Here is a 396,221-nt window from a genome sequence, read left to right as displayed (position 1 = left end):
ATGTTGACGTGCGGTTTGTTCCGTTCAAACTTTGCCTTTGCCATTCGCCAGCGCCTTTGGATTCGGGGGGCCAGCACCAAAAGGCGCGGGCTCCATGCTACACGGGCGGCGAAGTAAGCTGTAAATGCGGGGAAATCAAGCCTGACTTGCCGCTTCCCGCAGGTCAGCGCGCCGGAACCGCCTCGGCGGAAGCCATCGGGGCGCTCACCACTGTCGGGGCGTCCGCTGCACTGGGCCGGTCAATCGGTGGCAAACCAAACCATTCCGGGTTTTCAAGGAACCACTCCTCCACACGTTTCACCGCGTTGAAGGACAGCGCATCCATTTGCTGCTGCTTGGTGCGGGTGATCCCGGTGCCGATGACGGTTTCGCCCGAAAGGCTTTCAAAGACCGTGATCTGCTTGCCTTCGGCGTTCAGCTTCTGACCTGCGGCATCGTCCCAGACATTGGCCGTGATCACCAGAATGGATTTTGGCGCGGCCACGACGGGGATGCCGGGCGGCGCGAGCGCATAGCCATCAACCGATATGCCAATGTTGTACAGCTTGGTGCCTTGGTAGCGACCAAAACGGTCCGCCACCGCCTTTTTCATCGCGGCTTGCCATTCCTCGCCTGAGGCCTCGCGCGAGATCGGCACCTTTTGCGTCTTGTCGGTCACCACGATGTTCAGGCCAAGCGCGAAATCCCCCAGCGGCACCGGGGCATCCGCCAGATCGTTTCTGGCACAGCCGAGCAACAGGGTCAGGCACAGGCCAAGGCCGAACAGACGCGGGCCAAGCGGGCGGGTGCAGGTCATGGGCAGCTTCCTTGCAAGGGTCTCTTTTGGGGATAGCCCGTGGCGCAAGGTCGCGCAAGCGGGCGCAGATGGGTGACAGCAGCGCAAATCCGCCTATCTCAACCCCAAAGCCGGAGCCAGCATGACCGACCAGCCCCCTCTACCTCGCACAGACTTTGCGGACGAGCCCGTCAAAGTGCCCTTGGCGACCCGTCCCTTGGGGGTCTTTGGCTCGCTGTCGGCGGGGCGGCGCAATATTCTGGAACTGATCCCCCAGATCGCAACCCAAGCGCCCATCCTGTCCGGGCGCACCGGGAAGCGTTGGCACATGGTGATGGACCCCGAAGCCTTGCGCCACATCTTGCGGGACAATGTGTCCAATTACCCCAAATCCGTGGTGACCAAGCTGATCTTGGAGCCGGCCATCGGAGACAGCCTTTTCGTCGCCGAAGGGCAGGAGTGGCTGTGGCAGCGGCGCACTGCCGCGCCGGTGTTCAGCCATCGCAACGTCGCCGCCCTTGCTCCGGTGATGACGGCGGCGGCCGAACGCGCTGCCGCGCGCATCGCCCAAGGCCAAGGCCGTGCGGTGAACTGTTATGACGAAATGGTGATCGCGACCTTCGAGGTGATTTCCGACGTGACCTTCTCGGATGGCGCCGGGTTTGACCGCGCCGCGGTTCACCGGGCCATCGAGGATTACATGGCCCAAACCGCCCGGGTGTCGCTGCTCGACATCCTCGGGGCTCCGGGATGGGTGCCCCGTCCGGGACGCCTGATGTCGGGCGCGGCGATGCGGCAGATGAAGCGGGTCGCTGACGCGTCGATCCAGCGTCGCCGCATCGAAGGCAACCCGGGCATCCCCGATCTTCTGGATCTGCTGCTGGCTGGCGAAGACCCCAAAACGGGCCGCAAGATGACCACGGCAGAGTTGCGCGACAACCTGCTCACCTTCATCGTCGCCGGTCATGAAACCACCGCGCTCACCCTGTCTTGGGCGCTTTATCTGTGCGCCTTCGCGCCTGCCATCCAAGCAGCCGCGCGGGCCGAGGCGCAGGCCGCCTTGGGGGGCAGGGCCGCCACGGCGGCTGATGTCGCGGCCCTGCCCCTGATCCGCCGCATCGTGGACGAAACCCTGCGCCTTTACCCGCCGGCGGCTTTCCTTTCGCGCACGGCGCAAGCCACCGATCGGCTGTGCGGGCGGTCGGTGGAGCCCGGAGATACGGTAATCTTGCCCATCTATGCGCTCCACCGCCACCACGCGCTGTGGAACAGACCCGACCGCTTTGATCCCGATCGGTTCAGCGCAGAGAGGCCGGTGGACCGTTATGCCTACCTGCCCTTTGGCGATGGTCCCCGCGTCTGCATTGGCGCGAATTTCGCGCTGCAAGAGGCGGTGATCATCCTCGCCACCCTGCTCGCCCGCTTCCGCTTTGATCTTGTGCCGGGCAAAAGCCCCAAACCTGTCATGATCCTCACGCTTCGCCCCGAAGGCGGGGTCTGGCTGCAGGTCACGCCCGCCTGATCCCGCTTTGCACCTTTCGCAAATACTCCGGGGGTCCGGGGGCAGCGCCCCCGGGGTGCGTCACCTTCCGTGCCGCCTCAGGTCAAAGCCTGGGCATTGGCATGCAGATGCGCCACCAGACCGGGGTCCAGCTTAAGACGGGCCGCCAGCATCGCCAGATAGCCTTTTTCTGCGGCCCCTTCGCTGTCCACTGTCAGCAAGGAGGCAGCGTAGATCTCGGCGGCTTCCTCCTCGCTGCGGGCAAGCGCCGCAATGCGTCCGGCATCCAGCGGTGCGTCCAGTTCGGCGGCGATCAGGGCCGCTGCCTCGGCCTCCAACCCCAAAGCGGCGAGTTGCGCATCGATCCGCGCGCGCTCTTCGGGGGTGACATGCCCGTCAGCCTTGGCCGCCGCCACCATGGCTTGCAGCAGGCGCGCCGACAGGTCATTGGCCTGTGCGGCGTCGGATGGCAAAAAGCGCGTGCCTTCGGGTTGCGGCAAAGCCACCGGGCCCGGCTGCGCGGTGATCGCCTTGCCCGCTTGCCAATCCTGATAGGCCTTATAGGCAAGCCCGCCGATCAAGGCAGCGCCCCCCACCTTGACGCCTGTCCCCAGCATCTTGCGCCCGCCCTTGGTCATCAGGATGCTCATCAACCCGCCTGCCATGGCCCCTTTGCCCAAGGTGGATTGGCCGCTCCACAAATCCTTCGCCATTTTTCCAAGGTCGCCTGCGCCCTGTGCGCCGGGCTTGCCGCCGGTGGCCTGCGTGACCTGACCGATCACGGAATCAAGCAAAGACTTCGCGTTGAACATATCGACACTCCTGTGGAACTGATCTCAGATCAGATGGGGCGCGCAGGCCGGTTTCGCAACGGCTGCGCTCGCGGCTTTTGGAGCGCCGCGCGCCTGCACGCCCCCGCCCGCCTAAGCCGCGCCCCAACCTCCCCCGCCGGGCGTGCGCATCTCGAAGACGGCGTCGGCGGGCAAGGTGCGCTCGTCATTGCCTTGCAAGATTTCGGTGCGGCCATCGGGCCAGATCACCCGGTTTTCACCCACCGCTCCTGTCGCACCACCCGCCGCGCCAAAGGGTGCGACCCGGCGGCTTCCGCAGAGCGTGGTCACCGTCACCGCTTCCAGAAAACGCATCCGCCGCAGCGCGCCATCGCCGCCCGGCCATTGGCCAGCACCCCCCGATCCGCGCCGGATGGCAAAGCGCTCCAGCCGCACCGGGAAACGCTTTTCCAGAATTTCCGGGTCGGTCATCCGGGTGTTGGTCATTTGGCTTTGCACCGCATCGCACCCCGCGAAACCGGGGCCTGCCCCGGTTCCGCCCGCGATGGTTTCATAATTCTGGAACTGTGCATTGCCCCAGACAAAATTGTTCATCGTGCCTTGCGAACACGCCATCACGCCCAAGGCACCGTACAATGCGTTGCAGGCGGCCTGTGATACCTCGGTATTGCCCGCAATCACCGCCGCGGGCGCCTGTGGGTTCAGCAGGCTGCCTTCGGGCAAAAGAATGGTCAGCGGCCGCAGGCAGCCTTCGTTCAGCGGAATGGGTTTCCCCACCAGCGTGCGAAAGACGTAAAGCACCACCGCGCGCGCAACAGCCGCCGGGGCGTTGTAATTGCCCGCATGTTGCGCCGAGGTGCCGGTAAAATCCACCACGGCCCTGCGCGCGGCCCGGTCGACCCGCACCGCCACGCGGATCGTGCTCCCGATGTCCATGGGATAAGTGAAATCACCATCCTCCAACCGGTCGATCACCGCACGCACGCAAGCCTCGGCATTGTCCTGCACATGCGCCATATAGGCCGAGACCACATCGGCCCCATAGGTGGCCACAACGCGCAAAAGCTCGCGCCGTCCGGTTTCATTGGCCGCGATCTGCGCCTTGAGATCCGCCATGTTCTGGGCAATCGACCGCGCCGGATAGCGCCCCTGCGCCAAAAGCTCCCGTGTCGCCTCTTCGCGCAGACGTCCTTGCTCTACCAGCAAGAACAGGTCAATCAGCACGCCCTCCTCTTCGATGTGACGGCTGTCAGGCGGAGAAGAGCCCGGCGTGCGCCCGCCGATATCGGCATGGTGCCCTCGCGACCCCAGCCAGAACACCGGCACGCCCTCCAGAAAGACCGGCGTGATCACAGTGACATCCGGCAAATGGGTACCGCCATTATAGGGGCTGTTCAGCATCCAAGCATCGCCCGGGCGCGCGCGGCCTCGGGTGGCCTGAATGACCACCTTTACCGCATGCGACATGCTGCCCAGATGCACCGGAACATGCGGGGCATTGGCCACCAGATCGCCCTGCGCGTCGAAGATCGCGCAGGAAAAATCCAGTCGTTCCTTAATGTTGACCGACCATGCCGTATTGGCAAGCGCAGCCCCCATCTGATCGGCCACCGACATGAACAGGTTGTTGAACACCTCCAGCAGCACCGGATCCGCGTCGGTGCCAACCGCATGGTCGCGCACCAAGGGCAGCTTGCGCTCAAGGATCAGGTTGGCGGCCGCATCCACGCGCGCCTGCCAGCCGGGCTCGACCACCACCGTGCCGGTAGCCTCGCGCAGAATGGCGGGCCCGGTGATCTGCGTGCCTTCGGCCAAAATGTCACGGTCATAAAGCGGCACCTCGGTCCAGTCGTCCAGCCAGACTTGCACCGGGGTGGGCGCAATGGCCTGCGGCTTTGGCGCCTGCGCAGGTGGCAGGCGCGCGCCATCGCCGATCGCCTCGACCGCCAGCATGTCGAACAGCACCGCACGCTCGGGCGAGGCAAAGCCAAACCGCGCGTGATGTGCCGCCTCGAACGCCACGCGCATCGCTTCGGCATCGTCGAACGCCACTTCCAGCGGCTGGTGCGAGCCGTCATAGCGCAGATGCGCGCGCGCCAAGAGACGCGGCGTTGTGGCCCCCTGCGCCGCCACCTCGTCGCGCACAACGGCGGTGATCTCATTCAGCCGCGCGCGCGCGGCATCAATGTCCGCCAATGGCGCCTCGAACTGCACCTCGTGCAGCGCGCGGATTTCGGCCAACCCCATGCCATAAGCGGACAGCACCCCGGCAAAGGGATGCAGGAAAATCCGCGTCATCCCAAGCGCGTCGGCAACTCCGCATGCATGCTGCCCCCCTGCCCCGCCAAAGCACTGCAAGGTGTAGCCCGTCACATCATGCCCCCGCTGCACCGAGATTTTCTTGATCGCATGGGCCATATTGTCGATGGCAATGCGCAAAAAACCGGTGGCAAGCTCTTGCGGGCTCATCTTGGCGCGGCCGGTGGCTGCCGCGATCTCGTCGGCAATCGCGGTGCACCGGGCCAGTGCAGCCTGCGCATCCAAAGGCGCCGTGCCTTCGGGGCCGAAGACCGCCGGAAAGTGATCGGGCGACAGACGGCCCAGCACCACGTTGCAATCGGTGATCGTCAGCGGCCCGCCGCGGCCATAGGAGGCGGGTCCGGGGTTTGCGCCTGCGCTTTCGGGGCCCACTTGCAGGCGACCATCTTGGAAGCTGCACACCGATCCACCGCCTGCTGCCACCGTGTGAATATCCATCATCGGCGCGCGCATCCGCACGCCCGCGACTTCGGTTTCAAAGCTTCGCTCATAGTGGCCGGCATAGTGGCTGACATCCGTCGAGGTGCCGCCCATGTCAAAACCGATCAGCCGGTCAAATCCGGCGGCTTGCGCGGTCTGGACCATGCCGACGATGCCGCCCGCCGGACCGGACAGGATCGCATCCTTGCCCATGAAGCGGTGCGCTTCGGTCAGCCCGCCCGAGGATTGCATGAACAGCAGCCGCCCCGTGGCGCGGCCCATGTCCAGCGCGCCCTCCACCTGCGCCACATAGCGGCGGAGGATCGGCGAGAGATAGGCGTCGACCACCGTGGTATCGCCCCGCGCCACCAGCTTGGCCAGACGGCTGACCTGATGCGACAGGCTGATCTGGGTAAAGCCTTCCTCGGCCGCGATCTGGCCCACGCGCACCTCATGGGCGGGGTTGAGGTAGGCGTGCATCAGGGCAACCGCGACCGCGCGCAGACCTTGAGCATGGGCCGCGCGCAGGGCGGCGCGGGTGGCGGGCTCGTCCAGAGGGGTGATCTCGGCCCCTGCGGCGTCGAGGCGACCGGGCACCTCGGCCACCGCTTCGTGCAGCAGGTCGGGGCGCTGGATATGAAGGGCGAAAAGATCAGGGCGGGCCTGCGTGCCGATCCTGAGCAGGTCAGCGAAGCCTTGGGTGATCAGGAGCAGCACCCGCTCGCCCTTGCGTTCGAGCAGGGCATTGGTGGCCACGGTGGTGCCCATCTTGACGGCGGCGATCTGGCCGTCGGGGATGGGGTCTTCGGGGGCGAGGCCGAGGCAGTCGCGGATGCCCTGCACGGCGGCATCGGGGTAGCGCTCGGGGTTTTCGGAGAGGAGCTTGCGGGTCAGCAGGCGGCCGTCGGGGGTTTGGGCCACCACATCGGTGAAGGTGCCGCCCCGGTCGATCCAGAATTCCCACGCCGCCATGAACGCCCCCTTTTCTGCCCTCTTTTGGGTGGGGCATGGGGCGGGCGCTGTCAACCGTGAAGGGCAGATGAGGGCGCGATGCCCCCTGTGTTACACAAAGAGAAACCTATATTTTTCAGATGGTTGACCTTCCCCAATTAGGAAATCGTTAACTTTTTACGCGCGTGAAACGGGCTTGATCCATGGGACCGCCCATGGTTGCAGCGACCCGCCACCCTGCGCAAGGCGCAGACAGGGCGGAGGCCACGTCTGAGCCCGACATTTTCCAGAGGCAGATCCTGTCTATTGGCGGTTGCAAATGCGCAACATAACTCGCTTGTGACCACGAATATGCCGCCCTTGGGTCGACTCTCAGTGTCTCTGGAGCGATTAACCATTTGTTAATAATTTTCTGTATTGGAAAGGTCCTCATGATGATCAAGAGATTCGCAGCCCTCGCAACCAGCGTTGCATTGACCGCCACCGCCGCTTCGGCGGGCGGCCCCGTGACCCCCGTGATGGAAGCAGAACCAGTGGCCGTGGCCGTGGCGCTGCCCGCAGCGGCTCCGTCGTGGACCGGCGGCTACCTGGGTGGCAACCTGAGCTTTGGCGATGGCGAAGTGACCGCAGAAGGCTTTGATGGCGCATTGGCTGAGCCCGATGGCGCGAGCGCGGCCATCCGTGGCGGTTATGACTGGCAGTTCGGCCAGTTCGTTCTGGGTCTTGGTGCCGAATACAACGTCGGCAAATACAAGTCCGGGCTGAACGGCGACCTTGGAGGTCTCGACATCGGCGTCGAGATGAAGAACACCGCGACCGTGTTTGGTCGGGTGGGTTATGCCGTCAACGATCAGTTCCTTGCCTATGGTTTGTTGGGTCACACCCGCACGAAAGGAAATGTCTTCGCCACCGACGGCGAATCCTTCTTCACCGAAGGCCGCACCCTGAAAGGCACCACCTTTGGCTTGGGCGGGGAATATCGCTTTACGCCGCGCGTTTCGGGCTATGCGGAATACAACCACACCGATTTCGGCTCGGTTCCGGACACCGATGGCGAGCTGAAAGCCAAACTGGGCCAGATCAAGCTGGGCGCAAACTTCCGTTTCTAAGGAAACCCTACGGCTTCAAGATCAGCAGAGGCGCATAACCTGCGCCTCTGTTTTTTTTTTGCGCGCGGCACAGCGCTTGACGGCATGAAAGGCCCGCAGGTCGGGCCATAGGCGGGACGGAAAGCCGCCGCAGCCGGGTGCTTTTTCGGCAAAACGGGCGCCTTCCGCGACGACAGTCGGAACCCGTTTGCCCGCCGCGCGTTGGCAAATGCGAAATTACACCGGAGAAAAACATGGCAGAGACACGGGTGAGCGGGTCGGCACGGGACCAGAGCGACACAGGGGGGGCCACCCCCGAACGACGCGGCCCGGAAACTTTACCCTCTCTTCCGATTGCTCTGCTGCCCATTGTCTTGACCTTGGGCCTGCTGGCTTTGCAGTTGTTCTATTACGGCGATTTCACCCCGCATATTCCGCTGATCTGCGGTTTGGCCATCACTGGGCTTTTGGGTGTTTTGCGCGGCATGGACTGGATGGACATCCGCGAAGGCGTCTTTCACGTTATCCATGTGTCGATGCCTTCGCTGGCGGTGCTGATCGTGGTGGGCATGATCATCGGCGTCTGGATCGCCTCGGGCACGGTGCCGACGCTGATTTATTACGGGCTGACGCTGCTGAACCCGTCGATCTTTCTGGCCGCGGCGATGATCCTGTGTGCTGTGGTGTCGCTGTCCTTGGGCACCAGCTGGGGCACGGTGGGCACCATCGGCCTTGCGTTGATGGGAATTGGCGCCGGTTTCGGCATTCCGGCCTATTGGACGGCGGGGGCCGTGGTGTCGGGGGCGTTCTTTGGCGACAAGATCTCGCCTTTGTCGGACACCACGAACCTTGCGCCTGCGGTGACCGGCGTTACCGTGTTTGACCATATTCAGAACATGCTGCCCACAACCATTCCTGCCATGCTGATCGCGCTGACGGTCTATCTGGTGGCAGGCTATGCGCTGATCGAACCGGCCGATGTGGCGCTGGGGGCGATTGAGCAGATCACCACCAATCTGGACCAGCAATTCCATATCGGGTTGATCCCGCTGCTGCCTGCGCTTTTGGTGATGGGGCTGGCGCTGATGCGCAAGCCGCCGCTGCCTTCGCTGTTTGCCGGAGTGCTGGCCGGGGGCTTGGTGGCGATTTTCCTGCAAGGCGCGGGTCTGCATGATGTGTTCACCTTTGCCCAGTCGGGGTTCAGCATTGAAACCGGTGTTGCCGATATTGACAGCCTGCTGAACTCGGGTGGCATCCAGTCGATGATGTGGACGATCTCGCTGATGCTGATCGCGCTTGGCTTTGGCGGCGCGCTGGAGCGCACAGGGTGCCTTGAGGCCATTATCATGGCGATCATTTCGCGCGTGAAAAGCTTTGCCGCCGTGCAAAGCGCGTCGATCGGCACGGCCTTTGCCACCAATATGGTGGCGGGAGACCCCTATATCTCGATCGCGCTGCCGGGGCGGATGTTTGCGCCGCTCTATCGCGGGATGGGCTATTCCACCTTGAACCTGAGCCGGGCGGTGGAAGAAGGCGGCACCCTGATGAGCCCGCTGATCCCATGGAACGCAGGCGGGGCCTTTGTGATCTCGGCCCTTGGGTTGGGGATCATGTCGGGCAATCTGGAAAACCTGCTGTATATCCCGCTGGCGATTGCCTGCTGGACGGCGCCCTTGATCGGGATTTTCTATGCGGTGACAGGGCTGTTTTCACCGCGCGCCAGCGAGGAAGAGCGCAGGCTGTGGGAAAAGACCGATGAGGATGTGCTGGATCTGAAGGATCACGATCTGGCGGATGCGCAAAACGCCTGAGCACAGGCCAAGGGCAAAGGGCGGGTTTATCCCGCCCTTTCCAATATCTGGCACAGGTCGGCGTGACCAAGGACGACCGGGTTGCCCTTGGTGGACGAGGCGGTTTCTGCCGCCGTCGCGAGGGCGGCATGATCTGGCGCGGTGACGCCAAGGGCCGAGAGTCTGGGCAGGCCCGCGCCATGCGCCCAAAGGGCAAGCGCCTCGGGGGCGGCGTCGGCGGTGGAGCCCAGCACATCGGCCAAGAGCGCGCAGACTTGGTCAAGGCGCGCGCGGGCGGCCCCGGTGCTGCGGGCGCGGTTCATCGCGAGAACCGGGCCAAGCAGCGCGCCGCAGATTGCCCCATGCGCGGCCCCCGTGGTGCCGCCGATGACGCCCGCAAAGCCATGCACGACCCCCAGCCCCGCATTGGCCAAAGCCAAGCCCCCTGACAGCGAGGTATAGGCAAGCGTGTCGCGCGCGGCGGCGTCTTCGCTTTTGTGCAGGCGCATTAGCGCGCGCAGGCCCGGTGCGATGGCGGGGAGGGAAATGGCATCGGTGTAGGGCGTGGCCTTGCAGGACACATAGGGTTCGATCACCTGTGTGACCGCATCCAGGCCGGAGGCAAGGGTGACTGGCCAAGGGCAGCCATCGGTGAGCGCGGGGTCGATGATGGCGACGCGGGCGATCATGCGATCATCGCGCAGGCTGACCTTGCGGCCACGGTCTGGCAGGCCGATGACGGCGTTCTTGGTCACCTCGGCCCCCGTTCCTGCGGTGGTGGGCAAGGCGATGAAGGGCAAGGGATCGGCGCACAGCGGCAGGGCGCGGCCCACGAGTTCCAGATGGTCCATCGCCCCACCCGGCGCGGGGATCAGGGCGGCCAGCGCCTTGCCCAGATCCAGCGCCGCGCCGCCACCAATGGCCAGCACCCAATCGGGGCGATGGGCGCGGCCCTCTGCGATGGCGGCCTCGAGCATGGCAAGCGTCGGTTCGGCGGCGCAGGAGAGCGGGCGCGTCTCGGGGCCAAGCGCGTCGATCAGGCTGGCCGCGCGGGCGGGGTTGGCCCCATGGACCAGCAGACCGCGCGGGCCAAAGCGGCGCGCCACCTCGGCCGCCTGCGCCGCCTGCCCCCGGCCAAAGACGACGCGGCCGGGCTGGAGGATCGAGAAGGTCATACCGCCATCGTGGCCTGAATGGCGCGGCCCCAGCGGGCGTATTTGGCCTGCCGTTCGTCTGCGTCCATCGCCGGTTCAAAGCGGCGGTCCAGCGCCCAGCTTTTGGCAAATTCCTCGGGCGCGGGGCAGACCCCGGCCTGAAGCCCGGCAAGGTAGGCTGCGCCAAGGGCGGTGGTTTCCGTGACCTTGGGCCGGTCCACCGGCGCTCCGAGGATGTCGGAGAGGAATTGCATGGCCCAGTCGCTCGCGCTCATGCCGCCATCGACGCGCAGCACGCCATCGGCGGCAGCACCCCAATCGGCGCGCATCGCCTCGAGCAGGTCGCGGGTCTGGTAGCCGACGGATTCGAGCGCGGCGCGGGCGAGTTCGGCGGGGCCGGAGTTGCGGGTGAGGCCATAGACGGCGCCACGGCAATCGGGCCGCCAATAGGGCGCGCCCAGCCCGGTGAAGGCAGGCACGAGGATTACGCCCTGCGCCGCCTCCGCCGCTTCGGCGAGCCCTTGGGTTTCCGAGGCGTGGCGGATGATCTTGAGCCCGTCGCGCAGCCATTGCACCACGGCGCCCGCGATGAAGATCGAGCCTTCGAGCGCATAGGTGGGCTTGCCATCCAGCTGATAGGCGATGGTCGTCAGAAGCCGGTTGGTGGAGGGCACGCGGTCCGAGCCGGTGTTCAGAAGCGCAAAACAGCCGGTGCCATAGGTCGATTTCATCATGCCCGGGGCGAAACAGGCCTGACCCACGGTCGCGGCCTGCTGATCCCCGGCCACCCCGCAGATCGGGATTTCACGGCCGAAGAGATCGGCCCGGGTGGTGCCGAAGTCGGCGGCGCAATCCTTGACCTCGGGCAAAAGCGCCATGGGCACATCCATCAGCGCGCAGATCTCGGCGTCCCAGGTGCCGGTGGCGATGTTGTAGAGCATGGTGCGGGCGGCATTGGTGGCGTCGGTCGCATGCACCCGCCCGCCGGTGAGGTTCCAGATCAGCCAGGTGTCCACCGTGCCAAAGGCCAGTTCGCCGGCTTCGGCCCGCGCCCGCGCCCCCTCGACATGGTCGAGCAGCCATTTCACCTTGGTCGCCGAGAAATAGGGGTCGAGCAGCAGGCCGGTGCGTTCGGTGATCATCGGCTCGTGCCCCGCGTCTTTCAGCGCGGTGCAGAGGCCTGCGGTGCGGCGGTCTTGCCAGACGATCGCCGGGTGGATCGGCTGCCCGCTGGCGCGGTCCCAGATCAGCGTGGTTTCGCGCTGGTTGGTGATGCCAATGGCGGCGATCCGCTCTGCCCGAACCCCCGCCCGCTCCATCGCGGCCCGGGCGGTGGCGGCCACGGTGGACCACAGGTCGGACGGGTCATGCTCCACCCAGCCCGGTTGCGGGTAGTGCTGGGGAAATTCCTCTTGGGCCGAGGCGACCACGCGCAGATCGGCATCAAACAGGATGGCGCGGCTCGAGGTGGTGCCCTGATCGATGGCGAGGATATGGGTCATGTCATCTGCTTTCGTGGTCTGTTCATCTGTTCTTAAATATCCCCGCCGGAGGCATCCGACACATGCGGCAGGAGCCTCCGGCGGGGATATTTAAGAACAGGTGAAATGGGCAAGGCGTTACCCTGCCCATTTCAGCGTCAGCTCAGTTCCAGGACTTGATCAGCTCGTCATAGCTGATCGTCTCGCCCTGCGGCTTTTCGTTTTCCAGCTTGGCCACCGGCGCGCCGGGCGCATCGAGCCAGACCTGGGCGTCCTGCGGCTCGTTCAGTTTCGGGCCGATGTCGCCTTGCACGCCTGCACGTTCCAGACGTTCCATCACGCGTTCTTGCTCTTCGCAAAGCGCATCAAGGGCCTCTTGCGGGGTCTTTGCGCCCGACATGGCGTCACCGATGTTCTGCCACCAGAGCTGTGCCAGTTTCGGATAATCCGGCACGTTGGTGCCCGTGGGCGACCATTGCACGCGGGCGGGCGAGCGGTAGAATTCCACCAGACCGCCCAGTTTTGGCGCGCGTTCGGTGAAGCTTTCGTGCTGGATCGTCGACTCGCGGATGAAGGTCAGGCCGACATGGCTTTTCTTCACGTCCACGGTCTTGGAGGTGACGAACTGGGCATAGAGCCAGGCCGCCTGCGCACGGTCCACAGGGGTGGATTTCATCAAGGTCCAGGAGCCTGCGTCCTGATAGCCGACCTTGGTGCCTTCTTGCCAATAGGCGCCATGCGGGCTGGGGGCCATGCGCCATTTCGGCGTGCCGTCCTCGTTCATCACCGGCAGGCCTTCTTTGACCATGTCGGCGGTGAAGGCGGTATACCAGAACATCTGCTGTGCGATGTTGCCTTGGGCCGGGACCGGCCCCGCTTCGCCGAAGGTCATGCCTTGGGCTTCGGGCGGGGTGTATTTTTGCAGCCACTCGATGGCTTTGGTCACGGCATAGACCGCCGCCGCGTCATTGGTGGCCCCGCCCCGCGCGACGCAAGAGCCGACGGGCTGCGAGTTTTCATTCACGCGGATGCCCCATTCATCGACCGGCAGGCCGTTGGGTTCGCCCACGTCGCCCATCCCGGCCATCGACATCCATGCGTCGGTGTAGCGCCAGCCCAAGGACGGGTCTTTCTTGCCATAGTCCATGTTGCCGAACACGCCCGAGGACGGGCCGCCAGCATAGGACATATCGCGGCCAGTGAAGAATTCGGCGATGTCTTCATAGGCAGACCAGTTCAGCGGGACGCCCAGTTCATAGCCGTATTTCGCTTGGAAATCGGCCTTGGTTTTCTCGTCGTTGAACCAGTCGTAGCGGAACCAGTAGAGGTTGGCGAATTGCTGGGTGGGCAACTGATACAGCTTGCCATCCGGCGCGGTGGTGAATTTGGTGCCGATGAAGTCGGCGATGTCGAGGTTCGGGTTGGTGACCGCCGCGCCTTCGCCCGCCATCCAGTCATCCAGGATGCGAACCTGTTGATAGCGCCAATGGGTGCCGATCAGGTCGGAATCGTTGATATAGGCGTCATAGATGTTCTCGCCCGACTGCATCTGCGTTTGCAGTTTTTCCACCACATCGCCTTCGCCGATCAGGTCATGGGTGATCTTGATGCCGGTGATCGCGGTGAAGGCCGGGGCCAGCACCTTGGATTCATATTCATGGGTGGTGATGGTTTCCGACACCACCTTGATGTCCATGCCGGCATAGGGTTTAGCGGCATCGATGAACCATTGCATCTCTGCCTCTTGCGCGGCGCGGTCCAGCGAGGACAGCGTGCCGATCTCGGCATCGAGGAACGCGCGGGCGGCGTCCATGTCAGCCCAGGCGGGGGCGGCGCCTGTCGCCATCAGCGCGAGCGCCATGGCGGTGGTCGTGTGGCGAAGTCTCATTATGTTTCCTCCCAGAATGTGAGACGTCGGATCGTATCGGTCTTGCCGGGGTTGGGCGCGCGGGCGCCGTCCCTCGGTCGCTTTGGCCGTCTAGACGAAGCGGAACACCGCCAGCGCATAGACGAGGCACACCACCAGCGCCCCCCAGAGAGGGGCGCCGAAGAAGAAGAGCCAGCCGAGGTTGAGAAAGGCCGAGCCCAGAAGGGTGATGAAGAGGCGGTCGCCGCGCGTGGTTTCCATGCGCAGGATGCCGACGCGCGGGGTTTCTGGAAAGCGGATCGCCAGCAGGGTGAAGAGGATCAAGAGGCAGGCGATCGTCCAGAAGAACAGGGCGACCGGCAGGGTCCAGGCCATCCAGCCGCCGGGGGTCATGGGCGCGAACCAGTCGATCGCGCCGTCTTTTTGCGGGGCGGAGAGCAGCAGGGCGGCCAGCACGGCCCCCATGAGGGCGGCGGCGGTGAGGCTGATCAGCGTCCAGTTGGTGCGCTTTTGCGCGGGCGTGGTGGGGGTGGTGGTCATCATACCCGTCCCAGGGCAAAGCCCTTGGCGATGTAGTTGCGGACAAACCAGATCACCAAGGCGCCCGGCACGATGGTCAACACTCCGGCGGCGGCGAGCACGCCCCAGTCCATGCCCGAGGCCGAGACGGTGCGGGTCATGGTGGCGGCGATGGGTTTGGCGTTCACCGAGGTGAGGGTGCGGCTGAGCAGCAGCTCCACCCAAGAGAACATGAAGCAGAAGAAGGCGGCGACCCCGATGCCCGAGGCGATCAGCGGCATGAAGATTTTGACGAAGAACTTGGGGAAGCTGTAGCCGTCGATATAGGCGGTTTCGTCGATTTCCTTGGGCACGCCGCGCATGAAGCCTTCCAAGATCCAGACGGCCAGCGGCACGTTGAACAGGCAATGCGCAAGCGCCACGGCGATATGCGTGTCAAAGAGGCCGACCGAGGAATAGAGCTGGAAGAACGGCAGGGCAAAGACGGCGGGCGGGGCCATGCGGTTGGTCAGCAGCCAGAAGAACAGGTGCTTGTCGCCCATGAAACTGTAGCGCGAGAAAGCATAGGCAGCGGGCAGTGCCACGGCGAGCGAGATCACCACGTTCATCGTGACATAGAGGATCGAGTTCACATAGCCCATATACCAGCTTGGGTCGGTCAGGATGACCATGTAGTTGCGGAAGGTCAGATCCTGCGGCCACAGCGTGAAGGTCGAGAGGATTTCCGTGTTGGTCTTCAGGCTCATGTTCACCAGCCAGTAGATCGGCAGGAGAAGGAACAGAAGGTAGAGGCCCATCACGAGGGCGGAGGGTTTCACGCGCATCACTTCTGCTCCTGCCGGTCAAGGTTGGTCATGACGGTGAAGAACACCCAAGACACCAAGAGGATGACGAGGAAATACATCAGGCTGAACGCCGCTGCGGGGCCGAGGTCGAACTGGCCGATGGCCATTTTGACAAGGTCGATGGAGAGGAAGGTAGTGGCATTGCCCGGCCCGCCCCCCGTCACCACAAAGGGTTCGGTGTAGATCATGAAGCTGTCCATGAAGCGCAAGAGGATGGCGATCAGCAGCACGCCTTGCATCTTGGGAAGCTCGATGTAGCGGAAGACGGCCCAGCGCGAGGCTTGGTCGATCTTGGCGGCCTGATAATAGGCCTGCGGGATGGATTGCAGCCCGGCATAGGCCAGAAGGGCGACCAGCGAGGTCCAGTGCCAGACATCCATGACGATGACGGTCATCCAGGCGTCAAAAGGATCGTTGGTGTAGTTGTAATCGATGCCCAGCGCGGCGAGCGTGTGGCCCAGAAGGCCAATGTCGACCCGGCCAAAGATCTGCCAGATGGTGCCGACCACGTTGAAGGGGATCAGCAAGGGCAGCGACATCAGCACAAGGCAGAACGAGGCCCAGAAGCCGGATTTCGGCATGTTGAGCGCGATGTAAATGCCCAAGGGCACTTCGATGGCAAGGATGATGGCGGAGAACAGGATCTGGCGGCCCAGCGCATCATGCAGGCGCGAGGAGGTGACCATTTCCTCGAACCATTCGAGGCCCACCCAGAAGAACTGGTTGTTGCCGAAGGTGTCGTTCAGCGCATAGTTCACCACCGTCATCAAGGGCAGCACGGCGGAGAAGGCGACCACCACCAGCACGGGCAGCACAAGGAACCATGCCTTGTTGTTCTGGGTCTTGTTCATCGGGCGGCCTCTCCCTGCACGCGCCACTCATCGGCATAGACGTTGATCTTTTCCGGCGCGAAGGCGACATGGGTGAGGTCGGCGCCGATCTCTTGGCCTTCGGGGGCGACGATGCTGAGGGGCTGGCCCAGCACCTCGGCCCGGATGAGCCGGTGGCGCCCCACGTCCTCGACCCGCTTGATGCTGACGGGAAGCCCCTCGCCCGCCGTCAGGCGCGTGTATTCCGGGCGGATGCCGATTTGCGTGCGCCCGGCAAGTGGCGCATAGGACGCGCCCAAGGCCACGGCCTGCCCCTGCACATGCGCCGTGTTGCCGTCGATCTGGGCAAACAGCAGGTTCATCCCCGGCGAGCCGATGAAATAGCCCACAAAGGTGTGCTGCGGCGTTTCAAACAGCTCTTCCGGCGTGCCCATCTGCACCACACGGCCATCATACATCACCACCACCTTGTCGGCGAAGGTCAACGCCTCGGTCTGGTCATGGGTGACGTAGATCATCGTATGCCCGAAATCGCGGTGCAGCTTTTTCAACTGCGTGCGCAATTCCCATTTCATATGGGGGTCGATCACGGTGAGCGGTTCATCAAAAAGGATGGCGTTCACGTCTTCGCGCACCATGCCACGGCCAAGGCTGATCTTTTGCTTGGCATCCGCCGTCAGCCCTTGGGCCTTGCGGTTCAGCGTGGCTTCCATGCCGATCATCTGGGCGATCGCCTGCACGCGGTCGGCGATGTATTTTGGGTCCATCCCGCGATTGCGCAGCGGAAAGGCCAGATTGTCGCGCACCGTCATGGTGTCATAGACCACCGGGAACTGGAACACCTGCGCGATGTTGCGTTCCGACGTGGCGGCATCGGTCACATCGCGGTCGCCAAAAAGCACGCGGCCTTGGCTGGGGCGCAGCAGGCCCGAGATGATGTTCAAAAGCGTGGTCTTGCCACAGCCCGACGAGCCCAGAAGCGCATAGGCGCCGCCGTCCTGCCAGACGTGATCCATTTCCTTGAGCGCGAAATCCGCGTCCTTGGAGGGGTTCGGAGAATAGCTGTGCGCCAGATTTTTCAGAGTGATCTGTGCCATGTCACGCAGCCCCCTTCAGATCGGACTGCGCATAGGCGGCAGGGGCCGCCAGCTGGCCTGCCGCATCAAAGAGGTAGACATGCGCCGGATCGAGCCAGACCGTGACTTCATCCCCGTCGGCCAGATTCTGCACGCCATGGACAAGGCCCACCCATGTGTCGGCCCCGTGCGACAGATGCAGGAAGGTTTCGGACCCGGTGATTTCAGTGACGCCCAGCTTGCAGCGAAACGGCAGCGCATGGGCCGAATGCGGCTGCAAGGACAGGTGGTTGGCACGGAACCCGGCGGTATAGCTGCCATCGGGCAGATCGGCGAAAGCACCGCTGGCCGGGGTGGTCGCCTCGCCAAGCGCGACTTGGGCAAAGGTCTTGACGCAAGGCAGAAAGTTCATCGGCGGGTCTGAAAAGACGCGCGCTGTCGTCATGTCGGCGGGCTGGCGATAGACCTGCGGGGTCGGGCCGAATTGGGTCACGCGGCCTTCGTGCAGGGCGGCGGTATTTCCGCCCAGCAACAGCGCCTCTTCGGGTTCGGTGGTGGCATAGACGAAGATCGCACCGGATGCCTCGAAGATGCGGGGGATTTCGATGCGCAGCTCTTCGCGCAGTTTGTAATCAAGGTTGGCCAAGGGTTCATCCAGCAACACAAGGCCAGCGCCTTTGACAAGCGCGCGGGCGAGCGCGCAGCGCTGCTGCTGACCGCCCGAAAGCTCCAGCGGCTTGCGCTGGAGCATCGGCGTCAGGCGCATCATCTCGGCCGTGTCGCGCACAGCCTTATCGATGCTGGCGGCGTCACGCCCCATGATCCGCAAGGGCGAGGCGATGTTTTCATAGACCGTGAGGCCGGGGTAATTGATGAACTGCTGGTAGACCATCGCCACCTTGCGGTCTTGCACCCGCATGCCGGTGACATCGCGGCCATCCCACAGGATGCGCCCGGTGGTGGGCGCATCCAGCCCCGCCATCAGGCGCATCAGCGAGGTCTTGCCCGAAAGGGTGGGCCCGAGCAGCACGTTCATGGTGCCCTTTTGCAAGGTCAGGGAGGTTAGATGGATATGCACCCGCCCCTCGACCAACCGCGACACGTTCTGCAATTCCAGAGCCATCAACGTTCCCTTATTCGGCGGCCCCACTCATGGCGCGCGGGGTGGTCATGTAGCTTTCAAGCGCCGCGATCTGATCCTTGGTCATTCGCAGGCCCAGTTTCGTGCGCCGCCAGACGATATCGGCCGCATGGCGGGCATATTCGCGGGTCATCAGCCAGCGCACCTCGGCTTCGGTCAAGGTGGCGCCGAAATCCTGCCCCAGATCCGCAAGGCTGCGGGCAGAGCCAAGGACTTGCATGGCTTCGGTGCCATAGGCACGGATCAGGCGCGCCGCGTGATAGGCGGACAGATAGGGATGCGCGGCCTGCAAGGCGGCGGTCAGGGCCGCCACGCCATCCACCGGAAAATCGCCCCCTGGCAAAGGCTGGCGCGCCGTCCATTTGCCCTTGGTGCCGGGGAAAAAGGGCAGGATTTTCTCGAGCGCGGATTCTGCCAGACGGCGGTAGGTGGTGATTTTGCCGCCAAAGACATTGAGCAGCGGCGCGCCGCTTTGATCGAGCGAAAGGACGTAATCCCGGGTGGCGGCGGTGGCGGATTTGGCCCCGTCGTTGTAGAGCGGGCGGACGCCGGAATAGGTCCAGACCACGTCGTCCTTGGTGACGGGTTTGGCGAAGTAATTCGAGGCGAAGGCCAGCAGGTAATCGCGTTCTTCATCGGTGCAGACCGCATCGCGCGGGGCGCCCTTGTGATCTTTGTCCGTGGTGCCGATCAGGGTGAAATCCTGCTCGTAAGGGATGGCAAAGATGATGCGCCCGTCTTCGCCTTGGAAGAAATAGCAGCGGTCGTGGTCATAAAGCTTGCGGGTGACGATGTGGCTGCCGCGCACAAGGCGAACGCCTTCGGTGGAGTTGATGCGGGCGACATTGCGGATGATGTCTTCGACCCACGGGCCGCCGGCGTTGACCAGAACCCGCGCGTGATGCGTGGCGCGGCCTTCGGGGCCTTCGGTCAGCACCTCCCAATGGTCGCCCATGCGGGTGGCGCTGATCACACGGGTTTGCACCATGATGCGGGCACCGCGCGATTCCGCATCGCGCGCGTTCAGCACGACAAGGCGCGAATCCTCGATCCAGCAGTCGGAATATTCGTAGGCATGGGCGAATTTCGGCTTGAGCGGGGCGCCTGCAGGATCGCGTGCCAGATCGAGCGTGCGGGTCGCGGGGAGGATCTTGCGGCCCCCCAGCGTGTCATACAGGAACAGGCCCAGCCGGATCAGCCATGCCGGGCGGCGGCCTTTCATCCATGGCATCACCACGCCCAAGAGGCGGCTGGTGGGCGTGTCACTCTCGAACCGCATGTCGCGGTGATAGGGCAGCACAAAGCGCATCGGCCATGAGATATGCGGCATGGCGGTGAGCAGGGTCTCGCGCTCTTCCAGCGCCTCGCGCACAAGACGGAATTCGAAATACTCGAGATAGCGCAGACCGCCGTGAAACAGCTTTGTCGAAGCGGACGAGGTGGCCTGCGCCAGATCGCCCTGCTCGGCCAGAACAACAGTCAGGCCGCGCCCGGCTGCGTCGCGCGCGATGCCGCATCCGTTGATGCCGCCGCCAATGATGAACAGGTCGGCCAGATCGGGCCGCTGGGCATCTGTCACGTGTGAATCCCCCTTTGGAAAGGTTTCCCCCCCATGCTGCGACCCTGCCTCACGGCCTTGGCATCCGTCAACTGGCTTTTTTCGTTTATGTGCGTTTTTATCGGAAACGAACATTTGCGCAGGCGCTGAGGGGTGTGTTTGACCGTGCGATCAAAGATTATGCTGCAAACGCGTAAAAACGAATGCGCGCGCAGCATGCGGTGGGGCGGTGACAAGGCCTGCGAAGCTGTGGCAGAAAGGGGCAAGGAAAGGGTGTATCGGTGGCAATGAATTTCCGGCAGACAGGCATATTGGAGATCGCCCGGCAAGAAGGCCGCGTCGTGGTCGAGGATCTGGCGCAGCGCTTTGAGGTGACGCTTCAGACCATCCGCCGCGACCTGACCGAATTGGCCGAGGCCGGGCATCTGGACCGCGTGCATGGCGGCGCGGTGCCGCGCACCGGGGTTGCCAATATCGGCTATGAAGCGCGGCGCCGGATGAACGAGGCCGCCAAGGCGGCGATCGCGCGCGCCTGCGCGGCGGCGATTCCCGACAATGCGTCGATGATCCTGAACCTTGGCACCACCACCGAAGCGGTGGCGCGCGAGCTGGTGCATCACCGCAATATCACGGTGGTGACCAACAATATGAATGTCGCCAATATTCTGGTCGCCAACCCAAGCTGCGAGATCATGGTGGCGGGCGGGGCCTTGCGGCGCAGCGATGGCGGGCTGGTGGGAGAGTTGACCACCCAGTTCTTTGAGCAATTCAAGGTGGACTTCGCCATCATCGGCACCTCGGCGCTGGACCGTGAAGGCGATCTGCTGGACTTTGATCTGGCCGAGGTGCGCGTCAGCCGGTCGATCATCCGGCAGGCGCGGCAGTCCTTTCTGGTGAGCGATCACACCAAGCTGGGCCGGACCGCCCCGGCCCGGATCGCCAGCCTGTCCGAACTGGATGCGGTGTTCACCGATCAGCCCTTGCCCGACGGGTTGGCGCGCGCCTGCGAAGGCTGGGGCACCCGGGTGGTCGTGGGCGAGTAGCGCAAGACAGCGGGCCGCCCCTGCTCATCCCCCGGCACAGGGCCGGGGGACGCGGGCTTTAGGCAAAGCGGAAGCTGTTTGCCAAAGGCAACTCGCGCGCACGTGTGCCTGTCAGCGCAAACAGGGCATTGGCCAGCGCCGGGGCGGCAGGCGGGGTGCCGGGTTCGCCGATGCCACGGATCTTGCTGCCAGACTCGAGGATGCGCACCTGAATCTCGGGGCATTGGTGCAGGCGCAGGGGTTCATAATCCCAATAGTTCCGCTGCTCGACATGGCCGCCCGCAAAGGTGATCTGCCCATTGATCGCCGCCGACAGGCCAAAGACCATGGCCCCCGAGACCTGCGCTTGGATGTTGCGCGGATCGAGCGCGGTGCCGACATCGACGGCGGCCCATGCCCCCGTCAGGCGGATGCCTTGCGGTGTATCCTCGACCTCGATCACCTCGGCCGTGGGCACGCCAAAAGACAGCACAAAGGCCACCCCCAGCGCGCGGTTCGGGCGCGGTGTGCCCCAGCCCGACATCTCGGCCACGGCTTCCAGAACCTGCCGCGACGGCGCGTGGGTGATGTGTTGCAGCCGGAACGCCAGCGGGTCGACCCCGGCCAGATGCGCCAGCTCATCCACCGCGCCTTCGTGGAAGAACCCGTTGTGGGACGCCCCCACCGAGCGCCAGAAGCCCAAGGGCACGGTGCGCGGCGCGCGATGGGCTGTGACGCGGTAATTGGCGAAGCTATAGGGCTGCTCCCATGCGCCTTGCGACAAGGTGCTGTCGGGCCCGGCCATCGGCACGCCGAAGCGCTCGCCAAAGGTTTCCATGATCGACGGCGCGGCGATGGCAAGGTCGAAGGTTTCGATCTGGCCCTCGGCCACGCTGCCCGCAATGCGGGCGCTGGCCATCGGGCGGAACGGGCCTTGCACCATATCTTCTTCGCGCGACCAAGTGACGAGCACGGGGGTGCCGGGCATCGCCGCCGCGACCTGCGCCGCATAGATGCTGGCGTCCAGCTCGGTCCGCCGCCCGAAGCCGCCGCCCATCAGGGTGGTGTGCAGAGTGACATTTTCTTCCGCGATGCCGGCCGCCTTGGCAGCGGCCTTGCGGGCGAAACCGGGGGCTTGGGTGCCGACCCAGATTTCCAACCGGCCATCCTGCAACAGCGCAGTGGCCTGCTGCGGCTCCATCGTGGCATGGGCGAGCGGGGGGACGTGATACTCGGCCTGCAAGGTCTGGCCGCGCGGCTGGGTCACATCGCCATCGTTGCGGGGGGTGGCATCCACCGTGTCAGAGGAGAAGGCGGCGGCAATCTGGGCCCGCATTTCGGCACTGGTCGCGGGATAGCTGGCGTCCGCCCAATCAAAGCGGATGGCATCGGCGCCTTGCATCGCGGCCCAAGTGGTGTTGGCAACGACAGCCACACCCCGGCCCAGATTGATCACCTGCTCCACCCCCGGCATGGCAAGGGCGGCGGTGGCGTCAAAGCCGTTCATCGCGGCCCCGATCGCGGGGTTCATGCGCACGGTGGCAAAGCGCATGCCGGGCAAGCGGATATCGCCCGCGAATTGCGCGGTGCCGGTGGATTTTTCCACCATGTCAAGCCGCGGCAGCGAGGTGCCCAGCAGCGTCCAATCCTCGCGGGCCTTCAAGGGCGGCACGGCGGGCAGGTCGCTGGCCGCAGCCTCGACCGCGAGCTCGGTATAGGGAATGCGGGTGCCATCGGGGGCGATCACCGCGCCGCCTTCTGTGGTCAGCGTGGCGGCATCAAGCCCAAGGCGGCGGGCGGCGGCCTGCACCAATGCGGCGCGGGCGACGGCCCCGGCGGCGCGCATCTTTTCATAGGCGTCTGGTGTGGACGTGGAGCCGCCGGTGATTTGCAGCGCAAGGAACTTGGCCGGAATCGCCATCGCCCCGCGTGCGGTTTCCGCAAGCCAGCTTTCATCGGTGGGCGCAAAGGGCACGCCTTCTTCGAGCATGGCGGCGTTGTAATAGGCGGCGGCGGGCGGGCCGTGCAGGACCCGGACCTGATCCCACGGCAGGTCAAGCTCTTCCGCGACAAGGGCGGCAAGGGTGGAGTGGATGCCCTGCCCCATTTCCGCGCGCGGCGCGATGATGGTGACACCTTGCGGGTCGATCAGGACATAAGGCGTGAGCGCGCCGATGCCCGCCCCGGCAATCGGGTTGGCATGCGGTTTGCGATAGGCATAGGTGCCAAAGGCGACACCGCCGACAAGGGCGGCCGAGCCGATCAGGAAGGTGCGGCGGGCGATGGTGCGCAGGCGTCCCATATCACACCTCGCGCAGGCGGCTGGCGGCATCCTGCACGGCGGCGCGGATGCGGGGATAGGTGCCACAGCGGCACAGGTTGCCATCCATGGCATCGTCGATCTCTTGCAAGGACGGCGCGGGGTTTTCCGCCAAGAGGCTTGCCGCCTGCATGATCTGCCCCGACTGGCAATAGCCGCATTGCGCGACCTGATGGTCGATCCATGCCGCCTGCACCGCATGCAGCGCGGCGGGGGTGCCAAGGCCCTCGATGGTGGTGACAGAAGCGCCTGCCACATCGGCCAGCGCCGTCTGGCAGGACCGCTGCGCCACGCCATCGATCAAGACGGTGCAGGCCCCGCAGGCCGCGACGCCGCAGCCGTATTTGGTGCCGGTGAGGTTCAGCCCGTCGCGCAGCGCCCACAGCAAGGGCGTGTCATCGGGCAGGTCGACGGTGGCGCTGGTGCCGTTCACGGTGAGGGTGGTGGGCATGGGAGGCTCCTTCTGGCTTCTGACAAAATGAGCGTGAAATGTCAGAATGTCAATTGACAACAGCGGGACTTTTCGCCACATCAGAGGCATGAGCGTTGAAGATGCCAAGCCGCCCTTGCCCGGGGCGGGCCGTGCGGCTGACCGTCAGGATCTGATCCTTGACGCGGCTTTTCATGCCTTTGCCACCTATGGCTTCCGGCGCACCACGATGGATGACATCGCGCGCGGGGTGGGGATCTCGCGCTCGGCGCTGTATCTGCACTACCGCAACAAGGACGATGTCTTCCGCACCTTGGCCGAGCGCTATTTCAACGAGGCGATCGCCGCGATGGAGGCGGCGCTGACAGCCCCCGGGCAGACGCCGGAACAGGCCTTGATCGCGGCCTTTGTGGCCAAGGACGGCAAGTTCATGGATGTGGTGCTAGACACGCCGCATGGGTCGGAACTGCTGGATGCCGGGATGAGCCTGACGCAGGATCTGGCGGATCGGGCACAGGCGCAGAAGATCGGCATTCTGGCGCGCTGGCTGGCGGCGCTGCCGATGGCCGATGGCATCGGCAGTCCAGAGACGGTGGCCCGCACCATCATGGTGTCGGCGATGGGGCTGAAGTTCCCCGGCCAGACGCTGGACGGCTATCGCACAGGTCAGCGCCAGTTGGCGCGGCTGTTCGCGCGGGCGATCACGGGCTAGTGCCCCTCACTCTGCCGGGTGAGGGGTTGGATTGGCGGCGGCCTGCTCCAGTTCGGCGATCAGCAATTCGCTCTCTGCCGCGCGTGAGCGGGACAGACCGGCAAGCAGAAGATAGGCGACGGGCGTGATGAACAGCGTGGCCAAGGTGGCCAGCCCCAGACCGCCCACGATGATCGCCCCCAGCACCGCGCGCGCCTCGGCCCCCGCGCCGGTGGCCAGAAGCAGCGGCAACCCGCCCAGAACCGTGGCCACCATCGTCATCATCACTGGGCGCAGGCGGGCCACGGCGGCGCCTTCGATGGCCGCGCGCACCGAGGCGCCCTTTTCCCGGAGCTGATCGGCGAATTCGACGATCAGAATCCCGTTCTTGGCCATGATCCCCACCAGCAGCACCAAACCGATCTGCGAGTAGACGTTGAGACTGCCCCCGGTGAACAGCAGCGCAAACACCGCGCAGGCCAGCCCCAGCGGGACCGTGGCCATCACGATGAAGGCCGAAACAAAGCTTTCAAACTGTGCCGAAAGCACCAGAAACACCACGATCAGCGCGATGCCGAAGGTGATCGCAAGGCCCGAGGTGGTCTCGCCCAAGGTGGCGGCTTCGGCCAGCGGCACGATGCGGCTGTTGTCGGTCAGGATGTCGGCTGCCATGCCCTGCACCTGCGCCAGCGCATCGCCCAAGGCCAGTTCCGGGGTCAGCCCGGCGGTGATCGGCACCGCGCGCATCTGGGATTCCCGTTCCAGCTGCGGGGCCACCGCGCGTTCCGTCAGGGTGACAAAGGTGGAAATCGGCACCATCTGGCCTTCGGTGGTGGGCACGAAGATCCGCTCCAGATCGCCGGGGTCGTTCACCGGATCGGCGTTGGAGACAAGGCGGATGTCAAAGCTGTTGTCATCAAGGAACAACGTGCCGACGGTGCGCCCGTCTAGCACGGCTTGCAGCGCCTCGCCCATGCCCGCGATCTGAACGCCAAGATCCTCGGCGCGGGCGCGGTCGATCTCGACAAAAAGCTGCGGCTGGGTGGTGTCATAGCCCAGACGCACCTGCCCAAAGCGCGGATCGGCCTCCATCTGCTCGACAAGGGCGCGGGCGTTGTCGGCCAAGGTTTCGTAATTGTCGCCGACCAGCGCAAAGGACAAGCCCTGCCCTGCCCCCCGGATGCCCAGCGAATTGCCCTGAATGGCAAAGGCGCGCACCCCGATGATGTCACGCAGCTTGCCGCTGATCTCGGCGGCGATCTCTTGCTGGCTGCGCGCGCGCTCGGCCCAGCCAGCCAGCGTGATCACGATGAAGCCCCGGCTGTCCTGCCCGCCCATCCCCGCGATGGCAAAGACGCTTGTCACCTCGCCACTTTCGCGCAGCGGCTCGACCAAGGCCTCGATCTCGCGCATGCGGGCATCGGTGTAATCGAGGGACACCCCCTGCGGCGCCTGAATCGAGAGCAGCACCGCCGCGCGGTCTTCGGGCGGGGTGAGTTCCTGCCGCAGATTGGGAAAGATCGCCAGCGCCAGCGCCGCAAACAACAGCGCACAGGTGACCGTGACCAGCGGCGCGGCAAGGCACAGGCGCAGCGCCCCTGCATAAAGCCGCGACAGGCGGTCCCCCAGACGAGTCATCAGGCTGGGTGCGGTGGTTTCATGCGGGCGCAAAAGCTTGGCGGCCAGCACCGGACACAGCGTCAGCGCGGTGACCGAGGACAGCAGCACCGCGATGGCAAGGGTGAAGCCGAATTCGCGGAACAGCCCGCCGGTCTGCCCCGGCAAGAAGGACAGCGGCACGAAAACAGCGGCCAGCGTGGTGGTGGTGGCCAGCACGGCAAAGAACACCTGCTGGGTGCCAAGCACCGCCGCCGCGCGGGCGCCCATGCCTTCGGACCGGCGGCGCACGATGTTTTCAAGCACCACGATGGCATCATCCACCACCAGACCCGTGGCCAGCACCAACGCCAGCAGCGTGATGATGTTGACCGAAAAGCCGACAATCCAGATGGCGGCCAGCGTGCCGATCAGCGCCACCGGCATGGCGATGATCGGGATCAGCGTGGCACGCGGATCGCGCAGGAACAAGAAGATCACCGCCGTCACGATCAGCACCGAGAGGATCAGCGCCAGTTGCACCTCGGTGATGGCGCCTTGGATGAAATCGGCGCTGTCCGAGGTGACGAACATCTGCACATCTTCGGGCAGCAGCGGTTGCAGATCGGCCACCACCTGCCGCACGGCCTCGGAAATCGCCAATGAATTGCCATTGGCCTGACGGATGATGCCGATGCCGATGCCGGTCTGGCCGTTGGCGCGCAGGATGGACGCCCCCGGATCGGGGCCCAGCGTGACCTGCGCCACATCCCCAAGGCGGACATTGCCCGCAATCGTCAGCGCCTCGATCTGTTCGGCGGTGCGGATGGCGGCGGTGGTGCGCACCAGAAGGCTTTGGTTTTCGGAACTCAGCGCCCCTGCGGGCGAGTCAAAGGCGGCATTGCCCAGAACGTTGCGCAGATCGGCCAGCGTCAGGCCGCGCGCGGCCAGTTGCATCAGGTCGACATCCACGCGAAACGACAGTTCGCGCCCGCCAAAGATTTGCAGATCGGCCACTCCGGGCGCGGCCAGCAGACGCGATTCGGCCAGATCGGTGACAAGGGTGGTCAGCTCATCCGCGCTGCGGCGCGACGAGGTGACAGCCACGCGCAGAATGGCCTCGGCATCGGCGTCGGATTTCACCACACGGGGCGCATCGGCCCCATCGGGCAGGCTGTTGACCTGCCGGGCCACCGCATCGCGCAGATCGGTGGCGGCAACATCCAGATCGACACTGTCGTTGAATTCCACCGTGACCCGGCTGGAGCCAAAGCGCGATGAGGAGGAGATGGATTTCACCCCCGCGACCCGGCCTGCGGCGCCTTCGATCACCGCCGTCACCTCACGGTCGATGGTTTCGGGCGCGGCCCCGGTGTAATTGGTGCTGATCGAGACCACGGGCCGGTCCACCGCCGGCAATTCGCGCACATCGGCGCCCAGAAATCCGGCAAACCCCGCAATCACGATCAGCGCGTTGAGCACAAAGGCCAGAATCGGGCGGCGGACGAACAGGGCGGTGCTTTGGCCCATGGCGGCGGTGGCTTTGGCGCGGGTGTCCATCGGGTCAGCTCCTTGGGGCGGCGACGGCGACGTCGGCGCCGGGGCGCAGGGCCTGCACGCCTTCGGTGACAATCAGATCGCCGGGTTGCAGATCGGCCTCGATCAACACGGCATCGGCGTTGCGTTGCAGAATGCGGACAGGCAGGCGGGCGGCCTTGCCCGCGCGCACCACCCAGACAAAGGCCCCATCACCCCCCCACTGGATGGCCAGAGGGCTGACCGTGGGCACTTCGGCCCCGGTGAAGGTGATCGAGATGCGAAAGGCCATCCCGGCGCGCAGGCTGTCATCGGCATTCGCGATGCTGGCCTGCACCCGCAGGGTGCGGCTGGCCTCGTCCACGCGGTTGTCCACGGCGGTGATCTGCCCGGTGATCGGACGTCCGGGGGCAGAGATCGGCGCGGCCTGCACGGTGTCCCCGGGCGCCACCTGTGCCGCGATGCGCTCGGGCACGCGGAAATCGACGATCAGGGTCGAGCGGTCTTCGATCCGGGTGATCGGGGTGGTGGGGGTCACCAGATCGCCCACCTGCGGCTCGATCAGGCCGATATAGCCTGCCACCGGGGCGGTCAGCCGATGGTCGTCCAGATCGGCCTGCGCGGCTTGCAGGCCCAGTTCGGCGGTGCGCAGGGCAAGTTCGGCGTCTTGGCGCTGCAGGCTGGTGGTGGTGCCAGACCCGGCCAGTTGCGACAGGCGGTCGATGGTTTGCTGGGCATCGGCCAGCATCAGCCGGGCGCGCTCCAGTGCCAGACGGGCGCTTTCGGCATCCAGTTCGGCCAGCACCGCCCCCGCCTCGACCCGGTTGCCGGGGGCGACATGCAGCGCGGTGATGCGCCCGCTGACGCCAAAGGACAGGTCCACCGAATGCGCGCCCCGCGCCGAGCCGATGGCATCGATCACCGTGCTGAGCACCTCTCGTTGCGGCGCGGCGGCCAGAACCTGCACGCCGCCCCCGCCTGCCCCGCCCCGCGCGCCGCCCGGCCCGCCCGAAGGGCTGGCGGCTTCGCCTGCGTCGGGCACCACGCCCAGAGAGGTGAGCGGCGCCAGAAGCCCGGCGCTGTCGAGCCAAGGATGGGTGCCCGGCACAAAGCGCGCGGCCAGCGGCACCGCCACCCCGATGATCACAGCGATGGCCAACAGTTGCGGCACGAGTTTCATATGGGGTCGGCTCCCTTTGGGTCAGACGGTCTGGCGGTGATCCGGCGCGCCGCTGAAGTGGCCCGCGCCTTGCCGCAAGGGCAAGTGACGGGCATGACACCTGATTTCCGCGCCAGATGATAGACCCGGCGCGGCAAAGAGAATGCGGCCTGACACTCTTTTGACCAGATGCAACGAAATTGCCCGAAAGACAGGCCTGTTCGGGCGGCGGGATTTGCGGCACGCGGCGGCTGGACTTGCCCGTATCGGCAGGCAAGGCTGTGACCGCAAGAAGGCATCAGGGAGGGGGCCGCATGGCCGTGAAACCACCGCGCAAGGGGCTTTGGCATATGCTGGACGCCACCGCCTATTCTTGGGCCGGGCTGCGGCGCCTTTTGCGCGAAACCGCCGCGCGGCAGGAACTCATGGGCGGGGCCATGGGCGCGGCCCTGCTGTTTTGGGCGCAAGCGGGGGCGTGGCACTGGCTGGGCTTTGGCGTGCTTTTTGCCGCGCTTCTGGCGGTCGAGGCGCTGAACACCGCGATCGAGGTGGTGATGGACCATGTCTCGCCCGGCTGGTCCGAAGCCGCGCGTCAGGCCAAGGATCTGGGATCTTTGGCCGTCGCGCTGATGATTCTGGCCAATGCGGGCTATATCGGCGCCATCACCCTGATGGCGCTGCGCGGCGGGGTCTGATGTGAGGAGAGAGAGAAGTGGTGGCGAGGGGGGGACTCGAACCCCCGACCCCGTGATTATGAGTCACGTGCTCTAACCAGCTGAGCTACCTAGCCACTGGCGCGGGTCGTATTGCGCCCGCCATCGCGCGTCAAGCCCCATTCGTCAGATTTCCGCATCCTTCCCCTGCGCGCGGGGCTGGTTTCCTGCGGGGGCCGCATGGGCGACCCGAGGACGGCCCGAGGCGGTGACGGTGACGACGGCTTCGATGAACATGCGGCGGCCTTCCACTTCGGCCTCGCGGATGTCGCGGCCTGTGGTCAGGTGCAGATCCACGGCGCCGGCGCGCAGCGCGCGGGCACGGGCCTCTTGCGTCAAGGCCTCGGTCAGCGCGGCAAGGGCGGCCTCCTGATCGGTGAAGACCGCGAGTCCCGAAGGAAGATGCGCGGCAAAGCGGCCTTCGGACGGGCTGGTGAGCGTGCCGGTGGCGCGCTGGCTGACCTGCCCCACCACGGCACCGATGGCATTGGCGACCCCGGCGTGTTCGGGCAGGATCATCTCGCACCCCAAGGCCGCGCCGACCGCGCCGTAATAGGCGGGGGCCGAGGCGCCAAGACCGATCACCGGCACCGCCAGCCGCGCGCTGATCTGCATCACGCCCTGATGCCGCCGCAGGCCTGCCCGCGTCAGACTGTGGCGCGCCAGAACCTCGGGCGACTCCGCCGCAAAGGCCGGGTCTTCGGCAAAGGCCGCTTCCAGCAGGCACTCGGCGGTTTGCCGGGTGAGTTGATCAATGATGCTTTGCGCAAGCTGCGCCGGATCGGTGGCAAAGCGCTCTCCCGCGCCGGTGCGGCGGCGGCCCAAGAGGCGCAGCGCTTTATCCGACGCCTGCGCATCCCAGACATCGAGGCGCCCCAGCGCATGGCTGGCATCCGAAGGCGTGACGCCCGCGATCATCACCAAGCCGCGCGCAACAAGGCGGTCGAGCGCCGCCGCCTCGAGCCGCGAGGTCAGCGCTTGCGCCAGTGGCATCGGCGCGGTGATCCGCGCCAGCAGCGCGGCTTCGCGCGCGGTAAGCCCGCCTTGCCCCCCCGGCATCGGGATCACGAAGCGCCCGTCATGATCGCCCGACACATCCGCCGACAGGGCGCGGTCCAGCGCCGCGTGGACCATGGCCCCCTGCGTCTGCGCCAAAAGCGACACCGGGATCAGCCGGCGCGGACCAAGGCGCAGGCCCCCGGTCAGGCCTTCGGTGATCAGATGCACTTCGGAATCGCCGCCAAGGCCGGTGGTGCGCATCGCCACCGCCTCGACCATGGTGCGCAGGCCGCCCACCCGCGCGCCTTGGGGGTCGATTTCGGGCAGGCCATCACGCAGCAGCGCCACATCGGTGGTGGTGCCGCCGATATCGCTGACCAGCGCATCCGATGCCCCCGTCAGCCAGCGCGCGCCGACGATGCTGGCGGCCGGACCGGACAGGATCGTCTCGATCGGGCGTTCGCGCACCATGGCGGCCGAGATCAGCGCGCCATCGCCGCGCACCACCATCAGGGGGGCTGTGATGCCAAGGCTGGCGAGATGACGCTCGCAGGCAGCGACCAGCCGGTCGATCATGCCGATCAGCCGCGCGTTGAGCACGGCGGTCAGCGCGCGTTTGGGGCCGTTGAGATGGGCCGAGAGTTCGTGGCTACAGGTGACCGGGCGGCCCGTGACGCGGCGGATCAGATCGCGCGCGGCAATTTCATGCGCGGGGTTGCGGGTGGCAAAACGGGCGGCAACGGCGAAGCCCATCACCTGATCGCCGAGCGTGAGCAGGTGATGCTCCAGCGCGGCGAGATCCAAGGGCGCGAGCTCTTGGCCCGCATGGCCATGCCCCCCGGCAAGGCGCAGGATCGGATCGCCCTTGAGTGCCGTATCGAGACCGGCGCGGGCCTCGTCTCCGGCGTCGAAGCCGATGAAGATCAAGGCCACGCGGCCGCCCTGCCCTTCGACCAGCGCATTGGTGGCCAGCGTGGTGGAGAGCGAAACCAGCGCGACCTCGGCCGCGGCCACCCCGGCTTGCGCAAGCGCGGCATCGACGGCGCCGCCGATGCCCACGGCCAGATCATGGCGGGTGGTCAAGGATTTCGCCTTGCCGATGACGCGGGTGGCCTCTGCATCCACGATCACCGCATCGGTATAGGTGCCGCCCGTATCCACGCCCAGAAAATAACCCATCGCCCGCCGATCCTGTTGCCTTGGCTGTCAGCTAGGCCATCGGCGCGCAAAGATCAGCCCCTGTTGCGACATTGGCGGTCGCGGAACGGCCAGAGCGGGCGCTTATCGGTTTGTCACCGTTCCTCGGTGCTTGGGGCCGCGCGCCCGGATTTGCCCTTTGCCGCGCCGGGCGCTAGGCTTTGCGAAAAAGGCGGGGCAAGGCATATGCGGGCAGGATTGATCTTTCTGATGGTGGGGCTGGCGCAGCCGGGCGCCGCGCAATCGCCCAATACCAGCGAAACAGGAAATGTGGCAGAGCAGCGGGAGACCAGCGACATGGGCAGCGAAGAGGGATTCGCAAACTGGCTGACCGGCTTTCGCCCGCGTGCGCTGGAAGCAGGAATCGCGCCCGAGGTGCTGGAGAGGGCGCTGGCGGATGTGCGCTTTGACCCGAAGATTCTGGAGCGTGACCGGAACCAGAGCGAGTTCACCAAGACGATCTGGGACTATCTGGACACGGCTGTCTCGGCCGACAGGATCACGCATGGCAAGGCGGCGCTGGCGCGGCATGACGCGGTGCTGCGCCGGATCGAGGCCGAATTTGGCGTGGACCGGCATGTGGTGGCGGCGATCTGGGGGCTGGAATCGGCCTATGGCAGCTTTCGCGGCGACACGCCCACGATCGGGGCGCTGGCGACGCTGGCCTATGACGGGCGGCGCGCGGCGTTTTTTGAAGAGCAGTTGATCGCGGCCTTGCGGATCGTGGCCAATGGCGATGTGCGCCCGGAGGCGATGCGCGGCAGTTGGGCCGGGGCGATGGGGCACACGCAGTTCATGCCGACCAGCTGGTGGGGCCATGCGGTGGATTTCGACGGCGACGGCAAGCGCGATGTCTGGGGGGATGACCCGACGGATGCACTGGCCTCGGCCGCGGCCTATCTGCGGCATTGGGGCTGGACCACGGGGGCGGTCTGGGGGCTGGAGGTGCGGCTGCCCGAGGGGTTTGACTATGACCAGACCACGGAACGGGTGAGAAAACCCGTGGCCGATTGGGCGGCGCTGGGGGTGGTGCCGATGGCGGGCGGGGATTTGCCCGATCACGGGCTGGCCTCGGTCCTGTTGCCCGGAGGGGCGCGGGGGGCGGCCTTTCTGATCTTTTCCAATTTTCAGGTGATCGAACGCTATAACACTGCCGATGCCTATGTCATCGCGGTGGGCCATCTGGCCGACCGGCTGCGCGGCGGACCGGCGATTGTTGCCGACTGGCCGCGCGACTTGCGCGCGCTGACGCGGGATGAGCGGATCGAGTTGCAAGAGCGGCTGGGCGCAGCCGGGTTTGACCCCAAGGGCGTGGATGGCCGGATCGGGCCGAACACGATTGCGGCGGTGAAAGCGTTTCAGCGGGCGAATGGGATGCGGCCCGATGGCTATGCCAGTCTGGAGATTCTGAACCGCTTGCGCTGAGGGCTGCGGGGGGACGCCTCCGGCGGGAGTATTTCAGAAAGGTGCAAGCCGGGAGGCGGAGGACCAGACGGGCTGACGGTCGCCTGTCATGGCGCGGGCGCTGAACACCGCGCGGGCGATGGCGCGGGCAAGGCAGGTGGCGGCGGCGTGGCCGAGTTGGAAGCTGTCGGTGAGCGGATCAGCAAGGTCGCGTGCGCCCGTGGCGGCGGCAAAGACCAGATCGCCGTCGAGCGGGGTGTGCGAAGGCACCAGCGCGCGGGCCATGCCATCATGGGCGGCGGTGGCCATGCGCTGCGCCTGAGCTTGGGTCAGCCGCGCATCGGTGGCGACAATGGCGATGGTGGTCGATTCGCCCATGCGTTTGTGCGGGAGGGGGACATCGGCGGGGGGCCTGCGGGGGGCGGGGCCGAGGCCGCCGAATTCGGTGCCTTCCTCCCACGGGGCGGCCCAGAAATGGGGGGTGTTGCCCACGGTGGCCGAGCCCAGCGCGTTGACGGCGACGAGCGCGCCGACGGTGAGGCCAGAGGGCAGCACGGCGGAGGCCGAGCCGATCCCGCCTTTCCAGTTTTGCGTGGCGGCCCCATAGCCCGCGCCTGCGGTGCCAAGCACGAACGCGGTGGCGGCGGCGTTAAAGGCGGCGGCCCCCAGCGCGGCATAGGGGTTGCGCGCCCAGGTCTTGTCGCCGCCGTTCAACAGATCAAAGAGGATCGCGCCGGGCACGATGGGCACGCGCTGATCGCCCACCGCAAAGCCGCGCCCCCGCGCGCGCAGCGCATCGGCCACGCCCGAGCAGGCATCAAGCCCAAAGGCCGAGCCGCCTGCGAGCACCAGCGCATCGACCTCTTGCACCAGACGGTCGGGGGCGAGCAGATCGGTTTCCCGCGTGCCGGGCGCGCCGCCCATGACCTGCACCGCCGCTGTGAATGGCCGATCAGCGGTAAGGACCGTGACGCCGGAGCGCAAGCGGGCGTCATGCGACTGGCCGACCAGCAGGCCGGGCACATCGGTGATGAGGTTCTTCGGTCCGGGGCGCATGGGCCAAGGGGGCCGCAAACCGCGCGCTTTGGCAAGCCCTTTCGCCGCCCGCCTGCGCGTGGCAGGGTGCGGCAACAGATCAGGGAGTTGGGCATATGCAAAAGGTGGCGGTGGTAACGGCGGGCGGATCCGGCATGGGGGCGGCTGCGGCGCGCAAGCTGGCGGCAGAGGGCTATGCGGTCAGCATCCTGTCGTCCTCGGGCAAGGGCGAGGCTTTGGCGGTGGAGTTGGGCGGCGTGGGCGTGACCGGGTCCAATCAGGTGCAGGCGGATGTGGAGCGGCTGATCGCCGCCACGATGGAGCGCTTTGGCCGGATTGATGTGCTGGTAAACAGCGCAGGCCACGGGCCCCGCGCGCCCTTGGTCGAGATCACCGATGAGGGCTGGCATCAGGGGTTCGAGATCTATTTCCTGTCGGCGGTGCGCCCCATTCGCGCGGTGACGCCGATCATGGAGGCGCAGGGCAAGGGCGCGATCATCAACATCACCACCTTCGCCACCTTCGAGCCCGACCCGGCCTTCCCGACCAGCGGCGTGGCGCGGGCGGGGCTGGCGGCCTTTACCAAGCTTTATGCCGATCACTATGCCGCCAAGGGCATTCGCATCAACAATGTGCTGCCCGGTTTCATCGACAGCCTGCCCGAGAAGGAGGCGTTTCGCGCCCGCATTCCGATGGGGCGTTATGGCCGCGCGGAGGAGATTGCCGCGACAGTGGCCTTTCTGGCCTCGGACGGGGCGGGCTATATCACCGGGCAGAATCTGCGGGTGGATGGCGGCATCACGCGGTCGGTGTGATGGGGGATGCGCTGAACCTTGCGGGCCGGGGGCTGATCGCGCTGCTGTTTCTGGGCGGGGCGGTGCAGAAACTGGGCGATCCGGCGCCGGTGCAGGCGATGCTGGCGGGGGTGGGCCTGCCGCCTGCGCTGGTCTGGCCGGTGGCGGCGTTCAATCTGGTGGCGGGTCTTGCGCTGCTGCTGGGGCCGCGCGTCGCGCTTTGGGCCGGGGCGCTGGCGGGCTATTGCCTGATGACCAGCTTTTTCCACTGGCAGCTGCGCGCGGACCCGTGGCAGCTGACCATCATGGTCAAGAACTGGGCCATCGCGGGCGGGCTGCTGATCTTGGCCGCGCAAGGGCCGGGGCGCTGGGTGATCTGGCGCTAGGGCGCGCAGGCGCACACGAAGCCTGCCGCAGGCCCCCATTGCCGCGCCGCGGCTGGCATCTTAGGTTTTCGTCCACAACTGGCTCAAACGCATGGGAAACGACATGACCGAAACACCTTATGTTCCGCCAAAGGTCTGGACCTGGGACAAAGACAATGGCGGGAAATTCGCCAGCACCAACCGCCCGATCGCCGGGCCCACGCATGACAAGGACCTGCCGCGCGGGGAGCATCCGTTCCAGCTCTATTCGCTCGCCACACCCAATGGGGTGAAGGTGACGGTGATGTTCGAGGAATTGCTCGAAGCCGGTCATGCCGCCGAATACGATGCTTGGCTGATCAAGATTGGCGATGGCGATCAGTTCGGCTCGGGCTTTGTGGGGGTGAATCCCAATTCCAAGATCCCGGCGCTGATGGATTATTCAGGAGAGACCCCGCTGCGGGTGTTCGAATCGGGGTCGATCCTGATGCATTTGGCGGAAAAGTTCGGGGCCTTCCTGCCGGCCTCGGGGCCAGAGCGCACCGAAGTGCTGAACTGGCTGATGTGGCAGATGGGATCAGCGCCCTTCGTGGGCGGCGGCTTTGGGCATTTCTATGCCTATGCGCCGGAAAAATACGAATATCCCATCAACCGCTATGCGATGGAAACCAAGCGTCAGCTGGATGTGCTGGACCGGCAACTGGCCGAGCATGAATTTGTCGCGGGGGATGCGTATAGCATTGCGGATATGGCGATCTGGCCATGGTATGGCGGCATGGTGCTGGGGCGCGCCTATAATGCGGGCGAGTTTCTGGATGTGACATCCTATAAGCATGTCGTGACATGGGCGGAAAAGATCGATGCCCGGCCTGCCGTGGTGCGCGGCCGCAAGGTGAACCGCAATTGGGGTGAGGCGCATGAGCAGTTGCCCGAGCGGCATTCGGCGGCGGATTTCGACGCGCTGTAACACCTGATGGGGTGCGTGCCCGCACGCACCCTACACCCGAAGCCCCGGCAGGATCTTTGTAAGGTGCGTGCGAGCACGCACCTTTGTCTTGCGGGCCGCGCCCCCCGCAGGCATGATGCGCCTGAGCCGTGGCGATGGCGTCGCCACAGGGACAGCCTCCCGCCGCTTGCGGTTCTGCCGCTTCACGTCCTGTACGCCGGGACCTTTCGGGGTTCCGGGCGATCCGTCCGGCCCCAGACATGAGGTCTGACATGAACCTGATCCGCCCGGACCACTACCGGTTCCACAACGGCCCCGGCAAGGATGCCTTGCCCTTCGAGGTTTCCGAATACGAAGAGCGCCTTGCCGGTTTGCGTGACATACTGGAGTTGCACAGTCTGGATGCCATCGTGCTCACCTCGATGCACAATGTGGCCTATTACTCGGGCTTTCTCTACTGCAGCTTTGGCCGCCCCTATGCCTGCGTCGTCACCCGCAGCGATTGCGTCACCGTCAGCGCGGGCATCGATGCGGGCCAGCCGTGGCGCCGCTCGGTCGGGGACAACATCACCTACACCGATTGGACGCGCGACAATTTCTGGCGGGTGGTGGCCAGCATCACCGGCACCGGCAAGGCCATCGGCTGCGAGGCCGATCATCTGACGATGGAGCGGGCGGACAAGCTCAACAGCTTTCTGAAACCCAAGCGCGGCATGGACATCGCCCCCGCCACCATGCAGCAGCGCATGATGAAATCGCCGGCCGAAATCGCGCTGATCAAGCAGGGCGCCAATGTCGCCGATGTGGGCGGCCATGCCATCCGCGCGGCGATTGCAGTGGGCGCGACCGAGCTTGAAATCAGCATCGCGGGCCGTGACGCGATGGAGCGCGAGATTGCCAAGCGCTTTCCCGATGCCGAATACCGCGACACTTGGGTTTGGTTCCAATCCGGGCTGAACACCGATGGCGCGCATAACCCGGTGACCAACCGCAAGCTCAAGCGCGGCGATATCCTCAGCCTGAACTGCTTTCCGATGATCTCGGGCTATTACACCGCGCTGGAACGCACGCTCTTTGTGGGCGAGGTGGATGCCGCCTCCATGGCGATTTGGCAGCACAACATCGACGCGCATGAATATGGCATGACCTTGCTGCGGCCGGGCGCGTCTTGTGCCGAGATCACCGCCAAGATCAACAGCTTTCTGGCCGAGCGCGACATGCTGCAATACCGGACCTTCGGCTATGGCCACAGCTTTGGCATCCTGTCGCATTACTATGGCCGCGAGGCGGCGCTGGAACTGCGTGAGGATATCGACACCGTGCTGGAGCCCGGCATGGTCATCAGCATGGAACCGATGCTGACCATTCCGCACGGCCAACCCGGCGCGGGCGGCTACCGCGAGCATGATATCTTTGTCATCACCGAAGACGCGCCCGAGGATATCACGCAGTACCCCTATGGGCCCGACTTCAACGTGGTTGAATAGCAGAACAGAAAAAGGCCGGGGTGTTTCCCCGGCCTTTTGACATATGCGACCCGAAGGCTCAGGCGCGTTTGACCAAGCGGATCAGGAACAGCAGGATCACCGCGCCCAGCGTGGCGGCCACGATGGAGCCAAGGACACCGCCGCCAAAGCCCAGACCGATGCGCGGGAACAGGAACCCGGCGAACAGCGCGCCGACGATGCCGACCACGATATTGCCGAGCAGGCCGAATCCGTAGCCCTTGACGATCAGGCCGGCGAGCCAGCCGGCAATGGCGCCGATCAGCAGGATGATAAGAAGTGCTTCGATGGTCATGGGTGTCCCTCTCCTATGGCGGTCTACAGGGCGCGTGCCGCCGGTTTGTGTCTCTGCTCACAAACTCTTGAAGTCATGAAAAGGTTCCCGGCGACTCCTTGCCGCTGCGCAATTTCGCACAAGCGACATGTCGCTGTCATCGCGGCTTCATCAATCCTGCGCAACTCTCCCCCAGATTTTCTGATCGGATAAGGATGATCCGCATGCCGCTTTCCCCCTTTGGCAAGACCCTTGGCCTGACCTCCGCGCTGGCCATCTTTGCTGCCTTCCCCGCGCTGGCCGAGATGAATTTCAACCGCATCGCCAGCTTCGCTACCCCCGCCAATATGGCCGAGGGCGAAGATCTTGCCCGCGCCAGCAGCGCCGAGATCATCTCGGCTTCCGAAGACGGGATGACGCTGGTCTATACCGACAGCCCGCTGGGCGTGATCGGTCTGGTCGACATCACAGACCCGGCGGCCCCCAAACCCTTGGGCAATATCGAGGTGGGCGGCGAGCCGACCACGGCCGTTTTCATCGGCGCGCAGATCTTTGCCGGGGTGAACACCAGCGAAAGCTTTACCAATCCGTCAGGCAAGCTGGTGACCGTGGACCCGGCCACCAAGGCCATCACCGCCGAATGCGACATCGGCGGCCAGCCGGATGCCGTGGCCAAGGCCCCGGACGGGTCTTTCCTCGCCATCGCCATCGAGAATGAACGCGACGAAGACGCGGGCGATGGCGGCCTGCCGCAGATGCCCGCAGGCTATGTGGTGAAACTGCCGGTGGTGAACGGCGCCGCCGATTGCGCCGCGCAAACGCGCATCGATCTGACCGGGCTGGCCGAGATTGGCCCCGAAGACCCGGAGCCGGAATATGTCGATGTGAACGCGAACGGTGAGATTGTCGTCACCTTGCAGGAAAACAACCATATCGTGGTGATCGCCGCCGATGGCAGCATCGCCAGCCATTTCAGCGCCGGAGAGGTGGAGGTGTCGGGCATCGACACCCGGCGCGATGGCCGTCTGGACTTTAGCGAAACCAAGGGCGCCGTCCCGCGCGAGCCCGATGCGATTGCCTGGATCGACGGCGATCACTTTGCCATGGCCAATGAAGGCGACTGGAACGGCGGCACCCGCACATGGTCGATCTTCCGCAAGGATGGCACGCTGGTCTGGGATTCGGGCAATACGCTGGAACGCGCAATTGCCGAAATCGGCCACTACCCCGAACACCGCAGCCACACCAAGGGCGTGGAACTGGAATCGGTGAAGTTTGACACCTTCGACGGTGTGCCGATGGCCTTTGTCGCCTCGGAACGCGCCTCGGTGATCGCGGTCTATGATCTGACCGATCCGGCCGCCCCGGTGCTGCGCCAACTCTTGCCCTCGGGCGTGTCGCCCGAAGGGATCGCCACCCTTCCGGCGCGCAACCTGCTGGTCACCGCCAATGAGGTTGACCTGCGCGAGGATGGCCTCGCCCCGGCGCATGTGATGATCTATGCGCGCAGCGAAGCGCCCGCCGCCTATCCGATGCTGACCAGCGCCGGGTCTGACCCGCTGATCGGCTGGGGCGCCCTGTCGGGCCTGACCGCCGGTGCGGAACCCGGCCAGCTTTATGCCGTATCCGACAGCGTTTATGGCGCGATGCCCCGCATCTATACCATTGACGCCACCCAAACCCCTGCGCGCATCACGGCAGCCCTCGACATCACCCGCGGCGGCGACGCCGCGCAAAAGCTCGACATCGAAGGCATCGCCCCCGATGGCAACGGCGGCTTCTGGCTGGCCTCCGAAGGCCGCAGCGACCGGCTGATCCCGCACGCGATTTACAACGTGAATGACAAAGGCGAGATCACGCAGGAAATCGCCCTGCCCGAGGCGATTTTGCCACAGGAAATCCGCTTCGGCTTTGAAGGCATCACCGTCTCCGGCGACTGGCTGTGGATGGCGGTGCAGCGCGAATGGAAGGATGACCCGAAGGGCATGGTCAAGCTTCTGGCCTATAACACCGCCGAGGAAACCTGGGGTGCCGTGCATTACCCGCTGGATACCCCGGCCGAGGGCGCATGGATGGGCCTGTCAGAAATCACCCTGCACGGCGACTGGGCCTATATCGTGGAACGCGACAACCAGATTGCCGACAAGGCCATGACGAAAAAGCTTTACCGCGTTCCGGCAGCCGCGTTGCAGCCTGCCGAACTGGGCGGCACGCTGCCGGTGGTCAGCAAGGAACTGGTGCGCGACTTCCTGCCCGATCTGGCGGTGCTGAACGGCTATACCGTCGACAAGGTCGAAGGCTTTGCCATCGACGCGGCAGGCACGGGCTGGGTGGTCACCGACAATGACGGCGTGGCCGACTCCTCGGGCGAGACGCTGTTCTGGTCCATCGGCTCTGTCGAGTGAGCCTGCACCACACCTGACACCCGCGCGCCACAGATGGCGACGGAAAGCGACCCGGGAAGGAACCACTTCCCGGGTCTTTTCGTTTGGCAGTCTCGCATGCTAGGTATCGCACGACTCGTATCATAAGGCTGCCAATGTCCTTTGCCCCTCTCAGCCGCCGTGGCTTTCTGGCCCTGTCCGGTTTCGCTGCCCTGTCGGCCTGTGCGCCAGCCGCACCCGGCGCCGACCAATCCCCCTCGCCTTTTGCCGGATTCCTGCCCGGCTATGGCCCGATCTTTGACAGCGGCTTTGCCCTGCCGGGGATCGACCCGAAATACACCCAAGGCCCGAACCGCCGCATCACGGGCCAGTATCTGGGCGAACAGCCCATCGGCACCATCGATGTCGATCCTTATTCCAAGTTCCTGTATTTCGTCCGCGAAGGCGCGAACTCGGTGCGCTATCCCGTGGGTGTGGGCCGTGCAGGCCTTGCCTTCGCTGGCAATGGCGTGATCCAGATGAAGCGCAAATGGCCCGGCTGGACCCCCACCCAGAACATGATCCGGCGTGAGCCGGATGTGTATGGCCCCTTTGCCAAGGGCATTCCGGGCGGTCTGCGCAGCCCGCTGGGCGCACGCGCGCTTTATTTGTTCAAAGGTGGCCGCGACACCTATTTCCGCATCCACGGCACGTCAGATGTGGAATCCATCGGCAATTCCGGCTCGGCAGGCTGTATCCGCATGTTCAATCAGGACATCATCGACCTGTTTGAAATGGTGCCGATCGGCACCCCGGTGCATGTGCGCACCGAAGCGGAATCGCTGCGCGTTGATCCCGAGAATTTTGGCCGTGGCGTCGATCTGCCTTCGCGCACCGTCGACCCCGAGCTGATCTACGGCCCCAACGCCGATACCCGCGCCCCGGTGTTTGACGATCCGCGCGATGGCGCGCCCGTCACCGCCGGCGATTTCGTCACGCTGTAAATCCGGGCGCTGCCGGTGGCCCTCGGCCATGGGCAGCGTCCTTTTTCTTTTCTTTCGCGGCGGCCCCGGCAATAGTCCGTTGCATGATGCCCCAGCGCCCCCTTTGGCTGATCGCCGCCCCTGCCGTGTTCCTTGTTCTGTGGTCGGCCGGGTTCGCGGTGGCCAAGCTGGGCCTGACCCATGCCGAACCCATGACCCTGCTGGCCTTGCGCTACTGTCTTGTCCTGCTGGTGCTGTTGCCCTTTGTGGTGTTTTTGCGCCCTCCGATGCCTGCGAACTTGCGCGGCTGGGTCGATGTCGCGGTGGTCGGCTTTCTGATTCAGGTGGGATACTTCGGCCTGTGCTATCTGGCCTTCAAATCCGGCGTCTCCGCCGCCGGGGTGGCCATCGTGGTCTGCCTGCAACCGATCCTTGTCGCGCTGATCGCCCCCCGTTTCGTGGGCGAAACCGTCAGCCGCCGGGCATGGATGGGGCTTGGCCTTGGGCTCGCCGGGGCCTTGGTGGTGATCCTTGCACGCGCGCAGGTGCAGGCAGAAAGCCCTTGGGGCCTGCTCGCCGCCGGTGGCGGGCTCTTGGGGATTACCGCAGGCACGCTTTATGAAAAGCGTTTTGGCATCCGCCAGCACCCTGTGACCTCGAACCTGATCCAATATGCGGTGGGCGCGGGCTTTACCCTGCCGCTGGCGCTGATGACCGAAAGCCTTGCCATCCGGTGGGACGGGGAATTCATCGCGGTCATGGCCTATCTGGTGATCGGCAATTCGCTGCTGGCCATGTCGCTTTTGCTCGCCATGATCCGCGCCGGAGAGGTCAGCCGCGTCTCGGCCTTGTTCTACCTTGTTCCCGCCATGTCGGCGCTCTTTGCATGGCCGCTTCTGGGCGAGGCGATGCCGCCCTTGGCTTGGGCCGGTCTGGCGCTGGCCGGGGTCGGGGTGGCCATGGCCAGCCGCAAGGCAAAGGCCTAGGCCCGGATCACGTAATCCTTCAGCGTGGTCTCCACCACCTCCCACACGCCGGTGAACCCGGGCCGGATGATATAGCTGTCCCCGGCCCGCAAATGGGTTTCCGATCCATCTTCGCCGCGCAGGATGGAATGGCCTTGCAAGATACGGATATACTCCCATTCATCATAAGACACGCGCCACGCGCCGGGGGTGGATTGCCACAGCCCGCAATACAGCCCCCCCACCTCTTCGATGTTCCAAGTGGTGTGCACCGGATCGCCTGCCACCACCTTGGCCGGATCGGGCCGCGTGTCTTCGGGGGGTGTGGCATCGCGGCTGACGCGTTGGATCAGGCTCATCTCAGGCTCCGTTTGCGGGGTGATGCCATGGGGCACGGCGCGCGCCGTCACGTCAAGCCCGCCCGATGTGCCGCAGTGCGGCGCAATATTCTTGCGCATCTGCGCAGGCTGATGCACTGATGGCGGGCAGTTTATGGATGCCCCTCCCTCGGGGCTTCACAGGCAGGAGACGATCATGAGCGCGACTTCCCCCGTTCGCCCGGTGCTGCCGCCCGATATCAAGGCCCGCAAGGGCGGGCAGCCTTTGGTGGTGCTGACCGCCTATACCACGCCGATGGCGCGTCTGGTCGATCCGCATTGCGATGTGGCGCTGGTGGGAGATTCGCTGGGCATGGTGCTGCATGGCATGCCCTCGACCGTGGGCGTGACGATGGAGATGATGATCCTGCATGGCCGCGCGGTGGTGCGGGGCCTGTCGCGCGCGATGGCGGTGATCGACATGCCCTTCGGCAGCTATGAGGAAAGCCCGCAACAGGCCTATCGCAACGCCGCCCGGCTTATGGCGGAAACCGGCGCGCCCTCGGTCAAGCTCGAAGGCGGCCAGCATATGGCTGAAACCATCGCTTTCCTGACCGCGCGCGGAGTGCCGGTCATGGCGCATATCGGCCTCACGCCACAGGCGGTGAACACGCTGGGCGGCTATAAGGTGGTGGGCCGCGACGCCGAGGCCGACAAGGTCATGGCCGATGCCCGGGCGTGCGAGGCTGCGGGCGCCTTTGCCATCGTGCTGGAAAAGGTGCCGCAGGGCCTGACGGGGCGCATCACGGCGGCGCTGTCGATCCCCACCATCGGCATCGGGGCCGGGGTCGATTGCGACGGGCAGGTGCTGGTGATCGATGACATGCTGGGCCTCTTCACCGATTTCCGCCCGAAATTCGTCAAACGCTATGCCGAGCTTGGCAAACTCGCCGATGCCGCCATCGCCGAATACGCCGCCGAGGTGCGGGCCCGCAGCTTCCCCGGCCCCGAACACGCCTTTGCCGATGTGCTGCCCGCAAAGGCCAAATCGTGAGCACGCCCGTGATTGTCCGCACGGTCGAGGCGCTGCGCGCCCACACCCGCGCATGGCGTGCGGCGGGGGAGGTCATCGGCGTCGTGCCCACGATGGGCGCCTTGCATGACGGCCACCTCAGCCTTGCCCGCGCCGCACGGCGCGACTGCGACCGGGTGATCACCACGATTTTCGTGAACCCGATGCAGTTCAACAACCCCGATGACCTGCTGAAATACCCCCGCACCGAAGAGGCCGATGCCGCCCTTTTGGCGACGGTTCCGGTGGATCTGATCTTCGCCCCCGCGCGCGAAGAGGTTTATCCCGATGGCTTCAAGACCACGGTTTCGGTCGCGGGCGTGTCCGAACCGCTCGAAGGCCGGATGCGGCCGGGCCATTTCGACGGGGTGGCCACGGTGGTCACCAAGCTCTTTGGCATGACGATGGCCGATCGCGGCTATTTCGGCCAGAAGGACTGGCAGCAATTGCAGGTGGTGCTGCGGCTGGTGCGCGACCTGAACCTCGCGGTGCAGATCGTCGGCTGCGAAACCATCCGCGAGCCGGATGGGCTGGCCATGTCCTCGCGCAATGTGCGGCTGACGCCGGCGGGCCGCGCCCGCGCCAGCGTGCTTTACACCGCCATCACCGCCGCGGCCGAGGATATCCGCGCCGGGCAATCCGACCGCATGGCCATCCGCGAAGCCGCCGAGGCGATCCGCGCCGCAGGCTTTGACCGGGTGGAATATATCGAGTTGCGCGACGCCGCCACGCTGATGCCCTCAGACGACCCCGCCAGCCCGCGCCGCATGCTCGCCGCCGCCTGGCTCGACGGGGTGCGCCTCATCGACAACATACCGGTGTAAACGCTCCGCATGGGGGTCACGATGCGCCCCCCTGCCCCCGTCATCTGTTCCTAAATATCCCGGGTTGCTCATTGGTTTCGCCATTGGTTCGAGAAACCAATGAGCAGGGGGCAGAGCCCCAGTCTACACTTGCCCTCATATCCCGCTCGCAAAGCGCCCATAAGCCCCTTGCGAAAACACCAGCGGTTCGCCCGCGCGGTAGGCCGCGCGCAGCACGCGGCCCACCACGATCAGGTGATCGCCGCCGTCATGTGTGGCGTGTTGCACGCAGTCGAACTGCGCCAGCGCGCCCGTGATCAGCGGCACGCCTTCGGCGCTGATCTCATGGCTCAGCCCGTCAAATCCCGCTCCGCCGCGGCCAAAGCGCGGCAGCCATTCGCTATGGGCAGCGTCCAGCACATGAATCGCATAGTGCTGAGCGGTCGCAAAATGCGCAAAGCGGCTGGAGGCTTTCGCGGGCGACCACAGCACCAGCGCCGGGTCCAGCGACACGGCAGCAAAGCTGTTGGCCAGAAACCCCATCGGCCCCATGGGCGTCGCACAGGTCACCAGCGTGACGCCGGTGGCAAAGCGCCCCAGCGCATCGCGAAAGGCACGCGGGTTGCCTTCGGGGGTAAATTGCACCTCGGTCCTCATCGCTCCATCCGCCATCGCACCCTCTGCCGTCACGGCACTTCATGTCCCATGGCATGGGTGTAGAGCTCGAACCACGTCTGGCGATCCATTTCCACCCGGCAGGCATCAGAAAGTTTTCCGATGCGCTCCAGACTGTTGGTGCCCATCACCGGCAGGATGCATGCCGGGTGCCGCAACAGCCATGCCACCGCCACCGCCGACCAATCGGTCCCCTGCTCCGCCCCGATCCGGTGCAGCGCATCGCGCAGGCGCAGATCAGCGCCCGAGAGCAGGCTCCCGCCTGCCAGCGGGCTCCACGCCATCAGCGGCTGACCATGGCGCTGGTGAAAGGCCACGTCGCCATTGGTGAACCCGTGATGTGCGCGCAGGCTCAACTCGATCTGGTTGGTCACCAGCGGCGTCTGCATCCCCGATTGCAGCAGCTCCACATCCCAAGGGCGGAAGTTCGACACGCCCACGCTGCGCACCTTGCCGCTGGCGACCAGCGCATCGAGCGCCGGGCCAGTGTCGGACGGGTCCATCAGCGGATCGGGACGGTGGATCAGCAAAAGGTCAACCCGGTCGGTCGCCATATCGCGCAGACTCGCCTCGACACTCGCGGTGATATGCGCGGCACTGGTGTCGTAATACTTCACCCGCGCGGCGGCATGGCGGCCTGCGGGGGCGACGATATCGCATTTGGTCACAATCTCGATCTGGTCGCGCAAACCGGGCGCCGCGCGCAAGGCCGCGCCAAAGATCGCCTCGGCGGTATAGCCGCCATAGATGTCGGCCTGATCCATGGTGGTGATGCCTTGGGCAAGGCAGGCCTCGATCTTGGCCTGCACATGGGCGGGGGCGGTGTTGTCATCATCGCCCAGCCGCCACATGCCATAGACAAGGCGAGAGAGCGAGACGTCGGGCGAAAGGGCAATCTTTTCCATCAGCGGCGGGGTCCGTTTCCAAGGGGGGTGGCAGGCGTGGCGGCAGGCACGCGGCCATATTCATGAGGCAAAGAACAGGTTTTCAACTGCGGCAGCACCTTGGTGCCGAAATGGTCACATTCATCCAGATGAGGATAGCCCGAAAAGATGAAAGCCCGAATGCCCATCTTGCGATACTCTTCGATCTGGGTCAGCACCTGATCGGTCGATCCGACCAGCGCCGCCCCGCAGCCCGACCGCGCGCGGCCGATCCCTGTCCAGAGATGTGGCTCGATATAACCGAACTGATCGGCCAGTTCGCGCGCCCGCGCCTGATGCGCCACACCCAGCGAGATGGAATCATGCGCGCGGTCGCGGATCAGCTTGCCGTATTCGTCATCCAGCTTGCTGGCGATATGCTCGGCATAGTCGCGCGCCTCGGCCTCCGTGTCGCGCACGATCATGTGGACGCGCAACCCGTAATCCAGCGTGCGGCCATGGGCTTCGGCGCGGGCGTGCACGTCGCGCATCCGCTGCGCCAGCATGTCCTTGGTTTCCGGCCACATCAGATACACGTCGCATTGCGCGCCGCACAGCTCCAGCGCATCGGGAGAATAGCCGCCGAAGTAAAGCAGCGGCCCGCCGTTCTGTTGGTAGGGCCGCGCGGGGTCGGCGGAAACCTTGCTGATCTGGTAAACCTCGCCCGCATATTCGATGTGATCCCGCGTCCAGGCCTGGCGCAGGATCTCCACCACCTCATGGCTGCGCTTGTAGCGAAAGGCGCTTGGCGCCACCTCGCCCGGAAAGTCGGAACTGATCACGTTCAGCGTCAGCCGCCCTTGCAGCATATGGTCCAGCGTGGCCACGGTGCGCGCCAGCATCACCGGCTGCATCTCGCCGCAGCGGATGGCGGCCAGAAAGTTGATGCGATCGGTGATCGGCGCGCAGCCCGCCACGAAAGACAGCGTGTCCTGCCCGACCTGATAGGACGACGGGCACAGGATGTTGCGAAAGCCATGGGTTTCGGCCCGTTTCACGATGGTTGAGCAGTGATCCCAGCTTGACCGCAAGGCCGGGTCCGGCACGCCCAGAAACTGGTAATCGTCCGAACACAGCGCGGCAAACCAGCTGACCTCGCTCGCGTCCAGATCGGCCGAGGTGACGGGCACCACTGTCATCGCATTCCCCTTCCCTAAAGCCCCGGCGCGCGCATCTTGCGGGCGGGATGTATCTTTGCCCTTGCGTAGCACCGGGATTTCTATAGATCAATCCTATATCAATTTACGGCCTCTCCGATGTCCCTCTCTGGCGCGCTGCCGCTTTATCAGCAGATCACCGAGCTTTTGATCCGCGACATCGCAGCGGGGCGGCTTCTGGATGGCCAGCGCCTGCCGCCCGAACGCGAGATGGCGGCAGAGCTTGGCATCGCGGTGGGCACCTTGCGGCAGGCCTTGCAGGCGCTCGCCGACAAAGGTCTGGTGGAGCGGCGGCAGGGTTCGGGGAACTACATCCGCGCCAAGGCCGACCCGGGCTCTGTCTATGCTCTGTTCCGGCTGGAACTGACGGCGGGCGGCGGCCTGCCCACCGCGCGGGTGCTCTCGGTGGACCGGCTGCCCAAGGACCAAGGCCTGCCCGCCTTTGTCAGCAGCGCCGAAGGCCATCGCATCCGTCGCCTGCGCCTGTTGTCGGGCGTGGTGGCGGCGGTCGAGGAGATCTGGCTGGACGCAGCGCTGGTGGCGCACGTCGCCCCCGAGGATCTGTCAGAGTCGCTTTACCTTTACTACCGTCAACGGCTGAACCTGTGGATCGCACAGGCGGAAGACCGGGTGGGGCTTGGCCCTCTGCCCGAGTGGGCGCCCGCCGCCTTTCCGCACCCCCCCGGCACGCCGCTGCCCAAGATCACCCGCATCGCCCGGGCGCAGGACGGCCGCTCGGTCGAAGCGTCCTTCACCTGGTATGACCCTGACCGCGTGGCCTATGTGGCCCGCCTGAAATGAGGCTGATATGGATACGGCAGATATGGATCTGAGATATGGCATCATCGGCTGCGGCATGATGGGGCAAGAGCATCTGCGCAACATCGCGCTGATCCCCGGCGCCCGGGTGGCGGCGATTTTCGAGCCTGATGCCGCCATGCGCGCGCGGGCGGCAGAGTTGGCCCCGGACGCGGTGATGATGGACAGCCTTGCCGATGTGGTGGCGCATCCGGCGGTGAACTGCCTGCTGATCGTCTCGCCCAATTATCTGCATCTGGCGCAGCTCGAAGAGATCGCATCGATCCGGCCCTTGCCGATCCTGTGCGAAAAGCCGCTGTTCACCGACCCGGCCGAGGCCCCCCGTCTGGCTGCGCTCCGCGCCGCCTATCCGGCACCGATCTGGGTGGCGATGGAATACCGCTACATGCCCCCCGTCGCGCATCTGATCGCGCAAGCGCAGGCGGCCACGGGCGGCATCAAGATGCTGACCATCCGCGAACACCGCTTTCCCTTTCTGGAAAAGGTGGGCGACTGGAACCGCTTCAACCGCAACACCGGCGGCACGCTGGTGGAAAAATGCTGCCATTTCTTCGATCTGATGCGCCTGATCGCCGGCTGTGACCCGGTGCGGGTGATGGCATCGGCGGGCCAGGCGGTGAACCATCTGGACGAGCGCTATGAGGGCCAGACGCCTGACATCTGGGACAATGCCTATGTGATCGTGGACTTTGAAAGCGGCCTGCGCGCGATGCTGGAACTGTGCATGTTCGCCGAAGGCGCGCGCTATCAGGAAGAGATTGCCGCCGTGGGGCCCAAGGGCAAGATCGACTGTCTGGTGCCCGGTCCGGGCCGGTTCTGGCCCGCGCATCTGGGCGAGCCCCCGGTGCCGCAGGTGATCGTCAGCCCGCGCGCCCCCAAAGGCCCGCAGGTGCTGGAGGTGCCGGTGGACCCGGCGCTGCTGGCCGCGGGCGATCACAATGGCAGCACCTTTTACCAGCATCAGGGCTTTGCCCGCGTGGTGCGCGGCGCGCAAAGCCCCGAGGTGAGCCTGCTGGACGGCTGGTGGGCGGTGGCGATGGGCATGGCCGCGCAGGAAAGTGCGCGCACAGGCCAAGCGGTGGACCTGACCCGCGCCGCATATGCCCCGAAGCGGCCCGCCTGATCCACTGGCGTGATCCGGCGGTGCCCCCGCGAAGGGCGGGGGCAAGCCGATGGTGCGGGGGGCTCCGCCCCCGTCGTGCCCCAGTCGCGCGCGTGGCAGGCGGCATCGCGGTGGCGGGGCACGCCTCCCCCGGAGTATTTTTAAAAGATGCAAATCCAGGAGGTGGGCAGTTCGGGCTTGCATCCGCCGCGTGAAATCTGTTCCCTGACGCCCAAATCTGCGGGAGACGGACATGGCGACGCTGAAGCTGAATGACGGCAACCGGATTCCGGCGCTGGGCTTGGGAATCTGGCAGGTTCCGGCGGAGGAGACGGCCAGAATCGTCGGCACCGCTTTGGGGCTTGGCTATGAGCTGATCGACGGCGCCGCGATCTATGGCAATGAAGAAGGCTTGGGCGCGGGCCTGCGCGCCTCTGGCCTCCCGCGGGAGCGGGTGTTTGTCACCACCAAGGTCTGGAACGACCGTCAGGGCCATGACGAAACCCTGCGCGCCTTTGACGAGTCGGTGGCGCGGCTGGGGCTGGAGCCGGATCTGTTGCTGATCCACTGGCCCTGCCCCGCCAAGGGGCTTTACCTTGACACGTGGCGCGCGATGATCCGCCTGCGGGACGAAGGCCGTGTGAAATCCATCGGGGTGTCGAATTTCATGGGCGATCATCTGGAGCGGCTGATCGGTGAAACCGGGGTGACCCCGGTCTTGAACCAGATCGAACTGCACCCCGGCCTGCAACAGGCCGACCTGCGCGCGTTGCATGACCGGCTGGGCATTGTCACCCAAAGCTGGACGCCACTGGGGCAAGGCGCGGCCTTTGACAGCGCGCCGGTGCAGGCGGTGGTGGCCCGCAGCGGCAAGACCCCGGCGCAGGTGATCTTGCGCTGGCATCTGCAACTGGGCTGTTCGGTGATCCCGCGCAGCACCCATGCGGGGCGGCTGGCGCAGAATCTGGATGTGACCGATTTCAGCCTGACGCCCGAAGAGATGACCGCGATGGCCACCTTGGACGCGGGCACCCGCACCGGGCCAGACCCGCGCGATTTTGGCTGAGGTCGCGGGCGGCTGGCCTCGGCAATTGTGCCGATCACAAATCAGCATTTGACGCCGCCCCGCATCAGGCACATCGTCCGCCTCCGCACAGGAGCGCGCCATGGCCAAAGCCCCGATCTTCACCCCCGTTCTGATCGCCGGATGTGTGATCCTGATGCTCGGCTTTGCCATCCGCGCCAGTTTCGGCGTGTTCCAGATTCCGATTGCCGAGGAATTCGGCTGGGCGCGGGCAGAGTTTTCGCTGGCCATCGCGATCCAGAACCTCGCCTGGGGCATTGGGCAGCCGATCTTTGGCGCGCTGGCCGAACGCTTTGGCGACCGCCGCGCCATCATCGCAGGCGCGCTTACCTATGCCGCCGGGCTGGTGCTGTCCTCTTTTGCGGTGACGCCGGGGCAGCACCATCTGCTGGAGATTCTGGTGGGCTTTGGCATCGCGGGCACCGGATTTGGCGTGGTGCTGGCAGTGGTGGGGCGTGCGGCGGCCCCCGAGCACCGGTCGATGACGCTTGGGATTGCCACCGCCGCCGGGTCGATGGGGCAGGTGTTCGGCGCGCCGCTGGCGGAATTCCTTTTGCAATCCTACGCTTGGCAAGAGGTCTTTGTGATCTTTGCCGCGCTGATCCTGTGCAGCCTGTTTGCCTTGCCCTTCATCCGCTCGCCGCAGGTCGCCACCCGCGCCGAGCTGGAGGAAAGCATGGGCGCCGTTTTGACCCGCGCTTTCAAGGACCCGTCCTTCAGCCTGATCTTCCTTGGCTTTTTCAGCTGCGGCTATCAGCTGGCCTTTATCACCGCGCATTTCCCGGCCTTCGTGACCGAGCTTTGCGGCCCGATTGACCCGGCGGGGATGCTGGCGGGCATGGGCATCACCACCACCTCGGCGCTGGGGGCGGTGGCAATTTCGGTCATCGGTCTGGCCAATATCGCGGGCACGCTGACTGCGGGCTGGCTGGGCAAGCGCTATACCAAGAAATACCTGCTCACTGGCATCTATGTGGCCCGCACCATCGCCGCCGCCGCCTTTATCCTGATGCCGATCACGCCGGAATCGGTGCTGATCTTCTCGGCGGTGATGGGAAGCCTGTGGCTGGCCACCGTGCCGCTGACCAGCGGTCTGGTCGCGCATATCTACGGGCTGCGCTATATGGGCACGCTCTACGGCTTTGTCTTTCTCTCGCATCAGATCGGCGGGTTTCTGGGCGTCTGGCTGGGCGGCAAGATGTATGACATCACCGGCGATTACACGCTGGTCTGGTGGATCGGGGTGGGCGTTGGCGCGTTTTCCGCCATCGTGCATCTGCCGATCCGGGAAAAGCCGCTGGTGGCGCTGCGCGCCTGACCGCGCCAAAAGACCCCGGTGCCGGGCCTGTGCCCACACCTTCTCCCCTTGCGCCGCGCCGCCCGTTGACCCGCGCCTTGCGCCCTGCAAGGATCGCGGGCCATCAGGGAGGATGACCAGACATGCGCGCCGGAATTGCAGCCCTTCTGGGGGCTTACGTGCTCAGCCAGTTTTACCGCGCCTTTCTGGCGGTGCTGACCCCGGTGCTGGACCGCGATCTGGGCGCCACCGCCAGCGATCTGGCAGCTGCCTCGGGCCTGTGGTTCCTCGCCTTTGCCCTGATGCAGATCCCGGTGGGCGAAGCGCTGGACCGCGTCGGGCCGCGCCTCACCACCGCCGTGCTGATGGGCATCGGTGCCTTGGGGGCCGCGATCTTTGCCACCGCCGCCGGGCCGGGCGCGATCAAGCTGGCCATGGTGCTGATCGGCATGGGCTGCTCTTCGGTGCTGATGGCTTCCTATTACATCTTCGCCCGCAGCTATGCGCCCGCCGTTTTCGGCACCCTCGCCGGGGCCACGGTGGGCATCGGCAATCTGGGCAACATCGGCTCGTCCTTGCCCTTGTCGCTGGCGGTCGAGGCCTTGGGCTGGCGCACAACGCTCTGGGGCCTTGCCGCGATCACGGCGCTGATCGCGCTCGCAATCCTGCTGCTGCTGCGGGATCCGCCGCGCAGCGCAGGCGGCCAGAAAGGCAATCTGCTCGACCTGCTAAAGATGCCTGCGCTCTGGCCGATGCTGGTGATGATGGCGGTCTGCTATGCCCCCGCCGCCTCGATCCGCGGGCTTTGGGTGGGGCCGCTGTTCCGCGATGTCTTCGGCGCCGATGCCGCCTGGATCGGACAGGTCAGCCTGATCATGGGGCTGGCGATGGTGGCGGGCAGCTTTGCCTATGGCCCGCTCGAACGCGCGCTTGGCACGCGCAAATGGCTGATCTTCGGCGGCAATGCGCTGGCCCTTGCCTGCATCCTCGGGCTCTGGACCGCCCCGCAAAGCCCCACGCTCACCATTGCCCTGCTCGCGGGACTCGGCTTTGCCGGCGCCTCCTTCCCCATGGTGATCGCCCATGGCCGCGCCTTCATCCCCGCGCATCTCACCGGGCGCGGCGTGACGCTCCTGAACCTCTTTGGCATCGCGCCTGTCGGCCTCTTGCAACTCGCCACCGGCCGCCTGCATGCCGCCACCCCGGCCGATCCGGCCTCGGCGCCCTACACGGCAATCTTCGGCTTCATCGCCCTTCTTCTCGCCGCAGGCCTTCTGGTCTACGCCTTCTCGCAAGATCGCACCGACTAAGCTCATCTGTTCACAAATATCCCGGGGTGCGGGGCAGAGCCCCGCTCTTTCTCTTCCCCCTCCCTCCCCTTTGCGGTAAGGACCCTCGTCGTTTGACGCATGGAGGGCCAGATGGGCTATAAAGTCGTTGTCGTGGGCGCGACGGGGAATGTGGGCAAGGAAATGCTCAACATCCTCGCCGAGCGTGAATTTCCTGTGGATGAGATCGCCGCACTTGCCAGCCGCAAGTCGCTGGGCACTGAAGTCAGCTTCGGTGACAAGACTCTCAAGACGATGGACCTCGACACATTCGACTTCACTGGCTGGGACATCGCGCTCTTTGCCATCGGCTCGGATGCCACCAAGACCTATGCGCCCAAGGCCGCAAGTCAGGGCTGCGTGGTGATCGACAACTCGTCGCTCTACCGCTACGATCCCGACATCCCGCTGATCGTGCCGGAAGTGAACGCCGACGACGTGGTGCGCTACAAGAACAAGAACATCATCGCCAACCCCAACTGCTCGACCGCGCAGATGGTGGTGGCGCTCAAGCCCTTGCATGACCGCGCGCGCATCAAGCGGGTGGTGGTCTCGACCTATCAATCCGTGTCAGGCACCGGCAAGGAAGCGATTGACGAGCTGTGGAACCAGACCAAGGGCATCTATGTCCCGGGTCAAGAGGTCTCGCCCTCGGTCTACCCCAAGCAGATCGCCTTCAACGTGATCCCGCATATCGATGTGTTCCTCGATTCCGGTGACACCAAGGAAGAATGGAAAATGGTCGTCGAGACCAAGAAGATCCTCGACCCCAAAATCAAGGTCACCGCCACCTGCGTGCGCGTGCCGGTGTTCGTGGGCCATTCCGAAGCGGTGAACATCGAATTCGAAGACTACCTCGACTGGGAAGAGGCAACCGATATCCTGCGCGAAGCGCCCGGCGTGCTGGTCGTGGATAAGCGCGAGGCCGGCGGCTACATCACCCCCATCGAATGTGTGGGCGAATATGCCACCTATATCAGCCGCATCCGTCAGGACGAGACGGTGGAAAACGGCCTGAACATCTGGGTGGTGTCAGACAACCTGCGCAAGGGTGCGGCCCTGAACGCGGTGCAGATCGCCGAAGTGCTGGGCCAGCGTTGCCTGAAAAAGGGCTGATCACCGCCCGCTGAAACCGGAAAAAGCCCGCCCCTCCGGCGGGCTTTTTGCTGTCATCGTGTCGCCCGCGTGGCTCAGAACCGCTCGGCCCGCAGCACTTCGCAATCGGTGACCGACACCACGCCGATGTGGCGCTCGACCACCGCAAAGGCAGCGTCCAGCAGTGTTTCCAGCCGTTCAGGCCGGATCAGGCAGACCACGGCGACCATGCCGCCGCGTCCGACCTGCCCTTCGCGGGTCCATTCCCCCGACCGCCCCGATCCGCCCAGCACTGGCAGAATGGTGAACCCGGTCACCCCGGCACGGGTCAGGGCACTGGTCAGACGGCTTTGCATCGGCGCTTCGATGATGATTTCCACGCGCTTGGCCTTATGCGTTTGCATGCGTCTCAGCCTCCGGTCACCGCCTGCGCCACCGCCACATAGGCGGGGATGCCAAGCGTCAGGTTAAAGGGAAAGGTCACCCCCAGCGAAAGCGTCAGATAGACCGAAGGGTTCGCCTCGGGCAGCGCCACCCGCATCGCCGCCGGCACCGCGATATAGCTGGCCGAGGCCGCCATCACCATCATCAGCGCCACACCGCCGGTGGACAGGCCAAGGATCATCCCCGCCACCAGCCCGGCAGCGGCCCCGATCACCGGCATCACAAAGCCAAAGCCCACCGCCCCAAGGCTAAGCACCCCACGCGACGCCCGCAGGCCCCGCCCTGCCACCAGCCCCATATCCAACAGGAACAGGCACAGCACCCCTTGGAACGGCGACACGATGAAGCTTTCGATCCGCGCCATCCCGTCTTGCCCGGTGACCATGCCAATCACAAAGGCCCCGACCAACAGCACGATGGACCCGTTCAGCAAAATCTCGCGCCACAATTCGGCGTCCATCCGCTCGGCCCCGCTGCCCGCGCGGCGGGCCAGCCACAGCGCCGAGATGATCGCCGGGGCCTCCATCGCCGCCGCCACGGCCACCATATAGCCTTCCGAGGCGATGCCTTGTGAGGTCAGCACCGAAGCCCCGGTCACGAATGTCACGATCGAGATCGAGCCATAATGCGCGGCCACCGCCGCCGCATCGGTGGTGGAAAGCCGGGTCATGGCGCGCAAAAGGGCAAAGGCCACGAAAGGCAGCGCGAAGGACAAGGCCACACCGGCCCCCAGCGCCGCCAGAAGCCGCGCGTCCACCCCATGATCGGCCACCGCCACCCCGCCCTTGAAGCCGATGGCAAACAGCAGGTAGATCGACAGCGCCTTCGCCGCAGCCTCCGGGACTGTCAGCTCAGAGCGCGCCAAGGCTGCAAACAGCCCCAGCGCAAAGCACAAGATCATGGGCGACAGAAGGTTGGCCAGCGCCAGACCAAGGATATCCTGCATCAGTGCCCCCTGTTCGCGGTTCTATGGGACAGACCTGTCGGGCGTGATCGTTCAGACCGCCACAAAGCCGCGCAGAGGATCGTAATGTTCCAGCTGCCCTGCCCCGGTGTCGTTCCACAGCCCGTGCAGGGTCAGCCGCTCGCCCTCCACGGCCTCGCGCACGAAAGGGAAGGTCATCAGGTTTTCCAGACTGACCAGCACCGCCTCTTTTTCCAAGGCGCGCGGGCGATCGGCATCGGGCAGATCCTTCACCCGCTCAAAGCCGGGGCGCAGAATATCCATCCAGCGCCCCACAAAGGATGTCTTTTCCTCCAGCGCCGGGGCATGCCCCATGCACATGTCGTGGCAGCCCTTGACCCCGCCACAGTTGGAATGGCCCAGCACCACGATATGCGCCACCCCCAGCGAGGTGACCGCATATTCCACCGCCGCCGAAGTGCCGTGATAGGTGCCATCGGGCGAATAGGGCGGCACAAGATTGGCCACATTGCGGTGAATGAAGAACTCGCCTTCATCCGCGCCGAAGATCGAGGTCACATGCACCCGGCTGTCACAGCAGGAAATCACCATGGCGCGCGGATGCTGCCCGCTTTCGGCCAGACGCCGGAACCAGGCCTTGTTGTCCTGATAGGTGGTCGCCCGCCAGCCGTGGAACCGCTGGATCAGGTAATGGGGAAGTGGGCGCGCAACATCCATGACCGAGGGGCCTCCGCATGACTTGGACCCCCCTAATAGGCAGCAATTGCAGAAAATTCGAGAGGGATTGTGCTGCGCTTGCAACCTTTTCTTCAACATGCCGGCGCAGTCTGACCCTTGGGTGTGAAACAAGAGGTGTGGGCCATGCAGGCTGACAATGTGGTGGTGTTGCGTCCAAGAGATCATGTTCGCCAAGATGGCGGGCCGATTGCCACGATCTACCGCAATCTGGGCACCGACTCGGCGGAACAGGTGGTGACACGCGCCTTGGCGGAACTGGCGCTGACGATGGCCGGGCTGGCGGCCCGGGTGCGGGCGCATGATCTGGCCGATCTTGGCCGTCCCCTGCGGCGGCTGCAGGGGATGGCGGAAAGTTTGGGCATGATCTCTTTGGGTCTGGTGGCGGCCGACCTGCGCATATGCCTTGCCTCGGACGACTCGACGGCGTTTTCCGCGGTCTGGGCGCGGCTGATCCGCATTGCCGAACGCGCGCTTGCCCCTGACAAGGATCTGCTGGACCAGTCGCTGAATTAGGCGCGGCGCAGGGCGGCGGGGGGTTGCGGGCGGCGGCGGAACGGCTAGGCTCTGGCCGACACAAAAGGAACCGCCGATGCCCCGCCTGCCCGCCTTTGCGCCCGCCGATGCCCCGTCCTTGCCGCTGCATGTCATAGCGCCTGATGACCTGTCCGATTGGCTGGCCGGTCCGGGCGCCGCGCATGCGGGCTGGCTCAAGGCCACGGGGTTCGAGGCGGCCTTGGGCGAGGTGCGGCTGCTCCCCGGCGCCGATGGGCTGGACGGCGCGGTGATCGGCACTGGCAGCACAAAGGCCCGCGCCCGCAGCCGTTTTGGTCTGGCCAAGGCGGTGGCCGCCTTGCCCGCAGGCGATTGGCACCTGTCGGGCGCGCTGACCGAAGCCGCCGCGCAAGAAACTGTTCTGGGCTGGCTGCTGGCCAGCTACCGGTTTGACAGCTATCGCCCCGGCAAGCCCGCCGCCGCCCTGCCCCGGCTGAAGCTGCCCGAAGGTCTGGACGGGGAAACCCTGCTCGCCATGGCGGCGGGGGAATACCTCACACGTGATCTCATCAACACCCCCGCCAATGACATGGGGCCTGAAGAGTTGCAGACGGCCTTCTTTGCCTTGGCCGAAGAGTTCGGCGCCACCGCCACCGCGATTGTGGGCGATGACCTGCTCGCGCAAAACTTCCCCATGATCCACGCGGTCGGCTGCGCCTCGCCGCGCGCGCCCCGCCTGCTGGAGATGCGCTGGGGAAGCGAGGGCCCGCAGCTGACGCTGGTGGGCAAAGGCGTGTGCTTTGACACCGGCGGGTTGGACCTGAAACCCTCGTCCGGCATGCTCTTGATGAAAAAGGATATGGGCGGCGCCGCCACCGTGATGGGGCTTGCGCTGATGATCATGCGGCTTGGCCTGCCCTTGCGCCTGCGGGTGCTGGTGCCCGCGGTGGAAAACAGCGTCTCGGGCAGGGCGATGCGCCCGCGTGATATCCTGCGCAGCCGCAAGGGCCTGACGGTCGAGGTGAACAACACCGATGCCGAAGGGCGGTTGATCCTTGCCGATGCGCTTGCCTATGCCAGCGAAGAGGCGGAGGCCACGATCATCTCGATGGCCACGCTCACCGGGGCCGCGCGCGTCGCCGTTGGCCCTGATCTGGCGCCGTATTTCACCGACGACCCCGAGATTGCCACCGCCCTTGCGGCCGGGGCGGCCACAGGGTGTGATCCGGTCTGGCGCCTGCCCTTCTGGGAGGCTTACGAGCCGATGATCGAACCGGGGATTGCCGATCTCGACAACGCGCCCTCGGGCGGGTTTGCCGGGGCGATCACCGCCGCGCTGTTCCTGCGCCGCTTCGTCGACAGCCCGCGCTATGCCCATTTCGACATCTACGGCCACATCCCGTCCGATCTGCCCGCCCGCCCCAAGGGAGGCGCGGGCCAAGGCGCGCGCGCGGTGCTTTATGCGCTGCCCCAGATGTTGGGCCTGTGATGGATCGGCGCAGCACCCCGTTTTCCGGCCGCTTTGCCCTGCCCGAATTGCGCGGCCGGGTTGACGCGACCTTCACCGATGGCGAACCCGCCAGCATCCGCCAGCCTCTGTCCGATCTGCTCGCGCATCCGGGCGGCGCGCGCGACCGTCAGCTTCTGCTGGGCGACGCCGTCACCGTGATCGATCTGCGCGATGGCCATGCTTTCGTGCAGGCGGCCAAGGACGGCTATTGTGGCTGGGTGGCCGAGGCGGCGATCGGCCCCGCCGTGCCGCCCACCCATTGGGTCAGCGCCCGCGCAAGCCATCTGTACAGCGCGCCCAAGGTGCAGGCGCCCGAAATCGCGGCCCTGCCTTTCGGCGCCCGGCTGGCCGTCACCGGACAGACCGGCAGCTTTGCGCAAACCGCGCATGGCCATGTGCCGCTTGCGCATCTGCGCGCGCTCACCGACCGCCCGCTGGATCCGGTGGAGGTGGCCGAAGGCTTTGTCGGCACGCCCTATCTGTGGGGCGGCAATTCGGCGGCGGGCATCGATTGTTCCGGTCTGGTGCAGGCGGCGCTGCTGGCCTGCGGCCTGTCCTGCCCCGCCGACAGCGACCAGCAAAAAGCGCTTGGCCACCCTTTGGATGACAGCGTGCCCCTGCAACGCGGGGACCTCTTGTTCTGGCAAGGCCATGTCGCTTGGGTCAGTGACAAGCGGCGCATCCTGCATGCCAATGGCCATACCATGAGCGTCGCGTTCGAGCCGATTGCCGCCGCGATCTCCCGCATTCTGGCGCAAAATGGCGGCCCGGTGATCGCGCGACGGCGCGTCATCGTTCCGATCCGGTCGTTCCTGCGGGCGCCGCGGCCCGGCGACGACAAGGGCAAGGTCACGCCGGGTTAATCGACCGGGCGGATCAGCTTGCGTTCCAACACGCGCAACACCTGCCCCAGATCGCCGCCGCGCCGCAGGATTTGCCCATCCATGCCCACCACCGCATAGATCCCCTGCTTGCCGCGCAGCTTGGGGCGCTTTTCGATCCGGTAAAGCGGGTTTTCGGCGGTGCGCCGATAAATCTCGAACACCGCGAAATCGCGCAAGGTGGAAATGCCGTAATCGCGCCACTCACCCAAGGCGACCATGCGGCCATAAAGCGCCAGAATGGCCGACAATTCACGCCGATCAAAACAAACCTGCTCGGGCAGGGATGTGGCAAAGGGAAAGTGGCTCGGGGGTTGAACCGTCATATGCCCAGCTTATCGCCCGGCGGCGGTAAATCAAGCCCGCACAACGCCGCGCAGCCCACCCGCGGCTCCGCCGCAGTCTACCCCCCCCGGCTCCGCCGCAGTTTTACCGTGAAAACACCCCGCAAGCGCCGCAGGCCCACCCGATTGCAGCCACATCGCAAGGCGATACCAGTCCTTGCAGAGTGTCAGGTCCGGAGGTCAGGTGTTGACTGCCCCCACCCAGATATCTGGCTCCCGGACCTGCGCCTGCGGCAGAAGGCCCCCGTCAAACCGACGGGGGCTTTTTTCCTTAGGCAAAGCCCGTTGCCAGACGCAGCTCTCCGGTTTCCAGCCCACGCCAGTTGCGCTGCACGCCGGGCAGACGCTTTTGCGCCATTGGATGCCCCGCCTCCAGCACGCCCAAGCGCACCAACAGCGCCACCACTGCCGCTTCCGAAGCCCGCGTGCCGCCATCGGCGATCTTCAGCGCCAGACCAAGCCTCTGTTCGGGGATCATCGCCACAAACACCGCCTCGGCCCCGGTCTTGATGGCGACCCGCCCGCCCATGGCCCGCATCAACTCGGTGCAGGCCCGGCCTTCGCCTGCCACCATCTCGGGATGCGTGGCCATCGCATCGCGCAGCCGTGCCATGGCGCGCTGCCGCGCATCCCCGGTGTCGCGCGCCGCGGCAAAGCTTTGCATCGCCCGCGCCAGCCCCGCCAGCGAGGTGGCAAAATTCGGCGCCGAACAGCCATCGATGCCATGGCCTGCCACCGTCTCTTGGCACACCTCTTCCGTCACCTGCCGGATCGCACGTTGCAGCGGGTGATCCAATTCCACATATTCGGGGTCTGCTTTCATATGCCGCGTCATCGTCAGAAAACCGCAATGCTTGCCCGAGCAATTGTTGTGCAACTGACACGGCTTCTCTTCTGCGCGGATCAGGCGAAGGCGCTCGTCGCGGTCATAGGGTTCATGCGCGCCACAGCGCAGATCGCTCTCGCTCAGGCCCAGCCCGGCCAGCCAGCGCCCCGTCGCCTCTACATGCAGCGCCGCGCCTTCATGGCTGGCGCAAGACAGCGCGAGGTGCCGGTCGCTCAGGCCCGCTGCATCCGCGGCCCCGCTTTCCACCAAGGGCAAGGCCTGAATCATCTTGCAAGAGGAGCGCGGATAGATGATCGCGGCAGGGTTGCCCCACGCCTCCACCATGCCCCCTTCGCCCCAGATCACCGCATGCCCGGCATGCTGGCTTTCCAGTCGCCCGCCCCGCCACAGCTCTACCATCGGCTGCATGTCCATCCTCATCTTCCCCCGTCACAGATGCGCGATTTGTTGCCCATGGGGCTTTCGCGGATTGGCCTTTTTGCGTTATGGGTGGGATATCGGGTTGAACGCCCCCATGCCAGATAAAAGCCGCAGCACAAGGCCGGCAGCAGACAGGGGGGAGGCAAAGGACAGCTTGGAGGCTGTAATATTATGACATCCATCTTCGTGCGCACCGCACTCGGCGCTGCCATGGCCTTGGCCGCATCGACTGCCACTGCACAGGAATCCACCAATCGCGTCGCCACCAAGACCGACTGGAGCGTGTTTACCGAGTCGAATCCGCAAGAATGCTGGGGCGTTTCCAGCCCCAAGGAAACCGTGAACACCCGCGATGGCCAGCCGGTCTCGGTGCGGCGCGGGGACATTCTGTTGTTCGTGACCTTCCGCCCCGGCGCAGGCGCGCGCGGCGAGGTGTCGTTCACCGGCGGCTATCCCTTTGCCAATGGCTCGACCGTCAAGGTCGAGATCGACGGCCAGTCCTATGATCTTTTCGCCGATGGCGAATGGGCATGGCCTGCGAGCGCCGAAGCCGATGCCGCCTTGCTCAACGCGATGAAGCGCGGCGCCACCGCCGTCTTGACAGGCGCTTCGGGGCGCGGCACCCAGACCAAAGACACCTTCAGCCTGCGCGGCTTCACCGCCGCCATGCAAGAGGCCGAGGCCCGCTGCAGATAAGCGTGCCTTGATCCCGCTGCACACGCCCCGGAGTCTCCGGGGCGTTTTGCATTTTCCCACAGGTCTGGGCGCACACGCGATCGTTTCCGGCCTTGCGTGATGACCCGTTCCGTTTTGCCCGATAATCCCTTATATCCAAAGCCTGCCCTGTCGATGGAACCGCCGATGACCCCGACCGCCCCGATCACCCAAGATGTGCTGACCTTGCCGCGCAAGCTGCCCGAAGGCGGGCCGGTCAACATCGTCGGCCTCACGCGTGACCAGTTGCGCGATGCGCTTATTGCCGCTGGCACCCCCGAAAAGCAGGCCAAGATGCGGCTGGGGCAGGTCTGGCAATGGGTCTATCACTGGGGCGTGCGCGATTTCGCCCAGATGACCAATCTGGCCAAAGACTATCGCGCTTTGCTGGCCCAGCATTTCGTGATCGAACTGCCGCAGGTTGTCACCCGGCAGATCTCGGAAGACGGCACCCGCAAATACCTTGTCCGCATCGCGGGCGGGCATGAGGTCGAGGTGGTCTATATCCCCGAAACCGACCGCGGCACGCTCTGCATCAGCTCGCAGGTCGGCTGCACGCTCACCTGCTCCTTCTGCCACACCGGCACGCAAAAACTGGTCCGTAACCTGACCGCTGGCGAGATTGTCGGCCAAGTCATGCTCGCGCGCGACGATCTGGGCGAATGGCCAGTGCAAGGCGCGCCGAAAGAGGAAATCCGCCGCATCAGCAACATCGTCCTGATGGGCATGGGCGAGCCTTTGTATAACTTCGAAAACGTCCGTGACGCGATGAAAGTCGTGATGGACAACGAAGGCATTGCCCTTGGCCGCCGCCGCATCACCCTTTCGACCAGCGGCGTGGTGCCCGAAATCGCCCGCACCGCGACCGAAATCGGCTGCCTCTTGGCGGTGTCCTTCCACGCCACCACCGATGAGGTGCGCGATCAACTGGTGCCGATCAACAAACGCTGGAACATCGCCACCCTGCTCGAAGCGCTGAAGGCCTATCCCGGCCTGTCCAATTCCGAACGCATCACCTTTGAATATGTGATGCTCGATGGCGTCAATGACACCAAGGAAGACGCCCACCGTCTGGTCAAGCTGCTGGAAGGCATCCCCGCCAAGGTGAACCTCATTCCGTTCAACGAATGGCCCGGCGCGCCCTACAAACGCTCCAGCGGCAACCGCATTCACACCTTTGCCGACATCATCCACAACGCAGGCTATGCCAGCCCGATCCGCACCCCGCGCGGCGAAGACATCATGGCCGCCTGTGGCCAGCTGAAATCGGCCACCGAACGCGCCCGCAAATCGGCGCGTGAGATCGCCGCCGAAGCTGGCCTTGCGCGTGGATGACGCGGGCCGGGCAAATTGCCGCGCCCGGCCGGATGTTTCGATTTTTGTAGCTTGTTTGTGCAACCCGACCTATCAGTCTGGGACCGTTTTCCTGCGGTCCATCCCCGCAAGACACTTCGACCGACAGCCGCAGAAGGCCCCTGAATGACGATGATGCAGAACGATCTGGCGAAAGCCCAAGAGGCAAGCGCCAGAAAATGGGTGCCTTTGCTGGCGAAATACCGCGACCCCTCCACCAAACGCTCGCTGTTTGAACTGGCCGTCACCCTTGCAGGCTTTCTTGCCTTCTGGGGGGCCGCATGGGCCGCGCTCTCGGTCAGCCCGTGGCTGGCCTTGGCGATCTCGGTGCTGAACGGCCTGTGGCTGGTGCGCCTGTTCCTGATCCAGCATGATTGCGGGCACCAGTCCTTTTTCGCCAGCCGCGAGGTGAATGATTGGGTGGGCCGCGCCATCGGGGTGCTCACGCTCACGCCCTATACCGTGTGGAAGCGCACCCATTCCATCCATCACGCCCATGCCGGCAATCTGGACCGGCGCGGCATCGGCGATGTGATGACGCTGACGGTCGAGGAATATCACAAGCGCAGCTGGCTCGGCCGCCTGCTCTACCGCGCCTACCGCCATCCGATCGTGATGTTCGGCATCGGCCCGGCCTATCTGTTCATGCTGGAATACCGCCTGCCGCTGGGTCTGATGACCGCAGGCTGGCGCTATTGGCTGTCGGCCATGGGCACCAATCTGGTGTTGGCCGTGTTGCTGGTGGGGCTTTACCTCTTGGGTGGCTGGCAGGTGCTGGCGCTGATCTTCGCCCCCACCGTGGTGGCCGGGGCCACGATCGGCGTCTGGCTGTTCTTCGTCCAGCACCAGTTCGAAGAAACCTATTGGGATCAGGAACCCGCTTGGCAGGTGCATGACGCCGCCTTGCTGGGCAGCTCGCATTACAAACTGCCGCAGCCGCTGCGCTGGATGACCGCGAACATCGGCATCCACCATGTCCACCACCTCTACAGCCGCATCCCCTTTTACCGCCTGTCAGAAATCCTGCGCGATTACCCCTCGCTGGCCGAAGCACAGGTGCTCACCTTGCGCGAAAGCCTGTCCTGCGCGCGCCTGCACCTGTGGGACGAAGCCGGGCGGCGTCTGGTCAGCTTCCGCGAAGGCCGCAAGGTCTGGGCCGCGCAGGCGGCGTGATCCGGCAAAGGCCTTGACCTTTTCCGCATGGCGCAGTTGCAATGCGCCATGCACCTGCCAAACGCCACCGCGCGCCACCTTTTCCTGCACCACCACGCCTTGGCCGAGCCGCGCAGCGGCCCCGCCAAAGGCCCGGCGCTGGCCGCCCTGATCGACCGCATCGGCTTTGTGCAGGTCGACAGCATCGCCTCGGTCGAACGCGCGCATCACATGATCCTGTGGGCACGCCGTCACAGCTACCGCCCCCCCGCGCTCAAACCCCTGCTGGAACAGAACCGCGCCCTGTTCGAGCATTGGACGCATGATGCCTCCATCCTCCCCGTCGCCCTTTTCCCGCAGTGGAAGCACCGCTTTGCCCGCGATGCCGCGCGGCTCCACAGCAATTGGCAGCGCTGGTTCCGCGACGGCTACACCCAGCAGTTCGACACCATCCTGAACCACATCGCCCGTCATGGCCCCGTCAGCAGCAGCGATGTCGGCAAGGACGAGCCGCGCAGCAAGGGCGGCTGGTGGGATTGGCACCCGTCGAAAACCGCGCTGGAATGGCTCTGGCGCACGGGCCAGATCTCGGTCACCCGCCGCGACGCCTTTCGCAAGGTCTATGACCTGACGGAAAACGTCATTCCCCCTGCCCTGCTCGCGGCAGAAATCACGCCCGAACAGCACATCGACTGGGCCTGTTCCTCGGCCCTTGCCAACCTTGGCTTTGCCGATGACGCCGAAATCGCCCGCTACTGGCACGCCATCGACAAGCCCGCCGCCGCCGATTGGGCGCGCGCCGAGCTTGCCGCCGGACGCCTGATCCGCCTGACCGTCGAACAGGCCGACGGCAGCCCCCGCCCCGCCCTCGCCCGCCCCGATCTGGCCGCCCGCCTCGGCGCGCTGACGCCGCCGCCCTCCGGGCCGCGCATCCTGTCGCCCTTCGACCCCGCCTTGCGCGATCGCGCCCGGATCGAGCGTCTGTTCGGCTTTCACTACCGGATCGAGGTCTTCGTCCCCGAGGCCAAGCGCCAATACGGCTATTACGTCTTCCCGGTGCTGGAAGGCACGCGATTGATCGGCCGCCTTGATGCCCGCGCCGACCGTGCCAGCACCACCTTGCGCATCCGCGCCTTCTGGCCCGAACCCGGCCTTAGGCTGACCAAGGCCCGCCTGTCAGGCCTAGCGCGCGAGCTTGACCGCTTGGCCGTCTTCAGCGGCTGCACCTTTTGCGATTACGCGCCCGACTGGCAGCGCGAACCGCTCAGCCCCGCGCGTTGAACGTGTCGTAGATCACCTGCGCCATCGCCTCGGAAATCCCGTCCACCGCCATCAGATCGGAAACCCCGGCACGCGACACCGCCTTGGCGCTGCCGAAATGCGCCAGCAGCGCGCGTTTGCGGGTGGCGCCCACGCCCGGAATGTCATCCAACGGCGTCGCCCCCACCTGCTTGGCGCGCTTGGCCACATGCGCGCCATTGGCCCAGCGGTGCGCCTCATCGCGCAGACGCTGCACGAAATACAGCACCGGATCATTGCGCTGCAACGCAAAGGGCCGCATGCCGGGGCGGTGGAATTCTTCCTTTCCCGCATCCCGGTCAATGCCCTTGGCCACCCCGATGAACGGCACATCATCCACGCCCAGCTCGGCCATGATCTCGCCCACGGCCGAGACTTGCCCCGCCCCGCCATCGATCAGCAACAGATCGGGCCACATGTCAGACTTGCGGTCCGGGTCTTCTTTCAGCAGCCGTTCAAAGCGGCGGGTCAGCACCTCTTTCATCATGCCAAAGTCGTCGGAATTGGCCCCGGCGGCCGATTTGATGTTGAACTTGCGATACTGCGATTTGACAAAGCCATCCGGCCCCGCCACCACCATGCCGCCCACCGCATCCGAGCCTTGGATATGCGCGTTGTCGTAAATCTCGATCCGCTGCGGCGGCGCGTCCAGATCGAACGCTTCGGCCAAACCCGCCAACAGCTTGTTCTGCGTCGCCCCCTCGGCCATCTTGCGCGCCAGACTTTCGCGCGCGTTGCGGGTGGCATTTTCCACCAGCTCGGCCTTTTCGCCACGCAACGGCACCGCCAATTCCACCTTGCGCCCCGCCCGGTCTGATAGCGCCTGCACCACCAGATCCTCATCCTCAACGCCATGCGACAGCAGGATCAGCCGCGGCGGCTCCTTGTCATCATAGAATTGCGTCAGGAACGCCGTCAGGATCTCCGCCTCTTCCGCCCCCGCCCCGGTGCGCGGGTAAAAATCGCGGTTCCCCCAAGACTGGTTGGCGCGGATAAAGAACACCTGCACACAGGCCTGCCCGTTTTCCAGATGCAGCGCCACGATATCCGCCTCGGCCACCCCGCGCGGGTTGATGCCTTGCGCCTGCTGCACCTGCGTCAGCGCGCGAATACGGTCGCGCAGCGCCGCCGCGCGTTCAAACTCCATCTCCTCGGACGCTTTCGCCATCTCCGCCGCCAGATTGGCCTGCACCGTGGTGGTCTTGCCTTGCAGGAACCGCTCGGCATCGGCGACCAGCTGGCCATAGCCTTCGGGCGTGACCTTGCCCACACAAGGCGCGGCACAGCGCTTGATCTGATATTGCAGGCAAGGCCGCGTGCGCGAGTCAAACATCGCATCGGTGCAGTTGCGCAGCAAAAACACCTTCTGCAACTGGTTCAGCGTCCGGTTCACCGCCCCCGCCGATGCAAAAGGTCCGAAATACGCGCCCTTCTCGGATTTCTTCCCCCGGTGCTTTTTCAGCTGCGGAAAGTCATGCGTCTTCGAGATCAGGATGTTGGGAAAACTCTTGTCGTCCCGCATCAGCACATTGTAGCGCGGCTTCAGCTGCTTGATCAGGTTCTGTTCCAGCAGCAGCGCCTCCACCTCGGTCCGGGTGGTCAGGAACATCATGCTGGCGGTTTCAAAGATCATCCGCGCGATCCGCGCCGAATGGCCATGCCCGCGCGCGTAATTCGACACCCGCGCCTTCAGGTTGCGCGCCTTGCCCACATACAGAACCTCGCCCTTCTGGTTCAGCATGCGATACACGCCCGGCGAGGCGTCCAGTGTTTTCAGATAGCCCTGAATCACCGCCTGTCCGGTGGCAACCGGGGCCGTCTCCGCCTCTGGCTCTGGGGTCTGCGTGGTCACACCGGCTTCCTTCAAATCATCTCCGTCCGAGTCATCGATTCTGCCCTATCGCTGCAATGATATCGCGGCGCGGGCAAGGGGGAAGAAGTCCCCCGTTTCTGTGGATAAGCCTGAGGAAAAACTTTTGACAACGCCGGATTTCCCTTGTTTTCCACCCCTTTCGTTAACATGCCTATTTTTTAGGCGAAACGATAAGGTATTGTTTTCAATGCTAAAATTTTCTAACACAAGTTAATTTCATTGAAAATCAGGGGCTTGTGTAACGGCTGTGTGAAGATGCAGGGCAAAGTGCACAACTCCGAACCGCCCTGCGGCCCGTCTCACTCCACGCCCAGCACATCCGGCGTCTTCCATCCCAGATGCTGGCCCCCGTCCACCGCGATCATCTGGCCCGTCACAGCAGGCGAGTCGAGGAAGAATCCCAGCGCCGCCGTGATGTCAGACGGATGCGCGCCGCGCCCCAGAATGGTGGCCGCACGCTGGCGGGCGAAATGCTCGGCCGACTGCCGCCCGCCTTGCAAGGTCGGCCCCGGGCCGATGCCATTCACCCGGACATGCGGCGCCAAACCTTGCGCCGCCGTCTGCGTCAGCGCCCACAGCCCCATCTTCGCAATCGTATAGCTGGCGAATTCCGGCGTCAGCTTGTGCACCCGCTGATCAATCATATTGACGACCAACCCTTGCGCCACCGGCTCGCCGTTTTCATCTGGCACCGCCTGCGGACATTGCGCGGCAAAGCCCTGCATCAGCACGAAAGGCGCGCGCAGATTGCTTTCCAGCGCGCGGTCCCAACTGCGCCGCGTCCCGGTCTGCACCGTGTCATATTCAAAGATCGAGGCGTTGTTGATCAGCACCGTCAGCGGCCCCAATGCCGCCGCCGCCCGGGGCACCAGCGTCTCCACCTCGGCCTCGTGCAAAAGATCGGCCCGCAGCGCCACCGCGCGCCGCCCCATCGCCTCGATCTCGGCCACCACCGCCGCCGCCTCGGCTTCGGAACTGGAATAATGCACCGCCACATCCTGCCCGCGCCGCGCCAGATAAAGCGCCATCGCCCGGCCAAGCCGCTTGCCCGCCCCCGTCACCAATGCCGTCATCTCTCAGCCCTTTTTCCCGCAGTCACAGCTTTTGCCAATGACATAGCGCCCGCAGGCGCGGCACACAGGCCCCCGCCCCAGCGCCTTGCGTTTCATCCGGTCCAGGGCGGTAGGAAACACCACCTTGCCAATCATCCCCACCAGCACCATCGCCAGCAGAAAGATCAGGATGATCTTGAATAGCATCTACAGCCCATAGCGCGCCCAAAGGGCCCGCTCCTCGACACTGGCCATCAGCGCATCGGTCATCCCCATGCCAAAGCGCTGCAACAGACCGCGCCGCTGGCCATAGCCCACCAGCCGCACCTTGGGCCCGAACAGCTCTTTCATCTTGGGCACCAGATGCCCGATGCCATCGGTCAGGCCATTCTCCACACTGGCGCGGCCCACCCAGATATCGGCGTTGAACAGATCCGCCTCGGCCGCCAGCCGTGCCCCGCGCCGCGCCTTGACCTGCGCGATGAAATTCTGGTGCAGCGGCGCCAGCATCTTGTGGATGCGCTCCACATCCTCGGGGCGCTCGGGCTTGAACGGATCGGCAAAGGATTTCGACCGCCCCGCGGTATGCACCCGCCGCTCCACCCCGGCCTTCTGCATCAGCTCGGGAAAGCCGAAACTGGCGTAAATCACCCCGATCGACCCCACCAGCGACGACTCGTCCACCCAGATCTGATCCGCCGCCGTTGCCAGCCAATACCCGCCCGAGGCCGCCACATCCTCGACAAAGCCATGCACCGGCACCCGCTTTTCCTCGGCCAGCCGCCGGATGCGCGCCGCGATCAGCGACGACTGCACGGGCGACCCGCCGGGCGAATTGATGACAAGCGCCACCGCCGCCGGTTTCCCGCGCGAAAAGGCGCGCTCCAGCACCGAGGCCAAGGCCGCATCCGAAAGACTGCGCCCCCCGGTGCCAATCGCGCCTTGCAGGCGGACCACAGACACAACAGGCGGCTTGGGCATGAAGGGGATCAGGTGTTTCATGATCCAGAGGTAAGTCGGACCCCGCCCCCGAACAAGGGCAAAGCACTGTTTAGCGCGGCATCACCCGCCGGTAATTCACCGGCCTTTCGCGCGCCAGCCGGATATATGCAAAGACCCCCGTCAAAAATCCAAGCGCGGCCAACAAACTGGCCACCAGAATCTGCGCCTGATCGTGCACATCCGCCGAAAGCGCCAGATAGCCAAAGGCCCAGAACCCCGACCAGCTGATCACACAGACCACGGCAATAAGCTTGTTCATGCCATCCTCCCCACGCCCGCCTGCCCTCCTCAAGGCACACGGTTGCGACAAGAATAGCGCTTTTCCCCCGGCTGTCGCGACAATTCGTCGCTGCGGCGCGGCATCACAGCCGGGCCAGCGCCAGCAGATGCCCCGCCACCCGCACCACCTGTCCCTCAACCTGCGCGCCCGCGTCAAAAGGCGGCACCGCCTGTGTGAACACGGCGTCAAACGCGGCGCCGCGCCAGTTCACCCGCATCCCGTCAAAGCCATAAAGCGTGCGGCTGACGCTGTATTGCGCCTTATAGGCGGCCTCCTTGGCGCAGAACACCGCCTTGGCCTGCGCGCCCGTCATGCCCGCCCGCTCTTCCGGGCGCAGCACCATCTCCCACAGATCCGGGTCCAGCGGGTGGTCCTCTTCCAGATCCAGCCCGATCCCCCGGCAGCGCGCGCTTGGCAGGGCCACCGCCAGACAGGCCCCCGCCGTATGCGTGATGGACCCAACCACACCAGCAGGCCAGACCGGCGCGCGGTCGGCCCCCATCGGCAGCGCCTGCGCCGGAACGCCAAACGCCGCCAGCGCCGCGCGCGCCGCCGCGCGGCCCGCTGCAAACTCCCGCTGCCGCGACAGGATCGCCCCCGGCACCGCCTCGCCCGGCATCAGGGCATGGTCCGCGCGCGGATCAGCCCAGCCAAGGCCCGCCCCCTCGGGTGCAAGCCCCCGCAGCGCGCCAAGCAAGGCGGCCTCAGGCATCCACGCCTGCCCGCCCCGCCCGCATGGCGCGCCGTCGCGCCATGGCATCGGCCCGCGCCTCGGCCTGCGTGGCAAGCCCGGCAGACTTTGCCGCCGCGGTCGCCGCCGCCACGGGCTTTGGCCCGTCATCCAGATGCGCGGCCAAGGCCGACAGGGTGGGAAAGCGGAAAATGTCGGTGATCGACAGCTTGGCCGCGCCCAGCGCCGCCCGGATTTCGCGGTGCGCCTGCACCGCCAGCAACGAATGCCCGCCCAGCGCAAAGAAATTGTCCTTGGCGCCCACCTTGGGCACCCCCAGCACCCGCGCCCAGACCGCCGCGATCTGCGCCTCGATGTCGGAGGTCGGGGCCACGAACACCGCCTCGGTCGCCCGCGCGCCGGGCGCAGGCAGCGCCTTGCGGTCCACCTTGCGGTTGGGAGTCAGCGGAAAGGCCTCCAGCCTCACGATCTGCGCGGGCACCATATGCTCGGGCAGCCGCTCTGCCAGCGCCGCGCGCAACGCCGCCTCGGACGCAGGCCCGGTGACATAGCCCACCAGCCGCACATCGCCCGGGCTGTCCTCGCGCGCCAGAACCACCGCCTGATGCACCCCCGGCTGCGCCTCCAGCGCGGCCTCGATCTCCCCCAGCTCGATCCGATAGCCGCGCAGCTTCACCTGATGATCGGCGCGGCCCAGAAAATCGATCTTGCCATCGGCGCGCCGCCGCACCAGATCGCCGGTGCCATAGATCCGCGCGCCCCAAGGGCAGGCGCGATCCGGCGTCACGAACGGGTCGGGACGGAAGCGCTCGGCGGTTAGATCCGGTCGCTGCCAATAGCCGCGCGTCACACCGTCGCCGCCAATCCACAGCTCGCCGGGGGTGCCCACCGGCACGGGCGCGCCACGGGCGTCCAGCACATACATCTGCTGATTGGCCAGCGGCGTGCCGATGTTCGACACCGCCTCTGGCACCCCCACCTCTTCCACCGAAGACCAGATCGTGGTTTCCGTCGGCCCATACATGTTCAGGATGCGCGCCGATGTGGCCGCCCGCAGGTCTTGCACCAAGGCCCCCGGCAGCGCCTCGCCGCCCACCATCACCATGCGCACCCCCGCCAAGGCCGTGCGCGACTCTTCATTCATCGCGATCATCCGCGCCATCGACGGCGTGCATTGCAGATGCGTCACCTTGTGCCGGATCAGTTGCGCCGCGATCGAGAAATCATCCGCCTCCACCCCGCCGCCCGCATTGGCGCGCCGCACCACCTCGGCCAGCGGATAAAGCCCCTCCATCACCGTCTCGGGGGCGATGCCATAATCGATCAGACAGGCCACCTCGCCCACGCCGATGCGTTTGAGCTGCTCGACCCGCGCCAGCGCATCCTCGACCGTGCCAAACAGGCCCGAGTCCTCGAAATAGCGCTGAAACGCGAAATCCAGAATGGCGTCATTTTCTTCGGCGCTCAGACTGCGCAGGTCAATGTCCATCGGATTGGTCACGCCTTCGGGCTTCTTGAAGGCCGGAAAGGCCCAGGCGTATTGCTTGACCAAGCCCACAGCGGCGGCCAGATAGGCCTTCATCGGGCCTTCGGCCACGCGCCGCACCTGTGCCCGGTCGCGCCCCACGTAAGAGTGCAGCATCAAGGTCACCACCCCTGCCTCGGGGTCATGCCCGGCCTTGGCCCGCGCCTCGCGATACAGCTTGATCTTGCCCGCCACCTCGTCAATCGACTGGCCCAGAAGATGGGTCAGCACATTGGCCCCCAGCTCGCCGGCCTCGCGCCATGTCTCGGGGTTGCCGGCAGTCGTCACCCACAGCGGCAGCTCTGCCGACACCGGGCGCGGCTGGCTGACAACGGTGAACATCGACCCGTCCGCCTTGGGAAAATCCACCCCCTCGCCGCGCCACAGCCGCCGCACCTGATCGGCGGCGGCAAACATCGCGGCCTTGTTCTTCGGCGGCGTGTTTTCCGGGCGCAGCACGAAATCATCGGGCTGCCAACCGCTGGCAATCGCAATCCCGGCGCGCCCGCCCGTCAGATTGTCGATCACCGCCCATTCCTCGGCAATCCGCGCCGGATGGTGCAAGGGCACCACGCAAGACCCGGCCCGCACCCCGATGTTGCGCGTTACCGCCGCCACCGCCGCCCCCGTCACCGCAGGGTTCGGGTATGGCCCGCCAAAGGCATGGAAATGCCGCTCGGGCGTCCACACCGCCACAAAGCCATGGCTGTCGGCAAACTTGGCGCCCTCCAGCAGCAGCTCGTATTTCTTGGGCCCCGCGCCATCGTCATTGCCCCAGTAATACAGCGAGAAATCCATCCTCCCCGCACTCGCGATCCGCCCCGAAGACACCAGCGCCCGGTTCTCATCCGACGAGATCACCACCTTGAACCCGCGCGCCAGCGTCCAGAACAGCTCCAGCACCGAAATGTCGAAAGACAGCGAGGTGACCGCCAGCCACACCCCCGGCGCGGTGCCAAGGCGCTGATCCATCCCGGTGAAGAAATTCGCCACATTGCGGTGCTCGACCATCACCCCCTTGGGCCGCCCGGTGGACCCCGATGTATAGATCAGATAGGCCAGATCCCCCGGCCCCACGCCGCTTTCAACATTGGCCTCCGACGCCGCCGCGATCCGCCCATCGGTGTCCAGACACAAGGCCACCGCGCGCGCCGGCAAGGCCGCCGCCAGATCATGGGTCGTCACGATCACCGGACAGCCCGAATCCTCGATATAAAGCGCGGTGCGATCCGCCGGATAGGCCGGGTCCATCGGCACATAGGCCCCGCCCGCCTTTTGAATGGCCAAGGCGCCCACCAGCATGTCCAGACTGCGCCGGATGTGCAGCCCCACCAGAACCCCCGGCCCCACGCCCAAGCCGCGCAGCACCTGCGCCACCCGGTTCGCCCGCGCGTTCAGCGCGGCATAACTCAGCGTCACCGCCTCGAAACTCACCGCAGGCGCATCGGGCGTCCGCGCGACCTGCGCCTCAAAGGCCTGATGCACGCACAGCTCCGTGCGCGGGGCCAGCGTCTGGTTCGCCGCCTCCAGCACCGCCCGCCGTTCGTCCTCGGTCAGCATCGGCAGATCCGACACCGCCACCTCGTCACCCGCCGCCGCCGCCACAAAGGCCAGCCGCGCCGCAAGCGCGCGCGCCTCGGCCTCCGAGATCCGGGCGCGGTCCGCCAGCAGCGCCCCGTCACACAGCGTGACAACCGTCCCCGGCACCGGCCCGCCATGGCGCGACAGGCCCACGGGAGGCACCTGCATCCCCGCCAGCCGGGCATCGCGCGTCCGCAAATCCAGCGCAAAGCCCGGGGCCCCTTCGGCCCGGAGCGCCGCGACCGCCGCCGCCACGGTGCCACCCACCTCCACCCGCGCCGGCACCCAGCCGCTGGAATACCCCTCCAGCCCCGGCGCCACCGACAGCGCCAGATCCCCGCTGCCCTGCCCCGCGACCTGCGCCAAGGCCACCGCCAGCCGCTCGGCCCCGGCCTCGACCGGCACCCGAAGCCAGCCCGCGCCCTCACCTGTGCCCGCCACGGGCAACGGCGCCAGCGCCGCAAGCCGCTTGCGCACCGCGGCCTCATGCGGGACCAGCGCCGCCAGCGCCGCCGTCAGCGCCGCGCCATCCTCCAGCAAGGCCACATCCCGCACCCGCTCGGGCGACACCGGCAGCCCCAGCGTCTGACAGGTCAGACGGTGCAACCGCACCGCCCCCGTGCCACAGCCCACCACAACCCCCTCAGGCCCCGAAGACAGCACCGCTCCCGGCAGGCCCGTGCCCTCTGCCACCTCGGCGGCCCCCACGTTCAGCACGCCAAAAGATCCGGCGATCTTGGCCGTGGTCAGCGGGTTCCAATAGCGCCCATGGTCCAGCGCGCGGACCATCCGCGCCACCGCCTCGGCCGAAGCCGTGAAATCCAGCCGTCCAAAAGCCGCGGGCCGATCTGCCCGCGCATGCACCACGCGCCCGGCAAAATCCTGCGGCACCGGGCGCAACCCGCGCTCCATCTGATCCATCAGCGCCGGAAAGCTTTCCAGCCCGGCCTCAAAGCACCGGGTGTTGAGCGAAAGCGCCGTCTCGCCCGGCGCCACGTCAAACAGCCGCTGCTCCAGAATGTCGCCCGTGTCCACACCATCCGTCATCAGATGCCATGTGATCCCGTGCTGGCGCTCTCCGGCCAAAAGCGCCCAGACCGGCGCATTCAGCCCGGCATGGCGCGGCAAGGGCCCGTCGTGAAAATTCACCGCCCCGCGCGCGGCAAAGGCCCGCACCGCCGCAGGCACCAGCGACAGATTGGCCACCGAAAGCAGCCAGTCGCAGGTCAGCCCGGCCAGTCGCTGCTCCAGCCCCGCGCCGGGCGCCTCGACCCGCAGCCCCGCGCCCAGCGCCCAATCGCGCACCGATGCCTCCCGCGTGACCACCGCCACCAGCCGATGTCCGCGCGCAAGCCAAGCCGCGCCGCAGGCCCGTGTCAGGCTTTCATTGCCGATCAGAATTGCGCTCAACGCCATCACACGCTCCTCACCGCCGCAGCGGTTTCTTTCTTTGCCACGGGTCGAAACCCGCGCAGCGCCCAAGCCGCCGCATGGGCCGACATATCGCCAAGGTAATGCGCCGGATCGATAAAGGCCTTGCGCTGGATCAACGCCCGCGCCCGCCAGATCAGCCCCCCTGCCACATGGGCCACCGTCGCCCCCAGTGCATAGGCACGGCCATGGCACTTGGCATAGTAATACAGCCGCGAATCCAGCCAGAAGCGCGGCACCCGCTGCCAGCCCTTCATCCCGGTCGAAACCGATCCGATATGCGCCACGCGGCTTTCCACCACGTAATCGGTGGGCCAGCCCGCGCGCGCCGCCCGCAGGCACAATTCGGTTTCCTCGAAATACAAAAAGAACGTCTCGTCAAACAGGCCGATCTGGTCCAGCACGCGGGCGCGCATCATCAGACTGGCCCCGGCCAGCCAATCCACCCGGCCCGTCGCCTGTGGCAAAGGCGGCGCCACAATCGCCCGCCGCAGCAAGCGCGAAATCGGGCCAAAGCGCGCGGCCTGCTCAAACTCTCCGGCAATGCTGGGAAAGCGAAAGGCGGTGTGATGCGGCGCCCCATCCTCACCGTGAATATGGCTCCCCGCAAAGCCAGTGGCGGGATGCGCCTCCAGATGCGCAAGCAGCGCCGCAATCGCATCCGGCGCGGGGAAAGCGTCTGAATTCAGCAGATAGACGTAATCGGGCGCGCTGCCATCCGGCAGCCCGGCGCGGATGCCAAAGTTGTTGCCCGCGCCAAAGCCACCATTGCGCCCCGATTGCAGCACCCGCAGCTGATGCGGCCCGCTGTCCCATCCGCGCGCGCGCGCTTGCTCCGACATCTCCTCGAAACTGCCATCGCCCGAGTCATTGTCCACGATCACCACCGCGCCCTCGATGCCGCGCATGGCCAGCAAAGCGGCTTCGGCCGCGCGCAGGGTCATCTGCGCCGTCCGCCAGTTCAGGATCACCGTCAGCACCCGCGCCATGGCTATTCCGCCGCCGCCGCAAGCCAAGACGTAGGCTCCGGGGCCTCGGCGGCGGCAATCACCGCCCGCATCCGCGCCGACAGCACCCGGACATTGGGCTCCAGCACCATGCTGTCATGGTCCCCCGGCACCTCGATCACCTCCAGCGCCGGGGCAAAGGGGCCAAGGTCATTGTCATGCAGCACGAATTCGCGCGCCGCACTGACCCAGCGCCCCCCCGTCACCTGCCAGCGCCTGTCCAGCGCCGGACGGAACAGCACCGTCGTCCCTTGGCGCGGCGTCATCTGATACAGGGGCAAGGCCGCGCGGAAGGCGGCCTCGATGGCCGCATTGTGGAACGCGCCCTCATCCGCGCCGCCATCTGCGCCGCCCGCCGCTTGCGCCTGTTTCCACGCCTGCTTTTCGCGCCACCAGCGCCGGAAGAACCCCGGCCCCTCGGCCCGCAATTCGGCCGCGCGGATCATCAGCTTGTCCAGCTTCGACAGCTGTGGCCGCATCGGCACCGGCGTGTCCAAAAGCACCACCAGCGGCACCGCCTCGCCTTCGGCCTCCAGTTGCCGCGCGATTTCCCAAGCAATCAGGCCACCCCCCGAGAACCCGCCCAAAAGATAGGGCCCCTCGGGCTGCACCTGACGCATTTCGGCGATGTAGTCGCGCGCCGCACTCACGAAATCGCCATGCGGCCGCGCGTCGCCATACAGCCCCCGCGCCTGCAACCCGTAAAACGGCCGGTCCCCGCCCAGCAGCTGCGCCAGATGCCGCAGGTTCAGCACATTGCCAAACATCCCCGCCACGAGGAAGAACGGCGCCTTGGCCCCGCCCTCGCCCTTGTGCATCGGCACCAGATGGGTGAACCGCCGCGGCGCCACCGCCGCCCCTGCACCAGAGGCCACAGCGGGTGCCTCCCCCGACGCGCGCTCTTGCGGCCCGATCTGCGCCTCGATCAACGCGGCACAGGCGGCGATCGTCGGCGCCTCGAACAGCACCGAGATCGGGAAATCCACCCGATAGGCCTTTTTCACCATCGCAAACAGCCGCACCGCAATCAGGCTGTGGCCACCCAGATCGAAGAAACTGTCCTCCACCCCCACACGGGCCACCCCGAGCAGCTCTTGCCAGAACCCCACCAGCGTGCGCTCGATATCCGTGCGCGGCGCCACATAATCGCTGTCAAGATCGGGCCGCTCAAAGCTCGGGCCGTCGCTGCGCGCCGCCTCTTCCACCGCCGTCGCCCGGATCAAGGCGGGCAGATCCAGCGACGAGACGAAGATCTGGCTGTGTCCCAAGGCCACCGCCCGGCCAAAGGCCTCGGCCCCTTCCTCGGGGCGGATGCCTTGCGAAAACGCGTGCAGCAAACGCTCCTCGGCGGGCGAGGCCGCGCGCAGCTGCACCGCATCCGCCTCGAGACTGCGCGGATCGGGCGCTTGCAAGCGCAGCCCACCCTCCAGCCGGTGAATCGTGAAGCCCTCCACCTCGACACAGACCTCGCCCTCGGGCGTGGCCAGCGTCACGTCGAAACTGGCGGTGCCGCGCGCGGCCGCATTGGCCCCGGCATTGCGCATATGGCTGACGATCCGGGCGGGCAGCGGGCGGAACACCCGCACCCGCGCATAAGACACCGGCACCCACAACGCCTCGGGCGTATAGCCGTCGATCAAGCCCATCGCCCAACCGGTGGCAAGGTCCAGAAGCGCCGGATGCAGCCGCCAGCCCTGATCAGGCTCGGCCCGGAACGCCGCAGGCAGCGCCAGATGCGCCAGCCCTTCGCCCGCCCCCAGCGCGCGGGACGTGAGCACCCGCCACCGCGGCCCAAAGGCCAGATGCGCCTCCTGCGGGCTGAAAAGCCCCTCCCCCACCTCGGGCACAGGCAGCCGCGCGGCGATGCCCGCCACATCCAGCCGCGGGCCAGCCGTCTCGAGCGGCAGCAAACGGGCCGAGGCATGAAGCAGCCAACCGCTGCGCCCCGACACCACCGCCTGCGACTGCAACTGGAACCCATAGCCTTCGTCACTGCGCGTAAGCCGCGCCCGCACCGCCCGCGGCGCCTCGATCTCCAGCGCGCGGAAAAAGGTCAGATCCCGGATTTCAAAAGCATCGCCTTCGCCCTGCGCGGCCCAAGCCTCGGCCATCACCTCAAGATAGCCCGTGCCGGGGAGCAGGGCGAGACCCGCCTTGGTGCGGTGCTGATCCACAACCCAGCGGTCCAGCCCATAGCGCGCATGGAAAACCCGGTGGCCGTCGCGGTCAAACCCGGCCTCGTCGAGCATCGGCGCCTCCAGCGGCAGACGCGGGCTTTCCACCCGCCCTGTGCGGTCGGCCAAGGCCTCGGCGGCCATGCCCACGCCTTGCCAGATCCCCCAGTTCAGCGCCACCACGCGGGTCTTTCCGCCCGAACGGTGCTTGGCATAGGCGTTCAGATATTCATTCGCCGCCACATAATCGATCTGCCCGGCAGGCCCCGTCACCGTCGAGGTTGACGCGAACAGCACCAAAAGCGCGATCGTGCCATCGGGGAACAGCCGCTCAAGCACCTGCGTGCCATGCAGCTTGGGGGCAAAAACCTCTTCGACCTCGGCCGGGGTTTTCATCAGCAAAGGCCCGTCATCCACCACGCCCGCCGCATGGATCACGGCGTGAACCGGGCCAAACTGCGCCTCGCCCGCCGCGCGCGCCGCCTGCATCTCTTCCAGATTGGCCACATCGGCGCGTGCCACATGCACCTCGCCCCCCAAGGCTTCCAGCCGCTGCAAGGCCAGAAGTCGCCGGGCCAGCGGATCGTCCGGCCCCGCCTTCGCCAAAAGCGCCGCCCAAGCCGCGCGCTCGGGCAAGGCACGCCGCGCGATCAGCGTGATCTTCACCGCAAAACGGCGGATCAGATCTTCGGCCACCGTCAGACCGATGCCGCCAAAGCCCCCGGTGATGAGCACATGCGCGCCCTGCGGCAGGTCCAGCTGGGCCGCAGGCAAGGCCACCGCCTTCACCCCGGACTCATAGCGCCGCCCCTTGCGCCAAGCCGCCAGCGACGGGGCGTCGGCCAGCACCTCTTCCAAGACCACCTCATCCGAGGCGCCGGGCCCCAGATCCAGCAGGCCCACCTCGACGCCCGGCACCTCGCGCGGGATCACCCGAGCCGGGCCCAGCACCATGGCCTTTTCCGGATAGGGCAAAGGCTCGCCCTTCACCTGCGCCGCGCCGCTGGTCAGCACCGTGATGCGGATCGGGCGCGGCAGGTTTTCTTCGGCCAAGGCCTGCCCCAGAAACAAAAGCGCATAAAAGCCCTGCTCGATGTTGCGGTGCAGAAAGCTCGACCCGGGACGGAAGGTCTCTTTGCCCGTGAGCAGCCAGCCCAGCACGATCCGGCTTGGCACCAGCCCCCGCGCCACCAGATCGCGGATCAGGGCATCATAGCCTTCGCGCCCGCGCTCGGGCGACAGCCGATACCCGCCCGAAGCCTCGCGCGCAAAGGCATCGCCCGCCCGCACCCGCACCACCCGGTGCCCGGCCCGCGACAGGCGGTCCGCCAGCGCGGCACATATCCCGGTCTCATCCAGAAAGATCAGCCATGTTTCCGTCGGGCGTTCGGCCAGATCATCAGGGTCAACACCCGCCGCCACCGGCCGCCACTGCGGGCGCCAGCCCCAATCCGCCAGATCGGCACGCCGCACAGGCAAGGCCTCGGCCTCCGGGGCCTGCGCCTCGGCGGGGGCGATGAAATAAGGCTTGCGCTGAAAGGCATAGCCCGGCAGCGGCACCCGGCAGCGCGCGGCACCGCCCCAGATCGGCTCCCAGTCGATGGCAACGCCGCAGGCCCAAAGCCGCGCCAGCGTGACCATATGCCAAGCATCATCGGCGATGCGCTGATCGGGATGGCGCAAGGCCGGGATCACCTGACCCGAGGCCACACCATTGGCCTGCGCCAGCGACGACAGCGCGCGGCCCGGCCCCATTTCCAGATAGACCTGCGCCGGCGTGGCGCTCAAGCTCTCCATGCAGGCGCGGAAATTCACCGTGCCGCGCAGATGGTGCACCCAATAATCGGGATCGGTGGCCTCGGCCGCGGTGAGTTCGGCGCCGCTGCGGTTGGAAAAGATGGGCAGGCGTGGCGGATGCAGCGCGATCGCGCGCAGGTAATCGCCAAAGCGCTGCAGGATCGGTTCCAGCATCGCGGAATGGGCGGCGATGTCGATGGCGATGCGCTGGGTGTCGATGCCTTCGGCGGCGAGCTGTTCGGCAAGGCTGGACAGGGCGGCCTCCGGGCCGGAGACGACGCAAAGCTCGGGCGCGTTCACCGAGGCAATGTCCAGCGGCTCTGTCGGACCGGGGGCCAGCCCCCGGACCCCCGGGATATTTGAGCCAAGATAAAAGCCAAGCCGCGCGAGGGTGCTGCGCAGGCGTTCTTCGGAGAGCGGCACCGAGAGCATGCCCCCCGGGGCGATGGTGTCGAACAAGGTGCCGCGCAGATGGACGAGGCCGATGCAGTCTTCGAAGCTGAGCACACCGGCAAGGGCGGCGGCGGTGTTTTCGCCCATGGAATGGCCGACGAGCGCGCTGGGGGTAACACCCCAGGATTCGAAGAGTTTGGCCAACGCGAATTCGGTGATCATGATCAGCGGCAGCTGCACCGAAGGGCGTTTCAGCGCGGCGTCGGCGGCGGCCTCTTGGCCCGGTTCGGGGAGCCAGAGGGCGCGGATGCTGTAGTCGAGCTTGGGTTCCAGCACGGCGAGGCCGCGGTCCATCCAATCGGCGAAGACCGGTTCGGTTTCATAGAGGTCGCGCGCCATGCCTGCGTATTGCGCGCCGCCGCCGGGGAACATGAAGATGACCGGGGGGCTGTCGCCCAGATGGTCATGGGTGAAGACCCGGCGGGGATCGGCGGAGTCGAGGATCTCGGCGGCCTCGGCGTGGCTTTCGGCGACCAGCACGCGGCGTTTGTCAAAGGCGCGGCGGCCCTCTTTCAAGGTGTAGGCGACATCGGCCAAGGGCTGGTCAGGCCGCGCGCGCAGGTGTTGGGCAAGGCGCGTGCTGGCGGCATCCAGCGCGGCCTTGGAGCGGGCCGAAAGCACCAGCGGCTGGAAAGGCCAGTCACTGGGCGCCGGGGCTGCGCGCGGCGGCGCCTCTTCCAGCACCGCATGCGCATTGGTGCCCCCCACGCCCAGACTGTTCACCCCGGCGCGGCGCGGCGCGGCGGTCCAGGGGGTGAGCCGGTCATTCACCCGGAAGGGCGAGGTCTCGAAGTCGATCGCCGGATTGGGCGCCTCATAGCCCAAGGACGGCGGCAATTCCCGGTGGTGCAGCGCCAGCGCCACCTTGATCAGGCTCGCCACCCCGGCGGCGGTGTCGAGATGGCCGATGTTGGTTTTCACGCTGCCGATGCGGCACGACCCCACCGCATCGGTGGTTTCCCGGAACGCCGCCGTCAGCGCCGCCACTTCGATCGGATCGCCCAGATAGGTTCCCGTGCCATGGCACTCGACATAGCTGACCGACTCCGCGCTGACCCCGGCAACCGCCTGCGCTTCGGCCACACAGCGCGCCTGACCATCGACCGATGGCGCCAGATAGCCCGCCTTGGCCGCGCCGTCATTGTTCACCGCCGAGCCCTTGAGGATGGCCCAGATATGGTCGCCGTCGCGCAGCGCATCCACCGCCCGGCGCAGCACCACACAGCCCGCGCCCGAGCCGAACACCGTGCCTTGCGCACGATGGTCAAAGGCATGGCAATGCCCGTCGGGCGACAGGATCTCGCCTTCGGTATACAGATACCCGCGCGCATGCGGCAACTCGATCGTCACCCCGCCCGCCAAGGCCATGTCACATTCGCCGTTCAACAGCGCCTGCGCCGCGTAATGCACCGCGACCAGCGATGTCGAGCACGCCGTCTGCACGTTGATGCTGGGCCCCTTCAGGTCCAGCACATGGCTGACCCGCGTGGCCAGAAAATCCTTGTCATTCCCGGTATGGCGCAGCAGGAACATCCCCGTCTGATCCACCAGATCCCGGTGCGAGCACAGGTTGAAGTAGAAATACGACCCCATCCCGCAGCCCGCCCAAACCCCGATCGGGCCGCCAAAGCGTTCGGGCGGGTGGCCTGCATTTTCCAGCGCTTCCCAAGCCACTTCCAGAAACTGCCGGTGCTGCGGGTCCAGAATGGCCGCCTCTTTCGGCGAGAACCCGAAAAACTCGGCATCGAAGTGCTCGAACCCGTCCAGCACGGCCGCCGCTGGCACATAATTCCCCCGCGCCATCCGCGCCGGAGATTCCCCTGCCGCCAGCAAGGCCTCGGCCTCCAGCACCCGGATCGATTCAATGCCACCGCGCAGATTGGCCCAATAGCTGTCAAGATCACCGGCCCCCGGCAGATGCGCCGCCATGCCAACAATCGCAATATCGGTTTCCGAAAGCTCAACGGGCGGCAGGGAATCACGCATCAGACATCCACTCGGCAGGCATAAACGCCGTTCCGGCTATATAGCAAACTTGGCCAAAATAAGGAGCCACCCTCCCTCAGCCCGGTCCGAAAGGCGCGGGCTTGGGACCGCTGCGTTGCAGGACCCAACGGTAAACCGACAGCACCTGTTCGGCCTTGCGCGCCCATGTGAACGCAGCCTCCACCCGGGCGCGCGCGGCCGCGCCCTTGGCCGCCACCGCCTCGGGATGGTCCACGCACCATGCCAGACGCGCGGCCAACCCGGCCACCACGCCCGCGCGGCCCGTGATCGGCACCTTCCATCCGGTCGCCTCGGTCACCAGCTCGGCCGGACCTGCGTAATCCACAACAATCGGCGCAAGGCCCAGCGCCATCGCCTCCAGCACCACGCCGCCGCCGAATTCGCGGATCGACGGAAAGGCCAGCACCTGGCAGCGCGCGGCAATGTCCTGCACCTCGGCATGGGCCTTCCAGCCATGGAACACGACCCCCGCGCCAAAGGCCGCCGCCTGCGCCTGCAAAGCGGCCTTCTGATCGCCGTCGCCCACGATCTCCAGCACCAGCCGCCCGTCGCGCAGCAAGGGCGCCGCCGCCTCCAGCAGCATGTCCACGCCCTTCAACGGCACCAGCCGCCCAATGAAACAGGCCCGCATCGGCCCGGGGCCGCCATGCACCGCCCGCGCGTTGAACCGCGCGGGGTCAATCGCGTTTTCGGGCAGATAGATCACCCGCTCCTGATGCCGCGCCGGAATCTCGCGCTGGGTCTGGCGCGATCCGGCCAGAATGGCATCGGCGCGCAAGGTGGACTGCCGCCCCGGCAAGGCCCGATACAAACCCCGCACCTTGGACAGCCACTCGCGCTCGCGCTTCATCTCGGCCTCAAACCCCTTGGGCCACGGCACGCCGCCGTTGATCGGCCCCAGCACGAAAGGCACCCCGGCGGCCCGGCATTTTGCGGCAATCGGGCTTTGCTGGACGGGCGAAAGCGGGGTGATCCGGTGCACCACGTCAAAACGCCCCGCGCGGATCTCGGCGCCAAAGCGCCGCCACACCAGATGCTCGAAATACGGATAGCTGATCGTCTGCGCGGCCTGCTGAATGGTCCAGCCGCCGCGCCCCCCCGCCAGAAAGCTGCCCAGCTTCCACAGAGGTCGCGCCAGCGCTTCGGAATCAATGGCGGTGAAGGCCTCGCCTTCCACCAGTCCGGCGCGCAGAAACGCATCGCGGTTGCGCACCTGTGTCACCAGATGCACATCCGCCACCTCTGCCAGCGCCCGCGCCAGCGACCAACCCACCAAGGGCACCGACACCCATTCCGGGTTCGCGGCCTCGGCCACCAGCAAAACACGCAACCGTCGGGTCACAGCACTGTCCTCCCCGGCGCCAGTTGCGCCGCCTTGCGCGGATGTGCGGCCTTCCACGTCGCGCGCAGCGCCTCGGCATGGCCCAGCACCGCCCCCGCCATCAGCCATGTGAATGGGATCAGCGTGTCATTGGGCAGCAGATCCACCAGGTTGACCGCCAGAATAAGTGTGATCGCACAGACAAACGGCGACAGCGCCGCCGAAGGCTGGCGGATCGCCTCGCGCGCCATCAGCACCACGGGCAGCGCAAGCAGGCCGAATTCCGCAATATATCCGGCCCAGCCGAAGGTGCCCAAGGTGATGATCCAGCCGCCATCGGCGATCACATTGATCTGTCCGGTCATCGGGTCATGCATCAACCCGCGCCCATACAGGCCCCAGCCAAACCATGGCCGCTCGGCGGCGCGGTCCAACAGCAATTCCTCGTTCAGGATGCGGAATTGCAGCGAGGCGCCGCGTTCGGCGTTCAGGCTCAGCGCAAGGTTCATCAGATCCTCCACCGGCACCAGATGCAGGCCGCGCAGCAGCGGATAGGTGATCACCAACATCACCATCGCCCCGGCCATCAGAACCTGCACCCGGCGCGGCAACAGCAGAATGGTCGGTGCCAAGGCCAGCGCATAAACCAAAGGCCCGGCGCTGCGGCAAAACAGCAGCACGACCATCAGATACAGCGCCACCATGAAAAAGCGCGGGCGCGCCGCCGCAGGTCCCACGCGCAGCAAGGTCACGGCGGCAAGGAAGCACATCATCCCAAAGAACGCGACCCACAGCCCATGCGGCATGAAGACAAAGGGTCTGAACCCGCCAAAGCGGATCGCCTGACTGAAATCATGCTGGAAAAAGCCATAGATCCACAGGTTCAACTGCGGCGAAATCCGCGCCTCCAGCAGCATCGGCAAGGAATAGATCAGCCCTGCCACCATCAGCGCCACGATCATCGCGCGCATCGCCTCCTCTCCGCTCAGAAAGCGGCGCGCCAGAAAGAAAGGGATCAGCGCGATGAACTGGTTTCCCACCACGGCCAGACTGTCATACAGCCGCAGCGCAGGCAGCACGCGCTGGGGAAACCAGATCGGATCGGGATTTGTCACCACGGTGGCAAAGGGGCTCGCCACATAGAGCACGATCAGGCCACGCCCCAAGAGCGACCCGGGCCACAGGCCAAAGCGCGCGCGCAACAAGAACAGCACCGCCGCCAGCGCCGCAAGATTGGCCACCGCATATTTGTCAATGTCCGGCACCAAGGGGAAGTCCAGCGCCACCACCGGAGGCAGCAGCAGATAAGCGCCCAGAATGGTCCAGATGAGCGCGCGTGCCGGGGGCAGCTTCGTGAAGAAGATCCACGAAACCACCGGCCACAAGGCCAGCATCACATAGGCAAAGGCGTTTCCGACGGGCATTTCTCTTGGGCAGTCCCCTTCCGGGCTGAAGTGCCGATACCATGGAATGAAGCCCTTGTCTTGCCGCCGCAACAGGGCAGCACCGGGCCGGGAATGCGGCAGACCCAAGGCATGGCGGGGGGCAACGCCGGCGGGCAAAGGTTAACACATGGTGAATTCGCAAGATCAAGGCCTTGAAATCATTGGTCTGGCCTTGGTGTAACACAGCGAGACATCGCCTCTCCCCAACAGCCCGCTTCCCAAAGCCCCCATTTTCCTGTATGGCCCCGCCATCTGTGACGTGAGGCCCGCCCCCGGCCGCATGCAAAGGATTGGGGGGCGGCGGCAATGGGGCCGCCATGCAAAGGGAAGCCACGGCAGGGGCCGTGCGTGCTTCCATATAGGGAACGATAGATGTTCAACGTGACTCGTAAATCCATCCAGTGGGGCAACGAAACCCTCACACTGGAATCCGGCAAGGTTGCCCGCCAGGCCGATGGCTCTGTGATCGCCACCATGGGCGACACCTCGGTGATGGCCAACGTCACCTTCGCCAAGAAGGCCAAGCCGGGCCAAGACTTCTTCCCGCTGACCGTCCACTATCAGGAACGCTATTACGCCGCCGGCAAGATCCCGGGCGGCTTTTTCAAACGCGAAGCCCGTCCTTCGGAAAAGGAAACGCTGACCTCGCGTCTGATCGACCGCCCGATCCGCCCGCTGTTCGTCGACGGCTTCAACCACGAAGTGCTCGTGATCGTGACCGTCCTCAGCCATGATCTGGTCAACGAACCCGACGTGCTCGCCATGATCGCCGCCTCCGCCGCGCTGACCGTGTCCGGCGTGCCGTTCATGGGTCCGATCGGCGCCGCGCGTGTGGGCTTCTCGAACGGGGAATACATCCTGAACCCCGATGTCGAAGACATGCAGAACCTGCGCGCCAACCCGGATCAGCGCCTCGATCTGGTCATCGCCGGCACCAAGAACGCCGTGATGATGGTGGAATCCGAAGCCTATGAGCTGACCGAAGCCGAGATGCTGGGCGCGGTCAAGTTTGGCCACGACGCGATGCAGCCGGTGATCGACCTGATCATCGACTTCGCCGAAGAAGCCGCCAAAGAACCCTTCGATTTCCAGCCGGCAGATTACTCGGCGCTCTATGCCAAGGTGAAAGCCGCAGGCGAAGCACAGATGCGCGCCGCCTTCGCGATCAAGGACAAGCAAGAGCGTAGCAACGCCATCGAAGCGGCGGTGCAGGCAATCAAGGACTCGCTGGGCGAAGAAGAACTGGCCGACGTCAACCTCGGCGCGTCGATCAAGAAGCTGGAATCCTCGATCCTGCGCGGCGACATCATCAACGGCGGCGCCCGCATCGACGGTCGCGACACCAAGACCGTGCGCCCGATCGTTTCGGAAACCGGCATCCTGCCACGCACCCACGGCTCGGCCCTGTTCACCCGTGGCGAGACGCAAGGTCTGGTCATCACCACCTTGGGCACCGGCGAAGATGAGCAGATCATCGACGCGCTGCACGGGAACAGCCGCTCGAACTTCCTGCTGCACTACAACTTCCCGCCCTACTCGGTGGGTGAAGTCGGCCGTTTCGGCCCGCCCGGACGCCGCGAGATCGGCCATGGCAAGCTGGCATGGCGCGCGCTTCAGGCCGTTCTGCCCGCACCGACCGATTTCCCCTACACCATCCGCGTGGTGTCCGAGATCACCGAGTCCAACGGCTCGTCCTCGATGGCATCGGTCTGCGGTGGTTCGCTGTCGATGATGGATGCTGGCGTGCCGCTGAAAGCCCCAGTGGCTGGCGTGGCGATGGGTCTGATCTTGGAAGACGATGGCCGCTATGCCGTGCTGACCGACATTCTGGGCGACGAAGATCACCTTGGCGACATGGACTTCAAGGTGGCTGGCACCGCGAATGGCATCACCAGCCTGCAGATGGACATCAAGATTGCCGGGATCACCCCGGAGATCATGGAGCAGGCGCTTGCGCAGGCCAAGGATGGGCGTCTGCACATTCTGGACGAGATGGCCAAGGCGCTGACCAGCGCACAGGCCTTCAGCCAGTATGCACCGAAGATCGAGACCATGCAGATCCCGACCGACAAGATCCGGGAAGTGATCGGCTCGGGCGGTAAGGTCATCCGCGAGATCGTGGAAACGAGCGGCGCCAAGGTCGACATCAACGACGACGGGATCATCAAGATCGCGTCGAGCGATGCCGCCGCCATCAAGCGCGCCTATGACATGATCTATTCGATCGTGGCAGAGCCGGAAGAAGGCCGCATCTACACCGGCAAGGTGGTGAAGCTGGTCGATTTCGGCGCCTTCGTGAACTTCTTCGGCAAGCGCGATGGTCTGGTGCACGTCAGCCAGATCGCCAACAAGCGGTTGAACCACCCGAATGAAATCCTGAAGGAAGGTCAAGAGGTCAAGGTCAAGCTCTTGGGCTTTGACGATCGCGGCAAGGTGCGCCTTGGCATGAAGATGGTTGATCAGGAAACCGGCGAAGAGATCGTCGAGAAAAAAGAAGAGTCCTCCGAGGCCTAATTCTTTCGGCACGACCCTAGGAAAGCCCCGGCATCTGCCGGGGCTTTCCTGCTTTTTGAGCAGGGGAGCCACACACATGTCTACACATGCGCGTGAGTTGGGCCGCTTTGGGTTTTCTTGAGACGTATCTGTGGCACACCTGTACAAACACTTGCGAGGGAAGAATTTTATGCCGCTTGACCTGACACGCCGCCTGTTTCTGTCTTCATCGGCCGCGCTGCTGGCCAGTCCGGCGATTGCCCAGTCCAAGCCGAATTTGCAAACCTATGTCGTTCCGCCCGAACATGAACCGGTGATCGTGCGGCTTCGCGATACATTTGAACCGGGGTCTTTGCTGGTCGATCCCAACACCTTTTCGCTGTATTGGCTGCTGGAACCCCAGCGCGCGGTGCGCTTCATCGTGGGGGTTGGCCGGGGCGATCTTTATGAAGCAGGACAATTCACCATTGGCGCCAAGAAGGAATGGCCCAGTTGGACGCCGACCAAAAGCATGATCGAGCGCAATCCGGCCGCCTATGCGAAATGGGCCGACGGCATGCCGGGCGGTCCCGGCAACCCGCTGGGCGCGCGGGCGCTTTATCTGTTTGATGAGCGCCGGGGCGATACGTTCCTGCGCATTCACGGCACGCCAGAACCTTGGACGATCGGAACGGCGGTCTCGAACGGATGTGTGCGTCTGGTCAATGACCACATCCAGCAGCTTTACGACATGGTGCCGATGGGCGCGAATGTGATCTTGTATCCCAAGGTCGCCGTTTCGTGACACAACACCGGCCCCTCACGGGGCCGGTTTGCCTTTATGCGCTGCGGGCCGCCAGCCGAAGGTTCAGTCGCCACATCCCCCAAGCCAGGGGGATGGCGGCAAACCCTCCGATCACGTAAGCCAAGGGTTCGTCGGCAAAACTTTCAAACATTTGCGTATAGGCATGGATCGCCGCAAAGGTCATACTTGCGTTGAACAGCGCGCGACGGCCTGACTGCGCGGCCCAAGCAATGATTGCGACCAATGCGATGGCCCAAAGGATCGCATAAGCATCGGCCGAGATCACCAGCGCCTTTGCCTCAAAGGCCTGACGCGCGGCCTCATAGGCCTCATAGCTTTGGTCGCTGGCCCAATCATAGCCCGGCCCCCACAGTGTTTCCCCCACCACATCCCCCCAGAGCGAGCCGACGAGCGCGCAGAGGTTGGCGACGATAAAGCCGATGGTGGCCAGAATGCGGCTGTGACGTGCCGTGCGCTCTTGAACCCGGCTGCCAAGCCAGATCATCGCGGCCACCAAAAGCCCCATTTGCAGGATGCTGAGCGTGGGTTCGGGCGACATGAAAACGTAAGAGGCGTGGAAGTAGCTGGTGCCGGTCGACAACATCTGCGCGAAAGGCACCAGAGCGAGCGCCGTCACCAGCCGGACATCGGTGGCCCAGCCTGCAACAACCAGCAGGAACGCGGTATAGGCATAGCTCAGTGCGACAAGGGGGCCCGTGACCTGCGTTTGCTCAAGCAGCAAGGTCAGCCCTGCCAGATGCAGCGCAAGGCCCATCAACAGGATCGCGCCTTGCACAAAGCGCGTCGTCAGCCCCCCGCGCAGCAAGGCGCGCCCCGCGATAAGCGCGACCAGCGCTCCACCCGGCAGCATCACTATGGGCGCGAGCGTGAAATGCTTGTCGACCAGTTCGATCCCTGCCCCGCCAATCAGCATACCCGCGCCGATCAGGGCTCCCGCGTTGCCAAACATCCGGTAAAGCGCCCCACCCCGCGCCAGAATCAGAAGGCCCGCGGCCAGCAGCACCGATCCGAACAAAGCCACGGCAGAGGCACTTGCCAGCCAAAAGATCGTCCCCAAGGTGGCAGCCAGAATGCCGGCGCCCAGCAAGGTATTGATGCCCATTGCCACCATCGCCTCGCGCGCGCGGGCGTCGATGAGGCGCGCCTGCTCTTCGGTGATGATGCCATCCAAGGCAAGCTGTCGTGTATCGGCCAAAGTATGCATGGGACTCTCCGTGAACAACGTTCAATCCTTGTATCTCTCGCGTGAACGTCGTTCAAGCATTTCGACTTGAGACGTCGCGTCAGCTCAGCTAGATATGTTATACTATTACAAGTGGAGCCATCATGTCCAACCGTCTGCCTGTCACGGTCCTTTCCGGCTTTCTCGGGGCCGGAAAGACCACCTTGCTCAATCACGTGCTGAACAACCGCGATGGCCGCCGTGTGGCGGTGATCGTGAACGACATGAGCGAGGTGAACATCGACGCCGATCTGATCCGCGATGGGGCTGGCCTGTCGCGCACCGAAGAAAAGCTGGTTGAAATGACCAATGGTTGCATCTGCTGCACCTTGCGCGATGACCTTTTGGTTGAAGTGCGCCGCTTGGCGGCAGAAGATCGGTTCGACTATCTGCTGATCGAATCCACCGGCATTGCCGAACCCCTGCCCGTTGCCGCCACCTTTGATTTCCGCGATGAGGCGGGCGAAAGCCTGTCTGATGTGGCGCGGCTGGATACGATGGTCACGGTGGTTGATGCGATCAACCTGCTGCGCGACTTCTCCAGCCATGATTTCCTGTCGGACCGGGGCGAGGTGATGGGCGACGGCGACACGCGCACGCTGGTGAACCTTCTGACCGATCAGATCGAATTCGCCAATGTTATCATCCTGAACAAATGCCGCGACGCGGGCTCTGAACGCGTCGAGGCCGCACGCAAGATCATCCGGGCGCTGAACCCCGATGCGCGGCTCATTGAGGCCGATCATTCGCGCGTCGATGCGGATGCGATTTTTGGCACCGGGCTGTTCGATTTCGACCGTGCACAGGAACATCCCCTATGGGCAAAGAAGTTGTATGGCTTTGCACATCATACGCCGGAAACCGAGGAATATGGGATTTCTTCCTTTGTCTACCGCGCCCGCCGTCCCTTTGATCCGGCGCGCATTCATGCGGTGCTGAATGGTGATCTGCCGGGGGTGATCCGGGCCAAGGGGCATTTCTGGCTGGCGTCGCGGCCCAACTGGGTGGCCGAGTTTTCGCTGGCCGGGGCGGTGTCCTCTGTCACGCCTTTGGGCGGCTGGTGGGCCTCGGTCCCGCGCGAGCGTTGGCCGACGCACCCCGACGCCTTGGCCGAGGTGGCGCGCCACTGGCAGGAGCCTTGGGGCGACCGGCGGCAAGAGATTGTCTTCATCGGTGCGGCTATGGATCAGGCCGCGCTGACAGCGGCTTTGGACGCCGCGCTGATCGACGCGGAAGGATTCACCCCCGAACGCTGGGCAGGTCTGGCAGATCCCTTCCCCACATGGCGACGGCAGCAGGCGGCGTGATGCGCAATCTGACCTCTCCCCGCGCCCGCTGGCGCCAAGGCAATGCCATGGCGGCACATGATGGCTTGCCTGCCCCGTTGCGGGCTTGGGCGGCGCAGGCCGCCCTGCCGTGGAGCGCCACGTCGCTGCGCCGTCTGTGGACGCGCGCCATGCGCGAAACCGGCTGTCCCGAAGCCGCCTTGGCCCGCCTGACAGCCGCCGAACGCGCCAGCCTGCGGCGCGAGGCGGCGCAAGTCTGGGGTGTTGAATACCCTCAGTAAGACACGGCCCCGAGGATCACCCGGGGCCGCTTCCTTTTCAGAGCGTCGAGGCCGCAGGCCTCAGACGGGCCGTTTGGCAAAGCGCAGGTACGGCAGCTTGATGTCCAGCGCGCCAAACTTTTCCTCTGCCTGTTCGTTGTTCAGCGACAGCGCCACAATCACATCCTGTCCCGGCACCCAATTGGCCGGGGTCGCAACCGGCACGCCGTCGGTCGCCTGCACTGCATCCAATGCGCGCAGGATTTCGGCAAAGTTGCGGCCCACCGACATGGGATAGGTCATCGTCAACCGCACCTTCTTGTCCGGCCCGACGATATAGACAGTGCGCACCGTGGCGGTGTTGGCCGGGGTGCGCCCTTCGGTGGGCAGGTAATATTCGGCAGGCAGCATGTCATAGGCCTTGGCCACGGTCAGGCTGGTATCGTCAATGATCGGGAAATCGGCCGGCGCGCCAGCAAAGGCCTCGATGTCGCGCTTCCATTTGCCATGATCTTCCACCGAGTCGACCGAAACGCCGATCACCTTGGTGTTGCGCTTGGCAAATTCCCCCGCCAACTGCGCGACAGCACCGAATTCCGTGGTGCAGACCGGGGTGAAATCGCGCGGGTGGCTGAAGATGATGGCATAGCTGTCGCCCAGCCAGTCGTGAAAGCGGATCTCTCCGGCGGTTGAGTCGGCGGTGAAATCGGGGGCAATGTCATTGATGCGGATCGACATGAGGCAACTCCTGTATTGGCTGACGCCAAGCTAGTCGATGTAGAACGGAATTTCACCCCCCGCCGGGATGCACCCGGCAAAAGAGAAAAACTGACTGGAATCACCTTCCAAGACAGAACAAAAGCCGCCGGGCAGGCCGAACCGGCACAGCGATGTGCCTGTCGATCTGACGGCGGAAATGAGTTGAACGCGTCAGCTTGACCGATGGGAAAGTCGCAATGCGGCTTGAACTGCGGGCGTGCAGCGTCCACCCTATGATCAAATTTCATCGGGAGAAAAGCCATGCTGACGAAGCGCGACTTCTACATCAACGGTCAATGGGTCACCCCGAAGTCCCCCCGCGACCATCAGGTCATCAATCCCTCGAACGAAGAGCCCTGCGCCGTGATCTCGTTGGGTGATCAGGCCGATACGGACGCGGCGGTTGCCGCAGCCAAGGCGGCCTTCCCCGCGTGGGCCGCCACCCCCCCCAAAGAGCGCGCCCGGCTTGTGGCAGGTATCCTTGACCAATATGCCGCCCGCCTGCAGGAATTTGCCGAAGCCATTTCGATGGAGATGGGCGCACCGATCGACTTTGCGCTTTCGGAGCAGGCCCCTTGCCTGCCTTGGCACACCAAGAACTTTCTCAAGGCTTTCGAGCACATCGAATGGGTCCGCCCGCTTGGCGCGCATGCCCCCGGCTCGGCGGTCGCGATGGAGCCGATCGGCGTGGTGGGCCTGATCACGCCTTGGAACTGGCCGGTCAACCAGATCGCGCTGAAGGCGATCCCGGCCATGCTCGCGGGCTGCACCTGTGTGCTGAAACCTTCGGAAGAAAGCCCGCTGAATGCGATGTTGTTCGCCGAATTCTGCCACGATGCCGGCATTCCGCCGGGGGTATTCAACCTTGTCAACGGGGATGGCGCCGGCGTGGGCAGCCAGCTTTCGACGCATCCCGATGTGGAAATGATCTCCTTCACGGGGTCCACCCGCGCAGGCAAGGCAATTTCCAAGGCGGCCGCCGAAACCTTGAAGCGTGTCACGCTAGAATTGGGTGGCAAGGGGGCAAACTTGCTGTTTGCCGATGCCGATGACAAGGCGGTGGAACGCTCGGTGCGGCGGATGATGGAAAACACCGGGCAGTCATGCAACGCGCCGTCGCGCCTGCTGGTGGAACGCAGTGTTTATGACCAAACCGTTGCCCGCGCGGCAGAGGTTGCCAAAAGCATCCGCGTTGGCCCGGCCCATGAACCCGGCACACATATCGGGCCGGTGGTGAACAAGCGCCAGTGGGACCAGATCCAAGGCTATATCCAAAAGGGCATTGAGGAAGGCGCGCGTCTGGTCGCGGGCGGCCCCGGCCTGCCCGAGGGCTTCAACCGGGGCTTTTATGTGAAGCCCACGGTCTTTGCCGATGTGAAACCCGGCATGACCATTGAGCGCGAAGAGATCTTCGGTCCGGTGCTGGCCATCGTCCCCTTCGAGACCGAAGAGGAAGCCATCAAGATTGCAAACGACACCCCTTACGGCTTGACCAACTATGTCCAGTCGGGCGACCCGGTCCGCGCGAACCGCTTGGGTCATGCGCTGAAATCCGGCATGGTCGAGATGAATGGCAAGTCACGCGGCGCCGGATCATTTTTTGGCGGCGTCAAGCAATCGGGCCGTGCGCGCGAAGGCGGCATCTGGGGGCTGGAAGAGTTCCTCGAAGCCAAGGCCATCTCGGGCTATGATTTCTCGATCAAGGACGCCGCAGAGTAATCTGCAACGCCACGACCAACCGTCACAGCAAGGCCCCGATTTCTTCGGGGCCTTTTCTGTCACAGCCCCTGCGGGCAAAGCCCACAATAAAGGCTTGGCGACTGGCCATGTCTGCGGCAAGAATGCGTTTGCGTGACCTGTGGGGAGTGCGATGCAAGGCCTGCGAACCCCCTACCCCGCTTTCCCGGTGGCGGCCCATGTAATTCCAGTTCACATTCCCCATATGCACAATGCGTCACAGTCCAGCGGAGGGCAAAATGGCCGATTTCCAAGCGCAAATTCTTGAGAGCCAGAAACAGGTGGCCGAAGCTCAGGCCAAGATCAGCGCCGTCACCAGCCGGATTGAAGCGGCGCGCCAGACGCTGGATCAGGGCGAAGCCGCCATCGACATCGAGAATGCCACGCTGGAGGATGTGCATAAGCACACCGATCTGATGAACGCCAATATCGCCGAGCTGATCATGGGGCTGGACGATGTAACCTCGGCCTTCTCCAAGGATTTCGACGAGATGCGGTCGAAAACCGGAATGGAAAGCTTTATCGGCATCTTCAGCGCCGCAAAGTCGGAATCCATGCGGCAAGAGCGGATGCGCACCGCCAGCATCGATGACAAGTTGCAGGACCTGATCGCGAAATCCGACGTGATCGTAAAGCTGTTGCAAGGTCAGCTGGACCTGCTGAACGGCCAGAAGGCGAGTGTAGAGACCAACCTTTCCGCCACCCTGACCGAGCGTGAGCAAACCGTGGCCGCGCTGGAAGCGGTGCGCGCCCAGATCGCCGGGATGGACCCTCAGATCATCGAGCTGGAAAACAAGATCAGCGTGGAACAAGACGCGGCCGCGCGCACAAAGCTGGAAACACAGCTTGCCGAGATCAACACCCGCTTCAATGCGCTTGTGCAGGACGAGCAGGTGCAGCTGGCGAAAAGCCAGACGCTGGAGCGCTATATCGAAAAGGGCAAAACTTGGATGGACAGCCTGCAAAATCAGGCGGCCACCCAGTTGGTGCTGATCAACAAGCTGCAAACCGACACCAAACAGCGGGTCGTGCTGTATGATGCGCTCTCGAGCAGCCTGAAAACCGCGCAGCAGCAGGATGTGGCCCACCGCATCAACGAGATCGGGGTCAAGACCGACCAAGAGGCGCAGGCCGCCATGGCCGCCATCGGCTCGGCCACCAATGATCGCATGGCCGGAATGCTGGAGGCCCACGAAGACCATATGGTCTTTGCCCGCAAGATTTTGGAACAAAAGGCCAAGGCAGACGAACGCTTCAACCGTCGCTTCGCCGCGATTGTCGAGAAACATGACAAGAATGCTTATGGGGAATAAGTGGCAAACGAGGTCAAAGCTCAGCTGACGAACGACCATACCGAGCTTTACGATACCTTGGTCGCGCGCCGCTATTTTGCCAAGTTCGAGCGGATCTCAAGCCATCTGGCCCGGGTCGCGGGTGAACTGGAAAGCGAAGGCACCCTGACCCGCACCGAGGCGCGGATTCTGGGACGCTATATCACCGCTTTGGCGACCACCTTCCGGGCGCTGTCTTACAAATACCTGATGACAGGGCGCAGCGACAGCGCGCCGCGGCTGAGTTTTGACCGCCATGAAAGCGGCTTTCCGGTTGCGCAGGAGCTGATGGGGATGGCGGTCGATGCCGCGCAGGCCGACAAGCATTTGACAGGCAGCGCTTCTGTGGAGGAGCTGAAAGACCGGATGATCCGCCGCATCGTGGGCGATCTTTCTCTGCCCACGGATTTGCAATTCGCCTTGTCACAACGCCTTTACCACGAAGCGCTTGCGCAAGGCGGGCTGTTCTTGGCCCGCAATGATCCGGATGCGCAATGGATCGAAGACCGCGCGGGGCGGCGGCGATATTTGGTGCATTGGGCCGTGTACGACACGCAGGTGAATTTGCCGGTGGTCTATTTGCTGGATGTCGAAGACAGCGGCAAGCGCCCCTTTCCCAATGATGATGCCCGCTGGCCGCAGGCACAACATCACCTGATGGCACAATCGGTGGCGGGGCTGAAGCTTCTGACAATCGCGCAGGGTTTTGACACCGATTTTCCAACGCTGCACCCCAAACGGCTGCGCCGCATCCATCTGGGGCCGATGTATTCGCACAGCTTTACCCTGCAATCGGGTCCAATTTCCGACGTGCTTTCCAGCGCCCGTGCGCCCGAAGGGCAGGATTGGGCGCTGGTCTGGACGGTGGAAGACTTGCGCGCCGACCGGGCAGAGCAGGTCAAGGATGGCTGGTTCCGCACGGTCGAGCGGCAGATCTTCGCGCTGGATCCGTTTGCCGGGAAAGGCGCCGACACCGGCACCACCCGCATGGACCGTATGGTGATCTTGCCCGAGCGTCCCTTTCAGGCCTTGGCCGAACTGAACCCGCCGGGCTTTCGTGATGTGCGCAAATTCGTGGTGGGTGCCGGCGGTCGTATCATCGCAGCACGCTAGGGGGAGTCATGTCGACACGCGACACGATGGAGCTGAAGGAGGCCGCGATCCGCGCCCAATATGATGCGGCGCTCGCCTTGCTGAACGGGTTCGATCACGCTCCCCGTCTGGGCAAGGCGATGACACCCGACAGGGTGGAAGAGCGCTCGGCAGGTCTTGGCACCCGCCCCCGCTTTCGTGCCACCACACCCGGGCTTGTCACCCGCCCGGCTGCCCGGCCCGGTGGCGTGCGGATTGTGGAGCGGATCGAGGCTGCCTCTGATGGTTTGCTCTCTCCGGCGCAAGCCTCGGTCTTGCATGCGCTGCGCCGAGCACTGGCCATCGCCTTGGCCATGGCAGACACCTTTGCCGCGCAATCACCTTTGGGGGAACTGAAGAAAGCCAATCTGGAAGGCCGCCTCCCGGACTTGCGTCGGGTAGAATTCACCGAACTGCTGAGCGCCGAGGCCTTGCTCAGCCTTTACACATTTGCCAATGCCACCGCTTTCCTGCTGGCGCCGCAGCTTGGGTCCACCACTGTCGAGATCGGCACCGTGGACGAGATCCTGACAGACAATAGCCCGCTCGCGCTGCAAGGGGTGTTGTGGGAGCTGGATCAGGACATTGCTGCCTTTGCCACCGATGAGCCCCGCCTTGCCGCCACGGTTGCGGCCTTTGCCGAAGCGCTTATGGATAAGGTCGCCTTGCGCGCCCAGACCGCACCACGGCTGGAAGGCTTCACGACGGCCGGCTGGAAGGTCGAGGCTGACGGGCTGACCATCGCGGGCTTCACCCCTGCCCGGGCAGCCAAGGGCAGCACGCTTGCCATGACGTTCAAGAAACCGCATGAGGTGGTGGGCAACCACATCGCGAAATCTCAGTCGCAGCGGCTGGCCAAGATGCTGATGGCCTATGATTTCGAGCGCAAGTTAAATCCTTTTGCCGAACTGGGCGGTTTCATCTTTACCTTCATGGGGGATGGCAAGCCGGGAACCGGTAAGACCACTCTGATTCAAATGATGGCAGGGCTGCTGAACGATTACTGTGCAGTGGCTGGCTACCCGTTCCGCTACCAGAACTTCAGCATCGACCAGATCGACAGCTATCAAGGCAAATCTGGCCAGAACGCCAAGGCCTTTGTCAACGCCGTGCTCGATCCCGGCGTCATCGGCTTTGGCACCATTGATGACATTGATCAGGTCGCAGGCAAACGCGGCGACCGCCAGTCCAGCGCGGGGCAGCAAGAGGTGACGGCCGTCTTCATGCAGGCCTTTGCCGGGTCGGGCACGGTGGTCCGTGGCAACTGCACCTTTGGCATGTTTTCCAATTACCCCGAGAATGTGGACGATGCCCTGCGCCAGCGGGCAGGCGCGCGCTTTCTTGTCGACGGGCCGCAGACACAGGAGGATTATATCGACATCCTGTCGCTGCTTCTGGGCAAGAACCACGCCATTCCTTTGGGCGCGCATGACCTTTTTGCTGCGCAAGAAATCAAGAAGGCCGTGGCTGCCAGCTTTGAAAGACATTCCCGCCCGCAAGAGGAAGGGCTGGTGCGGGTCTGGGAAAGGCTGACCGCCGAGATCGGGCCTTTGGACACGCTGGCCAAGATTGGCCGCTATCTGAAAGCCATTCAGGAAGCCGATCCCCGCTTCACCGGCCGCGCGGTGAAGAACATCACCGATGCCGTAAAGGTGCGAGCAATGGATTTCGACCTGCCCGATGCATGGATGGAGCAGCCTGACCTGTTCCTGTTCAAACCTTATGAGGACAAGCTGGCGATGATCCGGGAACTGATGAGCCCGATCACCGTCGAAATGGTGATCCAAGAAATCAACCGCTATGCAGACTCCGAATTCCGCTATGCCGACAAGTCGGATGCGGTCGCCATCGAAAGCATGGTGCGCGACCTGCACCGCACGGAAGAGGCCAGGCGGCGCTATCTGGAGGCCAAGGCATGAGGGCGCGCCTGTCACATTTCCGGCGGGCCGTGGTGGCCTCCCGACTCCAGAATAGGTGCGAACGGATGACCATAAGGGGGGCTGCATGCGCAGGCTGATCGAGAAAGGGCTGATGTTCGGCAACCTGATCGAGGTGACCTCTCCGGCACTCGTTGACCGCTACAACCGCGCGATGAAGCACCTCTGTGGCAAAGAGACCGCGTTGAGCGACTTCCACATCGACATTTCGGGCTATTCGCCAGAGATCGGGGCCGAGCTGGGGGATGACCTTTACCTCAACCCCAATGGCGCCAATCGGCAGTTCATTTTGCTGACCACCGCACAGAAGAATGCGCCTTTGCTGCACGCCAAATTCTCGACCAGCCGCGGCATCCTTCGGCAATTCATCGATGCGAATGAAGCCCAGCTTTTCGCACTGACCGCGCGGGATGCGGTGGCCGGGGCGTTGCAGAACTCGGTCTTTGAAATCTCGACGCCCGCCAAATTGCTTGAGATCCGGCGCATCACGGTGGAAGCGGACACCATCGGCGGCCATGTCGCGGATGCGGGCAAACTTGCAGCGTTGATCGAGCGGTTCCGATCCGAGCCGGATGGCTGGCGTGATGATCTTTTGATCGCCGAGATGATCAGCCTCGCAAAAAAGACGGGGGATGTGACCCGGGTGCCGATCACCCTGCCGCAGATGAGCTTTGAGCAGCCGAATTTCTGGACCAGCCATTTCGGCGGCCTTTATGTGTTCCGCGACATGGCCTTTCCGGCGGTGATCTCCTCGCTGCCCCGCGAAAGTCTGGGCATGGTGCCGATCGCCCCGGTGTTTGATCTGACCCAGCGCAACCAGATCGCCGACTGGCTGGAGCGCAACCAATTGGCCGAACCCCTCGTGCAGGCGCGGGGGATGGATGCGGCGGCGGTCATCCGGCAGAAGATGGATTTCATTCTGGTCGAGGCTGCCGATACTCTTGGCCTTGCTCTCGGCGACGCCCGCCGCACCGAATTGCGCAGCATCGCCCACCAGCTTGGCACCAGCCTGCCACTGGAGTTTCAAGGGCTGGCCGCGCTTTTGCGCTGGATCGAGGTAGGCGGCACATGGCCCCGCATCACCAGCGAACACCCGGCCTATTTCTATACCCTGCGCGCCCGCGCCCACAAAGACCGCGACCTGATCAATATGCTGCTGTCGGAATTGGCGCCGATGGATGTGCGGCAGATGTTCATCGTACACAAGGAACAGTTCTACGCCTCCTATGCCCGCTGGTCAGACCGCAAGCGCCAGTATGTCGCCGATTTTCTGGAACGAGAATATGTCGTGGACAAACAGGGCGCACGCGCCGCGCTGTTCGGACCCGAGCCGAGCATGGAGGACCGCAGCAGGCCAGAACCCAAACCCGCGCGCAACCTCGGGCCCATCACCGGCCCATGGGGCAAGGCGAGGGGACGGGCATGATCATTGGCTGGCTCCGCTTCGCCTTCATCGGCTATGTTGGCCTGACAATCGTCTATGTCATCATGCGGATCTATCTCCGCTCGGTCCGCCGCGAGACACTGGAAAAGCGTTTCGATGCGGGCGGTATCGAAGGCGACCGCGCCACCTATATCGAAAAGGGGATGGCAGCCTATGACAGGGGCTTGAAGAAGAACCTCCTCTGGCTCATCTACATCATCCCGACCGTTGCTGTTGTGGTAACGCTCTACATCCTGAACTTTCAGTGAGGCTGCAATGCGTTATGTGAAATGGGGCTTCTGGCTGATGCTGGCGACGCTGGTGTTTGGCTTCCTGCACTACACCTTGCCACAAACCGATGTGGTGCGGATCGTCGGCACCGAAAACCGTCGCGTGGACATCGGAGAAAACTCCCTGTTCTGGAGCCGGTCCGAGGTTGGCATGACCAATTCTACCTCACGCGATGTGTTTTTCATCAACGCGGTCTATCCGAATGGCCGCACGATGGAATACCGCAACGAAGACACCGGTTGGGGCTGGCCACCCTATTTCAAGATCAACAGTTTTGGCTTGCAGACACAGGCCAAGGAATTCGCCTCGACCGACGCGGCCCCCATCTGGGTGGCCCTCCGGCATTACGGATGGCGCAACCAGTTCTTCACGATCTTCCCGAATGCGGTGTCGATCAAGCGGGTGGCAGGCCCCGATGTCACGCTGATCCCTTGGGTGAACATCGTGATCCTCACCTTCCTGGCCTTTGTGCTCTTCATGATCCGCCGGGTTTGGCTGCAGTTTCGTGAACGCACCATCGACCCGGCGCTGGAAGATGCCTCACACACATGGGACGCCGTGGATGCCCGTGCAGATGCCGCGCGCGACCGGGCCAAGGGCTTTTTTGGTGGCATCAATGCATGGCTGGCGACGTGGCGCCGCAAGCCACGCAAATGACAATGCCGCGCAGCCCGGCTGCGCGGCATTCTTTTCTCTGCACGCTGTTCAGCCGCGCAGGGTGCCGCCGGTGGCCTTGGTGACCTTTTCGATCACCTTGGCGGAAACCGCCTCGATCTCTGCCTCGGTCAGCGTCTTGCCAGTGGGTTGCAAACGCACGGTCAGCGCGATCGACTTTTTGCCCGCCCCCATCTGCGCCTCAGCCTTCTCGCCGGTGAACTGATCGAAGATGCGAACCGAGTCGATCAAGGCCTTATCAGCCCCAAGCGCGGCGTTCACTGCCGTCAGCCCCTCGACCCCGGCATCGACGACAAAGGCGAAATCGCGCTCTACCGCTTGCAGATCGCTGATTGCAAGCGCCGGGCGGGTTGGGGTCTTGACCTTGGGTGACGGGATGTTGGCGACCAGCACCGTGAAGGCCACCGCCGTGCCCTTGATCCCCATTTCGGCCAGCACCTTGGGATGCACCTCTCCGAAAGTCGCCATGGTGTTGGGACCAAGCCCGATCACACCCGACCGGCCCGGATGCCACCATGCCGCCACCTTGCGGGTGATCTGCACACGGGACGGCGCGCCAAGCGCCGCCAGCACTGCCTCGGCATCGGCTTTCGCATCGAACACATCCACCGGGCGGCGGCTGCCATAGGGATCGCGCGGCGCCCCATGCCCGATCAACAGGCCTGTCGCCTGCAGGTGCTGCTCGCCGGGCTCCCCGCCCGAGAAAGCAGGCCCGATCTCGGCCAGTGCCAAATCCATGAAGCCCCTTGCCTGATTGCGCGCCGCTGCACGCAGCAGGCCGGGCAGCAGGTCGGGACGCAGATGGCTCATCTCGGAGGAGATCGGGTTCTCCACCCGCACCGCATCGCTTCCGCCGCCAAACATGCGGGCCGCGGTTTCGTCGATAAAGCTGTAGGTCACGCATTCATTGTAGCCCAAGGCCGCAATCGTGCGCCGCGCCGTGCGCTCGCGCTGTTGCAGCGGCGTCAGGATCGGACGCGGCACCCCCGCGTTGACCCGCGGCAGGGGCTTGCCCACCAGCTTGCTCAGCGAGGCGACGCGCGCCACCTCTTCCACCAGATCGGCCTCACCCAACACATCAGGGCGCCAACTGGGCGGTGTGGCCATATCGCCCACAAGAGTAAAGCCCAAAGCGTCCAGCGTGGCGCGCTGATCGGCCTCAGGAATCTCCATCCCCACAAGGCTGATCACCCGCGCCGGGTTCAGGCGATAGCTTCGCGTGGTGTCGATGGGCGCGCCATCTTGTACAAGCTGACTGGGCGTGCCGCCGCACAGATCCAGCACCATCTGCGTTGCCAGATCCAGCCCCGGCAAGGTGAAGGCAGGGTCAACCCCCCGCTCGAACCGATACCGCGCGTCAGAATTGATCCGCAGCGCACGGCCCGTGGCGGCAATGGTGATCGGGTCCCACCATGCGGACTCCAGAAACACGTCCACTGTCTCGGTCGTGCAACCCGACACTTCGCCGCCCATGATCCCGGCCAGAGATTCAGCGCCTGCGTCATCGGCAATAACCATCATGCCATCGCGCAAGGCATAGGTCTTGCCGTCCAGCGCGAGCAATTCCTCACCGCCTTTGGCGGGGCGGATGCGCAGCGGACCCGAGACCTTTGCCGCATCAAAAACGTGCAGCGGGCGGTTCAGACCGAATGTGAAGTAGTTGGTGATGTCCACCAGCGCCGAAATCGGGCGCAGGCCAATGGCCTTCAGCCGCTGTTGCAGCCAGTCGGGCGATGGCCCGTTTGTCACGCCCCGGATCAGCCGGCCGGCAAAATGCGGACAACCCTTGGCCTTCAGGTCTGGGTCAATCTCCACCCCAATCGGGCAGTCAAACTGGCCCTCGATCTGTGGAATCGACAGCGGCTTCAGGGTGCCAAGCCCCCGCGCCGCCAGATCACGCGCCACACCGCGCACCCCCAAGGCATCGGGACGGTTTGGCGTGATCTTGATGTGGATCATCGGGTCCACCGTGCCGGGACGGTTTGCCGCCAACCAGTCGATGAACGCGTCGCCCACTTCGCCCGACGGCAATTCGATGATGCCGTTGTGTTCGTCCGAAAGCTCAAGCTCACGCTCGGACGCCATCATGCCATGCGATTCAACGCCCCGGATCTTGCCGACGCCCAAGGTGGTGTCGATGCCCGGCACGTAATCGCCCGGTTTGCACAGAACGACCGTGATCCCGGCGCGCGCATTGGGCGCGCCACACACGATCTGCTTTTCGCCTTCGTCCGTCAGCACGCGGCACACCCGCAGCCGATCGGCGTCTGGATGTTGCGTGGCCTCCAACACCTTGGCGATGGTAAAGGGCGCCAGCTTGGCAGCGGGGTTCACCACCTCTTCCACTTCCAGCCCCAAATCGGTGAGGGCATACAGAATGTCATCCAGCGAAGCCTCGGTCTCGAGGTGGTCCTTAAGCCAGGAAAGGGTGAACTTCATCGCAAACGTCCCTTGGATTTCTTAGTCTTGGCCTTAGCGCAAAGCCGGGCAAAGGGAAAGCGGCGCGGCAGGGGTTTCCCGATTGGAAACGCGTTGTCGCACCAGCCAAAGGCAGTTCGCCACATTCTTGCTGAACCTGCCCGTTACACCCTGTGTCATGATGGACCCCATGCTCACCAAACCGAAAAACCACAAGGCCAGGAACCCTTGGCTTCTTATCCTGATGATCGGGATCACCCTCCTGTGCTTTGTCCTGTCGACACACGGCCTTCAGTCAGGAGAGGGCATATTGGTGGACCGCGCCGGTCCGGTCAGCGGCTGAGGCCGCCCGCCAGATCGGGCATGTCCAAGGCGGCGAACCCGTAATGCCGCAGCCAACGCAGATCGGATTCGAAAAACGCCCGCAGATCAGGGATGCCGTATTTCAGCATCGCAATGCGGTCGATGCCCATGCCAAACGCAAAGCCTTGCCAGTCATCAGGGTTCACCCCGGCGGCGGCGAGCACCTTGGGATGCACCATGCCCGAGCCTAGGATCTCCATCCACTTGTCACCTTCACCGATGCGCAGCTGGCCACCCACCACCGAGTACCGGATATCAACCTCGGCTGATGGTTCGGTAAAGGGGAAATGGCTGGCCCGGAAGCGCAGCTCGACGCGGTCCACCTCGAAGAAGGCGCGGCAGAATTCCTCCAGCGTCCACTTCAGGTTGGCCATGCTGATGTCGCGGTCGATCGCCAGACCCTCAACCTGATGGAACATCGGGGTATGGGTCTGGTCCATGTCCATCCGGTAGACGCGCCCGGGGGCGATCACCCGGATCGGGGCGCCCTGCTCGGTCATCGCGCGGATCTGGACCGGGGAGGTATGGGTGCGCAGCACGTGGGGCGGGCGGGCGTCGCCTTCGGCGCGGTGCATGAAGAAGGTGTCATGCTCCTGCCGCGCGGGATGCTCGGGGGGGATGTTCAGGGCGTCGAAATTATACCAGTCACTCTCGACCTGCGGACCCTCGGCCACCGAGAAGCCCATATCGGCGAAGATCGCGGTCAGCTCCTCCATCACCTGGCTCACGGGGTGGATGGTGCCGCGCGGGCGGGGGCGGCCGGGCAGCGTCACGTCCAGCCATTCCGACCGCAGCCGGGCATCGAGGGCGGCGTCGGCGAGGCCAGCCTTGCGGGCGCGCAGGGCCGCGTCGATCTCGTCCCGCAACAGGTTCATGGCCGCGCCGGCGGCCTTGCGCGCCTCGGGGTCCATCTTGCCAAGGGTCGCCATCAGGGCCGAGATCTCGCCCTTCTTGCCGAGGGCGGCCAGACGGACCTCCTCCAGCGCGGCCTCACTCGACGCCCCGGCCACGGCCTCGATATACTTGCCCCGGAGGTTGCTCAGGTCCATGCTTTGCCCCTTTGAAACAGACGCTTCTGGGTTAGCGGGACCAGACCAAGGATGCAAGGGGGAGGCGCGGTGCCCCCTGTGTTACAAGGGTGCGGGACAAAGGAAATCAAGGGGTTAGGGTGTTGGGATTCATGAGTTGTTCAGGGTTGGGGAGGGGTGGAGGATTGTGCTTGGGGACGTGTTCGGCCCTAAGCAGCCTGTCACTCTTCTGCTAAATGCAGCCGCACAGATTCCCTAAACCGGTCACTTGCCGAATGGGTAACATGCGGAGCTCTGTCGCGGGCGGCCTCTCTCTGTGTCTCTGACCTCAGATATGGCTTGGGCGGGACTGGTAGCCCCGCCTAACGAGAAGCACTATTGAAACCGCGAGTTCACTGCGACTACATCCTTTGGGCTGGAAACAAGGATGTTATTGGAACCATCGCGACGATAGAGCTCATCGCCAAGGTAAGTTAGCTCCTTTTGGGGAGGGATAGATATCACCAACACCCCCAAGTCAAAGTAACTGTTGAAATCAATATGAGACAGCACCGCACCCTTTGTATGTTCGGAAATTTTTGAATTCTTAATGTGGTTGACTACGATTTGAACGTAGTCTTCCATCGACTTTCCGAGTCTCTTGGCCTCTCTGCAGACTCCTATGACAGTTCTCTTTCCGATTGCCTTTCCTACAACCCCGTCTATGGCTGAGGCCCTTTTAATATCAGCGTCCTTGTCTGCCACGCCAATAAAAATCTTTCCCGCCGATTTTGGGCCATTGTTAGCGATTGCGCAGACGGTCCGCAGAATCTTATCGAGCATAGCGGCAGGGTCCTTCGCTCCTGCCTCAAGAGGAAGAAGCCCTTGTTTTAACTCGTAATTAGCAAGCTCTATTTCCGAACGCCGGATGTCTCCATCAATATCAACGATCTTGTGGTTGCTAAAAATCAACTTCGCAAGACCGGGGTCGTCAACAAAGAATTTAGAAATGATGCCCTTTACAACGTCAATATTCGTCCGGCGTTCCGCTTGGTTAGAGCCCTTTTGACCGACCGGGATTCTCTTGTTAATGCCTTTCAGGGAGTTCTTCAGTCCAGAATAGTCGGCAATCCTCTTTCCCTGGCTGACGCCGCACTCGAAGATCGCCAAGAAGACCACTGTGAAGACAGACGGGAAGGCATTAGTCGTCTTCGGCTCGAACAACAGGTCGCGCAGCTTGGTTGCGTTGCCTTCTGCGCAGATCTTCTCGACCTCCCCCAAGACGAACTTGAACTCTTCCGAAACCTTTTCTGCGTTATAAAGGTCCAGCGCGGTTTCAATTCTGGTGTATTCAGCGTTTGAAACGTCATACACGGCATCAAGTGCTGCCTTGGAGCGATCAATCAAGTCTTGCCCGATGATGCAGGCAACGGTGTCAGCGATGCACTGTTCATCCTCGCTGTCTCGAAGGTTCGTTGATCTAAGAATGCCCTGTGCAACCCAAAACACCTCGTCAGCTCTGACCTCATATCCATGCTTTGTCATTGGGAGATCGATGCTGATGGAAGGCATTTCATAAAGGAAAAGGCGGTCGGATGACACATCCCCCCTCACGCTGCAAGCTAGACTTCGAACAAGCTCGGCAAACTTGCTTTGAACTCCTGCTTGGCGACGCTCCTGATCGCTAAGACGGTGACCATAAGTATTAATTCGATCAAAGACTTCATTGACCTCTTTGTTGGAAGCCTTCCGTAGAATTGATAACGATATTTGGTAGTTTAGAATCGTTGAGCAGGCGGCACTCTCGAGAACATTCCCTCCGCTTTGATCCGAAAAAATCCCTGTTTCCGAAATCGCTTTGGCGGTCGGGAAGTAATTCAAATCAAAATACCGTCCATCTAGAATTGGATATGAAGTTTCAATGAATGACAGAATAGCGTGCATTCTTTGAAGGCCGTCGATAATCTCAAAGTTTTCTCTTGGGCCCTCGATCTCTGAGAGTAGGATAGCGGGAATCGGATATTTTGACATTATGGAGTCAAGAAGTTTTTGCTTCTCCTCAAGAGTCCACACCAGTTTTCTCTGATACCGTCGATTCACAATCAACTTATTATCGCGGAACCAAGTATAGAGCGTTTGAATAGGCACCACCTGAGAGTGGAGTTCCGCCATAAGTGTCCTCAATTGCCAGATTTCGCGTCAGCAATCTTGGAAAGATTTTCTCTAATGGCAAGCAAGAATCGGCTGACCTGCAGCAATCTCGTCCTTCAGAGCGGTTGCAATCCAGCCTTCGCCGTCCCATGCGGGAGGTTTACAGCCTGCCCCAATTTCGGCGCGTGATTAGGCAGGTCCGGGTGCTGCCTTGTCCACCCCCGGATTTCGGCGCAGGGCGCAGTAAACGGCCACTTTCCGCCCTTAACACCCCCCCAAACGCAAAACGCCCACCCCTTTCGGGGCGGGCGTTCGGGGAGCCGGGGCTCGGGATCGGTTAGCGGCGCAGGCCGAGGCGGCCGATCAGGGTGGTGTAGCGCTGCTCGTCCTTGGCCTTGAGGTAGTCCAGCAGCTTGCGGCGCTGGGCGACCATCATCAGCAGGCCACGACGCGAGTGGTTGTCTTTCTTGTGGCCCTTGAAATGCTCGGTCAAGGTCGCAATGCGCGACGACAGGATGGCCACCTGAACTTCCGGCGAGCCGGTGTCGTTCTCTTTGGTGGCGTATTCCTTGATCAGGCGGGCTTTTTCTTCGACGGTGATCGACATCGGATGTCTCCTTTTGCAGAAGGGTGAAGGTGCGAGCCGGGATGTCGTCCAGCAAGACCATTGGCCCCCGGACAAACGCCGGGGATGCGCGCGTATAGGGCAAAGCGCGGGCAAAGGGAAGCCCCGGCGTCAGGCGCGGCGGCAGGGCGGTCGGGCGGCAGGGCGACCGGGCGGTAGGGCGCAAGGCTTTGTTAAGGATGGCCACAGATTTCCCGCGCCCTTGCTGGGCGCAAGCGGCGATTCGTGCTATGCCCAAGGGGCGGGTTTTCTTTTGCAATCGCGGGGTTGCGCGAAAGCGTGGTTAACGGGCCGGGCAAGGGCCGAGGGGGTTTTGGCGCATGTTGGCGTTTCTGGCAATTCTGGGGGCTTTCGGGGTGGGCTATGTCGCCGACAGCGTGATGCGCCCCTCGGCAGAGGCGGAAGAGGCGGAGGACAGCCCCGAGTCGGAGCCGGAGGTGCCCGAAGAGGAAGCGCTGTCGCTGGACTGGATCTTTGCCGATGACGGGGCAGAGGACCCAGGCGCAGGGCGAGTCGTGGACGGGATGCCGGTGTCGGATGATCTGCCCGACCCGGTGGCAGAGCCGGTGCAGCGCGCGGGCTCGACCGCGGAAGATGTGCTGAGCGGCGGCGCAGCGGGCGACCGGCTGGCGGGCGGCGCGGGGGCGGATCAGCTGACAGGGCGCGGCGGCGATGACCGGCTGGCAGGCGGCGCGGGGCGCGACTGGCTGGAGGGCGGGGATGGCGACGACAGCCTTTCTGGGCAAGGCGGGGCCGATGAGCTGCGCGGCGGCGCGGGGGCCGATGTGCTGAGCGGCGGCAAGGGGGCGGATGCGCTTGCAGGGGGGGAAGGCGACGATACGCTGCTGGGCGGCGGCGGGGCGGATACGCTCTTGGGCGGCGAAGGGCGCGACCGGCTGGCGGGCGACGCGGGGCGCGATTGGCTGGCCGGGGGCGCGGGGGATGACCGGCTGGAAGGCGGTGGCGGGCAGGACACGCTGGACGGCGGCACCGGGGAGGACTGGCTCTGGGGAGGCGCGGAAGGGCAAAGCGACGCGGCAGCCGATGTGCTGAACGGCGGCGCAGGCGCGGATGCGCTGGTGCTGGGGCCCGGAGATGTGGCGACGGGCGGCCCGGACGACGATCTGTTCCGGCTGCAGGACTTCGGGCCGGGGCTGCCACTGGCAGAGATCACGGATTACAGCCCCGACGCGGATGAAATCGTGGTGCTTTACGATGCAGTGCTCCACCCGCTGCCAGACCTGACGGCGGAGCCGGTGGCGGGGTCGCAGGATGTGACGCTGCGGCTGGATGGCGTGGCGGTGGCGCTGATCCGGGATGCGGCGGGGCTTGATCTGTCGCTGATCCGGCTGCAGGCCGCCTGAGCTAGGCCCAAAGCTGCGGCTGCTGGGCGTAGCCGATGTAGAGCGGATGCTTGGGCTGGCCCGCCGCCGTCAGCCCCAGATGCCACAGCGGCACCCCGGTGCCGCGCAGCATGCCGGCCACCGCATCGCCGCGCCCCAGATGCGCCCCATGCGTGCCCCAAGCACAGATCACCTGATCCGGCTGCCAGGCCTGCACCGAACCCAAAATCGCCGCATCATTGCCCGGCCCCACCGGGTCTGCCGCCGCCCGCATCACCCGCGGATCGGTTGCACGAAAGGCAAAGATGTTCACCACCCGAAACCCGCCAAAGCCCAAGGCCCGGGCGCGGCGCTCACAGCGCTCCACCGTCGGGTCATTCTGCGCCTCGGTCGCGGTAGAGGGGTTCAGCATCACGAACAAGGCCCGCGCCCCTGCCCCGTCCCAGATCCGCGTCAGCAGATAGCGATAGACCTCGCAGGGCGAATACACCGCTTCCGACGCCGCATCCCCCTTCTGGTGCTGGCGCACCACCTGCCCTTCAGCCGCCTGCATTTGCACCTTTCCCAAATACTCCCGCCGGAGGCTCCGACGCCACAGCCCAGACCACCGGCGCAGACCGCCGCCATGGCAATGCCGCCGGGCGGGGCTCGATGCCCCGCGCGGCGGCCCGACGTTACAGGTTGAACACCCGGCTCGGGTGCAGCTCCCCGGCCTTGTAAACCCCCACCGCCACCGCGCGGCCTTGGTGGCTGGCCCAAGCCTCGTCGCCCCAGTCCACGCTGGAGGCAAGCACCATCCCCGGATTGCCGTTGCGCAGCCGCGCGGCGCCTTCGGGGGTGGCGGGCAGTTCGGGCAGGTCGGTCAGGCCCAGTTCCAGCGGGCGCAGCAGGGCGTCGATCTCTTCGCTGCGGGCCAGACGCTCGATCTCGTCCAGCGTCGCCGCCCCTTCGGCCTCGAACGGCCCCGACCAGGTGCGGCGCAGCCAGGCGACATGGCCGAGGCAGCCCAGCGCCTGCCCCAGATCCCGCGCGACAGAGCGCACATAGCCGCCCTTGCCGCAGACCATTTCCAGATCGACATGGTCGGCATCGGGGCGGCCCAGCACCTCCAGCCGCTCCACCCACAAGGGGCGCGCGACAAGGTCCATCTCGACCCCCTCACGGGCCAGATCATAGGCGCGCTCGCCATCCACCTTGACCGCCGACACCTGCGGCGGCACTTGCAGGATCTCGCCGCGAAAGCCTGCAAGCGCCGCCTCGATCTGCGCATCCGAAGGCCGCTGATCGCGGGTTTCCAGCACAGCGCCCGAGGCGTCGTCGCTGCTGGTGGCAGCGCCGAAGGCCACGCGGAAGTGATAGCATTTCAGCCCATCGGTGACATAAGGCACCGTCTTGGTGGCCTCCCCCAGCGCAATCGCCAGAACCCCGGTGGCATCGGGGTCGAGCGTGCCGGCATGGCCTGCCTTTTGCGCCTGAAACGCCCATTTCACCTTGTTCACCACGGTGGTCGACCCCACCCCCGCCGGTTTGTCGATGATGACCCAGCCGGAGACGGCCCGGCCCTTTTTCACACGGCCCATTGGTTTAGTCCTTGTTGACGACGGTGCCGACGATCGGCCCCATGGCAAAGCCAAGATCATTGCGGCGGATCGCGGGCGCATAAAGCCGCGAGATCTTGCCATCGAAATACAGCGCATCCGGCAGGCCCAGCGCATCGCGGAAAAAGCGGGCAAAGCGGTGAAAGTTCACCCGGCCATTCGAGATGACAAAGACCGCGCGGCGGCCATCGGCACTGACCCCCACCCCGTTGCGGATATAGGTGCTGTCGCTGTCGGGGATCAGGCGCGGGTGCAACGCTCCGCCGATCACCAGCATCGGTCCCGACTGGCTGGCAAAGCGGCAGGCGGGCGGGTTTTGCGCAAAGGCGCGGCTTTCCACCACCGAAAACCGCTCCCCGATGCAGAAGACGCCATTGGGCAGCAGGCCGAAATTGCCCGGCCCTTCGGCGGTGACCAGTTCGGACTGTTCGACCCCCTGATCGATCAGCAGGCCCACCGGGGCGCGGTTGGCGTGATACATGCCAGCATTCATCGCAAAGCCCAGCGTCTTGCCTTCGGCCGCCAACTGGCTGTTCACCGCGCTGAAACTGCCCAGCACGCCCGAAGGGCCAGAGTGGAACAGGCGCAGATCCTCCTCTACGCCCACCTCGCAGGTGGTGAAGCTGATGTCTTCAAAGCTGACGGTCTGGCACGGGTTTGCCGCCGCCACCTGCGGCAACAGGAGCGCGAAAAGAGCGGCAAGGCGCAGCATCTTCAGGCGGTCCCACCGGGCGGGGTGTCGGCGTCGTCCTCCGCATCGGCATCGCCCTCGGACGCCTCCAGATCCTTGATCACGCGCGGATCGGCAAAGAGGCGGCGGGTTTCATCCAGACGATCAAAGGTTTCATCCGGGCGAAAGCGCAAGTCGGGCGCGTATTTCAGCGTCAGCTGCGAAGCGACGCGGTGGCGCAGCTCGGCCTTGTTGCGGGCCAGCGCGGCAATCGCCTCTTCCACCGGGACCGAGCCCATCAGCGGCATCACATAGACGGTGGCAACCTTGAGATCGGTGGAACACGACACCTCGCCCACAGTGATGGACATGCGGTTCAGGTCGGGATCATGGATCTCGGCGCGGTTGAGCACATCCGACAATGTGCGGCGGATGAGTTCGCCAACCCGAAGCTGGCGTTGATGGGGGCCATCGCCCGAGGAGGTGCGTTTGTTCGACATGCAGGCCATGTAAGCTGTTTTTGCCCGCCCCGCAACGGCGGGCTTTTGCGCCGCGCGGCAACGCGCTACAGGACAGCAGCTGAGCAAAGGGGAAAACGCCATGCAGAACCTGCCGGGAATTGTGGTCACCGGGGCTTCGGGCCGGATGGGGCAAATGCTGATCCGCACGATTGCGGGATCAGGCAAGGCGCGGCTGGTGGGCGCGTTGGAGCGTCCGGGGCATGGCTGGCTGGGCCGCGATGTGGGCGAATGCATGGGCGGGGCCGCCCTTGGGGTCAAGGTGACGGATGACCCGCTGGAGGTGTTTGCGCAAGCGCAAGGCGTGATCGATTTCACCGCGCCCGCCGCAACGGTGGAGTTTGCCGCGCTGGCGGCGCAGGCGCGGGCGGTGCATGTGATCGGCACCACCGGGCTGGAGCCCGCGCATATCGCGGCGATCGAGGCGGCGGCGCGTCATGCGGTGATCGTGCGGGCGGGGAACATGAGTCTGGGCGTCAACCTGCTGGTGCGGCTGACGCAAAAGGTGGCGCAGGCGCTGGACGCCGATTGGGACATCGAGGTGGTGGAGGCGCATCACCGGATGAAGGTGGATGCGCCGTCGGGCACCGCGCTGATGCTGGGGGAGGCGGCGGCGCAGGGGCGCGGCGTGGCGCTGGACGCGGCGATGGTGTCGGGTCGCGACGGCATCACCGGCGCGCGGGCGCGCGGCAGCATCGGCTTTTCCGCGATTCGCGGCGGCGATGTGGTGGGGGAGCATGATGTGATCTTTGCCGCCGATGGCGAGCGCATCGTGCTGCGCCATCTGGCGACCGACCGCGCCATCTTTGCGCGCGGGGCCTTGCGGGCAGTGCTGTGGGGGCAGGATCAGAAGCCCGGCCAGTATGACATGATGGATGTGCTGGGGCTTTAGCAAGACTTCGGCGGCGCAAGTGAACCGACGGCGCGCGGGCTGCGTATAAGGGCACATCCAGCGTGAGAGGTTCCCATGCGCCGTGTTATTCTTGCCCTGTTTCTGTCTGCGCTGCCTGTGTTTGTCTTGCCTGCCCTTGCCATGGCCAATCCGGCGGGGCCGGTGCGTGACAAGGCGGCCTTCCTGTCGCTGGTGAAAGACCGCGAATTGCGGATCGGGTTGTATAACCTGACGCTGCGGGTGACGCCGGATGGCAAGATCACCGGATCGGCGCTGGGGTGGGGGATCACCGGCAACTGGACATGGCAGGATGGCTATTTCTGCCGTGACATCGACTGGAGCGGCTATGCGGTGCCCTATAATTGCCAGCTGGTCGAGGTGGTGGATGCCAGCCGGTTGCGCTTTACCTCGGACAAGGGCGCGGGGCAAAGCGCATCGTTCCGGCTGCGCTGAAGCCTAGAAGTCGATCGCGAGGCCTTTCTTCTCCCAATCGCCATAGCGGACGGGTTCGGGGCCTTTGCGGCCGCCCAGTTCGCGCGGGAGCGTCATTTCTTCGGCCTGCCGCCGCCGCTCTGCTGCTTCGGCAAGGGCGCGTTGGGCGGCGGGAGGAAGATCGGGGGTTTCGGCGCTGTCGGTCATGGCGGCTTTCCTGTGGGTCGGGTTTGATATACGGCGTCTGGCCAGCGAGACAAGACACGAGGATGCCACAGGATGAAGGCCGGACCCGAGAGCGTGACCGCACGCAGTGCCGCCGTGGGCATTTTGAACGCCGTATTGGGCGAAGGTATGATGCTGTCGCAGGTGACGCAGCGCGGCGAGGCTTTCGGGGCGCTCGCGGGGCCGGACCGCGCGCGGGCCGAGCGGCTGGCGACGCAGGTGTTGCGCCAGCTGGAGCGGATCGACCGGGTGCTGCGGCCCTTGTTGCGCAAGGCGCCACCTTTGGCTGTGCTGAACATCCTGCGGCTGGCGGTTTACGAGCGGTCGGAAGGTGCGGCGGCGCATGGGGTGGTGAACGAGGCGGTGGGGCTTGCGCGGCGGGGCAAGCGCACCACGCATCTGTCGGGGCTGGTGAATGCGGTGCTGCGCGCGCTGCCCGATCCGGTGGATCTGGCCGCCCTGCCCGCGCCGCAGATGCCGCGTTGGATCCGGCAACCGCTGGTGCATGCCTATGGGCGCGAGGTGGTGGCGGCGATCGAGGCGGTGCAGGCCGAGGTGCCGCCCTTGGACATCACGCCCAAGGCGGGCGCTGTGGCGGTGCCCGACGGCGCGGTGTTGCCCTCGGGCAGCATCCGGCTGACGCATCCGGGCCAGATCACGCAAGCGCCGGGCTATGCCAGCGGCGACTGGTGGGTGCAGGACGCAGCAGCGGCGATGGCGGTGCGGCTGATGGCGGTGCAGCCCGGCGCGCGGGTGCTGGATGTCTGCGCAGCGCCGGGGGGCAAGACGCTGCAACTGGCGGATGCCGGGGCCGAGGTGACGGCGCTGGACATCTCGGGGCCGCGCATGGCGCGGGTGGAGGAGAATCTGGCGCGCACGGGGCTGACCGCGCAGATGGTGGTGGCGGATGCGCTGCACTGGCAACCCGAAGCGCCGTTCGACGCCATCCTGCTGGACGCGCCCTGTTCGGCCAGCGGGACGCTGCGGCGGCACCCGGATTTGCAGCATATCAAGGACGGGTCTGAGGTGGCAGGGCTGGTGGCGCTTCAGGCGCAGCTTCTGGACCGGGCGCTGGGCTGGCTGAAGCCGGGGGGGCTGCTGGCCTATTGCACCTGCTCGCTGTTGCCTGCGGAAGGCGAAGCGCAATTGACGGCGGCCTTGCAGCGGCACCCCGACCTGCGCGTGGAGCCACCCGCCGCGCCTTGGCTGCCGACCGACTGGGTGACACCGCAAGGCGGGCTGCGGTTGCGGCCCGATTACTGGGGCGGGATGGACGGGTTCTTCATCGCCTTGCTACGCGCGCCGAACTGATCAGAGGCGCGCAGATCACGCCCTTGCGGGCGCTCTGCGCGCGGCGAGGTTACTTGCGCGGTGCGAACAGTCGGTAATAGGCCCAATCCGGCAGGAATTGCGACAGACGGAACACCCAAGAAAACACCAGTGGAAAGCTTTTCTTGAACGTGTCGCTGTTCATATGCTCAAACATTTCCTGCGCCGCGCCCTGCGGTTCCATCAGGAAGGGCATCGTGAATTCGTTCTTGTCGGTCAGACGGGTGCGGATGAAGCCGGGGTTGGCCACCTGCACCTCGACCCCGGTGTCGCGCAGATCGGCATAAAGGCATTCCGCCAGCGACATCACCCCCGCCTTGGAGGCGGTATAGCCGATGGACCCGGGCAAGCCCCGGAAGCCCGACAGGGAGCCGGTGATGACCACATGCCCTGCCCCACGCGCCACCATGCCGGGCAGCACTGCACCGATCACGCGGGCGCAGCCGGTGAAGTTGACATCACACATCGCTTCGACCTGTTCGGCGTTCCATTCTTGCGCCTTGGTCGGCCAATAGACCCCGGCAAGATAGACCACCCCATCCACCGGCCCCACCTCTGCCGCCGCCGCCTCGACCGAGGCGCGGTCGGCCACATCGCAGACCACGGCGCGGCCCTTGCCGGCAAGGCTGGCGACCGCCGCATCCAGACGGTCCTGCGAGCGGGCGGACAGAATCACCTCGGCCCCCGCGCGCGAGATCATCTGGGCCAGAGCCAAGCCCAGCCCTTCTGACGCGCCCACCAGCCAATAGCGTTTTCCTGTCCACTCTCTCATCGTCTGTGTCTCCTTGATCCGGGTCAGCCCGGCACTTTGCGCATTGTGGCAACCAGCTCGGCAACGGTCACCCCGAACTTTGTAAACTGGCTGCGGTTCAGGATGGTTCCGTTTTCCATCAGATACATCCAGTCGGTCACATCAAGTTCATGTCCACCGGCATCTGCGTCAAGTTTTATGCGATAGCGCATCTGCACGGCGGGGCCTTCGGCCTGCCCATGCCCGGCGCCCACCACATCGGCGGCTTCGGCGCGGATGCTGCCGTCATTGCCAAGCCGCAAGGTCCAGCACCGGTCTTGCACCGCGCCGCTGTCATAGCGGAACCGTTCGCTGAGCGTGCCGGTGTTGCCATCCCAACTGCCGGTCATATCGGCGACAAAGCGTGAGGTGACGCGGCCTGTCGGGCCGTAAATGACCCCTTCGCAAAGAATGGGACCGTTGAGATGCTGGCGCGGATCAAAGCGCGGGCCACGACTGGCCAGATCGGCCGGGCGCTGCGCGCGAAAGCCAATGAAGCGTTTCGACAGGGCCAGCAAAGAAAGTGTCAGCAGCATGCCGATCAGCAGGAAGGCGAAAGACGTCATGTCCGGGCCTCGTCGGTTTGGGTGGTGGCCAGAAGGGCCATGGCAAGCAGTTTGAGCGCGCAAGGCAAGGCCGCGTAAAACAGCGACAAGGCCCACAGCGCCGACTCGGTGTTCTGGGGACCGGGGGTGAAGCCGGCGGCGGCAAGCGCGGGCAGCAGGGTGGCCGCCGCCAGTGCGAGCGAGAGTTTCGACATGAAGGACCACAGGCCGAAGGCCGCGCCCTCCCCCCGGCCAAGGTGAGCAAGGCGACGGGAAAAGAGGGCGGGCAGCAGCGTGAGGTCGGCCCCCAGCGCCGCGCCCGAGGCCGCGCAGATCAGCGCAAAGGCCAGCGTATCGCCGGTGCCAAGGGTGACGGCCCAGAGGAAGGCGGCGATGGCAAGCGCCATGGCGGCCAGCAGGCTGCGCTTGGCCCCGAAACGGGCGGCGGCGCGGCTCCAGACCGGGGCGGCGGCGGCGGCAGACAGGAAGAACAGCAAAAGCAGCGGGCCTTCGAAGCCCGGCGCGTTCAGGCGGCTTTCGACGAAGAACAGGAAGAGCGTGGAGGTGACGGCGACGGGGGCCGCGTTGAGCGCCGCGATCAGGAGGAGGCGGCGGGCGAGCGGGTCGGACAGGACGTGGCGGAAGAGCGCGAGGCTGGCGGTGTCTGCCTCGGACGGGGCGGCGGCGGCGGCGGGCGCGGTCCAGGCGTGGCGCATCGAGAGGGTGGCGGCCAGCGCCAGCAGCGCAAAGCCGATGGCGAAACCGGTGAAGGGCTGCGGCATCAGCGCGCCCAAGGCTACCGGGGCCACAGCGGCGAGGCAGACGCCCAAAAGCGCGCCGGTTTCACGCCAGCCCGCCAGCCGCAGGTGGCCATCGGGGCCAAGCTCGGCCGCCTTGTCCACGCCTTGGGCGTAGAAGAGGATGGTGAGGAAGGAAAAGCCGCTGAACAGCAGCGCGAGCGTGAGCGCGAACCACACAAGCGGCGCGAAAGGCGGCGCTATGGCGAAAAGCCCGATCATCGCCACCGCCATCACCGCCGCCGCCGCCCAGACCATCAGCGCACGATGGCGCCGCCCGGCCTCGGCCAGCCAGCCCAAGGCCGGGTCTTGCACCACATCCACAAGGCGCAGGGCGGCAAGCGTGAAGCCAAGCGCCGCAAGGCTGGTGCCGTAGTTGTCCACGTAGAACTTGGGCGCGTGGATGTAGATGGGCAGGCCCGCCACCGCGATCATCGCGGCAAAGAGCGACCATGGCCAAAGGGGGGCGGTGGCGCGGGTCATCGGCTGACGTCTTCCGCCGGGGGCGCGGGGCGGGTGCGGAACTTCACCCCCTTGAGCGCCAGTTTCAGCGCCTGCCAGTGGATCAGCGCCAGCACCCGGCGCGAGCCAAAGGGGCGGCGCAGGCAGGCGCGCAGGATGGCGGCATTGGTCAGCGGCACGCGCGGCCCGGTGAGGTTGGTGAACAGCCCGCCGCCTTCGGTGGTGTAGTCGATCCAGATGCCGATGCGGGCGTCGGTCACGTCAAAGCGGAAGCGGTAGCTTCCGGCGATGGGCTGAAAGGGCGAGACGTAAAAGATCTTGCGCGCGGTCAGCGTGTCTTCGCGGGTGATGGGGGCCTGATCGGAGTGGTGGATCAGATAGGCGTGGCGGTCGCCATAGGTGTTGGTCACCTCGGCAATCGCGCTGCGCAAGGCGCCGGACGCATCATAGCAGAGCCAGAAGGACACCGGGTTGAACACATGGCCCAGAATGCGCGGCTGCGCCATCAGCAGGATGCGGGCGGGCGCGGCAAGGCCGTGGCCGGCCAGCACCTCACGCACCCAAGGCGCGCCCCGGCCCTGCCCCGGCGCGCCGCCATGATCGGCGTCCCAAAGTGCCGTCAGGTTGCGGGCATTGCGCGAGAACAGGCCGGGGCCGCGCACGGGTGCCTCGGCATCCAGCGCCACATAATCCACGGTGTAGCGAAAGCTGTTGCGCACGGCGCCCTTGCGGCCGTGAAAGGTTTCGCCGTGGATCAGGTCCACCGTCATGCGGGCACGCCCATGGCTTCGCGGTGACGCAGCGCCTCGACCACATCCACCGCGCTGCCGATGCCGTCTTCGTGGAAGCCGTTCTTCATCCATGCCCCGCAGAACCATGTGGCATCGGTGCCATTTGTGCGGCGGATCGCCTCTTGCGCGGCAAGTGCCGGGGCATCGTAGACGGGGTGGCGGAAGGTCACGCTGTCATAGATGCGGTCTTCGCGGATGGCGCGGTTGCTGTTGAGGGTGACGAAATGCAGATCATCCTGCGGGATCGGTTGCAGGCTGTTCATCCAATAGGTCAGGTCGATCCGTTCGCCGGGGCCGCCCTTGGGTTCGACATAGGCCCAGCTGGACCATGTCTTGCGCAGGCGCGGCATCAGCGACTCGTCGCAATGCAGCACGGCTTCGTTCGGCTGATAGCGCACCGCGCCCAAGGTGGCCCGCTCGGCGGCGGTGGCGTCGGACAGAAGGGCCAGCGCATCGTCGGAATGGGTGGCAAAGATCACCTCGTCAAACGCCTCCCATTCGCCGCCATGGGCGCGCACCTGCGCCATGCCGCCTTCGCGGCGCACGCCCGCCACCGGGCTGCCAAGGCGCAGATCCACGCCTTGGCGCGTCAGCGCGGCCTGAAGGCGCTGCACATATTGCACCGAGCCGCCGCGCACCGTGTACCACTGGTGCTGGCCTTCGGTGTGGAGAAGCCGGTGATTGTCGAAAAAGCGGATCATCGCATCGGCAGGGAAATCCAGAATGCCCTTGGTGGGGGTGGACCAGATCGCGCCGGAAAACGGGGTGATGTAATAGTCGCGGAAGTAATCGCCGGTGCCGAGTGCCGCCAGCAGATCGCGGATGGTCATGCCCGGCTGCGCCACGCGGACCGCGTTCTTGTTGAACCGCAGGATGTCGCGGATCATGCCGATGAACTTGGGGTTCATGAGGTTCTTGCGCTGGGCAAAGAGCGTATCAAGGCTGGCCAGCGCATATTCGATGCGCCCGCCATCAAGGCTGGCGCCAAAGCTCATGGAGCTTTCGGCGGTGGGCACCTCGAGCTTTTCAAAGAGCTTTACCAGATGCGGGTAATTCACATGGTTGAAGACGATAAAGCCGGTGTCGACCGGTTGATCGCCGCGCTTGCCCGCCATCACGGTGCGCGCATGCCCCCCCAGACGCGGTTCGGATTCGTAAAGCACCACCTGATGCGTGTCGGCCAGCATATGCGCGGCGGACATGCCCGAGATGCCCCCCCCAATGACAGCGATACGGCGGGAAGCGGCGGCGGGAGTCTCAAACGGCATGGGTCGGCTTTCTTTGACGGTTTGGCAGTATACGCGCGACGGCTGGGAACTGGATCACTTGTCAGGGTTCCCTGACAGGTTTCCCACAAGGCAGCTTGGCGGCTCCTCTGCGTCATGGCAGATTTTTCACCGCAATTGTGCAAAATGTGATCCGACCGGTGTTCTGGCGCGTAGACAGGGTATGATGTTCGATGCCATGAGCCCCGAGAAACCGGATGCGCCTGTGCCGCCACAGCTTTATGCTGCGGGTCGGGCCCGTGCGGGCCGGAAGAAAGGGAACCTGCGCGTGGCAGCGGAAGCAGAGCAGATGGATTGGTCGGCCTTGGTGTTCCGGGTGCGTGACCATCAGGACAGGGCCGCTTTTGCTGCGTTGTTCCGGCATTTCGCGCCCCGCGTGAAAGCCTTCTTGATGAAATCCGGCGCCACCGAGGCGCTGGCCGAGGAATGTGCGCAAGACGTCATGGCAACGCTGTGGCAAAAGGCGCGCCTGTTTGACGCCGAACGGGCGTCGGTGGCCACTTGGGTGTTCACCATCGCCCGCAACCGACGGATCGACGCGCTGCGCAAATCGCGCCGTCCCGAGCCGGAAGATCTGCCTTGGGGGCCAGAGCCTGAACCTGATCAGGCCGAGGTGTTCGAGGCACAGCAGGAAACCCAACGGCTGGGCGAGGCTTTGTCCCAGCTGCCCTTGAAACAGCGCGCGTTGATCGAACGGGCCTATTTCGGTGACCTCTCGCACAGCGAGATTGCCGCCGAAACCGGATTGCCCCTTGGCACGATCAAATCGCGGATACGGCTGGCGCTGGACCGGTTGCGCCATCAGATGGACGTGAAGGCACCCGAAAAATGACGATCAAGCACCACCTGTCGGATGAATTGTTGATGGCCTATGCGGCAGCAGATCTGCCCGAGGCGTTCAACCTTGTGATCGCGGCACATCTGTCGCTGTGTGACGAATGCCGCGCACGGTCGATGGCCTTTGACGCGCTGGGCGGCGCGGTGATCGAAGACAGCACCTGCGAGATGGACGAGGGCAGTCTGGCGGCCTGTCTGGCGCGGATTGACGGGCTGACGCAGATGACCGCCCCGCTGCGGCCACGGACCGACCGGGTGCTTCCGGCGCCGGTGCTGGATTATGTCGGCGGCGGGCTGGAGGCGGTGAAATGGCGCGCCCTTGGCATGGGGGTGCGGCAGGCGATCTTGCCCACGGGGGACAAGGGGGCTTCGGCCCGTTTGCTGTATATCCCGGCGGGGGCGGCGATGCCTGACCATGGCCATCGCGGGGTCGAGCTGACGCTGGTGCTGCAAGGCGCTTTCCGCGATGAGGCGGACCGCTTCGGACGCGGCGACATTGAAATTGCCGATGCCTCGGTCGAGCATACGCCCGTGGCCGAAGCGGGGGCGGATTGCATCTGTCTGGCCGCCACGCAAGGGGCGCTGAAGTTCAACGCGCTGTTGCCGCGTCTGGCACAGCCCTTCTTCCGAATCTGACGCGCGGGGCTTATCGGCCGGGTCATTCTGCCGCGCGCGACGGGATGACCGGGGTGGCGATTTCCTCGAAATCGAAATTGTCAAGCCGCCGGGCGCGTTTGGTGGCCTTTTCCGAGCTGATCTTGATTTCTTCCAGATCCTTGGCCGCCTGTCCGAAATGGCGGTCAAGGTTTTCCACCCGTGTGCCCAGCCGATCGACATCGGCATAGAGGAGCGCCAGTTCCTTGCGGATCGCCCCTGCCTGTTCGCGCATCCGCGCATCTTTCAGCACGGCGCGCATGGTGTTGAGCGTGGCCATGCAGGTGGTGGGCGACACGATCCAGACCTTGGCAGCAAAGCCTTCGCGCACCACATCGGGGAAGTTGGCGTGCAATTCGGCATAGACCGCCTCGGACGGCAGGAACATCAGCGCGCCATCGGCGGTTTCGCCCTCGACGATGTATTTTTCGGAAATCGCACGGATGTGCTGGCGCACGGCGCCGCGCAGCAAGCTGGCGGCCTCTTGCGCCTGACGCGGGGTTTCGGCGCGGCGCAAGGCCTCATAGGCTTCGAGCGGAAACTTCGCGTCAATCACCAAGGGGCCGGGCGGTTGCGGCAGGTGGATCAGGCAATCGGCGCGGCGGTTGTTCGAAAGCGTGGCCTGCATCGTGTAAGAATCGCGCGGCAGGGCCTTTTGCACGATGTCATGCAACTGGATCTCGCCAAAGGCGCCACGGGTTTGCTTGTTGGACAGGATGTCCTGCAACGAGAGCACATTGCCCGAAAGCTTTTCGATATTGGCCTGCGCGCGGTCGATGGTTTGCAGCCGCTGCTGCAATTCGCCCAAAGAGCGGGCGGTGCGGGTGGAGGTGCCGTGCAGCGACTCGGTCATCTGGCGGGACACCTCTGCAAGGCGCTGTTCCATCACTTGCAGCATGGCGCTTTGACTATGGGCCTGCGCTTCGGAGACATGGTGCAGACCACCGGCAAGGCGTTCCTGCCCATCGCCCAATTGCTGCACCCGCTGGCTGAGCCAGCCCAATTCGCGCATCACCGGGGCGGCCAAGGTGGCCGAGCGCCCGGCCGCGCGCAGGATGAGGGCGAGGAAGACCAAGAGCAGCAAGAGGATGCCGCCCAAGAGCAGAACCTCGGGGTCGGTGGGGGCGAAGGTTTGGCCGAAGAGGGTGATCATCTGCGGCCGAACAGCCGTTCGATGTCGTGGAGCTTGAGTTCCACATAGGTTGGGCGGCCATGGTTGCATTGGCCAGAGTGGGGCGTTGCCTCCATCTCGCGCAGGAGCGCGTTCATTTCCTCGGCGCGCATCTGGCGGCCCGAGCGGATGGAGCCGTGGCAGGCCATGCGCGAGAGCACGGCGTCGATCCGGGCGCGGATGTTGGTGCTGTGGCCCGCTTCGGTAAGTTCGTCGAGCACGTCGCGGACAAGGGCTGCGGCGTTGACGGTGCCAAGGATGGCCGGGGTTTCGCGCACGGCAATGGCGCTGCCGCCAAAGGGTTCGACGCGCAGGCCGATTTCGGCCAGCGCGGGCGCGGCGTCGAGCAGGCGGGCGGCATCGGTGGGCGAAAGCTCGATGATTTCGGGGATCAGAAGCGCCTGTGCGGTGATCCCGGACTCGGCCATCTGGCGTTTGAGGCGTTCGTAGACAAGGCGCTCATGCGCGGCATGCTGGTCGACGATGACGATGCCGGTTTCGGTTTGGGCGATGATGTAGTTTTCATGCACCTGCGCGCGGGCGGCGCCAAGCGGATGGCTGACCGCGCTGTCATCGCTTGCCACGCTGCGCTCTTCCAGCCGGGCGGCGGGGGCTTCGGCGAAGGTCGGGGCAGCGACGGCGGGCGCCTGAAAGGCGAAGGCGCGGTGGAGGCTGGCTTGTGACGGGCGATCGGGCAGATAGGCCGGGCGTTCCGGACGAAAGGCGGCGAGGGTTTCATCGGCCACGGTCGACGAGGCGCGATGACCCGCGCCCGACAGCGCGGTGCGCAAGCCGCTGATGATGAGGCTGCGCGCGGCATCGGGTTCGCGAAAGCGCACCTCGGCCTTGGCGGGGTGGACGTTCACATCCACCCGCTGCGGATCGCAGATCAGGTTGAGCACCGCCGCCGGGTGCCGGTCGCGCGAGAGGAAATCGTAATAGGCCACCCGCAGCGCACCAAGCAGCAGCTTGTCCAGCACCGGGCGGCCATTGACGAAGACGAATTGCTGCGCGCCCGAGCCGCGCGAATAGGTGGGCAGCGCGGCATAGCCCGTGAGGTGCAGCCCGTCGCGCGGAATGTCGATGCGCAGGGCGTTCTGGGTGAAATCCGCGCCCAGAATGCGGGTCAGCCGCCCGTGCAGCGCATCGAAGAAATCGCCCGATTGCGGATCGGCGCGGAACAGGATGCGGCTGTCGCCCCCGGTGGTATCGGTCAGCGTGAAGCCCACATGCGGCTCGGCCATGGCGAGGCGGCGCAGCACCTCGGCAATCGCCTGCGCTTCGGCGCGGTCGGTGCGCAGGAACTTCAGCCGCGCGGGCGTGGCATAGAACAGATCGCGCAGTTCGACCACGGTGCCCCGCGTCAGCGCGGCGGGGCGCACCTCGGCCATGCGGCCCCCGGCCACGGTGATCTGCGCCGCGTCATGGCCTTGGGCCCGGGACGTGAGGGTCAGCCGCCCGACCGAGCCAAGCGAGGCCAGCGCCTCGCCCCGGAAGCCGAAGCTGTGGATGTTGAGCAGGTCCGACCCGTCGATCTTGGAAGTGGCATGGCGGGCGATGGCCAGCGGCAGATCGGCGGCGGTCATGCCGCAGCCATCATCGGTGACGCGGATCAGGGTCTTTCCGCCATCGGCGAAATCCACCGCGATGCGGGTGGCCCCGGCATCGAGCGCGTTTTCCACCAACTCCTTGACCGCCGAGGCCGGGCGTTCCACCACTTCACCGGCGGCGATGCGGTTGATCGCCGCCTCGTCCAGCGGGCGGATGATGGGGCGCGTGTCAGAGCCAGCCTCTGGCCGATCTGTGGATATATTGGGGGTCGGAATGTTCATACCCCCAAGTCTAGCACCCCACACGCGGGAGGGCCACAGATTCGCAGCCCCTTACGGCCCGTCGGTGGAGGTGACGCCTTCGGGTTGGCCCACCACGACAAAGCGCAGGTCGCCTTCGCGGAACAAGGTGGCGGCCACGCGTTTGACATCCTCCAGCGTCACCGCCTCGACCTTGGCATTGCGGGTTTTGGGATAATCGGGGTCAAGGCCGATCATCTGCATCCCGACCAGCATGGAGGCAATCGGCGTGTTGCCGTCAAAGCGCAGCGGATAGCTGCCGGTGAGATAGGTCTTTGTCCGCTCCAGATCTTCGGCGCTGACGCCTTCGGTGGCAATCTTGCGCCATTCGTCGCGGATCACCTCGATCGCCTGCCCCACGGTGGCATTGGCCGAAGAGAACTGACCCATCAGCAATTCGGCCTGATCATAGCCGACCAGATAGCTGCCGATGCCATAGGTCAGGCCCCGGCGGTCGCGCACCTCTGTCATCAGGCGGGCGGAAAAGCGGCCGCCGCCCAAGATTTCATTCAGGATCGAGGCCGCGAAGAAATCTGGGTCATCGCGCTTGATGCCCTGATGGCCGAACAGCACGGTGGCTTGCGGGCCGGGAAAGTCCTGCACGGTAATGCCGCCTGTCAGGTTCATCGGCGCACGGTCCACGAGGGGCGCCCCGGTTTCGGGCAAGCCGCCCAGCAGGGTATCCAGCAAGGGGCCAAGCTCTTCGGCGGTGATATCGCCTGCCGCCGCCACATACACGCGGTCGCGGGCAAGGGTGGCGCGGTGGGCGGCAAGGATATCTTCGCGCGAAAGCGCCGTGACCGACTCGAGGGTGCCATCGCCGCTGGTGGCATAGGGGTGGTCGCCAAAGGCCATGGCGCGCAGACGCTGGCTGGCCAAGGTGCCGGGGTCCTTGGCATCCTGCCGCAGGCCCGCCAGCACTTGGCCGCGCACACGGTCAATCGCGTCTTGGTCAAAGCGCGGCTCGGTCAGGGCGCGGCGCAAGAGATCGACCGCCGCATCGCGGTTTTCGGTCAGAAAGCGGGCCGAGACGCCAAGGCTGTCCTGATCCGAGGAGAAGCTGTAGGCGGCGGCCAGCGAATCGCGGGCGCGGGCAAAGCCGACGGAATCAAGATCGCCCGTCCCCTCTTCGATCAGCGCGGTCATCAGATTGACCGCGCCGCGCTTGCCTTCGGCATCGAGCGAGGTGCCGCCGCGAAAGCGGACTTCCAGCGCGGTGAAGGGAATGCCGGGTTCCGGGGCCAGCCAAGCGGTGATTCCGCCGGGCGAGGTGACGGTCTGGATCTCGATCTCAGCATGGGCGGGAAGGGCAAAGGCCAGAAGCAAGGCCGCAGTGCGCAGGATGTTCATTCGGCAGCCTCCGGCAGGGGGGAGTCGACGGGTTCGGCGGGCGCCTGTGGCGCGGGCGCGGCTTCGGCGGCAGGTTGCGCGCCAGATGCGGGGGCAGAGTCGGCGGAAGAGTCGGCCGAAGATTCGGCGGCAGGTTCGGCGGCGGGCATCAGCCAGCCGGTGACAGCGGCATTGCGGTTGAGCACGTCCCGCGCGGCCTGTTGCACCTGTTCGGCGGTGACGGCGTCCAGCACGGCAGGCCAATCCTGCACATCCTGCACGCTCAGGCCCACGGCCAGCGCCTCGCCATAGCGGCGGGCAAGGCCATCGCTGTTGTCACGCGCATAGATCTGATCGGCGCGGATCTGGGTTTTGATGCGCGCGAAATCATCCGGATCGGGGCCGGTTTCGATGAACTTGGCGATCACCGCGTCCATCGCGGCCTCGGCGGTGGCCAGATCGACACCGGGGACCGGGACCACGACAAGGCCGAAAGTGGCATGGTCCAGCGCGGTGCCGTCGTAATAGGCCGAAGAGAACACCGCCACCGGATCGGGGCCGAATTGCAGATCTTGGGCAAACAGCGAGGTTTGCCCCGACCCGCCCAGAAGCTCGGCCAGAATGGAGAGCGCGGCGGCCTGTGCCTGATCGCCGGGGTTGCGTTCGGGCGCAAGATAGGTGCGCAGGACATAGGGTTCGGACACCCGCGCATCCGACAGCGTCAGGCGGCGTTCGGCCAGTTGCGGCGGCTCGGCCGGGCGGAGGCGCGGGGTGATCGCATCCGACGGCGCCAGCGGGCCGTAATGGGTTTGCGCCATCTCGCGCACGGCCTCGGGCGTGACATCGCCGGCCACCACCAGAATGGCGTTGTTGGGCGCGTAGAAGCGGGCGTAATGGTCCAGCGCATCCTGACGGCTGAGCTGTTCCATCTCGTGCTTCCAGCCGATGATCGGGATGCCGTAGGGGTGGTTCAGGAACTGCGCGGCGCGCATCTGTTCTTGCAACAGCGCGGCGGGGCTGCTTTCGGTGCGCTGCTTGCGCTCTTCGATGATGACGGCCCGTTCGGTGGTGATGTCATCTTCCGAGATTTGCAGATTGCGCATCCGGTCGGCTTCCAGCTTCATCATCAGGTCCAGCCGGTCGGCGGCGACGCGCTGGAAATAGGCGGTGTAATCCCAGCTGGTGAAGGCGTTGTCATTGCCGCCCTGCGCCTCGACCGTGGCGGAGAATTCACCCGGCGCAAGGGTTTCGGTGCCCTTGAACATCAGGTGTTCCAGAAAATGCGCGATGCCGGAGCGGCCCGGCGCCTCATCCGCGGCGCCGGTGCGATACCAGACCATCTGGGTCACGGCGGGGGCGCGGTGATCTTCGATCACCACCACATCCAAGCCGTTCTCAAGCTGAAAGCTGGTGACATCCTGCGCCAGTGCGGGCGCAGCGGTAAGCAGGCAGAACGCAAGGGAGCGCGACAGGGTCCGGGGCAGCATTGCGGGGAAATCCTTGATCGTTGCCCGACAAAGCTACGCCCTGCGGCGCGGGGTGCAAGCCCCGCCTACGCCAATGTGACCAAAGGTTTGCCGATCACTCGGCCGGGGGGGGCGGGGCAGAAGGCGTGCGCACGCCGCGTTGCCGCCAGCGGCCCAGCTCGGCCTGCTGATCCAGCGCCTGATCTTCATAGGCGCGGTAATAGACGTTCACGTTGAACAGGCGTTCCAGCACGCGGCCGTTGTTGTCGCGCCGCCATTGCAGATCTTCGGAGGCCACGGTTTGCCGGATGCCCGGTGCCACGCCAAAGCGGGTGACATGCGCGACCAGACCCGCATCCAGCCCCGCCCCTGCCCCCGGATTTCCGCCCAGCGCAAGGATGGCATCGGCTTCAGGCGTGGGATCGGTGCGATTGGTGCCGCCCGGGGTGGGTTCGGGCAGTTGCGCCAGATCCGTGGGCATTTCCAGCGGCTTGGGCGGCAGGATGCCGAATTCGTCCGGCCCGGCGGTGGTGGAGCGGATGTTCATGAGCTGCGGCCCGTCACCGCCATTGCCGCAGCCAGCCAGAAGCGCCGCGCAGCTTACCGCGAGGATTATCCGAGCTGTCTGCATCATCGCCTCCACCAAGTCCGTTGCCCCGTCTTAACGCAATCCATGCCCCGCGTCACGGGGTCTTTCGGCGCGCGGCGCGCGAGGGCGGTTTGTCCTTGCCGCCGCCCTTGGTGCCGCCGCCCGTGAACAGCACCAGCCCCGCCGCCCCGGCAAAGATGGCGATGTCGGCCACGTTGAAGGCATAGGGGTTTTCAACGCCGCAGCAGGACATGTTCAGGAAATCGGCGACCGCGCCATAGATCACGCGGTCGATCACATTGCCCAAGGCGCCCCCGACCAGCAGGCCCGCCGAGATTTGCGCCCAGCGGCCCGGATTTTCGCGCCGGACCCAGACCCACACCCAAGCCGAGATCGCCAGCGACACCACCACAAGCCCCCAGCGCACCAGATCGGCATCATTGGCCAGAAGGCCAAAGTTGATGCCCCGGTTCCACGCCATGCGGAACACAAGAAACGGCGGCACCACCTCGATCACGCCGCGTTCGATCAGGTTCAGGCCTTGGACCACGGCCAGTTTGCTGACCTGATCCAGAACGAAGGTGACAATCGCGGTGAGGGCAGCGGTGCGCATGGGATCAGTGCCGGAAATGGCGCATGCCGGTGAAGACCATGGCAAGCCCGGCCTCATCCGCAGCCGCGATCACCGCCGCGTCATTCATGCTGCCGCCCGGCTGGATCACCGCCGTCGCCCCGGCCTCGGCCACGGTCAGGAGCCCGTCGGGAAAGGGGAAGAAGGCGTCCGAGGCCACGGCCGAGCCGATGGTGAGCGGTTGCGCAAGGCCCAGCGCCTCGGCCATGTCCTGCGCCTTGCGGGCGGCGATGCGCGTGCTGTCGACCCGGCTCATCTGTCCGGCGCCGACGCCCACGGTGGCGCCGTCCTTGACGTAGACGATGGCATTGGACTTGACGTGCTTGGCCACTTTCCAAGCGAACAGAAGATCGGCCAGTTCGGCCTCTGTCGGCGCGCGTTTGGTGATGACCTTCAGATCGGCGGGGTTCAGCCAGCCATTGTCGCGGTCTTGCACCAGCATCCCGCCCGAGACCTGCTTGAAGGCAAGGCCCGCCGCGCGCGGATCAGGCAGGCCAGCGGTGGTGAGCAGGCGCAGATTTTTCTTGGCGGCAAAGATCGCCTTTGCCTCGTCGCTCGCGCCCGGGGCGATGACGACTTCGGTGAAGATCTTGACGATCTCTTCGGCGGTTTCGGCGTCCAGCGGCTGGTTCAGCGCGACGATGCCGCCAAAGGCGCTGGTCTGGTCGCAGTGATAGGCGCGCAAATAGGCGTCTTTCAGGCTGCCCCCCTGCCCCACGCCGCAGGGGTTGGCGTGTTTGATGATGGCGCAGGCCGGGCCGGCGCCGGCAAACTCGGCCACCAGTTCAAACGCAGCATCAGTGTCATTGATGTTGTTGTAGGACAGCTCTTTGCCTTGCCACTGCCGCGCGGTGGCCACGCCTTCGCGCTTCGACCCGTCGGTGTAGAACGCGGCCTGCTGATGCGGGTTTTCGCCATAGCGCAGGGTTTGCGCCAGTTTCCCGGCGACCGATCGGTTGCGCGGGGCCTTTTCCTTGATCTCGCCCGCCATCCAGGTGCTGACGGCGGTGTCATAGGCGGCGGTCTTGGCATAGGCCGACAGCGCGAGCTTTTGCCGGAAGGCAAGGCTGGTTGCGCCATCCTGCGCCTTGAGCTGATCCAGAAGCGGCGCGTAATCGGCGGGGTCTGTCACCACCGCCACAAACTTGTGGTTCTTGGCCGCCGCGCGGATCATGGCAGGACCGCCGATGTCGATATTCTCGATGCAGGTGGCGTGGTCGGCCCCTTTGGCGACGGTTTCTTCAAAGGGGTAGAGATTCACGATCAACAGATCAATCGGCTCGATCCCATGGGCGGCCATGGCGACCAAATGTTCGTCATCATCGCGCAAGGCCAGCAACCCGCCGTGCACCAAGGGATGCAGCGTTTTGACCCGCCCATCCATCATTTCGGGAAATCCCGTCACATCCGACACATCGCGCACGGGCAAGCCCGCGGTGCGCAGCATCCCCGAGGTGCCGCCGGTGGAGATGAGTTCCACCCCCATGCCATGCAAGGCGCGGGCCAGATCAAGCAGGCCGGATTTGTCGGAAACGGAAATCAGCGCGCGGCCGATGGGGACGAGATTGGTCATGGGCAGCCCTTTGGTCAGAGGGGGACCGGGGGATCATCGCGGTCCAGATCGCGGATGGCCAGCGGAGTATCCTGTGCTTTGGCCAAGGTCCAGCCGATACGGGTTTCAATCTCGGCAGCGTGCCCAGAAAGCACGATCTGTTTGGTCGCACGCGGCTTCAGCCGCCCGCGTTCCAGATAGACCGAAGGCTCCAGCGCCAGTTTGGCGGTGCTGCTGTGGCGGAACACCCAGATTTCCCCCGACTTCAAGGCAACTGAAACAGCGTTGCCCCCCATGTCGAGTGTCGAATCGGTGTCGGGGTGCAGGTGGAAGCGGATGGAAAACGGCACCCCCTGCAAGCCGGTGGCGGCCAGCACCCGTTCAAACCGCGCCCGTCCTTGGGGGTTGAGCGAGATCAGCGTGTCGGTTCCGGCGATATGGCGACCATCGGATGACAGCGCCAGATCGCGGGCATGGGTCAGCCCATGGGTCTGCGCCCAACCGTCATGGGCGGCATGCAGGGCGGCCCCATCGGCGGTGGCCTGCTGGCGCAGGGTCAGAACGGCAGCGCGTTCCTGCAACACAACGCCCGACGCCGGGCCAAAGCGCGAGGACGAGACGCCATCGATGCAAAGCGTGGAATGCGAGGGCGTGGCCCGCCCGGCCATGCGCCATTCGGTGCCAAAAGGCCCGCCCGACCCACAGTTGACGACCAGCGGCCTGCGCCCGGAGGTGACTTCCATGGCAAGGGTCGAGGCATGGGCCGAGCCGCCCGCGCGCCCGCCCGGCGGGGCGGCAGCATCAAGCAAGATCGAGGTGCGCCCGGCGGACAGACGCACAAAGCCCATGGCCGGAGCATTGCCATGGCCCAGCGCCTTGTGCGGGCGGATGCCTGCGGTGGCCAGCGCCTGATCCAGCCGCCCTTCGGCGCCCTTGCCGCCGCCGTGAAAGCGCGCGAGCCCGCCATCGGCATGGCGCAGGGCGCGCAAGGTGGGCGCGATGCGTTCAATCGCGTCCAACTGATCGGCGGGCACAGGGTGGCCCGACTCGGACAGCGCCTGCGCGGCCCAGTTGAGCAGCGTAAAGACTTCGAGCAGTTCTTCGGGGTTGCGGGTGGCGATGCCGCCGCCTGCGTCGATTTCGGCCCGCGCTTCGGCCGACAGCGCGGCGACGGCGGGGGCAACGAGCGCGCCCATCCCGATCAGCGACAGGCCCGCATAGACCAGCCCTGTCAGCGCCTCGAAGCGCGGCAGGCCGGGGGCCGAGCGCGCCCAGTGGCGTGCAAGATACCGGGTTTGGGTGGTGAGCACCCGGTAATAGGCCTGCGTCGCCGGGCTGTCGGCGCCATTGAGCAGAAAGAGCGCGTGGTGAATCCAGCGGATCACCCGCCGCCCGGTCAGATCGGGCGTCCAGCCCGGACCCTTGCCTGCGCCATAGCGGGCGATCCAGTCTTGCGTCCAGCTTTGGGCGCGCTGGCGGGCCTGCGCATCGCCCAAGGCCGCCAGATCATCCAGCCAGCCAAAGCCCTGCATTTCGGTGGCGAAATCGGCATCGGGGGGGGCGATGTCCCACAGGCTGGTGCCGGGCGCTTCGACCAGATGGCCCGCGAACAGGAAATTTCCCGCCACCAACTGCCGCCCGCGCGCAAAAAGGCCGATGGAGCGGGGTTCGGGGGAAGAAGTGAAGCCTTCGGCCACCGGGCCGCGCGCGGCCTGCCACACGGCCAGACGCACACGCAAACCGCTGGCGCGGAAGCTGCCCTGTGTTGCGCGTTGTGTCGCCATGAGGTCTTGCCCGCCCTGCCCGCCCGGATTCCCGGTGCTTGTCAGGGCCAAGCATAGCCCAAGCGCGGGGGGCCTGTCACGCAGCTAGAACAGCGCCCCCCCCCGGCATCAGCGCGGTCAGGCCAGATGGTCGACCCGTTCGAGGTATTGCACCAGACCCTGCACCTGATCCATCCAAAGCGCGATCAGCTTGGGATCATGCGAGGCGGCCTGCACACCGGCGGGGATGTGCCGTGCGGCCACGGCCTCGACACCCAAGGACACCGGCACCGAGACAAGGCGCCCCATGGCAGTGCCGCGTGCATCGCCTGCGGCATCCATCGCCCATGTCTCGTGGAACACCGGCTGGCCATCCCGCTCGGCCTTGAGGCTGACGAACAGCACCACCCGGTCAGGCTCGTCCGGGGCGTAGGAATTGTCCTTCAGCAGCGCCGTGGCGCGGGCGGTCAGGGCGGCGTCCACCTCGGCCGGCGTGGCGCCTTCCAGACCTTCGATCTCGGCAAAGATCGGGGCCCAAGCCTCGGCCCAGCCGTTCAGGCGGATGGTGCCGCGCACGAAATCGCGCAGCTTCCATGCCGGATCAAAGCGGTAATCGGCCACAAACGGCAGGCTGTCACGGTTGGGGTAGACCTCGAAGGATTCCGGGCTGGGCAGCGGCGCGTCATAGGCGGTGATCGCATCCCAAGGGCGGCTCACGCGCAGTTCCGAGAAGTTGCGCACCGAGCGCGAGGGCGAGCGCAGGGCCTTGAGCACGCCTGCCGGGGCCCAAGAGAACTTGTAGCGGAAGGCGTTGGGTTCCTTGGGCACGCCGCCGCAATAGCTGGTGAAGCTGAGCACGTTATCGGCATGATAGGCGGGGCTGGCGCGGTAGCGGGCCACCAGATCATGCGCCATCAGGTGGTCGATGCCGGGGTCAAGGCCGATTTCGTTCAGGGAAACCAGACCCATGTCGCGGAACGCGGCATCCAGGGCGCGCATTTCCGGCGCGATGTAGCTCGAGGACACGAAGTTCGCCCCTTTGTCGAGGCAGAGTTGCGCGATCGGCACATGCTGATCGGCGGGGAGCATCGAGACGGCGATGTCACCCGGTTGCAGCGCATCGGCAAGCGCCTGCATCGAAAAGGCGCGGATATCGGTGGCGATGTCGCCCACCACTTCGCGCGCCTTGTCGACTGTGCGGTTCCACACCACCACCTTGTGGCCGCCGTCGATCAGCCGCCGCAGGCCGGGGACCGAGGACAGGCCGGTGCCGCACCAATGAATCGTCATATCCGTATTCCCTTAGACAGTTGCGATGTGGCGGTCGTATTCCGCCTTTGCCCGCCCCCAGACACCCGCATCCAGTGCGGTCAGTGTCAGCAGGCTGGGGAGAAGCTGGGCTGCGTAATCCTCGCTGCTTTCCACCGGCAGAAGCGAGGGCAGGTTGTCGATGGCGGTTACATCCAGCGGCGGATTGTCGGCCACGCGCAAGGCGGGCGCGGCCCAATCGGTGGCGCGGTCATAGACCTTGATCGGCGAGAAATCCGAGGTGGGATCACAGGCGATATCGCCGATCACCGTGAGCGCGCGCGCGTCGGTCTTGGCGCTGGCGGGCACAAAGACCGGGCAGCCGGGACGGGCGAGGATGCAGTTGAGGAAGATCTCATGCTGGAGGACTTCCGGGAACGGGCCGCCATGCGCGGTTTCCGCCATGTCCCATTTGGTGACGGTGACGCCCAAGGCTTCGCACAGGTCGCTGGCGCCGGTGCCCACACGGCCCAAGGCACCAATGACGATGGCCCGAGGACGCAGCATGGCGTGCATATCCTGCGCGAGATCCTTTAGCAGCGCCTGACGGCCCGGATATTTCGACACCGGCCCGACCAATCCGCCCCGCTGTTGCGCGGCCCATGTTTTCAGCGCCACGGCGGCCCCGGCATAGCCCGCCCAATAGCCAAAGGCGGCGACGCGGCGGCCGTCTTCATTCACCAGATATTCCAGATCATAGAGCGTGCCGCCGCCTGCCTTGAACCGCTTGAGCAGGTCACGCCCCGCAGGCTGGCCCTTATAGGCATGGCCGAACATGATGTGGCGGTGCGGCAGCGGGGTGCCGTCTTCGGGCAGTTCCTTGAGGCCAAAGATGATCGCATCGGCGGGGGCCTGTGGCCAGCTGTTTTCCTCGGCAATCTCGACCCCGGCCTGCACATAGCCCTGAATCGGAATGGCCCGGACCGAGGAGTTCTCGACCGTCACCCGCAGCCCGGCCTGCACCAATGCGGCGGCGCCTTCGGGCGTCAGGCCCACGCGTTCCTCATTCGGGCGCTGTTCGGCCCGGACCCAAAGATGTGTCATACAGTTGTTCCTTCGCTGACATAGCCGCGCTGCATCGCCCGTTTGCGCCAGCGGTCAGCGGCGGCGCAGGCATCGCGCAGGTTCGAGAACCAGACCAGAAGATGCTGCCCGGCGGCGCCCCTTGGCCCCCATTCGCGGATCACCGAATATTCCCCAAAAAGGTTATAGGCGACTTCGACCCGGTAGAAACGAGCCCGGGGCTGCGATGCGCGCGTCATGAGAAAGGTCAGCAAAAGAGGGCCTCCATCTGGTCTTTCGAGGCAAGAGTTATCAGATATGTCAGCGGGAAACAGAGGGAAAGCGATGCGCGCAGGGATCGTTGCACTGGTGGTTGTGGCCTTGGCAGCAGGGCTGTGGTGGTGGTGGCAAGGGCGGATGGCCAAGCCCCTGACACCCGAGGCGCTGACCGCGCGGCTGTCGGTGCCGCTGGCCGCGCCGGAAGGGCCGCAAGCGGTGTATCATTTGGGCCATTCGCTGGTGGGGCGCGACATGCCCGCGATGCTGGCGCAGATGGCGGGGCATGAGCATGCCAGCCAGCTGGGCTGGGGCAGCAGCCTGAAGGACCATTGGCGCGGCGAGGTGGCGGGGTTCGACACCGAGAACGCGCATGACCGCCACCGCCCGGCGGCAGAGGCGCTGGACAGTGGCGATTATCCGGTGGTGGTGCTGACCGAGATGGTCGAGATCCGCGACGCCATCCGCTATCACGACAGCGCGCGGCATCTGGCGCTGTGGGCGGCGCGGGCGCGCGCAGCACGGCCCGATGCGCGGCTCTATCTGTATGAGACATGGCACCGGACGGACGACCCGGAAGGCTGGCTCGCGCGGATCGATGCCGACAGCGCGCGGGCGTGGCAGGGCGAGGTGCTGGCGGGGGCGATGGCGCAGGCGGGGGTGGGCGACATCTACATCATCCCCGGCGGCCCGGTGATGGCGGCCACGGTGCGCGCGATCGAGGCAGGCAGCGTGCCGGGTCTGACCACGCGCGACGATCTGTTCGCGCGCGACGATGCGGGGGCGGTGGACACCATTCATTTCAACGATATCGGCGCCTATCTGATGGCGCTGACGCATTACGCGGTGATCTATCAGCGCAGTCCCGAAGGTTTGCCGCAGGATCTGACCCGCGCCGATGGCAGCCCGATGGCGCCCTTGGCCCCCGAAACCGCGCTGGCCTTGCAACGGATAGTCTGGGACACGGTTTCCCGCTATGGTCTGACCGGGCTTTCCAAGGGCTAGGGGGATCGGGTGAGCATTTTCGCGCTGCTGACGGATGTTCTGTTCGTGGGGCACAGCCTTGTCGGCCCCGATCTGCCGCCCTTGGTCGAAGGCGGGTTGCGGCTGATGGATCAGCCCGCCAGCGTTTCAGCGCAGATCATCAACGGCGCGCCGTTGCGGTTCAACCTGCAAAACTCGGCCACGGCCGAAGGTGTGGATGCCCGCGCCGAACTCGCCAAGGGTGAAACCGAGGTGCTGATCCTGACCGAGGCGATCCCGCTGGCCGAACATCTGCGCTGGAACGACACGCCCGGCGCGATTGCGGCCTTTGCCGAACTGGCCCGCGCGGGCAACCCCGATGTGCGGGTGTTTGTTTACGAGACATGGCACAGCCGCAGCGGCGCGGTGGTGGAGGGGGATGCCAATTCCGCCTTGCCGTGGCGGGAGCGGCTGGTGGCCGATCTGCCGCAGTGGGAGGGGGCCTTGCGCGCCTCGGGGGCGGAGGTGGGGCTGATCCCGGCAGGGCAGGCGATGGCGCGGCTTGCGGATGCGGTCGCGGCAGGCGCGGTGCCGGGGGTGGTCTCGATGGAGGCGTTCTTTTCCGATGACATTCATCTGTCGGACAAGGGCCGGTATTTCGTGGCGCTGGTGCATCTGGCCGCGATCACCGGGCAATCCCCCGAAGGCCTGCCCGCGCAGATGACGCGCAGCTGGAAAAGCCGCGAGGCGGTGATTGCCGATGATCTGGCGGCGGTGTTGCAGCGCATCGCCTGGGAAGCGGTGCGGGATTATGCGCCCGCCGAAGGCGCGGCGTCAGAGCGGGCCGAGGCCCCTGCCCCGGGTGTGGCCCCTGCGGTCGTCCCTGTGGTCGCCCCTGCGGTCGCTCCCGCGATGCCCCCTGCACCAGAGGCGGCGGTTGACAGGGCGGCGCTGACACCGATCAGCAACCCCAATCTGGCGCTGGGTCTGCATGGGATCACCGATTGGTCGGTCCAGCAGCCGTTTCTGGATGTGATGAAAACCGCGCGCGACTGGACAGGGCATCTGCCCGGGCAATATGGCGGCTGGGACCATGACCGGCTGGCGGCGGCGGGGGTGCTGGGCCCCAACGGCTGGCCCACTGCGATTCCGCCCGAGGTCACCGGGATTTCCACGCTGGTTCTGGTGGATCTGCCCGCCGAGGCGCAGGGCGTTTCGGGTCGCTATCTGGTGACCTATGCGGGCAAGGGCGATCTGCGGATCGAAGGACGGGCGCAGAACGTGGCCTATGCCGAGGGGGCGGCGCAGTTTGACTTCACCCCCGGCGAAGGCGGGGTCTTCCTGCATCTGGATGCAATCGATGCCCGCGATCCGATCCGCGATATCGTGATCGTGCGCGAGGATCGGGCGGCGCTGCTTGCGGGCGGCGCGCTCTTCAACCCCGATTGGCTGGACCGTCTGCGCGGGGTGAAAACCATTCGTCTGATGGATTGGATGCGCACCAATGACAGCCGCCTTGCGCGGCTTGAGGACCGGCCCAAGCCCACGGATTACACATGGACCCGGATCGGCGCGCCGGTGGAGGTGATGGTGGCCTTGGCCAATGCGCTGGACGCCAATCCGTGGTTCACGCTGCCGCATCTGGCGAGCGATGATCTGGTGCGCTTTTACGCGCAGGCCGCCCGCGACGGGTTGGAGCCGGAGCTTGTGGCGCATGTCGAGTTTTCCAACGAGGTGTGGAACTGGCAATTCGAGCAGGCGGCTTGGGCCGAGGCGCAAGGCCGCGCCCGCTGGGGTGGGGAGTCGAAATGGGTGCAGTATTATGCCCAGCGCGCCGGAGAGGTGGCGACGATCTGGGCAGAGGTGTTCGGCCCGCAGGCCGAGGCGCGGCTGGTGCGCATTCTGGCCACGCAGACCGGCTGGCTGGGGCTGGAAGATCAGATCCTGACCGCGCCCGATGTGATGGCCGAAACCGGGGTGGCCCCGGCCACGCTGTTTGATGCCTATGCCATCACCGGCTATTTCAGCGCGCTGCTGGGCAGCGATGAGAAAGCCGCCATGGTGCGCGGCTGGATTGCCGAGTCCGAAGCGGCGGCGCGCGCCCAAGCAGAGGCACAGGGGCTGCGCGGGGCCGAGGCAGAGGCGTTGTTCGCCGCCCACCGCTATGATCTGGCGGTGGCCCGCGCCTTGCCCGAGCTGCAAAGTGGCGCCGAAAGCGGCAAGCCGGAAGACAGCGTGGCGGATTTCCTGACCCGCGTTCTGCCGCATCAGGCGCAGGCGGCGGCGGCCCATGGCCTGCGGCTGATGATGTATGAAGGCGGCAGCCATGTGGTGGGCCATGGCGCGCAGGTGGAAGATGCGGCGCTGACCGCGTTCTTCGTGCATCTGAACTACACGCCCGAGATGGCGCGCCTGTACGATCAGGTTATTCAAGGCTGGGCGGCGGTGACGCCCGAGCCGTTCAACGCCTTTGTCGATCTGGCCAGCCCCGGCAAATGGGGCAGTTGGGGCGCGTTGCGGCACTTGGGCGATGACAACCCGCGCTGGCAGGTTCTGGCCAAAGGGTGCGTCGCGTGCTGAGCGTCATCATTCCGGCCTCGAATGAAGCGGGCTATATCGGCGACTGCCTGCGCCACCTCTGCGCCTCGGACGCGGCGGCGGTGCAGGTGATCGTGGTCGCCAACGGTTGCCGCGATGCCACCGCCGATGTGGCGCGCGCGGCACTGGCCGCCCATCTGCCGCAGGGCTGGAGGGCGCAGGTGCTGGAGCTTGCGCAAGGGTCAAAGCCCGGCGCGCTGAATGCGGGCGACGCTGCGGCGGTGCATCCGGCGCGGGTCTATCTTGATGCCGATGTCACCGTCTCGCCGGGGCTGCTGGCGGCGCTGGGCGCGGTGCTTGACACCGACGCCCCCCGCTATGCCAGCGGCACGCCGGTGATCCCGCCTGCGCAAAGCGCAGTGACGCGTGCCTATGCGCGGTTCTGGCAAGGCCTGCCGTTCAATCAGACGTCCGCCACCGGCTATGGTCTTTTCGCGGTCAATGCCGCCGGACGCGCCCGCTGGGGTGCCTTTCCGGCGATCATCGCGGATGACACCTTCGCGCGGTTGCAGTTCCTGCCCCCGGAACGGGTGCAGGTCGCCGATACCTATCACTGGCCGATGATCGAGGGGTTTTCGGCCCTTGTCCGGGTGCGGCGGCGGCAGGATGCGGGCGGGCGGCAGCTGAACAGCCTGTATCCAGAGCTGATGCCGCGCGAAGGCAAGCCCGCGCTGACCCTGCGCGGCCTGTTGCGTCTGGCCTGCCGCCATCCGATCGGCTTTGCCACCTATGCGGCGGTGTCGGTTGCGGTGCGGGCGCGGCGCGGGGGCAGTGAGTTCACCCGCGGGCGCTGAGCGCGGTCAAAGATCGAAGGTGGCGAAGACCGGCACATGGTCGGACGGTTGCAGCCAGCCCCGCACCGGGCGCAGGATGCGGCTGGAATGGCCTGCATTGGCGATGTCGGGCGTGGCCCAGATGTGGTCAAGCCTGCGGCCCTTGTCTGCCGCATCCCAATCGGCGGCGCGGTAGGACCACCAGCTGTAGAGCAGCCCGCTGGGAATATCCTTGCGGGTGATGTCTTGCCAGCCTCCGGCCTCCATCACCTGAGCGAGATGCTCCACCTCGATCGGGGTATGGCTGACGATCTTCAACAGGGCCTTGTGGCTCCAGACATCATCTTCGCGCGGGGCGATGTTCAGATCGCCGACAAGGATGGATTTCTGAGGCTTTTCGCCATGGAACCAGTCGCGCATATCGGTGAGGAAATCGAGCTTTTGCCCGAATTTCGCGTTCAGCGCACGGTCGGGGATATCGCCCCCGGCGGGGACATAGCAGTTGTGGATGGTGACCCCGTTTTCCAAGCGCGCCGCCACATGGCGGGCATGGCCCATCCGGGCAAAATCGCGGTCGCCCACATCCATGATCGGCAGCTTGGACAGGATGGCCACGCCGTTGTAGCCCTTTTCACCGCGCGCCACCATGTAGCGGTAGCCCAACTCTTGAAACTGCGCGACCGGGATCTTTTCCACCGGGCTTTTGCATTCTTGCAGGCACAGGATATCGGGCCGCTCTTCGGCCATCAGACGCGCAACCAGACCTTCCCGCAGGCGAACGGAATTGATGTTCCAAGTGGCGAGGGTGAAGGTCATGCAGCGCTCCTTTTGAGTTGCGCGCAAGTTACGGGCGGTGCGGGGCTATCTCAACCCTTGTTGTGTCGCCCCTCTGCTTATGCCGCCTGTCTGCGGATGCGCAGCCGCGCCCGGTGCCGAAAAAGGGGGGAGGTGGAAAAGAAAGGACCCGAACCTTTCGGTTCGGGCCAAGGTCCAACAGGGAGGTATGCCGTGAAAACGCAGCCCACCGCCGGAAAGTTCCAGCCGTGCGCAAGGATTTTTTCCGATCTGCCTTTGCGGGAATTCTGCGGGCCGACCAAGACCGGAGACTTGCACACGCGCCGCCGACCACCGGGCCTGAAGGGCAAAAAAAGGCCGGGCACAAGGCCCGGCCAGGTCCAACAGGGAGGTGCCGTGTCATAACCCCGACACGGCGAGGGGAACGCAAGTTCACTCTCAACCCTAAAGGTATATTAAGCGTAAACGTGGCGACAATAGGACGTTAGGCGACCAGACGATATCCGCCGCTTTCTGTGACCAAAATGCGCGCATTTGACGGATCTGGTTCGATTTTCTGCCGCAAACGGTAGATATGCGTTTCCAGCGTATGGGTGGTGACCCCGGCGTTATAGCCCCAGACCTCATGCAGAAGCACATCCCGCGCCACAACTCCTGATTGTGCGCGATACAGGAATTTCAAGATGTTGGTCTCTTTTTCCGTCAACCGGATCTTCTTTTCCTTGTCATCCAGCAGCATTTTTTGCGCTGGCTTGAAGGTATAGGGACCAAGCTGGAAGATCGCGTCTTCCGACTGTTCGTGCTGGCGCAATTGCGCCCGAATGCGGGCCAGCAGCACCGGAAACTTGAAGGGTTTAGTCACGTAATCATTCGCGCCCGCATCCAGACCCAGAATGGTGTCCGAATCACTGTCATGTCCGGTGAGCATCAGGATGGGGCATTTCACCCCTTGCTTGCGCATCCGGCGGCACAGTTCGCGCCCGTCGGTGTCGGGCAGGCCCACATCCAGGATCACCAGATCGTAAAGCGAGGCCTTGGCCTTTTCCATGCCCTCGGCCCCGGTGCTGGCCTCGAACACATCAAAATCTTCGGTCATGACAAGCTGTTCGCTCAGCGCTTCGCGCAGATCATCGTCGTCATCCACCAGCAGGATCTTGCGCAGTTGCGCCATCTGGGCCTCCTCTTCTTCGTCTGGGGTATCACATGAGCGTGCGTGGCCCGTGTCTCAAGGCATGTAACCAAATGCTCACGCGGACGTGTCGCCTGCGGGGGATATGTTTCAATTTCGCAATTCCCCGGCTAGAGAGAGCGTCAGGAGAGTGCCATGACCCCAGCCCCTGCCCTTGCCCCCACCATCACGGAACGGCTGACCCGCGCGCGGAGCGACCTGCGCATGGGGGTGCCGGTGGTGCTGTCGGGAGGGGGGCGTGCCGTCTTGGTGGTGGCGGTCGAGTCGCTGACGCCCGAGCGGCTGGCGGCCCTGCGGGGCCATGGCATCGCCGAACTCGCGCTGACCGCGCGGCGGGCCGAAACGCTGAAGGCGCGCGCCTATGACGGCGATCTGGCGCGGATCATGGTGCCGGACATGGCCGATGTGGCATGGCTGCGGGCGCTGGCCGACCCCGCCGATGATTTGCGGGTGCCGATGAAAGGGCCGTTGCGCTCGGCCCGCGAAGGCGGCGCCGATCTGCACCGGGCGGCGCTGGCGCTCACGAAATCGGCGCATCTGCTGCCCGCCGCCTTGCTGGTGGCGGTGCCCAATGGGCTGGCGCTTGCGGCGGAACTGGGGCTGACCTTTCTGCCGCTGGACACGGTGGCCCCTGCCCTGCTGGACCTGTCGCCCTTGCATGAGGTGACATCGGCACGGCTGCCCATGGTGGCCTCCGATGCGGGGCGGGTGCATATCTTCCGCCCCGAGGATGGCGGGGATGAGCATTATGCCATCGAGATCGGCAAGCCCGACCGCAAGGCCCCGGTGCTGGCGCGGCTGCATTCGGCCTGTTTCACCGGCGACGTGCTGGGCAGCCTGAAATGCGACTGCGGCCCGCAACTGCGCGCGGCGCTGGCGCAGATGGGGGCCGAAGGCGCGGGCGTGCTTTTGTATCTGAACCAAGAAGGGCGCGGGATCGGCCTTGCCAACAAGATGCGCGCCTATTCGCTTCAGGATCAGGGCTTTGACACGGTGGAAGCCAACCACCGGCTGGGCTTTGAAGATGATGAGCGCGATTTCCGCATCGGGGCCGAGATCCTGCGGCGGATGGGGTTTGGCTCGGTGCGGTTGCTGACCAACAACCCAAGAAAGCTCGCCATGATGGAGGCTTGTGGTCTGCAGGTGGTGGAACGCGTGCCCTTGCAAGTGGGTCAGACCGCGCAGAACGCTGGCTATCTGGCGACCAAGGCGGCAAAATCGGGGCATCTGCTGTGACACCGTTTGACATCGTGGTGACGCGCCAAGGCGCACGGTTCATGGGGCGGACGTTTCCCTGTTCCATCGGGCGCGGCGGCATCGTGCCCGCCCGCGCCAAGCGCGAAGGCGATGGGGCAACGCCGGACGGCACCCACCGGATTGTCGGGATGCTGTATCACCCGGCCCGGCTGACCCCGCCCGCCGATTGGGCGCTGCCCACCGCGCCCTCGGGCGGCTGGTCGGATGACAGCGCCGATCCCGACTATAACCTGATGGTGCGCCTGCCGCATGGCCACAGCCACGAACGGCTGCAACGGCCCGACCCGCTCTATGATCTGATCCTGATCACCGACTGGAACTGGCCGCAGGCCGAGCCGGGGCGTGGGTCTGCCATATTCCTGCACACATGGCGCCGCCCTCGCTTTCCCACCGCCGGTTGCGTGGCCTTTGCGCGCGCCGATCTGCTGTGGATCGCCCGGCGGATCAAGCACCGCACGCGGCTGATCATCCGGCGCTAAACCTCTTTCCAAACCGCTTTGGATTGCCTAATCTGCCGCCAGACTTTGGGGGAGGACGATCATGGCCAAGGCACCCGCATCGGCGGATGACGAGATTTTCGCATTGCGGCTGGACCGGTCGGCCCCCGACCTGTGGCCGATGCTGGACGCGCTTTATGGCCGCGACCCGGCCTATGATGCCTTTCGCGGCGCCCTGCTGAAGGTGCTGAAAAAGGCTTGGGCGGCGCGGCCTGCCGATCTGAAACGGCTGGATCTGAAGCGCGATCTGGAGCCGGACTGGTTCCAGCGCCCGGATATGGCGGGCTATGTCTTCTACATCGACCGCTTTGCCGGCACCCTGCGCGGTGTGCTCGACAAGCTGGATTACCTGACCGATCTGGGCATTTCTTACGTGCATTTCATGCCCTGCCTGAAGCCCCGCCCCGGCGACAGTGACGGCGGCTATTCGGTGATGGACTACCGCCAGATCAACCCCGCCTATGGCACGATGGCCGATTTTGAAGAGGTCAGCGCGGCCTTGCGCGCGCGCGGCATCTCGGTCTGCATCGATCTGGTGCTGAACCACACCGCCAAGGAACATGCTTGGGCGAAAAAGGCGGCCAAGGGCGATGCCAAGTATCAGGATTATTACCTGATGTTCGACACGCCCGAGATGCCAGAGCGCTATTCCGAAACGCTGGTCGAGGTGTTTCCCGACAATGCGCCGGGCAATTTCACCCATTACCCCGAGTTCGGCAAATGGGTCTGGACCACGTTCAACGAACATCAGTGGGATCTGAACTGGGCCAATCCGCAGGTCTTTCTGGAAATCGTCGAGATCATGCTCTTCCTCGCCAATCGCGGCGTCGATGTGCTGCGGCTGGATGCGGTGGCCTTCATGTGGAAGCGGCTGGGCACCCGCTGCCAGTCCGAGCCCGAGGTGCATATGCTGCTGCAAGCCTTGCGCGCCTGTTCGCGCATCGCGGCCCCGGCGGTGATCCATCTGGAAGAGGCGATCGTCGCCCCGTCCGAGATGCTGCCCTATCTGGGGCGCGGTCAGCATGACGGCAAAGAGGGCAATCTGGCCTATCACAACAGCCTGATGGTGCAGTTCTGGAGCGCGCTGGCCACCCGCGACACCCGCCTGATGGGCCATGTGCTGGCTACCCATTTCCCTGAAACCCTGCGCAATGCGACCTATGCCACCTATATCCGCTGCCATGACGATATCGGCTGGGCGGTGACCGATGAGGATGCGCAGGCCATGGGCATCTCGGGCCCGGCGCATCGCAGCTTTCTGTCCGATTTCTACGAAGGCAGTTTCCCCGGCTCTTTCGCGCAAGGCGCGCTGTTTCAGGTGAACGAGGCCACGGGGGACAAGCGGATTTCGGGCAGCTTCGCCTCTTTGGCGGGGGTGGAACGGGCGCAGGCCAGCGGCGATGGCGCGGGCGTCGATCTGGCGGTGCAGCGCATCCTGATGGGCCATGCGCTGATCGCAAGCTTTGGCGGCATCCCCTTGATCTATATGGGGGATGAGCTGGCCCAGCTGAACGATTACGGCTATTTGCAGGTGCCGGACCACGCGCATGACAGCCGCTGGGTTCATCGCCCTCGGATGGATTGGGAGGCGGTGGCGCAGCGCAATTCGGCGCAAAGCGTCTCGGCGCAGGTGTTCTGGGGCACCCGGCACATTCTGGCGCGGCGGCGCGCACTGGCGGCGCTGCATGCGGGCAACGGGACGCGGGTGGTGTTTCCCGATGCGCGCGGCGTGTTCGCCTTTCAGCGGCTGGCCCCCACCGGGGTGGTGCTGTGCCTGTTCAACTTTACCGAACACTGGCAGCACATCCCCGAAGACTGGCTGCGCGCCCAAGGTGTGACCCAGATGCATGACGCGCTGTCGGATCATCTGGTGGAAACGCATCATGGCACGGTGGCCCTGCCACCTTATGCGCGGGTCTGGCTGCTGTGATCCGCCGGGGCGCGCGTCCCGCCTAAAGGCTGGGCGCGCCGAAGGCGGGGCGGGTCAGGCGCGCGCGCCGAAAATCGCGCTGCCCACCCGCACATGGGTGGCGCCTGCGGCGATGGCCGCCTCGAAATCGCTGCTCATCCCCATCGACAGGCCGCCCAAGCCATTGCGCGCCGCCATCTGCGCCAGCAAGGCGAAATGCGGGGCGGCATCCTCGCCTTCGGGCGGAATGCACATCAGCCCGCGCAAGGGCAGATCCATCGCGCGGCACTGGGCCACAAAGGAATCGGTGTCCTGCGGCAAGATCCCGGCCTTCTGCGGCTCGGCCCCGGTGTTGACCTGCACGAACAGATCGGGGCTGGCCCCCCGCGCCTGCGCCAGCTTGGCCAGCTTTTCCGCCAGCGAGGCGCGGTCCAGCGTGTGGATCGCATCGAACAGCTCGACCGCCGCCTTGGCCTTGTTGGTTTGCAAGGGGCCGATCATATGCACCTGCACCGCGCCGAACCGCGCGCGCAGGTCGGGCCATTTGCCCTGTGCTTCCTGCACGTAATTCTCACCAAACAGGCGGTGGCCTTGGGTCAGCACATCCTCGACCCGCGCCAAGGGCTGCACCTTGGACACGGCGATCAGTTGCACCGCCTCGGGCGCGCGGCCTGCGGCGGCGCAAGCGGCGGTCAGGCGGGACTGAATGGCGCGGAGTGACATGGAAAGCCCTTTCGGTTGCGGTGCTTTCCCATAGCACAAAAAAAAAGAGCGGGCACAAGGCCCGCTCTTTCCGAAACGATGATCCTAAGATCAGAACGCGAAGCTCAGACCCAGGTCAGCGCGGGTCAGGTCAGCGCCGCCGCCGATGCCGCGGTTCACGTCAACCAGACCGCCGACGACCGAAGCGCCGCCGCCCAGATCGTAGGAAGCGCCGATACCGGTGAACTTGTCCTTGCGGATGCCGGTTTCAGCAACGCGGTGGTAAGCGGTCAGGCCCAGAGCGTCCATTTTGTAGGAAGCCGAGATGCCATACTGGGTGAAGTCGATGTCCGAAGCTTCGCCGTAGGTGACTTTCACGGTCACGCCCGAGAAGGTGCCTTGAGCCATACCGATGATGTGGTCGACCGAAACGCCAGCAGCGGTGTCGGTGGTTTCATAACCCAGACCGAAGGCGTAAGCGTCAACCGCATACTTCACACCGATCGAGTAGGTGTTGGAGTTCTGAACTGCCGCCGGCGAACCGACCAACTCACCGTCGAACTGCGGGTTGTTGGCCGACAGAGCGAAGGTCAGACCACCGGTGCTGTACTCGTAGCGAGCAGCCGAGCGAGCAAAGGTGTTGCCGTTCGACAGGAAGGTGTTTTCGTTGTGATCACCCAGACCGGTCAGGCCAACGCCAGCGAGGTCGCCGGTGACCAGTTCTGCAGCGCCGTCAACGTCGCCCATGGTCAGCTTGCCGAAAGCGCCCGACACGAACACGTTGCCAGCCGACATCGAGCCAGCGCCGTTCACGTCACCGCCGGTGCCGTTGTTGCCGTTGCCCGAGTTGTCAGCGCGGATCGAAGCGCCGAACGACAGACCCGAATCCGATTCGCCGGACAGAGCGAAAGCCACGCGAACGCGGCTGGTGAAGCCAAACTCATTCGGAGCTTCGGAGTTGTAAGCAACACCCATACGAGCGGAGCCCGACACGGCCACTTCGGCAGCGGCGACGGAGGCGGACATTGCCAGCACGGTCGACGCGAGAAGAACTTTTTTCATGTTTTCCCTCTTTCCTCAAGGTAAGCCCCGCCGCAGGAACGTCCGCAGTGGGAATGAGGGTGTTTTCCACCCAGACCCCCCGGAATGCAACGATGACTGCAGCCGCCACCGAAAAGCGGGAAAGCGTGGTGCAGCAATGCCACAGCTTCCCCCCTTGCCCGCTGCGCGCCCCGGCGGGCCATCCGGCCCCAAACCGGGGCAGCGGGGCGGCCGGACACGGGCTTTCGTGAAAAGCCTTGGCACGCCCCAAGGCCTAGGCTAGACAACAGCAAGGAAATTGCGGGGGTGCGGATGTTCTTTCACCGTCTGGCACGGGTTGTCATCATGACCGGACTTGTCGGTGGGCTTGCGGCCTGCGGCGGCGGATTTGCCAGTGGCGACAGTGGTCTGTTTGGCCCGCGCGCCCCGCGCGACGCCGCAACACAGGCGCAACTGCGCCAGAATGCGGATGCGGCGCAACGCGCCTCGCTGGAAGAGGCGCTGGACGAAGAACTCCCGCGCTCGACCATCTGGGATCTGTTCGGCAACAACGATGACCCGAACATCACCGTCGAGGTGAACAAGTATCTGTGGCAAGCCAGCCTTGAGATTCTGAACTTCCTGCCGATCGAGTCGGTGGACCCGTTCACCGGTGTGATCTCGACGGGTTATGGCACGCCTCCGGGCGGCGGCCGCGCCTATCGGGCCACGGTCTATGTGCAGGACCCGGCGCTGGACGCCCGGTCGCTGCGGGTGGCCTTGCAGACGCGCGGCGGCGGCGCGGTGGCTGCGGAAACCGCGCGGGCCATCGAAGACGCCATCCTGACCCGCGCCCGGCAGCTGCGCATCCGCGACAGCAACCTGTAAAAGTTTTAGTGCGATCAAAAGCTTGATGGGGCGCCTGTGGGCGCCCTTTTGCTTGTTGCGCCCGCGCGTGAAGTTTTTTCTGGCGCGGGTGAAACTTTGGCAACCGCTCTGCCCGTATCCTTGGCATCGGCGGCCAATGGTGGCCGCCCGCTTGGAGGAAGCGTGATGAGACTGACCGTTGCCGCTGTGATGTTTGCCCTTGCCACCCCCGCGCTTGCCGAAAACCCGATGGTGGGCGGTGCCCCGATGCTTGAATCGAAGAACATCGTGGAGAATGCGGTGAACTCGGCGGATCACACCACGCTGGTGGCGGCGGTGCAGGCGGCGGGTCTGGTGGATGCGCTGCAAGGCCCCGGCCCCTTCACCGTCTTTGCCCCGGTGAACGCCGCCTTTGCCGCCCTGCCCGCCGGCACGGTGGACACGCTGTTGAAGCCGGAAAACAAGGACACGCTGACCAAGGTCCTCACGGCGCATGTGGTGCCGGGCAAGCTGTCGGGGGCCGAGATCATGCGCCGCGCCAAAGCCTCGAACGACCGCTATTTCCATATGCAAACCCTGTCGGGCGATGCGCTCTCGGCCACGGTGCGCGGCAACAACCTTTATATCATCGATGAATCGGGCAAGGCGTCTTTGGTCACCATCGGGGACGTCAACCAGTCGAACGGCGTGATCCATGTGGTCAACGCGGTCCTGCTGCCCAAGTGATTGTAGCGAGTAAGCCAGTATGTGTGTGCTTGCGAGTGTGTAAGCGGTAGACATGTATGTGGCGGGCGGCAGATCCCTGCGATCTGCCGCCCGTTTTTTTTCGGGCGCCCCCCGGTGGTCCCGCCCGTGAAGGCCTGTGCTTTGCCTGCCTGACCACTGGACCTTTTGCCCCGCATCGGTGTAACTCCACCCTGCACTCCGGAGGTCCAGACCATGTCGCGCTACGAACCCGCCCAGATCGAACCGAAATGGCAAGCTGCCTGGGATCAGGCCCAGGCGTTTCTGGCCCGGCGCGATCCGGCCAAGCCCAAGTATTATGTGCTGGAGATGTTCCCCTATCCGTCGGGGCGCATCCATATGGGCCATGTGCGCAATTACACGATGGGCGATGTGGTGGCGCGGTATAAGTCGGCGCAGGGGTTTTCGGTGCTGCACCCGATGGGCTGGGATGCCTTCGGGATGCCCGCCGAAAACGCCGCGATGGAACGCGGCGGCCACCCCAAGGACTGGACCTATGGCAACATCGCCGACATGCGCGGCCAGATGAAACCGCTTGGCCTGTCGATCGACTGGAGCCGCGAATTCGCCACCTGCGACCCGGAATATTACGGCCAGCAACAGGCCATGTTCATCGACATGATGGAAGCCGGGCTGGTGTATCGCAAGAACGCGGTGGTGAACTGGGACCCGGTCGACATGACCGTTCTGGCCAATGAACAGGTGATCGACGGCAAGGGCTGGCGCTCGGGCGCGGCGGTAGAGCGGCGCGAACTGACGCAGTGGTTCTTCAAGATCTCGGACTATTCCGAAGAACTGCTCAGCGCGCTGGACGGGCTGACCAACTGGCCCGAAAAGGTGCGCCTGATGCAGGCCAACTGGATCGGCCGCTCGCGCGGGTTGCAATTCGCCTTCCAGACGGTCGGCGCCCCGGAAGGCTTTGAAACGCTGGAGGTTTATACCACCCGCCCCGATACGCTGATGGGCGCCAGCTTTGCCGCGATCTCGCCCGATCACCCGCTGGCCAAGACGCTGGAAGCCGATCCGCAGGTGGCCAGATTTCTGGCCGAAGCCCGCAAGGGCGGCACCACCGCCGAGGCTTTGGAAACCGCCGAGAAGATCGGCTACGACACCGGCATCCGCGTGAAGCACCCGCTCAACCCCGATTGGGAGCTGCCGGTCTGGATCGCCAATTTCATCCTGATGGATTACGGCACCGGCGCCATCTTCGGCTGCCCGGCGCATGACCAGCGCGATTTCGATTTCGCCAGCAAATACGGCCTGCCGATCCCGCCGGTCTTTGCCCCCGAGGCGCAGGACGCCGCCCAGGATGCGGCGCTGACCGAAGCCTATGTGCCGATGAAATCCGAGCGCGTGCGCTATCTGCGCGGCTTTGCCGGGGCCGAGGTGCAGACGGGGGATGAGGCGGTGGCGGCAGCCATCGCCCATGCCGAGAGCCATGGCTATGGCCAAGGCGTCACCAAGTTCCGCCTGCGCGACTGGGGCGTTTCGCGCCAGCGCTATTGGGGCTGCCCGATTCCGGTGGTGCATTGCCCCAGCTGCGGCGTGGTGCCCGAGGCCAAACAGAACCTGCCCGTCCGCCTGCCCGATGACGTGACCTTTGACGTGCCGGGCAACCCGCTGGACCGTCACCCCACATGGCGCGACTGCACCTGCCCCAAATGCGGCGCCGCCGCCCGGCGCGAAACCGACACGATGGACACTTTCGTCGATTCGTCGTGGTATTACGCCCGCTTCACCGCGCCGCGTGCCGCCACCCCGACAGCGGCGCCCGATGCCGAATACTGGATGAACGTCGACCAATATATCGGCGGCATCGAACATGCGATTCTGCACCTGCTCTATTCCCGCTTCTTCGCCCGTGCCATGGCGAAAACCGGCCATCTGCCCGCCTCGGCGATCGAGCCGTTCAACGCGCTTTTCACCCAAGGCATGGTGACGCACGAGATCTACAAGACCACCGACGCCAATGGCCGCCCGGTCTATCACCTGCCCGAAGACATCGTGCACTCGGATGCGGGCGCCACTTTGGCCGATGGCACCGTGGTCGAGGTGATCCCTTCGGCCAAGATGTCGAAATCCAAGAAGAACGTCGTCGATCCGATGAACATCATCGCAAGTTTCGGCGCCGATACCGCGCGCTGGTTCGTGATGTCGGACAGCCCGCCGGAACGCGATGTGGAATGGACCTCTTCGGGCGCCGAGGCCGCGTTCAAGCACCTCTCGCGTGTCTGGACGCTCTGCGCCCGCATCGGCGAGATGCCTGCCGATCACAAGGGCGAAGGCGATGACGATCTGCGCCGCGCCACCGCAAAGGCGGTGGACGAGGTGACGCGCGGCATCGAAAGCTTTGCCTTCAACAAGGCCATCGCGGTGCTTTACGGGTTCACCAACACGCTGGCCCGCGCCAATGCCAGCACGCCGGTGATGAAAGAGGCGATCCGCACGCTGGCGCAACTGATGCAGCCGATGGTGCCGCATATCGCCGAATCGATCTGGACCTATCAGGGCGGCCAAGGCCTGTGCTGTCAGGCCCCTTGGCCCAAGGCCGACCCGGCGCTGCTGGTGGATGACACCGTGGTCCTGCCCATTCAGATCAACGGCAAACGGCGGGCGGAAATCAGCGTGGCCAAGGATATGCCCGCATCCGAGGTTGAAAAGATCGCGCTGGCGAATGAGGATGTGGTCAGGTTCCTTGCCGGTCAGCCGGTGAAGAAGATCATCGTCGTGCCGGGGCGTATCATCAATGTCGTTGCCTAACCGCAGACTCGTGCTGTTCGCGCCACTGGCCCTTCTGGGCTGTGGCTTTGCCCCGGCCTATGGGCCGGGCGGGGTGGCACAGGGTCTGGAGGGCCGCATCCGGGTGGATGACCCCGTGAACAAGCTGGGCTTTGATCTGGTCGAACGGCTGGAGGAACGGCTGGGCCGCCCCGACGCCGCCGCCTTTGATCTGGCCCACAGCATCGTCACCCGCGCCGAAACGCTGGGCATCACGCCCGAGGATGCGATCACCCGCTATCACCTGACCGGCCATGTTGACTGGACGCTGACCAGCCGCGCCACCGGCCAGCGGGTGACGGGCGGGCGGGTGCAAGGCTTTACCGCCTATTCCGCCACCGGCAGCACCGTGGCCGGGCTGGCCGCCGAAGAAGATGCCGCCTTCCGCCTGATGCGGATGTTGGCCGACCAGATCGTCAGCCGCCTGATCGCCACTGCGGGCACTTGGGCATGATCCTCAAGGGGATCGAGGCCAGCCGCTATTTCACCAAGCCCGACCCGACCAAGGCCGGATTGCTGATTGCCGGGGCCGATGCCATGCGGGTGGCCTTGAAACGGCAAGAGGTGATCGCCGCGCTGATCGGCCCCGAAGGCGAAGGCGAAATGCGCCTGACCCGGATTCAGGCGGCAGAATTGCGCAAGGATGCCGCCGCCCTTCTGGATGCGATCAAGGCGGTGGGCTTTTTTCCCGGCCCGCGCGTGGCCTTTGTGGAAGACGCCACCGACACGCTGGCCCCAACCATCGGGGCCGCCTTGAAGGAGTGGAAGCCCGGCGATGCGCAGATCATCGTCACTGCCGGGAATCTGACCGCGAAATCCGCGCTGCGCATGCTGTTTGAAAAGCACACGCAGGCCTTTTGCGCCGTGCTTTATGACGATCCGCCCAGCCGCGAAGAGATTGAGGACGCCTTGAAAAAGGCAGGCCTTGCCAGCATCGACCGCGAGGCGATGGCCGATCTCAACACGCTGGCCCGCGCGCTGGACCCGGGCGATTTCCGGCAGACGCTGGAAAAGATCGCGCTCTACAAATATGGCGACTCCACACCACTGACCCCCGCCGATGTCGCCGCGATGGCCCCTGCCACGCTTGAGGCCGAGGTGGATGATCTGCTGCACGCGGTGGCCGATGGCCGCGCGTCGGCCATTGGCCTGCTCATGCGGCGGCTGGAAGGTCAGGGCGTGCTGCCCGTCACCATCTGCATTCAGGCGCTGCGCCATTTCAAGGCGTTGCAAATCGCCGCCTCCGATCCGTCGGGCGTCGCCAGTGGCTTGCAAAAGGCGCGGGTCTTTGGCCCAAGGCGCGACCTGATGCAGCGGCAGGCGCAGGCTTGGGGCGTTCGGCTTCTGGAACGCGCCGTCTCGGATCTGCTGGAAACCGACCTCACCCTGCGCTCGGCCTCGCGGGCGCCGGGGATGGCGCTGATGGAACGCGCGCTGATCCGTCTGGCAATGACCCGGCGCTAGCGCGCCCTTGGCTTTGGCCCCTGTCGGGCCGGAAAGGACATGATGTCAGAGTTTGAAACCCTGCTCGACCCGCTGACGCGGATCACCCGCAAGCACAAGACGATCGAGGCCTATGTGCTGTGGCACAAGGACGGCGGCTGGTCGGATGCGGCGGGCGAATCGCTCGATTGCGAAGAGATCGTCTTCTACGCCGAAGGTCTGTTGATGGAAGGCTTCCATCTGGCTTGGGAGCACCTGTCAGACCCCGCACTTGGCGATCACATCCGGCTGTGTTTCTGGCAAGGCGCAACGCCGCCGCTGCCCGATCTGCCACCGGGGGCCACCCGGCTTGGCTCGGGCCAGAGCGTCAACCCGGCCAAGGCCTAGCGCGCCCGCCCTGCCTTCATCACCCAATAAACCTTCCCGCCGCCGCGCGTGACCGAAATGCCGATATCGCGCAGATCGGGCATGAGGATATTGGCCCAATGCGGCGGCGAATTGCGCCACAGGCCCGCCGCCGTGCGGACCGACTCTTCCTGCGCAGAGGCCAGATTTTCCACCATCTTGCCAAAACGGTAGCCATGGGCCTTGGCGCGGTCGGCCATGCTCGGCCCTCCGGCGCGTTTGTGGCTGAAGAAATCGCGTGTGGCCATGTCGCAGGCATGCTGCTGGGCCGCCGCTGCCAGTTGCGGCGAAGGCGCCAGCCGCGCAAGCCCACGGGCCTCGCGCTCTTGGTTGACCCACGCCACCATCTCCCGCTCCAACGCCGCCGCGTCCGAAGGCTTTGAACAGGCCATCGCCATCGCCGTCGGGGTGACGGCCAGCAAGACAGCAAGCAGCAGGGTGCGCATGGGCGATGTCTCCGAAATCATGGGCCGCTGCTTCCGCCCGCCAGAGGCAGCGGGGCAGGCCAAGAAAGGGCACTGTGCAAAGGGAAGGGCATTCCCCGCCGCAGATCAAGCGCTTTGCGCCGCGTGACGCCCCGCCCAGCGCCCGCTGGCCCAGCAGCCCGTCAGCAGATAGCCGCCCGTCGGGGCCTCCCAATCCAGCATCTCGCCACAGGCATAGACCCCGGGCAAGGCGCGCAACTCCAGCCCTTCGGTCAGCGACTCGCGCCTTATGCCGCCCGCGCTGGAAATCGCCTCGTCCAGCGGGCGCGGCCCGGTGAGCGGGATCGGCAGCGCCGTCAGCGCCTGCTCCAGCGGCAGGTTGCGGCCACACTCCATCACAAGCGCCACCGCAGGCGCGCTCAGCCCCAGCTTGCGCAGCCGGTTGCCCAGACTGTCCGAGCGTTTCAGCCGCGCAATCCGCGCCGCCAAGGCCAAGGGCGCCAGATCGGGAAACAGGTTCAGCGTCAGCGCCGCCCCGCCGCGCAAGCTGCGGCTCAACGCATAGATGGCGCTGCCCTCCACCCCATGCGCCGAAATCACGAATTCGCCACGCACGCTTTGCCCCCCCGCGCGCAGCAGCGCCGTCTTGAGGGGCTGGCCGAACTGCGGCGCCATATGCTCGGACCAGCGGACGCCAAAGCCCATATTCGCGGGCTGGAACGGCGCAATCTCCACCCCTTTCGCCGCAAGCCATGGCACCCATGCCGCATCAGATCCCAGCCGCGCCCAACTGGCGCCGCCCAGCGCCAGCACCGTCACCGCCGGGCGCAAAAGCTGCACGCCTTCGGGCGTGGCAAAGCGCAAGGCCGCGCCCTCCCAGCCTTGCCACAGCCAGCGGGTGCGCAGCGCCACCCCCTGCCCTGCCAACCGCGCAAGCCAAGCGCGCAGCAAGGGTGAGGCTTTCATCGCCACCGGGAACACCCGCCCCGAGCTGCCGGTGAACACCTCTTGCCCCAGATCGCGGCACCACTGCATCACCTCGGTGGGGCCGAATTCGGCCAGCATCGGCGCCAGAAGATCGCTGTCAAAGGCCGCGCCAAAGGCGGCGGCGGGGTCATCCTTGGTGACATTCAGCCCCGATTTGCCCGCCATCAGGAACTTGCGCGCCGGGCTGGGCTTGGCCTCGGCCACCACCACCTGCCGCCCCGCGCGGGCCAGCTCTTCGGCGGCCATCAGCCCCGCCGGGCCTGCCCCGATCACCAGCGCATCCATGCTGTTCCTTTCCGCCCTCTGCCACAGGCCTCTTGTGCCTGTCCGCACCTGTGCGCGCAAGGCACCCGGCCCCACCGACCGTGCCGCCCGCAAAAAGACCCCGCCCCAAAAAAGACCCCGCCATGACAGCACGGCGGGGCAAGGGGCACCGCGGGCGGAACCACGGTGCAGGCGTCGGATTCAAACTGTGGGATCACGGCAGGGCGCGGCTTACCCCACCCTGCCGGTCAAGGCCGCGCTCAGTTCGGGCGCAGCTGATCGGCTTCCATTTCCGCGCGAATCTGCTGGCGCAGGATGTCGATGGGAATCATCTTCCCGTCGCGCTTGAAGTGCCAATAGGTCCAGCCGTTGCAGCTGGGCGCGCGCTCATAAGCCGCCCCCACCTGATGGATCGAGCCTTTCACGTCATTGCCCACCAGCGTGCCATCGGCGCGCACCTTGGCCATATAGCGGTTGCCGATGGAATAGAGCTCTTCGCCGGGGCGCAGCATCCCGCGCTCCACCACCTGCCCAAAGGGCACCCGTGGCTCGGCGCGCTTCGATCCGGTGATCTCCAGCGCGCTTGCATCGAACTTGCGCACCCGCGCGATGCGGGCTTCGGCCACCTTGCGATAGGACTCCTCGCGCTCGATCCCGATGAAATCGCGGCCCAGCATCTTGGCCACGGCCCCGGTGGTGCCGGTGCCAAAGAACGGGTCCAGCACCACATCGCCCGGATTGGTGGTGGCGATCAGCACCCGGTGCAGCAGGCTTTCCGGCTTTTGCGTCGGATGCGCCTTGTCGCCGTTTTCATCCTTCAACCGCTCATGCCCGGTGCAGATCGGCAGCACCCAGTCTGACCGCATCTGGATGCCTTCGTTCAGCGCCTTCAGCGCCTCATAGTTGAAGGTATACTTCGCCGACTCATCGCGCGACGCCCAGATCAGCGTCTCATGCGCATTGGTCAGCCGCTTGCCCTTGAAGTTCGGCATCGGGTTCGACTTGCGCCAGACCACATCATTCAGCAGCCAATAGCCCTGATTTTGCAGCTCGGCCCCCAGCCGGAACACATTGTGATAGCTGCCGATCACCCAGATCGCACCATTGGGTTTCAGCAATCGTTTGGCCGCCTTCAGCCACGCGCGGGTGAATTCGTCATAGGCGGCAAAGCTGCTGAACTGATCCCAATGGTCGTCAACCGCGTCCACCTTGGAATTGTCCGGCCGATGCAGATCGCCCTTCAACTGCAAATTATAGGGCGGGTCTGCGAAAATCAGGTCGACAGAGCCTGCGGGCAGGCTGTTCATCTGCTCTATGCAGTCGCCTGCAAGAATCTGGTTCAGGGGCAGCGCTGCCCCTGTTGCTTTGGTCTTTGACGTCATGTTCTGCCTCTGTCGGCGGCGTCATTTGGTGCGCCGCATCTGTGGATAAGAATGAGTCAGAGACGAATCGGCGTCAAATTCTTTATTGAATCAAGGGGTTATCTATTTCTCTTGATACAAGATGTTGTGGACAGGTTTGAACGAACGTCTATGCACAGGGGTCACCCCAAGATTTAGAAGCGCCGCCAGATGCGCCTTTGTGGGGTAACCGGCGTTCACGTCCCAGCCATAACCCGGATATTGTTGCGCCAAATCCACCATCAGCCGGTCGCGCGTCACTTTCGCGCAAATCGAGGCCGCCGCGATCGACAGCGATTTGGCATCGCCCTTCACGATCGCAAGCCCCGGGCAGGACAGCCCACGCGGCAGCAGATTGCCGTCGACCAGCGCGAAATCCGCCCCCAGCGCCGCCACCGCGCGCTCCATCGCCAGATGGCTGGCGCGCAGGATGTTCAGACTGTCGATCTCTTCCACGCTGGCATGGGCGACGGCGACCTGCGCCACCTCCATCAACTCGGCACATAAGGCTTCGCGCCGCGCCGGGCTCAGCGCCTTGGAATCGGCCAGCCCTGCCGGAATGCGGGCCGGGTCCAAGCGGACGGCGGCAGCGGTGACAGGGCCACACAGCGGGCCACGGCCCACCTCGTCCACGCCCACAACACAGGCCGCCCCTTGCGCAAGGGCGGCCTCTTCAAAGGTGAAATCTGCGGAAATCTTGGTCATGCCCCGGCATATCGCAGCGCCGGGGCAGACAAAAGGGCCGCGCCGTCTGGCTCAGTAGCTGTGGCGCGGACGGCCCGGCCCATGGTCCCAGCCATGCCCGCGCCCTTTGTCCCAACCATTGTTCCAGCCATTGCCCCGGCCATGGCCACGCCCGTGGTCACGAAAGCCCCGGTTGTCCACCCGGAATCCGGCATCGCGCAAGCAAGATTCGGTATAGACCCGGTCCATCCGCCCGAACACCCGCGCCTCATGGGCGCAATAGCGCGGCAGGCGGAACTCAAAGCCTTCGCGGCGCAGGCAGCGCTCTGGATAGACCGTGAGATTGCGCCGCGCGCCAGACACCTCAACCGCACAGACCGCCGGCACACGCGGGCTGCGCACCTCGACCGGTGGCGTCACAGCCACGGGAGGCCGGGGCTGCGGCTTGGGCGAATGCACCACCGCCAAAGGCGACACCGGCGCCTGAGTCAGGGGGGCCAAGGTTAGCGGGGCTTGGTTCAGCGGATGCAGGATGGCCTCCACCACCGGCGGGGTCAGCTGCGCCAAGGCGGCGTCGGTCAGACGATCGGCGCGGGCCGGCACGGCACTGGCGGCCAAAAGTGCCAGAACGGTGACGGCGGCCAGAACGCCCCCCGCCACACGGCGCAAAGGCTGCGGGGTGGCGCGGGGCAGCGACGGCGAAACGACGCGCGGACTCAGGGCGGGAAGTGCGGCAAGCATGGGGGCCTCCTGTCTTGGGTGGGGGGACGTGGCACGGTGCGCGCCTCGCACCGGACCTGATGCCCAACCGTGCCGCCCGGCCCCCGCGACAGGCAATATCGCGCCCTTGATATGCGATAACACGCGCTGAAACCCTTGGTTGATATTGAATATCGGCAGAAAGGCGCGCAACTCTGGGGCAGGAAAAAACATCCGCCCCCCGCCCCGATCAGGAGCCAGACATGAAAACATCCGCGCTGATCTTTGTCGCTGCCGCGCTTGCCATGGCCACGGCTGTGGCCACCCCGGCATCGGCGGAATGCTACGCAGATTACAAGGCCAAGCAGGATGACCCCTTGCGCCTGCACTACGGTGTCGCACAAGTCAGCGACGCCAACTGCTCGCCCGGCGCGGCGCAGGGAGAGTTGCAGCCCCGGCTTGCGCAGGCAGGCTGGACGCTGTTGAACGTGTTGGCAACATTCGGCCCCGAGGGGCTTGGCGAAAGGCAAGCGAGTGCAGGAGAATTCTTCCTCCGTTACTGAGAGTTTGAAAGCGGGCAACCGGGTTGTCAGCTTTGGCATTGCGGCCATCGTGCTGATCCTGTTCGGCGCAGCGCTGTTCTTGTTCCTGAGCCTGCCGGACGCCAATGCCTTCAACGCCCGGGTGGAGCAGTTGTTCGTGCAAAACGACAACCTGACCACCAATGCCGAAATCAAGCTGCTGGAGATTCTGGCGCAAAGCGGCACCTCGTTTTCCGAAGTGCTGCAAAGCTATCGCATGGTGATCTTCGTGCTGCTGGTGTTTTCCACCGCGCTCTTGATCGCGGCGCTGGTGTTTCTGGTCATGATCATCGCGCTGAACCGCCGGATTTCCGCCATCCAACGCTCGGGCATTCAGGTGGCCAGCCTGATGATTTCCCGCGAAGGCCGCGCCGTCTATATCAACGATATGGAATTCGCGCTGACCGAAGCCGCGCTGGAAACGCTGGCCGTGCTGGCCGAGGCGCGGATGGATGATGAAGTGCTGACGGGCGCGCAGATCGAATCGGTGATCTCGGGCCGCAACGAGGTGGATTGCGACGAAGCCGCCGGGGCCACGCGGGTGAAACGCCTGCGCGACACGCTGGGCAACCAGTTGGTGAGCGAGCTTTTGGTCAAGACCATCGCCCGGCGCGGCTATGTTCTGGCGGTGGGCAAGGATGTGATCCGCATGGTCTAAGGCCGTCGCCGCCCTGTCATTCTCGCGTCACAGGGCTTGCATAGGGGGGTGGGGGGCCATAAATAGCGCCCTTCTTCCTTCTGCTGCCCGAAAAGGGGGAATGCGATGATCCAGACGCCCTATTACCTGATCGACCGCTCCAAACTGGCGCGCAACATGGCCATCATGGATGAGCTGCGCGCAAGTTCAGGGGCCAAGACCCTGCTGGCGCTGAAATGCTTTGCCACTTGGGGCGTGTTCGACCAGATGCGAGGCCATATGGACGGCACCACCTCCTCCAGCCTCTATGAGCTGAAACTGGGGCGCGAGCGTTTCGGCAAGGAGACGCACGCCTATTCGGTGGCTTGGGCCGATCATGAGATCGCCGAGGCCGTGGGCTATGCCGACAAGATCATCTTCAACTCCATCGGTCAGCTGGAGCGGTTTGACAACCAGTCGGCCAGCATCGCCCGTGGTCTGCGCCTGAACCCGCGCTTTTCCACCAGCGGCTTCGACCTTGCCGATCCGGCGCGCCCCTTCAGCCGACTGGGCGAATGGGACGCCAGCAAGATTGAACGCGTGATGGACCGCATCAGCGGCTTCATGATCCATTACAATTGCGAAAACGATGATTTCGACCTGTTCGATCAGCAGTTGACCCGCATCGAAGACGAATTCGGCGTGCTGCTGTCGCGCCTGCGCTGGGTCAGCCTTGGCGGCGGCATCCATTTCACCGGGGAAGGCTACCCGGTGGCCAAACTGGCGGCGCGGCTCAAGGCCTTTTCCGACCGTTTCGGCGTGCAGGTCTATCTGGAACCGGGCGAAGCGGCGATCACCGGGGCGGCCAGCCTTGAGGTGACGGTGCTGGACGTGCTGAACAACGGCAAGGATCTGGCCGTCGTCGATTCCTCGGTCGAGGCGCATATGCTTGATCTTTTGATCTACCGCATTTCCGGCAAGATCGAAACGGCGGGCGATCACCCGTTCCAGATCTGCGGCAAATCCTGCCTTGCGGGCGATGTGTTCGGGGAATTCAACTTCCCTGCCCCTCTCAAGGTGGGCGACCGGCTCAGCATCGCGGATGCGGCGGGCTATACCATGGTGAAAAAGAACTGGTTCAACGGGGTGAAGATGCCGGGCATCGTCATCAAGGAGTTGGACGGTTCGATGACCGTGGCGCGTGAATTCGGCTATGCCGATTTTGAAGGCAACCTCGGCTAATCAGGTTGCCCCTTCCCTCTGTCCTTAAAGGAGACGGTTCGAAGTGAAACGGAATGTTCTGATCATCGGCGCTGGTGGCGTGGCCCAAGTGGTGGCGCACAAGGCCGCCCAGCACAATGACCGCTTGGGCGATCTGCACATCGCCAGCCGCACGGTGGCCAAGGCCGAAGCGATCATCGCCTCGGTGCAGGAGAAGTCGGCGATGAAGGTGCCGGGCGTGTTTGCCGCCCATGCGCTCGACGCCACCGATACCGCCGCCGTGGTGGCGCTGATCAAGGCCACCGGCTGCCAGATCGTGATCAACGTGGGCTCGCCTTTCGTCAACATGCCGGTTCTGGACGCCTGCATTCAGGCGGGGGTGGCCTATATGGACACCGCCATTCACGAAGACCCGGCCAAGATCTGCGAAACCCCGCCGTGGTATGGCAATTACGAATGGAAACGGCGCGAGGCGTGCAAGGCGGCGGGCGTTACCGCCATTCTGGGCGTGGGCTTTGACCCGGGCGTGGTCAACGCCTATGCCCGCGTGGCCGAAGGCCTGATGGACAGCATCGAGTCGATCGACATCGTTGACATCAACGCCGGGTCGCATGGCAAATGGTTCTCCACCAACTTCGACCCCGAGATCAACTTCCGCGAATTCACCGGCACGGTTTATTCGTGGCAGAACGGCGCTTGGCAGACCAACAGCATGTTCGAGGTTGGCAAGACATGGGACATGCCGGTGGTGGGCGAACAAAAGGCCTATCTGACCGGCCATGACGAGGTGCATTCGCTGTCTGCCCGCTATCCGCAGGCCGATGTGCGCTTCTGGATGGGCTTTGGCGACCATTACATCAACGTCTTCACCGTGCTGAAAAACCTTGGCCTGTTGTCGGAACAGCCGGTGAAAACCGCCGAAGGTTTGGAAGTGGTGCCGCTGAAGGTCGTCAAGGCCGTTTTGCCCGACCCGGCCAGCCTTGCCCCGAACTACACCGGCAAGACCTGCATCGGCGATTTCGTCAAAGGCACCAAGGACGGCCAGCCGGTCGAGGTGCTGATCTACAACGTCGCCGATCACAAGGACGCCTATAACGAGGTGGGCAGCCAAGGCATCAGCTATACCGCCGGTGTGCCGCCGGTGGCCGCCGCGCTGCTGATCGCCGATGGCGTCTGGGATGTGGGCACCATGGCCAATGTCGAAGAGCTTGACCCCGCGCCCTTCATCAATCTGCTGAACCAGATCGGCCTGCCCACCCGCATCAAGGATGCCACGGGCGACCGTCTGCTGGAGCTTTAAGACCTAGGCGCGGCAGCGGGCCTTGCCCCTTGCTGCGCCCAACGCATCCGCCTCTCAGGATGCCGCCGCCGGGGCGTCGGCCCGCCCCGCGCGAAAGCCAAGCACGACAGCCGCCAAAAGGCCGTTGCCCGACAGATAGCCCGCATCGCCCGACCCCGACACGCCACAGGCGGCACCGCCCCCGGCCCAGAGGTTGCCCAAGGGCACGCCCGCCGCTGTCAGCACCCGGCCCTGCCCGTCGGTCACCAGACCGCCCTGCGTGTGAAACAGCGCACCCGTCACCCGCACCGCGGCATAGGGGGGCGTCAAGGCAGGGACGCCGCGCAGATCCCGGCCAAACGCATCGGGCGCGCCCGCCTTTGCCGCGGCAAAGCGCGTCAGCGTCTCGGCCAGCGGCTCGGGCGGCAGACCCGTCACCTCTGCCAGCGCCGCGACCGTTGCGGCGGTCTTGACGGCCCCTTGCGCCTCGGCATCGCGGAAATCCTGAAACTGGCCCGCGATGGCGGCGATACGGGCGTCGAAGATCGCCCAAGCCTGCCCCTCGGGCTGGGCCAGCACCGCCTGCGCCGCCTCGGAATAGCCTTGCGCCTCATTCCAGAACCGTTCGCCCCGCAGGTTGACCTGACAGCCCCCCTCCATGATCGTGGCCCAGCTGATCAGGATGCCATGCGGATGCGCCACATTGCCATGGCCCTGATAGGCCCCCGGATGGCGCACCGCCGCCCCCAGCGCCGCGCCCCAGATCATCGCCTCGCCCTGATTGCCGGGATGGCCGAAATACAGCGCCTCGGCGATGGCTGGCATGTGCTGCGCCACCATCGCCTTGTTCCCGCCAAAGCCGTTGCAGGCAAGGATCAGCCGCGCGCAGCCAAGGCTGTCGGTGCTGCCATCGGGCCGGGTGATCTGCACGCCCGTCACCAGCCCGCCTTCGGCATGGAGCGCGGTGACCTGCGCCTCGGTCAGAATGTCGATGCCCTTTGCTTCGGTCGCCGCCCGCAGCGCATCGACAAGCGCGCGGCCCGAGCGGCTGGGCAAGCCGTGCATCCGGCGCGCCGAATGGCCGGGATAGGTGAAATCCGTGACAACGGACAGGTCCAACCCATGCCGATCGGCCAGCCAATGCAGCGCCTCGGCCGCGCCTTCGGTCAGGGCGCGCTCCAGCGCGGGATCATTTTCGTGATGCGCCTTGGCCGCGATGTCGGCGGCGAATTGCGCGGGGCTGTCGGCGATGCCTTCTGCCGCTTGCCAGCGCGTGCCTGCCGCCGGGATCAGCCCCGCCGACAGGGCCGTGGACCCAGAGGGCACCGCGTCCCGCTCCAGCACCAGCACCTCTTGCCCCGCCTCATGCGCCGCGAGCGCCGCGATCAGCCCACAGGCCCCGCCCCCCACGATCAGCGTTTGCACCTGCGCCTCATGCGCCACGGGCGGCAGGATCATTTCACTGTCCCGTCGAACCGTCCGCCCAAGGCCAGCATCTCGGCCGTGCCGATCCGGTCATTCAGCCCGTCGAAATCATACATCCGATTGGCAAAAGGCGTGTTCGACCCATGGGCCTTCAGGCTGGCGTAATAATCCCCCGCCGTCCGCGCCAGCGCGCGCACGATCCCGCCGGGGAAGATTACCAGACGGAAGCCCAGCGCCTGCAAATCAGCCGCCGACTGAATCGGGGTCGCGCCCCCCTCCACCATATTGGCCATCAAGGGCCCGCGGTCCCGGAAGGTGCGGGCCACCTGCGCCAGCTCGTCGCCCGTGCGCGGCGCCTCGATGAACAAGGCATCCGCGCCCGCGTCCAGATAGGCGCCCGCGCGGTCGATGGCCGCTGCGAACCCTTCCACCGCAATCGCATCGGTACGCGCGATGATCAATGTCTGCTCGCTTGCGCGCGCCTCTGCCATGGCGGCGATTTTGCCCACCATCTCGGCGGTCGAAATCAGCGACTTGTCCGCCAGATGCCCGCAGCGCTTGGGATAGGTCTGATCCTCGATCTGCAAAGCGCTGGCCCCCGCGCGCTCATAAGCGCGCATGGTGCGCTGCGCGTTCAGCGCATTGCCAAAGCCGGTGTCGGCATCGATGATGACAGGCAGCGCCACCCGGTCGCGGATCAGCGCCATGGTGTCGGCCATTTCCGACATGGTGGTCAGCCCGATGTCAGGCCGCCCCAGCCGGGTATAGGCCACGGCGGCGCCAGACAGATACAGCGCCTCGAACCCGGCATCGGCGGCAATCGCAGCGGTCAGACCATCATAAACGCCGGGCGCAATCAGGATCTGCGGCTCTGCAAGGCGGGATTTCAGCGTCATGCGGCACCTTTCAAAACAGCAACAGCCTCGGCGCAGGTCATCTGCTCGGTGACTGAAGCCAAAGACAACAAAGTGGCGTCATGCACGTCGTCCCGGAACGCGGCGCAGCCATCGGTCAGCACAATCGTGTGCAGGCCCCGCAGATGCGCATCGCGCAGCGTCGAGGCAACGCCGCCATTGGTGACAATGCCGCCCACGATCAGCGTATCGATCCCCAGATGGCGCAGAATATACTCCAGCCGGGTCTGGTATAGGGCCGAATAGGCCACCTTTTCCACCGTGAAATCTGCGGGCTTCAGACTGTCGACCAGATCATGGCCAAAGCCACCGGGGGCAAAGTCGCCCGTCGTCAGAAACGGGCGCAGCTTGGCCAGATGCGGGGCGATCAACGGCCCATCCGGCCCCGGCACCAAGGTGAACTGCGCCGAGACGAACACGCCCCCCGCCGCCCGCAGCGCATCGCGCACCGGCGCGATCCGGGCGGGCAAGGCGGTGATGGCGGGCGCCGTTTGCCCGGCACGGCCATAGGCGCCCTCGGGGTGCAGGAAGTCGTTTTGCAGATCGATGGTCAGCAATGCGGTCTTGCAAGGATCAAGTGTCATCGCCGTCCTCCCGTGTCAGGATCACATTGCCATAACTGTCTACCGTGCCGATCAGGCCCGGTTCCACAAGAATGGTCGTGTCGGGCTGCTCCAGCACCGCAGGCCCCCGGATCACCGTGCCCACCGGCAAGGCCAGACGGTCATGAATGGCGGCGTCGCACCATGCCCCGCCCAGATGGACCCGCCGCGTGGCCCGAGGCACCACCGGACCGCTGGTCGTGGGGGCCAGCGTCGCCAGATCAAACTTGGGCCGCTGCCCGATCACGGCGGTCCGCAGGTTCAGGATGCGGCTGACACCGCCGGGCAAAAGTCGGCCAAAGACCCGCTGATAGGCCGCCTCGAAAGCCGCCGTGATGGCGTCTGGCGTCGGCGGTGTCACCTTGTCCTGCGCCAGGATCGTCACCGGCAAGGGGACAGACACCGTATGGGTCTGGCCAACATAGGCCATGTCCAGTTCAACCGTGACCACCCGCGCGGCAAAGGCCCCGCCACTGGCGGCCAGCATCCCCTGCCCCTCGGCCAGATGATCTTCGATCAGCGCGGCCAGCGCCGCGCCATCGGCGGCGGCGGTCGGCTGGTTGACCGTCTGCACGAAATCGGCCCGCATGTCGGCAATCACGCAGCCCATGGCCGAGGTGACGCCGGGATAGCGCGGCACGATGGCGCGCGACAGGCCCACTTCGGCCAGCATCGCGCCTGCGTGCAAGGCGCCGCCCCCGCCAAAGGGCATGAAGGCGAAATGCTTCGGATCATGGCCGCGTTCAATGCTGACCAGCCGGATCGCCCCGGCCATGCGGGAATTGGCAACCCGGATGATCGCCTCGGCGGCCTCTTCGGTGCCAAGGCCCAGCGGCCCGCCCACATGGGCATCAATCGCCGCCCGCGCGGCGGCCACATCCAGCCGCCCACCGCCGATGGGGCGGTCGGGGTCGATCCGGCCCAGCACGATATTGGCATCCGTCACCGTCGGCCGCGTGTTGCCGCGCGCATAAGCCACCGGGCCGGGGTCAGAGCCTGCGGATTCCGGCCCGATGTTCAACAGCCCGCCCTTGTCCACCCAAGCGATAGAGCCGCCGCCCGCGCCGATCGTGGTGATCTCGATCATCGGCACCCGCACGACCATGCCAAAGTCCACCGCCGTTTGTGCGGCCAGCGCCGCCTGTCCGCCCGCGATCAGCGCAACGTCAAACGAGGTGCCCCCCATGTCGCCGGTGATGATATCGGGGAAACCGGCGGTCTGTGCGATATAGGCCGCCGCGATCACCCCCGCCGCCGGTCCCGACAGCGCGGTGCGCACGGGCAGGCGGCAGGCGGTCTCGACCGCCATCACACCGCCGTTCGACTGCACGATCAGGAACTCGCCGCCAAAGCCCTTGCTCTTCAGCGCCTGTTCCAGCCGGCTCAGGTAGCCCGCCACCTCGGGTTGCAGATAGGCGTTCAGCGCCGTGGTGGAAAAGCGTTCAAACTCGCGGATTTCGGGCAGGATCTCTGAAGACGAGGCCACATGCGGATTGGGCCAGATCTCGCGCAGCGCGGCCACCGCCGCCTGTTCATTGGCCGGGTTGGCATAGGCGTTGACGAACAGCACCGCCACCGCCAGACAGCCTTGATCCAGCAAGGCTTGCCCTGCCGCGCGCACGGCGTTCAGGTCTACCGGCGTGTGCACCGTGCCATCGGCCAAGGTGCGCTCTGCCACCTCCAGCCGCAGATCGCGCGACACCACCGGGGTGAAATCGCCGCGCAGCCCCCATGTCCGGGGCCGGTCGCGGCGGCGCATCTCCAGCACGTCGCGGAACCCCGCCGTGGTGATGATGCCGATGCGCGCGCCCTTGCGCTCCAGCAGCGCATTGGTGCCTGCCGTCGTGCCGTGAACCACGGTCGCCACCGTGCCCAGATCCGAAACCCGCTGCGCGATCCCTGCAAGGAACCCCGCCGACTGATCGGGACGCGAGGTGGGGACCTTGGCCACCTCGGCCCGGCCCGTTGCCGCATCCAGAACAAAGATGTCGGTGAAGGTGCCGCCGACATCAACGCCGATCAAAGTAGTGCCGCTCATGCCACGCTCTCCCGCCATGCTGTGCCATAGGCCGCGTCTGCCGCCTGTTCCGTCACCAAACCAAGGGCCACGTCGCGCGCCACCGCCGCCGGATCGCGCGCGCTTGCCGGGCCATAGCCGCCGCCGCCCGGTGTCTCCAGACGCACCGCATCGCCCCGCGCCAAGCGCATGCCGGTGCCCTTGGACACCATGGCAGGCGTCGCCCAGTCATCGCCTTGCGAATAGCTGAACCGGTTCAAGGCCGCGTCGCCGCCCCCCGCCGCCCCTTTGGGCGCATGGCGGCCGCGTTCGCCGAACAGAAAGACCTCGGCGCTGTCTTCCAGCAGTTCAATCTCATAGACCGCGCCGAGGCCCCCGCGCTGGGTGCCCGCGCCCCCACTGTCCGGCCGCAACGCCCATTGCCGGAACATCACCGGATAGGCGGATTCAAGAATCTCCACCGGCGGGATCGTCGCGGTCGAGATCGGCGCATTGCCATGATTCAGCCCGTCGCCCGCAAGGCTGCCGCCATGCCCGCCGCCGTAGAAGGAAAACATCACCCACCGCCGCCCGTCGCGGCGATAGCCCGCCAAGGACAGCGCGTTGATGGTGCCATAGGCATTGGCCACCACCAGATCGGGAGCCGCCTGCGCCATGGCCGCGAAGATCACATCGATCATCCGCAGGATCGTCTCGGTATAACCGCCCGTCGGCGCGGGGAATTCCGCCGCCAGCAGGCTCCGCTCGGGCACCACGATGTCAAGCGGGCGCATCACGCCGGCATTGGCGGGCAAACCCGGAAAGATATGCTTGATCGCCACATAAACAGCCGCAATCGCGGTGCCCTTCGAGATGTTCACCGGCCCCGCCGTGGCCCCCGCCGTCCCGGTGAAATCCAGCGTCAGACGGTCGCCCGCCACCGTCAGCGCCACCGTGATCGGCAAGGCGACATCGGTGATGCCGTCATTGTCCAGATAATCGGTCGCCTCCCAGCGCCCATCGGGCAGTGCCGCGACCTCGGCCCGGATCAGCGCCTCGGCGCGGTCCGACAGCGCATCCAGCGCCGCGCGCACCGTGGCGCCGCCATATTCCGCCAAAAGCCCGTCCATCCGCCGCACGCCCAGATCCAGCGCGCTCAGCTGCCCGTTCAAGTCGCCTTGCGCCGAGGCGGGCAAGCGGGTGTTGCGCAGGATGATGTCGATCACATCCTGCTGCACCACCCCCGCCCGCATCACCTTGACCGGAGGCAGCACGAACGCCTCTTGGAACACCTCGGTGGCGCGCGGATTGTAATTGCCCGGCACGGCGCCGCCCATGTCATGCCAATGGCCGACCGAGGCCAGATAACAGAACAATTGCCCTTGATGGAAATAGGGCCGCACCAGCCGCATGTCCGACAGATGGGTGCCGCCGATATGCGCATCGTTGAAGATATAGACATCGCCTTCGGCAAGGTCTCCGTCGCGCGCGGCCTTGTCGATCACCGCCTTGACGGCAAAGGCCATCACCCCCACGAAAATCGGCAGGCCGGATTTGCCCTGCACCAGTGTGTCGCCGGTCGTCGCGTGGTAAAGACCGTGGCTGGCATCATGCGCCTCGGCGATGATCGGGTTGAAGGCCGAACGAAACAGCGTCGCATCCATCTCGTCGGCAATCTGCTCCATGCGGCCAGCCAGCACGGCAAGGGTGATCGGATCAATCATTGCGCACCTCCACGGGCCTGAACCTCGGCAATATCATTCCAGACGTCCTGCCGCAGCAGACGCCCGTCTTCCAATTCGAACCGGTCGATGAAACGGATACCGGAAAAGGCCGTGCCATCGGGCCATTCCCCGTGCAGCGTGCCAAAGCAATAGACCAACGACCCCAAGGCATCGAACCTTTCATATGTCTTTTTCACAAAGCGGTAGCGCGGCCGGGCCCAGTCGATCAGCGCGTCCAGCGTGGTCATGCGGACCCCGCCCGGAAAGGTCATGGCAAAACCCGGCGCCAAGTGGTCGCGGGCCGCGGCCAGATCCCGCGCTTCCATCGCCGTCAGAAAGCTGCGCACCACCTGCGCGGCGTCGGCCACAGGCGGCGCGGGCGCCCGATGCGTGCCGCCGCGCAGATAGTTTTCGGCAGGCATTTCCGCCAGAATCACCGTCACCGCCTCTGGCGGCGCCGCCACGACCGACCGCACCGCATCGGTCACGGCACGGCCCAGACGGGTTTTGACCGCCCCTTCGTAGCCTTCAAGGATCTGCACTGTGACAATGGGCATGGCACGACTCCGGCAGTTCAACCTGTATCTTTTTTAATACTGCTTTTGCAAACCGCACAATACATTTAATTGCGCGAGAACCAGACATTTTAGTTGCTTTGTTTCAGACCGGGGATAACATCCCTGACTCGAAAGGGCAGGTCACCATGGTGCAGGCAGCGCGGATATCCACAGAAGGCAGCAAGGCGCAGCGGGTTTATCTGCTGATGCGCGACGAGATCACGCGGGGCGAATTGGCGGGCGGCACCCTGCTCCCGGGTGAGATGCGGCTGGCCGAACAGCATGGCGTCAGCCGCGTCACCATCCGCCGCGCGCTGGACGCGCTGGCACAGGAAGGCCTGATCGAGCGGCGGCCCGGATCGGGCACCCGCGTGACCGACGCCTCGTCCCAGCGCGCCGCGATTGCCGCCGATTTCGCCACGCTGATGCCGCAACTGGTGCGGATGGGCCAGCAGACGACCGCGCGGCTGCTCGCCTATGCCTATGTCCCGGCCCCCCCGCTTGTGGCCGAGGCCTTGCGTCTGCCCGAAGGCGGGCGCGTGCAGCGCGCGGTGCGGGTGCGCAAGATGGACGACGCGCCCTTCTCGCATCTCACCACCCATGTGCCCGAAGACATCGCCCAGAATTTCTCGGAAACCGATCTGGCCGCGACACCGCTGTTCCGCCTGCTGGAACGCGCGGGCATTCAGGTTGACCATGCCAGCCAGTCCATCTCGGCCAGCCTTGCCACCCCCGACGTGGCCGAAGCGCTGGATGTGTCGGTGGGCGCGGCGCTGATCTCGCTGACCCGCGTGGTCTTTGATGCCTCCGGGCGCGGCGTGGAACATCTGGCCGCGCTCTACCGCCCTGACCGGTTCCGGCTGGACATGACGCTGAACCGCGTGGGCAACGCAGGCGCCCGGCAATGGGAGCCCGTGCTGGTGCCCCTGACGGACCTGGGACCAGACCCGGCACCGGGGGCGGCGGAATGAAGGCGCTCTTCGACAAGCTTTGGGACGATCACGTCATCCTGACCCGCGAGGATGGAGCCGCCCTTCTGTGGGTGGACCGGCACTATCTGCACGAAGGCTCCCATCACGGCTTTCGCACGCTGGCGGCGCGCGGCATGGCGGTGGCAGAGCCGCGCCTGACCGTGGGCGTGGCCGATCACTATGTGCCAACGCGCGGACCGGTGGCAGACCCGGCGATCGCCCGCATGGTGCGGACCTTGGATGAAAACACCTCCGCGCATGGCATCCGCCTTTTCGGGCTGGGTCATCCGGCGCAAGGCATCGTTCATGTGATGGGGCCGGAACAAGGGCTGACCCTGCCCGGAATGCTCGTGGTCTGTGGTGACAGCCACACCGCGACCCATGGGGCGCTGGGAGCCTATGGTTTCGGCATCGGCGCCACCGAAGTGGCGCATGTGCTGGCAACCCAGACGATCTGGCAGCGCAAACCGGCGCGGATGCGCATCACCTTTACCGGTGTCGCGGGTCCGGGAATCGGGGCCAAGGACATGGCGCTTGCCTGGATCGCCCGGTTGGGGGCCGATGGCGCACGCGGCCACGCGGTGGAATATGCCGGGCCCGCCGTGCGCGCGCTGTCGGTTGCCGGGCGGCTGACGCTGTGCAACCTCTCGATCGAAGGCGGTGCCCGCACCGGGCTGGTCGCCCCCGATCAGACCACCTTCGACTGGCTGCGCGGGCGGGCCTTTGCCCCTGCCGATTTCGACGCGGCCTGTGCGGATTGGGCCAGACTGGCCTCGGACCCCGACGTCGCCTTTGACCGCGAAGTGACGCTGGACATGGCCGAGGTCGCCCCCATCGTGACATGGGGCACCAGCCCCGAAGAGGCCTTGCCGATCACCGCCACCTTGCCCGATCCCGCCCGCGAGTCCGATCCGGCGCGCGCCAGCCGCATTGCCGCCGCGCTCGACTACATGGGCCTGACAGCGGGTCGCCCGCTCGACAGCGTGGCGGTGGATCAGGTCTTCATCGGCTCCTGCACCAATGCCCGGATCGAAGATCTGCGGGCCGCCGCCGCCGTTCTGGCCGGACGGCAGGCAAAGGTGCCGGGAATGGTCTCGCCCGGTTCGGCTCTGGTCAAGGCACAGGCCGAGGCCGAGGGGCTGGACCAGATCTTCAAGGCCGCAGGGCTGGATTGGGTGGGGTCGGGCTGCTCGATGTGTGTGGGCATGAATGGCGATCTGGTCGCGCCCGGTCAGCGCTGCGCCTCTTCGACCAACCGCAATTTCCGTGGCCGCCAAGGCCCCGGCGCGCGCACACATCTGATGTCGCCCGCCATGGTGGCCGCCGCCGCTGTCACCGGCCATCTCACAGATGTGCGCCCCTTGCTGGAGGGACGCGCATGACCGGCTGGACCACCCATCACGGGCGCGCCGTCGCCTTGCCGCTGGAAAACATCGACACCGACCAGCTGATCCCGGCGCGCTTCATGTCGGCCCCGCGTGAGGAAGGCTATGGCCGCTTCCTGCTGCATGATCTGCGCCGCGACGGGGATGTGCTGCGCCCCGACTTTGCCTTGAACCAAGCCGAAGCGCAGGACGCCAGCATCCTGATCGCCCGGCGCAATTTCGGAGGCGGCTCCTCGCGGGAGGCGGCGGTCTATGCGCTGCAGGATGCCGGGTTCCGCGTGGTGATCGCCCCCAGCTTTGGCGATATCTTTGCGGCCAATGCCGTCAACAACGGCCTGCTGCCCGCCCGCGTCACCGAAGATCAGGCCGACCGCCTGCTTGCGGCCTGTCCGGCCCAGATGACCGTCGATCTGGCCACGCAGACCATCACATCTGGGCCGGACAGCATCGCCTTTGCGCTGGACCCGGTCTGGCGACAAAAGCTGATCAACGGCTGGGACGACATCGACCTGACGGCATCGCATGCCGCAGCCATCACCGCCTTTGCCAGCCGCAGACGGGCCCATGCCCCTTGGGTCTGGCCCAAAGACTGACACCGCCCCGCAGGCGGCGCAGGACAAACCGGGGATCAACCCCATATCAACAGGGAGATAACGATGAAACTGCTGAACCTGACCGGACTGAGCCTTGCAAGCCTGCTTTTGGCCACAACGGCCATGGCGCAAGACAAGCTGACGGCCGTGCATGCCTTTTCCCCCAACCTGATCTACACCCAAAGCTTTCTCGATTTTGTCGCCAAGGTGAACGAGGCCGGCAAAGGCGTGGTCGAGATCGAGGTTCGTGGCGGCCCCGAGGCGATCCCCACCCCGCAGCAACCCGATGCGGTGCGCGACGGCATCGTTGACATGGTCCACACGCCGGGCAGCTTCTACGCCGGGTCCTTGCCGGAAAAGGATGCGCTGGTCGGCTCGAACATCACCGCTGTCGAGGCACGGGCGAATGGCGGGATCGATCTGATCGATGCCATTCATCAGGAAAAGATGGGGGTGAAATACCTCGGCTGGTTCGACAGCGGCGTGTCCTACAACCTGTGGATGGCCAATGAGCCAAAGTTCAAGGACAATGGCGATCTGGACCTGTCGAGCGTCAAGCTGCGCGGCAACGCCGTCTACAACGCCTTTTTCACCAACTACCTCGGCGCACAGGTGATCGACCTGCCCACCGGTGAAGTCTATGGCGCGCTGGAAAAGGGCGTGGTGGATGCCACCGGCTGGACCCAGATCGGCCTGATCGACCTGAAGTGGAACGAATTCGTCAAATACCGCGTCGAACCTTCGTTCTTCTCCACCGACATCGGCGTGATCGTGAATCTGGAAAAGTGGAACAGCCTGTCAGAAGACTCGAAACGCATTCTGACCGAACAGGCCATCGCCCACGAAGCCGCCAGTGTCGCGGCCCAGACCGCACGGCGGGATGACGAATTCGCCCGCCTTGAAGCCGGCGGCATGACTGCCGTCACCCTTGGCGACGAAGCCGCCGCCCGCTATCTGGCCGCCGCCCGCGACGAGACCTTCAAGCGGATGCGCGAACAGATGGAACAGCACCCGGCGGGCCTCACCAATTACGACGCGCTGATCGAGAAGTTCTACGCCCAAACCGCTGCAGAGTAACGCTTTCACGGCGGCGCCCACGGGGGTGCCGCCGGTTTTCCTGCCGTGAAAGAAGGGCGACAGATGCAGGCAATCACGAAACTTTATGACCGATTGGTCGATGCCATGGCGCTGACGGCGGCGATCCTGCTGGTCTGGCTGATGGTCGCGGTGACGCTCTCCGTCGCCATGCGCAATTTCGGCGTTCAGCCCTTTGCGTGGCTGTTCACCTCGACGGAATATGCCATGCTCTACATCACCATGCTGGGCGCGCCTTGGCTGGTGCGGCAACGCGGCCATGTGCACATCGAACTGGTCACCGCCGCCCTGCCCGCCCCTGCCCGCATCCTCCTCAGCCGCGTCGTCGCGGCCGCCTGCGCGCTGATCTGTCTCTATCTGGGCTGGAAGGGCTATCAGCTTGTCCAGACCAATCTGGCGCGCGGCGATTTCGACGTGCGCTCCTACTATTTCCCCCGCTGGCTCCTGACGATCGCATTCCCTTTGAGTTTCGGCCTGATGACAGTGGAATTCGCCCGCTTTGTGTTCGGGCGTGAGGTCATGCACACGGGCGAGGCAGGTATACACGAATGATGTGGTATGAATCTCTGGCCCTTTTGCTGGGCGCCATCCTGTTTCTCATGGCGATCGGGATGCCGGTGGCGCTGGCCTTCATCGCCGCCAATATCCTTGGCGCGTGGGTGTTCATGGGGGGCGAGCGTGGCGTCACCCAGATGCTGAACAATGGCCTTGGCGCGCTGACCTCCTATGCCTTGGTGCCCATCCCGCTGTTCCTGCTCATGGGCGAAATCTTCTTTCACACCGGCCTTGGCGCGCGGATGTTCAATGCGATCGACCGTCTGCTCGGCCGCATTCCGGGGCGGCTGAGCTATGTCACCGTGCTGGGCGGCACCGGCTTTGCCACCATGTCAGGGTCTTCGATGGGCGCCACAGCGCTCCTTGGCTCGCTTCTGGTGCCCGAGATGAACAAGCGCGGCTACAAGAAACACATGTCGATCGGGCCTATCCTTGGCACCGGCGGGCTTGCGATCATCATTCCGCCTTCGGCCTTGGCGGTGCTTCTGGCCACCATGGCAAAGGTCGATATCTCCTCGCTTCTGATGGCGGGGGTGATTCCCGGTCTGCTGCTCGCCTGTTTCTACATCGCGACCATCTGGATCCAGACCCGGATCGACCCCAACGCCGCCCCCGCCTATGATGTGGAACCCACACCGCTGGGCGAAAAGCTGCGTCTGATCCTGCTGGATGTCGTGCCCTTGGTCGGCGTGATGGCCTTGATCGTGCTGATGATGCTGTTTGGCATCGCCACCCCGTCCGAGGCCGCCGCCTTCGGGGCCTTGGGCGCCATCCTTGTTGCCGCGGCCTTCCGCTGCCTGACATGGGAGGCCATCCGCAAATCCGTTGTGGGGGCGCTGAAAGTCACCCTGATGGCCTATCTGATCGTGTTCGGCTCGGCCACCTTCAGCCAGATTCTGGCATTTTCCGGGGCCTCGGGTGGCCTGATCGAATGGGCCACCAGTTTCGACCTTGCCCCCATCGTGATGCTGCTGGCCATGTTCGCGGTGCTGCTGGTCTTGGGGATGTTCATGGAGCAGATTTCCATGATGCTGCTGACCGTGCCAGTCTTCTTTCCGCTGGCGGCCTCCTTGGGCTTCGATCCGGTCTGGTTCGCGCTGATCGTGCTCTTGGGGCTAGAGATCGGCTTCACCTCGCCGCCGTTCGGGCTGCTCTTGTTCGTGATGAAAGGGGTCGCCCCGCCAGACACCACGATGCGCGACATCTACATGGCAGCCTTGCCCTATATCGGCTGCACGCTGCTGTTGGTGGCAACGCTGATCGTCTTCCCGCCGCTGGCGCTCTGGTTGCCGGGGCTCTAGCCCCGCCAGCACCGGACCGGCGCGGGGGTCCGTCTTGAAACAGGCAAAGGGCGCGGTCGCAAAGGCGGCACGCGCCCTTTGCCATTCCGCCCGTGGCGCTTGCGATGCCGCCGCCGCGACTCACCCGCCAGACCGGTGCCCTTCCCTGCGCGCCCCCTGTTGCGCAGCGGGGCAGGCGCGGCACTGCGCGGCAAAACCCGGGGGAAACGGCAAGACAGGAACACAAGGTCAACAGCGCCCCGCCGCCTGTGCGACGAAAGCCAGCGTGTCATCCAAGATCCCGCCGCGCGGTGATCTGACCTTAGGGAGTTGTGGTGAGCCGGACAGGATTCGAACCTGTGACCCGCTGATTAAAAGTCAGCTGCTCTACCAACTGAGCTACCGGCCCACAACTTGGGCGCTGATTAAGGTCAGTGGCGGGTGGGGTCAAGGGCAAAAGATGCAGGCTCTGGCAAATATCTTGGATCGGGCGTATATGGCCCCGCATGACCCAAATATTCCCGCCCCAAGGCCTGCCCTTCCTGAAAATGCATGGCGCCGGCAATGACTTCGTGGTGATCGACTCGCGCGCGCGGGCCGAAGCCGTGGTCACGCCCGCCTTGGCGCGCGCCTTGGGCGACCGCAACCGCGGCGTCGGCTTTGACCAGCTGGCCGAGATTCGCGCGGCCACGGCGGCGGACAGCGATTTCACGCTGGATTTCTGGAACAGCGATGGCAGCCGCGCCGGAGCCTGCGGCAATGCCACCCGCTGCGTCGCCGATCTGGTGATGCGCGGGCTGGGCCGCGATGCGGTGTCGCTCACCACCGCGCGCGGGGCGCTGTTCGCGCGGCGGCTGACCGATGGGCAGGTCTGGGTGAACATGGGCGCGCCGCAGCTGGACTGGGCCGCGGTGCCGCTGTCGCAGGCGGTGGACCCGCTGCATCTGCCGCTGCCCGGTGATCCGGTGGCGGTGGGCATGGGCAACCCGCATTGCGTGCTGTTTGTCGCCGATGCCGAAGCGGTCGATCTGGCCGCGCTTGGCCCGCGCTATGAGCATGACGCGCTCTATCCCCAGCGCACCAATGTAGAGTTTGCCTCGGCCCTTGCGCCCGATCATCTGCGCATGCGGGTGTGGGAACGCGGCACCGGCATCACCCTTGCCTGCGGGTCGGGCGCTTGCGCCACCGCCGTCGCCGCCCATCTGCGCGGGCTGACCGGGCGGCAGGTCACGCTGACGCTGGATGGCGGCGTGTTGCAGGTGGATTGGCGCGACGATGGCGTCTGGCTCACCGGCCCGGTCGCACATGTGTTTGACGGCTGGCTCAGCCCCGATTTTCTGGCAGCCCACCCATGAACGCCCCCGTTTTCGCCACGCTGGGCTGCCGTCTGAACGCCTATGAATCCGAAGCCATGCGCGAGCTGGCCGACTCGGCGGGCCTGAAAGGCGCGGTGATCGTGAACACCTGCGCCGTCACCGCCGAGGCGGTGCGCAAGGCCAAGCAGGAAATCCGCCGCCTTGCCCGCGAAAATCCGGGCGCGCCGGTCATTGTGACAGGCTGCGCCGCGCAGACCGAGCCGGAAACCTTCGCCGCCATGGCCGAAGTCACCCGCGTGATCGGCAACCATGAAAAGATGCAGGCCGACACCTGGGCGGGCCTTGCCGCGCCCGCAGGCCCCGATTTCGTGGGCCAGACCGAAAAGGTGCAGGTCGATGACATCATGTCGGTGCGCGAAACCGCAGGGCATCTGATCGACGGCTTTGGCCGCCACCGCGCCTATGTGCAGGTGCAAAACGGCTGTGACCACCGCTGCACCTTTTGCATCATCCCCTATGGGCGCGGCAATTCGCGCTCTGTCCCGGCCGGGGTGGTGATCGACCAGATCAAGCGGCTGGTGGACCGGGGCTTCCATGAGGTGGTGCTCACCGGGGTTGACCTCACCTCCTGGGGCGCGGATCTGCCCGCGACGCCGCGCTTGGGCGATCTGGTCATGCGCATTCTGCGGCTGGTGCCCGATCTGGCGCGGCTCAGGATTTCGTCGATCGACAGCATCGAGGCCGATGACAACCTGATGCTGGCCATCGCCAGCGAACCCCGCCTGATGCCGCATCTGCACCTGTCCTTGCAGGCGGGCGACGACATGATCCTGAAACGGATGAAGCGCCGCCACCTGCGCGACGATGCCATCGCCTTTTGCGAGGAAGCCCGCCGCCTGCGCCCGGACATCGTGTTCGGCGCCGATATCATCGCGGGCTTCCCGACCGAGACCGAAGCCATGTTCGACAACAGCCTCAAGCTGGTGGATGACTGCGGGTTGACCTTCCTGCACGTCTTCCCCTTCAGCCCGCGCAAGGGCACCCCTGCCGCGCGGATGCCGCAGCTGAAAGGCCCCGAGATCAAGGCCCGCGCCGCGCGGCTGCGCGCCAAGGGCGACGCCGCCTTGCAGGCGCATCTGGCGGCGCAGCAAGGCCAGATCCACCGCATCCTGATGGAATCCCCGCGCATGGGCCGCACCGAGCAGTTCACCGAAGTGGACCTGACCACGGATCAGCCCGAAGGCCAGATCATCACCGCGCGGGTGGAGGGCTTTGGCACGAGCCGCCTGACGGCGCGCGGGGTGCAAAGGTAGCTGCGCTCCGCGCGGGAGTATTTGGAAAAGGTGCAAGCCGAAAGGGCCGGGATGATTGCCGGGCTTTCAGGTTTTGGCGCCTTGGGTAACTTGTAAGACAAGTATTGACGACATAGCAGACATATCGCTATAGCTTTGCAAGACAGGGCCCGAATCCCATCGGATCGGCCCCGGGACGGCAAGGGGGGAGCGAATGATCATCACCGAGGTGGACGCGCGGGTGTTTCTGACCACGACGCGCCGGCATTCCGACAGCGCAGGCCATGCCCATCCGGGCCCGGCGCATCAGGTGCAGCAGGCGATGCTGACCATCCGCACCGAGGACGGGCATGAAGGCCATTCCTTTACCGTGCCAGAAATCGTGCGCCCGCATCTGTTGGACAAATTCGTGCGCAAGGTTCTGATCGGGCAGGATTATCGCGACCGCGAGCGGCTGTGGCAGGATCTGGCGCATTGGCAGCGCGGCTCTGCCGCGCAGCTGACCGACCGCACGCTGGCGGTGGTGGATTGCGCGCTGTGGGATCTGGCGGGGCGCACGCTGAACCAGCCGGTGCACAAGCTGATCGGGGCCTATCGCGACAAGGTGCTGGCCTATGGCAGCATCATGTGCGGCGACGAGATCGAAGGCGGGCTGGCCACGCCCGAGGATTATGGCCGCTTTGCCGAAACGCTGGTCAAGCGCGGCTATAAGGGGATCAAGCTGCACACCTGGATGCCACCTGTCAGCTGGGCGCCGGATGTGAAGATGGACCTCAAGGCCTGCGCCGCCGTGCGCGAGGCGGTGGGGCCAGAGATCCGCCTGATGATCGATGCCTTCCACTGGTATTCGCGCAGCGATGCGCTGGAACTGGGGCGCGGTCTGGAAAAGCTGGGCTTTGACTGGATCGAAGAGCCGATGGATGAACAATCCATGTCGTCCTACAAATGGCTGGCCGACAATCTGGACATCCCGGTGGTGGGGCCGGAAAGTGCCGCCGGAAAGCATTGGCACCGCGCAGAATGGGTGCGCCATGGGGCCTGCGATATCCTGCGCACCGGGGTGAATGACGTGGGCGGCATCACCCCCGCGCTCAAGACCATGCGCATGGCCGAGGCCTTTGGCATGGACTGCGAGGTGCATGGCAATACCGCGATGAACCTGCATGTGGTGGCCGCGTCCAAGAATTGCCGCTGGTATGAACGGGGCCTCCTGCACCCGTTCCTCGAATATGACGACGGGCATGACTACCTGAAATCCCTGTCCGATCCGATGGATGCCGATGGCTTTGTCCATGTGCCCGACCGCCCCGGTCTGGGCGAGGATATCGACTTCGATTTCATCGAAAACAACCGCGTCGCGTAACGGCAAAGGTCTGAAGATGCGCAGCATTCTGGCCTTTGGCGACTCGCTGACCTGGGGGGCCGACCCGGCCACCGGGCTGCGCCATCCGGCAAGCGCGCAATGGCCGCGGGTGCTGGAAGCCGGGCTGGTGGGCGTGCGGGTGCAGGCCGATGGTGTGGGTGGGCGCACCACCTGTCGCGATGATGATGCGGGCGCCGCCCCACGCAACGGGGCCAAGGCGCTGCCTGTGGCGCTGTCGGCGCAGATGCCGCTGGATCTGGTGATCCTGATGCTGGGCACCAATGACCTGAAACCCGTGCATGGCGGAATGGCGCTTTCGGCGCAGGCCGGGATGCGGCGGCTGGCCGAGATCGTGGCAACCTTTCCCTACAAGCCGCGCAGCGCTGTGCCCAAGCTCTTGATCGTGGCGCCACCGCCCTGTGGCCCCAATGCTGCCGGGGCGCGCCTGCCCGAGGAATCGCGCAAGCTCGCGCCGCTCTATCACCAGCTTGCCACCGAACTGGGGGCCGGGTTTTTCGATGCCGGAACCGTGGCGCAGGCCAGCGCCGTGGATGGCGTGCATCTGGATGCCGCCAACACGGCCGCGCTTGGCCGCGCCCTGATCGGGCCGGTGACCGCACTGCTTGCCTGACAGGCAAGAGGAACAGGCCCGCATGTCCGACATGCAGGCCCAACAAGGCGAGCCGCGCGCCCCTGACGCGGCGGGGAATGGGAGGAACAATGAAACATTTTCTGGCATCCGTGGCGCTTGGCGCGCTGCTGATCGGCGCGGCCCCGGCATCTTGGGCCGAAACGCCCGCCGATCAGCTGATCGTCGCCACCACGATGAACAACATCCTGACGCTGGACCCGGCCACCATCACCGGACGCGAGACGGTGCAGGTTCTGAACAACATCTATGACACGCTGGTGATCCTGTCGCCCGACGACCGGTCGATCCAGCCACGTCTGGCCGAAAGCTTTGAGGTCGCCGAAGACCGCATGTCGGTGCGCTTTACCCTGCGCAAGGATGTGACCTTTGCCTCGGGCAACCCGCTGACGGCGCAGGATGTGGTCTGGAGCCTCAAGCGGTTGATGAGCCTGAACCTTGCGCAGTCGTCCTTCCTGAAATCGCGCGGTTTCAGTGCCGAAACGGCAGATGCGCATTTCGTGGCCGAGGATGACCACACCTTTGTGCTGAACCTGCCAAAGCCTGATGATCCGAACATGATTCTGATGGTGCTGGCGCAGAACGGGCCGGGGTCGATCATCGACAGCCAGACCGCCATGGCCAATGAGGTGAACGGCGATTTGGGCGCGGGCTGGCTCACGCTCAATTCCGCAGGCTCGGGGCCGTTCACGCTCACGCAATGGGCGTCGAACGAATACATCATCCTGACCCGCAATGATGCCTATTGGGGCGCGGCCCCGGCGATGGCCCGCGTGCTGATCCGCCACCTGCCGGAATCGCAATCGCAGCGGTTGATGCTGGAACAGGGCGATATTGATGTGGCCTATTCCTTGCAGGCGCCTGACCTTGCGGCGCTGGATGCGAATGACGCGATCACCGTCGCCTCCACCCCCGGTTCGGGCTTTTACTACCTTGGCGTCTCGATGAAGGACGAACGCTTTGCCAACCCCAAGGTGCGCGCGGCGCTGCGCTTGCTGATTGATTACGATGGGTTGGATCAGGCCGTGATGCCCTATTACGGCAAGAAACATCAGCGCCCGCTGTCGACCGGCGTGCTGGGCCAACTGCCCGATCCGGGCTATACGCTGGATGTCGAAGCCGCCAAGGCGCTTCTGGCCGAGGCAGGCTATCCGAACGGCTTTTCCACCACCTTGCGCGTGCTGTCGGAAGATCCCTTCCTGAAGGCCGCCACCGCGATTCAGAACACGCTGGCGCAGGCGGGCATTCAGGCGGAACTGATCACCGGGTCGGGCGATCAGATCTATGGCGCGATGCGCGAGCGGAACTTTGAACTTCTGGTCGGTCGCGGCGGCGGCGGGCAGCAACCGCACCCCGACAGCAACCTGCGCGCGCTGGCCTATAACCCCGACAACAGCGACGAGGCGAAGCTCACCAATTACCAAGGCTGGCGCACCAGCTATTTCGATGCGGCGCTGAACGAAAAGATCGAAGCCGCCTTGCTGGAGCGTGATCCGACCCAGCAAGAGGCGATGTATCAGGAGATCCAGGTTTATATCGATGAAACCGTGCCCTCGCTGATCCCGTTTTCCGAAGTGGTCGACACCGCCGCCTTCCAGTCGGATATCGAAGGCATGATCGTCAGCCCATGGCTGTCGCGGTTCGAAGGGGTGACCAAGTCGCGCTGATCCTCCCTCAGCCGACTCACGGGCAGCGGGCGCATCGCAAGATGCGCCCGTTTTGCCATGCGCCCTGCCCATTGCCGGACAGAAAAACGCCGCGCCCCCGGTCAAGGGGCGCGGCGTTTGCGCGAGGGCCGCGTCTTAGCGCTGACCTTCGTATTCCAGCGAGGCCCCGATCAGCTCGCGCGCATAAGGATGCGTGGCACCGTTCCCGGCAATCGCCGACCGGGGCAGGATCTCGGTCACCTCGCCGCTTTGCATCACGGCAAAGCGGTCACACATATGATCCACCACCGCCAGATCATGCGTCACCATGATATAGGTGAACCCCCGCATCTCGCGCAGCCGCGCCAGCAGGTTCAAAATCTCCGCCTGCACCGACACGTCCAAGGCCGAGGTCGGCTCGTCCAGCAACAGCACCGCAGGCTCCAAGATCAGCGCCCGCGCAATCGCCACCCGCTGCCGCTGGCCCCCCGAAAGCTGATGCGGAAAGCGGTCAAGGAAATCGACGGGAAGCCCCACATCCACAAGGGCCTGCCGCATCCGCGCCTCACGGTCGCCCAGCCCATGAATCCGCAAGGGTTCGGCCAGAACCGTGCGCACCGATTGGCGCGGGTGCAGGCTGCCATAGGGGTCTTGAAACACCATTTGCAGCAACCGGCACCGCTCGGCCAGCGGCAGGCTGCGCACATCCTTGCCGCCAATCCGCACCGTGCCAGACCAGAAATCGGTCAGCATCGACACACAGCGCAGCACCGTCGACTTGCCCGACCCGCTTTCCCCCACAAGCCCGAAGCATTCGCCCGGGGCCACCGAAAAGCTGACCGAAGGCAGCACCTTGACGGTGCCAAAGCTGATCGACAAGTTCTCAATCTCGACCGATGCCGTCATGGCGTGCTCCCCTCTTTCCATTCCGGCCGACGGTCCAGCACCGCCAGTGGCCCGCGCGTGCCGCCAATGCGCGGCTGCGCCGCCAGCAACCCGCGCGTATAGGGGTGCTCTGCCGCATCCATGTCGCGCGCGTCCAGCGTTTCCACCACACGCCCCGCATACATGATCAGCACCCGGTCACAGAAATTGCGCACCAGATTCAGGTCATGCGAAATCATGATCAACCCGATCCCCCGGTCGCGCACCAGCCCGTCAAGGATGTTCAACACCTGCAACCGCACCGTCACATCCAAGGCCGAGGTCGGCTCATCCGCGATCACCAAATCGGGGTCCGCCAGCAACATCATCGCAATCATCACCCGCTGCCCCATGCCGCCCGAAATCTCGTGCGGATACAGGTCATGCACCCGCTCCGGGTCGCGGATGCGCACCGCCGCCAGCATCTCAAGCGTTTTCGCCCGCGCCTCCGCCTTATTGGCCGGGAAATGCCGCAGATAGGTTTCCGCCACCTGCGCCCCCACCCGCTGAATCGGGTTCAGCGAGAATTTCGGGTCTTGCAGGATCATCGACATCCGCCGCCCCCGCACCTTCAGCATCTCGCGTTCCGACAGGTCCAGCAGATCCACATCCTCGAACCGCAGCCGGTCCGCCGTCACCCGCGCGCCCGGCAGCAGCCGCAACAACGCGCGGCCCACGGTGGATTTGCCCGATCCGCTTTCGCCCACAATCCCCAGCCGTTCGCGCCCGAGCGTAAAGCTCACCCCGCGCACCGCATCTTCGGACGCGCCGTTATAGCGGATCGACAGGTTCTTCACGTCCAGAATGGCATCCTGCATCGCCTATCTCCGGTTCATCTGCTTGGGGTCCAGCGCGTCGCGCAAACCATCGCCCAAAAGGTTGAAGGCCAGACTCACGCACAGGATCGAAAGGCCGGGAAAGGTGACAAGCCACCAGCTGTCAATCATGTAGCGTCGCCCCGTGGCGATCATCGCGCCCCATTCCGGAAGCGGCGGCTGCGCGCCAAGCCCCAGAAAGCCCAAGCCCGCCGCCGTCAGAATCACGGTGGCCATGTTCAGCGTCAGCCGGATCACCACCGAAGGCAGGCACATCGGCATGATCGACTTCACGATGATCCGAAGCGAAGACGCCCCCTGCAACCGCGCCGCCGCGATGTAATCGGCATTGCGAAAGGTCATCGTCTCGGCCCGCGCCAGCCGCGCAATCGGCGGCCACGCGGTCAGCCCGATGGCGATGATCGCATTGTTCAGGCTGGGCCCCAGCGCCGCGACAAAGGCCAAGGACAGGATCAGCGACGGGAAGGACAGGAAGATATCGGTGATCCGCATCATCACCAGATCCACCTTGCCGCCGAAATACCCGGCCACCGTGCCCACGATCATCCCCAAAGGCCCGACCACGATTGTGACCAGAAAGATGATCGTCAGCGTGATCCGCGCGCCCCAGATCAGCCGCGAAAAGATATCCCGCCCCAGCTCGTCGGTGCCAAACAGATGCCCGTTGCCGGGCGGCTGCAACACATTGCCAAGGTTCTGCACATAAGGGTCATGCGTGGCGATCCACGGCGCCAGCGCCGCCGCGCCGATCAGGATGGCCAGCACAATCAGCCCAAAGGCCGACGTCGGCTGCCGCAGCAGAAAGGTCACGATATTGCGCGCCGCATACAGGGGCGCAGGCAAGGAACGGGTCTGCACGGTCATTTCGTCCTCGGGTCAAACAGACGATACAGGATATCGGACAGCAGGTTCAGCCCGATGAAGATCACGCCTACGATCAGCACACAGGTCATCACCGCATTCATGTCGCCGATGATCAGGTTGTTGGTCAGATATTGCCCGAACCCGGGCCAGGCAAAGACGGTTTCAATCAGCACCGCGCCTTCCAGCAGGCTGCCATAGGCCAGCGCCACGATTGTCACCAGCTGCACACGGATGTTGCCAAAGGCGTGGCGCCAGATGGTCTGCCCCTTGGACAACCCCTTGACCCGCGCCGTGGTCATGTATTCCTGCCCCAGCTGGTCCAGCATGAAACTGCGCGTCATCCGGGTGATATAGGCCGAAGACGAATAGCCCAGCAGGCTCGCAGGCAGGATCAGGTGGTTCACCGCAGATCGGAACACATCCCACTGCCCAGCCAGCGCGCTGTCGATCAGCAAAAACCCGCTGCGCGTGGGCACCATGCCAATATAGAACTGGCTCATCCGCCCCGATCCGCCCACCCAGCCCAGCGCGGCATAAAACACGATCAGCGCAATCATCCCGGTCCAGAAAATCGGCATCGAATGGCCAAACAGGCTGAACACCCGCACCACATGGTCGGGCCAGCGGTCCTTGTTTACCGCCGCGATCACGCCCAAGGGAATGCCAAGCCCCGCACCGATCAGAATGGCAAAGGTTGCAAGCTCCACCGTCGCGGGCATCACATGCAGGATGTCTTCAATCACCGGCTTGCCGGTGCGGATGGAATTGCCGAAATCGCCGGTCAGCACATCGCCCAAGTAACGCAGGAACTGCTCCCACAGGGGGCGGTCCAGCCCCAGTTGCAGATAGACCTGCTCATAGGTTTCCCGCGTGGCATCCTCGCCCACGATGGCGCGCACCGGATCGGCGGGCATCATCCGCCCGATCACAAAGGTGAGCATGAGCAGCCCCAGCAGCGTGACCGCGATCGTGGTGATCTGGCCCAGAATGCCGCGCAGGCGCGTTCGGCGAACAGACATGGTTTCCTCCCTCAGACAGGGCGCCCCGCCGCGAATCCGACAATGCGTCCGACATCTTTGCAAACCTGTCTGACAAGTCTGCCGCCGCCTGTCAAGCCTTCCGCGCGGTGCGCGCCTAGCCCAGTGGCCGCCCCGCGCGCAACAGCGCCTTATAGCGCTCCAGACTGCCGCGCAAATGCGCCCGCATCCGTTCGCGCGCGGCGGCGCCATCGCCTTCGATGATGGCATCCAGAATCTGGCTGTGCTCTTCTTGCAAATGCTGGTTGTAATCCTTGGGCCGCGCCCCCGGCGCACTGCCCTGCAACTCGCCGCGCGGGATGATCCCCTGCCGGATCAGCGTCAGAAACTCGGGAAAGCGGCGATTCTGCGTCGCCTCGGCAATCGCCATGTGGAAGTCGAAATCCACATCCCGCGTCGGTGCGCCCGCCTGCAACTGCGTGATCACCCGGTCATGCGCATCCATGATCGCCTCCAGCTGCGCGGGAGACCGTCGGGTTGCCGCCAGCGCCGCCGCCTCGATCTCACAGGCGGTGCGCAGCTCCAAAAGCTCGATCACCTGCGAAATCCGCGCGGTGGCAAGATCGTCAAAGGGGCGCGCGGGCTTGGCCTTGGCGCTGATGTCCAGCGCGAAGACCCCGGCGCCCTTGCGCGCCTCGACCAACCCATCCGAGCGCAGCGCCGCAATCGCCTCACGCACCACGGCGCGGCTGACGGAATGGCGGCGGGTCAGCTCGCTTTCGCTGGGCAGGCGGTCGCCGGGCAGAAAGGTGCCCGCCTCCAGATCCCGGCGCAGGGCGCCGCTGATCTGGTCCACCAAAGACCCCACGCCATCGCGCTTTTCACCCTCGCCCATCGCAGCCCTCCGCCCGGCCTGTCAGACATCTTGCCTTGCCAAGTGCTAGCCGCAACGCCCCTGCCCCGCAAGCGCTTATGCCAGCCGCGCCGCCAGCCAGTCAAAGGCCGCCGCCTGCCGCGCCGGGCCAAAGCTGTGCCCGCCTTCGGGCCGCGAGAGCATCAGCCGCTCTGCCGCCCCCGCCGCCGCCCAGATCGCCGCCAGCCGGACAAAAGCCGGGTCCACCGCCGCCGCCGGAAACAGCGGGTCACCTTGCGCCACCTCGGCCCAGAACGGGCGCGGAGCCGCCAATGCGGCCATGTCGGGCAGGTCCATCTGCCGATACAGCCCCGGATGCGCCATCCAGAACGCCGACTGCCCCCGCACCTGATTGTTGCCGGGCACCAGCAGCTCCGGCAGGCTCGCCATCCAGCCGATGCTGACCGTGGCCGCCACCCGCCCCGTCAGCGCCGCCACCTGCCACGCCCGGAACCCGCCCAGCGAAAACCCCACCGCCGCAACCCGCCCCGCATCCACACGCGGATGCGCGCAGAGCCAATCCAGCGCGCGGGCATCCTCCCAGGCCATCACCCCCGCCGCCGATTGCCCGATCTGCAACAGGTTCGCCGCCAGCGCCTGCTGCGCCTCATAGCCGCCGCCCGCGCGCGCGCCCCAGCCCAAGGCGTCCACGCACAGAACCGCAAACCCCCGCGCCACCAGCGCCGGACCGATCGGCTGCCCGCCAAAGAACCGCGCGGCCCAAGCCTCGGCCCCCGCATCCGCGCCACCCAAGGGCGGGATGCACTTTTCCTTGCCGATGCGAAACTCGGACCCATGGTCATGCAAGGCCAGCACCGCCGGGAATGGCCCCGGCCCTTCGGGCCACAGCATCAGCGCCGGCGCCTCCAGCCCATGCCCAAGATCCAGCACCCAGCTTTCCGCCCGGTGCCCGTCCCGGCCTTCCACCGCCAGCCGCCGCGCGCCCACCGCCACCTCCGGCAGATCGGCCAGCGCCAGCGCGCGCGCCACGGGCCGCGCCCGCGCCTGCCACGCCGCCACATCGCCGCCTGTCCAAGCCAGCGCGAAGCCGCGCGCCCGCCACTGCGTCAGCAGGGCGGGCACCAGATTGCCGTCCGAAATCATGCCTTACCGCCGATAGGGCGCGATCAGCGCCGCCATCATCTCTTCCTCTTCCCCGGTCAGATCCGCCAGCGGCGCCCGCACCCGGCCCGCGGCAAAGCCCTGCTGACGCACCCCCGCCTTGATCGCCGCCACCGCATAGCCCTTGGCCCGGTTGCGGATCGCCATGAAGGGATAGAAGAAATCATTCAGGATCCGCTCACAGGTGGCGCGGTCCCCGGCCCGCAGTGCCGCGTAAAATTCATTCGCCAACCCCGGCACAAAGTTGAACACAGCGCTGGAATAGGTGGTGAACCCCGCCCCCAGATAGGCCTCGGCATAAAGCTCTGCCGTCGGCATCCCGCCCAGATACATCAGCCGGTCGCCCATCTTGGCCGTGATCTGCCGCACCAGCGCCAGATCCCCGGTGCCATCCTTGAACCCGATCAGATTGGGGCAGGCATCGCACAGCCGCGCCAGCGTATCGGCCTGCAACACCGCATTGTCGCGGTTATAGACCATCACCCCCAGATCGACCGATTGGCAAACCGCCTTCACATGCGCGAACAGCCCCTCTTGCGGCGCGTCGATCAGGTAATGCGGCAACAGCAAAATGCCATCCGCCCCCACCTTCTGCACCGATTGCGCAATCTCCACCGCCATCCGGGTGCCATAGCCACAGCCCGAGACAATCGCCGTGTCCCCCGCCACCTCCTTGGCCGCCGCCACGATCCCCGGAATCTCGCCCGGGGTCAGCGAAAAGAACTCGCCCGTGCCGCCCGCCGCAAACAGCACCGGGGCCTTGTAGCCCGCCAGCCATTCCACATGCGCGCGGTAACTTTCGGGCGCAAAGGCACCGCTCTCGTCGAAATGGGTCACGGGAAAGGACAAGAGGCCGGAACCAAGGGCGGCCTTCAGCTCTGCGGGGGTCATGGAATCGTCCTCGTTCTGGAATGCTGACTGTGGGTGTAATGGCCACCTGCCTGTCAGGTCAATACTTATCATACAAGTTTGGCACATATTCTGCCACAGCGCCGCCCCGCACTGGACGCCCCGCCTTATCCCCCTGAATTTGCAACAGAACAACGGCGCTTGATATAAGATGTCTGCCCCAGTATCCTCTGACAACAGCATCCCAACCGCAAAAGGATACCGTGCCGATGGCGGCCACAGCCCTCAAATCCCCGCCTGCGCAAACGCTTGTCGTGCAGGTCCGCGATGCCTTGCGCGCCCGGATCACGGAAGGGGAGTTCAAACCGGGCGACCGCCTGCCGTCCGAAGCGCGCCTGACCGAAGGCTTTGGCGTCAGCCGCACCGTGGTGCGCGAGGCGATTGCCGCCCTGCGGTCAGATGGTCTGGTCGAGCCGCGCCAAGGCGCTGGCGTCTTCGTGCTGCCACCGCCGCCGCCCGATGATCTGGCCTTTCAGAATGTCGATCCGGCCCGCGTCTCCTCGCTGATCGAGATGCTGGAACTGCGCACCGCCGTCGAAGGCGATGCGGCGGGCTTTGCCGCCCTGCGCCACTCCCCCGCGCAGGAAGAGGCGATGATCGACGCCTTTCAGCGCTTTCGCCAGCTCGCGCTGGCGGGCCAGCCCACATCCGACGCCGATTTCGCCTTTCACATGGCGGTGGCCGAGGCCGCGAACAACCCGCGCTTTGCCGAATTCCTGCGCCTGACCGGAACCGCGCTGATCCCGCGCAGCGCGGTGGGGGGCAGCGATCCCGCCACCCCGCCCGATTACGCCCGCCGCCTGATCGAAGAGCATGAGGCCATCCTGACCGAGATCCAGAATGGCCACGAAGACGCCGCCCGCGCCGCGATGCGCGCGCACCTGCGCAATTCGCAGGCGCGCTATCGGCTCTATCTGCGCGGCACGCGGGTCTAGGCTGCCCTTCGGCGGCCAAGGGGGCCGAAAGCCGCGCCCCTTAAGCCACCGCCCGCGCGTCGTGCCGCAGGGCAACCGCCTGCGCCATCATCAAAGGCCCGGTGCCCTTGGCATCATCGGCGACGATACGCTCGGTCAGGTAATAGCCGGGGCTGCCGTCGCGGTAGCGCCCGGAAAAGCCGCCCAAGCCCGCCACATGGCAAATCCCGGTAAACTGCACCGCCTCGCCCTGCAAACGCCCTTCGGCAAACCGCAGCGCCCGCGCCTGCGCGCCCGCAAGCCCCGGCACCGCCAGCCCCAGTCCTTCGGCCACACCAAAGGCATAGGCAAACATCGCCGTAGCCGAGCTTTCGGCGTAATTCCCCGGCAAATCCGGCATGTTGATCACCTGCAACCAGCCGCCTTCGGCGCCTTGCACCGCGATCAACCGCGCAAGCAGCGCCTGTGTGGGCGCCAAAAGACCGGCGGCTTCAAAGGCGGGCGCCCCCACCAAGGCCGCCGCATCCACCAAGGCCATCGCCTGCCAGCCCAGCGCCCGCGCCCAGACGCTCGCCGATTGGCCGCTGCCTGCATCGGCCCAGTCCTGCACCCGCGCGGCATCATAGCCATGCGCATACCAGCCATCTTCCCGCCGCGTCAGATCCAGCGCCCGGCCCATCTGCGCCAGCGCATCCGACACCCGCGCCGCATCGCCCACCGCCTGCCCGTATTCAATCTGGAACGGCAGGCCCATATACAGCCCGTCCAGCCAGACCTGATGCGGATAGCGCAGCTTGTGCCAGTAGTTGCCGCTCTCGGTGCGCGGATGCGTTGCCAATTGCCGCGCCAGCCGCGCCGCGCCCTTCATCCAGCGCGGATCGCCCGTCCAGCGGTCCAGCGCAAACAGCACCCGCCCGCTCAGGATATTGTCGATGTTATAGTCGTCGATGCGATAGCCCCGCAGCGTGCCATCCTCGGCCACCTGCGGCGTGGCAAGGCGCAGCAGATGGTCGCGCCAGCGCGGCTCACCGGTCGCCTCGTGCAGCAAAAGCAAGCCGCGATAGATGCAGCCATCCTCATAGCACCAATCGCCGCCCTTATAGGGCTGATAGCGCGCCGCAAAGGCGTCGAAATACTCTAGCATGGCATGAACTCCTTCACGGTCAGCCCCCCGCGCGCCAGATCGCCCGGCGCTTCCATCTCGCAATGCTCGGCCAGCACCCCGGCCCCGGCCACCGCCGCCACACCATCCGCCATCAGAGGCGGCGCGGCAGAGGCGGCCTGTGCAAATTCCACCTCGGCCTGCGTGATCCGCACCCCGCGCACCGGCTGCTCGGGCAGGCCCAGACAGGCGGCAAAGGCCAGCCGCACGCCCCGCGCTTCGATCCGCTCCAGCGTGATCGCCTCAATCCGGGGCGTCAGCTCCGTCACAGGCTGCGGCGCGCGCGACTGCACCGCCTCGGAATGGCCGTCATGGTCGCAAAAGTAATGCATGTTGATCGCCAGCACGGTGTCCACCCCGTCAAAGCTCACATCCGACAGATGGATGCCCGACACCACGCCGCCGCGCCCGCGCCGTGTCTTGATGCGCAGGCCCCGGTCGGTGCCGCGCATCTCGCACTGCGACACCCGCACATCCGACACGCCGCCCGACATTTCCGACCCGATCACCACGCCGCCATGGCCATCCTGCATCAGGCAATGCCGGATGCGCACCCCGCGCGTTGGCGCCAGATGCGCAGCCCCGCCCGCATCGGTCCGCTTGCCCGCCTTGATCGCGATGCAATCATCCCCGGTGGAAAAGCGCACGCCTTCGATCACCACGCGCTCACAGCTTTCGGGGTTCAGCCCATCGGTGTTCGGGCTGTCGGGCGGGTTCTGCACCGTCACCCCGGCAAAGGTGATGTCTTGGCAGCCATAGGGATGCAGCGTCCAGCTGGGGGAATTGGCAAAGGTCGGGCCCAGCACGGTGACATCGCGGCAGCGGATCAGGTGCAAAAGCCGCGCCCGCCGCGCGCCGTCGCGCGTCTCCTTGGGCCAAAGCCACCAATCCCCGCGCGCCCCGCCGCCATCCACCAGACCGGGGCCGGAAATCGTGATGCCGCGCGCATCCATCGCCGTCAGAATGCCGCGATAGCAGGCCTCGGGCAGGCCTTCCCAACTGCCCCCCTCCGCCACGCCCAACTGTGGGAACCGCGCCCGCTCGGCCGGGGCGATCAGCGCCGCCCCTTCGGCCAGCCAGATATGCCGCCCCGACGGGATCAGCAGCGGCTCCACCTCCCAGCGCCCCGCCGGCACGATCAGCGTGCCGCCTTCGGGCACCGCGTCCAGCTGCGCCTGCGCGCGCGGCCCCTCACGCAGCACCTCCGCCCCCGCACAGGGCGGCGTCACAAACTCCAGCGGCGCAAAGCCCGCCGCCTCTACCCGCAGCGGCGTGCCCGGCGGCAGATCATACAACAGCGTCACCGCGCGGTCCGTGCGCCCCTCGCGCCGCAGGGCCGCCCCGGTCAGACGCCACGTCACCGCCTGCGGCAAAAAATACCGCGCGCCGGGCATGTCAAAGCGCAAGGCCACCGCGCGCGGCGTGACGGCCACCAACTCTATGGGTCGCATGTCAGGAGTCCTTCTGATCTGCGGGGCGCAGGCCTTTGCCGCGCGCCCCGCCAAGGGTCAGCGCCTATTGAAACTGGCGCAAAGCACGGTTGATGTCGTCGATGATCCCTTCCGCCGCGTCTTCCGCGCTGATCTGGCCATATGCGATGTTTTCCAGATAATCGGCAAAGGCCTCGCGCACGCGCGGGTGCTCGTTGAAGGACGACACCACCGGCCCCGTCCCCGCCAGCACGATGCCATTGGCCGCCGCGACATTCGGGTTGATCAGGTCTTTCTCGCTCAGCCGGTCAAAGGCCACCTTGCTGGCCGGCACCCCACGCGAATCCGACAGGATTTCAATGGCCTCGGGGTCGTTCAGCAGGCAGTTGATCACCTCGGCCGCCGCTTTGGGCGCCTTGGAATTGCGCGAGATCGAAAACAGCATCGACGGCTTGGCATAGGTCGCCTCGGTCACCGCGCCATCGATCTGCAACATCTTGACCGGCACCAGCTCTTGGCTTGCGCCCAGCGGATCGGCGTATTTGGCGTAGGCCGAATCCCATTCATAGGTGCCCGCGATCTTGCCTTCGGCCCAAGCCCGCATCTCGAACAGCTCGATATTGCCCTCGCCCGCCACCTGCCGCCAGTCGCGGATGGCCCCGGCCTCCACCAGCGACTGATAGAAGCGGATGCCCTCCAGCAACTCCTCCGGGGTCCAGGCCACGGTGTTGGTGGCGGGGTCGATCAGGTCCTTGCCGGTTGCCTGCGTCACCGCCATCGACACCAGAAAAATCGCGTTCAGCCCTGCCGCTTCAAACGGGTAGACATCCGCCCCCAGCTTTTCGCGCAGCACCGGGGCGGCGGCGATCACCTCGTCCCATGTCGTCGGCACCGCCAGCCCGGCCTTGTCAAAGGTGGTCTTGTTGAACATGTAGACCCGCCCGGTGGTCGACACCGGGATGCCGTTCAGCACGCCGTTCATCTCGCCCCCGGCCAGCTGCGCGTCGGAAAACTGCGACAGGTCCAGCACATCGGCATGGGCGCGCAAGTCCACAAAGCCGCTGCCATCGGCCGAAAACAACGGCAACCACGGCCAGTTGATCTGCATGATATCGGCCTCGGTCCGCCCGGCGATCTGGGTGGTGATCCGCTCCTGATGCCCCGACCAGCCGGTGAATTCCGCCGCCACCGTATGGCCCAGCTTTGGCCCGCAATAGTCCAGCGCCGCCTGCGTCTGCGCATGGCGGGCATCTCCCCCCCACCACGACATCCGCAGATTTTCCGCCTGCGCCGTGGTGGCCAAAAGCGCCCCCAGCAGACCCGTCACAATCGGTGTTGCCATCCGTCTCATTGAATTCCTCCCTCAGTGAGATTGCGCCAGCGAGATATTCGCGCCGGTTTCGTCGAAAACATGCGTCATGCCGGGGTCCAGCGTCAGGTTGACCATCGCGCCATGATCCAGCCCCGCGTAATCGGCGGCGGGCAACACGGCCACCAGCCGCACCCCATCCACCGCCAGATGCAGCACCACCTCGTGCCCCATGAACTCGGCCCCCACCACCTGCGCCTGCAAGCCGGGGCCTTCGTTCACGCCCAGATGCTGCGGGCGAATGCCCAGAGTCACCCGGCCCGAATGGGGCTTCAGCCGCGCCATCAGCTCGGCGGGCAAGGTCACCGCCTGCGCGCCCAGATGAAAGCGCGCGCCCTCCAGCCGCCCTTCCACCAGATTCATCTCGGGGCTGCCGATGAACCCCGCCACAAAGGCATTGGCGGGCTTGTCATACAGCGTCTTGGGGTCGGCCACCTGCATGATATGGCCATCCTTCATCACGCAGATGCGGTCGCCCATCGTCATCGCCTCGGTCTGGTCATGCGTCACATAGACAACCGTCGACGACAGGCCCTCGGCCTTCAGCCGCTTGTGCAGATCGGTGATCCGCACCCGCATCGAGGCGCGGAGTTTCGCATCCAGATTCGACAAAGGCTCGTCGAACAGAAACACCTCTGGCTGCTTGATCAGCGCACGGCCCAGCGCCACCCGCTGCGCCTGCCCGCCCGAAAGCTCTTTCGGCAGGCGGTCCAGCAGCGGCTCGATTTCCAGAATCCGCGCCACTTCCGCCGTCTTGCGCTCGATCTCGGCCTTGGGGGTGCGCATCAGGCGCAGCCCGAACGACAGGTTCTTGCGCACCTTCATATGCGGATACAGCGCGTAATTCTGGAACACCATCGCAATGCCCCGCGCGCCGGGCTGCAAACGGTTCACCACCCGGTCGCCAATCACGATCTCGCCGCCTGAAATGCTCTCCAGCCCGGCAATCATGCGCAGCGTGGTGGATTTGGCGCAGCCCGACGGCCCCACCAGCACCATGAACTCGCCGTCCTTCACATCCAGATTGATGCCATGCACCGCCTTGAACGTATTGGCATAAGTCTTCTCAAGGTTGCGGATTTGCAGTCTTGCCATGGGATTATCCTTTCACTCCACCGGCCGAGATGCCTTCGATGAAGTAGCGTTGGGCAATGAAGAACACGATCAGCGCAGGCAGCAGCGCCAGCACCGACATCGCCAGAATGCGGTTCCAGTCAAAGGCTTCGGTCGTGTCGATCGACAGCTTCAGCGCCAGACTCACGGGGAAGCTTTCCACCGAAGACAGATAGATCAGCGGCCCCAGAAAATCGTTCATCGTCCACATGAACTGAAACAAGGCGACCGAGATCAGCGCCGGCAGCAGCATCGGCACCACGATATAGATCAGCGTCTGAAAGCTGTTGGCCCCGTCCACCCGCGCGGCCTCTTCCATGTCGCGCGGAATGGCGCGCAGGAACTGCACCAGCATGAAGACAAAGAACGCATCCCCCGCAAAGGCCGACGGCACCCACAGCGGCAGATAGCTGTCCAGCCAGCCCATTTCGCGGAACAGGATGTATTGCGGAATCCGCGTCACCACATTGGGCAACAAGAGCGTGGCGATCAGGCTGGCAAACAGCACCTTCTTGCCCGGAAACTCGAACCGGGCAAACCCATAGGCCACCACCGCACAGGAAATCGCGGTGAAAATGGTCTTGGGCAGGATGATCAGGAACGTGTTCCAGAAGAACCGCCCAAAGGTGTAAGGGGTCGAAGTTTCCCACCCCTTGCGATAGCCGTCCAGCGTCGGCGCCTCGGGGATGAACCCGATCGAGCCAAAGATCTCGGAATTGGTCTTGAACGACGCCCCCACCAGCCACAGCAGCGGATACAGCATCACAAATCCCACCGCGATCAGCAGGGCATAGCGCACGAAGGTCTGCACCTGCTCGGCCCGGCGGTCGGCGCGGCTATGCGCCATCGGTTTGGCCGGGGCCACAGCGCTCAGCGGCATCCGGGTTTCGACATTGCTCATCCCTCAGCTCCTCTTGTCGCCGGCGTAATAGACCCATTTCTTCGAGGACCAGAACGCCACCACCGTCAGAACCATGATGATGATGAACAGCACCCAAGCGATGGCGGACGCATAGCCCATGTTGAAGTTCTTGAAGGCCTCGTCATAAATATACAGTGGCAGCAGATAGGTAGACTTCAGCGGCCCGCCCCCGGTGATGACATAGGGGCCGTTAAACTCTTGAAACGCCTGCACCATCTGCATGATTAGATTGAAAAAGATCACCGGCGTGATCAGCGGCAGGGTGATGTGCCAGAAACTCGCCCACTTGCCCGCGCCTTCAATCGCCGCCGCCTCATAGAGCGATTTGTCCACCGCTTGCAGCGCCGCCAGAAAGATCACCATGGCCGAGCCAAACTGCCATGTGCGCAGCAGCGTGATGGTGAACAACGCATTCACCGGATCGCCAAACCAGTTCACCGGCTCCAGCCCGATGGAGGTCAGCACCAGATTCACCAGCCCGGCATCGGCAAAGATATAGCGCCACAGCACCGCCACCGCGATCGACCCGCCCAGAATCGAGGGCACATAATAGGCCGTGCGGAAAAACCCGATGGCGCGCAGCCGGTAATTCAGGATCACCGCGATCAACAGCGCAAAGGCCAGCTTGATCGGCACCGTCAGGAACACATACAAAAGCGTCACGTTCAGCGAGCGCTTGAAGGTGCGGTCCGTCGTCAGATCGGTGAAATTCGCAAGGCCAGACCACACCGGCGCGTTGATCAGGTTGTAATCGGTAAAGCTCAGATACAACGACCCCAGAAACGGGATCATCGTGAACACCAACAGCCCGATGATATAGGGCGCCAGATAGGCCAGCCCCAGATAGCGGCTTTCCATCGCTCACCCCTCTCCTGACAAGATCCGAAGCGGGCCATGCGTGAAAACACGGTCCAGCGCAGCCAACTGCGCAGGCAAAACTGCCGTCATCAAATCGCTCCTCCCCCGATCCGATTGACTGTGCGGGATAGGCTCCACACTATGTGGTCAACTGATATGCCAGTTCCGGGGGTGTGGAAATTGACAAATCCACAGAAAAAGATGGACGAAACTGAACATGATGATTTGGCCCCGAACACAGCCAGCGGCGTGCTGGCCGGCCTTCCCGTGCGCGCGCTGGACCTGACGCTCACCCGTTCGGCCATCCGCATGCGCCATTCGCACAGCTGGATGATCGACAAATCCAACAGCGTGCATGATCTGGTGATCTGCCTCTCGGGCACCGGGAAATACCGTCTGGGCGAGGTGCCCGTGACGCTCACCCCCGGCATGGCCATGCTGATCCCGGCAGGCACCCGCTTTGTCGGCCACAACCCCGACCCGGATCAGATCTACACCGGCCTTGCCCAGCACTTCCGGCTCGACCTTTTCGGCCAGCACGATCTTTTCGCCCGCATGTCCTATCGGCCCGTCGTCACCCTGTCGCGCTGGCCGATGCTGGCCCCCCTTGTCCGCCACTACCGCGCCACCGCGCCGTCAAGCTCGACGACGCTGGTGATGCACCATGCCTTCATGGTCATCCTGAACGCTTTCATCGAAGATGCCTTCCTGTCGTGGAACACTGCGCAGGCCGAAGCGCTCGACAATTCCGAAGGCCTGTCCATGGCCATCACCATGGCCGCCACCCAGATCGCCTCAAACCCGCTGGAACCGGGGCTGGCTGATCGTGTGGTGGCCGATGCCCCCTACAGTGATGTGTATTTCCGCCGCGAGTTCCGCCGCCGCCTGGGCGCCACCCCCGCCAAATATCAGGAATTCCGCCGGATGGAGATTGCCATGCAACTGCTCGAGGCAGGTTACGGCATCACCGAAACCGCCCGCCGCGTCGGCTTTGCCGACAGCTATTACTTCTCACGCCTGTTCAAACGCCACATCGGGATCAGCCCGCGCGGCTGGCAAGATCAGGTCCGCCTGCGCCGCGATGGCCGCTGGCCGCGCGGTCAGGAAGATGGCGAGGTGATCTACCCCCGGCGCCCTCAGCCCTGATCCAGCAGCCCCCGGCAGGCCGCCACCGCCCCCGGCTTGCCCAGCACATAGCGCAGCGTGGCGTCCAGCGGCGTGGCCGCCCAGTCCAGCGTTGCCTCTGCCCCCAGCGCCTGCAACACCGGCCAAGCCGCCATCACATCCCACGCACGCTCGCCATAGCCCAAATGCGCGTCCACCTCGCCCGTCGCCACTTCCAGCAGCGAAATCGTGGTGGCATTGCACACCCGGAACTTGATCTGCGCCGCCATCAGCGCCGTCAAAATCCCCTGCCGCACCTCGATCGGCACCGCCGGGCTCAGGGCGACCCCCACCGCCGCGCGGTCGGCGCGATAGGCGGTCAGCCCCGGCAAGGCCCGCCCGTTCAGCAAGGGCGCATGGCCCACCCCGCCCGTCAGCGTTAGCCCCAGCACCGGCGCATACACCACGCCCAGCACCGGCTGCCCGTCCTGCCACAGCCCGATCGACACCGCCCATTGCGCGCCGCCACGCACAAAGTTGAAGGTGCCGTCAATCGGATCAATCACCCAGACCCGGCCCGAGGCCGCCGCGACCTTGCCGCCTTCTTCTCCCAGCACGCCATCTTGCGGAAACGCCGCCTGCAACCGCGCAAGGATCAGCGCCTCCACCGCGCGGTCTGCTTCTGTCACCAGATCCAGCGGGGCCTTCTGCGCCACATCGCCTTCGGCCAGACGGCCGAAATGCTGCAGGGCCAGATCGCCCGCTGCCTGCGCAAGGGGGGTCAGCACGTCAAACATCACGCAAAGCCCCCCCTGCCCTTACAGCCGCTTGCCGGTGTCGGGCGCAAACAGATGCACCCGGCCCGCCATCGGCGCCACCCGCAGCCGCTGGCCGCGTGCCGCCGCCGTTGCCCCCGGCAAGCGCAGGGTCACCTGCACATCCGACCCTTCGATGGTGCCATAGCCAAAGGCATCCGCCCCCAGCCATTCCACCGACCGCAGCACCACCGGAATCCCCGGCACCTCGTCCGCCACCGGCTCCAGATCCTCGGGCCGCACGCCAAGGCGCACCGACCCGCCCGCGGGCAACCCGGCCAGCGGCACCCGGTGCCCGCCCGGCAACAGCGCTGCACCGCCTTCGACCGTCACGGTAAAGATGTTCATCGCGGGCGATCCGATGAAGCCTGCCACGAATTCGCTGGCGGGCGTCATATACACCTCATGCGGGGTGGCAATCTGCTCGGCCACGCCTTTGTTCATCACGATCAACCGATCGGCCAGCGTCATCGCCTCCACCTGATCATGCGTCACATACAGCATGGTTTGCCCGGTGGTCTGGTGCAGATCCTTGATCTGCAACCGCATCTGCACCCGCAGCTTGGCATCAAGGTTCGACAGCGGCTCGTCGAGCAGAAAAGCCGCAGGCTCGCGCACCAGCGCCCGGCCCATCGCCACCCGCTGCCGCTGCCCGCCCGAAAGCGCGCGCGGCTTGCGGTCCAGATAGGGCTCAAGCTCCAGCATGGCGGCGGCCTTGGCCACCCGCGCGTCAATCTCGGCCACGGGCATCTTGGCGATCTTCAGGCCATAGGCCATGTTTTCGCGCACGCTCATATGCGGATAAAGCGCATAGTTCTGGAACACCATGGCGATGTCACGCTGGCGCGGCTCCAGATCGTTCACCACCCGGTCACCGATGGAAATGGTGCCGCCGGTGATGCCTTCCAGCCCTGCCACCATCCGCAACAGGGTGGATTTGCCACAGCCCGAAGGCCCGACGATCACGACGAATTCGCCATTGGCGATGTTCATGGTGATCCCGTGAATCACCTCTTGCCCGGCATAGCTCTTGCGCAGGTCGTTCAGTTGAATATGTGCCACGTCTTATTTCTCCGTCTCGACAAGGCCCTTCACAAACCAGCGCTGCATCAGCACGACCACAAGGATCGGCGGCAGAATGGCCAGCACGGAAGTCACCATGACAAGGTTCCAAGGGGTATCGGCATCCGCGAAAGAGATCATCTTGCGCAAGGCGATGACGATGGTGTTCATCTCGTTTGAATTGGTCACCAACAGCGGCCACAGATATTGCGTCCAGCCATAGATGAACTGGATCACGAAAATCGCCGCCACATTGGTCAGCGACAGCGGCCACAGGATGTCTTTGAAGAACCGCCACGGCCCCGCACCATCCACCCGCGCCGCTTCCAAAAGCTCGTCGGGAATGGTCATGAAGAACTGCCGGAACAGCAGCGTTGCGGTGGCCGATGCGATCAGCGGCAAGATCAACCCGGCATAGGTGTCGATCAGCCCCAGATCCACCATCACCTTATAGGTGGGCTGGATGCGCACCTCCACCGGCAGCATCAGGGTGATGAAGATCAGCCAGAAGCAGGCCATGCGGAAGGGGAACTTGAAGAACACGATGGCATAGGCCGAGGCCATCGAGATCACGATCTTGCCCACCGCGATCCCCACCGCGATCAGCGTGGTATTGCCCAAAAGGCGCCACAGGCTCACCCCGCCGATGCGGTTGATCTCGCCCGAGAAGGCACCGCTGTAATTGTCCCACATCTCTGATCCGGGCAGCAAGGGCAGCGGCGGCCGCAGGATGGTCTGCACCGAATGGGTCGAGGCGATAAAGACGTAATAGACCGGAAAGGCCACGATGATGACCCCAAGGATCATCCAGAAATGCGCCATGGTGCGGGCAGCGCCCTTTGCCACCAGCGGGCTTTGCGTTCCATCAACCATAATGCACCCGCTTTTCAATGAACCGGAACTGGAAGGCGGTCAGGGCAATCACGATGACCATCAAAATCACCGATTGCGCGGCACTGTCGCCCATGATCAGGTTCACGAACCCGTCGTTGTAAACCTTGTAAACCAGCGTCTCCGTCGCCTTGCCCGGCCCACCGCCGGTGACGGCATGGATGATGCCAAAGGTGTCGAACAGCGCATAAACCGTGTTCACCACCAGCAAGAAGAACGTGGTCGGCGTCAGGAGCGGGAAAACAATGGTCCAGAACGCGCGCCGCTTGGTCGCGCCATCAATCGCCGCCGCTTCCAGCAAGGATTTCGGAATCGCCTGCAAACCGGCCACAAAGAACAGGAAGTTATAGCTGATCTGCTTCCACGTCGCCGCAGCCACCACCAGCATCATCGCCTGATCGCCGTCCAGCAGCGGGTTCCAGTTGATCCCCAACTGCCGCAGCGGCCAGGCCAGCGTGCCAAAGGACGGGTTGAACATGAACAGCCACAACATCCCCGCAATCGCCGGCGCCACCGCATAGGGCCAGATCATCAGCGTGCGGTAAAACCCCTTGCCCCGGATGATCTTCTCCACCTGCACCGCAAGGAACAGCGCAATCGCCATCGCGAAAAACGCCACCAGCACCGAGAAGATCACCGTCACCTGCAAGGCATTCAGATAGGACGGATCATTCAGCACCTTGCGGAAATTGGCCAAGCCCACAAAGGTGCTCGACAATCCGAACGGGTCTTCCCGCAGAACCGATTGGCGAAAGGCCTGCGCGGCAGGCCAATAGAAAAAGATCAACGTGATCGCCAGTTGCGGGGCCAATAACAGCCAAGGCAACAGCTTGTGCGGAAAAACGGTGCGACGCATCCACAATCCTTGCATTGCATCAAAAACAAAAAGGCGCGCACCGGCCCTGTGCCGATGCGCGCCAAAGCTTCAGCGGGGTCAGCCGCCGGTGGCTTCCTTGATCGCCGCATTGCCACGGGTGGTGGCGGCGGTCAGGGCCTCTTGCGCGGTCTGCTGACCGGCCAGCATCTTCTCGAACTCCTCGTTCAGGATGTCGCGGATCTGCGGCAGGTTCGGCGCACGCACGCCTTTCGAGTTCTCGGTCGGCTCCTTGCCCATCATCTGGGTGATCGGAACTTCGCGCGCCGGGTTGGTTTCATAAAAGCCCGAAGCCTTGGTCGCCTCATAGGCCGCCATCGTCACCGGCAGATAGCCCGACTCCTGATGCAGGAATTCCTGCACATCGGTCTGCGACAGGTAGTTGAAGAAGGTGCCAACGCCCTTGTAAACCTCATCCGACTTGCCGCCCATCACCCACAGCGAAGCCCCGCCCGGCGTGGTGTTCTGCGGCGCGCCTTCGGCGGTTTCGTCATAGGGAAGCTGGCCGATGCCATAGTTGATCCCGGCCTTGACGATATCGCCCAACCCGCCCGAGCTTTCGGTCAGGATGCCGCACTCACCCGAGGTGAAGTTCTGCTTGGCTTCCGAGGTGCGGCCGCCATAGACGAACACGCCTTCTTTCGCCAGATCGGCGATTTCCTGGAAATGCTTGACGAACAGCGGGCCATCCACGGCCAGCTCCGGCGTGCCGGCCAGACCGTTTTCATTGCTCGCCCAAGACACGTTGTTCCATGCCGCAAAGTTTTCCGTGTGGATCCAGGTCAGCCAGGTCGAGGTATAGCCGCAGGTGGCAGCGCCGCTCGATTTGATCTGGCGGGCAGCCGCCCAGACTTCGGCCCAGGTCTTCGGCGGATTGTCGACGTCCAGCCCGGCCTTCTCGAAGATGTCCTTGTTGTAATACAGGATCGGCGAGGACGAGTTGTAGGGGAACGAAAGCATCTCGCCTTCGGGGCTCGAATAATAGCCTACGATGCCCGGCAGATACTGGCTCTTGTCAAAGGCAAAGCCAGCTTCGGTCAGCACTTCGGCCACGGGCTTGATGGCGCCTTGCGCGCCCATCATCACGCCGGTGCCAACGTCAAAAACCTGAATGATGTCCGGGGCTTGGCCGGCGCGAAACGCGGCGATGCCCGCATTGAGCGTTTCCGGATAGGTGCCCTTGAACACGGGCTTCACCACATAGTCGGATTGGCTTGCGTTGAAATCGGCAGCGATCTTTTCCACCACTTCCGAGTTGGCGCCTGTCATCGCGTGCCACCAAGAAATCTCGGTTTGCGCCTGTGCAGCCATCGGCATGGCCACAAGGCCTGCAACCATAAGGTTCACGGTTTTCATTTTTGTCATCCTCCTAAGATGTAGCGACTGGGCACCTATTTCCGAAAACTACGACAGTTTCGTAACATTCGGCCTCCCCGGGGCCCATTCTGCGCAAACATAACGATGTTTTTGATCACAAAGTCAATTTCTTTACACGCGCGAATTGCCGCGCGGCCGCTGCGTCAACCACGCTGCGAGCCCACGCTCTTGCCCCTTGATCTGCACCGCCAACCGCGCGATGTATCGTTTATCGACGATACACGAAGAAAGCACCATGTCCGCCTCTGATGACAACCTCGCCACCGTGGCCCGCGCCCTCGCCCATCCTGCACGGCTTAAGATTTTGCGGCTTTTGCTGGCCACGCCCGGCTGCATCGGCGGCGATATCGTCGGGGCCGTCGGCTTGGCGCAATCCACCGTTTCCGAACATCTGCGCATCCTCAAGGCCGCCGGGGTGATCCGGGGGGAAATCTCGGGTCCGCGCATCTGCTATGCGCTCAACCCCGCCGCCTTCGCCCCGCTTGGGGCTTTCCTTGCCGCGCTCAAAGCCCCCGAGGGTGCGTGCTGCCATCCCGAGTCACCGCTCGAATCGCCCGCTGATTCGCACCCTGAATCGCCTTGCAAGGAACCGGCCTCCGCATGACCCTGTTTGAACGCTACCTCTCCCTTTGGGTGGCCCTGTGCATCCTTGCCGGGCTGTCCTTGGGCACTCTTTTTCCCGCTGTCTTCGCGGGCATGGCCGCGCTGGAATATGCCTCGGTCAATCTGATTGTGGCGGTGCTGATCTGGGCCATGGTCTACCCGATGATGGTGGCGGTCGATCTGGCCTCTCTGAAATCCGTCGGCCAGCGGCCCAAGGGGCTGATCATCACGGTGGTCATCAACTGGCTCATCAAACCCTTCACCATGGCCGCCTTGGGGGTGCTGTTCTTTCAGCATGTCTTCGCGGGGCTGATCGACAGCACCAAGGCCCCGGAATACATCGCCGGGCTTATCCTGCTGGGGGCCGCCCCCTGCACCGCCATGGTCTTTGTCTGGTCCCAACTCACCAAGGGCGATCCGAATTACACCTTGGTGCAGGTCAGCGTGAATGACCTGATCATGGTGGTCGCCTTCGCCCCCATCGTGGCCTTCCTGCTCGGCGTCACCGATATTGCGGTGCCGTGGGACACCCTGATCCTGTCCACCCTGCTGTATGTCGTCTTGCCGCTGGTGGCGGGTGCGCTCACCCGCAGCGCCTTGTTGCGCCGGGGGGGCGACGCCGCCATCGCAGCCTTCACCGCCCGCATCAAACCTGCCTCGATGCTCGGCCTGCTCCTGACCGTGGCGCTGCTCTTTGGCTTTCAAGGCCCCGCCATTCTGGCGCAGCCCGGCCTCATCGCCCTGCTGGCGGTGCCGATCCTCATTCAATCCTATGGCATCTTCGCCTTGGGCTATGGCGCGGCCTATCTGTGGAACCTGCCGCACCGCATCGCGGCCCCTTGCGCGCTGATCGGCACGTCCAACTTTTTTGAACTCGCCGTGGCCGTTGCCATCGGACTGTTCGGCCTCAACTCCGGCGCGGCGCTGGTCACCGTGGTGGGGGTGCTGGTCGAGGTGCCGGTCATGCTCTCGCTCGTGGCCTTCGCCAACAAGACACGCGGGCGTTTCGCCCCCTGACAGGCTCTCTCTCTCTTCCAAGGACTCCGCCGTGACCGACACGCCCCATATCCCCGAAGCGCTCTTGCCGCCTCTTGACGCGGCGGCCTTGCTGGCGCCCGCACGCGCCACTCATGCGCCGCGCATCCTGATCCTGTATGGCTCCTTGCGCCCCCGCAGCTTTTCCCGCCTCTCCGCCGAGGAAGGCGCGCGCATCCTCACCCGGCTGGGGGCCGAGGTGCGGTTTTTCCACCCCTCCGGCCTGCCGCTGGTGGATGACGGGGTGGATGCCAGCCATCCCAAGGTGCGCGAATTGCGCGATCTCGTGGCATGGTCCGAAGGCATGGTCTGGTCCTCGCCCGAACGCCATGGCGCGATGACGGGCCTGATGAAAACGCAGATCGACTGGATTCCGCTTTCCGATGGCGCCGTGCGCCCGACCCAAGGCAAGACGCTGGCGGTGATGCAGGTCTCGGGCGGCTCGCAAAGCTTCAACGCGGTGAACCAGATGCGGGTTCTGGGGCGCTGGATGCGGATGTTCACCATCCCCAACCAATCCTCCATCCCCAAGGCCTTTCAGGAGTTTGACGAGTCGGGCCGCATGCGCCCTTCGGCGCTCTATGACCGGGTGGTGGATGTGATGGAAGAGCTGGTCAAGTTCACGCTCCTGTTGCGCGACAGCGCCCCCGTTCTGGTCGACCGCTATTCCGAGCGCAAGGAAAGCGCGGCCGAGCTGGCCGCGCGGGTAAACCTCTCCTCCGCCCTTTAACAAGCGGCCAGTGACACGCGGCGGATGGCCCTGCGGGAAAGGATGAAGAAATCCTTAACGTCGCAGGGTCAAGCCATTGATAACACGGGAAACCCTGTGATGTAACACAGGGGGCTCTCACACCCCCCGCCGTGTCTCCAGCACCGTTTTCACCACCAGCACCACCAAGGCCAGCAAGGTCAGCACCGAAGCCGCCGCAAAGGCCCCGGTCGCGTTCAGATCGTTGAACAGCAGCTCCACATGCAAGGGCAAGGTGTTGGTCTGGCCCCGGATGTTCCCCGAAACCACCGAGACCCCGCCAAACTCCCCCACCGCCCGCGCCGTGCACAGGACAGCCCCATACAGCAAAGCCCAGCGGATGTTGGGCAGGGTCACGCGGGTAAAGATCTGCCACCCGCTCGCCCCCAGCGTCACCGCCGCCTCCTCCTGCTCCGACCCCTGCGCCTGCATGAGCGGCAGCACCTCGCGCGCCACGAAAGGCGCGGTCACAAACATCGTGACCAGCACGATCCCCGGCAGCGCGAACATCACCTGCAGGTCATTCGCCTGCAACCACGGCCCCAGAATGCCCTGCCGCCCATAGAGCAGCAGATAGCAGATCCCGGCGATGATGGGAGAGATCGAGAAAGGGATCTCGATCGCCGTCACCAAAAGCCCCCGCCCCCAAAAGCGGAACCGCGCCACCGCCCAAGCCGCCGCAATCCCGAAGGCAATGTTCAGCGGCACCACGATCAGCGCGACCACGCTGGTCAGCCAGATCGCATGCACCGTCGCCGGGTGCATCAAGTTCGCCGCATAGACCTGCCAGCCTTCCGCAAAGGCCCGGCTGAAGATATAGACCAGCGGCGCCACCACGATCAGCAGCGTCAGCGCGACCGCCACCCCGATCAGCACGCGCGGGATCATGGTCGACTGCCCCGGAGCCATCACACCAACCGCCTGCATCACGCCCCCCGGTGCCGCGCCGCCCAAGCCTGCAACCGGTTCGACACCAGCAGCAGGACAAGCGCAAAGAACAGCAAGACAAGCGCAATCGCCGCCGCACCGTTATAATCAAACTCCTCCAGCCGGATGAAGGCCAGCAGAGCCGCGATCTCGGTTTGAAAGGGCAGGTTTCCCGCAATGAACACGATTGCCCCGAACTCTCCCAACGACCGCGCAAAGGCGATCGTGCAGCCTGCAAGCCAGGCGGGCAGGATCTGCGGAAACACCACGCGGGTGAAAATGGTCGCCTCTGATGCCCCCAGCGTCCGCGCCGCCTGCTCATAGCCGGGGTCCAGATCCTCCAGCACCGGCTGCACCGTGCGCACCACGAAAGGCACCGAGGTAAAGGCCATCGCCAAGGCGATCCCCCAGATGGTGTAGACCACCGAAATCCCCTGCGGCTCCAGCCAAGCCCCGATCCAGCCATTGGACGAAAACAGTGCCGTCAGCGACAGGCCCGCCACCGCCGTGGGCAGCGCAAAGGGCACATCCATCAGCGCATCCAGAATGCGCTTGCCCGGGAACTCATACCGCACCAGCACCCAAGCCATCAGCAAACCATAAAGGGCGTTGAACACTGTAGCGATGGCGGCCGCGATCAGAGTCACCTGAAACGCCGCCACCGCGCGAGGCGAACTGACGATCGCCCAGAACCGCGCCGGGCCGATCTCAGCCCCTTTCAGGATCAACGCCAGAACCGGGATCAGGATGATCACGGTGATATAAAGCAGCGTCGTGCCAAGGCTCAGCGTGAACCCGGGCAAGACGCGCTTGGCGCGGATGGGCGCGGCGGCAGAGGTCATTGGTTTACAAACACCTGATCCAGAATGGCGCCATCGGCCAGATGATCCGCGCGCACGGCATCCCAGCCGCCGAACACCTCATCCACCGTCACCAGCCGCACCTCGGGGAAGTCGGCCGCATATTTGGCGGCCATATCGGCATCATTCACGCGGTAGAAGTTCTGCGCCAGAATGTCCTGTGCTTCGGGGGAGTAGAGCCACTCCAGATAGGCGGTCGCCACCTCGGTCGAGCCCTTCTTCTCGGCATTTGCAGTCACCACCGCCGCCGGGAAGGCCGCAAACAGCGACAGGGAGGGCGTCACCCGCTCAAACCCCTTGTCAGCATATTCCTTGGCAATGCCGCCGGTCTCGGCTTCAAAGGTCACCAGAACATCGCCCAGCTCACGCTCGGCAAAGGTTTGCGTCGCGGCACGGCCGCCGGTGTCAAACACCGGAACCGAAGACAGGATCGCCTTGACGAATTCTTGCGCCTTGGCATGGTCGCCGCCGTTCTGCTCCAGCCCATAAGCATAGGCCGCCAGATAGGTGTAGCGCGCATTGCCGCTGGTCTTGGGGTTCGGGAAAATCGGGGCCACGTCTTCACGCGCCAGATCCGACCAATCCTGAATGTTCTTCGGATTGCCCGCACGCACCAAGAACGCGGGCAGCGAGTAATAGGGCGACGCGCCATTGGGCAGAGCCTCACGCCAGTTTTCTGGCAGCAGACCGCCTTCGGCCAGCACGTCCACATCGGTTTCCTGATTGAAGGTCACCACATCGGCGGCCAGACCTTCCAGAATGGCGCGCGCCTGCCGCGACGATCCGCCATGGCTTTGGTCAATGGTCAGATCGCGCCCCGTGTCGGCCTTCCACTTGGCCACGAAGGCCGGGTTCAAGGCCTCGAACAACTCGCGCGAGATGTCATAGCTGACGTTCAAAAGGCTGTCCTGCGCGGCGACGGGCGTCGCCACGCCCAAGGTGGCAGCCAGCAAAGCCGCCTTGATCAATCCGGGTTTCATAGGCGTTTCTCCTTGAGGATGGGAAGCGGACGGGCGGCATCAGCTTGCGGCGCCGCGTCGAAGGAAAAGACAGCCCCCGTCAGGGGGCGCAGGCGGTAAGCGGAGCCGAGGCTCAGATCCGGTGCCGAGTGGCGCGGCAGATCGACCGGGATTTCCAGACCCCCGTCCTGCTGCAGCGTGGCGCGGATCATAGCGCCATTGCTGGCTTTGTGGGTGAGACGCCACGGGCTTGCGGGATCGGCCTCGAGCGCGATGGCATCGGGGCGCAAAAACAGCCGGGCCGGACCATCGGCCATGGCACGGCGCTCAACTGCGCGGGCATCCAGCCCCGCAGCCTCAGCCCGACCCGCGCGCAAGGTGACAGGCAGTTCAACGACGGCCCCCATGAAGCGCGCGACAAAAGGCGATGCCGGACGGTCATGAATCTGATCCGCGCTGCCGATCTGCTCGATCCGGCCCTCGCCCATCACCACCACACGATCAGCCAGTTCGAATGCCTCTTCCTGATCATGCGTCACGAAAAGCGTGGTCGATCCGGTTTTCTGGTGCACCTCGCGCAGCCAGCGGCGCAGGTCACGGCGGATGGCGGCATCCAGAGCGCCGAACGGTTCATCCAGCAGCAGCACCGCGGGTTCAATGGCCAAGGCGCGCCCCAAGGCAACGCGCTGACGCTGACCGCCCGACAACTGGCCCGGGAAGCGGTCTGCCAGATGCGCGATTTGCAGCAGGCCCAGCAAATCATCGACCTTGGCCGCGATGACCGATTTTCCCGGGCGCTCGGCCCGCGGTCGCACGCTCAGCCCGAAGGCAATGTTGTCACGCACGGTCATATGCGGAAACAGCGCATAATGCTGGAACACAAAGCCAATGCGGCGCTGTTGCGCCGAGAGGGCAAGCCAGTTCTTGCCATCCACCACAAGCCCCCCGGCATCGGGCCATTCCAGTCCTGCGATGATCTTCAGAAGGGTCGTCTTGCCAGAGCCAGAGGGTCCAAGCAGAGCCACAAGCTCTCCGGCCTCAATGTTCAGGTCGATTCCGCGCAGAACAGCGGTCGGCCCGAAGCTTTTGGTCATGGAAGAAATCGAAATCATGGCGCGCGTGTTCCTTGTCTGCGGTGGACCTAGGCCCAAACAAGGGCGCTTTCAACTCAACCAAGTCCTTGATTTGGTGAAGAGGTCACGGGCTCATCAGAACAGCGTTCCGTGCTGGACGCGCTTCGTTTCCACACTGTCCGCGCGCAAGGCTGCGGCGTGGAAAACTGTGCCGCGCAGCCCATGGGCCATGCGACGCAATTCTTTTCTGCGGACCAAGAGCGGGACCAACGGCCCTAAGCACCGCACGCTACTGGGCAGGGGGGGCGTGAGTCAGAGTTCAGCTGTTCCCCCTGTGGCGGCCGCGCGCATCCCGGGCCGCCCGCCGCTGAAGGCGATCAAAACCGCGACCGCGGAGTTGGCATCTTATCCCACCTTGGGGTCGTCTTCAGAGATGATGGAAATCCCGATCCCCCTTGGGACCGGCGCCAAGTCAATGAGGACGTTGAAACAGCATCGCCGCGCGGGCTCACCCATCACCCCTACCGTTTGCTTGAGAGGACACCTTTGGGATGGGTGCGGACCGATCTGACACGCCTTGCGCCCCATATGAGCACGCAATCTGGACGCAAGGACAGGTTGCCCGGCGGTGTCGCGCGGTTGCGCGCGCGACGGGCTCAGCCTTCCATGCACACCGGCACCTCATGCCCATGGGCTTTGAGCAGCGCGTGACGTTGCGCCGAGCGCAGGTCCGCAGCCACCATTTCTGCACACATTTCCTGCGCGGTGATTTCAGGCTCCCATCCCAGTTGACGCCGTGCCTTGGTCGGATCGCCCAGCAAGGTTTCAACCTCAGCCGGGCGGAAATAAGAGGGATCTATTCTCAGGATCACATCGCCGATCTTCACACCGGGTGCCTTGTCCCCCGCGATGGCGACGACGGTCCCCACTTCTGCAAGACCACTGCCACTGAACTCCAGCGTCATGCCCAATTCCGCCGCCGACCATCGAATGAAGTCGCGGACAGAATATTGTCGGCCGGTGGCGATAACAAAATCCTCGGCGCGGTCTTGCTGAAGCATCATCCACTGCATGCGGACATAATCCTTGGCATGGCCCCAATCACGCAAGGCATCAATGTTGCCCATATAAAGGCAGGTTTCCAATCCTTGCGCGATATTGGCAAGGCCCCGCGTGATCTTACGGGTCACAAAGGTTTCGCCACGACGGGGGCTTTCGTGATTGAAGAGAATGCCATTGCAGGCGTACATGCCATAGGCCTCTCGATAATTGACGGTGATCCAATAGGCATACATCTTTGCGACGGCATAGGGTGAGCGCGGATGAAACGGCGTCGTTTCACGTTGGGGCACTTCCTTTACAAGTCCGTAAAGCTCGGAGGTGGAGGCCTGATAAAAGCGCGTGCGCTTTTCCAGCCCCAGGAACCGGATCGCTTCGAGCAGGCGCAGGGTGCCCATACCATCGACATCGGCGGTGTATTCGGGCGCTTCAAAACTGACAGCGACATGGCTTTGGGCGCCCAGATTGTAAACTTCATCCGGCTTCACTTCCTGCAAAATACGCGTCAGATTCGAACTGTCTGTCAGATCGCCATGATGCAAATGGAATCTGACGTTGTGAAAATGCGGGTCCTGATAGAGATGATCGACACGCTGCGTATTAAACATCGAGGCCCGACGTTTTATACCATGGACCTGATACCCTTTTTCCAGAAGAAACTCTGCCAGATAAGATCCATCTTGGCCGGTTATACCTGTAATCAAGGCGGTTTTTGTCATGCTCATCCCAGATCTTTAAAAGCGCCCCAAAACAGGCCGACAGACTTTCCTGCTAGCGATCCAATCCCGTAAGCACTGAATTGCACCAAGCCAAACTTGGCAGCCGGGCGTTTGTATAGCCTGCGGTTCCATTCCCACCGCTACCGCTGTTCAAACAAAAATGCGTTAAAGATAAATTAACAAAATCCTTTCAAGCTTTGCGGGGGCGGCGGTTGTTCTGGCAAATGCTGCTCTGCACCGGGATGCCACGAAGATTCGCGAGTGCGAGCCGCCGCACGGAAGGTCAGGAATGAAGATGTGCCTTCTGTCACGCCGTAAATGAACTGAGTTTCTTCATGAAAGATCATGTGCTTCCCGTCCTTGCCCCCCCTTCCACCCTGATCATGATGGCCCCTCCGGCTTCTGACCATGCGCTTGCGGACGTTATGGGCAGGCCTTGGGACTCGGTGATTATGGTCGAGCCCGAAGCGGACCGGGCCCGGAGGTTGCAGAAACGGACGGGCGTGCAAATCATCCCCGCGGCGATTGGACCGGAGCGCGGACAAAAGCCGTTGATCCGGTTCAACTTTCCCGGTCTGCGCAGCTTGTTTGAGCCGACGGCCGCGCTGTCGGATCTGTTGCCGGGCCTGCGGGAGATCGGCCGCATCCCGGTTGATGTGATCACCCCGGATGATCTGGCACGGCAATTGCAGGATCTGCCGCGCGCCGCCGAACTGCATATCGAGGCCCCGGGCGCGGAGTGGATGATCCTGCAAGCCCTTCACGGGCAAAAGCTGCTACAGCGCATCGCGCGCCTTCAACTGCGGTGCGGCACGCATCCGATGGCAGAGGGCGCCCTGCCCCGGAACGTGTTGGAGACTTGGATCAAGGCTCAGGGCTTTGCCTTCATGGCCAACAGGTCGACCGATCCGGATTGGTGCGTGCTGGAATTTGAGTCTGATCTTGTCCATCCCGGATGGGCCGCGGCGCAAGAGGAAGCCGCAAGGCAAGAAAGCCGCATTGCAGAGCTTGAGGGCGCGGCCGCCGCCGCCATGGAAGACTGCGCGCGTCTTGTCTCAGAGCGTGACAGTGCCCGCAGACTTTCTGCGCAGCAGATTGGCGATCTGGAAAACGCGCGGCAGGCGGCGTTGCATTCGGCGGCGCAGGCCCAGCAAGGGGTGGCTGCGAAAGAGGCAGAGCGCGCCCACCTGCAAATGGCGCTGGAATCCTGCCAGCATGAGCTGCACCGCATGCGCGAAGAACGCGATCTTGCGCTGGAACGATACGCGCAGCAGTCCGTGCAGGTCGCAGACCTTGAACAGAAGATGGTGCAATCCCAAAAGGCCGCAGAGCAACTCAAGGTGGATCTGGGCTTTGCACTGCGCATGCAAATGCTGGCTCAGTCAGACCTGCGCGACTTGCAAATCCGCTACGCCGGCGCTGAACAAACCAGATCGGCACAGCAGGCCTTGCTGGAAAGGCTCGTGCCCCGTTTGCAACGCGCGGCCCGGCACATGCAGCAGTGCGCCGCGGCCTCAGGGGATCTGCCGCTTCCGAAAAGCAAGGTGACGAAAAAGGCCAAGGCCAAAGACAGGCCGAGCAAGAAGGCTGTCCCGGAGTGAACGCTTTGGCCATCCGTGATGAGCTTTGTGCAAACCTGCAAGAGATGCTGGAGTGGGTGCAGGATTACGCTCCCGATCCGGCTGTTGCTGCGGCGGATGCCTTGCCACTCGCCACGCTGATCGCGCAATGCGAGGCGCTGTGCACCCCTGCCCCGCCCGCGCCCAAGATACGTTCGATCCACCACTTTGCTTGCTCGGGGGGAACATTGATCAGCCGCTGCATCGCGGCGATGCCCAATGTCACCTTGCTAAGCGAGGTTGATCCTCTGAGCCAGATGCAGATTCATCAACCCGGCAAAAGACTGTTCCTACCGACCGATCTGATCTATGGCGCGAGTGTTTCGCTGCGACCAGTGGGCCGCGAAACCGTGGCGGCGATGTTCACCGCAGCCTTGGCGGAATTGCACAAGGCCTTGGCATTGCAAGGGCGTTATCTTGTCTTGCGCGACCATGCCCATTCCCAGTTCTGCTCTGACACAGCGCCGCCGGACCGCGCCACGCTCCACGAGCTTCTGACACGCACGGGCCCTGTCTTGTCGGTGGTGACGGTCCGTCATCCGCTGGATTGCTTTTTATCGCTGCTTGCAAACGGTTGGGTCACCTTCACCCCCGGCACACTTGATGATTACGCCCGCCGTCACTTGAACTTCTTGGATCGGCACCGCGGCCTGCCCTTGTTTCGCTATGAGGATTTCGTGGCAGACACCGAAGGGGAATTGCAACGCATCTGCTCCGTGTTGGAACTGCCTTACCTCCCTGACGCCTCTTCCTTACTGTCAGTGGTGTCCCTCTCGGGTGACAGTGGTCGGTCCACCGCACAGGTCACGGCGCGGCCGAGACGTGAGGTGCCTTTGGAGCTTGATGCGGTCTTGGAAAAGAGCCCGTGCTATATCGCGCTGTGCGCGCGTCTGGGATACGCCCTGCGCGCAGAGCCGATCACCTCTGAAACACCCGCTTGACCGAGCGCATGGGTCCGGTGAAGCGCCAAGAGGTAGAGGTGTAGACCGCGTGAAGCTCGCTCTGGAGCCGTGCGATGTCCGAGCGCAGACCGCGGCTGCGTCTTTCCACCATCCCCAAGGCTGTTTCGGTCTGGCGCACAAAATCCTGAACCGCTTCGGACGCGGTGTCGTTGCAAGCCCATTCTTTGTGCAAGCGTTGGAGCGCCTGCTGTGCCTCTTGCACAAGCTGGACCATGATCGCATCTTCCACACCTTCGCCGCGCTTGAGAAGCTGATTTTCCGCCTCGGCAGCACGGCTTCGGGCATCCATGTCGAGCAAGGCCTGTTTCAGATCGGCCAGTTGCTGGCACAGGATCGTTTCAATCTGCGCGGCATCCTGAATCCGCGCCCGCAACGCTTCAACCTCGGCCGTGAGGGTGGCGCGCATATCCCCCTCCTCGGCCCCAGAGCCTTCGGTGGCGGGCGCTTCCGTCGCTTGGAAGTCGGGCGCGCGGGGGGCAGGAGCGGAGGAAGGCGCCTCTGCGGCGCGCTCAGCCGCTGGCCGCATGCCTGCCTGCGCGCCGCCCCGCGCCGGCCACCCCCGCAACAGAAGACCAAGGCTTTCATCGAACGCAAGTGTATCCGGAACGGGGTTCAGACTGCGCGCCTGCAATTCCGCATACAGATCGCGGAACAGCGCATCGCGCGCGGTGACAAGACGCACCACAGGGACAAAACCCTCTGGTCCCCCCCCTTCATGCTCGACCAGATCTGGCAGCATCACATCCGGAAACCGCTTGGCAAGGCGTTGCGCCACCTCGGCCGCCCCGCCCGTGTCTGACACCCGCTGAACAAGCGCAATCCTGCGTGGTGCGGTGCGGCAATGGCACAGACAAACCTGCGCCAAGTCGCACCAAAGATCTATCGCCGCGTCAAGGGCCTGCCCCGCATCGCAGTGACGCGCGATGGCGGCATAGGGATCGTCCATCAGGATCAAAGCGCGGCCATCTTCATCCCGGATGTGCGCGGCAAACTCCTCCCATGTCAGCGCGACGCTTGGATCGCCTGTCAAACGAACGGGCACAAAGCCGAAAGCTTCTGCCTCAACCGGCGTGTCACGGGCGACATCCATTGGATTCCTCCAGCCTGCTCCAGTCGTAACAGGGCCCGTTCGTTTTTCAAGTGTGGCTATGTGGAAGGATCGCCGTCGGACTGCCAATGACAGCTTGCAGGCCACAACCGCTTTGCCGCGCTTCCGTTGAAACGGAGGAAAGGGGGCAGGCGGAGGATAAGGATCGTTCAGGACCGGCGGTGTCAGCCGATCGGCTTTCAGCAAAAACCGTTACGCCGCGCGGGATGTGCCGCGCGGCGCTGCTGCATTCTTTCAGAAATCCCAGTCTTCGTCTTCGGTCGCAACCGCTTTACCGATCACATAGGAAGAGCCAGAGCCGGAAAAGAAGTCGTGATTTTCGCTGTCCGGCGAAAGCGCCGCAAGGATGGCGGGGTTCACATCGCAGGCAGCCGGAGGGAACAGCGCCTCATAGCCAAGGTTCTGCAAAGCTTTGTTGGCGTTGTAGTGCAGGAAAGCCTTAACATCCTCGGTGAGACCAAGACCGTCATAAAGCTCGGCAGAGTATTTTGCCTCGATGTCATAAAGCTCGAACATCAGGGAAAAGGCATAATCCTTCAACTCGGCGCGGCGTGCTTCGGTTTCGCGCTCCAGCGCGCGCTGGAACTTGTAGCCCACATAATAACCATGCACCGCCTCGTCGCGGATGATCAGGCGGATCAGATCGGCGGTATTCGTCAGGCGGCCCCGGCTGGACCAATACATCGGCAGGTAAAAGCCCGAATAGAACAGGAAGCTTTCCAAAAACACCGACGCAATCTTGCGCTTCAACGGGTCGGCCCCGACGGCATAATCGTTCAGGATCGCGCGTGCCTTGGCTTGCAGATGCGGGTTGTCCTCGGACCAGCGGAAGGCCTCGTCCACCTCTTTGGTCGAACACAGGGTCGAAAAGATCGACGAATAGCTGCGCGCGTGCACCGCTTCCATGAAGGCGATGTTCGTCAGCACCGCCTCTTCATGCGGGGTCTGCGCATCGGGCATGAGCGCAGGCGCGCCCACCGTGTTCTGGATGGTGTCGAGCAGGGTCAGCCCGGTGAACACCCGGATCGTCAGCTCACGCTCTTGCGGGCGCAGCATGGCCCAGCTTTGCACGTCATTCGACAGCGGCACCTTCTCGGGCAGCCAGAAGTTCACCGTCAGACGGTTCCAGACTTCCAGATCCTTGTCATCCTGCAAACGGTTCCAGTTGATGGCACGCGGCACGGCAACCGGGGTGATCATGTCTTTCATTTTCTGTCCTCAAATATCCCACTGAGGTCCGGGGGGCGCCCCCCCGGCGGTTGCCGACCTTACAGCGTGCAGGACACGCAGCCCTGCACTTCGGTCCCTTCCAGCGCGGTCTGACGCAGGCGGATGTAGTAGATAGTCTTGATGCCCTTCTTCCACGCATAGATCTGCGCGCGGTTGATGTCGCGGGTGGTGGCCTCGGCCGGGAAGAACAGCGTCAGGCTCAGCCCCTGATCCACATGCTCGGTCGCGGCCGCATAGGTATCGATGATCGCTTCTGGCCCTATCTCATAGGCATCGCGGTAGTATTCCAGATTGTCATTCGTCATGAAGGCTGCCGGGTAATACACACGGCCGATCTTGCCTTCCTTGCGGATCTCGATCTTGGACACGATCGGATGGATCGAGCTTGTGGAGTTGTTGATATAGCTGATCGACCCGGTCGGCGGCACCGCCTGCAAGTTGCGGTTATACAACCCGTGCGCCATCACATCGGCGCGCAGCTGCGCCCAATCCGTGCGGCTGGGCAAAGTGATGCCGTCAAACACCCGCACCACATCAGGCAGCGTCGGCAGCCAGTCGCGGTTGGTGTATTTGTCGAAAAAGCTGCCATCCGCATAGCGCGAGGTGGCGAAATCCTTGAAGGTCTCGCCCTTTTCCTGCGCCAAAAGGCACGAGGCCCGCAGCGCGTGATAGGCCACGGCGGCGAAATAGACGGACGTGAACTCCACCCCTTCGGCGCTGCCGTAATGGATGCGCTCACGCGCCAGAAACCCGTGCAGGTTCATCTGGCCAAGCCCCACGGCATGCGCCTCGTCATTACCGCGCCGGATCGAGGGAACGGAGTCGATCGCCGACATTTCCGACACTGCCGTCAGCGCCCGGATCGCGTTTTCCACCGTCGCCCCGAAATCCGGGCCATCCATCGTGGCCGCAATGTTCAGCGACCCAAGATTGCACGAAATATCGGTCCCCATCTGCGCATAGCTCAGATCGTCGTTGAACGCGCTTGGCGCATTCACCTGCAGGATCTCGGAACACAGGTTCGACATGCTGATCCGCCCCGCAATCGGGTTGGCACGGTTCACCGTGTCTTCGAACATGATATAGGGATAGCCGGATTCGAACTGGATCTCGGCGATGGTCTGGAAGAATTCCCGCGCGTTGATCTTGCGCTTCTTGATGCGCTTGTCATCCACCATCTCGGCATATTTCTCGCTGACCGAGATTTCCGAGAAGGGCACGCCGTAAACCCGCTCCACGTCATGCGGCGAGAACAGATACATGTCCTGATTTTTCTTCGCCAACTCAAAGGTGATATCCGGAATCACCACGCCAAGCGACAGCGTCTTGATGCGGATCTTTTCATCCGCATTCTCGCGCTTTGTATCAAGGAAACGCAGGATATCGGGGTGATGCGCGTTCAGATACACCGCCCCCGCCCCTTGGCGCGCGCCCAGTTGGTTGGCATAGGAAAAGCTGTCTTCCAACAGCTTCATCACCGGGATCACCCCCGAAGACTGGTTCTCGATCCCTTTGATCGGGGCGCCAGCCTCGCGGATATTGGTCAGCATCAAGGCCACGCCGCCGCCCCGCTTGGACAGTTGCAGCGACGAATTGATCGCCCGGCCAATGGACTCCATGTTGTCTTCGATGCGCAGCAAGAAGCACGAAATCAGCTCGCCCCGCTGCGCCTTGCCCGCGTTTAAGAAGGTGGGGGTGGCCGGCTGGAACCGGCCCGACAACATCTCCTGCATGAAGCGAAGCGCCAGCGCCTCGTCTCCACGCGCAAGCGTCAGCGCCACCATCACCACGCGGTCCTCATAGCGCTCCAGATAACGCTGCCCGTCGCGGGTCTTCAGGGTGTAGCTGGTGTAATACTTGAACGCGCCCAGAAAAGTGGGGAAACGGAACTTGGCCGCATAGGCCGCATCCCAGATCTGGCGGTGGAAGTTGCGCGAATACTGGTCAAGCACGGCGGCTTCATAATAGCCCTCGGCCACCAGATAGCCCAGTTTTTCATCCAGCGAATGAAAGAACACCGTGTTCTGGTTGACGTGCTGGAGGAAATACTGCCGCGCGGCCATGCGGTCGGCCTCAAACCGGATGCGCCCCTGATCATCATACAGGTTCAGCATGGCATTCAACGCATGGTAATCCAGCGCAGGTTTCACGGCGTCAAGCATTCAGTCCCCCAGAAGCGGTCTAGCCCCGCGCGCACGCGGAAAATATCGGTTTCGGTCCCCGCCAGTTCAAAACTGTACAGCACGGGCACGTTGCATTTGGCGGCGATCACCCGCCCGGCAAGGGCAAAAGTTTCGCCAAAGTTACGATTTCCCGCCGCGATGACACCCCGGATCAGGGCGCGTCGGGCGGGATCATTCAGAAAGGCGATCACCTGTTTGGGCACCGCGCCCTTGCCGGTTCCATCCGCATAGGTCGGGCAGATCAACACAAACGGCTGGCAGGGCTGGGGCATCGGGTCGGCGGGCCGGATCGGGATGCGCGCGGCGGGCAATCCCAGCGCCGCCACAAAGCGAGCCGTATTGCCCGAACCGGACGAAAAATAGACCAGCCCGGCCATGGTGTCAGGCCAGTTGGCCGATCATGTCAGGGCGAAAACCAGCCCAGTGAGCGTTTCCGGCCACCACGACAGGCGCTTGGCGATAGCCCATCGACATCACTTTCTCCATCGCCTCGGCATCTTCGGTCAGGTCGACGACGCTGTAGGCAATCCCCTTGGCATCCAGAGCACGGGTGGTGGCCGTGCACTGCACGCAGGCGGGTTTGGAGTAAACTGTGATGGTCATGCCCTATTTCCTTTGGCGAAGTGTCTTGCGGAAACAGGCACGCGCTTGGACAAGGAAAACCCGGCCCGAACACGTCCCCATGCCCGCCGCATGGTTTCGGTCGTCTCGTGCCATGGCAGGTTTCCTGGCTCGCGCATCAGGGCTTGGCTGGCCTTCCCAAGGGTTACCCCAAAGTGGCATGTCAGCCTTGCTCATCGCTTACAGTTGCGGGGGCAGCACCGGATTTGGAGCAGCTTCCGCACCGGTTTCCCTTTTCATCCCGAGTCGCCCCGGATCACCATGACGCTACCAATTGACCGATTTGCCCGATCACTGTCAATATGTGGTATGCGCTTGACATTCATTCTGCGGCAAGCGCAGCCGCAGCAGAGGGGACATAGTTCAGGATGGGGGCCAGCCAGCGTTCTGCCTCGGCTAGATCCATGCCCTTGCGGCGGGCATAATCGGCCACCTGATCGCGTTCAACCTTGGCCACCCCAAAGTAATACGCGTCCGGGTGACCAATATAAAGCCCCGAAACGGACGAACCGGGCCACATCGCCATGCTTTCTGTCAAGCTTACGCCAGTGGCGGCCTCGGCCCCCAAAAGATCAAAAAGCGTGCGCTTCTCTGTGTGATCCGGCTGGGCCGGATAGCCCGGCGCAGGCCGGATGCCCCGGTAAGGTTCGCCCACCAGCTCATCGGGGGCAAAGTTCTCATCCGGCGCATAGCCCCACAATCTGCGCCGCACACGTTGATGCAGCATCTCGGCCATGGCTTCGGCAAAGCGGTCGGCAAGCGCCTTGACCAGAATGGCCGCGTAATTGTCATTGGCGCGGTCGAAGCGGGCAGCGATCTCCGCCTCTTCGGGACCTGCCGTCACCACAAAGCCCCCCACATAATCGGGCACGGTGCCTTTGGGGGCCACGAAGTCAGCCAAGGCCACATTCGGGCGACCTTCGCGCTTGGCATGCTGCTGACGCAAGGTGTGTAGCGTGGCCAGCGGCACCTGCCGCGTTTCATCGGTGAACAGGTGAATATCCTCGCCTTCCGCATGCGCGGGCCAGAAGCCCACCACCGCGCGCGGCCCGAACCAGCGCTCCTCGATGATGCGCGCCAGCATCGCCTGTGCGTCGGCAAACAGGGTGCGCGCGGCCTCGCCTTGCTTGGGGTCGTCCAGAATCTTCGGGTAGCTGCCCTTCAATTCCCATGTCTGGAAAAAGGGGGTCCAGTCGATGAAGCGCGCGATTTCCGCCAGATCCCAATCGTCGATCACCTGCACACCCAGCCGCTCGGGCGCGGGCACGGCGTAACTTTTCCAGTCCAGTTGCAGCGCATTCGCCCGCGCCTGTGCAAGCGGCAGCCGCTCCTTGGCGCGCTCGTTGCGCGCGTGCCGCTCGGCCACGTCGCGATACTCCGCCTCCAAGGCTTGAACAAAGGGCGCCTTCTGCGTGGGGTTCAAAAGCTGGCTGACCACCCCCACCGCGCGGCTGGCGTCCAGCACATGCACCGCAGGTCCGGCGTAGCGCGGCGCGATCTTCACCGCCGTATGCACCTTTGACGTGGTGGCGCCCCCGATCAGCAAGGGCAGGGTGAACCCCTCACGCTGCATTTCAGACGCCAGATGCACCATCTCGTCCAAGCTTGGTGTGATCAGACCCGACAGGCCGATCACATCCACCTGTTCCTCGCGCGCGACCTGCAAGATTTTCTGCGGCGGCACCATCACGCCCAGATCAATGATCTCGTAATTGTTGCAGGCCAGCACGACGCCCACGATGTTCTTGCCAATGTCATGCACATCGCCCTTGACCGTGGCCATCAGCACCTTGCCCGCCGTCTGACGGCCCGCGCCGCCACTCGCCTGCTTTTCCGCATCCATATAGGGCAGCAACACCGCCACCGCTTGCTTCATCACGCGGGCCGATTTCACCACCTGCGGCAGGAACATCTTGCCCGCGCCAAACAGATCACCCACCACATTCATCCCCGCCATCAGCGGGCCTTCGATCACATGCAGCGGGCGCTCCACCATCTGGCGGGCGGCTTCGGTGTCTTCCTCGATGAACTCGGTGATCCCATTCACCAAGGCATGTTCCAGCCGCTTTTCCACCGGCCAGTCGCGCCAAGCCAGATCGCGCAGCTTTTCTTCGCGGGCGCCGCCCTTGAACCGGTCTGCCATCTCCAGCAACCGATCGGTGGCATCCGCGCGGCGATTGAGCACCACATCTTCGCAGGCGTCGCGCAGCGCGGGATCGATCTGATCATAGACTGCCAGTTGGCCAGCATTGACGATTCCCATGTCCATGCCTGCCTGAATGGCATGGTAGAGAAAGACCGCATGCATCGCCTCACGCACCGGCTCATTGCCGCGAAAGCTGAAAGACAGATTGGAAACACCGCCTGACACATGGGCATGCGGCAGGTTTGCCCTGATCCAGCGCGTCGCCTCAAGAAAATCGACGCCATAGTTGTTATGCTCTTCAATGCCAGTGGCCACGGCAAAGATATTGGGATCAAAGATGATGTCTTCCGGGGGGAAGCCCACCTCCTCCACCAGAATGCGATAGGCACGGGCGCAGATCTCGGTCTTGCGGGCAAAGGTATCGGCTTGCCCGGCCTCGTCAAAGGCCATCACAACCACCGCCGCGCCATAGGCCAAGCACAGACCCGCATGGTGCCGGAACGCCGCCTCGCCTTCCTTCAGGCTGATCGAGTTCACCACCGGCTTGCCCTGCACGCATTTCAAGCCAGCCTCGATCACCTCCCATTTGGAACTGTCAATCATCACCGGCACGCGGGCAATATCGGGCTCGGCCGCCAGCAGGTTCAGGAACTCCACCATCGCGGATCTGGAGTCGATCAGCCCTTCATCCATGTTGATATCGATGATCTGGGCGCCATTCTCGACCTGATCACGGGCCACCTCTAGGGCCGCCGCGTAATCACGGTTCACGATCAATTTGCGAAACCGGGCCGAGCCAGTCACGTTCGTGCGCTCACCGATGTTCACGAACGGAATATCCGGGGTGAGGGTGAAGGGCTCCAGTCCGGAAAGGCGGAGATAACGTGTCATGTCAGGCTCCTTGGCGTGTGGCCCGCCACAGCCTCGGCAATGGCGCGGATATGGTCGGGGGTGGTGCCGCAACAGCCGCCCACCACATTCACCAGTCCCTCGCGCGCGAACTCCGCGATCTGGGCAGCGGTGGCATCCGGGCCTTCGTCATACCGCCCAAAGGCATTCGGCAAGCCGGCGTTCGGATAGGCGCAGATGAAGGTGTTGGCGACACCGGCAAGCTCTGCCAAGTGCGGTCGCATCGCCGAGGCCCCGAGTGCGCAGTTCAGCCCGACGGTAAAAGGCCGCGCATGGGCGACCGAATGCCAAAACGCCGTGGGCGTCTGCCCGGAAAGGGTGCGGCCCGACGCATCGGTGATGGTGCCCGAAATCATCAAGGGCAACCGCTGTCCCGTTTCGGCAAACACCTCGAAACACGCAAAAATCGCGGCCTTGGCGTTCAACGTGTCAAAGACTGTCTCGATCAGGATCAGATCGGCCCCTCCTGCGATCAACCCGCGCGCCTGTTGGCCGTAGGCGATCCGCAGATCATCAAAGGTCACCGCCCGATAGCCCGGATCATTCACATCTGGGCTGAGGCTGGCGGTGCGGTTGGTGGGGCCGATGGCCCCCGCCACAAAGCGCGGGCGGCCATCAATTGCTGTCGCCCGGTCCAAGGCGCGGCGCACGATCCGTGCGCCTTCCGCGTTCAGGTCATGAACCGCAGCCTCCATGCCATAATCGGCCTGCGCGACGGTGGTTGCCGAAAAAGTGTTCGTCTCGACAATATCGGCGCCAGCCATCGCATAGGTGAAGTGAATGTCTTCGATGGCCTTGGGCTGCGTCAGGATCAGCAGATCGTTGTTGCCCTTCTGCGGATGCTCGGAATGGTGACGGCAGGTGTGACCCGAACCCTGACCGACGTAATCTTCTTCTGACAGACCAAGGTCTTGAATCTGCGTCCCCATGGCACCGTCGAGGATCAGGATACGTTCCCGGGCAAGGGCTGTCAGAGTGTCGAGATGGCGGCAGGTGTCGGGCATGAGCATTGTGCTTCCGTTAAGGGAACGGAGGCACTACACCACATCTGATCATGATAGAAATTCATAATTCTAAAGAAGATTATGAATGCTTCGCAATTGGCGCGCACTTTGCTCGCCCAAAGCACGCAGTCCGCACTGCGTCAGCGCAATTCCAGCAGCCCGCCATCGACCGGAATGATCTGCCCTGTCATCCAGGACGAGCGTTCCGTTGCAAGGAACAGGACTACTTCGGCAATTTCTTCAGGAGTTCCCCACCGGGAAATCGGGTAGCGCCCGATGACCTGTGCCAGCAAGGTCTGGAACGCGTCTTCGTCAACCGCGCGCGCTCGGAACTGCGACTCTGACAAGGGTGTGCGCACCGCGCCGGGCGCCACCGCGTTCACCCGCACCCCGCGGGCCGCGAAATCTGCGGCCAGTTGGCGCGTCAGTGCCACGACTGCCCCCTTGGCCGCCGAATAGGCCGCCACGCCCTTCATGCCCGACAAGCCCACGGTGGACGCCGTGAACACCAATGTGCCTCCCTGCACCAGCAGATGCGGCAGCACCGCCCGCGCCGTGAGAAAGGCGCCGGTCGCATTGATGTGCAGCGCGCGGTTCCAATCATCAAGCGAAAGGGAAAGGATGTCCCCTTCGATCATGGCGCCTGCATTCGCAACACAGGTATCGATGCGCCCCGTCCAGTCCAACGCCTGCGCCACCATGGCACTCACAGCCGCCTCATCGGTAATGTCAGCGCCAACCGCGCGGGTAGGATATCCGGCCTTTGCCAGCTGCGCGGCGGTTTCTTCGGCCGCGGGCTGGTTCAGATCGGCACACAAGACCGCCAGACCATCAAAAGCAAGCCGTGCCGCGACGGCGCGCCCGATACCGGACCCCGCACCGGTGACAATCGCCGTGCGCATCATGCCGGGTCCGGCGCGAAAATCTGAGGATACATCGAACGCAAAGCGTCCTCATCCATGTCCATTTTGAACGCATGCCTGTCTTTCAACGTCAGGGCGCGCTGCGCCGCAGGTCGCGCGTCCAGTTCGGCCATCAAACGCGAAAGGTGCGGAAACTCATCCATCGCCTGATCGCCCAGCATGGCGGGAATACGCGGCGCCCAGCCCCAGATCGCCATATCGAGGATCGTATACCGCTCCCCCATCATATAGCGCCCCTTGGCCAAACGCTCATCGATGATGCGCCAGTGACGGCGCGCCTCGAACGTATAGCGCTTGCGCGCATAAGGGTGGTCGCCGGGGGCGAAATTGCGGAAGTGAACGGCTTGCCCCGAAAACGGCCCCACCCCCGACGCAATGAACATGAGCCACGACAGCAGCGCACCACGGGCCGCAGGAGTGTTGTCGGGCAGAAACTCCCCGGTCTTTTCTGCAAGGTACAAGAGGATGGCGTTGCTGTCGAACACGACCACGTCGCCATCCTCAAGCGCCGGGACCTTGGCGTTGGGATTGATGGCAAGATAGGCTGGCTCATGCTGCTGACCGCGCTTGGTGTCCACGGCGATACCTTCGTAGGGCAAGCCAGACTCCTCAAGGAACAGGGCAACTTTCAAAGGGTTCGGCGCGGCGTTGTAGTAGAACTTGAGCATGCGGATGTCCTTCTGCGCGGGCAGGCGCCCGTTGGCCTCACAGTGTTTCGGTGCGGTTTTGCCAGACCCAATCGGCAACTTCCGCATGGGTCGCAAACCAGATCGGACCGCGGCTGCGTGCATGCGCGATCAGCTGATCCAAGATCCAGATGCGCGAGCGATAGCCGATGACGAAAGGATGCATCACCAGCTGGAAGAGCCCGCCTTCATCGAAAGACGCGTCGAACTCGCGACGGAAGATATCGAAAACGGCTTCCGGTGGCGTCCAAGGGCGGGTGGCGGGGTCGCGGTTGAACAGCAGGTAAACCGCATCATCGCGCACCCATTCCACCGGAACCTCGACCACGCCCGTCGGCCTGCCATTGGCGACCAGTTCATAGCACTCGTCATCGGCCATCATGCTGCTGTCATAGGCAAAGCCCAATTCTGCCACCAACTCGATGGTATGCGGGCTCAGATCCCATTGCGCGGCGCGATGCCCCACCGGGCGCTGGCCTGTCAGTTGCTCCAGCGTGTCGCGCGCCCGCAACATCAGCTCGCGCTCGGTGGCGCGGTCAAGGCGCGACGTGTTTTCATGCAACCAGCCATGCACCCCAATCTCATGCCCGGCATCTGTGATCGGGCGCATGGCAGCAGGCTCGATCAAGGCGGCAACCGCAGGGGTGAAGAAGGTTGCGCGCACATCGTGCCGATGCAGCACGTCCAGAACCCGCGGCACGCCCGTGCGCCGTCCGAATTCGCCCCACGCCAGCCGCCCGATCGCAGAACGCCCCTGCCCCAGTTCAAACGTCTCGTGATCGGCGTCGAAGGACAGGGCAACGGCACTGCGCGCGCCATTGGGCCAGACCTTGGGTTTCAGCGGTCGCCCGGCACGCACACGATCAACCAAAGCCCGCCAGTCAGACTCGGGTGTTTCCCAGACACGATCCGGGTTCATCTGGCGGGCGCCGAACCAAAGGTGCAACTTGGATCAATCGAGGGCATGTTCACCTACAGGTTCGGGGCGTTCGCGTGAAGAACATAAGTTTTCTTGGCGCACAGGAATGCTACAAAGTCACGCCACCCCGTGTCTAGCATTTTCGCACTAAAGTTCGCACAACGCCCAAAATCACCTCACGCGCTTAACTCTGCCACCAGCGCATCCGTGGTGACTTGGCGGCAATACCCCCGGATCGCCGACAGCGAAGCCGCCTGTCGCGCCTCACCAAAGGTGGCACAGGCATCGGTGACTTGGGTCACTAGATAGCCAAGATCGCACGCATCCCGAATCGCGCTTTCCACACATTGATCCGTCAGCACCCCCGAGATGATCAGTTGCTGAACACCGAGATTGCGAAGGATGTAATCAATGTGGGTCGAGACAAAGACGCTGGACGATGATTTCGGCAGGACAATCTCATCCCCTTGCGGCGCGATGGCGTCCAGCACCTTTCCATCCCAAGATCCTTTTGGCACGTTGAAGCCACTGATCTTGTAGTCCAAGCTGCGGTCGCGCCCGTCCAGCGTCAGGCTTTCGATGGTCGTATACAAAACCTCGAGTCCGGCCTCACGCGCGGCCTTTTGCAGGCGCTGCATGCGCGGAATCACCTCTGATTGCAGATGAGCGAGAAACGAGTCGCGTTTGGCGGCCCGTTCAGCGGGCGGCATCATTGCCCACTCGCCACCATCAGGGTGACACGAAAAGTTCTGCACATCGATGAAAAGAAGCGCTGCGCGGGCCGGGACGATGGGAATATCCCGCGATGTGGTGGACAGAAACAATGATGACATGATGATCCTCGGAAGCCAGAGAGGACGCCAATGGCGCCACCTATCCGCACATCTGTTCACGATGCGAAGACGCTGAGCAAGTGAGATAAATAGGGGTAACGCCCTCCCAGCCCTGTCGCCCTACGTCTCGGAACCGTGACACCCTCAAAAATATGGCCAAATCCGCACTCCAAAGCATGGCGGCGAAAAATGACCACGGGCGGTCGAAAAATTTCGTTGAAAAATTGCAGGGGGGCGATGATAGTTCAATGAATCAATAACGCACGGCAGTGCGCAATGCGAACAAGGAGGCTTCCATGACCAGCGACCTTATTCTGCGCCAGATGGCATCCCGCAACCCGCTGCGCACGCCGATGCAGCATTCCGTCACCCGCCGCAAATTCATGCAAGGGCTGGGTGCTGGCGTCGCGGCCGCTGGCCTGCCGCGCATGGCAGCGGCCCAATCGCGGCCGCTCTCTCTGCTGACATGGGACGCCTATGCCGATCCGCGCCTGCTGGCGCTGTGGAAAGAGCAGACAGGCGGCGACATTCGCTATGAGATCCATATTTCCGACCCGAGTTCGGTAAACCGCCTGCGCGCCGGCGAAACCTCGGTCTGGGATTTCATCAACGTCAACAACCCTTGGGCGCGCGGTGAAATGTGGCCTGCCGGACTGATCCGCGAGCTGCCCCGTGACCGCTTTGAACCGCTTTATGCGCAGATGAAGCCAAAGTTTGCAGCGCCCTACCCATGGGCCATGAGCGAGGATGGCAACCATCTTCTGGGCGTGGTGCAACGCTATGAAACCTTTGATTTCGTTGTCAATTCCGATGTGATCTCGCCGGAGCTGGCCAAGGATGAAGGCTGGGATCTGTTCAACAACCCGGATTTCGCAGGCCGCTACGGGATTTTGGCCTATGAAGACTGGAACGTGATGGACATCTGCATGGGCGCAGGGGTTCACCCGTTCAAGGTCAAGACCGACGAAGAAGTGGCGCGGTTCGAGGAGACCGCCAAGCGCTGGATTCAGAACGCAAAGCTGATCACAACCGATTTCGTTCAGTTGAATCTGGCCATCCTGAATGGTGAGATAGACCTGTATTTCACGGGCGGCACCTATACCACCGCCGCCGCGCGCCTAGAGGGGGTGAGCAATCTCTATGCCATCACGCCGAATTCGGGCCCGGCGGATGGAAAAGGCGGGATCAACTGGATCGAGATCAACTCGGCCGTCAACAATCCCGATCCCTTGGATGCGGCGTTCGATTTCCTTGAGTTCATCACCACCCCGGACGCCGCAGAGATTGTGGCGCGCGGCAATGGCAACTTCCAGCCGGTGGCCCAGATGGCAAACCCCGATCTGATGGCGCGCTTCTCGACAGAGGAACTGGCCGCCATCCAATGGGACGAGTTTGACGAGCGTATCGCGAATGCTGTCGAATTCGACATCGTTCCGGACTACGACCGCCTGTATGACATCTATTCCGCAGCAATGCGCGCACGGGGCTAAGGTATGGCGCATTCCCCGGCGGCCCTCTCGCTGACGGGTCTGACCAAACGTTTCGGCAAGACGACCGCAGTCAACGATATCTCGATCGACATTCGGGAAGGTGAGTTCTTCACGATTGTCGGGCCATCTGGCAGCGGGAAGTCGTCTTTGGTGCGATTGCTGGCGGGGCTGGATGCCCCGTCGGCAGGCCGCCTGACCCTGCGCGGGCAGGACATCACCGAGACACCGGCCAATCGGCGCCCAACCGCTATGGTCTTTCAATCCTTGGCGCTGTTCGACCACCGCACGGTTGGACAGAACATTGAATTTGCTATGAAGATGAAAGGCGTGGCCCCGGAAGCGCGCCGCGCACGGGCGCTTGAACTGCTGCGGCTTGTGCGCCTGCCCGAGGATTATTACCCCCGACCGGTGACCCAATGCTCTGGCGGTGAGCGTCAGCGTGTGGCCCTCGCCCGCGCCTTGGGCTCTGACCCCGAGATTTTGTTCTTCGACGAACCGCTTTCGGCGATTGATTACCGTCTGCGCAAGACGCTGGAGGTGGAGCTGAAGGAATTGCATCAGCGCACCGGCAAAACCTTTATCTACATCACCCACAGCCTTGAAGAGGCCATGGTGATGTCTGACCGGATCGCCATCATGCGCGCAGGACAGTTCGAGCAGATCGGAACACCGGAAGAGATTTATCGCCGTCCGATGAACCGCTTTGTGGCCAGCTTCATGGGGGAGGTGAACATCCTGACCGTGCAGCAACAGGGCGGTGCTACGGTCTTTGCCGATCTGGAGCTGCCCGCACCCGATGCAAAAGGCACCTTTGCCGTGCTGCGGCCCGAGGCCCTGTCTTGCGACGCGGAGGGGACATTCTGCTTTGACGCGCACATCGTCCAGAAACTGATGCTGGGCTCCCGCACTCAATTCCACCTGCGCGCCGGGACAGCCACCCTGATCGCCGAAGTTGCGGCAGGTCACGGCACCACGCTTCGGATCGGGGACACTGCCCGCTTCAGCTTTGACCCAACCGATATTGTCTGGGTCAATTCCTGATGCGTCGCAATCCCGGCCTTTGGTATGCGATGCCCTTGATCTTGATGATGCTGCTGTTCTTTGCGGCACCTTTGGTCATCGTGGGATGGTATAGCCTGATGCCGCCCCGCAGCTTTGCGCTGACCGCCGATCTTGGGCTGCAGAATTACCGCAGCGCCTTTACCGAAGGGTATGGGCGCCCCCTGATGTGGTCGATCATCGGCGCCGCCTTGACAACGCTTGTCACAGCCTTGCTGGCGTGGCCGACGGCGAAGATCTTGCATCATCATGCAGGTCGATGGGCAAGCCTTGTGACCGCCTTGATCGCTTTGCCGATCTTCATTTCCGAAAGCGTGCGCCTGTTCGGTCTTTCCGTGTTCCTGATGCCGGGAGGCGGAATCCTTGCGGGCACTTTGAACGCTGTGTTCGACGTGCAGATCGGGACCATCTTGAACACACGCTTGGCCGCTTTGGTCGGGATGATCTACATTCACTTTCCCTTCATGCTGTTTCCCATGCTGCTCGGAGTTGCCATGATTCCCGCCGACCGCATCGAGGCAGCCCGAGATTTGGGCGCAAACCGCTGGGCTGTGTTGCGTGAGGTGGAATTGCCGCTGGCGGCGCCGGGCCTTTTGGTTGGCGGCTTACTGACCTTCGTGCTGTGCCTTGGCGCCAATGCCGAAGCCGCTATTCTGGGCGGGCGGGCCGTAACGGTTATCACAGCCGCCATCGAGCAACGCTTCAACTATGCGCAAGACTGGCCGATGGGCGCCGCCTTGACGGTTCTTGTGATCCTTGTGACGGCCGCGCTGGTGTTTCCCGCGCTGCGCCGGATCGACCTTGGCAGGATCATCCGGCGATGAAGGCGCAAGGCAACACGGTTTGGCTGAAGGCGGTGTGGATCGGCACCATCCTGACAGCGCTTTATCTGCCGATCGTCTCTGTCGTGCTCGCGTCTTTGGCCAACACGCGGTACATGCGTTTTCCCCATAAAACCTGGACATTGGATGCCTACCGCGCCGCGGCAGCGGATTACACGACGGTCACCTTGCATGTGATTTCGTTGCAGATTGCCGTCTCGGTGGTTGTCTTGTCGGTGCTTCTGGGGACCATCGGGGCAATGGCCTATGCGCGTTATGATTGGCGTGGCCGAAGTCTGTTCCAGAAGATCCTGATCCTGCCGATCTTTTTCCCGCAACCGGTGCTGGGCTTGGCGCTGCTGCTTTCGATGTCTGCGCTGGGGATCGCGCCAAGCTGGAAAACGGCGGTGGTGGCACATGCCGTCTGGATTGTGCCAATCGTCACGCTGGTGATCTCGATCCGGATGTTCGGCTATGATGTGGCGCAGGAAGAGGCCGCATTCGATTTGGGCGCATCACGCTGGCAGGTGGCGCGCGAGGTCACGTTGCCCGCTTTGTGGCCAGGACTCTTTTCCGGCGCGCTGTTTGCGTTCCTGCTGTCTTGGTCCAACCTTCCCTTGTCGGTCTACACCAGCGGTGCCGATACGCCGCTCCCGCTCTGGCTGTTTTCGCGCACCGCCACGAACTATTCGCCCCTTGTGCCCGCCATCGCCGTGATCGGCACATTCGTCTCCGGCCTGATTGTCTTGGCTCTGCTGGGCATTCGACGCGCCCTGTTTTGGCCATCCGCTAAATAAACAACTGTGCGTAAATCGCACAAATGAAACTCGACAAATCAAGGAGGAAGCCCCGATGGACGCGGATCTTGCGCTCAGACATCTGGTAGACCGAGAGGCCATCGCAGCCGTGATCCGCGCCTATTGCTATCACTTCGACCGCAATGAACCAGATGCGCTTGTCGCTCTTTTCGCCCCAGAGGCCGTGGTGGATTACGGGCCTGAAGCCGCCCTGCTCACTGGAACAGAGGCGATCCGAGCCGCGGTGGCGACGGGCCTCGAACGCACTTTCGCCGCCACAAGCCACCATGTGTCAAACATCGAAATCCGCTTTAATTCAGCCGATACCGCCAGCAGCATCAGCTATCTCTATGCGTGGCACCGTTATCACTCCGGCGCGCCGGATGGCGAACTCTGGGCGCAATATCATCATGAATTTGCACGCGTGCCGGAAGGATGGAAGATCACGCGGCTGACCTTGAAAGCTGCGGGGATGAAGGATTTTCACCGGAGCAGGATGCATCCCATCGGCCGTCGCTGACGCGTGCGATCCGCGCACCCGAGCATATGGGGCGACCACGTGCAAATTGTTCTATATGCGAACAAAAGAAACTATTGCGCACAAATGAATTCTGGTGAACAAATCTAGAGACAGGTTTTGAGGCGCGGCGATGCGTCGCAAATCCGACCAGATCCCCGGCCCTAGCGGCCACGGAACAAGGAGCGCGCCCTTGCGAAGCATCGTCTCGGCCATCGACACAGTTAACGCTGTCGTGACAGTCGTGGTCGGCCTTCTGCTGATGGTGGTCACCGTCGCGGTGTTCGGTCAGGTCACGGTCCGTTTCCTGCTGACCGCTCTCGGCCTTAACATCAGCGCCCCGTGGACAGAGGAACTGGCCCGCTATGCGTTGATCTGGATGGTGTTCTTGGGCGCCGGAGTGGGTGTGCGACACGCCCAGATGATTGCCTTGGAATTCGGCGTGCGCAAGCTGCCGCCCCGCTTGGGCATCCCTCTGCGCTATCTTTCGATCCTGCTTTGCATGGGCTTTTTCGCCTTGATGGTCTGGGTTGGACTCTCCTTTGTCGACCTCGGCCGCACAGAAACCAGCCCGGTTCTGGGACTCACCAAGAATTACGTCTATTGGGCCATGCCGTTTGGGGCGGCCCTCATGATCCTCAACTCGGTGGCGCTGATAATCGACACCCACCTGAACGGCCGCGACATCCGTTACGCCGCCGATGACGCCCCGGAGATTTGACCGATGGTTTCCTTGATCCTGATCCTGCTGGGTCTTTTTGCCATCAGCGTGCCGATTGCCTTGGCACTGGGGATGGCATCGCTGCCCTATCTGATCGAACGTGGGATTCCCCTGATCGCCGTGCCGCAGGTGGTCTTTGAATCGCTGGACAGTTTCACGCTGATGGCGCTGCCGCTTTACGTGCTGGCAGGGCGTCTGATGCAATTCGGGGGCATCGCAGAGCGCTTGGTCGATCTGGCCAAGGCGCTGCTCAGCTGGGTGCGGGGCGGGCTTGCGGCGGCCGTCGTGCTGACGTCGATGCTCTTTGCGACGATCTCCGGGTCATCTGCCGCTACGGCGGCGGCCGTGGGCTCGATGCTGATCCCCGAGATGGAAAAACAAAAGTATCCGCGCCCCTTCAGCGCAGCCACCACAGCGGCTTCGGGCGAGTTGGGCGTCATCATCCCGCCCTCTGTGGCGATGATCATCTACGGCGTCACCACAGGGGTCTCGATCACCGAAATGTTCATCGCGGGCTTCTTGCCCGGCCTGATGATCGGCTTGTCGCTGATCGCCACCGTGATCGTGATCTCGACGATCAAAGGCTATGGCGAGCGCGAAGCCTTTGTTCTTGGTCCCTACGCCCGCCGGGTGTGGGCGGCAACGGTGCGGGCCTCTTTGTCGCTGTTCCTGCCGGTGATCATTCTGGGCGGCATTTTCGGCGGGATCTTCACCGCGACCGAGGCTGCTGTGGTTGCCGTGGTTTACGCGATGTTCCTGAGTGTGGTGGTCTATCGTGAGATCAAGCTCAGCGACATGCCGCGCATTTTCGCCGGGGCCGCCGTCACCTCGGCAGTCGTGATGATCATCGTGGCCTTCGCCGCCATGTTCGGATTTGCCCTGCACCTGATGCGCGCGCCGCAACTGATCGGCGGCTTGCTGAGCACCCTGACCGACAACCCCCTGATCTTTCTGTTGCTGGTCAACGTGTTTTTGATCGGTGTGGGGATGTTCATGGAAACCTTCGCCGCCATCATCATTCTTGGCCCGATCTTGGCACCCATTGCCGCCAGCTACGGCATCCATCCTGTGCACTTTGGCATGATCATGATCGTCAATCTCGCGGTGGGCATGGTGACACCGCCGGTGGGCGTCAATCTCTTCATCGCCTGCGGCATTGCCAAAATCTCGATGGAACAACTGATGCGACCGCTGGCGATCTTTCTGGCGGTGCTGTTCGGCAACCTGATGGTGATCACCTACGTCCCCAGCATTTCGCTGGCCCTGCTTCGATAATGCCCAAGAAAACCAGTCCACAGGAGGAACTTTAGATGAATGCTTTCAAGACACTGATTGCCACAGCCGCCAGCACCGTAATGCTGGCGGGCACGGCAGCGGCCCAGACCTACAACATGACACTCGCCCATGTGCTGAGCGACCAGAGCCCCTATCAGGTGATCCTGAACCATTTTTCCGAGTTGATGGAAGAACGTTCGGGCGGGCGCATCACAGTGGAAATCCAGTGCTGCGCGCAAGCTGGCAACGAAACACGCGCCATTCAGTCGATCCGCACCGGCATCCTGACCGGCGGTTTCATCGGCGGCTCGACGCTTGAAACAGTGGTGCCCGCCTACCGCGTCCTGTCTTTGCCTTACCTGTTCGACAACAAGGCACAGGCCTATGAAGTGCTGCAAAGCGACATGGGCCGCGAGATGATGGATCTGCTGGGTGAGTATGACATGTATGGCTTGGGCTTCGGCTCCAGCTATGAACGCAGCGTTGCATCGCGCAATCCGGTTCGGATCGAAACCGTCGACGATCTGGCGGGCGTGAAGATCCGCGTGCTGCCGACCCCGGGTTTTGTCGAGGCCTATAATGCCTTCGGCACGCAACCCACCCCGATGGCCTATGGCGAGCTGTTCATGGCCCTTCAGAACAATGTGGTCGACGCCATCGAAATCTCGCCCGATGCGCTGGTGGCCGATAAGTTCCACGAAACGGTCAACAGCTACACGATGCTGACCGTGCACCAGTCGACCACCGTTTTCCTGTTGTCCAAATCCTTCTGGGAGTCGCTGCCCGATGATCTGAAGGAAATCGTGCAAACCGCCGCCACCGAGTCGATCGCCGTTGGGATTGCGGCGCATGATAAACTGGCAGCCGACGGAATTGAAACCGCGCGTGCCGCCGGGGTGGAGATCATCGAGCCTGATCTGGCGCCCTTTATGGAAAAGGCCAAGGCTTCTTGGGACGTGATCCTGAAAGACCAGCCAGAGGCGCAGGCCTATCTGGAGCGTATTCAGGCCGCGCTGGGTCGCTGATCCAAGGAAGAAGGCCCGGCGCGTCCGGGCCTTTGCCACGGGCAGGGTGAAGGCCCTGCCCGACACAAAGGAGAGGCCGTTGATGACACAGCGCGGACACTTTCTGTTTCTGGGACATCAGGATCTGAGCGGCATCCTGCGTGGCAGGTCGGTTCCCGCTGCCCGCATCGACGAGGCCATGGCCAACGGGCTGCCGTGGGTGCCCGCAAACATCACGATCGGCGCATTAAACGGGTTGCCACCTGACAATGGCTTTGGCCCCATGGGCGAGATCCGCTTTATCCCCGACGCCACCGCCCGCCTGACACTGGGCGGCCACGCCGACGGACCTGCATTTGATCTGGTCCTGTGTGATGCCCGGCAAATGGACGGCCGCGATTGGTCTTGCTGTCCACGCACCGCATTGAAGTCGGCCGTCCGCGATTTGCACGCGGCAACTGGCCTTACAATGAAGGTCGCTTTTGAGCACGAGTTCACCGTGCACGGACTGAACCAACCCAATCACATCGCCTTTTCGCTGTCCGCAGGCCGCGTGGTCGCGCCCTTGGGCCAGCGTGTGCTAGACGTGGTGGAACGCGCAGGCTTCACGCTGGAACAGTTTCAGGCAGAATATGGCCAGTCGCAGTTCGAGATCAGCTCTGTTCCGGCAGATCCGCTGACCGCCGCCGACCGCACTGTTCTGACGCTGGAAACCATCCGTGACACAGCGCGCAGCTTGGGGCTGCGGGCCAGTTTCCTGCCCAAGCCAGCTTTGGATGATGTGGGCAATGGTGTTCACATTCACTTCTCGCTTTGGGAGAAGGACAAGAATGTAACCGCACAGATGGATTGGCTGACGGAACGGTCTGCACCCTTTGTCGCCGGGCTTGTCGCCCATGCAGAGAGCCTTCTTCCGCTGACGATTGCATCTGCCAATTCTTATGCACGCATCAAACCCCATGCCTGGGTGGGCGCTTATACCTGCGTCGGGACTCGCAACCGTGAGGCGATGATTCGGTTGGTGCCCCGCGCAGCGGCTGCCGATGGTGCCAATCCGAACGCATCCTTGGAATATCGTGTGACGGACGCCACCGCGAATGTGTATCTTGCCCTTACCGCGATCATCCGCGCCGGGCTTGCTGGCATTGCTGGAAAGCACCCGGCACCACCGAATGTTCAGCAGGACCCGGACAGCTTCTCTCCGGACGAGCGGCGCGCGCTGGGCATCCGCGCTTTGCCCGCCACGCTGGAGTCAGCCCTCACACCGCAAGCACAGGCCGATGCGTCGCGATGGCTCGGCCCCGACTTGGCGGCGGCTTATTTCAGCTGCCGCCGAAATGACGTCGTAGAGGCCGCCCCCCACACGTTTGACGCGCTCGCAAGCAAACTGTCACTGGTCTACTGACCCCACGATCTGCCGGGCCACAAGGCTCACCGTTATTCGCGAACTTATGTTCAAATATTTGTTTACAGGCGCCCCAAGCTGGCCTAGCCTGTAAAGAACTTTTGTGCGCAATGCGAACTTTTGCCAGGAAAAGAGCAAGAGACCGTGGCGCGGAATGCGACCCCAACACATCATCAACACGGAGGATCTGAAGTGAAACGACTTGGCTTTGCCATCGCGGCAACCCTTGCGTTCAGCAGCGCACATGCGGCGCTGGCGCAAGAGGTGCTGACCATCGGCGTCCGCTCGGAGGCAGCCACGCTGGACCCGCACTGGACCCAGCTTTCTGCCGACCTGCAACTGCAGGAGCACATCTTCGAACATCTGGTCGATCTTGACAGCGCGTCACAGCCTTCGCCGGGACTGGCCGTCTCTTGGGCACCGATCAATGACACCACATGGGAATTCAAGCTGCGTCAGGGGGTCACGTGGCATGACGGCGAGGCTTTCACCGCCGACGATGTCATCTACTCTTTCGATCGCCTGAAAGCAGGGATTGAAGGCGCGACCGCGAGCCCGGCCTTCCAGTTGGCGAAAGGCGGCAAATCCTGGACCAAGGTGGACGATCACACCATCCAGATCACCACGGAAGGCCCCTATCCCACCATGGCGGAAGATCTGGCCATGATCCCAATCGTGGCCGAGCATGTGGTGCCGGGGAAGACTCCTTCGGTCGATTTCAACTCGGGCGCAGCAGCCATTGGTACGGGCCCCTTCGTCTACAAGGAATTCAGCCCGGGCAACCGCATCGTTGTGGCCAAGAACCCCAACTGGTGGGGCGGCGATCCGGGCTGGGATGAAGTGGTGTTCCGCCCGGTTGGCGAAGACAGCGCACGTCTGGCCGCTTTGCTGAACGGCGATGTCGATGTGATCGATTACCCTCCGACCGTCGATCTGCCACAGCTCGAAGCGGATGACCGTTTCCGCGTTTCATCCATCGCGTCAGACCGGCTCATCTATATGATGCCGTCTTACCGCCACACCGAGCCTTACATCACCGCGAATGACGGCAGCGCGATGCCAAACCCGTTGCGTGACTGGCGGGTGCGCAAGGCCCTGTCGCTGGCCATCAACCGTGAGGCCATCCGCGACCGGATCATGGGCGGCGCCAGCCAGCCAACGCGCAACATCGTTCCGCCGGGCTTCTTCGGCTATGTCGAGGATCTGCAACCGGATGCCTATGATCCCGAGGCTGCCAAGGCGCTCCTGACCGAAGCTGGCTATGGAGACGGCTTCCGGATGACGATCCACGGGCCGAACGACCGCTATATCAACGATGCGCGCATCGTCGAGGCGGTGGCGCAATTCTGGACCCAAATCGGCATCACCACCGAAGTGGACACCATGCCGCGGGCTGTCTTCTTTTCGGATCTGATCCGCGGTGGCGCCGACAGCTTCCCCGGCTTTGACAGCCCGAAGTTTTCGATGTCCCTGACCGGCTGGGGCACGGTTGCTGGCGAGGCCACTTACAGTGTCTCTGGCATTCTTGAAACCTACAATGCCGCCACGGGTGGTGGAAACGGCAACTTTGGCCGCTATTCCAACCCTTCTGTCGACGCGAAATCGGTGCTGGCCAAGCAGACCATCGACCGCACGGCCCGCCTTGCCCTGCTGCAGGATGCGACCCGCTGGGCGATGGACGACTATGCGCTGATCCCGCTGCACTTCCAAGTCAACAAATGGGCGATGAAATCCAATCTGGAACATTCCCCGCGCACCAACGAGCGCACTTTGGCGACTGAAATCAAGCGCGTTGACTGACGCCTGAACAAGACGAGGCAGAGAGTTTAAATCATGGCGGAATTCATCCTCCGGCGCATCCTGCAGGCCATGCTGGTCTTGTTTGTGATGACCGTTCTGGTGTTCTTTGGCATCCATGTGATCGGGAATCCCGTCGATCTCTTTGCCTCGTCGGAATGCACGAAAGCCTGTCTGGACGAGATCATGGTCAACCTTGGCCTTGATCGGCCAGTCTGGCAGCAATACCTGATTTTCCTCGGCAACCTTGCCGAGGGGGATCTGGGCCGTTCCTTCACCCATGGCGTGCCCGCGATGAGCCTGATCTGGGAACGCTTCCCGGCCACGCTGGAACTGGCCGTGGCTGCCTTGGTGCTGGCGCTGGTCATCGGTCTGCCGCTGGGTTTCTACGCGGGGTTGCGGCCCGACAGCTGGATTTCAAAAGCCATCATGGGCCTGTCGATGATCGGCTTTTCGGTGCCGATCTTCTGGATCGGCCTGATCATGATCCTGACCTTCTCGGTCAAACTCGGCTGGCTTCCCGCCATTGGCCGCGGCGATCTGGTCACCGTCTTTGGGGTGCGGGTCAGCTTCCTGACGCTGGACGGCCTGCGCCATCTGGCGATGCCTGCCTTCACGCTTTCGCTGCTGATGATGTCGATGGTCATCCGCCTGACCCGCGCAGGCCTGCGCGAGGTAATGACGTCGGATTACATCCGCTTCGCCCGCGCGAATGGTGTGCCGGAATATCGCGTTCTGGGCTGGCATGCGATGAAGAACCTGCTGATCCCGATCGTCACCGTGCTCGGGATGGAATTCGGCGGTGTCATTGCCTTTGCCGTGGTGACGGAATCCATCTTTTCTTGGCCCGGCGTCGGCAAGATGCTGATCGACGCGATCAGCGTGCTCGACCGCCCGCTCATCGTCGCTTACCTGATCTTCGTGGTCACGATGTTCGTGCTGCTCAATCTGGTGATCGACATCCTGTATTCGCTGCTTGACCCGCGCGTGCGCCTTGGCGCCGGAGCGGCCTGAGGGTGCCCATGATCATCGCTGAACGCCCGTCGCGCCTGCGCGCCTTCACAAGGGCATTTTTCAATTCTCCCACGGCGGCCATCGCGCTTTGCGTCTTTGTCGCCATGTCGCTTGCCGCCATTTTCGCGCATCTCATCGCGCCGCAAGACCCCTATGATCTGCGCTCTGTCTCGATCCTAGACAACCTGCTGCCTCCCGGAGAGGTCAGCTTTGGCGGTATGACCTATTGGATGGGAACCGACGGGCAAGGCCGCGACATGCTTTCGGCCATGTTGTTCGGTCTTCGGATCTCCTTGATCGTCGGCTTGGCCTCTGGGGTCATTGCCTTGGCCTTTGGCACGTTGATCGGTCTGATCGCGGCCTTTCGCGGCGGCTGGGTCGATGCCTTGCTGATGCGGATCGTCGATCTGCAGCTCAGCCTGCCCACCATTCTGGTGGCGCTCATCCTGCTGGTGATCTTGGGCCGCGGCATCGACAAGATCATCATCGCGCTTGTCGTGGTGCAATGGGCCTATTTCGCCCGCACCGTGCGCGGCGTGGCGCTTGTGGAAAATGCGCGCGACTATGTCGACGCGGCGCGCGGCTTGCGCCTGCCGCCTCTGCGCATCCTCTTTTTCCACATCTTGCCCAACTGCCTGCCAACCCTGCTGGTCGTGGCAACCATCCAGATGGCACAGGCCATCTCTCTTGAAGCGACGCTGAGCTTCCTGGGATTGGGCCTGCCACCGACACGCCCTTCTCTTGGACTGCTGATCGCCAATGGCTTCGACTATTTGCAATCGGGCCGCTGGTGGATTTCGGTGCTGCCCGGCGTGGTGCTGTTGGTGTTGGTCGTGTCGATCAACGTCGTGGGCGATCGCTTGCGGGAAGTCCTCAACCCCCATCTGAGAGGCTGATCCATGGCCCCCGTTCTCTCTGTGCGTGGCCTAACCACGGTCTTTGGAAGTGGCACACAGGAATTGCGCGCCTTGGATGGCGTGGATCTGACCGTTCACGCGGGTGAAATCGTGGCACTTGTCGGCGAGAGTGGCTCTGGGAAATCCTTAACCGGTTTTTCCATCAATGGCCTTTTGCCCGGTGTGGCCCGCGTGACAGGTGGCAGCATTCGCCTTGGTGAGGTTGATCTGCGCACGCTGTCTGCGCGTGAGATGCGTCAGGTGCGCGGCAGTCGCGTCGGGATGATCTTTCAGGACCCGATGATGACGCTGAACCCCGTGCTTCGGGTCGAAACGCAGATGCGCGATGCCTTACGGGCGCACAGCACCCTGTCCCGCCAAGAGGTGCGCACCCGGCTGATCGCCGCGCTTGCCGAAGTCGGGATCGCTGCGCCTGAACAGCGGCTGCGGGCGTGGCCCCATGAGCTTTCAGGGGGCATGCGACAGCGGGTGGCGATTGCAACCGCCTTGCTGCACAGCCCTGAACTTATCATTGCGGATGAGCCCACAACCGCGCTGGACGTGACGATTCAGGGGCAGATCCTTGCCTTGGCGCAGCGGCTGTGCCGCGAGCGGGGGACGGCGCTGGTCTGGATCACCCATGATCTTGCCGTGGTGGCGGGCATCGCAGACCGCGTGTCGGTGATGTATGCCGGGCGGGTGGTTGAAGAAGGCCCCGTCGATGCGGTGCTGGACACGCCCGCCCATCCGTATACGCGCGGTCTGATCGACAGTGTGGCAGCCAGCCAGCCCAAGGGCGCGCGCCTGCCGATGATTCCCGGACGTATGCCCTTGCTGTCTGATCTGCCGCAAGGCTGTGCCTTCGCCGCCCGCTGCCCACGCCGCAGCCCGCTTTGCGAAACGACGCGCCCCGAACCGCACCCGACAGGCGCAGGCCAGACCGTGCGCTGCCACCATCCCTTGACCGAACCAGCCGGAGCTGTGGCATGACGGCCGAACTTCCCATTCTTGAAGCGCGCGGGCTGACTAAGACCTTCCGCCAGAACGACAGCCTTCTGTCCCGCGCCATCGGTCGGTTGGGCCTTGGCCCCGGCCCTCAGGTGGTGCGCGCGGTCGATGGCGTCGACTTCACCTTGCATCGGGGGGATGTGTTGGGCGTGGTTGGCGAGTCCGGATGTGGCAAGTCCACGCTTGGCCGCATGGCCGCAGGCCTGACCCGGCCTTCGTCGGGTCAAGTCTTGCAGGAAGGCAAGACGCGCGATGTGACCGAAGGTCTGGATCGCCAGATGATCTTTCAGGACCCGTTCTCCTCGCTGAACCCCCGCAAACGGGTGACAGAACTGATCGGCGAAGCACCGCGCGTGCACCGCATCGTCGGCCCCGCCGAACTGGAAAGCTACGTCCGCGTCTTGATGGAACGCTGCGGCATCGACCCCGCCTTTCACGACCGCTTTGCGCATCAGTTTTCGGGCGGACAGCGGCAGCGCATCGGCATTGCACGGGCGCTGGCTGTCAAACCAGAGGTGCTGATCTGTGACGAGGCGGTGTCGGCACTCGATGTTTCGGTGCAGGCGCAGATCGTCAACCTGTTCATGGATCTGCGGGAAGAGTTGGGTCTGACCTACATTTTCATCAGTCATGACTTGGGCATCGTTCGCCACTTGGCCGACAAGGTGCTGGTGATGTATTTGGGCCGCGTGGTCGAGGAAGGCGGAGCCGAAGATGTGTTTGACGCGCCTCAGCACCCCTACACGCGCGCCTTGGTCGAAGCCGTGCCGCGACTGGATCGCCGCCGCACGACCTTTCACCCGGTTGCAGGGGAAATCCCGTCGCCGCTGAATCCACCCTCGGGCTGCCACTTTCACCCGCGCTGCCCCATGGCGACCGATCGCTGCCGGGTTGAAAGCCCGATCCTGCGCGAGATTGCGCCGGGGCGGCGCGCCGCCTGCCACCTCATCTGAATCCGAACCACCAAAGGGAGAGACCTGATGGCTACCTACCAAGACCGCATGACCCGTTTCCGGGGCCTTTTGCCCGGCAAGGCGGACCTTGTGTTCATCCCCCTCGGCACCGATCTGGACTATCTGACCGGCATTCACCGCGATATCCCAAACTATGGCCGCAACCTGCACCCCGGCATGTGGCTGGAAGGTGCATGGATCGCCCCCGACCGTGACCCGATCCTGACCATCCCCCGCATGACCGCCGAATTCGGCGCGAAAGACGGATTCGACGGCTTGGATGTGCGTGTTCTGGGCGATTGGGACGATCCGGTGCAGATGGTGCAGGGCATCCTGAAGGAATTGGGCATCCGTGAGGGGGCAACGATTGCAACCTCGGACGATGCCGAAGCCGAAAGCCTGATGGAATTGCAAAAGCTGGTGCCGGGGGCGCGCTTTGCCTCGGCCACCCACATTCTGCGTGCCCTGCGCGTGATCAAGGACGCGGACGAGATCGCCACGATGCGCGAGGCCGGGCGTATCACCGAGGCCGCCTTTGCCGATGTCGTCAGCAAGCTGAAGATCGGGATGACAGAACTGGATATCGTCGCCGAGGTTGATTTTCAGATGAAGCGTCACGGCTCGCTGGGGCCGTCGTTCACGACATCGCTTTACAACACCGGCCCCAACCATCCGATGCGCTTTGGCCGCAGGCTGGAGACATGGCCGCGTGTCCTGACGGCGCCAGTCTCGGTGCTGTTCGACTTTGGCGCGGTGCTGGACGGCATGTGCTATGACTTTGGCCGCACGGTGAGCTTTGGCGCGCCCAATGACGAACAGGTCAAGGTGCATCGGCTGATCATGGACAGCCAGCGGGCGGGGATCGCCGCCCTGAAGGCTGGGGCGATCACCTGTCAGGAAGTCGACAAGATTGCCCGGGATGTGATTGCAGATGCCGGCTATGGCGACAAGTTCCGGCACCGTCTGGGTCATGGCATCGGCTGGGATGTGCATGAACCTCCGTTCCTGACCAATGGCGACGAAACCCCGGTCGAGGAGGGCATGATCTTCACCATCGAACCGTCGATCTTTCAGGACGGCAACTTTTCGGCCCGGGTCGAGGATTGCGTTGTGGCCCGCCCCGGCGGCGGCGAGGCACTCACGACCGGATGGCAGGATCTGGTGGTTGTCGAGTAAGAAAAAGGGGGGCCAACCGGCCCCCCTTTTTTTGGTCTGCGCCCCGAGGGTGACTAGGGCATGTAACCCGCCAACCGAGGCAAGATCAGGGTGAAGAACGGCACGAACGAGATCACAAGCAAGACCGCCGTCATCACCAGCCATGGCTGCCAGACATGCTTGACCACCGCGAGAAAGGGCCGCCGCGCGATCGTGGCGGCCACGAAAACCGCGCCCCCCAATGGCGGCGTGATCATCCCCACAGCGCAGTTGAAGACCATCACCACGCTGAAATGCACCGGATCAATTCCGTAAGACACGGCGATGGGCAACAGGATCGGACTCAGCAGCAGAATGATGGCAAGGCTCTCCATCACCATGCCCAAGATCATGAGCAACAGGTTCACGATCAGCAGGAACATCCAGAAATTGGTGATGTTGTCGGCAAACCAGATTTTGACCATCTCTGGAAAACCCGCGACGGCGATCAGCCAGTTGAAGGTGGTGGCCGCCGCAACCAGAATGAGGATGCCTGAAGTGAAGGCGCTGGCCTGCACCATGGCGTTTAGGAAACGTGACCACGTCAACTCGCGGTAGACGACCGCCCCCACAATCAGCGCATAAACGACGGCCGCCCCCGCCGCCTCGGTCGGGGTGAAGATCCCGCCTATGATACCGCCCATGATGACCACTGCCATGCCAAAGGCAGGGACCGCCGCCACAAAGGTGGTCCACAGACGCTTGGCGTCAAAAGGCTCGGCAGCCCGATATTGCGGCCCGCCCCGTACGGCATGGCGGTGTGCGATGTAGAAAAAGCCGGGCAGGATCAGAAGGCCCGGCAAGATCCCGGCAAGGAACAGCGCACCGATCGACAGATTGTTCACCACGCCGATCAGCACCAGCATGAGACTGGGCGGAATGATTTGCGCCAGGGTGCCCGAAGCGGCAATCAGCGCAGCAGCGAAGTCTACATTATAGCGCCGCCGCCGCAGCTCTGGTTGCAGAACCGCCGAAACCGCCGCCGTGTCGGCACTGCCCGACCCGGACATCGCCGCCAAGGCCGTCGCCGCCACGATTGCCACCATGAGCAAGCTGCCTGTCACCCAGCCAATCAGGGCCATGGCAAAATCAACGATCCGCCGCGACAGCCCGCCAGCGTCCATCAGCATCCCGGCGAGAATGAAGAAGGGAATGGCCATCAGGGTAAAATTGTTCAGGCCCGCGTAAAAGCGATGCGCCAACAGCACCAGCGGCAGGTCTGCGTAGATGACCGACACCAGCGCTGTCAGACCCAGCACGAAGAAAATCGGCACCCCGCCTGCCAGCAGCAAAAGCGCCATCCCACCCAGCGGCATCATTGCGATGTCTCCGTCTCAAACACAGGCGCGAAGGGATCTGACCACCGCTCGAAGACCCGCAAAACCACTTCCAGCGCCATGAAACCCATACCAACAGGAACGGCCAAGAAAACGGTCCACATGGGAAGCAGCAACGTGGGCGAGGTCTGTGAGGCGCCTTGCCGCGTCAAGAGGAGGCCGCCATAGATCAGCACCGCAAGAAACACCAAGGAGCCGGCGGCGATCAAGACAGAGGCCACCCGCGCCGCCCACAGCGGCAAAGCCGCAGGCAGCGCATCAACCGCAAACACCGCGCCGTGGCGGAGCGCCAGCCCGGCGCCAAGACAGGCCAGCCAAACCTGCGCAAAGGCCGCGCTTTCAACGGCATTGCCAAGCTTTATCGGCAAAACATAGCGCCCGATCACCTGAACGCTCACGGCCAGCACCATGAAACAAAAGCAGAGGACGGCGCATCCGGTGGTCAGGGCCCGCACAAAGGCGATCAGGCGCTTGACAGGCATCTCCCCTACTCGGTGATCAGCGCCATGAGACGCTTCTGCTCATCGGTCGTCAGGAATTCGGCATAAATCGCTTCTGCGGCGGCACGGAAAGGTGCCGGATCAGGTGTCGTGACCGTGACACCATTTGCGGTCAGGTCCGCCAGCAACTTGTCGTCGCTCGTCCGCCAATCGGCCTGTTGGGTCTGCCCGACCTTGCGCCCGGCCTCCAGCAATGCCTGCTGCGTTTCGGCATCAAAAGATTGAAACTTCGCCTCGGAAATCACAATCGGGTTGGTGTAGAACAGCCAGCTGACTTGCGCCCAGAACGGCGCGACTTCGTAGAATTTCGCCGTAAAGTAATTGGTGTTGGCCGCATCGGCTCCGTCCACGACACCGCTTTGCAAGGCGCTGTACACCTCCGGATAGGCGATGGCGGTGGCATTGGCGCCAAAGGCGTTGAAGGTGGCCACATGCACCGGGTTCTGAACGGTTCGGATCTTGCGCCCCGCCAGATCCTCCATGCTGTTCACCGCGGAAGAGGTCATGATGTGGCGCGGGCCTGAGGTCATGAAGCCCAGCAAGCGCAGTCCCTTGGGCGCGGCGGCAGCGCTCAGCTCGTCATAGATCTGGCCATTCAGCACCGTTTGGTAATGGTCCCAGTCGCGGAACACGAACGGCATGTTCAGCACGTTCATTTCGGGCACCCAATTCGCCAGAACGGCGGCAGAGGGCGGGGCCATGTCGATCGTGCCCAGAAGGATACCCTCGACCACATCCACCTCGCCACCAAGTTGCGAGTTGGGCGAGATGGCAATCTTGACCTCTCCATCCGTCGCCGCCGCCACCATTTCAGCCAGTTCCGAGGCCGCGCGGTGGTTCGGATCATCCTCGACCGAAAAATGCGCAAAGCGCAGCGTGGTTTCGGCTTGGGCGGGCGCACCGCACAACAGGGCCACGCCAAATGAGGCGACAACGCCCCGCACGAAACCGGATCTGGAAATGGTGAACATATCGGTGACTCCCTGTGATGATGGCCGTGTCTTCATGCCGCGCAAAAGCCTGCGGCATGTGCGCAAATCAGATCGTCGCAGTCGTGTCGGCCGCCCCTTGGGCAGGGCGGCCGAGGGGCGATCAGAGCCCGCCGATGCAGGTGTATTTCAGGTCGAGGAAGTCCTCGATGCCCTGATGCCCACCTTCACGGCCCATGCCAGACTCCTTGATGCCGCCAAAGGGTGCTTCGGGCGTAACGATCAGCACCTCGTTGATCCCCAAAAGGCCATAGCCCAGTTGATCCTGCAGCCGGAACACGCGCCGCATGTCTTGGGTATAGGCATAGGCCGCCAGCCCGTATTCTGTGTCATTGGCCAAGGCGATGGCCTCGTCCTCGGTCTCGAACTTGTAGACCGCCGCCACAGGGCCGAAGATCTCTTCCGAACTGACACGCATCGCGGGCGTCGCGTCCTTGATCACCGTTGGCTGGAAGAACAAGCCGCCGCGCGGGTGGCGCCCGCCCCCGGTGACAAGCTGCCCGCCCTTTTCCAACGCATCGGCGAGCATGCCTTCCATCTTATCGACAGCGGCTTCATCGATCATGGGGCCTTGCTCGGCACCGTCTTCATCTCCAGCGGCCACTTTCAGCGCGGCCACACGTTCGGCAAAGGCGGCCACAAAGCGATCATAGATGCCCGACTGCACATAAAGCCGGTTGGTGCAGATGCAGGTTTGGCCTGCATTGCGGAACTTGGCGATGATCGCGCCTTTGACGGCACTTTCCAGATCGGCATCATCAAACACCATGAAGGGCGCGTTGCCGCCCAACTCCATCGACACCCGTTTGACCGTGCCAGCGGCGGCGCGGATCAGGTCCTTGCCGATGTCGGTCGACCCGGTAAAGGTAATCTTGCGCACCTTGGGATTGGCCATGATCTCGCCGCCGATGGCGCGGGCGCTGCCGGTCAGCACGTTGACCACCCCGGCGGGAAAGCCCGCCTGCTCGGCCAGTTGGCCCCAGACCAGCCCCGACAGCGGGGTGGCACTGGCAGGTTTCACCACCACCGTGCAGCCTGCCGCCAGAGCCGGACCAATCTTGCGCGCCAGCATCGACGACGGGAAGTTCCAAGGCGTGATGGCCGCCACCACGCCAACCGGGTGCTTGGTCGTCATCAGCCGCCGCCCCAACACGGGCGAGGGAATGATCTCGCCATAGATGCGGCGCGCCTCTTCAGCGAACCACAGCACATAAGCGGCACTCGAGGCGACTTCGGCACGCGCCTCGGTCAAAGGCTTGCCTTGTTCGGCGGTCATCATGCGGGCGAGCGGTTCATGATGATCCATGATCGCCTGATGCAGGCGGCGCAGCATCCCCACGCGGTCATTCAGCGAAAGCGCGGCATAGGCGGGAAAGGCCGCCTGTGCCGCATCAATCGCGCGACGGGTTTCTGCGGCCCCGGCGTTTGGCACGCGCGCAATCACAGCCCCCGTGGCCGGGTTGGTGACATCAATCATGGCGCCAGAGTCGGCCCCGACCCAAGCGCCGCCGATCAGGTTCTGCTCGCGCACCAAAGACGAAAAATCAGTCATGTCATGTCCTTTTGTTGCGTCGCGGCGTCAGCCCAGAACCTCGGTCACCGCATCCTTGAGCGTCGAGACCATGCGATCGGCCTCGGCTTCCGTCAGGCACAGCGGCGGCGCGAAGCCCAGAATATTGCCTTCAGGCAAGGGCCGCGCGATCACGCCGCGCGTCAGCATGGCGGCAGTGATCTTGGGCACCACCGTCATCGGAGCGAACCACTCCCGCTTGCCCGGATCGGCCATGAATTCCAGCGCCAGCATCAAGCCCTCGCCCCGGATTTCCGCCACATTCGGATGCGCGCCCAAGGCATCGGTCAAGGCGCCCTTGAAATAGGCCCCCACCTTGCCCGCATTGGCGACCAGACCCATGCTGTCGACCAAATCCAAGGTGGCAACACCGGCCGCCGCGCACACGGGGTGCGCGGAATAGGTGAAGCCATGCGCCAGCATCCCATGCTCTTCGGAACCGGTCAGCAGCACATCCATCACCCGTTTCGAGATGATCGACCCCGACAGCGGCGCATAGGCCGATGTCAGCCCTTTGGCGACCGTGATGAAATCCGGGCGCAGGCCAAAGTGATCCGACCCGAACATCGACCCGGTGCGGCCAAAGCCCGTCACCACCTCATCCGCGATCAGCAGAATGCCGTGGCGGTCCAGCACCTCTTGCACCCGCGCCCAATAGCCGGGCGGCGGCGGGATGATGCCGCCGGTGCCCATCGCAGGCTCGCCCGCAAAAGCGGCGATGGTGTCGGGACCCTCGGCCTCGATCATCTGCTCCAGCTCGGCGATCAGCCAGTCCAGATGCGTGGCCTCGTCCATGTCATCCTGCGGGCGCCGCAGGAAATGCGGCGTGTGGGTGTGCAAGAAGCCGGGCAAGGGCAGGCCCATGCGGGTGTGATAGCCGGGCAAGCCCGTCATCGAGCCCGAGACGATCCCCGATCCATGATAGGCCCGCCAGCGCGAGATGATCTTGCGCCGCTGCGGCTGCCCCCTGAGGATGTGGTAATGCCAGGCCAGCTTGACGTTGGTCTCATTGGCGTCCGACCCGGACAGACCGAAGAACACCCGGCTCATATGGGCGGGGGCGCGGTCCATCACCATCTTGGCCAGCCGGATGGCAGGTTCGTTGCCATGCCCGCCAAAGCTGTGGAAAAACGCCAGCTCATGCGCCTGTTTGGCCATGGCATCGGCAATCTCCGGACGACCATAGCCTGCGTTCACGCAGTAAAGCGCCGCGAAACCATCCAGAAAACGATTGCCGTCCCGGTCCACGATGGTGCAGCCATCGCCTCCGGTCACGATGCGCCCGGCCACCACGCCTTTGGCATGATTGGCGATATGGGTGGTGGGGTGCAGGAAATGCGCCGCATCCCATGCGGCAAGATCATCATTCAGGCGCGGATCAAGGGTCATATCAAACTCTCCTGCCGGGTGTTGGCGATCAGTTCCGGAACGCTCGCCTGATTGGGCAGCGACAACAGGAAAGACACCATGCCGGCCACGGTTTCGGGCGTCAGGCGGTCAGGTTTCGGGGTGGCTCCGGTCACATTGGCCAAGAGATCGGTATCAATGGCGCCGGGGCACAGCGCGGTGGCGCGCACGCCATCGTCCCACGCAGCGGCACGCACCGCCTGCGTCATCGACAGCAGGGCGTGTTTGGTCATGGAATAGCCAACACTGGTGCCGTTGCGATACCGCTTGGCGTCGGTCGAGGCGACATTGACCACCCGGCCTTGCCCCGTCTGGCGCAAATGCGGCAACGCGGCCCGGATCAGGCGGAACGGCGCCTTGACGTTCACGCCCCACATGGCGTCAAGCTCGTCTTCCGAGCCCTTTTCAAAATCCACCATATGCATGATGCCGGCATTGTTCACCAAAGCATCAATGCGGCCAAAGCGTTCGACCGCCGCCGCCACCCAAGCCGGGGCGGCAGCCGGGTCGGTCGCATCAAAGGCCACCGCCTGAACGCGGTCTGGCAGGCCAAAACGCGTCGCCCGCGCCACATCACGCAGACCCAGCGACACGGACCAGCCATCCGCCAGCAGGCGGTCGGTGATGGCGGCCCCAAGTCCGCGGCCACCGCCCGAGATCAGAACCACCCGCGCCATCAGAACAATCCCTGATAGACGCCGCCGTCATTGACGATGTTCTGCCCCGAGATGAACCCAGCCTGCGCCGAGCACAAGAAGGCAATCAGATCGCCGCATTCCGACGGGTCGCCCAAGCGTCCGGCGGGGCAGGTTTCCAGCCGGTTCTTCAGGATCGCCTCATAGGTGGTGTTGCCGCGCTTGGCATGGCCATGCAGGTTCGTGTGCAACGCATCCGTGTCGAACAAACCGGGGCAGACGGTGTTTACGGTCACGTTATGGGGGAGCAATTCGCGCGACATCGCCGCCACCGCCCCCGACAGCGCCAGACGCGCCGCGTGCGAATGCGCAAAGCCCACCTGCGGGAACTTGATGAAGCTGACGCTCATGTTGACGATGCGACCAAAGCGACGCTCGATCATCCCGGGCGTCACCGCCTGAATCATCTCGACCGATGACAGGAAATGCACCTCAAGCCAATGCCGCCAGTCTTCCGATGTGATCTGGGCCGAAGGGGTGGGCACTTGGCGAACGCCCGGGTTGTTGACCAGAATATCAACCTGCCCCGCCGCCGAAAGAATCTCGGCCCGGCCTTCGGCGGTGTTGAAATCCACCGCGACCGGGATCGCCTCGACACCAAACTCCGCGCGGATCGCCGAAGCCGCCTCTTCCAGCGGCCCCGCCGAGCGGGCGTTCATCACCACCGAAACGCCTTCCCGCGCCAAAGACCGCGCCGTTGCCAGCCCCAGCCCTCGCGATGCTGCGGTGACGATCGCCCGCCGCCCCTTCAGTCCCAGTTCCATCATGCCACCTTTGCTTCCGGCGCCAAAAGCGCCTCCATTCCGGCCTTCAAGCCCTGAAGCGGCGCGCCCGAAAGCGCCCGCAGCGGCGGACGCAGTTCACCCCCGCCGGGAAGGCCAAGGAAGTTCATAGCAGCCTTTGTGGCCGGATAAAGCGAGCGGCCTTCCGAGGTGAACAGATGGGTCATCTCGATCCCGATGCGCTGCAACGCCCAAGCCTCGTCAAGGCGCCCTGCCTTGGTGGCGTGCCACAGATCCTGACAGCCCTTGTCCCAGACGTTGGGGAAACAGTCGATCAGCCCATCGGCCCCGGCAAGCGTCGCCGCCACGCCGTACACCGAGGACGGCCCGCAATAGACCCGGATCCGGTCGCGCACTTGCAGCAAGGTCGCATGGAAGTTGCGCCAGTCGCCCGAGGATTCCTTGATCGCCACCACCTTGTCCAGATCGGCCAAACGGCTGGCAATGGCGGGCGTGATCGCATTCCCGGCATTGCCCGGAATGTTATACAGCACGATGGGCAAAACGCTGGCGGCATTGACGGCTTCGAAATGCGCGATGATTTCGGACTCTGTCAGGTGTGCAAAGAAGGGTGGCAGCACCAGCACGCCATCACCGCCCGCTTCCTTGACAGCGTGGATTTGCTCGATGACCTCTTCTTGGCGGATTGCGCCGGTTCCGATGATCGCGGGCCCTTTGCCTTTGCAGGCTTCCGCGGTCACCTTGGCAAGGCGGGCCCGCTCTTTCAAGCTCAACGCCCAGAACTCGCCGGTGCAACCTGCCGCGACCATGCCCGTTGATCCGGCTGCAAACAGCCGGTCGATGTTGGCCACGAAAGACTCTTCGTCAATCGTCAGATCCTTGCGGAAGGGCGTGGTGATCGCGGGCATGGGACCCGCCCAGTCGACAGAATGACGATTCAAGACACAACTCCTTTGGAAGCCACGCGCAGCGGCGCGGCGATATTATCGGTTTCATCTGCACCTGCGGCGCCCGATGGATGGTTCAGCCGCACCCCATGTGGACCTGCGGCAAAAATATGGGCGCATGCGGCATCAAGCCCGACAGGCACGCGCTCGCCGATGCGCAGGCTTGGGGTGCCCGGCACGCGGGCCACCACGCGCACGGCCGCAGAAAGCGCGACGGTAACGATGGTTTCGTGGCCCGTGGCTTCCGTCAGCACGATTTCTCCCTGCAGATCCCCGCGGCCGATGTGCACATCTTCGGGACGGATGCCAAAGGCTGCGGGTCCGGCAGAGGCACCCGCCACCAGTGCTGGCACATCCAGCCGCAAGCCATCACCTTCGAACAGCCAGCGCCCTTGGTCCTGCACCAGCGCGCCGTCGATCAGCGTCATGCCCGGTGTCCCGATGAACCCCGCCACAAAGCGGTTCGCGGGTCGGGCATAAACCTCGGCCGGAGGCGCGAATTGCTGAAGATTGCCGCCTTCCATGATGGCGATGCGGTCGGCCATCGTCATGGCTTCCAGCTGGTCATGCGTCACATACACCATCGTCCGCCCCAGTCGGCGGTGCAGCTCGATCAGTTCCGCCCGCAACTGGCTGCGCAGCTTGGCATCCAGATTCGACAGCGGTTCGTCGAGCAAAAAGACCTTTGGATCACGGATCAGCGCCCGCCCAAGGGCGACACGCTGCTGTTGGCCACCGCTCAACTGCTTGGGCTTGCGATCCAGAAGCGCGGTCAGATGCAGCATCTCGGCGGTTTTCGCCACCATCGGCCCGCGATCTGCCTTGGGCACGCCGCGCTTTTTCAGCGGATAGGCCATGTTTTCGGCAACCGTCATATGCGGGTAAAGCGCATATGACTGGAACACCATGGCGATATCACGCTCCCCCGGCGCCAGGTCATTCACCCGCCGGTCGCCGATGATGATGTCGCCGGTGGTGGGAAATTCCAGTCCGGCCAGCATGCGCAAGGTGGTTGTCTTGCCGCAGCCCGAAGGCCCCAGCAATGCGACGAATTCACCGGACTTGATAGAAAGATCCAGCCCATGCAGGGCCGTAAAAGCGCCGAAAGATTTGGTGACGGCGCGGAAATCGACATTGGCCATGGATCAGCCTTTCACGGCTCCCGCGCCGAAGCCGCGGGTCAGATAGCTTTGAAGGAAGGCGAAAACGATGATCAGAGGCACACTCATCATCACCGATGCCGCCATCAGAAGCGACCATTCGATGTTGAAGGACGAGATCAGCATGTTCATCACGCCGGTGGTCAGCGGGCGCGCTTCGTCCGAATTCACAAGGACAAGCGCATAAAGGTATTCGTTCCAGCTCAAGATGAAGGTGAACAAGGCGGTCGAAATGATGCCGGGCAAAAGCTGCGGCAGGATCACATCGACAAAGGCCCCCATCCGGCTGGCCCCATCAACCATGGCGGCATATTCCAGATCATCCGGAACGCCCGCCATGAAAGACCGCATCAGCCACAGCGCGTAAGGAAGCGCAAAAGTGGTGTAAGCGATCACCAGCGAAAACAGGGTGTTCGACAGGCCCATGCTGACCAGCATCAGATAAAGCGGGATGATCAACACGACCGAAGGCAGAAGATAGGTAAACAGCACCATGAAGGCGAGGCTTTCGCGCCCACGATAGCGGAACCGCACCAGACTATAGGCGCCCAAGGTTGCCACCGTCACAACCAGCAGTGTGGTCACCGTCGATAGCATCACCGAGTTGCGGAAATAGACCAGAAAATTGGTCTGGCTCAGCAGGTGCCAGTAATGTTCAAAGGTCCAGCTTTCGGGCAGCATGGTCGGCGGGCGGCGGAACAGCTCCGACTGCGGTTTGACCGAGGTCACCAGCATCCAGAACAGCGGAAAGGCGACCGCAAGAATGGTTGTCCAGGCAAAGACGTTCAGCACAACCGGGCCAAGGAATTTGCGCATCATGCCGTCTCCTTCTCGCGGGTGCGGCGGATGTAGACGATCATGAACACCAGCAGGATGGCCATCATCGACACCGCCCAAGCCGCCGCCATGCCCATCTGGTTGAGCGCAAAGGCCTGACGATAGACCACGATCGGAAGCGTCTCGGTCGACGAGGACGGGCCGCCCCCGGTCAGCAACCAGATCAGGTCGAATTCTTTGAAATCCCAGATCGCCCGCAACATGATGATGACCACCAGCACATCGCGCAGTTGCGGCAACGTCACGTCGAAGAAGCGGGCGATCGGCCCTGCCCCATCAATCCGCGCCGCTTCATAAAGGGGTTCGGGAATGGTCTGCAGCCGTGCCAGCACAGCGATCACGACGAAAGGAAAATACTTCCACGCGCCCACCAGAATGACCGAGATCATCGCATTGGGCATGCTGCCCAGATAATCAATCGGCATGTCGATGATGCCGCCGCGCATCAGCAGATGGTTCAGAATACCGTAAAGATCATTGAACACCCATTTCCACACCAGCACCGCCACAACGGTCGAAATGAAATAGGGGAACAGGATCAGCGACCGCGCCAAGGACCGGAACCAGATGTTCTGGTGCAGCACCAAGGCCATGCCGATGCCAAGCACGATTTGCAGGGTCAGAGTGCCCGCCGTCCAGATCAACGTGTTCCAGAGCGCTTTCCAGAACACACCGCTGGCCAGAAGCTCGCGGTAATTCGAAAGCCCGACCCAACTGCTTTCCAGCGTCGGCGTAAACACCCGGAACAGGGACAGATAGATTGCGGACACCAGCGGATAGATGATGACAGCGCAAAAGATCAGAACCGTCGGCGCAATCAGCAGCAGGCCAAGACGCGCGTATCGGCGCTCCAGCGGAGATTGGATGGGGGCAGGCATCGGGAAATTCCTTCAAGACGCAGGCTGCCTGACCAGATCAGGCAGCCTGCAGGTGCCTCAGGCCTTCATGATTGCGTCGATGGCCTTGGCACAATCGCCAAGGGCTGCATTCACATCATCGCCGTTCAGAACCACGCGCTGGACCAGATCGGCAATCGCATTGGAGGCAATCACCTCGCCTGCCCGGTCATTCGACGCATGCGCACTGGATTCATAGCCCAGATTGAATCCACCCGCTGCGGCACCCGACATCAGATCCACCTCCGCAGGGTATTTCTTGATGATGTCATTGTCCTGATAGGCGGGGTTTTCGTTGATCGACTTCAACACCGGCAGAACGTGACCCGGTGCCGCGTGCAGTTGCTTGATGTAACCTTCCGGATCGAACAGGAAGGCGGCAAAGGCCTTGGCCGCGTCCTTGTTCTTGGACTGCGCCGGGATGAAGACGCTGGGGAAGTCGTTGAAGGTCCACGGCGCGACATCGGCCGAAATGGTCGGATAAGTCGTGCAGGTGACATGGTCGGCAATGCCGGGATTCTGCGCCACAACATTCGCCAGCACGCGGCCCGCATAGATGCCGGTGGCCGTGGCACCCGACACAAACGCCGTCAGACTTTCCCCCCAGCTGTAATTGGTGGCACCGGGCGGGCAAAGCTCGCGCATGGACTTGTAGAACTCCAAGGCCGCGCGGGTTTGCTCGCTGTCGATGGCAACCTGAAGATCAGGCGTGAACACCTGCCCACCCGCGCCATGAATAAAGCCGATGAAGATCAGCGATGTCATGGAATTCTGGCCATAGGGCAGCGGCGCGCCGAAAATCCCGTCCTTCTGCATGGCCTGACAGGCCGCGCGCAGCTCATCCCACGTCTTTGGTGCCGCAGCAACGCCCGCAGCCTCCATCAGGTCGCGGCGCAGCCACAGCATGTTGGCGGCCGTGTTGCCGATGCCCGTGCCGCAGTATTTGCCATCCGCCGTTTTAAAGACGTCATTCGCACCGGGATAATAGTCATCGGCACCAATGGCGTTGATCACATCGTCAAACGGCTCGATCAGGCCGTTGGAATAATAGGTCTGCACCGAGAAGGACGGCAGGTGCGTCACCAGATCGGGCACCTCCCCACTCGCGAAAGCGGCGGCGAGCTGCGGCGCATAGCCTTCGTCCGAAGTGGTTTCGAACACCACCTTGATCCCGGGGTTCAAGGCTTCGAAGGCGGCAATCTGGAACTTGTAGGCTTCGGCTTGGGCGGGAGCGCCCTGAGGGGACCACCAGCGCAGCGTGACATCTTGCGCATGGGCGCGGCGCGGCAGCGCCGACAGGGCGGTGCCCGCGGCAAGCCCGGCCAGCATGGATCTTCTCGTCAGTCCGTTCGGAAAAGTGAGGCTATTCTTCATTTTTTCGATCTCCCTGCGGTGCTATTGTTCACATAACGCACTCTTGTGCGATATAACAATGAAACCAGATCAAAAAGCAAGTCCTAAACACGCGTATTTCTGGGTATAGGATGCGATTTGGCTGTGCTACGAAGAGCGCCAAAATGCAGTGACCCGAATGGATAACGGAGGCGGCCCATGGCCAAGGAAGTGGTGGAAAAAGACGAGGCCTCGGTAGACGTTCTGCCCCCGCGCAATCCGGCGCGGACAGGATTGATGACCGCATCGCCGGACTGGAGCGATGACGAAAACGGAGGTCTCAATCCCCGCGATTACGTCTCCAGTCTCGCACGCGGTCTCGAGGTTCTGCGCGCCTTCAACCGCACACGTCGGAAGATGACCCTGTCAGAAGTCGCCGCCGAAACCGGCAACACCCGGGCGGGCGCGCGGCGCATTCTGCTCACGCTGGTGCACGAAGGCTATGCGGTGGCCGATGGCAAACTCTTTGATCTGACACCGCAAGTTCTCGAACTGGGCTATTCTGTGCTGTCGTCCAAGGGCGCATGGGACATCGCCCGCCCGTTCATCGACCACCTGTCGAGCGAATTGCGCGAATCAGTCTCCGCCGCTGTGCTGGACCGCTTTGATGTGGTCTATGTCTCGGGTGCGCAATATCACCGGGTGATCAGCGTCGGCATCACGGTGGGGGCACGCTTTCCCGCGCATTGCACCGCGACCGGCCGGGTTCTTTTGGCGGCTCAGGCGCCCGAGATGTGGCCCGGGATGCTTCAGCACATCCCGCTGACCCGCATGACCGAGCACACCGTCACCGACCCGACAGAGTTTCGCCGCGTGCTGGAACAGGTCCGGGATCAAGGGTGGTCATTGGTGGATCAAGAGCTGGAAACCGGCCTCATGTCGATCGCGGTGCCGCTGCACAACCCTTCGGGCGGCTTGGTGGGCGCGATCAACGTCGGCATTCCGACCGTCCGCATGAGCGCCGCGACCGCCATCGAATATGTGCTGCCCAAACTGCAGGAAACCGTGCTGAACATCCGCGAATCGCTCAAGCGCTGATCACGCGGCAAAACGGGCGGGGGTATAGCGAACCATGTCGGCTTCCGGCATGGCTCCCAGCGTGACGGCCGCCGCCATCTTGGCCACAAGCGGCCCAAGCGTGTAGCCCGCGTCCCCCGGCAAGGCCATGACCACCCGCGAGGCTTGCGGCAACCGTCCGATCGTGCTTGCCCCATCGGCAGTGGTGTTCATCCCGGCCCATGTGCGGATCACGCGCAGGCCGCCGATCTGTGGCACAAGCCGGGCTGCCAAGGCCACATTGCCAAGGAAGGAGCCCGCCAGCACGGCGGGGGGCGTCTCGCGCCCCCTGTCCTGTGCGGGCCAGCCTCCCCCAATCACAATCTGCCCTTGGCCCAGTTGCTTGAGCGTGATGGACCGCTCGGCATGCTGGATCAGATGCCCGATGCTGACAGCCGCCGCTTCGGTGATGTTCATGTGCAGGGGCTCGGCCTTGGTCGGGATATCCACGCCCAAGCCACGCACAATATCGCCCGCGCCCCAAGCAGAGGCGATGATGATCTGGTCTGCCCGATACACAGCGGCACGCCCCACCGCCACCAGACCATTCGTCTGTTGTTCCAGCCCGATGATCCGATCCTGAACACGCGCGACGCCCCGCCGGTCCAGCTCTGCCAGCAAGCGCGCATTGGCCATCAGCGGGTTCAGCTTGCCCTCATCCCGGCACAGCTCGGCCCCAAGGATCTGGGGGCCTAGCCAAGGCGCGATCCCGTCAAGCGCTGCCCGATCCAGCATCTCTACGCTCAAGCCGCGCGCTTCCTCTCGGCGGGCCTTTCCTTCCAGAAAGCGCAGTTGCTCCGCGCCTTCCGCCAGCATCAGGCCGCCTTTGCGCACCAATTCGAACGGACCATAAAGCGCGTCGAGACGTACCCATTCCTCCGCCGCCGCCTTGTAAAGCGGCAAAGATGCCTCGACAGCGGGCACCTGATCTGGGTAGAGCCGCATGAAACGGCTTTGCATCTGCACATGCAGACTGCCCGCATTGGCCCAAGTCCCGGCATTCTCCCCAGCATCGACAATGCGCACCCGCGCCCCCGCCTCGGCAAGGTGAAGCGCGGCCATCATCCCGGTGATGCCACCCCCGATGACAAGAAGATCAGAGTCCATCCTTCAACGCCTCTTCTGCCGCCAGAATGGAGGAAATCGCCACGGGTTTGATCGGCACACGCGGCGCAAAGTAACTGCGCTCATCCACCGGCATTCCCGTTGCAGCGGCCACAAGTCGTGCGGCGACGAGTCCGCAATACCGCCCCTGACACCGCCCCATGCCCACGCGGGTTGCCCGTTTCAACGTGCCGGCATGGCCCGGCCGCTCACCCAGCCCTTGCCGGATCTGGCCTGCGTCAATCTCTTCGCAGCGGCAGATCAGCGTATCATCCGGAACCTCGGGCAAGCGGGGGGCCACGTCGTGCAAGGCCCAAAGCTGGCGCTGAAAGCGCCGATGGCGGCGCAGTTGGCGCTGATCGGCAAAGACATCATACCCATCGCCAAACCCAAGCTCGGCTGCCGCAGCGCGCCCTGCAATCCGCCCCTCAGCCATTGCCGCAGGCGCGCCCCCCAACCCGGCACAATCGCCAACGGCATAAAGGCCCGGCACGCTTGTGGCGCAACGCTCATCCCGCACCACACGAAGGTGGCCGAAGGCGGGGTCATAGTTGGCGCGCGCGCCCAGCAACCGCAAGATCTCGTTTTGCGGATCAAAGCCGGCATTCATCAGCACAGCATCGGCCGTCACCGCCGTCGTCTTGGCGCCATCTGTCACCGTGACCCGCAGCGCCGAACCTTCAGCGTCGATCCGGTCCAGCCGCGTGCCGTGGCGGACGGGAGCACCACGCTTGCGCAGGTCAGACAGCATGCGCAGCCCCGACAGCACCAAACCGGGATCGGCAAAGGCCAAGACCGCCGAGGCCAAGGGCCGCAGCCAAGGCGCTGGCCCACGCTCGGCGATCATCACCACCTCGGCGCCGCCCAAGGCCAGCTCACGCCCGACCTGCAAGTTCAACGGACCAGAGCCGACAATCGCCACACGCTTGCCCGGCAAGGTGCGATAGCTGCGCCAAAGCGTTTGCGCCGCACCAGTGGTCATAACGCCCGGCAAGGTCCAGCCCGGCCGGATCTCGGGCCGCTCATAAGCCCCTGTGGCGATGATCGCCGCGCGCGGGCGGGCCACCAAGGCCGCGCCCTTGTGCTCGGCCAGAAACAGCAACCCGTCAAAGGCGCCCCAGATTTCCACTTCGCCGATCAGTTTTGCGCCGGCGGCCAAGGCCTGAGCAAGCAACTCCGCCCCGGCGGCCTGCTGCGCATCAAGCGGCGCACTGACGGCAGATTGCTTGAAATACTGGCCGCCGCCCACCTTGCGCTCGTCCAGAATCACCACACTCGCACCCGCGGCGCGCGCCGCAATGGCTGCCGAAAGCCCGCCCGCGCCGCCCCCGACGACAAGAAGATCAGGCGCAATGACCCGCGCCGGATGGGCCGCTAAAGGCACTTTGGCGGTCGCCAGATCGGGAAAGGGATTTTGGGTCAGAACCTGCTGGCCCGGCGCCGCCGCAGTCATGCAAGCCCGGCGGTTCGGAACGCCATCAACGGTCACAAGGCAATCCTGACAGACCCCCATCCCGCAAAAGACTCCGCGCGCCGCGCCTTTCGCGGTCTGCCGAAAGCGGCGCAAACCGGCGTCGGTCAAGGCAGCGGCCAGCGATTGACCGGCGCGCAACGGCACGCTGTGACCATCAAACGTAAAGTGCTCTGCCGCCTGCGTCATTTCGATGCCTCTGCCATCAAGGCGTCCCGTGACGCCACCAGTCGTGCCACCGCCCGCGCCCGCCATGCTGCACGGGCGGGCAAAAGATCGGCGGCAAGCGCGGCACGCCGCTGTGCCTCGACCGTCTCGATCAACCCTGCGTGCCAGTCCACCGTCTCACCCCGTCCGCGCCCCATCCGGGCATAGGCAGGGCCCATGCGTGCCGCATGGGCGCGGATGCCGCCGGGCGTGTTCAACTCGGCGGTTTCAAACGGCCCGGACAGCGCCCAGCGAGGACCAAGACCCAAGCGCATCACCGCCTCGATCCCGGCAACATCCGTCACGCCCTCATCCACCAGCCGATAGGCCTCGCGCAGCACCGCTCCTTGCAGACGATTCAGGACAAAACCTTCGATCTCATGCCCCAGCCGAACCGCTTCAAATCCTGCCGCGGCGAAAAGCACAGCGGCTTGGTCCATCACCTGCGCGTCAGTGCCGGGCGCCGGGCAAAGCTCGATCATCCGCAACACGGCGGGCGGGTTGACAGGATGCGCCACAAGGCAGCGGCGCTGATCTTTTGCCACCGGAAGAATGGAAGACATCGGAATCGCGGAAGAGGCCGTCACCAACACGGCGGTCTCAGGGCACCGCGTCAAGAGATCGGCAAAGATCGCCTGTTTGATCTCCAGATTTTCAGGGCCACATTCAATCACCAGATCCGTGCTGGCCAGAACTGCATCGCTTGCCTCGGCAATGCTGATTTCCCCTGCTTTGCCTTGCTGCAGGCCTGCCAAGGCGATCGCATCGCGCTGCACCGCCAAACCTGCCTCCGCCTGCGCCCGGCGTTCGGCTTGCGGATCACAAATCGTGACACGAAAGCCCGCATCAGCAAACACCGCAGCAAAAGACAGCCCGATGGAGCCTGCCCCCAGAATTGTCACATCGTTATGCTCTGTCACGCCCTGCCTCGCCCCCGAATTGCCTTGAACCCTGCCGATTGCACTTGCATTCGTTCACATGACGAACAAAAGTGCGAACAATACCTCACTCTACTCACATCGAAAGCGGCGTGCAATATGAGCGTTCTGCAGGATTTGGCCGGTCGCACGGCTGTTGTCACTGGCGCGGCGGGCGGTTTGGGCCGCGCCATCGCCGACCGTCTGGCCGCGTCAGGCGCGCGCATCGTGGCTTTTGATCTGCCCGACGCGCTGGACGCCCTCCCCGCGGGATGGGAGGGCATCGCACTGGATCTGACAGACCCCACCGCGGCAGAGCAGATGCAGCGCGTGGCCACCCGATTGGGCTCGGTGTCGGTGGTTGTCGCGAACGCAGGGCTGGTGCCACGCTGGCGCGGCATCACAGAACTGGACGCGGTCGAATGGCAGCGCGTGATGGCGGTCAATGTCTGGGGAGTCGCCATCACGCTGGGCAGTTTTGCCGAGGCGCTCGCCACGTCGGGGCACGGGTCCGGCATCGTGATGGCCTCGATCAACGGTTACCGCGCCCACCCCAAGCAAGTGCTTTATACCGCGTCAAAACATGCTGTGATTGGCGTGATGCGCGCCGCCGCCATGGATCTTGGTCAAAAGGGCGTCCGGGTCAACGCCTTGGCCCCCGGACCCATTGCGACAGAGGCGCTGCTCTCCCGGATCACGGCACGCCACGCGGCAGGCGGGCCTGCACCCGAGGTGGCACTTGGCGCCTTGGCGGCAGAGACGATGCTGGGCCGCATGGCAACCCAGCAAGACGTGGCCAACCTCGCCCATTTTCTGGCCAGCGATGCCGCCGCGGGCCTTACCGGCCATGTCTACCCGGTCGAGGCCGGATTGGCCTGACCCCGTATTGACGGGGTCAGGCGAAATCTTGGGTCAGGACAAGGGTTTCCAGCCGTGCTGCACCAGAATGTCCTTGCTGGCCAGAATGTCGCCATCGGGGTCGGCATCGGGCAGCAGAGCGTCGGTGATGATTTCCAGAACCGTCGCCCCGGTATAGCCGATCTCTTTCAAGGCCGCGGCGACCGGCGCGGGATCGACAATGCCGGTTCCCAAACGCTCATGCTTGAAATCGCCATAGCCAGAGTCCGAGATATGAACGTTCTTCACCAGATCCCCCAGCATCCGGATCGCCGCTGCAGGGTCTTCCTTGATATAGGCCGAATTGCAGATGTCGAAGTTGATGCCAACCTCCGGCCCGATCAGGCGCGCGGTCTCTGCCATGTCTTGCGCCGTCGGCAAAAAGGTGAAGGGCACGTTCTCCAACAGGATCTCCACACCCGTGCCCTTGGCATAGCGCACCAGATCCTGCACACCTTCCACGAACCAGTTCAGCATCCACTCCCGCGGCGGATTGATCAGCGAACTGACCGGACCGGGGATCGCCACCACATAGGGGCAGCTCCATTCCGCCGCGAGGTCGATCGCCTCACGATAGCGGTCCAGCGTGTAGCCGCGCATCAGCCGATCCACACCATTGGGGTTGTTGTCCAAGAGCGGATAGCAGAAAGAGGTCAGGCGTGCGCCCTCACCATCCAGCCACGTCTTCGTCTCCCGACGCTGCGCGACCGTCATCTCGCGCGGCCAGCAATGCGGTGGAAAGATCATCATCTCAAAGGCATCAAAGCCCAGACCGCGCAAATGCTTCAGCGCATCCAGACCATCGCGCGAGTACAGAAAGGGAAATGTGCTGGCGGCGACAGGTAGTGCAGTCATGTTCCAGGTCCTTTTTGTTTGTAAGGGCTTCACAGGCAGAGCATAATGGCGCACATAAGTTCATATATCGCACGAACCACAGGTTCAATCACAATCTTGAAGGAACGAGCATGGCAAGCAGGCTGTTTACCCCCATCGACATTCGCGGCCTGACGGTCCCCAATCGCATCGTGGTCGCGCCGATGTGCCAATATCAGGCCCATGATGGCGTGCCGTCCGATTGGCACATGGTGCATCTGGGCCAGTTTGCCTTGGGCGGCGTCGGCCTCATCATTGCCGAGGCCACCGGCGTAGTGCCCGAAGGCCGCATCACACCCGGTTGCCCCGGTCTGTGGAGTGATGCGCAGGAAGAGGCTTTCGCCAAGGTGGTGGATTTCGTCCACCGCCAGAGCCCCGCGAAGATCGGCATTCAACTGGCCCACGCCGGGCGCAAGGCCAGCACCCTGCCGCCATGGCAAGGCAGCGGCCCGGCGCAAGGCGATGAGGCATGGGAAACCGTAGGCCCCAGCGCCTTGCCCTATCTGGACACATGGCCCACCCCGCGCGAAATGGATGCGCAGGCCATTGCCGATCTGATCGCCGCTTTTGCCGACAGTGCGCGCCGCGCCGTGCGGGCAGGGTTTGACCTGATCCAGATTCACGCCGCCCATGGCTATCTGCTGCATCAATTCATGTCGCCGCTGTCAAACCAGCGGACCGACGCCTACGGCGGCAGTCTGGAAAACCGGCTGCGCCTGACGCTGGAGGTGTTCCGCGCGGTGCGCGCCGCCGTGCCAGAGGATTACCCGGTCATCTTGCGGCTGTCGGCAACCGACTGGGTCGAAGGCGGCTGGGACGTGGGCGAAGCGGTCGCACTGTCAACCGCGCTGCGCGAAGCAGGCTGCGACATGATCGATGTCTCCTCGGGCGGTTTGGACCATCGGCAAAAGATCGTGACAGGACCGGGCTATCAGGTGGGCTTCTCGGGCAGGATCCGGGCCGAAAGCGCCATCCCGACCATGGCCGTGGGCCAGATCACCGAAGCCGTGCAGGCCGAAACCATTCTGGCCGCCGATCAGGCCGACATGATTTCGATCGCGCGGGGCATGCTGTGGGACCCGCACTGGGCGTGGCGGGCGGCTCTGGCGCTTGGTGAGCAGATCGTCCTGCCCGCCCCCTATGCCCGGTCCAACCCCGCCCTGCGCAACACCCCCTTCATCACAAGGAAGTAAGCCATGACCACTCTGTCTGGCCGCACCGTTCTGGTCACCGGCGCCTCCAAGGGGATCGGCGCCGCCATCGCATCGGCCATGCTGGGCGCCGGCGCGCAGGTGATCGCCCATTATGGCCGGGATCGTGCCGGAGCCGAGGCGGCGGTCGCCGCCGCCCCGGACCGCGCGCGACTCGTCTCTGCCGACTTCGGCGATCCGGCCAGCATTCCCGCCTTCTGGACCGAGGTGCGGGCCCATGGCCTCCCCGATGTCATCGTGAACAATGCCGCAATCATGCGACAGGCCGGCGGCATCGCAGATGACGCCGCGCTCTGGGATGACACTTGGGATGAGGCATGGCGCGTCAACGTGCTTGCCCCTGCACAGCTGATGCGGCTGGCGGTGCGCGACTGGCTGGAGGCCGCGCGTCCCGGCGCTGTCATCGGAATCGGATCTTGGGTCACCACGCGCGGCACCACCAACCCCGGCGCCATTGCCTATGCGGCAACCAAGGCGGCCATCGCGGCCGCCACGAAAACTGTCGCCCGCAACCACGCCAAGGATGGCATTCTGGCCTATGTCATTGCCCCCGGCGTTGTCGCCACGCAGATGAGCGTGGAAAGCGCCGAGCGGACCGGCGGCGTTGCCGCCGTCACCGCACAATTGCCGATGGGAGAATGGGTCCCCCCGCAAGAAATCGCGGAGCTCGCGGTGTTTCTGGCCTCGGGCCGCGCGCGGCATCTCACCGGCGCGACCCTTGATATCAACGGTGCGGCTTACATCAGATGAGCCTATGCAGCGGCTTGTGCGCGCGCCTCGATCTGGTCCACCACCCGGTCGAGTTCCGCCATCAGCGGCACCATCGCCGCCACCCGGGCGCGGCCTTCGTCGCCAAGGCTGGCAAAGGTGGTGATCGGCGCGCGCACATCGCCCACCGGATAGCCTGCCGCCGCAGCCAAAGCCTTGGAATAGCACTGATGCCCATACAGCGGGTGGCCCTTGGTGATGATCGCATCAAACTTCTGGATCAGCGACTGGATGGCCCAGACATCATCCCAGCGGCCCTGCTCGGCATATTCCACGAACTTCACACTCGCCCGCGGGATGTAGTTGCCATAGGGGTTCACATAGCCCTTGGCGCCCATCTTGTAGCTCTCCAGCACCTGCTGGCCCGCCCAGACGTTCATCAAACCATCCGATTCCACGATGATCGCATGGATGCGCTCGATCCGCTGGCTGGCTTCCTTGATATAGCGGATCTGCTCGAAAGATTTGGTCAGTCGCCCCACCAGCTTGGCCGACATGTCGACATTGGACGTGAACGGGTTGTTGTAAAGCATGATCGGCAAGGAGCAGCCTTCGCAGATCGCCTTGTAATAGTTGAAGATCTCGTCTTCGGTGGGCGTGTAGTAATAGGGCGGGATGATCATCAACCCGTCTGCGCCCAGATCTTCGGCCTGTTTCGAATAGCGCACCGCATTCGGCGTATAGGCGTTCATCGACCCGACCATCACCGGAATGCGCCCTGCGATGTGCTTGACCGTGGCTTCGATGAAAGCGCCGCGTTCGTCATCGGTCAGGGTCAGGAATTCGCCGGTGGTGCCCAGAATGATGATGCCCGGCACGCCGCTGGCCAACTGCCAATCCAGAAACCGGCGCCATGCCGCATAGTCAATCTCGGCCCCGCCTTCGGTAAAGGGCGTGACGGTGACAGTGTAACTGCCGGAGAAGGTTTTCATTTTTTTGTCCTTTCTGACGACCGGCACGAACCGGCACGGGGGTTGTGATGCAACAAAACGCGGATGTTGTGGTGATTGGCGGCGGGATCGCCGGCCTGATGACGGCCATGTATATGGCCGAAGACGGGGCCGAGGTGCGGCTGCTGGAAGCGGGCGAGCTGGGCGCGCAGGCCTCGGGCGCCAATGCAGGCTCGATCCATCTGCAAATCCAGTATCCGGAATTCGTGGCCTATGGCGAAAGCTGGGGCCGCGCCTATGCGCCTTGCCTGCGGCTGCTGACGGAGTCGCTGACCCTGTGGCAGGGCCTGTCCGCGCGGGTGGGCGAGGATTTGCAGGTCAAGCTCGCCGGTGGGTTGGTGGTGGCGCGCACCGATGCGCAGATGCAGGCCATCGCCGCCAAGGCGCGGATCGAGGCGGAAGCCGGAGTGGAAACCGTTCTGCTGTCTCAGGCAGACCTGCGGGCTGTCGCGCCTTACTTGGCCGAAGATGCCATCGGGGCCGGGTTCTGCGCGCGGGAGGGCAAAGCCAATCCGCTGCGCGCCACCCCCGCCATCGCGGCCGCAGCGGAGCGTGCCGGGGCGGTGATCCAAAAGCACACCCGCGTGACGGCAATCGAAACCGGGCGCGACGGATATACGGTGACCACGGACAAGGGTCAGATTCGCGCCCGCCGCATCGTCAACGCCGCCGGTGCTGCCGCAGGGCAGATTGCCGAAATGCTGGGCCTGCACCTGAACATCGAAGGCTTCCCGCTGCAGGTGACGGTGACCGAGCCGATGGCCGCGACCATTCCGCATCTGGTGTATTCGGCGGCAGGAAAGCTGTCGCTGAAGCAGGTCGCCAATGGCGGGCTGGTGATCGGCGGCGGCTGGCCCGCAGCCCTGCGTCAGGATGGCGGGCTGGTCACTGACCCGCGCAGCCTGACCGGGAACATGGGCATGGCGGCGGGGGTGGTGCCGTCGGTGGGCGGTGTGCGTGCCCTGCGCTCGTGGACCGCTTGGGTCAACGGCACCCCGGACTGGCGGCCCATCTTGGGCGAAGCGCCGGGCCTGCCGGGGTTCTTCCTCGCGCTGTTCCCTTGGGTGGGCTTCAGCGCCGGGCCCATGACCGCGCGCATCACGGCCGACCTTGTGCTCGGTCGGCCGCCTGCCTTGCCTCTGAAAGGCATCTCGGTCCTGGCGGACTAAAGGCCGCATGGGGTCAGGCCGCGCCCTGTGCAGCGGCCTGATCGCGTTTGCGCAGATAGGCGCGCCATGTCATCGCCCATTTTGACGGATCTTCGAACGCGTCGCCTTTGACCTGCGCAATCGGCTGATTATGCGGAGCCGTCCGCACCAGTTCGGGGTTTTCCCGCGCCTCTTGCATGATCTGTGCCAGCACGTCGATCCACAGGTCGATGTCCTCTTTCGACCAAAGCTCCCCGGCCTCGGGCGTAAAGGGCTGCGGCACGATCCAAGGCTCGTGGCTCATCCACCATGGATCAATCCCGTAATCAGCCATCCGGTTGGCGATCTCGACCGTGCCGATCCCGGTTTCTTCATGCAAGGGCGCCAGCGACCAGCGCGTCATCTCCATCCGCCTCTTGGTCACGTCAGGGTTAGACCGCGCAATGCCGGGCAGCTGCGACAAGCGGTGATCCATATAGTTGTTGGCCACCACCGAAATGTCGCTGGCCAGCTGAATGCCCTCGGCCCCCATGGCGCGCGCCCAAGCATAGGCCTTCACCACTTGCGGCACGTTGCCCCAGAATTCCCGGATCTTGCCGCAGGATTTCGGGCGGTCTTCGTCCAGAACATAACGCTCCCCCTGCTTCACCACCACGGGTGCAGGCATATAGGGCGCCAGCTCGGCCGTGCAGCCAAAGGCGCCCACGGCGGGGCCGCCCCCGGCCTTGGGCGCCCCAAAAGTTTTGTGCAGCATGAACATGCAGGCATCAAAGCCCAGCTCGCGGGCCGAAAGCTTGCCCATCACCCCGTTGAAATTGGCATGGTCATAGAAACACAGCGCGCCCACATCCTTGGCGGCCTGCACCCATTCGCGGATCTCGGGGTTATAAATCCCCATGTCATCGGGGTTGTTCAGCATGATCAGCGCGGTGCGCTCGCTCAGCGCGGCCTTCAGCGCCTCGAGTGACGGATAGCCGTTTTCTTCCAGCGGCAGGTTGATGACCGTAAACCCTGCCGCCGCCGCCGTTGCGGGGTTGCAAGGATGCGCCTGAATGCTGGTCACCATTTCCGTGCGCTGGCCCAACTGGCCGCGATCCGCCCAATAGGCGCGGGCGACTGCCGTCATCGTATACGCGGCATCCGCGCCGCCCCCCGGCTGGAACACGAACTGATCCATCCCCGACAGCGACTGCAGGATGCCGTCAAAATCATGCATGATTTCCAGCACGCCCTGCAGTGTATCGGGGTGCTGATAGGGATGCACCTCGGCGATCTGGGGCCGCCATGTCGCGAATTCCGAGGTTTTGGAGTTATACTTCATCGTGCAGGTGCCAAAGAGGCTGACCCCCATCATCCCCAAGGTCATCTGGCTCAGATGCAGATAATGCCGCTGCGCTTCGAATTCGGTGATCTCGGGCAGCACCGGGCGATCCTTGCGCTGCATCGCGGCGGGCACCGGGTTTTGTCCCACCGCCTCTGCCACCTCTGGCTCGGGCGCTGGGAACAACTGGCCACGTCCGCCGGGGCGGCCCATGTCCATGACAAGGGGTTCATCCCATTTCGCGGCGTGAAAAGTGGGAAGACGGGTCATTTCAGCACCTCCGAAAGGGTCGTTGCGGCATGGCGAAGGTCGGCGGCGCTGTGCACTTCGGTCACGCACCACAAGGCAGACTGGCCAAGGCCAAGACCTTCGCCGGAAAGATCCTTGCCTCCGAAAATCCCGCGCGCGCGCAGGCGGTCGTTGATCTCGGCCACGCTCAGGCCGGTGTCGTCAAAGTTGACCACGAATTCCTTGAAGGTGCTGTCCGGCCACTGGATGCGCACCCCCGGCACCTCGGCCAACAGCTTGGCCGCATAGCGCGCACGCGAGATGATCAGATGGCCCAGCTCACGGAAGCCCTCGGGCCCCAGAAGGCTCATGTAAACCGCGCCCGCAATCGCCCACAGATAGGTGGAATTGCCGGTCCAGTCATTGCCATGCTCGCGCTGACCGTAAGAGTTCTGGTGGGGGCAGGCCAGCCCAAAGCCAAGTTGTCCGGGCTGCACGGTTTCCGCGATCGACACCAGAAAGCCGTTGTATTGATGGACATAGTCCGGCTCATCGCGCGAGGCGATGAACCCGCCCACACCACCGCCGCAGTTCATATGCACGCCCAAGGGCTGCACTGGCCCGGTGACGATATCGGCACCGTAATCGCCCGGCGCGGTCATCACCCCAAGGCTGATCGGGTCAACACCCACAATCGTTTCGGCCCCGGCCGCACGCGCCATCCGCGCAATCTCTGCCGCTTCGGTCTCGATGGTGCCCAGATAGGCCGGGTTCTCGAAATAAACCGCCGCCACATCCGCGCCCAGCTTGGCCTTCAGGTCGGCCAGATCCAGCCGCCCGCTCTCGGCATCGGCTTCGATCAGGACAATCTCGATGGCGCTGTCCATCTCTTGTGGCTGACAATAGGTGCGGATCACCGACAGGCGCTCGGGGTCGGACAGGCGCGGCAGCAGCACCTTGGTGCGCCCGGTCTTGCGCGCCGCCATGCGGATCGCGTGACCAATCGCACAGCCCCACGAGTAAACCGGCAGTTGCACCACATCCAGGTTCAGCAAGGCCCCAAGCTGCGACGAGAATTCAAACCACGCCTGATTGCGCCCATGATCCGATTGCAGGCTGCCCCAGACGTTGGTGGCAAACTCTGTCCGCCCGATGATCTCGTCCACAATCGCTGGCACATGATGCTGCCAGACCCCTGCGCCCAGAAAGCTCAGGTTTTCCTCGCAGGTGGCGTTCTTGCGCAACTTGGCCAGCAGATCGCGCTTCAACTCCATCTCGGACGAAAGCTGCGGCGGCAGGCGCAGCGGAGCCGTGCGGAAATGCTCCGGTGGGATCTGCTCGAACACTTCCGCAACATTCGCAGCACCGATCTCTGCCAGCATTGCCTCCAGCATCCCCGGTGCGGAATTCGCCATCCATGGATGGGCTCGGGTGGGTCCCGTCATCACGCGCTCCTTCATCTCGAATTTCATTAAGGCGATTATTGCACAAAAGTTCGTTGTGCGCACAAGCCCCTTTTATGCGGCCGCGCCAATTCGTATCAGTCGCCGCTGCCGTGGGCCGGTGTGGACGTGCACAAACCCCGACAGGGCCGCATCCAGCTGTGGATCTCCGGTATCGACCCACAGCATGGGCTGCGCCAAAGCATCAAGCTTTTCCGCCGTGGCCAGCACGATCAAGCCCGCGCGTCCGGCTTGGGCAATCAAGGCTTCGGAAATCGTCTGATTGCCCCGCCCCAGCAGAAACCCCTGCCGTCCCGTCACGCCCAGAACGATGCGCAGCTTGCGCCCCTGCGCCAATCGCTCAAGATCGGCAGACCGGGCATCCCGCGCAATAATCTTGTGGTCCAGCAAGGCATCTGTCCCAAGCAAGGTGGCCCGATGCCCAATCGCCTGCGCCACGGCGCCCGCGCTGGTGCCGGGTCCGATCAGATACAGGGTGCCAGCCTCCATCCCTTTGGCGATCTCGGCAGCAGCACCCGCCAAGGCCTGCCCCGCATCTTGGCGCGGCCCCCCCTTGGCCGCCTGAATCCGGGCGCGCAACTGCGGCACCCGTGCATATCCATACAAACGCGGCGCAAGCCGCCCGGCGCGCAGGATATCTTCATCAATATCCATGATCTCGGCGGCGTCATCCCATCTGATCGCCGCAGGGTTTAACATCATCTCGCCCAAGGCCGTTCCGGCAGCCTCAGGCGAGATGGCAAAAACGCCAGAATGCATCTTCACCCCACAGGGGATTCCCAAAAGACCGGTGGTGCCTTCAAGGCTGGAAGCCACATCCCGCGCCGTGCCATCCCCCCCGGCGAAAACCAGCACATCACAGTCCCCCAGCGCCCGCACCGCCCTCCGCGTATCCTCGGCCGAGCCTGTGGGTGCCGGCAGCGGCGCGGTCTGCACCGCCAGATCAAGACCTGCCACCCAATCCGCTCCCAGCGCGCCGGGGGCCACACACAGCGGTGCGCCCGGCACACGCTGCGCCAAGAGCGCCATCGCCCGTCTGGCGCGGGCACCGGCCTGCGCCACCGCACCCCGACGCAGCGCCTCGGCCACCGTGTCCGCGCCGTCGGTGCCCTTAAGTCCCACCGCCCCGCCCAAGCCAGCGACCGGATTGACCACCAAACCAATCTTCATGCGCCCCCCTTGTCTTGCGGTTCAATATGCGCACAGTTGTGCGAAAATCACAGGGGGCAATTTCATGCAAACACCGCCATCAACACCGCTTGGCCAAAGCGTGAAGATCCGCCGGATGATCACCGGCTTGTGGCAGATGGCAGATCAGGAACGCGATGGCCGCGCCCTTGATCTCGACGCAGCCGCGGAGTCGCTTGCACGATATGCGCGCGCCGGGTTCGACACCTTCGACATGGCCGACCATTACGGCAGCGCAGAATGTGTCGCGGGCATGGTTCACAAGGCGATGCGCGACGCGGGCGAGACACCGCCCACCATCCTGACGAAATGGTGCCCTCCGCCCGGCCCGATGGATGCCGGAACCGTCCGCGCCGGGGTGGAACGTGCGCTCGACCGGCTGGGCCTCGACTGTATCGACGTGATGCAGTTTCACTGGTGGCGCTACGAAGACCAAAGCTACATCGACGCACTGACGCATCTTGCCGACCTGCGTGCCGAAGGTCTGATCCGCGAAATCGGTCTCACCAACTTTGATGCGGCTCATCTGCGGATGTTGGTGACACACGGCGTGCCGATTGCCTCGAATCAGGTCTGCTTCTCCATGCTGGACCGCCGCGCCCGGCAGGAGATGGCCGAGGTGGCCCAAGCCCATGGCGTCGCCATTCTGGCCTTTGGCAGCATGGCGGGCGGTTTTCTTTCCGCCCGCAACCTTGGTGCGCCGGAACCGACCGAGATCAGCGACTGGAGCCGTATGAAATACAAACGCTTCATCGACACCGCCGGTGGCTGGGAGCGGCTGCAATCGCTTCTGACCGTGCTGGACGGTGTGGCGCGGCGGCATGACGTGTCGCTGTCCAACATCGTCACCGCTTGGACTCTGGCGCAGCCCGGGGTCTCCGCTTGCATCATCGGCACAAGGCTGACAGAACGCGACCACAGTGCCGACAACCTTCGCGCCTTGTCTGTAACGCTCACCACGGATGATCTTGCGGAAATCGAACAGGTGCTCTCGACCCTGACGCCCATTCCCGGCGACTGCGGCGACGAATACCGCAAACCACCTTTCCTGACAGCCTCGGGCGATCTGAGCCATCACCTCGATGCCTTGCCGCCGCCCTTTCCCGTGGTCACCCGAAACGGCCGCGCCCATGCCGACTCAGGCAGTATCTGGGAGGAAAAGGCAGGTTTCTCCCGCGCTGTGCGCAGCGGGTCCCGCATTTTGGTCAGCGGCACCACGGCCACCGCGCCAGACGGTTCGGCGATCTGTCCCGGGGATGCGGGGGGGCAAGCAACCTTTGCCTTCGACAAGGTCAAGGCGGCCATCCTGTCTTTAGGGGGGCGTGAAGAAGATGTGGTGCGCACCCGCATTTATCTGCGCCATGCCCAAGATTGGGAGGCCGTCTCTGCCGCCCATGCACGCGCCTTTGGCACGGCGCGCCCCGCCAACACCCTGATTGGCGGCGTTGATCTGATCGGAGAGTATCTGCTGGAAGTGGAAGCCGAGGCCGAGATCGCCCCCTCCTGAAGGAGGGGGCACCCTGCCTTTAGGCCGCAGATGCCGGCACAATATCCTCTGCCCGGTGGCACGCCACCCGTACGCCGTCCACGTCGCGCAACTCGGGCCGCTCTTTGCGGCACAGGTCAATGGCGAACGGACACCGCGGATGGAAGGCACAGCCCGGCGGCGGCGAAATCGGATCGGGCACTTCGCCCTTGGGCAAGTCGATTTCGCGCGTGCGCCCTTCCATCAACGGGGCGGCCGCCAGCAGCATCTGGGTATAGGGATGGCGCGGACGGGCGAAAAGCTGCTCGGGCATCGCCTCTTCCATCAGCCGACCCAGATAAAGCACCCCGATCCGGTCCGCCATATGACGCACCACGGTCAGGTCATGGCTGATGAACATATAGGTCAGGCCAAGCTCATCCCGCAAATCGCTCATCAGGTTCAGAACCTGCGCCTGAACGGAAACGTCCAGCGCCGATGTCGGCTCGTCGCAGATGATGAATCGCGGATTGGCCGCCAAGGCACGCGCAATACAGATCCGCTGCCGTTGCCCGCCCGAAAACTCATGCGGGAACTTGTCGGCATCCTCGGCAGCCAACCCAACCTGCTCCAGCAGGCGCTCGGCCAAACCAGCGGTGGCCCCACCCGCCACCACAACCGGCTCGCAGATGATGCGGCGCACTTTCCAGCGCGGATTGAGGCTGGCGTAGGGGTCCTGAAAGATCATCTGAATGCCCGCCGCCTTGCGCGCCGCGGGATCGGCATGCAGATCGGCACCGGCCACCTTGACCGTTCCGGCGCTCGGCGTCATCAGCCCGGCCAGCATCCGCCCGATGGTGGATTTGCCCGAACCACTTTCGCCCACCAGCGCATAGACCGCGCCTTCCTCGATCTGAAAAGACACGTCGGACACCGCCACCAGATTGCGGCGCGGCAAACGTTCGATCACCCGGTTCAGCCAAGGCTTTGACACATCAAAGCTGCGGCCAAGGTGCGACACTTCGACAAAGGCAGTCATGCAGAATGCTCCAGCGGGAACCAGCAGGCCGCGCGGCCTTGCGGATCATCAAGGATCGTCGGCGGCGGATCGACCCGGCACGGATCGGCCGCGCGGGGACACCGCGGATGAAAGGCACACCCCGGCGGGATTTTCGACGGCCGCGGCATGGCGCCCGGAATCTGTCGCAAGCGCCGCTGCCCGATCGACAGCGACGGCATCGCCCCCATCAGCCCGTCGGCATAAGGGTGTCGCGGCGCATTGATCACCGAACGCACCGGCCCCAGTTCGGCCAGACGCCCCGCATACATCACCGCCACCCGATCCGCCGCTTCAGCGATCACCCCCATGTCATGCGTGACCAACATCACCGCGGTGCCACGGTCGCGGCACAGGCGCCGCAGCAAGGCAATGATCTGCGCCTGCACCGACACATCCAAAGCCGTCGTCGGCTCATCCGCGATCACAAAGCTGGGCTCTGCGCACAGCGCCAGCGCAATCACAACGCGCTGCCGCATGCCGCCGGAAAACTCGTGCGGATAGCTGTCAAGCCGCTCGGCCGCCGCCGGGATGCCCACCTCCTCCAATGCGGCCACGGCACGCTCACGCGCCTGCGCGGCGGTCACGGGCAGGTGCTCACGGATCGTTTCCGTCAGCTGGTCCCCGATACGCAGCAAAGGGTTAAGCGAGGTCAGCGGGTCCTGAAACACCATCCCGATCTGACGCCCCCGGATGCGGCGCAGGTCTTCCAAAGGCAGATTGTCGATGCGGCTGCCGTTCAACCAGACCTCACCCGAAGCAATATGCGCCGGTCGGTCCAGCAAGCCGATGATGGCATTGCCCGCCATGGACTTGCCGGCACCACTCTCGCCGACCACGCCCAGAATTTCGCCCGGCGCGATGTCATAGCTGATGTTGTTGACCGGGCGGCTGATCCCGGCGCGGGACGGGATCTCAACCACAAGGTTGCGGACGGACAAGACAGGAGGAGGTGTCATTTCAGCCTCGGATTCAGGGCGTCGCGCAGCCAGTCACCCAAAGAGTTGACGGCCAGCGCCAGTGCCAGAAGCGTGGCGGCGGGGAACAACAGGATCCACCACTCGCCAGAGAACAGGAAGGTTTGACCGATGCGGATCAGCGTGCCCAGCGAGGGCTGCGTCGGCGGAGCCCCGACGCCAAGAAAGCTCAGCGTCGCCTCGGCGATGATGGCCAAAGCCAGCGAAATCGTGGCAATCACCAGAATGGGGTTCAGCACGTTGGGCAGAATGTGCAGCACCATGATGGCCACTGGCTTGCGCCCGATCAGTCGCGCCGCCTGCACATAATCGCGGTTCTTCTCCACCATGGTGGCCCCGCGCACAACGCGCGCAAAGGGCACCCAGTCCGACAACCCGATCGCAATGATCAGCACCCAGATCGCCATCTGGTCGCGGTATTGCGGCGCGATGATCCCCTTGGCGATGCCAAAGATCAACATGGCCACCAGAATGGCCGGAAAGGTCAGCTGGATATCGGCGACGCGCATGATGAACCCATCCACGCGCCCGCCCGCATACCCGGCGATCAGTCCCAGCGTCACCCCAAGCACCAGCCCGAACAGCACCGCCAGCACCCCCACGAACAGCGACACCCGCATGCCATAAAGGATGGTCGAGAACACGTCGCGCCCTTGGTCATCGGTGCCCAGCAGGAACACCTCGCCGGTAAAGGCATTAGGGGCCATCGGAGCCGAGAACCCGTTCATCAGGTTCAGGCTCGAGGAGTCAAACGGGTTGTAGGGGGCAATCAGGGGCGCGAAAATCGCCGCCCCGACAAGGATAAGGGTAACCAAGGCCGACAGGATCGCCGTCGGCGAATGGCGGAACTTCCAGCCGAAATCCGACTGCCAAAAAGCCGAGAACTGCCGGATCATGCTTTTGCCCTTTCGATGCGCAGCCGGGGATCAATGGCGAAATACAACAGATCCACCACAAGGTTGATGCTGACGAACAGCACGGAAATCAGCATCAGATAAGCGGCCATCACCGGAATATCGACGAACTGCACCGCATTGATGAACAGCAGCCCCATGCCCGGCCATTGGAACACCGTTTCGGTGATGATCGAAAAGGCGATGATGCTGCCCATCTGCAAGCCGGTCACGGTGATCACCGGCACCAATGTGTTTTTCAGCGCATGGCGGAAATTGATCGAGCGTTCCCGCAAGCCGCGCGCCCGCGCGAAACGAATGTAATCCTGCCGCAGCACTTCCAACATCTCGGACCGCACGATCCGCATGATCAGGGTCATCTGATAGAGGCCCAACGTGATGGCGGGCAAGATCAGCGCCACAAGGCCCGATTGCGTCAAGAACCCGGTGGACCATCCGCCCACCAGCACGGTCTCCCCGCGGCCAAAACTGGGCAGCCATTCCAGCTGCACCGAAAAGACATAGATCAGCAAGATACCGATCAGGAACGTCGGCAAGGACACCCCCACCAGCGAGATCGTCATGATCGCGCTGGACGCCCAGCTGTTGCGCTTGATGGCCGTGATCACGCCAAGCCCGATCCCGAACACCAGCGCCATCACGCCCGACACTGCCGCAAGCTCCAGCGTGGCAGGCGCGCGCTCGGCGATAATGTCAGCCACAGGCCGCCCTTGACGATAGCTCACGCCAAAATCGCCCTGCGCCGCGTTGCGCAGGAAAACCGCATATTGCACCAAAACCGACCGGTCCAAGCCAAGGCGGTCCCGCAACTCGGCAATGTCGGCTTGCGTGCGCTCCTGACCCAGCATGTTGTTCACCGGATCCCCGATGAAGCGGAACATGCCAAAGGACACGGCGCCCACCACCAGCAGGACAACGACCGACTGGATCAGACGGCGAATGAGGAAAGCGAGCATGAAGGTGTTCTCGGCACAAAGGGACAAAAAACCCGGCGGCCCGAAAGCCGCCGGAGTCTTTTCGATCACATCAGGTTCAGTTCAGCGCGAAGTATTTCACGCGCGCCTGATTGTCCGGGTCCACCGTCACCGTCAAGCCGTCTTTCATCGCCCAATTCAACATCTGGTGATGCACGGGGATGTAGGCCAGATCATTTTTCGCGGTCGCCCACATTTCGGCGATCATCGCGTCGCGCTTGGCCAGATCGACTTCAGCCGCGATAGCCTTGATCTGGGCATCCAGTTCCGGGTTGGAATAGCGGGTGCTGTTCCAGCTGCCAAAGGACTCGTCACGGGTGTGATACAGGAAGTTGAAGATGTATTCCGAGTCATAGCTCGGCACACCCCAACCCAGCATATAGAAGTCGGTCTCCATCGCGTTGACCTGCGGGAAGAACAGCGCCTTGGACGTGGCGTTCAGACGGGCCTGAATGCCGATCTGGCCCAGCATCCCCACGGCCGCCTGACAGATCGCCTCATCGTTGATGTAGCGGTCATTCGGGCAATCCACTGTGATCGGGAAGCCGTTCGGATAGCCCGCTTCGGCCAGCAACGCTTTTGCGGCGTCATTGTCCGGTGCCGGGTAAGCGTTCAGCTCTTCCGTCCAGCCGTTCACAAAGGGCGGCATGATGATGCCTGCCGGAACCGACTGCCCCCGCATCACGACATCGCGGATCGCATCGCGGTTGATCGTCATGTTGATCGCCTGACGCACCTTCAGATCGGCCAGCGGGTTCTTGCCATCGATGTTGCCTGCCACCAGCGTATCGCTGACGTTCAGGCCAAAGAAGACCGAGCGGTTCTCGGACGAGCTTTCCACTTTCAGCCCGGCCGTGCCCTTCACGCGGTCGATGTCTTGCACCGGAACGTCCTGAATGAAATCAAGCTCGCCCGACAGCAGCGCGGCCACACGGGTGGATGCGTTCTGAATCGGGGTGAAGATGATCTCGCTATAGGCCAGCGGGAAGGTGTCCTTGCCCCAATAGTTGTCAAACGCACGCATCACCGTGCGGGAGTCTGCTTCACGCGACACCAGCGTGTAAGGTCCGGTCCCGTTCACATTGGTCGACGAAAAGGTCACCTCGCCCGCCGCCACGTTTTGCACGGTCACGGCGTTGTTGGCTTCAGTCCAGCCTTTGTCCAGCATCATGATGCTGGTCAGTGCGGCGGGCAGGATCGGGTTCGGACCGTTGGTCACGATCTCAACCTCATAAGGCCCGGTGGCGCGCACTTCAGCGATCGACGTGATGATGCCCTTCATCTGGCTCGCTTCCGAGCGCGCGCGGTCCATCGAGAACACGACGTCTTCGCTGTCGAAGGTCGCGCCATCGTGGAAGGTCACACCTTCGCGCAGCTTGAAGACCCAAACGGTCGGATCGTCGGCCTTGACGGCCCATTCCGTCGCCAGCGTCGGCTCAAGCTCGCCCGTCGGCGCGCGCGAAACCAGAGGTTCCATCATCTGCGATTGCAGCATGATCGTCACGCCTTCGTTCTGGGCGTGCGGATCAAGGGTCAGAGCATCGCCGGCCAAAGCCCAACGAAGCGTTTCAGCATGCGCAGCCGCCCCCATAGACAAAACCGCAAGCGCGGTTGACAGAAACAGGTTTCTTTTCATTGCATTTCCTCTCCAGTTGGGTCGACAACGCCCGCACAGAGCGTGCGATTAGCGAACTTATGTGCGGATTAAGTCTTGGTTTTTTGGCGCAAAGCAAGCACTATTTTTTAGGCATTTGTGACGGCCCGCAACCCTTCCGTCACGTCGAAACAAAGGCCGCCCGAGGCAGCGAAGAAAAGATCTCTGGTCCATCGGCGCGCAGTATGACGATCTCTTCCAGCCTGATGCCAAAGCGCCCCGGAATATAGATCCCCGGCTCGATCGAAAACACCATCCCTTCTTCAAGGATCGCCTCCGACGTCGCGGTCAGATAGGGCGGCTCATGAACTTCCAGCCCCAGCCCATGCCCGGTCCGGTGCACGAAATATTCTCCATAGCCTGCGTCGGCAATCACGTCGCGCGCGGCCTTGTCCACCGCCTTTGCCACCACACCGGGCCGCGCCGCCGCCATCGCGGCCTGCACCGCGCGCTCGACGACGGCATGCACCTCGGCATAGCCCTCCGGCGCATGTCCCACGATGGCCATGCGCGTCATGTCGCTCGGAAATCCGCCGGTGGTGCCGCCAATGTCGATGACCACGGCATCACCTGCCTGAAGGACGCGGTCGCCGGTGGAATGGTGCGGAAAGGCACCATTCGGGCCACTGGCAACAAGGCAAAAGGCCGAAGGCGTGTTTTGCGCAGCAAACCCGCCCCGGATGGCTTCCGCCACCTGACGCTCGGTCAGCCCCGGACGCAAGGCGACGAAACCGGCTTTCATCGCCTCATCGGCCGCCAAAGCCGCCGCCTTCAGGGCCTTGAACTCCGTCGCGTCCTTGCGCATCCGCAAGGCGCCCACCGTCTCGGTGGCGTAGCTGCGGCCCACATTGCCCAGATGGTCCAGAAGCAGCAACGCCGCATCCGCCCGCATCGTCTCGTCCAGCGACACCTTGATCGCCCCGCCGGGCAGCACCGCCGCCACACCGCTGGCCAGCGCCGCTGCCGGTCCGTCTTCATCCGTCCAGACATGCAAGGGCAGACCAACACGCGCCCCGATGTCTTGCGCATTGACCGAAGGCACGACCATCACAGCCGCTTCGGGGCCCACCAGCAAATACGTCGCCCTTTCGTCAGGATGCGGGTGATAGCCCAGCACCCAATGCATATGCGCACCGGGCGCAAGCGCGGTCAGCGTGGTGCCGGTCTGCTGCATGATGTCACGCAGCGCGGCAAGCCTGTTGGAAGAGAGGGTCACATCCGTATTCCTTCTGTCACGGCACATGCGGTTTGGCATCTGCCGCCAGCGGCGGCACATAGGGATTTGCCGCCAGTCGCCTTGCATGATCGGCCTTTGCGGCGGCAAGATGCTTGGGATCTTTCAGAAGATCAATGACCGTCGATGCCAAGGCCTTGGCAACGTTGATCATTGCCTTATGCGCGGCCGGAGACTTGCCTTGCGCCGTAATCTGCCACGTGTGGCCCGGCGTGCCCAAGGCATGTGTGGCCTGCCCGGCTTGCGCAAATGGCACCACCCAGCTCACATCCCCCAGATCGGTGGACCCCAACATCGGCACGCCCTTGGCATCCAAGGGCACCAGCCCTTCATGCAGCACAGCGCTGCCTGGCTCCACCCCTGCTCCGGCAAAGGCGGCGGCAATCGCCTCGGGCGTAAGCGTCGCCTGCATGCGCGCGGCATAGGCACGGTCGGCGTCATCGAAATCCGGCGGACCCAGCCGCGCCATCGTATCGTGCAGCAACTGATACAGCGGTGGATTGTCCAGCATCTCCGACATGGCAGTCACGACATTGGACCGCACCTCTGTCCCGGTCATCAATGCGGCGCCCTCGGCAACCTTGCGCACCCGCTCTACCAGATCCCGCATGTCCGCCGCCCGCAGCGCCCGCACCGAATAGCGCACAGTGGCCTGCGCCTGCACCACATTGGGCGCGCGTCCGCCAGCATCCAGATAGGCATAGTGGATCCGCGCATCCTGCGGCACATGCTCGCGCAGGTAATTGACGCCGACACTCATCAGCTCCACCGCATCAAGCGCAGACCGCCCCAGATGAGGCGCGACAGCAGCATGCGCGGCACGCCCCGTGAAATGAAAATCCACCATGCTGACCGCAAGCGTCAGCGGTGGGATAATCCCGTTGAACGACATCGGGTGCCACGACAGCGCGGCATCCACGTCATCAAAATATCCATCCCGCACCAGAAACGTTTTTGCCGCGCCGCCCTCTTCCGCCGGGCAACCGTAATAGCGCACCCGACCGGGCAGCCCATGACGCGCAAGGTAATCCTTGACCGCCGTGGCCGCCGCAAGCGCCCCGGCCCCCAGCAGGTTGTGCCCGCAGCCATGGCCATTCCCATCCTTGACCAAAGGCTCTGGCCGATCCGTCCCGGCCCGCTGGCTCAGGCCGGGCAAGGCATCATATTCCCCCAGAATGGCGATCACCGGTCCACCTTCGCCGGCCTCACCCATCATCGCGGTGGCGATTCCACCCAGCGACCGCTGCACACGAAAGCCCTCGGCCTCCAGCGCGTCGGCGTGCAATTTCGCACTTTCATGCTCTTCGTAAAGCAGTTCGGGCACATCCCAAACCCGATCCGACAGCGCAATAAAGCGCTCTTTCTTGGCTTCGACATCGGCCCAGATTTCGTCAGAGTTTTGCAAGCCGTGATCCTTTTCCGAGCATTTGCGTCTTACACCATGCAAATTGTCGCACAGTTGTTCATCCTGCGAACATTGGGGCAATATTTTACCCGCATGTCAACCGCAAGGGCGCGTGTCTCAAGGACGCACGCCCCCCAGCCTCTGCCCGCCGACAGCCGGAGGAGCGGGTTTCTTAAGGCGCAGACCAGAATTTCATTTACGCAGCCTTTGTCCACCCCTAATGTCGACAATATACAATCGACATGAACCGAGAGGACCGCGCGCGTGCATTCCGTTCCCCCCCCTCCTGCGCGTCTCTTGCTCATCGGCGCAGGCACGCGCGGGCGCATGTGGGCGCAAGTCGTCGCCGAAAGCCCGGGCGCCCAGATCGCTGCGGTGGTCGATCCAAGCCCTGCCGCGCGACAGATGTTCGAAGCCGAGCATCCCGGCCTCCCATGGTTCCCCGACCTCGCCGCCGCCTTGGCAGCTGGCCCCTTTACAGCAGCCCTTCTGGTCACCCCACCGGACGGGCATCTGCTGCAATGCCGCCAGTTATTTGATGCGGGCCTGCCTGTCCTTGCCGAAAAGCCCTTGGCGACCAGCCTTGCCGACACCACCGCCATCATCGACGCCGCCGATGCCTCCGGCATGCTGCTAAGCGTTGGGCTCAACTTCCGTTACCTTCCCGTCAGCATCGCCTTGCGGGACTGGCTGACCACCGAGCGTTTAGGGAAGGTCGGGTTTGGCCAGTTTCGCTATCTGCGCAACCGCGATGGCCGCCGCCCCGGCATCAACCGCTATCCGCTGACGATGCGGCATCCGATGATGCTGGAACAAACGATCCACCATCTGGATCTGATCCGCTTCTGCCACGGGCAAGAGGTTGCGGCGATGGCCTGCCACAGCTGGAACCCGCCATGGAGCATGTATGCCCATGATGCCAATGTGCATTGCTTGCTGACGCTCGCGGATGGGGCCGAGGTGAATTACTTCGGCACATGGTCGGGCGGCTGGAACACGCCCGGCTTCGAATGGCGCACCGATTGCACCGATGGCGTGGTGATCCAGCGCGAGCTGCATTCCGATCTGGCCTATGCCAGGCGCACAGACCCCGACCTCACCGCCATCCCCCTCCCCGAGGCCCGCCCCTATTACGATGACAGCATCGCGCTTTTGGCCGCGTTTCTGGCGGCCTTGCGCGGAGAGGCCCCTGTGCCCTGCGATGGGCGCGACCATCTGCGCTCACTGGCGCTGTGCTTCGCCGGAATCGAAAGCGGCGAAACCGGGCGCATCATCCGCATGTCCGACTTTTACACCCGACACGGCCTTGACCGGCTGCTCTGAGCCAACAGGAGAGACAATGCCAAAGGTTCACATTCCTTTCGACACCTACCACGACTACGACGCCCTGACCGATCATCTGCACGCGCTGGCCAAGGCCTACCCCGACCTGTGCACCCTGACCTCGATTGCCAAAACCTTCCGCGGGCGCGAGGTCTGGATGATGGAGCTGACCAACCCCGCGACCGGCCCCGGCCATGAAAAGCCGGGGTTTTACATCGATGCGCAGATCCACGCCGAAGAGCATGCCACCAGCGCCACCGCGCTTTACGCCATCTGGTATCTGCTGACCAACTATGGCACCGATGCCGAAGCCACGCGGCTGCTGGATGGTCAGGTGTTCTACGTCATCCCGCGCATCAACCCGGATGGGGCCGAATTCGCGCTCAAGGCCCCATACCACCCTTGGTGCGGCAATGGGCGCTTCCTGCCGGGCGAAGACCGCATCGACGGGCTGATCCCGCAAGACATCAACGGCGACGGCTATATCGTCAACATGCGGGTGCCCGACCCCAAAGGCGAATGGAAGAAAAGCCCGACAGAACCGCGCCTAATGGTGCAGCGCGAACCCGGTGAAGAGGGCGGCGAGTATTACCGCGTCTACCCCGAAGGCCTGATCCGCGATTATGATGGCGTGCACGTCAAGATTGATCCCGGCTTTGACGGCAACATGAACCGGAACTTCCCGATCAACTGGTCGCCGCAGGAATATGGCGCGGGCCAATATCCCTTTTCCGAACCCGAGGCGATGGGAATGGGCAAGCTGATCTTGGATCATCCCAACATCTGCGGCATGTGCGCCTATCACACCCATGGCGGCATCATCCTGCGCCCATCGATGATGAAGATGGACGCTGACATGAGCCCGCGCGATCTGGCCTTGTATAAGGACCTTGGCGCTGTCGGCACCCGGCTGACAGGCTATCCCACCATTTCCACCTATGAAGATTTCACCCCCGACAAATCCAAGGCGCGCCATGGCTCGCTCAAGGATTGGGTCTATGAGGAAATGGGGATCATCTGCTTTTCCACCGAGCTGTGGGATCTGGAACGCACCGCCGGTGTCGACAAGAAAGGCTATTACAACCTTGGCCCGCGCGACGCCGCCACGCAGGAAAAGATCTTCAACTGGGTGCTGGAAAACGTGGGCGATCACGGCTTCCGCGATTGGGAAGCCTTTGACCACCCTCAACTCGGCCCGGTCGAGATCGGCGGGATGGTCTATATCTGGAGCTACCGCAACCCGCCCGGCAAGCTGTTGGAAGAGATCTGCCACAACAACACGATCTTCAACCTGCGCCATGCCGCAGCAGCGCCGCGCATTGCGGTGGATGAACTGAAGGTCGAAGCCTTGGGCGCGGGTCTGCACAAGGTGACGGCCGTGGTGTCGAACCATGGTTATCTGCCATCGAACCTGTCGGATGTGGCGATCCAGAACAAGGTCGCCAAGCCGGTGACCCTTCAGATCGACATGCAAGGCGCCTCTTTGGTGATGAACCCGGGCCGCGCCGATCTGGGCCATCTCGCGGGGCGCAACGAACGCCGCTACAACTGGTCCCCTTGGGGGCAGCAGTGGTCGGCAGTGACGAAAAAGGTGGAATGGCTGGTCAAGGCCGAAGAGGCGGGGGCTTCGGTCACCGTGACCGCCGTGTCCGAAAAGGGCGGCACACACCGGCAAAGCGCCGCGCTGGTCTAAAGCAAAACCCCGTGGCGGGCCTTGGGCCAGCCACGGGGCATCCTCCAAAGGGCGCGGCGGGTCAGACCCGCCGCGCCGCGTTCATTTCAGCGTCGCCGTCCAAGCCTCGATCGCCTCGTCCCGGCGCGGCTGCCAGTTGATCCGGCTCGAGACGCCATAGAAGTCTGGCTGGAAATACAAGAAGATCCACGGCGCATCTTCGTGAAAGATCTCCAGCATCTCATTCACCACCCGCTTTTCCTCGGCGGGATCGCGGATGGTTTTCAAACTGTCCCACCGGCTTTGCCAGCCTTCGTTGAACCACATCCCGTTGTTGACCGGCGCTTCCCGGGTGGGGAACAACGACATGTCATAGACCGAACTCCACGTCGCCCCGCCCTGCCCGATAAAGAACACCGGCCCGGCGGTGTGTTCGCGCGCCATGGGGGAAAACAAAGCCATCGTCATCAGATCATTGGTGGTGGCAACCCCGATGTCCGACAGGTATTGCGCCACCGCCTGCTGCACCTGCCCATCGTTCAGATAGCGCCCGTTCGGGCCTTGCATCACCAGCGAGAACCGCGTGCCATCGGCACCGCGTGGCCAACCTGCCTCATCCAGGATCTTCTCCGCAGCATCCGGATCATAGGGATAGGCCTCAATATCCGGGTTGCCCACATTCGCCGGGCCATTGGCCCGCGTGCATTCCGTGCCCAGAAGCTGCACACAGATCGTCGGCACGTCGACCGCCATGTTCAGTGCCTGCCGCACCTTCACATCCTTGATCGCATCGCCCCCCGGTGTGCCATCGAATGCGCCCGAGAAGTTGAAGCCCACGAACATCCGCCGGGTGCCCGCCACACTCACCACCTGCGCCGTATCATAAGCATTGATCGCGGCGGACTGGTCTGGCGGGATGTTCACCGCGATGTCCACATTGCCTGCGACCAATTCCACGCCCCGCGTGCTGGCCTCGGGGATCACGCGCCAGATCACAGTGTCAAAGGCAGGCTCGCTCAGCGTGTAATTCGGGTTGCGGGTCAGCACCACCCGATCATCCTTGACCCATTCCACAAGCTTGTAAGGCCCCGAAGCAACGGTCTTCAGCACGGCCTCTTCATTCGAAAGCGCCTCATAGCTGTCCTTGCAGTGAATGAAGATCTTCGCAGCCATCCCCGGCACGGTGGAGGAATAGCCCTTGAGCGTCATCACCGCCGTGCGCGGCCCTTCGGCGCGGGCGCTGACAAAGCCGATGGAGTTGAACACAAAGCCCGGCGTGTGGCCGATGAACTTGTTGTCGGGATCGGCGGCACGGTTCAGCGTATAGGCCACATCCTCGGCATCCAGCACTTCGCCATCTTCGCAGGTCAGCCCTTCGCGGATGGTAAAGCTGATCTCGGTGCCCGCGTCATTCCACGCATAACTTTCGGCGAAATGCGGCACCACCTCACCTTCAGGGGTGACAGACAGCAAGGTGCCGAACATGTGGCTGTGCACATTGATCGACACCGCCTGATTCAGCATGTTCGGCTCCATCGACTCGATGTCGACGGATTGGGCAATCACCAGCGTGTCGGGCGAAGGCTGCGCCAGCACCCCGGCAGGCAAAGCCAAGGCCATCACGGCCCCGGCGTGCAGCATATGTTTCATGGAGCGTCTTTTCATCGGATTTCCTGCGGGTCAGAGAACAGACAAGACCACAGCCCCCGCACAGCGCGGGCACAGGTCAGCGGGATCAGCCAGTTGTGGAGGGCAAAGAGGGAATCAGCTCTCTTGCCGATTAATTGTCGACAATAGACTGTCTACCGTCAAATGATTTTATGACGGACTTTTGATTTCTTGAACAAATGCAGATACTTAGCCAAAATGCCGCCAAAGGCGCGACCGCGCCTCGCGTTGAAACGGCCTCATCCAATGGCAAATGCCTGTTTACTGTGCGTCAGGCCCCAGCCAGGCAATCACCTCAACCTCCATCATCACCTCGGGCGAGCCAAGGCCGGTGACGATAAATCCGGTATGGGGCGGGCGGTGGTCGCCCAGAAAATTGCGCCGGGCGGTGGACACCGCCTCACGATGCGCGCGGTCTGTCATGATCGTGGTGACCTTGACGATGTTTTCCGGTCCCGCCCCGGCCTCGGCCAGCAACAGGCCGATGTTGTGCCAGATCTGCGCCGATTGCGCGGCGGCATCCCCCAGACCCACCCAGTTGCCATCGGCGTCCTTGGCGATCTGCCCCGCAATGAACAGAAAGCCCCCCGCCTTTGCACCGTGATGATAGCCTGCCACCGGGGCGATGCCCGGCGGACTGAAAAGCGTGATTCCGGGGGCTGCCATGAGATGTCCTTTCTGGCTGTCACAGATCGTCGAATGACATGCGGTTCGCAGTGTAAAGCCGCGCATAAAGACCACCGCTCTGCATCAACTCATCATGCGACCCCGACTCGGCGATCCGCCCTTCGGTCAGCACGATGATGCGGTCGGCGTTGCGGATGGTCGCAAGCCTGTGCGCGATCACAAGGCCGGTGCGCCCTTCCAGCACCTTGGCCAAGGCGCGCTGGATCTGCCGCTCGGTTTCGCTGTCAATGCTCGACGTGGCCTCATCCAGCACCAGAATGGGCGCATCGGCCACCAAGGCCCGCGCAAAGCTGATCAACTGCCGCTGCCCCATCGACAGGTTCGCGCCCCGTTCGGTCAGCAGGGTCTGATAGCCCTGCGGCAGCCGCTCGATCAGATCATGCGCGCCCACCGCCCGTGCGGCCTCTACCACCACCGACTCGGGCGCATCGGTCCGGTTGTAGCGGATGTTTTCCAGCACGGTTCCGGTAAACAGGAACGGCTCTTGTAACACCATGGCCACATGCCGCCCCAGTGACGCCTGCGTCACATCGCGCACGTCACGCCCCGCCACACGCACCACGCCCGACTGCACATCGTAAAAGCGGTGCACCAAGGACATGACGCTGGATTTACCCGATCCGGTTGGCCCCACAAGCGCCACCGTCTCACCCGGAGCAACCGAGAAGCTCAGGTCATGCAGCACCGGGCGGGCGGGATCATAGCCAAAGGTCACATTCTCGAACACCACCGAACCCGGAGCATCGGCCGGCAGGTCGGGCGCGCCCGGCGCGTCCGCCACCGTCACCGGCACATCCAGCACCTCGGTCAGCCGCTGCCCCGAAGCCATGGCGCGCTGCATTACGGAATACTGCATCGTCAGCGACCGGATCGGGTCGAAAAAGCGCTGAATGAAGAACAGGAAGGCCACGATCACCCCCACATCCAAGGTGCCGTTGATGACCCGCGCGCCGCCGACCACCACAACCACCGCCATGGCAAGCCCTGTCAGCGAGTCGACCACCGGCACCAGCACCTGCGCCAGACGCGCCGCACGCAGATGCGCGAACAGGTTCGTGCGGGCGCGGTCGTTGAACAGATCAAAGTTCACCGTCTGCCGGGTCATGCCCTGCACAGTCTTCACGCCGTGAATGCCTTCGGCCAAGGCCCCGTTGGTCACCGAGTTCGCCTCATGCGCCGCGATGAACGCCGCCCGCGCGCGCGGCAACCACACCACCCGCGCAATCGCCAGCACCGGCAGGATCGACAGCGTCAGCAGCCCAAGCCAAGGGTCCAACCACAACATGCAGACCACGATGCCAACCAGCAACACAAGATCGCCAATGGAAATCACGGAAGTTTCCAGAAACTCCTGCATCGAGTTCACATCGCCTTGCAGCCGCGACATCAGCCGCCCCACCTCGGTCTTGTCCATGAAAGACATGGAAACCCGCTGCAAATGCTGAAACATCGCCTCGCGGATGTCGAACAGCACATTTTCCGCCACGCGGCCCACCGTGCGTTCCTGCGTGTGGCTGGCGATGGCGTTGATGAGGATGGTCGCCACAAACAGCCCCACCGCCCAATACAGCGCCGAAAGTCCGGCGGCGCCCTCGGTCAGCCCGTCATCAATCGCGCTGCGGATGATCAGCGGAATGGCCAGCTGCGTCGCGGTAAAGATCAGCACCGCCCCGACCGAGATCCAGACCTCGCGGCGATAGGGTCGCACGAAGGTCCAGATGCGGCCAAGGATGTTCGGATCGAACAAGCGCCCGAACATCTCTTCCTGCACGCGATGCGATCCGACAACGGCGCGCGGCGGGCGGCGCCCGTCTTCGCGCACCTCATTGCGTTCGACTTCGATCTCGCCACTCATGCGGTGCCCTCATGCGACAAGGTTTGCATATCGTGCAGCGCCGCATACCGGCCCCCCAGCGCCATCAACTCGGCATGGCTGCCCTGCTCCGCGATCCGTCCGTGCTCCAGCACAAGAATGCGGTCGGCATGGCGCAGCGTGTTCAGACGGTGCGCGATCAGAATGGTGATCCGCTCTTCCGCCTCATCCTTCAGCGCGGTCAGAATGCTTTCCTCGGTGCGGGCATCAATGGCGGCCGTCGAGTCGTCAAACACCAGCACATCGGGCTTGAGCATCAGGCTGCGTGCGATCGACAGGCGCTGCCGCTGCCCGCCAGACAACGACGCCGCGCGCTCCCCCACCACGGTGCGATAGCGTTCCGGCAGGGTGTCGATATAGCTGCTGATCTGCGCCGACTCGCTCGCCTTCTCGATCCGGCGCGGCGACGCCCATGGGTCGCCATAGGCGATGTTGTTTTCCAGCGATGTGGTAAACATGAACACATCCTGCTGCACCACCGCCACCGACCGCCGCAAAGACCGCAGGCTCACCGCGCGCAGATCCTGCCCATCGAGCGTGATGCGCCCGGCGCTCACGTCATAAAAACGGGGGATCAACTGCGCGATCGTGGTCTTGCCACTCCCTTGCGGTCCGACGATGCCGATGATCTCCCCGCGCCGCGCCTCGAAACTCAGATCATCCAGCACCATTTGCGACGGCGCCGACGGATAGGCGAAACTCACCCCCTCGAACCGCAAAACACCGTCTGCGATCTCCAGCTCCGGCGCGCCCTTCACGTCACTCACAACGGGCTTCAGATCCAGCAGCGCAAAGATGCGCGCGCCACAGGTCGAGGTGCGCGCGAAAGAGTTCACCAGCATCCCCAATTGCCGCACGGGCATCTGCAAAATGGTCATGAAGGTCAGGAATGCCGCCAGCGTGCCCAGCGTGATGTCCCCGGCCTGCACCTTCAGTCCACCCACCAGCAGCACCAGCGCCATGGCGATCAGGTAGGACAACGTCATCGCCGTGGTGCTGCCCACGCGCAGGTCCACCCGCTCATGCGCCAGATCCAGCGCCTTGACCGAGGCCTCGCGGAACTTGTCCATCTCATGCGGCCCGGCCGAAAAGGCGCGCACCACCTTGATGCCACCAAGGTTCTCTTCCATCACCCGGCTCAGAACCGACATGCGGTCTTGCAGGTCCAGCCATGTCTTGCGCAGCCGCAGTTGAGACACCGAGGATTTCCACCCGACAAACGGCACAAAGGACAGCGCCAGAACCGCAAGAACAGGATCGGTCTGCACCAGCATCGCGCCGCCAAAGCCGATCAGGATCACCAAAAGCACAAGCCGCACCAGCCCGGTGGCAAAGAACATCCGCACGCCTTCCAGATCCAGCATGCCCAGCGTGATCAGATCACCCGAATGCACCCGGTCATGAAAGCCGAAACTCAGATGCTGGATCTTGTCGTAATAGGCGCGGCGCAGCGCATAGCCGGTGTGATGGCCGACCGCTTCCGAAAAATAGTTCTGCAACGTGGTAAAGATCCCCCGCAGCACCGACACCCCCAGCACCAGCGCCGCCGTCTGGAACAGCACAGATTGCGCCGCTGCTGCGTCGGAAACGGCCATCATCGACTGCATCTGGTCAATCGCCTGCCCCAAGAGCACCGGAATCCACAGTTGCAAGGCCGAGGCCACGATGGTGGCAAGGATCGCAATCAACACCTTCCAAGGCGTGTCCAATGCCATGCGGGTGATCCGCAGAATGGTTTTGAACCCCGCCGACCAGCTCACGGTATCGGTCTGGGCCATGATTTCGACCCGTGGCGTGCCGGGGGCTGTCAGGGCAGGCATTGCAGTCTCCTTCCCGGCGAAATGCGCCGGGGTCGTCTGGGGGCACGGCTGTGCTAGGGATGGATCAGGCAGGCATCACGATTTGCCGAAATGCTCCATGATCGCCGCCGCATATTTGATCCCGCTGATGTATTTGTCGATGTGAATGTTCTCATCCGGCGCATGCAGGTTTGCGCCCGGGTTGGCAAAGCCGGTCAGAACGCAGGGAATCCACACATGTTTCAGGATGGCACCTTCGGCAGAAACGCCGTTCACGACAGGAAGTTCCCCATAAACCTCGGTCGCGGCAGCAATAATCGCTTGGCTGATGTCTTCCTTCACGCTGATCTTGTAAGGCGGTTCGGTGCCGTCACGGTATTTCACCTCGATATGGCCAAAGCCATGCTTCACCAGATGCGCCTTCAGCTTGGCAATCGCGGCATCGGGTTGAATGTTGGGGATCAGCCGGAAATCCAGCTTGGCCCGCGCCTCATTCGGCACGATGGTTTTGGTGCCGGGGCCGGTATAGCCTGCGATGATGCCTTGGATATTGGCGGTCGGCTCATAGGTGCGGGCACGGATCGCATCGATGCCATCGCGGCCGAGCGCAAACTGATCAATCCCCCATTCCTCTTTCATCGCGGCGGTGTCCACCCGCGCGGCCTTGTCCTTCAGTTGCGCCTCATCATCCGGCCCCAGCTGCCAGATGCCTTCGTTCCAGCCTTCGATCAGGATCTTGCGATCCTTGTCGAGGATGGTGTTCAAGGCCCAGATCAGATCCCACACCGGCGCAGGCACCAGCGGGAAGTTCAGCGAGTGGATGTCCGATTTCGCCCCACGCGCAATCAACTCGACATAGAGCACCGATTTCAGACCCAGCGACACATCAGGCACATCCGTGCCCGTCTCGATAGACCCGTCCAGACAGTGCATCCCGTCCGCTTCCAGCAAGGCCTTGTTGCGCGCGGCCCATTCGCCAAGGTTGGGAGACCCGATTTCCTCTTCGCCTTCGATCAGGAATTTCAGGTTGCAGGGCACCTCGCCCCGCACGGCCAGAAAGGCCTTGGCGGCCTTGTTGAAGGCAAGCACCCCCGATTTGTTGTCGGTGGCGCCGCGCCCATACAACACGCCGTCCACAATCGCGCCCGACCACGGGCCACCATGGCTCCACGCCTCCAAGGGTTCGGGGGGCTGCACATCGTAATGCGAATAGCACAAGATGGTTTTCGCGGGCTTCTTCGCCTCCAGATGCCCGAACACCACCGGCGGACCTTCTGCCAGTTCGTGAAAGTCGGCGGGCAAGCCGTCGCGGTGCATCATGTCACGGATCAGCGCGGCGCAGTCCCGCAGCCCCACATTCTGCGCCGAGATCGACGGTTGCTGCACAAAGCTTTGCAGATCGCGGATGCATTCCTCGGCATTGGCGTCGATCCAGTCGTAAATCTCTTGCATGCTCATGGCGTGACCTCCGGTTGGGAAAGCTCCCAGGCGTTAAGCCGCTGGCCCGACAGATGCGCCGGGCGGTGGGCAGACAGATGGGCAAAGGCAGGGGCCAGCCGGATCGGGTCCACCCATTTCGCGCGCGCCTCCGCGCCATAGGTGGTTTCCGACATCGGCGTGTGCATGAACATCCCCGGCGTGATGGTGACAGAGACGATGCCATGCGCCTCCCCCTCCATCGCCAGACATTTGGAAAACCCCTCAAGCGCGTGTTTGGCGGCGCAATAGGCGGTTTCATCGACAAAGCCTTCGATACCAGAACGCGATGAGACAAAGATCAGCATCCCGCCCCGGGCCTTCATCCCGGGCCACACGGCCTGCGTCAGCTGAAACCCGGCCTGAATGCCCACGTTCATTGTCGCCTGAAAGGTGCCAAGGCTCACCTGTTCCACAGGCTCCACCCGCAGGATCGCCGCGTTGTGGATCAGCGTGTCCACCGGGCTGGTCACCGTTTCGGCAATGGCGCGGGCGGTGTCTGCGGCATCGGACAGGTCCACCACCGTGCCAGTTGCGCCCGGACAGTCCGTCAGCACCTCGGCCAGACGTGCTTCGTTCACATCCATCAGGATGAGCCGATCTCCCAAGCCATGCAGGTGCCGGGCGATGGCCGCGCCCAGCCCTTGCCCTGCCCCGGTGATCAGAACGGTTTGACCCTCAGGCATCGCCTTGCCCCGGCTGCACCCAGCGCCGTTCCGTGCCCGAGGCGCGCACCGCATCCAGCACCTGCTGATTGGCCAGACCATCGGCAAAGGTCGCCCCGCGCTGCAATGCGCGCCCGGCGGCAATGGCGGCCGCCATCTCGCGCAAGGCCCCCAGCACCGACACGTTCCAGATCCCCTTGTTCAGGCCCGGCAGGCCCGCATTCGGGTCTTCGACGGTGATCTCGGCAAAGCTCTGACCCGCCGGCGCGAACCACAGCTTTTCATCATCGTTCGACAGGGTGATCGTGCCTTTCGATCCAAACACCTGCGTCTGATTGCCCATGTTATGCGCGGCCACCCCGCTCATGAACACCTGCGCAATCGCGCCCTTGGCCATTTCCAGCGTGAACCAGGCCACATCATCCGCCGTCGCGGTCCAAGCCTCGCCCGTCACCTTGTCCTTCCGGTCGGGAATCACCACCGGGGCCGCCCCGGTGACCCAAGCCACCTCGCCCAGCCACCAGCGCAGCATGTCGACCTGATGGCTGCCATTTGCCCCCAGCCGCCCGCCGCCCTGATCGGCAAGGCTCCACCAGTCGCCCTTGGGTCGGCTGGCCGGGTTGGCCCAGCTGCTGCCGATGTTCGAGATGTTCACATGCCGCACCTCGCCCAGATCGCCTTGGGCAATCATCTCGGCAATGCGGGCGCGGTTCGGGTTGAACCGCATCTCATGGTCAATCATGTGCAACCGCCCCGCCGCCTCGGCGGCGTCCAGCATCGCCTTGGCCTCGCCCGCGTTCATCGCCGTGGGCTTTTCGCACAGCACATGCGCCCCCCGCGCCAGCGCCGCCAGCGTTTGCGGCGCGTGCAGCACGGTGGGGGTCGCGATGCACACCAGATCAAGCGGGTGCGCGGCCAGCATTGCCTGCCAATCGTCATAGGCATGCGGCACGCCATAGGCCTCGGCCGCCGCCTTGGCACTCGACAAGCGGCCCGAAGCAATGGCCACCACTTCGGCCCCCGGCACATGGGCCAGCGCAGGCAGATAGGCGTCACGGGCAAAGCTCGCCCCGATGATTCCGACTTTCATGGTCACTCCCTCAGCGTCTTTCTTTCAGGCGGGGGTCCAGAAAGTCCCGCAGCCAATCCCCGATGATGTTGAAGCTGAGCACCGTCAGCACGATGGCAAGGCCGGGGAAAATGGCCAGCCACCACTTGTTGGCAATCAGTTGCTCGCGGCTTTCGGCCAACATGCTGCCCCATGTCGGCACCGAAGGCGGCACGCCCAGCCCAAGGAAAGACAGCGCCGCCTCGGCCAGAATGACCGAAGCCACGTTGAACGAGGCGATCACGGTCAGCGGAGCCACGATGTTCGGCAGGATGGTGCGGAAGATGATCGAAGTGGTGCTGTCGCCCAGCGCCCGCGCCGCCTCGACGAACTCTTTCTCGCGCAAGGAAAGCGTCTGCCCGCGCACGATACGGGCATAGGTCACCCATTGCCCGATCCCCAGCACAAGGATCAGGTTCATCACCCCCGGCCCCAGCACCACCAGAAACATGATCGCCAGCAGGATGAAGGGAAATGCCAGCTGAATATCGCCCAGCCGCATGATCACATCATCGACCCAGCCGCCGAAATAGCCCGACACCAGCCCGGCCACCACGCCAATGGTGCCCCCGACGGCAATCGCGCAGATCCCCACCAAAAGCGAGATGCGCGCGCCATAGAGCAGCCGTGACAGCACGTCCCGGCCCAGCGCATCCGACCCCAGCCAGAAGGTCGCGCCGCGCGGCCCTTCGCCCAACGGCTCGGCCAGCCGCAGCATGATGTTTTGCCGGTTCGGGTCCAGCGGCGCAAGCATCGGGCCAAAGATGGCCACAATCGCCACCACCAGCAAGATCAACAGCGCCAGCACCGGCCACTTCGCCGCCACCATGCTGCGCCCGGCCCGCCGCAACTCGCGCCCGAAATTGGAACCGCGTTCGGGCGCCAGAGTCGTCAGGCCATCTGTCGTGACATCACTCATGTCCGCCTCCTTACAGTTTCACGCGGGGGTCAATCTTGGCGTAAACCAGATCGACCAGCAGATTGAGGGCAATGAAGATCAGCGACAGCACGATCACCGCCGCCTGCACCACCGGGATGTCGCGCTGGTTGATCGAGTTGAACACCAGCCGCCCGATGCCCGGATAGCTGAACACCGTCTCGATCACGACGACGCCGCCCAGCAGAAAACCGAACTCCAGCCCCACCATGGTGACCACCGGCAGCCACGCATTGCGCAAGGCGTGATGCACCACCACGCTGCGCTCGGTCAGGCCCTTGGACCGTGCGGTGCGCACGTAATCTTGCCCCAGCACTTCCAGCATCGAAGACCGCACCAGACGCGCGTTGCGCGACAGCGAATAAAAGCCAACCGCGATGCCCGGCATGATCAGGTAATACAGCGTCTGCGGCAGGTTGCTGAAGGCCTGCGCCACCTCTCCTTGCAACAGCGGCATCAGGAACGGCACATGGCCGGAAATCGGGAACCAGCGCAGATACAGGCCAAAGAACAGGATCATCATGATCCCCAGCCAGAAATTCGGCACCGACTGCCCGAACATCGCCATGGTCATGATCCCGCCATCCACCGGCGTGCCGCGATACAGCGCCGCAAAGACGCCAAAGGGAATCGCCATGCCGATCGCAAAGGTCAGCGCAAAGATCGTGAGCTCAATCGTCGCGGGCAACGCGCCCAGCACAATTTCCATTGCGGGCTGGCGATAGCTCAGCGAATTGCCGAATTCGCCCTGCGCCACATTGGCGACATAGGTCAGGTATTGGATATGCAGCGGTTTGTCGAAGCCAAGCGCTTCCCGCACCATCGCAATTTCTTCTTCTGTCGCGCGTTCCGAGACGAACAGATAGGTTGGATCGCCCCCGATCTGCAGGGCGACGAAACTGATCAGGGTCACGCCAAAGATCACAATCACGCTTTGCAGCAGGCGACGGGCGATGAACGTCCACATCGGGGCAGTCCTTTGGATGTTGAGGAGGAGGAAGATACCGCGCGGGCACACACGTCCCGCGCGGCAGGGGTCAGGTCACTTCAGGCCTGTCTCGAACAGATAGACTTTCTCATCCGGGCGGGCGACGAAATCCACCCGCTCGCTGACGCCGTAAAAGTCAGGCTGGAAGTACATGTGCAGCCACGGGCCATCGTCGTAAAACACCTGCAGCATCTCATCCACGATCACGCGGGTTTCTTCCGGTGTGGTCGCGGCAGCGATATCAGCCCAGCGGCTGAACCAACGCTCGTCATCCCAATGGGTGTAGTTGGTGCCCGACTCGACCCGTGCAAGGTCGGTCATGTCATAGAGCGGGCTCCACAACGCGCCCCCCGAGCCAAGGAAGAACAGCGGGCCCACATTGCGCTCGCGGATCAGTGGCACATAAACCGAGGCCCATTCCATCAGGTCGACTTCAACCTTCAGACCGACATCTTCCAGATACTGGGCAATCGCCAGCACCACGTTCTGGTCGTTCAGGTAACGGCCACGGCCCGCCTGAAAGCGGATGGTAAAGCGGGTGCCATCCGCCGCGCGCGGCCAGCCTGCTTCGTCCAGCATCTTTTCCGCCATATCCGGGTCATAGGGATAGGGGGTCAGCGACTGGTTTGCGTTCTGCGGGTTCACAAGGCCCGTGGCCCGCACGCATTCAAAGTTCAGCAACTGCTTGCAGATGGTCGGCACGTCCACCGCATATTGCAGCGCGCGGCGCACATCCGGGTTCTGGATCGCATCGCCGCCCGGCATGGCCGCGAATTCTTCCGACAGGTTGAAGCCCACATACATCCGCCGGGTGCCTTGCACCGCCTGCACCTTGGCATTGCCCGAGGCGTTCACCGCATCGATCTGATCCGGCGCCACGTTGGTGATGATGTCCACGTTGCCTGCGATCAGTTCTGCCGAACGGGTCGAAGCCTCGGGGATGATCCGCCAGATGATCTTTTCCATCTTGGCAGGCTCGCCCACCTTTTCCAGCACAACCTCAGACCCTTTGGCCCAGCTTGCCAGCTTGTAGGGGCCAGAGCCAATCGGGGTCGCCGCCGCCTGATCCAGCGACATCGCCTCATAGCTGTCCTTGCAGTGGATATACACTTCCGTCAGCAGGCCAAAGGCGATCGGGTTCTTCGCGCCCAGCGTGATCTGCACACGGCGGTCATCCAGCGCCTCGGCAGACTGGAAGCCGATGGACGAGAACACGAAACCCGGCGTGTTGCCGGTAAAGGCATTGGCCGGGTCCTTGGCCCGGTTGAAGCTGAAGGCCGCGTCTTCGGCGGTCAGCGCCTCACCGTCATGGCAGGTCAGACCTTCGCGCAAGGTATAGACGTAATTCAGACCATCCTCGGAAATCTCAAGGTTCTCGGCCAGATCCGGCGAAACCTCGCCATCGCCGCTGATGGTATACAGCGTGCCAAAGATGTGCCGCGCGATGTTCGCATTGTCGCGCGACGAGATATTCGCCGGTTCAAAGGTGGTGATATCGGCGCTCAGGCCCACCACGATGGTGTTCTCGGCAGGCTGGGCAAAGGCGGCCGTCGTGGCCAAAAGCAGGCCGGACGCGCTTGTGACAGCCAGATGTCGTAGCCGTGTCATTGTGTCATCCTCTCTGTTGGGAGTTGTTGCGGTGTGAGGGGGCGGCCCCGACCGGCTCCGCAGCCACGATCGGGACATTCAATTTTATTGTCTGGTGGGTGGCGGCCGCTTGGATGCAGGCCTCCACCATGCGGAGCGAATTCAGGTGATCCTCTGCCGGGCAGGGCAAGGCCCCCGCACCGCGCAGATGTGCTGCAAACTCGGCCCAAAGGGCCGCAGCATCGTCGATCCATGTTTCAAACGGGGGCAGCGCCACGGGGGTCAGCGCCTTGTCATCGCGGCGGGCAAAGGCCAGATCGCCGAACATGTCGCGCTGCACGGCGATCCCGCCCGGGCAATCGCTGCGCCAGTCAAAGCCAAGATGATCCCAATTGGCGGCCCAAGTGCCCTGATAGGTCACCTCCAGCCCGCCCTCAAAGGTGATCAGCGCCGAGACATTGGCATCGCCGGCATACATCGACCACGACGGGTTCCATGTGCGCGCTGCAATCGCCACCGGCTCGCGGCCATAGACAAAGCGCATCAGATCGAAGTGGTGGATCGACTGTTCCCACAGCATCGGCTGATCCATGGTCAGCGGATACTTGTTCAACCGGGCCTGCCGCCCGTCGCGCCAGCGCTCATAAAGGAAACGCCCGATCTCGGGCGCGCCAAGCTGATCTTCGGCAAGAAGGGCCTTCAGCGCGCGGGTGACCGGCATGTAGCGGAAGTTCAACCCAACGCACAGCGGCACCCCGGCCGCCGCCGCCATGGCCGTATGCGCCTTGGCCGCCGCCACCGTATCCGCCAGCGGCTTTTCCGCAAGGATGGCCAGACCGGCCGCACAGGCCGCCGCGATCTGCGCCTCGCGCCCGCCCGGCGGCGTGATCAGGATCACCGCATCGGCCGCCACCTGCGCGGCCACCGTCTCCAGACTGGGCCCCCCCACGGCGCCCGGCATGTCTGCCATCGCAGCGCCAAGGTTGGCGGCATTGCTGTCGACCAGCCCGACGATCCGGCACCCTGCATCGTCTTGCAACACCCGCCGCCACACGCGCGACCGAGCCCCAAGTCCGACCAGTATCACGCGCAGCACAGTCATGCGGCCACCTGCTGTCGACACAGCGCGGCGATACCCTCATCCGGCGCCGTCCAGCGAAACCCGGCAAGCGCGGGCAAACGGCTTGCCACCATCGGCGGTTTCGCCCCAACGCTCGCAACACGGCTCAGCCGCAATGTGCCGAAGTGGCGCGCGATCAGCGCAGCCAGCGCACTGTCGTGCAAAATATGGCCGCTGCCGAAATGCACAGGGCGGCCCGCCGGGGCCTGCGCCACCAAAGCAGCCATCGCGGGCGCAAGATCCGGCGCAAAGGTCCAGTCCCTGCGCGGGTCATCGCTGCGCAACGGCAGCGCCTGCCCGGCGCGGGCCGCAGCGATCATCGCGGCAACCACCGAAACCCGCATCCGGCTGGTCCGCGCCATCTCATCGGGCCCATAGATATATCCCAACCGCAGCACATGCACCGGGCAGCACCCCGCCAAGGCCGAGGCCGCCAACAGCTCCCCCGCGCGCTTGGCCGCAGAATAGGGCGCAAGACCGGTGGGCACACAGTCATCGGTCAGATCCGGGCCGCCTTCGGTGCCCGCAAAGATGCCGCTCGAGGACAGAAACACAAAAGCCTGCGGCGGCTGTGCCGCAGCGTGGCGCAGAATGCCCAGCAAGGGTGCGGTGTTGCGCGCCACATGCTCTGCTGCGGAAATGCCCAGCGCCTCCGCCTCTGTCGTGAGCGCCGCCGCATGCAAGATCACATCGGCCCGTGGCAGGTCCGGCACCACCAGGCCTCCCAGATCGGCCGTGATCAGGTCACAGCCTTGCAGGCGCGCCGCCGCGCCTGCATCAAACTCAAGATCCACACCCGTGACCTGCCACCCCAAGGCCGCAAAACCTGCCGAAAGCGCCCCTCCGACAAAGCCCCCCGCGCCGGTGATCAGGACACGGTTTGCCATCACGCCGGGTCCTGCACGATCCGGGCGGGGTCAAAGTCATTCAGCGCCCGCGTGTGCTCCGACATCAAGGCCACGGCCTTTTCAAGATCGCGCTTCTCCAAGGCGTGAATGATCGGCAGGTGGTTGGTGGCAATATCCACCAGCGGCACCTTGCGGTCATTGCGCAGCGCCATGATCTGGTGAACACGCATGTAAATGCTGTTCCACGTCTGCAGCAGCAGATCGTGATCGGCCAGCCGGATCAGCGTGCGGTGAAACCGCTCGTCCCCCGCGACAAGGCTTTCCCGGTCGCCAGCCTCGGCAGCTTCCACCATATCGGCATAGGGCCGGTGCAGCGCCTGCACATCCACCCCGCCCGCGATGATGCGGCGCACCGCAAGCACCTCGTAAAGCTGCCGCATCTCAAAGGTTTCCGTCACCTCGCGCACGGTCAGCGGCTTCACCCGCTTGCCCTTGTAGGCCACGGTTTCCACCAACCCGTCCGACTCCAGAATCTGGATCGCCTCCCGGATCGGCGCGCGGCTGACATTCATCTGCTCGGCCAAGGCTGTTTCCACCAGCACCGCGCCCGGGCGCATCTTTCCGGTGATGATCGCGCGCCGCAACCGGTCTGCGATCTGAACCTTCAGCGGCGTCTGCTCGATAGGGGACAGGTCGGGCGTTGAGGCATCCAACGCTTGGGCCATCTGGCCAGAAACCGGATCAGACACTTGCACTCTCTCCATAACTCAGGGTGGCGACCTTTTTCACCGCGTCGGAATGATCCTGCCCCACCGCCACCAGCGGCGGGCGCACTCTGGCATAGCCCGCATCCTGCATGCGGCGGGCCACGATCGCCTTTACCCCGGGGATCAAGGGCAGCTTTTCACACAGGCTGCGGATGGCCGCCGCATCGGCCTGCAACTTGCCTTCCTCCGCCGTGCCAAGGCCCCGGATCAGCGCGGCAATGCCATGGGCGTTTACATTGGCGCTTGCGCTGATACAGCCCGCGCCACCGGCGGCCACATTCTTGGACAGCAGCGCCTCTGAGGCCGAATACGTCTCGATCTGCGGAAAGGCCGCGATGATGGCGGCGGTGTTCTCCCAGTTGCCGGAACTGTCCTTCAACCCTGCCACCACCCCCGGAAAAGCCTCCATCAGCCGCCCGATCAGCGTCACGGTGATCGCCACGCCCGACATCTGCGGAATGTGATACAGGAACAGGCGCAAGCCCGGCCCCACGGCCTCGATCACCCGCGCATAGGAGTCAAAGACGCCCTCTTCGGACACAGGTTTGTAAAAGAAGGGCGGCAGCGTCAGCGTGCCCCGCACGCCCAGCGCCACCGCGTGTTTGGTCAGGCGGATGGTATCCGGCAAGGCCGCGCAGCCGGTGCCGGGGATCAGGCAAGACGGCGCAATGCCCGCCGCCACCAGCGCCTCCAGAGCCGCCATGCGCTCTTCCACGCTCATCGAAGTGGCCTCTGATGTGGTCCCGAACGGGGCAAGCCCATCGGCGCCATCATCCAGCATGCGCTGCGCGACAGCCGTCAGCCGGGGCAGATCGACCGAAAGATCCGCCGCAAAAGGCGTGATCAGCGGCACGAACAGGCGGGGGGTATGTGTCATGCGGTGTGTCCGTTTCTTGTGATCCGCAGGTCATGGCCCGACCGTGCGGAAAGCGTAAGGGGGGGAATGGGCAGAAACACATCATCATCCTGCGCGCCGCGCGACATCAGCACGGCAAAGCTTCCCGGACGGTCCAGCACCATCATTCCCGCATGCCAGACATCGCGCCGATAGATCACGCCCACACTGCCCGGCACCTCAAAGCAGACCGCGTGCAACAGATCGGGCGCGCCATCCGCCATCCGTGGCATCACCACCACCAGATAGCGCGACACATCCACCGGAAGGAAAACCTGCGCCGAATGAGGGTGCCGCTCCACCTGCGAAAGCGGGCTTGGCAGCCGCGTCGGCGCAACATGGTTCAGATGAAACTGAAGCGCCAATCCATCCTGCGCGGGCAGCCACTCACTGAACATGCGCCGCTCTCCGGCAACCTCGGGCTTTTCAACCAAGGTGCCAAAGCGCGCAAAGGCAGCCGCATCAGCGGGGATGGGGGTCAGGATCATGCCGCAACCTCGGGCGCAGGCGGCGGCACGTGCAGACGCCAATGCTGCGCAAGATCGCTGCGGCGGCAGATCCAAGCTTCCTTATGGCCCTTGATATGGTCGATGAACATGCGCAGCCCGGCAAGCCGCCCCGGATGGCCCAGAATCCGCGTGTGCATCCCCACCGACATCATGCGCGGATGCAGATGCGCCTCGGCGACAAAGCCTTCAAAGCTGTCGATCAGAAACTCGCCGAACGCCCGCCCCGTCACCAGCGGCCCGCCCACCAGCTTGGCGTCATTCGTCACCTGAGAATAGGGCACCACCAGATGCGAACGCCCGCCAACGGTGCACCAATAAGGCAGGTCATCGTTGTAGGCGTCGCTGTCATAGCTGTAGCCGCCATGCTCCACCACCAACCGCCGCGTGGCCGTCGACGGCCCATAGCGGCAGTAAAACCCTTCGGGCGGGCGACCGATCAGGCGCGAGATCACCTCATGCCCCCGCGCGATGTGGTCGCGCTCGGTCGCCTCATCCAGCAGGTAATGCTCCACCCAGCGCCACCCGTGGCACACCATATCCCAGTCGGTGTCCCGCAGCGCCTGCGCAACTTCCGGGTGCCGCTCCAGCGCCAAGGCCGACGCGAAAACCGTCATCGGCAGCCCGGTCTCCTGAAACAGCCGGTAAATGCGCCAAAAGCCAACGCGACTGCCATATTCAAACATGCTCTCGGCGGCCAGATCACGCTGCCCCACCGGCACGCGGGGGGACGAAACCTCGGTCAGCACGGTGTCGGATTTCCCGTCACCGTCCCCGATCGAATACTCCGAGCCTTCCTCGTAATTCATCACGAAATTGACCGCGACCCGCCCGCCATTTGGCCAGGAGATGTCGGGCGATGCAGAGCCGCTGTAGCCCACAAGGTCGCGCACATGATCCATCCGGGTCAGTCCCTCGTTCCTTCGACCTTGCAGAAGAAGCAGCACCAGTCACCGGTGGTGACATTGGGCAAGGCGCGCAGACCAAAGAACATGCCATCGGCCGGGGCCACGATCTCGCCCAGCACATCGCCGAAAATGCTCTTGATCCGCGCGATCCGGTCGCCCTTCTTCATCATGGTCAGGAAGGCCACGCCCGGCTCGGGCACAAAGATCCCCGAGGCCGGAGCCAACAACGCCTCTTGCTGTCCCTTGTAGCGGGGCGACGGGTATTCGGCCTGCCCCGGATACATCTTGTAATGGCGCAGGATGTTCAGGATGGAATTGGCCAGCTCGCGCCCGATGCGCGCAAAGGCCTCGGGAGAGGTGGCCGAACGCCCGCCAAGCTCCACCGTGATGCCCACCTTGCCCAGCTTTTTCAGATAGGCCATCGGGCTGCCTGTCGGGTTGAAGTTCGACATGATGCACCCCCAGCCCGGCCCCATCGCGGTGCCAAGCTCCACGCTTTCCGGCGACTCGTCGATGAACATCGACTTGTCGAGAAAGGAATGCGCGCCCCCGGAATGGATCGAGATCTCGAAATCCGCCAGCGGCCCCATCGCGGCGGCATGGGCGGCGGCCACGCGTTCGGACAGATAGCCGTTCTCGCGCCCCGGATAGATGCGGTTCATGTCATAGCTGAAGGTATCCGCCGGATTGCCGCGCTGCGCCGCCTCGAACGCAGGCACGTTCACCACCGGGCACATCACCAGCGTGCCCGACAGGTGCGCCGGGTCCACCTCGGCCAACGCGATCTGACAGGCCAGCGGGCCTTCGGGTTCGTCGCCGTGGATGGCCCCGTTCACCCAGAACACCGGGCCTGCGTTCACGCCGTTCACGATCACCACCGGAATGTCCAGCGCGGTGCCCCCGGCCAAAGTCGTCACCGGGATCACGCCCCGCGCGATGCTGCCGGGCTCGGCCGAAGCGGTGCCAACGGTTATGGTCTTTCCGCTCATCTCAGATCCCCTTGAACGCTTCGTATTCTTTCAGCTGCTCAGGCGTGTAGACCTGCATGAACTCGATCTCGATGCCGCCCGCATCATTGTCGAGGAAGGCCACCCACCCTTCGGGATGCGGATGCGAGCCATATTTCTGGCACGCCTGACAGATGCGCAGACTGGCCCCTTTGGCCTGCGCATGGGCCAAGGCGTCATCGATGTTGCTCACCTCATAGCAGATGTGGTGCAGCCCTTCGTGGCCGCGCTCATCGATCCACTTGGCAAAACGCCCCTCGGGGTCCAGCGATTCACACAGCTGGTATTCGATCCCGCCCAGGTTAAAGAGCGCGACCTTGTTCTTGGATTTCGGAAAGACGGTGATTTCCGTATCCGCAGGCACGTCCAGAAACCGCGCATAGGTCTCCAGCGCCTTTTCCGCATCGCGCACGCCAAAGGCCATGTGCTTGATGCCGATCACATTCGGGTTGTCGGTTTTCATCCTGTCCTCCTTCAGGCAGCGCGGGTTTCGGCGCGGATGGTCTCGACCACCGCTTTCATACGGGTCATCGCCTCGCGGATGCGGGCAACGGGTTGGGTCAGCGACATGCGCACGAAATCATCGGTGTAATCGCCGTAAATCCCGCCCGGATACATCAGCACTTGGCCTTCGCGCAGCAGACGCTCGCAAAACAGCGTGGCTCCGATCCCGGTTTTCGACACATCGGCGTAAACGTAAAACGCCCCCTGCGGCTCGGCATAGGGAATGCCCAGTTCGGTCAGCCCGGCGCACAGCACCCGGCGCCGCTCGTCATAGATGGCGCGCATGTCTTCCACACAATCCTGCGGCCCCGTCAGCGCGGCAAGCGCCGCATGCTGGCTGACGGAGGTGGTGGAAATGGCGAAGGCATGGTTGATCTCGGCCAGCGCCGGGATCAGATCAGGCGGCCCCGCGAAATAGCCGATCCGCCACCCCGTCATCGCATAGGCCTTGGACATGCCCGACAGCGTGATCGTGCGCTCAAACATCCCCGGCAGCGCGGCCACCGGCTGCACGGTGTGGTTGCCATAGGTCAGCCGCGCATAGATCTCATCGGAAATCACGATCAGGTCGTGTTCCTTGGCCACCTCGGCAATCCGCGCCACCTCGGCGGGCGGGGTCACGGTGCCGGTGGGGTTGTTCGGATTGATCAGCACAAGGATCTTTGACCGCGGCGTGATATGCGCCCGCACCATTTCGGCGGTGACGCAGAAATTCGTCTCCATCGAGGTGCGGATGTGCACCGTCTCGGCCCCGGCCATCTCGGCAGCCTGATGATAGGGGTTATAGCCCGGGCAAGGCACCAGAATCTCGTCGCCGGGGTTCAAAAGCGCCAAGGCGATCACGAACATCGCGTGCTGCCCACCGGGCGTCACCACGATATTCTCCGGCTCATAGCGCGCACCGCCATAGGCCGCGATGTTGTCGGCGATCGCCCGGCGCAACGCGGGCATCCCCAAGGGGTGCATGTAATGCGTGGCCCCATTGGCCAGCGCCTCCTGCCCCGCCTTGATGATATGCGCGGGCGTGTCCAGATCGGGGTCGCCCCGGCCCAGCTTGATCACATCAGGCAGGCCCTCGGCGATATCGGTCATCCGGGTCACAAGATGCGCGTCTTTAAGCTTGACGCGGGAGGCAAGGCGGCTGCTGGCTTCGGTCATCGGATCAGATCCCGTAGATTTCAGAATATTTGGCGGTCAGGTGCGCGATATAGGGGGCCGGGTCCAAGGCACGCCCGGTTGCCTTTTCCAGCAACTGGTTGCGGCTGTAGCGGCGCCCGTGGCGATGCACATGCTCGGTCATCCACTTGCGCAGCGGCACATAATCGGCCGAGGCCATGCCCGCGGCCACGGTGGCATCCTGCGTTGCCACCTCGAACAGCTGGCCTGCCATCACATTGCCAATGGTATAGTTGCAGAAGGTCCCGATCTGGCCCGAAGACCAGTGCACATCCTGAAGCACACCCAAGCGATTGTTCGGCACATCAAGACCCAGATATTCCTTGATCTTGGCATTCCATGCCTCGGGCAGATCCGCCACCTTCAGGCTGCCGTCGATCAGCGCGGCCTCCAGATCCACCCGCAGCATGATGTGGAAGTCATAGGTCAGCTCATCGGCTTCCACCCGGATGAACCCCGGCGCCACGCGGTTGACCGCGCGCCAGAAGGTTTCGGCATCAATGTCCGACAACTGGTCGGGGAACGCGGCCTGCGCCTCGGCAAAGTTCAGCTCCCAGAACTCCCGGCTGCGGCCCACATGGTTTTCAAACAGGCGCGACTGGCTTTCATGCGCGCCAAAACTGACACCCCCCACCGCGTAAAGCCCGACCAGATCGGTCGCCAGCGGCGTGCGGGTAAAGGCCGGGTCGCAATACTGCTCATACAGGGCATGGCCTGCTTCGTGCAGCGACCCGAACAGACAGGCGGGCATCCATTCCTCCACCACACGGGTGGTGATGCGCACATCATTGCGGGTGAAAGACACCTCGAACGGGTGAACCGTGGTGTCCAGCCGTCCCCGGTTCAGGTCATAGCCCACGCGCTCGGCCATCTTCAGACCAAAGGCAAGTTGCTGCTCCTTGGGGAACGGGCGCTGAAGGAAATCAAAGCGCGGCCCTTCCTTTTGCGCAATCGCGCGCAGCAGCGGCAGCATCCCGTCGCGCAATTGCGCAAACAGCGTGTTCAACGAGGCCACCGTCTCGCCCGGTTCAAACCGATGCATCAGCGCGTCATAGGGATGGGCGGAATAGCCGATGTGCTCGGCCATCTCCCGGTTCAGGGCAACGGTTTCCTCCAGCACCGGGGCAAAGGTCGCGTAATCATCGGCGGCGCGCGCCCGCGCCCAGATGTCTTGCCCGATCGACCCGGTTTCCGCCCGGCGGCGCACCAGATCGGCCGGAATCCGCAGGTGATAGTCAATCGCTTCCCGCGTCTGCGCACAAATTGTGCGCTCGACACTGTCTTCAGGCAGGCTGGAAACTTCGGCCTCTGCCTTGTCCAGCAGGCTGCGGGTTTCATCCGCCACCAGATGATCGCGCGCCAGCACCGAAAGCGTCGCCAATTGCTTGGCCCGCGTCTCTGCGCCGCCCGCTGGCATCATCGTGCGCGCATCCCAAGCCAGAATAGACTTGGCATTCAAGAGATCATTGACCTGACCCATACGTTCAGCAAACGCGGCGTAACCCATTCAACCTGCTTTCGTTCTTGCTCGGGAACCGATTCTGGAAGTTCCTTCGCCCTCCGGTAAATTGTATGTTGTCGACAATCGACAAAGCAACTATCGTTTGAGTCGTCCGAGGTTGTCAAGAAAACATTCCTGACCCCGGACCAGAGAAAATTCCGGGGAGCCGCATGACCGAGAGCCTGGTTTGGAACGTTGATGATCTTGTCGAAATGGCCGTGACCGGGCAGGTCAGTCAGCCAACGATGCGGCAAGGCGCTTATCTGCACTGGCCCGATGGCCGCGCCGCCATTCTGCCCGGCATGTCGGGCATCGCTTACAACGCACGGGTGGGTGACCGGGCCTTTGGCTGGGCGGGCGATCATGTAGAGCCGGGCGTGTCCATCGCCAACGGCGACGAAAAGGCCGATTTCGCACTGCATTACCTGACCTGCATCGGCAATGAAGCCGAGGTGATGACAGGCCTCGCCCGTGGTGCCAAAGGCATCGTCACCGGCGAACATGCCCGCATCCTCGTCGATTTCGCGCCCGAGGTGCTGGAAGACCTGATGATCGGCGACACCATCCAGATCCGCGCCAAGGGCCGTGGCATCCGGTTGGCCAACCACCCCGCGATTGAATTCAAGAAAACCAGCCCCGCATTGGCCCGCGCCTATGGCCTGCGCGAAGAAAACGGTCAGATCATCTGCCCCGTCGCCATGGAACTGCCCGCGCGCATCATGGGCTCGGGGGCAGAGCTGAACGCGGAATATGTCGATCAGGACCTGATGTCGGGCGATCGCGCCCTGATGGCCGATCTTGGCATCGATCAGATGAAACTGGGCGACCTTATTGCCATCCGCGATGTCGACCACCGCTTTGGCCGCTCGTTCCGGCCCGGCTGGGTGGCGATCTGCCTCTGCATCCACGGCGATTCGGTGATGACAGGCCATGGCCCCGGCATCCTGACCCTGATCACCGGCCCGGCGGAGAGCCTTGGCTTTACCGTCGACCCTGCCGCCAACATCGCCCAATCCCTGAACATCCGGAGCCTGACATGACCGCGCCCCTTGCCACAAATGCCGCCGATCTGGTTGCCGTGTCGGTCGCCGGGTCCATCGCGCACCCGGGCTTTCCGGGCCTGCCTGCCGAGCCCTACCGCCTTGCCGCCGATGGCACCGCCTTCTTGCTGCCCACCTATGGCGGCATCGTCTATAATGTCAGCGTGGGCGACCGGGCCTTCGGCTGGGCCGCCGATTGCATCCATCCCGGCGTCTCGATCCGTCAGGCCGAAGACACCCGCAACCGGGGCCTCAATGTCTATGCCTGCATCGGCAATCGCGCCAAGGTGATGACCGGGCAGGCCGCGGGCAGCGTCGGCGTGGTGACGGGAAAATCCGGCCGCTTTTCGGAACAGGTCATCCTGCATTTCCCGAAAGAGGCCCGCACGAAAATGGCGGTGGGCGATCAGATCCTGATCCGATCCGAAGGGATGGGCCTCGCGCTGACCGACCACCCTGAGGTGATGCTCAAAGGCATCGCACCCAATCTCTTGTCCTTGCTGCCCTGCCGCCACGAAGGCGCGCGCATCGAATTTGGCGTGGCGGCCCGCATCCCCGCCCATCTGGTGGGCGCCGGACTGGGCCTGACTTCCGAAGGCGGCAGCATTCACATGCAATCCACCGACCGCGCCCAACTGGCCGAACGCGGGCTCGACAAGCTGCGGCTGGGCGACCTTGTGGCGCTGGAAGACACCGACAGCCGCTACAACCACGGCTATCTGCGCGGCGCCCATGCCATCGGCGTGGTCTGCGCCACCGATGGCCCGCGCGCGGGCTATGGCCCCGGCATCTGCCTGCTGATGACCGCCCCCTCCGGGCAGTTGGGCAGTTTCCTCACCGACACGGCAAACATCGCCGACCTCATGGGCGTGGAGGCCTGACATGATCAAGATGACATCCGTCACCCGCGACAGCCTGCAAACCTTCATGGTGCAGGGCTTCCGCGCCCTCGGTCTGACCGAGGAAGACGCGACCATCTTCGCCGATGCGCTGATCTTCTCCGAACTGCGCTTTCACCCCGGGCACGGCCAAGGCGTCCGCCGCCTGCGCCGCTATCAGGAACGGATCGCCGCCGGACTCGTCAATGTTTCCGCCCCTTGGGAAGTGGTGAAGGAAAGCCCCGCGCTGGCGCTGGTCGATGCGCATAACGGCATCGGCACCGTGGCCGCCGCCCGCGCCATGCGGCTGGCGATTCAAAAGGCCAAGGTCTGCGGCATCGGTCAGGTGATCGTGCGCAACTCCACCCATTACGGCAGCAGCGCCGTCCACGCCGTTCAGGCGGCCGAGGCTGGCTGCATCGGCACCTCCTTCACCAATGCGGGGCCGGAAATGGCGCCTTGGGGCGGGCGCGAAGGCGCGGTGGGCACCAACCCATGGGGCATCGCCGCCCCCACCGGCCTTGGCTTTCCGGTCGTCATGGACATCGCGCTCACCACGGCAGGCAAAGGCATGATGCAATGGCACGCCCGCGAAGGCAAACCCATGCCACTCGACTGGGCGCTGACCCCCGAAGGCGCCGAAACCGATGATCCCAATGCCGCCATGGCCGGGGCCTTGCTCGGGATCGGCACCTACAAAGGCTATGGCCTTGCCTTCATGACCGATGTGCTGACCGGGGTGATCGGCGGCGGCGGTTATGGCCTCACGCCCTATTCCGATCAGGCAAAGCTGGATGTCAGCCACACCCTGACCGCAATCGACATTGAATGGTTCATGCCGCTCGAGGAGTTCCGCGCCCGCATGGACGACTTTGCCCGCATGGTCAAATCCCGCGCCCTGCGCCCCGGCTTCAGCGAAATCCTGCTGCCGGGCGAGCAAGAGGCGCGCCGCGTTGCCCGCAAATCCGCCGCAGGCGTGCCTCTGGATGATGAAGTGCTGGCCGATCTGCGCAATCTGGGCCGCGAACTGGGGATCGCCGCCGAGATCGAGACCGTCGGGCCCTATCAGGACACTGTCCTATGAAACCGCTGCCTCCCGACTTTCGCGACAGAGTCAGGGACCGGCTGCGCGCAAGGGCAGCGGCCTCGGGGCTCGACGGTCTCTTGATCCTTGCTCCCGGCAATCTGGCCTATGCCACCGGCTGGATGTTTTCGGTGAACGAACGGCCCATGGGCCTTTGGCTGCCCGTGTCGGGCGATCCGGTACTGATGGTGCCACATCTGGAACTGGAAAACGCGCTTTCGGTGCCCGGCGTCTCGGTCGCCACCTACCCCGAATTTCCGGGCGAGGTGCCGCCTGTGCTCTGGATGCTAGGGCAAACACAGGCACGCCGCGTCGGCATTGACGCGCTCGACGCGCGGTTGCTCTCGACGGCGAAAGAAATCGCCGAGATTTCGCTCTCCGACCACATCCTGCCCGAACGCGCCATCAAACACCCCGACGAGCTTGCCCTGATCCGGGAAGCCGCGCGCTTTGCCGACATGGTTCTGACCCGTCTGCTGTCAGCCGGGGCCGACATCATCAGCGGCGGCGGCACCGAGCTGGACCTGATGGCCGATGCCACCGGCCATGCCCGCGCGGCGCTTGGCGCCACCCATGGCGCGGCGTTTCAGGGCACCAAGCTGGGCATCACCGCCTCCGTGCATTCCGGCCCGCGCGCGGCCCTGCCCCATGGCACCGTGCTGGCCCGTCGCCCACAAAAGGGCGAGCCGATCATCGCAGGCATCGGCTGTTCGCTGGGCGGCTATCACGCCGAAAGCGGGGTCACGCTGGTCTATGGGGACATCACCCAAGATCAGGCGCGCGTCATGGCCGCGATGGACGCCGCCAATGCCGCCACGGTCGACGCGCTGTCGCGCCGTCTGCCCTGTGCAGCGGTGAACGACGCAGCCTTGGACCCGATCCGCACCGCCGGGTTTGCAGATGCCATCCGCCACCGCATCGGCCATGGCATGGGGGTCGAAGGGCATGAAGCCCCGTGGCTCTCTCCCGGCGATGCCACACCTGCCGCCCCCGGCATGGTGTTTTCCTGTGAACCCGGCATCTACCGCCCCGATCTCGACGGTTGGCGCTGTATCGAGACGCTCATCGTCACCGAAACCGGCTGCGAAACCGCAAGCCGCTTCCAATCCGACCATCCCGCACACACCCGCATCATCCCCGCCTGAGGAGCCTTTGACATGCCCGAACCCGCAGCCTGGCGCTATCAGAAGATCACCAAACCGATGTTCGACATCCCCACCGAAGACTGCATCTTGGCCGGGCGCGTCCTGACCATGGCGGGCGATGTGATCGAGGATGGCTTTGTCCAGATCGGCGGCGGCAAGATCCTTGCCGTCGGCCCCCGCGCCGACATGCCCAAAGGCCATGTCACCGAAACCGGCGGCACCATCATGCCCGGCATGATCAACAGCCATGCCCATCTGAACTGGGACGGCATCCACGATCTGGCCCGCCAGTCGATGGACGACCCCAAACCGATGAGCGCCTTCAAGGCGGCGGGCAACATGCTCAAATCCCTGCGCGCGGGCATCACCATGGTGCGCGATCTGGGTTTCCACGAGATGAACCTCTATTCCAAACAGGCGGTCGAGCAGGGCATTTTCCCCGGCCCCCGGCTGAAAGTCTGCGGCGCCGCCATCATCCAGACCGGCGGCCACACCTATTGGGTCTGCCGCGAAGCCTCGGGCCCCGATGAAATGCGCCGCGCCGTGCGCGAACAGGTCAAGGGCGGGGCGGATCTCATCAAGATCATGGCCTGCCATGACACGCTGGAATTCACCGATGCCGAGCTGGAAGCGGTGATCGACGAAGCCCACCGCAACCGCCTGCCGGTGACAGCCCACGCAACCTATGATGCCTGCATCAACCGCGTGGCAAAGTTCGGGGTGGATTGCATCGAACACGGCGGCAGCATGTCGGATGAAACCATCGCCCTGCTGCTGGAAAAGAAACTGCCGATCGTCACCACCTTCGCGCCCTTGGTGCAGCAAAGCCAGCCCGAGATTGCCCGCAAGTTTGGCATTCCCGACTGGAAGATCGAAGAGCGGATCAAGGCCGTCGCCGACCCGTCGCGCTATGCGGGGCTGAAAAAAGCCGCCGAGGCTGGTGTCCCCATCGTCTTTGGCACCGATGCCGGCAGCCCGGCGGTGGAGCATGACGTGATCGCCCCGGAACTGGCCCATATGGTCAAGGTCGGCGTCTGCACCGACAATATGGATGCGCTGCACTCCATCACCATCCGCGCCGCTCGCCTGTCGAAAATGGATCATCTGATCGGCACGCTCGAGGTGGGCAAGGCCGCCGATGTGATCGTGGTGGATGGCAACCCCGATCAAGACCTGTTCGCGCTGGAACGCGTGCGCACCACCTTTGTCGCCGGAAAGAGGATGCACGGATGAGCCTGCTTGTAGACCGACTCGCCCCACGGATCACCGAAGAAGACGGCTCGTTCCGCACCCGGATGCTGGGCATCGCCTCGGGCCTGACCAATGTCATCGCCATGGGGCGCGGCGACCCCGATTTCCACACGCCGGCCCATATCGTCGACGCCGCCAAGGCCGCGCTCGATGCCAACCAGCACCATTACACCGGCCCCACCGGCCTGCCCGCGCTGCGTCAGGCCATCGTGGCGGATCTGAACGGCACCTATGGGCTGGACTATGACCCCGATGAAATCGTGGTCACCGCGGGCGTGCAGGAATCCATCATGCTCACAATGCTGGGGCTTGTGGCGCCGGGGGATGAGGTGCTGATAACCTCGCCGCGCTTTACCACCTATGACACGGCGGTGCACCTGTGCGGCGGCGTCCCGGTGCCGGTGCCCACTTATGAAAAAGACGACTTCGCGCTCGACGTGGCCGAGATTGAAGCGCGCATCACGCCGCGCACCCGGATGTTCGTGCTGGTCACGCCCAACAATCCCACCGGCGCCGTCACCCCGCCCGACATGATCCGCAAGATCGCCGATCTCGCCATCAAGCATGATCTCATCATCGTGTCGGATGAAATCTATGCCCGCATGATCTATGCCCCGAACGAGCATCTTTCCATCGCCACCCTGCCCGGCATGAAGGACCGCACCATCACGCTGAACGGCTTTTCCAAGACCTATGCGATGACCGGCTGGCGGGTGGGTTACCTCGCCGCGCCCAAGGATTTCGTGGTCAAGATGACCGAAACCCGCCATTCACTGTCGATCAACACCTGCACCGTCAGCCAGTTTGCCGCGCTGGCGGCCCTGACCGGCCCGCAAGAGCCGATCAACGAGATGCTGGCCGAATATCAGGAGCGCCGGGATTGGCTGATGCCCGCGCTGACCGAAGCAGGCTTCACCTACGGCCACCCGGGCGGGGCCTTCTACATCTATGTCAACATCTCCTCCACCGGCATGAACGCGCCCGAGTTTTGCGAGCAATTGCTGCGGGAAACCGGTGTGATGGTGTTCCCCGGCGCGCTGTTTGGCGATGAAAACCCCTATTTCATCCGCATCGGCTATCTCCAGCCGCTTCCGGTCATCAAAGAGGCAATGGCCCGCATCAGCGCCTTTGTGCAAAAGCGGAAGGATGCGGCATGACCCCGAACCCTTCGGAAAAATTCGTCGGCATCCAGATCAGCCCGATCTCTTTCGTCGATGAAGGCGTCGATACGGTGCTTGAAACGCTCCAGAACCGCGTGGGCGTCAATGTGCTGATGCTGGGCACCGTGTCGTGGCTGGGCCTGAAATCGGGCCGCTCCATCAGCCATGCGCTGGATGGCTGGCCCGATCATGGCGTGCCAGAGCCCTATCAGATGCGGGGCGGCGCCTATTTCGACCCTGACCCGCGCTATTACCGCAATACCTTCATGGCTGATTACCGCAGCCGCGATCCAGAGTTTGCGGGCAAGGACATCCTGAAAATGGTCGTCCCCGATGCCCATGAGCGCGGCATGAAGGTCTATGTCGAACTGATGGAGCCGTTCTTCAAATACGCGGGCCACGGCTCGGCGGCGGCGGTCGAGATCCCCACCCTGCCGCAAGCGATGGACATTGATATCTTCGGACGGCTGGGGGGCGAGCCTTCGACCTCGCATCCCGGCTATCGCTCGTGGATCCACTCGATGATCGAAGATCAGGTCCGCAACCACGATCTTGACGGCTTCATGTGGTGCAACGAACGCAACTCCCCGCTGGACACGCTGATCCAAGGGGGCGCGCCCGGTGATTTCTCGGCCGCCTCCCGCGCCGAGGCCGAAGCGCGCGGCGTGAATGTCGAGGCCTGCCGTCAGGCCCTGCTGCGCCTTTACGACTTCATGCAAGAGGCGGCGGCAGGCAAGGCCTTTGCCGATGGCAGCCTGATCACCTTCCTGCGCGTGCTGTTGGAAAACCCCGAAGCCCTGATCTGGGAAAAGTTCTGGCTGGAGCGCAACAAGGATCTGGACCGCGAGCTTTATGGTCTGGTCAAATGGTGCAAGCCCAACCTGCCCTTCGGCCTGAACATCTGGAACCGCAACCACTTCAACCTGATCCGCCGCGCGCAATGGCCTTGGGCCGAACAGACGCGCTATGCCGATTTCGTCAAGCCCATCACCTATCAGCATCAGGCGGGCGAAGTCTGGGCCAAGGAACTGTCGTTCTTCCGCAAGACCGTGCTGCGCGATTTCGCCCCCGCCGAGGCGACGACTGCCCTGTTCCGCATCCTTGGGCTGAAAGAGGCGCCGTTTGATCAGATCGTCGGCGCCGGGATGGACCCCGATACCTATGTCTTCGGCCAATGCGAAGACGCGCTGCGCGGGGTAGAGGGCAAGGCCAAGGTTTATATGGGCATCGGTGTCGATGCCCCGCGTTCGCGCCCCGATACCGCCAAGATGACCGCCGACATCGCCTATCGGTCCGTCCATGCCACCTATCGGGCGGGCGGGCATGGCATCGTGCTGTCGCCCAATTATGCCTCCATGCACCTCACCCATCTGGACGGCGTGGCCCAAGCCCTGACCGAGTTGGGTCTGAAATGACGGCGGATCTGATCATCTCGGGCGGCACGATCCTGTCGCCCGAAGGGCCGCGCCCCGGCAGCGTTCTGGTGCGTCAGGGCCAGATTGCCGCCCTCCTCCCGCCCGGCGAAACACCGCAAGCCGCCCAGCGCATCGACGCCACCGGCCTGATGGTGCTGCCCGGCGCGATCGACATTCACTGCCACATCCGCGCCCCGGCCTATCCGCAACGCGGCACCGTGGCGTCGGAAACCGCCGCCTGCGCCAAGGGCGGCATCACCACCGTTTTCGAAATGCCGATCACCGATCCCTGCTGCAACACGCCCGACCGCGTGGCCCTGCGGCGCGACCATTTCGCGCAAACCGCCCATATCGACTTCGGCCTTTACGCCGCGCCCGTGGACCTGACCGAAGCCGCGTTCGAGGCTTTGGCCGCCTCGGGCATCGTCGCCTTCAAGATCTTCACCACACCGGCCCCTCCCGGGCGCGAACATGAATTCGCGGGCCTCGCTTGGCCGCAGGTGGAAGATCAGCTCCGCGTCCTGCAACTGGCCGCCCGTGTCGGACTCCCGGTCGTCGTTCATGCCGAACATGCGGGCCTCTTGGCGCGTGCGGCAGACCATGCATCCCGCCTTGATGCGGCCGATGCCGCCACCCACAATGCCGCCCGCCCGCCCTTGGCCGAAGCGGTCGCCGTGGCGCAACTGCTTGCCATGAACATCAGTGCCGGCGCAAAGCTGCACATCGCCCACGTCACCAGCGCCGCCACCGTCGACGTGCTGCGCCGCTTTGCCGGAAGCTCGGATTTCAGCGCCGAAACCTGCCCGCATTACCTCAGCTACACCGCCGAGGATGTGGCCCGCGCCGGGGTCTGCGCCAAGATCAACCCGCCCATTCGCCACGCCTCCGACCGCGCGGCGTTGTGGGACGCGCTGGCCGATGGCACCATCGGCCATGTCACCACCGACCACGCCGCCTTTTCTGCCTCAGAGAAAGCGGCGCATGACGGAAACTTCCTCACCGCCCCGCCCGGCCATCCCGGCACCGAGGTCTTGCTGCCCACCTTGCTGAATGCCGTTTCGATGGGCAAGCTGACGCTTGCGCAGGCGATGCAGCTTGTCTCGGGGGCCGCCGCCCAGCGCTTTGGCCTGCCCGGCAAGGGCCGCCTTGCGCCCGGCGCGGCCGCCGATATCGTGCTGGCAGACTTGGCGGGCGAAACCCACATCAGCGAGGCAAGCCTGCTGACCGCCGCCCGCTCCATCGCCCGCCTCAGCCATGGCGCCCGCTTCCAAGGCGCGGTGGTGCAAACCCTTGTTGCCGGTCAAACCGTCTGGAAGGGCGGCCTCACCGGACGCCCCGGCCTTGGCCGTTTCATCACCCCTCACCCTCAGGAGACCGCAGGATGACAGACCGGCCCGCCCCGCTTCTGGAAGTAACCGACCTGCAAACCACCTTTTCGCTGGGCCGCAAGCTCGAGGTCATTGCCGTCGATGGTGTCAGCTTTTCGGTCAACGCGGGCGAAACGCTTGCCATCGTCGGCGAAAGCGGCTCGGGCAAGTCGGTCACCAGCCTGTCGATCATGCGGCTTTTGCCCGCGGGCGTGGGCCGCATCTCGCGCGGGTCGATCAAGCTGCGCGGCCGCGAGTTGACCACGCTCTCCGAAGCCGAAATGCGCGGCGTGCGCGGCAAGGACATCGGGATGATCTTTCAGGAACCGATGACCAGCCTGAACCCCGTGCACACCATCGGCCACCAGATCGCCGAGGTGCCGATCCGCCACGAAGGCCTGACGCCCAAACAGGCCCATGAACGCGCGATTGATCTGCTGGCGCTGGTCGGCATTCCGGAACCGCGCCGCCGGGCCGACAACTACCCGCATGAAATGTCGGGCGGCATGCGCCAGCGCGCGATGATCGCCATGGCCTTGGCCTGCCAGCCCAGCCTCCTGATCGCGGACGAACCCACCACCGCGCTCGACGTGACCATTCAGGCGCAGATCCTTGAACTGATGCAGGAGTTGCAGCAGAAGCTTGGCATGGCGATGGTCTTCATCACGCATGACCTTGGCGTGGTGGCCGAACTCGCCAACCGGGTGGTGGTCATGTATGCCAGTCAGGTGGTGGAAACCGGCCCGGTCGAAGACATCTTCGAACGCCCGCGCATGCCCTATACCGCCGGGCTCATGAGCTCGATCCCCAAACTGGGCAGCTCCAAATCCAAATCGCGCTTGCTGACCATCCCCGGTCAGGTGCCCGCCCTGTCGCGCCTGCCCAAGGGCTGTCGCTTTTCCACCCGTTGCACTTATGCCGAACCGCGCTGCACCACCACCCAACCCCTGCTCGAGCCCGCGCTTCCCGGGCGCGAGGTGCGGTGCCTGCGCTGGAAGGAACTGGATTTCTCTGAAAGGATGCCTGCATGAGCACCGAGCTTCTCCGCGTCGAGGGTCTGGTCAAGCACTTCCCCATCCGGGGCGGCGTGCTGAACCGCGTCGTGAACCACGTCAAGGCGGTCAGCGGCATCAGCTTTGGCATCCGCAAAGGCGAGGTGGTGGGTCTGGTCGGCGAAAGCGGATCGGGCAAAACCACCGTCGGCCGTCTGCTCCTGCGTCTGGAAGAGGCCACCTCGGGTGCGGTCAACTTTGACGGGACCGATATCATGGGCCTGTCGAAAGCCGAGATGCGGCGCTACCGCAAGCGGATGCAGATCATCTTTCAAGACCCCTATGCCAGCCTGAACCCGCGCGAAAAGATCCGCTCCACCATCGGTCACGCCCTGCGCCTGCACAAGATCGGCGCGCCCGACACCCACGAAGACCGCAGCGTGGCCTTGCTGGAACAGGTTGGCCTGTCGTCGGATTATCTGGACCGTTTCCCACATGAATTCTCGGGCGGGCAGCGCCAGCGCATCGGCATCGCCCGCGCCTTGGCGGTGAACCCCGATTTTCTGGTGGCCGATGAACCCGTCTCGGCGCTGGATGTGTCGATCCAGGCGCAGGTCATCAACCTCTTGGACGATCTGAAGGACAGCCTCGATCTGACCATGCTCTTCATCGCGCATGATCTCGCGGTGGTCGAACATATCTGTGACCGGGTGATCGTGATGTATCTGGGCCGCGTGATGGAAATTGCGCCCTCGGCCACGCTGTATTCCAACCCCAACCACCCTTATACCGAGGCGCTGCTGTCGGCGGTCCCCATCCCGAAACCGGGGCATCGGCGCAAGCGCGTGATCCTGACGGGGGACATTCCCAGCCCGATCAACCCGCCTTCGGGCTGTGTCTTCCGCACCCGCTGCCCGCGCGCGGTGGCCGAATGCGCGGCCTCGGTGCCCGAGTTGAAACAGATCGGCCCCGACCATTTCAGCGCCTGCCATCTCACAACCTGACGCCTGCCCAAAGCGGGCGGCGCGGGCCGCCGCCCCTTTGTCCGCAACCCCATGCTTCGCCGAAAAAAAGCGCAGCTTCCGCTTGCAACGCCCGGTTCTTCTGTTAACCTGTCGGCATCAACAGGGGCGCTCCGTCATGCCGGGGCTGAGATGTCGGGTGCAATCCCGCGAACCCTTTAGCTGATCTGGGTAATGCCAGCGGAGCGAGGTAGAATGTTTTCCGGCGCACAAATATCCCTGTATCCCATGTCCGATGATTTCATCGGCATCATCCTTGGCGCGATCAAGGCGCTTGACCCGTGGCGCGATCGCCTGCGGATCGAAACGGATGACCTCTCCACCCTGATGGTGGGCCCACCCGAAATCTTGTTCCCGGCCATGCGCGCGCTTTTCGTCGCCGCGGCCAGCACCGGTGTGCACTGCACCCTGCACGCGACCGTCTCTCGCGGTTGCCCCGGCGAACCCGATGATCCGATCTGCACGCCCTCGGGCGGCCTGCCGCCCGGCGCGCCCATGGCCGACCGGATCGCCGCCGCCCGCGCCGGCGTGGCCGCCGCCCCTCTCACCGGCCAATCCGTGGCCGCGCAATTCTCGCTCTATCCCCTCGGCCTCGGCCACCATATGGACGAGATCTACGGCTGCATCGATTTCCTGAAAACCTCGGGCACCTTCGAGCGGTCCAAGAACTTCTGCACCAAACTGCGCGGCGATGCCGGACCGGTGTTTGAAACCCTGTCGCATGCCTTTACCGGTTTTGGCGCGCAGGCGGGCCATGTGGCCCTTGATGTGACCTTGTCGGCCAACAGCCCCAGCAAGATCTGACCCGCGGTCCCACCGCATTCCCCCCTTCAAATGAATGGAGCTTTCCATGCCGCATACGGCTGTCTGGACCATGCGTGAAACTCTGATCGTCGCCGTGCTTGGCGCGGTCTTCGGCGTGCTTTATCTCGGATGGGTGCAGGTCTGGCTGATCCTGCAAGCCGTCTTTGGCGCGGTGACGATGGATGTGGTGATGGGCTTCTGGTTCATCGTCTCGATCATCGCCGCCGCCATCATCCGCAAGCCCGGCGTGGCGCTGGTGTCCGAGGTGATGGCCGCCGCCGTGCAAATCCTTCTGGGCAGCCCGGCGGGCCTGCTCTTGCTGCTGACGGGCTTCGTGCAAGGTGCGGGGGCCGAGGCGGTGTTCGCCGCCACCCGCTACCGCCGTTGGTCGCTTCCGGTTCTGATGGCCGCCGGGGTGGGCGCGGCGCTTGCCTCCTTCGCCTACACTTGGGTCCGCTTCGACTACGGCAGCCTTGCCCCCGGCCTGCTTCTGCTGATGTTCGTGCTGCGCTGCACCTCGGGGGCCTTGCTGGGCGGACTGCTGGGCCATGTCATCGTCAAGGCGCTCTACCGCACGGGCGTGCTCTCTGGTCTGGCCATCGAACGCGATGCCCGCACCGCCCATGCCTGATCCGCTTCACGGCGAAGGGGTGGCGATCCGCTATCCTTTCGCCGCCACGGATGCGGTCGGTCCGCTGTCGCTCCATATCGCCAGAGGCGAACGTGTGCTCCTTTTGGGGCCATCCGGCTGCGGCAAATCCACCCTGCTGCACAGCCTGACCGGCCTTATCCCGCAGGCGATCCCGGCCGAGCGGCGCGGCACCCTGCGCCTTTTCGGGCAAGAGGTGCAGACCCGCTCTCCGGCCGATTGGGCCGACCGCGTGGCGATCCTGTTTCAGGATGCCGACCAAACCCTTGCGGGTTTCACCGTGGCCGATGAACTCGCCTTTGCCTTGGAAAACCGCAGCCTGCCGCCCGATCTCATCGCGGCCCGCGTCACCCAAGCCATTGGCCGCGCGGGGCTCGCGCCCGACTGGGCCACGCGCCGCATCGCCACGCTCTCGGGCGGGCAGAAACAGCGTGTCGCACTGGCGGCGGTGCTGGCCCAAGACGCCGATCTCGTGATCGCGGACGAGCCCACTGCCAGCCTCGCCCCCGCCGCCGCGCAGATGATGGCCGATCTTCTGCTCGCCCCGGGCCAGACCATCCTGATCGTCGATCACAGGCTCGGCCCCATCCTGCACCACATCGACCGTGTGATCGTGCTGGGCGCCAACGGCCAGGTGCTGGTCTCCGGCCCCCCGGCCGAGGTTTTTGCCCAACAGGGCGACAGGCTGACACAGATGGGCATCTGGACACCCCTCGCCACGCGCCTGCGTCTGGCGCTCGCGCGGCAAGGCATCCCCGTGCCGCCAGTGACAGCTGTCTCCGACATCCTGCCCCACCTGCCGCCCTCTGCCGATCTCGCGCCCCTCCTGCTGCCGCGCCCCGTCCCGCCCGGCCCCGAGGTCGTCCGCCTGCAAGATGCGGCCTGCGCCCCGCCCTTCGGGCCAACGGTGCTGCGCGGCATCTCCATCGCCCTGCGCGGCGGCGAGGTGCTGGGCCTTCTCGGGCCGAACGGGGCCGGAAAATCCACGCTGGCCACCTGCCTTTCGGGATTGCTTCCCCCGCGGGAAGGCGTGCGCACAGGCCCGGCGGGGGCCATCGCCTTCCAGAACCCCGAGTCCCATTTCCGCGCCGACACCGCCTTGGCAGAACTCACCGCCGCCGGTGTGGCCCCTGACAAGGCCGCAGGCGTGCTTGCCGAATGGGGCCTGTCGCAGGTCGCACAGCAGCATCCTTTCACCTTGTCGATCGGGCAAAAGCGCCGTCTCGCCCTTGCGCTGCTCACCGCAACCGACCGCTGGCCGCTCCTGATCCTTGACGAACCGACCTCGGGCCTCGACCACGCCGGGGCCGAAACCATCGCCCGGCACATCCGGCGCCTTGCGGCCAAGGGCACCGCCCTTGTCGTCATCACCCATGACGCCGATTTCGCCCTGTCCGTCTGCGACCGGGTCGCTCTGCTTGCCGAGGGCGCGATTCAGGCCGATGGCCCGGCCCCCGGCATCCTGCGCGGCTCGGCCCTTCTGCACCGCTTTGGCCTCGCCCCGGCCGAAGCCGCGCCTCTTCTGGACTGGATGGATCGGCCCTGATGCGCCCCACGCTGCACCCTCTGCCCAAGCTTGCCCTCTGCCTGATCTGGATCGGCGCCTCGGTGCTGGTCTTCGATCTGCGCTTTCAGCTGCTGACATGGGCGCTCGCAGCCCTGCTTCTCTGGCGCGGCGCGCGCGTCCCGCTGTGGAAGCTCTTGGCCCTGTCGGTGCCCTTTGCCCTCTTCGGCTTCGGCTTTCTCATCACCTCGCTGCTCTTCAATGCCGAATCCGGCTTTGCGGTGCAGATGGCGCGCGAACAAGGCGCGGTGCAGCCCGATGTCTCGCCCGGTCTGGTGCTGTTCTTCCGCACGCTCGCTTGCGGCATGGTCTCGGCACTCTTTGCCCTCACCACCGATCCCGGCCAACTGGTGCGCGCGCTGATGACGCACCTGCGCCTCCCCGCTCCCTTTGGCTTCGCGCTGATGCAGGCGATGCACCTTGTGCCGGATCTGGGCCGCGAGCTGCAAACGCTGCGCATGGCGCGCGCCATTCAGCAAGGCCGCCCGCTGCGCCGTCTCCCCCGCCCGACCGAGCTGATGGCGCTGACCATTCCGCTCCTTGCCTTTGCCATCCGCCGCGCCGGGCGCGCTGCGATCGCGATGGAGGCCAAGGGCCTGCGCCCCGGCCATCCGCGCAGTCAGATGCACAGTCTGCCCCTGCGCACGACCGACCTCATCCTCTTTGGCCTCGGCCTCGCGGTCCTCGCCGCCGTCCTTCTCCTCTTGCGCCAAGGCTGACGGGAAATCCCCGCGCAGAAAGCCGCGGCATTTACAAAACTTTCGCGCAAGCGAGCAGGTTTTGTCACAACCACCCCCTAAACCCCCGCTCAGCCGAAGACGGGGAACGCCAACATGCTGCAAGTCAAATCCGTAACACGGATGTTCGGGCAAAAGGCCGCGGTCGACCGCGCCAGCTTTGCCGTCGAAGGTCCGCAGTTTCTGGGCATCATCGGCCGCTCCGGCGCCGGGAAATCCACCTTCCTGCGCATGATGAACCGCCTGACAGACGCAACCTCGGGCGAGATTCTGGTCGAGGGCCGCAATGTTCTGGCGCTCAAAGGCGCTGACGCGCGCGCTTGGCAAAGCCAATGCGCGATGATCTTCCAGCAGTTCAATCTGGTGCCGCGCATGGATGTGGCCTCGAACGTGCTGCACGGAATCCTGAACCGCCGCAGCACCGTGCAAACCCTGTTCAACCTGTGGCCGCGCGCCGACATCCTCAAGGCGCTCGACATCCTTGACCGTCTCGGCATCGCCGAACAGGCCCCCAAACGCGCCGAGGCCCTGTCCGGCGGTCAGCAACAACGCGTGGCCATCGCCCGCGCCCTGATGCAGGACCCCAAGATCATTCTGGCCGATGAACCCATCGCCAGCCTCGACCCGATGAACGCGCAGATCGTCATGGACACGCTCAAGCGCATCAATGTCGAAGACAAGCGCATGGTGATCGCCAATCTGCACACGCTCGATACCGCGCGCCGCTACTGCGACCGCGTGATCGGCATGCGCGATGGCCGCATCGTGTTCGACGGCACGCCCGACCAGCTGTCCACCGGGGTCGCCCGCGACATCTACGGCGCCGACGCAACCTTCAACGAGGCTGCCACGTCCACCGCAATTCCTGCCGACACCACCGCAGACCGGACCTATGCCGATCTGATGATGTCGTGACTGCCCCCTACCAACCCACGGAGAAATCATGCAAAAGCTGCTGACTGCGACTGCACTTGTCTCGCTGATGGCCACCTCGGTCTCGGCACAGGAAATCACCGAATTCCGCCTTGGGATCTTGGGCGGCGAAAACGCGCAGGACCGCCTGACCAATCAGGAATGCTTCCGCGCCAAGATCGAAGAGACGCTGGGCGTCCCGGTCAAGATCTTCGCACCGGCCGATTATGACGGCGTGATCCAAGGCCTGCTGGGCGGCTCGCTCGACTATGCATGGCTGGGCGCTTCGGCCTATGCCAAAATCTATATGACCAACCCCGATGCCGTCGAACTGAAGCTCACCAAGCAGAACGTCGACGGCTCGACCGGCTATTACGCCATCGGTTTCGCCCGCGCCGACAGCGGCATCACCTCGATGGACGAAGCCAAGGGCAAGGTTTTCGCCTTCGCCGACCCCAACTCCACCTCGGGCTACCTCGTCCCCGGCGCCGAACTGCAAGCGACCTATGGCAAGCTGGAAGACTACTTCGGCGAAGTGCGCATGTCGGGCGGCCATGAGCAGTCGATCGTCGGCGTGCACAACGGCGACTTCGACGCGGGCGTGTCTTGGGCTGACGGCCTTGGAAACTGGGAAGACGGCTACAACTCGGGTGCCTTCCGCCGCGCGGCTGACGCCGGTCTGGTCGACATGTCGAACCTCGTGGAAATCTGGAAATCCAAGCTGATCCCCGAAGGCCCGATGGTCATTCGCACCGCCCTGCCGCAAGACGTGAAAGACAAGGTCACCCAACTGACCGCCGATCTGTGGGAAACCGACCCGGAATGCGCCTACAACGTCGCCGCCGGGGATGCGAAGGACTTCGTTCCGGTGACCCATGATGCTTACGAAGGCGTCGTCGCCGCCCGCAAGCTTCAGGAAGGCATGTAAGTCTTTCCATTCCAGCCGGGCCCCGCGATTGGCGGGGCCCGGCCTTTTTTATCCGGATGATGCCATGGTTGATGTCGCCTTCGGACCGGAACAGGGCAAACGCCCCGACCTGTCCAACACCCGCGAAGCCTATCTTGATATGGTCCGCCGCAAGCGGATGTATGGCGGTATTCTGCTCGTCCTTTTCATCGCCCTCATGTCCTCGGGCTGGATGCTGGCCGATGATCGCAACGCGGGCGGCTTCTGGGGCGGTTTGCATCAGGTCTTTGACTTCCCCTCCGAAGTGCTCAGCGAGGCATGGGAAAAACGCGCCAACCTTCCGGGCATTTTCATCGACCATATCCCGGCGCTGATCGAAACCATCAACATCGCCGCCGTGGCCACCCTGATCGGTGGCGTTGCGGCCATGGCCCTGTCGCTTCTGGCAACGCGCGGTCTTGCGCGCTGGCCCCGGCTGGTGCCGGTGTTCCGCCGCACGCTGGATGCGCTGCGCGCCATCCCGGAAATCGTGATCGCGCTGGTGCTCATCTACATTCTGGGCGGCGGTCCGGTGCCCGCGGTCATCGCCATCGCCCTGCACACCGGCGGCGCGCTTGGCAAGCTGTTCTCCGAGGTGGCGGAAAACGCCGACCCGAAACCCGTCGAGGGCCTTGCCTCGGTCGGCGCGACATGGTCGCAGCGGATGTGGCTGGGCGTGATCCCGCAGGTCGCGCCCAACTGGCTGAGCTACGCGCTCTTGCGCTTTGAAATCAACGTCCGCGCCAGTGCCATCCTCGGCTTTGTCGGCGAAGGCGGCATCGGCCATGACCTCAAGCTTGCCATGCAATGGGGCCAAGGCCGCTATGACCAAGTCGTTGCGATCTTCCTTCTGCTTTTCCTGACCATCGTTCTGATCGACCAGATGTCTGACCGCTACCGTCACCGCCTGACCAAGGGAAAACCGGCATGATGACCACCGCCACACCCTCTCTGGCCCAAACGGTCACCGCCCGTTTTGCCGCGCGCCAGCGCATGGCCTTTGCCATTCCCGCCGCCATCATCGCCTATCTTCTGTATGCGGCGATCAGCTTTGACGTGGCCGGGCTGGCGCAGCGCGCGCGCTTTGACAACGCGGCCATCCTGCTCTCCGACTTCTGGCAGCACAAAACCCATGTCAGCCGCGACAACCGCAGCGGCACCGTCACCATCGCCATCGAAGGCGAAGGCAAGGGCACCTATCCCCCCGGCATGATGCCCGACTGGGTCACCATGGCCGATGGCGTCACCACCATCGATCTGGGCACAGGGCATATCGTCACCTATGATGACGCAGGCGCCCGTATGGTGGTGCCGGGCTATGGCACCATCGACATTCGCCCCGAAAATGGCAGGCCCGTCGTCACCGCGCCCGAACCTATCCCTGACTGGATTTCCGTGTCGGAAAACCGTGTCGGCGTCACCACAGACGCAGGCCGCTTCACCTATACCCGGTCAAAGGTCGAAACCTTCAAATACCAACCCGGGTGGGAACTGTGGTTCTTCACGCTCGACAGCCCCTTCTACGGCAAATCCGTCTTTGAACTGGCGGCTTTGGCCACGGTGGGCGAACGGGTTGATCCGGCGCGCAGCAATATCGGCTACATGGCCAGCGAATTCTGGACCAACAAGATGTGGCGTCATGGCGATGTGGCTTGGGCGATCTTTGAAACCATCCTGATGGCCTTCCTTGGCACCATGGCCGCCGCCATTGTCGCCCTGCCCTTGTCCTTTCTGGCCGCGCGCAACTTCATGCCGCTGGGCATGTTTCGCGGCGCGGTCCGGCGGGTGTTCGACTTCATCCGTGGGGTGGATGGCCTGATCTGGACCATCATCCTATCCCGCGCCTTTGGCCCCGGCCCGATGACCGGCGCCATCGCCATCGCGCTGACCGATACCGGAAGTTTCGGCAAAACCTTTTCCGAAGCGCTGGAAAACATCGACGAAAAGCAGGTCGAAGGCATCCGCTCCACCGGTGCCAATGCCGTGCTGCGCGCCCGCTTTGGCGTGATCCCGCAGGTGATGCCGATCCTGCTCGCGCAAGTGCTCTATTACCTCGAATCCAACACCCGCAGCGCCACAGTCATTGGGGCCATCGTCGGGGGCGGCATCGGCCTGTTGTTGACCCAAGCGATCCAGACGCAAAAAGACTGGGAAGAAGTCGCCTATTACATCACCCTCATCGTGCTGATGGTGATGGCGATGGACAGCCTGTCGGGCTGGCTGCGCCGCAAGCTGATCAAGGGCGAATAACGTGCCAAAACTCTCTCCCGACGCGCCCTTCCTTCACGACGGCGCCGAGATCGTGAATTCTACCTTTGGCGCCTACACCGAGGTGGGCGCAGGCGCGCGCATCGTGAATTCCACCTTTGAAGACTATGCCTATTGCGACCGGCTGGCAGATATCGCCAACACCACCGTCGGCCGGTTCTCCAACATCGCGGCCCTCACGCGGATCGGCCCGACCGATCATCCCTATACCCACGCGGCACAGCATCATTTTCTCTATCGCTCCAGCTATTACTGGGACGATGCGGCGGATGATCCTGCCTTCTTCGCCGCCCGCGCAGCACGACGCACCACGCTGGGCGCCGATTGCTGGATCGGCCACGGGGCCATCATCAAACCCGAACTCACCATCGGCATCGGTGCCATCGTCGCCTCGGGCGCGGTCGTCACCAAAGACGTGGGCCCGTTCATGATGGTGGCGGGCTGCCCCGCCACCCCCTTGCGCGCACGCTTTGCGCCGCCCATCATCGACCGCCTTTTGGCGCTTGCCTGGTGGGACTGGGATCATGGCCGCCTGCGCGCCGCCTTAAGCGATTTTCGCGCGCTCCCGGCCGAGGCTTTCTTGGAAAAATACAACGCCTGAAACGGCTCTGCCCGGTTAGAATACCGGGCAGAGCCCGTCACACAAACAAGGCGGCCTTACGCCACCTTGCCCCACGCCCGCGCGGCCAGCCCGCCCGACAGATGGGCCAACCGCCCGCCGGAAATGGTCATCTCCACCTTGCGCGTCTCGGCATTCACCGCGATCACATCGGCGCGCGCCCCCGGCTCCAGATGGCCGCGATCCGTCAGCCCCATGATCCGCGCAGGCCCGGCAGAGATCATCGCCCATGCCGCAGGCAGATCCATCACCCCGGCATCCACCAAGTGCCACGCCGCCTGTGCCAAGGCCGGATAATAGTAATCCGACACCAACCCGTCACAAAGCCCCGCCTCGATCAGCGATTGCGCGGCAATATTGCCCGACTGGCTGCCCAGCCGCACCACATTGGGCGCCCCCATCAGAACAGGCTCACCCGCCGCCCGCGCCGCCTCGGCGGCGGCAAAGGTGGTGGGAAATTCGCAGACATCCGCACCAAGCCCACGGTAAAAGCCCCGCGTCTCGGCGGTCCCGTCATCATGCGACCCCATCCGCACGCCCAGCCCCTGAAAGGCCGCTGCGATACGGTCCAACGCGGCGGGAACCTCGGGGCCTTGCGCCTGTGCCGCGCGCACGATGGCCAGCATCTCCTCGGCGCTGCGCTTGGTCTGCGCCGCCCATTGCGCAAAGCGCGCAGGTTGGTGATCGGCCAGCTCTACCGCTTCGGGCAGATGGTCGTTGAACACCACATAATCCACACCATGTTGCGCCACCGCCCGCTCCACCTCGGCAAAGGCTCCGGTGATATGGGTTTCCAGCCGGATCTGCACCCGCACATCCGCCAAAAGGGCCGCCTTCTCGGCGCTCAACGCCTCCAGCAAGGCGCAGGTCGCCTCGCCCGATCGGAACCCGCCCTCCCAACTCCAGCTTTGCGCCAACCAAGCCGTCGTGACGCCATTCACCGCCAGTTCCGCCGTGGCCGAATGCAGCGCGCGCCGCTTGTCAAAGGGCGCGCTGGGGCGCGGCGTCAGATGCCGCTCGAACCCATCGCCATGCAGATCAAGAATCCCCGGCAGCACAAGGTATCCGCTCACATCAAGCGCGGGGGCGGCGCCCTCCTGAACGGCCCCCTCCGCCACGGTGATCGGCACGTCACGCATGGCCCCGTCCATCAAAGCAAGGCCACCTGTCAGGCGCAAAGGGGGAAGCAAAGGCATCGTCTCATCCTGTTTTTTCAAACCCGCTTGCTAGCCGTTCTTCATGACGGTCCGGTGACGCCGCTTCACCCTCATTCACCGTCAGCGCCACCCGGTCCCCGGCAAACCACGTCGTTCCAAACTCGATCCGCACACCGCCCCGGTCCACGTTCACCGCCTCGGTCCGCAGCAGCGCCGCCCCCTCGGGCAAGCGCAGCGCAAGCGCCGTCAAGGCATCCGCCAGCTTTGCCGTGATCCGCGTTTCGGCCCGGGTGAAATCCACCACCCCACAGGCCGCCAGCGCCGCGCTCACCGAATCCTGCCCGTCCATCGCGGCCAGAAACCCCGGCAGACGCGCCGCCGGAAACACAGACCGGAACACCGCCAGCGGCTGCGCATCGGCCAAGGACACCCCCTCCACCACATGCACAGGCGCCCCCGCCCCAAGGCCCAGCGCCTCGGCCTCGTCCGCCGTGGCAGGCCGCGTTTCCAGCCGGGTGATCCGCCGCGAAGGCGTGCGCCCGGAAGACCGGATGTTCTGCGCAAACCGCACGCGGCGCCCCAGCGGATAGTCCTCGGGCCGCGCCGCGACGAACACCCCCGCGCCACGCCGCGCCAACACCAGCCCCGCCTCGGCCAAAGCGGCCAAGGCATGGCGCACCGTGTGGCGGTTCACCCCAAAGCGAGAGGCCAGCTCTGCCTCGGTCGGCAGCTTGGCCCCGGGCGGATACAGGCCTTGGGCCATCTCGTGCCGCAGGCTGTCGGCAATCGACTGCCAGATCGGTGTTTTCGGCGCTGTCATGGAAAATTCACGTGCAAGACCCAAACTCCGCCCTTATCACTTGTCTAGTTGTATAGAATCTACACTGTCCCTGCAAGAGGTCGAACCCGATGACCCTCCCTCCCCGCGCAGATTGGATGGGCCTGCTCGCCCGCGCCAAGCCTGATCGCCTTGCCCAGCTTTTCCCCGATCTCCCCCCGCATGATCTTTTGCGCCCCGCTGAAATCGGTGCCGTGATGGTGCAGGGCCGCACCGGCGCGGTGGGCCAGCCCTTCAACTTGGGCGAAATGACCGTCACCCGCTGCGTGCTGCGCCTTGCCTGCGGCACGGTCGGCCACGCCCATGTGCAGGGCCGCGACAAGGCCCATGCCACCCGCGCCGCCGTGCTCGACGCTTTGCTGCAAACCGACAAGGCCCTTGCCGTCGCCGCCAGCATCCTTGCGCCCTTGCAAAGCGAAGAGGCCGCGCGCCGCGCCGCCCGTGCCGCCAAAGCCGCCGCCACCCGCGTGGAATTCTTCACGCTCGTCCGAGGAGAAGACCAATGACACCCGATGCCCTGACAGGCGGGTTCTCCGATGCCCCGGTGCAATCGGCCCACGCCTTTCGCGCCAGTCTAGAGGCGATGGCCCGCCCCGGCAGCCTGCACACGTTGACCGGCGCAATCCCGCCCGCGCCGCTCTCGGTGGCGGCGGGCGTGCTGGTGCTCACGCTCTGCGATGGCACCACGCCCGTGCATCTGGCCGGCGCGCATGATTGCGCCCCTTTGCGCGACTGGATCACCTTTCACACCGGCGCGCCTTTGGTGGGTGCCGCGCAGGCGGCCTTTGCCATCGGCACTTGGGACGCGCTGCAGCCTGTGAGCCGCTTTGCCATCGGCCAGCCAGATTACCCTGACCGCAGCGCCACCTTGCTCGTGGAATGCGCCACCCTGTCTGCCACCGGCCCCCGCCTCCACGGTCCCGGCATCAACGGCACGGCCCAGCTTTCCCTGCCGGAAACCGCCGCCTTCATCGCCAACCGCGCGCAATTCCCCTTGGGCTTCGATTGCTTTTTCACCGCAGGCGCGCACGTCGCGGGCCTGCCCCGGTCCACCATCGTGGAGGCCCTCTGATGTATGTTGCAGTCAAGGGCGGCGAACAGGCGATTGATGCCGCACATGCCTGGCTTGCCGAAGAACGGCGCGGCGATCCCTCCATTGCCGAACTCACGGTGCCGCAGATCCGCGCGCAACTGGCGCTTGCCGTCAACCGGGTCATGGCCGAAGGCTCGCTTTATGACCCCGATCTGGCCGCGCTTGCCATCAAACAGGCGCGCGGCGATCTGATCGAGGCGGTGTTCCTGATCCGCGCCTATCGCACCACCTTGCCCCGGCTCGGGTCATCGCGCCCCATCGACACCGGGCGGATGGCGGTGATCCGGCGCGTCTCGGCCACTTTCAAGGATTTGCCCGGCGGGCAGGTGCTGGGGCCCACCTTCGATTACACGCACCGCCTGCTGGATTTCACCCTGATGGCCGAGGGCGAAACACCCCCCGCCCAAACCCGGCCTGCCGTGCAGCCCGCAGGGCAAGGCCCCGTCGATGTGCCGCATGTCACCGCGTTTCTGAACCGCGACGGGCTGATCCAGACCGAAGCGGCCAGCGACACGCCGCCCCCCGATCTGACGCGCGAACCGATGGAACTGCCCGCCGCGCGCCCCCTGCGGCTCCAAGCCCTGACGCGCGGCGACGAAGGCTTTGTCCTCTCGCTCGCCTATTCCACGCAACGCGGCTACGGGCGCACCCATGCCTTTATCGGCGAATTGCGCATCGGCAGCGTCGCAGTGGAACTCGAGATCCCGGAACTGGGCTTCGCGGTTGAAATCGGGGACATCGAGTTGACCGAATGTGAAACCGTCAACCAATTCACCGGATCAAAAACCGAACCGCCGCAATTCACCCGTGGCTATGGGCTGGTCTTCGGCCAATCCGAACGCAAGGCCATTTCCATGAGTCTGGTAGACCGCGCCTTGCGCTGGAAGGAACTGGGCGAAGATTTCGTCGGCGCCCCCGCGCAGGATGAGGAATTCGTGCTGATGCACGCCGATAACGTGCAGGCCACGGGTTTTCTCGAACACATCAAACTGCCGCATTACGTGGATTTCCAATCCGAACTCGAACTGATCCGCCGCCTGAGGGCCGAAGCCACTGCCGCACAGGAGGCCGCAGAATGACCGCGCAGGACTATAACTTCGCCTATCTCGACGAACAGACCAAGCGGATGATCCGCCGCGCGATCCTCAAAGGCATCGCCGTGCCGGGCTATCAGGTGCCCTTTGCCAGCCGCGAAATGCCCATGCCCTATGGCTGGGGCACAGGCGGCGTGCAGGTCACCGCCGCCTGCCTCACCCCGGATGATACGCTCAAAGTGATCGACCAAGGCGCGGATGACACCACCAACGCCGTCTCGATCCGCAAATTCTTTCAGCGCACCGCAGGCGTGGCCGTGACCGAGGCAACCGATCAGGCCAGCATCATCCAGACCCGCCACCGCATCCCCGAAGCCCCGCTGACCGAAGGCCAGATCCTTGTCTATCAGGTGCCGATCCCGGAACCTTTGCGCTTTCTGGAACCGCGCGAGACCGAAACCCGCAAGATGCATGAGCTGGAGGAATACGGCCTGATGCATGTCAAACTGTACGAAGACATCGCGCGGCACGGCACGATTGCGACCTCCTACGCCTATCCGGTCAAGGTCGAAGGGCGCTATGTGATGGACCCGTCGCCCATCCCGAAATTCGACAACCCCAAACTGTCAGACAGCCCCGCGATTCAGCTGTTTGGCGCAGGCCGTGAACAGCGCATCTATGCCCTGCCCCCTTATACGCAGGTCGTCAGCCTCGATTTCGACGACCACCCCTTTGTGGCGTCCAAGGCCGATCATGACTGCGATCTGTGCGGCGCGGGCACCAGCTATCTGGACGAGGTCATCACCGATGACCAAGGCGGGCGCATGTTCGTCTGCTCCGACACCGATTTCTGCCGCGCCCGGCGCGAAGCGGGCCATGTCGGGCGTCTTGGCACCCCCGCCCCATCGCTGGAGGCCGCACAATGACCGCGCCCCTTCGCACCCTCACCGCCGAAACCGACCGCCCGCTTCTGCAAGTGCAGGGCCTGACGAAATCCTACGGCGCGCGCATCGGCTGCGCCCATATCTCCTTTGACCTTTTCCCCGGCGAAGTCATGGGGATCGTGGGCGAAAGCGGCTCGGGCAAGTCCACCCTCCTGTCCTGCCTTGCGGGCCACATGGCCCCCGATACGGGCCGCGTGATCTTTGACACAGGCACCGGCCCGGTAGACACGGTGACCATGGCCGAGGCAGAACGCCGCCGCATGGCCCGCACCGATTGGGCCTTTGTCCACCAGAACCCGCGCGACGGCTTGCGCATGGGGGTCAGCGCGGGCGGCAATGTGGGCGAGCGTCTGATGGCCATCGGCGCACGCCATTACGGCGAGATCCGCGCCACCGCCACAGATTGGCTGGCCCGCGTGGAAATCGCCGCCGACCGTATCGACGACCGTCCGCGCGCCTTTTCGGGCGGCATGCAGCAGCGCCTGCAAATCGCCCGCAATCTGGTCACCGGCCCGCGTCTGGTGTTCATGGATGAACCCACCGGCGGCTTGGACGTGTCGGTGCAGGCCCGCCTGCTCGATCTGTTGCGCGGCTTGGTGCGTGAAATGGGGCTGTCGGTCATCATCGTGACGCATGATCTGGCCGTGGTGCGCCTGCTTGCCGACCGCCTGATGGTGATGAAAGGCGGCCATGTCGTCGAACAAGGCCTGACCGATCAGGTCTTGGACGACCCGCAGCATGCCTATACCCAACTTCTTGTCAGCTCTGTCCTGCAGGTGTGAAATGATCGCGATTGAAAATCTGTCCAAAAGCTTCACCCTGCACAACCAAGGCGCGGCGGTGATCCCCGTCATGTCGGGGGCGGCGCTGACCGTGGCCCCCGGCGAATGTGTCGGGCTGATCGGTGCCTCGGGGGCGGGCAAATCCACCCTGATGCGCATGGTCTGGGGCAATTACCTTGCCGCCTCCGGCTCCATCCGCGTCGGCACTCTGGATGTTGCAACCGCCGCCCCGCGCCAGATCATCCGGCTTCGCCGCGAAACCCTTGGCTATGTCAGCCAATTCTTGCGCGTCGTGCCGCGTGTGCCGACGCTGGATGTGGTGGCCGAACCCCTGCTGACCCTCGGGGTGACAAAGGACGCGGCGCGGGCGCGCGCCGCCAGCCTTCTGACCCGGCTGAACATCCCCGAACGGCTTTGGCCGCTGTCGCCCACCACCTTTTCGGGCGGCGAACAACAGCGCGTCAACATCGCGCGCGGCTTTGCGCACAGCTACCCCGCGCTGCTCTTGGATGAACCCACCGCCAGCCTCGATGCCACCAACCGCGAGGTGGTGCTGACCCTGATCGAAGAGGCCAAGGCCAAGGGCGCCGCCATCCTCGGCATCTTCCATGACGAGGCCGCGCGCGACCGGGTCTGCGACCGCGTGGTCGATGTGCGCGCCTTCACCCCAAAGGCCGCGTGATGCGGCTGTTTCTCGTCGTCGGCCCTTCAGGCGCGGGCAAGGATACGCTTTTGGCGGGTGCCATGGCGGCCGATCCGCGCCTGCATTGGGCGCGCCGCGTGATCACCCGCCCCGAATCCGCCGGGGGTGAACCCTTCGAAGGCGCGACCGAGGCAGAGTTTGCCGAGCGTCTGGCCCGGGGTGAGTTTGCCCTGCACTGGGACGCGCACGGCCTGCGCTACGGCGTGCCCTTCGCCGAACTGCCCCAAGGCCGTGATGTGATCGTGAACGGATCACGCGCCGCCATCCCGCAGGCGCTGGCCGCCTTTCCCACGCTCAAGGTCATCCACATCACCGCACCCGTGGCCATCCTCGCCGACCGGCTGGCCGCGCGCGGGCGCGAAAGCCGCGACGACATCGCGGCCCGCCTGTCGCGCGCCGATCTGTCCTTGCCCGCAAACCTGCCCGTCATCGAAATCGTCAATGACTCCAGCCCCGAAACCGGCGCCGCGCGCCTGCTTCAGGCGCTTAGGGCATAGCGGTCAAGCAGATGAAACCGCCCCTCCGCATCCTCGCCACACAGGCACAGATCCTCCAGCACGAAAGGCTGCGGGATCAGCCCGGCAAATTGCGCCTCCGCAGCGGCGCGGAGCAAGCTCGCCTCATCCGGATCAAGACGCCCGGAAAGCGTCAGATGGAACTGAAACTCCTCCATCACGTAAGGATAGCCATAGGCGGCCAAAAGCGCCCGCTGCCGCTCGGTCAGCCGATCCGGCCTGCGCCGGGCAATCTCGGCCTCGGTCAGCGGCGCACGAAACCGCTCCAACCCATCCACCACGCGGGCGGCGAGATGACTCAGGCCCTCGTCCGGCCCGGGCACCAGCGCCAGAAAGCCCCCCAGCAGCACCAGATCCAGCCCCGGCAACGTCACCGGGCGCAGGCTTTGTGCCAGATCCGCAACGCCCTGCGCCAGATCCCCGGGCACCACCCCGGGCGCAAGACGGAACGGCGGCTTGATCGTGCCGTGAAAGCCGTATTTGCGCGGCTCAGCCGTCAATGCGGCGATCCCCGGCACAGCGGGCTGCGCCACCGCGCAGCCGCGCGCCAGATCCCAGCCCAGCCAGCAAGCCGCCGCCTCGGCAAAAGCGCCCTCCCGGGGCGCATAGTAAATCGCAAAGCGTTTCATCCGGTCCATGCCTGTCCCTACCCCGCCAGTGTCACACCCCGGTGACACTTCCCTGCCATCTCCGCCCCCGACAAGAAGAAAGCGCATCCATGTCCGAAACCATCCTCGCCAATGCCACGCTGGTTCTGCCGTCCGAGGTGATCCACGGCGCCATCCGGCTGGAGAACGGCCAGATCACCGCGATTGATCCCGGCACATCCGTTCCCGCCGGGGCTATCGACTGTGCGGGCGATCTGGTGATGCCCGGGCTGATCGAATTGCACACCGACAATCTGGAACGCCACATCCAGCCCCGCCCCCGCGTGTCTTGGCCCCATGCCAGCGCCATCATCGCCCATGATGCCGAATTGGCCAGTGTGGGAATCACCACTGTCTTCGATGCGCTGCGGGTTGGCTCGGTCGTCTCGAACGAAAAGGCCAATTACGGCGAATATGCCCGGCAATTGGCCGATGAAATCCTTGCCCTGCGCCGCCAAGGCGCGCTGCGGATCAGCCATTTCCTGCATCTGCGGGCCGAGGTCTGTTCCGAAACCCTGATCGCGGAACTGGCGAAATTCGGCCCGGATGACCGCATCGGCATCGTCAGCCTGATGGACCACACCCCCGGCCAGCGCCAATTCCGCGACATGACGCAACTGCGCGCCTATGTCTGCGGCAAGCATGGCCTGTCGGATGATGAATTCGAAAGCCATGTCGCCGCGCAAAAGGCGCTGTCACAGCGGCTGGGCGCCGCGCATGAGGCCGCCGCCGTGGCCGAGGCCCGCCGCTTTGGCGCGGTGCTGGCCAGCCATGACGACACCACCGCCGCACAAGTTGCCATCTCGGCCCGTCACGGGGCGGAATTCGCCGAATTCCCCACCACGGTCGAGGCAGCACAGGCCTGCCGCGACCATGATATCCTTGTGATGATGGGCGCGCCAAACCTGATCCGGGGCGGCTCTCATTCCGGCAATGTCGCCGCCAAAACGCTGGCCGAAGCCGATCTGCTCGACATCGTCTCCTCCGATTATGTGCCATCGGCCCTGCTTTCGGCGGCCCTGATGCTGGGCGATCTCTGGGGCGATGTCGCGCGCGGCGTGCGCACCGTCACCAGCGCGCCGGGCCGCGCCGCCGGGCTGACAGACCGCGGCCAGCTCGCCCTTGGCGCCCGCGCCGATGTGATCCGCGTGGCACGCATCGCAGGCGCAACCACGCTGCGTGGCGTCTGGGTGCAAGGCCAACGGGTGGGCTAAGGCCCCCCAAAGGGGGCAACTGCTCTCAAACAAGGCGATAGGGGCCGATTTGCAACCTGAAAGGGTTAATCAAACAGGACCCAGCTTATCTTGGTTGCATCACGCGGGCCGAAGGCTCTATGCATGGGAATGGGTCTGCTTCACCGCACACCGCCAACCCTTCAACGAATGGGGACGCTCGTGAAAGGCATCGTATTCGTCGAATTGATCCGGATGGCCGAAACCGCGATCGGCGAAGACGCGGTTGACCAGATTCTCGACCAGTGCAACCTGTCCACCGATGGGGCCTACAGCACGGTCGGCAATTACCCGTGTTCCGAACTGATGCAACTGGTCGAAGCCCTCTCCAACCACACGGGCACCCCCCAGCAGGAACTTCAGCGCCTGTTCGGCAAATGGATGCACGAACATTTCGTGCACAGTTACCCGGCCTTTTTCGTGGACAAGCCCGATGCCCTCGCAATGCTCGCCGCGATCGAGGATGAGGTGCATGTCGAAGTCCGCAAGCTTTATCCCGATGCCGAATTGCCCCGCTTCGAGACCGAGCGGATGGGCAGCGATGCGCTGCGCCTGACCTACCGCTCCCCGCGCCCCCTGACCGATTTCTGTCAGGGTCTGGTCGAAGGGTGCGTAGATCATTTCGGCCAGCCTGCGGAAATCCGGCGGGAGTCCCTGCCCAACAGTGAAGAGCACGCCTGCGCCTTCACGGTCAATCTGCGCGGCTAAAGGCATCACATGACCGAGCGTCCCGCTACGCCGCCCCCCGCGAACACCGCTCCGGTCTCACGAAGCCGCTACGAGCGGGAAAAACGCGCCCGCTACGAAGCCGAACAGTTTCTCGAAGCCAAGAGCCGCGAGCTTTATCAGGCCAACAGCGCCCTGCGCAAACAGGCGGAATCGCTTGAAGATGCCATCCGGCAGCGCACCTCCGATCTTGAAGCCGCCCGGATCGAGGCCGAAGCGGCCAGTGCCGCCAAGTCCATCTTCCTCGCCACCATGAGCCACGAAATCCGCACCCCCCTCAACGGGGTGCTGGGCATGGCAGAGGCGCTCAATGACACGCCCCTCACGCCCGCGCAGCGCGACATGCTCGCCGTGGTGCTGCAATCCGGGCGCCTGCTGCAATCCGTCCTCAACGATATTCTCGACCTGTCCAAGATCGAGGCCGGAAAATACGACATCGAGGAAATCGCCTTCGACCTCAAAGAGGTCGTCCAGTCGGTCGAGGCGATGTTCAGCCTCAAGGCACAGGAAAAGGGCCTCGAATTCAAGATCTCCTTCGGCCCCGAAGCCGTCGGCTGGATTCGCGGAGACCCGAACCGACTGCGCCAGATTCTGGGCAACCTGATTTCCAATGCGATCAAGTTCACCAGCAAGGGCTCCATCCACGTTCTGGTCTCGGTGAATGTCGAAGGCGACGGCCACGAACTCGTGCTTGTGGTCAAGGACACCGGCAAAGGGATCTCCGAGGAAGAAAAGATCCGCCTGTTCAAACCCTATGTGCAAAGCAACCCGGCGATCTCGCGCGAATTCGGTGGCACCGGGCTTGGCCTCTCCATCTCGCGGCGCCTGTGTCAACTCATGCAAGGTGAACTCACCGTCACCAGCCGCGAAGGCCATGGCGCCACGTTCACCGCGCGCTTTCGCGTGACCCCCATCAACGCCCCGCAGGTGCTGCGGGCCGAAGACCCCGAGGAAGAGCTCAAACGCCTCTTGCGGGCCTGTCCGCGCCGCATTCTGGCCGCTGAAGACAACAAGACCAATCAACTCGTTCTGAAAAGCCTCCTCAACGGGCTCGATCTCACGCTCGACATCGTGTCAGACGGCAGTGCCGTGCTTTCGGCTTGGAACCAAGCCCCGCCAGACCTCATCCTGATGGACATTCAGATGCCGGTGATGAACGGGCTGGAGGCAACCGCCGCCATCCGCAGCGCCGAAACTCTGCGCAACCTCCGGCGCACGCCGATCATCGCCCTTTCGGCAAACATCATGCGCCAGCATGAGCTGGAATATCACGCGATCGGCATGGATGGCAGCGTGCCCAAGCCCTTCCGCAAGGAACAGCTCCTCTCCGCCATCGTCCATGCCTTCAAGCACGCTCCCACCGCTCCATCCTCACAAGGCGACTGAACCGCATCAGGCAGCCGCCTCTGTGGCGCGCCGTCTACGGTAAGGGCGCTGTCGCAAAGGCCTCGCGCAACAGGTTTTTCTGCACCTTGCCCATGGTGTTGCGCGGCAAGGCCGTCACGAAATGCACCTGCTTGGGGCGCTTGAACCGTGCAAGCCTGCCATCCAGCGCCGCAAGGATCTGCGCTTCGGTCAAGGCGGTCTCTCCCGTCGGCACCACGATGGCGGTGACCGCTTCGCCGAAATCCGCATCCGGCACGCCGATCACAGCCGCTTCCAGCACGCCGGGAATTGCGTCAATCTCGGCCTCAACCTCTTTGGGATACACGTTATATCCCCCCGTGATGATCAGATCCTTGCCGCGCCCCACGATGTGCAGATAGCCCTGCGCATCCATCCGCCCCAGATCCCCGGTGATGAAAAAGCCGTTCGTCCGCACCTCGGCCGCCGTCTTTTCCGGCATCCGCCAATAGCCCTTGAACACATTGGGGCCGCGCACTTCGATCATGCCGATCTCCCCTTGCGGCAAGGCCACGCCGGTGTCTGGGTCGGCAATCAGAACCTCCGTGCCCGGCAAAGGCAGACCGACCGTCCCGGCCACCCGCGCCCCGTCATAGGGGTTTGACGTGTTCATATTGGTTTCCGTCATGCCATAGCGTTCCAGAATGGCGTGGCCGGTGCGCATCTGCCACGCGCGATGGGTGTCGGCCAGCAAGGGCGCCGAGCCTGACACGAACAGCCGCATCCCCGCGCTGCGCGCCGCATCCAAAGCGGGCTTCTCAAGCAGGCGCACGTAAAAGGTGGGCACCCCCATCAGAACAGTGGCGCGCGGCATCAGATCAAGAATCTGATCCGCATCGAACTTGGGCAAAAAGATCATCGACGCCCCGGCGAACAGGGTGACGTTGATCGCAACAAACAGCCCATGCGTGTGAAAGATCGGCAAGGCATGGATCAACACATCGGCACGGCTGAACCGCCACGCGTCACACAAGACACGCGCGTTCGACACCAGATTGCCATGCGTCAGCATCGCCCCCTTGGACCGCCCGGTGGTGCCCGAAGTGTAAAGCAACGCCACCAGATCCTCTGGCCCTCTGTCCACCGTGACAAACTCTGTCGGCGCGGTGTCTGCGGCCATGGTCAGGCTGCCTTGCCCTTGCGCATCCAGCGTTTCGATCCGCGCCCCAACGCGCGTCGCAGCCGCGCCAAGCTCTTGCACCCGGGCCGGGTCGCAGATGAAAAGCCTGGGCTCGGCATCTTTCAGGAAATAGGCAACCTCCTGCTCTGTATAGGCGGTGTTCAAAGGCAGGAACACCGCACCCGCGCGGGCCGTGGCCAGATAAAGAATGACGGCCTCCACCGATTTTTCCACCTGCACCGCAACACGATCATCGGGCTTGACCCCGAATGACACCAGCGCATGCGCCACTTGCGCCGTGCGTTCCATCAACTGGCCGTAACTCAGCGCACCCCCCTCTGGCGTTTCGATCACGGGGGCAGCCGCGTCCGTCACCGACGCGGCAAGAAGGGCAAAGATGTTTGCGGTCATATCCAACTCTTGCAGACAGGGAAATCAGGGCGTGCCGGTCGCCAAAAGACTGCGGACACCCTCCGAGGCGGCCACATCGCTTCGCTCGGCAAAGCCCTCGTGATTGGCTTCGATCTGGTCCGGATCATACAGATAATTGACCATCAGCCCATAAGATTGCTTCACCCCCTTGGCAGAGATGTCGCCAAGGTGATTCAAACGCTCCAGCCGTGCGCCATTGCCCAAATGAAAGCGGGCCACCGGGTCCAGCACCTGCCGCGCCGCCCCTTGGGCCCGCAGGAAATAGCGGGCGGCACAGGCCAGAAGCGGCCCGCGCAAGGCTTCGGCCGTTGCGGGCCTTTCGTGCCAGCCGGGCTCGTCAAGCGCGGCAAAGATCTGGCGATGCTCGGGCCGGATATGGGCCGATGTCGCGGCCTTGCGCTCGGCATCCAGCCAAGCCGCGAAACCGGGCGCCGGGGAAAGCGTGACAAAGGTCTTGATGCCCGGCACATCCGCTTTCAACTCTTCCACCACCTGCTTGATCAGGAAGTTTCCAAAAGACACTCCGGCAAGGCCGCGCTGCGTGTTCGAGATCGAATAGAAAACCGCCGTATCGGCCTCTTCCGCGCGGATCGGCTGACGCGACAGATCAAGCACCCCACCGATGGAGGCAGGCACGTCTTTGGTCAGCGCGACCTCGACAAAGATCAGCGGCTCATCCACCAGTTGCGGGTGAAAAAACCCATAGCAGCGCCGGTCCACCGGATGCAGCCGATTGCGCAGATCGTCCCAGTTCTGGATCGCATGCACCGCCTCATAGCGGATGATCTTTTCAAGAATGCTGGCAGGCGTGTTCCAATCGATGTGGCGCAGGGTCAGAAAACCCCGGTTGAACCAAGAGGCGAACAGATGCGCGAAATCATGGTCGACCGACCGCAGATCGGGATGGCCGCGCATGTGCTGCAAAACATCTTCACGCATGCGCACCAAGGCGGCAGTGCCACCGGGGGCCAGGTTCAGACGGCGAAACAACTCCTGCCGGCGGGGTTCGGCGGCAGCATGCAAAGCCGCCAGCGCCTCGCGTGACTCCGGGTCTTGCGCGATGCGGGCCAGCGCCACCGCCACCGCCTGTGGATCGGGGCCAAAGGTGCGGGCCAGCGCCCTGAGAAAGGCAAGCCGCGCCTCCGGGTCGGCGTCCGCATAGGCCGCCAAAAGCGCACGGGCAAGGACCACACCCGATGCCTCGCCCCGGCGGGACAGCAGCTGTTGCCCCAGATCCGACAGGTCGGGCGTCTCCAACCCTTCGCGGTCGGCCCCTTCAGGCCAGCCCAGCAAGCGCCGACCACGTGTTGTCAGGGTTTCAAACAGATCCCCCAGAAATCCCGCGCCCGCGCCGCGTGCCCCCTGCAACCGCGCTGTGTCAGACAGCCGGACCATCACAGCCCCACCGCTGCGGCCAGATCGGGATCGCCGAACAACCGGTGCAAAGCGCCACCCGGATCGGATGCCAAGGCGACACGATGGCCGATCAAGGCCGTCAGCCGCCCTGTTGGGGTATAGGCGGGCCAGTCGACCTGCCCGCTTTGCACGAATGCGCTCACCAGCCGATGCATCCCATCTGCCGGTCGCCCGGGCAGGCTGTCATAGCGGCTGCGCTGCGCCCAAGTCGGGGAAAGATCGGCGGTGTGCAGCACCCGCCCGGCCAAAGGCCCCTGCGGCAACGGCAGATCAAAGCGATACACCCATGTTGCCGCGCCTTTGGCCGCATGCGCCTCCGCCAGTCGGGCCGAAGGAACATGATAACCTTCCGCCGCAAGAAGACGCGCGCGCAGCGCAGCCCGTGGCAGCTCGGGCCACAGTTGCGCCGCCTTTTCCGCGATGGCGGCCAGTCTCGCAGGGGTGAAATGCGCCAAGGTTTCGGCAGGCCAACCTGCGGCTTCGGCGGCGATGGCCAGATGCGGCGCATATTCGTCGCGCGTGGTGCCGATCAAAAGCGCGTGCCGCCCCCCCAAGTCCTGCCGGATGCCCGCCACGGGGTGCAGCGGCAGCACCGGCGTGCCGATGACCGGGCGAAAGGGAAAGCGCCGCCCTCCCTCCGCCAACAGCCGCGCCTGCACGGCCAGCAGCGCCGCCACAGGCAGGTGCAGCAACTCGCGCGCGGCAGACACACCGGCCAGCGCAAGAAAGCGGTGGGCCACCCGCTCTGCCTCCTCTGGGGTGTGAACACTGTCCCCCCCGCCGGATTGCAGGATCGCGGCCCGGAACAATCCTTTGGCCGTGGGCGCGGCCATAAGGGCCGCAATATTCTTGGCCCCGGCGGATTCGCCGCCCAGCGTCACCCGGGCGGGATCGCCCCCAAAGGCCGCCACATTGCGCTGCACCCAGCGCAGCGCCATCATCTGGTCCAGAAGGGCTGAATGCCCGCTCTGAGCATAGTCAGACCCAAGCTGGTCGCCCAAGGCCAGATAGCCCAGCGCGCCCAGCCGAAAGCCAACCGTCACACAAACGATGCCCGCTTTCGCAAAAGCCGCGCCATCATAGACTGGCCGCGCAGTGCCGCCGATGATCTGAGACCCGCCATGGAACCACACAAGCACCGGATGCGGGCCTTCGGCCTCGGGCGCCCAGACATTCAGATAAAGACAATCCTCGCTCTGTGGGCACACGGGCATGGCATCGGGATCGCCGGGAAAGAAGCCAGCGTCCGCCGGTTGCGGTGCCGCCGCCGCAAAACCCGTCGCGCGCCGCAGGCCCGACCATGCGGCAGGTGGCTCGGGCGGGCGAAACCGCAGCAAACCGACAGGCGGCGCCGCATAGGGAATCCCCAGAAATGACCGGACACCCCCCCTCAGCCGCCCGGCAAGCGTGCCCTCTTCGGTTTGGACAAAGGCAAGCGGATCGGCCTCAGGCTGCATCGCGGACCTGCGTGCCGTCAGGTGAAATGTCGAAATGGCAAGCAACCTTGTGCCCCTCGGCCACAGGCCGCAGTGCAGGGGTCACGGCGCGGCACGTCTCCGTGGCAAAAGGGCAGCGCGTGTGAAAGCGGCAGCCCGAAGGCGGCCGCAGCGGGCTTGGCACATCGCCCTTGAGCATCGTGCGGGTCTTGCGGACCTTCGGGTCCGGCACAGGCACCGCCGAAATCAGCGCGCGCGTATAGGGGTGGCGCGCGTCCCCAAACAACGCACGACGCTCCGCCAGCTCCACCACGCGGCCCAGATACATCACCGCAACCCGATGGGTCAGATGTTCGACAATCGCAAGATCATGGCTGATGAACACAAGGCTCAGCCCCGTGGCCTTCTGAATATCGCCCAAAAGGTTCACGACCTGCGCCTTGACAGACACGTCCAGCGCCGAAACCGCTTCGTCGCAGACAATCAGATCAGGCCTTGGCGCCAAGGCCCGCGCGATGGCGATGCGCTGACGCTGGCCGCCCGAAAACTCATGCGGATAGCGGTGCGCCGCATCGCGCGGCAAGCCCACCTGCTGCAACAGATCCCCGATCTGACGCTCCAACTCTGCCCGCGCATGGGCGATGCCAAAATTGCGCAAGGGCTCGGCCAGACTGTCGAACACGGTCAGACGCGGGTTCAGGCTGGAATAGGGGTCCTGAAACACCATCTGCACCCGCTTGCGAAACGCTTTCAGCGCCGCGCCGCGTTGCCCGTTCACCCGCGCACCCTCCAGCAGAATATCCCCGGCGGTCGGCACCTGAAGCTGCACGATGGCCTTGCCAAGCGTGGATTTCCCGCAGCCGCTTTCGCCCACGATCGACAAGGTTTCCCCGCGCGCAAGGCTCAGGCTCACATCATCCAGCGCATGCACCGTTGCCTTCGGACGGCCGAACAGATCCGGGCTCAGCGGGAAATGCTTGGTCAGCCCCCGCAAGTCCAAAAGCGCGCTCATGGGTGATCTCCGTCAGGAACAAGATGGCAAGAAACCGCGTGCCCCTGCGTGATCGGGCGCAACTGCGGGCGCTCTGATCGGCACCGCTCTTGCACCAGCGGGCAGCGGCCCGCAAAGGCGCAGCCCATGATGGCGCTGCGCAGGCTTGGCACCTGACCGGCGATTTCCACCAGCCGCTCCGGCGCCGCAGGGTCCAGCGAAGACCCAAGACGCGGCACCGTGGCCAGCAGGCCCCGTGTGTAAGGATGCAAGGGCCGGGCAAACAGCGCCTCGGTGGTGGCCTCTTCCACGGTGCGGCCCGCATACATCACGATCACGCGGTCCGCGACCTCGGCCACCACGCCCAGATCATGCGTGATCAGGATGATCGCGGTCCCCGTGCGCTTTTGCAGATCGGCCATCAGATCAAGCACCTGCGCCTGAATCGTCACATCCAGCGCCGTGGTCGGCTCATCCGCGATCAAAAGACGGGGCGAGCAGGCAAGCGCCATCGCGATCATCACCCGTTGCCGCATACCCCCTGAAAGCTGGTGGGGGTATTCATCCACCCGCCGCTCCGGCGCCGGAATGTCCACAAAGCGCAACATCTCTATGGCCTTGGCCCGTGCCTCCTGACGGCTCAGCCGCTGGTGCAGCGTCAGCGTCTCGGCAATCTGGCGACCGACCGTCAGCACCGGATTCAACGAGGTCATCGGTTCCTGAAAGATCATCCCGATCTCATTGCCCCGGATCGCGCGCATCGCCTGTTCGGGAAGCCCCAACAGATCGGTGCCCCGAAACCGGATCGCGCCGGCGTTCCGCGCCACCTCTGCAGGCAGCAACCGCATGATCGAAAGCGAAGTCACGGATTTCCCCGATCCGCTTTCACCGACAATCGCCAAGGTCTCGCCTTCCTCCACGGAAAAGCTCACATCCTCCACCGCGCGGATCGCGGTGCCGTCCGGCGCGCGAAAATGCGTCCGCAGGTTTTCAACGTCCAGCAAGGCCATGATTTACCCCCTCTTGCCCGCGCGCGGGTCAAAGGCGTCACGCAGCCCGTCCCCCAGAATGTTCACCGCCAGCACCGTCAGCGACAGAAAGACCGCCGGAAAGAAAATCATATGCGGCTTGATCTGCCACAGGGCGCGCCCTTCCGACATCACGGTGCCCCAGCTTGGCACCGATGGCGGCGTCCCCGCACCGATAAAGGACAGCGCCGCCTCGGTGATCATCGCGGCCGAGCAGATATAGGTGGATTGCACGATCACCGGGCCCAGCGTGTTGGGCAGGATATGACGCCAGATCACCATGGGCAGGGCCGTGCCCGCCACGATGGCCCCATCGACATAAGGCTGTTCGCGGATCGACAGCACAAGCCCGCGCACCAGCCTGCTCATCCGGGGAAACTCGGCGATGGAAATGGCCAAGATCACATTCAAAACCGATCCCCGCATCAGCGCCATCAGCGCCACAGCCAAAAGGATCGGCGGAATCGACATCAGCCCATCCATGATCCGCATGATCGGGGCGTCCAGCGCGCGCACCGCTCCGGCCACCAAACCCGTGGCCAGCCCCAAGATCGTGGCGCAAACCGCCACGGCAACGCCCACCATCAACGAAACCTGCGCCCCATAAAGCACGCGCGAATAAAGATCACGCCCCAGCGCATCGGTGCCAAACCAGAACTCGGCCGAAGGCGCACGGTTGCGCTTGGCCGGGGCGATGGCATTGGGGTCAACGGTGCCAAGCCATTGCGCCGCCACGGCCATCACCACGATGACCAAAAGCAGACCGCCTCCAATCACGATCGACGGATGGCGCCGCGCAAGGGCAACCCAAGGATGGCGGCGTTTGACAGGGGGAAAAAGATCTGGCGCGGCAGAAACCTGCGGCGGAAGCGATGAAGCGGCCATCAGTAGCGCACCCTCGGATCAAGAATGGTGTAGCTGAGATCGATCAGCAGGTTGATCAGCACATAGGTCAGGCTGAACATCAAAATGACGCCCTGAATCACCGGATAATCGCGCCGCAAGATGGCATCGACCACCAGTCGCCCGATGCCCGGGATGGCAAAGACCGTCTCTGTCACCACCGCGCCGCCGATCAGCAACGCGATGCCAACACCAATCACGGTGACGATCGGCACCGCCGCATTCTTCAACGCATGCAGAAACAGCACCTGCATCGTCCCCAGCCCCTTGGCACGGGCGGTGCGGATGTAATCCTGCGACAGCACGTCGATCATCGCGGTGCGGGTGATCCGCGCGATCAAGGCAATGTAAACGCCCGACAGCGCCACCGCCGGCAAGATCAGATTGGCCAGAAACGGGCGGAAGCCTTCGGCCAAGGGGGTGTATCCTTGCACGGGCAGCAGGTTGAGCCGCACCGAAAACACATAGGCCAGCAGGTAGCCGATCACGAACACCGGGACCGAAAACCCCATCACCGCCATCGCCATCACCGCCCGGTCGATCCAGCCGCCTTGCCGCGCCCCGGCCAGAACCCCCATCGGCACCGCGATCAGCACCGACAGCGCCACCGTCAGCAGCATCAGCGACAGGGTCGGCTCCAGCCGCTGTGCGATCAAGGTGGTCACAGGCAGGTTCGAAAAGATGGACGTGCCCAGATCGCCCTGCACCACCTGCCAGCTCCAGTTCCAGAAACGCACCAGAAACGGCTGATCCAGCCCAAGCGATCTGCGCATCGCCTCAATCTGCTCGGGCGTGGCCTGATCCCCCGCGATCAGCGCCGCCGGATCTCCGGGCGCAAGATACAGCAGGCTGAAAACAAAGAGCGCGACAAAGATCATGACCGGAATCGTGGTCAAGAGCCGCCGCAAGACAAACGTCAGCATCGGTCGGATTTCCTTTTGGGCGATGGTCGCAAGGAAGGGGCCACAGGCGGCAAACGGCCTGCGGCCCTGTCCAGATCACTCTCGGCCGATGTTCCAGTAAACCGGAGCCGGGGTGGCAAGGATGCCTTGCAGGTCCGAGCGGGCCGCCCGGATCTGATATTGCACGATCAACGGCACATAGGGGACGGTCTCCAAGGCCTTGGCCTGAACCTCCTCGGCGATCTGCTGGCGCGCCGTCAGATCCGGGGCCTCGCCATAGGCTTCGCGCAGCGTCTCGATCGTGGCATCGCAGGGCCAACCGAACCACGCGCCCTCGCAATTTGACCGCAAGCCAAGGTGGCTGTTGGGCACCATGAAGTCGAGCCCGCCGGGACCCGAGATAAAGATCGACCAGCCGCCGTTGCTGACAGGCTCCTTGCTGGTGCGGCGGGTCACCACGGTCGCCCAGTCCATCGCCTGCACATCCACGGTAAACCCTACCGCTTCCAGCTGCTGTTCCGCCACAAGACTGGCCGGGTTGATCTGCGCATTCTCGGCCGCATTCAGAATGACAACCGGAGTGCCATCATAGCCTGCCTCTTGCAGCAGGGCCTTGGCCTGCTCCAGATCGGGCGCCGGGAAGCCAGCTTCGGTGTAAACCGGCGACGAGCACACATAGAAAGACCGGCAGATCTTGGCCAAACTGTCGTCACCGCTGGCCATCGCATCCAGATAATCCTGCGGATTGGTCGCAAGCAAAGCCGCCTGCCGCACCTTGGGATTGTCAAACGGCGGAACCAAAGAGTTCAGACGCATCTGCTGCGCCACGCCGATCTCGTCTTGGTTCGAAATGACCACATCGGGCGACATCTGGGCCAAGGGGATCAGATCTGTCGGAATGTCTTCGGCAATGTCCAACTCGCCTTGCTTAAGCGCATCCAGCGCCGTTTGCTGGTCGGGCAGGATCAGCCATTCCACACGGTCAACCTTTGCGACCTTGCCACCGGCAAGGCCAGAGGCAGGCTCAGCCCGCGGCACGTAATTCGGGTTCTTGGTAAAAACCAGCTTCGACCCCGGAATCCACGCCTCCTTGACAAAGACGAAAGGCCCCGACCCGGTCTGATCGGTGACCGGCTGATCCGCGGCAGCCGCCGCAATCACCCGCGCGGGCAGGATAAACGGCACCGGCGCGCCGGGCTTGCCCAAGGCTTCAAGCACCAGCCCCCATGGCCGATCCAACCCCAGCGTGAAGGTCCGGTCATCGACCTGCGTCCAGACGGCCCCGCGCGCGCTCAGCGCCTGCCCCATCGCATCCGCCTTGGCCCAGCGTTCCAGCGAGGCGATCACATCGGCCGAGGTCACAGGCGCCCCATCGCTGAACGCCAAACCTTCGCGCAGCGTAAAGGTCCAAAGCTTGCCATCCTCCGATGTGCTCCAGCTCTCCACCATCTGGGGCTGCACCGTCAAAGACTCATCCACCGCAAACAAGGTGTCATAGATCATGTAGCCGAAATTGCGGGCGATCGAATCCGCCGCAATCGTCGGGTCCAGAACCTTCACATCCCCCGAAGGCTTGACCCGCAAAACCGTTTCGGCCAGCGCCGGGCTCAGGCTGAACACCAGCCCAGCCGCAAGGACGGGTCCAAAGACCCGGGATTTCCATTTCATGCTTTCCTCCCTTTTGCCGCCCCGCGTGGCGGCCTCTACTCTCGCGCGTCCTCAGTGGTCAGAACTTCGTCAGGTGCTGTTGCGCGCGCTCCTCCCCGCCGGACGAAACTGTGTGAAGCCAAGGCCAGGCCGGTCGCCGGTTCGCGCCCAAAGTTGGCCGGTGCCAAGGTCAGCTCGATATGCGCCGCGCCTCCCAAAAGCGCTTGGCCGATGGCATCCAGCAAAAGCGCGCGGTCTTCCTCGGGCAAGGCACCCGTCCAGCCGGTCACCACGACCCGATTGCTGCGGCTCACATTCAGCGCGTTGCCGATGGCCAACCCCAGACGGAACAGCCGCTCCCCGATGTCGCGCTTGGCCTTTGCACTGATGCGGAACTCATGGATCCACTGATCGCCCCGCGCGATCAGATCCGCCTCCGCCACGCCCAGCACGTCGGCCAAGGCCGCACTGGACAACAGCGTTTCAAGGCATCCCCGATGGCCACAGCGGCACAGGTTGCCTTTCGGCTCCACAACCATATGGCCCAGCTCACAGGCCTCGACCGAACCGCCGTCGGCGAAATCCTCCACAAAGGCCGCGCCGACCCCGTGGCCGGTATAGACAAACAGATAAGGATCGGTGCGGATCTTGTTCGCTTCATGCAAGCGATACGCCACCGCCCGCGTCACCATCGAATTGGCAACCGTCACAGGCACGCCGGGCAAGGCCTGTGTCAGCCGCTGCAACAGGCGCGCGGCATCAAGCGCGATGATCGGGTTCACCGTCTGGCCGCTGTGAAACCCCGGGATGGACACCGCCGCCTGATCAATCACCACGTCGCGGCGCTGCACCCAGCGCGCCAGATCCGTGATGGCAACCCCGATCGTGGCCTCCACCGCCCCCGCATCGGCACCATCGGGCAGGCTGTGATGTTCCGAAAACACGATGTCGCCGCCCAGCGACCCCACCGCCACATGAATCCGGCTGTTCGACACCTCAAGCGCCGCGACATAGATAGACTTACTCAATGTAAGAAAAGCGCTTGGGCCACCTTGATACGGCGCGATGCGGCGCGATTCCTCGATCACGCCCTCCGCCTTCAACTCGGCAATGATCCGCGAGACGCTGGCCTCGGTCAGGCCGACATTTCTTGAGATATGCGTGCGAAACGACCCGCTTTGGCACCAGATGTGCCCCAGAACGGCGGTTCGCGTATCGCTACGGCTTCGTGGCTTGCGCATGTCGTCTCTCCCTGATTCTTACTATATGTAATTATGACTCCAAGTCAACGCCCCCGCCCGGCCCGACACATCTCACGCCCCCCCAAAGAAGCGCCGATCTGACATCGGGAAACCAAAACCTGTTCCGGCAGACGCGGCCCATGGCACGCACCAGCCCGCCCGCGCCCTCGCAAAACGCCCCCTTGCGCCTGCACAAACACCCCACCACCGCCCGGCATCGGATCGCATCTCCCCCCAGCGCAGCCCCCCACAGATCGCCAACCCACCTGCAACCAACAGCGCGCCAAAGGCTCTGGCCCCCACTGAGCCGCGCCACAACCGCGCTCACCATCACGCCAAGCCTCAGGCGCCCTGCACCGCCCTGCGCCTTGCCCCCGCCCCCCCCATTGCTTCCGTCCATCGCCCCGTATCTCCCCCCCGGAGCCTCTGACAAACTCTCCCGCAGTCGCCATCGCGAGCCCCGCCCTGCGCCGGCCCCCGCGCTGTCGGACCTTTACCGGGGGAAGACCTCAACCTTGTCCGAGTCTTAGAACCAGCCCGCCCTGCAGCCGTAGGCGACGGAGTTGCTGCGGGACTTGATCCCCAAGGTTCGGATGGCGCCGGACTGGGCGGCATCCGGTTTTCATCACATTGAACTTGTTGGGGGTCTTACCGAGACCCTGTCGCCCCGTGCTCCGGACATGACAAAGCCCCGACGGTTGGTCGGGGCTGGTGTCAGAGTTAGGCTGGTATTTTTGGTTGCGGGGGCGCGATCTGCGAACTGTTTCGCAGTATCAGAAGCAATCATCACGCCTAGAGACTCGTTCGCAAGCTAGGGAGCTTGAGATACTGCAATGCAGCGAGATGTTCAGTCCCAGCATCTGGTGGATCGGGTAGAGGATCAATCGATCCGGCCCTGATGTCCAGATTTTGCAGATGTATTCGCTGAGGGAACGAGGGCTGCAGGGCATAAAGGCAATCATCCAGCGGCAGCAGCGTGTGCCTTCGGAGGGCGACGACTGCCGCCTCTTCTGGCTCGGTGAGAACCGTCGATCGCGGTTCCGTCGGCCCGGTCTTGAGGTCCTCGACCGTCGCCCGCTTGCGTCACTAAGCTACCGTCTTGGGGTTGATGCCTAGCGCCCGGCTCAGCTGCGCGAGCGAAGCTTGCGATCGCTGTGTTGCTGCTCTGACGGCATGAGTGGTCGTAGCGCTCCCGTGACGAACTTGTCCCATACTGCTTCCTTCCATTGCTGAGAAAAGATCGCACCATCAAACCGTGGGATCAAATACCTAAGCATGCAGAACGGTAAATCGGATGCAGCGCGCACTATGGTGCCAATCATCCTCTCTGATCCAAGAGGTCGTAATTGCGCCATCGGCCCGCCTGTAGGCCTAGTATCGGGCGCTCTTTACGGACGCTGGCGGTTGTCCAAGTGAAGCGAGGCCCTGATCGCGCTGTGCACCAGCGACGGTGATACACTGATCGAGAAAGATCCAACTTAGCGCAAGAAATGCCAGCCAACGCGCGATTCCATAGATCAAGGGCCGCATGAAGGCCGATTTCTGTCCCAGGAAATTGCAAAGCAAACACTGCGATAGCAATGGTGTCGGCCATAAGGGCGGAATTTCAGCCTTCGCTCCAATGCTCACCCGCAAGCGAGCGGTTGAGATCCAACATGGCCGACATGGCTTTATGTGCGGCGTCAGGATCGCGGGCGCAGATTGCCTCGGCAACGGCAAGATGGCCATCCCGGCTGACCTGATCATTCTCTGGATTGGCAACCCCGAACTCATAAGACACGCGCAGCATCGTCAAAATGATCTGCCGCATTTGCCTCATGACGCTGTTGTGCGTCATGTCCAGTAAGGTGACGTGAAATTGGCAGTCCGCAATGAAAAGACGCTCCAGATCGACTTGACCGGGATGTATGGCGTTTGCCGCCGCCAAAAGCTTCTGCGCTTGCGCGGCCGTGCCACGCCGGGCAGCAAGAGCGGCCGCCGCGGGCTCTAGAATAGCGCGTAACTCAGTGGTCTCCGCAAAGATCCGTTTGATCCGCGGATGTGTCGATTCGTGCCAAGAAACCACATCGCCATCGAGCAGGTTCCATTCCTCGATAGGACGCACGCGTGTTCCATAGCGCCGAGCGGTCCGAACCAGCCCCTTGCCTGACAGCACTTTAACGGCATCGCGGACAGTCGCACGGCTGACACCCAAGGATTGCGCCAGCTCTTCCTCGGTCGGCATCACCATTTCCTGAGCATAGATATCATTCGCAATCCTCCGGCCCAACACCTCAACGGCCTGCTTGGCTGCGCCAGTGGGAAGCGCTGTTCCGAATTCTGTCGGGATACGGAACTCCAGGTTGGGTTTCTGCGGCAGGTCTTGCGTCGAAGTATCGATGTTCACGCGCGCGCCCCTCTTTACATGTGATCTAGAAATGTGCAGTCTAGATTATATGTAGAGCCATTTGGCCTACTCTGGCAACGCCTGGCGGCATGCCCCAAGACTTTGCGCCTGCGGACCCAGATCAACGGAGGAGGAGGATCTGATGATAACGAAACGCACAGTTTGTGCGGCCATGATGCTGGCCGCGACTTTTGCCTTTGGGGCAGCCCATGCGCAAAGCACAGAAATCAAGTTCGGGATTGGCATGCCCGAAGGCGACAGCCCGGAATATCAGGCGCTTTCCCGGTTCAAGGAATATGTCGAGTTCAAGAGCAACGGCGAAATGACCGTGCGCTTGTTCCCGGGCAACCAACTGGGCAGCGAGCGCGAGATGATCGAAATGGTCCAGCAAGGCAGCTTGGAAATGACCTTTCCCGCCGACGGGGCCATGGCCGGATTTTACGCACCGATGCAGGTGTGGTCGATACCTTACATCTTTGAATCGGCTCCCATCGCCTGGAACGTCATGCAGAGCGATTTTGCCAAGCGGATGAAGGACGACATTCTGGCTACCACCGGCATTCGCGCGCTGGCGTTTTCGCAGAATGGCTTTCGGTCTTTCACAAACAATGTGCGCCCACTCGTAACCCCGCAAGACATGGCCGGGTTGAAGATCCGCACGATGGAAAGCCCTGTCTACATGACAATGGTGAACGCGCTCGGGGCGACGGCGGTGCCGATTGCCGGGTCAGAGGTGGTGATGGCGCTGCGGCAAGGTGTGGTGGATGGCCAAGAGAACCCGCCGGCAGTTGTCTTCAATGGCGGACATGGTGAGGTGCAAGAGTACTTCACACTCAACGAACACACCTTTGGCCTGCATGTGATCATCGCCAACAACGATTGGTTCACCTCGCTGTCCCCAAGTCAGCAGCAGATCATCAAGGACGGCGCCGAGATGATGGCAAGCACCGAAAACCTGCTCAAGACGGAAGGCGACTGGAAATACAGCCGTCGGCTTGTCGAAGAGATGGGCATGACCATTCATGTCTCGACTCCCGAGGAAAAGGCAGCCTTCAAGGAAATCGCGCAGCCGCCGGTGATGGCCTTCATCCGTGAAAGCGTGGGCGATCAAGTTGTTGATGATCTGATCGCTGCGGTCGATGCGGCAAAGGCCGACCTTTACGGGAACTGACCTTTCAGAACGACGGTCCGGGCAAAAGACGTGCGCCGGGCCGTCGGTGGCTTTTGCCGATCTTGATCAAGACGGCAGCTTAGGGAGCAAGCAGAAGTGTTTACCGCCACACGAGCCGCGCGAGGCATCGCGCGAACCACCGAGATTGCCGCGTGTCTTCTGATGATCGTGGTCACCCTTCTGAATCTGACACAGGTCGGCGGGAGATACATGTTCAACATCGGTTTCAATTGGACCGAGGAAGTGATGCGTTTCTCCATGATCTGGCTGATGATGCTGGGGAGTGTGGCCTGCATCTTCCGCGCCGAGCATATGGGCATTGAAGCGTTGGAAGCCATGGTCGCGCCGCACCTGTCGCGATACGTCAAATCAGCCCTGTATTCAGTGGCTGGAATCTTCTGTGTGGTCATTCTCGTCTACAGTTACCCACTGGCCTTGCGCAATGCAGCACAGACCGCGCCCGCATCGGGCATATCGATGATCTGGCCCTATGCCGCTCTTCCAGTCGGATCTGCCCTGATGTTGGTGCAGATCGCCCTTAGCTGGTTTTCAGGCTTTGAACAAAATGACGGCCGGACTGTCCCTGCCGTGACAGAACCATCAGACGGAGGGCGCATCTGATGTTTGCGGTCGCAATCCTTGGAATTGGCCTTTTGCTGGTTGGCGTGCCCGTCGCCTTTGCGCTTGGTCTCGCTGGAATGCTTGGCGTCTGGATGTCGGGTCTGCCACTGAGCGTCACCGCCACACGGTTGTTCACAGGCGTCGACAGTTTTGTCTTTCTGGCAGTGCCATTTTATATCCTTGCCGCCGAGATCATGAGTGCTGGCGGAATAACGACGCGGCTCATCACCATCGGCTCAACCTTGACCAGCTGGCTGCGGGGCGGCACCGCCTTTGCCAATATCGGGACATCCGTGATGTTCGCGGGCATCTCGGGCTCTGCGGTCGCCGATGCCGCCGCACTGGGGCGCGTATTTATCGATGAAATGCCCAAAGAAGGCTACACGCGTGAATATTCTGCGGCTGTGACCGCCGCCTCGTCGATCATCGGTCCGATCATCCCCCCCTCGGGCCTTGCAATCCTCATGGCAGCCGTCACGGGGCTCTCGGTCATCGATCTATTCCTTGCGGGCATCCTGCCGGGCCTATTGGTGGCGGGGGCCTGCGCAGCGGTTGTCGCTATCGATGCGCTGCGGGGCCGCTTGCCAAAGCCGCGCCGGGCTTCGTTCAAAAAGGATGGCGTATGGCGGATGATCTTTGAAACGGTGGCGGTTCTGACGCTTCCGGCCATCATCATCGGCGGTATGCTGGCCGGGATCTACACGGCAACCGAAGGCGGCGGCATTGCCGTGGCCTATGCGATCTTTTTGTCGATGATCGTCTTTCGTGTGATGACCTTGCGTGGATTGTGGATTGCATTTTTGCGCGCCGCGCGCACGTCCGCCAGCATCTACCTGCTGGTGGCTGCGGCTACAATTCTGTCCTACGCGCTGAACATCTTGGGCATTTCGTCATTGGTCTCCACGATGACGAGCGTTTTCGCCGATAGCCCGGTGCTGTTTCTGTTTGCTGTGGCGGCCTTGATGCTGGTTCTGGGCACCTTTCTTGATATCGGCGCCGCCATTCTGATCTTCGCGCCGCTAATCATGCCTGTCGTCAACGGGCTGGGCATCGACCCGCTGCAAGCCTGCATGGTCATCATGCTGACGCTGGCGATGGGGCTGCTGACTCCTCCAGTGGGGGTGGTTCTCTTCGTCGTGATGCGCGTTGGCGGAATCGGCATGCTGCCCCTGATCCAAGCTCTCGCCCCTTTCCTTTTGGCACAACTCGCCGCGATTGCGCTGCTGTGCCTTGTTCCTGAAATCTCAAGCTTTCTTCCAAAGCTGTTGAACTGAGTGAAACGAGAAGACCAGATGAAGATTACCGGCATCCGCACCATTGTCGTGAACGCGATCCACAGAAACTGGATCTTTGTGAAGGTTGAAACTGACCAGCCCGGCCTTTACGGTTGGGGGGAGGCGACACTGGAATGGAAGACCCGCGCCGTTCTGGGCGCAATCGAAGATCTGGAACAGTTTGTCATCGGACAAGATCCGCGTCGGATTGAGCATATCTTTGCAAGAATGACCAAATTCAGCTTCTGGCCGCTCGGCTCGATTGGCCTGACAGCTGTCTCGGCGATCGATCAGGCATTGTGGGACATCAAGGCCAAGGATTTGGGCGTGCCCGTCTGGCAATTGCTGGGGGGGCAAGTGCGCGACAAGGTGCGCGTTTACACACATTTGCGCCGCGCCAAGATCGGGGCGCAGATCGGCACCGAAGACATCGGTGCTTTTTGTGCTGCTGTCGAAGAGACGCTCGCCATGGGCTACAATGCGATCAAGCTGGGGTTCGTGCCCTACTGCGCCTATGAGGCGACTGTGCCCGAGCTTTTGCATGTGGAAAAGGTTGCCAGTGCCGTGAGAGATCGGGTTGGGGCAGAGGTGGCCATCATGACCGATTTTCACGGCCGCCCCGCATCGCCTGAGGTGGCAAAGGCCTATATCGATGTCATCGCGCCAATCCGCCCACTCTTTATAGAAGAACCGATCCAACCGGGTAACGCGGCCTCTATGGCAGGCTTGGCACGCCGCGTTGCCTGTCCGCTGGCGACAGGGGAAAGGCTCTTCACCCCGCGCGAGTTTGCCGAATTGGCCGAGTTGCAAGCGGTCGCACATATTCAGCCAGATCTAAGCCATTGTGGCGGGCTGACCGGAGGCCGGAAAATCGCTGCCATTGCCGAAGCGGGTCAAATGGGCATCGCTCCCCACAATCCGATGGGCCCTGTGGCGGGTGCCGTCGCACTGCATTTCGATGTCGCCACCCCTAACTTTCTGATTCAGGAAGAAGCGGTTGGCCTGGTGCCGTGGTTCGACGAGATTTTTGACCACCCGATGCGTCTGGTCGATGGCTGTTGGGAGGTTCCACAGGCAGTCGGTTTTGGCATCGAGATCAACGAAGACGCCGCCGCGCGACATCCTTTCGCGCCGGAAATTGTGCCTGCACTGGATGCCATCCTACCTGACGGCACCATCGCGCATTGGTAAGCTCGAAAGCGACACGTCTCACCAAGGGGAAAGAGGACATGGACGGAACATTGCTCGGGCGGGTCTGGAGTCCAGATGCCGCCGGCCCTTCGGTTGTCACCGTGAGGGAGGGGCGCGTAATAGACATCACCACGCGCGCGGCACCCTTGGTGCGCGACATCTGCGAAATGGACGATCCGTCGGGCTATGTAAGAACGGCCGAAGGTCGCGATCTTGGCACGCTGGAGGACCTTCTGGCTGCACCTGTGGGGGATGCATCGCGCCTCCATTTGCTTGCGCCTTGTGACCTGCAAGCGGTCAAGGCCTGCGGTGTCACCTTTGCTGGCTCGATGGTCGAGCGGGTGATCGAAGAGCGCGCCAGCGGCGATCCGGCCCGCGCCGAGACGATCCGCGCCCGCGTGGGCGCGGCCATCGGCGACAGCCTGCGCAACATCGTGCCCGGATCACCCGAAGCAATGGCCGTGAAAACCGCGCTGATCGCGGAAGGGCTGTGGAGCCAGTATCTTGAAGTCGGCATCGGCCCCGATGCCGAGGTGTTTTCCAAGGCGCAGGTGTTGTCTTCCGTGGGCCACGGCGCCGAAATCGGGCTGCACCCGATCTCCAAATGGAACAATCCGGAACCCGAAATCGTGCTGGCCGTGTCCTCTCGCGGGCAGATCGTCGGCGCGACGCTTGGCAACGATGTGAATCTGCGCGATGTCGAGGGCCGTTCGGCCTTGTTGCTGTCAAAGGCCAAGGACAACAACGGGTCTTGCGCGATCGGGCCATTCATCCGTCTGTTCGACACGGACTTTTCGCTTGATGACGTGCGCAAGGCTGAGTTGTCCTTGCGCGTGGAAGGCACGGATGGTTTCGTTCTGGAAGGCCATTCCTCGATGTCGCAGATCAGCCGCGACCCCGAGGATCTGGTGGCGCAGACGATCGGGCGGCACCATCAATATCCGGATGGGCTGATGTTGTTCTTGGGCACACTGTTCGCCCCCACCAAGGACCGGGGCGAAGCCGGGGCAGGGTTCACCCATCATCTGGGGGATGTGGTGACCATCTCTGCGCCAAGCCTTGGGGTGCTGCGCAACACCGTCACGCTGTCCACCCTCTGTGCAGAGTGGACCTTTGGCACTCGCGCCTTGATGACCAACTTGGCGAAACGCGGTTTGTTGTGAAATCAACATCGTTGCATTGTCAAATCGTGTCTGAGCTTCAATAGCCCGGAAGACGAACAATCATAAGCAAACGCACCTGCTTCTCTGCCGCGAATGATCGGCAGGGCCTAGGGAAAGCGACCATCCAGCCAAAGGATAGTGCTTATGCAAGTTTGGCAGTCAGGACACAGTTTTGACCACCCGCTAGGTTTGGAGCGCCCCAACGTCGCAGTCGCCCTTGTCTAACATCACCCTTGGCGCATGGATCAGTCCATGGTCGGTCATCACGGGCCAGAACCCACAGGTAACCATTCTTCGTTTTACGTGCCCCCAGTTCGAAGACCCGGAATTAGGTATTGGTGATGAAGAGCTTGATCGATCGCTTTAGAACCGCCATCAACGCGTCGTAAGTGCACTCATTTGTGAGCATAAACTGGCTCTCAACATTAGAGTAATGTTGCAGCCGAACAAACCCATCTCGGCGGTATGTGACTGGCTCAAGATCAGCTTTAGATCGTATGACAAGCTCCGTGACATTGGTCGCTGGCTATTCGGTCACGGCCCCCAACCGCGAAACCTGCCAAGCGCTGGGATGCCCCTTCCGCAAATGCACTGCCGCCAACTGGAACCCGCTTTGCGGCCATGACTTCGGTGTGTCGATCAGCAGCAGTTCGGCAATCCCGAAGCCAAACTGGTCAAGATCACGAAGCCTTGCCTTCGTTGTCATGTTCACAATCGGCGCAAGCCAAACAATGTTATCGGCGACGGTCATCGCGTGACGGGTGAACTCTCTCAGGCGCGACCAAGGCGGATTGGTGATAATCCAGTCAACCGGCCGCTTCCACTCAAGAAAATCAAGCCCCTCCGCCAGCTCGCACCAGTGATGGCTCAGGTTTGCTGGGAACTGATCAAAGAACGCTCCTTGGCCACGCGCGGGATCCAAGATGCTGCCATAAAGCTGTTCCGAAAAGTGCGTAATGATGGCGCCGGCCTGCGGCGCTGGTGTCATGACCAAATCCCGCGCCGGCGCATTTTTTGCCGGCACAAGACCTCTCACCCGCACATCAACTTGTTTGCGAAGCAATTCACGAACACCAAGAACTGTCAAAACCGCCGACAGAATGGAGACGCTGCCCGAGAGGTCCTTTTCAAGGGCAATGATGCTCGGGCGTGAGCACCCTGCCCTCTCGGCCAAGAATGCCTGACTAAGTCCTCTCGTCCGACGTATTGCCGCAAGCAGTGCAGCCGGATCCTGATCCTGCTGCGCCCACCCCCAATCCAAGCCCAGCACGCGCATGCAGCGGCGCATTGTCTGAAGATTGCCTTGACCCCGCTCCAAGGCCCTTACGGTAGGAATGCTGATACCGATTTCTTCGGCAAGATCACCCTGCGTCATTCCTCGGGAACGCCGAATTTGTGCAATCAGGGGGATTGAAGGCATGTAAGAATTGCTTGCTATTGCAGGGTCAACTTTACAAAGGAATATTGACATTTAGACGCGAATGAAAGGCTGCTTGCGGCCGAGGCTGTGTGAAAACTCGCTCGAGCATTGTCGGCTGCAGAACGATGTTCTTCCACACACACTGCTATGAGATTCTGTTCTGCCGCGATGCGCCACCTGGCGCATGCAGAGGAAAATAGTCTTGTCAGATTCCTAAGATCTGAGTTTTCACACAGCCTCGGCCCATACCGGTCATTCGTGGAAGTCGCAGCAAATGACTGGTCTTGAGCCCGGGGCGCATGCAATAGAAAAGTCTATCGTCTTGGAATGCGGGTGATATCTATACAATTAGTCGAGCATACTGGGCGTTGAAACAAGACCCAGTTCAGAGAGCATGAAGCATGGGTCACAACTACAAACCAACCGCAATCACAAGAGTTGGCTTCGCATACCAAGACTTGGTTGCCGCAGAGACACTGCTTGACTTCTATCGTAACCCCAAAAAATATTCATGGGTGCAGGTAGAAGCATCCGACCAGTCATTCCGGGCCGTGGATGACGTGGTTGCGTGCTTGGCTGATGGGCGCTTCGAAGTTACACAAGTCAAATTCGCTGTTGACCCGAACAACCCAAAGACAGCCCTCGATTGGGAATGGCTGCTAGTGGCGAAGCCCACAGGAAGATCTCTACTTCAGCACTGGGCCGCACCAGTATTGAAGATTTTGGATGATGGCTTGCTGGCAAATGCCCGTCTGAAGACGGATCGAAAACCGGATGCGGAGTTCTATAAATCTTTGAAGGGCAACCGTGTCGTTTATTCGAAAATTCCTTTAACAATTCGCAAGCGAATTATCGCACAGCTTGGATCGAATGCAGACGCTCAAAAGTTCTTTAAAAACTTTGATTTCATTCACTCGCAGCCCATACCTGAGGATCTTGAAGCTACTCTCTGGGCGCGTATAGCATCTGACACGGACAGTGCTGGCTGGGCATTGTTCCAGAAACAGCTCCAACTTTGGGCGACACAAAAAAATTGGCCGGGCCCTGACGGGCGCATCCGTTATATCCATCTCCAGCAAGCTTTTTCCCCCGAAAGAGCCAGGCCCCTTCCCCAAGATTTCACCGTGCCAGAAGACTACTGCGTGCCGGACGAGAGCTTTTCTGACGATTTCTTTTTGCGGGTACTCAATGACGATGGCGTCACGGTTCTTTGGGCCCCTCCGGGGCGTGGTAAAAGTACTTTTCTCAGCCACTTTAAGTCGAAACTCGATGCTAAAAAGGTTGTGTGTATACGGCACCACTACTTCCTTAGCCTCGATGACCGATCTGAGGGAAGGTTCCACTTCCAAGCCATTGCACGGTCGCTAGAAGCCCAACTTCAAGAGGCGATGCCTGACTTGAGAGTGCGGCAGCATAGTACTTTGGGCGAAACGATTGAACAAGCGGCCCGGAAAGTCGTCGCGGAAGGAAGGCGCCTTATCGTGATCATCGACGGACTCGATCACGTCTGGCGAGAAGGCCGTGATCGTGAGCACGCCGCAGAACTCTTTAACGCGCTTATCCCCGTCGTACCGGGCACCCATCTGGTAGTTGGGACCCAGAAGATTGCGGAAAAGGACCTTCCAACAAGGATGCTGGAAAAAGCGCCTATGGAAGGATGGGTCGAGCTTCCTCTCATGAACCGCGCTGCTGTTGACGGCTGGATTGCAACACAACACCGCGCAGGAAGGCTGAATCTCTTCCGATGGCCTCACCAATCGAACGCGAAGGCGCTTGCAGCGGTTTCTGATGCTTTCTTCTGCATATCCAATGGCCTGCCTCTGCATCTGATTTACTCATTCGAGGCCGTTGCCCGTGTTGGCAATGAAGTGACGCCAGACCTGGTTCGCGCGCAGCCGGCCTGCCCCAGTGGAGACATCCGGGATTATTACGCAGGGTTTATGTTGCAGCTTTCTCCACGCGGGAAGGCAATTTTGCACGTCCTAGCTGGTCTCGACTTCAGTCCGCCGCCGTTTGCTCTCAACAACTGCTTCGGCGTGGACGATCAGAGCATCTTGGGACTGGCGGAGATCTGTCATCTCCTCGACTTTCGAGAGATGGAAGTGCGCCCATTTCACGGTAGCTTGTTCGCCTTTCTTCGAGATGATCCCAGTCACCATTCAACTTTCATGGCCAACAGCGCACCGACTTTGTCATGGCTAGAAACAGAAGCGCCTCCCTACTGGCGAGAGGCGTGGCTATGGATCACTCAGGCAACACGCGGAAACGCACAGAACCTAATCGAGGGACCTTCCCGTGACTGGGCGTTGTCCTTCGTCACTGCGGGATATCCAATCAACCGCTTGATCAATGTATTGAATCATGCCGAACAGGCCGCTTTCGAAGTATTCGATTTGGCAAGCGCCGCGCGTCACCGACTTTTGAAGATTCGTGCGATAAATGCTGATGAACTGCAGCACGATGAACTGGCCCGGGTTTGGTATGTTGCGGCCGCTTTAAGTGGCGACATTTTTGTCCCGGCCGTCCTTCGTGCTGACCTAAGTAACTTGCCTCCTTCGCTGATCCCGGCGCTCGTGCAGATGACCAACAAAAGTCAGCGAGATGCGCTTGTCGGCCTAGCTGTTGAGGAACTTAACGGACGCATCACCCAGAACCGTCAGCACGAGTATATCAGCAATGACCAGCAAGGCGAACTTGCTCGGGCTGTAGTCTCAGTCGTTGCTGCAAGCAAAACGAGCGCGGTCGCCCACGTGCTTCGCTTCGCACGGCGGTCTGCCCAGCCGGATCCAATCGCTGCCGCTTTTGCTCAAAGTGCGCGCCTTATGGGGAAGGTGGCTTCCGTCTTCCAAGCGGGCAAGAGCTTCACGGGTGTCGAGTTCGACCGCGAACTATTTGCCTGCCTGTGTCTCGAAGGCCTGTCGCCCGCCAGTCAAACTCCATTGAAAGCTGAAAAGCATCCAGCCATTCGCTGTTTGGGCGTCGCCAAGGGTGACACAGTCAAAGGCAGTAACTCAGGCAAAAATCTGTCCACGCTTTTCGCAGGCGCTGACGGCCCGGCAGATCGCCACCAGACGGATATTCGAGGGATCGTCTACAATAATTTCATGTCTGCACTTGCGGCTGCTCTTGCGGGAAAGCCAACAAAAAGCTGGGTAAATATCCCGGATCATGCATCGGAGAGCTGGCTCGCGGGTGCAGTACGTGCGTTTGAAAAACTCGCGCAACGCATTGCTGCACACTGGGCCAACACGAAGCGTTGGCCATCTCTCGGTGACGTATTAAGTTGGTACGATGGGCAACCTTGCTACGAGCGTGGGTATGACGCTCAAAGCCGTTTCATTGCCGTGCGCCTTGCGCTTATCGACGCTGCCTTTGATCTTTGCCTCATAGGTCGAGGGCTTGATGCGGCGTATCAAATCGACAATGCAGCTTTTTCTGAGGCGCGTACATCAGCCTTCTGGCTCAATGAACTTTGGCTGGAAAAGCTTACAACACGCCGGATATCATTGCATGATCCGGCTAGCGCAGAGACGTTCATTGCGACTTACATGGACGAACTTGCTCGAACCGTGACCGAGTTCAACGAGCGAGCTTCCTTGTTCGGCAAGCTGGCTCTTACCGCGTACGACCACAACAAACCTCAGCTCGCAGCTCAGGCTCTGAGACAAGCTGTCGATTGTTTGTTTGGGTATGGCTGGCGGAAGGATGCCTTCGCCGACGATGTTCTTACAGCGTTGGAAATGATGATCGAAGCAGGGGATCAGGAAGCCAAGCAAACCCTCTTGGCTCTAGCTGGCGCGTTTCACCGCATCACCGACTACACCGACGGCGACGGAACAAACCACATCCGCAGCGAATATTACACTGCTGTAGCAAGGCATTTTCCTGAACGTATCGCGCCCATGCTGAACGATCTAATCAGGGCTGAGGACTGGCGTTATGCCGAAGATTTGTACAAGGAGCTTCCCTCTCTCCCTTTGGCCCAGAGCGTAGAAGGCGCTGCACTTTTTTCCACCTTCATCATGCCTAACGAACGGATCGCCGTAGAGAAATCTAACCTAGCGTTGGACATAGCGACGACTCTCCGCCGTAAAATAGGGCCAAACGTCAAACACGCTCGCAAGGCAGATCGATACGCCACCGAGAGCCATCAGAATTCGGAAAAGGAAAGTGCGGAAGCTCCTAAACCCGGCGATTTTCCTCCGGGAAAGCTTTCGGAGCTGATTTCTCAGCGTAGACGTCTAAGTCTTTTCGATATTTCTAGATCGACCGTCACTGAATGGCTTAATTATTGGGATGCTAAGGGACGGGGTGTGGCGGCGCTGACCGATTTGGAGTCTGGGCTGTCCGAACCACTACTTCATTTAGAGGTCGAAAGCGGCCTTGATACCGCGGCTGAAATTGCGGCGAAGCTTCACGGTCGCAGCGAAGCATTCAAGTGGTTGGTGCGGGCCCACATCGCACGCTATGGCTGGCAAAGGTATCTCACAAGCAAGGACGAGGCGGAAGCTCGGCTCGAGCTTGTCGCTCGCGACCACAGGGCGCGTTGGAAAGACTTCGTCCGCGAGACCAGCAAACCCGCGCTCAACCTTCGAGAAAGTAGAAACGGATTGGTAATCGGCTTCACGCGGCTTATCTATTTCCTCATCCAGGTTGGCGAACTTGAACTCGCCAAAGCCCATACCAAAGCGCTGGTCGACACTTTCATGGCGGAGATTGCGCAGCAGCCACTGGACAAACCTTCATGGGCTTAGCGGTGCATACAATTGATATCTTGCTCACTCGGCTTCTATGGCCTGTGCCGCGCGTTAGGCTGGAAGCTGCCAGAGCTCTAGCAGAGCTTATCAAGGGTGGTGATCGCAATGCCGCCGAGCGCTTGCTGGTGTGGATCAGCCAGAAGAAGCTTGAAAGCGAAGTGACCCTTGGCCTCAATATCATCGAGGCTTTCAACTTGGGTGCCTATTTTGCGTTTAATGAGGTGCGGAATTCTGTGAATGCCGCGTCACACCTATCTGACTGGCTCATGAAGGCAAACTTTGCCCAAGCCAATAGGCTTTCTCGATACAGATACGCTTACGCTCCCCCAAAGAGAGCGGAGTTGCCGGAGGCGGTGCGCCGTTCGTTTTCGGCCTTCAATGGCGTGCCGCAGATGTTTCATTCCCACTTTTCCCATCTGGAGGAACAATCGGGACTGCCCTTCTGTAAACGATGGCAACATGAGTGGGAGTGGTTACAAGCAGGGGAATTTCGGAGCCAGGGCAACCCTTCCTACTTCTTCCAGGGCAACCGTGAGATAACCGGGCAGTTCGACTTCGCTGATCGTGAGAGCTACGTTTCGGCATATCTGCGGACGCTCTCCTTTGCCGCTTCCGAATGGGGGCTGCCTCACTCGATAGCGGAGCAACATTCGCGTGCGGCCCTAACCTTGAATCGCGGCCTCGCCGGGGTTGCGCCAGTAGACCGGCCCGGATGGTCCGATGGTATTCTGCTCGGCGAGCGTGACCCCAAGTCGGTTGCATCAGCCATTTGGGCCACGGCTTCTTCAAGCGCCGCTCCGGGTCAAATGCTCGCGGCTCTACGCGCCGTCGAGGTGGGCGAAACCGGCTATGCGGTGTTCGAATTTGACGTTGTAACGGGCAGCACCGCTGCCTTAGCAAGTCCAGACAAGCCTGATGATTGTCGATGGTCTTATCTGGCTAATCCAGCTCGCTACGAAGGCGGCTTCTATTCCAGTCCAGATATCGGTTTTAAGCTGAAGCCAAGAAGGCTTTGCGGCAATGCTATAACGCTTGATGTTGGGCGCGCCTTAGTGGACCTCGTTCCGCATGTACACCTACCTTCGCCTCACGCCAATCAGCCACGATCGGAGATTGCCTGCCTTGAAAGCGGAATCGAAATGCAGGCTGGTGGATCGCCTATCGCCTTCTGGGAGCACTGGTATAGTGATTGGGAACCCGCGTGCCCTCGTGGAGCCCATAGTCTAGTTGGCTACAAGACCACTGTGAAGCGCGATTGCGTGGAGGCGTTTTGCGAACGTAACTCTCTTAAAACCGCTGTATGGTGCAGCGTGAAATCAGGCACACGGCAATACCGCTACACAGAATTTCAAGATCGGGAAGAAGGATTCTGGATCGAGGTTTAATCCATATAGAAATTTGCCCTTAACCGGTCATTTGCACGTACTTCAGTGAACTTCCGCTTTCCGCCCTTTGGGGAGGTGCCGACGTGTTCGGCCCATATCAACCGCTCAAACACAAGAATTAGCGGAAACTTCACTCCTCCGAAGCAGACGCTCAAGTTAGTCGCAAAGGGGGTAATTGCCCATCTGTTATGTTGGAGTGTGGACAACAACAGAGTGTTGAATTCCTGTTGAGGCCCGCTTAAATATAGGGTAGGACCCTATGCTATGAGCCACACATCACATCACAAATCGACCCTGATCGCCCGCGTCCGACGCCTGAGGGGACAAATGGAGGCGATTGAGCGCGCCCTTGAGGCCGAAGCGCCCTGCGCTGAAGTCCTGAACCTCGCGGCGTCGGTCCGCGGGGCGGCGAATGGTCTCATGCTTGAATTGCTGGAAGATCACCTGCTCAGCCATGTGGTCGAGGCTGAAACCGATAAGGAACGTGCGGCAGGCGCTACGGAGTTGATGGAAGTGATGCGGAGACACATGAAATGACCCTCGTTTCGAACGCGGGCGCACCGCATGATCACAACTTTCTTGGGAAGAATCACGAGCGCAACGAGCGTCGCACATGGGTGGTCATTGCCCTGACAGCCTCAATGATGGTGGCCGAGATTGCCGCAGGGACGATTTACGGTTCAATGGCCCTACTGGCCGATGGGTGGCACATGTCCACCCACGCGTCGGCCCTTGTGATCACGGCCCTTGCCTATCGCTATGCCCGCAAACACGCGCGCAACCCGCGTTTTACCTTCGGAACGGGTAAATTGGGCGATCTGGCCGCCTTTGGCAGTGCGACCGTTCTAGCCATTGTCGCGCTTCTCATCGGTTGGGAGAGCCTGATGCGACTCTACAGTCCGGTTGCAATCCGCTTTGACGAGGCGATGCTTGTCGCGGCGATCGGGTTGCTCGTGAACCTTCTAAGCGCATGGTTGCTCAAGGACGATCACCACCATCATCACGGCCATGCGCATGATCATGGCCACGACGAGCACGATGACCATGAGAATGATCATCACCGCCACAGTCCGTCCTATGGTCGGGACAACAACCTGCAAGCGGCCTATCTGCACGTCCTTGCGGATGCGCTGACCTCTGTCATGGCTATCGCAGCGCTTTTGGTAGGGCGCAGCTATGGTTTGACTTGGCTGGACCCGGTCATCGGTATCGTCGGCGCGCTTGTAATTCTGCGCTGGTCTTGGGGCTTGCTGCGTGACAGTGGGGCAGTGCTGGTAGATTACCTGTCCAAGGACGAAGACCTTCCAGATGAGATTCGTTCAGCCATCGAGACTGAAGCTGACGAGATCACCGATCTGCATGTTTGGAAACTTGGCCCCGGCCATCACGGTGCCATCGTTTCGATCATCAGCACACAGCCGCAGGCCGTCGGGGAATATCGCCGCCGCCTGGCAGGCTTGTCAGAGCTGTCCCATGTCACGATTGAAGTGCAGATGCGCGCGGCATGACCTGCGCGTCGGCACTCGACGCGATAGTCACAATTCATGTCGAGCCACAGCGTAAGGCAAACACACCGGTGTCAACGTGCTGTTGTCCCCGATTGGTCGACCTGCTGGGAAACAACCTGAAACACCTTCCTATGGTGGCATCTGGTGCAGCTACCCATCGGGCAAGGCGTTGAAATCTGGTTTTCAAACCGAATGACCGCTCTCGCACAGAGAGTAATCTCATTCCCGGATTTGTTTAGGGCCGCTCTCCGCCCCTTCCGTCGATCTCCTGGACGTCGACGTGCTCGGCCCCGAGCCGCCGGTCGAGCCTCGTCGGTGCTGCGCGGCCGCATCCCCGAAAGCCGACACTCGGCCGACGCCCCAGCAATGTCCAGACAACGATGGCCGCGAAGCAGACTGAACCAAGCGCTTGGTGCTTTCCCAAGGTATGATGCCACCCATCGATCGAAGTCATCACTCGACACTCCCCATCGCCTACCACTTCGTCAATTTCTCCCCAAAGTACAGCACTTTAATGTAGCTCTGCCCCGCGGGAACCGGCCATTGAAAGTGTAGGCGAAATTGGGGAGTTCTGACTTTTCCGTGCCAAGAGCAATAGACATCGCCCCCGTTGCTGTTGTCGCGGAAATTGAACACATGCTTGTCCTGCGGCTCTTCGTCGGAAAACAACGCCTTGCCACCCTGGAAATAGTCCTCGAGCAATCTCAGGGCAGGTTCGGACAGGGCGCCATCGCTGCCGATACCTCCTGCGAGATCGTCGAGCACCTTGAGCAGCACGAACCCGCGACGAACGACATTTCTATGGAAGGGGTGTTTCTTGAGCCCTGCGGTGAAATTCTGCTCATCGATCATCAGGTTGGGATAGCGGCTGATGCAGGCGGAAATGAAGTTGTCCCAGTTCTCAGGTTCCACTTCGATCGAGCTGTCCAAAGCTTCCAGCCCAGCCAAATCCCAATGATTGACCACCGAGGCGATCCAAAGCGGCTCACCAGGCAGGCCCTGCAGCACCTCCAAAGGCGATCTCTCGAACCGGGGAGACGATCCGTGGGTCAGGCTGAAGGAAGACGCGGCCTCGCCGACGAGAAGCTTCCGCCCGGCAGCGCCCAAACCCTGATCGGTGACATCATCCTCATCCAACCACCAAACGTCATCCACCGTTTCCATCGGTTCATCATCGGAGAACGGCCCGCTCTTTCCAAGCCAGTTGAGGAGAAGCGCCCGTTCCGTCTGGCGCGCGGCTGCGACTATTTTGTTCAGCGACATAGTCCCGACAGCAGGTCTGGAAAGCAGTCCCCGCGAGATCACTAATCTGAACCTTCGCTTCTGAGCCTTTGCGAAGATACCAAGAAGCGCGTCAACTGCCTGTTCGCGCGTGTCGAATTGGCCGCCAAGCGACAGATCGTTCAGGTGGATATCCATCTAGTCCAACAGCCCGAGAAGTTGGCCAAGGTCGCTTTCTGCCTGATCGAAAAAGCCCGGCGGCCAGCGATCAATCTCGCCGCTATCATCAATATTCAGCTTCTGAACACCATGGTTCTGTTGGGAAGCGCCGCGGAAGAAATATACTGCTGCCTGGCTTGGAGCCAATGACCTCTGCTGGATGGCAAGGCGGACGCCATTAAGAAAATGATCGCTATGGGTTTCGACCAGCATGCGTACACCCGCTGCCGCGAACCGTGCGACGATCTTTCCCAATTCCGATTGGGCGCGTGGGTGAAGATGCGCTTCCGGACTGTCCACGATCACCAGTTGTCCAGGCCGGGCGGCCAGCATCGCGACGATCAAGGGAAAGGCGTAAGTCAATCCGAAGCCGATGTTTCCCGGCCTCACCCATCCCGAGGATCTAAGTGCGAGATCGAGCCTAATCAGATCTGACCCGATTAATTGGTCGGTATTGGCCATCGCACCGGGGAAAAGCTGCGACAGATAGGCATCGACCTGGCCACGCACGGTTGTGCGTTCCTCGCCCGGATGCCGACGCTCCTCGGGGACTTCCTCATCCGCGATCTGAAAGTGCCAATAAGGCGCGAACTCCCCCGATTTCCCGACATCGCCAAAAGGTGTCGTGATCGGCGGGGACGGCCAGGCCGTGTTGGAGAACAGCCGCGAAGCACCGAGGAACGTCAATCCACTGACCTTCTCGCACAAGGCCGATGCGGCATGGCCGATGGGCGCTGCGACACGTATCGTCTCGAGGGCTTCGCCATCGGCAAAGAACCGTGCCTTCTCGACCTTGAGGTAGCGGACCCTGCGCTCTGCCGTCAGGCTCCACATCGCTTGGACGCCATCCTCTTCGAAAGCGATCGCGATGCGTCCTTGGCTCGCTGATCTCGCAACGTCATGTGCGGTCCCGAGATGCAGCAAAGGTCCGTCCAGATCGATCCTGTCGCCATTGGGCGCGATGCGAAGCGACTGGCTCACCAGAAGCAGGGTCTGAATCGCGGTGGACTTTCCCGCGCCGTTGAACCCAGTAAAAAGTGTCAGACCCGAAAGGTCGAGTTCAAGGTGATCAAAGCACTTGAAACCCTCGACAGATATACGAAAGCTCATACCAAATATCCCGCGAATTTCTCGAATGCCTTTTCGAACCGGCCCGTCACCTGACTCCCACTGTTGGTCGAGTAGCTGACCTGGAAGACGAATGCATCGTCCTGCATCAGGGAGATCACCTTGTTTTTGAAGCCCGCTTCATCCGCCAACAGATGGTTCTCGCTTATCTTGGCGAAACAAAGTGAGAAGACATCGAACATGGAGATATTCAGCGGGGTGCGCGGTGCATTGGGATTATTATCCCGCAGCGATTTCCGGAAAGCCTGCAGGCCGAAAAGACGATAGTTCCACTTCATGGAATGGCGGAAACGGTCCTGCATTTCACCAAGTTCCGAGGGGGAGGCTGAATTCATATGCGCAAGCGCCCGCGCCAGGAACTCGTCCATCTCACCGCTCACATAGGACTTGTGGCCCAAAGAATAGAACGCGGCGAAACGGTTTATGGCTTCTCGATCCCGCATGGTCTTTGACTTTAAGGACCCTGCGTTGACCTTCTGAAACTCCACAGAGGCAGCCTGTTCCCGCAGCCATTGCGTCGCATTTCCCGAATAAAGCGCGTTGCGCATCTGCTGACGGGTGAGCGGCGACCCGCTGTTCACACGGTCGAATATATCGAGGCGAGCAGCCTCGGGTGCCTTCCTGTCGAGAATGTACAGTACCAGCTGAGTGTCTTCGATCCGCTCTTGTAGCCTCGGCTCAAGATCTTTGAAGAACTTTCCCTCCAAATAGTGCGGAGTACCTTGCTTGGGACTCAGGCCACTAAGCTTGAACTCGTTATTTAGGAACCGTGAGAAGGTCGTTAGGCGCTGCAGTCCGTCGACAACGATAATGCGGCCATCCGTCGCCTCTGCCACATAAAATACAGGAAGTGGAATGCGCATGACGCAGCTCTCAATGAGCTTTGACTGCTTCTCGACGTCCCACACGAATGCCCTTTGGAATTCGGGATCCATGATATAGCGGCCTTTGCCGATGCGTTCCACAACCTCGCGAGCGGAGCGCGTCTCGGTTCTGACCATTACGTCTTCCAGAGGATAATCCTTACGAGATGCCTCTGGTTCCAAGTCGAGCCCCTCGACATCGTCATTGTCCGAATCGGCATTCGACAAATTTACCATCGTGAACTCCCTTCAGTCTGCTCCAGACGTATCATACTTCGTCGGTAGAGGAAGCCCGACGCGCCGCAGCGGGCGGTCAACACGCGCGGTCGTCCGCGCTTCAGAACCAGCACAAGTTCACCTCGCCGAGCGTTACATGACCGACCGCTTTCACGACTTTGTTGCGCCTACCACGCTGCACAGCCATCAGTCTGCTTTCCGCCCGATGCGAAGATGGTGACAGGATCGACATGCCCGGCCCTTTTCAGCTGTTCGCAACTTCTGCTCTGCCTCTTTGAAGCGGCCGTTCGCGGAGGTTGGGTCGCGCACCAAGAGGGCTGATCGTTCGGGCTATACATGCGCAATGAGCTTATGTGAGAGGCCAGTTGGCGCGCCGCATCTCGGCTCGACACCAATCGGCGAAGAGAGCATCTATCTGGCCGGCGAAGGCAATTAAGCCGAGCAAGTGCTGCCTGAGACCCTCCACCGACGCGAACCCCCGCATCTTCGCATGCTGCGCCGGCCCGTGATCGGGATGCGCCACGAAGTACAAATGCATCCGCAGCCTGGAACGAAACTCGCGAGAGAGACGAGGCCGCGTCCCATCCACGAGCAGACCCAGAACGATTTTTCGCGCCCCTGGCGATACGATCGCGGTCTTCGCACGGTTCGGCGACAGCCCACGATTGATGAGGGCCTGGTAGATCTGACCGATCGCATCCTTCGCCCTGGCGCGGCCGAAGGACTTCCTTCGGGTGGAGAACGTAAGGTCGTCAGCGTAGCGCGAATAGCGAAGCCCAAACTGGGATGCGAGCGAGGTTAAGACTTCGTCCAAATCTCGCACGGCAAGGTTGGCCAGCATCGGGCTTGTCGGTGCGCCCTGTGGAAGCACGCCAATGAGAGTGCGTGGATAGACGGAGTATCCACTTCCACCATAGTATTTTGGCTTTCGGCGCTGAGGTAGGAAGCTGGTCGGATGCCTGTGATCGTCCCGAAGACGCGTACAGATCCGAGCGAGCTCGAACGCGACAAGCGGCTGATACCCTCGCTCGCGAAAGACTCGGTGAACGTCGATTTCGGTGATCGACTCGAAAAAGTCACGCACATCGATCTTGATCATCCACTGCGCACGGCAGTGAACTCCCGCTGCGGTGATCAGGCGGTTTCCAGGAGCAAATGCCTTGCTAGCCCCGTGACAGGGGGCCTGTCGCAAGATCTCAGTAGCGATCCACGTCTGGACCTGTAGCAGTCTCGGCTCCGGTACAGCGATAAAACGGTAGCGAGGCGCTTCTCCAGGGATAGGGCGCTTCCGGATCGTGAATTCTCGATACGGGTCGTCCCCTTCCCTCGCGACGTAAGCATGGAGTAGGCCGGTCTCTACGCCGCAGAGTTGCGCCAAATGCCCGATCGTAAGAACTGGTGGTCCATGGTTCGGACGGGTGAGCGTGTATTCCGCCGCCGCGACCGCACGTTGCAGAAGCTCCTCGTCAATGCCTGCTTGGCGCCCTGCATCGAGATAGTGCTGAGAATGCCAATCGTTCATCTACTATTCACCCGACAGGGTGACCTCGATCGGAGCACAAGCGAGGCACGCGCAGCGCCGACCGCAGGTCGTGTGCTTCGATCGAGGTTAGCATCAAGCACCAGCTTGACCGTGAGCACGTCGCAATCGACGGCCCAGAGACCTCGTCCATCGCTGAACGATGGCCCCAACGGTGCCGCAACCGGCAACCACTAGACATCGCGCGGCATTCTCAGCGATTCTGGAAAGTAAGGCTTTTCGTTCAGTTTGGGAAGGACCACCTGTGCCTCCGAGTTCGCCAAACGCCTCACCACCACCCGCCCCCGTTCCGTGAGCTGCTGGTACTGGTCAATCCAACCGCGCTGGCGGAGCTCGACAAAAGCCGCGCGCACCCTAAAGAGTTCGAGCCCCAATCGTCCCGATACCGCTTCGGCATGTCGCGGTGACCTTCGGAGCGCGGACAATACGATCGTCTCGATATCCAGCGGAACGATAGGACGAGCGGGCACGCTAGTTTGCGCCGCTAGTTTCAAGCGCTCTTCTTCATGCGCCTGCACCGAAACGGATTGAAAGGGAGAGCCGGCCGAGATTGTCGTGCGCTCAGGGAAGAGTGCTCGCCTCAAGCGGGTTGATTTCCAGAACATCGCTGGAGCGTTGTTAGGCATACCATGACCAAACGCGATGAGCGCGCCGATCTCATCGAAGCCAAGAGGCTTCGAATCCGGGGGCGCGTGGCGGATGCAGAGATCTTCCATGCGCGCTGCTTCTCCGGGTGGAAAGGAGGTCCGGATCGTCGGACAGCGCATCTCGACGAAGACCTGTGGCTGGCTAGGATGCCTCTTCACACGCTCGATGCCCGCCTCTGTTCCGGCGTAGGCGACGACCTCGAAGTGCAGTCCAGCAGCGCCACGTCGCGACCACCAGCTGCGGACTGAAGTGCTTCTCCATGCCGCGTCGAGATAGGTTTCGATGCGCGAGCCCGAACCGATGAAATCGGTAACCAAAATAAACCGGCGGATGCACTTGCTTCGAAACGTGTCCGGGCCTGGGCTGAGGAAGACATTCTGTTGGTGGGTCTTGCGGAACTGCGTGAGGATGTTCCCCACCACACCTTCGCTGCCGATCAACTCGTCGATGTAGCGCTGCTGCGGAACGAGGGCCGGCCCTCTACTTCCGACCGTTCTGACAATCCTCTTGCCCTTCCGTGCGGAGTTGGCGCGCTTCTCTTCATTTTTGAAGAGCCGATTTGGCTCACCTTTCCACTTTCGACGCTCGGACTCATTGAACAAAGCGACCGGACCTGGTTCGCTCTTCAGTCGTTCTTCAAGCAGTCCAATTATCTTCTCGCGCAGGAGGTCACTCGGAACGAGCGTTACGAGGGCGAGCAACTTTGCTGCATTGGCGCGATCTGAAATCCCGAAATGATCCAGCCACTGAGTCGCATCGCTCTGAATCAGGACGGCCTTACTCATTGACTATCAACCATCCTTTGGAAAAGTGTCCCACTTAGCCCAGTGCGGAAGGCAAGCGCCACCTAAGACTATTGCATTATACGTCAATTCCAATAGCCGCATTGCCGTAGAACTCACGAGACTCGTTGTCTACTGCTGCCGGAAGCGCTTGGTCGGGTGTCCCATGTTGAAGACGGCTTCAGGTCGGTGAGGTCGGACAGCTGCCAATCAGCAGGCAGGCCAAAGCTACCTTTGGATGGCGGTGGGCGAACGGCAGTTTTGTCGGCCTTCCTCTCGGCCAGGGCGGCGCGCCGACCGGCAGCTAAAATGTGCATTCCCGCCGTTTGTCTAGAGTGAGACGAATGGCAGCTTTCCGCCCTTTACGTCTCCCTTGCGGCATTGGCCTCGATCGTGTCGCAATTTTCGGCCGCCCATTCGCATAGGGCAAACAGCGGCTTCACCAGCGTCTGGCCCAGATCGGTCAGCCGGTATTCCACCCAAGGCGGGTTCTTGTCGGCATAGACCTTGCGCGCGACCAAGCCATCCCGCTCCAGCCCGCGCAGCGTCATGGTCAGCATCCGCTGCGAGATGTCTTCGACCTCGCGGCGGATCTGGTTAAAGCGTTTTGGCCGTTCGGACAGGATCAGGATGATCAGCACGGTCCATTTGTCGCCAACGCGTGACAGGATCGGCGTGATGCGCGCGCACTCCCCGGGCACAGACATGTTCCCTAGTTTCATTTCTGTGTCTCCTTGTGCGATCTGACGCTTACTCTAAGTGTCCTGGTTCCAAATAGTAACCACACTGGATCATCACAATGTGCAATCTTTGCAAGGCCGGATTCCCGCAGCCCCATCGCAATCCGACGCGCCGGGCGTTCTTGCGCGGTGCGCTCGCCTCTGCGGCGGCGGCGGCGTTTTTGCCCGCCTTCCTGACGCGCCCGGCAGCGGCGCAAGAAATGCCAAGCGGAGTTGGCGACGCCGGACGGCGCACGCTGATCCGGGGCGGACATATCCTGAGCCAAGACAGCGCCATCGGTGATTTTACCGGCGATATGCTGATCGAGGGCAGCCGCATCCTGCAACTGGCCCCACAGATCGACGCCCCTGATGCAGCAGTGATCGACGCCACGGGCCGGATCGTCATGCCCGGCTTTGTCGATACCCACCATCACCAGTTCGAGACATCGCTGCGGTCATATCTGCCCAATGGGATTATGTTCGCCGATCCGACCCGCCCCGGCGAGCCGACCTATCTGGACGACATTCTGGGGATATTCTCAAAACTCTACCGTCCTGAAGACGTCTATATCGCGCAGCTTTTCGGCGGGCTCAGTCAGCTTGATGCCGGTGTGACCACGGTGCATGACGTGTCGCAGATCCACCATTCCCCGGCCCATTCCGATGCGGTGATCGCCGGGATGCAGGCTGTGGGCCGCCGTGGCGTCTTTGGCTATTTCGAAGGCTATGGCCCCGACCTCGCCTATCCCGGCGACGCGCGCCGCCTGCGCGATACGTATTTCGCCTCAGACGATCAGTTGCTGACCATGCTGATGGGCGGCGAAGTTTACCTGCCCGGCGTCGATCCGCTTGAATTATGGCGGCTGGCACAGGATCTGGACCTGATGATCGGCCTGCATGTGGTGGGGTCTCTGGGCATGCGCGAGACGATGGACGCGCTGATCCCGCATTACACCGACAAGCACCTGTTCATCCACATGACCGGCATGTCCGATGCGGCCTGGGCCCGCGCGCAAGAGGTGGGCGCGCATGTCTCGCTCGCGGTGCCGATCGAGATGCAGATGCGCCATGGCATGCCCCCGATCCAGAAGGCGATTGACATGGGCATGGCCCCATCGCTTTCAGTCGATGTGGAATGCACCATGACGGCGGATTTCTTCACCCAGATGCGCGGCCTGATGACCGTGCAGCGGATGATGGCCAACCAGACCGCGCTGGAACAGGGTCCGGAGGCAGCTCCCGCCTTGATGAGCGTGCGCGACGCGATCACTTTCGCCACGATCAACGGCGCTGCAGGCCTCAAGCTCGACCACAAGACCGGATCGCTGACCCCCGGCAAGGAGGCTGACATCATTCTGCTGGACGCCGACGCGCTGAACGTAGCACCCCTGAACAACGCCGCCGGTGCGGTGGTGACACTGATGGAACGCTCCAACGTGGAAAGCGTGCTGGTGGCAGGCCAGATCAAGAAATGGAAGGGCGCCATCGTCGGGCATGACATTGCCGCCCTGCGCAACCAGATCGTCGCCTCGCGCGACTATCTTTTCGAGACGGCGGACGTCGCGGTGCCGCTGTTCGACTGATCGCGCTGCATCACAACCCCACGCCAAGCAGCCCATGTGCGGCGTGGGGTCCCCATCGCCTACCGCTGTGAAGATCTCAACGGCCCACAAAGCCACCGCTTATTGTGTGTTGGGGCTTGTTTTCCCATGTAGCTTGGTCGCGCACCGGCAGGGATGTGGGTGCAGAAATGGGCAAAGTTGTAGGACCTGATTCAGCTGGATGAGTTTGAAGGATTGGACAAGACACTTCTGAAAATCCACTTGCCAGTGCTCTAGTGACCTATCGCTGAACTTTCCTCCAGCGTGGACCTGAGTGGGTTGCTGATTTGGTCTGCCTACGTTTTCTGCACCGCCAAGACACCAAGGTTTCCGCTTTTGGTCACGACAGTGGGCAGACTGCGCAAGCGGCTGAAGTCCCTTTGGTAATCAGTCTTACCATCTGCTAATTATGACTAAGCATCACTTTCGGAGTCGATCGGTCGAGTGTGCACGCGCGCATGAGATCTGACGCATCTTCCATATCTGGTAATTTCATAACAACTGCCAACAGTCGATCCGTTGAAATGTCCAGATTGGCATCGCACGTTAGACGTTCGAGCTTTGCAACGATGTCTTCGGTTGTGAGCGCCCTAGCGCTGTCGCCCTTCGCATTCATCACGAGGCGACCGATCCGAACGCCTTGCGCATATTCAAATACCAGTTCGGCCGCCCCGACTGGCATCGCGGCATCCTGAAGCACGATGACCTTGTCTCGCAGTGTAGTGATCGCAGGGTCGGCAACAGCCGCGTCGGAGAAATCCGCCAGTCCCGCCGAGTTGCGCGACAGCACGGCCGCCACAGCATGCTGAGCGCTTACCTGAGCCTCGCGGCCGGACCGGATCGTCGGGCGATCGGCGCGCTCGGCAAGCAGGGGATGTCCCTTGACAGTCGCGCGAACCAGACCTTCGGGTCCGGCACCTTCTGCCACCAGTTCAAGCGTGGCCTCGATGACTGGGTTGAGAACCACGCCGCATGGATAGGGTTTGTAAGTGTTGCGCAATAACTCCCATGTCTGGCCCAGCCCCTCAGTCAACCTGTCGAGAAGCGGATTGTCGGCGGTGACATGGATGAACCCGCGCGGGCCTTCGAGCGGCAAGTCAGGGCCCTTGAGGCCGTCCTGAGCCAGAAGGGCGGCGCGCAAACCATTCTGCGCCGCATTGCCGACACCTATGCTTTTTGCCATTGTGCCAAGGGTTTCGACCAACCCCGAGGATTGCGCCGAAGCAATACCGAATGCATGACGCATTTGCTCAGCGTTAAGCCGCAGCACTCGTGCCGCCGCTGCGGCTGCGCCGAAAACACCGCAGGTGGCTGTGATGTGCCATCCGCGCCGGTAATGGCCAGGTGAGACGGCATTGGCGATCCGGCATTCCACTTCGACGCCAACAGCAAAAGCCTCTATTAAGATGCGACCGCTCACTGGCATGATCTCGGACAGGGCCATCAGGACTGGCAAGACTGGAGCGGTAGGGTGCAGAATGGTGCCTGGATGGGTATCGTCAAAGTCGTGAACGTTTATGCTAAGCGCGTTGATATATGCGGCTGCGAGTGGGTCCAGCCGATCTGTCCGCCCGATCAATCCGCAGGACCTTGGACCAGAGAAGCGCGATGCAAGGCGGAGGGCGGGCAGTGTCTCAGGGTCGGCGCTGCCGGCAAGGCCAGTGGCGATGCCGTTTAAGATGGAACGCTGCGCTTCGTTAATCACCGCATCGGGCAGGATGATATCGCCGGCTGCAAAGCCAGCCAATGCATCGGATACAGAAGGGATCATCCGATGGTGCCGCCCCTGACCTGAACCCCGGCCCAAGTCTCGATAGTGCGGACCATTTCGGTCAAATCGCCATCTTCGCCGAACTGGCCCTTGGTCGCCAGAAGCAGCTGGCGGGCGGCACTGCCGACCATCATCGGGACACCCAGAGCGTCAGCTTCGTCCAAGCACAGACGGGCATCCTTGGCAGAAAGGGCCAGTGCGAAGCCGAAGTCAAAATTGCGGGTCAGGACATATTTCGGGATCTTATCTTCCGAGGCGTTGGATCGTCCGCTGCCCGAATTCACCACCTCCATCAGTTTTGCAGGGTCGACGCCAGCTTTCTGAGCCAAGACGCAGCCTTCTGAGGCGACGGCCAGAGCGGTGACGGACATAAGATTGTTAATGACCTTGATCAGCTGCGCCTGCCCTGGCCGATCGCCGACATGGTTCACGCGGCCGAAGCATTCCAAGATCGGGCGGATCTCGTCAAAGACTTCTGGAGCGCAAGCAGTCATTAGCGAAAGCTTACCTGACTCTGCCCCTGCGACCCCACCGCTGACCGGACTGTCAGCGGTCGCGACCCCGTAGGCCGCCAGCCCCTCAGCCAGCGCCTGCGCGCCGCGCGGTCCCGAGGTGGAGAGATCGATGACGATCCGCAGGCCTTTACCTTCGGACAAGCCTCCATCACCCAAGGCAACCTTCTTCACGATATCAGGTGTCGGGAGCGAGAGCAGCACGATCTGAGCATTGGATGCAACTTCGGCCGGAGAAGCGGCCGGATGCGCACCGGCCTCGGCTAGGGCATCCATGGCTGCGGAGCTCGGGTCATAGATGTAGACCGAGTGGCCGGCCGCTAGCAGGCGGCGTGTCATAGGGTTGCCCATCCGGCCGATGCCGACGAATCCAAGGGTAAGACTCATGTCTATATTCCATTCTACGAGTGGGAAAGAGGAGCTTCCGGACAGCGAGCTGCGCGCCCGGGAAGGAGGGGCGGCCTCAGCCGCCCATCTGCTGCGGCAGCCAGAGCACGATCTGCGGGAAGATATACAGCAGTGCGATGAAGCCCAGCATCAGAACGATGAAGGGCACGGTGCCCATCATGATATCGCGCAATGGCGCGTCGCTCATCCCACGCAGAATGAACAGGACGATACCGACCGGCGGTGTGATCAGCCCGATTTCAACCAGAATGACCAAGACAATTCCGAACCAGATCGGATCTACACCGATGGCCATCATGATCGGATAGGTTACCGAAAGTGTCATCAACATCATCGAGATCGATTCGACGAACATGCCAAGCACAATGTAAAAGACGCAGATAACTACCAGCACCATCCAAGGTGCGAGCTGCGCCTCTGTTACGGCGGTTACCATGGCACGGGGCAGCCTGAGGAAGTCAAAGACCCAGCCGAAGATCGAGGCACCAATAACAATTAGCATGATGAAGGATGTAACTTTCACCGTGTCATAAAGAACGAGGTATAGATCCTGAAAGTTCATCCGTCCTTGCTGGATGCAAAGCAGGAATGCGGCACCGGCGCCAACAGCACCAGCTTCGGTGGGTGTTGCGATGCCGAAGTAGAGGGAGCCAAGGACTGCAAAGATGAGCGTAAGGAAGGGCAAGACTGCGATCAGTGATTTGATCTTGGCCGACATCGGAAATGCCTCACCCTTGGGCACGGCCTGTGGTGAGACATAGGACCAAATCAGCACTGTAACCGAGAAAAGCGCGCCAAGGAGCAGTCCAGGAATGATACCGGCTACGAAGAGCACGGTAATCGGAGCACCAACGCTGTTGCCATAGATGATCATGGCGATCGAGGGTGGGATCAGGATGCCCAGCGTCGCTCCAGCAGCGACGAGCCCGTAAGTTAGGCGGTTGGAATAACCGCGGCCGACCATTTCGGGTGCAGCGACACGGCCCAGCGTTGCGGCGGTGGCAAGGCTGGAACCGGAGACTGCAGCAAAGATGGCAGATGCGCCGACTGTGGCATGACCTAGGCCGCCACGGGTGCGACCCAGCCATGTGACCAGCATGTCAAACAGTCGGACAGTCACTCCGGAATGCACCAAGAAAGCCCCCATCAGCACGAATGTCGGCACGGCTGTTAGAGTGAAAGAGTTGATCGAAGACCAACTCCGGTCTGCCAAAATCGGCAACTGCGGTGATTTGATCATGAACATCAGGCCCAGAAGCCCGATCAGACCCATGGTCGCCCCAACCGGCACGCCTATCAGCAAAAGGCCAAGCAGCGCGATAACTAGAACTAGCCCCGTCCCGAGCGCGCCCATCGAAAGCGTCAGATAGAATGCGCCTCCAATCAACACCAAAATGCCCAGAGTAACCAGACCGACGCGTGTCCCGCTCCAGGCGAAAGCGGCGAGAACGTTACCGCCGACTAGAATCAGGGTTGCCCAATCCATCCTGGTTCCAAAGAACCGCTGATCACGCAGGCCAACGATAGCGAGACCAACCACGATTGCCACGATAAGGGCGGGCAACGCATATTGACGCCATACCTCCGTGGGTGCCGTTTTGCGCAGAATACCACCAAGCAGGGCCGCGACGAACATCAGGTAACCCACCACGACCGGCGTTTGAGGAATCCATTGCGGTGTTGCCAGTAGACCCCAATCACGTGACCCGTTTTGATATTCCGATACTGTGAAGCAAAACATCTCCCAGCCGGTCACGGCCACGAAAATCAGACTCAGCCACAGCCCAACCAACTCAAGGGTGCGGCGGGTGTCCTTTGTGACATTGTCGATGACGACCTCGACCTGAATATGAGCATTCTCGCGCTGGCTCACGGCCAGACCGATGAAGACCATAGCAACGAAGGCATAAATGCTAATCTCCGCCACCCAATGCGTCGGGCGGTTGAAAGCCGATCGCATGACAACTTCGTAGATCACAATGAGCGTCATGAAAGCGAGCGTTGCTGCCCCCAAAAGCCCAGCGGCGCGCGCCATGCCCTCCGTCAACCGCAAAAACAAGCCACCGGTCAGGCCGATGTCCTCGGGCCGATTTGTCGCGATGTCGGTTGAGGGTTCAAACCCCTGCGCCACGGCGGGCGCCGCGTTTTGGCCTGTCATGTCCGTCTCCTCCGCATGGGGTGCCCCCTTCATTTGACGAAGTTGATAACACGCACTCGGCTTGACAGACAATAGATTGTGTTATCGTATGTTAGTAGAACGAGGATACAGGAATACGTTTTGGCTTTCAGCCAGCGCGATACCATTGAGATGAAACTTCCTGAGGAGGAGAAGATAATGAATACAAAATCCAGCCTTGGCCGCCTGCTTGGCGCTGCCGCGATCAGCATTTTCACTGTGGCCCCGGCTATGGCCGAAGTCGAATTCGAACTTACCATGGGCGTTATCACATCGCCCGGCGATGTTTACACCGCTATGACGCAGGGTTTGCCGGAGCGCATCCTTAGCGCCACGGATGGCCGGGTGGAGGTAACCGTCAGCGATTCGCTCGTCGCGCCAAACCAAGTCGCCGGTGCGGTCCGTGATGGCCGCTTGCCGATGTCGGCTGCACTGCACACCTACATCTCAGCCGAAGAACCGCGCATGGGCATCTTCAATTTGCCGGGTCTGATCAACAATATCGACGAATACGTAAAGGTTCGTGAAGCCTTCTGGCGCGAAGACGTGAAACAGATCTGGGGCGAGCGCTGGAACGCCGAGATGCTAGCCGATGGCGCCTGGTGCCCAACCGCTTTGTTTTCCACCACCCCGATCCACTCAGTTGAGGATTTTAAAGGCAAACGGATCCGTATCCACAACCCACAGACAGCTGAACTCCTGAATGCGCTCGGCGCATTGCCGGTGCCGATGCCGACGTCGGAAATGGTCCCCGCGCTTGAGCGTGGCGTTATTGACGGCGGCTTGACCTCAATCTGCGTCGGCGCTGCGATGGAACTGCCACGCGTGGCACCGAATGTTCAGGACTGGGCCATGTCGCCAGTTACTGGGTGGGTGATTTTGGTGAACAAGGATACTTGGGCTGAACTGCCGGATGACATCAAGGCGCAGATGACCGAAGCCATGGCCGAATTGCAGGAGGAGGCATTCTCGACCTACCAGACCTATGTCGATACCGCCGTTGCCAAAGTGCAAAGCTTGGGCTCAGATCTCTGGGTCGCGCCAGATGATCTAAAGGCCGCCGCTGCCGCAGAACAATACGCAGGGCCGGCCTATGCTGGCTGGTATGAAACTGCCGCCGGCCTTGGCGTAGATGGCGAAGCGTATGTTGCAAGGGTGCGTGAAGCCCTAGGGAAGTGACCGACGAAAGCTGAACTCTCCCTGAAGAATGTAAAAGCTGGCCTTGCAACTGCATGGCCAGCTTTGACATTTTGTAGGCTCGTAAGATAATGTCGAAAAGTCACGCAAATAAAAGGTTTACGAATGTCGCAGCCCCTGCCGAGCAACCTTCCCGATATGCGTGTTGAACGTGTCGCTGCCCCTCTTCGGCATAGTGTGACTGAAAACATCCGTCATGCCATCGCCCTTGGCCATTTCCAGCCTGGAGCCCGCCTGCCTGAGCGCCTCTTGTGCGAGATCACTGGCGTGAGCCGCACCCTTGTGCGCGAGGCGTTGCGGCAGCTGGAATCTGAAGGATTGATCGAGGTAGTGCCGCATCGCGGTCCGGTGGTAGTCAAGCTAACACGCAAAGAGGCTTCCGATCTCTACCGCGTGCGCACAGAGCTAGAGGGGCTGGCTGCGGAGTTGTTTGCCGAGAACGCCACCGACCTCGACCTCACGCGCTTGCAAACGGCGCTAGATGCGCTCCGCGCGCAAGCCCACAGCAATGACCCGCTCGAGCGGCTGAAGACGAAAAATGCCTTCTACGAGATCCTGATTTCTGGGGCGGGAAACACTACGCTAGGCGACAGCCTGCGCATGCTGAATTCCCGCGTTACTGTGCTGCGCGCCACTTCGCTTGGCGCAGAAGGACGGACCGAGCAAAGCGCGCGTGAGTTGCAGGAACTGGTCGATGCGCTGCACCGCCGCGACGCCAAGGACGCAAGACGGCTCGCGGTAGAGCATGTGCGGAAGGCAGCGTCGATCGCCCTCAGAACGCTCGAGTGACCGCAATCAGAGAAATGGTTCAAGCTTGGGAGCTGTCCCGCCCGTGTTCCCCGACCCTGCTCGCCACATATTTTATCTCGAGATACTCCTCGATGCCGTGACGCGAACCTTCACGGCCGAGCCCTGATTGCTTGATGCCACCAAAGGGGGCTACTTCGTTTGAGATCAAGCCAGTATTGTGGCCGATCATGCCGTATTCCAGCGCTTCGGCCACCCGGATCGCGCGCGAGTGTCCTTCCGTGAAATAGTAAGCGGCGAGGCCAAAGATGGTGTCATTCGCCATTTGAATCGCCTCGACCTCGGTGTCGAAGGGAAAAATCGGTGCGAGCGGACCGAAGGTCTCTTCTTGCGCCACGGCCATCGCAGGGGTCACCCCAGTGATAACGGCAGGGCGCAGATAAAGCCCGCCCATGCGGTCGCCGCCGTGCACTAACTTCGCACCCTTCCCCACCGCATCGGCGATATGAGCCTCCAGCTTTTTGATAGCCTTTTCCTCGATCATCGGGCCGATATCTGTGCCGGGTGCTGTCCCGTCGCCTACCTTTAGCGCCGCCACACGCGCTACAAATCTCTCAGTGAACGCGTCAAGAACGCCACGCTGCACAAGAATCCGGTTGGCACAGACGCAAGTCTGCCCGGCGTTGCGAAACTTTGACAGCATTGCGCCATCGACTGCTAAATCAATGTCGGCATCGTCAAAGACGATGAAGGGTGCGTTGCCGCCCAACTCGAGGCTCAGCCGTTTGATGGTGGGCGCACATTGCGCCATCAGCACCCGACCAACCTCGGTAGAGCCGGTAAAAGACAGCTTCCGGATCACTGGGCTAGAGGTCAACACTGCCCCGATAACACGAGAATTGCCGGTAACAATCTGCAGCACGCCCGGTGGCACACCTGCCTGCAGTGACAACTCGCCAAGCGCCAGCGCGGTCAACGGTGTCAGATCGGCGGGCCGCAGCACCATAGCGCAGCCTGCAGCCAACGCAGGGGCAGCCTTACGAGTAATCATCGCAGCCGGGAAGTTCCAAGGTGTGATCGCCGCTGTTACGCCAACCGGCTGGCGTGTGACACTCAGGCGGTTTGCGGCCACAGGGCTGGGAATGATCTCCCCATAGATCCGCTTAGCCTCTTCGGCAAACCATTCGATGAAGCTGGCGGCATATAGGATTTCACCCTTAGCCTCTGCCAGCGGCTTGCCTTGTTCTGTTGTCATAATCAGCGCCAGATCGTCAGCATTCGCGACCATCAGGTCGAACCACCGCCGCAGGACTGTTGCACGTTCCTTCGCTGTCTTTGATGCCCAGAGCCTTTGCGCCATTTCTGCACCGGCGATAGCCGCTTCCACTTCGGATGCGGAAAGCGAGGCAACTTCGGCTACGACTTCGCCATTTGCCGGATTAATCACGGGGAAGCGCGCACTGTTTATGGCAGCACTCCATTTGCCATCAACCAGCGCATCTCGGCGCAGAAGGGATTCGTTAGTGACTGCGATTTTCATGTAAGGTCGCCTGCGGTTGGATTATGAAAATCCGTGGGCCGACGCAAACGTCGGCCTACGGAGAGTCTTGCTGGTCAGAAAGTGTTTCAGGCGAAGGGGTTGTATTCCTGATCCTGCGAGGAGTCGTAGGGGATAGCTTCCGGCAAATCGGCCAGCCCGCGAAGCACGGAATAAACTGCAGTATAATCCTGCCGCCCGCGGCCATCGGCGCGCGTGACTGAGTAGGATTGCAGCGCAGCCGCACCCATGAAGACGGGAGCGTTAACCCGTGCGGCGAGGTTCAAAGCGAGAACGAGATCTTTGTGCGCCAGATCGACCGGGAAGCCAGCTTCCAGATCCCCCTTCAGCACTTTGTTTGGATAGGTCACCTTCATATGTCCCAATCCCGCGATTGTGCCGCGCATGACGTCCAGCGCCAGACGGATGTCCAGCCCCGAAGCCTCAGCCAGTGTCAACACCTCAGCCGTCAGCGCGTTCAGCGAGATACCCATGAAATTGTTGATCACCTTCACGCGCGAACCATTACCGACGATTCCGCAGTTGATGGTTTGGTTTCCCATCGCCCCAAACAGCGGTTGCGCCGCCTCAAGGTCTGCAGGCGCACCAGAGGCCAAAATTAGCAGGGCGCCTCGCGCCGCCTCTATAGCGGACCGACCCACTGGCGCGTCAATGAGGCGGTATTGTTGCAGGGCCAGTTTTGATGCCAGTGCCTCGGTTTCTTCCGGCAGGATCGTGGACATGTTGATCACCAGGGCATCCGGTGGCGCCCCAGAGATCGCCCCGCTTTCGCCTAGCAAGGCCGCGTCTACATGCGCCGCCGTTGGCAGCATTGTCACGAGAAACTGTGCGCCTTCCGCAGCCTTGGCGGCTGATTCTGCAGACGCACCTCCAGCAGCAACAAGCTTGGACATGGCATCGGCCGAGAGGTCGAAACCTGTAACCTCCAACCCCGATTTGGCTAGGTTGATCGCCATGGGCAGCCCCATGGTCCCCAATCCGATGAAACCAACTTTCATTACATTTCTCCCTAGCAGCTGTCGCTCAAGCAGCGCCTGCTTTGCTGTCCAAATCCTTGAAAGTTTCGACGACCACCCGCATCGCATCCAGAGATGCAGGAACTCCGCAATAGATCGCGCTTTGCAAAACGACTTCGATGATCTCTTCGCGCGTCACACCGTTCTGGATCGCTCCCGCTAGATGGATTTTCAATTCATGCGGTCGGTCAAGCGCGATCAGCATACCCAAATTCAAGAGGCTGCGGTCGCGGTGCGCTAGACCTGGGCGGCCCCAGACCTCACCCCAGCAATATTCTGTCACCAACTTCTGGAGTGGAGCCGTCACATCCGTCGCCGCATCTACCGAGCGATTGACATACGCTTCGCCCAACACGTCGCGTCGGATTTCAAGACCCTTTTCGAACCGTTCGCCGGTCAGCTGTGGGTGACGTGCCATGATGTTTCCTGTCATTCTGTGGGGATATTGCAAAAATCTCCCCTCAATATCGCCCAGCCACTTGCATTGGTCAAGATTGTAGTATGATCCTATTGTATGTCGCATTGACAAGACTGCGCGGAGGGACTTTCTTGCGCCGTACGCGACCGAGGAGACCCAAATGCCTGCCCTTGAGCCATTCGAGCTTTTCGCAATCCGCTATGCCCACCATTCAGGCAGGCGGGGCGCTGACAATTTCATCGGTGGGACCGACCTGCACGACGCATCCTCGGACCTCTTCTACTATGTTTGGGTCGCCCGCCGATCTGACCGCTGTTTCGTGATCGACACGGGGTTCGGCGAGGAAGCTGCCGCCCGTCGCGGCCGCAACCTCGAATTGCGCCCTTCGCTTGCGCTTAAAAAACTGAGCATTGAGGCACAGCGGGTGGATGAGGTCATTCTCACCCATCTGCATTTTGACCACGCTGGCACGCTGGGCGACTTCAGAAACGCTCGATTCCACCTGCAGGCTGATGAAGCCAGATTTGCTACCGGCCCTTGCATGTGCCATGCGAGCCTACGGCACCCGTTCGACGTCGAGGATGTGGTGGACTTCGTCCGCCTGAACTTCGCCGGGCGGATCTGTTTCCACGACCATGTCAGCCAGCTAGCCGACGGGCTGTCTCTGCACCGCACTGGCGGGCATTCCGACGGATTGCAGGTGGTGCGGGTCTGGACGAAGCGCGGCTGGGTCGTTATCGCTTCAGACGCCTCACATCTTTACGCGAATTATCGGGGCAACAGGCCTTTCCCCGCAGTCTACCACGTGGGTGATTTACTGAACGGCTATGGCAAACTGCGCCAGCTGGCCGACAGCGATGATCACATCATCCCTGGCCATGATCCACTAGTAATGTTTCTCTACCCGCCGCCCTCTGAAGACCTTGCGGGCCGAGTGGTGCGCCTAGACGTGCCGCCGAAGGAGGCCTGAGCCATGCGTGAACTTCAAGGTAAAACCGCCCTAGTTTCGGGCTCAACCACCGTTCTAGGCCACGGCATTCTGACCGAGTTGGCCAAGTGCGGAGCCAACGTAGTTCTGCACGGGCTGACTTCAAAAGAAGACGGTCAAGCGATGGCAAGGGCCGTTGAGCAGGAGCATGGCGTGAGCTGTTGGTTTTCCGACGCCGACCTATCGGACGAGGCAGCGGTTTTGGACCTGTGTGACAACCTGATAAACCGCTTCGACACATGCGACATCGTAGTGAATAATGCCGTGATAAGGCATTTTAAACCGGTTGAGGACTTTACTACTTCCGAGTGGAACCGGGCTCTTAACGTCAACCTAACATCTGCCTTCCATTTCGCCCGAGCTTTCGTCCCCGGAATGAAGGCGCGCGGCTGGGGACGGATCATTAACATGTCCTCGATTTATGGCGCACGAGGTGCCGAGAACCGGATCGACTATGTGACGACCAAAACGGCACTTTTGGGCATGACCCGCGCGCTAGCAATCGAACTCGCGCGCACCGGCGTTACTTGTAATGCTGTTTCGCCTGGGACGGTCCCGACCGAAAATATCATGACGCGTATTGCGGGCATTGCTGCCAAAATGGGCCAAAGCGAGGAAGAGGCAGAGGCCGACTATCTTGCGGGCCGCAACCCCACTAGGCGCTTTGTCGGGATCGGAAATGTTGCAGCCCTGATCGGCTTCCTGTGCTCGGACGCAGGGCAGGACATCACTGGGGCTACGCTGCCCATCGACGGCGGCTGGTCAGCGCTTTGAATTAGCTAAGGAGAGCCGCATGAGAATGAAAGACAAAACCTGCCTCATCACTGGGGCAGCTGGCGGCATAGGAATGGCGATGGTCACGGCTTTCCTTGCCGAAGGAGCGCGCGTTATCGCCACAGACCTAAGCCAGGCCACTCTATCTTCTGCTGCGGAGAACGTGGCGTCAGAATATCGCGAGCGCCTGTTCCTGCGTGCTCTCGACGTCACGGACACCAACATGATTTCAGCGTTGAATGCCTCGTTAGAGTCCGAGGGGCTCGCGCCAGACGTGCTGGTGAACAACGCTGCCGCCATCCGCATTGGCAAGCTACTGGACACGGCACCAGAAGATCTGGACCTCGTCTATTCGGTCAACATGCGCGGCCTTCTGCAGGTCACGCGCGGCTTCCTGCCAGGCATGATCGCACGTGGTGGTGGCAATGTGCTCAACATGGCATCGCTCGCCGGAGTGCATGCAATGCACGAACGCTTTGCCTACAGCGCGTCCAAGGCCGCCATTGTCATGATGACTCGTGCAATTGCGATCGACTATGTAGACGAAGGCATCAGGTCGAACTGCATCTGTCCCGCTCGTGTCGAGACACCCTTTGTCACCGGCTATCTGCATCGCTACTATCCTGATGAAGTGGCAGAGCGCTTCGCTGCACTGTCACGGTATCAGCCGGTGGGCCGCATGATCCGTCCGGATGAAGTCTCTGCGATGGCGGTATTCCTAGCATCCGACGAATCCGTCATGATTACCGGCCAGTCGTTCGTCATCGACGGTGGCGTCACGGCGGGCGATCAGCCACCGTCACGCATCGCCTCAAAGGGATAATTGTCGAACGAGAAAAGCAACAAAGAAGATTGGGTTCGCCCAAAATGGGAAAATAGGCGGAAACTGTAAATTTTCAATCAGAACTGACCCGGGTCATGTATGGATCCCCCCCTTCGTGCAAGTCAGATTTTGAACAGCGTTGATGTGTGATCGGGTGCGGTCATGTATCAGGCCTGTCGTGCGGCAATCGCATGGCCGCTGGCCGGTATGGAGCTGCGCGGTTCTGATGCGAGATCAGTTCTATGGGCTCGAAGTCCATTGACCCGGATGTGTTTCCAGAACCGTTGTCACCGATCTTTGTCCATACTGTCCTGCGACCTTCTCACACACCGACGCCCCGTCCTTGGCTGTCCGACCGTCGTCAGACGGTAGCCAGTTGCGGATCTCTGTAGACTTCTTTCCTGGTCTCCATGGCACAAAGGATGCGGGCCATCTTGTTGGCGAGCGCAATGGCGACAACCATGCGGGGTTTGCGCAGCAGCATAGCATGAAGCCAGGAGCCCGGGGCAGCGCCCTTTCGGCTGGCCCAGCGATTGACCGACATTGCACCCGTGATCAAAAGGCGCCGGATATCACGCTGACCCATTTTGGAGGTGCGCCCCAAAGCCTGCTTCCTTCCGCTGGAATATTGGCGCGGCACAAGCCCCAGCCAGGCGGCAAAATCCCGGCTTTTCTGGAACACCGTCAACGCGGGTGCAAAGGCTTCGATGGCCATGGCAGTGATTGGCCCAAGGCAGGGCATCGTCATCATCTGCGATGAAGCATCAGACTGTGCGGCTTCTTTCTTCAAGACCGCCTCCAGTGAGCTGACCCGGGCCGAAAGGGCCTCAATCTGTGCAAGGTAGAGCCGCGACATCTCGATCACCAATGGCTCGATGTCACTATCGGCCTCATTGATCCGCCGTTGGATGCCTCGCAGGTTCCACACCCCTTGTGGGGCGACAATCCCATGCTCCGCCCTCCAGTCCCGCGCCGCCGGGCCCTGACATTTTGGGGCAATGCCGGTTCTTGCAGGAATTATAGGCGATGTGATGATGGCCGCAGCTGGCGCACCCGGCCACATGCCCGCCGAGAGCCTCGGTCCGGCAGGCTTCGATGGCCGACATCACCTTGAGCTGGGTCAGGCTGACATGCCCCGCATTGGCCTGCCGCCACGCAGGGCCATGGGTGCGGAAGATGTCAGCCAGTTCCAGCGATGGCCGGGGCATAGGGCCCCGGCGTCAATCCGGCCCGTCGGATCGGAGCACCCTGTCCTGGACAAGCTTCATCTGTTCGAAGGGGCTGACAGTGCTCTGGATCGTCTTGGTGGCGACATGGGCATACCGCGCCGTGGTGCTGAGCTTGGCATGACCCAGCAGCACCTGGACCACCCTCACGTTGGTGTTGGCCTCCAACAGGTGCGTGGCGAAGCTGTGGCGCAGTGTATGCAGGGTCGCCGGCTTCGTGATCCCAGCCATATCCTTGGTCGCCATGAAGGCTCGCTTCAGTTGTCGGGGTGACAGAGGCGATATCTTTGGCTTGCCCGGAAACAGCCAGCCTTCGGGACGGGACTCAAGCCAATATTGCCGCAGCACCTCCAGCAGGCTGGGTGACAGCATGGCCTGTCGGTCCTTGCTGCCCTTGCCCTGATCGACATGGATTAGCATGCGCTGGCTCTCGATGTCGCGGACCCTGAGGTTGCAGACCTCCGAGGCCCGCAGCCCCGCCCCGTAGCTGATGCCAAGGGCTGCCCGATAATTCAATCCGGGCCCCGGCACCGAGGCCAGAAGCTTTGCAACCTCTTCCACGCTCAACACCACCGGCAACTTCCGCGGCTGGCGATGGAACTGCATGTATCGCTTCATCTCCTCGCGGCCGCAGGTGACGCTGAAAAAGAACCGCAGCGAAATGATCCGGACGTTGAACGTGATGGCCGACACCAGGTCCTTCGTCATCTGCAACTGATAGGCCCGCAGATCCTCCGGTGTGGCTGTATCTGGCGATCGCCCAAGGAAAGACGCGAAATGCTTGACGCATCGGATGTGCCCCTGCTGGGTCTTCGCGCACAAGCCACGGATATGCATGTCTTCAATCATCCGCTGGCGCAGCGGGGTGGTCTTCTCCTCCTTCATCGAAACCTCCTGTCTGACGGGTGGGAAGACCCACATCGTCAGCCCGGAAAGGCTTCACACAAATAGTAACGCTGAATTGGATGCCAAACGCCTGCCAAAAGCGCCAATGCCGCGGAGCGGCTTAGTCCCTCCGCCCGTTGCGAGGGTGGAGACGAAATCGGCTCTTGGCGGACGGTCGGCTTTGGCACACCGCTTCGATGTGAATAGCGAAAGCGGTCGTTCATATCTGGTGTGGATCGGCACGCGGTTGGGTCCCATCTTCAGCGTTCAACGATGACCCCACCGTTCGGAAAACAAAGTCTCGAAAATAAGAGAGATAATAAAACTTGGTGGGGTCAAACTTCAAAGCTTTTTCACACCGTCAGCAGAACGATGCAAACACACATTCTATCGGTGTCCGCGTGGTTGGTGGAGGACTTGCTTTGTACGTTACCAATGTTTTCCTGACTGCGTAGTTCGAAAGCGGAAGACTTGAAACACGGGTAGAAATGATCCAGACACTGGAGATGTAGCGCGCTCCACCGCCGACCAGCGGCCCAGGGCTCTTCGTGCCAATGCTCCTGAGCCGACCTTGGGGGCAGCTAGGCGGACAAAAGCGGAGGGTCATGCGCGGCCTTAGGGACCGGGTGGTAGAGATCCGCCCAGCTCTATATTGGGGCCCTCAGGTGCAACGCCGCATTCGGAAAGGCGTTGCACAGGGGACTCACATGGGCGCGATCACTCAATCAATTTTCGGCGCATAGACTCTTTCACTGGAATTTCATTCCCATCTAAGGAGAATGAACCGCAATAGAAGGCATCAGCCGCCAAGGCACGCACATGAGCGTTGAGGAAGCTATCAATCCTGCGGTCCTAGTTTGGGCACGCGAGACGGCGGGGCTCTCCATAGAGGAGGCTGCGCACAAGATTGGCTTGACCTCTGGCACGCGCGCCACGGCGGCCGAAAAACTGGAAGCGATGGAGGCCGGCGAGCGCGCGCCGTCCGAGGCGCAGCTAGCCAAGATGGCAGCCGCATACCACCGCCCTCTTCTTTCCTTCTACATGGCGGAACCGCCGCGCCCGGCAGACCGGGGCGAGGATTTTCGCACGATGCGCACGCCGGTCGCGCGGCAGGAAGCGGCATGGCTGGATGCCCTTGTCCGGGACGTGCGGACACGGCAGAGCATTTTGCGCGACATGATGGAGGACGAGGAGGACGCTGAGCTGGTCGGCTTCGTGGGCACGCTCACCATCAGCACGCCAGTCATGCAGGCCGCCAATCGGATTAAAGCGGCACTCAGAATTGAAGATGATCGCAGCTTCCGGCGAGGGATGCGCCAACCTGAAGACCTCTTCACGGAACTGCGGCGCAGAACCGAAGCCCTCCGTGTCTTTGTCATCCTCTTGGGCGATCTCGGAAGCCATCACACCGCGATCTCTCCGAAGGTCTTCAGAGGCTTTGCGGTTGCCGACAAGCTCGCGCCTATGATCGTGATCAATGACCAGGACGCCAAAGCGGCGTGGTCGTTCACCCTGATTCATGAATTGGTGCATATTTTCGTCGGCAATACCGGCGTTAGCGGCCTTCCCGCGAAAGAGGAACCGCATACAACTAATGCTCGAATTGAACGCTTCTGCAATGACGTGGCGGGCGAACTGCTACTGCCGGATCAGGCATTGGCACGACTGCCCCGACTGGTGACGGCCGACGCTGTCATTCAGGAGGCCGAGATTTTGTGTCGGGAATGGCACGTCAGCAAAGCGATGGCCGCCTATCGACTTTGGCGCGAGCGGAAAACGGATGCGGAGACCTATGGCGAGGTTGTCCGCATTCTTGCCGAGCAATGGCAGCGCCAACGTGCCCGTGAACGAGACCAGAATCGCAACACCGAAGGCGGGCCGAATTACTACGTCGTCCGTCGCCATCGCTTGGGGGAAGCCCTTTTACGCTTTGTGGGGCATGGACTTCGCGCCGATACCGTCACCCATACCACGGCCGCGAAGGTTTTGGGTGTGCGCCCCGGTGCAGTTGAACCCCTGCTATCCAGCGTGATGGGCCTCGGTAACGGCGCTCCGAGGAGGAAGGCAACATAGTGCTCTACCTCCTTGACGCCAATACATTAATCCGGGCGAATGGCGATTATTATCCGATTGAGCGCATCCCACAGTTCTGGGACTGGCTTATCGAGTGCGGCCGAGCTGGCCGTGTAAAAATTCCCCGCGAAATTGCCGACGAGGTGACAGCCGGAAACGATGACGTTGCGGACTGGTTGAAAGAAGCCGATGCCAAGACCGCCCTCCGTCTAGATGAGCGGGCTGACGTGACGGCTCTCCGGCATGTGGTCTCCAAGGGATACGCTCCCGATCTGGATGCGACGGAATTGCAAAAAATCGGGAAGGACCCTTTTCTCGTCGCCTATGCCCTCGGCAAGATGGACCGAACGATTGTAACGAAGGAGCTTTCCAAGCCATCGAAACAGCGCGCGAACCGGAAGGTGCCAGACGTGTGCAACGTCTGCGGCGTCATATGGCTAAATGACTTCGGGTTCTATCGAGAGGCGGACTTCAGGATAGGTTGAGCACCCGCCTCAGTGCTTTTGGGTTGCGCGCACCGAGGTCCAGTCGGTGCGAATGCCTGCGAAGAATACCAAGGGCTGGTCCGGACCAAAGGCGAACCACACCGGTTTGCCCTCTCAAGGGCCGGGGCGAGAACCTGATGTCGCAGGATGCTGTTCATCAGCCGCCCCGGTCCGGCATTGGACCAGCCGCGCTGCGACCCGACAAGGCCGAAGGACGCATTCTCGTTTGTGGCCTCATAGACCACGGTCGGCATCTTGATGAGATCGCCAAGTGCGCGGGCCCAGGCGCTTTTGCCGATCCCCGGCGGGCCATCGAGGAGGATGGATGGGATGCGCAGGCCCGGATCGCCCACCCGAACGGACTGCCGCATCGCATGCCAGACGGCTTCGGTCGCTTGCCCCATCCATGGGAATTCTGCGTGCAGGGGTGCGGCGCGTTCATCAGCCTGATGCTCGGTGTCAATTCTTGCCATGCGAACACCGTGCTTGAGGGCCTCGAGTTTCTTCAGGTCATCCGACTTTAGGTGCCATATACCGCTGGCGGCCGTCCGACGCTTGATGAGCTGTTCTGCGCGCTGCCTGATCTTGGTCTGCTCTTTCGATGGGAGCGTGATCTCGCCCAGCGTTTCTGCCCAAGGGCGGTCGTCATCCTTTGCTGGGTCACTCAGCGGGCATTCGGCATCCAGCCTGACGGCAATCAGCTTGCGCTTGTGTTTGACCAGATGGGCAACGAGCTCATCCTTTGCGACTACAGAGTCCAGATAGTCTGCCTTCATGATGCGAAAATTTGACATGGCTGTTCCTTCGATGGCCAGGCGCGGCAGGGCCGCATGGAGCGCGCCTAGACGGGTGCGCTGACAAGGAACGACCGGGCCTGCAGGGCCCCTTGCTCAGTGTGAGCAAGGCCGGGTCGATGGCTGGCAACATTGAGCAAGGGAGGTTTGGCGTCAATCCGGGTGGGGCGTGGGGACGGCAAATGCCACGTTGAAAAGTCCTGAAAATCAGAGCTTAGGTCAACCTATTGAAATAACTTACATAAACTACAAAGGCCATCATTGGTGGACAATGTCTATGTGCCGCAATGAACAAAAACCCACCAGAATGGACATTATTTGGTGGGTCCTATACCAAACGGGCTCTTCTGCCCGCGCTCGCATTTTGCCTTCGTCTTCCGCAAAGCATCATGACCCCACAAGTCGGACGGTATGACCGTCGCCATACCCTGCGAAAAACATGAAAGGTTTACTGCCTGAGGAGGGCTGATGGTCGGCGGGAAATCGATCTTTGGCAGAAGGGTAAGCCATTGGGGAGAGCAGGCGGCCCCTGTCAGGCAACGCCTCGAGAGATGACGCAGTGCCGCTTGCGACGAGCGAAGCATACCTGTGGATAACCGAAAAGGCATGCGTAGTTTTTTCTGAAGTGGATCCTATTCCAAAGGGACGACATGAAAAAATGGAGAAGCTCATGTTCCCTACAAAAGCCTCAGCCGCGAAGACCTCGATTACCTTGCAAATGTCCCAGGCATTCACACCGAAGTTTGATGCGCTCGCACCAAAGCCCAAAACCTCTTTGACTGCGCGCGATGTTGTCGACATGAACCGCGCAGCAATTCTGCGCGCGGTGCAGAAGGGCTACAATTTCAGCGACATCGCTGGGATGATGGTCGATGCGGGCGTGAAAATCAGCGCCAGCACTTTGGCACATTATCTGCGTGACAAAGAACCAAAGGATCAAACGGCGGTTGGTGCAGCAAGAGACAAGCGAAAGACTACGACTTCTGGCCAAAAGGCCAAAGCCCCTGCGCCCGAAGCCAAACGCGATGAAATGAGCCCGTCGCCCCGCGCTCACGACGCTTCGGGAGTGCCGGCATTGAAGCAACACGACGGTCCTGCACCCTCCGCCGCACAACCAACGCCAAGCTTCCAAAGGTAACGGGGGCAACATGGCCAAGGCAGGCGACGGCGCACCGCGATCAAACAAAAGACGTCGTCAAGCGCTCATACAGATCCGGGTCTCGACCGCAGAGCATCTGATGTTCCTTCGCGCCGCGCAGAAGTGCGGCGCACATGGGCTCGCCGGATGGGCTCGCGATCAACTGCGCAACAGTTGCGGCAACCCCAGTGCGTCGGACCGTATGTTAAGCGGCGCACTGGGCCAGCTGGCCAGCCAAATGCAGGACATCGCGCGCCTCACCTTGAAGGTGCCGTCCGAAAAGATCGCTCAAGAGATCCTGCGAGTGTCGCAGGATCTCCGTGACCTGCAGAGAAAGGTGATCGACAATGATCGCGAAGGTGTGCCCTAACCTTAGGCGAACCGAAACGCTCGGTTGTCCGTTTGGCGGAAGGATCGCCTATATCAGTCGGAAGGCTGTTCTCGTGCGCTGCATCAACCTTTGTGGAGTTTGGCAAGACGCTCGGGAACAAATGCAAATTACGCATGGGCTAAACGATGGCGTAAGGCATCCGGCAACACATATTGTCGTGTCCTGGCCTGAGACAGAACGTCCGAGCAATGAGGCGATGATCAACGCTGCTCGGCTTGTGATGATCGACATCGGCGCCGCCTCACATCAAATGGTTATCGCGGTTCATCGGGACCGACCCAACCCACATGTGCATGTCGTGCTGAACCGTGTGCACCCTATTACAGGGAAAGCCCTCTCCCTCTGGCAGGACTATGCTCGCCTGGAACTGGTTTGCCGGAGGGTGGAAGCACGCATGGGGTGGAATGCCGACCGCGGGAGATTTGATATAGAGTCCGGCGATGAGGGCATCACACTTGTGCCCAAGCCGAAGGCACATTGGCGCGCCAAGGTGCGCGACCGTGCTCTGGGCCTGCGACCGACGCCAGACGCGGCCCGAGCTCTTGAACGGCGCAGCGGTTTGCCTATCCTCTACGACATTCTCGCGCCGAGAGTTCAGATCTGGCTGCGCCATAGATTGGAAACTGCGAAGAGCTGGCAAGAAGTGCATAGTGCACTGCGCACCTATGATCTGCGGTATATCTTATATCGAAGTGGCGCCAGGATTTCGCACCGTGTCCGCTCATGGCAGGTGGCAGCAAGTCAGCTTGGGACGGCCTGTGGGTTGCGCAAGCTGCAGCAGAGGATCGGGACCTTTGTCCCTGACCTTAACGCAGGCAATACAACAACGGCTTTGCCGGATCCAACAGCACCTGCTCACGGACATGCGGAAGCGGCGTTGGTGACCCTTACAAGCAAGTTTTTGCAACCCATTCTGGGTAAACAGCGTCAGCAACAGAAAACACGCCTTGAGGCGAGGGAGGCTCAGCGGCGACTATCTCAGGCACAGGCCGCAGAGAAAGCGGCGGTGCGCCAGATCCTACGGGGCAGCAAAAGCCCGATGGCACAAGCTCTGCGCCAAGTCATGCACGAGCAGCATAAGATGGCACGCCACCAGTTGCGATCCGCGACACAAGGGATCCATAGGCGCGCCGCCCTTCCCTTGGACGCAATCGCGCAAGCCCACCCGCAAGAGGCGGCACGCAGGCGCTATCGTGATATCCTGAGGCGTTCCGGAAACCGTGGCATTAACGATGGAATAGGTTCAACGCCAGGCGACCTAACATCGGCGCGTCAGGCGTGGTTCACCGCACCGCTGCGCACGCAGAATTCTGGACTGCCATCCACTCTGCGCGACGCGATTGCAGGCTATGCCGATGACATCCGGGGCGATGGTGAGGGAGACATCCTGCTACCGCGCCGACGTAAAGATGAGAGTATTGTTGGTTTCACACGAATTGACCTTACCCAATCAGCAGGGCGGAGCAGTTTAGCTCATTATGGCGCGCCGGGCGGCTTGATTGTAATCGGTCCTCGGGATGCAATCACTTGCCTGATTGTCCGGGATGGCATGGCGGCGCTTGCTACGGCTGTTCGCCTGCAAGGCCAGCCAGTGCTGATAATTGGGGTCAGTGATCAATTTGGTCCTGCCGAGGCAGCACATCTACAAAGACTGACCAAAGGCCGTGACATCACGATTGGCAGCGCATCTGATATTGAAAAGGATGCCTTGATTACACGTCTGAAAGACCTGATACCCTCCGCCAAGCTTGTTCGCTGGCAAGTCGAGGATGGTTCGGCAACTATTCCGAGGGGTCAGGCGGGTGAAAGCCGGCCAGCGGAGCGATCAAACAGTTTGACGAAGCGGCCAGAGCCAAAACCCCAGAATAGCGAGTAGGCCCATACCGCCCTTAACGCTGGTGACCCACGGGATGTCGCAAATCCTTCGATAGCGCACCACCGTTACCGCAAAGGCCTAGATTGCCGTTGAGCGCCAGAAGTCTGCCTTTACTTTGGAAGATGCCCGTTTTCGCGGAGCCAATCAGAAATGATTTTGTCGATCAGTGACGACACCGAGCGAGAGTCAGCTTCCGCGGCCACCTCGAGCGCCTCCTTTTTCTCAGGACTTAGGCGAAAAGATATGGGCAAACTTTTCTGAGTCATTTGTATCCATTTGTAGTTATTTGAAGTTGACAGGTGAAGGCAATGACCCTACATTTAACTACACTGTAGCAAAGAACAAGCGGACTGGAAGGAAATCTCACCTTCCCTCCAGTCCTCACCACCATTGACCTGTCTGGAGATCAAAAATGGCTAAGTCCACCGTTACCACGCCGCTTGCGGCGACTGAAGACCTGCGCAAAGGCACCTATGCGCCAACGCTCATCGCCTCGCTGTTCTCACGCTTCCTCGGCGCCCTCGCCCAACACATTGAAGCAGAGCGCGACATTCAAGATGTAGATATCTGGGACGCCGCTTTCACGGGCTGGCTGCGCGAGGCTGAGGAAAGCCTGACAGTTGTCACAACATTTCTGCGTCAGATCCGCGATGCCAAGGTCACGCGCGCATCCGATGTGCCGCTCCTACGCTTATCAGTTTTGGCTGACGCACTGCTTGGATCGGAGGACCCGAACGACTTCATGCGCGCCCGGTCTCTGCTCGCGCATCCCACCCTGTTTCGCTGTATTGAACCGGGTCCTGTTGGCCGCCGCGTTTGCGCGTTGATTGACACGGCGCTCCTGCGCCTTGATGAGCTTGCCGATCTCGATGCCTACGCGCCAGATCTGCCCATGCTGACGGCTGAACGTGAGCTCGTTCTAAACGCCGCATAATCCCGATGCTCTGAAAGTGAATGGGCGGCCTGTTTGAGACTACAGGTCCTCAGGCGCTCTGTCCGCGCATACCCTCTGACATTCCACCCATAGAGCCCGCGCAATCCGCCGGAGGCTGCCCTGCCCTTATGGCCCGGCATCCCCTGCGGCTGCGCGCCCCCGATGATTTCCCCATCACCCAGACCCGGGAGACTGCCTAATGCCCATGCCACCCCGCTACACGCCCAAGACACACCTCCCCCAATTCAAGGCACCCATCCTGTCCTGTAAGGTGTCCGATAGCGAAGAGATCCCCCTGCCCTATCCCGGTCCCATCGCGCCGCAATGGCAGGCGGCAGCTGCGGCCAAAGGCTTCGCGATCATTGGGCGCATCCGCGACCGCTATCATCTTGCACTGTCTTGCGATGCGTGCGGCCATGTCCACGCGTCCCGCATTTACACGCTGATGTCGGCGCAACCGCACTGCCCGGCTTGCATGATCGCACGCCTTAACCAAGATGCGGCGGCAGCTGGTCTCGCGCATCTGCGGCTTGATGCCAACAGCAGGCATTACAGCCACTACCGCGCGCCCTGCGGCCATAGTTTGCGCCGACAGCACGAGATCGTCCGCCGCATGGCGGCAGGCAACACCGGCTTGCGCTGCGAGACATGTCATGCCGCAACCGAGGCCTCAGAAGCGGACGCAAAAGGCTGGAAGCTCCTTGGTCCCGATCTGCAAGGCAACCCCAATTACAGGCTCTATGCGCATGCGGATGGCTGCGGCGCCACTCAGCGCATCGCGCGTGCCAATATGCAGACGGGTCGCTTTGAATGCTCGAGCTGTGGGGAAGGCTGGGCGGCGGCGCTAAGCTTCCTCTATGCGATGCGCTTCACGCTGCCCAGCGGTCAGGAACTGGTCAAACTGGGCTACTCGCGTGACCCAGACTCGCGCCTCGCGCATCAACTGCGGATCGGCCGCGACATGCCCTGCGAGATCCTGCGGCGGGTGCCGATGCGAACTGGCCACGATGCCATCTGCGCTGAGAAGCCACTGCACGCCAAACTGCGCGACCGCCATCCGCAAGCCGTTGTTGATCCACGGGTATATCGCGGCAAGATTCGCGTGTGCTCGGAGATCTATGACACAAGCCTGACGCAAGACGTCTTGGCCTTGCTCGACGGCATCGCGCGCCGCGCACTCGATAGCTGAGCAACCTCTGCAAGGCAGAGAACACCCAACCTCTTACCGAAGAGAACCCAATCGCAAAACCAGGTGGCGCACTTCCCGCGCGCCATCACTGGAGCATGTTTTCCCGATAGATCGAAGGATGGCGCGATGCATAAACCAGATACCCTTTTCACTCCCTCTTGGCTTCCTTTTGCTGAGCAAGTCATCCAGCGCCTGATCGCATCAGATCGCGATCAAAGCGGCGAACACTGGCTCGACCACTTCAACCCGATCGCCGCAGACGGCACGCGCAAGCGCCCAACCTTCGACGACTGGATGCGCGCCAAAGATTTCCCACATCTGCCGCATGATGTTGCGGACGAATTGCGGAACGCTGGAGCCGATGCAGAGGCCACGCTGATCACCGGCGAGAGCAAACCCGCGGACCCTCTGCCCCCAACAGAGCTTTCGTTGTCGATCCGGCTTTCGATGCTCTTCGGCACCGCACAGGCCCTGCACCCTTTGCTGCAAAACGGTGCGGTAACCTTTGTCACTGGATTTGCAGCAACCGAGATCAAGGTCGCCGAACAAGTGCTGCGATATGGGCTGCTACCTGACCGCCTCAAGATTTCTGACACTCCGGAGGGGCTCAGCGAGACCACCGAGCTTTTCCTGCTTTATCCGGACATCAAAGAGAAGGAGGTCAGCAAATTCAAACTTGGGCGCTTTCTCGACGACATCGATACTGCCATCGACACTGTCGTGCCGATTCTTGCGCTTATGCCAGACGCAAACGATCTGCCTGATGCGCTCCGCAACCAAGCAACTGTCACTATTTTGGCGCTGCCACCGCTCAGCGCGGAGGTCATGATCGCGCATCTGCGCCACAGCCACAGCGCGACGGGCCGGATCGACGAAGCCGCGGTGCGTGCAGTGCTACCGGGCGATGATCAGCTCACGGATCTCCCCACTTCCGCGCTGAGGCTTGCCCTGCGCGCGCCGACAGCGCTTGGCGTGGCGACACGCATCGCCGCCGCCAACGAGCCGCGTAAACCCCAAGAGTCACTGCCGCATCTCGACGAGATGGCTGGCGATTCCCCGGCGCTCATCGCCGCGCGGCAGCTGGTGGCAGACCTGCGGTTGTGGCAGGAGGGCAGTGTCGCATGGTCCGACTTGTCACGCTCCATGCTGCTCTATGGCCCGCCCGGCACCGGCAAGACATGGTTGGCACGTGCAATGGGCAACACGGCGGGCATCAAAATGCAGGAAGCAAGCTTTGCCGAATGGCAAGCCGCAGGGCACCTCGGCGACATGCTGCGCGAGATGCGCCGCAGCTTCGCTGCCGCACGCACAAAGGCCCCCTGCCTCCTCTTCATCGACGAGATCGACGCCGTCGGATCGCGCAGCGGATCAGACACTCACGGCCGCACCTATCACCGACAAGTGGTGAACGCCTTCCTGCATGAGATGGACGCCATCGCGCGCGAGGCAGGCGTCATCGTTCTCGGGGCGTGTAACGATCCGACCTCAATGGATCCGGCGGTGCTGCGTGCGGGAAGGTTCGACATCAAAGTGCAAATGGGGCTGCCAGATGCTGCGATGATCCGAGACATCCTGCAGCGCCACCTCAAGTCAGATATCGAGGCCGACGACCTGCACAGCCTCGCCACCTCCGCCATCGGTCGCAGCGCCGCGGAGGTAGACGCAGGCTTGCGGGCCGCCCGCGCCGAGGCGCGGCAACGCGGCACTAGCCTCACTCTGCAGATAATCCGACACCACTTGGGCATCCTGACGAATCCGCGCCAGACCGCGTGGGATTGGCGCGTGGCGGTGCATGAATGCGGCCATGCGATCACCGCCGCCGCCCTCGACTGTGGCATTGTCCAGCGCGTGCTGCTCACCAGCACGGGCGGCGAGACGCATCGTCGTCTTGCGACGCATGAAGGCACGCTTTCCGATCTGCAGGCCGAGCTCAGCTATCTGCTTGCCGGTCGTGTGGCCGAGAGCCTGCTGTTTACGGAGATCTCCGCTGGCAGCGGTGGCGATACCACCTCGGACTTGTCGCTTGCCACCACCCTCGCCGTGTCGATCGAGACAAGGCTGGGCCTTGGTGCAAATGGCCTCTTGTGGGATGAAGCCTCCAACGCCGTCGCATTACGCAACCCCACCATTCGCACCCGTGTGCGCCAACACCTCACCGAAGCGGAAGCCAAGGCGCTTGCCGTCCTGACCTCACAGGAAGACCTGCTGCGCGAGATGTCCCGCGCGCTGTTGCACGGCCGTGAGCTTAGCGGCGCGAAGTTGAAGGGATGGCTTAGGCAGGTGACATCGCCGCTGGATATGCTTGGCGATGCGGATGCGGATGCGCCGGAAGATGTGGCCTTTACAGATGTTTGCAATGCCGCGGACGATCCTCACTCTTCGGAAGATCACATGGCATCACCTTGTGATGCACCATCGCAGCCGCGTGTGGTGACCTAATCAACGCACGACCAAGATTCCAACGCACCGACATATCCTGATGAGAGCAGAACCCGATGATGGGCTGGCTCACTGGATACGGTGCCATAGACGTCAAGGCGACACATCTTCTCGAAAGAGGCAATCGTTTCATTTTTGGGAAGTCGTGTCGCCGAGGGAAGTTTTGGCTTTTCGGCTGCTCATCAGGTCAGCCTTGTTTGAAGCTGACCTGCCCGCACAGGCGCGCTTTTTGCGGTTTTTGTGTTTTCAAAAAGGGCTGTGGAGGAGTTTTCGCATTTTCAAAAAGAAGGATGCGGTCTTTGGTCTTTGTATTTTTCCAGAACAGATTGCGTTTTTGATTTTTGTGTTTTCAGCAGATCAATTTGCACTTTGTCTTCGTGTTTTCCGTCTTCTGCAAAAATCCGGATTTTTCTGCCTTCGGCTTTTTCATTTCTGCAGCGGGGCGGCGATCAGCCCGACAATCCTGTAAGATCGGCCATTTTCACCGATATGTTTTTCGTTTTCATGAGGTTATCCACATGTTCCAGCCGCTTCACCCTGCTTTTCGTCGGCTCATCCGCAGAACCGCCCGCGCATTTCCTTATACTGAGTTCATGAGCGTCGGGACCGACCCGGCAGACCATCAGATCAGTTGGACCCACGGGCGCGGCACCGCACTCGGAGGGCGGGAGCACTCGGCCTATGGCACGGGACCGGAGAAGACATGCATGCGAGAAGGAGGGGCTGGCTACAGCCTCCTCCACCGCAGTGATGTCTGCGCCCACACCCGCGTGTCCGTCTCCGGACAAGGACAGATCAAAGGCCAATCGCGCTTCCTCTCATCCGATGCCCCAGGACCGGGCGCTCTTCCTGCACATGATCCGCGCACTTGCGCGAGCGGCGGCTCGGGCCGACGATGCTGGTGATTCCGCGAGTGCCGAGACCCACGATTGACCCTTCCCCTATCCGGGAGACCCACTATGACCAAGCCCTCATTGCGCGTTGCAATCTACGCGCGCTTTTCGACGGACAAACAGCGCGACGCCTCGATCGAGGATCAGATTGACTCGTGTCGGGAGTTGGCGGCACGCGAAGGCTGGCAAATCGTCGGCACCTATCACGACCGCGCCACCTCTGGTGCGAGCATGTTTCGCCCCGGAATCGAGGCGCTGCAGCGCGACGCGAAGCTTGGCAAGTTCGACCTCGTGCTGGCCGAGGCGATGGACCGGCTGTCGCGCAAACTTGCCGATATCGCGAAGTTCCATGAACGCATGGAACATGCCGGGATCGAGATCCAGACCCTGACGGAAGGCAAGGTTGACGCCATGCTGATCGGCATGAAGGGGACGATGAACCAGATCTTGCTGCGCGACATCGGCATCAAGACCCATCGAGGACAGAAGGGCCGCGTCAAACAGGGTAAACTGGCCGGGGGCAACGCCTACGGTTATGATGTGCTTCCTGGCACTGAGGTGAACGGCAAGGCCGAACACGGGGAGCGAGCGATCAATCGAGCCGAGGCGAAGGTGGTGCGCCGGATCTTCACAGATTACGCGCAAGGCATTTCAGCGGGGAAGATTGCGGAAGCTCTTAACGCGGAGAACATTCCGGGGCCGCGTGGCGGCTGGTGGGGCACTTCGACCATTCTCGGCAACCGCGATCGCGGAACCGGCATCCTAAACAACGAACTTTATGCAGGTCGCCTAGTGTGGAACCGACTGCATTTCAGCAAGGATCCGGATACGGGTAAGCGGATGTCGCGACTTAATCCGGAAGATCGGGTCACCTCGGTGCCTGTGCCTCACCTGCGGATCATCGACGACACCCTCTGGGACCAAGTGAAGGCGCGTCAGGGCGCGATGAAGACCAAGAACACCGAAGTGCCGATCTGGGATCGGCGCCGACCAAAGTTCCTTTTCTCTGGCCTGATGGCCTGCGGTTGCTGCGGCGGCGGGTTTTCGAAGGTGTCCAAGGACGGCTTCGGCTGCTCCACCGCCCGCAAGAAGGGCACGGCGGTCTGCACCAACATGGCGGTGATCAAGCAGGTCGACCTGGAAGCTCGGGTGCTGCATGCGCTGGAAAATCATCTGATGGACGAAGAGGCGGTGCAGATCTTTTGTGAGGAATATGCCGCCGAACGGAACCGGCTGCAGGCGAACCGAGAAGCGGGACGTGCCGACCTTGAGAGAGAGCTCAAGCAGGTCAGCACCGATCACAAGAAGCTGGTTGATGCGATCTTGGCCGGAGTGCCCGCCGATCAGGTGAAGGACCGGATGATCGATCTGGACGCACGCAGAAAGGATCTGGAACGCCAGCTCTCGGCCTCCCCTGCCCCGGACCCGATCCGCATTCATCCCGGCATGGCGAAGACGTATCGCGACCGGATCGGCCAGCTGATCGCGGGCCTGTCGGAGGCCGAGCAGATGGATAAGGCAAAGGAGGCGCTGCGGGCGCTGATCGAGAAGCTGGATCTCGTGCCGGTCACGGCCGAGGAGAGCGAGACCGGCAAACCCGACCTTGCCATTTACCTTCACGGGGCCTTGGCAAGCCTTCTCCGCCTGGCCTGCGGTCTGCCGGTGCATGAGGTCATCGACGCATCGACCCAAACACAAAAAGCCCCGCGGGTTACGGGGCGCTTGGGATCAAACAGTTCGCATTCAGCGGAGGCCGACTTTGAAGCCTTTGATATTTTTGAAGAATTAGATTTGGTTGCGGGGGCAGGATTTGAACCTGCGGCCTTCAGGTTAT

The 396,221-nt window shown here is 63.4% G+C and carries 350 protein-coding genes, 2 tRNA genes, 2 pseudogenes and 2 riboswitches; of the genes and pseudogenes, 158 read left to right on the top strand and 196 right to left on the bottom strand.

Annotation, left to right across the window (positions count from 1 at the left end):
• Positions 1 to 163 precede the first annotated feature (163 nt).
• The gene (locus CUR21_RS15060; protein WP_232622819.1) at positions 164 to 796 is read right to left on the bottom strand and encodes a hypothetical protein; all 633 of its coding nucleotides are present in this window, start codon (positions 794 to 796) and stop codon (positions 164 to 166) included.
• Positions 797 to 917: 121 nt separating this feature from the next.
• Between CUR21_RS15060 and CUR21_RS15055 the strand changes: the two genes are divergently transcribed.
• Positions 918 to 2,297 carry a cytochrome P450 gene (locus CUR21_RS15055; protein ID WP_100197869.1) on the top strand — a complete coding sequence of 460 codons (1,380 nt, stop codon included), beginning with the start codon at positions 918 to 920 and terminating at the stop codon, positions 2,295 to 2,297.
• A gap of 77 nt (positions 2,298 to 2,374) precedes the next feature.
• Here CUR21_RS15055 and CUR21_RS15050 read toward each other — a convergent pair whose 3' ends face one another.
• Together CUR21_RS15050 and CUR21_RS15045 are read right to left on the bottom strand one after the other, a co-directional pair.
• Positions 2,375 to 3,088: a tellurite resistance TerB family protein gene (locus CUR21_RS15050; RefSeq protein WP_100197868.1), complete on the bottom strand. Its 714-nt coding sequence runs from the start codon at positions 3,086 to 3,088 to the stop codon at positions 2,375 to 2,377.
• A 111-nt stretch (positions 3,089 to 3,199) separates the two neighbouring features.
• Positions 3,200 to 6,778, bottom strand: coding sequence for a hydantoinase B/oxoprolinase family protein (locus CUR21_RS15045; RefSeq protein WP_100197867.1), 3,579 nt, complete (start codon positions 6,776 to 6,778; stop codon positions 3,200 to 3,202).
• A 413-nt stretch (positions 6,779 to 7,191) separates the two neighbouring features.
• Between CUR21_RS15045 and CUR21_RS15040 the strand changes: the two genes are divergently transcribed.
• Both CUR21_RS15040 and nhaC read left to right on the top strand, forming a co-directional pair.
• A complete protein-coding gene (locus CUR21_RS15040; RefSeq protein ID WP_198431719.1) occupies positions 7,192 to 7,866 on the top strand; it encodes an outer membrane protein in 675 nt (224 codons plus the stop codon).
• Between the two features lie 233 nt (positions 7,867 to 8,099).
• Complete coding sequence (gene nhaC, locus CUR21_RS15035) at positions 8,100 to 9,656, top strand: Na+/H+ antiporter NhaC (RefSeq protein WP_100197865.1); 1,557 nt, start codon at positions 8,100 to 8,102, stop codon at positions 9,654 to 9,656.
• 26 nt (positions 9,657 to 9,682) lie between these two features.
• Here nhaC and CUR21_RS15030 read toward each other — a convergent pair whose 3' ends face one another.
• The 9 genes from CUR21_RS15030 to glpD form a co-directional block, all read right to left on the bottom strand.
• On the bottom strand, positions 9,683 to 10,810 hold the full coding sequence (locus CUR21_RS15030) for an iron-containing alcohol dehydrogenase (RefSeq protein WP_100197864.1): 1,128 nt from the start codon (positions 10,808 to 10,810) through the stop codon (positions 9,683 to 9,685).
• Positions 10,807 to 12,291: a glycerol kinase GlpK gene (glpK, locus tag CUR21_RS15025; protein ID WP_100197863.1), complete on the bottom strand. Its 1,485-nt coding sequence runs from the start codon at positions 12,289 to 12,291 to the stop codon at positions 10,807 to 10,809. The genes CUR21_RS15030 and glpK overlap by 4 nt, the downstream gene beginning before the upstream one ends.
• Positions 12,292 to 12,433: 142 nt before the next feature.
• On the bottom strand, positions 12,434 to 14,158 hold the full coding sequence (locus CUR21_RS15020; protein WP_100197862.1) for an ABC transporter substrate-binding protein: 1,725 nt from the start codon (positions 14,156 to 14,158) through the stop codon (positions 12,434 to 12,436).
• 90 nt (positions 14,159 to 14,248) lie between these two features.
• A complete protein-coding gene (locus CUR21_RS15015) occupies positions 14,249 to 14,680 on the bottom strand; it encodes a DUF2160 domain-containing protein (protein ID WP_232622818.1) in 432 nt (143 codons plus the stop codon).
• The gene (locus tag CUR21_RS15010; RefSeq protein WP_100197861.1) at positions 14,677 to 15,480 is read right to left on the bottom strand and encodes a carbohydrate ABC transporter permease; all 804 of its coding nucleotides are present in this window, start codon (positions 15,478 to 15,480) and stop codon (positions 14,677 to 14,679) included. The genes CUR21_RS15015 and CUR21_RS15010 overlap by 4 nt, the downstream gene beginning before the upstream one ends.
• Entirely contained in the window at positions 15,480 to 16,352 is an 873-nt protein-coding gene (locus tag CUR21_RS15005; RefSeq protein ID WP_100197860.1) for a carbohydrate ABC transporter permease, read from the bottom strand. Before CUR21_RS15005 ends, CUR21_RS15010 begins: the two co-directional genes overlap by 1 nt.
• The gene (locus CUR21_RS15000) at positions 16,349 to 17,428 is read right to left on the bottom strand and encodes an ABC transporter ATP-binding protein (RefSeq protein ID WP_100197859.1); all 1,080 of its coding nucleotides are present in this window, start codon (positions 17,426 to 17,428) and stop codon (positions 16,349 to 16,351) included. The genes CUR21_RS15005 and CUR21_RS15000 overlap by 4 nt, the downstream gene beginning before the upstream one ends.
• A gap of 1 nt (position 17,429) precedes the next feature.
• Positions 17,430 to 18,530, bottom strand: coding sequence for an ABC transporter ATP-binding protein (locus CUR21_RS14995; protein WP_100197858.1), 1,101 nt, complete (start codon positions 18,528 to 18,530; stop codon positions 17,430 to 17,432).
• 10 nt (positions 18,531 to 18,540) lie between these two features.
• Positions 18,541 to 20,127, bottom strand: coding sequence for a glycerol-3-phosphate dehydrogenase (gene glpD / locus CUR21_RS14990; protein ID WP_232622817.1), 1,587 nt, complete (start codon positions 20,125 to 20,127; stop codon positions 18,541 to 18,543).
• Between the two features lie 260 nt (positions 20,128 to 20,387).
• Here glpD and CUR21_RS14985 point away from each other — a divergent pair, with 260 nt between their 5' ends.
• Positions 20,388 to 21,149, top strand: a complete 762-nt coding sequence (locus CUR21_RS14985; protein WP_100197856.1) for a DeoR/GlpR family DNA-binding transcription regulator — start codon at positions 20,388 to 20,390, stop codon at positions 21,147 to 21,149.
• 58 nt (positions 21,150 to 21,207) lie between these two features.
• Here CUR21_RS14985 and CUR21_RS14980 read toward each other — a convergent pair whose 3' ends face one another.
• Together CUR21_RS14980 and CUR21_RS14975 are read right to left on the bottom strand one after the other, a co-directional pair.
• Positions 21,208 to 23,430, bottom strand: coding sequence for a xanthine dehydrogenase family protein molybdopterin-binding subunit (locus tag CUR21_RS14980; RefSeq protein ID WP_100197855.1), 2,223 nt, complete (start codon positions 23,428 to 23,430; stop codon positions 21,208 to 21,210).
• Position 23,431: 1 nt separating this feature from the next.
• Positions 23,432 to 23,899 carry a (2Fe-2S)-binding protein gene (locus tag CUR21_RS14975; RefSeq protein ID WP_100197854.1) on the bottom strand — a complete coding sequence of 156 codons (468 nt, stop codon included), beginning with the start codon at positions 23,897 to 23,899 and terminating at the stop codon, positions 23,432 to 23,434.
• An 88-nt stretch (positions 23,900 to 23,987) separates the two neighbouring features.
• Between CUR21_RS14975 and CUR21_RS14970 the strand changes: the two genes are divergently transcribed.
• Complete coding sequence (locus CUR21_RS14970; RefSeq protein WP_157792036.1) at positions 23,988 to 24,590, top strand: TetR/AcrR family transcriptional regulator; 603 nt, start codon at positions 23,988 to 23,990, stop codon at positions 24,588 to 24,590.
• A 6-nt stretch (positions 24,591 to 24,596) separates the two neighbouring features.
• On the opposite strand, the gene CUR21_RS14965 is transcribed toward CUR21_RS14970, so the two are convergent.
• Positions 24,597 to 27,725 carry an efflux RND transporter permease subunit gene (locus CUR21_RS14965; protein WP_100197852.1) on the bottom strand — a complete coding sequence of 1,043 codons (3,129 nt, stop codon included), beginning with the start codon at positions 27,723 to 27,725 and terminating at the stop codon, positions 24,597 to 24,599.
• Between the two features lie 4 nt (positions 27,726 to 27,729).
• Positions 27,730 to 28,881 carry an efflux RND transporter periplasmic adaptor subunit gene (locus CUR21_RS14960; RefSeq protein ID WP_100197851.1) on the bottom strand — a complete coding sequence of 384 codons (1,152 nt, stop codon included), beginning with the start codon at positions 28,879 to 28,881 and terminating at the stop codon, positions 27,730 to 27,732.
• Positions 28,882 to 29,174: 293 nt separating this feature from the next.
• Here CUR21_RS14960 and CUR21_RS14955 point away from each other — a divergent pair, with 293 nt between their 5' ends.
• Positions 29,175 to 29,555, top strand: coding sequence for a diacylglycerol kinase (locus tag CUR21_RS14955; RefSeq protein WP_100197850.1), 381 nt, complete (start codon positions 29,175 to 29,177; stop codon positions 29,553 to 29,555).
• 18 nt (positions 29,556 to 29,573) lie between these two features.
• On the opposite strand, the gene CUR21_RS14950 is transcribed toward CUR21_RS14955, so the two are convergent.
• Positions 29,574 to 29,650 (bottom strand) — tRNA-Met (locus tag CUR21_RS14950).
• Positions 29,651 to 29,699: 49 nt separating this feature from the next.
• Entirely contained in the window at positions 29,700 to 31,751 is a 2,052-nt protein-coding gene (locus tag CUR21_RS14945) for a hydantoinase/oxoprolinase N-terminal domain-containing protein (RefSeq protein ID WP_100197849.1), read from the bottom strand.
• A 204-nt stretch (positions 31,752 to 31,955) separates the two neighbouring features.
• Between CUR21_RS14945 and CUR21_RS14940 the strand changes: the two genes are divergently transcribed.
• The gene (locus tag CUR21_RS14940; RefSeq protein WP_100197848.1) at positions 31,956 to 33,194 is read left to right on the top strand and encodes a lytic murein transglycosylase; all 1,239 of its coding nucleotides are present in this window, start codon (positions 31,956 to 31,958) and stop codon (positions 33,192 to 33,194) included.
• Between the two features lie 33 nt (positions 33,195 to 33,227).
• On the opposite strand, the gene CUR21_RS14935 is transcribed toward CUR21_RS14940, so the two are convergent.
• The gene (locus CUR21_RS14935; RefSeq protein WP_100197847.1) at positions 33,228 to 34,229 is read right to left on the bottom strand and encodes a P1 family peptidase; all 1,002 of its coding nucleotides are present in this window, start codon (positions 34,227 to 34,229) and stop codon (positions 33,228 to 33,230) included.
• Between the two features lie 95 nt (positions 34,230 to 34,324).
• On the opposite strand from CUR21_RS14935, the gene CUR21_RS14930 reads away from it, so the two are divergent.
• From CUR21_RS14930 to CUR21_RS14915, 4 genes are all read left to right on the top strand, one after another.
• Entirely contained in the window at positions 34,325 to 35,023 is a 699-nt protein-coding gene (locus CUR21_RS14930) for an SDR family oxidoreductase (protein ID WP_100197846.1), read from the top strand.
• Positions 35,023 to 35,388: a DoxX family protein gene (locus CUR21_RS14925; RefSeq protein ID WP_100197845.1), complete on the top strand. Its 366-nt coding sequence runs from the start codon at positions 35,023 to 35,025 to the stop codon at positions 35,386 to 35,388. Before CUR21_RS14930 ends, CUR21_RS14925 begins: the two co-directional genes overlap by 1 nt.
• A 103-nt stretch (positions 35,389 to 35,491) precedes the next feature.
• Positions 35,492 to 36,334, top strand: coding sequence for a glutathione-dependent disulfide-bond oxidoreductase (gene yghU, locus CUR21_RS14920; RefSeq protein ID WP_100197844.1), 843 nt, complete (start codon positions 35,492 to 35,494; stop codon positions 36,332 to 36,334).
• A 251-nt stretch (positions 36,335 to 36,585) separates the two neighbouring features.
• Complete coding sequence (locus tag CUR21_RS14915) at positions 36,586 to 37,800, top strand: M24 family metallopeptidase (RefSeq protein WP_369802535.1); 1,215 nt, start codon at positions 36,586 to 36,588, stop codon at positions 37,798 to 37,800.
• A 58-nt stretch (positions 37,801 to 37,858) separates the two neighbouring features.
• Here the strand turns inward: CUR21_RS14915 and CUR21_RS14910 are convergent, their stop codons facing one another.
• The gene (locus CUR21_RS14910) at positions 37,859 to 38,113 is read right to left on the bottom strand and encodes a GlsB/YeaQ/YmgE family stress response membrane protein (protein WP_100197843.1); all 255 of its coding nucleotides are present in this window, start codon (positions 38,111 to 38,113) and stop codon (positions 37,859 to 37,861) included.
• 203 nt (positions 38,114 to 38,316) lie between these two features.
• On the opposite strand from CUR21_RS14910, the gene CUR21_RS14905 reads away from it, so the two are divergent.
• The 3 genes from CUR21_RS14905 to CUR21_RS14895 all read left to right on the top strand — a co-directional run bounded on the left by CUR21_RS14905 (position 38,317) and on the right by CUR21_RS14895 (position 42,424).
• Positions 38,317 to 40,497 (top strand): esterase-like activity of phytase family protein, encoded by a 2,181-nt coding sequence (locus tag CUR21_RS14905; RefSeq protein ID WP_100197842.1) that lies wholly within the window; start codon positions 38,317 to 38,319, stop codon positions 40,495 to 40,497.
• Between the two features lie 134 nt (positions 40,498 to 40,631).
• The gene (locus CUR21_RS14900) at positions 40,632 to 41,459 is read left to right on the top strand and encodes a L,D-transpeptidase (protein ID WP_100197841.1); all 828 of its coding nucleotides are present in this window, start codon (positions 40,632 to 40,634) and stop codon (positions 41,457 to 41,459) included.
• Between the two features lie 83 nt (positions 41,460 to 41,542).
• Entirely contained in the window at positions 41,543 to 42,424 is an 882-nt protein-coding gene (locus CUR21_RS14895) for a DMT family transporter (RefSeq protein ID WP_232622816.1), read from the top strand.
• Here CUR21_RS14895 and CUR21_RS14890 read toward each other — a convergent pair.
• Positions 42,421 to 42,762, bottom strand: a complete 342-nt coding sequence (locus tag CUR21_RS14890; RefSeq protein WP_100197900.1) for a cupin domain-containing protein — start codon at positions 42,760 to 42,762, stop codon at positions 42,421 to 42,423. The genes CUR21_RS14895 and CUR21_RS14890 overlap by 4 nt on opposite strands.
• 175 nt (positions 42,763 to 42,937) lie before the next feature.
• On the opposite strand from CUR21_RS14890, the gene panB reads away from it, so the two are divergent.
• Together panB and panC are read left to right on the top strand one after the other, a co-directional pair.
• Positions 42,938 to 43,774 carry a 3-methyl-2-oxobutanoate hydroxymethyltransferase gene (panB, locus tag CUR21_RS14885; protein ID WP_100197840.1) on the top strand — a complete coding sequence of 279 codons (837 nt, stop codon included), beginning with the start codon at positions 42,938 to 42,940 and terminating at the stop codon, positions 43,772 to 43,774.
• Positions 43,771 to 44,616 carry a pantoate--beta-alanine ligase gene (gene panC, locus CUR21_RS14880; RefSeq protein ID WP_100197839.1) on the top strand — a complete coding sequence of 282 codons (846 nt, stop codon included), beginning with the start codon at positions 43,771 to 43,773 and terminating at the stop codon, positions 44,614 to 44,616. The genes panB and panC overlap by 4 nt, the downstream gene beginning before the upstream one ends.
• Positions 44,617 to 44,751: 135 nt before the next feature.
• Here the strand turns inward: panC and CUR21_RS14875 are convergent, their stop codons facing one another.
• The 3 genes from CUR21_RS14875 to CUR21_RS14865 are packed head-to-tail and all read right to left on the bottom strand — an operon-like array spanning position 44,752 to position 47,332.
• Positions 44,752 to 45,252, bottom strand: coding sequence for a flavin reductase family protein (locus CUR21_RS14875; protein WP_100197899.1), 501 nt, complete (start codon positions 45,250 to 45,252; stop codon positions 44,752 to 44,754).
• A gap of 29 nt (positions 45,253 to 45,281) precedes the next feature.
• Entirely contained in the window at positions 45,282 to 46,175 is an 894-nt protein-coding gene (locus CUR21_RS14870) for an aldo/keto reductase family oxidoreductase (RefSeq protein ID WP_100197838.1), read from the bottom strand.
• Complete coding sequence (locus CUR21_RS14865) at positions 46,175 to 47,332, bottom strand: LLM class flavin-dependent oxidoreductase (protein ID WP_100197837.1); 1,158 nt, start codon at positions 47,330 to 47,332, stop codon at positions 46,175 to 46,177. Before CUR21_RS14865 ends, CUR21_RS14870 begins: the two co-directional genes overlap by 1 nt.
• Positions 47,333 to 47,449: 117 nt before the next feature.
• Between CUR21_RS14865 and CUR21_RS14860 the strand changes: the two genes are divergently transcribed.
• The 6 genes from CUR21_RS14860 to CUR21_RS14835 all read left to right on the top strand — a co-directional run bounded on the left by CUR21_RS14860 (position 47,450) and on the right by CUR21_RS14835 (position 54,096).
• Positions 47,450 to 48,151, top strand: a complete 702-nt coding sequence (locus tag CUR21_RS14860) for a GntR family transcriptional regulator (protein WP_100197836.1) — start codon at positions 47,450 to 47,452, stop codon at positions 48,149 to 48,151.
• A gap of 7 nt (positions 48,152 to 48,158) precedes the next feature.
• Positions 48,159 to 49,292: a Gfo/Idh/MocA family protein gene (locus tag CUR21_RS14855; protein ID WP_232622815.1), complete on the top strand. Its 1,134-nt coding sequence runs from the start codon at positions 48,159 to 48,161 to the stop codon at positions 49,290 to 49,292.
• Between the two features lie 232 nt (positions 49,293 to 49,524).
• Positions 49,525 to 50,337: an aldo/keto reductase gene (locus CUR21_RS14850; RefSeq protein WP_100197835.1), complete on the top strand. Its 813-nt coding sequence runs from the start codon at positions 49,525 to 49,527 to the stop codon at positions 50,335 to 50,337.
• A gap of 100 nt (positions 50,338 to 50,437) precedes the next feature.
• Positions 50,438 to 51,673, top strand: a complete 1,236-nt coding sequence (locus CUR21_RS14845; protein WP_100197834.1) for an MFS transporter — start codon at positions 50,438 to 50,440, stop codon at positions 51,671 to 51,673.
• 122 nt (positions 51,674 to 51,795) lie between these two features.
• Entirely contained in the window at positions 51,796 to 52,962 is a 1,167-nt protein-coding gene (locus CUR21_RS14840) for an MFS transporter (protein ID WP_100197833.1), read from the top strand.
• Positions 52,963 to 53,073: 111 nt separating this feature from the next.
• A complete protein-coding gene (locus CUR21_RS14835) occupies positions 53,074 to 54,096 on the top strand; it encodes an aspartate-semialdehyde dehydrogenase (protein ID WP_100197897.1) in 1,023 nt (340 codons plus the stop codon).
• A 74-nt stretch (positions 54,097 to 54,170) separates the two neighbouring features.
• On the opposite strand, the gene CUR21_RS14830 is transcribed toward CUR21_RS14835, so the two are convergent.
• From CUR21_RS14830 to CUR21_RS14820, 3 genes are read right to left on the bottom strand one after another with little or no spacing between them, the layout of a single operon-like run.
• Positions 54,171 to 54,479 carry a transcriptional regulator gene (locus tag CUR21_RS14830; protein ID WP_100197832.1) on the bottom strand — a complete coding sequence of 103 codons (309 nt, stop codon included), beginning with the start codon at positions 54,477 to 54,479 and terminating at the stop codon, positions 54,171 to 54,173.
• Between the two features lie 5 nt (positions 54,480 to 54,484).
• A complete protein-coding gene (locus CUR21_RS14825) occupies positions 54,485 to 55,465 on the bottom strand; it encodes a sodium-dependent bicarbonate transport family permease (RefSeq protein WP_100197831.1) in 981 nt (326 codons plus the stop codon).
• A 51-nt stretch (positions 55,466 to 55,516) separates the two neighbouring features.
• Entirely contained in the window at positions 55,517 to 56,161 is a 645-nt protein-coding gene (locus tag CUR21_RS14820) for a carbonic anhydrase (RefSeq protein ID WP_100197830.1), read from the bottom strand.
• Positions 56,162 to 56,305: 144 nt separating this feature from the next.
• Between CUR21_RS14820 and CUR21_RS14815 the strand changes: the two genes are divergently transcribed.
• The 3 genes from CUR21_RS14815 to CUR21_RS14805 all read left to right on the top strand — a co-directional run bounded on the left by CUR21_RS14815 (position 56,306) and on the right by CUR21_RS14805 (position 59,047).
• Positions 56,306 to 56,695 (top strand): hypothetical protein, encoded by a 390-nt coding sequence (locus tag CUR21_RS14815; protein ID WP_100197829.1) that lies wholly within the window; start codon positions 56,306 to 56,308, stop codon positions 56,693 to 56,695.
• A 76-nt stretch (positions 56,696 to 56,771) separates the two neighbouring features.
• Positions 56,772 to 58,163 carry a M17 family metallopeptidase gene (locus tag CUR21_RS14810; RefSeq protein ID WP_100197828.1) on the top strand — a complete coding sequence of 464 codons (1,392 nt, stop codon included), beginning with the start codon at positions 56,772 to 56,774 and terminating at the stop codon, positions 58,161 to 58,163.
• Complete coding sequence (locus CUR21_RS14805; protein WP_100197827.1) at positions 58,163 to 59,047, top strand: C40 family peptidase; 885 nt, start codon at positions 58,163 to 58,165, stop codon at positions 59,045 to 59,047. Before CUR21_RS14810 ends, CUR21_RS14805 begins: the two co-directional genes overlap by 1 nt.
• On the opposite strand, the gene CUR21_RS14800 is transcribed toward CUR21_RS14805, so the two are convergent.
• Complete coding sequence (locus CUR21_RS14800; protein WP_100197826.1) at positions 59,044 to 59,391, bottom strand: DUF2794 domain-containing protein; 348 nt, start codon at positions 59,389 to 59,391, stop codon at positions 59,044 to 59,046. The two genes, CUR21_RS14805 and CUR21_RS14800, sit on opposite strands and share 4 nt — an antisense overlap.
• 289 nt (positions 59,392 to 59,680) lie before the next feature.
• Positions 59,681 to 60,670, bottom strand: a complete 990-nt coding sequence (locus tag CUR21_RS14795; RefSeq protein ID WP_100197825.1) for an asparaginase — start codon at positions 60,668 to 60,670, stop codon at positions 59,681 to 59,683.
• Positions 60,671 to 60,862: 192 nt separating this feature from the next.
• Here CUR21_RS14795 and CUR21_RS14790 point away from each other — a divergent pair, with 192 nt between their 5' ends.
• From CUR21_RS14790 to CUR21_RS14775, 4 genes are all read left to right on the top strand, one after another.
• Entirely contained in the window at positions 60,863 to 61,372 is a 510-nt protein-coding gene (locus CUR21_RS14790) for an invasion associated locus B family protein (RefSeq protein ID WP_369802541.1), read from the top strand.
• A 165-nt stretch (positions 61,373 to 61,537) separates the two neighbouring features.
• The gene (gene rlmN, locus CUR21_RS14785) at positions 61,538 to 62,725 is read left to right on the top strand and encodes a 23S rRNA (adenine(2503)-C(2))-methyltransferase RlmN (protein WP_100197896.1); all 1,188 of its coding nucleotides are present in this window, start codon (positions 61,538 to 61,540) and stop codon (positions 62,723 to 62,725) included.
• A gap of 144 nt (positions 62,726 to 62,869) precedes the next feature.
• Positions 62,870 to 63,916 (top strand): fatty acid desaturase, encoded by a 1,047-nt coding sequence (locus CUR21_RS14780; RefSeq protein ID WP_100197823.1) that lies wholly within the window; start codon positions 62,870 to 62,872, stop codon positions 63,914 to 63,916.
• 48 nt (positions 63,917 to 63,964) lie between these two features.
• Positions 63,965 to 65,176, top strand: coding sequence for a winged helix-turn-helix domain-containing protein (locus CUR21_RS14775; RefSeq protein ID WP_100197895.1), 1,212 nt, complete (start codon positions 63,965 to 63,967; stop codon positions 65,174 to 65,176).
• Here CUR21_RS14775 and uvrC read toward each other — a convergent pair.
• From uvrC to CUR21_RS14720, 11 genes are all read right to left on the bottom strand, one after another.
• Positions 65,160 to 67,046, bottom strand: coding sequence for an excinuclease ABC subunit UvrC (uvrC, locus tag CUR21_RS14770; RefSeq protein WP_100197822.1), 1,887 nt, complete (start codon positions 67,044 to 67,046; stop codon positions 65,160 to 65,162). The genes CUR21_RS14775 and uvrC overlap by 17 nt on opposite strands.
• A gap of 320 nt (positions 67,047 to 67,366) precedes the next feature.
• Entirely contained in the window at positions 67,367 to 68,140 is a 774-nt protein-coding gene (locus CUR21_RS14765) for an SDR family oxidoreductase (RefSeq protein ID WP_100197821.1), read from the bottom strand.
• Positions 68,141 to 68,143: 3 nt separating this feature from the next.
• Positions 68,144 to 68,326 carry a hypothetical protein gene (locus CUR21_RS14760; RefSeq protein ID WP_100197820.1) on the bottom strand — a complete coding sequence of 61 codons (183 nt, stop codon included), beginning with the start codon at positions 68,324 to 68,326 and terminating at the stop codon, positions 68,144 to 68,146.
• The gene (locus CUR21_RS14755; protein WP_100197819.1) at positions 68,327 to 69,121 is read right to left on the bottom strand and encodes a S49 family peptidase; all 795 of its coding nucleotides are present in this window, start codon (positions 69,119 to 69,121) and stop codon (positions 68,327 to 68,329) included.
• Between the two features lie 49 nt (positions 69,122 to 69,170).
• Positions 69,171 to 69,380: a hypothetical protein gene (locus tag CUR21_RS14750; protein WP_100197818.1), complete on the bottom strand. Its 210-nt coding sequence runs from the start codon at positions 69,378 to 69,380 to the stop codon at positions 69,171 to 69,173.
• Between the two features lie 103 nt (positions 69,381 to 69,483).
• Complete coding sequence (locus tag CUR21_RS14745) at positions 69,484 to 70,113, bottom strand: 4'-phosphopantetheinyl transferase (protein WP_157792035.1); 630 nt, start codon at positions 70,111 to 70,113, stop codon at positions 69,484 to 69,486.
• Positions 70,106 to 74,614, bottom strand: a complete 4,509-nt coding sequence (locus CUR21_RS14740; protein WP_100197816.1) for a MupA/Atu3671 family FMN-dependent luciferase-like monooxygenase — start codon at positions 74,612 to 74,614, stop codon at positions 70,106 to 70,108. The genes CUR21_RS14745 and CUR21_RS14740 overlap by 8 nt, the downstream gene beginning before the upstream one ends.
• Entirely contained in the window at positions 74,614 to 75,618 is a 1,005-nt protein-coding gene (locus CUR21_RS14735; RefSeq protein WP_100197815.1) for a glycosyltransferase, read from the bottom strand. The genes CUR21_RS14740 and CUR21_RS14735 overlap by 1 nt, the downstream gene beginning before the upstream one ends.
• Positions 75,619 to 75,620: 2 nt before the next feature.
• Positions 75,621 to 82,046, bottom strand: a complete 6,426-nt coding sequence (locus CUR21_RS14730) for a type I polyketide synthase (RefSeq protein WP_100197814.1) — start codon at positions 82,044 to 82,046, stop codon at positions 75,621 to 75,623.
• Between the two features lie 76 nt (positions 82,047 to 82,122).
• Positions 82,123 to 83,409 carry a glycosyltransferase family 4 protein gene (locus tag CUR21_RS14725; RefSeq protein WP_232622814.1) on the bottom strand — a complete coding sequence of 429 codons (1,287 nt, stop codon included), beginning with the start codon at positions 83,407 to 83,409 and terminating at the stop codon, positions 82,123 to 82,125.
• Positions 83,406 to 84,812 (bottom strand): hypothetical protein, encoded by a 1,407-nt coding sequence (locus tag CUR21_RS14720; protein ID WP_100197812.1) that lies wholly within the window; start codon positions 84,810 to 84,812, stop codon positions 83,406 to 83,408. Before CUR21_RS14720 ends, CUR21_RS14725 begins: the two co-directional genes overlap by 4 nt.
• A gap of 393 nt (positions 84,813 to 85,205) precedes the next feature.
• Here CUR21_RS14720 and pnp point away from each other — a divergent pair, with 393 nt between their 5' ends.
• Positions 85,206 to 87,347, top strand: a complete 2,142-nt coding sequence (gene pnp, locus CUR21_RS14715; protein ID WP_100197811.1) for a polyribonucleotide nucleotidyltransferase — start codon at positions 85,206 to 85,208, stop codon at positions 87,345 to 87,347.
• A 169-nt stretch (positions 87,348 to 87,516) separates the two neighbouring features.
• On the top strand, positions 87,517 to 88,110 hold the full coding sequence (locus CUR21_RS14710; protein WP_100197810.1) for a L,D-transpeptidase: 594 nt from the start codon (positions 87,517 to 87,519) through the stop codon (positions 88,108 to 88,110).
• Positions 88,111 to 88,144: 34 nt separating this feature from the next.
• Here CUR21_RS14710 and CUR21_RS14705 read toward each other — a convergent pair whose 3' ends face one another.
• Positions 88,145 to 89,335: a hypothetical protein gene (locus CUR21_RS14705; RefSeq protein ID WP_100197809.1), complete on the bottom strand. Its 1,191-nt coding sequence runs from the start codon at positions 89,333 to 89,335 to the stop codon at positions 88,145 to 88,147.
• Between the two features lie 122 nt (positions 89,336 to 89,457).
• Here CUR21_RS14705 and CUR21_RS14700 point away from each other — a divergent pair, with 122 nt between their 5' ends.
• Both CUR21_RS14700 and CUR21_RS14695 read left to right on the top strand, forming a co-directional pair.
• The gene (locus CUR21_RS14700; RefSeq protein WP_100197808.1) at positions 89,458 to 90,660 is read left to right on the top strand and encodes a GTP-binding protein; all 1,203 of its coding nucleotides are present in this window, start codon (positions 89,458 to 89,460) and stop codon (positions 90,658 to 90,660) included.
• Positions 90,660 to 90,920 carry a DUF6525 family protein gene (locus tag CUR21_RS14695; RefSeq protein ID WP_232622813.1) on the top strand — a complete coding sequence of 87 codons (261 nt, stop codon included), beginning with the start codon at positions 90,660 to 90,662 and terminating at the stop codon, positions 90,918 to 90,920. The genes CUR21_RS14700 and CUR21_RS14695 overlap by 1 nt, the downstream gene beginning before the upstream one ends.
• A gap of 60 nt (positions 90,921 to 90,980) precedes the next feature.
• Here the strand turns inward: CUR21_RS14695 and CUR21_RS14690 are convergent, their stop codons facing one another.
• Positions 90,981 to 91,637 (bottom strand): peroxiredoxin, encoded by a 657-nt coding sequence (locus tag CUR21_RS14690; RefSeq protein WP_100197807.1) that lies wholly within the window; start codon positions 91,635 to 91,637, stop codon positions 90,981 to 90,983.
• 282 nt (positions 91,638 to 91,919) lie between these two features.
• On the opposite strand from CUR21_RS14690, the gene CUR21_RS14685 reads away from it, so the two are divergent.
• The 7 genes from CUR21_RS14685 to CUR21_RS14655 all read left to right on the top strand — a co-directional run bounded on the left by CUR21_RS14685 (position 91,920) and on the right by CUR21_RS14655 (position 100,165).
• Positions 91,920 to 93,377, top strand: coding sequence for an aldehyde dehydrogenase family protein (locus CUR21_RS14685; RefSeq protein ID WP_100197806.1), 1,458 nt, complete (start codon positions 91,920 to 91,922; stop codon positions 93,375 to 93,377).
• 257 nt (positions 93,378 to 93,634) lie between these two features.
• Positions 93,635 to 94,708 carry a hypothetical protein gene (locus tag CUR21_RS14680; RefSeq protein WP_100197805.1) on the top strand — a complete coding sequence of 358 codons (1,074 nt, stop codon included), beginning with the start codon at positions 93,635 to 93,637 and terminating at the stop codon, positions 94,706 to 94,708.
• On the top strand, positions 94,709 to 95,839 hold the full coding sequence (locus CUR21_RS14675; protein ID WP_232622812.1) for a hypothetical protein: 1,131 nt from the start codon (positions 94,709 to 94,711) through the stop codon (positions 95,837 to 95,839). It abuts the gene before it with no gap.
• An 8-nt stretch (positions 95,840 to 95,847) separates the two neighbouring features.
• On the top strand, positions 95,848 to 97,776 hold the full coding sequence (locus CUR21_RS14670; protein ID WP_100197804.1) for an ATP-binding protein: 1,929 nt from the start codon (positions 95,848 to 95,850) through the stop codon (positions 97,774 to 97,776).
• An 85-nt stretch (positions 97,777 to 97,861) separates the two neighbouring features.
• Complete coding sequence (locus CUR21_RS14665) at positions 97,862 to 99,220, top strand: DUF6638 family protein (RefSeq protein ID WP_100197803.1); 1,359 nt, start codon at positions 97,862 to 97,864, stop codon at positions 99,218 to 99,220.
• Entirely contained in the window at positions 99,217 to 99,486 is a 270-nt protein-coding gene (locus CUR21_RS14660) for a hypothetical protein (RefSeq protein WP_100197802.1), read from the top strand. Before CUR21_RS14665 ends, CUR21_RS14660 begins: the two co-directional genes overlap by 4 nt.
• A gap of 7 nt (positions 99,487 to 99,493) precedes the next feature.
• Complete coding sequence (locus CUR21_RS14655) at positions 99,494 to 100,165, top strand: DUF1523 family protein (protein WP_100197801.1); 672 nt, start codon at positions 99,494 to 99,496, stop codon at positions 100,163 to 100,165.
• A gap of 48 nt (positions 100,166 to 100,213) precedes the next feature.
• Here the strand turns inward: CUR21_RS14655 and pheT are convergent, their stop codons facing one another.
• The 4 genes from pheT to rpsO form a co-directional block, all read right to left on the bottom strand.
• A complete protein-coding gene (gene pheT, locus CUR21_RS14650; RefSeq protein WP_100197800.1) occupies positions 100,214 to 102,622 on the bottom strand; it encodes a phenylalanine--tRNA ligase subunit beta in 2,409 nt (802 codons plus the stop codon).
• A gap of 311 nt (positions 102,623 to 102,933) precedes the next feature.
• The gene (gene pheS, locus CUR21_RS14645) at positions 102,934 to 104,013 is read right to left on the bottom strand and encodes a phenylalanine--tRNA ligase subunit alpha (protein WP_100197799.1); all 1,080 of its coding nucleotides are present in this window, start codon (positions 104,011 to 104,013) and stop codon (positions 102,934 to 102,936) included.
• A 354-nt stretch (positions 104,014 to 104,367) separates the two neighbouring features.
• Positions 104,368 to 106,143, bottom strand: a complete 1,776-nt coding sequence (locus CUR21_RS14640) for a DUF262 domain-containing protein (RefSeq protein WP_100197798.1) — start codon at positions 106,141 to 106,143, stop codon at positions 104,368 to 104,370.
• Positions 106,144 to 106,459: 316 nt separating this feature from the next.
• A complete protein-coding gene (rpsO, locus tag CUR21_RS14635) occupies positions 106,460 to 106,729 on the bottom strand; it encodes a 30S ribosomal protein S15 (RefSeq protein ID WP_100197797.1) in 270 nt (89 codons plus the stop codon).
• Positions 106,730 to 107,067: 338 nt separating this feature from the next.
• Here rpsO and CUR21_RS14630 point away from each other — a divergent pair, with 338 nt between their 5' ends.
• The gene (locus tag CUR21_RS14630; RefSeq protein ID WP_100197796.1) at positions 107,068 to 108,111 is read left to right on the top strand and encodes a calcium-binding protein; all 1,044 of its coding nucleotides are present in this window, start codon (positions 107,068 to 107,070) and stop codon (positions 108,109 to 108,111) included.
• A 1-nt stretch (position 108,112) separates the two neighbouring features.
• Here CUR21_RS14630 and CUR21_RS14625 read toward each other — a convergent pair whose 3' ends face one another.
• From CUR21_RS14625 to rbfA, 4 genes are all read right to left on the bottom strand, one after another.
• Positions 108,113 to 108,643, bottom strand: coding sequence for a DUF1643 domain-containing protein (locus CUR21_RS14625; protein WP_100197795.1), 531 nt, complete (start codon positions 108,641 to 108,643; stop codon positions 108,113 to 108,115).
• A 121-nt stretch (positions 108,644 to 108,764) separates the two neighbouring features.
• Entirely contained in the window at positions 108,765 to 109,670 is a 906-nt protein-coding gene (gene truB / locus CUR21_RS14620; protein WP_100197794.1) for a tRNA pseudouridine(55) synthase TruB, read from the bottom strand.
• Between the two features lie 4 nt (positions 109,671 to 109,674).
• On the bottom strand, positions 109,675 to 110,406 hold the full coding sequence (locus CUR21_RS14615; protein ID WP_369802539.1) for a phosphodiester glycosidase family protein: 732 nt from the start codon (positions 110,404 to 110,406) through the stop codon (positions 109,675 to 109,677).
• On the bottom strand, positions 110,403 to 110,858 hold the full coding sequence (rbfA, locus tag CUR21_RS14610; protein ID WP_369802534.1) for a 30S ribosome-binding factor RbfA: 456 nt from the start codon (positions 110,856 to 110,858) through the stop codon (positions 110,403 to 110,405). The genes CUR21_RS14615 and rbfA overlap by 4 nt, the downstream gene beginning before the upstream one ends.
• A 100-nt stretch (positions 110,859 to 110,958) precedes the next feature.
• Between rbfA and dapB the strand changes: the two genes are divergently transcribed.
• Together dapB and CUR21_RS14600 are read left to right on the top strand one after the other, a co-directional pair.
• Positions 110,959 to 111,768 carry a 4-hydroxy-tetrahydrodipicolinate reductase gene (gene dapB, locus CUR21_RS14605; RefSeq protein ID WP_100197791.1) on the top strand — a complete coding sequence of 270 codons (810 nt, stop codon included), beginning with the start codon at positions 110,959 to 110,961 and terminating at the stop codon, positions 111,766 to 111,768.
• Between the two features lie 75 nt (positions 111,769 to 111,843).
• Positions 111,844 to 112,221, top strand: coding sequence for a dihydrodipicolinate reductase (locus CUR21_RS14600; RefSeq protein WP_100197790.1), 378 nt, complete (start codon positions 111,844 to 111,846; stop codon positions 112,219 to 112,221).
• Between the two features lie 3 nt (positions 112,222 to 112,224).
• Here CUR21_RS14600 and CUR21_RS14595 read toward each other — a convergent pair whose 3' ends face one another.
• Positions 112,225 to 112,407 carry a DUF1674 domain-containing protein gene (locus CUR21_RS14595; protein WP_100197789.1) on the bottom strand — a complete coding sequence of 61 codons (183 nt, stop codon included), beginning with the start codon at positions 112,405 to 112,407 and terminating at the stop codon, positions 112,225 to 112,227.
• Positions 112,408 to 112,479: 72 nt separating this feature from the next.
• On the opposite strand from CUR21_RS14595, the gene CUR21_RS14590 reads away from it, so the two are divergent.
• Positions 112,480 to 113,736, top strand: a complete 1,257-nt coding sequence (locus CUR21_RS14590; RefSeq protein WP_100197788.1) for an RsmB/NOP family class I SAM-dependent RNA methyltransferase — start codon at positions 112,480 to 112,482, stop codon at positions 113,734 to 113,736.
• Between the two features lie 49 nt (positions 113,737 to 113,785).
• Here CUR21_RS14590 and CUR21_RS14585 read toward each other — a convergent pair whose 3' ends face one another.
• Genes CUR21_RS14585 through CUR21_RS14565 form a run of 5 tightly spaced genes read right to left on the bottom strand, consistent with a single transcriptional unit; the run spans position 113,786 to position 118,407 of the window.
• Complete coding sequence (locus CUR21_RS14585; protein ID WP_100197787.1) at positions 113,786 to 114,526, bottom strand: SDR family oxidoreductase; 741 nt, start codon at positions 114,524 to 114,526, stop codon at positions 113,786 to 113,788.
• Between the two features lie 23 nt (positions 114,527 to 114,549).
• The gene (locus CUR21_RS14580) at positions 114,550 to 115,110 is read right to left on the bottom strand and encodes a DUF3833 domain-containing protein (protein WP_100197786.1); all 561 of its coding nucleotides are present in this window, start codon (positions 115,108 to 115,110) and stop codon (positions 114,550 to 114,552) included.
• Positions 115,107 to 116,369, bottom strand: coding sequence for an MFS transporter (locus tag CUR21_RS14575; protein WP_100197785.1), 1,263 nt, complete (start codon positions 116,367 to 116,369; stop codon positions 115,107 to 115,109). Before CUR21_RS14575 ends, CUR21_RS14580 begins: the two co-directional genes overlap by 4 nt.
• Positions 116,366 to 117,118: a DUF1365 domain-containing protein gene (locus CUR21_RS14570; RefSeq protein ID WP_100197784.1), complete on the bottom strand. Its 753-nt coding sequence runs from the start codon at positions 117,116 to 117,118 to the stop codon at positions 116,366 to 116,368. The genes CUR21_RS14575 and CUR21_RS14570 overlap by 4 nt, the downstream gene beginning before the upstream one ends.
• Positions 117,115 to 118,407, bottom strand: a complete 1,293-nt coding sequence (locus tag CUR21_RS14565; RefSeq protein ID WP_100197783.1) for an NAD(P)/FAD-dependent oxidoreductase — start codon at positions 118,405 to 118,407, stop codon at positions 117,115 to 117,117. The genes CUR21_RS14570 and CUR21_RS14565 overlap by 4 nt, the downstream gene beginning before the upstream one ends.
• A gap of 307 nt (positions 118,408 to 118,714) precedes the next feature.
• Between CUR21_RS14565 and CUR21_RS14560 the strand changes: the two genes are divergently transcribed.
• Together CUR21_RS14560 and CUR21_RS14555 are read left to right on the top strand one after the other, a co-directional pair.
• Positions 118,715 to 119,257: a sigma-70 family RNA polymerase sigma factor gene (locus CUR21_RS14560; protein ID WP_369802537.1), complete on the top strand. Its 543-nt coding sequence runs from the start codon at positions 118,715 to 118,717 to the stop codon at positions 119,255 to 119,257.
• On the top strand, positions 119,254 to 119,898 hold the full coding sequence (locus tag CUR21_RS14555) for a ChrR family anti-sigma-E factor (RefSeq protein WP_100197781.1): 645 nt from the start codon (positions 119,254 to 119,256) through the stop codon (positions 119,896 to 119,898). The genes CUR21_RS14560 and CUR21_RS14555 overlap by 4 nt, the downstream gene beginning before the upstream one ends.
• A gap of 22 nt (positions 119,899 to 119,920) precedes the next feature.
• On the opposite strand, the gene CUR21_RS14550 is transcribed toward CUR21_RS14555, so the two are convergent.
• The 11 genes from CUR21_RS14550 to CUR21_RS14500 all read right to left on the bottom strand — a co-directional run bounded on the left by CUR21_RS14550 (position 119,921) and on the right by CUR21_RS14500 (position 132,837).
• Positions 119,921 to 121,069 carry a DNA recombination protein RmuC gene (locus tag CUR21_RS14550; protein WP_100197780.1) on the bottom strand — a complete coding sequence of 383 codons (1,149 nt, stop codon included), beginning with the start codon at positions 121,067 to 121,069 and terminating at the stop codon, positions 119,921 to 119,923.
• Positions 121,066 to 122,919 carry a DNA mismatch repair endonuclease MutL gene (gene mutL / locus CUR21_RS14545; protein ID WP_100197779.1) on the bottom strand — a complete coding sequence of 618 codons (1,854 nt, stop codon included), beginning with the start codon at positions 122,917 to 122,919 and terminating at the stop codon, positions 121,066 to 121,068. The genes CUR21_RS14550 and mutL overlap by 4 nt, the downstream gene beginning before the upstream one ends.
• 51 nt (positions 122,920 to 122,970) lie before the next feature.
• Positions 122,971 to 124,287, bottom strand: a complete 1,317-nt coding sequence (locus tag CUR21_RS14540; RefSeq protein ID WP_100197778.1) for a pitrilysin family protein — start codon at positions 124,285 to 124,287, stop codon at positions 122,971 to 122,973.
• A complete protein-coding gene (locus CUR21_RS14535) occupies positions 124,284 to 125,753 on the bottom strand; it encodes a pitrilysin family protein (protein ID WP_100197777.1) in 1,470 nt (489 codons plus the stop codon). The genes CUR21_RS14540 and CUR21_RS14535 overlap by 4 nt, the downstream gene beginning before the upstream one ends.
• Positions 125,754 to 125,847: 94 nt before the next feature.
• Complete coding sequence (locus tag CUR21_RS14530; protein WP_100197892.1) at positions 125,848 to 126,363, bottom strand: DUF3035 domain-containing protein; 516 nt, start codon at positions 126,361 to 126,363, stop codon at positions 125,848 to 125,850.
• Positions 126,364 to 126,415: 52 nt separating this feature from the next.
• Positions 126,416 to 126,934 (bottom strand): signal peptidase II, encoded by a 519-nt coding sequence (gene lspA / locus CUR21_RS14525; RefSeq protein ID WP_100197776.1) that lies wholly within the window; start codon positions 126,932 to 126,934, stop codon positions 126,416 to 126,418.
• Between the two features lie 4 nt (positions 126,935 to 126,938).
• Positions 126,939 to 128,525: a bifunctional phosphoribosylaminoimidazolecarboxamide formyltransferase/IMP cyclohydrolase gene (gene purH, locus CUR21_RS14520; RefSeq protein ID WP_100197775.1), complete on the bottom strand. Its 1,587-nt coding sequence runs from the start codon at positions 128,523 to 128,525 to the stop codon at positions 126,939 to 126,941.
• 14 nt (positions 128,526 to 128,539) lie between these two features.
• The gene (locus CUR21_RS14515) at positions 128,540 to 130,288 is read right to left on the bottom strand and encodes a heparinase II/III family protein (protein WP_100197774.1); all 1,749 of its coding nucleotides are present in this window, start codon (positions 130,286 to 130,288) and stop codon (positions 128,540 to 128,542) included.
• A 117-nt stretch (positions 130,289 to 130,405) separates the two neighbouring features.
• Complete coding sequence (locus tag CUR21_RS14510) at positions 130,406 to 131,557, bottom strand: saccharopine dehydrogenase family protein (protein ID WP_100197773.1); 1,152 nt, start codon at positions 131,555 to 131,557, stop codon at positions 130,406 to 130,408.
• A gap of 12 nt (positions 131,558 to 131,569) precedes the next feature.
• On the bottom strand, positions 131,570 to 132,619 hold the full coding sequence (locus tag CUR21_RS14505) for a saccharopine dehydrogenase (RefSeq protein ID WP_100197772.1): 1,050 nt from the start codon (positions 132,617 to 132,619) through the stop codon (positions 131,570 to 131,572).
• On the bottom strand, positions 132,616 to 132,837 hold the full coding sequence (locus CUR21_RS14500) for a WGR domain-containing protein (protein WP_100197891.1): 222 nt from the start codon (positions 132,835 to 132,837) through the stop codon (positions 132,616 to 132,618). Before CUR21_RS14500 ends, CUR21_RS14505 begins: the two co-directional genes overlap by 4 nt.
• 85 nt (positions 132,838 to 132,922) lie before the next feature.
• Here CUR21_RS14500 and CUR21_RS14495 point away from each other — a divergent pair, with 85 nt between their 5' ends.
• The 3 genes from CUR21_RS14495 to CUR21_RS14485 are packed head-to-tail and all read left to right on the top strand — an operon-like array spanning position 132,923 to position 137,208.
• Entirely contained in the window at positions 132,923 to 133,858 is a 936-nt protein-coding gene (locus CUR21_RS14495) for a hypothetical protein (RefSeq protein WP_100197771.1), read from the top strand.
• Positions 133,859 to 133,867: 9 nt separating this feature from the next.
• Positions 133,868 to 136,396: a hypothetical protein gene (locus CUR21_RS14490; protein WP_100197770.1), complete on the top strand. Its 2,529-nt coding sequence runs from the start codon at positions 133,868 to 133,870 to the stop codon at positions 136,394 to 136,396.
• Positions 136,390 to 137,208: a glycosyltransferase gene (locus CUR21_RS14485; protein ID WP_100197769.1), complete on the top strand. Its 819-nt coding sequence runs from the start codon at positions 136,390 to 136,392 to the stop codon at positions 137,206 to 137,208. Before CUR21_RS14490 ends, CUR21_RS14485 begins: the two co-directional genes overlap by 7 nt.
• Before the next feature lie 6 nt (positions 137,209 to 137,214).
• Here the strand turns inward: CUR21_RS14485 and CUR21_RS14480 are convergent, their stop codons facing one another.
• Complete coding sequence (locus CUR21_RS14480; protein ID WP_100197768.1) at positions 137,215 to 138,003, bottom strand: exodeoxyribonuclease III; 789 nt, start codon at positions 138,001 to 138,003, stop codon at positions 137,215 to 137,217.
• Positions 138,004 to 138,466: 463 nt separating this feature from the next.
• Positions 138,467 to 139,153 carry a response regulator transcription factor gene (locus CUR21_RS14475; protein ID WP_100197767.1) on the bottom strand — a complete coding sequence of 229 codons (687 nt, stop codon included), beginning with the start codon at positions 139,151 to 139,153 and terminating at the stop codon, positions 138,467 to 138,469.
• Positions 139,154 to 139,306: 153 nt separating this feature from the next.
• Between CUR21_RS14475 and ribA the strand changes: the two genes are divergently transcribed.
• The 3 genes from ribA to CUR21_RS14460 all read left to right on the top strand — a co-directional run bounded on the left by ribA (position 139,307) and on the right by CUR21_RS14460 (position 142,855).
• The gene (gene ribA, locus CUR21_RS14470; RefSeq protein WP_100197766.1) at positions 139,307 to 140,407 is read left to right on the top strand and encodes a GTP cyclohydrolase II; all 1,101 of its coding nucleotides are present in this window, start codon (positions 139,307 to 139,309) and stop codon (positions 140,405 to 140,407) included.
• Positions 140,404 to 140,907 (top strand): L,D-transpeptidase, encoded by a 504-nt coding sequence (locus CUR21_RS14465; RefSeq protein ID WP_232622811.1) that lies wholly within the window; start codon positions 140,404 to 140,406, stop codon positions 140,905 to 140,907. The genes ribA and CUR21_RS14465 overlap by 4 nt, the downstream gene beginning before the upstream one ends.
• Positions 140,908 to 140,968: 61 nt before the next feature.
• A complete protein-coding gene (locus CUR21_RS14460; protein ID WP_100197765.1) occupies positions 140,969 to 142,855 on the top strand; it encodes an amylosucrase in 1,887 nt (628 codons plus the stop codon).
• 54 nt (positions 142,856 to 142,909) lie between these two features.
• Here CUR21_RS14460 and CUR21_RS14455 read toward each other — a convergent pair whose 3' ends face one another.
• Both CUR21_RS14455 and CUR21_RS14450 read right to left on the bottom strand, forming a co-directional pair.
• Complete coding sequence (locus tag CUR21_RS14455) at positions 142,910 to 143,557, bottom strand: YggS family pyridoxal phosphate-dependent enzyme (RefSeq protein WP_100197764.1); 648 nt, start codon at positions 143,555 to 143,557, stop codon at positions 142,910 to 142,912.
• 90 nt (positions 143,558 to 143,647) lie between these two features.
• Positions 143,648 to 144,598: a porin gene (locus CUR21_RS14450; RefSeq protein WP_100197763.1), complete on the bottom strand. Its 951-nt coding sequence runs from the start codon at positions 144,596 to 144,598 to the stop codon at positions 143,648 to 143,650.
• Positions 144,599 to 144,690: 92 nt separating this feature from the next.
• On the opposite strand from CUR21_RS14450, the gene CUR21_RS18670 reads away from it, so the two are divergent.
• The 7 genes from CUR21_RS18670 to CUR21_RS14420 all read left to right on the top strand — a co-directional run bounded on the left by CUR21_RS18670 (position 144,691) and on the right by CUR21_RS14420 (position 150,775).
• Positions 144,691 to 144,828, top strand: a complete 138-nt coding sequence (locus tag CUR21_RS18670) for a hypothetical protein (RefSeq protein WP_157792034.1) — start codon at positions 144,691 to 144,693, stop codon at positions 144,826 to 144,828.
• Between the two features lie 94 nt (positions 144,829 to 144,922).
• Positions 144,923 to 145,444, top strand: coding sequence for a DUF3576 domain-containing protein (locus CUR21_RS14445; protein WP_232622810.1), 522 nt, complete (start codon positions 144,923 to 144,925; stop codon positions 145,442 to 145,444).
• A 165-nt stretch (positions 145,445 to 145,609) separates the two neighbouring features.
• On the top strand, positions 145,610 to 146,149 hold the full coding sequence (locus CUR21_RS14440; protein ID WP_100197761.1) for a fasciclin domain-containing protein: 540 nt from the start codon (positions 145,610 to 145,612) through the stop codon (positions 146,147 to 146,149).
• Positions 146,150 to 146,362: 213 nt separating this feature from the next.
• Positions 146,363 to 148,927: a leucine--tRNA ligase gene (gene leuS / locus CUR21_RS14435; protein WP_100197760.1), complete on the top strand. Its 2,565-nt coding sequence runs from the start codon at positions 146,363 to 146,365 to the stop codon at positions 148,925 to 148,927.
• A complete protein-coding gene (lptE, locus tag CUR21_RS14430; protein WP_100197759.1) occupies positions 148,914 to 149,399 on the top strand; it encodes an LPS assembly lipoprotein LptE in 486 nt (161 codons plus the stop codon). Before leuS ends, lptE begins: the two co-directional genes overlap by 14 nt.
• A complete protein-coding gene (gene holA / locus CUR21_RS14425; RefSeq protein ID WP_100197758.1) occupies positions 149,396 to 150,409 on the top strand; it encodes a DNA polymerase III subunit delta in 1,014 nt (337 codons plus the stop codon). Before lptE ends, holA begins: the two co-directional genes overlap by 4 nt.
• Positions 150,410 to 150,448: 39 nt before the next feature.
• Positions 150,449 to 150,775 (top strand): hypothetical protein, encoded by a 327-nt coding sequence (locus CUR21_RS14420; protein ID WP_100197757.1) that lies wholly within the window; start codon positions 150,449 to 150,451, stop codon positions 150,773 to 150,775.
• Here the strand turns inward: CUR21_RS14420 and CUR21_RS14415 are convergent.
• The 5 genes from CUR21_RS14415 to CUR21_RS14395 all read right to left on the bottom strand — a co-directional run bounded on the left by CUR21_RS14415 (position 150,772) and on the right by CUR21_RS14395 (position 155,294).
• On the bottom strand, positions 150,772 to 151,260 hold the full coding sequence (locus CUR21_RS14415; RefSeq protein ID WP_100197756.1) for a CAP domain-containing protein: 489 nt from the start codon (positions 151,258 to 151,260) through the stop codon (positions 150,772 to 150,774). The genes CUR21_RS14420 and CUR21_RS14415 overlap by 4 nt on opposite strands.
• An 84-nt stretch (positions 151,261 to 151,344) precedes the next feature.
• Positions 151,345 to 152,490 carry a TIGR03862 family flavoprotein gene (locus tag CUR21_RS14410; protein ID WP_100197755.1) on the bottom strand — a complete coding sequence of 382 codons (1,146 nt, stop codon included), beginning with the start codon at positions 152,488 to 152,490 and terminating at the stop codon, positions 151,345 to 151,347.
• Positions 152,491 to 152,729: 239 nt separating this feature from the next.
• Positions 152,730 to 153,851, bottom strand: coding sequence for a site-specific DNA-methyltransferase (locus tag CUR21_RS14405; RefSeq protein WP_100197754.1), 1,122 nt, complete (start codon positions 153,849 to 153,851; stop codon positions 152,730 to 152,732).
• Positions 153,852 to 153,953: 102 nt separating this feature from the next.
• Positions 153,954 to 154,574, bottom strand: coding sequence for a ribonuclease HII (locus CUR21_RS14400; protein ID WP_100197753.1), 621 nt, complete (start codon positions 154,572 to 154,574; stop codon positions 153,954 to 153,956).
• 51 nt (positions 154,575 to 154,625) lie between these two features.
• Entirely contained in the window at positions 154,626 to 155,294 is a 669-nt protein-coding gene (locus CUR21_RS14395; protein WP_100197752.1) for a hypothetical protein, read from the bottom strand.
• 221 nt (positions 155,295 to 155,515) lie between these two features.
• Between CUR21_RS14395 and CUR21_RS14390 the strand changes: the two genes are divergently transcribed.
• From CUR21_RS14390 to CUR21_RS14375, 4 genes are all read left to right on the top strand, one after another.
• Complete coding sequence (locus tag CUR21_RS14390; RefSeq protein ID WP_100197751.1) at positions 155,516 to 155,815, top strand: hypothetical protein; 300 nt, start codon at positions 155,516 to 155,518, stop codon at positions 155,813 to 155,815.
• Positions 155,787 to 156,491 carry a response regulator transcription factor gene (locus tag CUR21_RS14385; protein WP_100197750.1) on the top strand — a complete coding sequence of 235 codons (705 nt, stop codon included), beginning with the start codon at positions 155,787 to 155,789 and terminating at the stop codon, positions 156,489 to 156,491. The genes CUR21_RS14390 and CUR21_RS14385 overlap by 29 nt, the downstream gene beginning before the upstream one ends.
• 105 nt (positions 156,492 to 156,596) lie before the next feature.
• Positions 156,597 to 157,691, top strand: coding sequence for a carboxynorspermidine decarboxylase (locus CUR21_RS14380; RefSeq protein ID WP_100197749.1), 1,095 nt, complete (start codon positions 156,597 to 156,599; stop codon positions 157,689 to 157,691).
• A 43-nt stretch (positions 157,692 to 157,734) separates the two neighbouring features.
• Entirely contained in the window at positions 157,735 to 158,970 is a 1,236-nt protein-coding gene (locus tag CUR21_RS14375) for a saccharopine dehydrogenase family protein (RefSeq protein WP_100197748.1), read from the top strand.
• Positions 158,971 to 159,024: 54 nt separating this feature from the next.
• On the opposite strand, the gene CUR21_RS14370 is transcribed toward CUR21_RS14375, so the two are convergent.
• The 6 genes from CUR21_RS14370 to CUR21_RS14345 are packed head-to-tail and all read right to left on the bottom strand — an operon-like array spanning position 159,025 to position 166,167.
• On the bottom strand, positions 159,025 to 160,407 hold the full coding sequence (locus CUR21_RS14370) for an FAD-dependent oxidoreductase (RefSeq protein WP_100197747.1): 1,383 nt from the start codon (positions 160,405 to 160,407) through the stop codon (positions 159,025 to 159,027).
• On the bottom strand, positions 160,404 to 161,270 hold the full coding sequence (locus CUR21_RS14365; protein ID WP_100197746.1) for an oxaloacetate decarboxylase: 867 nt from the start codon (positions 161,268 to 161,270) through the stop codon (positions 160,404 to 160,406). Before CUR21_RS14365 ends, CUR21_RS14370 begins: the two co-directional genes overlap by 4 nt.
• Positions 161,267 to 161,872: a cysteine hydrolase family protein gene (locus CUR21_RS14360; protein ID WP_100197745.1), complete on the bottom strand. Its 606-nt coding sequence runs from the start codon at positions 161,870 to 161,872 to the stop codon at positions 161,267 to 161,269. Before CUR21_RS14360 ends, CUR21_RS14365 begins: the two co-directional genes overlap by 4 nt.
• Positions 161,862 to 163,928 carry a hydantoinase/oxoprolinase family protein gene (locus tag CUR21_RS14355; protein WP_100197744.1) on the bottom strand — a complete coding sequence of 689 codons (2,067 nt, stop codon included), beginning with the start codon at positions 163,926 to 163,928 and terminating at the stop codon, positions 161,862 to 161,864. Before CUR21_RS14355 ends, CUR21_RS14360 begins: the two co-directional genes overlap by 11 nt.
• Positions 163,925 to 165,610: a hydantoinase B/oxoprolinase family protein gene (locus CUR21_RS14350; RefSeq protein ID WP_100197743.1), complete on the bottom strand. Its 1,686-nt coding sequence runs from the start codon at positions 165,608 to 165,610 to the stop codon at positions 163,925 to 163,927. Before CUR21_RS14350 ends, CUR21_RS14355 begins: the two co-directional genes overlap by 4 nt.
• Positions 165,607 to 166,167, bottom strand: coding sequence for a tautomerase family protein (locus CUR21_RS14345; protein WP_100197742.1), 561 nt, complete (start codon positions 166,165 to 166,167; stop codon positions 165,607 to 165,609). Before CUR21_RS14345 ends, CUR21_RS14350 begins: the two co-directional genes overlap by 4 nt.
• Positions 166,168 to 166,313: 146 nt before the next feature.
• Here CUR21_RS14345 and CUR21_RS14340 point away from each other — a divergent pair, with 146 nt between their 5' ends.
• From CUR21_RS14340 to CUR21_RS14315, 6 genes are all read left to right on the top strand, one after another.
• Positions 166,314 to 167,138, top strand: coding sequence for a GntR family transcriptional regulator (locus CUR21_RS14340; protein ID WP_100197741.1), 825 nt, complete (start codon positions 166,314 to 166,316; stop codon positions 167,136 to 167,138).
• Positions 167,135 to 168,520 carry a 3-isopropylmalate dehydratase large subunit gene (gene leuC / locus CUR21_RS14335; RefSeq protein ID WP_100197740.1) on the top strand — a complete coding sequence of 462 codons (1,386 nt, stop codon included), beginning with the start codon at positions 167,135 to 167,137 and terminating at the stop codon, positions 168,518 to 168,520. The genes CUR21_RS14340 and leuC overlap by 4 nt, the downstream gene beginning before the upstream one ends.
• On the top strand, positions 168,517 to 169,116 hold the full coding sequence (gene leuD, locus CUR21_RS14330) for a 3-isopropylmalate dehydratase small subunit (protein WP_100197739.1): 600 nt from the start codon (positions 168,517 to 168,519) through the stop codon (positions 169,114 to 169,116). Before leuC ends, leuD begins: the two co-directional genes overlap by 4 nt.
• A gap of 63 nt (positions 169,117 to 169,179) precedes the next feature.
• Positions 169,180 to 170,193 (top strand): TRAP transporter substrate-binding protein DctP, encoded by a 1,014-nt coding sequence (dctP, locus tag CUR21_RS14325; protein ID WP_100197738.1) that lies wholly within the window; start codon positions 169,180 to 169,182, stop codon positions 170,191 to 170,193.
• Between the two features lie 63 nt (positions 170,194 to 170,256).
• A complete protein-coding gene (locus CUR21_RS14320) occupies positions 170,257 to 170,763 on the top strand; it encodes a TRAP transporter small permease (protein WP_100197737.1) in 507 nt (168 codons plus the stop codon).
• Positions 170,760 to 172,067 carry a TRAP transporter large permease gene (locus tag CUR21_RS14315; RefSeq protein WP_100197736.1) on the top strand — a complete coding sequence of 436 codons (1,308 nt, stop codon included), beginning with the start codon at positions 170,760 to 170,762 and terminating at the stop codon, positions 172,065 to 172,067. The genes CUR21_RS14320 and CUR21_RS14315 overlap by 4 nt, the downstream gene beginning before the upstream one ends.
• 312 nt (positions 172,068 to 172,379) lie before the next feature.
• On the opposite strand, the gene CUR21_RS14310 is transcribed toward CUR21_RS14315, so the two are convergent.
• Positions 172,380 to 172,455: transfer RNA gene (locus tag CUR21_RS14310), tRNA-Lys, on the bottom strand.
• A gap of 97 nt (positions 172,456 to 172,552) precedes the next feature.
• Between CUR21_RS14310 and dapF the strand changes: the two genes are divergently transcribed.
• From dapF to CUR21_RS14285, 5 genes are all read left to right on the top strand, one after another.
• The gene (gene dapF / locus CUR21_RS14305; RefSeq protein WP_100197735.1) at positions 172,553 to 173,401 is read left to right on the top strand and encodes a diaminopimelate epimerase; all 849 of its coding nucleotides are present in this window, start codon (positions 172,553 to 172,555) and stop codon (positions 173,399 to 173,401) included.
• On the top strand, positions 173,398 to 174,675 hold the full coding sequence (gene mtaB, locus CUR21_RS14300) for a tRNA (N(6)-L-threonylcarbamoyladenosine(37)-C(2))-methylthiotransferase MtaB (RefSeq protein ID WP_100197734.1): 1,278 nt from the start codon (positions 173,398 to 173,400) through the stop codon (positions 174,673 to 174,675). Before dapF ends, mtaB begins: the two co-directional genes overlap by 4 nt.
• A gap of 193 nt (positions 174,676 to 174,868) precedes the next feature.
• Complete coding sequence (locus tag CUR21_RS14295) at positions 174,869 to 176,017, top strand: mandelate racemase family protein (RefSeq protein ID WP_100197733.1); 1,149 nt, start codon at positions 174,869 to 174,871, stop codon at positions 176,015 to 176,017.
• Positions 176,018 to 176,033: 16 nt separating this feature from the next.
• Positions 176,034 to 176,648 carry an SGNH/GDSL hydrolase family protein gene (locus CUR21_RS14290; RefSeq protein ID WP_100197732.1) on the top strand — a complete coding sequence of 205 codons (615 nt, stop codon included), beginning with the start codon at positions 176,034 to 176,036 and terminating at the stop codon, positions 176,646 to 176,648.
• A gap of 89 nt (positions 176,649 to 176,737) precedes the next feature.
• Positions 176,738 to 178,333, top strand: a complete 1,596-nt coding sequence (locus tag CUR21_RS14285; protein WP_100197731.1) for an ABC transporter substrate-binding protein — start codon at positions 176,738 to 176,740, stop codon at positions 178,331 to 178,333.
• A gap of 135 nt (positions 178,334 to 178,468) precedes the next feature.
• Here the strand turns inward: CUR21_RS14285 and CUR21_RS14280 are convergent, their stop codons facing one another.
• From CUR21_RS14280 to kdgD, 7 genes are all read right to left on the bottom strand, one after another.
• On the bottom strand, positions 178,469 to 179,218 hold the full coding sequence (locus CUR21_RS14280; RefSeq protein ID WP_100197730.1) for an ABC transporter ATP-binding protein: 750 nt from the start codon (positions 179,216 to 179,218) through the stop codon (positions 178,469 to 178,471).
• A complete protein-coding gene (locus tag CUR21_RS14275) occupies positions 179,215 to 180,054 on the bottom strand; it encodes an ABC transporter ATP-binding protein (RefSeq protein ID WP_100197729.1) in 840 nt (279 codons plus the stop codon). The genes CUR21_RS14280 and CUR21_RS14275 overlap by 4 nt, the downstream gene beginning before the upstream one ends.
• A 3-nt stretch (positions 180,055 to 180,057) precedes the next feature.
• Positions 180,058 to 180,936 carry an ABC transporter permease gene (locus tag CUR21_RS14270; protein ID WP_100197728.1) on the bottom strand — a complete coding sequence of 293 codons (879 nt, stop codon included), beginning with the start codon at positions 180,934 to 180,936 and terminating at the stop codon, positions 180,058 to 180,060.
• The gene (locus CUR21_RS14265) at positions 180,933 to 181,955 is read right to left on the bottom strand and encodes an ABC transporter permease (protein WP_100197727.1); all 1,023 of its coding nucleotides are present in this window, start codon (positions 181,953 to 181,955) and stop codon (positions 180,933 to 180,935) included. Before CUR21_RS14265 ends, CUR21_RS14270 begins: the two co-directional genes overlap by 4 nt.
• A 115-nt stretch (positions 181,956 to 182,070) precedes the next feature.
• Positions 182,071 to 182,808: a FadR/GntR family transcriptional regulator gene (locus CUR21_RS14260; protein ID WP_100197726.1), complete on the bottom strand. Its 738-nt coding sequence runs from the start codon at positions 182,806 to 182,808 to the stop codon at positions 182,071 to 182,073.
• A gap of 75 nt (positions 182,809 to 182,883) precedes the next feature.
• Positions 182,884 to 183,930: a dienelactone hydrolase family protein gene (locus tag CUR21_RS14255; RefSeq protein WP_100197725.1), complete on the bottom strand. Its 1,047-nt coding sequence runs from the start codon at positions 183,928 to 183,930 to the stop codon at positions 182,884 to 182,886.
• A 3-nt stretch (positions 183,931 to 183,933) separates the two neighbouring features.
• Positions 183,934 to 184,839: a 5-dehydro-4-deoxyglucarate dehydratase gene (gene kdgD, locus CUR21_RS14250; protein WP_100197724.1), complete on the bottom strand. Its 906-nt coding sequence runs from the start codon at positions 184,837 to 184,839 to the stop codon at positions 183,934 to 183,936.
• Positions 184,840 to 185,066: 227 nt separating this feature from the next.
• Between kdgD and CUR21_RS14245 the strand changes: the two genes are divergently transcribed.
• On the top strand, positions 185,067 to 185,792 hold the full coding sequence (locus CUR21_RS14245) for a FadR/GntR family transcriptional regulator (RefSeq protein WP_100197723.1): 726 nt from the start codon (positions 185,067 to 185,069) through the stop codon (positions 185,790 to 185,792).
• 40 nt (positions 185,793 to 185,832) lie between these two features.
• Here CUR21_RS14245 and CUR21_RS14240 read toward each other — a convergent pair whose 3' ends face one another.
• From CUR21_RS14240 to CUR21_RS14215, 6 genes are all read right to left on the bottom strand, one after another.
• Complete coding sequence (locus CUR21_RS14240; protein WP_100197722.1) at positions 185,833 to 186,915, bottom strand: glycoside hydrolase family 105 protein; 1,083 nt, start codon at positions 186,913 to 186,915, stop codon at positions 185,833 to 185,835.
• On the bottom strand, positions 186,909 to 188,384 hold the full coding sequence (locus CUR21_RS14235; RefSeq protein WP_100197721.1) for a glycoside hydrolase family 28 protein: 1,476 nt from the start codon (positions 188,382 to 188,384) through the stop codon (positions 186,909 to 186,911). Before CUR21_RS14235 ends, CUR21_RS14240 begins: the two co-directional genes overlap by 7 nt.
• Before the next feature lie 64 nt (positions 188,385 to 188,448).
• Positions 188,449 to 189,705 (bottom strand): ABC transporter substrate-binding protein, encoded by a 1,257-nt coding sequence (locus CUR21_RS14230; RefSeq protein WP_100197720.1) that lies wholly within the window; start codon positions 189,703 to 189,705, stop codon positions 188,449 to 188,451.
• Positions 189,706 to 189,726: 21 nt separating this feature from the next.
• Entirely contained in the window at positions 189,727 to 190,827 is a 1,101-nt protein-coding gene (locus CUR21_RS14225) for an ABC transporter ATP-binding protein (RefSeq protein ID WP_100197719.1), read from the bottom strand.
• A 4-nt stretch (positions 190,828 to 190,831) separates the two neighbouring features.
• Positions 190,832 to 191,692: a carbohydrate ABC transporter permease gene (locus CUR21_RS14220; RefSeq protein WP_100197889.1), complete on the bottom strand. Its 861-nt coding sequence runs from the start codon at positions 191,690 to 191,692 to the stop codon at positions 190,832 to 190,834.
• 57 nt (positions 191,693 to 191,749) lie between these two features.
• Positions 191,750 to 192,625, bottom strand: a complete 876-nt coding sequence (locus tag CUR21_RS14215; protein ID WP_100197718.1) for a carbohydrate ABC transporter permease — start codon at positions 192,623 to 192,625, stop codon at positions 191,750 to 191,752.
• 201 nt (positions 192,626 to 192,826) lie between these two features.
• Here CUR21_RS14215 and CUR21_RS14210 point away from each other — a divergent pair, with 201 nt between their 5' ends.
• Positions 192,827 to 193,771, top strand: coding sequence for an AraC family transcriptional regulator (locus CUR21_RS14210; protein WP_198431715.1), 945 nt, complete (start codon positions 192,827 to 192,829; stop codon positions 193,769 to 193,771).
• On the opposite strand, the gene CUR21_RS14205 is transcribed toward CUR21_RS14210, so the two are convergent.
• The 5 genes from CUR21_RS14205 to ugpB all read right to left on the bottom strand — a co-directional run bounded on the left by CUR21_RS14205 (position 193,762) and on the right by ugpB (position 198,727).
• A complete protein-coding gene (locus CUR21_RS14205) occupies positions 193,762 to 194,526 on the bottom strand; it encodes an inositol monophosphatase family protein (protein WP_100197717.1) in 765 nt (254 codons plus the stop codon). The genes CUR21_RS14210 and CUR21_RS14205 overlap by 10 nt on opposite strands.
• Positions 194,527 to 194,547: 21 nt before the next feature.
• A complete protein-coding gene (locus CUR21_RS14200) occupies positions 194,548 to 195,606 on the bottom strand; it encodes a sn-glycerol-3-phosphate import ATP-binding protein UgpC (RefSeq protein WP_100197716.1) in 1,059 nt (352 codons plus the stop codon).
• Positions 195,607 to 195,609: 3 nt separating this feature from the next.
• Positions 195,610 to 196,479 (bottom strand): sn-glycerol-3-phosphate ABC transporter permease UgpE, encoded by an 870-nt coding sequence (gene ugpE, locus CUR21_RS14195; protein WP_100197715.1) that lies wholly within the window; start codon positions 196,477 to 196,479, stop codon positions 195,610 to 195,612.
• A complete protein-coding gene (ugpA, locus tag CUR21_RS14190; RefSeq protein ID WP_100197714.1) occupies positions 196,472 to 197,353 on the bottom strand; it encodes a sn-glycerol-3-phosphate ABC transporter permease UgpA in 882 nt (293 codons plus the stop codon). The genes ugpE and ugpA overlap by 8 nt, the downstream gene beginning before the upstream one ends.
• Positions 197,354 to 197,431: 78 nt before the next feature.
• Positions 197,432 to 198,727, bottom strand: a complete 1,296-nt coding sequence (gene ugpB, locus CUR21_RS14185) for a sn-glycerol-3-phosphate ABC transporter substrate-binding protein UgpB (protein ID WP_232622808.1) — start codon at positions 198,725 to 198,727, stop codon at positions 197,432 to 197,434.
• A 256-nt stretch (positions 198,728 to 198,983) separates the two neighbouring features.
• Between ugpB and CUR21_RS14180 the strand changes: the two genes are divergently transcribed.
• The 3 genes from CUR21_RS14180 to arsH are packed head-to-tail and all read left to right on the top strand — an operon-like array spanning position 198,984 to position 201,116.
• Entirely contained in the window at positions 198,984 to 199,352 is a 369-nt protein-coding gene (locus CUR21_RS14180) for a helix-turn-helix transcriptional regulator (protein ID WP_100197712.1), read from the top strand.
• A complete protein-coding gene (gene arsB, locus CUR21_RS14175; protein ID WP_100197711.1) occupies positions 199,349 to 200,368 on the top strand; it encodes an ACR3 family arsenite efflux transporter in 1,020 nt (339 codons plus the stop codon). Before CUR21_RS14180 ends, arsB begins: the two co-directional genes overlap by 4 nt.
• Before the next feature lie 31 nt (positions 200,369 to 200,399).
• Positions 200,400 to 201,116 carry an arsenical resistance protein ArsH gene (arsH, locus tag CUR21_RS14170; RefSeq protein WP_100197710.1) on the top strand — a complete coding sequence of 239 codons (717 nt, stop codon included), beginning with the start codon at positions 200,400 to 200,402 and terminating at the stop codon, positions 201,114 to 201,116.
• 117 nt (positions 201,117 to 201,233) lie between these two features.
• Here arsH and cysW read toward each other — a convergent pair whose 3' ends face one another.
• From cysW to CUR21_RS18665, 6 genes are all read right to left on the bottom strand, one after another.
• Positions 201,234 to 202,061: a sulfate ABC transporter permease subunit CysW gene (cysW, locus tag CUR21_RS14165; protein WP_232622807.1), complete on the bottom strand. Its 828-nt coding sequence runs from the start codon at positions 202,059 to 202,061 to the stop codon at positions 201,234 to 201,236.
• A complete protein-coding gene (gene cysT / locus CUR21_RS14160) occupies positions 202,061 to 202,903 on the bottom strand; it encodes a sulfate ABC transporter permease subunit CysT (protein ID WP_100197709.1) in 843 nt (280 codons plus the stop codon). Before cysT ends, cysW begins: the two co-directional genes overlap by 1 nt.
• Positions 202,900 to 203,901 (bottom strand): sulfate ABC transporter substrate-binding protein, encoded by a 1,002-nt coding sequence (locus CUR21_RS14155; RefSeq protein WP_100197708.1) that lies wholly within the window; start codon positions 203,899 to 203,901, stop codon positions 202,900 to 202,902. Before CUR21_RS14155 ends, cysT begins: the two co-directional genes overlap by 4 nt.
• The gene (locus tag CUR21_RS14150; protein ID WP_100197707.1) at positions 203,898 to 204,992 is read right to left on the bottom strand and encodes a sulfate/molybdate ABC transporter ATP-binding protein; all 1,095 of its coding nucleotides are present in this window, start codon (positions 204,990 to 204,992) and stop codon (positions 203,898 to 203,900) included. Before CUR21_RS14150 ends, CUR21_RS14155 begins: the two co-directional genes overlap by 4 nt.
• Positions 204,993 to 205,609: 617 nt before the next feature.
• Positions 205,610 to 206,731, bottom strand: a complete 1,122-nt coding sequence (gmd, locus tag CUR21_RS14145) for a GDP-mannose 4,6-dehydratase (protein ID WP_100197886.1) — start codon at positions 206,729 to 206,731, stop codon at positions 205,610 to 205,612.
• A 176-nt stretch (positions 206,732 to 206,907) separates the two neighbouring features.
• Positions 206,908 to 207,078 carry a hypothetical protein gene (locus CUR21_RS18665; RefSeq protein WP_157792033.1) on the bottom strand — a complete coding sequence of 57 codons (171 nt, stop codon included), beginning with the start codon at positions 207,076 to 207,078 and terminating at the stop codon, positions 206,908 to 206,910.
• On the opposite strand from CUR21_RS18665, the gene CUR21_RS14140 reads away from it, so the two are divergent.
• Positions 207,067 to 208,332, top strand: a complete 1,266-nt coding sequence (locus CUR21_RS14140) for a hypothetical protein (RefSeq protein ID WP_100197706.1) — start codon at positions 207,067 to 207,069, stop codon at positions 208,330 to 208,332. The genes CUR21_RS18665 and CUR21_RS14140 overlap by 12 nt on opposite strands.
• The gene (locus CUR21_RS14135) at positions 208,329 to 209,291 is read left to right on the top strand and encodes a sulfotransferase (protein ID WP_100197705.1); all 963 of its coding nucleotides are present in this window, start codon (positions 208,329 to 208,331) and stop codon (positions 209,289 to 209,291) included. Before CUR21_RS14140 ends, CUR21_RS14135 begins: the two co-directional genes overlap by 4 nt.
• On the opposite strand, the gene CUR21_RS14130 is transcribed toward CUR21_RS14135, so the two are convergent.
• The 11 genes from CUR21_RS14130 to CUR21_RS14080 all read right to left on the bottom strand — a co-directional run bounded on the left by CUR21_RS14130 (position 209,269) and on the right by CUR21_RS14080 (position 221,874).
• Positions 209,269 to 210,402 (bottom strand): hypothetical protein, encoded by a 1,134-nt coding sequence (locus CUR21_RS14130; RefSeq protein WP_100197704.1) that lies wholly within the window; start codon positions 210,400 to 210,402, stop codon positions 209,269 to 209,271. The two genes, CUR21_RS14135 and CUR21_RS14130, sit on opposite strands and share 23 nt — an antisense overlap.
• 252 nt (positions 210,403 to 210,654) lie before the next feature.
• Positions 210,655 to 211,629, bottom strand: coding sequence for a class 1b ribonucleoside-diphosphate reductase subunit beta (gene nrdF / locus CUR21_RS14125; protein ID WP_100197703.1), 975 nt, complete (start codon positions 211,627 to 211,629; stop codon positions 210,655 to 210,657).
• Between the two features lie 59 nt (positions 211,630 to 211,688).
• Positions 211,689 to 213,812 (bottom strand): class 1b ribonucleoside-diphosphate reductase subunit alpha, encoded by a 2,124-nt coding sequence (nrdE, locus tag CUR21_RS14120; protein WP_100197702.1) that lies wholly within the window; start codon positions 213,810 to 213,812, stop codon positions 211,689 to 211,691.
• Positions 213,797 to 214,210, bottom strand: coding sequence for a class Ib ribonucleoside-diphosphate reductase assembly flavoprotein NrdI (gene nrdI / locus CUR21_RS14115; RefSeq protein WP_100197701.1), 414 nt, complete (start codon positions 214,208 to 214,210; stop codon positions 213,797 to 213,799). The genes nrdE and nrdI overlap by 16 nt, the downstream gene beginning before the upstream one ends.
• Before the next feature lie 4 nt (positions 214,211 to 214,214).
• Complete coding sequence (gene nrdH / locus CUR21_RS14110; protein WP_100197700.1) at positions 214,215 to 214,436, bottom strand: glutaredoxin-like protein NrdH; 222 nt, start codon at positions 214,434 to 214,436, stop codon at positions 214,215 to 214,217.
• A gap of 96 nt (positions 214,437 to 214,532) precedes the next feature.
• Positions 214,533 to 214,733, bottom strand: a riboswitch (cobalamin riboswitch).
• Positions 214,734 to 214,776: 43 nt separating this feature from the next.
• Entirely contained in the window at positions 214,777 to 217,491 is a 2,715-nt protein-coding gene (gene metH / locus CUR21_RS14105) for a methionine synthase (protein WP_100197699.1), read from the bottom strand.
• Positions 217,488 to 218,519, bottom strand: a complete 1,032-nt coding sequence (locus CUR21_RS14100; protein WP_100197698.1) for a homocysteine S-methyltransferase family protein — start codon at positions 218,517 to 218,519, stop codon at positions 217,488 to 217,490. Before CUR21_RS14100 ends, metH begins: the two co-directional genes overlap by 4 nt.
• A gap of 134 nt (positions 218,520 to 218,653) precedes the next feature.
• Positions 218,654 to 219,418 (bottom strand): SDR family NAD(P)-dependent oxidoreductase, encoded by a 765-nt coding sequence (locus CUR21_RS14095; RefSeq protein WP_100197697.1) that lies wholly within the window; start codon positions 219,416 to 219,418, stop codon positions 218,654 to 218,656.
• The gene (locus CUR21_RS14090; RefSeq protein WP_100197696.1) at positions 219,415 to 220,104 is read right to left on the bottom strand and encodes a glutathione S-transferase family protein; all 690 of its coding nucleotides are present in this window, start codon (positions 220,102 to 220,104) and stop codon (positions 219,415 to 219,417) included. The genes CUR21_RS14095 and CUR21_RS14090 overlap by 4 nt, the downstream gene beginning before the upstream one ends.
• Positions 220,105 to 220,141: 37 nt before the next feature.
• The gene (locus tag CUR21_RS14085) at positions 220,142 to 221,041 is read right to left on the bottom strand and encodes a polysaccharide deacetylase (protein WP_100197695.1); all 900 of its coding nucleotides are present in this window, start codon (positions 221,039 to 221,041) and stop codon (positions 220,142 to 220,144) included.
• Between the two features lie 176 nt (positions 221,042 to 221,217).
• A complete protein-coding gene (locus tag CUR21_RS14080) occupies positions 221,218 to 221,874 on the bottom strand; it encodes an isochorismatase family cysteine hydrolase (protein WP_100197694.1) in 657 nt (218 codons plus the stop codon).
• Positions 221,875 to 222,170: 296 nt separating this feature from the next.
• Between CUR21_RS14080 and CUR21_RS14075 the strand changes: the two genes are divergently transcribed.
• The 15 genes from CUR21_RS14075 to CUR21_RS14005 all read left to right on the top strand — a co-directional run bounded on the left by CUR21_RS14075 (position 222,171) and on the right by CUR21_RS14005 (position 237,807).
• The gene (locus CUR21_RS14075) at positions 222,171 to 223,364 is read left to right on the top strand and encodes a PotD/PotF family extracellular solute-binding protein (RefSeq protein ID WP_100197693.1); all 1,194 of its coding nucleotides are present in this window, start codon (positions 222,171 to 222,173) and stop codon (positions 223,362 to 223,364) included.
• Positions 223,365 to 223,367: 3 nt separating this feature from the next.
• A complete protein-coding gene (locus CUR21_RS14070; protein ID WP_100197692.1) occupies positions 223,368 to 224,405 on the top strand; it encodes an ABC transporter ATP-binding protein in 1,038 nt (345 codons plus the stop codon).
• On the top strand, positions 224,405 to 225,247 hold the full coding sequence (locus CUR21_RS14065; protein ID WP_100197691.1) for an ABC transporter permease: 843 nt from the start codon (positions 224,405 to 224,407) through the stop codon (positions 225,245 to 225,247). The genes CUR21_RS14070 and CUR21_RS14065 overlap by 1 nt, the downstream gene beginning before the upstream one ends.
• On the top strand, positions 225,244 to 226,041 hold the full coding sequence (locus CUR21_RS14060; protein ID WP_100197690.1) for an ABC transporter permease: 798 nt from the start codon (positions 225,244 to 225,246) through the stop codon (positions 226,039 to 226,041). Before CUR21_RS14065 ends, CUR21_RS14060 begins: the two co-directional genes overlap by 4 nt.
• Positions 226,042 to 226,096: 55 nt before the next feature.
• On the top strand, positions 226,097 to 226,561 hold the full coding sequence (locus CUR21_RS14055) for a nuclear transport factor 2 family protein (RefSeq protein WP_100197689.1): 465 nt from the start codon (positions 226,097 to 226,099) through the stop codon (positions 226,559 to 226,561).
• A gap of 190 nt (positions 226,562 to 226,751) precedes the next feature.
• Positions 226,752 to 227,279, top strand: coding sequence for a TRAP transporter small permease (locus tag CUR21_RS14050; protein WP_157792032.1), 528 nt, complete (start codon positions 226,752 to 226,754; stop codon positions 227,277 to 227,279).
• 3 nt (positions 227,280 to 227,282) lie between these two features.
• Entirely contained in the window at positions 227,283 to 228,554 is a 1,272-nt protein-coding gene (locus CUR21_RS14045) for a TRAP transporter large permease (protein ID WP_100197687.1), read from the top strand.
• 35 nt (positions 228,555 to 228,589) lie between these two features.
• Complete coding sequence (locus CUR21_RS14040; protein ID WP_100197686.1) at positions 228,590 to 229,579, top strand: TRAP transporter substrate-binding protein; 990 nt, start codon at positions 228,590 to 228,592, stop codon at positions 229,577 to 229,579.
• A gap of 82 nt (positions 229,580 to 229,661) precedes the next feature.
• Positions 229,662 to 230,963, top strand: coding sequence for a glutamine synthetase family protein (locus CUR21_RS14035; RefSeq protein WP_100197685.1), 1,302 nt, complete (start codon positions 229,662 to 229,664; stop codon positions 230,961 to 230,963).
• Between the two features lie 192 nt (positions 230,964 to 231,155).
• A complete protein-coding gene (locus CUR21_RS14030) occupies positions 231,156 to 232,763 on the top strand; it encodes an ABC transporter substrate-binding protein (protein ID WP_157792031.1) in 1,608 nt (535 codons plus the stop codon).
• Positions 232,764 to 232,796: 33 nt separating this feature from the next.
• Positions 232,797 to 233,774, top strand: a complete 978-nt coding sequence (locus tag CUR21_RS14025) for an ABC transporter permease (protein WP_100197683.1) — start codon at positions 232,797 to 232,799, stop codon at positions 233,772 to 233,774.
• Between the two features lie 8 nt (positions 233,775 to 233,782).
• Positions 233,783 to 234,670, top strand: a complete 888-nt coding sequence (locus CUR21_RS14020) for an ABC transporter permease (RefSeq protein WP_100197682.1) — start codon at positions 233,783 to 233,785, stop codon at positions 234,668 to 234,670.
• Between the two features lie 3 nt (positions 234,671 to 234,673).
• Positions 234,674 to 235,660 carry an ABC transporter ATP-binding protein gene (locus CUR21_RS14015; RefSeq protein WP_100197681.1) on the top strand — a complete coding sequence of 329 codons (987 nt, stop codon included), beginning with the start codon at positions 234,674 to 234,676 and terminating at the stop codon, positions 235,658 to 235,660.
• On the top strand, positions 235,657 to 236,631 hold the full coding sequence (locus tag CUR21_RS14010; RefSeq protein WP_100197680.1) for an ABC transporter ATP-binding protein: 975 nt from the start codon (positions 235,657 to 235,659) through the stop codon (positions 236,629 to 236,631). The genes CUR21_RS14015 and CUR21_RS14010 overlap by 4 nt, the downstream gene beginning before the upstream one ends.
• A gap of 27 nt (positions 236,632 to 236,658) precedes the next feature.
• The gene (locus CUR21_RS14005; protein ID WP_100197679.1) at positions 236,659 to 237,807 is read left to right on the top strand and encodes a Xaa-Pro peptidase family protein; all 1,149 of its coding nucleotides are present in this window, start codon (positions 236,659 to 236,661) and stop codon (positions 237,805 to 237,807) included.
• A gap of 53 nt (positions 237,808 to 237,860) precedes the next feature.
• Here CUR21_RS14005 and CUR21_RS14000 read toward each other — a convergent pair whose 3' ends face one another.
• The 12 genes from CUR21_RS14000 to CUR21_RS13945 all read right to left on the bottom strand — a co-directional run bounded on the left by CUR21_RS14000 (position 237,861) and on the right by CUR21_RS13945 (position 250,235).
• Positions 237,861 to 239,144, bottom strand: a complete 1,284-nt coding sequence (locus tag CUR21_RS14000; RefSeq protein ID WP_100197678.1) for a TRAP transporter large permease — start codon at positions 239,142 to 239,144, stop codon at positions 237,861 to 237,863.
• Complete coding sequence (locus tag CUR21_RS13995; protein WP_100197677.1) at positions 239,141 to 239,644, bottom strand: TRAP transporter small permease; 504 nt, start codon at positions 239,642 to 239,644, stop codon at positions 239,141 to 239,143. The genes CUR21_RS14000 and CUR21_RS13995 overlap by 4 nt, the downstream gene beginning before the upstream one ends.
• Positions 239,645 to 239,649: 5 nt before the next feature.
• Positions 239,650 to 240,633, bottom strand: a complete 984-nt coding sequence (locus CUR21_RS13990) for a TRAP transporter substrate-binding protein (protein WP_157792030.1) — start codon at positions 240,631 to 240,633, stop codon at positions 239,650 to 239,652.
• Positions 240,634 to 240,754: 121 nt separating this feature from the next.
• Complete coding sequence (locus tag CUR21_RS13985) at positions 240,755 to 242,203, bottom strand: NAD-dependent succinate-semialdehyde dehydrogenase (RefSeq protein WP_100197675.1); 1,449 nt, start codon at positions 242,201 to 242,203, stop codon at positions 240,755 to 240,757.
• A 27-nt stretch (positions 242,204 to 242,230) separates the two neighbouring features.
• On the bottom strand, positions 242,231 to 243,610 hold the full coding sequence (locus CUR21_RS13980; RefSeq protein WP_100197674.1) for an aminotransferase class III-fold pyridoxal phosphate-dependent enzyme: 1,380 nt from the start codon (positions 243,608 to 243,610) through the stop codon (positions 242,231 to 242,233).
• Complete coding sequence (locus tag CUR21_RS13975) at positions 243,607 to 244,305, bottom strand: SDR family NAD(P)-dependent oxidoreductase (protein ID WP_100197673.1); 699 nt, start codon at positions 244,303 to 244,305, stop codon at positions 243,607 to 243,609. The genes CUR21_RS13980 and CUR21_RS13975 overlap by 4 nt, the downstream gene beginning before the upstream one ends.
• Complete coding sequence (locus CUR21_RS13970) at positions 244,305 to 245,090, bottom strand: SDR family oxidoreductase (RefSeq protein ID WP_100197672.1); 786 nt, start codon at positions 245,088 to 245,090, stop codon at positions 244,305 to 244,307. Before CUR21_RS13970 ends, CUR21_RS13975 begins: the two co-directional genes overlap by 1 nt.
• The gene (locus tag CUR21_RS13965) at positions 245,087 to 246,007 is read right to left on the bottom strand and encodes a dihydrodipicolinate synthase family protein (protein ID WP_157792029.1); all 921 of its coding nucleotides are present in this window, start codon (positions 246,005 to 246,007) and stop codon (positions 245,087 to 245,089) included. Before CUR21_RS13965 ends, CUR21_RS13970 begins: the two co-directional genes overlap by 4 nt.
• Positions 246,004 to 247,155, bottom strand: a complete 1,152-nt coding sequence (locus CUR21_RS19045) for an ABC transporter ATP-binding protein (RefSeq protein ID WP_100197670.1) — start codon at positions 247,153 to 247,155, stop codon at positions 246,004 to 246,006. Before CUR21_RS19045 ends, CUR21_RS13965 begins: the two co-directional genes overlap by 4 nt.
• 3 nt (positions 247,156 to 247,158) lie before the next feature.
• Positions 247,159 to 247,992, bottom strand: a complete 834-nt coding sequence (locus CUR21_RS13955) for a carbohydrate ABC transporter permease (protein ID WP_100197669.1) — start codon at positions 247,990 to 247,992, stop codon at positions 247,159 to 247,161.
• Complete coding sequence (locus tag CUR21_RS13950) at positions 247,989 to 248,888, bottom strand: carbohydrate ABC transporter permease (RefSeq protein WP_100197668.1); 900 nt, start codon at positions 248,886 to 248,888, stop codon at positions 247,989 to 247,991. The genes CUR21_RS13955 and CUR21_RS13950 overlap by 4 nt, the downstream gene beginning before the upstream one ends.
• A 57-nt stretch (positions 248,889 to 248,945) precedes the next feature.
• Positions 248,946 to 250,235: an ABC transporter substrate-binding protein gene (locus CUR21_RS13945; RefSeq protein ID WP_157792028.1), complete on the bottom strand. Its 1,290-nt coding sequence runs from the start codon at positions 250,233 to 250,235 to the stop codon at positions 248,946 to 248,948.
• A gap of 222 nt (positions 250,236 to 250,457) precedes the next feature.
• Between CUR21_RS13945 and CUR21_RS13940 the strand changes: the two genes are divergently transcribed.
• Positions 250,458 to 251,336: an IclR family transcriptional regulator C-terminal domain-containing protein gene (locus CUR21_RS13940; protein ID WP_100197666.1), complete on the top strand. Its 879-nt coding sequence runs from the start codon at positions 250,458 to 250,460 to the stop codon at positions 251,334 to 251,336.
• Here the strand turns inward: CUR21_RS13940 and CUR21_RS13935 are convergent, their stop codons facing one another.
• Genes CUR21_RS13935 through CUR21_RS18660 form a run of 3 tightly spaced genes read right to left on the bottom strand, consistent with a single transcriptional unit; the run spans position 251,337 to position 255,056 of the window.
• Positions 251,337 to 252,461, bottom strand: coding sequence for an FAD-binding oxidoreductase (locus tag CUR21_RS13935; protein ID WP_100197665.1), 1,125 nt, complete (start codon positions 252,459 to 252,461; stop codon positions 251,337 to 251,339).
• Positions 252,451 to 254,118, bottom strand: a complete 1,668-nt coding sequence (locus CUR21_RS13930) for an FAD-dependent oxidoreductase (protein WP_198431714.1) — start codon at positions 254,116 to 254,118, stop codon at positions 252,451 to 252,453. The genes CUR21_RS13935 and CUR21_RS13930 overlap by 11 nt, the downstream gene beginning before the upstream one ends.
• On the bottom strand, positions 254,115 to 255,056 hold the full coding sequence (locus tag CUR21_RS18660) for a 3-hydroxyacyl-CoA dehydrogenase NAD-binding domain-containing protein (protein ID WP_157792027.1): 942 nt from the start codon (positions 255,054 to 255,056) through the stop codon (positions 254,115 to 254,117). The genes CUR21_RS13930 and CUR21_RS18660 overlap by 4 nt, the downstream gene beginning before the upstream one ends.
• Before the next feature lie 117 nt (positions 255,057 to 255,173).
• Between CUR21_RS18660 and CUR21_RS18655 the strand changes: the two genes are divergently transcribed.
• Entirely contained in the window at positions 255,174 to 255,932 is a 759-nt protein-coding gene (locus CUR21_RS18655) for an SDR family NAD(P)-dependent oxidoreductase (protein ID WP_157792026.1), read from the top strand.
• Positions 255,933 to 255,965: 33 nt separating this feature from the next.
• Here the strand turns inward: CUR21_RS18655 and CUR21_RS13915 are convergent, their stop codons facing one another.
• Positions 255,966 to 256,805 (bottom strand): sugar phosphate isomerase/epimerase, encoded by an 840-nt coding sequence (locus CUR21_RS13915; RefSeq protein WP_100197662.1) that lies wholly within the window; start codon positions 256,803 to 256,805, stop codon positions 255,966 to 255,968.
• 110 nt (positions 256,806 to 256,915) lie between these two features.
• Between CUR21_RS13915 and CUR21_RS13910 the strand changes: the two genes are divergently transcribed.
• Together CUR21_RS13910 and CUR21_RS13905 are read left to right on the top strand one after the other, a co-directional pair.
• On the top strand, positions 256,916 to 258,016 hold the full coding sequence (locus CUR21_RS13910; protein WP_100197661.1) for an NADH:flavin oxidoreductase/NADH oxidase: 1,101 nt from the start codon (positions 256,916 to 256,918) through the stop codon (positions 258,014 to 258,016).
• 3 nt (positions 258,017 to 258,019) lie between these two features.
• On the top strand, positions 258,020 to 258,784 hold the full coding sequence (locus CUR21_RS13905; protein ID WP_100197660.1) for an SDR family NAD(P)-dependent oxidoreductase: 765 nt from the start codon (positions 258,020 to 258,022) through the stop codon (positions 258,782 to 258,784).
• A gap of 2 nt (positions 258,785 to 258,786) precedes the next feature.
• Here CUR21_RS13905 and CUR21_RS13900 read toward each other — a convergent pair whose 3' ends face one another.
• The gene (locus CUR21_RS13900) at positions 258,787 to 259,734 is read right to left on the bottom strand and encodes a dihydrodipicolinate synthase family protein (protein ID WP_100197659.1); all 948 of its coding nucleotides are present in this window, start codon (positions 259,732 to 259,734) and stop codon (positions 258,787 to 258,789) included.
• Positions 259,735 to 259,781: 47 nt separating this feature from the next.
• On the opposite strand from CUR21_RS13900, the gene CUR21_RS13895 reads away from it, so the two are divergent.
• Positions 259,782 to 260,921: an FAD-binding oxidoreductase gene (locus CUR21_RS13895; RefSeq protein ID WP_100197658.1), complete on the top strand. Its 1,140-nt coding sequence runs from the start codon at positions 259,782 to 259,784 to the stop codon at positions 260,919 to 260,921.
• Positions 260,922 to 260,934: 13 nt separating this feature from the next.
• Here the strand turns inward: CUR21_RS13895 and gcvPB are convergent, their stop codons facing one another.
• The 3 genes from gcvPB to CUR21_RS13880 form a co-directional block, all read right to left on the bottom strand.
• Positions 260,935 to 262,491: an aminomethyl-transferring glycine dehydrogenase subunit GcvPB gene (gene gcvPB / locus CUR21_RS13890; RefSeq protein ID WP_100197657.1), complete on the bottom strand. Its 1,557-nt coding sequence runs from the start codon at positions 262,489 to 262,491 to the stop codon at positions 260,935 to 260,937.
• Complete coding sequence (gene gcvPA, locus CUR21_RS13885; protein WP_100197884.1) at positions 262,488 to 263,894, bottom strand: aminomethyl-transferring glycine dehydrogenase subunit GcvPA; 1,407 nt, start codon at positions 263,892 to 263,894, stop codon at positions 262,488 to 262,490. Before gcvPA ends, gcvPB begins: the two co-directional genes overlap by 4 nt.
• 72 nt (positions 263,895 to 263,966) lie before the next feature.
• Complete coding sequence (locus CUR21_RS13880) at positions 263,967 to 265,082, bottom strand: ATP-NAD kinase family protein (RefSeq protein WP_100197656.1); 1,116 nt, start codon at positions 265,080 to 265,082, stop codon at positions 263,967 to 263,969.
• A 64-nt stretch (positions 265,083 to 265,146) separates the two neighbouring features.
• On the opposite strand from CUR21_RS13880, the gene CUR21_RS13875 reads away from it, so the two are divergent.
• A complete protein-coding gene (locus tag CUR21_RS13875; protein ID WP_100197883.1) occupies positions 265,147 to 266,607 on the top strand; it encodes an aldo/keto reductase in 1,461 nt (486 codons plus the stop codon).
• A 19-nt stretch (positions 266,608 to 266,626) separates the two neighbouring features.
• Here CUR21_RS13875 and CUR21_RS13870 read toward each other — a convergent pair whose 3' ends face one another.
• From CUR21_RS13870 to CUR21_RS13840, 7 genes are all read right to left on the bottom strand, one after another.
• Positions 266,627 to 267,604, bottom strand: coding sequence for an ABC transporter ATP-binding protein (locus CUR21_RS13870; protein ID WP_100197655.1), 978 nt, complete (start codon positions 267,602 to 267,604; stop codon positions 266,627 to 266,629).
• The gene (locus CUR21_RS13865) at positions 267,601 to 268,581 is read right to left on the bottom strand and encodes an ABC transporter ATP-binding protein (protein WP_100197654.1); all 981 of its coding nucleotides are present in this window, start codon (positions 268,579 to 268,581) and stop codon (positions 267,601 to 267,603) included. Before CUR21_RS13865 ends, CUR21_RS13870 begins: the two co-directional genes overlap by 4 nt.
• Positions 268,578 to 269,495 (bottom strand): ABC transporter permease, encoded by a 918-nt coding sequence (locus CUR21_RS13860; protein ID WP_100197653.1) that lies wholly within the window; start codon positions 269,493 to 269,495, stop codon positions 268,578 to 268,580. Before CUR21_RS13860 ends, CUR21_RS13865 begins: the two co-directional genes overlap by 4 nt.
• A complete protein-coding gene (locus CUR21_RS13855; RefSeq protein ID WP_100197882.1) occupies positions 269,492 to 270,469 on the bottom strand; it encodes an ABC transporter permease in 978 nt (325 codons plus the stop codon). The genes CUR21_RS13860 and CUR21_RS13855 overlap by 4 nt, the downstream gene beginning before the upstream one ends.
• Before the next feature lie 76 nt (positions 270,470 to 270,545).
• A complete protein-coding gene (locus tag CUR21_RS13850) occupies positions 270,546 to 272,123 on the bottom strand; it encodes an ABC transporter substrate-binding protein (protein WP_100197652.1) in 1,578 nt (525 codons plus the stop codon).
• A 139-nt stretch (positions 272,124 to 272,262) separates the two neighbouring features.
• Positions 272,263 to 273,357: a M24 family metallopeptidase gene (locus tag CUR21_RS13845; RefSeq protein ID WP_255413790.1), complete on the bottom strand. Its 1,095-nt coding sequence runs from the start codon at positions 273,355 to 273,357 to the stop codon at positions 272,263 to 272,265.
• Between the two features lie 16 nt (positions 273,358 to 273,373).
• Entirely contained in the window at positions 273,374 to 274,780 is a 1,407-nt protein-coding gene (locus CUR21_RS13840; RefSeq protein WP_100197651.1) for a M20 family metallopeptidase, read from the bottom strand.
• Positions 274,781 to 275,044: 264 nt separating this feature from the next.
• On the opposite strand from CUR21_RS13840, the gene CUR21_RS13835 reads away from it, so the two are divergent.
• Together CUR21_RS13835 and CUR21_RS13830 are read left to right on the top strand one after the other, a co-directional pair.
• On the top strand, positions 275,045 to 276,103 hold the full coding sequence (locus CUR21_RS13835) for a Gfo/Idh/MocA family protein (protein WP_157792025.1): 1,059 nt from the start codon (positions 275,045 to 275,047) through the stop codon (positions 276,101 to 276,103).
• Between the two features lie 16 nt (positions 276,104 to 276,119).
• Positions 276,120 to 277,796, top strand: a complete 1,677-nt coding sequence (locus CUR21_RS13830) for a M14 family metallopeptidase (protein WP_100197649.1) — start codon at positions 276,120 to 276,122, stop codon at positions 277,794 to 277,796.
• Positions 277,797 to 277,877: 81 nt separating this feature from the next.
• Here the strand turns inward: CUR21_RS13830 and CUR21_RS13825 are convergent, their stop codons facing one another.
• From CUR21_RS13825 to CUR21_RS13730, 20 genes are all read right to left on the bottom strand, one after another.
• Positions 277,878 to 279,440: an ABC transporter substrate-binding protein gene (locus CUR21_RS13825; RefSeq protein WP_198431713.1), complete on the bottom strand. Its 1,563-nt coding sequence runs from the start codon at positions 279,438 to 279,440 to the stop codon at positions 277,878 to 277,880.
• A 264-nt stretch (positions 279,441 to 279,704) separates the two neighbouring features.
• Positions 279,705 to 280,109, bottom strand: a complete 405-nt coding sequence (locus CUR21_RS13820; RefSeq protein ID WP_157792024.1) for a RidA family protein — start codon at positions 280,107 to 280,109, stop codon at positions 279,705 to 279,707.
• Between the two features lie 19 nt (positions 280,110 to 280,128).
• On the bottom strand, positions 280,129 to 281,985 hold the full coding sequence (locus CUR21_RS13815) for an ABC transporter ATP-binding protein (RefSeq protein WP_100197647.1): 1,857 nt from the start codon (positions 281,983 to 281,985) through the stop codon (positions 280,129 to 280,131).
• Complete coding sequence (locus CUR21_RS13810; RefSeq protein WP_198431712.1) at positions 281,982 to 283,823, bottom strand: ABC transporter ATP-binding protein; 1,842 nt, start codon at positions 283,821 to 283,823, stop codon at positions 281,982 to 281,984. Before CUR21_RS13810 ends, CUR21_RS13815 begins: the two co-directional genes overlap by 4 nt.
• A gap of 75 nt (positions 283,824 to 283,898) precedes the next feature.
• Positions 283,899 to 285,260 carry a M20/M25/M40 family metallo-hydrolase gene (locus tag CUR21_RS13805; RefSeq protein WP_100197646.1) on the bottom strand — a complete coding sequence of 454 codons (1,362 nt, stop codon included), beginning with the start codon at positions 285,258 to 285,260 and terminating at the stop codon, positions 283,899 to 283,901.
• Positions 285,257 to 285,964 (bottom strand): SDR family NAD(P)-dependent oxidoreductase, encoded by a 708-nt coding sequence (locus tag CUR21_RS13800; protein WP_100197645.1) that lies wholly within the window; start codon positions 285,962 to 285,964, stop codon positions 285,257 to 285,259. The genes CUR21_RS13805 and CUR21_RS13800 overlap by 4 nt, the downstream gene beginning before the upstream one ends.
• Positions 285,957 to 287,033, bottom strand: a complete 1,077-nt coding sequence (locus CUR21_RS13795; protein ID WP_100197644.1) for a Gfo/Idh/MocA family protein — start codon at positions 287,031 to 287,033, stop codon at positions 285,957 to 285,959. Before CUR21_RS13795 ends, CUR21_RS13800 begins: the two co-directional genes overlap by 8 nt.
• A 10-nt stretch (positions 287,034 to 287,043) precedes the next feature.
• Positions 287,044 to 287,970, bottom strand: a complete 927-nt coding sequence (locus tag CUR21_RS13790) for an ABC transporter permease (RefSeq protein ID WP_198431711.1) — start codon at positions 287,968 to 287,970, stop codon at positions 287,044 to 287,046.
• A gap of 10 nt (positions 287,971 to 287,980) precedes the next feature.
• Positions 287,981 to 288,955 carry an ABC transporter permease gene (locus CUR21_RS13785; protein WP_100197643.1) on the bottom strand — a complete coding sequence of 325 codons (975 nt, stop codon included), beginning with the start codon at positions 288,953 to 288,955 and terminating at the stop codon, positions 287,981 to 287,983.
• Positions 288,956 to 289,030: 75 nt separating this feature from the next.
• The gene (locus tag CUR21_RS13780) at positions 289,031 to 290,584 is read right to left on the bottom strand and encodes an ABC transporter substrate-binding protein (protein WP_100197642.1); all 1,554 of its coding nucleotides are present in this window, start codon (positions 290,582 to 290,584) and stop codon (positions 289,031 to 289,033) included.
• A 4-nt stretch (positions 290,585 to 290,588) separates the two neighbouring features.
• On the bottom strand, positions 290,589 to 291,665 hold the full coding sequence (locus tag CUR21_RS13775) for a Gfo/Idh/MocA family protein (RefSeq protein WP_100197641.1): 1,077 nt from the start codon (positions 291,663 to 291,665) through the stop codon (positions 290,589 to 290,591).
• Positions 291,662 to 292,570, bottom strand: a complete 909-nt coding sequence (locus tag CUR21_RS13770) for an NAD(P)-dependent oxidoreductase (RefSeq protein WP_100197640.1) — start codon at positions 292,568 to 292,570, stop codon at positions 291,662 to 291,664. The genes CUR21_RS13775 and CUR21_RS13770 overlap by 4 nt, the downstream gene beginning before the upstream one ends.
• Positions 292,570 to 293,280, bottom strand: coding sequence for a GntR family transcriptional regulator (locus CUR21_RS13765; protein ID WP_232622806.1), 711 nt, complete (start codon positions 293,278 to 293,280; stop codon positions 292,570 to 292,572). Before CUR21_RS13765 ends, CUR21_RS13770 begins: the two co-directional genes overlap by 1 nt.
• The gene (locus CUR21_RS13760; RefSeq protein WP_100197639.1) at positions 293,273 to 294,175 is read right to left on the bottom strand and encodes a dihydrodipicolinate synthase family protein; all 903 of its coding nucleotides are present in this window, start codon (positions 294,173 to 294,175) and stop codon (positions 293,273 to 293,275) included. Before CUR21_RS13760 ends, CUR21_RS13765 begins: the two co-directional genes overlap by 8 nt.
• Positions 294,172 to 294,681: an ureidoglycolate lyase gene (locus tag CUR21_RS13755; protein ID WP_100197638.1), complete on the bottom strand. Its 510-nt coding sequence runs from the start codon at positions 294,679 to 294,681 to the stop codon at positions 294,172 to 294,174. The genes CUR21_RS13760 and CUR21_RS13755 overlap by 4 nt, the downstream gene beginning before the upstream one ends.
• Positions 294,678 to 295,601, bottom strand: coding sequence for a polysaccharide deacetylase family protein (locus CUR21_RS13750; RefSeq protein ID WP_100197637.1), 924 nt, complete (start codon positions 295,599 to 295,601; stop codon positions 294,678 to 294,680). Before CUR21_RS13750 ends, CUR21_RS13755 begins: the two co-directional genes overlap by 4 nt.
• Positions 295,602 to 295,606: 5 nt before the next feature.
• The gene (locus CUR21_RS13745) at positions 295,607 to 296,596 is read right to left on the bottom strand and encodes a succinylglutamate desuccinylase/aspartoacylase family protein (protein ID WP_100197636.1); all 990 of its coding nucleotides are present in this window, start codon (positions 296,594 to 296,596) and stop codon (positions 295,607 to 295,609) included.
• Between the two features lies 1 nt (position 296,597).
• Positions 296,598 to 297,077, bottom strand: coding sequence for a VOC family protein (locus CUR21_RS13740; RefSeq protein ID WP_100197635.1), 480 nt, complete (start codon positions 297,075 to 297,077; stop codon positions 296,598 to 296,600).
• Positions 297,078 to 297,088: 11 nt separating this feature from the next.
• Positions 297,089 to 298,276, bottom strand: a complete 1,188-nt coding sequence (locus CUR21_RS13735; protein WP_100197634.1) for a pyridoxal phosphate-dependent aminotransferase — start codon at positions 298,274 to 298,276, stop codon at positions 297,089 to 297,091.
• 4 nt (positions 298,277 to 298,280) lie between these two features.
• Complete coding sequence (locus CUR21_RS13730) at positions 298,281 to 299,801, bottom strand: carboxypeptidase M32 (protein WP_100197633.1); 1,521 nt, start codon at positions 299,799 to 299,801, stop codon at positions 298,281 to 298,283.
• A 164-nt stretch (positions 299,802 to 299,965) separates the two neighbouring features.
• Here CUR21_RS13730 and CUR21_RS13725 point away from each other — a divergent pair, with 164 nt between their 5' ends.
• From CUR21_RS13725 to CUR21_RS13635, 19 genes are all read left to right on the top strand, one after another.
• Positions 299,966 to 300,835 (top strand): DUF4438 domain-containing protein, encoded by an 870-nt coding sequence (locus CUR21_RS13725; protein ID WP_100197632.1) that lies wholly within the window; start codon positions 299,966 to 299,968, stop codon positions 300,833 to 300,835.
• A complete protein-coding gene (locus tag CUR21_RS13720) occupies positions 300,832 to 301,716 on the top strand; it encodes a DUF4438 domain-containing protein (RefSeq protein WP_100197631.1) in 885 nt (294 codons plus the stop codon). Before CUR21_RS13725 ends, CUR21_RS13720 begins: the two co-directional genes overlap by 4 nt.
• Position 301,717: 1 nt before the next feature.
• The gene (locus tag CUR21_RS13715) at positions 301,718 to 302,797 is read left to right on the top strand and encodes an Ldh family oxidoreductase (RefSeq protein WP_100197630.1); all 1,080 of its coding nucleotides are present in this window, start codon (positions 301,718 to 301,720) and stop codon (positions 302,795 to 302,797) included.
• Positions 302,794 to 303,942, top strand: coding sequence for a Xaa-Pro peptidase family protein (locus CUR21_RS13710; protein WP_100197629.1), 1,149 nt, complete (start codon positions 302,794 to 302,796; stop codon positions 303,940 to 303,942). The genes CUR21_RS13715 and CUR21_RS13710 overlap by 4 nt, the downstream gene beginning before the upstream one ends.
• A 12-nt stretch (positions 303,943 to 303,954) precedes the next feature.
• Positions 303,955 to 305,175, top strand: a complete 1,221-nt coding sequence (locus tag CUR21_RS13705; protein WP_100197628.1) for an amidohydrolase family protein — start codon at positions 303,955 to 303,957, stop codon at positions 305,173 to 305,175.
• Positions 305,172 to 306,350 (top strand): pyridoxal phosphate-dependent aminotransferase, encoded by a 1,179-nt coding sequence (locus tag CUR21_RS13700; RefSeq protein ID WP_100197627.1) that lies wholly within the window; start codon positions 305,172 to 305,174, stop codon positions 306,348 to 306,350. The genes CUR21_RS13705 and CUR21_RS13700 overlap by 4 nt, the downstream gene beginning before the upstream one ends.
• Positions 306,347 to 307,768, top strand: a complete 1,422-nt coding sequence (locus tag CUR21_RS13695) for an alpha-amylase family protein (RefSeq protein ID WP_100197626.1) — start codon at positions 306,347 to 306,349, stop codon at positions 307,766 to 307,768. The genes CUR21_RS13700 and CUR21_RS13695 overlap by 4 nt, the downstream gene beginning before the upstream one ends.
• Complete coding sequence (locus CUR21_RS13690) at positions 307,765 to 309,153, top strand: dihydroorotase family protein (RefSeq protein ID WP_100197625.1); 1,389 nt, start codon at positions 307,765 to 307,767, stop codon at positions 309,151 to 309,153. The genes CUR21_RS13695 and CUR21_RS13690 overlap by 4 nt, the downstream gene beginning before the upstream one ends.
• Positions 309,150 to 310,166, top strand: coding sequence for an ABC transporter ATP-binding protein (locus CUR21_RS13685; protein ID WP_100197624.1), 1,017 nt, complete (start codon positions 309,150 to 309,152; stop codon positions 310,164 to 310,166). The genes CUR21_RS13690 and CUR21_RS13685 overlap by 4 nt, the downstream gene beginning before the upstream one ends.
• Positions 310,163 to 311,131 carry an ABC transporter ATP-binding protein gene (locus CUR21_RS13680; protein ID WP_100197623.1) on the top strand — a complete coding sequence of 323 codons (969 nt, stop codon included), beginning with the start codon at positions 310,163 to 310,165 and terminating at the stop codon, positions 311,129 to 311,131. Before CUR21_RS13685 ends, CUR21_RS13680 begins: the two co-directional genes overlap by 4 nt.
• Positions 311,132 to 311,243: 112 nt before the next feature.
• Positions 311,244 to 311,356: riboswitch (TPP riboswitch) on the top strand.
• A complete protein-coding gene (locus CUR21_RS13675; protein WP_369802533.1) occupies positions 311,324 to 311,953 on the top strand; it encodes a YkoF family thiamine/hydroxymethylpyrimidine-binding protein in 630 nt (209 codons plus the stop codon). It overlaps the preceding riboswitch by 33 nt.
• Before the next feature lie 46 nt (positions 311,954 to 311,999).
• Positions 312,000 to 312,584, top strand: coding sequence for an ECF transporter S component (locus CUR21_RS13670; RefSeq protein ID WP_100197876.1), 585 nt, complete (start codon positions 312,000 to 312,002; stop codon positions 312,582 to 312,584).
• Positions 312,577 to 314,148 carry an ABC transporter ATP-binding protein gene (locus tag CUR21_RS13665; protein ID WP_198431710.1) on the top strand — a complete coding sequence of 524 codons (1,572 nt, stop codon included), beginning with the start codon at positions 312,577 to 312,579 and terminating at the stop codon, positions 314,146 to 314,148. The genes CUR21_RS13670 and CUR21_RS13665 overlap by 8 nt, the downstream gene beginning before the upstream one ends.
• Entirely contained in the window at positions 314,148 to 314,885 is a 738-nt protein-coding gene (locus tag CUR21_RS13660) for an energy-coupling factor transporter transmembrane protein EcfT (RefSeq protein ID WP_100197620.1), read from the top strand. Before CUR21_RS13665 ends, CUR21_RS13660 begins: the two co-directional genes overlap by 1 nt.
• Positions 314,886 to 314,999: 114 nt before the next feature.
• On the top strand, positions 315,000 to 315,818 hold the full coding sequence (gene phnC / locus CUR21_RS13655) for a phosphonate ABC transporter ATP-binding protein (protein ID WP_100197619.1): 819 nt from the start codon (positions 315,000 to 315,002) through the stop codon (positions 315,816 to 315,818).
• Between the two features lie 28 nt (positions 315,819 to 315,846).
• Positions 315,847 to 316,743: a phosphonate ABC transporter substrate-binding protein gene (phnD, locus tag CUR21_RS13650; protein ID WP_100197618.1), complete on the top strand. Its 897-nt coding sequence runs from the start codon at positions 315,847 to 315,849 to the stop codon at positions 316,741 to 316,743.
• Positions 316,744 to 316,807: 64 nt separating this feature from the next.
• Positions 316,808 to 317,692 carry a phosphonate ABC transporter, permease protein PhnE gene (gene phnE / locus CUR21_RS13645; RefSeq protein ID WP_100197875.1) on the top strand — a complete coding sequence of 295 codons (885 nt, stop codon included), beginning with the start codon at positions 316,808 to 316,810 and terminating at the stop codon, positions 317,690 to 317,692.
• The gene (phnE, locus tag CUR21_RS13640) at positions 317,692 to 319,011 is read left to right on the top strand and encodes a phosphonate ABC transporter, permease protein PhnE (protein WP_100197874.1); all 1,320 of its coding nucleotides are present in this window, start codon (positions 317,692 to 317,694) and stop codon (positions 319,009 to 319,011) included. The genes phnE (CUR21_RS13645) and phnE (CUR21_RS13640) overlap by 1 nt, the downstream gene beginning before the upstream one ends.
• Position 319,012: 1 nt before the next feature.
• Positions 319,013 to 319,630: a chloramphenicol acetyltransferase gene (locus tag CUR21_RS13635; RefSeq protein WP_100197617.1), complete on the top strand. Its 618-nt coding sequence runs from the start codon at positions 319,013 to 319,015 to the stop codon at positions 319,628 to 319,630.
• A gap of 56 nt (positions 319,631 to 319,686) precedes the next feature.
• Here CUR21_RS13635 and CUR21_RS13630 read toward each other — a convergent pair whose 3' ends face one another.
• Both CUR21_RS13630 and phnF read right to left on the bottom strand, forming a co-directional pair.
• Positions 319,687 to 320,844, bottom strand: a complete 1,158-nt coding sequence (locus tag CUR21_RS13630) for an alpha-D-ribose 1-methylphosphonate 5-triphosphate diphosphatase (protein WP_100197616.1) — start codon at positions 320,842 to 320,844, stop codon at positions 319,687 to 319,689.
• A gap of 4 nt (positions 320,845 to 320,848) precedes the next feature.
• Positions 320,849 to 321,625, bottom strand: coding sequence for a phosphonate metabolism transcriptional regulator PhnF (phnF, locus tag CUR21_RS13625; RefSeq protein ID WP_100197615.1), 777 nt, complete (start codon positions 321,623 to 321,625; stop codon positions 320,849 to 320,851).
• 89 nt (positions 321,626 to 321,714) lie between these two features.
• Between phnF and phnG the strand changes: the two genes are divergently transcribed.
• The 7 genes from phnG to phnN are packed head-to-tail and all read left to right on the top strand — an operon-like array spanning position 321,715 to position 326,696.
• Positions 321,715 to 322,149 (top strand): phosphonate C-P lyase system protein PhnG, encoded by a 435-nt coding sequence (gene phnG, locus CUR21_RS13620; RefSeq protein ID WP_100197614.1) that lies wholly within the window; start codon positions 321,715 to 321,717, stop codon positions 322,147 to 322,149.
• Complete coding sequence (gene phnH / locus CUR21_RS13615) at positions 322,146 to 322,715, top strand: phosphonate C-P lyase system protein PhnH (RefSeq protein ID WP_100197613.1); 570 nt, start codon at positions 322,146 to 322,148, stop codon at positions 322,713 to 322,715. The genes phnG and phnH overlap by 4 nt, the downstream gene beginning before the upstream one ends.
• Positions 322,715 to 323,815: a carbon-phosphorus lyase complex subunit PhnI gene (locus CUR21_RS13610; protein ID WP_100197612.1), complete on the top strand. Its 1,101-nt coding sequence runs from the start codon at positions 322,715 to 322,717 to the stop codon at positions 323,813 to 323,815. The genes phnH and CUR21_RS13610 overlap by 1 nt, the downstream gene beginning before the upstream one ends.
• Positions 323,812 to 324,696 (top strand): alpha-D-ribose 1-methylphosphonate 5-phosphate C-P-lyase PhnJ, encoded by an 885-nt coding sequence (locus CUR21_RS13605; RefSeq protein ID WP_100197611.1) that lies wholly within the window; start codon positions 323,812 to 323,814, stop codon positions 324,694 to 324,696. Before CUR21_RS13610 ends, CUR21_RS13605 begins: the two co-directional genes overlap by 4 nt.
• Positions 324,693 to 325,496: a phosphonate C-P lyase system protein PhnK gene (gene phnK, locus CUR21_RS13600; RefSeq protein WP_100197610.1), complete on the top strand. Its 804-nt coding sequence runs from the start codon at positions 324,693 to 324,695 to the stop codon at positions 325,494 to 325,496. The genes CUR21_RS13605 and phnK overlap by 4 nt, the downstream gene beginning before the upstream one ends.
• 1 nt (position 325,497) lies before the next feature.
• The gene (phnL, locus tag CUR21_RS13595) at positions 325,498 to 326,178 is read left to right on the top strand and encodes a phosphonate C-P lyase system protein PhnL (RefSeq protein WP_100197609.1); all 681 of its coding nucleotides are present in this window, start codon (positions 325,498 to 325,500) and stop codon (positions 326,176 to 326,178) included.
• Positions 326,178 to 326,696, top strand: a complete 519-nt coding sequence (gene phnN, locus CUR21_RS13590; protein ID WP_100197608.1) for a phosphonate metabolism protein/1,5-bisphosphokinase (PRPP-forming) PhnN — start codon at positions 326,178 to 326,180, stop codon at positions 326,694 to 326,696. The genes phnL and phnN overlap by 1 nt, the downstream gene beginning before the upstream one ends.
• On the opposite strand, the gene CUR21_RS13585 is transcribed toward phnN, so the two are convergent.
• Positions 326,678 to 327,352: a DUF1045 domain-containing protein gene (locus CUR21_RS13585; protein ID WP_100197607.1), complete on the bottom strand. Its 675-nt coding sequence runs from the start codon at positions 327,350 to 327,352 to the stop codon at positions 326,678 to 326,680. The genes phnN and CUR21_RS13585 overlap by 19 nt on opposite strands.
• An 80-nt stretch (positions 327,353 to 327,432) precedes the next feature.
• Between CUR21_RS13585 and CUR21_RS13580 the strand changes: the two genes are divergently transcribed.
• From CUR21_RS13580 to CUR21_RS13570, 3 genes are all read left to right on the top strand, one after another.
• On the top strand, positions 327,433 to 328,575 hold the full coding sequence (locus tag CUR21_RS13580; RefSeq protein ID WP_100197606.1) for an alpha-D-ribose 1-methylphosphonate 5-triphosphate diphosphatase: 1,143 nt from the start codon (positions 327,433 to 327,435) through the stop codon (positions 328,573 to 328,575).
• Positions 328,576 to 328,755: 180 nt separating this feature from the next.
• Positions 328,756 to 329,301, top strand: coding sequence for a heme NO-binding domain-containing protein (locus CUR21_RS13575; RefSeq protein ID WP_100197873.1), 546 nt, complete (start codon positions 328,756 to 328,758; stop codon positions 329,299 to 329,301).
• Between the two features lie 9 nt (positions 329,302 to 329,310).
• Positions 329,311 to 330,705 carry an ATP-binding protein gene (locus tag CUR21_RS13570; RefSeq protein ID WP_100197605.1) on the top strand — a complete coding sequence of 465 codons (1,395 nt, stop codon included), beginning with the start codon at positions 329,311 to 329,313 and terminating at the stop codon, positions 330,703 to 330,705.
• 34 nt (positions 330,706 to 330,739) lie between these two features.
• On the opposite strand, the gene CUR21_RS13565 is transcribed toward CUR21_RS13570, so the two are convergent.
• From CUR21_RS13565 to CUR21_RS13515, 11 genes and pseudogenes are all read right to left on the bottom strand, one after another.
• On the bottom strand, positions 330,740 to 332,254 hold the full coding sequence (locus CUR21_RS13565; protein ID WP_100197604.1) for a malonyl-CoA synthase: 1,515 nt from the start codon (positions 332,252 to 332,254) through the stop codon (positions 330,740 to 330,742).
• Between the two features lie 24 nt (positions 332,255 to 332,278).
• Positions 332,279 to 333,670, bottom strand: a complete 1,392-nt coding sequence (locus CUR21_RS13560) for a malonyl-CoA decarboxylase (protein ID WP_100197603.1) — start codon at positions 333,668 to 333,670, stop codon at positions 332,279 to 332,281.
• Positions 333,670 to 335,148, bottom strand: a complete 1,479-nt coding sequence (locus CUR21_RS13555) for a carboxylesterase/lipase family protein (protein ID WP_100197602.1) — start codon at positions 335,146 to 335,148, stop codon at positions 333,670 to 333,672. The genes CUR21_RS13560 and CUR21_RS13555 overlap by 1 nt, the downstream gene beginning before the upstream one ends.
• Positions 335,138 to 336,139: an ABC transporter ATP-binding protein gene (locus CUR21_RS13550; protein ID WP_100197601.1), complete on the bottom strand. Its 1,002-nt coding sequence runs from the start codon at positions 336,137 to 336,139 to the stop codon at positions 335,138 to 335,140. Before CUR21_RS13550 ends, CUR21_RS13555 begins: the two co-directional genes overlap by 11 nt.
• Entirely contained in the window at positions 336,136 to 337,128 is a 993-nt protein-coding gene (locus tag CUR21_RS13545) for an ABC transporter ATP-binding protein (protein ID WP_100197600.1), read from the bottom strand. Before CUR21_RS13545 ends, CUR21_RS13550 begins: the two co-directional genes overlap by 4 nt.
• A 3-nt stretch (positions 337,129 to 337,131) precedes the next feature.
• Positions 337,132 to 338,031, bottom strand: a complete 900-nt coding sequence (locus CUR21_RS13540) for an ABC transporter permease (protein WP_100197599.1) — start codon at positions 338,029 to 338,031, stop codon at positions 337,132 to 337,134.
• Positions 338,031 to 338,972: an ABC transporter permease gene (locus CUR21_RS13535; RefSeq protein WP_100197598.1), complete on the bottom strand. Its 942-nt coding sequence runs from the start codon at positions 338,970 to 338,972 to the stop codon at positions 338,031 to 338,033. The genes CUR21_RS13540 and CUR21_RS13535 overlap by 1 nt, the downstream gene beginning before the upstream one ends.
• A gap of 75 nt (positions 338,973 to 339,047) precedes the next feature.
• Complete coding sequence (locus CUR21_RS13530) at positions 339,048 to 340,619, bottom strand: ABC transporter substrate-binding protein (RefSeq protein WP_100197597.1); 1,572 nt, start codon at positions 340,617 to 340,619, stop codon at positions 339,048 to 339,050.
• A 35-nt stretch (positions 340,620 to 340,654) separates the two neighbouring features.
• Entirely contained in the window at positions 340,655 to 341,839 is a 1,185-nt protein-coding gene (locus CUR21_RS13525) for an ROK family protein (protein ID WP_100197596.1), read from the bottom strand.
• Positions 341,840 to 342,766: 927 nt separating this feature from the next.
• Positions 342,767 to 343,051 (bottom strand): annotated as a pseudogene (locus CUR21_RS18910) (IS481 family transposase); the annotation flags it as partial.
• Between the two features lie 394 nt (positions 343,052 to 343,445).
• Positions 343,446 to 344,225: a FadR/GntR family transcriptional regulator gene (locus CUR21_RS13515; RefSeq protein WP_100197595.1), complete on the bottom strand. Its 780-nt coding sequence runs from the start codon at positions 344,223 to 344,225 to the stop codon at positions 343,446 to 343,448.
• A gap of 142 nt (positions 344,226 to 344,367) precedes the next feature.
• On the opposite strand from CUR21_RS13515, the gene CUR21_RS13510 reads away from it, so the two are divergent.
• From CUR21_RS13510 to CUR21_RS13490, 5 genes are all read left to right on the top strand, one after another.
• The gene (locus CUR21_RS13510) at positions 344,368 to 345,396 is read left to right on the top strand and encodes a TRAP transporter substrate-binding protein (protein ID WP_232622804.1); all 1,029 of its coding nucleotides are present in this window, start codon (positions 344,368 to 344,370) and stop codon (positions 345,394 to 345,396) included.
• Positions 345,397 to 345,492: 96 nt separating this feature from the next.
• Positions 345,493 to 346,017: a TRAP transporter small permease gene (locus CUR21_RS13505; protein ID WP_100197593.1), complete on the top strand. Its 525-nt coding sequence runs from the start codon at positions 345,493 to 345,495 to the stop codon at positions 346,015 to 346,017.
• Positions 346,017 to 347,291 carry a TRAP transporter large permease gene (locus CUR21_RS13500; RefSeq protein ID WP_100197592.1) on the top strand — a complete coding sequence of 425 codons (1,275 nt, stop codon included), beginning with the start codon at positions 346,017 to 346,019 and terminating at the stop codon, positions 347,289 to 347,291. The genes CUR21_RS13505 and CUR21_RS13500 overlap by 1 nt, the downstream gene beginning before the upstream one ends.
• Positions 347,292 to 347,309: 18 nt before the next feature.
• The gene (locus CUR21_RS13495; RefSeq protein ID WP_100197591.1) at positions 347,310 to 348,482 is read left to right on the top strand and encodes an enolase C-terminal domain-like protein; all 1,173 of its coding nucleotides are present in this window, start codon (positions 347,310 to 347,312) and stop codon (positions 348,480 to 348,482) included.
• A 38-nt stretch (positions 348,483 to 348,520) separates the two neighbouring features.
• Positions 348,521 to 349,645 carry a fumarylacetoacetate hydrolase family protein gene (locus tag CUR21_RS13490; RefSeq protein WP_100197590.1) on the top strand — a complete coding sequence of 375 codons (1,125 nt, stop codon included), beginning with the start codon at positions 348,521 to 348,523 and terminating at the stop codon, positions 349,643 to 349,645.
• 526 nt (positions 349,646 to 350,171) lie between these two features.
• Here the strand turns inward: CUR21_RS13490 and CUR21_RS13485 are convergent.
• The gene (locus CUR21_RS13485; RefSeq protein WP_255413789.1) at positions 350,172 to 351,065 is read right to left on the bottom strand and encodes a helix-turn-helix transcriptional regulator; all 894 of its coding nucleotides are present in this window, start codon (positions 351,063 to 351,065) and stop codon (positions 350,172 to 350,174) included.
• 401 nt (positions 351,066 to 351,466) lie between these two features.
• Here CUR21_RS13485 and CUR21_RS13480 point away from each other — a divergent pair, with 401 nt between their 5' ends.
• The 4 genes from CUR21_RS13480 (at position 351,467) to dmeF (ending at position 358,715) form a co-directional block, all read left to right on the top strand.
• The gene (locus CUR21_RS13480; protein ID WP_100197588.1) at positions 351,467 to 355,819 is read left to right on the top strand and encodes an NACHT domain-containing protein; all 4,353 of its coding nucleotides are present in this window, start codon (positions 351,467 to 351,469) and stop codon (positions 355,817 to 355,819) included.
• Complete coding sequence (locus CUR21_RS18650) at positions 355,810 to 357,207, top strand: hypothetical protein (RefSeq protein WP_157792023.1); 1,398 nt, start codon at positions 355,810 to 355,812, stop codon at positions 357,205 to 357,207. The genes CUR21_RS13480 and CUR21_RS18650 overlap by 10 nt, the downstream gene beginning before the upstream one ends.
• Before the next feature lie 264 nt (positions 357,208 to 357,471).
• A complete protein-coding gene (locus CUR21_RS13475; protein ID WP_100197587.1) occupies positions 357,472 to 357,744 on the top strand; it encodes a metal/formaldehyde-sensitive transcriptional repressor in 273 nt (90 codons plus the stop codon).
• Entirely contained in the window at positions 357,741 to 358,715 is a 975-nt protein-coding gene (dmeF, locus tag CUR21_RS13470; RefSeq protein WP_100197586.1) for a CDF family Co(II)/Ni(II) efflux transporter DmeF, read from the top strand. The genes CUR21_RS13475 and dmeF overlap by 4 nt, the downstream gene beginning before the upstream one ends.
• Positions 358,716 to 359,189: 474 nt before the next feature.
• Here the strand turns inward: dmeF and CUR21_RS13465 are convergent, their stop codons facing one another.
• From CUR21_RS13465 to CUR21_RS13440, 6 genes are all read right to left on the bottom strand, one after another.
• A complete protein-coding gene (locus CUR21_RS13465) occupies positions 359,190 to 360,134 on the bottom strand; it encodes a hypothetical protein (protein ID WP_100197585.1) in 945 nt (314 codons plus the stop codon).
• Positions 360,135 to 361,265, bottom strand: coding sequence for a DUF3696 domain-containing protein (locus tag CUR21_RS13460; protein ID WP_100197584.1), 1,131 nt, complete (start codon positions 361,263 to 361,265; stop codon positions 360,135 to 360,137). It abuts the gene before it with no gap.
• Positions 361,262 to 362,383 carry a DUF262 domain-containing protein gene (locus CUR21_RS13455; RefSeq protein WP_198431708.1) on the bottom strand — a complete coding sequence of 374 codons (1,122 nt, stop codon included), beginning with the start codon at positions 362,381 to 362,383 and terminating at the stop codon, positions 361,262 to 361,264. Before CUR21_RS13455 ends, CUR21_RS13460 begins: the two co-directional genes overlap by 4 nt.
• A 349-nt stretch (positions 362,384 to 362,732) precedes the next feature.
• Complete coding sequence (locus tag CUR21_RS13450; RefSeq protein ID WP_100197583.1) at positions 362,733 to 363,905, bottom strand: reverse transcriptase family protein; 1,173 nt, start codon at positions 363,903 to 363,905, stop codon at positions 362,733 to 362,735.
• 191 nt (positions 363,906 to 364,096) lie between these two features.
• A complete protein-coding gene (locus CUR21_RS13445; protein ID WP_100197582.1) occupies positions 364,097 to 365,356 on the bottom strand; it encodes a hypothetical protein in 1,260 nt (419 codons plus the stop codon).
• A gap of 359 nt (positions 365,357 to 365,715) precedes the next feature.
• Entirely contained in the window at positions 365,716 to 366,075 is a 360-nt protein-coding gene (locus CUR21_RS13440) for a helix-turn-helix domain-containing protein (RefSeq protein WP_100197581.1), read from the bottom strand.
• Positions 366,076 to 366,152: 77 nt separating this feature from the next.
• On the opposite strand from CUR21_RS13440, the gene CUR21_RS13435 reads away from it, so the two are divergent.
• Entirely contained in the window at positions 366,153 to 367,658 is a 1,506-nt protein-coding gene (locus CUR21_RS13435; protein ID WP_100197580.1) for an amidohydrolase family protein, read from the top strand.
• A 421-nt stretch (positions 367,659 to 368,079) separates the two neighbouring features.
• On the opposite strand, the gene CUR21_RS13430 is transcribed toward CUR21_RS13435, so the two are convergent.
• The 3 genes from CUR21_RS13430 to CUR21_RS13420 all read right to left on the bottom strand — a co-directional run bounded on the left by CUR21_RS13430 (position 368,080) and on the right by CUR21_RS13420 (position 372,525).
• Positions 368,080 to 369,447: an MmgE/PrpD family protein gene (locus CUR21_RS13430; protein ID WP_100197579.1), complete on the bottom strand. Its 1,368-nt coding sequence runs from the start codon at positions 369,445 to 369,447 to the stop codon at positions 368,080 to 368,082.
• On the bottom strand, positions 369,444 to 370,346 hold the full coding sequence (locus CUR21_RS13425; RefSeq protein ID WP_100197578.1) for an NAD(P)-dependent oxidoreductase: 903 nt from the start codon (positions 370,344 to 370,346) through the stop codon (positions 369,444 to 369,446). Before CUR21_RS13425 ends, CUR21_RS13430 begins: the two co-directional genes overlap by 4 nt.
• Before the next feature lie 76 nt (positions 370,347 to 370,422).
• A complete protein-coding gene (locus CUR21_RS13420; RefSeq protein ID WP_198431707.1) occupies positions 370,423 to 372,525 on the bottom strand; it encodes a TRAP transporter large permease subunit in 2,103 nt (700 codons plus the stop codon).
• A gap of 120 nt (positions 372,526 to 372,645) precedes the next feature.
• Between CUR21_RS13420 and dctP (CUR21_RS13415) the strand changes: the two genes are divergently transcribed.
• The gene (gene dctP / locus CUR21_RS13415) at positions 372,646 to 373,722 is read left to right on the top strand and encodes a TRAP transporter substrate-binding protein DctP (protein ID WP_198431706.1); all 1,077 of its coding nucleotides are present in this window, start codon (positions 372,646 to 372,648) and stop codon (positions 373,720 to 373,722) included.
• Between the two features lie 123 nt (positions 373,723 to 373,845).
• Entirely contained in the window at positions 373,846 to 374,529 is a 684-nt protein-coding gene (locus CUR21_RS13410) for a GntR family transcriptional regulator (protein WP_100197576.1), read from the top strand.
• A gap of 19 nt (positions 374,530 to 374,548) precedes the next feature.
• On the opposite strand, the gene CUR21_RS13405 is transcribed toward CUR21_RS13410, so the two are convergent.
• From CUR21_RS13405 to CUR21_RS13395, 3 genes are all read right to left on the bottom strand, one after another.
• Positions 374,549 to 376,027: an NAD-dependent succinate-semialdehyde dehydrogenase gene (locus CUR21_RS13405; protein WP_100197575.1), complete on the bottom strand. Its 1,479-nt coding sequence runs from the start codon at positions 376,025 to 376,027 to the stop codon at positions 374,549 to 374,551.
• An 86-nt stretch (positions 376,028 to 376,113) separates the two neighbouring features.
• Positions 376,114 to 377,043, bottom strand: a complete 930-nt coding sequence (gene yihU / locus CUR21_RS13400; RefSeq protein WP_100197574.1) for a sulfolactaldehyde 3-reductase — start codon at positions 377,041 to 377,043, stop codon at positions 376,114 to 376,116.
• 25 nt (positions 377,044 to 377,068) lie between these two features.
• Positions 377,069 to 377,479, bottom strand: coding sequence for a carboxymuconolactone decarboxylase family protein (locus CUR21_RS13395; protein WP_100197573.1), 411 nt, complete (start codon positions 377,477 to 377,479; stop codon positions 377,069 to 377,071).
• Between the two features lie 160 nt (positions 377,480 to 377,639).
• Between CUR21_RS13395 and CUR21_RS13390 the strand changes: the two genes are divergently transcribed.
• The 3 genes from CUR21_RS13390 to CUR21_RS13380 are packed head-to-tail and all read left to right on the top strand — an operon-like array spanning position 377,640 to position 380,064.
• Complete coding sequence (locus CUR21_RS13390) at positions 377,640 to 378,449, top strand: N-acyl homoserine lactonase family protein (RefSeq protein ID WP_100197572.1); 810 nt, start codon at positions 377,640 to 377,642, stop codon at positions 378,447 to 378,449.
• A 3-nt stretch (positions 378,450 to 378,452) separates the two neighbouring features.
• Complete coding sequence (locus tag CUR21_RS13385) at positions 378,453 to 379,241, top strand: SDR family oxidoreductase (protein WP_100197571.1); 789 nt, start codon at positions 378,453 to 378,455, stop codon at positions 379,239 to 379,241.
• Between the two features lie 19 nt (positions 379,242 to 379,260).
• Positions 379,261 to 380,064 carry an SDR family NAD(P)-dependent oxidoreductase gene (locus CUR21_RS13380; RefSeq protein ID WP_100197570.1) on the top strand — a complete coding sequence of 268 codons (804 nt, stop codon included), beginning with the start codon at positions 379,261 to 379,263 and terminating at the stop codon, positions 380,062 to 380,064.
• A 361-nt stretch (positions 380,065 to 380,425) separates the two neighbouring features.
• Here the strand turns inward: CUR21_RS13380 and CUR21_RS18810 are convergent, their stop codons facing one another.
• The 3 genes and pseudogenes from CUR21_RS18810 to CUR21_RS13370 form a co-directional block, all read right to left on the bottom strand.
• Positions 380,426 to 380,920, bottom strand: a complete 495-nt coding sequence (locus CUR21_RS18810) for a transposase (RefSeq protein ID WP_198431720.1) — start codon at positions 380,918 to 380,920, stop codon at positions 380,426 to 380,428.
• A gap of 133 nt (positions 380,921 to 381,053) precedes the next feature.
• Positions 381,054 to 381,272, bottom strand: a pseudogene (locus CUR21_RS18805) (transposase zinc-binding domain-containing protein); the annotation flags it as partial.
• Between the two features lie 12 nt (positions 381,273 to 381,284).
• Complete coding sequence (locus tag CUR21_RS13370; protein ID WP_100197569.1) at positions 381,285 to 382,175, bottom strand: site-specific integrase; 891 nt, start codon at positions 382,173 to 382,175, stop codon at positions 381,285 to 381,287.
• Positions 382,176 to 382,994: 819 nt separating this feature from the next.
• On the opposite strand from CUR21_RS13370, the gene CUR21_RS13360 reads away from it, so the two are divergent.
• Complete coding sequence (locus CUR21_RS13360; protein ID WP_100197568.1) at positions 382,995 to 384,248, top strand: ImmA/IrrE family metallo-endopeptidase; 1,254 nt, start codon at positions 382,995 to 382,997, stop codon at positions 384,246 to 384,248.
• Complete coding sequence (locus CUR21_RS13355) at positions 384,248 to 384,733, top strand: DUF4411 family protein (protein ID WP_100197567.1); 486 nt, start codon at positions 384,248 to 384,250, stop codon at positions 384,731 to 384,733. Before CUR21_RS13360 ends, CUR21_RS13355 begins: the two co-directional genes overlap by 1 nt.
• Here CUR21_RS13355 and CUR21_RS18645 read toward each other — a convergent pair.
• On the bottom strand, positions 384,703 to 385,509 hold the full coding sequence (locus CUR21_RS18645; RefSeq protein WP_157792022.1) for a hypothetical protein: 807 nt from the start codon (positions 385,507 to 385,509) through the stop codon (positions 384,703 to 384,705). The genes CUR21_RS13355 and CUR21_RS18645 overlap by 31 nt on opposite strands.
• Before the next feature lie 688 nt (positions 385,510 to 386,197).
• On the opposite strand from CUR21_RS18645, the gene CUR21_RS13335 reads away from it, so the two are divergent.
• From CUR21_RS13335 to CUR21_RS13300, 8 genes are all read left to right on the top strand, one after another.
• Positions 386,198 to 386,665, top strand: coding sequence for a hypothetical protein (locus CUR21_RS13335; RefSeq protein ID WP_157792021.1), 468 nt, complete (start codon positions 386,198 to 386,200; stop codon positions 386,663 to 386,665).
• Positions 386,666 to 386,675: 10 nt separating this feature from the next.
• Positions 386,676 to 387,035 (top strand): hypothetical protein, encoded by a 360-nt coding sequence (locus CUR21_RS13330; protein ID WP_100197563.1) that lies wholly within the window; start codon positions 386,676 to 386,678, stop codon positions 387,033 to 387,035.
• Complete coding sequence (locus CUR21_RS13325) at positions 387,013 to 388,932, top strand: relaxase/mobilization nuclease domain-containing protein (RefSeq protein ID WP_100197562.1); 1,920 nt, start codon at positions 387,013 to 387,015, stop codon at positions 388,930 to 388,932. The genes CUR21_RS13330 and CUR21_RS13325 overlap by 23 nt, the downstream gene beginning before the upstream one ends.
• A gap of 412 nt (positions 388,933 to 389,344) precedes the next feature.
• Positions 389,345 to 389,866 carry a hypothetical protein gene (locus CUR21_RS13320; RefSeq protein ID WP_100197561.1) on the top strand — a complete coding sequence of 174 codons (522 nt, stop codon included), beginning with the start codon at positions 389,345 to 389,347 and terminating at the stop codon, positions 389,864 to 389,866.
• A gap of 205 nt (positions 389,867 to 390,071) precedes the next feature.
• Complete coding sequence (locus CUR21_RS13315; RefSeq protein ID WP_232622803.1) at positions 390,072 to 391,055, top strand: GIY-YIG nuclease family protein; 984 nt, start codon at positions 390,072 to 390,074, stop codon at positions 391,053 to 391,055.
• A gap of 126 nt (positions 391,056 to 391,181) precedes the next feature.
• Positions 391,182 to 393,494: an AAA family ATPase gene (locus tag CUR21_RS13310; RefSeq protein ID WP_100197560.1), complete on the top strand. Its 2,313-nt coding sequence runs from the start codon at positions 391,182 to 391,184 to the stop codon at positions 393,492 to 393,494.
• 40 nt (positions 393,495 to 393,534) lie between these two features.
• Positions 393,535 to 393,963 (top strand): hypothetical protein, encoded by a 429-nt coding sequence (locus CUR21_RS18640; RefSeq protein WP_157792020.1) that lies wholly within the window; start codon positions 393,535 to 393,537, stop codon positions 393,961 to 393,963.
• A 490-nt stretch (positions 393,964 to 394,453) separates the two neighbouring features.
• The coding region (locus CUR21_RS13300; protein WP_100197558.1) for a recombinase family protein at positions 394,454 to 396,221 on the top strand (1,768 nt) is incomplete at its 3' end.

This window comes from Pseudorhodobacter sp. MZDSW-24AT, from assembly GCF_002794355.1.
GTDB lineage: Bacteria > Pseudomonadota > Alphaproteobacteria > Rhodobacterales > Rhodobacteraceae > Pseudotabrizicola.
The sequence above is the reverse complement of the archived record's forward strand: the minus strand, read 5'-3'. Positions and strand labels throughout refer to the sequence as shown.

Bases quoted from the DNA above. Each gene is read 5' to 3' on its own strand.
- CUR21_RS15060 (WP_232622819.1), bottom strand. From the start codon at position 796: ATGACCTGCACCCGCCCGCTTGGCCCGCGTCTGTTCGGCCTTGGCCTG.
- CUR21_RS15055 (WP_100197869.1), top strand. From the start codon at position 918: ATGACCGACCAGCCCCCTCTACCTCGCACAGACTTTGCGGACGAGCCC.
- CUR21_RS15050 (WP_100197868.1), bottom strand. From the start codon at position 3,088: ATGTTCAACGCGAAGTCTTTGCTTGATTCCGTGATCGGTCAGGTCACG.
- CUR21_RS15045 (WP_100197867.1), bottom strand. From the start codon at position 6,778: ATGGCGGCGTGGGAATTCTGGATCGACCGGGGCGGCACCTTCACCGAT.
- CUR21_RS15040 (WP_198431719.1), top strand. From the start codon at position 7,192: ATGATCAAGAGATTCGCAGCCCTCGCAACCAGCGTTGCATTGACCGCC.
- nhaC (WP_100197865.1), top strand. From the start codon at position 8,100: ATGGCAGAGACACGGGTGAGCGGGTCGGCACGGGACCAGAGCGACACA.
- CUR21_RS15030 (WP_100197864.1), bottom strand. From the start codon at position 10,810: ATGACCTTCTCGATCCTCCAGCCCGGCCGCGTCGTCTTTGGCCGGGGG.
- glpK (WP_100197863.1), bottom strand. From the start codon at position 12,291: ATGACCCATATCCTCGCCATCGATCAGGGCACCACCTCGAGCCGCGCC.
- CUR21_RS15020 (WP_100197862.1), bottom strand. From the start codon at position 14,158: ATGAGACTTCGCCACACGACCACCGCCATGGCGCTCGCGCTGATGGCG.
- CUR21_RS15015 (WP_232622818.1), bottom strand. From the start codon at position 14,680: ATGATGACCACCACCCCCACCACGCCCGCGCAAAAGCGCACCAACTGG.
- CUR21_RS15010 (WP_100197861.1), bottom strand. From the start codon at position 15,480: ATGCGCGTGAAACCCTCCGCCCTCGTGATGGGCCTCTACCTTCTGTTC.
- CUR21_RS15005 (WP_100197860.1), bottom strand. From the start codon at position 16,352: ATGAACAAGACCCAGAACAACAAGGCATGGTTCCTTGTGCTGCCCGTG.
- CUR21_RS15000 (WP_100197859.1), bottom strand. From the start codon at position 17,428: ATGGCACAGATCACTCTGAAAAATCTGGCGCACAGCTATTCTCCGAAC.
- CUR21_RS14995 (WP_100197858.1), bottom strand. From the start codon at position 18,530: ATGGCTCTGGAATTGCAGAACGTGTCGCGGTTGGTCGAGGGGCGGGTG.
- CUR21_RS14980 (WP_100197855.1), bottom strand. From the start codon at position 23,430: ATGGGACGCCTGCGCACCATCGCCCGCCGCACCTTCCTGATCGGCTCG.
- CUR21_RS14975 (WP_100197854.1), bottom strand. From the start codon at position 23,899: ATGCCCACCACCCTCACCGTGAACGGCACCAGCGCCACCGTCGACCTG.
- CUR21_RS14970 (WP_157792036.1), top strand. From the start codon at position 23,988: ATGAGCGTTGAAGATGCCAAGCCGCCCTTGCCCGGGGCGGGCCGTGCG.
- CUR21_RS14965 (WP_100197852.1), bottom strand. From the start codon at position 27,725: ATGGACACCCGCGCCAAAGCCACCGCCGCCATGGGCCAAAGCACCGCC.
- CUR21_RS14960 (WP_100197851.1), bottom strand. From the start codon at position 28,881: ATGAAACTCGTGCCGCAACTGTTGGCCATCGCTGTGATCATCGGGGTG.
- CUR21_RS14955 (WP_100197850.1), top strand. From the start codon at position 29,175: ATGGCCGTGAAACCACCGCGCAAGGGGCTTTGGCATATGCTGGACGCC.
- CUR21_RS14945 (WP_100197849.1), bottom strand. From the start codon at position 31,751: ATGGGTTATTTTCTGGGCGTGGATACGGGCGGCACCTATACCGATGCG.
- CUR21_RS14940 (WP_100197848.1), top strand. From the start codon at position 31,956: ATGCGGGCAGGATTGATCTTTCTGATGGTGGGGCTGGCGCAGCCGGGC.
- CUR21_RS14935 (WP_100197847.1), bottom strand. From the start codon at position 34,229: ATGCGCCCCGGACCGAAGAACCTCATCACCGATGTGCCCGGCCTGCTG.
- CUR21_RS14930 (WP_100197846.1), top strand. From the start codon at position 34,325: ATGCAAAAGGTGGCGGTGGTAACGGCGGGCGGATCCGGCATGGGGGCG.
- CUR21_RS14925 (WP_100197845.1), top strand. From the start codon at position 35,023: ATGGGGGATGCGCTGAACCTTGCGGGCCGGGGGCTGATCGCGCTGCTG.
- yghU (WP_100197844.1), top strand. From the start codon at position 35,492: ATGACCGAAACACCTTATGTTCCGCCAAAGGTCTGGACCTGGGACAAA.
- CUR21_RS14915 (WP_369802535.1), top strand. From the start codon at position 36,586: ATGAACCTGATCCGCCCGGACCACTACCGGTTCCACAACGGCCCCGGC.
- CUR21_RS14910 (WP_100197843.1), bottom strand. From the start codon at position 38,113: ATGACCATCGAAGCACTTCTTATCATCCTGCTGATCGGCGCCATTGCC.
- CUR21_RS14905 (WP_100197842.1), top strand. From the start codon at position 38,317: ATGCCGCTTTCCCCCTTTGGCAAGACCCTTGGCCTGACCTCCGCGCTG.
- CUR21_RS14900 (WP_100197841.1), top strand. From the start codon at position 40,632: ATGTCCTTTGCCCCTCTCAGCCGCCGTGGCTTTCTGGCCCTGTCCGGT.
- CUR21_RS14895 (WP_232622816.1), top strand. From the start codon at position 41,543: ATGATGCCCCAGCGCCCCCTTTGGCTGATCGCCGCCCCTGCCGTGTTC.
- CUR21_RS14890 (WP_100197900.1), bottom strand. From the start codon at position 42,762: ATGAGCCTGATCCAACGCGTCAGCCGCGATGCCACACCCCCCGAAGAC.
- panB (WP_100197840.1), top strand. From the start codon at position 42,938: ATGAGCGCGACTTCCCCCGTTCGCCCGGTGCTGCCGCCCGATATCAAG.
- CUR21_RS14875 (WP_100197899.1), bottom strand. From the start codon at position 45,252: ATGAGGACCGAGGTGCAATTTACCCCCGAAGGCAACCCGCGTGCCTTT.
- CUR21_RS14870 (WP_100197838.1), bottom strand. From the start codon at position 46,175: ATGGAAAAGATTGCCCTTTCGCCCGACGTCTCGCTCTCTCGCCTTGTC.
- CUR21_RS14865 (WP_100197837.1), bottom strand. From the start codon at position 47,332: ATGACAGTGGTGCCCGTCACCTCGGCCGATCTGGACGCGAGCGAGGTC.
- CUR21_RS14860 (WP_100197836.1), top strand. From the start codon at position 47,450: ATGTCCCTCTCTGGCGCGCTGCCGCTTTATCAGCAGATCACCGAGCTT.
- CUR21_RS14855 (WP_232622815.1), top strand. From the start codon at position 48,159: ATGGATACGGCAGATATGGATCTGAGATATGGCATCATCGGCTGCGGC.
- CUR21_RS14850 (WP_100197835.1), top strand. From the start codon at position 49,525: ATGGCGACGCTGAAGCTGAATGACGGCAACCGGATTCCGGCGCTGGGC.
- CUR21_RS14845 (WP_100197834.1), top strand. From the start codon at position 50,438: ATGGCCAAAGCCCCGATCTTCACCCCCGTTCTGATCGCCGGATGTGTG.
- CUR21_RS14840 (WP_100197833.1), top strand. From the start codon at position 51,796: ATGCGCGCCGGAATTGCAGCCCTTCTGGGGGCTTACGTGCTCAGCCAG.
- CUR21_RS14835 (WP_100197897.1), top strand. From the start codon at position 53,074: ATGGGCTATAAAGTCGTTGTCGTGGGCGCGACGGGGAATGTGGGCAAG.
- CUR21_RS14830 (WP_100197832.1), bottom strand. From the start codon at position 54,479: ATGCAAACGCATAAGGCCAAGCGCGTGGAAATCATCATCGAAGCGCCG.
- CUR21_RS14825 (WP_100197831.1), bottom strand. From the start codon at position 55,465: ATGCAGGATATCCTTGGTCTGGCGCTGGCCAACCTTCTGTCGCCCATG.
- CUR21_RS14820 (WP_100197830.1), bottom strand. From the start codon at position 56,161: ATGGATGTTGCGCGCCCACTTCCCCATTACCTGATCCAGCGGTTCCAC.
- CUR21_RS14815 (WP_100197829.1), top strand. From the start codon at position 56,306: ATGCAGGCTGACAATGTGGTGGTGTTGCGTCCAAGAGATCATGTTCGC.
- CUR21_RS14810 (WP_100197828.1), top strand. From the start codon at position 56,772: ATGCCCCGCCTGCCCGCCTTTGCGCCCGCCGATGCCCCGTCCTTGCCG.
- CUR21_RS14805 (WP_100197827.1), top strand. From the start codon at position 58,163: ATGGATCGGCGCAGCACCCCGTTTTCCGGCCGCTTTGCCCTGCCCGAA.
- CUR21_RS14800 (WP_100197826.1), bottom strand. From the start codon at position 59,391: ATGACGGTTCAACCCCCGAGCCACTTTCCCTTTGCCACATCCCTGCCC.
- CUR21_RS14795 (WP_100197825.1), bottom strand. From the start codon at position 60,670: ATGGACATGCAGCCGATGGTAGAGCTGTGGCGGGGCGGGCGACTGGAA.
- rlmN (WP_100197896.1), top strand. From the start codon at position 61,538: ATGACCCCGACCGCCCCGATCACCCAAGATGTGCTGACCTTGCCGCGC.
- CUR21_RS14780 (WP_100197823.1), top strand. From the start codon at position 62,870: ATGACGATGATGCAGAACGATCTGGCGAAAGCCCAAGAGGCAAGCGCC.
- CUR21_RS14775 (WP_100197895.1), top strand. From the start codon at position 63,965: ATGCACCTGCCAAACGCCACCGCGCGCCACCTTTTCCTGCACCACCAC.
- CUR21_RS14765 (WP_100197821.1), bottom strand. From the start codon at position 68,140: ATGACGGCATTGGTGACGGGGGCGGGCAAGCGGCTTGGCCGGGCGATG.
- CUR21_RS14760 (WP_100197820.1), bottom strand. From the start codon at position 68,326: ATGCTATTCAAGATCATCCTGATCTTTCTGCTGGCGATGGTGCTGGTG.
- CUR21_RS14755 (WP_100197819.1), bottom strand. From the start codon at position 69,121: ATGAAACACCTGATCCCCTTCATGCCCAAGCCGCCTGTTGTGTCTGTG.
- CUR21_RS14750 (WP_100197818.1), bottom strand. From the start codon at position 69,380: ATGAACAAGCTTATTGCCGTGGTCTGTGTGATCAGCTGGTCGGGGTTC.
- CUR21_RS14745 (WP_157792035.1), bottom strand. From the start codon at position 70,113: ATGCCTGAGGCCGCCTTGCTTGGCGCGCTGCGGGGGCTTGCACCCGAG.
- CUR21_RS14740 (WP_100197816.1), bottom strand. From the start codon at position 74,614: ATGGCGTTGAGCGCAATTCTGATCGGCAATGAAAGCCTGACACGGGCC.
- CUR21_RS14735 (WP_100197815.1), bottom strand. From the start codon at position 75,618: ATGGCGCGGGTGCTGACGGTGATCCTGAACTGGCGGACGGCGCAGATG.
- CUR21_RS14730 (WP_100197814.1), bottom strand. From the start codon at position 82,046: ATGCGTGATTCCCTGCCGCCCGTTGAGCTTTCGGAAACCGATATTGCG.
- CUR21_RS14720 (WP_100197812.1), bottom strand. From the start codon at position 84,812: ATGCCCGTCGGAAACGCCTTTGCCTATGTGATGCTGGCCTTGTGGCCG.
- pnp (WP_100197811.1), top strand. From the start codon at position 85,206: ATGTTCAACGTGACTCGTAAATCCATCCAGTGGGGCAACGAAACCCTC.
- CUR21_RS14710 (WP_100197810.1), top strand. From the start codon at position 87,517: ATGCCGCTTGACCTGACACGCCGCCTGTTTCTGTCTTCATCGGCCGCG.
- CUR21_RS14705 (WP_100197809.1), bottom strand. From the start codon at position 89,335: ATGCATACTTTGGCCGATACACGACAGCTTGCCTTGGATGGCATCATC.
- CUR21_RS14700 (WP_100197808.1), top strand. From the start codon at position 89,458: ATGTCCAACCGTCTGCCTGTCACGGTCCTTTCCGGCTTTCTCGGGGCC.
- CUR21_RS14695 (WP_232622813.1), top strand. From the start codon at position 90,660: ATGCGCAATCTGACCTCTCCCCGCGCCCGCTGGCGCCAAGGCAATGCC.
- CUR21_RS14690 (WP_100197807.1), bottom strand. From the start codon at position 91,637: ATGTCGATCCGCATCAATGACATTGCCCCCGATTTCACCGCCGACTCA.
- CUR21_RS14685 (WP_100197806.1), top strand. From the start codon at position 91,920: ATGCTGACGAAGCGCGACTTCTACATCAACGGTCAATGGGTCACCCCG.
- CUR21_RS14680 (WP_100197805.1), top strand. From the start codon at position 93,635: ATGGCCGATTTCCAAGCGCAAATTCTTGAGAGCCAGAAACAGGTGGCC.
- CUR21_RS14670 (WP_100197804.1), top strand. From the start codon at position 95,848: ATGTCGACACGCGACACGATGGAGCTGAAGGAGGCCGCGATCCGCGCC.
- CUR21_RS14665 (WP_100197803.1), top strand. From the start codon at position 97,862: ATGCGCAGGCTGATCGAGAAAGGGCTGATGTTCGGCAACCTGATCGAG.
- CUR21_RS14660 (WP_100197802.1), top strand. From the start codon at position 99,217: ATGATCATTGGCTGGCTCCGCTTCGCCTTCATCGGCTATGTTGGCCTG.
- CUR21_RS14655 (WP_100197801.1), top strand. From the start codon at position 99,494: ATGCGTTATGTGAAATGGGGCTTCTGGCTGATGCTGGCGACGCTGGTG.
- pheT (WP_100197800.1), bottom strand. From the start codon at position 102,622: ATGAAGTTCACCCTTTCCTGGCTTAAGGACCACCTCGAGACCGAGGCT.
- pheS (WP_100197799.1), bottom strand. From the start codon at position 104,013: ATGGACCTGAGCAACCTCCGGGGCAAGTATATCGAGGCCGTGGCCGGG.
- CUR21_RS14640 (WP_100197798.1), bottom strand. From the start codon at position 106,143: ATGGCGGAACTCCACTCTCAGGTGGTGCCTATTCAAACGCTCTATACT.
- rpsO (WP_100197797.1), bottom strand. From the start codon at position 106,729: ATGTCGATCACCGTCGAAGAAAAAGCCCGCCTGATCAAGGAATACGCC.
- CUR21_RS14630 (WP_100197796.1), top strand. From the start codon at position 107,068: ATGTTGGCGTTTCTGGCAATTCTGGGGGCTTTCGGGGTGGGCTATGTC.
- CUR21_RS14625 (WP_100197795.1), bottom strand. From the start codon at position 108,643: ATGCAGGCGGCTGAAGGGCAGGTGGTGCGCCAGCACCAGAAGGGGGAT.
- truB (WP_100197794.1), bottom strand. From the start codon at position 109,670: ATGGGCCGTGTGAAAAAGGGCCGGGCCGTCTCCGGCTGGGTCATCATC.
- rbfA (WP_369802534.1), bottom strand. From the start codon at position 110,858: ATGTCGAACAAACGCACCTCCTCGGGCGATGGCCCCCATCAACGCCAG.
- dapB (WP_100197791.1), top strand. From the start codon at position 110,959: ATGCAGAACCTGCCGGGAATTGTGGTCACCGGGGCTTCGGGCCGGATG.
- CUR21_RS14600 (WP_100197790.1), top strand. From the start codon at position 111,844: ATGCGCCGTGTTATTCTTGCCCTGTTTCTGTCTGCGCTGCCTGTGTTT.
- CUR21_RS14595 (WP_100197789.1), bottom strand. From the start codon at position 112,407: ATGACCGACAGCGCCGAAACCCCCGATCTTCCTCCCGCCGCCCAACGC.
- CUR21_RS14590 (WP_100197788.1), top strand. From the start codon at position 112,480: ATGAAGGCCGGACCCGAGAGCGTGACCGCACGCAGTGCCGCCGTGGGC.
- CUR21_RS14585 (WP_100197787.1), bottom strand. From the start codon at position 114,526: ATGAGAGAGTGGACAGGAAAACGCTATTGGCTGGTGGGCGCGTCAGAA.
- CUR21_RS14580 (WP_100197786.1), bottom strand. From the start codon at position 115,110: ATGACGTCTTTCGCCTTCCTGCTGATCGGCATGCTGCTGACACTTTCT.
- CUR21_RS14575 (WP_100197785.1), bottom strand. From the start codon at position 116,369: ATGACCCGCGCCACCGCCCCCCTTTGGCCATGGTCGCTCTTTGCCGCG.
- CUR21_RS14570 (WP_100197784.1), bottom strand. From the start codon at position 117,118: ATGACGGTGGACCTGATCCACGGCGAAACCTTTCACGGCCGCAAGGGC.
- CUR21_RS14565 (WP_100197783.1), bottom strand. From the start codon at position 118,407: ATGCCGTTTGAGACTCCCGCCGCCGCTTCCCGCCGTATCGCTGTCATT.
- CUR21_RS14560 (WP_369802537.1), top strand. From the start codon at position 118,715: ATGGATTGGTCGGCCTTGGTGTTCCGGGTGCGTGACCATCAGGACAGG.
- CUR21_RS14555 (WP_100197781.1), top strand. From the start codon at position 119,254: ATGACGATCAAGCACCACCTGTCGGATGAATTGTTGATGGCCTATGCG.
- CUR21_RS14550 (WP_100197780.1), bottom strand. From the start codon at position 121,069: ATGATCACCCTCTTCGGCCAAACCTTCGCCCCCACCGACCCCGAGGTT.
- mutL (WP_100197779.1), bottom strand. From the start codon at position 122,919: ATGAACATTCCGACCCCCAATATATCCACAGATCGGCCAGAGGCTGGC.
- CUR21_RS14540 (WP_100197778.1), bottom strand. From the start codon at position 124,287: ATGAACATCCTGCGCACTGCGGCCTTGCTTCTGGCCTTTGCCCTTCCC.
- CUR21_RS14535 (WP_100197777.1), bottom strand. From the start codon at position 125,753: ATGCTGCCCCGGACCCTGTCGCGCTCCCTTGCGTTCTGCCTGCTTACC.
- CUR21_RS14530 (WP_100197892.1), bottom strand. From the start codon at position 126,363: ATGCAGACAGCTCGGATAATCCTCGCGGTAAGCTGCGCGGCGCTTCTG.
- lspA (WP_100197776.1), bottom strand. From the start codon at position 126,934: ATGCGCACCGCTGCCCTCACCGCGATTGTCACCTTCGTTCTGGATCAG.
- purH (WP_100197775.1), bottom strand. From the start codon at position 128,525: ATGACCAATCTCGTCCCCATCGGCCGCGCGCTGATTTCCGTTTCCGAC.
- CUR21_RS14515 (WP_100197774.1), bottom strand. From the start codon at position 130,288: ATGGCGACACAACGCGCAACACAGGGCAGCTTCCGCGCCAGCGGTTTG.
- CUR21_RS14510 (WP_100197773.1), bottom strand. From the start codon at position 131,557: ATGACGATTCATTGGTGCGGCACCGGCCTGTCCTCGGTCCCCGGCCTG.
- CUR21_RS14505 (WP_100197772.1), bottom strand. From the start codon at position 132,619: ATGACACATCTTTGGGTCCGGGCCGAACAGCGCCCGAATGAGGAACGC.
- CUR21_RS14500 (WP_100197891.1), bottom strand. From the start codon at position 132,837: ATGACGCGCGCATCGCAGCCCCGGGCTCGTTTCTACCGGGTCGAAGTC.
- CUR21_RS14495 (WP_100197771.1), top strand. From the start codon at position 132,923: ATGCGCGCAGGGATCGTTGCACTGGTGGTTGTGGCCTTGGCAGCAGGG.
- CUR21_RS14480 (WP_100197768.1), bottom strand. From the start codon at position 138,003: ATGACCTTCACCCTCGCCACTTGGAACATCAATTCCGTTCGCCTGCGG.
- CUR21_RS14475 (WP_100197767.1), bottom strand. From the start codon at position 139,153: ATGGCGCAACTGCGCAAGATCCTGCTGGTGGATGACGACGATGATCTG.
- ribA (WP_100197766.1), top strand. From the start codon at position 139,307: ATGACCCCAGCCCCTGCCCTTGCCCCCACCATCACGGAACGGCTGACC.
- CUR21_RS14460 (WP_100197765.1), top strand. From the start codon at position 140,969: ATGGCCAAGGCACCCGCATCGGCGGATGACGAGATTTTCGCATTGCGG.
- CUR21_RS14455 (WP_100197764.1), bottom strand. From the start codon at position 143,557: ATGTCACTCCGCGCCATTCAGTCCCGCCTGACCGCCGCTTGCGCCGCC.
- CUR21_RS14450 (WP_100197763.1), bottom strand. From the start codon at position 144,598: ATGAAAAAAGTTCTTCTCGCGTCGACCGTGCTGGCAATGTCCGCCTCC.
- CUR21_RS18670 (WP_157792034.1), top strand. From the start codon at position 144,691: ATGACTGCAGCCGCCACCGAAAAGCGGGAAAGCGTGGTGCAGCAATGC.
- CUR21_RS14445 (WP_232622810.1), top strand. From the start codon at position 144,923: ATGACCGGACTTGTCGGTGGGCTTGCGGCCTGCGGCGGCGGATTTGCC.
- CUR21_RS14440 (WP_100197761.1), top strand. From the start codon at position 145,610: ATGAGACTGACCGTTGCCGCTGTGATGTTTGCCCTTGCCACCCCCGCG.
- leuS (WP_100197760.1), top strand. From the start codon at position 146,363: ATGTCGCGCTACGAACCCGCCCAGATCGAACCGAAATGGCAAGCTGCC.
- lptE (WP_100197759.1), top strand. From the start codon at position 148,914: ATGTCGTTGCCTAACCGCAGACTCGTGCTGTTCGCGCCACTGGCCCTT.
- holA (WP_100197758.1), top strand. From the start codon at position 149,396: ATGATCCTCAAGGGGATCGAGGCCAGCCGCTATTTCACCAAGCCCGAC.
- CUR21_RS14420 (WP_100197757.1), top strand. From the start codon at position 150,449: ATGATGTCAGAGTTTGAAACCCTGCTCGACCCGCTGACGCGGATCACC.
- CUR21_RS14415 (WP_100197756.1), bottom strand. From the start codon at position 151,260: ATGATTTCGGAGACATCGCCCATGCGCACCCTGCTGCTTGCTGTCTTG.
- CUR21_RS14410 (WP_100197755.1), bottom strand. From the start codon at position 152,490: ATGGATGCGCTGGTGATCGGGGCAGGCCCGGCGGGGCTGATGGCCGCC.
- CUR21_RS14405 (WP_100197754.1), bottom strand. From the start codon at position 153,851: ATGACGTCAAAGACCAAAGCAACAGGGGCAGCGCTGCCCCTGAACCAG.
- CUR21_RS14400 (WP_100197753.1), bottom strand. From the start codon at position 154,574: ATGACCAAGATTTCCGCAGATTTCACCTTTGAAGAGGCCGCCCTTGCG.
- CUR21_RS14395 (WP_100197752.1), bottom strand. From the start codon at position 155,294: ATGCTTGCCGCACTTCCCGCCCTGAGTCCGCGCGTCGTTTCGCCGTCG.
- CUR21_RS14390 (WP_100197751.1), top strand. From the start codon at position 155,516: ATGAAAACATCCGCGCTGATCTTTGTCGCTGCCGCGCTTGCCATGGCC.
- CUR21_RS14380 (WP_100197749.1), top strand. From the start codon at position 156,597: ATGATCCAGACGCCCTATTACCTGATCGACCGCTCCAAACTGGCGCGC.
- CUR21_RS14370 (WP_100197747.1), bottom strand. From the start codon at position 160,407: ATGATCCTGCCGCCCGTGGCGCATGAGGCGCAGGTGCAAACGCTGATC.
- CUR21_RS14365 (WP_100197746.1), bottom strand. From the start codon at position 161,270: ATGACGCTGAAATCCCGCCTTGCAGAGCCGCAGATCCTGATTGCGCCC.
- CUR21_RS14360 (WP_100197745.1), bottom strand. From the start codon at position 161,872: ATGACACTTGATCCTTGCAAGACCGCATTGCTGACCATCGATCTGCAA.
- CUR21_RS14355 (WP_100197744.1), bottom strand. From the start codon at position 163,928: ATGAGCGGCACTACTTTGATCGGCGTTGATGTCGGCGGCACCTTCACC.
- CUR21_RS14350 (WP_100197743.1), bottom strand. From the start codon at position 165,610: ATGATTGATCCGATCACCCTTGCCGTGCTGGCTGGCCGCATGGAGCAG.
- CUR21_RS14345 (WP_100197742.1), bottom strand. From the start codon at position 166,167: ATGCCCATTGTCACAGTGCAGATCCTTGAAGGCTACGAAGGGGCGGTC.
- CUR21_RS14340 (WP_100197741.1), top strand. From the start codon at position 166,314: ATGGTGCAGGCAGCGCGGATATCCACAGAAGGCAGCAAGGCGCAGCGG.
- leuC (WP_100197740.1), top strand. From the start codon at position 167,135: ATGAAGGCGCTCTTCGACAAGCTTTGGGACGATCACGTCATCCTGACC.
- leuD (WP_100197739.1), top strand. From the start codon at position 168,517: ATGACCGGCTGGACCACCCATCACGGGCGCGCCGTCGCCTTGCCGCTG.
- dctP (WP_100197738.1), top strand. From the start codon at position 169,180: ATGAAACTGCTGAACCTGACCGGACTGAGCCTTGCAAGCCTGCTTTTG.
- CUR21_RS14320 (WP_100197737.1), top strand. From the start codon at position 170,257: ATGCAGGCAATCACGAAACTTTATGACCGATTGGTCGATGCCATGGCG.
- CUR21_RS14315 (WP_100197736.1), top strand. From the start codon at position 170,760: ATGATGTGGTATGAATCTCTGGCCCTTTTGCTGGGCGCCATCCTGTTT.
- dapF (WP_100197735.1), top strand. From the start codon at position 172,553: ATGACCCAAATATTCCCGCCCCAAGGCCTGCCCTTCCTGAAAATGCAT.
- mtaB (WP_100197734.1), top strand. From the start codon at position 173,398: ATGAACGCCCCCGTTTTCGCCACGCTGGGCTGCCGTCTGAACGCCTAT.
- CUR21_RS14295 (WP_100197733.1), top strand. From the start codon at position 174,869: ATGATCATCACCGAGGTGGACGCGCGGGTGTTTCTGACCACGACGCGC.
- CUR21_RS14290 (WP_100197732.1), top strand. From the start codon at position 176,034: ATGCGCAGCATTCTGGCCTTTGGCGACTCGCTGACCTGGGGGGCCGAC.
- CUR21_RS14285 (WP_100197731.1), top strand. From the start codon at position 176,738: ATGAAACATTTTCTGGCATCCGTGGCGCTTGGCGCGCTGCTGATCGGC.
- CUR21_RS14280 (WP_100197730.1), bottom strand. From the start codon at position 179,218: ATGACGGCATCGGTCGAGATTGAGAACTTGTCGATCAGCTTTGGCACC.
- CUR21_RS14275 (WP_100197729.1), bottom strand. From the start codon at position 180,054: ATGCAGGATGCCATTCTGGACGTGAAGAACCTGTCGATCCGCTATAAC.
- CUR21_RS14270 (WP_100197728.1), bottom strand. From the start codon at position 180,936: ATGACCGTGCAGACCCGTTCCTTGCCTGCGCCCCTGTATGCGGCGCGC.
- CUR21_RS14265 (WP_100197727.1), bottom strand. From the start codon at position 181,955: ATGTCTGTTCGCCGAACGCGCCTGCGCGGCATTCTGGGCCAGATCACC.
- CUR21_RS14260 (WP_100197726.1), bottom strand. From the start codon at position 182,808: ATGGGCGAGGGTGAAAAGCGCGATGGCGTGGGGTCTTTGGTGGACCAG.
- CUR21_RS14255 (WP_100197725.1), bottom strand. From the start codon at position 183,930: ATGATTTCGGACGGCAATCTGGTGCCCGCCCTGCTGACGCAGTGGCGG.
- kdgD (WP_100197724.1), bottom strand. From the start codon at position 184,839: ATGACCCCCGCAGAGCTGAAGGCCGCCCTTGGTTCCGGCCTCTTGTCC.
- CUR21_RS14245 (WP_100197723.1), top strand. From the start codon at position 185,067: ATGGCGGCCACAGCCCTCAAATCCCCGCCTGCGCAAACGCTTGTCGTG.
- CUR21_RS14240 (WP_100197722.1), bottom strand. From the start codon at position 186,915: ATGCTAGAGTATTTCGACGCCTTTGCGGCGCGCTATCAGCCCTATAAG.
- CUR21_RS14235 (WP_100197721.1), bottom strand. From the start codon at position 188,384: ATGCGACCCATAGAGTTGGTGGCCGTCACGCCGCGCGCGGTGGCCTTG.
- CUR21_RS14230 (WP_100197720.1), bottom strand. From the start codon at position 189,705: ATGGCAACACCGATTGTGACGGGTCTGCTGGGGGCGCTTTTGGCCACC.
- CUR21_RS14225 (WP_100197719.1), bottom strand. From the start codon at position 190,827: ATGGCAAGACTGCAAATCCGCAACCTTGAGAAGACTTATGCCAATACG.
- CUR21_RS14220 (WP_100197889.1), bottom strand. From the start codon at position 191,692: ATGGCGCATAGCCGCGCCGACCGCCGGGCCGAGCAGGTGCAGACCTTC.
- CUR21_RS14215 (WP_100197718.1), bottom strand. From the start codon at position 192,625: ATGGAAAGCCGCTATCTGGGGCTGGCCTATCTGGCGCCCTATATCATC.
- CUR21_RS14210 (WP_198431715.1), top strand. From the start codon at position 192,827: ATGGACGAAACTGAACATGATGATTTGGCCCCGAACACAGCCAGCGGC.
- CUR21_RS14205 (WP_100197717.1), bottom strand. From the start codon at position 194,526: ATGTTTGACGTGCTGACCCCCCTTGCGCAGGCAGCGGGCGATCTGGCC.
- ugpE (WP_100197715.1), bottom strand. From the start codon at position 196,479: ATGGTTGATGGAACGCAAAGCCCGCTGGTGGCAAAGGGCGCTGCCCGC.
- ugpA (WP_100197714.1), bottom strand. From the start codon at position 197,353: ATGCGTCGCACCGTTTTTCCGCACAAGCTGTTGCCTTGGCTGTTATTG.
- ugpB (WP_232622808.1), bottom strand. From the start codon at position 198,727: ATGAAAACCGTGAACCTTATGGTTGCAGGCCTTGTGGCCATGCCGATG.
- CUR21_RS14180 (WP_100197712.1), top strand. From the start codon at position 198,984: ATGTCCGCCTCTGATGACAACCTCGCCACCGTGGCCCGCGCCCTCGCC.
- arsB (WP_100197711.1), top strand. From the start codon at position 199,349: ATGACCCTGTTTGAACGCTACCTCTCCCTTTGGGTGGCCCTGTGCATC.
- cysW (WP_232622807.1), bottom strand. From the start codon at position 202,061: ATGCAGGCGGTTGGTGTGATGGCTCCGGGGCAGTCGACCATGATCCCG.
- cysT (WP_100197709.1), bottom strand. From the start codon at position 202,903: ATGACCTCTGCCGCCGCGCCCATCCGCGCCAAGCGCGTCTTGCCCGGG.
- CUR21_RS14155 (WP_100197708.1), bottom strand. From the start codon at position 203,901: ATGAAACCCGGATTGATCAAGGCGGCTTTGCTGGCTGCCACCTTGGGC.
- CUR21_RS14150 (WP_100197707.1), bottom strand. From the start codon at position 204,992: ATGATTTCGATTTCTTCCATGACCAAAAGCTTCGGGCCGACCGCTGTT.
- gmd (WP_100197886.1), bottom strand. From the start codon at position 206,731: ATGACAAAAACCGCCTTGATTACAGGTATAACCGGCCAAGATGGATCT.
- CUR21_RS14140 (WP_100197706.1), top strand. From the start codon at position 207,067: ATGAAAGATCATGTGCTTCCCGTCCTTGCCCCCCCTTCCACCCTGATC.
- CUR21_RS18665 (WP_157792033.1), bottom strand. From the start codon at position 207,078: ATGATCTTTCATGAAGAAACTCAGTTCATTTACGGCGTGACAGAAGGC.
- CUR21_RS14130 (WP_100197704.1), bottom strand. From the start codon at position 210,402: ATGGATGTCGCCCGTGACACGCCGGTTGAGGCAGAAGCTTTCGGCTTT.
- nrdF (WP_100197703.1), bottom strand. From the start codon at position 211,629: ATGAAAGACATGATCACCCCGGTTGCCGTGCCGCGTGCCATCAACTGG.
- nrdE (WP_100197702.1), bottom strand. From the start codon at position 213,812: ATGCTTGACGCCGTGAAACCTGCGCTGGATTACCATGCGTTGAATGCC.
- nrdI (WP_100197701.1), bottom strand. From the start codon at position 214,210: ATGGCCGGGCTGGTCTATTTTTCGTCCGGTTCGGGCAATACGGCTCGC.
- nrdH (WP_100197700.1), bottom strand. From the start codon at position 214,436: ATGACCATCACAGTTTACTCCAAACCCGCCTGCGTGCAGTGCACGGCC.
- metH (WP_100197699.1), bottom strand. From the start codon at position 217,491: ATGACACGTTATCTCCGCCTTTCCGGACTGGAGCCCTTCACCCTCACC.
- CUR21_RS14100 (WP_100197698.1), bottom strand. From the start codon at position 218,519: ATGCTCATGCCCGACACCTGCCGCCATCTCGACACTCTGACAGCCCTT.
- CUR21_RS14095 (WP_100197697.1), bottom strand. From the start codon at position 219,418: ATGATGCGCACGGCGATTGTCACCGGTGCGGGGTCCGGTATCGGGCGC.
- CUR21_RS14090 (WP_100197696.1), bottom strand. From the start codon at position 220,104: ATGCTCAAGTTCTACTACAACGCCGCGCCGAACCCTTTGAAAGTTGCC.
- CUR21_RS14085 (WP_100197695.1), bottom strand. From the start codon at position 221,041: ATGAACCCGGATCGTGTCTGGGAAACACCCGAGTCTGACTGGCGGGCT.
- CUR21_RS14080 (WP_100197694.1), bottom strand. From the start codon at position 221,874: ATGTCATCATTGTTTCTGTCCACCACATCGCGGGATATTCCCATCGTC.
- CUR21_RS14075 (WP_100197693.1), top strand. From the start codon at position 222,171: ATGACCAGCGACCTTATTCTGCGCCAGATGGCATCCCGCAACCCGCTG.
- CUR21_RS14070 (WP_100197692.1), top strand. From the start codon at position 223,368: ATGGCGCATTCCCCGGCGGCCCTCTCGCTGACGGGTCTGACCAAACGT.
- CUR21_RS14065 (WP_100197691.1), top strand. From the start codon at position 224,405: ATGCGTCGCAATCCCGGCCTTTGGTATGCGATGCCCTTGATCTTGATG.
- CUR21_RS14060 (WP_100197690.1), top strand. From the start codon at position 225,244: ATGAAGGCGCAAGGCAACACGGTTTGGCTGAAGGCGGTGTGGATCGGC.
- CUR21_RS14055 (WP_100197689.1), top strand. From the start codon at position 226,097: ATGGACGCGGATCTTGCGCTCAGACATCTGGTAGACCGAGAGGCCATC.
- CUR21_RS14045 (WP_100197687.1), top strand. From the start codon at position 227,283: ATGGTTTCCTTGATCCTGATCCTGCTGGGTCTTTTTGCCATCAGCGTG.
- CUR21_RS14040 (WP_100197686.1), top strand. From the start codon at position 228,590: ATGAATGCTTTCAAGACACTGATTGCCACAGCCGCCAGCACCGTAATG.
- CUR21_RS14035 (WP_100197685.1), top strand. From the start codon at position 229,662: ATGACACAGCGCGGACACTTTCTGTTTCTGGGACATCAGGATCTGAGC.
- CUR21_RS14025 (WP_100197683.1), top strand. From the start codon at position 232,797: ATGGCGGAATTCATCCTCCGGCGCATCCTGCAGGCCATGCTGGTCTTG.
- CUR21_RS14020 (WP_100197682.1), top strand. From the start codon at position 233,783: ATGATCATCGCTGAACGCCCGTCGCGCCTGCGCGCCTTCACAAGGGCA.
- CUR21_RS14015 (WP_100197681.1), top strand. From the start codon at position 234,674: ATGGCCCCCGTTCTCTCTGTGCGTGGCCTAACCACGGTCTTTGGAAGT.
- CUR21_RS14010 (WP_100197680.1), top strand. From the start codon at position 235,657: ATGACGGCCGAACTTCCCATTCTTGAAGCGCGCGGGCTGACTAAGACC.
- CUR21_RS14005 (WP_100197679.1), top strand. From the start codon at position 236,659: ATGGCTACCTACCAAGACCGCATGACCCGTTTCCGGGGCCTTTTGCCC.
- CUR21_RS14000 (WP_100197678.1), bottom strand. From the start codon at position 239,144: ATGATGCCGCTGGGTGGGATGGCGCTTTTGCTGCTGGCAGGCGGGGTG.
- CUR21_RS13995 (WP_100197677.1), bottom strand. From the start codon at position 239,644: ATGCCTGTCAAGCGCCTGATCGCCTTTGTGCGGGCCCTGACCACCGGA.
- CUR21_RS13990 (WP_157792030.1), bottom strand. From the start codon at position 240,633: ATGTTCACCATTTCCAGATCCGGTTTCGTGCGGGGCGTTGTCGCCTCA.
- CUR21_RS13985 (WP_100197675.1), bottom strand. From the start codon at position 242,203: ATGACTGATTTTTCGTCTTTGGTGCGCGAGCAGAACCTGATCGGCGGC.
- CUR21_RS13980 (WP_100197674.1), bottom strand. From the start codon at position 243,610: ATGACCCTTGATCCGCGCCTGAATGATGATCTTGCCGCATGGGATGCG.
- CUR21_RS13975 (WP_100197673.1), bottom strand. From the start codon at position 244,305: ATGGCGCGGGTGGTTCTGATCTCGGGCGGTGGCCGCGGACTTGGGGCC.
- CUR21_RS13970 (WP_100197672.1), bottom strand. From the start codon at position 245,090: ATGATGGAACTGGGACTGAAGGGGCGGCGGGCGATCGTCACCGCAGCA.
- CUR21_RS19045 (WP_100197670.1), bottom strand. From the start codon at position 247,155: ATGGCCAATGTCGATTTCCGCGCCGTCACCAAATCTTTCGGCGCTTTT.
- CUR21_RS13955 (WP_100197669.1), bottom strand. From the start codon at position 247,992: ATGATGCGCAAATTCCTTGGCCCGGTTGTGCTGAACGTCTTTGCCTGG.
- CUR21_RS13950 (WP_100197668.1), bottom strand. From the start codon at position 248,888: ATGCCTGCCCCCATCCAATCTCCGCTGGAGCGCCGATACGCGCGTCTT.
- CUR21_RS13945 (WP_157792028.1), bottom strand. From the start codon at position 250,235: ATGCTGGCCGGGCTTGCCGCGGGCACCGCCCTGTCGGCGCTGCCGCGC.
- CUR21_RS13940 (WP_100197666.1), top strand. From the start codon at position 250,458: ATGGCCAAGGAAGTGGTGGAAAAAGACGAGGCCTCGGTAGACGTTCTG.
- CUR21_RS13935 (WP_100197665.1), bottom strand. From the start codon at position 252,461: ATGGACTCTGATCTTCTTGTCATCGGGGGTGGCATCACCGGGATGATG.
- CUR21_RS13930 (WP_198431714.1), bottom strand. From the start codon at position 254,118: ATGACGCAGGCGGCAGAGCACTTTACGTTTGATGGTCACAGCGTGCCG.
- CUR21_RS18655 (WP_157792026.1), top strand. From the start codon at position 255,174: ATGAGCGTTCTGCAGGATTTGGCCGGTCGCACGGCTGTTGTCACTGGC.
- CUR21_RS13915 (WP_100197662.1), bottom strand. From the start codon at position 256,805: ATGACTGCACTACCTGTCGCCGCCAGCACATTTCCCTTTCTGTACTCG.
- CUR21_RS13910 (WP_100197661.1), top strand. From the start codon at position 256,916: ATGGCAAGCAGGCTGTTTACCCCCATCGACATTCGCGGCCTGACGGTC.
- CUR21_RS13905 (WP_100197660.1), top strand. From the start codon at position 258,020: ATGACCACTCTGTCTGGCCGCACCGTTCTGGTCACCGGCGCCTCCAAG.
- CUR21_RS13900 (WP_100197659.1), bottom strand. From the start codon at position 259,734: ATGAAAACCTTCTCCGGCAGTTACACTGTCACCGTCACGCCCTTTACC.
- CUR21_RS13895 (WP_100197658.1), top strand. From the start codon at position 259,782: ATGCAACAAAACGCGGATGTTGTGGTGATTGGCGGCGGGATCGCCGGC.
- gcvPB (WP_100197657.1), bottom strand. From the start codon at position 262,491: ATGACCCGTCTTCCCACTTTTCACGCCGCGAAATGGGATGAACCCCTT.
- gcvPA (WP_100197884.1), bottom strand. From the start codon at position 263,894: ATGACGGGACCCACCCGAGCCCATCCATGGATGGCGAATTCCGCACCG.
- CUR21_RS13880 (WP_100197656.1), bottom strand. From the start codon at position 265,082: ATGAAGATTGGTTTGGTGGTCAATCCGGTCGCTGGCTTGGGCGGGGCG.
- CUR21_RS13875 (WP_100197883.1), top strand. From the start codon at position 265,147: ATGCAAACACCGCCATCAACACCGCTTGGCCAAAGCGTGAAGATCCGC.
- CUR21_RS13870 (WP_100197655.1), bottom strand. From the start codon at position 267,604: ATGACTGCCTTTGTCGAAGTGTCGCACCTTGGCCGCAGCTTTGATGTG.
- CUR21_RS13865 (WP_100197654.1), bottom strand. From the start codon at position 268,581: ATGACACCTCCTCCTGTCTTGTCCGTCCGCAACCTTGTGGTTGAGATC.
- CUR21_RS13860 (WP_100197653.1), bottom strand. From the start codon at position 269,495: ATGATCCGGCAGTTCTCGGCTTTTTGGCAGTCGGATTTCGGCTGGAAG.
- CUR21_RS13855 (WP_100197882.1), bottom strand. From the start codon at position 270,469: ATGCTCGCTTTCCTCATTCGCCGTCTGATCCAGTCGGTCGTTGTCCTG.
- CUR21_RS13850 (WP_100197652.1), bottom strand. From the start codon at position 272,123: ATGAAAAGAAACCTGTTTCTGTCAACCGCGCTTGCGGTTTTGTCTATG.
- CUR21_RS13830 (WP_100197649.1), top strand. From the start codon at position 276,120: ATGCCAAAGGTTCACATTCCTTTCGACACCTACCACGACTACGACGCC.
- CUR21_RS13825 (WP_198431713.1), bottom strand. From the start codon at position 279,440: ATGAAAAGACGCTCCATGAAACATATGCTGCACGCCGGGGCCGTGATG.
- CUR21_RS13820 (WP_157792024.1), bottom strand. From the start codon at position 280,109: ATGGCAGCCCCCGGAATCACGCTTTTCAGTCCGCCGGGCATCGCCCCG.
- CUR21_RS13815 (WP_100197647.1), bottom strand. From the start codon at position 281,985: ATGAGTGGCGAGATCGAAGTCGAACGCAATGAGGTGCGCGAAGACGGG.
- CUR21_RS13810 (WP_198431712.1), bottom strand. From the start codon at position 283,823: ATGCCTGCCCTGACAGCCCCCGGCACGCCACGGGTCGAAATCATGGCC.
- CUR21_RS13805 (WP_100197646.1), bottom strand. From the start codon at position 285,260: ATGAGCATGCAAGAGATTTACGACTGGATCGACGCCAATGCCGAGGAA.
- CUR21_RS13800 (WP_100197645.1), bottom strand. From the start codon at position 285,964: ATGCCTGAGGGTCAAACCGTTCTGATCACCGGGGCAGGGCAAGGGCTG.
- CUR21_RS13795 (WP_100197644.1), bottom strand. From the start codon at position 287,033: ATGAAAGTCGGAATCATCGGGGCGAGCTTTGCCCGTGACGCCTATCTG.
- CUR21_RS13790 (WP_198431711.1), bottom strand. From the start codon at position 287,970: ATGAGTGATGTCACGACAGATGGCCTGACGACTCTGGCGCCCGAACGC.
- CUR21_RS13785 (WP_100197643.1), bottom strand. From the start codon at position 288,955: ATGTGGACGTTCATCGCCCGTCGCCTGCTGCAAAGCGTGATTGTGATC.
- CUR21_RS13780 (WP_100197642.1), bottom strand. From the start codon at position 290,584: ATGACACGGCTACGACATCTGGCTGTCACAAGCGCGTCCGGCCTGCTT.
- CUR21_RS13775 (WP_100197641.1), bottom strand. From the start codon at position 291,665: ATGACTGTGCTGCGCGTGATACTGGTCGGACTTGGGGCTCGGTCGCGC.
- CUR21_RS13770 (WP_100197640.1), bottom strand. From the start codon at position 292,570: ATGGCAAACCGTGTCCTGATCACCGGCGCGGGGGGCTTTGTCGGAGGG.
- CUR21_RS13760 (WP_100197639.1), bottom strand. From the start codon at position 294,175: ATGACACATACCCCCCGCCTGTTCGTGCCGCTGATCACGCCTTTTGCG.
- CUR21_RS13755 (WP_100197638.1), bottom strand. From the start codon at position 294,681: ATGATCCTGACCCCCATCCCCGCTGATGCGGCTGCCTTTGCGCGCTTT.
- CUR21_RS13750 (WP_100197637.1), bottom strand. From the start codon at position 295,601: ATGGATCATGTGCGCGACCTTGTGGGCTACAGCGGCTCTGCATCGCCC.
- CUR21_RS13745 (WP_100197636.1), bottom strand. From the start codon at position 296,596: ATGAGCGGAAAGACCATAACCGTTGGCACCGCTTCGGCCGAGCCCGGC.
- CUR21_RS13740 (WP_100197635.1), bottom strand. From the start codon at position 297,077: ATGAAAACCGACAACCCGAATGTGATCGGCATCAAGCACATGGCCTTT.
- CUR21_RS13735 (WP_100197634.1), bottom strand. From the start codon at position 298,276: ATGACCGAAGCCAGCAGCCGCCTTGCCTCCCGCGTCAAGCTTAAAGAC.
- CUR21_RS13730 (WP_100197633.1), bottom strand. From the start codon at position 299,801: ATGGGTTACGCCGCGTTTGCTGAACGTATGGGTCAGGTCAATGATCTC.
- CUR21_RS13725 (WP_100197632.1), top strand. From the start codon at position 299,966: ATGACCGAGAGCCTGGTTTGGAACGTTGATGATCTTGTCGAAATGGCC.
- CUR21_RS13720 (WP_100197631.1), top strand. From the start codon at position 300,832: ATGACCGCGCCCCTTGCCACAAATGCCGCCGATCTGGTTGCCGTGTCG.
- CUR21_RS13715 (WP_100197630.1), top strand. From the start codon at position 301,718: ATGATCAAGATGACATCCGTCACCCGCGACAGCCTGCAAACCTTCATG.
- CUR21_RS13710 (WP_100197629.1), top strand. From the start codon at position 302,794: ATGAAACCGCTGCCTCCCGACTTTCGCGACAGAGTCAGGGACCGGCTG.
- CUR21_RS13705 (WP_100197628.1), top strand. From the start codon at position 303,955: ATGCCCGAACCCGCAGCCTGGCGCTATCAGAAGATCACCAAACCGATG.
- CUR21_RS13700 (WP_100197627.1), top strand. From the start codon at position 305,172: ATGAGCCTGCTTGTAGACCGACTCGCCCCACGGATCACCGAAGAAGAC.
- CUR21_RS13695 (WP_100197626.1), top strand. From the start codon at position 306,347: ATGACCCCGAACCCTTCGGAAAAATTCGTCGGCATCCAGATCAGCCCG.
- CUR21_RS13690 (WP_100197625.1), top strand. From the start codon at position 307,765: ATGACGGCGGATCTGATCATCTCGGGCGGCACGATCCTGTCGCCCGAA.
- CUR21_RS13685 (WP_100197624.1), top strand. From the start codon at position 309,150: ATGACAGACCGGCCCGCCCCGCTTCTGGAAGTAACCGACCTGCAAACC.
- CUR21_RS13680 (WP_100197623.1), top strand. From the start codon at position 310,163: ATGAGCACCGAGCTTCTCCGCGTCGAGGGTCTGGTCAAGCACTTCCCC.
- CUR21_RS13675 (WP_369802533.1), top strand. From the start codon at position 311,324: ATGCCAGCGGAGCGAGGTAGAATGTTTTCCGGCGCACAAATATCCCTG.
- CUR21_RS13670 (WP_100197876.1), top strand. From the start codon at position 312,000: ATGCCGCATACGGCTGTCTGGACCATGCGTGAAACTCTGATCGTCGCC.
- CUR21_RS13665 (WP_198431710.1), top strand. From the start codon at position 312,577: ATGCCTGATCCGCTTCACGGCGAAGGGGTGGCGATCCGCTATCCTTTC.
- CUR21_RS13660 (WP_100197620.1), top strand. From the start codon at position 314,148: ATGCGCCCCACGCTGCACCCTCTGCCCAAGCTTGCCCTCTGCCTGATC.
- phnC (WP_100197619.1), top strand. From the start codon at position 315,000: ATGCTGCAAGTCAAATCCGTAACACGGATGTTCGGGCAAAAGGCCGCG.
- phnD (WP_100197618.1), top strand. From the start codon at position 315,847: ATGCAAAAGCTGCTGACTGCGACTGCACTTGTCTCGCTGATGGCCACC.
- phnE (WP_100197875.1), top strand. From the start codon at position 316,808: ATGGTTGATGTCGCCTTCGGACCGGAACAGGGCAAACGCCCCGACCTG.
- phnE (WP_100197874.1), top strand. From the start codon at position 317,692: ATGACCACCGCCACACCCTCTCTGGCCCAAACGGTCACCGCCCGTTTT.
- CUR21_RS13630 (WP_100197616.1), bottom strand. From the start codon at position 320,844: ATGCCTTTGCTTCCCCCTTTGCGCCTGACAGGTGGCCTTGCTTTGATG.
- phnF (WP_100197615.1), bottom strand. From the start codon at position 321,625: ATGACAGCGCCGAAAACACCGATCTGGCAGTCGATTGCCGACAGCCTG.
- phnG (WP_100197614.1), top strand. From the start codon at position 321,715: ATGACCCTCCCTCCCCGCGCAGATTGGATGGGCCTGCTCGCCCGCGCC.
- phnH (WP_100197613.1), top strand. From the start codon at position 322,146: ATGACACCCGATGCCCTGACAGGCGGGTTCTCCGATGCCCCGGTGCAA.
- CUR21_RS13610 (WP_100197612.1), top strand. From the start codon at position 322,715: ATGTATGTTGCAGTCAAGGGCGGCGAACAGGCGATTGATGCCGCACAT.
- CUR21_RS13605 (WP_100197611.1), top strand. From the start codon at position 323,812: ATGACCGCGCAGGACTATAACTTCGCCTATCTCGACGAACAGACCAAG.
- phnK (WP_100197610.1), top strand. From the start codon at position 324,693: ATGACCGCGCCCCTTCGCACCCTCACCGCCGAAACCGACCGCCCGCTT.
- phnL (WP_100197609.1), top strand. From the start codon at position 325,498: ATGATCGCGATTGAAAATCTGTCCAAAAGCTTCACCCTGCACAACCAA.
- phnN (WP_100197608.1), top strand. From the start codon at position 326,178: ATGCGGCTGTTTCTCGTCGTCGGCCCTTCAGGCGCGGGCAAGGATACG.
- CUR21_RS13585 (WP_100197607.1), bottom strand. From the start codon at position 327,352: ATGGACCGGATGAAACGCTTTGCGATTTACTATGCGCCCCGGGAGGGC.
- CUR21_RS13580 (WP_100197606.1), top strand. From the start codon at position 327,433: ATGTCCGAAACCATCCTCGCCAATGCCACGCTGGTTCTGCCGTCCGAG.
- CUR21_RS13570 (WP_100197605.1), top strand. From the start codon at position 329,311: ATGACCGAGCGTCCCGCTACGCCGCCCCCCGCGAACACCGCTCCGGTC.
- CUR21_RS13565 (WP_100197604.1), bottom strand. From the start codon at position 332,254: ATGACCGCAAACATCTTTGCCCTTCTTGCCGCGTCGGTGACGGACGCG.
- CUR21_RS13560 (WP_100197603.1), bottom strand. From the start codon at position 333,670: ATGGTCCGGCTGTCTGACACAGCGCGGTTGCAGGGGGCACGCGGCGCG.
- CUR21_RS13555 (WP_100197602.1), bottom strand. From the start codon at position 335,148: ATGCAGCCTGAGGCCGATCCGCTTGCCTTTGTCCAAACCGAAGAGGGC.
- CUR21_RS13550 (WP_100197601.1), bottom strand. From the start codon at position 336,139: ATGAGCGCGCTTTTGGACTTGCGGGGGCTGACCAAGCATTTCCCGCTG.
- CUR21_RS13545 (WP_100197600.1), bottom strand. From the start codon at position 337,128: ATGGCCTTGCTGGACGTTGAAAACCTGCGGACGCATTTTCGCGCGCCG.
- CUR21_RS13540 (WP_100197599.1), bottom strand. From the start codon at position 338,031: ATGGCCGCTTCATCGCTTCCGCCGCAGGTTTCTGCCGCGCCAGATCTT.
- CUR21_RS13535 (WP_100197598.1), bottom strand. From the start codon at position 338,972: ATGCTGACGTTTGTCTTGCGGCGGCTCTTGACCACGATTCCGGTCATG.
- CUR21_RS13530 (WP_100197597.1), bottom strand. From the start codon at position 340,619: ATGAAATGGAAATCCCGGGTCTTTGGACCCGTCCTTGCGGCTGGGCTG.
- CUR21_RS13525 (WP_100197596.1), bottom strand. From the start codon at position 341,839: ATGCGCAAGCCACGAAGCCGTAGCGATACGCGAACCGCCGTTCTGGGG.
- CUR21_RS13510 (WP_232622804.1), top strand. From the start codon at position 344,368: ATGATAACGAAACGCACAGTTTGTGCGGCCATGATGCTGGCCGCGACT.
- CUR21_RS13500 (WP_100197592.1), top strand. From the start codon at position 346,017: ATGTTTGCGGTCGCAATCCTTGGAATTGGCCTTTTGCTGGTTGGCGTG.
- CUR21_RS13495 (WP_100197591.1), top strand. From the start codon at position 347,310: ATGAAGATTACCGGCATCCGCACCATTGTCGTGAACGCGATCCACAGA.
- CUR21_RS13490 (WP_100197590.1), top strand. From the start codon at position 348,521: ATGGACGGAACATTGCTCGGGCGGGTCTGGAGTCCAGATGCCGCCGGC.
- CUR21_RS13485 (WP_255413789.1), bottom strand. From the start codon at position 351,065: ATGCCTTCAATCCCCCTGATTGCACAAATTCGGCGTTCCCGAGGAATG.
- CUR21_RS13480 (WP_100197588.1), top strand. From the start codon at position 351,467: ATGGGTCACAACTACAAACCAACCGCAATCACAAGAGTTGGCTTCGCA.
- CUR21_RS18650 (WP_157792023.1), top strand. From the start codon at position 355,810: ATGGGCTTAGCGGTGCATACAATTGATATCTTGCTCACTCGGCTTCTA.
- CUR21_RS13475 (WP_100197587.1), top strand. From the start codon at position 357,472: ATGAGCCACACATCACATCACAAATCGACCCTGATCGCCCGCGTCCGA.
- dmeF (WP_100197586.1), top strand. From the start codon at position 357,741: ATGACCCTCGTTTCGAACGCGGGCGCACCGCATGATCACAACTTTCTT.
- CUR21_RS13465 (WP_100197585.1), bottom strand. From the start codon at position 360,134: ATGGATATCCACCTGAACGATCTGTCGCTTGGCGGCCAATTCGACACG.
- CUR21_RS13460 (WP_100197584.1), bottom strand. From the start codon at position 361,265: ATGAGCTTTCGTATATCTGTCGAGGGTTTCAAGTGCTTTGATCACCTT.
- CUR21_RS13455 (WP_198431708.1), bottom strand. From the start codon at position 362,383: ATGGTAAATTTGTCGAATGCCGATTCGGACAATGACGATGTCGAGGGG.
- CUR21_RS13450 (WP_100197583.1), bottom strand. From the start codon at position 363,905: ATGAACGATTGGCATTCTCAGCACTATCTCGATGCAGGGCGCCAAGCA.
- CUR21_RS13445 (WP_100197582.1), bottom strand. From the start codon at position 365,356: ATGAGTAAGGCCGTCCTGATTCAGAGCGATGCGACTCAGTGGCTGGAT.
- CUR21_RS13440 (WP_100197581.1), bottom strand. From the start codon at position 366,075: ATGAAACTAGGGAACATGTCTGTGCCCGGGGAGTGCGCGCGCATCACG.
- CUR21_RS13435 (WP_100197580.1), top strand. From the start codon at position 366,153: ATGTGCAATCTTTGCAAGGCCGGATTCCCGCAGCCCCATCGCAATCCG.
- CUR21_RS13430 (WP_100197579.1), bottom strand. From the start codon at position 369,447: ATGATCCCTTCTGTATCCGATGCATTGGCTGGCTTTGCAGCCGGCGAT.
- CUR21_RS13425 (WP_100197578.1), bottom strand. From the start codon at position 370,346: ATGAGTCTTACCCTTGGATTCGTCGGCATCGGCCGGATGGGCAACCCT.
- CUR21_RS13420 (WP_198431707.1), bottom strand. From the start codon at position 372,525: ATGACAGGCCAAAACGCGGCGCCCGCCGTGGCGCAGGGGTTTGAACCC.
- CUR21_RS13410 (WP_100197576.1), top strand. From the start codon at position 373,846: ATGTCGCAGCCCCTGCCGAGCAACCTTCCCGATATGCGTGTTGAACGT.
- CUR21_RS13405 (WP_100197575.1), bottom strand. From the start codon at position 376,027: ATGAAAATCGCAGTCACTAACGAATCCCTTCTGCGCCGAGATGCGCTG.
- yihU (WP_100197574.1), bottom strand. From the start codon at position 377,043: ATGAAAGTTGGTTTCATCGGATTGGGGACCATGGGGCTGCCCATGGCG.
- CUR21_RS13395 (WP_100197573.1), bottom strand. From the start codon at position 377,479: ATGGCACGTCACCCACAGCTGACCGGCGAACGGTTCGAAAAGGGTCTT.
- CUR21_RS13390 (WP_100197572.1), top strand. From the start codon at position 377,640: ATGCCTGCCCTTGAGCCATTCGAGCTTTTCGCAATCCGCTATGCCCAC.
- CUR21_RS13385 (WP_100197571.1), top strand. From the start codon at position 378,453: ATGCGTGAACTTCAAGGTAAAACCGCCCTAGTTTCGGGCTCAACCACC.
- CUR21_RS13380 (WP_100197570.1), top strand. From the start codon at position 379,261: ATGAGAATGAAAGACAAAACCTGCCTCATCACTGGGGCAGCTGGCGGC.
- CUR21_RS18810 (WP_198431720.1), bottom strand. From the start codon at position 380,920: ATGTCGCGGCTCTACCTTGCACAGATTGAGGCCCTTTCGGCCCGGGTC.
- CUR21_RS13370 (WP_100197569.1), bottom strand. From the start codon at position 382,175: ATGAAGGAGGAGAAGACCACCCCGCTGCGCCAGCGGATGATTGAAGAC.
- CUR21_RS13360 (WP_100197568.1), top strand. From the start codon at position 382,995: ATGAGCGTTGAGGAAGCTATCAATCCTGCGGTCCTAGTTTGGGCACGC.
- CUR21_RS18645 (WP_157792022.1), bottom strand. From the start codon at position 385,509: ATGAAGGCAGACTATCTGGACTCTGTAGTCGCAAAGGATGAGCTCGTT.
- CUR21_RS13335 (WP_157792021.1), top strand. From the start codon at position 386,198: ATGTTCCCTACAAAAGCCTCAGCCGCGAAGACCTCGATTACCTTGCAA.
- CUR21_RS13330 (WP_100197563.1), top strand. From the start codon at position 386,676: ATGGCCAAGGCAGGCGACGGCGCACCGCGATCAAACAAAAGACGTCGT.
- CUR21_RS13325 (WP_100197562.1), top strand. From the start codon at position 387,013: ATGATCGCGAAGGTGTGCCCTAACCTTAGGCGAACCGAAACGCTCGGT.
- CUR21_RS13320 (WP_100197561.1), top strand. From the start codon at position 389,345: ATGGCTAAGTCCACCGTTACCACGCCGCTTGCGGCGACTGAAGACCTG.
- CUR21_RS13315 (WP_232622803.1), top strand. From the start codon at position 390,072: ATGCCACCCCGCTACACGCCCAAGACACACCTCCCCCAATTCAAGGCA.
- CUR21_RS13310 (WP_100197560.1), top strand. From the start codon at position 391,182: ATGCATAAACCAGATACCCTTTTCACTCCCTCTTGGCTTCCTTTTGCT.
- CUR21_RS18640 (WP_157792020.1), top strand. From the start codon at position 393,535: ATGAGAGCAGAACCCGATGATGGGCTGGCTCACTGGATACGGTGCCAT.